The organism is Sphingomonas sp. FARSPH, from assembly GCF_003355005.1.
Classification (GTDB): Bacteria; Pseudomonadota; Alphaproteobacteria; order Sphingomonadales; family Sphingomonadaceae; genus Sphingomonas.
Window position 1 is genome coordinate 57,672 of the sequence record NZ_CP029985.1, and the last position, 450,295, is coordinate 507,966.

The 450,295-nt window shown below is 67.8% G+C and carries 443 protein-coding genes, 9 tRNA genes, 2 other RNA genes, 4 pseudogenes and 2 riboswitches (2 of these 460 only partly in view); of the genes and pseudogenes, 207 read left to right on the plus strand and 251 right to left on the minus strand.

Annotated features, from left to right (window positions below; genetic code table 11):
• A protein-coding gene (locus DM480_RS00265) for an MFS transporter (protein WP_115377040.1) crosses the window boundary here: on the minus strand, positions 1 to 1,303 show its 5' portion. 2 nt of this gene lie to the left of the window's left edge; only the first 1,303 of its 1,305 coding nucleotides appear in the window; it begins with the start codon at positions 1,301 to 1,303; its stop codon straddles the left edge of the window (only 1 of its three bases is visible, at position 1).
• A gap of 67 nt (positions 1,304 to 1,370) precedes the next feature.
• On the opposite strand from DM480_RS00265, the gene DM480_RS00270 reads away from it, so the two are divergent.
• The 4 genes from DM480_RS00270 (at position 1,371) to DM480_RS00285 (ending at position 6,450) form a co-directional block, all read left to right on the plus strand.
• Positions 1,371 to 2,501, plus strand: coding sequence for an ROK family protein (locus DM480_RS00270; RefSeq protein ID WP_232834055.1), 1,131 nt, complete (start codon positions 1,371 to 1,373; stop codon positions 2,499 to 2,501).
• 71 nt (positions 2,502 to 2,572) lie between these two features.
• The gene (locus tag DM480_RS00275) at positions 2,573 to 5,086 is read left to right on the plus strand and encodes a TonB-dependent receptor (RefSeq protein ID WP_115380576.1); all 2,514 of its coding nucleotides are present in this window, start codon (positions 2,573 to 2,575) and stop codon (positions 5,084 to 5,086) included.
• An 82-nt stretch (positions 5,087 to 5,168) separates the two neighbouring features.
• A complete protein-coding gene (locus DM480_RS00280) occupies positions 5,169 to 6,107 on the plus strand; it encodes a glycerophosphodiester phosphodiesterase family protein (RefSeq protein WP_115377041.1) in 939 nt (312 codons plus the stop codon).
• A gap of 70 nt (positions 6,108 to 6,177) precedes the next feature.
• Positions 6,178 to 6,450: a hypothetical protein gene (locus tag DM480_RS00285; RefSeq protein ID WP_115377042.1), complete on the plus strand. Its 273-nt coding sequence runs from the start codon at positions 6,178 to 6,180 to the stop codon at positions 6,448 to 6,450.
• Between the two features lie 22 nt (positions 6,451 to 6,472).
• On the opposite strand, the gene DM480_RS00290 is transcribed toward DM480_RS00285, so the two are convergent.
• Genes DM480_RS00290 through DM480_RS00305 form a run of 4 tightly spaced genes read right to left on the minus strand, consistent with a single transcriptional unit; the run spans position 6,473 to position 11,639 of the window.
• Positions 6,473 to 7,555, minus strand: a complete 1,083-nt coding sequence (locus tag DM480_RS00290; RefSeq protein ID WP_115380578.1) for a PLP-dependent cysteine synthase family protein — start codon at positions 7,553 to 7,555, stop codon at positions 6,473 to 6,475.
• Between the two features lie 23 nt (positions 7,556 to 7,578).
• A complete protein-coding gene (kynA, locus tag DM480_RS00295; RefSeq protein WP_115377043.1) occupies positions 7,579 to 8,412 on the minus strand; it encodes a tryptophan 2,3-dioxygenase in 834 nt (277 codons plus the stop codon).
• Complete coding sequence (gene kynU, locus DM480_RS00300) at positions 8,409 to 9,602, minus strand: kynureninase (RefSeq protein ID WP_115377044.1); 1,194 nt, start codon at positions 9,600 to 9,602, stop codon at positions 8,409 to 8,411. Before kynU ends, kynA begins: the two co-directional genes overlap by 4 nt.
• Before the next feature lie 6 nt (positions 9,603 to 9,608).
• Complete coding sequence (locus tag DM480_RS00305; RefSeq protein WP_115377045.1) at positions 9,609 to 11,639, minus strand: M3 family metallopeptidase; 2,031 nt, start codon at positions 11,637 to 11,639, stop codon at positions 9,609 to 9,611.
• 173 nt (positions 11,640 to 11,812) lie between these two features.
• Here DM480_RS00305 and DM480_RS00310 point away from each other — a divergent pair, with 173 nt between their 5' ends.
• Both DM480_RS00310 and DM480_RS00315 read left to right on the plus strand, forming a co-directional pair.
• A complete protein-coding gene (locus DM480_RS00310) occupies positions 11,813 to 12,292 on the plus strand; it encodes a YaiI/YqxD family protein (protein ID WP_115377046.1) in 480 nt (159 codons plus the stop codon).
• Between the two features lie 62 nt (positions 12,293 to 12,354).
• Entirely contained in the window at positions 12,355 to 12,936 is a 582-nt protein-coding gene (locus DM480_RS00315) for an FKBP-type peptidyl-prolyl cis-trans isomerase (RefSeq protein ID WP_232834056.1), read from the plus strand.
• A 39-nt stretch (positions 12,937 to 12,975) separates the two neighbouring features.
• Here DM480_RS00315 and DM480_RS00320 read toward each other — a convergent pair whose 3' ends face one another.
• Complete coding sequence (locus tag DM480_RS00320) at positions 12,976 to 13,872, minus strand: LysR family transcriptional regulator (protein ID WP_115377047.1); 897 nt, start codon at positions 13,870 to 13,872, stop codon at positions 12,976 to 12,978.
• A 93-nt stretch (positions 13,873 to 13,965) separates the two neighbouring features.
• Here DM480_RS00320 and DM480_RS00325 point away from each other — a divergent pair, with 93 nt between their 5' ends.
• A complete protein-coding gene (locus tag DM480_RS00325) occupies positions 13,966 to 14,829 on the plus strand; it encodes an aldo/keto reductase family oxidoreductase (protein ID WP_115377048.1) in 864 nt (287 codons plus the stop codon).
• On the opposite strand, the gene DM480_RS00330 is transcribed toward DM480_RS00325, so the two are convergent.
• On the minus strand, positions 14,830 to 15,141 hold the full coding sequence (locus DM480_RS00330) for an ArsR/SmtB family transcription factor (protein ID WP_115377049.1): 312 nt from the start codon (positions 15,139 to 15,141) through the stop codon (positions 14,830 to 14,832).
• A gap of 130 nt (positions 15,142 to 15,271) precedes the next feature.
• On the opposite strand from DM480_RS00330, the gene DM480_RS00335 reads away from it, so the two are divergent.
• Positions 15,272 to 16,006, plus strand: coding sequence for an SDR family oxidoreductase (locus tag DM480_RS00335; protein WP_115377050.1), 735 nt, complete (start codon positions 15,272 to 15,274; stop codon positions 16,004 to 16,006).
• Between the two features lie 259 nt (positions 16,007 to 16,265).
• Here the strand turns inward: DM480_RS00335 and DM480_RS00340 are convergent.
• Positions 16,266 to 16,340 (minus strand) — tRNA-Gln (locus DM480_RS00340).
• 85 nt (positions 16,341 to 16,425) lie between these two features.
• The gene (locus tag DM480_RS00345; RefSeq protein ID WP_115377051.1) at positions 16,426 to 17,520 is read right to left on the minus strand and encodes a branched-chain amino acid aminotransferase; all 1,095 of its coding nucleotides are present in this window, start codon (positions 17,518 to 17,520) and stop codon (positions 16,426 to 16,428) included.
• Positions 17,521 to 17,583: 63 nt separating this feature from the next.
• On the opposite strand from DM480_RS00345, the gene DM480_RS00350 reads away from it, so the two are divergent.
• Both DM480_RS00350 and DM480_RS00355 read left to right on the plus strand, forming a co-directional pair.
• A complete protein-coding gene (locus DM480_RS00350) occupies positions 17,584 to 18,075 on the plus strand; it encodes a MarR family transcriptional regulator (RefSeq protein ID WP_115377052.1) in 492 nt (163 codons plus the stop codon).
• Between the two features lie 135 nt (positions 18,076 to 18,210).
• Complete coding sequence (locus tag DM480_RS00355; RefSeq protein ID WP_115377053.1) at positions 18,211 to 19,254, plus strand: sulfite exporter TauE/SafE family protein; 1,044 nt, start codon at positions 18,211 to 18,213, stop codon at positions 19,252 to 19,254.
• Positions 19,255 to 19,335: 81 nt separating this feature from the next.
• Here the strand turns inward: DM480_RS00355 and DM480_RS00360 are convergent, their stop codons facing one another.
• The 5 genes from DM480_RS00360 to DM480_RS00380 form a co-directional block, all read right to left on the minus strand.
• Positions 19,336 to 20,157 (minus strand): pyrroline-5-carboxylate reductase family protein, encoded by an 822-nt coding sequence (locus tag DM480_RS00360; protein ID WP_232834057.1) that lies wholly within the window; start codon positions 20,155 to 20,157, stop codon positions 19,336 to 19,338.
• Positions 20,158 to 20,161: 4 nt separating this feature from the next.
• Positions 20,162 to 20,671, minus strand: a complete 510-nt coding sequence (locus tag DM480_RS00365; protein ID WP_115377054.1) for a YbjN domain-containing protein — start codon at positions 20,669 to 20,671, stop codon at positions 20,162 to 20,164.
• An 85-nt stretch (positions 20,672 to 20,756) separates the two neighbouring features.
• Positions 20,757 to 21,035 carry an accessory factor UbiK family protein gene (locus tag DM480_RS00370; protein ID WP_115377055.1) on the minus strand — a complete coding sequence of 93 codons (279 nt, stop codon included), beginning with the start codon at positions 21,033 to 21,035 and terminating at the stop codon, positions 20,757 to 20,759.
• A gap of 31 nt (positions 21,036 to 21,066) precedes the next feature.
• Positions 21,067 to 21,585, minus strand: a complete 519-nt coding sequence (locus tag DM480_RS00375; RefSeq protein ID WP_115380585.1) for a TspO/MBR family protein — start codon at positions 21,583 to 21,585, stop codon at positions 21,067 to 21,069.
• Positions 21,586 to 21,690: 105 nt separating this feature from the next.
• Entirely contained in the window at positions 21,691 to 22,443 is a 753-nt protein-coding gene (locus DM480_RS00380; RefSeq protein WP_115377056.1) for a TlyA family RNA methyltransferase, read from the minus strand.
• 189 nt (positions 22,444 to 22,632) lie between these two features.
• Here DM480_RS00380 and DM480_RS00385 point away from each other — a divergent pair, with 189 nt between their 5' ends.
• The gene (locus DM480_RS00385) at positions 22,633 to 23,304 is read left to right on the plus strand and encodes an RBBP9/YdeN family alpha/beta hydrolase (RefSeq protein WP_115377057.1); all 672 of its coding nucleotides are present in this window, start codon (positions 22,633 to 22,635) and stop codon (positions 23,302 to 23,304) included.
• Between the two features lie 4 nt (positions 23,305 to 23,308).
• Here DM480_RS00385 and DM480_RS00390 read toward each other — a convergent pair whose 3' ends face one another.
• The 5 genes and pseudogenes from DM480_RS00390 to DM480_RS00405 form a co-directional block, all read right to left on the minus strand.
• Complete coding sequence (locus DM480_RS00390) at positions 23,309 to 24,076, minus strand: Ig-like domain-containing protein (protein ID WP_232834216.1); 768 nt, start codon at positions 24,074 to 24,076, stop codon at positions 23,309 to 23,311.
• A gap of 135 nt (positions 24,077 to 24,211) precedes the next feature.
• A pseudogene (locus DM480_RS18385) lies at positions 24,212 to 24,391 on the minus strand (LuxR C-terminal-related transcriptional regulator); the annotation flags it as partial.
• Between the two features lie 6 nt (positions 24,392 to 24,397).
• A complete protein-coding gene (gene dxs, locus DM480_RS00395) occupies positions 24,398 to 26,323 on the minus strand; it encodes a 1-deoxy-D-xylulose-5-phosphate synthase (RefSeq protein ID WP_115377058.1) in 1,926 nt (641 codons plus the stop codon).
• Between the two features lie 70 nt (positions 26,324 to 26,393).
• The gene (locus DM480_RS00400; protein WP_115377059.1) at positions 26,394 to 26,867 is read right to left on the minus strand and encodes a Fur family transcriptional regulator; all 474 of its coding nucleotides are present in this window, start codon (positions 26,865 to 26,867) and stop codon (positions 26,394 to 26,396) included.
• Between the two features lie 62 nt (positions 26,868 to 26,929).
• A complete protein-coding gene (locus DM480_RS00405) occupies positions 26,930 to 27,322 on the minus strand; it encodes a MerC domain-containing protein (RefSeq protein WP_115377060.1) in 393 nt (130 codons plus the stop codon).
• Positions 27,323 to 27,487: 165 nt separating this feature from the next.
• Here DM480_RS00405 and DM480_RS00410 point away from each other — a divergent pair, with 165 nt between their 5' ends.
• From DM480_RS00410 to DM480_RS00425, 4 genes are all read left to right on the plus strand, one after another.
• Positions 27,488 to 28,537 carry a COX15/CtaA family protein gene (locus DM480_RS00410; protein WP_198665861.1) on the plus strand — a complete coding sequence of 350 codons (1,050 nt, stop codon included), beginning with the start codon at positions 27,488 to 27,490 and terminating at the stop codon, positions 28,535 to 28,537.
• 179 nt (positions 28,538 to 28,716) lie between these two features.
• A complete protein-coding gene (gene rplM / locus DM480_RS00415) occupies positions 28,717 to 29,196 on the plus strand; it encodes a 50S ribosomal protein L13 (RefSeq protein WP_115377061.1) in 480 nt (159 codons plus the stop codon).
• Entirely contained in the window at positions 29,196 to 29,744 is a 549-nt protein-coding gene (gene rpsI / locus DM480_RS00420) for a 30S ribosomal protein S9 (RefSeq protein ID WP_115377062.1), read from the plus strand. Before rplM ends, rpsI begins: the two co-directional genes overlap by 1 nt.
• A gap of 153 nt (positions 29,745 to 29,897) precedes the next feature.
• Positions 29,898 to 30,788, plus strand: a complete 891-nt coding sequence (locus tag DM480_RS00425) for a DMT family transporter (protein ID WP_115380591.1) — start codon at positions 29,898 to 29,900, stop codon at positions 30,786 to 30,788.
• Here DM480_RS00425 and DM480_RS00430 read toward each other — a convergent pair.
• From DM480_RS00430 to DM480_RS00450, 5 genes are read right to left on the minus strand one after another with little or no spacing between them, the layout of a single operon-like run.
• On the minus strand, positions 30,785 to 31,387 hold the full coding sequence (locus DM480_RS00430) for an ATP-binding cassette domain-containing protein (RefSeq protein WP_115377063.1): 603 nt from the start codon (positions 31,385 to 31,387) through the stop codon (positions 30,785 to 30,787). The two genes, DM480_RS00425 and DM480_RS00430, sit on opposite strands and share 4 nt — an antisense overlap.
• Complete coding sequence (gene modB / locus DM480_RS00435) at positions 31,377 to 32,066, minus strand: molybdate ABC transporter permease subunit (protein ID WP_115380593.1); 690 nt, start codon at positions 32,064 to 32,066, stop codon at positions 31,377 to 31,379. Before modB ends, DM480_RS00430 begins: the two co-directional genes overlap by 11 nt.
• Positions 32,067 to 32,106: 40 nt before the next feature.
• The gene (gene modA, locus DM480_RS00440; RefSeq protein ID WP_115377064.1) at positions 32,107 to 32,877 is read right to left on the minus strand and encodes a molybdate ABC transporter substrate-binding protein; all 771 of its coding nucleotides are present in this window, start codon (positions 32,875 to 32,877) and stop codon (positions 32,107 to 32,109) included.
• 12 nt (positions 32,878 to 32,889) lie between these two features.
• Positions 32,890 to 33,648, minus strand: coding sequence for a hypothetical protein (locus DM480_RS00445; protein WP_115377065.1), 759 nt, complete (start codon positions 33,646 to 33,648; stop codon positions 32,890 to 32,892).
• A 58-nt stretch (positions 33,649 to 33,706) separates the two neighbouring features.
• Positions 33,707 to 35,977, minus strand: a complete 2,271-nt coding sequence (locus tag DM480_RS00450) for a DPP IV N-terminal domain-containing protein (protein ID WP_443026404.1) — start codon at positions 35,975 to 35,977, stop codon at positions 33,707 to 33,709.
• Positions 35,978 to 36,194: 217 nt separating this feature from the next.
• Between DM480_RS00450 and DM480_RS00455 the strand changes: the two genes are divergently transcribed.
• The 6 genes from DM480_RS00455 (at position 36,195) to DM480_RS00480 (ending at position 42,376) form a co-directional block, all read left to right on the plus strand.
• Positions 36,195 to 36,854, plus strand: a complete 660-nt coding sequence (locus DM480_RS00455) for a DUF6975 family protein (RefSeq protein WP_115377067.1) — start codon at positions 36,195 to 36,197, stop codon at positions 36,852 to 36,854.
• 78 nt (positions 36,855 to 36,932) lie between these two features.
• Positions 36,933 to 37,781 carry an AAA family ATPase gene (locus DM480_RS00460; protein WP_115377068.1) on the plus strand — a complete coding sequence of 283 codons (849 nt, stop codon included), beginning with the start codon at positions 36,933 to 36,935 and terminating at the stop codon, positions 37,779 to 37,781.
• Positions 37,782 to 37,987: 206 nt separating this feature from the next.
• Positions 37,988 to 38,557 carry a CHAP domain-containing protein gene (locus DM480_RS00465; RefSeq protein ID WP_115377069.1) on the plus strand — a complete coding sequence of 190 codons (570 nt, stop codon included), beginning with the start codon at positions 37,988 to 37,990 and terminating at the stop codon, positions 38,555 to 38,557.
• Between the two features lie 76 nt (positions 38,558 to 38,633).
• Positions 38,634 to 40,538: a CocE/NonD family hydrolase gene (locus DM480_RS00470; protein WP_115377070.1), complete on the plus strand. Its 1,905-nt coding sequence runs from the start codon at positions 38,634 to 38,636 to the stop codon at positions 40,536 to 40,538.
• Between the two features lie 367 nt (positions 40,539 to 40,905).
• The gene (locus tag DM480_RS00475; RefSeq protein WP_115377071.1) at positions 40,906 to 42,084 is read left to right on the plus strand and encodes a vWA domain-containing protein; all 1,179 of its coding nucleotides are present in this window, start codon (positions 40,906 to 40,908) and stop codon (positions 42,082 to 42,084) included.
• 49 nt (positions 42,085 to 42,133) lie between these two features.
• On the plus strand, positions 42,134 to 42,376 hold the full coding sequence (locus DM480_RS00480; RefSeq protein WP_115377072.1) for a hypothetical protein: 243 nt from the start codon (positions 42,134 to 42,136) through the stop codon (positions 42,374 to 42,376).
• Positions 42,377 to 42,507: 131 nt separating this feature from the next.
• On the opposite strand, the gene DM480_RS00485 is transcribed toward DM480_RS00480, so the two are convergent.
• The 5 genes from DM480_RS00485 to DM480_RS00505 all read right to left on the minus strand — a co-directional run bounded on the left by DM480_RS00485 (position 42,508) and on the right by DM480_RS00505 (position 49,499).
• On the minus strand, positions 42,508 to 43,593 hold the full coding sequence (locus DM480_RS00485) for an anhydro-N-acetylmuramic acid kinase (RefSeq protein WP_115377073.1): 1,086 nt from the start codon (positions 43,591 to 43,593) through the stop codon (positions 42,508 to 42,510).
• Between the two features lie 117 nt (positions 43,594 to 43,710).
• Complete coding sequence (locus DM480_RS00490; RefSeq protein WP_115377074.1) at positions 43,711 to 46,236, minus strand: glycoside hydrolase family 31 protein; 2,526 nt, start codon at positions 46,234 to 46,236, stop codon at positions 43,711 to 43,713.
• A 280-nt stretch (positions 46,237 to 46,516) separates the two neighbouring features.
• Entirely contained in the window at positions 46,517 to 46,921 is a 405-nt protein-coding gene (locus DM480_RS00495; RefSeq protein ID WP_232834059.1) for a hypothetical protein, read from the minus strand.
• Positions 46,922 to 47,135: 214 nt separating this feature from the next.
• On the minus strand, positions 47,136 to 47,738 hold the full coding sequence (locus tag DM480_RS00500) for a TetR/AcrR family transcriptional regulator (RefSeq protein ID WP_115377075.1): 603 nt from the start codon (positions 47,736 to 47,738) through the stop codon (positions 47,136 to 47,138).
• Between the two features lie 99 nt (positions 47,739 to 47,837).
• Complete coding sequence (locus DM480_RS00505; RefSeq protein ID WP_115377076.1) at positions 47,838 to 49,499, minus strand: alkaline phosphatase D family protein; 1,662 nt, start codon at positions 49,497 to 49,499, stop codon at positions 47,838 to 47,840.
• A gap of 156 nt (positions 49,500 to 49,655) precedes the next feature.
• Between DM480_RS00505 and DM480_RS00510 the strand changes: the two genes are divergently transcribed.
• On the plus strand, positions 49,656 to 50,027 hold the full coding sequence (locus DM480_RS00510; RefSeq protein WP_115377077.1) for a hypothetical protein: 372 nt from the start codon (positions 49,656 to 49,658) through the stop codon (positions 50,025 to 50,027).
• Between the two features lie 167 nt (positions 50,028 to 50,194).
• On the opposite strand, the gene DM480_RS00515 is transcribed toward DM480_RS00510, so the two are convergent.
• Together DM480_RS00515 and eno are read right to left on the minus strand one after the other, a co-directional pair.
• Positions 50,195 to 50,515 carry an FtsB family cell division protein gene (locus tag DM480_RS00515; protein WP_115377078.1) on the minus strand — a complete coding sequence of 107 codons (321 nt, stop codon included), beginning with the start codon at positions 50,513 to 50,515 and terminating at the stop codon, positions 50,195 to 50,197.
• A 50-nt stretch (positions 50,516 to 50,565) separates the two neighbouring features.
• Positions 50,566 to 51,843 (minus strand): phosphopyruvate hydratase, encoded by a 1,278-nt coding sequence (gene eno, locus DM480_RS00520; RefSeq protein WP_115377079.1) that lies wholly within the window; start codon positions 51,841 to 51,843, stop codon positions 50,566 to 50,568.
• A 141-nt stretch (positions 51,844 to 51,984) separates the two neighbouring features.
• On the opposite strand from eno, the gene DM480_RS00525 reads away from it, so the two are divergent.
• From DM480_RS00525 to DM480_RS00545, 5 genes are all read left to right on the plus strand, one after another.
• Positions 51,985 to 52,449, plus strand: a complete 465-nt coding sequence (locus DM480_RS00525) for a hypothetical protein (protein WP_115377080.1) — start codon at positions 51,985 to 51,987, stop codon at positions 52,447 to 52,449.
• Between the two features lie 30 nt (positions 52,450 to 52,479).
• On the plus strand, positions 52,480 to 52,806 hold the full coding sequence (locus tag DM480_RS00530) for a phage holin family protein (protein WP_115377081.1): 327 nt from the start codon (positions 52,480 to 52,482) through the stop codon (positions 52,804 to 52,806).
• Positions 52,803 to 53,093 carry a DUF3618 domain-containing protein gene (locus DM480_RS00535; RefSeq protein WP_115377082.1) on the plus strand — a complete coding sequence of 97 codons (291 nt, stop codon included), beginning with the start codon at positions 52,803 to 52,805 and terminating at the stop codon, positions 53,091 to 53,093. Before DM480_RS00530 ends, DM480_RS00535 begins: the two co-directional genes overlap by 4 nt.
• 24 nt (positions 53,094 to 53,117) lie before the next feature.
• Positions 53,118 to 53,501, plus strand: a complete 384-nt coding sequence (locus DM480_RS00540) for a hypothetical protein (RefSeq protein ID WP_115377083.1) — start codon at positions 53,118 to 53,120, stop codon at positions 53,499 to 53,501.
• A 97-nt stretch (positions 53,502 to 53,598) separates the two neighbouring features.
• The gene (locus DM480_RS00545) at positions 53,599 to 53,826 is read left to right on the plus strand and encodes a DUF4170 domain-containing protein (protein WP_115377084.1); all 228 of its coding nucleotides are present in this window, start codon (positions 53,599 to 53,601) and stop codon (positions 53,824 to 53,826) included.
• Between the two features lie 255 nt (positions 53,827 to 54,081).
• Here DM480_RS00545 and DM480_RS00550 read toward each other — a convergent pair whose 3' ends face one another.
• From DM480_RS00550 to carA, 5 genes are all read right to left on the minus strand, one after another.
• Entirely contained in the window at positions 54,082 to 54,861 is a 780-nt protein-coding gene (locus DM480_RS00550) for an APH(3') family aminoglycoside O-phosphotransferase (RefSeq protein WP_115377085.1), read from the minus strand.
• Between the two features lie 23 nt (positions 54,862 to 54,884).
• Positions 54,885 to 55,361 carry a transcription elongation factor GreA gene (greA, locus tag DM480_RS00555; protein ID WP_115377086.1) on the minus strand — a complete coding sequence of 159 codons (477 nt, stop codon included), beginning with the start codon at positions 55,359 to 55,361 and terminating at the stop codon, positions 54,885 to 54,887.
• Positions 55,362 to 55,443: 82 nt separating this feature from the next.
• A complete protein-coding gene (gene carB / locus DM480_RS00560) occupies positions 55,444 to 58,767 on the minus strand; it encodes a carbamoyl-phosphate synthase large subunit (RefSeq protein ID WP_115377087.1) in 3,324 nt (1,107 codons plus the stop codon).
• Between the two features lie 3 nt (positions 58,768 to 58,770).
• Positions 58,771 to 59,322 (minus strand): DUF6680 family protein, encoded by a 552-nt coding sequence (locus tag DM480_RS17900; protein ID WP_125471438.1) that lies wholly within the window; start codon positions 59,320 to 59,322, stop codon positions 58,771 to 58,773.
• Positions 59,323 to 59,330: 8 nt separating this feature from the next.
• A complete protein-coding gene (gene carA / locus DM480_RS00565) occupies positions 59,331 to 60,605 on the minus strand; it encodes a glutamine-hydrolyzing carbamoyl-phosphate synthase small subunit (protein WP_115377088.1) in 1,275 nt (424 codons plus the stop codon).
• 146 nt (positions 60,606 to 60,751) lie between these two features.
• Here carA and DM480_RS00570 point away from each other — a divergent pair, with 146 nt between their 5' ends.
• The 6 genes from DM480_RS00570 to DM480_RS00595 all read left to right on the plus strand — a co-directional run bounded on the left by DM480_RS00570 (position 60,752) and on the right by DM480_RS00595 (position 67,781).
• A complete protein-coding gene (locus DM480_RS00570; protein WP_115377089.1) occupies positions 60,752 to 61,204 on the plus strand; it encodes a GatB/YqeY domain-containing protein in 453 nt (150 codons plus the stop codon).
• Between the two features lie 328 nt (positions 61,205 to 61,532).
• Positions 61,533 to 63,413 (plus strand): DNA primase, encoded by a 1,881-nt coding sequence (dnaG, locus tag DM480_RS00575; RefSeq protein ID WP_115377090.1) that lies wholly within the window; start codon positions 61,533 to 61,535, stop codon positions 63,411 to 63,413.
• The gene (rpoD, locus tag DM480_RS00580) at positions 63,413 to 65,440 is read left to right on the plus strand and encodes an RNA polymerase sigma factor RpoD (protein WP_115377091.1); all 2,028 of its coding nucleotides are present in this window, start codon (positions 63,413 to 63,415) and stop codon (positions 65,438 to 65,440) included. Before dnaG ends, rpoD begins: the two co-directional genes overlap by 1 nt.
• A gap of 160 nt (positions 65,441 to 65,600) precedes the next feature.
• Positions 65,601 to 65,900: an iron transporter gene (locus DM480_RS00585; protein WP_115377092.1), complete on the plus strand. Its 300-nt coding sequence runs from the start codon at positions 65,601 to 65,603 to the stop codon at positions 65,898 to 65,900.
• A gap of 20 nt (positions 65,901 to 65,920) precedes the next feature.
• On the plus strand, positions 65,921 to 67,444 hold the full coding sequence (locus DM480_RS00590) for a PepSY-associated TM helix domain-containing protein (protein WP_157968754.1): 1,524 nt from the start codon (positions 65,921 to 65,923) through the stop codon (positions 67,442 to 67,444).
• Positions 67,437 to 67,781: a hypothetical protein gene (locus DM480_RS00595; RefSeq protein ID WP_115377094.1), complete on the plus strand. Its 345-nt coding sequence runs from the start codon at positions 67,437 to 67,439 to the stop codon at positions 67,779 to 67,781. Before DM480_RS00590 ends, DM480_RS00595 begins: the two co-directional genes overlap by 8 nt.
• A gap of 71 nt (positions 67,782 to 67,852) precedes the next feature.
• Here the strand turns inward: DM480_RS00595 and rplS are convergent, their stop codons facing one another.
• Genes rplS through DM480_RS00615 form a run of 4 tightly spaced genes read right to left on the minus strand, consistent with a single transcriptional unit; the run spans position 67,853 to position 69,631 of the window.
• Positions 67,853 to 68,245 carry a 50S ribosomal protein L19 gene (gene rplS / locus DM480_RS00600; protein WP_017978256.1) on the minus strand — a complete coding sequence of 131 codons (393 nt, stop codon included), beginning with the start codon at positions 68,243 to 68,245 and terminating at the stop codon, positions 67,853 to 67,855.
• Positions 68,242 to 68,976, minus strand: coding sequence for a tRNA (guanosine(37)-N1)-methyltransferase TrmD (gene trmD / locus DM480_RS00605; protein WP_115377095.1), 735 nt, complete (start codon positions 68,974 to 68,976; stop codon positions 68,242 to 68,244). The genes rplS and trmD overlap by 4 nt, the downstream gene beginning before the upstream one ends.
• Complete coding sequence (locus tag DM480_RS00610; RefSeq protein ID WP_115377096.1) at positions 68,973 to 69,362, minus strand: type II toxin-antitoxin system VapC family toxin; 390 nt, start codon at positions 69,360 to 69,362, stop codon at positions 68,973 to 68,975. Before DM480_RS00610 ends, trmD begins: the two co-directional genes overlap by 4 nt.
• Positions 69,362 to 69,631 carry an antitoxin gene (locus DM480_RS00615; RefSeq protein ID WP_115377097.1) on the minus strand — a complete coding sequence of 90 codons (270 nt, stop codon included), beginning with the start codon at positions 69,629 to 69,631 and terminating at the stop codon, positions 69,362 to 69,364. The genes DM480_RS00610 and DM480_RS00615 overlap by 1 nt, the downstream gene beginning before the upstream one ends.
• A 54-nt stretch (positions 69,632 to 69,685) precedes the next feature.
• Between DM480_RS00615 and DM480_RS00620 the strand changes: the two genes are divergently transcribed.
• Entirely contained in the window at positions 69,686 to 70,594 is a 909-nt protein-coding gene (locus tag DM480_RS00620; RefSeq protein WP_115377098.1) for an NAD(P)/FAD-dependent oxidoreductase, read from the plus strand.
• A 659-nt stretch (positions 70,595 to 71,253) separates the two neighbouring features.
• Here DM480_RS00620 and rimM read toward each other — a convergent pair.
• From rimM to ffh, 4 genes are all read right to left on the minus strand, one after another.
• Complete coding sequence (gene rimM, locus DM480_RS00625) at positions 71,254 to 71,742, minus strand: ribosome maturation factor RimM (protein WP_232834060.1); 489 nt, start codon at positions 71,740 to 71,742, stop codon at positions 71,254 to 71,256.
• Positions 71,743 to 71,758: 16 nt separating this feature from the next.
• Complete coding sequence (locus DM480_RS18190) at positions 71,759 to 71,899, minus strand: hypothetical protein (protein ID WP_198665863.1); 141 nt, start codon at positions 71,897 to 71,899, stop codon at positions 71,759 to 71,761.
• Between the two features lie 66 nt (positions 71,900 to 71,965).
• Positions 71,966 to 72,385: a 30S ribosomal protein S16 gene (gene rpsP, locus DM480_RS00630; protein WP_115377100.1), complete on the minus strand. Its 420-nt coding sequence runs from the start codon at positions 72,383 to 72,385 to the stop codon at positions 71,966 to 71,968.
• A 32-nt stretch (positions 72,386 to 72,417) separates the two neighbouring features.
• On the minus strand, positions 72,418 to 73,950 hold the full coding sequence (gene ffh, locus DM480_RS00635) for a signal recognition particle protein (RefSeq protein ID WP_115377101.1): 1,533 nt from the start codon (positions 73,948 to 73,950) through the stop codon (positions 72,418 to 72,420).
• Between the two features lie 509 nt (positions 73,951 to 74,459).
• Here ffh and mtaB point away from each other — a divergent pair.
• The 3 genes from mtaB (at position 74,460) to DM480_RS00650 (ending at position 77,414) form a co-directional block, all read left to right on the plus strand.
• Positions 74,460 to 75,698, plus strand: coding sequence for a tRNA (N(6)-L-threonylcarbamoyladenosine(37)-C(2))-methylthiotransferase MtaB (gene mtaB, locus DM480_RS00640; protein WP_115377102.1), 1,239 nt, complete (start codon positions 74,460 to 74,462; stop codon positions 75,696 to 75,698).
• Entirely contained in the window at positions 75,695 to 76,633 is a 939-nt protein-coding gene (ftsY, locus tag DM480_RS00645; protein WP_115377103.1) for a signal recognition particle-docking protein FtsY, read from the plus strand. The genes mtaB and ftsY overlap by 4 nt, the downstream gene beginning before the upstream one ends.
• Positions 76,634 to 76,778: 145 nt before the next feature.
• Positions 76,779 to 77,414, plus strand: a complete 636-nt coding sequence (locus tag DM480_RS00650; protein WP_115377104.1) for an inner membrane-spanning protein YciB — start codon at positions 76,779 to 76,781, stop codon at positions 77,412 to 77,414.
• A gap of 27 nt (positions 77,415 to 77,441) precedes the next feature.
• Here DM480_RS00650 and aqpZ read toward each other — a convergent pair whose 3' ends face one another.
• From aqpZ to pspF, 3 genes are all read right to left on the minus strand, one after another.
• The gene (gene aqpZ, locus DM480_RS00655) at positions 77,442 to 78,191 is read right to left on the minus strand and encodes an aquaporin Z (RefSeq protein WP_232834218.1); all 750 of its coding nucleotides are present in this window, start codon (positions 78,189 to 78,191) and stop codon (positions 77,442 to 77,444) included.
• A 308-nt stretch (positions 78,192 to 78,499) separates the two neighbouring features.
• Positions 78,500 to 79,105, minus strand: coding sequence for a superoxide dismutase (locus tag DM480_RS00660; RefSeq protein WP_115377106.1), 606 nt, complete (start codon positions 79,103 to 79,105; stop codon positions 78,500 to 78,502).
• Positions 79,106 to 79,346: 241 nt separating this feature from the next.
• Positions 79,347 to 80,432, minus strand: coding sequence for a phage shock protein operon transcriptional activator (gene pspF / locus DM480_RS00665; protein ID WP_115377107.1), 1,086 nt, complete (start codon positions 80,430 to 80,432; stop codon positions 79,347 to 79,349).
• A 175-nt stretch (positions 80,433 to 80,607) separates the two neighbouring features.
• Between pspF and DM480_RS18195 the strand changes: the two genes are divergently transcribed.
• From DM480_RS18195 to DM480_RS00710, 10 genes are all read left to right on the plus strand, one after another.
• Positions 80,608 to 80,751 carry a hypothetical protein gene (locus tag DM480_RS18195; protein ID WP_198665864.1) on the plus strand — a complete coding sequence of 48 codons (144 nt, stop codon included), beginning with the start codon at positions 80,608 to 80,610 and terminating at the stop codon, positions 80,749 to 80,751.
• A 72-nt stretch (positions 80,752 to 80,823) separates the two neighbouring features.
• Positions 80,824 to 81,495 (plus strand): phage shock protein PspA, encoded by a 672-nt coding sequence (pspA, locus tag DM480_RS00670; RefSeq protein WP_115377108.1) that lies wholly within the window; start codon positions 80,824 to 80,826, stop codon positions 81,493 to 81,495.
• 1 nt (position 81,496) lies between these two features.
• Positions 81,497 to 81,799: an envelope stress response membrane protein PspB gene (gene pspB, locus DM480_RS00675; RefSeq protein ID WP_115377109.1), complete on the plus strand. Its 303-nt coding sequence runs from the start codon at positions 81,497 to 81,499 to the stop codon at positions 81,797 to 81,799.
• 1 nt (position 81,800) lies between these two features.
• A complete protein-coding gene (gene pspC, locus DM480_RS00680; RefSeq protein ID WP_115377110.1) occupies positions 81,801 to 82,175 on the plus strand; it encodes an envelope stress response membrane protein PspC in 375 nt (124 codons plus the stop codon).
• A gap of 46 nt (positions 82,176 to 82,221) precedes the next feature.
• A complete protein-coding gene (locus DM480_RS00685; protein WP_115377111.1) occupies positions 82,222 to 82,527 on the plus strand; it encodes a hypothetical protein in 306 nt (101 codons plus the stop codon).
• 13 nt (positions 82,528 to 82,540) lie between these two features.
• Complete coding sequence (locus tag DM480_RS00690; RefSeq protein WP_115377112.1) at positions 82,541 to 82,798, plus strand: hypothetical protein; 258 nt, start codon at positions 82,541 to 82,543, stop codon at positions 82,796 to 82,798.
• Positions 82,799 to 82,872: 74 nt separating this feature from the next.
• Positions 82,873 to 83,067 (plus strand): hypothetical protein, encoded by a 195-nt coding sequence (locus DM480_RS00695; protein WP_405053292.1) that lies wholly within the window; start codon positions 82,873 to 82,875, stop codon positions 83,065 to 83,067.
• Positions 83,068 to 83,080: 13 nt separating this feature from the next.
• The gene (locus DM480_RS00700; protein WP_115377113.1) at positions 83,081 to 83,332 is read left to right on the plus strand and encodes a hypothetical protein; all 252 of its coding nucleotides are present in this window, start codon (positions 83,081 to 83,083) and stop codon (positions 83,330 to 83,332) included.
• A 13-nt stretch (positions 83,333 to 83,345) separates the two neighbouring features.
• On the plus strand, positions 83,346 to 83,582 hold the full coding sequence (locus tag DM480_RS00705) for a hypothetical protein (protein ID WP_115377114.1): 237 nt from the start codon (positions 83,346 to 83,348) through the stop codon (positions 83,580 to 83,582).
• Between the two features lie 180 nt (positions 83,583 to 83,762).
• Positions 83,763 to 84,167, plus strand: coding sequence for a SufE family protein (locus tag DM480_RS00710; protein WP_115377115.1), 405 nt, complete (start codon positions 83,763 to 83,765; stop codon positions 84,165 to 84,167).
• 36 nt (positions 84,168 to 84,203) lie between these two features.
• Here the strand turns inward: DM480_RS00710 and DM480_RS00715 are convergent, their stop codons facing one another.
• The 12 genes from DM480_RS00715 to DM480_RS00770 form a co-directional block, all read right to left on the minus strand.
• Positions 84,204 to 84,515, minus strand: a complete 312-nt coding sequence (locus DM480_RS00715; protein WP_115377116.1) for a (2Fe-2S) ferredoxin domain-containing protein — start codon at positions 84,513 to 84,515, stop codon at positions 84,204 to 84,206.
• Positions 84,500 to 85,039 (minus strand): J domain-containing protein, encoded by a 540-nt coding sequence (locus DM480_RS00720; RefSeq protein WP_115377117.1) that lies wholly within the window; start codon positions 85,037 to 85,039, stop codon positions 84,500 to 84,502. Before DM480_RS00720 ends, DM480_RS00715 begins: the two co-directional genes overlap by 16 nt.
• 54 nt (positions 85,040 to 85,093) lie before the next feature.
• Entirely contained in the window at positions 85,094 to 87,049 is a 1,956-nt protein-coding gene (locus tag DM480_RS00725) for a hypothetical protein (protein WP_115377118.1), read from the minus strand.
• 52 nt (positions 87,050 to 87,101) lie between these two features.
• An RNA gene (gene rnpB, locus DM480_RS00730) (RNase P RNA component class A) lies at positions 87,102 to 87,489 on the minus strand.
• Positions 87,490 to 87,499: 10 nt separating this feature from the next.
• Complete coding sequence (locus tag DM480_RS00735; protein ID WP_115377119.1) at positions 87,500 to 88,189, minus strand: N-acetylmuramoyl-L-alanine amidase; 690 nt, start codon at positions 88,187 to 88,189, stop codon at positions 87,500 to 87,502.
• Positions 88,190 to 88,244: 55 nt separating this feature from the next.
• Positions 88,245 to 89,120, minus strand: a complete 876-nt coding sequence (locus tag DM480_RS00740) for a CheR family methyltransferase (protein WP_115377120.1) — start codon at positions 89,118 to 89,120, stop codon at positions 88,245 to 88,247.
• On the minus strand, positions 89,120 to 90,205 hold the full coding sequence (gene cheB / locus DM480_RS00745) for a chemotaxis-specific protein-glutamate methyltransferase CheB (RefSeq protein ID WP_115377121.1): 1,086 nt from the start codon (positions 90,203 to 90,205) through the stop codon (positions 89,120 to 89,122). Before cheB ends, DM480_RS00740 begins: the two co-directional genes overlap by 1 nt.
• A 19-nt stretch (positions 90,206 to 90,224) precedes the next feature.
• A complete protein-coding gene (locus tag DM480_RS00750; RefSeq protein WP_115377122.1) occupies positions 90,225 to 90,590 on the minus strand; it encodes a response regulator in 366 nt (121 codons plus the stop codon).
• A 67-nt stretch (positions 90,591 to 90,657) separates the two neighbouring features.
• A complete protein-coding gene (locus tag DM480_RS00755) occupies positions 90,658 to 91,110 on the minus strand; it encodes a chemotaxis protein CheW (RefSeq protein WP_115377123.1) in 453 nt (150 codons plus the stop codon).
• 2 nt (positions 91,111 to 91,112) lie between these two features.
• Complete coding sequence (locus DM480_RS00760; RefSeq protein ID WP_115377124.1) at positions 91,113 to 93,434, minus strand: chemotaxis protein CheA; 2,322 nt, start codon at positions 93,432 to 93,434, stop codon at positions 91,113 to 91,115.
• Positions 93,435 to 93,506: 72 nt separating this feature from the next.
• Positions 93,507 to 94,151: a histidine phosphotransferase family protein gene (locus tag DM480_RS00765; protein ID WP_115377125.1), complete on the minus strand. Its 645-nt coding sequence runs from the start codon at positions 94,149 to 94,151 to the stop codon at positions 93,507 to 93,509.
• 87 nt (positions 94,152 to 94,238) lie between these two features.
• Complete coding sequence (locus DM480_RS00770; RefSeq protein ID WP_115380599.1) at positions 94,239 to 94,706, minus strand: Mov34/MPN/PAD-1 family protein; 468 nt, start codon at positions 94,704 to 94,706, stop codon at positions 94,239 to 94,241.
• Between the two features lie 20 nt (positions 94,707 to 94,726).
• On the opposite strand from DM480_RS00770, the gene DM480_RS00775 reads away from it, so the two are divergent.
• The 3 genes from DM480_RS00775 (at position 94,727) to DM480_RS00785 (ending at position 97,977) form a co-directional block, all read left to right on the plus strand.
• On the plus strand, positions 94,727 to 95,674 hold the full coding sequence (locus DM480_RS00775; RefSeq protein WP_115377126.1) for an RluA family pseudouridine synthase: 948 nt from the start codon (positions 94,727 to 94,729) through the stop codon (positions 95,672 to 95,674).
• Between the two features lie 61 nt (positions 95,675 to 95,735).
• A complete protein-coding gene (gene rpoH / locus DM480_RS00780) occupies positions 95,736 to 96,641 on the plus strand; it encodes an RNA polymerase sigma factor RpoH (RefSeq protein ID WP_115380601.1) in 906 nt (301 codons plus the stop codon).
• Between the two features lie 4 nt (positions 96,642 to 96,645).
• The gene (locus DM480_RS00785) at positions 96,646 to 97,977 is read left to right on the plus strand and encodes a flavin monoamine oxidase family protein (protein WP_115377127.1); all 1,332 of its coding nucleotides are present in this window, start codon (positions 96,646 to 96,648) and stop codon (positions 97,975 to 97,977) included.
• Here the strand turns inward: DM480_RS00785 and DM480_RS00790 are convergent.
• The gene (locus DM480_RS00790; protein WP_232834061.1) at positions 97,968 to 98,495 is read right to left on the minus strand and encodes an MgtC/SapB family protein; all 528 of its coding nucleotides are present in this window, start codon (positions 98,493 to 98,495) and stop codon (positions 97,968 to 97,970) included. The two genes, DM480_RS00785 and DM480_RS00790, sit on opposite strands and share 10 nt — an antisense overlap.
• 74 nt (positions 98,496 to 98,569) lie before the next feature.
• Between DM480_RS00790 and mtgA the strand changes: the two genes are divergently transcribed.
• Positions 98,570 to 99,247: a monofunctional biosynthetic peptidoglycan transglycosylase gene (gene mtgA, locus DM480_RS00795; RefSeq protein ID WP_115377128.1), complete on the plus strand. Its 678-nt coding sequence runs from the start codon at positions 98,570 to 98,572 to the stop codon at positions 99,245 to 99,247.
• A gap of 163 nt (positions 99,248 to 99,410) precedes the next feature.
• Here mtgA and DM480_RS00800 read toward each other — a convergent pair whose 3' ends face one another.
• The 9 genes from DM480_RS00800 to DM480_RS00840 all read right to left on the minus strand — a co-directional run bounded on the left by DM480_RS00800 (position 99,411) and on the right by DM480_RS00840 (position 105,252).
• Complete coding sequence (locus DM480_RS00800) at positions 99,411 to 99,650, minus strand: hypothetical protein (RefSeq protein WP_115377129.1); 240 nt, start codon at positions 99,648 to 99,650, stop codon at positions 99,411 to 99,413.
• A gap of 76 nt (positions 99,651 to 99,726) precedes the next feature.
• Entirely contained in the window at positions 99,727 to 100,050 is a 324-nt protein-coding gene (locus tag DM480_RS00805; protein ID WP_115377130.1) for a YbaB/EbfC family nucleoid-associated protein, read from the minus strand.
• Positions 100,047 to 101,714, minus strand: coding sequence for a DNA polymerase III subunit gamma/tau (locus DM480_RS00810; protein ID WP_115377131.1), 1,668 nt, complete (start codon positions 101,712 to 101,714; stop codon positions 100,047 to 100,049). Before DM480_RS00810 ends, DM480_RS00805 begins: the two co-directional genes overlap by 4 nt.
• A gap of 242 nt (positions 101,715 to 101,956) precedes the next feature.
• An RNA gene (ffs, locus tag DM480_RS00815) (signal recognition particle sRNA small type) lies at positions 101,957 to 102,054 on the minus strand.
• Positions 102,055 to 102,090: 36 nt separating this feature from the next.
• On the minus strand, positions 102,091 to 102,336 hold the full coding sequence (locus DM480_RS00820; RefSeq protein WP_115377132.1) for a hypothetical protein: 246 nt from the start codon (positions 102,334 to 102,336) through the stop codon (positions 102,091 to 102,093).
• A 22-nt stretch (positions 102,337 to 102,358) separates the two neighbouring features.
• A complete protein-coding gene (locus DM480_RS00825) occupies positions 102,359 to 102,658 on the minus strand; it encodes a hypothetical protein (RefSeq protein WP_115377133.1) in 300 nt (99 codons plus the stop codon).
• A 136-nt stretch (positions 102,659 to 102,794) separates the two neighbouring features.
• Positions 102,795 to 103,103, minus strand: coding sequence for a 2Fe-2S iron-sulfur cluster-binding protein (locus DM480_RS00830; protein ID WP_115380607.1), 309 nt, complete (start codon positions 103,101 to 103,103; stop codon positions 102,795 to 102,797).
• The gene (locus tag DM480_RS00835; RefSeq protein WP_115377134.1) at positions 103,100 to 104,191 is read right to left on the minus strand and encodes a cysteine desulfurase family protein; all 1,092 of its coding nucleotides are present in this window, start codon (positions 104,189 to 104,191) and stop codon (positions 103,100 to 103,102) included. The genes DM480_RS00830 and DM480_RS00835 overlap by 4 nt, the downstream gene beginning before the upstream one ends.
• The gene (locus tag DM480_RS00840) at positions 104,188 to 105,252 is read right to left on the minus strand and encodes a cysteine desulfurase family protein (RefSeq protein ID WP_115380605.1); all 1,065 of its coding nucleotides are present in this window, start codon (positions 105,250 to 105,252) and stop codon (positions 104,188 to 104,190) included. The genes DM480_RS00835 and DM480_RS00840 overlap by 4 nt, the downstream gene beginning before the upstream one ends.
• 130 nt (positions 105,253 to 105,382) lie before the next feature.
• Between DM480_RS00840 and DM480_RS00845 the strand changes: the two genes are divergently transcribed.
• Positions 105,383 to 106,039: an alpha/beta hydrolase gene (locus DM480_RS00845; protein WP_115377135.1), complete on the plus strand. Its 657-nt coding sequence runs from the start codon at positions 105,383 to 105,385 to the stop codon at positions 106,037 to 106,039.
• Between the two features lie 184 nt (positions 106,040 to 106,223).
• On the opposite strand, the gene DM480_RS00850 is transcribed toward DM480_RS00845, so the two are convergent.
• The 3 genes from DM480_RS00850 to DM480_RS00860 form a co-directional block, all read right to left on the minus strand.
• Positions 106,224 to 108,572, minus strand: a complete 2,349-nt coding sequence (locus DM480_RS00850) for a bifunctional diguanylate cyclase/phosphodiesterase (protein ID WP_232834062.1) — start codon at positions 108,570 to 108,572, stop codon at positions 106,224 to 106,226.
• 154 nt (positions 108,573 to 108,726) lie between these two features.
• The gene (locus tag DM480_RS00855) at positions 108,727 to 108,906 is read right to left on the minus strand and encodes a hypothetical protein (protein WP_115377136.1); all 180 of its coding nucleotides are present in this window, start codon (positions 108,904 to 108,906) and stop codon (positions 108,727 to 108,729) included.
• A complete protein-coding gene (locus DM480_RS00860) occupies positions 108,903 to 109,895 on the minus strand; it encodes a threonine ammonia-lyase (RefSeq protein ID WP_115377137.1) in 993 nt (330 codons plus the stop codon). The genes DM480_RS00855 and DM480_RS00860 overlap by 4 nt, the downstream gene beginning before the upstream one ends.
• 140 nt (positions 109,896 to 110,035) lie before the next feature.
• Here DM480_RS00860 and DM480_RS00865 point away from each other — a divergent pair, with 140 nt between their 5' ends.
• The 4 genes from DM480_RS00865 to DM480_RS00880 all read left to right on the plus strand — a co-directional run bounded on the left by DM480_RS00865 (position 110,036) and on the right by DM480_RS00880 (position 113,638).
• A complete protein-coding gene (locus tag DM480_RS00865; RefSeq protein WP_115377138.1) occupies positions 110,036 to 111,283 on the plus strand; it encodes a type III PLP-dependent enzyme in 1,248 nt (415 codons plus the stop codon).
• A gap of 115 nt (positions 111,284 to 111,398) precedes the next feature.
• On the plus strand, positions 111,399 to 112,484 hold the full coding sequence (locus tag DM480_RS00870) for a 1,9-bis(guanidino)-5-aza-nonane synthase (protein WP_115377139.1): 1,086 nt from the start codon (positions 111,399 to 111,401) through the stop codon (positions 112,482 to 112,484).
• A 104-nt stretch (positions 112,485 to 112,588) separates the two neighbouring features.
• The gene (locus tag DM480_RS00875; protein WP_115377140.1) at positions 112,589 to 113,200 is read left to right on the plus strand and encodes an NMCC_0638 family (lipo)protein; all 612 of its coding nucleotides are present in this window, start codon (positions 112,589 to 112,591) and stop codon (positions 113,198 to 113,200) included.
• A 12-nt stretch (positions 113,201 to 113,212) separates the two neighbouring features.
• Positions 113,213 to 113,638: an MAPEG family protein gene (locus DM480_RS00880; RefSeq protein WP_115377141.1), complete on the plus strand. Its 426-nt coding sequence runs from the start codon at positions 113,213 to 113,215 to the stop codon at positions 113,636 to 113,638.
• A gap of 34 nt (positions 113,639 to 113,672) precedes the next feature.
• Here the strand turns inward: DM480_RS00880 and DM480_RS00885 are convergent, their stop codons facing one another.
• The 11 genes from DM480_RS00885 to DM480_RS00935 all read right to left on the minus strand — a co-directional run bounded on the left by DM480_RS00885 (position 113,673) and on the right by DM480_RS00935 (position 127,711).
• Entirely contained in the window at positions 113,673 to 114,983 is a 1,311-nt protein-coding gene (locus DM480_RS00885) for a methyl-accepting chemotaxis protein (RefSeq protein ID WP_115377142.1), read from the minus strand.
• 98 nt (positions 114,984 to 115,081) lie between these two features.
• Positions 115,082 to 116,968, minus strand: coding sequence for an XrtA/PEP-CTERM system amidotransferase (locus DM480_RS00890; protein WP_115377143.1), 1,887 nt, complete (start codon positions 116,966 to 116,968; stop codon positions 115,082 to 115,084).
• Positions 116,969 to 116,970: 2 nt separating this feature from the next.
• Complete coding sequence (gene xrtA / locus DM480_RS00895; RefSeq protein WP_198665866.1) at positions 116,971 to 118,494, minus strand: exosortase A; 1,524 nt, start codon at positions 118,492 to 118,494, stop codon at positions 116,971 to 116,973.
• The gene (locus tag DM480_RS00900) at positions 118,491 to 119,678 is read right to left on the minus strand and encodes a TIGR03087 family PEP-CTERM/XrtA system glycosyltransferase (protein WP_115377144.1); all 1,188 of its coding nucleotides are present in this window, start codon (positions 119,676 to 119,678) and stop codon (positions 118,491 to 118,493) included. Before DM480_RS00900 ends, xrtA begins: the two co-directional genes overlap by 4 nt.
• Positions 119,678 to 120,763 (minus strand): FemAB family XrtA/PEP-CTERM system-associated protein, encoded by a 1,086-nt coding sequence (locus DM480_RS00905; protein ID WP_115377145.1) that lies wholly within the window; start codon positions 120,761 to 120,763, stop codon positions 119,678 to 119,680. Before DM480_RS00905 ends, DM480_RS00900 begins: the two co-directional genes overlap by 1 nt.
• Positions 120,709 to 121,566, minus strand: a complete 858-nt coding sequence (locus tag DM480_RS00910; RefSeq protein WP_115377146.1) for an XrtA system polysaccharide deacetylase — start codon at positions 121,564 to 121,566, stop codon at positions 120,709 to 120,711. Before DM480_RS00910 ends, DM480_RS00905 begins: the two co-directional genes overlap by 55 nt.
• Positions 121,556 to 122,866, minus strand: a complete 1,311-nt coding sequence (locus DM480_RS00915) for an ExeA family protein (protein ID WP_115377147.1) — start codon at positions 122,864 to 122,866, stop codon at positions 121,556 to 121,558. The genes DM480_RS00910 and DM480_RS00915 overlap by 11 nt, the downstream gene beginning before the upstream one ends.
• An 11-nt stretch (positions 122,867 to 122,877) precedes the next feature.
• Positions 122,878 to 124,491, minus strand: coding sequence for a hypothetical protein (locus DM480_RS00920; protein ID WP_232834064.1), 1,614 nt, complete (start codon positions 124,489 to 124,491; stop codon positions 122,878 to 122,880).
• A complete protein-coding gene (locus DM480_RS00925; RefSeq protein ID WP_115377148.1) occupies positions 124,488 to 125,546 on the minus strand; it encodes an AAA family ATPase in 1,059 nt (352 codons plus the stop codon). Before DM480_RS00925 ends, DM480_RS00920 begins: the two co-directional genes overlap by 4 nt.
• 5 nt (positions 125,547 to 125,551) lie before the next feature.
• On the minus strand, positions 125,552 to 127,063 hold the full coding sequence (locus tag DM480_RS00930; protein ID WP_115377149.1) for an XrtA system polysaccharide chain length determinant: 1,512 nt from the start codon (positions 127,061 to 127,063) through the stop codon (positions 125,552 to 125,554).
• A gap of 3 nt (positions 127,064 to 127,066) precedes the next feature.
• Positions 127,067 to 127,711 (minus strand): XrtA/PEP-CTERM system exopolysaccharide export protein, encoded by a 645-nt coding sequence (locus tag DM480_RS00935; protein ID WP_115377150.1) that lies wholly within the window; start codon positions 127,709 to 127,711, stop codon positions 127,067 to 127,069.
• A gap of 126 nt (positions 127,712 to 127,837) precedes the next feature.
• On the opposite strand from DM480_RS00935, the gene DM480_RS00940 reads away from it, so the two are divergent.
• Positions 127,838 to 128,269 carry a DUF4879 domain-containing protein gene (locus tag DM480_RS00940; RefSeq protein ID WP_115377151.1) on the plus strand — a complete coding sequence of 144 codons (432 nt, stop codon included), beginning with the start codon at positions 127,838 to 127,840 and terminating at the stop codon, positions 128,267 to 128,269.
• Here DM480_RS00940 and DM480_RS00945 read toward each other — a convergent pair.
• Both DM480_RS00945 and DM480_RS00950 read right to left on the minus strand, forming a co-directional pair.
• Complete coding sequence (locus DM480_RS00945; RefSeq protein ID WP_115377152.1) at positions 128,256 to 129,494, minus strand: pyridoxal-dependent decarboxylase, exosortase A system-associated; 1,239 nt, start codon at positions 129,492 to 129,494, stop codon at positions 128,256 to 128,258. The two genes, DM480_RS00940 and DM480_RS00945, sit on opposite strands and share 14 nt — an antisense overlap.
• Positions 129,491 to 130,984, minus strand: coding sequence for an AMP-binding protein (locus DM480_RS00950; RefSeq protein WP_115377153.1), 1,494 nt, complete (start codon positions 130,982 to 130,984; stop codon positions 129,491 to 129,493). The genes DM480_RS00945 and DM480_RS00950 overlap by 4 nt, the downstream gene beginning before the upstream one ends.
• Positions 130,985 to 131,072: 88 nt before the next feature.
• On the opposite strand from DM480_RS00950, the gene DM480_RS00955 reads away from it, so the two are divergent.
• The 3 genes from DM480_RS00955 to DM480_RS00965 are packed head-to-tail and all read left to right on the plus strand — an operon-like array spanning position 131,073 to position 132,862.
• Entirely contained in the window at positions 131,073 to 131,369 is a 297-nt protein-coding gene (locus DM480_RS00955; protein WP_232834065.1) for an acyl carrier protein, read from the plus strand.
• 12 nt (positions 131,370 to 131,381) lie between these two features.
• A complete protein-coding gene (locus DM480_RS00960) occupies positions 131,382 to 132,110 on the plus strand; it encodes a hypothetical protein (RefSeq protein ID WP_115377154.1) in 729 nt (242 codons plus the stop codon).
• On the plus strand, positions 132,098 to 132,862 hold the full coding sequence (locus tag DM480_RS00965; protein ID WP_115380618.1) for a hydrolase 1, exosortase A system-associated: 765 nt from the start codon (positions 132,098 to 132,100) through the stop codon (positions 132,860 to 132,862). The genes DM480_RS00960 and DM480_RS00965 overlap by 13 nt, the downstream gene beginning before the upstream one ends.
• A 111-nt stretch (positions 132,863 to 132,973) precedes the next feature.
• Here the strand turns inward: DM480_RS00965 and trxB are convergent, their stop codons facing one another.
• The 4 genes from trxB to DM480_RS00985 form a co-directional block, all read right to left on the minus strand.
• A complete protein-coding gene (trxB, locus tag DM480_RS00970; RefSeq protein WP_115377155.1) occupies positions 132,974 to 133,942 on the minus strand; it encodes a thioredoxin-disulfide reductase in 969 nt (322 codons plus the stop codon).
• Between the two features lie 80 nt (positions 133,943 to 134,022).
• Positions 134,023 to 135,072: a threonine aldolase family protein gene (locus DM480_RS00975; RefSeq protein WP_115377156.1), complete on the minus strand. Its 1,050-nt coding sequence runs from the start codon at positions 135,070 to 135,072 to the stop codon at positions 134,023 to 134,025.
• Between the two features lie 52 nt (positions 135,073 to 135,124).
• Positions 135,125 to 135,240: riboswitch (SAM-I-IV-variant riboswitch) on the minus strand.
• Positions 135,241 to 135,275: 35 nt separating this feature from the next.
• The gene (locus DM480_RS00980; RefSeq protein ID WP_115377157.1) at positions 135,276 to 137,765 is read right to left on the minus strand and encodes a TonB-dependent receptor plug domain-containing protein; all 2,490 of its coding nucleotides are present in this window, start codon (positions 137,763 to 137,765) and stop codon (positions 135,276 to 135,278) included.
• A gap of 157 nt (positions 137,766 to 137,922) precedes the next feature.
• On the minus strand, positions 137,923 to 138,837 hold the full coding sequence (locus DM480_RS00985) for a TraB/GumN family protein (RefSeq protein WP_115377158.1): 915 nt from the start codon (positions 138,835 to 138,837) through the stop codon (positions 137,923 to 137,925).
• Between the two features lie 124 nt (positions 138,838 to 138,961).
• Here DM480_RS00985 and DM480_RS00990 point away from each other — a divergent pair, with 124 nt between their 5' ends.
• From DM480_RS00990 to fdhD, 6 genes are all read left to right on the plus strand, one after another.
• A complete protein-coding gene (locus DM480_RS00990) occupies positions 138,962 to 139,846 on the plus strand; it encodes a glycine--tRNA ligase subunit alpha (protein WP_115377159.1) in 885 nt (294 codons plus the stop codon).
• Positions 139,847 to 140,087: 241 nt separating this feature from the next.
• Positions 140,088 to 142,415, plus strand: coding sequence for a glycine--tRNA ligase subunit beta (glyS, locus tag DM480_RS00995; RefSeq protein ID WP_115377160.1), 2,328 nt, complete (start codon positions 140,088 to 140,090; stop codon positions 142,413 to 142,415).
• Positions 142,416 to 142,518: 103 nt separating this feature from the next.
• Entirely contained in the window at positions 142,519 to 145,176 is a 2,658-nt protein-coding gene (ppdK, locus tag DM480_RS01000) for a pyruvate, phosphate dikinase (protein ID WP_115377161.1), read from the plus strand.
• A 118-nt stretch (positions 145,177 to 145,294) separates the two neighbouring features.
• Positions 145,295 to 147,586: an FdhF/YdeP family oxidoreductase gene (locus DM480_RS01005; protein WP_115377162.1), complete on the plus strand. Its 2,292-nt coding sequence runs from the start codon at positions 145,295 to 145,297 to the stop codon at positions 147,584 to 147,586.
• A 62-nt stretch (positions 147,587 to 147,648) separates the two neighbouring features.
• Positions 147,649 to 148,089, plus strand: a complete 441-nt coding sequence (mobA, locus tag DM480_RS01010) for a molybdenum cofactor guanylyltransferase (RefSeq protein ID WP_232834066.1) — start codon at positions 147,649 to 147,651, stop codon at positions 148,087 to 148,089.
• The gene (gene fdhD / locus DM480_RS01015) at positions 148,086 to 148,874 is read left to right on the plus strand and encodes a formate dehydrogenase accessory sulfurtransferase FdhD (RefSeq protein WP_115377163.1); all 789 of its coding nucleotides are present in this window, start codon (positions 148,086 to 148,088) and stop codon (positions 148,872 to 148,874) included. The genes mobA and fdhD overlap by 4 nt, the downstream gene beginning before the upstream one ends.
• Before the next feature lie 4 nt (positions 148,875 to 148,878).
• Here the strand turns inward: fdhD and DM480_RS01020 are convergent, their stop codons facing one another.
• Positions 148,879 to 149,184 carry a hypothetical protein gene (locus DM480_RS01020; protein ID WP_115377164.1) on the minus strand — a complete coding sequence of 102 codons (306 nt, stop codon included), beginning with the start codon at positions 149,182 to 149,184 and terminating at the stop codon, positions 148,879 to 148,881.
• 246 nt (positions 149,185 to 149,430) lie between these two features.
• Between DM480_RS01020 and DM480_RS01025 the strand changes: the two genes are divergently transcribed.
• Genes DM480_RS01025 through DM480_RS01035 form a run of 3 tightly spaced genes read left to right on the plus strand, consistent with a single transcriptional unit; the run spans position 149,431 to position 152,428 of the window.
• Positions 149,431 to 151,086, plus strand: coding sequence for a Tad domain-containing protein (locus DM480_RS01025; protein ID WP_232834067.1), 1,656 nt, complete (start codon positions 149,431 to 149,433; stop codon positions 151,084 to 151,086).
• On the plus strand, positions 151,083 to 151,664 hold the full coding sequence (locus tag DM480_RS01030) for a TadE/TadG family type IV pilus assembly protein (RefSeq protein WP_115377166.1): 582 nt from the start codon (positions 151,083 to 151,085) through the stop codon (positions 151,662 to 151,664). The genes DM480_RS01025 and DM480_RS01030 overlap by 4 nt, the downstream gene beginning before the upstream one ends.
• Positions 151,661 to 152,428: a TadE/TadG family type IV pilus assembly protein gene (locus DM480_RS01035; RefSeq protein WP_232834068.1), complete on the plus strand. Its 768-nt coding sequence runs from the start codon at positions 151,661 to 151,663 to the stop codon at positions 152,426 to 152,428. The genes DM480_RS01030 and DM480_RS01035 overlap by 4 nt, the downstream gene beginning before the upstream one ends.
• Before the next feature lie 47 nt (positions 152,429 to 152,475).
• Here the strand turns inward: DM480_RS01035 and DM480_RS01040 are convergent.
• The 4 genes from DM480_RS01040 to DM480_RS01055 form a co-directional block, all read right to left on the minus strand.
• Positions 152,476 to 152,552 (minus strand) — tRNA-Met (locus tag DM480_RS01040).
• Positions 152,553 to 152,607: 55 nt separating this feature from the next.
• Positions 152,608 to 153,135 carry a 2'-5' RNA ligase family protein gene (locus DM480_RS01045; protein ID WP_115377168.1) on the minus strand — a complete coding sequence of 176 codons (528 nt, stop codon included), beginning with the start codon at positions 153,133 to 153,135 and terminating at the stop codon, positions 152,608 to 152,610.
• Complete coding sequence (locus DM480_RS01050; RefSeq protein WP_232834170.1) at positions 153,132 to 155,033, minus strand: potassium transporter Kup; 1,902 nt, start codon at positions 155,031 to 155,033, stop codon at positions 153,132 to 153,134. Before DM480_RS01050 ends, DM480_RS01045 begins: the two co-directional genes overlap by 4 nt.
• A gap of 157 nt (positions 155,034 to 155,190) precedes the next feature.
• Entirely contained in the window at positions 155,191 to 155,634 is a 444-nt protein-coding gene (locus tag DM480_RS01055; protein WP_115377170.1) for an Lrp/AsnC family transcriptional regulator, read from the minus strand.
• A 126-nt stretch (positions 155,635 to 155,760) separates the two neighbouring features.
• Between DM480_RS01055 and ald the strand changes: the two genes are divergently transcribed.
• Together ald and DM480_RS01065 are read left to right on the plus strand one after the other, a co-directional pair.
• Complete coding sequence (gene ald, locus DM480_RS01060) at positions 155,761 to 156,867, plus strand: alanine dehydrogenase (RefSeq protein ID WP_115377171.1); 1,107 nt, start codon at positions 155,761 to 155,763, stop codon at positions 156,865 to 156,867.
• A 39-nt stretch (positions 156,868 to 156,906) separates the two neighbouring features.
• A complete protein-coding gene (locus tag DM480_RS01065) occupies positions 156,907 to 157,125 on the plus strand; it encodes a DUF3072 domain-containing protein (RefSeq protein WP_115377172.1) in 219 nt (72 codons plus the stop codon).
• A 56-nt stretch (positions 157,126 to 157,181) separates the two neighbouring features.
• On the opposite strand, the gene DM480_RS01070 is transcribed toward DM480_RS01065, so the two are convergent.
• The 20 genes from DM480_RS01070 to DM480_RS01165 all read right to left on the minus strand — a co-directional run bounded on the left by DM480_RS01070 (position 157,182) and on the right by DM480_RS01165 (position 174,911).
• On the minus strand, positions 157,182 to 157,817 hold the full coding sequence (locus tag DM480_RS01070) for a tetratricopeptide repeat protein (RefSeq protein ID WP_115377173.1): 636 nt from the start codon (positions 157,815 to 157,817) through the stop codon (positions 157,182 to 157,184).
• Positions 157,817 to 158,221, minus strand: a complete 405-nt coding sequence (locus DM480_RS01075; RefSeq protein ID WP_115377174.1) for a cytochrome c-type biogenesis protein — start codon at positions 158,219 to 158,221, stop codon at positions 157,817 to 157,819. Before DM480_RS01075 ends, DM480_RS01070 begins: the two co-directional genes overlap by 1 nt.
• On the minus strand, positions 158,218 to 158,745 hold the full coding sequence (locus DM480_RS01080) for a redoxin family protein (protein WP_115377175.1): 528 nt from the start codon (positions 158,743 to 158,745) through the stop codon (positions 158,218 to 158,220). Before DM480_RS01080 ends, DM480_RS01075 begins: the two co-directional genes overlap by 4 nt.
• On the minus strand, positions 158,742 to 160,658 hold the full coding sequence (locus DM480_RS01085) for a heme lyase CcmF/NrfE family subunit (RefSeq protein WP_115377176.1): 1,917 nt from the start codon (positions 160,656 to 160,658) through the stop codon (positions 158,742 to 158,744). Before DM480_RS01085 ends, DM480_RS01080 begins: the two co-directional genes overlap by 4 nt.
• Positions 160,655 to 161,089 (minus strand): cytochrome c maturation protein CcmE, encoded by a 435-nt coding sequence (gene ccmE, locus DM480_RS01090; protein ID WP_115377177.1) that lies wholly within the window; start codon positions 161,087 to 161,089, stop codon positions 160,655 to 160,657. Before ccmE ends, DM480_RS01085 begins: the two co-directional genes overlap by 4 nt.
• Before the next feature lie 97 nt (positions 161,090 to 161,186).
• Positions 161,187 to 161,927 carry a heme ABC transporter permease CcmC gene (gene ccmC, locus DM480_RS01095; RefSeq protein ID WP_232834069.1) on the minus strand — a complete coding sequence of 247 codons (741 nt, stop codon included), beginning with the start codon at positions 161,925 to 161,927 and terminating at the stop codon, positions 161,187 to 161,189.
• A 181-nt stretch (positions 161,928 to 162,108) separates the two neighbouring features.
• On the minus strand, positions 162,109 to 163,161 hold the full coding sequence (locus DM480_RS01100; protein WP_115377178.1) for a Leu/Phe/Val dehydrogenase: 1,053 nt from the start codon (positions 163,159 to 163,161) through the stop codon (positions 162,109 to 162,111).
• Positions 163,162 to 163,262: 101 nt separating this feature from the next.
• Positions 163,263 to 163,339 (minus strand) — tRNA-His (locus tag DM480_RS01105).
• Positions 163,340 to 163,386: 47 nt separating this feature from the next.
• Positions 163,387 to 164,100 carry a type II secretion system protein N gene (gspN, locus tag DM480_RS01110; protein ID WP_115377179.1) on the minus strand — a complete coding sequence of 238 codons (714 nt, stop codon included), beginning with the start codon at positions 164,098 to 164,100 and terminating at the stop codon, positions 163,387 to 163,389.
• The gene (gene gspM, locus DM480_RS01115; protein ID WP_115377180.1) at positions 164,097 to 164,567 is read right to left on the minus strand and encodes a type II secretion system protein GspM; all 471 of its coding nucleotides are present in this window, start codon (positions 164,565 to 164,567) and stop codon (positions 164,097 to 164,099) included. The genes gspN and gspM overlap by 4 nt, the downstream gene beginning before the upstream one ends.
• Complete coding sequence (gspL, locus tag DM480_RS01120) at positions 164,564 to 165,637, minus strand: type II secretion system protein GspL (RefSeq protein WP_115377181.1); 1,074 nt, start codon at positions 165,635 to 165,637, stop codon at positions 164,564 to 164,566. Before gspL ends, gspM begins: the two co-directional genes overlap by 4 nt.
• Entirely contained in the window at positions 165,634 to 166,623 is a 990-nt protein-coding gene (gene gspK, locus DM480_RS01125) for a type II secretion system minor pseudopilin GspK (RefSeq protein ID WP_115377182.1), read from the minus strand. Before gspK ends, gspL begins: the two co-directional genes overlap by 4 nt.
• Positions 166,604 to 167,290, minus strand: coding sequence for a type II secretion system minor pseudopilin GspJ (gspJ, locus tag DM480_RS01130; RefSeq protein ID WP_232834070.1), 687 nt, complete (start codon positions 167,288 to 167,290; stop codon positions 166,604 to 166,606). The genes gspK and gspJ overlap by 20 nt, the downstream gene beginning before the upstream one ends.
• A gap of 98 nt (positions 167,291 to 167,388) precedes the next feature.
• Positions 167,389 to 167,778, minus strand: coding sequence for a type II secretion system minor pseudopilin GspI (gspI, locus tag DM480_RS01135; protein ID WP_115377183.1), 390 nt, complete (start codon positions 167,776 to 167,778; stop codon positions 167,389 to 167,391).
• Between the two features lie 3 nt (positions 167,779 to 167,781).
• Positions 167,782 to 168,195, minus strand: coding sequence for a GspH/FimT family pseudopilin (locus DM480_RS01140; RefSeq protein ID WP_232834171.1), 414 nt, complete (start codon positions 168,193 to 168,195; stop codon positions 167,782 to 167,784).
• Between the two features lie 37 nt (positions 168,196 to 168,232).
• On the minus strand, positions 168,233 to 168,706 hold the full coding sequence (gene gspG, locus DM480_RS01145; RefSeq protein WP_115377185.1) for a type II secretion system major pseudopilin GspG: 474 nt from the start codon (positions 168,704 to 168,706) through the stop codon (positions 168,233 to 168,235).
• A 9-nt stretch (positions 168,707 to 168,715) separates the two neighbouring features.
• Positions 168,716 to 169,939 (minus strand): type II secretion system inner membrane protein GspF, encoded by a 1,224-nt coding sequence (gspF, locus tag DM480_RS01150; RefSeq protein WP_115377186.1) that lies wholly within the window; start codon positions 169,937 to 169,939, stop codon positions 168,716 to 168,718.
• Between the two features lie 145 nt (positions 169,940 to 170,084).
• Positions 170,085 to 171,554, minus strand: coding sequence for a GspE/PulE family protein (locus DM480_RS01155; protein ID WP_115380626.1), 1,470 nt, complete (start codon positions 171,552 to 171,554; stop codon positions 170,085 to 170,087).
• Positions 171,555 to 171,825: 271 nt separating this feature from the next.
• Complete coding sequence (gene gspD, locus DM480_RS01160; RefSeq protein WP_115377187.1) at positions 171,826 to 174,078, minus strand: type II secretion system secretin GspD; 2,253 nt, start codon at positions 174,076 to 174,078, stop codon at positions 171,826 to 171,828.
• Positions 174,075 to 174,911 (minus strand): type II secretion system protein N, encoded by an 837-nt coding sequence (locus DM480_RS01165; protein WP_115377188.1) that lies wholly within the window; start codon positions 174,909 to 174,911, stop codon positions 174,075 to 174,077. The genes gspD and DM480_RS01165 overlap by 4 nt, the downstream gene beginning before the upstream one ends.
• Before the next feature lie 129 nt (positions 174,912 to 175,040).
• Between DM480_RS01165 and DM480_RS01170 the strand changes: the two genes are divergently transcribed.
• Positions 175,041 to 175,697 (plus strand): prolyl hydroxylase family protein, encoded by a 657-nt coding sequence (locus DM480_RS01170; RefSeq protein WP_115380627.1) that lies wholly within the window; start codon positions 175,041 to 175,043, stop codon positions 175,695 to 175,697.
• Between the two features lie 153 nt (positions 175,698 to 175,850).
• Here the strand turns inward: DM480_RS01170 and DM480_RS01175 are convergent, their stop codons facing one another.
• The 5 genes from DM480_RS01175 to lon all read right to left on the minus strand — a co-directional run bounded on the left by DM480_RS01175 (position 175,851) and on the right by lon (position 183,825).
• Positions 175,851 to 178,676 carry a TonB-dependent receptor domain-containing protein gene (locus DM480_RS01175; protein WP_115377189.1) on the minus strand — a complete coding sequence of 942 codons (2,826 nt, stop codon included), beginning with the start codon at positions 178,674 to 178,676 and terminating at the stop codon, positions 175,851 to 175,853.
• 92 nt (positions 178,677 to 178,768) lie between these two features.
• A complete protein-coding gene (locus DM480_RS01180; protein WP_115377190.1) occupies positions 178,769 to 180,415 on the minus strand; it encodes a hypothetical protein in 1,647 nt (548 codons plus the stop codon).
• 452 nt (positions 180,416 to 180,867) lie between these two features.
• A tRNA-Val gene (locus tag DM480_RS01185) sits at positions 180,868 to 180,942 on the minus strand.
• Positions 180,943 to 181,018: 76 nt separating this feature from the next.
• Positions 181,019 to 181,291, minus strand: a complete 273-nt coding sequence (locus DM480_RS01190; RefSeq protein ID WP_115377191.1) for an HU family DNA-binding protein — start codon at positions 181,289 to 181,291, stop codon at positions 181,019 to 181,021.
• Positions 181,292 to 181,428: 137 nt separating this feature from the next.
• Positions 181,429 to 183,825, minus strand: a complete 2,397-nt coding sequence (gene lon / locus DM480_RS01195; protein ID WP_115377192.1) for an endopeptidase La — start codon at positions 183,823 to 183,825, stop codon at positions 181,429 to 181,431.
• A gap of 163 nt (positions 183,826 to 183,988) precedes the next feature.
• On the opposite strand from lon, the gene DM480_RS01200 reads away from it, so the two are divergent.
• The 4 genes from DM480_RS01200 (at position 183,989) to DM480_RS01215 (ending at position 188,390) form a co-directional block, all read left to right on the plus strand.
• Entirely contained in the window at positions 183,989 to 185,698 is a 1,710-nt protein-coding gene (locus DM480_RS01200) for a M1 family metallopeptidase (RefSeq protein ID WP_115377193.1), read from the plus strand.
• A 168-nt stretch (positions 185,699 to 185,866) separates the two neighbouring features.
• Positions 185,867 to 187,585, plus strand: coding sequence for a M1 family metallopeptidase (locus DM480_RS01205; protein WP_115377194.1), 1,719 nt, complete (start codon positions 185,867 to 185,869; stop codon positions 187,583 to 187,585).
• Positions 187,582 to 187,812: a hypothetical protein gene (locus tag DM480_RS01210; RefSeq protein WP_115377195.1), complete on the plus strand. Its 231-nt coding sequence runs from the start codon at positions 187,582 to 187,584 to the stop codon at positions 187,810 to 187,812. The genes DM480_RS01205 and DM480_RS01210 overlap by 4 nt, the downstream gene beginning before the upstream one ends.
• Positions 187,809 to 188,390 carry a methyltransferase family protein gene (locus DM480_RS01215; RefSeq protein WP_115377196.1) on the plus strand — a complete coding sequence of 194 codons (582 nt, stop codon included), beginning with the start codon at positions 187,809 to 187,811 and terminating at the stop codon, positions 188,388 to 188,390. Before DM480_RS01210 ends, DM480_RS01215 begins: the two co-directional genes overlap by 4 nt.
• Before the next feature lie 4 nt (positions 188,391 to 188,394).
• Here the strand turns inward: DM480_RS01215 and DM480_RS01220 are convergent, their stop codons facing one another.
• The 10 genes from DM480_RS01220 to DM480_RS01265 all read right to left on the minus strand — a co-directional run bounded on the left by DM480_RS01220 (position 188,395) and on the right by DM480_RS01265 (position 198,670).
• Positions 188,395 to 188,979: a GNAT family N-acetyltransferase gene (locus DM480_RS01220; RefSeq protein ID WP_232834071.1), complete on the minus strand. Its 585-nt coding sequence runs from the start codon at positions 188,977 to 188,979 to the stop codon at positions 188,395 to 188,397.
• 10 nt (positions 188,980 to 188,989) lie between these two features.
• Positions 188,990 to 190,036, minus strand: a complete 1,047-nt coding sequence (locus tag DM480_RS01225; RefSeq protein ID WP_232834072.1) for a calcium:proton antiporter — start codon at positions 190,034 to 190,036, stop codon at positions 188,990 to 188,992.
• Positions 190,037 to 190,155: 119 nt separating this feature from the next.
• Positions 190,156 to 190,692 (minus strand): CPBP family intramembrane glutamic endopeptidase, encoded by a 537-nt coding sequence (locus DM480_RS01230; RefSeq protein WP_115380634.1) that lies wholly within the window; start codon positions 190,690 to 190,692, stop codon positions 190,156 to 190,158.
• A 70-nt stretch (positions 190,693 to 190,762) separates the two neighbouring features.
• Positions 190,763 to 192,394 (minus strand): pilus assembly protein TadG-related protein, encoded by a 1,632-nt coding sequence (locus DM480_RS01235; protein WP_232834073.1) that lies wholly within the window; start codon positions 192,392 to 192,394, stop codon positions 190,763 to 190,765.
• Between the two features lie 23 nt (positions 192,395 to 192,417).
• Positions 192,418 to 192,750 (minus strand): pilus assembly protein, encoded by a 333-nt coding sequence (locus DM480_RS01240; RefSeq protein WP_232834172.1) that lies wholly within the window; start codon positions 192,748 to 192,750, stop codon positions 192,418 to 192,420.
• Between the two features lie 679 nt (positions 192,751 to 193,429).
• On the minus strand, positions 193,430 to 194,695 hold the full coding sequence (gene clpX / locus DM480_RS01245) for an ATP-dependent Clp protease ATP-binding subunit ClpX (protein WP_115377198.1): 1,266 nt from the start codon (positions 194,693 to 194,695) through the stop codon (positions 193,430 to 193,432).
• Positions 194,696 to 194,827: 132 nt separating this feature from the next.
• Complete coding sequence (locus DM480_RS01250; RefSeq protein WP_115377199.1) at positions 194,828 to 195,517, minus strand: ATP-dependent Clp protease proteolytic subunit; 690 nt, start codon at positions 195,515 to 195,517, stop codon at positions 194,828 to 194,830.
• A 55-nt stretch (positions 195,518 to 195,572) separates the two neighbouring features.
• Complete coding sequence (locus DM480_RS01255; protein ID WP_198665867.1) at positions 195,573 to 196,505, minus strand: glycosyltransferase family 2 protein; 933 nt, start codon at positions 196,503 to 196,505, stop codon at positions 195,573 to 195,575.
• A 311-nt stretch (positions 196,506 to 196,816) separates the two neighbouring features.
• Positions 196,817 to 198,514 carry a trigger factor gene (tig, locus tag DM480_RS01260; RefSeq protein ID WP_115377201.1) on the minus strand — a complete coding sequence of 566 codons (1,698 nt, stop codon included), beginning with the start codon at positions 198,512 to 198,514 and terminating at the stop codon, positions 196,817 to 196,819.
• Positions 198,515 to 198,585: 71 nt separating this feature from the next.
• Positions 198,586 to 198,670: transfer RNA gene (locus DM480_RS01265), tRNA-Leu, on the minus strand.
• 113 nt (positions 198,671 to 198,783) lie between these two features.
• Between DM480_RS01265 and DM480_RS18200 the strand changes: the two genes are divergently transcribed.
• Positions 198,784 to 198,945: a hypothetical protein gene (locus DM480_RS18200; RefSeq protein WP_198665868.1), complete on the plus strand. Its 162-nt coding sequence runs from the start codon at positions 198,784 to 198,786 to the stop codon at positions 198,943 to 198,945.
• Between the two features lie 17 nt (positions 198,946 to 198,962).
• Positions 198,963 to 199,211 (plus strand): hypothetical protein, encoded by a 249-nt coding sequence (locus DM480_RS01275; protein WP_115377203.1) that lies wholly within the window; start codon positions 198,963 to 198,965, stop codon positions 199,209 to 199,211.
• Positions 199,212 to 199,245: 34 nt separating this feature from the next.
• On the opposite strand, the gene DM480_RS01280 is transcribed toward DM480_RS01275, so the two are convergent.
• From DM480_RS01280 to DM480_RS01315, 8 genes are all read right to left on the minus strand, one after another.
• Positions 199,246 to 199,875, minus strand: a complete 630-nt coding sequence (locus DM480_RS01280; RefSeq protein WP_115377204.1) for a peptidylprolyl isomerase — start codon at positions 199,873 to 199,875, stop codon at positions 199,246 to 199,248.
• A gap of 21 nt (positions 199,876 to 199,896) precedes the next feature.
• Positions 199,897 to 201,369 carry an Asp-tRNA(Asn)/Glu-tRNA(Gln) amidotransferase subunit GatB gene (gene gatB, locus DM480_RS01285; RefSeq protein WP_115377205.1) on the minus strand — a complete coding sequence of 491 codons (1,473 nt, stop codon included), beginning with the start codon at positions 201,367 to 201,369 and terminating at the stop codon, positions 199,897 to 199,899.
• Entirely contained in the window at positions 201,366 to 201,782 is a 417-nt protein-coding gene (locus tag DM480_RS01290; protein WP_157968756.1) for a type II toxin-antitoxin system VapC family toxin, read from the minus strand. The genes gatB and DM480_RS01290 overlap by 4 nt, the downstream gene beginning before the upstream one ends.
• Positions 201,779 to 202,081: an AbrB/MazE/SpoVT family DNA-binding domain-containing protein gene (locus DM480_RS01295; protein WP_115377207.1), complete on the minus strand. Its 303-nt coding sequence runs from the start codon at positions 202,079 to 202,081 to the stop codon at positions 201,779 to 201,781. Before DM480_RS01295 ends, DM480_RS01290 begins: the two co-directional genes overlap by 4 nt.
• A 47-nt stretch (positions 202,082 to 202,128) precedes the next feature.
• Entirely contained in the window at positions 202,129 to 203,628 is a 1,500-nt protein-coding gene (gene gatA, locus DM480_RS01300) for an Asp-tRNA(Asn)/Glu-tRNA(Gln) amidotransferase subunit GatA (protein ID WP_115377208.1), read from the minus strand.
• A gap of 67 nt (positions 203,629 to 203,695) precedes the next feature.
• Positions 203,696 to 203,998, minus strand: coding sequence for an Asp-tRNA(Asn)/Glu-tRNA(Gln) amidotransferase subunit GatC (gene gatC / locus DM480_RS01305; protein WP_115377209.1), 303 nt, complete (start codon positions 203,996 to 203,998; stop codon positions 203,696 to 203,698).
• 90 nt (positions 203,999 to 204,088) lie between these two features.
• Positions 204,089 to 204,784 (minus strand): HAD family hydrolase, encoded by a 696-nt coding sequence (locus DM480_RS01310; RefSeq protein WP_115377210.1) that lies wholly within the window; start codon positions 204,782 to 204,784, stop codon positions 204,089 to 204,091.
• Between the two features lie 51 nt (positions 204,785 to 204,835).
• On the minus strand, positions 204,836 to 205,651 hold the full coding sequence (locus tag DM480_RS01315) for a hypothetical protein (protein WP_115377211.1): 816 nt from the start codon (positions 205,649 to 205,651) through the stop codon (positions 204,836 to 204,838).
• A 160-nt stretch (positions 205,652 to 205,811) separates the two neighbouring features.
• On the opposite strand from DM480_RS01315, the gene DM480_RS01320 reads away from it, so the two are divergent.
• The 5 genes from DM480_RS01320 (at position 205,812) to DM480_RS01340 (ending at position 211,026) form a co-directional block, all read left to right on the plus strand.
• Complete coding sequence (locus DM480_RS01320; protein ID WP_115377212.1) at positions 205,812 to 206,960, plus strand: DUF3089 domain-containing protein; 1,149 nt, start codon at positions 205,812 to 205,814, stop codon at positions 206,958 to 206,960.
• Positions 206,957 to 207,418 carry a Holliday junction resolvase RuvX gene (gene ruvX / locus DM480_RS01325; RefSeq protein ID WP_115377213.1) on the plus strand — a complete coding sequence of 154 codons (462 nt, stop codon included), beginning with the start codon at positions 206,957 to 206,959 and terminating at the stop codon, positions 207,416 to 207,418. The genes DM480_RS01320 and ruvX overlap by 4 nt, the downstream gene beginning before the upstream one ends.
• A gap of 149 nt (positions 207,419 to 207,567) precedes the next feature.
• Positions 207,568 to 208,632 carry an NAD(P)-dependent alcohol dehydrogenase gene (locus tag DM480_RS01330; RefSeq protein ID WP_115377214.1) on the plus strand — a complete coding sequence of 355 codons (1,065 nt, stop codon included), beginning with the start codon at positions 207,568 to 207,570 and terminating at the stop codon, positions 208,630 to 208,632.
• Positions 208,633 to 208,825: 193 nt separating this feature from the next.
• The gene (locus DM480_RS01335; protein ID WP_115377215.1) at positions 208,826 to 209,809 is read left to right on the plus strand and encodes an aspartate carbamoyltransferase catalytic subunit; all 984 of its coding nucleotides are present in this window, start codon (positions 208,826 to 208,828) and stop codon (positions 209,807 to 209,809) included.
• Positions 209,806 to 211,026, plus strand: coding sequence for a dihydroorotase (locus DM480_RS01340; protein ID WP_115377216.1), 1,221 nt, complete (start codon positions 209,806 to 209,808; stop codon positions 211,024 to 211,026). The genes DM480_RS01335 and DM480_RS01340 overlap by 4 nt, the downstream gene beginning before the upstream one ends.
• Positions 211,027 to 211,236: 210 nt before the next feature.
• Here DM480_RS01340 and DM480_RS01345 read toward each other — a convergent pair whose 3' ends face one another.
• The 3 genes from DM480_RS01345 to DM480_RS01355 are packed head-to-tail and all read right to left on the minus strand — an operon-like array spanning position 211,237 to position 213,835.
• Positions 211,237 to 212,559 (minus strand): SPOR domain-containing protein, encoded by a 1,323-nt coding sequence (locus DM480_RS01345; protein ID WP_115377217.1) that lies wholly within the window; start codon positions 212,557 to 212,559, stop codon positions 211,237 to 211,239.
• Positions 212,560 to 212,581: 22 nt separating this feature from the next.
• On the minus strand, positions 212,582 to 213,091 hold the full coding sequence (locus DM480_RS01350) for a hypothetical protein (protein WP_115380638.1): 510 nt from the start codon (positions 213,089 to 213,091) through the stop codon (positions 212,582 to 212,584).
• Positions 213,092 to 213,121: 30 nt separating this feature from the next.
• Positions 213,122 to 213,835 carry a ParA family protein gene (locus DM480_RS01355; protein WP_115377218.1) on the minus strand — a complete coding sequence of 238 codons (714 nt, stop codon included), beginning with the start codon at positions 213,833 to 213,835 and terminating at the stop codon, positions 213,122 to 213,124.
• Between the two features lie 165 nt (positions 213,836 to 214,000).
• On the opposite strand from DM480_RS01355, the gene DM480_RS01360 reads away from it, so the two are divergent.
• Complete coding sequence (locus DM480_RS01360; protein ID WP_115377219.1) at positions 214,001 to 215,011, plus strand: SPOR domain-containing protein; 1,011 nt, start codon at positions 214,001 to 214,003, stop codon at positions 215,009 to 215,011.
• A gap of 4 nt (positions 215,012 to 215,015) precedes the next feature.
• Here the strand turns inward: DM480_RS01360 and serB are convergent, their stop codons facing one another.
• Entirely contained in the window at positions 215,016 to 215,894 is an 879-nt protein-coding gene (gene serB / locus DM480_RS01365) for a phosphoserine phosphatase SerB (protein ID WP_115377220.1), read from the minus strand.
• Here serB and miaA point away from each other — a divergent pair.
• The 5 genes from miaA to DM480_RS01390 all read left to right on the plus strand — a co-directional run bounded on the left by miaA (position 215,875) and on the right by DM480_RS01390 (position 221,209).
• Positions 215,875 to 216,813 (plus strand): tRNA (adenosine(37)-N6)-dimethylallyltransferase MiaA, encoded by a 939-nt coding sequence (miaA, locus tag DM480_RS01370; protein WP_115377221.1) that lies wholly within the window; start codon positions 215,875 to 215,877, stop codon positions 216,811 to 216,813. The two genes, serB and miaA, sit on opposite strands and share 20 nt — an antisense overlap.
• A 66-nt stretch (positions 216,814 to 216,879) precedes the next feature.
• Positions 216,880 to 218,640, plus strand: coding sequence for a biosynthetic-type acetolactate synthase large subunit (gene ilvB, locus DM480_RS01375; protein WP_115377222.1), 1,761 nt, complete (start codon positions 216,880 to 216,882; stop codon positions 218,638 to 218,640).
• A gap of 110 nt (positions 218,641 to 218,750) precedes the next feature.
• Positions 218,751 to 219,266, plus strand: coding sequence for an acetolactate synthase small subunit (gene ilvN, locus DM480_RS01380; RefSeq protein ID WP_115377223.1), 516 nt, complete (start codon positions 218,751 to 218,753; stop codon positions 219,264 to 219,266).
• Between the two features lie 123 nt (positions 219,267 to 219,389).
• Positions 219,390 to 220,409 carry a ketol-acid reductoisomerase gene (gene ilvC, locus DM480_RS01385; protein ID WP_115377224.1) on the plus strand — a complete coding sequence of 340 codons (1,020 nt, stop codon included), beginning with the start codon at positions 219,390 to 219,392 and terminating at the stop codon, positions 220,407 to 220,409.
• A 182-nt stretch (positions 220,410 to 220,591) separates the two neighbouring features.
• Entirely contained in the window at positions 220,592 to 221,209 is a 618-nt protein-coding gene (locus DM480_RS01390) for a YceI family protein (protein WP_115377225.1), read from the plus strand.
• A 34-nt stretch (positions 221,210 to 221,243) separates the two neighbouring features.
• On the opposite strand, the gene DM480_RS01395 is transcribed toward DM480_RS01390, so the two are convergent.
• Entirely contained in the window at positions 221,244 to 221,639 is a 396-nt protein-coding gene (locus DM480_RS01395) for a BLUF domain-containing protein (RefSeq protein ID WP_232834074.1), read from the minus strand.
• Positions 221,640 to 221,942: 303 nt separating this feature from the next.
• Here DM480_RS01395 and leuA point away from each other — a divergent pair, with 303 nt between their 5' ends.
• Together leuA and DM480_RS17905 are read left to right on the plus strand one after the other, a co-directional pair.
• Complete coding sequence (gene leuA / locus DM480_RS01400; protein WP_115377226.1) at positions 221,943 to 223,658, plus strand: 2-isopropylmalate synthase; 1,716 nt, start codon at positions 221,943 to 221,945, stop codon at positions 223,656 to 223,658.
• 107 nt (positions 223,659 to 223,765) lie between these two features.
• Positions 223,766 to 224,203 (plus strand): hypothetical protein, encoded by a 438-nt coding sequence (locus DM480_RS17905; protein WP_125471443.1) that lies wholly within the window; start codon positions 223,766 to 223,768, stop codon positions 224,201 to 224,203.
• On the opposite strand, the gene DM480_RS01410 is transcribed toward DM480_RS17905, so the two are convergent.
• The 4 genes from DM480_RS01410 to folE form a co-directional block, all read right to left on the minus strand.
• The gene (locus DM480_RS01410) at positions 224,095 to 224,856 is read right to left on the minus strand and encodes a hypothetical protein (RefSeq protein ID WP_198665869.1); all 762 of its coding nucleotides are present in this window, start codon (positions 224,854 to 224,856) and stop codon (positions 224,095 to 224,097) included. The two genes, DM480_RS17905 and DM480_RS01410, sit on opposite strands and share 109 nt — an antisense overlap.
• Before the next feature lie 154 nt (positions 224,857 to 225,010).
• Positions 225,011 to 225,361, minus strand: coding sequence for a dihydroneopterin aldolase (locus DM480_RS01415; protein ID WP_115377229.1), 351 nt, complete (start codon positions 225,359 to 225,361; stop codon positions 225,011 to 225,013).
• On the minus strand, positions 225,354 to 226,112 hold the full coding sequence (locus DM480_RS01420; protein ID WP_115377230.1) for an SDR family NAD(P)-dependent oxidoreductase: 759 nt from the start codon (positions 226,110 to 226,112) through the stop codon (positions 225,354 to 225,356). The genes DM480_RS01415 and DM480_RS01420 overlap by 8 nt, the downstream gene beginning before the upstream one ends.
• Positions 226,109 to 226,738: a GTP cyclohydrolase I FolE gene (gene folE / locus DM480_RS01425; protein ID WP_115380642.1), complete on the minus strand. Its 630-nt coding sequence runs from the start codon at positions 226,736 to 226,738 to the stop codon at positions 226,109 to 226,111. The genes DM480_RS01420 and folE overlap by 4 nt, the downstream gene beginning before the upstream one ends.
• A 234-nt stretch (positions 226,739 to 226,972) precedes the next feature.
• On the opposite strand from folE, the gene DM480_RS01430 reads away from it, so the two are divergent.
• The 3 genes from DM480_RS01430 (at position 226,973) to DM480_RS01440 (ending at position 230,510) form a co-directional block, all read left to right on the plus strand.
• Entirely contained in the window at positions 226,973 to 229,924 is a 2,952-nt protein-coding gene (locus DM480_RS01430; protein WP_115377231.1) for a TonB-dependent receptor, read from the plus strand.
• 73 nt (positions 229,925 to 229,997) lie between these two features.
• Positions 229,998 to 230,204: a DUF2945 domain-containing protein gene (locus tag DM480_RS01435; protein ID WP_115377232.1), complete on the plus strand. Its 207-nt coding sequence runs from the start codon at positions 229,998 to 230,000 to the stop codon at positions 230,202 to 230,204.
• Between the two features lie 45 nt (positions 230,205 to 230,249).
• Positions 230,250 to 230,510, plus strand: coding sequence for an SWIB/MDM2 domain-containing protein (locus tag DM480_RS01440; RefSeq protein ID WP_115377233.1), 261 nt, complete (start codon positions 230,250 to 230,252; stop codon positions 230,508 to 230,510).
• Between the two features lie 114 nt (positions 230,511 to 230,624).
• Here DM480_RS01440 and DM480_RS01445 read toward each other — a convergent pair whose 3' ends face one another.
• The 5 genes from DM480_RS01445 to DM480_RS01470 form a co-directional block, all read right to left on the minus strand.
• Complete coding sequence (locus DM480_RS01445; RefSeq protein WP_115377234.1) at positions 230,625 to 230,825, minus strand: hypothetical protein; 201 nt, start codon at positions 230,823 to 230,825, stop codon at positions 230,625 to 230,627.
• A gap of 357 nt (positions 230,826 to 231,182) precedes the next feature.
• Positions 231,183 to 232,553 (minus strand): peptide MFS transporter, encoded by a 1,371-nt coding sequence (locus tag DM480_RS01450; protein ID WP_115380644.1) that lies wholly within the window; start codon positions 232,551 to 232,553, stop codon positions 231,183 to 231,185.
• Between the two features lie 393 nt (positions 232,554 to 232,946).
• Positions 232,947 to 234,149, minus strand: coding sequence for a 3-oxoadipyl-CoA thiolase (pcaF, locus tag DM480_RS01460; RefSeq protein WP_115377236.1), 1,203 nt, complete (start codon positions 234,147 to 234,149; stop codon positions 232,947 to 232,949).
• A 255-nt stretch (positions 234,150 to 234,404) separates the two neighbouring features.
• A tRNA-Leu gene (locus DM480_RS01465) sits at positions 234,405 to 234,489 on the minus strand.
• Positions 234,490 to 234,552: 63 nt separating this feature from the next.
• Entirely contained in the window at positions 234,553 to 236,061 is a 1,509-nt protein-coding gene (locus tag DM480_RS01470) for a YifB family Mg chelatase-like AAA ATPase (protein WP_115377237.1), read from the minus strand.
• Positions 236,062 to 236,199: 138 nt separating this feature from the next.
• Here DM480_RS01470 and DM480_RS01475 point away from each other — a divergent pair, with 138 nt between their 5' ends.
• From DM480_RS01475 to dapE, 8 genes are all read left to right on the plus strand, one after another.
• Positions 236,200 to 236,478 (plus strand): hypothetical protein, encoded by a 279-nt coding sequence (locus DM480_RS01475; protein ID WP_115380646.1) that lies wholly within the window; start codon positions 236,200 to 236,202, stop codon positions 236,476 to 236,478.
• Between the two features lie 90 nt (positions 236,479 to 236,568).
• Positions 236,569 to 236,703 (plus strand): 50S ribosomal protein L34, encoded by a 135-nt coding sequence (rpmH, locus tag DM480_RS01480; protein ID WP_028056723.1) that lies wholly within the window; start codon positions 236,569 to 236,571, stop codon positions 236,701 to 236,703.
• A 59-nt stretch (positions 236,704 to 236,762) separates the two neighbouring features.
• Positions 236,763 to 237,077, plus strand: a complete 315-nt coding sequence (gene rnpA / locus DM480_RS01485) for a ribonuclease P protein component (protein ID WP_232834075.1) — start codon at positions 236,763 to 236,765, stop codon at positions 237,075 to 237,077.
• A complete protein-coding gene (gene yidD, locus DM480_RS01490; protein ID WP_115377238.1) occupies positions 237,074 to 237,286 on the plus strand; it encodes a membrane protein insertion efficiency factor YidD in 213 nt (70 codons plus the stop codon). Before rnpA ends, yidD begins: the two co-directional genes overlap by 4 nt.
• Positions 237,287 to 237,302: 16 nt before the next feature.
• A complete protein-coding gene (gene yidC, locus DM480_RS01495; RefSeq protein ID WP_115377239.1) occupies positions 237,303 to 239,024 on the plus strand; it encodes a membrane protein insertase YidC in 1,722 nt (573 codons plus the stop codon).
• Entirely contained in the window at positions 239,021 to 239,707 is a 687-nt protein-coding gene (gene yihA / locus DM480_RS01500) for a ribosome biogenesis GTP-binding protein YihA/YsxC (protein ID WP_232834076.1), read from the plus strand. Before yidC ends, yihA begins: the two co-directional genes overlap by 4 nt.
• A 33-nt stretch (positions 239,708 to 239,740) precedes the next feature.
• Positions 239,741 to 240,403, plus strand: coding sequence for a glutathione S-transferase family protein (locus DM480_RS01505; protein WP_115377240.1), 663 nt, complete (start codon positions 239,741 to 239,743; stop codon positions 240,401 to 240,403).
• An 8-nt stretch (positions 240,404 to 240,411) separates the two neighbouring features.
• Complete coding sequence (gene dapE / locus DM480_RS01510; RefSeq protein WP_115377241.1) at positions 240,412 to 241,527, plus strand: succinyl-diaminopimelate desuccinylase; 1,116 nt, start codon at positions 240,412 to 240,414, stop codon at positions 241,525 to 241,527.
• A gap of 30 nt (positions 241,528 to 241,557) precedes the next feature.
• Here dapE and trpS read toward each other — a convergent pair whose 3' ends face one another.
• Genes trpS through secB form a run of 3 tightly spaced genes read right to left on the minus strand, consistent with a single transcriptional unit; the run spans position 241,558 to position 244,700 of the window.
• Positions 241,558 to 242,565 (minus strand): tryptophan--tRNA ligase, encoded by a 1,008-nt coding sequence (gene trpS, locus DM480_RS01515; protein WP_115380653.1) that lies wholly within the window; start codon positions 242,563 to 242,565, stop codon positions 241,558 to 241,560.
• A 5-nt stretch (positions 242,566 to 242,570) separates the two neighbouring features.
• Positions 242,571 to 244,160 (minus strand): murein biosynthesis integral membrane protein MurJ, encoded by a 1,590-nt coding sequence (gene murJ, locus DM480_RS01520; RefSeq protein WP_115377242.1) that lies wholly within the window; start codon positions 244,158 to 244,160, stop codon positions 242,571 to 242,573.
• A 30-nt stretch (positions 244,161 to 244,190) separates the two neighbouring features.
• Positions 244,191 to 244,700 (minus strand): protein-export chaperone SecB, encoded by a 510-nt coding sequence (secB, locus tag DM480_RS01525; RefSeq protein ID WP_115377243.1) that lies wholly within the window; start codon positions 244,698 to 244,700, stop codon positions 244,191 to 244,193.
• A gap of 237 nt (positions 244,701 to 244,937) precedes the next feature.
• On the opposite strand from secB, the gene DM480_RS01530 reads away from it, so the two are divergent.
• The 3 genes from DM480_RS01530 (at position 244,938) to DM480_RS01540 (ending at position 247,629) form a co-directional block, all read left to right on the plus strand.
• On the plus strand, positions 244,938 to 245,585 hold the full coding sequence (locus DM480_RS01530) for a Tim44/TimA family putative adaptor protein (protein ID WP_133297769.1): 648 nt from the start codon (positions 244,938 to 244,940) through the stop codon (positions 245,583 to 245,585).
• A gap of 141 nt (positions 245,586 to 245,726) precedes the next feature.
• Positions 245,727 to 247,070 (plus strand): murein transglycosylase A, encoded by a 1,344-nt coding sequence (gene mltA, locus DM480_RS01535; RefSeq protein WP_232834077.1) that lies wholly within the window; start codon positions 245,727 to 245,729, stop codon positions 247,068 to 247,070.
• A 25-nt stretch (positions 247,071 to 247,095) separates the two neighbouring features.
• Positions 247,096 to 247,629 (plus strand): Smr/MutS family protein, encoded by a 534-nt coding sequence (locus DM480_RS01540; RefSeq protein WP_115380657.1) that lies wholly within the window; start codon positions 247,096 to 247,098, stop codon positions 247,627 to 247,629.
• A gap of 34 nt (positions 247,630 to 247,663) precedes the next feature.
• Here the strand turns inward: DM480_RS01540 and dnaA are convergent, their stop codons facing one another.
• The 3 genes from dnaA to mutM all read right to left on the minus strand — a co-directional run bounded on the left by dnaA (position 247,664) and on the right by mutM (position 250,772).
• Entirely contained in the window at positions 247,664 to 249,127 is a 1,464-nt protein-coding gene (gene dnaA, locus DM480_RS01545) for a chromosomal replication initiator protein DnaA (protein WP_198665927.1), read from the minus strand.
• 446 nt (positions 249,128 to 249,573) lie between these two features.
• Positions 249,574 to 249,837, minus strand: a complete 264-nt coding sequence (rpsT, locus tag DM480_RS01550; RefSeq protein WP_115377246.1) for a 30S ribosomal protein S20 — start codon at positions 249,835 to 249,837, stop codon at positions 249,574 to 249,576.
• Positions 249,838 to 249,956: 119 nt separating this feature from the next.
• Positions 249,957 to 250,772 (minus strand): bifunctional DNA-formamidopyrimidine glycosylase/DNA-(apurinic or apyrimidinic site) lyase, encoded by an 816-nt coding sequence (gene mutM / locus DM480_RS01555; RefSeq protein WP_115377247.1) that lies wholly within the window; start codon positions 250,770 to 250,772, stop codon positions 249,957 to 249,959.
• A 56-nt stretch (positions 250,773 to 250,828) separates the two neighbouring features.
• Between mutM and DM480_RS01560 the strand changes: the two genes are divergently transcribed.
• From DM480_RS01560 to DM480_RS01590, 7 genes are all read left to right on the plus strand, one after another.
• Positions 250,829 to 251,560 (plus strand): class I SAM-dependent methyltransferase, encoded by a 732-nt coding sequence (locus tag DM480_RS01560; protein WP_115377248.1) that lies wholly within the window; start codon positions 250,829 to 250,831, stop codon positions 251,558 to 251,560.
• A 19-nt stretch (positions 251,561 to 251,579) separates the two neighbouring features.
• On the plus strand, positions 251,580 to 253,115 hold the full coding sequence (ubiB, locus tag DM480_RS01565; protein WP_115377249.1) for a 2-polyprenylphenol 6-hydroxylase: 1,536 nt from the start codon (positions 251,580 to 251,582) through the stop codon (positions 253,113 to 253,115).
• Between the two features lie 90 nt (positions 253,116 to 253,205).
• On the plus strand, positions 253,206 to 254,330 hold the full coding sequence (locus DM480_RS01570; protein ID WP_115377250.1) for a hypothetical protein: 1,125 nt from the start codon (positions 253,206 to 253,208) through the stop codon (positions 254,328 to 254,330).
• On the plus strand, positions 254,327 to 255,559 hold the full coding sequence (coaBC, locus tag DM480_RS01575; protein ID WP_115377251.1) for a bifunctional phosphopantothenoylcysteine decarboxylase/phosphopantothenate--cysteine ligase CoaBC: 1,233 nt from the start codon (positions 254,327 to 254,329) through the stop codon (positions 255,557 to 255,559). The genes DM480_RS01570 and coaBC overlap by 4 nt, the downstream gene beginning before the upstream one ends.
• Positions 255,560 to 255,568: 9 nt before the next feature.
• Entirely contained in the window at positions 255,569 to 256,012 is a 444-nt protein-coding gene (dut, locus tag DM480_RS01580; protein WP_115377252.1) for a dUTP diphosphatase, read from the plus strand.
• On the plus strand, positions 256,009 to 256,410 hold the full coding sequence (locus tag DM480_RS01585; protein WP_232834078.1) for a hypothetical protein: 402 nt from the start codon (positions 256,009 to 256,011) through the stop codon (positions 256,408 to 256,410). The genes dut and DM480_RS01585 overlap by 4 nt, the downstream gene beginning before the upstream one ends.
• A gap of 7 nt (positions 256,411 to 256,417) precedes the next feature.
• The gene (locus DM480_RS01590) at positions 256,418 to 257,191 is read left to right on the plus strand and encodes a HesA/MoeB/ThiF family protein (RefSeq protein WP_115377253.1); all 774 of its coding nucleotides are present in this window, start codon (positions 256,418 to 256,420) and stop codon (positions 257,189 to 257,191) included.
• A gap of 4 nt (positions 257,192 to 257,195) precedes the next feature.
• On the opposite strand, the gene galU is transcribed toward DM480_RS01590, so the two are convergent.
• Positions 257,196 to 258,065, minus strand: a complete 870-nt coding sequence (gene galU, locus DM480_RS01595) for a UTP--glucose-1-phosphate uridylyltransferase GalU (RefSeq protein WP_115377254.1) — start codon at positions 258,063 to 258,065, stop codon at positions 257,196 to 257,198.
• A 132-nt stretch (positions 258,066 to 258,197) separates the two neighbouring features.
• Here galU and wecB point away from each other — a divergent pair, with 132 nt between their 5' ends.
• The 4 genes from wecB to DM480_RS01615 all read left to right on the plus strand — a co-directional run bounded on the left by wecB (position 258,198) and on the right by DM480_RS01615 (position 261,892).
• Entirely contained in the window at positions 258,198 to 259,334 is a 1,137-nt protein-coding gene (gene wecB, locus DM480_RS01600) for a non-hydrolyzing UDP-N-acetylglucosamine 2-epimerase (RefSeq protein WP_115377255.1), read from the plus strand.
• Complete coding sequence (wecC, locus tag DM480_RS01605) at positions 259,318 to 260,616, plus strand: UDP-N-acetyl-D-mannosamine dehydrogenase (protein WP_115377256.1); 1,299 nt, start codon at positions 259,318 to 259,320, stop codon at positions 260,614 to 260,616. The genes wecB and wecC overlap by 17 nt, the downstream gene beginning before the upstream one ends.
• A gap of 84 nt (positions 260,617 to 260,700) precedes the next feature.
• Positions 260,701 to 261,462, plus strand: a complete 762-nt coding sequence (locus tag DM480_RS01610) for a metallophosphoesterase family protein (RefSeq protein WP_115377257.1) — start codon at positions 260,701 to 260,703, stop codon at positions 261,460 to 261,462.
• Positions 261,463 to 261,667: 205 nt separating this feature from the next.
• Positions 261,668 to 261,892, plus strand: a complete 225-nt coding sequence (locus DM480_RS01615) for a hypothetical protein (protein WP_115377258.1) — start codon at positions 261,668 to 261,670, stop codon at positions 261,890 to 261,892.
• A 224-nt stretch (positions 261,893 to 262,116) separates the two neighbouring features.
• On the opposite strand, the gene DM480_RS01620 is transcribed toward DM480_RS01615, so the two are convergent.
• Together DM480_RS01620 and rpsU are read right to left on the minus strand one after the other, a co-directional pair.
• Positions 262,117 to 262,683 carry an FKBP-type peptidyl-prolyl cis-trans isomerase gene (locus tag DM480_RS01620; protein WP_115377259.1) on the minus strand — a complete coding sequence of 189 codons (567 nt, stop codon included), beginning with the start codon at positions 262,681 to 262,683 and terminating at the stop codon, positions 262,117 to 262,119.
• Positions 262,684 to 262,783: 100 nt separating this feature from the next.
• Positions 262,784 to 262,990 carry a 30S ribosomal protein S21 gene (gene rpsU, locus DM480_RS01625; RefSeq protein ID WP_017978269.1) on the minus strand — a complete coding sequence of 69 codons (207 nt, stop codon included), beginning with the start codon at positions 262,988 to 262,990 and terminating at the stop codon, positions 262,784 to 262,786.
• A gap of 162 nt (positions 262,991 to 263,152) precedes the next feature.
• On the opposite strand from rpsU, the gene cysS reads away from it, so the two are divergent.
• Positions 263,153 to 264,580, plus strand: coding sequence for a cysteine--tRNA ligase (cysS, locus tag DM480_RS01630; protein WP_115377260.1), 1,428 nt, complete (start codon positions 263,153 to 263,155; stop codon positions 264,578 to 264,580).
• Positions 264,577 to 265,515: a D-2-hydroxyacid dehydrogenase gene (locus tag DM480_RS01635; RefSeq protein ID WP_115377261.1), complete on the plus strand. Its 939-nt coding sequence runs from the start codon at positions 264,577 to 264,579 to the stop codon at positions 265,513 to 265,515. Before cysS ends, DM480_RS01635 begins: the two co-directional genes overlap by 4 nt.
• A gap of 128 nt (positions 265,516 to 265,643) precedes the next feature.
• Here DM480_RS01635 and DM480_RS01640 read toward each other — a convergent pair whose 3' ends face one another.
• Positions 265,644 to 266,615 (minus strand): M48 family metallopeptidase, encoded by a 972-nt coding sequence (locus tag DM480_RS01640; RefSeq protein ID WP_115377262.1) that lies wholly within the window; start codon positions 266,613 to 266,615, stop codon positions 265,644 to 265,646.
• Positions 266,616 to 267,049: 434 nt separating this feature from the next.
• Here DM480_RS01640 and rpoB point away from each other — a divergent pair, with 434 nt between their 5' ends.
• The 4 genes from rpoB to DM480_RS01660 all read left to right on the plus strand — a co-directional run bounded on the left by rpoB (position 267,050) and on the right by DM480_RS01660 (position 278,369).
• On the plus strand, positions 267,050 to 271,204 hold the full coding sequence (gene rpoB, locus DM480_RS01645; protein ID WP_115377263.1) for a DNA-directed RNA polymerase subunit beta: 4,155 nt from the start codon (positions 267,050 to 267,052) through the stop codon (positions 271,202 to 271,204).
• A 162-nt stretch (positions 271,205 to 271,366) separates the two neighbouring features.
• Positions 271,367 to 275,653: a DNA-directed RNA polymerase subunit beta' gene (gene rpoC / locus DM480_RS01650; RefSeq protein ID WP_115377264.1), complete on the plus strand. Its 4,287-nt coding sequence runs from the start codon at positions 271,367 to 271,369 to the stop codon at positions 275,651 to 275,653.
• A 197-nt stretch (positions 275,654 to 275,850) separates the two neighbouring features.
• The gene (locus DM480_RS01655) at positions 275,851 to 276,690 is read left to right on the plus strand and encodes a hypothetical protein (RefSeq protein ID WP_115377265.1); all 840 of its coding nucleotides are present in this window, start codon (positions 275,851 to 275,853) and stop codon (positions 276,688 to 276,690) included.
• A 64-nt stretch (positions 276,691 to 276,754) separates the two neighbouring features.
• Positions 276,755 to 276,842, plus strand: a riboswitch (glycine riboswitch).
• 114 nt (positions 276,843 to 276,956) lie between these two features.
• Positions 276,957 to 278,369, plus strand: coding sequence for an L-serine ammonia-lyase (locus tag DM480_RS01660; protein ID WP_115377266.1), 1,413 nt, complete (start codon positions 276,957 to 276,959; stop codon positions 278,367 to 278,369).
• A gap of 45 nt (positions 278,370 to 278,414) precedes the next feature.
• Here the strand turns inward: DM480_RS01660 and DM480_RS01665 are convergent, their stop codons facing one another.
• On the minus strand, positions 278,415 to 279,191 hold the full coding sequence (locus DM480_RS01665; RefSeq protein WP_115377267.1) for a metallophosphoesterase family protein: 777 nt from the start codon (positions 279,189 to 279,191) through the stop codon (positions 278,415 to 278,417).
• A gap of 201 nt (positions 279,192 to 279,392) precedes the next feature.
• Here DM480_RS01665 and DM480_RS01670 point away from each other — a divergent pair, with 201 nt between their 5' ends.
• The 3 genes from DM480_RS01670 to DM480_RS01680 all read left to right on the plus strand — a co-directional run bounded on the left by DM480_RS01670 (position 279,393) and on the right by DM480_RS01680 (position 284,007).
• Complete coding sequence (locus tag DM480_RS01670; protein WP_115377268.1) at positions 279,393 to 281,522, plus strand: histidine kinase dimerization/phosphoacceptor domain -containing protein; 2,130 nt, start codon at positions 279,393 to 279,395, stop codon at positions 281,520 to 281,522.
• A gap of 92 nt (positions 281,523 to 281,614) precedes the next feature.
• Positions 281,615 to 282,895, plus strand: coding sequence for an HD-GYP domain-containing protein (locus DM480_RS01675; protein WP_115377269.1), 1,281 nt, complete (start codon positions 281,615 to 281,617; stop codon positions 282,893 to 282,895).
• Complete coding sequence (locus tag DM480_RS01680) at positions 282,892 to 284,007, plus strand: GGDEF domain-containing protein (RefSeq protein ID WP_115377270.1); 1,116 nt, start codon at positions 282,892 to 282,894, stop codon at positions 284,005 to 284,007. The genes DM480_RS01675 and DM480_RS01680 overlap by 4 nt, the downstream gene beginning before the upstream one ends.
• A gap of 27 nt (positions 284,008 to 284,034) precedes the next feature.
• Here the strand turns inward: DM480_RS01680 and DM480_RS01685 are convergent, their stop codons facing one another.
• Both DM480_RS01685 and DM480_RS01690 read right to left on the minus strand, forming a co-directional pair.
• Positions 284,035 to 284,928, minus strand: coding sequence for a hypothetical protein (locus tag DM480_RS01685; RefSeq protein ID WP_232834079.1), 894 nt, complete (start codon positions 284,926 to 284,928; stop codon positions 284,035 to 284,037).
• 125 nt (positions 284,929 to 285,053) lie between these two features.
• The gene (locus DM480_RS01690; RefSeq protein WP_115380663.1) at positions 285,054 to 285,563 is read right to left on the minus strand and encodes a biliverdin-producing heme oxygenase; all 510 of its coding nucleotides are present in this window, start codon (positions 285,561 to 285,563) and stop codon (positions 285,054 to 285,056) included.
• Between the two features lie 217 nt (positions 285,564 to 285,780).
• Here DM480_RS01690 and DM480_RS01695 point away from each other — a divergent pair.
• From DM480_RS01695 to purQ, 11 genes and pseudogenes are all read left to right on the plus strand, one after another.
• A pseudogene (locus DM480_RS01695) lies at positions 285,781 to 286,425 on the plus strand (DUF47 domain-containing protein); the annotation flags it as partial.
• A 10-nt stretch (positions 286,426 to 286,435) separates the two neighbouring features.
• Positions 286,436 to 287,440, plus strand: a complete 1,005-nt coding sequence (locus tag DM480_RS01700) for an inorganic phosphate transporter (RefSeq protein ID WP_115377272.1) — start codon at positions 286,436 to 286,438, stop codon at positions 287,438 to 287,440.
• A 66-nt stretch (positions 287,441 to 287,506) separates the two neighbouring features.
• On the plus strand, positions 287,507 to 287,896 hold the full coding sequence (locus DM480_RS01705; protein ID WP_115377273.1) for an MAPEG family protein: 390 nt from the start codon (positions 287,507 to 287,509) through the stop codon (positions 287,894 to 287,896).
• 94 nt (positions 287,897 to 287,990) lie between these two features.
• A complete protein-coding gene (msrB, locus tag DM480_RS01710; RefSeq protein ID WP_115377274.1) occupies positions 287,991 to 288,434 on the plus strand; it encodes a peptide-methionine (R)-S-oxide reductase MsrB in 444 nt (147 codons plus the stop codon).
• A gap of 84 nt (positions 288,435 to 288,518) precedes the next feature.
• Complete coding sequence (locus DM480_RS01715) at positions 288,519 to 289,661, plus strand: fumarylacetoacetate hydrolase family protein (protein ID WP_115377275.1); 1,143 nt, start codon at positions 288,519 to 288,521, stop codon at positions 289,659 to 289,661.
• A 16-nt stretch (positions 289,662 to 289,677) separates the two neighbouring features.
• Entirely contained in the window at positions 289,678 to 290,460 is a 783-nt protein-coding gene (locus tag DM480_RS01720; protein WP_115377276.1) for an SDR family NAD(P)-dependent oxidoreductase, read from the plus strand.
• A 65-nt stretch (positions 290,461 to 290,525) separates the two neighbouring features.
• Positions 290,526 to 291,323 (plus strand): hypothetical protein, encoded by a 798-nt coding sequence (locus DM480_RS01725; RefSeq protein ID WP_115377277.1) that lies wholly within the window; start codon positions 290,526 to 290,528, stop codon positions 291,321 to 291,323.
• A 70-nt stretch (positions 291,324 to 291,393) separates the two neighbouring features.
• Positions 291,394 to 293,025, plus strand: coding sequence for an alpha-L-fucosidase (locus DM480_RS01730; protein ID WP_115377278.1), 1,632 nt, complete (start codon positions 291,394 to 291,396; stop codon positions 293,023 to 293,025).
• A 124-nt stretch (positions 293,026 to 293,149) separates the two neighbouring features.
• Positions 293,150 to 293,929, plus strand: coding sequence for a phosphoribosylaminoimidazolesuccinocarboxamide synthase (gene purC, locus DM480_RS01735; protein WP_115377279.1), 780 nt, complete (start codon positions 293,150 to 293,152; stop codon positions 293,927 to 293,929).
• Between the two features lies 1 nt (position 293,930).
• Positions 293,931 to 294,161, plus strand: coding sequence for a phosphoribosylformylglycinamidine synthase subunit PurS (gene purS, locus DM480_RS01740; protein ID WP_115377280.1), 231 nt, complete (start codon positions 293,931 to 293,933; stop codon positions 294,159 to 294,161).
• A gap of 1 nt (position 294,162) precedes the next feature.
• On the plus strand, positions 294,163 to 294,831 hold the full coding sequence (gene purQ / locus DM480_RS01745; RefSeq protein ID WP_115377281.1) for a phosphoribosylformylglycinamidine synthase subunit PurQ: 669 nt from the start codon (positions 294,163 to 294,165) through the stop codon (positions 294,829 to 294,831).
• 12 nt (positions 294,832 to 294,843) lie between these two features.
• On the opposite strand, the gene DM480_RS01750 is transcribed toward purQ, so the two are convergent.
• Entirely contained in the window at positions 294,844 to 295,584 is a 741-nt protein-coding gene (locus DM480_RS01750) for a queuosine precursor transporter (RefSeq protein ID WP_115377282.1), read from the minus strand.
• Between the two features lie 62 nt (positions 295,585 to 295,646).
• Between DM480_RS01750 and DM480_RS01755 the strand changes: the two genes are divergently transcribed.
• Positions 295,647 to 295,723: transfer RNA gene (locus tag DM480_RS01755), tRNA-Arg, on the plus strand.
• A 30-nt stretch (positions 295,724 to 295,753) separates the two neighbouring features.
• On the opposite strand, the gene DM480_RS01760 is transcribed toward DM480_RS01755, so the two are convergent.
• Both DM480_RS01760 and glpK read right to left on the minus strand, forming a co-directional pair.
• Positions 295,754 to 296,089: a hypothetical protein gene (locus DM480_RS01760; RefSeq protein WP_115377283.1), complete on the minus strand. Its 336-nt coding sequence runs from the start codon at positions 296,087 to 296,089 to the stop codon at positions 295,754 to 295,756.
• A 119-nt stretch (positions 296,090 to 296,208) separates the two neighbouring features.
• A complete protein-coding gene (gene glpK, locus DM480_RS01765) occupies positions 296,209 to 297,690 on the minus strand; it encodes a glycerol kinase GlpK (RefSeq protein WP_115377284.1) in 1,482 nt (493 codons plus the stop codon).
• Positions 297,691 to 297,746: 56 nt separating this feature from the next.
• On the opposite strand from glpK, the gene DM480_RS01770 reads away from it, so the two are divergent.
• The 4 genes from DM480_RS01770 to DM480_RS01785 are packed head-to-tail and all read left to right on the plus strand — an operon-like array spanning position 297,747 to position 303,714.
• Complete coding sequence (locus DM480_RS01770) at positions 297,747 to 299,264, plus strand: glycerol-3-phosphate dehydrogenase (protein WP_198665871.1); 1,518 nt, start codon at positions 297,747 to 297,749, stop codon at positions 299,262 to 299,264.
• Positions 299,261 to 300,043 (plus strand): DeoR/GlpR family DNA-binding transcription regulator, encoded by a 783-nt coding sequence (locus DM480_RS01775; RefSeq protein ID WP_115377285.1) that lies wholly within the window; start codon positions 299,261 to 299,263, stop codon positions 300,041 to 300,043. Before DM480_RS01770 ends, DM480_RS01775 begins: the two co-directional genes overlap by 4 nt.
• A gap of 39 nt (positions 300,044 to 300,082) precedes the next feature.
• Positions 300,083 to 301,336 carry an MFS transporter gene (locus tag DM480_RS01780; protein ID WP_115377286.1) on the plus strand — a complete coding sequence of 418 codons (1,254 nt, stop codon included), beginning with the start codon at positions 300,083 to 300,085 and terminating at the stop codon, positions 301,334 to 301,336.
• Positions 301,333 to 303,714 carry a glycoside hydrolase family 31 protein gene (locus tag DM480_RS01785; protein WP_115377287.1) on the plus strand — a complete coding sequence of 794 codons (2,382 nt, stop codon included), beginning with the start codon at positions 301,333 to 301,335 and terminating at the stop codon, positions 303,712 to 303,714. Before DM480_RS01780 ends, DM480_RS01785 begins: the two co-directional genes overlap by 4 nt.
• Before the next feature lie 66 nt (positions 303,715 to 303,780).
• On the opposite strand, the gene DM480_RS01790 is transcribed toward DM480_RS01785, so the two are convergent.
• Positions 303,781 to 304,560, minus strand: coding sequence for a FadR/GntR family transcriptional regulator (locus DM480_RS01790; protein ID WP_115377288.1), 780 nt, complete (start codon positions 304,558 to 304,560; stop codon positions 303,781 to 303,783).
• A gap of 151 nt (positions 304,561 to 304,711) precedes the next feature.
• Between DM480_RS01790 and DM480_RS01795 the strand changes: the two genes are divergently transcribed.
• Genes DM480_RS01795 through DM480_RS01810 form a run of 4 tightly spaced genes read left to right on the plus strand, consistent with a single transcriptional unit; the run spans position 304,712 to position 311,498 of the window.
• Positions 304,712 to 307,021 carry a TonB-dependent receptor gene (locus tag DM480_RS01795; RefSeq protein ID WP_198665872.1) on the plus strand — a complete coding sequence of 770 codons (2,310 nt, stop codon included), beginning with the start codon at positions 304,712 to 304,714 and terminating at the stop codon, positions 307,019 to 307,021.
• Between the two features lie 59 nt (positions 307,022 to 307,080).
• Positions 307,081 to 308,403, plus strand: a complete 1,323-nt coding sequence (locus DM480_RS01800; protein WP_115377289.1) for an alpha/beta hydrolase family protein — start codon at positions 307,081 to 307,083, stop codon at positions 308,401 to 308,403.
• Between the two features lie 9 nt (positions 308,404 to 308,412).
• Complete coding sequence (uxuA, locus tag DM480_RS01805; RefSeq protein ID WP_232834080.1) at positions 308,413 to 309,576, plus strand: mannonate dehydratase; 1,164 nt, start codon at positions 308,413 to 308,415, stop codon at positions 309,574 to 309,576.
• A gap of 20 nt (positions 309,577 to 309,596) precedes the next feature.
• The gene (locus DM480_RS01810; RefSeq protein ID WP_232834081.1) at positions 309,597 to 311,498 is read left to right on the plus strand and encodes a glycoside hydrolase family 2 protein; all 1,902 of its coding nucleotides are present in this window, start codon (positions 309,597 to 309,599) and stop codon (positions 311,496 to 311,498) included.
• A gap of 40 nt (positions 311,499 to 311,538) precedes the next feature.
• Here DM480_RS01810 and DM480_RS01815 read toward each other — a convergent pair whose 3' ends face one another.
• Positions 311,539 to 312,450, minus strand: a complete 912-nt coding sequence (locus DM480_RS01815) for a sugar kinase (protein WP_232834174.1) — start codon at positions 312,448 to 312,450, stop codon at positions 311,539 to 311,541.
• Between the two features lie 161 nt (positions 312,451 to 312,611).
• On the opposite strand from DM480_RS01815, the gene uxaC reads away from it, so the two are divergent.
• Together uxaC and DM480_RS01825 are read left to right on the plus strand one after the other, a co-directional pair.
• On the plus strand, positions 312,612 to 314,024 hold the full coding sequence (gene uxaC, locus DM480_RS01820; RefSeq protein WP_115377292.1) for a glucuronate isomerase: 1,413 nt from the start codon (positions 312,612 to 312,614) through the stop codon (positions 314,022 to 314,024).
• An 8-nt stretch (positions 314,025 to 314,032) separates the two neighbouring features.
• Positions 314,033 to 315,427 (plus strand): mannitol dehydrogenase family protein, encoded by a 1,395-nt coding sequence (locus DM480_RS01825; protein WP_115377293.1) that lies wholly within the window; start codon positions 314,033 to 314,035, stop codon positions 315,425 to 315,427.
• Between the two features lie 93 nt (positions 315,428 to 315,520).
• On the opposite strand, the gene DM480_RS01830 is transcribed toward DM480_RS01825, so the two are convergent.
• The 8 genes from DM480_RS01830 to DM480_RS01865 form a co-directional block, all read right to left on the minus strand.
• On the minus strand, positions 315,521 to 316,249 hold the full coding sequence (locus DM480_RS01830; RefSeq protein ID WP_115377294.1) for a FadR/GntR family transcriptional regulator: 729 nt from the start codon (positions 316,247 to 316,249) through the stop codon (positions 315,521 to 315,523).
• 175 nt (positions 316,250 to 316,424) lie between these two features.
• Positions 316,425 to 317,981: a glutamine-hydrolyzing GMP synthase gene (gene guaA / locus DM480_RS01835; RefSeq protein WP_115377295.1), complete on the minus strand. Its 1,557-nt coding sequence runs from the start codon at positions 317,979 to 317,981 to the stop codon at positions 316,425 to 316,427.
• A 245-nt stretch (positions 317,982 to 318,226) separates the two neighbouring features.
• Positions 318,227 to 318,649, minus strand: coding sequence for a 50S ribosomal protein L17 (gene rplQ, locus DM480_RS01840; protein ID WP_115377296.1), 423 nt, complete (start codon positions 318,647 to 318,649; stop codon positions 318,227 to 318,229).
• A gap of 258 nt (positions 318,650 to 318,907) precedes the next feature.
• Complete coding sequence (locus DM480_RS01845; protein ID WP_115377297.1) at positions 318,908 to 319,975, minus strand: DNA-directed RNA polymerase subunit alpha; 1,068 nt, start codon at positions 319,973 to 319,975, stop codon at positions 318,908 to 318,910.
• 85 nt (positions 319,976 to 320,060) lie between these two features.
• Positions 320,061 to 320,450, minus strand: a complete 390-nt coding sequence (gene rpsK, locus DM480_RS01850) for a 30S ribosomal protein S11 (RefSeq protein WP_017979464.1) — start codon at positions 320,448 to 320,450, stop codon at positions 320,061 to 320,063.
• Between the two features lie 107 nt (positions 320,451 to 320,557).
• Positions 320,558 to 320,926, minus strand: coding sequence for a 30S ribosomal protein S13 (gene rpsM, locus DM480_RS01855; protein ID WP_115377298.1), 369 nt, complete (start codon positions 320,924 to 320,926; stop codon positions 320,558 to 320,560).
• 256 nt (positions 320,927 to 321,182) lie between these two features.
• The gene (locus tag DM480_RS01860) at positions 321,183 to 321,983 is read right to left on the minus strand and encodes a hypothetical protein (protein ID WP_115377299.1); all 801 of its coding nucleotides are present in this window, start codon (positions 321,981 to 321,983) and stop codon (positions 321,183 to 321,185) included.
• Positions 321,984 to 322,030: 47 nt separating this feature from the next.
• Complete coding sequence (locus DM480_RS01865; protein WP_115377300.1) at positions 322,031 to 322,294, minus strand: hypothetical protein; 264 nt, start codon at positions 322,292 to 322,294, stop codon at positions 322,031 to 322,033.
• A gap of 128 nt (positions 322,295 to 322,422) precedes the next feature.
• On the opposite strand from DM480_RS01865, the gene DM480_RS18205 reads away from it, so the two are divergent.
• Positions 322,423 to 322,569 (plus strand): hypothetical protein, encoded by a 147-nt coding sequence (locus DM480_RS18205; protein WP_198665873.1) that lies wholly within the window; start codon positions 322,423 to 322,425, stop codon positions 322,567 to 322,569.
• A 15-nt stretch (positions 322,570 to 322,584) separates the two neighbouring features.
• Here the strand turns inward: DM480_RS18205 and DM480_RS01870 are convergent, their stop codons facing one another.
• From DM480_RS01870 to rpsL, 30 genes are all read right to left on the minus strand, one after another.
• On the minus strand, positions 322,585 to 322,785 hold the full coding sequence (locus DM480_RS01870) for a hypothetical protein (RefSeq protein ID WP_115377301.1): 201 nt from the start codon (positions 322,783 to 322,785) through the stop codon (positions 322,585 to 322,587).
• A 146-nt stretch (positions 322,786 to 322,931) separates the two neighbouring features.
• Entirely contained in the window at positions 322,932 to 324,272 is a 1,341-nt protein-coding gene (locus tag DM480_RS01875) for a sensor histidine kinase (RefSeq protein ID WP_198665874.1), read from the minus strand.
• A 13-nt stretch (positions 324,273 to 324,285) separates the two neighbouring features.
• Complete coding sequence (locus tag DM480_RS01880; protein ID WP_115377302.1) at positions 324,286 to 324,975, minus strand: winged helix-turn-helix domain-containing protein; 690 nt, start codon at positions 324,973 to 324,975, stop codon at positions 324,286 to 324,288.
• Positions 324,976 to 325,238: 263 nt separating this feature from the next.
• Positions 325,239 to 325,889: an adenylate kinase gene (locus DM480_RS01885; protein ID WP_115377303.1), complete on the minus strand. Its 651-nt coding sequence runs from the start codon at positions 325,887 to 325,889 to the stop codon at positions 325,239 to 325,241.
• Between the two features lie 48 nt (positions 325,890 to 325,937).
• The gene (secY, locus tag DM480_RS01890) at positions 325,938 to 327,302 is read right to left on the minus strand and encodes a preprotein translocase subunit SecY (RefSeq protein WP_115377304.1); all 1,365 of its coding nucleotides are present in this window, start codon (positions 327,300 to 327,302) and stop codon (positions 325,938 to 325,940) included.
• A gap of 181 nt (positions 327,303 to 327,483) precedes the next feature.
• Positions 327,484 to 328,026 carry a 50S ribosomal protein L15 gene (gene rplO, locus DM480_RS01895; RefSeq protein WP_115377305.1) on the minus strand — a complete coding sequence of 181 codons (543 nt, stop codon included), beginning with the start codon at positions 328,024 to 328,026 and terminating at the stop codon, positions 327,484 to 327,486.
• Between the two features lie 191 nt (positions 328,027 to 328,217).
• Positions 328,218 to 328,394 carry a 50S ribosomal protein L30 gene (rpmD, locus tag DM480_RS01900; protein WP_115377306.1) on the minus strand — a complete coding sequence of 59 codons (177 nt, stop codon included), beginning with the start codon at positions 328,392 to 328,394 and terminating at the stop codon, positions 328,218 to 328,220.
• A gap of 6 nt (positions 328,395 to 328,400) precedes the next feature.
• Entirely contained in the window at positions 328,401 to 329,129 is a 729-nt protein-coding gene (gene rpsE, locus DM480_RS01905; RefSeq protein WP_115377307.1) for a 30S ribosomal protein S5, read from the minus strand.
• Positions 329,130 to 329,132: 3 nt separating this feature from the next.
• Positions 329,133 to 329,489, minus strand: a complete 357-nt coding sequence (gene rplR, locus DM480_RS01910) for a 50S ribosomal protein L18 (RefSeq protein WP_115377308.1) — start codon at positions 329,487 to 329,489, stop codon at positions 329,133 to 329,135.
• Positions 329,489 to 330,022: a 50S ribosomal protein L6 gene (gene rplF, locus DM480_RS01915; protein WP_115377309.1), complete on the minus strand. Its 534-nt coding sequence runs from the start codon at positions 330,020 to 330,022 to the stop codon at positions 329,489 to 329,491. Before rplF ends, rplR begins: the two co-directional genes overlap by 1 nt.
• The gene (gene rpsH / locus DM480_RS01920; protein WP_115377310.1) at positions 330,022 to 330,417 is read right to left on the minus strand and encodes a 30S ribosomal protein S8; all 396 of its coding nucleotides are present in this window, start codon (positions 330,415 to 330,417) and stop codon (positions 330,022 to 330,024) included. Before rpsH ends, rplF begins: the two co-directional genes overlap by 1 nt.
• A 10-nt stretch (positions 330,418 to 330,427) precedes the next feature.
• Complete coding sequence (rpsN, locus tag DM480_RS01925; protein WP_115377311.1) at positions 330,428 to 330,733, minus strand: 30S ribosomal protein S14; 306 nt, start codon at positions 330,731 to 330,733, stop codon at positions 330,428 to 330,430.
• Positions 330,734 to 330,837: 104 nt separating this feature from the next.
• On the minus strand, positions 330,838 to 331,422 hold the full coding sequence (gene rplE / locus DM480_RS01930) for a 50S ribosomal protein L5 (protein ID WP_115377312.1): 585 nt from the start codon (positions 331,420 to 331,422) through the stop codon (positions 330,838 to 330,840).
• Positions 331,415 to 331,732 (minus strand): 50S ribosomal protein L24, encoded by a 318-nt coding sequence (gene rplX / locus DM480_RS01935; protein WP_115377313.1) that lies wholly within the window; start codon positions 331,730 to 331,732, stop codon positions 331,415 to 331,417. The genes rplE and rplX overlap by 8 nt, the downstream gene beginning before the upstream one ends.
• Positions 331,732 to 332,100, minus strand: coding sequence for a 50S ribosomal protein L14 (gene rplN, locus DM480_RS01940; protein WP_017979484.1), 369 nt, complete (start codon positions 332,098 to 332,100; stop codon positions 331,732 to 331,734). The genes rplX and rplN overlap by 1 nt, the downstream gene beginning before the upstream one ends.
• A 174-nt stretch (positions 332,101 to 332,274) precedes the next feature.
• Positions 332,275 to 332,547 (minus strand): 30S ribosomal protein S17, encoded by a 273-nt coding sequence (rpsQ, locus tag DM480_RS01945; protein WP_115377314.1) that lies wholly within the window; start codon positions 332,545 to 332,547, stop codon positions 332,275 to 332,277.
• Positions 332,548 to 332,558: 11 nt separating this feature from the next.
• Entirely contained in the window at positions 332,559 to 332,762 is a 204-nt protein-coding gene (rpmC, locus tag DM480_RS01950; protein ID WP_115377315.1) for a 50S ribosomal protein L29, read from the minus strand.
• Positions 332,762 to 333,196 (minus strand): 50S ribosomal protein L16, encoded by a 435-nt coding sequence (rplP, locus tag DM480_RS01955; protein ID WP_115377316.1) that lies wholly within the window; start codon positions 333,194 to 333,196, stop codon positions 332,762 to 332,764. The genes rpmC and rplP overlap by 1 nt, the downstream gene beginning before the upstream one ends.
• A gap of 12 nt (positions 333,197 to 333,208) precedes the next feature.
• Complete coding sequence (gene rpsC / locus DM480_RS01960; RefSeq protein WP_115377317.1) at positions 333,209 to 333,916, minus strand: 30S ribosomal protein S3; 708 nt, start codon at positions 333,914 to 333,916, stop codon at positions 333,209 to 333,211.
• Positions 333,916 to 334,293, minus strand: a complete 378-nt coding sequence (rplV, locus tag DM480_RS01965) for a 50S ribosomal protein L22 (RefSeq protein ID WP_115377318.1) — start codon at positions 334,291 to 334,293, stop codon at positions 333,916 to 333,918. Before rplV ends, rpsC begins: the two co-directional genes overlap by 1 nt.
• On the minus strand, positions 334,293 to 334,568 hold the full coding sequence (gene rpsS, locus DM480_RS01970; RefSeq protein WP_115377319.1) for a 30S ribosomal protein S19: 276 nt from the start codon (positions 334,566 to 334,568) through the stop codon (positions 334,293 to 334,295). The genes rplV and rpsS overlap by 1 nt, the downstream gene beginning before the upstream one ends.
• 4 nt (positions 334,569 to 334,572) lie before the next feature.
• The gene (gene rplB, locus DM480_RS01975) at positions 334,573 to 335,409 is read right to left on the minus strand and encodes a 50S ribosomal protein L2 (RefSeq protein ID WP_115377320.1); all 837 of its coding nucleotides are present in this window, start codon (positions 335,407 to 335,409) and stop codon (positions 334,573 to 334,575) included.
• Positions 335,410 to 335,414: 5 nt separating this feature from the next.
• A complete protein-coding gene (locus DM480_RS01980) occupies positions 335,415 to 335,729 on the minus strand; it encodes a 50S ribosomal protein L23 (RefSeq protein WP_115377321.1) in 315 nt (104 codons plus the stop codon).
• Positions 335,729 to 336,370, minus strand: coding sequence for a 50S ribosomal protein L4 (gene rplD, locus DM480_RS01985; protein ID WP_115377322.1), 642 nt, complete (start codon positions 336,368 to 336,370; stop codon positions 335,729 to 335,731). The genes DM480_RS01980 and rplD overlap by 1 nt, the downstream gene beginning before the upstream one ends.
• Before the next feature lie 3 nt (positions 336,371 to 336,373).
• Positions 336,374 to 337,111: a 50S ribosomal protein L3 gene (gene rplC, locus DM480_RS01990; protein ID WP_115380674.1), complete on the minus strand. Its 738-nt coding sequence runs from the start codon at positions 337,109 to 337,111 to the stop codon at positions 336,374 to 336,376.
• A 215-nt stretch (positions 337,112 to 337,326) separates the two neighbouring features.
• A complete protein-coding gene (gene rpsJ / locus DM480_RS01995; RefSeq protein WP_007406109.1) occupies positions 337,327 to 337,635 on the minus strand; it encodes a 30S ribosomal protein S10 in 309 nt (102 codons plus the stop codon).
• A 280-nt stretch (positions 337,636 to 337,915) separates the two neighbouring features.
• On the minus strand, positions 337,916 to 339,109 hold the full coding sequence (gene tuf, locus DM480_RS02000; protein WP_115377323.1) for an elongation factor Tu: 1,194 nt from the start codon (positions 339,107 to 339,109) through the stop codon (positions 337,916 to 337,918).
• A 200-nt stretch (positions 339,110 to 339,309) separates the two neighbouring features.
• The gene (gene fusA, locus DM480_RS02005) at positions 339,310 to 341,403 is read right to left on the minus strand and encodes an elongation factor G (protein WP_115377324.1); all 2,094 of its coding nucleotides are present in this window, start codon (positions 341,401 to 341,403) and stop codon (positions 339,310 to 339,312) included.
• A gap of 85 nt (positions 341,404 to 341,488) precedes the next feature.
• On the minus strand, positions 341,489 to 341,959 hold the full coding sequence (rpsG, locus tag DM480_RS02010) for a 30S ribosomal protein S7 (RefSeq protein WP_115377325.1): 471 nt from the start codon (positions 341,957 to 341,959) through the stop codon (positions 341,489 to 341,491).
• A 50-nt stretch (positions 341,960 to 342,009) separates the two neighbouring features.
• Positions 342,010 to 342,381 carry a 30S ribosomal protein S12 gene (gene rpsL / locus DM480_RS02015; protein WP_029936467.1) on the minus strand — a complete coding sequence of 124 codons (372 nt, stop codon included), beginning with the start codon at positions 342,379 to 342,381 and terminating at the stop codon, positions 342,010 to 342,012.
• 295 nt (positions 342,382 to 342,676) lie between these two features.
• Between rpsL and DM480_RS02020 the strand changes: the two genes are divergently transcribed.
• The 5 genes from DM480_RS02020 (at position 342,677) to nusG (ending at position 344,408) form a co-directional block, all read left to right on the plus strand.
• A complete protein-coding gene (locus tag DM480_RS02020) occupies positions 342,677 to 343,024 on the plus strand; it encodes a hypothetical protein (protein ID WP_125471445.1) in 348 nt (115 codons plus the stop codon).
• Between the two features lie 63 nt (positions 343,025 to 343,087).
• Positions 343,088 to 343,163, plus strand: a tRNA-Trp gene (locus DM480_RS02025).
• A 134-nt stretch (positions 343,164 to 343,297) separates the two neighbouring features.
• The gene (locus DM480_RS02030; protein ID WP_115380676.1) at positions 343,298 to 343,441 is read left to right on the plus strand and encodes an LPXTG cell wall anchor domain-containing protein; all 144 of its coding nucleotides are present in this window, start codon (positions 343,298 to 343,300) and stop codon (positions 343,439 to 343,441) included.
• Between the two features lie 218 nt (positions 343,442 to 343,659).
• Positions 343,660 to 343,857, plus strand: coding sequence for a preprotein translocase subunit SecE (gene secE, locus DM480_RS02035; RefSeq protein WP_115377327.1), 198 nt, complete (start codon positions 343,660 to 343,662; stop codon positions 343,855 to 343,857).
• A 14-nt stretch (positions 343,858 to 343,871) separates the two neighbouring features.
• Positions 343,872 to 344,408 (plus strand): transcription termination/antitermination protein NusG, encoded by a 537-nt coding sequence (nusG, locus tag DM480_RS02040; protein WP_115377328.1) that lies wholly within the window; start codon positions 343,872 to 343,874, stop codon positions 344,406 to 344,408.
• A gap of 231 nt (positions 344,409 to 344,639) precedes the next feature.
• Here the strand turns inward: nusG and DM480_RS02045 are convergent, their stop codons facing one another.
• Entirely contained in the window at positions 344,640 to 346,949 is a 2,310-nt protein-coding gene (locus DM480_RS02045; protein ID WP_232834082.1) for a S9 family peptidase, read from the minus strand.
• A gap of 145 nt (positions 346,950 to 347,094) precedes the next feature.
• Here DM480_RS02045 and otsB point away from each other — a divergent pair, with 145 nt between their 5' ends.
• From otsB to DM480_RS02060, 3 genes are read left to right on the plus strand one after another with little or no spacing between them, the layout of a single operon-like run.
• Positions 347,095 to 347,838, plus strand: coding sequence for a trehalose-phosphatase (gene otsB / locus DM480_RS02050; protein WP_115377329.1), 744 nt, complete (start codon positions 347,095 to 347,097; stop codon positions 347,836 to 347,838).
• Positions 347,835 to 349,664, plus strand: coding sequence for a glycoside hydrolase family 15 protein (locus DM480_RS02055; protein WP_115377330.1), 1,830 nt, complete (start codon positions 347,835 to 347,837; stop codon positions 349,662 to 349,664). The genes otsB and DM480_RS02055 overlap by 4 nt, the downstream gene beginning before the upstream one ends.
• Positions 349,646 to 351,043 carry an alpha,alpha-trehalose-phosphate synthase (UDP-forming) gene (locus tag DM480_RS02060; RefSeq protein WP_115377331.1) on the plus strand — a complete coding sequence of 466 codons (1,398 nt, stop codon included), beginning with the start codon at positions 349,646 to 349,648 and terminating at the stop codon, positions 351,041 to 351,043. The genes DM480_RS02055 and DM480_RS02060 overlap by 19 nt, the downstream gene beginning before the upstream one ends.
• Here the strand turns inward: DM480_RS02060 and DM480_RS02065 are convergent.
• Both DM480_RS02065 and DM480_RS02070 read right to left on the minus strand, forming a co-directional pair.
• Positions 351,006 to 352,085 (minus strand): mechanosensitive ion channel family protein, encoded by a 1,080-nt coding sequence (locus DM480_RS02065; protein ID WP_115377332.1) that lies wholly within the window; start codon positions 352,083 to 352,085, stop codon positions 351,006 to 351,008. The two genes, DM480_RS02060 and DM480_RS02065, sit on opposite strands and share 38 nt — an antisense overlap.
• A 304-nt stretch (positions 352,086 to 352,389) precedes the next feature.
• The gene (locus tag DM480_RS02070) at positions 352,390 to 353,547 is read right to left on the minus strand and encodes an alpha-hydroxy-acid oxidizing protein (protein ID WP_232834083.1); all 1,158 of its coding nucleotides are present in this window, start codon (positions 353,545 to 353,547) and stop codon (positions 352,390 to 352,392) included.
• A gap of 230 nt (positions 353,548 to 353,777) precedes the next feature.
• Here DM480_RS02070 and DM480_RS02075 point away from each other — a divergent pair, with 230 nt between their 5' ends.
• The 3 genes from DM480_RS02075 (at position 353,778) to DM480_RS02085 (ending at position 357,439) form a co-directional block, all read left to right on the plus strand.
• Positions 353,778 to 355,424, plus strand: a complete 1,647-nt coding sequence (locus tag DM480_RS02075) for an inorganic phosphate transporter (protein ID WP_115377333.1) — start codon at positions 353,778 to 353,780, stop codon at positions 355,422 to 355,424.
• A 106-nt stretch (positions 355,425 to 355,530) separates the two neighbouring features.
• Positions 355,531 to 356,412: a UDP-2,3-diacylglucosamine diphosphatase gene (locus tag DM480_RS02080; RefSeq protein ID WP_115377334.1), complete on the plus strand. Its 882-nt coding sequence runs from the start codon at positions 355,531 to 355,533 to the stop codon at positions 356,410 to 356,412.
• 1 nt (position 356,413) lies between these two features.
• A complete protein-coding gene (locus DM480_RS02085; RefSeq protein ID WP_115377335.1) occupies positions 356,414 to 357,439 on the plus strand; it encodes a glycosyltransferase family 4 protein in 1,026 nt (341 codons plus the stop codon).
• A gap of 4 nt (positions 357,440 to 357,443) precedes the next feature.
• On the opposite strand, the gene DM480_RS02090 is transcribed toward DM480_RS02085, so the two are convergent.
• The 5 genes from DM480_RS02090 to DM480_RS02110 form a co-directional block, all read right to left on the minus strand.
• Positions 357,444 to 358,169 (minus strand): ATP-binding cassette domain-containing protein, encoded by a 726-nt coding sequence (locus tag DM480_RS02090; RefSeq protein ID WP_115377336.1) that lies wholly within the window; start codon positions 358,167 to 358,169, stop codon positions 357,444 to 357,446.
• A complete protein-coding gene (locus DM480_RS02095) occupies positions 358,166 to 359,056 on the minus strand; it encodes a hypothetical protein (protein WP_125471447.1) in 891 nt (296 codons plus the stop codon). The genes DM480_RS02090 and DM480_RS02095 overlap by 4 nt, the downstream gene beginning before the upstream one ends.
• Positions 359,057 to 359,232: 176 nt before the next feature.
• A complete protein-coding gene (locus DM480_RS02100) occupies positions 359,233 to 360,759 on the minus strand; it encodes an efflux transporter outer membrane subunit (protein ID WP_198665875.1) in 1,527 nt (508 codons plus the stop codon).
• A gap of 5 nt (positions 360,760 to 360,764) precedes the next feature.
• Positions 360,765 to 363,977 carry an efflux RND transporter permease subunit gene (locus tag DM480_RS02105; RefSeq protein WP_115377338.1) on the minus strand — a complete coding sequence of 1,071 codons (3,213 nt, stop codon included), beginning with the start codon at positions 363,975 to 363,977 and terminating at the stop codon, positions 360,765 to 360,767.
• Between the two features lie 6 nt (positions 363,978 to 363,983).
• A complete protein-coding gene (locus DM480_RS02110) occupies positions 363,984 to 365,186 on the minus strand; it encodes an efflux RND transporter periplasmic adaptor subunit (RefSeq protein ID WP_198665876.1) in 1,203 nt (400 codons plus the stop codon).
• A 102-nt stretch (positions 365,187 to 365,288) separates the two neighbouring features.
• Between DM480_RS02110 and DM480_RS18835 the strand changes: the two genes are divergently transcribed.
• Positions 365,289 to 365,921 carry a TetR/AcrR family transcriptional regulator gene (locus DM480_RS18835; protein WP_115377339.1) on the plus strand — a complete coding sequence of 211 codons (633 nt, stop codon included), beginning with the start codon at positions 365,289 to 365,291 and terminating at the stop codon, positions 365,919 to 365,921.
• Positions 365,922 to 365,928: 7 nt separating this feature from the next.
• Here DM480_RS18835 and DM480_RS02120 read toward each other — a convergent pair whose 3' ends face one another.
• Together DM480_RS02120 and phhA are read right to left on the minus strand one after the other, a co-directional pair.
• Entirely contained in the window at positions 365,929 to 366,930 is a 1,002-nt protein-coding gene (locus DM480_RS02120; protein WP_115377340.1) for an SDR family NAD(P)-dependent oxidoreductase, read from the minus strand.
• Between the two features lie 55 nt (positions 366,931 to 366,985).
• Positions 366,986 to 367,858: a phenylalanine 4-monooxygenase gene (phhA, locus tag DM480_RS02125; protein ID WP_115377341.1), complete on the minus strand. Its 873-nt coding sequence runs from the start codon at positions 367,856 to 367,858 to the stop codon at positions 366,986 to 366,988.
• 26 nt (positions 367,859 to 367,884) lie between these two features.
• Here phhA and DM480_RS02130 point away from each other — a divergent pair, with 26 nt between their 5' ends.
• Together DM480_RS02130 and DM480_RS02135 are read left to right on the plus strand one after the other, a co-directional pair.
• A complete protein-coding gene (locus tag DM480_RS02130) occupies positions 367,885 to 368,583 on the plus strand; it encodes a DUF2459 domain-containing protein (RefSeq protein ID WP_232834085.1) in 699 nt (232 codons plus the stop codon).
• On the plus strand, positions 368,550 to 369,296 hold the full coding sequence (locus DM480_RS02135) for an alpha/beta hydrolase (protein ID WP_232834086.1): 747 nt from the start codon (positions 368,550 to 368,552) through the stop codon (positions 369,294 to 369,296). Before DM480_RS02130 ends, DM480_RS02135 begins: the two co-directional genes overlap by 34 nt.
• Before the next feature lie 37 nt (positions 369,297 to 369,333).
• Here DM480_RS02135 and DM480_RS02140 read toward each other — a convergent pair whose 3' ends face one another.
• The gene (locus tag DM480_RS02140) at positions 369,334 to 369,612 is read right to left on the minus strand and encodes a hypothetical protein (protein WP_115377343.1); all 279 of its coding nucleotides are present in this window, start codon (positions 369,610 to 369,612) and stop codon (positions 369,334 to 369,336) included.
• The gene (locus DM480_RS02145) at positions 369,613 to 370,605 is read right to left on the minus strand and encodes a glycerophosphodiester phosphodiesterase (protein ID WP_115377344.1); all 993 of its coding nucleotides are present in this window, start codon (positions 370,603 to 370,605) and stop codon (positions 369,613 to 369,615) included.
• A 109-nt stretch (positions 370,606 to 370,714) separates the two neighbouring features.
• Between DM480_RS02145 and DM480_RS02150 the strand changes: the two genes are divergently transcribed.
• The 5 genes and pseudogenes from DM480_RS02150 (at position 370,715) to DM480_RS02170 (ending at position 376,127) form a co-directional block, all read left to right on the plus strand.
• Positions 370,715 to 371,260 (plus strand): 2Fe-2S iron-sulfur cluster-binding protein, encoded by a 546-nt coding sequence (locus DM480_RS02150; RefSeq protein ID WP_115377345.1) that lies wholly within the window; start codon positions 370,715 to 370,717, stop codon positions 371,258 to 371,260.
• Positions 371,257 to 372,237: an FAD binding domain-containing protein gene (locus DM480_RS02155; RefSeq protein WP_115377346.1), complete on the plus strand. Its 981-nt coding sequence runs from the start codon at positions 371,257 to 371,259 to the stop codon at positions 372,235 to 372,237. Before DM480_RS02150 ends, DM480_RS02155 begins: the two co-directional genes overlap by 4 nt.
• A 2-nt stretch (positions 372,238 to 372,239) precedes the next feature.
• Positions 372,240 to 374,476: pseudogene (locus DM480_RS02160) on the plus strand (xanthine dehydrogenase family protein molybdopterin-binding subunit).
• Positions 374,477 to 374,608: 132 nt separating this feature from the next.
• Positions 374,609 to 375,532, plus strand: coding sequence for an XdhC family protein (locus tag DM480_RS02165; RefSeq protein WP_115377347.1), 924 nt, complete (start codon positions 374,609 to 374,611; stop codon positions 375,530 to 375,532).
• Positions 375,519 to 376,127: a nucleotidyltransferase family protein gene (locus DM480_RS02170; RefSeq protein WP_115377348.1), complete on the plus strand. Its 609-nt coding sequence runs from the start codon at positions 375,519 to 375,521 to the stop codon at positions 376,125 to 376,127. Before DM480_RS02165 ends, DM480_RS02170 begins: the two co-directional genes overlap by 14 nt.
• Positions 376,128 to 376,273: 146 nt before the next feature.
• Here DM480_RS02170 and DM480_RS02175 read toward each other — a convergent pair whose 3' ends face one another.
• From DM480_RS02175 to DM480_RS02240, 14 genes are all read right to left on the minus strand, one after another.
• Positions 376,274 to 377,482: an ABC transporter permease gene (locus DM480_RS02175; RefSeq protein ID WP_115377349.1), complete on the minus strand. Its 1,209-nt coding sequence runs from the start codon at positions 377,480 to 377,482 to the stop codon at positions 376,274 to 376,276.
• Between the two features lie 275 nt (positions 377,483 to 377,757).
• Positions 377,758 to 378,498 (minus strand): ABC transporter ATP-binding protein, encoded by a 741-nt coding sequence (locus DM480_RS02180; RefSeq protein WP_405053247.1) that lies wholly within the window; start codon positions 378,496 to 378,498, stop codon positions 377,758 to 377,760.
• The gene (locus tag DM480_RS02185) at positions 378,488 to 379,897 is read right to left on the minus strand and encodes an efflux RND transporter periplasmic adaptor subunit (protein ID WP_198665878.1); all 1,410 of its coding nucleotides are present in this window, start codon (positions 379,895 to 379,897) and stop codon (positions 378,488 to 378,490) included. Before DM480_RS02185 ends, DM480_RS02180 begins: the two co-directional genes overlap by 11 nt.
• Complete coding sequence (locus tag DM480_RS02190; protein WP_115377350.1) at positions 379,897 to 381,375, minus strand: efflux transporter outer membrane subunit; 1,479 nt, start codon at positions 381,373 to 381,375, stop codon at positions 379,897 to 379,899. The genes DM480_RS02185 and DM480_RS02190 overlap by 1 nt, the downstream gene beginning before the upstream one ends.
• Positions 381,376 to 381,447: 72 nt before the next feature.
• On the minus strand, positions 381,448 to 383,565 hold the full coding sequence (locus DM480_RS02195) for an acetyl-CoA carboxylase biotin carboxylase subunit (RefSeq protein ID WP_115377351.1): 2,118 nt from the start codon (positions 383,563 to 383,565) through the stop codon (positions 381,448 to 381,450).
• Positions 383,566 to 383,569: 4 nt separating this feature from the next.
• Complete coding sequence (locus DM480_RS18840) at positions 383,570 to 383,965, minus strand: lysozyme inhibitor LprI family protein (RefSeq protein WP_405053248.1); 396 nt, start codon at positions 383,963 to 383,965, stop codon at positions 383,570 to 383,572.
• The gene (gene bioB / locus DM480_RS02205; RefSeq protein WP_115377353.1) at positions 383,962 to 384,978 is read right to left on the minus strand and encodes a biotin synthase BioB; all 1,017 of its coding nucleotides are present in this window, start codon (positions 384,976 to 384,978) and stop codon (positions 383,962 to 383,964) included. The genes DM480_RS18840 and bioB overlap by 4 nt, the downstream gene beginning before the upstream one ends.
• The gene (locus DM480_RS02210; RefSeq protein WP_232834087.1) at positions 384,975 to 385,547 is read right to left on the minus strand and encodes a TlpA family protein disulfide reductase; all 573 of its coding nucleotides are present in this window, start codon (positions 385,545 to 385,547) and stop codon (positions 384,975 to 384,977) included. The genes bioB and DM480_RS02210 overlap by 4 nt, the downstream gene beginning before the upstream one ends.
• A gap of 94 nt (positions 385,548 to 385,641) precedes the next feature.
• Entirely contained in the window at positions 385,642 to 386,022 is a 381-nt protein-coding gene (locus tag DM480_RS02215; protein WP_232834088.1) for a lysozyme inhibitor LprI family protein, read from the minus strand.
• Positions 386,019 to 388,367 carry a methylmalonyl-CoA mutase gene (gene scpA, locus DM480_RS02220; RefSeq protein ID WP_232834089.1) on the minus strand — a complete coding sequence of 783 codons (2,349 nt, stop codon included), beginning with the start codon at positions 388,365 to 388,367 and terminating at the stop codon, positions 386,019 to 386,021. Before scpA ends, DM480_RS02215 begins: the two co-directional genes overlap by 4 nt.
• 1 nt (position 388,368) lies before the next feature.
• Positions 388,369 to 389,151 (minus strand): enoyl-CoA hydratase-related protein, encoded by a 783-nt coding sequence (locus tag DM480_RS02225; protein ID WP_115377354.1) that lies wholly within the window; start codon positions 389,149 to 389,151, stop codon positions 388,369 to 388,371.
• Between the two features lie 97 nt (positions 389,152 to 389,248).
• Entirely contained in the window at positions 389,249 to 389,674 is a 426-nt protein-coding gene (gene mce / locus DM480_RS02230; RefSeq protein ID WP_115377355.1) for a methylmalonyl-CoA epimerase, read from the minus strand.
• A gap of 102 nt (positions 389,675 to 389,776) precedes the next feature.
• Complete coding sequence (locus DM480_RS02235; protein WP_232834090.1) at positions 389,777 to 390,046, minus strand: GIY-YIG nuclease family protein; 270 nt, start codon at positions 390,044 to 390,046, stop codon at positions 389,777 to 389,779.
• A gap of 138 nt (positions 390,047 to 390,184) precedes the next feature.
• Positions 390,185 to 391,711 carry an acyl-CoA carboxylase subunit beta gene (locus DM480_RS02240; protein ID WP_115377356.1) on the minus strand — a complete coding sequence of 509 codons (1,527 nt, stop codon included), beginning with the start codon at positions 391,709 to 391,711 and terminating at the stop codon, positions 390,185 to 390,187.
• Positions 391,712 to 392,110: 399 nt separating this feature from the next.
• Here DM480_RS02240 and DM480_RS02245 point away from each other — a divergent pair, with 399 nt between their 5' ends.
• The 5 genes from DM480_RS02245 (at position 392,111) to DM480_RS02265 (ending at position 399,528) form a co-directional block, all read left to right on the plus strand.
• Positions 392,111 to 393,121, plus strand: coding sequence for an AAA family ATPase (locus DM480_RS02245; protein WP_115377357.1), 1,011 nt, complete (start codon positions 392,111 to 392,113; stop codon positions 393,119 to 393,121).
• Positions 393,122 to 393,172: 51 nt separating this feature from the next.
• Positions 393,173 to 395,716: a S8 family peptidase gene (locus DM480_RS02250; RefSeq protein ID WP_115377358.1), complete on the plus strand. Its 2,544-nt coding sequence runs from the start codon at positions 393,173 to 393,175 to the stop codon at positions 395,714 to 395,716.
• Between the two features lie 310 nt (positions 395,717 to 396,026).
• A protein-coding gene (locus DM480_RS02255; protein WP_115377359.1) for an IS3 family transposase occupies positions 396,027 to 397,159 on the plus strand; the annotation gives its coding sequence in 2 pieces (ribosomal slippage) (positions 396,027 to 396,288 and positions 396,288 to 397,159; 1,134 coding nt in all).
• 304 nt (positions 397,160 to 397,463) lie between these two features.
• The gene (locus tag DM480_RS02260; protein ID WP_115377360.1) at positions 397,464 to 398,246 is read left to right on the plus strand and encodes a DUF5131 family protein; all 783 of its coding nucleotides are present in this window, start codon (positions 397,464 to 397,466) and stop codon (positions 398,244 to 398,246) included.
• 25 nt (positions 398,247 to 398,271) lie between these two features.
• Positions 398,272 to 399,528 carry a three-Cys-motif partner protein TcmP gene (locus DM480_RS02265; protein ID WP_115377361.1) on the plus strand — a complete coding sequence of 419 codons (1,257 nt, stop codon included), beginning with the start codon at positions 398,272 to 398,274 and terminating at the stop codon, positions 399,526 to 399,528.
• 55 nt (positions 399,529 to 399,583) lie between these two features.
• Here DM480_RS02265 and DM480_RS02270 read toward each other — a convergent pair whose 3' ends face one another.
• On the minus strand, positions 399,584 to 402,178 hold the full coding sequence (locus tag DM480_RS02270; RefSeq protein WP_115377362.1) for a DEAD/DEAH box helicase: 2,595 nt from the start codon (positions 402,176 to 402,178) through the stop codon (positions 399,584 to 399,586).
• 359 nt (positions 402,179 to 402,537) lie between these two features.
• On the opposite strand from DM480_RS02270, the gene DM480_RS02275 reads away from it, so the two are divergent.
• The 3 genes from DM480_RS02275 (at position 402,538) to DM480_RS02285 (ending at position 404,142) form a co-directional block, all read left to right on the plus strand.
• Entirely contained in the window at positions 402,538 to 403,065 is a 528-nt protein-coding gene (locus tag DM480_RS02275; protein ID WP_115377363.1) for an antirestriction protein ArdA, read from the plus strand.
• Positions 403,066 to 403,355: 290 nt separating this feature from the next.
• A complete protein-coding gene (locus DM480_RS02280; protein WP_115377364.1) occupies positions 403,356 to 403,571 on the plus strand; it encodes a transcriptional regulator domain-containing protein in 216 nt (71 codons plus the stop codon).
• Positions 403,572 to 403,617: 46 nt separating this feature from the next.
• Positions 403,618 to 404,142 carry a DUF2285 domain-containing protein gene (locus tag DM480_RS02285; RefSeq protein ID WP_115377365.1) on the plus strand — a complete coding sequence of 175 codons (525 nt, stop codon included), beginning with the start codon at positions 403,618 to 403,620 and terminating at the stop codon, positions 404,140 to 404,142.
• Positions 404,143 to 404,151: 9 nt separating this feature from the next.
• On the opposite strand, the gene DM480_RS02290 is transcribed toward DM480_RS02285, so the two are convergent.
• Positions 404,152 to 404,439 (minus strand): DNA -binding domain-containing protein, encoded by a 288-nt coding sequence (locus DM480_RS02290; RefSeq protein ID WP_115377366.1) that lies wholly within the window; start codon positions 404,437 to 404,439, stop codon positions 404,152 to 404,154.
• A 460-nt stretch (positions 404,440 to 404,899) separates the two neighbouring features.
• Here DM480_RS02290 and DM480_RS02295 point away from each other — a divergent pair, with 460 nt between their 5' ends.
• From DM480_RS02295 to DM480_RS18845, 6 genes are all read left to right on the plus strand, one after another.
• Positions 404,900 to 405,172: a helix-turn-helix transcriptional regulator gene (locus DM480_RS02295; RefSeq protein ID WP_115377367.1), complete on the plus strand. Its 273-nt coding sequence runs from the start codon at positions 404,900 to 404,902 to the stop codon at positions 405,170 to 405,172.
• On the plus strand, positions 405,172 to 406,308 hold the full coding sequence (locus DM480_RS02300) for a replication initiator protein A (protein ID WP_115380700.1): 1,137 nt from the start codon (positions 405,172 to 405,174) through the stop codon (positions 406,306 to 406,308). Before DM480_RS02295 ends, DM480_RS02300 begins: the two co-directional genes overlap by 1 nt.
• Positions 406,305 to 406,823 carry a DUF2840 domain-containing protein gene (locus DM480_RS02305; RefSeq protein ID WP_115377368.1) on the plus strand — a complete coding sequence of 173 codons (519 nt, stop codon included), beginning with the start codon at positions 406,305 to 406,307 and terminating at the stop codon, positions 406,821 to 406,823. The genes DM480_RS02300 and DM480_RS02305 overlap by 4 nt, the downstream gene beginning before the upstream one ends.
• The gene (locus tag DM480_RS02310; protein WP_115377369.1) at positions 406,820 to 407,365 is read left to right on the plus strand and encodes a S26 family signal peptidase; all 546 of its coding nucleotides are present in this window, start codon (positions 406,820 to 406,822) and stop codon (positions 407,363 to 407,365) included. Before DM480_RS02305 ends, DM480_RS02310 begins: the two co-directional genes overlap by 4 nt.
• 115 nt (positions 407,366 to 407,480) lie before the next feature.
• Positions 407,481 to 408,137, plus strand: a complete 657-nt coding sequence (locus tag DM480_RS02315; RefSeq protein ID WP_115377370.1) for a lytic transglycosylase domain-containing protein — start codon at positions 407,481 to 407,483, stop codon at positions 408,135 to 408,137.
• Positions 408,138 to 409,392: 1,255 nt separating this feature from the next.
• Entirely contained in the window at positions 409,393 to 410,514 is a 1,122-nt protein-coding gene (locus tag DM480_RS18845) for a DUF3363 domain-containing protein (protein ID WP_405053249.1), read from the plus strand.
• A 72-nt stretch (positions 410,515 to 410,586) separates the two neighbouring features.
• Here DM480_RS18845 and DM480_RS02325 read toward each other — a convergent pair whose 3' ends face one another.
• Complete coding sequence (locus tag DM480_RS02325) at positions 410,587 to 411,483, minus strand: AraC family transcriptional regulator (RefSeq protein ID WP_115380702.1); 897 nt, start codon at positions 411,481 to 411,483, stop codon at positions 410,587 to 410,589.
• Positions 411,484 to 411,591: 108 nt separating this feature from the next.
• Here DM480_RS02325 and DM480_RS02330 point away from each other — a divergent pair, with 108 nt between their 5' ends.
• From DM480_RS02330 to DM480_RS18400, 17 genes and pseudogenes are all read left to right on the plus strand, one after another.
• A complete protein-coding gene (locus DM480_RS02330) occupies positions 411,592 to 412,560 on the plus strand; it encodes an SDR family NAD(P)-dependent oxidoreductase (protein WP_115377372.1) in 969 nt (322 codons plus the stop codon).
• A 43-nt stretch (positions 412,561 to 412,603) separates the two neighbouring features.
• On the plus strand, positions 412,604 to 413,545 hold the full coding sequence (locus tag DM480_RS02335) for a LysR family transcriptional regulator (protein ID WP_115377373.1): 942 nt from the start codon (positions 412,604 to 412,606) through the stop codon (positions 413,543 to 413,545).
• Between the two features lie 136 nt (positions 413,546 to 413,681).
• A complete protein-coding gene (locus DM480_RS02340) occupies positions 413,682 to 415,661 on the plus strand; it encodes a conjugal transfer protein TraG (protein WP_115377374.1) in 1,980 nt (659 codons plus the stop codon).
• Positions 415,662 to 415,672: 11 nt separating this feature from the next.
• Positions 415,673 to 416,131, plus strand: a complete 459-nt coding sequence (locus tag DM480_RS02345; RefSeq protein ID WP_115377375.1) for a CopG family transcriptional regulator — start codon at positions 415,673 to 415,675, stop codon at positions 416,129 to 416,131.
• A 145-nt stretch (positions 416,132 to 416,276) separates the two neighbouring features.
• The gene (trbB, locus tag DM480_RS02350; protein WP_115377376.1) at positions 416,277 to 417,260 is read left to right on the plus strand and encodes a P-type conjugative transfer ATPase TrbB; all 984 of its coding nucleotides are present in this window, start codon (positions 416,277 to 416,279) and stop codon (positions 417,258 to 417,260) included.
• Complete coding sequence (locus DM480_RS02355) at positions 417,257 to 417,592, plus strand: TrbC/VirB2 family protein (RefSeq protein WP_115377377.1); 336 nt, start codon at positions 417,257 to 417,259, stop codon at positions 417,590 to 417,592. Before trbB ends, DM480_RS02355 begins: the two co-directional genes overlap by 4 nt.
• Complete coding sequence (locus tag DM480_RS02360; RefSeq protein WP_115377378.1) at positions 417,592 to 417,870, plus strand: VirB3 family type IV secretion system protein; 279 nt, start codon at positions 417,592 to 417,594, stop codon at positions 417,868 to 417,870. The genes DM480_RS02355 and DM480_RS02360 overlap by 1 nt, the downstream gene beginning before the upstream one ends.
• An 11-nt stretch (positions 417,871 to 417,881) precedes the next feature.
• Positions 417,882 to 420,338 carry a conjugal transfer protein TrbE gene (gene trbE, locus DM480_RS02365; RefSeq protein ID WP_115377379.1) on the plus strand — a complete coding sequence of 819 codons (2,457 nt, stop codon included), beginning with the start codon at positions 417,882 to 417,884 and terminating at the stop codon, positions 420,336 to 420,338.
• The gene (gene trbJ / locus DM480_RS02370) at positions 420,335 to 421,096 is read left to right on the plus strand and encodes a P-type conjugative transfer protein TrbJ (protein ID WP_198665879.1); all 762 of its coding nucleotides are present in this window, start codon (positions 420,335 to 420,337) and stop codon (positions 421,094 to 421,096) included. Before trbE ends, trbJ begins: the two co-directional genes overlap by 4 nt.
• A 27-nt stretch (positions 421,097 to 421,123) precedes the next feature.
• The gene (gene trbK-alt, locus DM480_RS02375; RefSeq protein ID WP_443026399.1) at positions 421,124 to 421,381 is read left to right on the plus strand and encodes a putative entry exclusion protein TrbK-alt; all 258 of its coding nucleotides are present in this window, start codon (positions 421,124 to 421,126) and stop codon (positions 421,379 to 421,381) included.
• A 3-nt stretch (positions 421,382 to 421,384) separates the two neighbouring features.
• On the plus strand, positions 421,385 to 422,731 hold the full coding sequence (gene trbL / locus DM480_RS02380; RefSeq protein WP_115377381.1) for a P-type conjugative transfer protein TrbL: 1,347 nt from the start codon (positions 421,385 to 421,387) through the stop codon (positions 422,729 to 422,731).
• Entirely contained in the window at positions 422,728 to 423,417 is a 690-nt protein-coding gene (gene trbF / locus DM480_RS02385) for a conjugal transfer protein TrbF (protein WP_115377382.1), read from the plus strand. The genes trbL and trbF overlap by 4 nt, the downstream gene beginning before the upstream one ends.
• Positions 423,414 to 424,376, plus strand: coding sequence for a P-type conjugative transfer protein TrbG (gene trbG, locus DM480_RS02390; protein WP_115377383.1), 963 nt, complete (start codon positions 423,414 to 423,416; stop codon positions 424,374 to 424,376). Before trbF ends, trbG begins: the two co-directional genes overlap by 4 nt.
• Entirely contained in the window at positions 424,373 to 425,527 is a 1,155-nt protein-coding gene (locus DM480_RS02395; protein WP_115377384.1) for a TrbI/VirB10 family protein, read from the plus strand. Before trbG ends, DM480_RS02395 begins: the two co-directional genes overlap by 4 nt.
• 2 nt (positions 425,528 to 425,529) lie before the next feature.
• The gene (locus DM480_RS02400) at positions 425,530 to 425,751 is read left to right on the plus strand and encodes a DUF2274 domain-containing protein (protein ID WP_115377385.1); all 222 of its coding nucleotides are present in this window, start codon (positions 425,530 to 425,532) and stop codon (positions 425,749 to 425,751) included.
• A 491-nt stretch (positions 425,752 to 426,242) separates the two neighbouring features.
• A complete protein-coding gene (locus DM480_RS18395) occupies positions 426,243 to 426,953 on the plus strand; it encodes an HVO_A0114 family putative DNA-binding protein (protein ID WP_232834092.1) in 711 nt (236 codons plus the stop codon).
• A pseudogene (locus DM480_RS18400) lies at positions 426,950 to 427,999 on the plus strand (recombinase family protein); the annotation flags it as partial. The gene DM480_RS18395 and the pseudogene DM480_RS18400, both read left to right, overlap by 4 nt.
• A gap of 222 nt (positions 428,000 to 428,221) precedes the next feature.
• On the opposite strand, the gene DM480_RS18405 reads toward DM480_RS18400, so the two are convergent.
• The 5 genes from DM480_RS18405 to DM480_RS02440 all read right to left on the minus strand — a co-directional run bounded on the left by DM480_RS18405 (position 428,222) and on the right by DM480_RS02440 (position 432,457).
• The gene (locus DM480_RS18405) at positions 428,222 to 428,512 is read right to left on the minus strand and encodes a hypothetical protein (RefSeq protein WP_232834093.1); all 291 of its coding nucleotides are present in this window, start codon (positions 428,510 to 428,512) and stop codon (positions 428,222 to 428,224) included.
• 63 nt (positions 428,513 to 428,575) lie between these two features.
• Positions 428,576 to 428,652, minus strand: a tRNA-Arg gene (locus tag DM480_RS02425).
• Between the two features lie 60 nt (positions 428,653 to 428,712).
• Positions 428,713 to 429,384 carry an endonuclease III gene (gene nth / locus DM480_RS02430; protein ID WP_115377388.1) on the minus strand — a complete coding sequence of 224 codons (672 nt, stop codon included), beginning with the start codon at positions 429,382 to 429,384 and terminating at the stop codon, positions 428,713 to 428,715.
• A gap of 10 nt (positions 429,385 to 429,394) precedes the next feature.
• Positions 429,395 to 430,123: a 4-hydroxy-tetrahydrodipicolinate reductase gene (gene dapB, locus DM480_RS02435; protein ID WP_115377389.1), complete on the minus strand. Its 729-nt coding sequence runs from the start codon at positions 430,121 to 430,123 to the stop codon at positions 429,395 to 429,397.
• A gap of 147 nt (positions 430,124 to 430,270) precedes the next feature.
• Positions 430,271 to 432,457, minus strand: coding sequence for a TonB-dependent receptor (locus DM480_RS02440; protein WP_115377390.1), 2,187 nt, complete (start codon positions 432,455 to 432,457; stop codon positions 430,271 to 430,273).
• 584 nt (positions 432,458 to 433,041) lie between these two features.
• Here DM480_RS02440 and DM480_RS02445 point away from each other — a divergent pair.
• The 3 genes from DM480_RS02445 to DM480_RS02455 all read left to right on the plus strand — a co-directional run bounded on the left by DM480_RS02445 (position 433,042) and on the right by DM480_RS02455 (position 434,733).
• Positions 433,042 to 433,512 carry a GFA family protein gene (locus tag DM480_RS02445; RefSeq protein WP_115377391.1) on the plus strand — a complete coding sequence of 157 codons (471 nt, stop codon included), beginning with the start codon at positions 433,042 to 433,044 and terminating at the stop codon, positions 433,510 to 433,512.
• 156 nt (positions 433,513 to 433,668) lie between these two features.
• Positions 433,669 to 434,379 (plus strand): NAD-dependent deacylase, encoded by a 711-nt coding sequence (locus DM480_RS02450; RefSeq protein WP_115377392.1) that lies wholly within the window; start codon positions 433,669 to 433,671, stop codon positions 434,377 to 434,379.
• An 81-nt stretch (positions 434,380 to 434,460) separates the two neighbouring features.
• On the plus strand, positions 434,461 to 434,733 hold the full coding sequence (locus tag DM480_RS02455) for a hypothetical protein (protein WP_198665880.1): 273 nt from the start codon (positions 434,461 to 434,463) through the stop codon (positions 434,731 to 434,733).
• Positions 434,734 to 434,737: 4 nt separating this feature from the next.
• On the opposite strand, the gene era is transcribed toward DM480_RS02455, so the two are convergent.
• From era to lepB, 3 genes are all read right to left on the minus strand, one after another.
• Positions 434,738 to 435,637, minus strand: a complete 900-nt coding sequence (gene era, locus DM480_RS02460; RefSeq protein WP_115377394.1) for a GTPase Era — start codon at positions 435,635 to 435,637, stop codon at positions 434,738 to 434,740.
• 79 nt (positions 435,638 to 435,716) lie between these two features.
• Positions 435,717 to 436,433 (minus strand): ribonuclease III, encoded by a 717-nt coding sequence (gene rnc / locus DM480_RS02465; protein WP_115377395.1) that lies wholly within the window; start codon positions 436,431 to 436,433, stop codon positions 435,717 to 435,719.
• Positions 436,382 to 437,218, minus strand: a complete 837-nt coding sequence (lepB, locus tag DM480_RS02470; RefSeq protein ID WP_115377396.1) for a signal peptidase I — start codon at positions 437,216 to 437,218, stop codon at positions 436,382 to 436,384. The genes rnc and lepB overlap by 52 nt, the downstream gene beginning before the upstream one ends.
• 139 nt (positions 437,219 to 437,357) lie before the next feature.
• Here lepB and pgi point away from each other — a divergent pair, with 139 nt between their 5' ends.
• From pgi to gorA, 4 genes are read left to right on the plus strand one after another with little or no spacing between them, the layout of a single operon-like run.
• Positions 437,358 to 438,848 carry a glucose-6-phosphate isomerase gene (pgi, locus tag DM480_RS02475; RefSeq protein WP_115377397.1) on the plus strand — a complete coding sequence of 497 codons (1,491 nt, stop codon included), beginning with the start codon at positions 437,358 to 437,360 and terminating at the stop codon, positions 438,846 to 438,848.
• 44 nt (positions 438,849 to 438,892) lie between these two features.
• The gene (locus DM480_RS02480) at positions 438,893 to 439,105 is read left to right on the plus strand and encodes a type II toxin-antitoxin system VapB family antitoxin (RefSeq protein WP_115377398.1); all 213 of its coding nucleotides are present in this window, start codon (positions 438,893 to 438,895) and stop codon (positions 439,103 to 439,105) included.
• Positions 439,102 to 439,512 carry a type II toxin-antitoxin system VapC family toxin gene (vapC, locus tag DM480_RS02485; protein WP_115377399.1) on the plus strand — a complete coding sequence of 137 codons (411 nt, stop codon included), beginning with the start codon at positions 439,102 to 439,104 and terminating at the stop codon, positions 439,510 to 439,512. Before DM480_RS02480 ends, vapC begins: the two co-directional genes overlap by 4 nt.
• Positions 439,513 to 439,517: 5 nt before the next feature.
• On the plus strand, positions 439,518 to 440,867 hold the full coding sequence (gene gorA, locus DM480_RS02490) for a glutathione-disulfide reductase (protein WP_115377400.1): 1,350 nt from the start codon (positions 439,518 to 439,520) through the stop codon (positions 440,865 to 440,867).
• A 4-nt stretch (positions 440,868 to 440,871) separates the two neighbouring features.
• Here gorA and DM480_RS02495 read toward each other — a convergent pair whose 3' ends face one another.
• The gene (locus tag DM480_RS02495) at positions 440,872 to 441,645 is read right to left on the minus strand and encodes an enoyl-CoA hydratase/isomerase family protein (protein WP_115377401.1); all 774 of its coding nucleotides are present in this window, start codon (positions 441,643 to 441,645) and stop codon (positions 440,872 to 440,874) included.
• Positions 441,646 to 441,810: 165 nt separating this feature from the next.
• On the opposite strand from DM480_RS02495, the gene DM480_RS02500 reads away from it, so the two are divergent.
• Positions 441,811 to 442,203, plus strand: coding sequence for a hypothetical protein (locus DM480_RS02500; RefSeq protein ID WP_115377402.1), 393 nt, complete (start codon positions 441,811 to 441,813; stop codon positions 442,201 to 442,203).
• 22 nt (positions 442,204 to 442,225) lie between these two features.
• Here DM480_RS02500 and DM480_RS02505 read toward each other — a convergent pair whose 3' ends face one another.
• From DM480_RS02505 to DM480_RS02530, 6 genes are all read right to left on the minus strand, one after another.
• Complete coding sequence (locus tag DM480_RS02505) at positions 442,226 to 443,590, minus strand: dihydrolipoamide acetyltransferase family protein (RefSeq protein WP_115377403.1); 1,365 nt, start codon at positions 443,588 to 443,590, stop codon at positions 442,226 to 442,228.
• A gap of 3 nt (positions 443,591 to 443,593) precedes the next feature.
• Complete coding sequence (locus tag DM480_RS02510; RefSeq protein ID WP_115380706.1) at positions 443,594 to 444,601, minus strand: alpha-ketoacid dehydrogenase subunit beta; 1,008 nt, start codon at positions 444,599 to 444,601, stop codon at positions 443,594 to 443,596.
• A gap of 172 nt (positions 444,602 to 444,773) precedes the next feature.
• On the minus strand, positions 444,774 to 446,060 hold the full coding sequence (locus DM480_RS02515) for a 3-methyl-2-oxobutanoate dehydrogenase (2-methylpropanoyl-transferring) subunit alpha (RefSeq protein WP_115377404.1): 1,287 nt from the start codon (positions 446,058 to 446,060) through the stop codon (positions 444,774 to 444,776).
• A 147-nt stretch (positions 446,061 to 446,207) separates the two neighbouring features.
• Entirely contained in the window at positions 446,208 to 447,209 is a 1,002-nt protein-coding gene (locus tag DM480_RS02520; protein WP_115377405.1) for a fumarylacetoacetate hydrolase family protein, read from the minus strand.
• A gap of 94 nt (positions 447,210 to 447,303) precedes the next feature.
• Entirely contained in the window at positions 447,304 to 448,887 is a 1,584-nt protein-coding gene (locus tag DM480_RS02525) for a methyl-accepting chemotaxis protein (RefSeq protein ID WP_115377406.1), read from the minus strand.
• Positions 448,884 to 449,171, minus strand: a complete 288-nt coding sequence (locus DM480_RS02530) for a hypothetical protein (protein ID WP_115377407.1) — start codon at positions 449,169 to 449,171, stop codon at positions 448,884 to 448,886. The genes DM480_RS02525 and DM480_RS02530 overlap by 4 nt, the downstream gene beginning before the upstream one ends.
• A gap of 349 nt (positions 449,172 to 449,520) precedes the next feature.
• Here DM480_RS02530 and DM480_RS02535 point away from each other — a divergent pair, with 349 nt between their 5' ends.
• Positions 449,521 to 450,295, plus strand: the 5' portion of a protein-coding gene (locus DM480_RS02535) for a DEAD/DEAH box helicase (RefSeq protein ID WP_115377408.1). It continues 614 nt past the right edge of the window; the window shows 775 of its 1,389 coding nt (coding positions 1-775); it begins with the start codon at positions 449,521 to 449,523; its stop codon lies off the right edge, out of view.

The following is a 450,295-nucleotide window of genomic DNA, read 5'->3' on the forward strand; positions in this document are numbered from 1 at the left end:
ACCGGCTTAGCGACGCTGCATTCCCGCCGCGCCACAGCAGGCCGCCCGCCGCCAGGCACCCCAGTAACGGCAGCACCGTCGCGCACGCCGGCAGCAGCGCGATATCGCCGACCGCCGTCGTGGCGAGACGCACCGGGCCCGCCGCGACGATCCCCGCGAACGCCAGGTTGCCGAGCGCGGCGGCAGTCTTCAGCACCGCCAGGAACAGGCCGACCGCGGACGCCTCGCCCTCTCCGCCCGCCGCCAGCGACCGCTGGACGGCATCGGTCAGCAGCGCCCAGATCGCAAGGCTCATCCCGCCAAGGGCCGCGCCGTGCAGCGCCATCAGCACGAACCCGGGGGCATCCGCGGTGGTGATCGTCAGTCCCGTCATCGCGACGCCCCCCAGCGCATAGGCAAGGGTCGCGATCGTCCGCGGCGGGTAAAGCCGCGCCAACGCCATCCAGCCGGGCAGCGCCAAAGATTGCGCCATCGTCAGCGTCAGCAATGCCGGGGCCGCCCATCCCGCATCGGCGTGCACCGCCCGCCCGAAAAAGGGCAGTGCGCGCTGGAACAAGGGGATCAGCCCCGCCTGCAACGCGATCACGCACAACAGGCGCCGAAAGACGGGATCGCGCCAGTAATCGCGCATCGGGCGAGCGCGACGCATCGCATCGCGCCCCGGCGCGGGCGGCGGCGATACGCCGCGCGTCGCATACAGCGCCGCGAACAGCGTCGCGATGTAAAGCAGGCCGCCGATCATCGCACCGCCCGCGAACGACGATTGCTGCGCCGCCGACGCGGTCTGGCGCAGGCCCGGCCCCGATGCCAGCGCCAGCAATGCGACGCCCGCCGCGCTGAACAGCAGTCGCAATCCCGACACGCGCGCCGCATCGCCGGGCGCGCGTGCGACACGGATCAGCAGCGTATTGTGCCCGACGTCGCACAATGAATAACCGACGCGGCATGCGATGATCGCCGCGGCGACCGCTGTGGGATCGGACAAGGCGAAGACCAGCCAGAAGCCGATCCCGCACAACGGCGCGCCGATGACGATCGATTGCGCCAGGCGGTTGGTGACGTCCGATCGGTCCGTCCACCGCGCGACCACAAGATCAAAGGCCGCATCCCAGAGCAGCGCGGTCGCCAGCAGGCATCCCGCGGCGAGCGGACCAAAGCCGGCGATAGATACGAGATAATAGAGCATGATGCTCTCGAAACTGGACCAGACGACGCTCTTGCCGAGATTGGCGACGCTATAGCCGACCTGCACGGCAAGCGGATGCGGGCCGACGGGCGGCGGATCGGAAGCGAAGGCGGCCATGACGGCGATCCCCTAAGCGGATCGACTTTCATTTATTTGACACGCCGGAAAAATATAGAACGGCGCCATGCCGCGCCCGCAGATCCGCCTCAACGAGCCGCAACGGCGGCTGCTGCTGCAATTGCGGATCGAAGGCGCCGCGTCGCGCACGCGGCTGGCGCAATCGCTCGGCATGAACGGCGCGACGATGACGCGGCTGACGCAGTCGCTGCTGGCGCTCGACCTGATCGAGGAGCAGGAGGCGCGCGATGCGCCCGCGCGGGGGCGGCCGATGGTGCCGCTCGCCGTGTCCGGCAATGGCGGCTGGGCAATCGGCGCGGCGCCACATCCCGGCTGGCTCGAGCTCGTCATCGTCGATTTCTGCGGGCGGCCGATCGTCCACGACACGACCCCCTTCGACGATCCCGCCCCCCGCGTATTCGCGCAGATGGTGGAGCAGCGGCTGCAGATGCTGGCGGCGGCTCACGGCTTCCGGCGCGGCAAGTTCCTGGGCCTGGGCGTCGCGGTGCCGGGTTACGCGTTGCCGGGCGACCGCAACCGCCGCATCGTCGTCGATCGGCTGGCGGGATGGAATGCGGTGCCGCTGGCCGAGACGATCGGCGACGCGCTGGGCATGCCGGTGTGGATCGAAAACGACGCGAGCGCCGCCGCGCTGGCGGAATATTACCAAGACAACATCATCGGCCGGTACCGGTCGGTACTGACGCTGTTCCTCGGCCATGGCATCGGCGGCGGCCTGATCGCGGAGCGCGACCTGTTTCTGGGGGAGCATGGCAATGCGGGCGAGGTCGGCCGCCTGTTCCCCGGCCAGCGCGACCGGCCGTCTGGCATCGACCTGCTCCACGTCTTGCGCGATGCGGGCGTCCCGATCGATTCGCTGGCCGAGATCGAGATGCTGCGCGAAACGCACGCGCCGCTGATCGCCGCCTGGATCGATCGGGTCGTCGAACAGCTGGATCAGGCGGTGCTGAGCGGCACCGTATGGCTCGATCCAGGCGCGGTGATGGTGTCGGGCGCGCTGCCACTGCCCCTGCTGAAGCGCATCGCGGAGGGGCTGTCGCAGCGTTCGCAGGCGCGCGACGATAATTACCGGTCGTCGCTGCCGGCCATTCGCGCCTCCCGCATCGGCAGCCGCGCGGTGGTGATCGGCGCGGCGATGATCCCCATCCATGCCATCACCGCGCAGACCACGATTTAATTACATGTAAGCAAATAAAACTGTCATCGACCGCTGCGATGGGCCCGCCATTCAATCCGATGGGGGGTAACATGAAGAACCGATTGCTGGTGGGCGCCGCGCTGTGCGTCACGCCGTTCCTGATACAAACGGCATTTGCCCAGGCCATCGCGTCTGCGGACGCGGCGACGACCGCGGCAGCGGCAGCGTCGGCGCAGGACGAGGACCGGTCCGACATCATCGTCACCGGCTCGGCCCGTCAGCAGCGCCGCTTCGACGTCTCCTACGCGGTCAATTCGCTGGCGCAGTCGGACATCCAGAAGCTCGCGCCCAAGAGCACGACCGACCTGATCGGCACGCTGCCTGGCATCCACGTCGAGGCCACCGGCGGCGAGGTGCAGAACATCACCCGGGTGCGCGGCATCCCGACCGACCGCGGCTTCCTCTATTACCAGCAGGACGGCCTGCCGCTGTTCCAGGAGCTGGACGGCTGGTTCTTCAACCAGGGCGACGGCATGAACCGGCTCGACCTGATGACCGACCGGATCGAGGTGGTGCGCGGCGGTCCGGCGCCGATCTACGCCAGCACCGCGGCCGCGATCGCCAACGTCATCACCGTGACCGGCACCGACACGACCCGGGGCAAGGTGCAGGCGACGGTCGGCGACACCGGCTATTACCGGATGGACGCGTATCAGGCGGGGCCGCTGGGCGGCGACACCTATTACGCGGTCGGCGGCTTCATCCGCTACCACGACGGCTATCGCGACTCGGGTTTCCCGAGCGACCGCGGCGGCCAGATCCGCGCCAATATCAAGCACGACCTGCCGAACGGCTTCATCAAGCTGTCGGGCCAGTTCACCGACGATCACAACGTCTTCTATCTGTCGATCCCGACCAACGATCCGCGCAATCCGTCGGTCAGCCTCAACCCGTATATCGATTATTTCGACGGCACGCTGAACACGCCGGCGCTGCGCAACGTCACCATCCGCTATCGCGACCCGACCGGCACGATCCAGACCCAACGCGGCGACCTCGCCAACGGCCGCCATATCGTCTTCGGCAACTTCGCGGTGGATTACGAAGGCGACCATGGCGACTGGCACGTCTCCGCCAAGGGCGGCCTGACGCTGGGCACCGTGCATTTCGACGCCTTCTACTCGACGTCCAACCCGGTCGACGCGACCAGCTTCGCCAACGGCTATCTCGCCGCGGCGACGGCGGCCTTCGGCCCAAACGTCGCGCGCATGGGCTACAGCTTCGCCGGCACCGGCGGCCAGGGCACATACAATCCGGCTGCGGATTCGGGCCTGGTGATGCAGGCGCAGTATCGCGCGATCCAGACCGACTTCTATTCGTCGCAGGGCGATCTGTCGGTGACGCGCAAGTTCGAAACCGGCATCGGCACGCACGACATCCGCGTCGGCACCTACGGCTCGCTGTGGGGGCAGAAGATGTTCACCACCTATCAGAACTACCTGATCCAGGTGAAATCGCAGCCGAAGACGCTGGACCTTGCCGCCTATTCGGCGAGCGGCGCGGTGCTGGGCTATGTCACGGACAACGGCTCGCTCAACGACGCGGTGTCGCTCAACGCGGGTAGTGTCGATGGACAGCTGATCGCGCTGTACGGTACCGACACCTGGGACATCACCGACCGGCTGCGCCTCGACGCGGGCTTCCGGCGCGAATGGTACAGCTACAGCGGCTATGCCCGCCTGACCGGATCGTACAATCTGGGCGATGCCACGACGCTCGCCGACAACAGCACGCGCGGCTTCACCGGCGGCATCGGCACGCTGCGCCTGAAGCAGCAGGCGACCAACTGGACGGTCGGCGCCAATTACGATCTCAGCCGGCATATCGGCGTCTACCTGCGCGCCTCGCAGCTCGACGTCCCGCCGAGCACGACGCTCGCCTTCACCTATCCGACGCCGCCGGCGATAGCGACCAAGGCGAAGCTGTACGAGGCGGGCATCAAGCTCGCCTCTGCCGGATCGTATCTCTACGTCACCGGCTTTTACACCAAGTTCGATCCGCTGAACGCGAGCTTTGCGGGCTTCAACCCCGCGACCGGCCGCGCGGACGTGACGACGACCTTCATCGGCACCGCCGAGACGAAGGGCATGGAGGCGGACGGCCGCCTGCGCCTGCCCGGTCCCTTCTCGATCGCCGGATCGGTGACCGTGCAGAACCCGCGCTACCTCAATTTCAGCAGCAACACCGGCCTCGATGGCAGCCGCGCCAACGGCAAGCAGATCATCCGCGAGCCCAAGCTGTTCCTGAACGTGCGTCCGACCGCGGACTTCACGATCGGCGGCGCCGGCGTCAGCATTTACGGCCGGTACGACTATGTCAGCCAGCGCTACACCGACTTCTTCAATTCGACGGCATTGCCGGCCTACGGGTCGTTCGGCGTCGGCGCGATGGTGACGACGGGCCTGTGGCAGTTCCAGGTGGCGGGCGACAACGTCACCAACGCGCATGGCTTTACCGAGGGCAATACCGCGGGCGACCGGTTCGGACAGGGCGTGCCGACGGCGATCTTCGGTCGCCCGCTGTTCGGCCGCAACGTCCGCTTCATCGTCAGCCGCAAGTGGTGACGCCGCGCCGCTGAGCGCATCCTGACGGCGCGGGCGGGCGATAGGCGCCGCCCGCCCTACCCCCGTACCGAAAGTTCTCCCCATGTATCGTCCGCTTCTCGCCGGCCTTGCCGCGTGCCTTGCCTGCTCCACCGCCCATGCCGCGCCGGGGGACGCGCTGCGCCGCCTCGCGGATCCCGACGGCGGCCTGATCGTGATCGCGCATCGCGGCTGCCACGAGGCGGCGCCACGGCACGGTCTTGCCGCGACGCCGGAAAACTCGCGCGCCGCGTTGCTGCAATGCGTGGCGCTGGGCGCGGACGTCATGGAAACCGACGTCCACCGCAGCCGCGACGGCGCGCTCGTCATCGTGCACGACGACAGCGTCGAGCGGACCACCAACGGCACCGGCAAGGTCGCCGACCTGACGCTGGCGCAATTAAAGGCGTTGCGGCTGCGCCAGGACGAAGGCGGCGCGGCGGCGGCGATCACGACCGAGGCGATGCCGACGCTCGACGAGCTGCTCGCGCTGGCGGAGGGGCGCATCGTCCTCAACCTCGACGTCAAGGACGCGATCTATGGCGAGGTCGTCGATGCCGTGCGGCGGGCGGGTGCCGAGGACCGCGTGATCGTGAAGACCTTTGCCGGCGCCGCGTCCGTCCCGCTCGCCGCCATCCCGCCCTACGATCGCGTGCCGTTCGCGGTCATCCCGATCACCGGCGATCCCGCGGCGGCCGACGTGCCCCAGGTCATCGCCACGCAGATGCAGGGCCGGATCAAACCGATCGCGATCGAGCTGCCCGTGCTGCCGGTCACCACGCTGCCCGCAGTAATGACGCGCGCGCGCGCGCTGGGCGTGCCGATCTGGATCAACACGCTGTTCAAGGGCTTCGTCACCGGGATGGGCGGTGATCCGGAGGCGCGGCACGATCCCGAAAGCGTCTGGGGCCAGCTCGCCGACCAGGGCGTACGGGTGTTTCAGACCGACGCGGTCGAGGATCTGCTGCGCTACCGCGCGACGCGCGCGCATCGCGCCCGCTGAGCCGAGGCGCCGGTCCACCGACCTGCGGGCCGCCATTGCCAAATTCGCCCCGCGCGTGCTTTGCGAGGCCATGGCGAAACGGAAGCGCTATCTCACCGCGACAATGCCGGATGGCTACGTCAAGACGATCGGCCCGACCGCGGCGGCGCTGACGCATTACTGGCGGATCGTCGCGGTGACCGAGGACGGGCGGACCGAGGTCTTCTGGGGCCATGCCAAGTCGCTGCGCGAGGCGACCGGCAAGAAGGCGGCGACCGACGAGGCGGCACGCCAGCGCGGCTGGCGCCGCTACCAGTTCGAGGTCGTCGCCCTGACCGAGAGCGAACACGGCGCGGCCACCTGAGCGACGCCCCGCACGGGCGACGTCAGCCGCTTAGGGCCGCCGTCGTCGCCCGCTCCGTCCCCGTCCAGGCGATGCCGCGCGCGGCGAGCCATTCGTCCCGATAATAGGTACAGGCATAGCGGTCGCCACCGTCGCACAGCAGCGTGACGATGCTGCCGGTTTCGCCGCGCGCCGCCATCTCCTCGACGATGCGCAGGCAGGCCCACAGGTTGGTGCCCGTCGATCCGCCGACGCTGCGGCCCAGGCGTCGCGACAGCGCCCGCATCGCGCCGATGCTGTCGGCGTCGGCGACGGGGATCATCCGGTCGATCACGGATGGCACGAAGCTCGGCTCGACGCGCGGTCGCCCGATCCCCTCGATGCAGCTGCCGCACCCCTCGGGCAGCGTCGTCGCGCCGCGATCCGCGAAATGGCGGTGGAAAATCGAATGTTCCGGGTCGGCGACGCACAGCCGCGTCCCATGCCGCTGGTACCGCAAAAAGCGGCCGATCGTCGCCGACGTCCCGCCCGTCCCTGCGCCGCAGACGATCCACGTCGGCGTCGGAAAACGCTCCTCAGCCATCTGCGCGAAGATGCTTTCGGCGATGTTGTTGTTGCCGCGCCAGTCGGTCGCGCGCTCGGCATAGGTGAACTGGTCGAGGTAATGGCCGCCGGTCTCCGCCGCCAGCCGATGCGCGACGTCGTAGACGGTGCGCGGATCGTCGACCGCATGGATTTCGCCGCCGTGGAAGCGGATCGCATCGAGCTTCGGCGCCGCGGTCGACGCGGGCACCACTGCAATGAAGCGCAGCCCCAGCATCCGCGCGAAATAGGCCTCGCTGACCGCGGTCGACCCGGACGACGCCTCGATCACCGTCGTGCAAGGTCCGATCCATTCGTTGCACAACGCATAAAGGAAAAGCGACCGCGCGAGGCGATGCTTCAGGCTGCCCGTCGGATGGCTGCTCTCGTCCTTCAGGTACAGGTCGATACCCGGATACCGCGGCAGCGGCAGGTGGATCAGATGCGTGTCGGCCGATCGGTTGAAATCCGCCTCGATCCGCCGCACCGCCTCGTTCAGCCACACCCGCGTCGTCCCGCCGCGTTCGTTGTCGCCCCGTGCCATCGTGTCCCGCACCGTCCCACGCATTACAAAACCGTCCGCACCCGCCACAATTCCGGGAACAGCACGACATCCAGCATCCGCCGCAGATAGGCGACGCCCGACGTGCCGCCCGTGCCGCGCTTCAGCCCGATGATCCGTTCCACGGTCGTCACGTGGTTGAAGCGCCAGCGGCGGAAATAATCCTCGAAATCGACCAGCTTCTCGGCAAGCTCGTACAGGTCCCACTGGCCCGCCGGATCGGCGTAGACGCGCGCCCAGGCGGCGACGAGTCCCTCGCTTTCGACGCGCTGCTGGGCGAGGTCGGCGCGCTCCGGATCGACCGCGTAGCCGCGCCGCGCGAGCAGGCGGATCGCCTCGTCATACAGGCTGGGCCGCGCCAGGATCGCGCGCAGCCGCTCGTCAAGATCGCGCCGATGCGCATGCGGCTTCAGCATCGCCGCATTACGGTTGCCCGCGACATATTCGATCGCGCGATACTGATACGACTGGAAGCCTGACGACTGGCCGAGCGAATCGCGAAACTGCGTATATTCCGACGGCGTCATCGTACGCAGCACGTCCCAAGCGCCGTTCAGCTGTTCGAAGATGCGGGCGACGCGGGTCAGCATCTTGAACGCGATATCCAGCCGGTCGGTCGCGATCGCGCTGCATGCCGCCTCCATCTCGTGCAGAGCCAGCTTGAGCCACAATTCGCTCGTCTGGTGCTGGACGATGAACAGCAGTTCGTCGTGCGCCGCCGACAGCGGGTGCTGCGCATCGAGGATCGCATCCAGCGACAGATAGTCGCCATAGGACATGCGCCCGCGAAACGACATCTCCGCGCCATCGCGGGCGGGATCGTAATGGGCGTCGCTCATGTCACGGCCTGCCGCGCCTGGAAGCGGGGATCGCGCCACGCCTCGGTCCGCATGATCTCCGCCAGGATCACGGCGCCCTGCACCACCTCCTCCTCGGTCAGGTACAGCGGCGTGAAACCGAAGCGCAGGATGTCGGGCGCGCGCACGTCGCCGATCACGCCGCGCGCGATCAGCGCCGCCATGATCGCATAGGCGTCCGGATGGCGGAACGACACCTGGCTGCCGCGCGCCGCGGGATCGCGGGGGCTGGCAAGAACCAGTGTCGGACATGCCGACTCTACCGAGTCGATGAAGCGTTCCGACAGGCGGATCGACGCGGCGCGCACGTCGGCCATGTCGACGCCGTCCCACACGTCGAGCGCCGCCTCCAGCGCGGCGAGCGCGATCACCGGCGGCGTGCCGACGCGCATCCGCTCGATCCCTGCACCGGGGCGATAGTCGGGGTCGAAGGCAAACGGCTTTTCATGCCCCATCCAGCCCGCCAGCGCCGGCTGCGCGGCATCGACGTGCTCGGGCGAAACGTAGATGAACGCGGGCGCCCCCGGTCCGCCGTTCAGATATTTGTACGTGCATCCCACCGCGAAATCGGCCTTGGCCCCCGCGACGTCGACGGGGATGGCACCGGCGGAATGCGCCAGGTCCCAGATCGCCAGCGCCCCCGCCGCATGCGCCCGCGCGGTCAGCGCCGCCATGTCGTGCAGCCGTCCGGTCCGATAATCTACCTCGGTCAGCAGCGTCACGGCGACATCGTCGGTGATCGCCTGCGCCACCGCCTCCGGCGCGACGACGCGCAGTTCGTGCCCCTGCCCCAGCGTGTCGAGCAGGCCTTGCGCGATATACAGATCGGTCGGGAAATTGCCGCTGTCGGACAGCACCACCCGCCGGTCGGGACGCATCGCAAGCGCGGCGGCGAGCGCCTGATAGACCTTGATCGACAAGGTGTCGCCGACGACGACGCTGCCCGCGGGCGCGCCGATCAATCGGCCGATCCGGTCGCCGACCCGCGGCGGCTGCGCCATCCAGCCGGCCTCGTTCCACGCGCGGATCAGCCGCTCGCCCCATTCGGCGCGGATCGTATGCTCGACCCGCGCCGCCGCCGCGCGCGGCATCGCCCCCAGCGAGTTGCCGTCGAGGTAGATCACCCCTGCGGGCATGTCGAACGCCGCGCGCGTCAGGGCGAAATCGGTCATCGCCGTCTACGCCAGCCCGCGCCGGATCAGCAGCGCCGAGACATCGGCATCGCGGCCGCGGAACGCGCGGAAGCTGTCCGCCGCCGGACGGCTCGCGCCCCGCGCCAGCACCTCGTCCCGGAACGCATCGCCCGTCGCGCGATCGACTAGCCCCGCCTCGGCAAAGCGGCGGAAACCGTCCGCCGCCAGCACCTCGGCCCACAGATAGCTGTAATAGCCCGCGGCATAGCCGCCCGCGAAGATATGGCTGAACGCGTGCGGGAAGCGATGCCAGGCGGGCGGGCGGATCACCGCCACCTCGTCGCGCACCGCGTCGATGACCTCCATCGGATCGGTGCCCATCGTGCCCAAGTGCAGTAGCAGGTCGAACATCGCGAATTCGACCTGGCGCACGACGAACATCGCCGAATGATATTGCCGCGCGGCGACCAGCTTCTCGAACATCGCGGGCGGCAGCGGCGCGCCCGTCTTGTAATGGCCGGACATGCTGGTCAGCACCTCCCGGTCCCAGGCGAAATCCTCCATCAGCTGGCTGGGCAGTTCTATCGCATCCCATTCGAAGCCGCTGGTCCCCGCGATGCTCGGCCGGTCGACACGCGTGCACAGGTGATGCAGGCAATGCCCCGTCTCGTGCAGCAGGGTGACGACGTCGTTGTGCGACAGCAGCGCGGGCGCCTCCGCGCTCTTCGGCGCGAAGTTGCACACCAGATAGGCGACGGGCACGCCGATCGTATTGCCGTCGTTGAGCCGCGGCCGCGCTTCCGACATCCAAGCGCCGCCGCGCTTGCCGGTCCGCGCGTGCAGGTCGATGTACAGACCCGCGAAGACGCTGCCGTCCTCGTCCGTGACGTCGTAATAATGCGCATGCTCATGCCACAGCGCGACGTCGTGGCGTGGGGCCAGGCGGATGCCGAACAGGCGGCCGAGCAACGCCTGCCACCCCTCCAGCACGCGCTCGACGGGAAAATGCGCGCGCACCTCCTGTTCGTCGACCGCATAGCGCGACGCGCGCAGCCGCTCGCTCGCAAAGCCGACGTCCCACGGCTGCAGGTCGGCGATGCCCAGCTCGGCGGCGGCGAAATCGCGCAGTTCGGCCAGCTCGCGCTCCGCGATCGGCTTGGCACGGCGGGCGAGATCACGCAGGAAGGCGAGCACCTCAGCGCCGTCCGGCGCCATTTTCGTCTCCAGCGACCAGGACACGGGATCGGTGAAGCCCAGCAGATGCGCCAGTTCGTGTCGCAACGCGAGGATTCGCGCGATCCGCGGCCCGTTGTCGAACTGCCCCGCGTGCGGCCCTTGGTCCGATGCGCGCGTGCCGAAGGCACGATAGACGCGCGCGCGCAGATCGCGGTTTTCCGCGAAGGTCAGGATCGCGTTGACGCTGGGCGCGTGCAGCGTGACCAGCCAGCCGTCGATACCCTTCGCCCTGGCGGCGGCGGCGAACATGCCGAGGTCGGCCTCCGACACGCCGGCCAGCAATGCGGCGTCGGTGACCTGCTCGTTCCACGCGTCGGTCGCATCCAGCACCGCGCTGCCGAAGTCGGTCGACAGCTGCGAAAGCTCGAGCGAAATGGCGGCGAACCGCGCGCGTCCCGCCTCGTCCAGCGCGACGCCCGACAGCCTGAAATCGCGCAGCGCATGCTCCACCGCGACGCGATCCGCCTGCGGCAGCATAGCGAACCCCGGCGTCGCGGACAGCGCGACGAGCAGGTCGTAGATGCCGCGGTTCTGCCGCAACCGCGTGCTCGCCTCGACCAGCTTGGCCATGCCCGCGGCATACGCGGCGCGCAGTTCGGGCGTATCGGCGACCCCGTGCAGGTGCGAGACCGCCGACCATAAGGCATCGACCGCATTGCCGACGCGCTCCAGCGGCATCCACGCCGCCTCGAACGTCGTCGGCGCCTCGCGCACCAGTTTCGCGACGGTTTCGTCCTGATCGGCGATCGCCCGGTCGAGCGCAGGCAGGATCGCGTCGGGCGTCAATGCGTCAAACGGCGGCAGGGCGGTGGGCAGCAACATGTCCGCGGTCGTGGTCATCGTGTCTCTCACTGATCGGCGCTTGGGCGCGCTTAAGCAATTCACCACGGGGAGTATAGGGTCGCTGCGTCCGGGTGGCATGCCGGCGCAGAAGGATCATGTCGCCGGCCATCCCCCGTTGCCGCCATTGTCGCGCGCTTCGGCCGCGCTGGTCCGGTGCGGGGAACCATGGCATGGACGGGCGCGTGGAACGCGGACCGCACATTCTCGTCGATGCCGACGCCTGTCCCGTGAAAGAGGAAATCTACCGCGTCGCCTACCGGATGGGCATCGCCGTCACCGTCGTCAGCAACGCGCCGCTGCGCGTGCCACCGCACCCGCTCATCAGCCGCGTCGTCGTCGGCGATGCCTTCGATGCCGCGGACGACTGGATCGCGGCACGGGCGGACGCCGCTGCGCTGGTCGTCACGGCCGACATCCTGCTCGCCGACCGATGCCTGAAGGCGGGCGCGAGGGTCATCGCCCCCAACGGGCGGCCGTTCACGACCAGCTCGATCGGCAATGCCGTCGCCGTCCGGGCGATCATGGCGGATCTGCGCGCGGGCGGCGATCGCATCGGCGGGCCGCCACCGTTCGGCAAGGAGGACCGCTCGCGATTCCTGTCGGCGCTGGACGCCGCGTTGACCGCGATGATCCGCGAGGCGCGCAGCTGACGGCCCGTCTCGGCCGTTACGCGCTTGATCCGACCGGGCGGCGCGGCCTAGGGCTTCTGGCCATGCAGCCTTTTCCCCGCCCCGCCCATGCCCGCGCGTTCGTCGCGATCCTTTCCGCCCTGGTGATGACGGCGTCGGCGGCCGCGAGCGCGCAGGTCCGCAAGACGCCGCACGCCGCCCCGCCGAAACCGGCGGCGGACAACGCGATCATTCCCCTGCCGTTGACGCCCATCGTCCCCGCGGCGCAGCGGGTGTGCGCGATGCGGACGCCGACCGGGCTCGGCTATACCATATTGCGCGCGGCGACCGGGCCGAAGCCGCCGGCGGACGCGACGGTGCTGGTCAATTACATCGGTTACCTGAACGCGACGGGGGCGGTGTTCGATCAGGCGATGCAGACGCCGATGCCGGTCGGCGCGGTCATCCCCGGCTTCTCGCAGGGCCTGCGGATGCTGAGCCGCGGCGGCGTCATCCGCCTCTGCATCCCCGCGACGCTCGGCTATGGCGCGCAGGCGTCGGGCCCGATCCCGGCCAATTCCGATCTGGTGTTCCAGGTCGAACTGCTCGATTTCAAGACCGCTGCCGAAATCGCCGAAATGCGCAAGGCCGCCCCCGGCAACGATGCGGCGGCGCCGAAGCCGTGATCCTGCTACGGGACGCCCGGGCCGCCGCGTATGTGACGCTCAGTCGCGGATGAAATCGATGAACGCGCGCAGCGGCGGCGGGATGAGGCGACGGCCGGAATAATAGAGAAACGGGCCGGAGAAAGACTGCCACCAGTCCGGCAGCACCGGCTCCAGCGCGCCGCTGGCGAGCGCCGGCTGGAGCCAGTCCTCGAACAGATGGACGACCCCGCCGCCCGCCATCGCCACATCGACCAGCAGGTCCACCGAACCCGCCACGCTGGCGACGAGCGGGCCCTGCGGCTCGATCCGGACGATCTCGCCGGCGCGCTCGAATTCCCATGGGCTGGTGAGCGCACCGCTGGTGAACCGACCGCGCAGGCAGGCGTGGCCCAGCAACTCGCGCGGATGGGTCGGCCGGCCGCGCGCCTCGAGATAGGCGGGTGCCGCCGCCGTCGCGAAACGCTGGATGCGCGGGCCGATCGGTACCGCGATCATGTCCTGCTCCAGCCGCTCGTCGTAACGGATGCCCGCGTCGCAACCCGACGCGACCATGTCGACGAAGCCGTCCTCCGCGACGATCTCGACCTGGATGTCGGGAAAGGCGGCGAGGAAGCCGGGCAGGATCGCCGGCAGCACCAGCCGCGCCGCGCTGACCGGCACGTTGAGCTTGAGCGTACCTGCCGGACGGTCCCGGAACAGGTTGACGACGTCGAGCGCCGCCTCCACCTCGCCAAGCGCCGGGGCCAGCCGCTCGATCAGCCGCGTCCCCGCTTCGGTCGGCACGACGCTACGCGTCGTACGATGCAGCAGCCGCACGCCCAGCCGCGCCTCCAGCCGCCGCACTGCTTCGCTGAGCGTCGAGGCGCTCGATCCGACGGCCCGCGCGGCGTCGCGAAACCCGCGCGCTTGCGCGACCGCCAGGAAGGCATTGAGATCGCCAAGGTCCGCCTTCATCGTCCGGTTTTCCGTACAACCCGTGCGAATAACTCCGTCTTATCGCGATGGTCCGCAAGCCGTATTTCGTGGCCCAGCACAGGAGACACGACGATGACGATCGACCAGGCAGGCACCTATTCTCTTGCCGGACACAGCGTGAAACGGCTCGGCTATGGCGCGATGCAGCTCGCGGGCCCCGGCGTTTTCGGCCCCCCGCGGGACCGCGATGCAGCGCTCGCCGTGCTTCGCGCCGCCGTTGACGCGGGCGTCAACCATATCGACACCAGCGATTTCTACGGCCCGCACGTCACCAACCGGCTGATCCGCGAAGCCTTGTCCCCTTACCCCGACGATCTGATGATCGTGACCAAGATCGGCGCGCGGCGGGGTGACGACGCGTCCTGGATCCCCGCGTTCGCGCCGGACGAGCTTGCCCGTGCGGTCGACGACAATCTGACGAACCTGGGGCTGGAGACGCTCGACGTCGTCAACCTGCGCCTGATGTTCGACGTCCACGGCCCCGCCGAGGGATCGCTCGCCGCGCCGCTGAAGGTGCTCGCCGACCTGCAACGCCAGGGTCTGGTGCGCCATATCGGCCTCAGCAACGTCACGCCGAAGCAGCTGGCGGAAGCGCGCGCCATCGCCGACATCGTCTGCGTCCAGAACCAGTACAACCTCGCCCATCGCGACGACGATGCCTTTATCGACGCGCTGGCGACGGAGGGCATCGCCTATGTCCCCTTCTTTCCCCTCGGCGGGTTCAGCCCGCTCCAGTCGACGGCACTGTCCGACGTGGCAACGTGGCTGGAGGCGACGCCGATGCAGGTGGCGCTCGCCTGGCTGCTTCGGCGCGCGCCCAACATTCTACTGATCCCGGGCACCTCTTCGGTCACGCACCTGCACGAAAATCTCGCCGCGGCATCGCTGACGTTGCCCGACGACGCCGTGGCCGCGCTGGACGCGATCGGCGGCTGATCAGCCCGGCCGGTTGGCGAGCACCGCGTCGAGCAGGCCGGGAAAGCGCCGGTCGAATTCGGCGCGGCGCAACGTGTTGATCATCTCGCGCCCCGCCTGAACCGTCTCGATCAACCCTGCCGCGCGCAGCAGCTTCAGGTGGTTGGACAGCGTGCTCTTCGGGATCGTCTCACACGGCGCGGCGTCGGTGCAGCGCAGCCGCTCGGTCGCGGCGAGCCGCGCCACCATGGCCAGCCGATTGGGATCGGCCAGCGCATGCAGCGCGAGATCGAGTGGAACGTCCTCCAGCCGGGGATGGGTGAAGCGGGGCATGCGGCCGATATAGGCGCCCGGTCGAAATTTAATAGTTCGGTGTTCTTGAACTATAGAACCATAGCCCCATTTCCCGCCTGCCGACAGCACACGACGCCGTGATCGCGGGCCCAATTTTCGGAGAATGCACATGTCAGTTCAGGGCAAGACAGCGCTCGTCACCGGTGGATCGCGCGGGATCGGCTCGGCCATCGCCAAGCGGCTCGCGGCCGATGGCGCGCGCGTTGCGATCACCTATGCCGGCAACAAGGCCGCGGCCGATGCCACGGTGGCGGCGATCGAGCGCGCGGGCGGCACCGCTTTCGCCTTCCAGGCCGATGCCGCCGACCCCGCCGCGCAGCGGGCGGGCGTTGAACAGGCCGCCGCGGCGCTCGGCGGCATCGACATCCTCGTCCACAATGCCGGCGTGGCCGAATTTTCCGCCGTCACCGAGGATACCGACGAGACCTTTGACCGCCAGTTCGGCGTCAACGTAAAGGGCCTGCACGTCGGTACCCGCGCCGCGTTGCCGCATCTGCGCGACGGCGGGCGCATCATCCTGATCGGCAGCATCTCGGGCGAGATGGCCTTCCCCGCGACCACGGTCTACAGCGCGACCAAGGCCGCAGTGGCGGCGCTGGCGCGCGGCTGGGCGAAGGATCTCGCGTCGCGCAACATCCTGGTCAACACCGTGCAGCCGGGGCCGATCGACACCGACATGAACCCCGCCGACAGCGACTTCGCCGGGCAGGTGCTCGGCGCCATCCCGCTCGGCCGCTACGGCAAGGTCGAGGAGATCGCAGGCGCGGTCGCGTTCCTCGCCGGCCCCGATGCGAGCTATATCACCGGTACGACGCTCAACATCGACGGCGGCGCGACGGCATAAACCTTGAAGAAGGCGGCCCCTCACTCCGGGGGGCCGTCGAAGCGCATCGACGACCCTTATGCGCTGCGGGGGGTCTTCGAGCGAACATCGGCCCAATCTTGAAGACGGTTGGTTCGGTATCAGGAAGACATGGCGCCCGCCGCTCGAAGGCCTAGATGGCAGGCACGGAAGCCTTACCTAAAGCCGTCATATCCGGCGACCCAGCCCGACGGGTAACAGCTGTTTTTCTGTCATCCAGACAACAACTCAGAGCTGGATATGGCTGGGGCGGCAGGATTCGAACCTGCGCATGCCGGTACCAAAAACCGGTGCCTTACCGCTTGGCGACGCCCCAACAGGAAGGGCGGCCTTATAGCCGCCGCGGCGGGGTTGGGAAGCCCTGCCGTGCGGCTTTGTCGGGCCGCCGCCGCGCCTTCCGGTCAGCCCAGCCGCTGCAGCCAGCCGTGCGGGTCCGCGCCGCGGCCGCGCTGGATCGCAGTGAGCGCGTCGAGCATGCGCTGCGTCGTCTGGCCGGTGCCGCCCGTACCGATCGTGAAGCCACCGTCCGCGCTCTTCACCTCACCGATCGGCGTCACCACCGCGGCTGTGCCGCAGGCGAACGCCTCGGTCAGGCGGCCGCTCGCCGCGTCGGCGCGCCACTGGTCGATGCCGTACAATTCCTCGCGCACCGCGATCCCCTGATCACGCGCGATGCGGATGATCGAATCGCGGGTGATCCCGGGCAGGATCGTGCCGGTCAGCGGCGGCGTCACGATGCTGCCGTCGTCGAACACGAAGAAGACGTTCATGCCGCCCAGTTCCTCGACCCAGCGCCGCTCGACCGCATCGAGGAAGACGACCTGGTCGCAGCCCTGGCGGATCGCCTCCGACTGTGCGGCGAGGCTGGCGGCGTAGTTGCCGCCGCACTTGGCCGCGCCGGTGCCGCCGGGCGCGGCGCGCGTATAGTCGCGGCTGACCCAGATCGACACCGCGCGCGCCCCGCCCTTCCAATAGGCGCCGACCGACGAGGCGATGACCATGTAGAGATATTCGGCGGACGGCTTGACGCCCAGGAACGCCTCGCTCGCGATCATGAAGGGCCTGAGGTACAGCGCCCCGCCCTCGATCGAGGGGATCCAGTCGCGCTCGGTCTCGACCAGCTTGCGGCAGCTTTCGAGGAACAAGTCGTCGGGCAGTTCGGGCATCGCCAGCCGCCGCGCCGAATCGCGAAAGCGACGGGCGTTGGCATCGGCGCGGAACAGTGCAATATCGCCGTCGTCGAGGCGATAGGCCTTGAGGCCTTCGAAAATCTCCTGCGCATAATGCAGCACCGCGGTCGACGGATCGACCGTCAACGGCGCGCGCGCAGTGATCTGCGCATCGTGCCAGCCCTGTTCCTCCGTATAACGGATCAGCGCCATGTGATCGGTGAAGACGCGGCCGAACCCGGGGTCGACCAGGCGCGCCGCCCGCTCGTTCGCCGCGACGGGCGCCGGATTGGGATCGAGGCGAAAAGCGGGCAGATCAGCGGACATGATGTTCTCTTCTCAGGCTTTCGGGGTTGCAGTCGCGTACGGGGGGTGGCTAAACCGGTCAACATGGCTGCCCCAGCTCTCTCCTCCGCCTCCGCCCAGTTCCTCCGCGAGTCCGAACTCCGTCGCGGTATGGAACTTCTGTATTTCGGTCACAGTCACCTCACCCGCTCCGTCGATCAGGGTCTCGCCGCGCAAGGGCTGGGCCGTGCCCACCACCGTGCGCTGTATTTCATCGCCCGCAAGCCCGACCTGACGGTCAGCGAGTTGCTGGCGCTGCTGGCGATCACCAAGCAGTCGCTCGGGCGGGTACTCAACGAACTGACCGACCGCAAGCTGGTCGAATCGCGCCCCGGCGAGCGCGACCGTCGTCAGCGGCTGCTGCGGCTCACCGCGGAGGGCGCGGCAATGGAGGCGCAGCTGTTCGAGGCGGTGCGCGCCAAGATGTCCGCCGCCTATCAATCGGCCGGGCAGGATGCCGTATCGGGCTATTGGGCGGTGCTGGAAGGGATGATCCCCGAAACGGAGCGCCCCTTCGTCGAGGCGCTGCGCGGATAGGCGACGCGGCGGGGGCTGGCGGGACGCGAAGGTCCGCCCCCCCGGCCCGCCACGCTCGGCGCTAGCAGGTTACAAGCGCGCAACCTTCGCGTTCGGGGGTTTACGCGTGCCACCGGCGCATTGCAAAGCGCCACCATGATCCTTGCCCTCCTGTTCGTCGCCGCAATCCTGGCCTTCGCGATCAGCACGGTCGCGGGCGGCGGTGCGGGGTTGATGCTCATCCCCATCCTCGCCGCGGTCCTGCCGAGCGTGCAGGTCCCCGCCGCGCTGTCGATCGGCACCGCGACGAGCGCGGTATCGCGGATCGCGCTGTTCCGCACCGCGATCCGCTGGGACATCGTGCGCTGGTTCCTGCCCGCCGCGCTCCCCGCGGCGGCGCTGGGGGCGTGGATGCTGTCACGGTTCGATCCGCTGTACGTGAAGCTGATCCTCGGCCTGTTCCTGGTCGGCAACCTGCCGCTGCTGCTGCGCCGCGGCGGTGACCCGGCGCAGGACGCGCCGCTGACCGCAGGGCCGGGCATTCTGCTCGCGCTCGGCGGCGCGGTCGGCCTGCTGTCGGGCTTCACCGGCGCCGTGGGCGTCGTGTTCAACCGTTTCTATTTCCGCCTGCGGATGAGCAAGGCGGAGATCGTCGCCACCCGCGCGATGAACGAGGTGCTGCTGCATATCGTCAAGATCGCGCTCTACGCCACGCTCGGCGTGCTAACGACGCGCAGCCTGCTGGCGGGCGGCGTGGTCGCGCTGGGCGCGGTGGCGGCGTCGTGGCTGATGGCGCGTCTGCTACACCGGATCGACGAGGGGCTGTTTCGCCGCGCGGGAACGGGCGCGATGGTCGCCGCAGGTATCGGCATGATCGCCACCGCCGCCCCGGCGGCGCTGCAGCGGCAGGGCGCCGGCATGGCGATGACCGGCACGGCCCGCGAGCGCGAGGTGCAGGCCTATTGGGGGCGGCATCGTTATGGCGTCGCATGGTCCGCGCATGGCGGCGTCGTGCTGGAAAAGCAGCTTTCGCTCGCGCATCTGAAACCGCGTTATGCGCGCGCCTTACCCCCGACGCCGGCGGGCGCCCGGATCGTCGCTATCGAGAAATTTGTGGAGATCGACCGCGAGGGGCTGGAGGTGCATTATGCCCGCGGTGCTGCACGGTGGGAGCGCGTCATCGTGACCGAGCGCGATTAACGTCTGATCCACCGACGTGGAGGCGGTGCCGGCGCCGCCCCTCGTCAGCGTGGCTGGATCAGACTCCGGAACGCGCGGCGGTCAGCCTTCGCGCGCCGCGGCGGCCATTTCGCGGTTGCGCCGCGCGGATGCGGCCAGCGTATCGGTCAGCAGCGCGACCAGCCCGTCGGGCCGATCGAGCACGTTCAGCCCGGCGCGCGTCGATCCGCCGGGGCTGGCGACGCGGTCGGCAAGCACGTGCGGCGTGTCGGTCGCTTCCGCCGCCATCATCGCGGCGCCTTGCAACGTCGCGAGTGCGAGACGGGCGGCCTGATCCGCGGGAAGGCCGAGCGCGGCGCCCGCCTGCGCCAGCGCGTCGGCAAAGCGAAAGACGAAGCCGGGGCCGCATCCCGCCAGCGCGGTGACGTCGTCGAACTGATCCGCCACCGCGATCCATTCGATATGGCCGAGCGGGCGCATCAGCGCCGCCGCGGTCGCGCGGGCCGCGTCATCCGCCTGCACGGTGTTGAGCGCGACGACCCCCTTGCCGATCGCGACGGGCAGATTGGGCATGGCGCGCACGATGTTGACCGCCCGCGGCACGACCGCGGCGATCGGATCATGCTCCACCCCGGCGAGGATCGACAGCAGCAGGCGCGGCGCATGGCCGGCGAGCGGGCCGTCGCGAAACAGGCCGAGTTGCTGCGGTTTGAAACCCAGCATGACGATGTCGAACGGCGCGCCGGCGTCGGCCGAGGGCACCGCCGTCACCACCCGCACGCCATCCGGCATCGACCGCCCGCTGGGGCTGACCACGGTTACCTGCGCCGGGTCCAGCCCGGCCGCGATCCAGCGGCGCAGCATCGCGCCGCCCATGTTGCCGCATCCGACGAGCAGCATCCGCCCCTGCGGCAGGTCGGTCACGGCCTTACGCCTCGCCCTGCGTCTCGATCAGCGCGGCGGCGAGCGCCTCGCGCGGGGTCTTGCCGCCCCACAATACGAACTGGAACACCGGATAGAAGCGCTCGCATTCCTCGATCGCCGATTCGACGAGCAATTCGGCGCCGCCCAGCGTCATCGTCCCCTCGTCCTCGCCGTCGACCATCACGGCATGGCGATAGAGGAGCACGCCCGACGACGACCACAGTTCGAAATGGCCGATCCACAATTGTTCGTTGACCAGCCCGATCGCCTCATAGACCGCGGTGCGACGGTCGTCGGTGACCTTGATGTCGGGAAACGCGAGGAATTGCAGCACGCTGTCGTCCTCGCGCCACAAGGCGCGCAGCTCGTACGTCGTCCAGCTGCCCTTGACCGTCGCGACGATCTCGTCCTCATGCCGCTCATGGTCCCAGCCGTGCGCGGCGTAATAGGCCTCCAGCATGTCGATGGGGGCGGCGGAATCCTGTTCGTGGTCGGCGTGGTCCAGCATGGCCATCACCCCTTATCGCACGAAGACGCGGCGGCGGCAAAAGCCCCGCTGCATCGCCGGTCGCCGGATCTGCGCAAAATATGTGGAAAAGTCAGGCGGCGGGCCCCGCATCGGCCGTACCGCCGGCGGCGACCTTCGCCTCCAGCGCGTCGAGCCGCGCCTTCAGCGCATCGGCCTCGTCGCGGGCGGCGATCGCCATCGCCTTTACCGCGTCGAATTCGTCGCGGCTGACGAAATCGAGCCCGCCGATCCATTCGCGCGCCCGCGCGCGGGCGTTCGATTCCGCCTCGCGCCCGACACCGGCGAGCGTCCCGGCCGCGCCGTTCACGAACTTCACGACATCATCGAACAGGCGGTTTTCGGTCTGCATGGGCTGTATCCGGTACGAAAAGAAACGATCGTCACAGCATCTGGGACGTGTGCGCCGCCGGCACAAGGGTTTCGGCGTCGGGGTTGAGCTGCCCGATCCGCCAGGTCAGCACGCCCGCGAAGCTGATCCACACCAGATACGGGACCATTAGCCACGCCGCCGCGACGCGGATGCGCGAAAAGGCGACGGTGGTGGCGATCGCCACGACCAGCATTGCGACGATGACGAGCAGCGCCGCCTCAACCCGGTGCATCCCGAAGAACAGCGGCGTCCAGATCAGGTTGAGCGCGAACTGCACGCCGAACAGGCCGATCGCGGGACCGCGGCCCTTGGCGCCGCGCGCGTGCAGGATCATCGCCAGCGCCACACCCATCAGGATGTACAGGCCCGTCCACACGATCGGGAACACCCAGCCGGGCGGATTGAGGTCCGGTTTGGCCAGCGCCATGTACCAGCCGCTGTCCGCACCGGTCGGCACCGCGCGCCCCGAGGCGAAGCCCAGCAGCAGGATCAGCGGCACGCTCACCGCCGCCCAGCGCAGGAACGACATGCGAAGTTGACCCTTGGACGCGACGACGTTCACCCGATGCTCCATCCTATGCCCGGCCGCGCGGCTCTGCCTTGCGGCGCAGCATCCGTAAAGCGTCCGTTACGGTTATCGTTCCGTTTGCGGTCCGACACGGTGCGCGGCGACCAGAAATTCCACATTGCCCTCGGGCCCCGTGATCGGGCTGGCCACGACCCCCGCGACGCGCCAGCCGCTGTCCTCCAGCCAACGCGTGACCTCCGCGCAGACGCGTGCGTGCACCGCCGGATCGCGCACGACGCCGCCCTTCCCCACCTCTTCCCGGCCCGCCTCGAACTGCGGCTTGATCAGCGCGAGCAGGCGGCCGCCGGGGCGGACGAACGACAACGGCCGTTCCAGCACCTTGGCGAGGCCGATGAAGCTCGCGTCGCACACGACGAGGTCGATCGGCTCGGGGATTTGCGCGTCGGTCAGGATGCGCGCGCTCGTCTGTTCGTGGACGACGACGCGCGGATCCTGACGCAGCTTCCACGCCAGCTGGTTGGTGCCGCTGTCGACCGCATAGACGCGGAGCCCGCCGCGGCTGAGCAGCACGTCGGTGAAGCCGCCCGTCGACGATCCGACGTCGATCGCGACCGCGCCCGTCACATCCCATTCGAACGTGTCCAGCCCGTGCGCGAGCTTGATGCCGCCGCGCGAGACCCAGGGATGGTCGCGACCGCGCACGTCGATCGCGACGTCGTCGGCGACGCTCTGCCCCGGCTTGTCGACCTTGCGGTCGCCGACGAAGACGAGGCCCGCCATGATCAGCGCCTGCGCCCGGGTGCGCGACTCGGCGAGGCCGCGATCGACGAGAAGCTGGTCCGCACGGGTCTTTGCCATGCTGCCCGATAGCGGCTTCGCCCCCCCGCTTCCACCCGGCGCTTCCACCCGGCGCGCGCCGCCCTCCACCGGGCGCAGCGCTATTGCCTATCGGAATAGTAGATATAACGTTCGGGATCGGGGGGCGTGCCGGACGGCGTCGCTCGAACGACGGCCGGATGCGCCCTTTCGCTCTGGAGGGAGATGGCAATGACTGGTTTCGCGACGTTCGAATCCGCCGGCCCGACGATCCTGACCGTGCCGGGCCTCGGCGGGTCAGGCCCCTCGCACTGGCAGACGCTTTGGGAAGAGGCGCGGCCCGACACGGTGCGCGTCGAACTCGGCATGTGGAACACGCCGCATCGCAACGCCTGGGTGACGAAGCTCGACCAGGCGATCCGCGCGGCACAGGCACCGGTGATCCTCGCGGCGCACAGCCTCGGCTGCCTCGCGGTCGCCTGGTGGGCGGAACTGAGCCCGCAGCCCTATGGCTGGCCCGTCGCAGGCGCGTTGCTCGTCGCCCCCGCCGACGTCGACCGCCCCGACGCGCCCGAGGCGTTGAAGGGCTTCGCGCCCTCGCCGCGCACCCCGTTGCCCTTCCCATCGATCCTCGTCGCCTCGCGCGACGACCCGTGGATCACGATCGACCGCGCGCACAGCCTCGCGGCGGACTGGGGCAGCCATTTCGTCGACGCGGGCGCGCAAGGGCACCTCAACGCCGCCAGCGGCATCGGCTGGTGGCACGAGGGGCAAGACATGCTGAACCGCGTCATCGCCGCGAGCAGCGACGCCCGCGGCCACGCCCGCACCCCCGGCGACGCCCGCGCCATCCTCGCGGTCAACGCCACCGACGCGGCGCAGGCGCATTATCTGGGGCGGTGACGGGTCAGCGGCGGGTGTCGAAGGCGAGCATTGACGGCGCCGCTGCGACGCCCTCCACACTGACGAAGTTGCGGAAGCGCGCCGAATTGAAACCGATCGCATAGGTGCGGCCGGCAACGGCGGTGCAGTGCATCGTGAATGTCCTGCCATCCGGCGATTGCTGCGGCTTGCCGTCGCAAGCGGGATAGTCGCCGACGTTGCTGGTCACGAACGAATAGCTGCGCGCGCGCATCGGCCGGTCGAACGTCACGCTCAGCGTATAGGGGCCGGGAGCGATCGTCGCGTCCTGCACCGGACTGGTCGACACCACATGGGGCATCGTCGGCGGGATGCGCTTGAGATACGTGACGAACGGCGTCCCCACGCCCGCCGCCTTTCCGCCGACCGAGAAAGCGGAATCGCCGAAGCCGAGATCGCGCACGCCCGACAGCGGCAGCTTTTGCAGTGCGAGCAGCGCCGGCCCCGAATCGGAACCGGGCTTCAGCCGTCCGGCGACCTCGCACAAGGTCGCTGCGCACAGGACGCGCAGGCTGTCGACGCCGGCGATCCCGCCGAACCGTTTGGCGAGCGCCGCTTCCGCGCCGGGCGCCCAGGCCGCATCCCGTGCCTCGCGCCGGACTTGCCCATGCAGCTCCGAAACCTGATCGGGATGGTCGACGGCCAGCGACCCGAGCAACGGATCAGGCATCCGCCGGTCGCCCTTGCCCGGATCGTTTTGGGAGAAAGTGCCGGTCAGGGCGAGCGCGGCGACCAGACCCGTGAGCATCGTCATGGCAAAAGCACCTTTTCGTGACAGCCCCGTCGCCCGATGCGGCGGGGCCGGCACAGGCTGTCCGGCACCGGGCGGTGGCGGCGCCACCCCGATTTGCTCGTCACGATTTTCTTGGGCGACCAGCAGGCGCGCGAGTTCGCGGCTGCTCGCGGCGCCGGTCTTGCGACGTGCCTCACGCAACCGCTCGTTCACGGCGTTGACCGATAGCGCGGTTTCGCCAGCGATGCTCTTGGCAGTGTGACCAGCGGCCAGGAGGTGCAGGATGCGGCGTTCGGCCGCGGTCAGCGCGTCGAACGTGTCCCCCTGCCCCGGCACCGCGATTTACGCCCGCGCGCCCTCGGTCACACCGGCGCTGTTGTGGCGCAGCGCCTTCAGCACCGTGTCGACGATCGCCTCCGCGTCGAGGCCGGCCTGCGCATATTGCACCTCGGGCTTGTCCTGGTCCTGAAACAGGTCGGGCAGGCGCATCGTGCGCAGGCGCAGGCCGCCGTCGATCAGCCCCTCGTCGCTCGCCAGCGTCAGCACGTGCGCGCCGAGGCCGCCGACCGCATTCTCCTCGATCGTCACCGCGACCTCGTGCGTCGTCAGCAGGCGGCGGATCAGCGCCTCGTCCAGCGGCTTGGCGAAGCGCAGGTCGGCGACGCTCGTCGACAACCCCTTCGCCTCGAGCACGTCGGCGGCGCGCAGCGCCTCCGCAAGCCGCGTGCCGAGCGACAGGATCGCGACGGTCTTGCCCTCGCGCACCAGCCGGCCCTTGCCGATCTCCAGCCGCTCCGGCACCTCCGGCAGCGCCACGCCGGTGCCGTTGCCGCGCGGGTACCGGACCGCGATCGGGCCGCTGTCATGGAGCGCGGCGGTGTGCGTCATATGCACCAGTTCGGCCTCGTCCGCCGCCGCCATCACGACGAAATTGGGCAGGGTCGCCAGATAAGTGACGTCGAAGCTACCCGCATGCGTCGCGCCGTCCGCGCCGACCAGCCCTGCGCGATCGATCGCGAAGCGCACCGGCAGGTTCTGGATCGCCACATCGTGCACGACCTGGTCGTAGGCGCGCTGCAGGAAGGTCGAATAGATCGCACAGAACGGCCGCATCCCCTGCGCCGCAAGGCCAGCGGCGAATGTGACGGCATGCTGTTCCGCGATGCCGACGTCGAAGGCACGATCGGGGAACGCCTTGGCGAAGCGGTCGACGCCCGTGCCCGACGGCATCGCCGCGGTGATCGCGACGATCGTCGGGTCGCGCTGGCCTTCCTTGACCAGCTGATCGCCGAACACGTTCTGATATTGCGGCGGCCCCGGCGGCGCCTTCGCCTGCGCGCCGGTGATGACGTCGAACTTCTGGACGCCGTGATATTTGTCCGCCGCCGCTTCGGCGGGGGCATAGCCCTTGCCCTTCTTGGTGACGACGTGGACCAGGATCGGCCCTTCCGCGGCGTCGCGAACGTTCTCGAGCACGGGGATCAGATGGTCGAGATTGTGGCCGTCGATCGGGCCGACATAATAGAAGCCCAGTTCCTCGAACAGCGTGCCGCCCATCGTCATGCCGCGCGCATATTCGTCGGTCTTGCGCGCCGCCTTGTGCAGCGGGCGCGGCAGCCGGCGGGCGAGCCGCTTCAGCACGTCGCGCACGCCCAGGAATTCGCGGCTCGACACCATGCGCGAGAGGTAGGCGGACAGGCCGCCGACCGGCGGCGCGATCGACATGTCGTTGTCGTTGAGGATGACGACCAGGCGGTTGCCCGCGGCTTCCGCGTTGTTCATCGCCTCATAGGCCATGCCGGCGGACATCGATCCGTCGCCGATCACCGCGATCGCCTTCGACGGCGAACCCGACAGCCGGTTGGCGGTCGCGAAACCGAGCGCCGCAGAGATCGACGTCGACGAATGCGCCGCGCCGAATGGATCGTATTCGCTCTCGGTCCGCTTGGTGAAGCCGGACAGGCCGCCGCCCTGGCGCAACGTACGAATGCGGTCGCGCCGTCCGGTCAGGATCTTGTGCGGATAGCATTGGTGGCCGACGTCCCAGATCAGGCGATCGGTCGGCGTGTCGAACACATAATGGATCGCGACGGTCAGTTCGACGACGCCGAGCCCGGAGCCGAGATGCCCGCCGGTGGTGCCGACCGCCGAGATCGTCTCGCTGCGCAGTTCGTCGGCGAGCTGGCGGAGTTGTTCCGGCTTCAGCTTGCGCAGGTCGGCGGGGGTCTTGACGGTGTCGAGCAACGGCGTGTCAGGAAGTTCGGACATCCGAACCGCTTACCCGTTCCGACACAAGGTGTCGATTGCCGGTCTGATTCCGGTTCCGATCCGATCCCGTTCAGTGCGTCGCGGCGGCGCAGGCCGCGCACAGGCCGCGCACCTCGACGACGGGACGAACCGTCTTGAATCCAGCGGCTTGCGCGGCGCTGCGCACACCCTGCGTCAGCGGATCGTTGTCGATATGCACGATCTGCCCGCAGGAATCGCACACCAGGAAGATGCAATCGTGCAGGCATTCCGGGTGAGCGTTGGCGACATAGGCGTTGGCGCTTTCCACCTTGCGCGCCAGGTTGGCGGCGACGAACACGTCGAGGATACGGTAAACGCTGTTGGCGGCGACGCGGCGCCCCTGCGCCTGCGACACGGCTTCGGCGAGGTCGTAGGCGGATGCCGGCTTGTCGAACGCGGCGAGCGCCGCGAACACGGCGGCGCGCATCTGCGTCCATTGTTCGCCGGCGCGTTCCATCGTCGCCTGCGCGACCTCGGTCAGTTCGTCGCCCTGCGGCTCGTGATGCGTGTGCGCGTGCGCCATATGGGGGATTTAAGGCGGGGCCGCCGCTGCGACAAGCGTCCTGCCGCAGCGGACGCGCGCGATCAGTGCGTCGCGCGCCGATTGAGGTCGTGACCGAAGGCGAGCAGGCCGACGCCGATCACCGTCCACAACGTCTCCGCCCCGCCGCCGCCCTCGTGCGGCAACGTCATCGCGCCCGCCATGATGCCCAGGCCCAGCGCGCCCATCGCGACCGGCATGATATAGCCATGCTCGATCACCCCGCGCCCCAGCGCGAGCGCGCCGAGCAGGATCGCGATGGACAGGCCCACTTCGTGAAAGATCGGGTTGAGCAACAGACCGCCCGCCGCCGACAGCATCGCGAGCAACACCGCGCTCGCCAGGCAATGCACGACGCACAGGCCCGACAGCGCGATCGCCGCGCGATCGAGTCCGGCCCAGCCGAAACCATTGAGAAGGCGAGTCGTCCGCGTCATCCGTGCCGGCTATCTAGGCGGCACAGCGACGGGTTACAACATCACATCACCTGCCGGCGGCAATTTTCCCCAACCGCTTCCCCAGCCCCTTCCGCAGCCGCGGTCGATCAAAACGATCGGCGCAATGCGCTGGCGAGGGGCACGGAAAGCGCTTATGGCCAGTGGATGCTCCAGCCCAGCGCCGCCTTCCTTTCGCGTGCCCGGCCACGCATCCTGTCGCGATGGCTCTACGCCGTCGCCGGCCTGATCGTCGCGATGGTCGTCGTCGGCGGCATCACCCGGCTGACCGAATCCGGCCTGTCGATCACGCAATGGAAGCCGATCAGCGGCATCGTCCCGCCCTTGACCCAGGCGCAGTGGCAGGCGGAGTTTGACGGCTACAAGCGCATTCCCGAATATGCCGCGTTCAACCAGGGCATGACGCTCGCCGGGTTCAAGGCGATCTTCTTCTGGGAATATGTCCATCGCCTGCTCGCGCGGGTGATCGGCCTCGCCTTTGCATTGCCGCTGATCTGGTTCGCGGTGCGGCGGCGCGTGCCCGCAGGCTATGGCTGGCGGCTGACCGCAATCCTCGCGCTCGGCGGGTTGCAGGGCGCGATCGGCTGGTGGATGGTCGCCAGCGGCCTGTCGGTGCGCACCGACGTCAGCCACGTGCGCCTCGCCGTCCACCTGCTGACCGCGCTAACCATCCTGGCGGGCATCGTCTGGACCGCGCTCGATCTCGCCGCGCTTGATCGCGATCCGCTGGGGCGGCCATCGCGGATGACGCGCGTCGGCGGCATCGCGCTGGCGATGCTGTTTGTGCAGATCTGCTGGGGCGCGTTCACCGCGGGGCTGGACGCCGGCTATGCCTTTTCCAGCTGGCCGCTGATGGGCGACAGCCTGTTTCCCGCGGGCGTGCCGATGCTCGCGCCCGGCTGGCGCAACGCGGTGGACAATCCCGTCGTCGTCCAGTTCATCCATCGCTGGTGGGCCTTCGCCGCCGCCGCCGCGCTCGTCTGGCTCGCGGTCCGCGCGACGCGGGCGGGGTCGCGGGCGGGCTTCGTCGTCGTCGCGCTGGTCACGCTGCAGATCCTGCTCGGCATCGCGACGCTGGCGAGCGGCGTCGAGATCGTCGTCGCGGTCGCGCACCAGGCGAATGCCGCACTGCTGCTGATCGCCGCCGTCGCCGCCGCGCATGCGGTCGGCCGGCACCACGCCCGACCGGCGATGTGACGAGCGGCTGACCTGCTGCGTCCTGTCGGGCATGCGCCGACGGCGAGCGGTGGTATCATTTTACCCGTCGCGAAACCCGCACTTTGCTTGACTTTGCCACCCCCTTCCAGCATTAGCCCGCTCGTTCGCGCCGCCTGTCAAGGGCGGCGCGCTTCGTTTCGAACCGGAAAGGTCCCGCCATGAAGGCGCTCATGAAGACCACCAAGGCGGCCAAGCCGCACGAGGTGGAGAAGAAGTGGCATATCGTCGACGCCACCGACCTCGTGGTCGGCCGCGCCGCGACGATCATCGCCAACGTGCTGCGCGGCAAGCACAAGCCGAGCTTCACCCCCCACGTCGATTGCGGTGACAACGTCATCGTCATCAACGCCGACAAGGTCCGCTTCACCGGCAACAAGGCCGGGAAGAAGATCTATTACAAGCACACCGGTTACGCCGGCGGCATCAAGGGCGTCACCGCCGCGAAGGTGCTGGAAGGCCGCTTCCCCGAGCGCGTGCTGGAAAAGGCCGTCGAGCGCATGATCCCGCGCGGGCCGCTCGGCCGCCAGCAGATGCGCAACCTGCGCATCTTCGCAGGCTCCGAGCATCCGCACGACGCGCAGAACCCCGAGGTCCTCGACATCGCGGGCATGAACCGCAAGAACAAGGTGGGCGCATAATGTCCGACAACCGCCAGTCCCTTTCCGATCTGGGCGCCGCGCTCAACCAGCAGCGCGAAGCCGCCGTCGCGGATTCCGACGGTCGCGCTGACGCCTATATGGCCGGCGAGCTGAACGAGCCGGTGCAGACCGCACCGCTGCGTGCGCAGGAACTCGACAAGTTCGGCCGCGCCTATGCCACCGGCCGCCGCAAGGACGCGGTCGCCCGCGTCTGGCTGAAGCCCGGCACCGGCAAGATCACGATCAACGGTCGCGATCAGGAAGTCTATTTCGCGCGTCCGACGCTGCGCCTCGTCATCAACCAGGTGTTCGGCATCACCGAGCGCGAAGGCCAGTATGACGTGGTCTGCACCGTCAAGGGCGGCGGCCTTTCGGGCCAGGCCGGCGCGGTCAAGCACGGCATCAGCCAGGCGCTGACCAAGTACGAGCCGGTGCTGCGTACGCCCGTCAAGCGTGCCGGCTTCCTGACCCGCGACAGCCGCGCGGTCGAGCGTAAGAAGTACGGCCGCGCCAAGGCGCGTCGCAGCTTCCAGTTCTCGAAGCGCTGATGCGGCTCGGGATGGCGATACGCCATCCCAGGACTCGCACAGCGCCGGCACTGGCAGGAGCTTGGCATTTACAAAAGGGGCGGTCCGGCAACGGGCCGCCCTTTTCGTTTGGTCATCGCCGCGACGCGCGTGCGGCAGAACGAAGACATCCTCATGTCGAACCCCCTGTGGATTCCCGTCACGATCGCCGCCGCGACGTTTCAGGTCGGGCGCAACGCGCTGCAACGCGGCGTCATGTCCGCCTCCGGCCCATGGGGCGCGACGCTGGTACGGTTCCTGTTCGGCCTGCCCTTCTCGCTCGTCTTCGTCGCGATCGGCGCGCGCCTGACGCCGGGGGCGGCGCTGCGCTGGACCGATGCGTTCTGGCTGTCCGCCGGGGTCGGCGCGGCGGCGCAGGTGCTGGCGACCGCGGCGCTGCTCGACGCGATGCGCCGGTCGGGCTTTGCGATCGGCACCGCGCTGCAACAAAGCTCGCTGCCGCTCGCCGCCGTGGTCGGCCTCGTCCTCTATCACGACCGGATCGGCGCAACCGCGTGGGTCGGCGTGATCGTCACCACCGCCGGGCTCGTCGCCCTGTCGTGGCCGCCGCCGGAACAGCGACGCGCCTCGCTGGTCGGCGCGGCGATGGGACTGACGTCGGGCCTGTTCTTCGGCTTCTCGCTCAACGCCTTCCGCCACGCGACGCTCGCGCTCGACGCCGCGCATCCGGTCTTCGCGGCGCTGGTCTGCGTCGCGGTCGTGCAGGCGATGCAGACGGCCGGGCTCACGCTGTTCCTGCTCGCGCGCGACCGCGCCGCGCTGGTCGAGGTCGCGCGCCACTGGCGTCCGTCGCTCGGCGCGGGGCTGTGCGGTGCCTGCGCCTCAGCCGGCTGGTTCGTCGCGCTGGCGCTGTCGCCCGCCGCCCCGGTGCGCGCGCTCGGCATCGTCGAGGCGCCGATCGCCGCGCTCGCCGGCCACCGCCTGTTCCGCGAGCGGCTGTCGCTCCGCCAGATAGTCGCCGGCGCTGCGATCGTCGGCGGCGTGCTGCTGACAACGCTGTTCTAGACGCGCACGATCCGCGTCGCCAATCGCGCCGCCTCGTCGGGGTCGTGCGTCACCATCAGGATCGGCAGGCCGACATCGTCGCGCACGCGGTCTATCGCGGCCATGATCTCCTCGCGCCGCGGCCGGTCGAGCGACGACAAGGGCTCGTCGAGCAACAGGAACGCAGGGTCGCTGAGCAGCGCGCGGCCGATCGCGACGCGGCGCGCCTCGCCCCCCGACAGCGTCCGCGGCCACCGGTCGAGCAGGGGGCCGATGCCGAGCATCGCCGTCACGCCCTCCAGGGCCGCGCCCTCGCCGGCCCCGTAGAGCAGGTTCGCGCGCACGCGCTTGTGCGGAAACAGTCGCGGCTCCTGAAAGACATAGCCCGCGCGCCGCGCCTCGGGCGGCAGGTCGGTGCCCGCCGCAGCATCGAACAGCACGCGGCCGCCCACCACGATCCGCCCGCGATCCGGCCGGAGCAGCCCCGCGACCATGTTGAGCACGCTCGTCTTGCCGACGCCCGACGGGCCGAACAGCACGGTCAGGCCCTCTCCCACCGCGCAGCTCAGCGCCACCTCCGCCTCGCCCAGCCGGCGCGCGACGTCGATCTCAAAGGACATGCAGGCCCCGCCGCACGCGCCGCGCGAGCAATTCGGACACCACCAGCGCGACCAGGCTGAGAGCCACCGCGATTCCCGACAATCGCCACACCATCGCATCCGCGCCGGGCCGCTGCAGCGCCGAATAGATGGCAAGCGGCAGCGTCTGCGTCTGTCCCGGCACGTTCGACACGAAGGTAATTGTCGCGCCGAACTCGCCGATCGAGCGCGCGAAGCCGAGCACCGCGCCCGCGAGCACGCCGGGCAGGCTGAGCGGCAGCGTGATCGTCCAGAATACGCGCCCTGGCGTCGCGCCCAGCGTCCGCGCCGCGCTTTCCAGTCGCCGGTCGACCGCCTCGATCGACAGGCGCATCGCGCGCACCATCAGCGGCAGCGCCATCACCGCCGCCGCGATCGCCGCGCCCGTCCAGCGGAACAGCACGCTCGCCCCGAACACGCGCAGCAACGGCGCGCCGAGCGGACCCGCCGGGGCGAACGCGAGCAGCAGCGCCCAGCCCGTCACGACCGGCGGCACGACCAGCGGCAGGTGCACCGCCGCGTCGAGCAGCAACTTGCCCGGAAACCGCCCGCGCGCGAGCAGCCATGCCAGCCCGAACGCGATGGGCAGCGTCGCCAGAATCGCGACGCCGCCGACCTTGAGCGACAGCGCGACGATCGCCCATTCCTCCGCGGTCAGCATCGCGCCGCCCGTCCGATCCAAACGCTGCCGCCGGCCACTTTCACTTCGGGTCGGTGAAGCCGTAATGGCGGAAGATCGCGCGGCCCTCGCTGCCGATCAGGAAGCGGCGAAAACCCTCCGCCTCCGCATGACCCGACGCCTTCAGCCGCGCGAGCGGATAGGTGATCGGCGGATAGCTCGACGCGGGCAGCACGCCCGCGATCCGCACCGCGGGCGACGCCATCGCGTCCGTCGCATAGACGATGCCGAGCGGCGCCGCGCCATGCTCGACCAGCGCGAGCGCCGCGCGCACGCTGTCGCCGCGTACCACCCTGGCCGCCACCTTGTCCCAGACGCCGAGCCTGCGCAGCGCCGCCTCGCCATAGCGTCCCGCCGGCACGGGCGCATCCGCCATCGCAAGCGGCCCCGCCGTCAGCACCCGCGCCAGCGCCGCGCCGCCGCGCGGGATACGGGTTGTCGTCCCCTTCGCCGCGACGATGACCAGCCGGTTGCCGAGGAACGTCGCGCGGCTCGCCGGCACGATCAGGCCCTTTGCCGCCAGCGTATCCATCCACTCCTGGTCGGCGGACACGAACAGGTCCGCGCTCCCGCCCGCCTCGATCTGCCGTGCGAGCGCGGAAGAGGCGGCAAAGGAGACGACCGGTTTCGCATGGCCTTTGCGTGCCCAGGCATCGGCGGCGGCGGTCATCGATTCCTGCAGGCTGGCGGCAGCAAGCACGAGCGGCCCGCGCTGCTGCGCATCGGCCGCGCCCGTGCTCATCGCCAGCAACACGGCCCCGAGCAGCATGATCCGGCGGGTGATGGTGGGCATCCGTCGTTCTCCTCAGCGCGCCGCGTCAACGACGTAGCGCTTGCCCGTCCAGCGCGCGGTCTGCGCCGCGCCGGGCCCGAAGCGCAGCGTACCGCCCTCCCCCTGCGCCAGATCGTATCCGGCGGGGTCGGCGATCGGTGCCGCGACGACCGCGGCATGATCGGGATCGTCCCCCCGGCGGACGACCAGGCGATAGCCCTGCCCCGGCGCAAAACCCTCCAGCGACGCAACGTCGGGCAGGCGGTCGCCGTCGAATTCGCCCTCCAGCACCAGTACCGGTTCGGCGACGCCATCGTCATGGATCGGCAGCCGCCCGGCGTCGCTGACCCGGTCCGCCCATTCGGCGACGGCGCGGCGATAGCGGACGAGCGGGTCGCCGCCGTACAGCGACAACGACAGCCGCCGCGCGCAGCCCGGCCGCTGCCGCTCGACCGCGCAGGCGCCGTGAACGATGCCGACGCCCACCACCTTGCCGTCCGCGACGACCACCGCGCCCTTCTCGCCGCAGGCATCCTGTCGACACGCGGTGAACAGCCAGCCGCCCGCGATCTGCCGCGGTTTGTCCCCCGGCCCGCCCAGCACGGTCAGCGCCTGGTCCGCGACGGGGGGCAGGCCATCGCGCAGCAGGTTGGCGCGCTGGCCCGCGGTCACCGCGCGGATCCCCTCCACCACGCCGGGCTGGACGAGCAGCTCGGCGGTGGTGGCGCACCCCTCCGGTTGCGACAGGCCGCACGGGGCCGTGACGGCGGCGGCAAGGGCGAGGAGGAGCATGCGTCGAACCTTTTCTGGCGGCTGATTTGGCGACTGGGCGGGGGACGTAACGCGCCGGTCAGCGCGGCGGCTGCGTCGCCTCGCCCGCGGGCCGGTTTTTGACGGTCCGGTCGAGGAAATCGAGGATCGTCGTCCACAGATGCTCGCTGATCCCCGGCCCGCCGACGCGGTGCGTTTGGCCGGGATAGAACATCATTTCGAACGGCGTGTCGCTGCCCTGCATCTTTGCCGCGAACTTGGTCGAATTGTCGAGGAAGACGTTGTCGTCCGCCATGCCGTGGATCAGCAGCAATGGCTGCGCGATCTTCGGCGCGTCCTCGACCGCGGCCGATGCGGCATACCCTTTGGGGTCCGTCGCGGGATCGCCCATGTAGCGCTCGGTGTAGTGCGTATCGTACAGCTGCCAGTCGGTGACCGGCGCACCCGCGACCGCCGCCGCATAGACGCCCGGCGTCTTCTCCAGCATCTTCAGCGACATATACCCGCCGTACGACCAGCCATAGGTTGCGATCCTGGCGGGATCGACGAACGGCAGCGTCTTCAGATAGTCCGCGCCCGCCTTCTGGTCGTCGACCTCGACGCTGCCCATCGCGTGATAGATCTGGTTCTCGAACGCCCGCCCGCGGTTGGGGGAGCCGCGATTGTCGATTTGGAAGAAGATATAGCCGCGCTCGACCAGATATTGCGGCAACGCGCCCTGCCAGCCCCGCGTCACCGTCTGGCTGCCCGGTCCGCCGTAATGCTGGAAGAAGACGGGGTAACGCTTGCCCCGCTCCAGCGGCGGCGTGATCATCTCCCAATGCAGCACCGATCCGTCGGCCGCGCGGATCGTGCCGAACTGCGTCGGCCTGTGCTGCGCCAGGTACGGGTAATAGGGATGGCCCGGCACCACCGCATTCTCGTTGATCCACGCCAGCCGCTTGCCGGTCGGGTCGGCCATATAGACCTGCGACGGCTGCGTTGGGCTGGAGCGCTGGATGATGAAGCGGCTGGCGGCGGCGTCCATCGTCGCCGCGTTCGTCCAGCCGCGCTCGGTCAGGCGCGTGATCGTCTCCGGCCGCGCGATGTCCACGCTATAGAGCTGCTGCTCCAGCACGTCGTCCTTGTTGGCGATGAAGTACAGCCGGCCCTTGGTCTCGTCGACGCCGACCAGCGCGGTGACCACCCACGGCCCCTTGGTCAGCTGCGTCCAGCGGCCGCCCGGCTGCCAGCGATAGAGGTGGCCATAGCCGTCCCGCTCCGACCGCCAGATCATGCTGCCGTCGGCGAGCGGGCGATAGGCGTCGGTAAGGTTGACCCAGCTCTTCTCCGGCGAACGCTCGGTGAACAGCACGCGCGCCTGCCCCGTCGCGGGGTCGACGCCCAGCATGTCGAGCGTCTTCTGGTCGCGGCTCTGCCGCTGAACCAGCAACGTCTTGCCGTCGGGCGTCCAGTCGACGCGGGCGAGGTAGATGTCGGGGTTCGGGCCCAGATCGACCTTGACCTGCCCCGTGCCGTCGGGGCGCATGACGTACAGGTCGACGCGCGCATTGGGCGTGCCCGCCGCGGGATAGCGTTGCTGATAGACGCTGGTGCCGGTCGCGCCGATCGACGCGCGCGTTGCGACATGGACGGGCGCGTCGTCGAACCGCTCGACCGCGACGAAACGCTCGTCGGGGCTCCACCAATAGCCGGTACGCCGGTCCATCTCTTCCTGCGCGACGAATTCCGCCTCGCCGAAATGCACCGTGCCGCCGCCGCCCGTGGTGATCGCGCGCGCGCCGCCGCCGGCAAGCGGCTGCACCCACAGATTCTGGTCGCGCACGAAGCTGACGAAGCCGCCGCGCGGCGACACGACCGGGTTGAGCGCGCCGCCCGGCGTGTCGGTCAGCTTGCGCACGCTGCCGTCCAGCCCGGCGAGGTAGAGGTCGCCGTCCAGCGGCACCAGGATCGATTTGCCGTCCGGCGCGAAGTCATAGGCGACGATGCCCTTCGACCCGCCGATCCGCTCACGCTCGCGCTGCATCTTCTCCGCTTCGGACAGCTCGGCGCCGCTGCCGACCTTCTTGCTGTCGACCAGCATCCGCTCCGCACCCGTGCGCGTGTCGCGCGCCCACAGGTCGCTGCGCTCCTTCTCGTCGGCACGGGCGCGCAGGAAGGTCAGCAGGCCGCCGTCGGGCGACAGGCGCAAGGCGCGCGGCGGCGTGCCCGACAGATCGGGGCTGCCGAACACGCGCTTCAGCGTCAGCGTCAGCGGCGCGGTCGCGGGTGCGGGTGCGGGCGCGGGCGCGGTAGCCTGCGCCCCTGCGTCAGCCGTCATCGCGGCCTGCCCCGCCGTTGCCAGCGCCATTCCCAATAGCCATGCGCGCATCCCGCCTCTCCATCCAAGTCGTGCCGGCGTTCATACGCCACGGTTCGCCGCCGTAAAGCACGCGTTTCGACACGGTTACCGTCGCATCAACCGTGTCTTTACGCGGTTCGGTATAGATCGATGTCCAGACAGGGCGCGTCGCGACGGCCTGTACGGACAGCGCGGCGTGTATTCTGCTCGTATTGGTCGGGGAAGTATGTTGGACACGGCTCGGACGGCATGGCACGCCAGTGCCTGGGACATGGTGGCGACGTTCGGCGCCACCGACGGCAGCGCCGCGCATCCCCATGTCACGCACCTGCTCGGCGCGGGCGTGCCCCCGCGCGACCTGTCGGATGCGATCCACGCCTTGTGCGCGACTCACGGCCACCACCCCGGCCTCGCGGCGGAAGCGCGCCTGCACGGCGTGCAACCCGATGCCGCCGACTGGCTGGATGCGATCGCCGACGCCTTCGTCGCGGAACGCGGCTATATCGCCCGCCTGGCCGCCGCGGCCGGGCCGCTCCCCTCCACCCCCGGCCAGGCCGAAAGCGAGGCGGCGCTGCTCACCAGCACGCATGCGCTCGAGATGCTGGCGCGGTCGGAACGGCGCGGCTGTGCGACCGGCGCAGTCGCCGCGCTCGTTCACGACTGGACGACGATCCGCCGCATCCTCGACCATGGCGCGACGCGCTTCGGCATCGAGGTGCAGCCGCCTGCCTTTCCGCCCGCAGCGCACACCGCGGAATCCGTCGCGATGCTCGGTGCGACCGCCGCGACCGAACGCGCGGTGGGCTTCGGCGCGCAACAGCTCTTCGCGCAGCATCGCGCGCTGTGGGACCTGCTGGAAGCGCGCGCCAGCGCCCGCGAAGGCTGATCGCGCCGGCATCGCGCTTGCGCGATCCGCCCCGATCCGCCTATCGCCATACCCGTTCTTCCAACGGGATATCACGCCATGCAGCGTTTCGAGGGCACGCAAAGCTACGTCGCGACCGACGACCTGAAGGTCGCGGTCAACGCCGCGGTCACCTTGCGCCGGCCGCTGCTGGTCAAGGGGGAACCCGGCACCGGCAAGACCGTGCTCGCGTACGAGATCGCCAAGGCGGTCGGTGCGCCGCTGATCGAATGGACGATAAAATCGACGACCAAGGCGCATCAGGGCCTGTACGAATATGACGCGGTGGCGCGTTTGCGCGACGGCCAGCTCGGCGACCCGCGCGTCCACGACATCGCCAATTATATCCGCCGCGGCAAATTGTGGGACGCCTTCACCCGGCCGAGCCCGCCCGTGCTGCTGATCGACGAGATCGACAAGGCTGACATCGAATTTCCCAACGACCTGCTCCACGAAATCGATCGGATGGAATTCCACGTCTACGAAACGGGCGAGACGGTGCGCGCCACCGAACGACCGATCGTCGTCATCACGTCGAACAACGAAAAGGAACTGCCGGACGCCTTCCTGCGCCGCTGCTTCTTCCATTACATCCGCTTTCCCGATCGCGACACGATGCAGGCGATCATCGACGTCCACTTCCCCGGCATCCAGAAACTGCTCGTCACCCGCGCGCTCGACCTGTTCTATGAGGTGCGCGAGGTGCCTGGTCTCAAGAAGAAGCCCTCGACCAGCGAATTGCTCGATTGGCTGAAGCTGCTGCTGCACGAGGACATGCCGCTCGAGGTGCTGCAGAACCGCGATCCGACCAAGGCGATCCCACCGCTGCACGGCGCCTTGCTCAAGAACGAGGCGGACGTGATGCTGTTCGAACGTCTCGCCTTCATGGCCAAGCGCCAGGGCCGCTGATCCCCGCCAACGCGATCGGTCGTGGCGATAGCGCACGGCCGAGACGCTCCTCACTGCCCCTTCCCCGGCCATCCGAACACCCCGACTTCGTTACGCTTTCGAAATGCCTCGCCTCCACAACGGCTCACCGCGGCGACCGCCTTTCACCCCTCGTTAACCATAAAATCAAACCGTGCGGTCACCTCCGCCGCGATAAGCCTTTGTGCATGCGGGGCGTATTTCCCAGATGCGGCATGTATGCCGCTGCATTGCTCGCGGTGGCGGCGCAGGTCGCCCCGGCCGCGGCGAGCAGCCTGCTCGACTATGTCGGCCAGTGCGTCCCCTTCGCCCGCGCCGCCTCCGGTATCCAGATCTACGGCGATGCCTGGACATGGTGGGACCAGGCGCAGGGGCGCTACGTCCGCGGCCACGATCCGAAGGTCGGCTCGGTCATCGTGTTCGCGCGCACCGGCCGCCTGCCGCTCGGCCATGTCGCCGTCGTCAGCCGCGTCGTCGAACGCCGCGTGCTGATGCTCACCCACGCCAACTGGTCCCGCCAGAACGGCGAGCGCGGCCATGCCGAACAGGACGTGACGCTTTACGACGTATCGCGCGACAACGACTGGAGCGAGGTCAAGGTCTGGTTCCGCGACAGCGACGGGCTGGGCAGCAGCGTCTATCCGGTCAAGGGCTTCATCTACGGCGCCGGCCGCCCCGCCGCCGAACTGTCGTCGCGCAACCCCGATTACGTCGGCGCGCTGATCGACGCCTACGTGCCCGAAGCGGGGCGGCGGTAACCCCCTCCCCACAACCCGCTTCCCCCACCCTTCCGCCTGTGCCACGCTGCGGCAACACTTCGTCACAGGAACCGCCATGCGCCGCGCGATCTCCATCTCCCTCCTCGCCCTCGCCACCGCCGGCAGCGGCCATGCGCAACAGCTCGGCTCCGATATCCCAAAGAGCTTCAAGGCGGTCGAAGCCAGCTTCGACTACGACCGGCGCAGCGTCGACATCCCGATGCGCGACGGGGTCAAGCTGCACGCCGTCATCATCCAGCTGAAGGGGCTGAAGGACGCGCCGATCGTCCTGCAGCGCACGCCCTATGGCGCGGAAAGCACGACCGAGCGCGAGGCGAGCGCGCATGGCGACATGATGGTGCGCGCCTCCGACGCGGCGATGCTGAAGGCCGGCTACATTCGCGTCTACGAGGACGTGCGCGGCAAATACGGGTCGGAGGGCGACTACGTCAACGAACGCCCGCTGATCGGCCCGCTCAACGGCACCAAGGTCGATCATTCGACCGACGCCTATGACACGATCGACTGGTTGGTGAAGAACCTGCCCAACACCAATGGCCGCGTCGGCATTATCGGCACCAGTTACGACGGGATGATGGCGGCGATGGCGCTGGTGAAACCGCATCCGGCGCTAAAGGCGTCGGTGCCGATGAACCCGGTCATCAACACGTGGATGAACGACGACGATTTCCACGGTGGCGCGTTCCGCCTGATCGGCTTCGATTATTATTACGGGCAGGACGCGGCGAAGGGCAATGCCGGCGACCTGTGGCGCGACGCCTATGACGATTACGACGGCTTCCTGCGGGCCGGTTCGGCGGGCGATTTCGCACGCGCGCACGGCCTTCAGCAACTGCCGTGGATCGCCCGGATGATGGCGCATCCCGCCTACGACGCCTTCTGGCAGGCGCAGGCGCTCGAAGACATTCTCCCCAAACAGCCGCAGACGGTGCCGACCCTGTGGGTCGCCTCGCAATGGGACCAGGAGGATATCTACGGCGCGATCGCCGCCTATCGCGCCGTCAGCAAGGTCGATCCCCGCCACGTCAACCATCTCGTCCTCGGTCCATGGGCGCATGGCGGCGCGAACGGCGACGGATCGACCCTCGGCGCGATCAAATTCGATGCCGACACGGCTCTGTGGTTCCGGCGCGAGGTGCTGATGCCCTTCCTCGACGCGCACCTGAAGACCGGCGGCGCGCCCGACCGGCTGGCGCCCGTCACCGCCTTCCAGACCGGCAGCAACCGCTGGCAGACGCTGCCCGCCTGGCCGCTCGCGTGCGAACGGGGCTGCGCGAGACCGATGCAGCGTCTCTATTTCGGCGGCGACGGCGCGCTCGACTGGAGCAATGCGGCCGCGGCTGGCAGCGACAGCTACGTCTCCGATCCCGCCAAGCCGATCCCTTATCGCCTGCGCCCGATCCGTCCGACCTATGCGACCGGATCGACGTGGCGCCAGTGGCTCGTCGACGACCAGCGCCCTTTCTCCGACCGCACCGACGTGCTCGTCTACCAGACGCCCGTGCTGACCAAGCCGGTCGCGATCTCGGGCGCGGCTGCGGTCGATCTCGTCGCCGCGACGACGGGGACGGACGGCGATTTCGTCGCCAAGCTGATCGACGTCTATCCGGCCGAATATACCGAAAAGCCCGAAATGGGCGGTTATCAGCTGCCCGTCGCGATGGACATCCTGCGCGGCCGCTTTCGCGAGGGGTTCAGCGAGGCGAAGCCGATCGCCGCGAACACGCCGCTGACCTACCGCATCGTCCTGCCGCACGCGAACCACGTCTTCCTGCCGGGCCACCGCATCATGGTGCAGGTCCAGTCGAGCTGGTTCCCGCTCTACGATCGCAACCCGCAGACGTTCGTGCCGACGATCATGGAGGCGAAGCCCGGCGACTATCAAAAGGCGACGATCACCGTCGGTCATGGCGGCACGCAGGGCAGCTTCGTCGAACTGCCCGTGGTGGAGGCAAAATAGCCGCAGGCGGCCGGATGGCGCCCCCCGGCCGCCGCCATCATCCGGCCCGACGACATATCGTTCCCGGTCTTGATCACATCGTCACCCCGGACTTGATCCGGGGTCCCGCTTTTTGCCAAGGCCGATGAAAGAAGCGGGACCCCGGCTCTCCGGCCGGGGTGACGATATAAGACGTTTGATATCAATGGTTTAACTCAATCACTCCTCGAACTGACGACCCGCAATACGCACTGTCCCACACCGCGGCGGACTGATACACTACCGCCATGCGCCATACCCGACACTCGAAGGCGTCCCGTCGCACAGGGCGAAACACTGCGACCTTTGCGACCTTCCGCGCGCCAACCCCTTGCGACAGCGTCATTTCATGTTTCTGAACTTCCTCGACGAACTCCGTACCGCGGGCATCACCGCCAGCCTCAAGGAACATCTTCTCCTGCTCGAGGCGCTCGATGCCGAGGTGATCGACCGCTCGCCGGAGGATTTCTACTATCTCGCCCGCGCCACCTATGTGAAGGACGAGGGCCTGCTCGACCGCTTCGACCAGGTCTTCGCCAAGGTCTTCCGCGGGATCGCCACCAATTATGGCACCGCTCCAGCCGATATTCCCGCCGACTGGCTGAAGGCGGTCGCGCAGAAATATCTGACGCCCGAAGAGATGGCGAAGATCACGTCGCTCGGCTCGTGGGACGAGATCATGGACACGCTCAAGCAGCGGCTGGCGGAACAGGAAGGGCGGCACCAGGGCGGCAACAAATGGATCGGCACCGGCGGTACCAGCCCGTTCGGCAACGGCGGCTACAATCCGGAAGGCGTGCGGATCGGCGGCGAGAGCACGCACAAACGCGCGCTCAAGGTATGGGAACAGCGCGACTTCAGGAACCTCGACAACACCCGCGAACTCGGCACCCGAAACATCAAGGTCGCGCTGCGACGCCTGCGCCGCTTCGCGCGGGAAGGCGCGGCGGACGAGCTCGACATCGACGGCACGATCGACGGCACCGCGCGACAGGGCTGGCTCGACGTGCGGATGCGGCCCGAACGGCGCAATGCCGTGAAGGTGCTGCTGTTCCTCGACGTCGGCGGCTCGATGGACCCGTGGGTGAAGCTGTGCGAGGAATTGTTCAGCGCCGCGACCAGCGAGTTCAAGAACCTCGAATTCTTCTATTTCCACAATTGCCCGTACGAAGGCGTGTGGAAGGACAATCGCCGCCGCTTCCAGGAACGCACGCCGACCGCCGACGTGCTGCACAAATACGGTCACGACTATAAGCTGATCTTCGTCGGCGACGCATCGATGAGCCCGTATGAGATCACCTATCCCGGCGGATCGGTCGAACATTTCAACGAGGAGGCGGGCGCGGCGTGGATGCAGCGGCTGACCAATACCTATCCCGCCGCAGTGTGGCTCAACCCGATCCCGGAGGCGCAATGGGGCTATACCCAGTCGATCCAGATCCTGCGCCAGCTGATGACCGACCGCATGTACCCGCTGACCCTCGCCGGCCTAGACGCGGCGATGCGCGAGCTGACGCGCAAGCGATAGCCCAGCCGTTCGGGATGTGATAGCATCTCTGGAAATTGGGAGATGTGCGATGTCGATGGTCTTCACCCTCACCCTGCTCGCCGCTGTCGCCCAGACGGGCCAGCCCGCCAAGCCGGTGGAGAATAAACGCTGCGCCAAACCCGGCGTCGAGATGACCCGCATCGACACACCGCGCGCGACGCCCCGCAAGCTCGGCGAGATGCCGCCGGCCAAGCCCTTCTACACCGTCGTCCGCGAGATCGACGGCTGCCCGCAAAACGTCTCGGTGCCGGTCGCGCGCGCGCACCGATAGCGTCCCGTCTCGATCAACCCGGTGCACCCTTCAACCCCGGCAAAAGCCGGGGCACAGATCGGGGTCCAGGCCGGCCCCCGGCCCTCGCCGGGGAGGCAATGAGATTCGGCGAGGCCCGCGACGCTCCCCACCTATGGCTGACTGACCACGCCCCCAGCCAACGCCGTTGGCACGCCCGTCGTGCCCGGAAAGCTGATCGGCAGATCCTTTAACCGCCGCACCGCCATATAGGCAAAGCCCTCCGCCTCCATCGCATCGCCGTTCCAGCCGAGCGTATCGCTCGGCTCGGGCGTCAAACCGGTGTGCGCCGCGATCATGGCGAGCAGGGTCGGATTGTGCCGCCCGCCACCCGCGACGATCAGCCGCCGCGGCCGCTCTGGCAGCTGGACCAAAGCCTCGACCACCGTCGCGGCGGTGAAGGCGGTCAGCGTCGCCGCGCCGTCGGCCGTCGACAGGCCGCGGGCGGGCTGAATGGTGAAATCATTGCGGTCGAGCGACTTGGGCGCGGGCGCGTCGAAATAGGGATGGTCGAGCATCGCGGTCAGCACCGTCTCGTCGACGCGCCCCGCTGCAGCCAGCGCACCGTCCGCATCGAATCGCGCGCCGCTCTCCGCCTCCACCCAGCTGTCGATCAGGCCGTTCGCCGGCCCCGTGTCGAATGCGACCAGCGCTCCGTCTCGCCCGACGAAGGTGATGTTCCCCACCCCGCCCAGGTTGAGCACCGCGACGGGCTTCTCCAACCCGGCGACCAGCGCGGCGTGATAGACCGGCAGCAACGGCGCGCCCTGCCCACCCGCCGCGACGTCCGCGCTGCGCAGGTCGCTCACCACTGCGATCCCCGTCGCACGCGCCAGCACCGCGCCATCACCGATCTGCCACGTCCAGCCGCGATCGGGCCGATGCGCCACCGTCTGCCCGTGATAGCCGATGACATCGACCGCCGATGCCTCGATGCCCGCGTCGCGCAGCAGCTTGTGCACCGCCATGGCATGCGCGCGGTCGATCAACTCGCCCGCGGCGACGAGGTCGGGGCTGGCGCGCGGCCGGTCGAAGGTCAGCGCCAGCGCGGTCGCCGCCGCCAGCTGCGCGCGCGCCGCATCGGAATACGGCTCGCCGCGAAAGCCGATGGCGCGCACCTCGGCCTCGCCGTCGGTCTCGATCAACGCCGCATCGATCCCGTCCAGCGACGTTCCCGACATCAATCCGATCGCCAGCATGCCGCCTGTCCTCCCCACCCCGCTTGCCTGGCCCCGCTTGCCTGGCCCCGCTTGCCTGGCCCCGCTTGCCCGGCGACGCGCGGCGTGTCGACCACCCGCGCGCCATGCCGTGTGCGATCAGCGGCGCGCGATGACCAGTTCGCCCGCCTTGGCCCTGTCGGGTAGGTCGAAGCGGATCGTGCCGGTCGCGGTATCCAGCTGGGCGGCAGAGACACCGAGGCCGCTGACCGTCGCTGCCCCCTGCCAGCCGTGGACGACGATCGCGATCCGCGACCACCACGGCCTGAACCGCCCCTGCCGCGCGTCGAAGGCGATGCGCAGCCCCGCGGGCGTGATCGTACAGCGCACCTGTTGGCGCAGATACACCCCCTTGCGAAACGCCATCGAATGGCCGTCGTCGGCGTAGAGATCGCCGCGGCAATCCTCGCCCGGATAGACGTCGAGCTGCAACGCCCCCTTCGGCGTCTCGCCGGTATTCTGGACCAGCGGCTGGCGCGGCAGGATCGTGCCCGCCCGCACGAACACCGGCAGATGATCGAGCCGTGGCGTCTCGGTGACACGGTCGCCCCGCGCCATCGCCTCGCCCGTCGCCTGGCTGGCGGACTGGATCTGCCCGCCGTCCTGCTTTTCCGGCGTGCCGGCGCGCTGCCCGGTCCAGTAATCGTACCAGCCACCCGCGGGCAGACAGACGTCGTAGGCGACCGGCTGGTCCGGCCGCGGCGGCGGCGCGACGAGCAGCGACCGGCCGACCGTGAACGTCCAGGACTGGTCGCACGACATACGCAGCGCGGAAGGATAATCGTAGAAGACCGGCCGCAGGATCGGGTCGCCCAGCCGGCTGTTCTGGTCGGCGAGCGCATAGAGATACGGCATCAGGCGATAGCGTTCCTCGATGAAGCGCCGCCGGATCGCGAGATGCTCCCGCCCGTCGACCCATGGCTCGACGCGCGGCGTGCCCTTCGCGGAATGGTTGCGGAACACGGGGTAGAAAGCGCCGATCTCGAACCAGCGCGTCGCGAGCTCGGGGCTTGGACCGCCCGCAAAGCCCGTCACGTCGGCCGCGCCATAGGAAAAGCCGGACAGGCCCAGGTTGATGATCTGCTGGACCGACAGCTTCAGGTGATCCCAGGTCGCTAGATTGTCGCCCGTCCACGTCACCGCATAACGCTGCCCGCCGGCATAGCTCGCGCGCGTCATCACGAACGCCCGCTCGTTCGGCGCCAGCTTGCGCAGACCGTCATAGGTCGCACGGGTGTTCTCCATGCCGTAGACGTTGTGGATTTCCGCATGCGGCGCGGTGCGGGCCGCGAAGCCGTCGCTGTCGATGCGGTGCAGGACGTCGGGCGGCATCGTCTTGGTCGGCGTGTTGAAGATTGCCGGCTCGTTCATGTCGTTCCACGCGCCCGCGACGCCCATCTTCACCTGATCGGCGAACAGCGTGCCATACCAGTTGCGGACCTTGGACTGCGTGAAGTCGGGGAACACCGACGGACCGGGCCATACGGGGCCGACATAGACCGAACCGTCGGCGCGGTGGACGAAGGCGTCGCGCTGCGTACCTTCGTCATAGGGCCTGTAGCCCTGATCGGGCACGCGGGCGACATGCAGGTCGGTGATCGTCACCACCTTGAACCCGTCGCGCTTCAGGTCGGACAGCAGGCCCTTCATGTCGGGAAACGCCTTGGTGTCGACGGTGAAGGGGCGGTTGCGATCCTGCCAGTCGATGTCGAGCCACAGCACGTCGGTCGGGACCCGCTCCTGCCGCAGCCGCGCGGCGACATTGCGCAGCTCGTCCGCGCTCATGTAGCTGTAGCGTGATTGCTGATAGCCGAGCGCCCATTGCGGGACGATCGGCGCCTTGCCCGTCAGGTCGGTGTAGCGGCGCACCACGTCGGCGGTCGTCGGGCCGGCGATGACGTAATAATCGACCGGGCCATCCGGCGCGCCGAACGCGAGCACATTGTCGTCGCGGTGGCCGAAATCGAACCAGCTGCGCCAACTGTTGTCGAGGAAGATGCCGTAGCTGCCGCCTTCCCCGCCCACGCCGATGAAGAACGGGATCGACTTGTAGATCGGGTCGTCGCCGCTGCCGAAGCCGAAGGCGTCGGTATTCCAGTCGACGAAGCTCTTGCCGCGCCGGTCGAGCCCGCCGGTCTTGTCGCCCAGCCCGAAATAATGCTCGCCCTGCGGCATCGCCTTGCGCAGCGTGAAGGCGGCGCCGTCGCGGCGGAACGGCGTCGCGGCATCGGTGGTAATGATCTTGCCCGCCGGATCGGTGATCGTCATCCGCCCATCGGGCGCGAAGGCGACGCGCAGCGCCGCGGTGGCGAAACCGTCCGCGGTCGGCGTAACGCGCACGCGCTGCTTGCGGACGGCGGCGTCAACCGCCCAGCTCGCATCCTCTGGCAGGGCGCCGTCGCGGTCGATGCGGATGCGCAGGATCGCGTCGGTTAGCGCGACGACGCGGATATTGCCCTCCGCGCGGCGCACGGCGACGCCGTCAGGCTGCGCCACGATCGATGCGGCGGGGGCCGAAGTCGCGGCCTGCGCCCGCACGGCGGCGGGCAGCATCGCGACCGGCGCAAGCGCGAGCAACAGGGCGGCACGCCGCCGGGCGACGGGCGCAAGGCCACGCGATGTCATGAAACGTCTCTCCCCGGGGATAGCTATGCTTTACTTCCCAGAGGGTTGCGGGAGCGGCGCCCGCGCGTCAACCTCGGATCGCCGGACGCGACAAGCATCCCGCAAGAGAGATCAGGTCACGCAGTCCGCTTCGAATCTCGCGTCCTTGCCATTCCGCCGTCACGCCGCATTCGATCGGCGGTCCCGCTTTTCCTGTCTACCAAAGGAACAGCGCCATCCCGGCTCCATGGCCGGGACGACGAGGAGAGCGGCGATCACGCGCGACGATGGTGTCGGACGCTTACGCCCGGCGATGCATCTCGCTTTCGCGCGCGATCGCGATGCCGTCGACGACCAGCTCGTAATGCGCGGGCGAGTATCCCGCCGACAGGAAGGCGCGCACCTCGACCGACGGCACCGAATAGCCGCGCCGCCAGCTCAGCACGGCGATGCGCCGCAGTGCCTCCAGCTTGGGATCGGCCAGTTGCGTGCTCGCCTTGATCCCGAACACCCATTCGAGCAGGCGCGACAGCATGCCCGGCCTGCGCAGCGACGACAGGCCATCGCCGCGCGCCAGCCCGATCACGGAGCGTTCGAGTTCGGAAAGGGCCGGCTTGTCCTCGATGAGCGTGGCGAGCCGCTGCACCGCCGCCGCGCGTGCGAAACCGGCCATGCCGGGTTCTGCGAATGCCATATATGCCATCATCGACCTCCCTTTCCCGCGTGCGGCCGGACGACCCCGCGTGCCACCCCGGCGCGCGAACCCGTTCCCGGTCCGACGGATACACCTTGCTGCTGAACCTTAGAAAAACCGGTTGGCCTGTCACGCCGCCCCGCCTTCTATACTGGTCGGTATATAACCCGGTTCACCTGGCGTCAATCGTTTTGTACCGACCGGTAGAGAAAAAAAAGCCCCGCGCTCAGCGTCCCGGCCACATCGTCAGGGCAGTGTCGACCAGCCGTGCCAGATCTTCTCGCGTCGCGCCGGCGCCCGCCTGGACCGACATGCCCAAGAACAGCGCGTAGAGCACGCTGGTCAGGCCGACCGGATCGATTTGCGCAGGCAGGTCGCCCTCGTCGCGGGCGCGCGCGAACCGCTCGATCAGCGCCGCCTGCGACGAGGCGCGCCGCGCGAGCAACGCTTCGCGGATCGACTGCGCCTCCGGCCCGCAGGCCATCGAGTTGATCACGCCCATGCAGCCATGCGGCTCGCCCCGCCCGGTCTGCGCGTCGAGTGCACCGCGCAGCAGATATTCGGCGACGCCGCGCGCGGTCGGCTGGTTCAGCGCGCCGCGCATATATTCCAGCTTCTCGGCCTCGTAGAGATCGAGCGCCTTGTGGAACAACGCCTCCTTGTTGCCGAACGCCGCATACAGACTGGGCCGGGTGATGCCCATCGCCTCCGTCAGATCGGTCAACGACGCCGCGTCATACCCCTTCGCCCAGAAGACCCGCAGCGCCGCGGCGAGCGCCGCGCCGGTGCAGAATTCGCGCGGGCGGCCTTTGACGGGTGTACATCCCATCGGCGCAGCCGGCTCGGTGGCCGGATTGGGGGCTAGAACAGTTTCCATATCGAACGGTATATATATCGCCTGACACCGCCCGCCAAGCCGTACTGGAACTCAAGCGCGTTCCAGCGCGCCCTTGGCATCCGCGCGGCACCGGAACACGGCCGCCGACCCGTCGCGATATTCGGGCGCGGTCACCGTCGACACGGTGCGCAGGTCGCCCGTCGCTGCCTCCCGGGTCAGCGTCAGCAGCAGATACCCCTTGTTGTCCTGGTCACAGAACAGCACCTCACCAGGGTTGGCGGCGGCGATATGCTCGCCGATGCCCGGGATCAGCGCGCCATAGGACGGGCTCGTGATCGCGGTCGCGCCGAATTCGACCGCGACGGGCCGCTGCGCATCGTCGTGAAGCACGTTCGCCCAGCCCGCATGGCTATCGCCCGACACGACGACCGGGCTGCTCCCTGCACGGCGGAATGCGGCATACAATCGCTCGCGCGCAGGCGGGTAGCCGTCCCAGCTGTCAAGGCCGAGCGGCAGGCCGGCGCGGTAGGAGGCGACCGCCTTGGCGATCCCGCTGCGATAGGCGTCGGGCAAATGCGCGAGCAGTTCGGCATAGCGCGCCGCGCCCAGCTGCTTTTCGAGATCGGGGCCATTGACCTTGGCCATGATGACCTGGTTGCCCAGCACCTGCCACGGCTTGCCCGCCTTCACCGACGCGGCGAGCGTTTCCTCCAGCCAGCGTTGCTGATTCGCACCCAGCATTTCGCGATCGGGGCGCGCGCGCACCGCCTGCAGCGCGGCGTAATCGCTCGGCTCGACGTCCGCCCCCTTCGGCACCGCCTGGTGCGAGCGGGCGAGCAGCCGCGTCTCGACCATCGCCAGCGTCGCAAGGTCGCCGAATTCGAAGCTGCGGTTGATCGCTTCCCACGGCTTGCCGGGAATGGGATCGCGGATCGGCATCCACTCGAAATAGGCCTGCATCGCCGCGCGCTTGCGCGCCGCCCAGTCGCCCTCGACCGCGGGCTGGTGATTCTCCGCGCCATCGACCCAATCGTCGTTCGCGACTTCGTGGTCGTCCCAGACGCAGATGAAGGCGGTCCGCGCGTGCGCGGCCTGCATCTGCGGATCGCGCTTCACCTGCGCGTGGCGCATGCGATAGTCGGCAAGGCTGACGATCTCGTGTCGCGGCTCGACGAAACGGCCGATCTTCTTCGCGATCTCCGCGCCATAGCCGTCGACGCCATATTCGTAGATGTAGTCGCCCAGATGCAGCACGGCATCGAGCCGCGGCTGGCGCGCGATCGAATCGTAGGCGGTGTAAAAGCCGCCCGCGTACAGCTGGCACGAAACGACCGCCATGACGACGTCGGCGGTCTTGCCGACGGGCAATGTGCGAAAACGGCCGACCGGCGAGCGGACACCGCCCTCGCCTTCGAACCAGAACCAGTGATCGCGGCCCGGGTTGAGCCCGCGCGCCTCGACCTTTGCGGTGAAGTCGCGCGCGGCCCGCGCCGCAACCCTGCCGCTCACGACCGGCCTGCCGCCCTCTTCGATCGCGACATGCCACGTCAGCGGTATGTCGGCGGCGCGCCCCGCCTCCGTCGGCGTTGCCCGCGTCCACAGGATCGCGCCGTCTGCGGCGGGATCGCCGCTAGCGACGCCGTGATCGAAGCGGCATGCCGCGGTGCCCTCCGCCCGCGCCGCGGCGGCGGGCACGCACAATCCGGCACCCGATCCCAGAAGGGCGAGCGTCTGGCGGCGATCGATCGTCATGGGGGTGCATCCTTTGGCCAGGAACGGCGGATGCCGCTGTCGCTAGGCCGGTCGTGCGACGTTTCGGTGGCGTGACGATGACACCGGCGCGTCACACCGCACCGGATATTCGCGCGCGCCCGAACGTTAATCGGCGAAGCGCGACAGGAGGATACGATGACCGATACGTCCACGGCCGATGCGGGCCGCGAACCGTTCGACACCGACGATGGCTACTTCGGTCAGGACTATCACCGCGATCGCGAAGCGGCGATGGGGGCGAAGGCACCCAGCGGCACGGTCGACCCCGCCCGTCCCGATGACGCGCCACCGGCGCACCCGGATCTGCCCCCCGACAACGGCCGCCATGCGTCGTTCGACCCGCACACCGGCAAGGTTCAGGGCAGCGGCAGTTCCGCCGGCGGCGGCAACGAGGGCGACGACCTCGCCAGCGATTCCGCGGCCGGCGACGGCTACCCCTACACCGGTCGCGAGGGCACGGTGCAGAAGGCGCCCGACGATCTCGGCCCGCCGCCTTCAGGGAAATAATCCGACTTCCGGGAAATAACCCGACGCGCCCCCAAAGATGCTATCTTCGTCGCCGCCAAAGGCCCGCGCCTAGCGCAGACTTTCGGCGGGACGGCCGGCCTTCGTCACGTCTTACCGCCGCGATCTCGGCGTTCAGCCGGAAGACACCGTGAATTGCGCCCGCCTGCTTACCGCAGCGGAACGATCACCTCGTTCGGATGCGCGACGTTGAGTTCCTTGCGCACCATCTCGTCGACCATGTCGGGATTGGCGTGGTCGGGATCGAGCAGCGCGACGCGGTTCTTCAGCACCGCACGGCGCTGGTCGAGCATCGCATAGCGCTTCTCGCGCTGCGCCAGCTGCCGCTTGTAATCGCCATAGGCCATGATGCCGTTCGGCCCCAGCACCGCATAGACGCCAAAGATCGCGACGACGGTGAGGCCAAGGGCGGGCAGCGCAGCACGACGCATCGTCTTGCGGAAAGCAGAGGATTTCGTCGTGCGCGCCATAAGCCCACCATGATTCGGGCCGACTCGCGCGTCAAGCCCGGGAAACGCGATCAGCCCTTCAGAACGCTGCGCCCGGCATAACGTGCCACCGATCCCAGTTCTTCCTCGATGCGGATCAGCTGGTTGTACTTGGCGAGCCGGTCCGAGCGCGCCAGCGACCCGGTCTTGATCTGGCCGCAGTTGGTTGCGACGGCGAGGTCGGCGATCGTCGCGTCCTCGGTCTCGCCCGACCGGTGGCTCATCACCGCAGTGTAGCGATTGCGCTGCGCCATGTTGACCGCCTCCAGCGTCTCCGTCAGCGTGCCGATCTGGTTGACCTTCACCAGCAGCGAATTGGCATAGCCCCCCTCGATGCCACGCTTCAGCCGCTTGGGGTTGGTGACGAACAGGTCGTCGCCGACCAGCTGAACCTTGTCGCCGACGAGGTCGGTCAGCGCCTTCCAGCCCTCCCAATCGTCCTCGCTCATGCCGTCCTCGATCGAGAAGATCGGGTAGCGGCGGGTGAGGTCGGCGAGATATTCGGCCATCGCGCCGCTCTCCAGCACCTTGCCCTCGCCCGAGATGTTGTAGCGGCCGTCCTTGTAGAATTCGGTCGCCGCGCAATCGAGCGCCAGCATCACGTCGTCGCCCGGCGTGTAGCCCGCCTTTTCGATGCTCTGCATGATGAAGCCCAGCGCTTCTTCGGTGCTGGCGATGTTCGGCGCGAAGCCGCCCTCGTCGCCCACGCCCGTCGCGAGGCCCTGGTCGTGCAGCGCCTTCTTCAGCGTGTGGAAGATCTCCGAGCCGCAGCGCACCGCCTCGACGATGCTGTCCGCACCGACGGGGACGATCATGAATTCCTGGAAATCGATCGGATTGTCGGCATGTTCGCCGCCGTTGATGATGTTCATCATCGGTACCGGCAGGACGTGCGCCGATACGCCGCCGACATACTTGTACAGCGGCAGGCCGCGCGCATCCGCCGCCGCCTTGGCCGCCGCCAGGCTGACGCCCAGGATCGCGTTCGCGCCGAGCCGGCCCTTGTTCTCGGTACCGTCCAGCGCGATCATCGTCGCGTCGAGTTCGGCCTGATCCTCGGCGTCATAACCGATCAGCGCCTCGGCGATCTCGTCGTTGACCGCGTCGACCGCACCGTCGACGCCCTTGCCGCCCCAGCGGGTCTTGTCGCCATCGCGCCGCTCCACCGCTTCATGCGCCCCGGTCGACGCGCCCGACGGCACCGCGGCGCGGCCGAAGCTGCCGTCTTCCAGCAGCACGTCGACCTCGACGGTCGGATTGCCGCGGCTGTCGAGGATCTGGCGGCCGTGGATGTCGATGATTGCGGTCACGTAACGATGCTCCTACCTTATCGGGCGATATACGGGGCCGGGCTCTACCCCGCTCGCTGCATAGCGGCAATCTCCTTGCAAGACAGGGAACCGCGATCTGGCGGGACGGGTTGATACGGCGAGACAACGAAAGGGTTCGTCATGTCCGACACCGACGCAAGACCGATGACTGACGCAGACGTGCTACCGGCCGCCGCCGCCGACACGATCGATACCGCACAGAGCAAGGCCGCGCAGGCCAAGCAGGCGATCAAGGATCAGGCCGACAAGTTCACCGGCCAGGCCGGCGATCGTATCCGCACGCTCGCCGATACCGGCAAGGAAAAGGCGGGCAGCGCACTCGACCAGCTGTCGCAGCTTATCGGCGATGCCGCGGCGCAGGTCGATGAAAAGCTCGGCGCGCAATATGGCGATTATGCGCGCCAGGCCGCCGGCACCGTCTCGCGTTTCTCCGATCAGGTGAAGGGCAAGGATGTCGACGACCTCGTCGAGGACGTGCGCAGCTTCGTCCGTGAAAGCCCCGGCGTCGCCGTCGGCGTCGCCGCCGCGCTCGGCTTCGCATTCGCCCGGCTGGTGCAGTCCGGCATCGACGGCAACAAGGGCTGAACGCGCTTGGCTATCACGGGGGACAGGCCGATGGTCGAGGAACCGGGGGTGGCGACATTGGTCGGCCAGCTCGTCGAGGATACGCGCAACCTCGCCAGCGCGGAAATCGCGCTGGCGAAGGCGCGGGTCGGTGAACGTGTTGCTGCCTATCGCACCGCCGCGATCTTCTTCGCGACGGCCGGCGTGCTCGCCTTGGCGGCGCTGGTCGCACTGCTCGTCGGGCTCATCATGACGCTGACGCCGCTGATCGGGCCGGGCATCGCGACGGGCATTGTCGTTATCGGCGTGCTCGCGATCGCCGCGATCCTCGGGCTCGTCGGCAAGGCGCGGCTGGCGCCGGCGAAGGTGACGCGATGAGCGCGCTGCCCGGCACCCGCCTTGCCGATGCCGAAGCGGAGGCGACCGCGGCACGCGAGCGTCTCAACACGACGCTTTCGCAGCTTCAGGTGAAACTCGACCCGCGCACCCTGACCCGCCAGGCGACGAAGGAGGTCGTCGACAAGAGCGCCGCCGCCGCTGCCGCCGGGCTCGACACCGCGCGGCGCAACCCCGGCGCGGTCGCGGGCGCGACCGCCGTCGCCGGGTTGTTCCTCGCACGGCATCGCATCGCCGGCCTGTTCCGCCGCAAATCAAAACACGATTGATACTCGCGACTGAAGGATCGACCCATGGCTCCTACCCCCGACACCCAAGGCGCGCTCGCCGATATCCGTGACAAGACCGAATCCGTCGCGCGCGACGCTGCGCATTCGCTGGAGGGCAATCCGCTCGCGCTCGTCGCCAGCGGTCTGGCGATCGGCGCGATCGCCGGCGTGCTGATCCCGCGCTCGTCGAAAGAGAAGGAACTGCTCGCGCCCGTTGGCCGCACGCTCGCCGAGCGTGCACGCTCGGCGGTGGGCGCGGCGCGCGAGGCCGGCTATCAGGCGCTGGACGAGCGCGGCCTGACCAAGGATGCCGCGCGCGACCAGGTGAAGTCGCTGTTCCAGGGCCTGAGCGAAGCGGTGCAGACCGCCGGTTCCGCCGCGGCACGTTCGGCGAAGACCAAGGCGTGATCCATCGCGCCCCGGCGGTGGACGCCGGGGCGCGTCACTCTTCAATATTGCGCTGCAACAGGCTAAGGGCATGCCTCCCCTTCAGCCAGGAATACCCATGAGCAAGCTTCACCTCGTCTTCGGCGGCCGCGTCACCGATCCGCGTACGCTCGATTTCGCCGATCCCGCGGGTCTGGACGTCGTCGGCATCTTCCCCGATTACGCCAGCGCCGAGAAAGCCTGGCGCGCCGCCGCGCAGCGCACGGTCGACGATGCGGAAATGAAGTTCGTGGTCGTGCATCTCCACCGCCTGCTCGAACCCGATCTGGTCGCGCCGACCGCATAAGCGGTCGCACCGCCTAGAGGATGCCGGCATTCCATCGAAAACACTGAAGGTCCATCGCGCCCAGGCCCGATCGCCTTTCATGCTGTAATTGCCACCCCGGGCGCGTTACCGACCCACGGCGCTGCAATTGGTGCGCGTCGCGACTCTGTCGACAGCTTTTGCGGTCCTGTGGCCTCCGGAACACGTCCAAGGTGGCGAAAGGCTTAACCCGTTCGATCAAGCGCGACGCCGTGAGCAGCTAAACGTCATCCGGCCCTAGAACAGTTCGTCAAGGCAGCGGTGGAATTCGAGCCGTTGCCAATCGACGACCTCAAGGCCGTAAGCGTCGAGGAACCGAGCGGCCCACCCCTCTCCGAATTCACGCAAATTCTGCCATAGGATGGCGATGTCCTGATACGGATCGGCCACCCCCAAGCGTCCGACATCGATGCAACCCATCACGCGACCGCCTTCGTCGATCATCACGTTGCCGAGCGAATAATCGCCGTGGGTAACGGCACACGGCCGAACACACCGGCGCAGGGCGACCAACCGGTCCCATAGTTGCTCCGCGATCCAGCCGTCATGATCGGAATCGAAATCGTCGGTGTCCACCATATCGGCGTCGATCAGACGGCGAGCGTGCGCCATGCGCACATCGGCACCGGCATCGAACGGACAGTCGGCGACCGGCAAAGCGTGCAACCGGCGCAGGAATGCCGCCATGGCGTCGATCACCATCGGCAGGTGCGCGCGATCGTCCTCGATCCAGGCGTCGACGGTCCGTCCGGCCACTGCGTCGGTCAGCAGCCAGGCGCCGTCGACCGAGCGGGTGAAGTGGAGCGGTTCGGCGCAGGGCATGCGCCCCGCAAGCCAGAACAGCCGATGCGCCTCGTCGGCGATGTCTTCGGCGACGGCACCGGTGCCGCATTTCAGAAACCGGACGCGACCGTCTGTATCGGTCAGGCGAAAAATGTTGCCGCCGGATTCGCCTTTGAGGACCGGCGTGCGCGTCCATCCATCGAGCAATGCATCCAGTGCCGGGGGCAACCGCATCTGCACGATCGCCCCGCCGACGATCAGATGAACTCGATCTTGCTCACGAGATAATAGCGGTCACCCGCGGGCACCGCCACCTCGATCTCGTCCTCGACCTTGCGGCCGATGAGGGCGCGGCCGAGCGGCGAATTGTAGCTGATCCGACCGGTCTTCGCGTCCGCCTCGGTCTGGCCGACGATCTGGTACTTCACCGGCTTGTCGTCCTCGTCGAGCAACGTCACCGTCGCGCCGAAGACGATCTTGTCGCCCGACAAATCCTTGGGATCGATGATCTGCGCGCGCGAGAGCTTATCCTCGATGTCGGCGATCGACGCCTCGATCTGGCCCTGGCGCTCCTTAGCGGCGTGATATTCGGCATTTTCCGAAAGGTCGCCGTGCGCGCGCGCTTCCTCGATCGCGTCGACGATCTGGGGACGCTCCACTTTCAGACGCTTCAGGTCCTGGGTGAGCTTGTCATAGCCCTCCTGGAGCATCGGCATCTTTTCGACGGTCGCCATAACTTCGTGTCCCCAATTCCCTTCGCCCCCGTGCGGGCCGGTTACCCGGCCCGCCCGCACATCACGCCATTATGTCGGAGGATCAATGGTGCGACTGCGAATAGTAGGATTGCAGCGGCCGTACTTCAAGGGAGGCGGTCCCGATCGCACGGGCGACCTGGACGCTGGCGGGCGCCGTCGTGAAATAGGGGATCTTCTGGCCCAGCGCCGCCTGGCGGATCGGCTTCGAATCCTTGAGGGACTGCCACCCTTCCGTCGTGTTGAAGATCAGCGTCACCTCGCCATCCATGATCCGGTCGAGGATATGCGGCCGCCCCTGCGCGACCTTGTTGACCTTTTCGACGTCGATCCCCGCGCGGGTCAGGTAATCCGCCGTCCCGCCGGTGGCAAGGATGTGGAAACCGCGCGCGACCAATTCGCGCACTGCGGGGACGATATGCGGCTTGTCGGTGTCCTTGACGCTGACGAAGGCGGTGCCGCCGGTCGGCAGCACGACGCCCGCGCCCAGCTGCGACTTCATGAACGCCGTGGTGAAATCGGGATCGATCCCCATCACCTCGCCCGTCGACTTCATTTCCGGCGACAGCACCGGGTCGATGCCCGGGAAGCGATTGAACGGGAAGACGGCTTCCTTGACCGCGTAATAATCAATGTTGCGATCGATCGTCGGCAGGTCCTTCAGCTTCTCCCCCGCCATCACACGGCTGGCGATCTTGGCGATGGGCGTGCCGATCGCCTTGGCGACGAAGGGGACGGTGCGCGACGCGCGCGGATTGACCTCGATCAGGTAGACGACGTCATCCTTGACCGCGAACTGGATGTTCATCAGCCCCTTGACGCCCAGCGCGCGCGCCAGCGCTTCCGTCTGGCGCTCGATCTCGGCGATCACCTCGGGCGAAAGGCTGTATGGCGGGATCGAGCAGGCGCTGTCGCCGGAATGGACCCCCGCCTCCTCGATATGCTGCAGCACGCCCGCGACGACCACGTCGTCGCCGTCGCAGATCGCGTCGACATCCACCTCGATCGCGTCGCGCAGATACTGGTCGATCAGCACCGGGCTGTCGCCCGACACCTGCACCGCGGTCTGGATGTAATCGTCGAGCTGCTGGATCGAATCGACGATCTCCATCGCACGGCCGCCCAGCACGTAGCTGGGGCGCATCAGCACGGGGAAGCCGATCCGCTCCGCCGCCGCCACTGCCTCGTCGCGACTGCGCGCGAGGCCGTTGGCGGGCTGCTTGAGGCCCAGCTTGTTGACCAGCGCCGCGAACCGCTCGCGATCCTCCGCCAGATCGATCGCATCGGGGCTGGTGCCGAGGATCGGAATGCCCGCCTTCTCCAGCGCGCGCGCGAGGTTCAGCGGCGTCTGCCCGCCGAACTGGACGATCACGCCGACCAGTTCGCCGGCCTGCTGCTCGACGTGCAGGATCTCCAGCACGTCCTCCGCGGTCAGCGGCTCGAAATACAGGCGATCCGACGTGTCGTAATCCGTGCTCACCGTTTCCGGGTTGCAGTTGATCATGATCGTCTCGAAGCCCGCATCCGCCAGCGCGAAGCACGCGTGGCAGCAGCAGTAATCGAATTCGATCCCTTGCCCGATCCGGTTCGGGCCGCCGCCCAGGATCACGATCTTGCGACGGTCCGACGGCTGCGCCTCATTCTCCGGCTCGCCGAAGCTCGGCGCCTCGTAGGTCGAATACATGTACGGCGTCTTGGCGTCGAATTCCGCGGCGCAGGTGTCGATCCGCTTGAACACCGGCCGCACGCCCAGCTTGTGGCGATGCGCGCGCACCTCGTCCTCGGTGACGCCGCCGGTCATCGCCTTCACCGCCTCGTGGATCAGGCCCGACCCGCGCGCGATACCGCGCTGCATGCCGCGCAGGTTCGCCGATTGCAGCGCCAGCCAGGCGAGTCGCTTGTCGGAAAAGCCCATCGCCTTCAGCCGGCGCATGCCCGCCGCATCGATCGGCAGGCCGTTCGTGCACACCTCGGTCTCCGCCGCGACGATCTCGGCCAGCCGCTCGATGAACCAGGGGTCGAACTTGGCGATCGCGTGGATTTCGGCGACGGTGAAGCCCTCGCGCAGCGCCTGCGCCGCGACGAGCAGCCGGTCGGGGCTCGCCACCGCGAGCGCCGCCTCGATCTCCTCGCGCGGCGCACCCGACAGACGCTCGACGCGGTTGAAGCCGCTGAGGCCCGTCTCGAGGCCCCGCAGCGCCTTTTGCATCGATTCGTGGATATTGCGGCCGATCGCCATCACCTCGCCGACCGACTTCATCGCGGTGCCGAGCACGGCTTCGGCGCCCTTGAACTTCTCGAAGGCGAAGCGCGGGATCTTGGTGACGACGTAGTCGATCGTCGGCTCGAAGCTGGCCGGGGTCGCGCCGGTGATGTCGTTGTCGATCTCGTCCAGCGTGTAACCGACCGCCAGCTTGGCCGCGACCTTGGCGATCGGAAAGCCGGTGGCCTTCGACGCAAGCGCCGAAGACCGCGACACGCGCGGGTTCATCTCGATGACGATCAGGCGGCCGTCCTTCGGATTGACCGCGAACTGAACGTTCGACCCGCCGGTCTCGACGCCGATCTCGCGCAGCACCGCGATGCTGGCGTTGCGCATGATCTGATATTCCTTGTCGGTCAGCGTCAGCGCCGGCGCGACGGTGATCGAATCGCCCGTGTGGACGCCCATCGGGTCGATATTCTCGATCGAACAGATGATGATGGCATTGTCGGCGCGATCGCGCACGACCTCCATCTCATATTCCTTCCAGCCGAGCAGCGATTCCTCGATCAGCACCTCGGTGGTCGGGCTGGCGTCGAGGCCTTTGCGGACCATGTCGACGAACTCGGAGCGGTTGTAGACGACGCCGCCGCCGGTGCCGCCGAGCGTGAAGCTCGGGCGGATGATCGCGGGCAGGCCGACCTGCTCCAGCCCCGCCAGCGCTTCCTCGACGGTATGCGCGATCGCCGACCGGGCGCTCTCCAGCCCGATCTTCGTCATCGCCGCCTTGAACTTCTGCCGGTCCTCCGCCTTGTCGATCGCCTCGGCGTCCGCACCGATCATCGTCACGCCGAACTTGTCCAGCGTGCCGTCGTGGAACAGCGCGAGCGCGGTGTTGAGCGCGGTCTGCCCGCCCATCGTCGGGAGGATCGCGTCGGGGCGTTCCTTTTCGATGATCTTCGCGACCACGGCAGGCGTGATCGGCTCGACATAGGTCGCGTCCGCCCCTTCCGGATCGGTCATGATCGTCGCCGGGTTGGAGTTGACGAGGACGATGCGATAGCCCTCCTCGCGCAGCGCCTTGATCGCCTGCGTGCCCGAATAATCGAACTCGCACGCCTGCCCGATGACGATCGGCCCCGCGCCGATCACGAGGATGGAGGAGATGTCGGTGCGTTTTGGCATTCGTTAGACTTCCGGTGAAGCTGGTTTTTGCTCAGGGATCAGCTGCTCAGGTGATGGAGGATCAGGGAGCCCCGCAGCAGCATTTTGCCCCTCCAGCGCATTCGCGATTCTCATCCACGCCACCTGAGATTGAACACTTAGCTGATCCCGATCGATGTAACCTTGGGAAACATACGCACTGGACTGAATGTCCGTCTCGGATATTTTATAGCCGAGGTACTGTGATATGCTGTGAATTAATCGAGTCTGCTTTGCGGCCATGTCCCTCGTATGGCGCTCCGAATTTTCCTCTGAGGCGCGATATCGCACAACTTCGATATATTTTTCCCAAGCCGACATAACGCTGGGAACATTATTAAATTCCACAGGCACCATGTTAATTGCGACCGAATATGCAGGATCGGCGGCCATATGCCTGGTATTCATTAACATCCGCAGAGTTTGCGTCTGTCGGTCGCGATGCCCAGAACGCTGTTGATACCATAATGTAATTATGACTGCAGAAATTGGACCGACAAACAAACCAATTACATTAATGAGCTCATAGATCTTCATGCCATAGATCATGAGCGTAGCATCTCCACGAACCGCTCGAACAGATACAAACTATCTTGCGGTCCCGGGCTCGCCTCGGGATGATACTGCACGCTGAACGCCGGCCGATCCGTCAGCTCGATCCCCGCGTTCGACCCGTCGAACAGCGAGACGTGCGTCTCGCGCGCGTTCGCGGGCAGCGAGTCCCGCTCGACCGCGAAGCCGTGGTTCATGCTGGTGATCTCGACCGCGCCGTCGGACAGGCGCTTGACCGGGTGGTTGGCGCCGCGGTGACCCTGGAACATCTTGGTCGTGCGCGCGCCCACCGCCAGCCCGAGGAGCTGGTGGCCGAGGCAGATGCCGAACAGCGGCTTTCCCGTGTCGAGCAGCTGGCGGATGACCGGCACCGCATATTCGCCCGTCGCGGCGGGATCGCCGGGACCGTTCGACAGGAACACGCCGTCGGGCTTCTGCGCCATCACATCCTCGAACGTCGCGGTCGCGGGCAGCACGGTGACCTTCGCGCCGGCCTGAACAAGGTTGCGGAAGATGTTGTGCTTGCTGCCGTAATCGATCGCGACGACGTGGGGGCGGTCGTGCGGGGCATGTGCTTCGACAGGCTCAGCACGAACGGCGGGAAGGGCATCGCCTCCTTCCTCCGTTCGCCCCGGGCTTGTCGAAGGGCGTGTCCCAGCCGCATCGCCGTACCCGAAGCCCAACCGCCACAGGCCGCCCTCGCGGGCTTCGCCCCAGGCGTAATGCGTCTCGGTCGACACGTCCTTGGCGAGGTCCATGCCCTCCAGCCCCGGCCACGCCCGCGCCATGGCGAGCAGCGCGTCGAGGTCGAACTCGCCGGTCGGTGAATGCGCAATGACGCCGTTCGGCGCGCCGCCCGCGCGGATGCGGCGGGTCAGCGCGCGCGTGTCGATGCCGGCGAGGCCGATGCGCGCATGGCGCTTCATCCACCCGTCCAGCCGCTCTACCGCGCGGAAGTTCGAGGGCTGGGTGACATCCTCGCGCACGATCATGCCCAGCGCATGCGGCGCATCCGCCTCGATATCGTCGGGGTTGGCGCCGACGTTGCCGATATGCGGGAAGGTGAAGGTAATGATCTGCCCCGCGAACGACGGGTCGGTCATGATCTCCTGGTATCCGGTCATCGCGGTGTGGAAGCACACCTCGCCCACCGCCTGCCCTTCCGCGCCGAAACCGCGGCCCCAGGCCACCTCGCCATTGGCGAGAACCAGAACCCCCGTGGCGCCTTCCGGCTTTGCGGGCATGACGATGGGCTTGGCGTCGGCCATGATGCGGCGGGCACTCCTTCTGGGTCGAACAGCAATGTCGCTAAGCCGCGCCCGCTACCCCTCGTCTACCCCGCCGTCAACCGGGTGACGCAGCCGCCGCCTTGCGCTACACTCCCGCCTTTCCCTTCGAACGAGAGCTTTTCGCCATGATCCGCGACGACATCAAGGCCGCCCAGATCGCCGCCATGAAGGCCGGCGACAAGGAGGCGCGCGCCGCGATCAGCCTGATCCAGGCCGCGATCAAGAACCGCGATATCGAGGTGCGCACGCAAGCGCCCGTCGCCGACGACGATGCGCTGGTCGTCGAAGTGCTGCAAAAGATGGTCAAGCAGCGCCGCGAATCGATCGCGATGTACGAGAGCGGCGGCCGCCAGGAACTGGCGGATGCCGAGAAGGCAGAGGTCGCGGTGATCGAGCGGTTCCTCCCCGCCCAGATGAGCGAGCAGGAGACCAAGGCCGCGATCGAGGCGATCAAGGCGGAGATCGGCGCGGGCGGCATGAAGGACATGGGCCGCGTGATGGCCGAACTGAAGGCGCGCCACGCCGCCAGCCTCGACATGAGCAAGGCGAGCGGCTGGGTGAAGGCGGCGCTGTCGTAAGCCCACCGGCCCTTCTCCCGTCATGCCGGCCTTGAGCTGGGATCTCGCTTCTTCTTCGGCGGCTGAAAGCGGGACCCCGGATCAAGTCCGGGGTGACGAACATGGGAAACGAGCTGTCCTACACGGAACAAACCGTGTATAGATCAGTCCGCTCTTTGCCATCGTTCACGCCCCCCTCATGTTCGGGCGCCATGGGGCCATTACCGCCCCTCGCGCACAGGGCTGCATTCGGGACGTTACGTATCGTCCACTTCGTCCACTTCCGCGCTCAAACGCCCCCGGGCGCATTGCCTAACCGCCCCCCATCCGGCACAGTAGAATCGCACGCATGAGCCTGTCCCCGCAGTTCCTCGACGAGCTCCGCGCCCGCACCTCGCTGTCCGCGCTGGTCGGCAAGACGGTGAAGCTCCACAAGGCCGGCCGCGAGCACAAGGGCTGCTGCCCGTTCCACAACGAAAAGACGCCCAGCTTCTACGTCAACGACGACAAGGGCTTCTATCACTGCTTCGGTTGCTCCGCGCACGGCGATGCGATCCGCTGGATGACCGACCAGCGCGGGTTGCCGTTCATCGATGCGGTCAAGGAACTCGCGCAGGCGGCCGGCATGGAGATGCCGGCGCAGGACCGCCGTGCCGCGCAGAAAGCGGAGCGCGCGAAGGGCCTGCACGATGCGATGGCCGATGCCGCCGCCTGGTTCACCGAGCAGCTGCACGGCATCGCCGGCGCCGAGGCCCGCGCCGTTCTGGCGAAACGCGGCGTGACGCCGGACACCGCACGCGCCTTCGGCATGGGCTTCGCGCCCGACAGCCGCGGCAAGCTGAAGGCGGCGCTCGCCGACTATGGCGACCCCGCGCTGGTCGAATGTGGCCTGCTGATCCAGGTCGAGGGCAAGGACCCGTACGACCGGTTCCGTGGCCGGCTGATGATCCCGATTCGCGACGCGCGCGGCCGGACGATCGCGTTCGGCGGCCGCGTGATCGGCGACGGCGAGCCGAAATACCTCAATTCCCCGGACACGCCGCTGTTCGACAAGGGGCGCACGCTCTACAACCTGGACCGCGCCGCACCCGCCGCGCGGCGGGCGAACCGCGTGCTGGTGGTCGAAGGCTATATGGACGTGATCGCGCTGGCGCAGGCGGGGATTGCGGAAACAGTCGCGCCGCTCGGCACCGCGCTCACCGAGCATCAGCTCGAACGATTGTGGCGGATGGTCGACGTGCCGATCCTGTGCTTCGACGGCGATGCCGCGGGGCAGAAGGCGGCGCTCCGCGCGGCGGGACGCGCGCTTCCCCTGCTCGCGCCAGGCCGCAGCCTGCGCTTCGTCACGTTGCCGCAGGGACAGGACCCCGACGACCTCGTCAAGGCGGGCGGCGCAGGCGCGATGGAGACATTGCTCGCCCAGCCGCAGCCGCTGGTCGACCGGTTGTGGCAGAGCGAGCTTGCCGCCGAACCGCTCGACACGCCCGAACAGCGCGCCGGGCTGAAACAGCGGCTGCACGATCTCGCCGCGACGATCGCGCATCAGGGCGTCCGCATCGAATATGAAAGCGAGTTCAAGCGCCGCTTCTACGAGCATTTCAAACCGCAGCCGCGCGCCTTCGTCCCCCTCGACCAGCGCCCACGCGGCAAGCGCGATGCGAAGGGCAATTGGAAACAGCCCCCCGCCCCCGTCACCGAGGATGCCAAGGCGATCCGCGCCGTCGGGCTCGACCGCGTATTGGCCAAGGCGGTGCTCGCCGGGCTGATCCGCCATCCGGTGGAGATCGCGCGGCATATGGAGGTGCTGGGCAGCCTGCGCATGGCGGACGGCGCGCTCGGCCGGCTGTTCGAGGCGGTCGTCGACGTCGCGCTCGAAGACAGGGCGCTTGATAGCGCAGCATTGCGTACCATATTGGCGGGCAGCGGTTTCGATTCAGTCGCGAGCGACCTGCTGAGAGCCGATACGATGCCCTATTCGTTTACGCGCAATGACGGTGACCCGGTCCGCGCCCGCGCCGATCTGGACGAGGCGATCGCCATCCTGGTGGCGCAGCCCGAAGTGGAGCAGGCACTGGGCGAGGCGACGGCGGCGATGCAACGGCACTTCACCGACGATGCGTTCGAACGGCAAGTGGCATTGGTGAGAGAGAAACAGGCGTTGGAGCTTCGACTTGCAAATCTGGTGCAGTCGAACGAAGACGCCCGAGCATTTGGGTCCGAGGACAATTGATGGCGAAGGCGAACATGGCGGCGGAAGCACCCGACACGGCTGACACGGGCGACGCGCCGCTGATCGACCTCAACGATGCGTCGGTCAAGAAGCTGATCGCCCGCGCCAAGAAGCGCGGCTACATCACCTACGACCAGCTCAACGAGGCGATCCCGCAGGGCGAGATGTCGAGCGACCAGCTCGAAGACATCATGGCGGCGCTCAACGAAATGGGCGTCAACATCGTCGAGAACGAGGAACAGGGCGAGGACGGCGAGTCCGAAGACGAATCGAACGAGGCCGACGAGGCGGCCGAGGTCGATGCCGACGGCGCCGGTGGCCCCGCGCCCGAAACGAAGAAAAAGGAAACCGTCGACCGGACCGACGACCCCGTGCGCATGTACCTGCGCGAGATGGGGGCGGTGGAGCTTCTGAGCCGCGAGGGCGAGATCGCCATCGCCAAGCGGATCGAGGCCGGCCGGGACACGATGATCCTCGGCCTGTGCGAATCGCCGATCACCTTCAACGCGATCATCGACTGGTCGACCGCGCTGAACGAGGGCACGATGCAGTTGCGCGAGATCCTCGATCTCGACGCGATGCTGTCGAAGGGTCCGTCGCCCGAGCAGGTCGAGGGCGCCGAGGACGATACCGGCGAGATCAGCGAAAGCGCCGCCGGCCCATCGTTCAAGGAAGAGGAAGAGCCCGAAGAGGTTTCCGTCGACGAGGACGAGGAGGGCGGCGCCCGTCCCCGCGCCGCGGAGGAAGAGGACGAGGACAATACGCTAAGCCTCGCCCAGATGGAGGAGACGCTCAAGCCGCAGGCGCTCGAGAAGTTCGCCAACATCACCGCGATCTACAAGAAGTTCGCCAAGGTCCAGCAGAGCCGGCTCGACGCGATGGCCGCGGGCGGCGAGCTTTCGTCGGCGGACGAGCGCAAGTATCAGAAGCTGCGCGAGGACCTGACCGCGGAGGTGGAGAGCGTCCAGTTCCACCAGGCGAAGATCGAATATCTCGTCGACCAGCTCTATGCCTACAACCGGCGCCTGACCGCGCTCGGCGGCCAGATGCTGCGTCTCGCCGAGCGGCACAAGGTCAGCCGCAAGGACTTCCTCGACCGCTACATGGGTCACGAGCTGGACGAAAACTGGCTCGATACCGTGCGCGGGCTCGACAAGAAGTGGGGCAATTTCGCCAATAACGAGGCCGATGCGGTCGACCGCATCCGCACCGAGATCAGCGACATCGCGCAGCAGACCGGTATGGCGCTCGGTGAATTCCGCCGCATCGTCAACATGGTGCAGAAGGCGGAGCGCGAGGCGCGCATCGCCAAGAAGGAAATGGTCGAGGCGAACCTGCGCCTCGTCATCTCGATCGCCAAGAAATACACGAACCGCGGACTGCAGTTCCTTGATCTGATCCAGGAAGGCAACATCGGCCTGATGAAGGCGGTCGACAAGTTCGAGTATCGCCGCGGCTACAAATTCTCGACCTATGCGACCTGGTGGATCCGCCAGGCGATTACCCGCTCGATCGCGGACCAGGCGCGCACCATCCGCATTCCGGTCCATATGATCGAGACGATCAACAAACTGGTCCGCACCAGCCGCCAGTTCCTGCACGAACAGGGCCGCGAACCGACCCCGGAAGAGATGGCCGAACGCCTCTCCATGCCGCTGGAGAAGGTTCGCAAGGTGATGAAGATCGCCAAGGAACCGATCAGCCTCGAAACGCCGATCGGCGACGAGGAAGACAGCCACCTGGGCGACTTCATCGAGGACAAGAACGCCGTCATCCCGGTGGACGCCGCGATTCAGGCGAACCTGAAGGAAACGGTCACGCGCGTCCTCGCCTCGCTGACCCCGCGCGAGGAACGCGTGCTGCGCATGCGGTTCGGCATCGGCATGAACACCGATCACACACTGGAAGAGGTCGGCCAGCAGTTTTCGGTGACGCGCGAACGCATCCGTCAGATCGAGGCAAAGGCGCTGCGCAAGCTCAAACACCCCAGCCGCAGCCGCAAGATGCGCTCGTTCCTGGATCAGTAAGCGACCCTCTTTCGGGAATGGGAGGGCGACGCCGGATGGGCTCCGGCGTCGCCCTTGTTGCGTCGGGCTGAGACGCGCGAGCCTGACCCACAAATCCGCTATTGCTAGTTAGTCGCAAGAGTGGCTAAGGGCGGTCCTCCTCTCGGCTGCCCGTCGCTCCATGTCATCCCCCCGCCAGCATATCGGTTCGGACCGCGCCTTCGCGCTGATCGTGCGCTGTGCGACCGCGCTGCTGGGTGGCTATGCCGCGACGGCGGCGCTGGCGTCACTGGCGGCCCGGCTGTTGCCCGGCGATCGGGCGGAGGCGACGGTCTGGGCGATGACCGCGTCGCCGCTGCTGTACGTGACGATCGCGCTATGGTGCTTCCACGCGCCGCGCTTGCCACGCGTGCTGCTCGCCGTCTGGGGTGCGGCACTGATCGGGGGAGCCGTGGTCTCGCTGCTCGGCGTACGACCGTGACCGGGGCGCTCCGACGCAACATGGCGTGGATCCATGGCTGGCTGGGCCTCGTGGGCGGGTGGCTGCTGTTCGTGATGTTCCTCACCGGCACGGCAAGCTACTTCCGGCCGGAGATCACGCGCTGGATGCAGCCTGAACTGCCCTGGCGCACCGTCGCCCCCGCCGCCGCGGCACAGGCGGCGGTGTCCTACCTGACGCGCGTCGGCCCGGACGACCGGCAATGGTACGTCTTCCTGCCCGACGCGCGGACCGCGATCACGCGTGTGTTCGTCACGCCCAACCCGGCGGCGCCCGCCAGCGCGACGCGCGCGACCGAGATCCTGCTCGACCCCACGACCGGCCAGCCGCTCCGCGCCCGGGACACACGCGGCGGCGAGCATTTCTATCGCTTCCATTTCCAGCTTCAGCTTCCCTATCCGTGGGGACGCTGGCTTGCGGGCGTGTGCGCGATGTTCATGCTGGGCGCGATCGTCTCGGGCGTCATCACCCACAAGCGGATCTTCGCGGACCTGTTCACGCTGCGCTGGAACAAGGGGCAGCGCAGCTGGCTCGACGCGCACAACGTCGCCGCGGTGCTCGCCCTTCCCTACCATGCGATGATCACCTACACCGGCCTGCTGACGCTCATAACGCTGTACATGCCGTGGCCGGTCGCCGCCAATTACACGGATCCCGCCACCTTCGCGCAGGCGATATACGGCACGCCGCCGGACGAGGCGGCGAGCGGACGACGCGTGCCGACGATCGCGGTCGGCGCCCTTGCCGCCGACGCCGCCCGGCGCTGGGGTGCGCCGCCGGCGCTGATGATCGTCAGCAACCCGGGCGATGCCGCGGCGCAGGTCACCTTCGCCCGCTCCGCGCGCGATACGATCGGCGCGCGGGCGACGACGCTGACCTATGCGGGCGTGACCGGGCGGCTGCTGAGGGAGGGTGGCGGCACCGGCCCCGCGCTGTCGACCGCGGGCGTGATGCTGGGTCTGCACGTCGCGCAATTCGCGGGACCGGCGCTGCGCTGGACCTTGTTCCTGCTCGGCCTGACCGGGACGACGATGGTCGGTACCGGACTTCTCCTGTGGACCAGCGCGCGGCGTCGTCCCGGCGCGGCCCCCTTCTCGGGACTGCGTCTGGTCGAGCGGCTCAACATCGCGACGATCGTCGGCTTCCCCGTCGGCATGGCGGCGTATCTGCTCGCCAATCGCCTGATCCCCGCCGACCTTGCCGGTCGCGCCGATCTGGAGGTGCAGGCAATGTTCTGGACCTGGGGCGTCGTCGCGCTGGCGCAACTCGTCCGGCCGGCGCGGCGCGCGTGGCGCGAGGGCTTCTTGCTTGCTGCCATCGCCTATGCCGCGGTTCCGCTCACCAACACGCTGACCACGGCGCGTGGCCTGCCGCGCTCGCTGGTCGAGGGCGACATGGCATTCGCCGCATTCGATATCGCGATGCTCGCCATCGCATCGTTGTTCGCACTCGCCGCCTGGCGCGCGGGCAAGGCGGCGGGAACGAAGCCACGCCGCAAATCCCGCTCGGAGACGATACATGTTTGAAGCTGGCACCCTGTCCGCGCTCGCCTGGCTGCTGCTCGCCGGCGCGTCGTTTCGCCACCGGCAGGCGGCAGGATCGCCCGCGCCGCACGAAGCGCGGATGCTGCAAGTCGCCGCCGCAGCGATCGTGGTGATCGCAATCACCCGCTGCGGCACGGATATCGATGGTGAAGGCATCGTGCGGATGCTCGCCGGCGCGTCGGTCGCTGGCATCATCGTGGTGCTGGCGCTATCGGCCGCTGCGACGCGCGCACTCGCGCCTGTCCGCCTGCTGCTCCGCGTCGTCCGCAAGAGGGCGGATCATGGTGCGCAGCCGACCGAAGCAGCCCCCGCGCGCTGACGCGAAAAGGGCGCGGGAGGCATGCCGCCCGCGCCCTCTCTGATCGTACCGGACAGGCCCGGCGGGACCGATTACTCGGCCGCCGCGGTGCCCTTTGCCGGACGCGTGTCGCGACGCTCGGCGATACGCGCCGACTTACCCGTGCGCCCGCGCAGGTAATAGAGCTTGGCGCGACGCACCGCGCCCTTGCGGACGACGTCGATCGAATCGATGTTCGGCGAATAGAGCGGGAAGACGCGCTCGACGCCCTCGCCGAAGCTGATCTTGCGGACGGTGAACGAGGAGCCCATGCCCTTGTTCGAACGTGCGATACACACGCCCTCATAATTCTGGACGCGGGTACGCTCGCCTTCGACGACCTTGACGCCGACCTTCAGCGTATCGCCCGGACGGAATTCGGGGATCGCGCGCTTGGCGGTCAGCTTTTCGATCTGCTCGGCTTCGAGCTGCTGGATCAGGTTCATGTCACATCATCCTTCATGCGCCGCGCGCCAGAGGGAGGCTGGACCCGAGCACCCTCATGGCGCTCCCATAAGTCCGGCCTCCTTAGCCGTGTGTCGGTCTCGGCCATCGACTGACGCCAGGCCGCGATCCTCGCATGATCCCCCGATCGCAGCACTTCGGGGATCGTGCGCCCTTCCCATTCATAGGGGCGGGTATATTGGGGATATTCGAGCAGCCCCGTCTCGAAGCTCTCGTCGTCCCCGCTGGAAGCCGCGCCCATTACGCCGGGAAGCAGCCGGATGCAAGCGTCGAGCAGCACCAGTGCCCCCATCTCGCCGCCCGACAGGATATAGTCGCCGATCGACACCTGCTCGATGCTCCGCGCCTCGAACAGACGCTCGTCGAACCCCTCGAACCGGCCACACAGCACGACGACGCCCGGCCCGCGGGCGAGATCACGGACGCGCGCCTGGGTCAACGGTGTGCCGCGCGGCGTCATCGCCAGGGTCGGGCGGTCGTCCGCGACGCTATCGACCGCCGCGGCGAGCACGTCGGCGCGCAGCACCATGCCGGCGCCGCCGCCCGCGGGTGTGTCGTCGACCGAGCGGTGCCGGTCGGTCGCGAAGTCGCGAATCTGGACCGGATCGCAGGACCAGCCCCCTTCCCTGAGTGCGCGGCCGGCAAGCGACACGCCCAACGGGCCGGGAAACATCTCCGGGTAGAGTGTCAGAACGGTGGCGGCGAAGGTCATTGGGTCCAGTTTTCCACGATCAAGCCGGGAATGTCGGCGAAGTCGCGCGTGTTGTTGGTCACGAGCACATGGCCTAGCGCCAGCGCATGCGCCGCGAGCAGCCGGTCGAAGCTGCCGCGCCGTACCGGGGAGAAGGCCGCAAACTGGCCGTAGCGCTCCGCGGCTGCACGATCGAAGTCGTGGACGCGCAGGATGCTGACGAAAATGTCGACACGCGCCTCGTCTGCGGCATCCGCCTCGGGACGCTGGGCGCCGAAGCGCAACTCGGCGAGCGTGATCGACGAAATGCCCATGTCGCGGCCGTTCTGCGCGCGAATCCGTGACCGCAACGTGGCACTGCGGGCAAAGGCGAAATCCAGGCAGACGTTGGTGTCGAGCAAATACATCAGGCTGCCTGGCCGTGCGAGGCCCCGTCCCAATCGCGTGCGTCCTGATCGATATCGCCGCGCCCGCCGGCCATGAACCCCGGCGAGAAAGCCCCGTACAGACTGTCGAGAATCGTTGCGGCGTCACTATCGCGCCAGAAGCTGCACGTTCCGTCGGCATGGGTGACGATCGTCACATCATCGCCTTCCGAAAGACCAACGCCCTTGGGCAGGCGCAACGCCACCGAATTGCCCGACTTGAACACCTTGGCGCGATATTCGTTACCCATGACGGCCTCCGTATCTACGGGATGTATATACAGGCGCGAAGGGGTTCAAGCGGGATGGACGATTGCATCATCATCGGGGCGGGGCCGGCCGGGCTGACCGCCGCCATCTACCTCGCGCGTTTTCATCTTTCGATCCGGCTGTTCGACAGCGGATCGAGCCGGGCGGCGATGATCCCGTGCACGCGCAACCATGCCGGCTATCCGGAGGGAATCGCGGGCAAGGACCTGCTGCACCGGATGCGCGCGCAGGCGGAACGCTATGGCGCGGTGCGCGAGGCGGTGAAGGTCACGGCGATCGAGCCGGACGGAGACGGTTTTCGCGTCCGCACCGATCACGGCAGCTATCCGGCGCGGACGGTGCTGCTGGCAACGGGCGTCGTCAATCACCGGCCGGAGGGGTTGCTGCCGGACGTGCACGATCCGGCGCTGGCGCGCGGCCTGCTGCGCTATTGCCCGATCTGCGACGGCTATGAGGTCACCGACACGAAGGTCGGGGTGATCGGGACCGGCGAGCATGGCATGCGCGAGGCGCTGTTCCTGCGCGGCTATACGAGCGACGTGACGCTGATCGCGCCGGAGGCGGGACATCGGCTCGACGCGGCCTGCACGCGGGCCCTGGACGAGGCGGGCATCGCGCGCATCGACGGCCCGTGCGGCGGCTGGGCGATCGAGGGCGACAGGTTGGCGCTCGATACCGCGCAGGGGCGGATGGCGTTCGACAGCGTCTATCCGGCGCTCGGTTCGCGCATCCGGTCGCATCTGGCGATCGCGGCGGGGGCGCTGGCGACCGGCGAGGGATGCCTGGAGGTCGACGATCATCAGCGCACCAGCGTGCCGGGCCTGTTCGCCGCGGGGGACGTGGTGAAGGGGCTGGACCAGATCAGCCATGCGATGGGCGAAGCCGGCGTCGCGGCGACGACGATCCGCAATCTGCTGAGCGAGCGCAGGCCGATCCGGCGGTAGCGGGGGGTTTTGAAAGGTCGCAGTGTTTAGGGGGGTAAATCGAGCCACCTCCCTTATTTATCAAGGCTTTAGCAAGTTTAGAAAGTCGCACTCCGTGTAGGTCGGGAGGAGGCGCCGAAGCCACAAATTCGGTGGAGGCGGGTATTGGTCGGGACGCCTCTCTGGAGAGGGCGGACGGAGTTTATCCCCACGTAGTAATGCCGGACGTGTTCCGGCATCCACCTTTCCGCGCAACCCGACCGTGGATCAATTGCGGAACCGTGGATGCCGGAACACGTCCGGGATGACGGGAGAAGGTAGGGCGGTCTACTGTCGTCCGTCTCCGTCTCCGTCTCCGGCTCCGTCACAGCAGCCCGCACGCGGGCCGTGGGGCAGACAGGAGCGCGGTTGTTCATGCTGCTGTGATCGCGGGCGTCGCGTAGCTGGGCCCCGGCCTACGCCGGGGAAGGGCATGAGGCACGCGGTGAGCCGTTCACGGTGAGGATGGCGGGTAGTGCCACGGGCGCCCGCGGCGGAAGAAGGCCTTTCCGGACCGCCGTAGGTCGCGACACGCGGTTCGACGCGTCGGTGTCTGATTGGGATCCACGATGGGAAAGAGGCGCGCCGTCCAAGCTTGCCGGTGCCCAATCATATGACAGAAACGGACCGTTTTGTCCAGTCTATTCGACGAACGCCGGGTCGACGACCAGGCGTTCGGGCGACCAATCCGGCACGGCTTCAGGGCGCATCGGCACCATGAAGCGCTTGCCCGTCGGGCGTTCGATCTCGATGACGTCGCCGGCGCCGAAATTCTCGACCAGGACGACACGGCCCAAGGTTTCGCCCTCCGGCGTTTCGACCGGCAGGCCGATCAGGTCGGCGTGATAATATTCGCCCTCACCAAGCGGCGGCAGCGCGCTGCGCGGGACGGTGAGTTCGGTGCCGCGCAGCGCCTCTGCCGCGGTGCGATCGGGCACTTCGGCGAAGCGCGCGATCGTGCCGTTGGGGCCGGCCTGCGCCGACTTCAGCGTCAGCGCACCACCATTGAACCGGCGGTAGCCCGCGATGTCGTCGGCGAAGACCTTGAGCCGCACCTGCCCATGGATGCCATGCGCGCCGACCACCACCGCCAGCGTGACGGTGGGCGCGCCATCCGCATCGCCGGACACAGCGCCACCCGGGGCGTCAGGCCGCGGGACTGCCGTCGTCGCCGGCGGGGGCGTCATCTTCGCCTTCGGCGGGGTCGGTGTTGGAGACCCCTTCGTTGCTGGCGTCTTCATCGTCCTCGGGTGCGGTGCGGGGATCGGGAAAGGGATCGTTGGCCATGGTGCGCTCTCCTGCGGATGAGGGAGGTCAACGCACCATGGCGCAACGGGATGCCGAGCGTTCGGCTTACTCTGCGGTCGCTTCGGCTTCGGCGGCCGGCGCTTCTTCGGCCGGGGCGGCAGCAGCGGCGGCGGCCGCCTCTTCCTGCGCCTTCAGCTTCTCCGCACGCTCCTCGGCGCGCTCGGTGGCCTTCTCGCCCGGCTTGCCCTTGGTGGGGTTGCTGCGCGCGGCGCGCTCGCGAACGCCGGCGGCGTCGAGGAAGCGGGCGACGCGGTCGGTCGGCTGCGCGCCGTTCAACAGCCAGTGCTTGGCGCGCTCGGCGTCGAGCACGATGCGCTTCTCGTCGTCCTTCTTGAGCAGCGGGTTGTAGTTGCCGATCTTCTCGATGAACTTGCCGTCGCGGGGGCTGCGCGCGTCGGCGACGACGATGCGATAATAGGGGCGCTTCTTCGAGCCACCACGCGACAGGCGAATGCTGAGTGCCATTTTAGTCTATCTTTCCTTGCTAGATCAGTTGCTTATTTCTTGTTCTTCAAAAAATTCTCGAAGCCGGGCGGCAGCTTGGGCATGCCATCCGTCCCCGCCCCGCCGGGACCGCCGAGGCCGGGAAGCCCGCCCCCCGCCTTGGTCATCATGTCGCCGAGGTCGGCGCCGCCGATCGCATTGCCAAGGCCGCCGAGCCCGCCCATCGGGCCGCCCTTCCCCAGCATCGCCATCATGCCCTTCAGCCCGCCCATCTTCTTGATCTTCTTCATGGCGGTGGACATTTCGAGGTGCATCTTCAGGAGCTTGTTGACCTCCTGAACCGTGGTGCCGGAGCCCTTGGCGATGCGGATCTTGCGCTTGGCGTTGATCAGCGCGGGGTTGGCGCGCTCCTTGACGGTCATCGACCCGATCATCGCGTCCATGTGGATCAGCACCTTGTCGCCGCCCGCCTGGGCGACGGCATTCTGCGCCTTCTTCATGCCCGGCATCATCCCGGCGAGCGCGCCGAGGCCGCCCATGCGACGCATCTGCGCGAGCTGGCCGCGCAGGTCGTTCATGTCGAACTGGCCCTTCAGGAGCCGCTTCGACATGCGCTCGGCGTCTTCCTGCTGGATCGACTCCGCGGCGCGTTCGACGAGGCTGACGACGTCGCCCATGCCGAGGATGCGACCGGCGACGCGCGAGGCGTGGAAGGCCTCCAGCGCGTCCATCTTTTCGCCGGTGCCGGCGAACTTGATGGGCTTGCCGGTGACGGCGCGCATCGACAGCGCCGCGCCGCCGCGGGCGTCACCGTCCATGCGGGTCAGCACGACGCCGGTCAGCGGCACCTGCGCGGAGAAGTTCTGCGCGACGTTGACCGCGTCCTGGCCGGTAAGCGAATCGACGACGAGCAGGATCTCGTGCGGCGTGGCGATGTCCGCCACCGCCTTCATCTCGTCCATCAACGCCTGGTCGACGTGGAGGCGCCCGGCGGTGTCGAGCATCAGGACGTCATAGCCCTGCAGCTTCGCCGCCTGCATCGCGCGGCGCGCGATGTCGACGGGCTGCTGGCCCGCAACGATCGGCAGCGTCGCGACCTCGATCTGCGTGCCCAGCGTCGCGAGCTGTTCCTGCGCGGCGGGGCGATTGACGTCGAGCGACGCCATCAGCACCTTCTTGCGCTCGCGGCCCATCGTGCCGCCGCTGAGGCGCTTGGCGATCTTCGCGGTCGTCGTCGTCTTGCCCGACCCCTGCAGGCCGACCATCATCACGACGGCGGGCGGCGTGACGGCAAGCTGCAGCTCGGCACCCTGCGGATCGTCACCGCCGAGCATCTCGACCAGCGCGTCGTTGACGATCTTGACGACCTGCTGCCCCGGCGTGACCGAACGCAGCACGCTCGCGCCGACCGCTTCTTCGGTGATCTTGTCGACGAACTGGCGCGCGACGGGCAGCGCGACGTCAGCCTCGAGCAGCGCGACGCGCACTTCGCGCATCGCGGCACGCACGTCCGCCTCGGTCAGCGCACCACGGCCGCGCAGGCGATCGAAGACGCCGCCAAGCCGGTCGCTCAGACTGTCGAACATCGCCTCAAAACCCCATACACACGCGCAACGCAAAAGACGCCGGCGGACGAAACCTCGTCGGCCGGCGTGCGCTCGGTGGCGCTTGCCTTTCACGTCCCGCGATCGGAACGAGAGGGGCGCTTAGGGGAAACGGGCGCGGAAGGCAAGTCTTGGGGTGGATCGGGGTTTACCAGCCGGTCCGCCGCCGGCCGGCTCCCGCCCGCCCTTCTTCGTCATCCCCGCGCAGGCGGGGACCCAGAAACGCGACGTTGCAGCAGGAGCCGCACGGCCAGCCAGTCTGGATCCCCGCCTTCGCGGGGATGACGGTTTCGGAGCAACGCCTTCCCCGCGTCATCCCGGCGAACGCCGGGACCCATGGTTGCGATCGGTCCGAGGGTCAGGAACCCTCGCAGTCGACCCGCGTCCATGGATCCCGGCGTTCGCCGGGATGACGAAGGGGGTGGAACGATGACCGACAGGGTACATCCACCGCATGGACTTCACCCCCGCACACCACTAGATCGCGCGGCATGCATGCTCCCGCGCCAGAGGTCATTTCCCTCGGCTGCCGCCTCAACATCGCCGAGAGCGAGACGATCGCCACGCTGATCGCCGGCCGCGACACCGTGGTGGTGAACAGTTGCGCGGTGACGGGCGCCGCGGTGAAGGCGACGCGCGCCGCCATCCGCAAGGCGCGGCGCGCGCGGCCGGGGGCGGAGCTGGTCGTCACCGGCTGCGCGGCGCAGATCGATCCGGCGGGCTTTGCCGCGATGGCGGAGGTCGACCGCGTCGTCGGCAACGCCGAAAAGCTGTTCCCCGCCGCCTGGGCGAGCGCCGCCCCGGTCGTCGTCGGCGACATCATGCAGGTGCGCGAAACCGCGCCGCACCTCGCCGCGAGCTTTTCCGCGCACGCGCGCGCCTTTGTCGAGGTGCAGAACGGCTGCGATCACCGCTGCACCTTCTGCGCCATCCCCTTCGGCCGCGGACCCAGCCGATCGGTGCCGGCGGGCGCGGTGGTCGAACGGATCGCGGGGCTGGTCGATGCGGGCCATCAGGAGGTGGTGCTGACCGGCGTCGACCTGACCAGCTATGGCCACGACCTGCCGGGCAGCCCGACTTTGGGCATGCTGGTCGAGCGTATCCTGATGCACGTGCCGAAGCTGGCGCGGCTCAGACTGTCGTCGCTCGATTCGATCGAGATCGACGACCGGCTGGCCGAGATGCTGACCGGCGAGGCCCGCGTGATGCCGCACGTCCATCTGTCGTTCCAGGCGGGCAGCGACCTGATCCTGAAGCGCATGAAGCGCCGGCACAGCCGTGCGCAGGCGGTCGCCGCGGTCGCCGCGCTGAAGGCGAAGCGGCCGGACATCGCGATCGGCGCGGATTTGATCGCGGGCTTTCCGACCGAGGACGAGGCGATGTTCGCCGATACGCTGGCGCTGATCGCGGATGCGGACATCGTCCATGCGCACATCTTCCCCTATTCGCCGCGCGCCGGCACGCCCGCCGCACGCATGCCGCAGGTCGCCCCCGCGGCGATCAAGGCGCGCGCCGAACGGCTGCGTGCCGTCGCGGCGGAGCGCCGGGCGGCGTGGCTGACGGGGCTGGTCGGCACCGCGCAGGACGTGCTGGTCGAGCGGCCCGGCGACCGCGGCCATGCCGGGAATTTCGCCGACGTCGTGCTGACCGGGCACGCGGAGCCGGGCACCATCGTTACGACGCGCATCACCGCCGCCACCGACACCCATCTCATCGGACAGACGCTATGAGCACCACTCCCTCCTGGCACGAACGCCTGCTCGGCGGCTTTCGCAAGACATCGGACCGGCTGGTCGGCAACCTCGCCGGTCTCGGCGGCGCGCGGCTGGACGAGGCGACGCTGGACGATATCGAGGAGGCGCTGATCGCGTCCGACCTTGGCCCAGAGACCGCCGGGCGCATCCGCACGCGGCTGGCCGAAGGGACGTTCGAGCGCAACATGGAGGAACTGGGCATCCGCCTGGTCGTCGCGGAGGAAGTGGAAAAGGCGCTGGCCAAGGTGGCGACGCCTCTGGAGATCGAAGCCTTCCCACGGCCGCAGGTGATCCTGGTGATCGGCGTCAACGGATCGGGCAAGACGACGACGATCGCCAAGCTGGCGCACCTGCTGATGGAGCAGGATTATGGCGTGATGCTGGCGGCGGGCGACACGTTCCGCGCCGCCGCGATCGGCCAGCTCGCGACCTGGGCAGAACGCGTCGGCGTGCCGATCGTCACCGGGCCGGAGGGCGGCGATGCCGCGGGCGTCGTGTGGGATGCGGTGAAGAAGGCGACCGAGACGGGCATCGACGTGCTGATCGTCGACACCGCCGGCCGCCTGCAGAACAAGCGCGAGTTGATGGACGAGCTCGCCAAGATCCGCCGCGTGCTGGGGCGGATCAATCCGGCGAGCCCGCACGACGTCGTGCTCGTGCTCGACGCGACCACCGGCCAGAACGCGCTGTCGCAGATCGAGGTGTTCAAAGAGGTGGCGGGGGTCACGGGCCTCGTCATGACCAAGCTGGACGGCACGGCGCGTGGCGGCGTGCTGGTCGCGGCGGCGGAGAAATACGGCCTGCCGATCCACGCGATCGGGGTGGGCGAAGGGATGACGGACCTGCGCCCGTTCGACCCCAATGAGGTCAGCCGGATCATCGCCGGCGTCGATGCGGGGGTGAAGAAGTGATGGCTGTGTCGAGCCGTCACCCCGGCCTTGAGCCGGGGTCCCGCTGTTCGCCGCGGGGAGAAGAAGAAGCAGCACCCCGGCCCAAGGCCGGGGTGACGAAGATGGAGGTGTCGGCGTGAGTCAACAATCGTCCCCCGGCATCCGCATGGGCGTGGAATACGGCCCGCTGCTCGTTTTCTTCGCCGCCAATTTCCTGTTTCCCGCCAGCCTTGCGATGCGGCTGGTCGGTGCGTCGACGGGCTTTCTGTCAGACCTCGACCGCGCGGGCGCGCTGGTGATCGCGCGGGTGATCGTCGCGACGGCGGCGTTCGTGCTCGCGACGGTCGCGGCGATGGTCGTGTCGAAGGTGAAGCTCGGCCGCATCTCGCCGATGTTGTGGATTTCGGGGGCGTTCGTCGTCGTGTTCGGCGGCCTCACCGTCTATTTCCACGATCCCAAGTTCATCCAGATGAAGCCGACCTTTGTCTACGGCATGTTCGCGCTGGTGCTGGGCTATGGCCTCGTCAGCGGGCGCCCGCTGCTCGAAGGGCTGCTCGGCGCGGCCTATCCGGGGCTGACCGCACTGGGGTGGCGCAAGCTGACGCGCAACTGGGCGCTGTTCTTCGCGTTCATGGCGATGCTGAACGAGGCGGTGTGGCGGTCGACGAGCTGGGATTTCTGGGTCGGGTTCAAGCTGTGGGGGGCGATCCCGCTGACTTTGCTGTTCGCCTTTGCCAACATCCCGATGCTGCTGCGCCACGGCCTGACCACCGCGGAGGTGGCGGAGCCGCCGGTCGAGTGACCGACGGCCCCGCGCGGCCCGCGGACGTTACCGGCGCGATGCGTCGTCGCCGGTGATGATCCGTTCGACGGGCTGGTCGCTGATCGGGCCGGGCGACTGATCCTCGCGCTTGAAGGCGAACAGCCAGCGCGCACCGAGCCCGGCGACCGCCGCACCCGCGATCGGCGCGATCCAGAACAGCCACAGCTGCGACAAGGCCCAGCCGCCGACGAACAGCGCCGGCCCCGTGCTGCGCGCAGGGTTGACCGACGTGTTGTCGATCGGGATCGAGATCAGGTGGATCAGCGTCAGCGCAAGACCGATCGACAGCGGGGCGAACGGGCTGGGCGAGCGCGGATCGGTTGCGCCGAGGATGACGATCAGGAACCCCGCGGTCAGTAGCGCCTCGGCAAGGAACGCCGTCGCCATCGCATAATGACCCGGCGAATGCGCGCTATAGCCGTTGGCGGCAAAGCCGCTGGCGACGAGGTCGAAGCCGGGCGCGCCCTTTGCGAGCAGCGCGAGCGCCGCACTGCCGAGGATCGCGCCGACCAGCTGCGCGGCGACATAGCCGGGCACGTCGCGCATCGGGAAGCGCCCCGCCACCGCCAGCCCGATGCTGACCGCCGGGTTGAAATGGCCGCCGGAGATGAAGCCGACCGCAAAGGCCATGGTGAAGACGGTGAGGCCGAATGCCAGCGCGACGCCCGCCATGCCGATGCTGCCGGGCAGGCCGGCACCCGCCGCGAGCACCGCCGCGCCGCACCCGCCGAGCACCAGCCAGAAGGTGCCGATCATCTCCGCCGCCCAGCGCCGGGCGGTCGCGACGGGGCGCGGCGGCGGCGGTTCGCCGTGCGAAATCGAACTGGCGGCTGCAGTGACGGGTTGATGAACGGTCATCGATCGCCTCCTCTTTCGGGATCGTCGTCCCGCAGATGTGCGGGGTCGGGCGGTCAGAACGCGGCCGCATCGGCCGCGTTCCTGGTATCCTTGCACCTATCGCGGCGTAGAAAACGACCAGCTCCCTGTTGACGTGCGAACCGCAACGAAAAGGGGCGGCGTCTTGCGACACCGCCCCCGAAGACTTCCGGTCTGGATCGACGCGGTCAGGCGGCGTCGAACCGCTTGCCCGCCTCGTCCCAGTTCACCACGTCCCACCACGCCTTCAGATAGCCGGGGCGGTCGTTCTTGTAGGTGAGGTAATAAGCGTGCTCCCACACGTCATTGCCCAGGATCGGCGTGCCGCGATCCTCGACGACGTCCATCAACGGATTGTCCTGGTTGGGCGTCGCGGTGACCTTCAGCGCGCCGTCGGCGGTCTTGATGACCCACGCCCAGCCCGAGCCGAACTGGCCAGCGCCCTTGGTGTTGAAGTCTTCCTTGAGTTTGTCGAGCCCGCCATAGGCGTCGATCGCCTCCTTGAGCGCGCCCGATGGCTGCGTCGACCCCTTGGGCGCCATGATCTTCCAGAAGAAGTCGTGGTTCCAATAGCCGCCGCCGTTGTTGCGCACGAGCGCGGGCTGCGACGAGATGGTGGCGAGGATATCCTCGATCGACTTGCCGGCGAGCGACGGGTCCTTCTCGACGCCCTCGTTGAGCTTGGCAGTATAGGCCGCGTGATGCTTGTCGTGGTGGAAGGTCATCGTCTCCTTCGAGATGACCGGTTCCAGCGCGTCATAGTCGTAAGGGAGCGGCGGCAGTTCGAATGCCATGGCTTTGGCCTCCTGATGATGGAACGGGGTTCGCGCCCGTCAACGCAGCACGCGGGGTAATGCTCCCACACCGTTTCGCAAGCGTGATGATCTTTTGAAGAAGGTGTTCGGTTCGCCTTAGCTCACCGCGTCATCCACGCGGGGGCGGGGATCCAGACGCGCAGGTTGTTGTAACGATCGCGACGTCAGCGTGTCTGGATTCCCGCCTCCGCGGGAATGACGACGAGAGGGGGAGACACGATCACCCGCCCGCGTTGATGAGGTCGTGGCGGCGCAGCGCGTGGCGGAGCTGGTCGTAGGTGAGGCCGAGCGAATCCGCGGTAGCGCGCTGGTTGAAACGGTGTTCGGCGAGCGCCTTCGCCAGCAGTTCGCGTTCGAACCGCGCGACGCGCGACTTGAAGTCGGACGGCCCGGCGTCGCAGGCGGCGACGGGGCTGTCCTCCGGTTCCTCGCGCCGTGCCGGCTCGGCCTTGCCGGAAGCTGGGCCGGAAGCTGGGCCGGATGCCGGCCCCGACGCAGGCAAGGGTGCCGCGCCGCCATGGACTCCGGACGGCCGGTAGGGCGAGGCGAAGGGATCGATCTCGATCCGGTCGACCGGGCCCTCTCCTTCCCAGCGATAGACCGCGCGCTCGACGACGTTGCGCAATTCGCGCACGTTGCCCGGCCAGCGATGCGTCATCAGCGTGTCGAGCGCGGTCGGCCCGAACCCCGGCCAGCGTTCCCACCCGATCTCCGACGCCATGCGCCGCCCGAAATGGTCGGCGAGCACGACGATGTCCCCGGTGCGCGCACGCAAGGGCGGCAGCGTCACCACCTCGAACGACAGCCGGTCGAGCAGGTCGGCGCGAAATTCGTGGGCATCGACCTTGTCGGGCAGATGCTCGTTGGTCGCCGCGACGATGCGCACGTCGACGCGCAGCGGACGGCTGGAGCCGATCCGTGTAACCTCGCCATATTCGACCGCGCGCAGCAGCCGGTCCTGCGCCGCCATCGACAGCGTGCCCAGCTCGTCGAGGAACAGGGTGCCGCCGTGCGCCTCCTCGAACCGGCCCGCGCGCGCCTTGGTCGCGCCGGTGAAGGCGCCCGCCTCGTGCCCGAACAGCTCCGCCTCGATCAGCGTTTCCGGCAAGGCAGCGCAGTTCATCACGACGAGCGGCTGGTCCCAGCGCGGCGACAGGCGGTGCAGACGTTCGGCGACGAGCTCCTTGCCCGTGCCGCGTTCCCCGATGACCAGCACCGGCCGGTCGAGCGCGGCGGCGCGGCTGGCGCGTTCGAGCGCGTCGAGGAAGGCGCCGGATTGGCCGATGACCTGGGTCGTGCGCTGCATCGCCAACTCTTGGCGCAAAATCCCAATGGTCCGCAAGTGTTCATCCGTGGTTCATGCAGATAATACACCCGAAAACCACGCATTTTCGCCGTTTCTGCAATTGGCACGGCTCGTGCAAAGCTCTGGGCAACCCGCCGATGCGGCGGCAACAAGGTTCAGAATTCAGGAGGTTCCCATGTTCAAGTCCGACATCGGCCGCACGATCGCCGCCATCGCCTGCACCATCGTCTTCAGCGCGACCTGCGTCGCCGGCGCGGTGGGTCCGGCGACCGGCCACGGCGCGTCCGCGACGGCGTCCGCTGCCCGCCTGACGGCGTAAGCAGCGACCCGGGGCGGGCCCATGTTTCCCTCGCCCGCCCCGGACCCAGATTTCCCAGGAGCATCACGACAGATGGGCATTTTCTCCCGCACCCGCGACATCGTCGCCGCCAACTTCGCCGACCTGCTGGAAAAGGCAGAAGACCCGGCGAAGATGATCCGGATGATCATCCTCGAAATGGAGGAGACCTTGGTCGAGGTTCGCGCCTCCGCCGCGCGCACCATCGCCGACCAGAAGGAGATGCGCCGGCATATCCTGAAGCTGGACCAGCTGCAGGCGAACTGGACCGAAAAGGCCGAGCTCGCGCTGTCGAAGGATCGCGAGGACCTGGCCAAGGCGGCGCTGCTCGAAAAGCAGAAGGCGGCCGACATGGCCGACCAGCTGAAGGCCGAGGTGCAGGTGCTCGACGATGCGCTGCGCGCGTCGGAAGAGGATATCGCCAAGCTGCAGAAGAAGCTGACCGAGGCGCGCAGCAAGCAGGCCAACGTCCAGACGCGGCTGGAAAGCGCAAACAACCGCTTCCGCCTGCGCGAGATGTACGCCGGCCCCAAGACGCATGAGGCGTTCAGCCGCTTCGATATCCTGGAACGCCGCGTCGACGATGCCGAGGGCCGCGCCGAGGCGCTGGGGCTGGGCGTCACGAAGACGCTGGAGGAAGAGATCGCCGAGCTGCGCCAGAGCGACAAGGTCGATGCCGAACTCGCGGCGCTGAAGGCGCGGATGAACGCGAACCGGGAGGGCTGAGATGGAAGACGTCATCGTCCCGCTGATCGCGATCACCTCGATCTTCATCGGTCTGCCGTGGGTGATCTTCCACTATATCACCAAGTGGAAGCAGGCGCCCAAGATAACCGACGAGGACGAGAAGCTGCTCGACGAGATGTACAATCTGGCCCGCCGGCTGGAAGACCGCCTGAACACCGTCGAGCGGATCGTCGCCGCCGACAACCCGGATTTCCGCACCGGCCTTGGCGCCGAAATCCGCCCGGGGCTCGACCGCCCCGCCATGGATCGCCAGTCCGACTATCGCCTCGAAGGGAGGATGTAACATGGCCGCCCGTACGCAATTCTACCTCGACCGCCAGAACAAGAAAGTCTCCGGCGTATGCGCCGGGATCAGCGAATATACCGGGCTGGACGTGACGATCGTGCGCATCGCGATGCTCGCCCTGCTCTGGGCGACCGGCGGCGTCATCCTGCTGGGCTATTGGGCGACCGCGCACTTGGCGCCGGAAAAGCCGAACGGTCTTTACCAGGATGCCGACGACCGGAAGTTCTGGCAGGGCGTGCGCAGCAATCCGACGCGATCGACCGCGGAAGTGCGCAGCAAGTTCCGCGACATCGACCGCCGGCTCGCCGACATCGAGCTGCACTATACCAGCCGCAACAGCCGGCTGGCCGAGGAAATCGACAGCCTGCGCTGAGCACGAACGCTCGCGAGCCGTCATAAAGGGGAGAGTTATCATGGACATGGGTTGGATGGTGCCGGTGGGTATCGTCGGTGCGGTGTCGGCGCGGCATGCCTTCACCACCTGGGTCAAGGCCAAGCACGGCTACCCGATCGGCGAGGATGGTCGCCGCAGCCGCCGCGGACGCTACGCACAGGTCGACGGCGACATCGAAGCCGAGCGCAAGATCATGCTGCTCACCAACGAGAACGAGAAGCTGACCGGCCAGGTCAGCCGGCTGGAGGAACGGATCGCCGTCCTCGAACGCATCGCCACCGATCCCGCCGAGCGTACCGCCCGCGAGATCGAAGCGCTCCGCGACCGGTAAGGGACAGGCCGCCATGCTACCCGAACATTTCTTTTTCCTGATGATGGGCGTCGGCCTGACGCTGGCCGTCCAATGGTACGGCCGCCGCAAGGTGCGTCAGGCGATCGCCGGCCCCGATGTCGAGGCGCGCCGCGACATCCAGCTACTCGATGCCGAGAACACCCAGCGGATCGGCCAGATCGACCGGCTGCAGGAGCGGCTCGCCACGGTCGAGCGGATCGTCACCGACCGGTCGCACATGCTGGACCGCGAGATCGAAAGGCTGCGCTGATGAACGGCTTCACCATCTTCATGCTCGCCCTCGTCGTCGTCGGCCTGCCCGTCATCCTCGGCATCGGATCCGAGATGTTCAAGCGCTGGCTGAAGCACAAGGAGACGATGGCGGTCGCGCTCAACGCACAGACCGCGGAGAAGGCGGCGCAATATGCCGCGCACATCGAACGCCTGGAGACGCGGGTGCGCGTGCTGGAACGGATCGCCACCGACCGCGGCGCCGACCTGTCCGACGCGATCGAACGCCTGCGTATCGGCGCCAACTGAGGACGAAACGCCCATGAACCCTGCAGAGATGATCGTCGCGATCGTCGCCATCGTGATCTTCGGCGGCATCATGCGCAGCCGCTTCGCCGCGCACCGCCCGCACGCCGACGCGCCCTTCGCGCCGACCGGCGACGAGGACAACCGGCGCCTTCGCGAGGAGGTGCGCAGCCTGAAGGAGCGCGTCCAGGTGCTGGAACGCGTCATCACCGACAACCGCAGCAGCATCGATCTCGACCGCGAGATCGACCGGCTGCGCGACCGCTGAAAGGAGGCGGATCATGACCGACCCCAACCTGTATCTCACCGTGTCGCTGTCGAGCCTTGCGGGGCTTGCGATGGTCACCACCGCGGGCCTTTCGGGCTGGCGCAGCTGGCTGGCGCTGAAGCACCAGCAACTCGATCAGGTCCACGAACAGGCGACGCCCGGCCCGTCCGCCGGATCGCGGATCGAAATCGCCGACCTCAAGGAACGGATCAAGAAGCTGGAGGCGATCGCGGCGGGCGTCGACTTGTGAGCGCCTGCCCTTCCCGACAGGGGGCTGCGGCGGCGCGCCGGCGCTGACGCAAGGCAGCATCCCCGCAAGCCAGCGTCGATAGCCCGCCCCACCCTCCTGCCGATGGTTCCCGTCCCGCAGGCGGGAGGGACAGAGGATGCCGATTGCCCCACCCCGCCCCGCGCTGTACCGGACGGCCGCATGACCAGCCTCGCCGACGTCCGCGACGAATATGAATTTCTCGATGCCGACGATCGCTATCGCCTGCTGATCGATCTGGGCCGGGCGCTGGAGCCGATGCCGGATGCGCTGAAGACCGACGCGACGCTGGTGCGCGGCTGTTCGGCGGCGGTGTGGGTCTATCCCACCGTGCGCGACGACGGCACGCTCCATTTTCTGGCCGATTCGAACGCCGCGATCACCAAGGGGATCATCGCGCTGGTGCTGCTGACGGTGCAGGACCAGCCGCCCGCCGCCATAACCACCGCCGATATCGAGGGGGACCTCGCGCCGTTCGACCTCAGGAACCAGCTCAGTTCCAACCGGACGCAGGGTATCCCCAACATGATCGCGCTGATCCGCGAGACGGCGGCGCGCTACGGGTGACCCGATCTCCCCTCCAGCAGGCGGGAGGAGGCAGGTTTACGGCACGCGGGCGATCCGCGCCGCCAGCTCCGCGACGTCCGCACCCTTAGGAACGACGAGCCATTGGTCGGGACGCCGCGCGTCGATCATCGCCACGGCGTTCTTCGGGCACAGGCCGAGGCAGCGCGTCTCGACGATGCCGAGCGGCGCCTTGCGCCCCTTCTTGAGGCCGAGCAGCTTGCGCAGCAGCTTGGCGAGCGGCGTGCGCGCCTTCTTGCCAAAGCCGCCGCCCACTTTCTTCGTGCACTTGCCGCAGACCAGCACCGCTCCCTGCCATTCGGCGCCGATCGCCTTCAGCGGGGGCGCCACGTGCGGCGGTCCTCCGCGGTCTTGAGGACCTCATAGGCCGCCTGCACCGCCTGGAAGCGCACCGCCGCATCGGCGTCGCCCGGGCGCACGTCCGGGTGGTTTTCCTTGGCGAGGCGACGCCACGCGCCCTTCACACCTTCGAAATCGGCATCGCCATCGAGCCCGAGCACGTCGAGCGCGCGCATCTCGTCGCGCGATCGGGTGCCGTCGCCCGGCCCGCCCCACGCATAATGGTTCGCGCTGGCATAACCCGAGGCAGTGCGGCTTTCCGACGCCTCGCGCTGCGCGGCTTCTTCCGCCGACAGCCCTTCGAAATAATTCCAGCCGCGATTGTATTCGGCGGCATGGTCGGTGCAGAAATACCAGCGATCCGGGCTGTTAGGCGATTTCGGCGCGGGGCAGTCGCCCGGCTTGTCGCAGCCGTGGCGGTCACACAGCCGCACCGTCGTCGTCTCGCGGCCGGAGCCATAGCCCCGCCAGCGGGGAAAGCCCCAGTCGTTCGAACGGGTCGTGCTACGCGCCATTGCGCCTGCGACATAAGCGTTCGGCGGCAACGCGCAAGCACCGGCGACGCGCGATCAGCCGCCCAGCTTGTAGCGCACGTTGGTGGTAAACGCGCCGCAGCCGACGCCGCCGTCGGGCCGGTACGTCTTGTTGAAACGGGTCGTCGTGATCATCGCCGTGCTGGGCTTGCCGAAGACGAAGGGAGGATAGGCCACGATCGGCCGTGCGCCCTTTACCGTCCCGTCGGCTGCGACATCGAACTGCATGCGCGTCCAGCCGCCCATCCCCCAACGGCGCGCCTCGTCGGGATAGGCGTCGTGACCGTACGACGCGACCGCAGGCTGCTTGTCGATCAGCGCGCATTGGCTCGCGGCCAATCCCGAAGCAGCAAATGCCGCCCGCGCTGCCGGCAGATCGCCGCGCGTTTGCGCGATCGAGGCGAGGCGAATCAGCGCCCCCACCTTCAGCGGGTCGCTGGCGGAAAGCTGCGGGTCGTTGGCGACCTGCCGCAGAAGCGCCTCCTTGCCGGTGCGCGCTCCGGTCGCCTCACGATCCACAAGCAGCAGACTCAAGGCGGCGCGCGACTGCGGATCCGCGGCATATGCCGGCTCGGCGAGCATCGGCTCGATCAGGCGACGGAAGACCAGCGGCTTGTGGATATCCGCCGTGGCGGCGGTCCGTATTGCAAGGTCCAGCGACAGCTTGGCAGGCGCAGGTGCGCCATTGGCCGCCGCGATGACAAGCGCGCGTTGCGCATAAACGCGGCGCTCGTCGCGCGGCAGAACGGGATTTTCGACGAGCGCGAACAGCGCGGGCAGCGCCGTCAGCGTGTCCCCGGCCGCCGCGACCTCAGCAAGCGCGTGGCGCTGGGCGACCAAAGCGATGGCTGGGGCATCGGGCTTTTCGGCAAAGGTCAGCCCCTTGCCGCGCCCCCAGGCGACCAGTTCCGCATCCAGCCCGTCGCCGATCGACGGGCGCTGGAACGCGAGGTTGCAGCGCACCTCGACCCGCGCGTTGTAACGCAGGAAGGTCGGCATCGCCTTCACCTGATCCGCGGTCCACGCCCATTGCCGCACCGCGCGCGCGAACTCGAGCGCGACCTTGCCGCCGCCCGCCGCATAGATCGGGCGCACGCCTTGCGCGGTGCCGTCGTCGGCGATCGAGAATTCGACAACGGCCATGTCGTCGGGCTTCAGCCCCGCCTCGCCGCCGCAATCGGGCGGCACCATCGCCACGCCGGGATCGATCAGCCCGATCGAGGTCGCGCCCGCCCCCGTCATTGCGACGTACCGCCGCGCCTCCGTCTCGTTGCCGCCGAGCAGATAGGCGATCGCCGCATCGGACCGGACCGACACGTCGCGCACGTCGATACGCTGGGTGTTCATGCCGCCGAACGCGCGGACCGCGTCGCGGAACGTCGCCTGCGCGGCGGGGATTTCGCCGCGGTTGAGCTGCATCGTCCCCTTGGCTTCCGCGATAGTGCCGAGCGAGGCGGCGTCGAGCTTCGCCGATGCGACCAATGGGTCGAGCCGCGCCTGCGCCGCGGCGGCGGCAGCGGGATCGGTGAACGTCGTCGTCTGGACCAGCGCGAGGTTGGCGACCATCTTGTCGCGCGGCGTGTCGGCGATGGCTTCGGCCTTGGCGAACCAGTCGGCGGCGGTCGCATAGTCGAGGCTGGTCATCGCGATCCGGCCGAGGTTAAAGCTCGCCCTGAACCGGTCCGCGCGCAGCGACGGGTCGTCGGCGGGCAAGATCGCCAGCCCCGCCTGCGCCGCGGCATTCGCCTCGTCCTTGCGGTCCAGCGCGAGCAAAGCGGCGCTCTTGCGCACCAGCACGATCGCATGGCTGCGCGGACGCGAAGCGACGCGCCGTTCCAGCGCTTCCCATGCGGCGAGCGCGGCGGCCTTGTCGGTGCCGGTATCGAGCTGTTCGGCGGCGTCGAAATCCTGCTGAACGGTTCGTGCCGGCTGCTGCGCGCCCGATCCTGTCGCCAGCGCCACCAGCGCTGCCGTCGCCATCATCCGCTTCATCGCCCGAATCGCTCCCCTGCCGGAACAGCGATCCTGCCCCGCGCGGCGGGACGATGCCAGAGGGTCTGTAAGCCGGGTTCTGTCCATCCCCTTTCGGGGACTGGGCGACCATTCCTCTCGGACGACGCTTGCGCGCCGCCTCCAGCAACCAACCCGGGCAGCGGGTGGGAACACACCCCGGTGCGCGTCGCCGCGCCCCATGCCGCCCCTATTCGGTCTTGCTCCCGGTGGGGTTTGCCGTGCCGCTGCCGTTACCGGCCGCGCGGTGCGCTCTTGCCGCACCCTTTCACCCTTACCTGCCGCGAAGGCAGGCGGTCTGCTCTCTGTGGCACTGTCCCTGGGGTCGCCCCCGCCGGGCGTTACCCGGCACCGTCGTTCCGCGGAGCCCGGACTTTCCTCGACACATGCACGGCATGCGACGCGGCCGCCCGACCCTCTGGCACGGTCCCCTTACTCGTCCCCTTGCGGCTTGGGAAGCAGCAGCGCGAGCAGCAGCATGCGGCATTCGGCGTCGATCTCGCCATCGACCAGTTCGGGGCGGAAGCGGCGCTGGAACGCCATCGTCGCCGCAAGCGGGTCCGAGACGTCGTACCCGAAGCGTTCGAGCGCGAGCAGGAAGCCCGCGCGCGTCCACATCGGGTCCATCAGCTTCTGCGTCGGGCGCGGCAGCGCAAGCCGCAGCCGGGCGAGCCGCCCCCAGGGAAACAACTCGCCGGGATCGCGCTTGCGCAGCGGCGCGACGTCGGAATGGCCGACGACATTGCCGCGCGTGATCGCATGGCGATCCTTCACCGCGGCGACGAGGCGGACGACGGCATCGACCTGCGCCTCGGGAAAGGGGCGATATCCCCATTCGTGACCGGGATTGACGATCTCGATCCCCACGCTCGCGGAATTGATATCGGTGAGGCCGCGCCAGTGCGAGCGGCCCGCGTGCCACGCCCGTTTATCCTCGTCGACGAGGCGGAAGATGCGGCCGTCCTCCTCGACCAGATAATGCGCCGACACCTTCGCCTCCGGATCGCACAATCGCGCGAGCGCGGCGGCGCCATCCTGCATCCCGGTATAATGCAGCACGATCATGCTGATCGGCAGCGTCCGCTCGTCGAAGTTCGGCGAGGGCATGTCGAGGAAGGTCATGCCCGTCGATTAGCCGAAGGCGCGCCGGCGCGTAAGAGGCGGCGCGCGCAAGGCCTCAGGCGGCGGCGATACCGGCGGCGGGGCCGGTCACGCGCTCGTACAGCCCGCGCAACGTGCGGCTGGGAACGAAGGCGTCGGTCTGGCCGATGACCGTCTCGCCTGCGCCGAGCACCAGCATGCCCCCCGGCCGCAGCGCCCGGGCGAAGCGGCCGAACACCTCGCCTTTCGTCTGCGGCGAAAAATAGAGCAGCACGTTGCGGCACAACAGGATGTCGAACTGGCCAGGCGCAGGGTCGGCGGCCAGATTGTGGCGGCGGACCGTGATCGCGCGCAGCAGTTCGGGCTTGGCGGCCCAGTCGTCACCCGCCGCATCGAACCAGCGCATCATGCGCCGGATCGGCAGGCCACGCTGGATCTCGAATTGCGAATAGCGCCCCGCACGGGTGCGCGCCACGGCGACCTCGGACACGTCGGTCGCGACGATATCGGGCATCCGCACGCCCGTGTCGTGCGCGCGTTCGGCGAACAGCATCGCCAGCGACAGCGGCTCCTGCCCGCTGGAACAGCCGGCACACCAGATGCGCGGGTGCCGGCCGCTCGCCTCGATCGCCTCCACCGCCTCGACCACCAGGTCGAACACCGGTGCCTCGCGGAAGAAGGACGTTTCGCCGTTGACGAGCGCATCGACGATCTGGTCGCCGAGGGCCTGGTCGTTGCGGTCGAGCAGCAACGCGACGAGCTGGTCGAGCGTGCCGAGCCCGCGGGCACGCAGCAGCGGCTTGAGCGCGGTATCGATCCGCCATGAGCGATAGGCGGCTATCTGCTGGCCCGTCCGCACTTCCAGCAAACTGCTGAACACGTTGAGCGCAAGTTGCGAGATCGCGGCGGATGCGGGTGGCGGCGCGGACGCGGCAGGCAGGCGTGACGGCATCAGGGACGCGCCCCGCTGATCGCGAGACGGCCGATGGCGTCGGGGGTCAGGATCGCATCGGCCGCACCGATCGCCGCGACCGCGCCCGGCATGCCCCAGACCACCGACGTCGTCTGATCCTGCACGACGACGCAGCCGCCGGCCTCGCGCACAGCCTTGGCGCCTTCCGCACCGTCCCGCCCCATGCCGCTGAGGACGATCGCGAGCATCCGCGCACCGAATACCGCGGCGGCCGATGCGAACATCGGATCAACCGACGGCAGGCAGCCGCTGGCCGCCGGCGCGTGGGACAGCCGGATCGCCGCCGCGCCATCGGGGAGCGCGACGCAGCGCAGATGCGCATCGCCCGGCGCGACGACGATGCGGCCCGGCTGCACGCGCATGAGGTCGGTCGCGACATCGCACGGCCGCCCGGACAGCGTCGCGATCTGCGCCGCGAAATAGGGCATGAACGATGCCGGCAGATGCTGCGTGATGAGGATCGGCACGCGGAACGTCGCCGGTAGGGCGCGCAGCAACTGGCTGAGTGCGTGGATGCCCCCGGTCGATGCGCCGATGGCGACGAGGTCATAGTCGCTGCGCCCCCGCCCGGCGGCGGAGACCGGGGCGATGGGCGGCAGCGCCGCGGGCAGCGGCGGCACGTCCAGGCCGCTATGGCCCAGCCGCACCAGCTTGCCGATCAGCCCGTCCCCGAACGCGGCCATCCGTTCGCCGGCCGCCGGCTTAACGAGCGTGTCGGCGGCGCCGAGCGCCAGCGCCTGCAACGTGCTCTCCGCACCCTCGCCGGCCTGGGCGGACACGACGAGGATCTTGGCACCGCGACCCGCGGCGATCAGATCGGGCAAGGCGGTCAGCCCGTCGATGCCGGGCATCTGCAGGTCGAGCAGGACGAGGTCGACACGCTCCTGCGCGAGCAGCGCGAGCGCGGCCGATGCGGTTGCGACGCTGCCCTTCACCGCAAAGCGGGCGTCCGCTTCGACGATGCGCGTCATCACCGCACGGGCGACCGCCGAATCATCGACGATCAGCACGCGCAGCGGCGGATCGACGTCCTGCGGCTCAAGGCGGGGGGTGGCGACGGCCATGGCAGCACGGTTGCCGGGTTCAGGCCATGCCCACGATATGGAGTTTCGATTCGAGCGTATCGCGATCGAACGGCTTCATCACATATTCGTCGGCGCCCGCCTCGATCGCGGCGCGGATGTACGCCATGCCATTCTCGGTCGTGCAGAAGACGACCTTCGGCCGGGTCGGGATATTCGAATCGCGTAGCGCCCGCAGGAAATCCATCCCGCTCATCACCGGCATGTTCCAGTCGAGCAGGATGACGTCGGGCGCCGCGGCCATGCAGGAATCGAGCGCTTCGCGCCCGTCGCACGCCTCGGTGACGGTGAAGTCGAGCGTCTCGAGGATATGGCGGGCGACTTTGCGGATCACCTTGGAATCGTCGACGACGAGGCAGGTCTTCATGCGGTGCGGGCCTTTTTGCTGCGAATCGCGCGACTAGGGATATGCGCCGGCAAGCGTAAGCGTCGCGTTAAGCCGCGAGCGGCTGTGGCAGAGGCTGGGGCAGCGGCTGGGGCAGCGGCACGAGACGGGCGAGGTCGATGACGAGGATCGGCTCGCCATCGCGCTCCACCATGGCGTTGCCCGCCGCCGCCCAGCCGCGATCGAGCGCGAGGCCCGACGACAGGGGCTGGCGGACGAAGGACGCGACATCCTCCAGCGCATCGACCAGCATCGCATAATGATGCCCGTCGACGCGGGTGATGATCGCGCGGCGCGCGTCTGCCGGCATCGGATCGAGTCCCAGCGCCAGGCAGGTGTCGATGACGGTGACGACGCGGCTGCGCAGCGCGGTAAGGCCACGCACCGAGCCGGGCGCGCGCGGCACCGCGACGACGGGCGCCAAATCGACGACCGAATCAATTTCGGTCGTGTCGATCGCGACGGCGCGGCCGGCGACATGCGCGATGAGGAACAGGTCCATCGTCATTCTCCCACCGCGCGCGCGAGCGCCGCGATCAGCGCCGGGCGATCATAGCGATAGATGCTGGTCGCAGCGCCGTTGCGTTCGCGGCGCAGGCGCAGCACGGGCGCGCCACCGCCGTCCAGCAGCAGCGTCGCCTGACCGGGTCGATCCGCCGGGCCATCCATCGTGACGACGACATCGGCGCTGGCGCCGGGCGGCACGTGCGCGACGCAGCGATAGCCCGCCGCCTCGATCGTCGGGCGCAGGAAGGTTTCCATCCAGCCGCTGCCGTCGGTGTGCAGCAGGCACAGCCGCTCCGATGGCGGCGCGACATCGGCGGCGGCGAAGAGCGCGAGCGGATCGACAAGCTCGACCTGCTCGCCCTCGACGATGACCACGCCGACGATCGCCCCCGGTGTCGTCGCCGCCGCGATATCGTGGGGCAGCGTGACGATCTCCATCGCTTCGTGAATGGCGTAGGCGAGTTCGGTATCGCCATCGGTCAGACGCAGCACGGGCACCTCGTCGCGATCGCGGATGGCGGCGACCGCGTGGAGCGGCACCAGACGGTCGCCGATCGCGAGGCGCAGGCGGCCGCCGGTATGGCGGATGGCGTCGACCGGCACCGGTTCGACCCGATCGATCGCGGCAAGCGGCAGCACGCGGCGCTCGCCGTCCAGATCCTCGAACAACAGCGCCGCGATGCCGGCTTCGGCCACGACTGCCTCCGCCTGGTCGGCCGCGACCGGCCGCTGAAAGCGCAGGCCGGCGACCGCGGCGATCCCCGCCCCGTCGAGCAGCAGCATCGGCAGCCCCGAATCGGGCAACGTCTGGCCGGCATAGACGCCGGTCGCCATCACCGCGGGCGCAGCGGGCTTCACCACCAGTTCCTCGGTATCGAGCACGGTGTCGATCGCCAGCGCATAATCGCCGTCGCGCGTCGCGACGATCGCGAGCTTGCCGTTCGCATCCTCCAGCCCGTCGACGCCGCCCAGCCCGAGCAGCCGGCCGAGCGCGACGAGCGGCAGGCGGCGACCGCGTACCGTCGCGACCGCGGCGTCGCCGACCCGGTCGATCCGCACCGCCTCGCCGCGCACGTTGAGGATCTCCTCGACCGACTGGCGCGCTATGGCGAAACGCTGGCCGCCAGCGCCGACCACGACGGTCGACATGATCGACAGCGTCAGCGGCACGTAGATAACGATCGTCAGCCCGCGTCCCGCCTGGTTGATCAACTCGATCCGGCCGCCGATATTTTCGAGGTTGGCGCGCACCACATCCATGCCGACGCCGCGTCCCGACACCGCGGTGACGGTGTCGCGGCTCGACAGGCCGGCATGAAAGACGAGATCGAGGCGCGCCTTGGCGTCCATCGCCGCGATCTCGGCGGGCGTGTGAAGCTTTTGCGCGATCGCCTTGGCGGCGAGGCGTTCGGTATCGATGCCGCGGCCGTCGTCGGCGATCTCGATCAGGATCTGGTTGCCCGACTGGCGCGCGGACACGGTAAGCCGGCCGGCGTCGCGCTTGCCCGCGGCGCGGCGGTCACCCGGCGCCTCGATCCCGTGATCGACCGCGTTGCGGATGATGTGGACGAGCGGATCGCGCATCAGCTCGATCATCTCGCGGTCGAGTTCGACGTCCGATCCCTCGATGCTCAGCTGCACCTGCTTGCCGAGTTCGGCGGCGGTGTCGCGGACCATGCGCGGCAGCGCGGAAAATAGCGCCTCCACCTTTTGCATGCGCGTGCGCGTCACCGTGTCGCGCATCTCGGCGACGGTCAGCGACAGGCGTTCCAGCGCCGCCTCGACCAGCGGGTCGACCTGTTCGTCGCGCAGCCGGCGGGCGAGTTCATTTCGCGCCAACACCATTTCCGACATGCTGCTCATCATTCGATCGAGCAGGTCGACGTTGAGACGGACGGAGCGGCTGTTGAGGCGCGGCGCGGCGGCCTGCACCTGCGTCGCGGTTGGGCCGGCATCATCCTCCAGCGCGGCGATGAGCAGGTCTTCGCTCGAATCATCCAGACTGGCGCCCGAATCGATCGCTTCCACCAGTTCGCCGATGCGGTCGACCACCGCGAGCACCGCGTTGACGAGCCCGGTGTCGGGCGTACGCTTGCCGTCGCGCACCGCGGCGAGCACGTCTTCGGCCGCATGGCTGAGCCGGGCAAGGCGGGGCAGGTCGAGGAAGCCGCAGCTACCCTTCACCGTATGGACGAAGCGGAAGATCGCATCGAGGCGCGCGCGATCGGTCGGCTGCGCCTCCCACGCGACGATCTCGCCCGAGAGCGCCTCCAGCGTCTCGCGCGTCTCGGCGATGAAATCCTGAAGCAGGTCGTCCATGGGCCCCCGTCGGTTCGGGAGCGTCATGGAGGGACAAGGGTTAAGACGGGGTTAGTCGTCGAAGGCGCCGGATCAACCGGCGTTGAACACCGCGCCAAGGATCATGACGTTCTCCGCCGGTTCCGAGACCTGCACCGCACCGCCCGCCTCCGCGACGAGGGTATGGACGAGATAGGCGGCAGCGGCGCGCGGCGTCACATCGCTTTCGCGCGCGCCATCGGTCAGTGTGGCGCGGATATCGGGGTCGAGGATGATGCGCGGCCCCTCGATCTTCACCGCGATCTCGATCTGGCCGCCATTCTCCTCGCCCGCGACGTCGAGCGTGCCGCCGCGCACCAGCGCCTCGTTGGCGATGAGCGCGAGGTTGAGCAGCACCTTGATCGCGGTCTTGGGCAGGGCATCGCCCTCGACCAGCCAGCCGAGCGTCGTACGTTTGGCATCGGCGAGCAGGCCCTCGATCGCGGTCTTCGCCTCGCGCACGTCGATCCGCTCGCCGAAGCCGCCGCCCGCACCGAACGCGAGGCGGAAGAACTTGAGCTTGTTCGCCGACGTGCGGGCGCTCTCGCTGAGCAGCGCGAAGACGCGGGCGCGCATCTCTTCGTCGGGTTCGTCGCCGAGCAGTTCGAGCCCGTTGTTGAGCGCACCGACGGGCGAGAGCAGGTCGTGGCACAGCCGCGAACAGAGCAGGCTGGCGAAATCGACCGGGCTGACGGACATGCTGTTCCCTTTGTTGCTGCTGCGTGTGTGGCGGAGGTGTGGTGGGGGCGCAAGGGTTGCGATCACCCTCACCCTTCCCACGCGCTTTCAGCGCGCGGGCCCCTTCCCTCTCCCGATACTGGAGGGAGGCGCGAAGCGCCGGAAGGGTGCCGGAAGGGTTGGCGTGATCGCGACAGGATCGAACCGCCCTTCCACCTCCCCTGCGGCGACTGCCCGCCACGCGCGGACCTCGCGGCCACCCACGATCAGCCACACCATGCCGTCCGGCATCGCGTCCGCCGCATCGCGCGGCGACGGCACCGCGACGCCGCTGGGGTGCGAATGATAATGACCGATCACCGGCGCCTCCCCTGCCCTTGCTGTCCGATGCGCCGCCAGCAGCGCAGCAGGGTCGATCTCGAACCGCCGGGCGGGCTCGTCCGCCACGTTGTCGCACGCCACGACCGCCTCGACGCAGCCATCGCGGCCGAGCAGCAGCCCGCACACCTCCACATCCGACGTCGCCGCCGCATGCGCCCGGATTTGGTCGAGCAGGTCGCTTGATATCCTCAGCATCGTTCCCACATCGTTACGGTATGGACCGGGGGGTTTCCATCATCGATGCGACGATCACGCCGGCGGCGGATGGCTGGCGGCTGGACCGTGCGCTGGCCGACGCCGTGCCGACGCTGTCGCGCGAGCGGCTGAAGGTGCTGATCAACGCGGGCGCGGTGTCGCAGGGCGAACGGCTGGTCCGCGATCCCGCCAAGCGCGCCGCCGCGGGCGAGCGGTTCGCGGTGACGGTGCCGAACCCGACGCCGGCGCATAACGAGGCGCAGGATATCCCGCTCGTCGTCGCGTATGAGGACGAGCATCTGATCGTGGTCGACAAGCCGGCGGGGCTGGTCGTCCACCCGGCGGCGGGCAACCTCGACGGGACATTGGTCAACGCGCTGCTCCATCACTGCCAGGGCAGCCTGTCGGGCATCGGCGGCGTCGCGCGTCCGGGGATCGTCCACCGCATCGACAAGGATACCAGCGGGCTGATGGTGGCCGCCAAGACCGACCGCGCGCACGAGGGGCTGGCGCGCCAGTTCCACGACCACAGCATCGACCGCCGGTATCGGGCGATCACCGGCGGTATTCCGCGCCCGCCGGCGGGCACGGTGGACGCGCCACTCGCCCGATCGCCCGCCAATCGCAAGAAGATCGCGATCCAGGCGCACGGCAAGCGCGCGGTGACGCATTACACGACGATCCAGCCGCTGCGCGACGCCGCGCTGGTGGAATGCCGGCTGGAGACGGGCCGCACGCATCAGGTGCGCGTCCACATGGCCTCGATCGGGCACGCCTTGCTGGGTGACCCGGTCTATGGTAGAACAAAAGGTGGTCAGAAAGCGCTACTCGAAACCCTCGGTTTCCGCCGTCAGGCCTTGCATGCGGCGCATCTGGGGTTCATCCACCCGATCCGGGGCGATGCCCTGGCCTTCGAGAGCGCGATGCCTGCGGATATGCAGGAACTGTTCACCGAGCTTCACGTATAGGTTCGCGTCCTCCGTCGCCGCGGTGCGGGACGGACGACCCCAGGAAAGGGAGAAGACGATCATGGCAGCCCGCAGCAACGTCCCCGCGACGATTCCTGCCCTCGGCGGCGAGCAGAGCCTCAACCGCTACCTCGCCGAGATCAAGAAATTCCCGATCCTGGCGCCCGAGCAGGAATATATGCTCGCCAAACGCTTTCAGGAGCATGGCGATACCGAGGCGGCGGCGCAGCTCGTCACCAGCCATCTGCGCCTCGTCGCGAAGATCGCGATGGGCTATCGCGGCTATGGCCTGCCGACGTCGGAGTTGATCTCCGAGGGCAACATCGGTCTGATGCAGGGCGTCAAGAAGTTCGAACCCGATCGCGGCTTCCGCCTCGCCACCTACGCGATGTGGTGGATCCGCGCGTCGATCCAGGAATATATCCTGCGCTCGTGGAGCCTCGTGAAGATGGGCACCACCGCGGCGCAGAAGAAGCTGTTCTTCAACCTCAGGCGGATGAAGTCCAAGCTCGACGCGTTCGAGGACGGCGACCTGAAGCCGGAGGACGTCGCCAAGATCGCCACCGACCTCGGCGTCAACGAGGACGAGGTGATCAGCATGAACCGCCGCATGGCGATGGGCGGCGACACGTCGCTCAACGTCTCGATGCGCGAGGATGGCGAGGGCCAGTGGCAGGACTGGTTGGCGGATGACGGCCCCTTGCAGGACCAGGTCGTCGCGGAGGCGCAGGAAGCCGATGTCCGCCACGATATGCTCGTCAGCGCGATGGACGACCTCAACGACCGCGAGAAGCATATCCTGACCGAACGTCGCCTGACCGACGATCCCAAGACGCTGGAGGAGCTGAGCCAGGTCTATGGCGTGTCGCGTGAACGCGTCCGCCAGATCGAGGTGCGCGCGTTCGAGAAGCTGCAGAAGGCGATGATGCGCATCGCCGGCGAGAAGCGGCTGCTGGCCGCGGCCTGACCGCATGCGCACCGTCGTTATCGGCGGCGGTGCGGCCGGGATCGCGGCAGCGCGGCGGCTGCACGATGCGGGCGCCGAGGTTCTGGTGGTCGAGGCGGGTGCGGTACTGGGCGGACGGGCGCGGACGTGGTCCTTGGCGCTGCCGGATTGGGTGGGTGCGCCGGATGGTAGCGCTGCCCGATCCGAATTGCCGCCTCCCCACGTCCCTCACCTGGGTCCCGGCCTTCGCCGGGGTAATACTGAATCGGGTGGCAGCGAGCCTACCATCCCCGTCGACGCCGGCTGCGGCTGGCTCCACTCCGCGCGCCGCAATCCATGGACGACGATCGCAGAGCGCGAAGGCTTCGCTGTCGACCGCTCCTCTCCCAACTGGGGGGTGCAGTGGCGCGACCTCGGCTTTCCGCCGGACGAGCAGCGGGCGTTTCAGGACGCCTATGTGCGGTTCGAGACCACCGCGCATGCCGCGCTGCACGGCCCCGACCGGCCGCTGTCCGCCTTCGTCGCACCGGACGATCCGTGGCGTCCGATGATCGATGCCATTTCGGGCTACGCCAATGGCGCGCCGCTGGATCGCGTCTCGCTGCACGACTGGGCGGCGTATGAGGATGCGGCGACCGACGACAATTGGGCGCTGCCCGCGGGCTACGGCACGCTGATCGCGCAGCATGCGCCGGGCGTGGCGATACGGCTCGACACGCCCGTTACCCGCGTCGACCATCGCGGCCGGACGATCCGCCTCGACACCCCCGCCGGCACGATCGAGGCGGACCGTGTCATCCTCGCGCTGCCGACGACCGCTTATGCCGCCATCGCCTTCGACCCGCCGCTGCCCGACAAGCAGCAGGCGGCAGCCGACCTGCCGCTCGGCCTGGCGGACAAGGTGTTTTTGGCGGTCGACCGGCCCGAATGGCCCGCGCACGCGCATCTGACCGGCGATCCGCATCGGGCTTGCACCGCCAGCCATCGCCTGTCGCCGTTCGGGCGGCCGATCGTCGAAAGCTTCTTCGGCGGCGCCTGCGCGGAAGGGATGCGAACGCGCGACGACGCTATCGCCTTTGCGATCGACGAACTCGTCGCCCTGCTCGGCAGCGACTGGCGCCACCGCCTACACCCGCTCGCCGCGACGCACTGGCGCGACGAACCGCATATCCACGGCAGCTACAGCCACGCGCGCGTCGGCCGCGCGGAGGCACGCGCGCTGCTCGCGGCGCCCGTCGACGAGCGCCTGTTCTTCGCGGGCGAGGCGTGCTCGCTCCGCGACTTCTCCACCGCACACGGCGCCTATGCGACCGGTATCGCGGCGGCGGAGGCGATCCTGGCCACGCGTCAGGGCTGATCCGCGCTGCCGCGGCGATTGGGCATGCGGGTCGCGCCCGCGTCGCGATCGCCATCGCGGCTCCAACCGATCCGCTGCAGCACCAGATTAAGGGTGAGCAGCAAAGTCGCCGCCGCCGCGGCCAGCGCAAGGAGCCGCCATTGCCCCGCCCCTGCCGCGATCCCGCCCGCCGCCGCCATCCACAGACTGGCTGCCGTCGTCATGTTGCGCACGTCGCCGCCGCGCACGAAGATCAGCCCGCCCGCGATGAAGCCGATCGCTTGCGCCAGCCCCTGAACGGCGCGCAGCGGATCGGCGTCGCCGCCGCGCGCATGCAGCGCGTCGAACAGCAGCAGCGCGGATAGCGTGATCGTCGCCGCGCTGAGCGCGGTGATCGCGTGCGTGCGGATGCCGGCGTCGTGACCGCGCCATTCGCGCTCCGCGCCCAGCACCAGCCCGAAAGCCAGCGCCGCCGCCAGTCGAAGCGCCAGGGGCCGCCAATCGTCCGCGATCAAGCCGTCCATGATGGACCAGCGCATGCCGGACGATGCCGTTCCCGCGCGGTCAGTCACCCTTGCGAAGCGGCGGCCGAGGCGGCACAGACGTGCGGATCATGGCCTTCGTCCTTCGCCTGTTCCTGAAAATCCTGCTCGGCTTCGTGCTGGTGTCGGTGCTGATGGTCGGCATCTATCGCTTCGTGCCCGTGCCCTTCACCTGGACGATGATGGGCGACGCGCTGCATGGTCGCGGGGTGACCAAGCAGTGGATGTCACTCGACGCGATGGACCCCGACATGGCGCGCGCCGCGATCGCGGGCGAGGACGCGCGCTTCTGCGAACACCACGGGTTCGACTGGAAGGGGATCGCCAGCGCCGCCTACAGCAATGCGAAAGGCAAAAGGCTGCGCGGCGGATCGACGATCAGCCAGCAGACCGCGAAGAACGTCTTCCTGTTCCAGGGCGGCGGCTATGTCCGCAAAGCGATCGAGGCCTATTTCACCGTGCTGATCGAGGCGCTGTGGGGCAAACGGCGGATCATAGAGGTGTACCTCAACGTCGCGGAGACGGGGATCGGCACCTATGGCGCGGATGCGGCGGCGATACGCTATTTCAACCACGACGCGACGCGGCTGAGCCCGACCGAGGCGGGGCGGATCGCGGCGGTGCTGCCGCTGCCCAAGAAGCGCGCGGCGATCGATCCGCATGGCTTCGTGCGCAGCCACGGCAACGCGCTGGCGCGGTACGTCGGAGTGGTGAGGCGCAACGGGCTGGACGCCTGCCTGCGGAAATAGCGGGCCCGTCTACCGCCGTCATCCCCGCGGAGGCGGGGATCCAGACGCGCGGAGCCCGGCGGGAAGCGCAACGGCGGCGTCTCTGGATTCCCGCCTTCGCGGGAAAATGACACGCGTGAACGCAGTGCCTAACCCCTCCCGCAAGCGGGAGGGGAATTGGGGTTTATTTGTTGGTGTCGATCGCGTCGCCCGCCTTGTCGGCGGTCTTCTCGACGCTCTTGGCGGCTGACGTGATCGCGCTGTTCTTCGCGCTCTCGCTGCCCTGATGCACGAACAGGAAATAGCCGCCGATCAGCACCGCGATCAGCAGCACGATCGCGATGGCGACGCCGCCACCGCCGCCGCGGCGCTCGATGATCGTAGTGTGCGTGGTCGGCGTTTCGACGATCCGATCCTGTACCATGACAAGGCTCCTCCTGTTGATGATGGGGAGCCCAACGCCGACCGGGCCGCGTGCGTTCCGCAGCCGTAACGGCGTATCAGAACGGCAGCTTGAAGCCCGGCGGCAGCGGCAAGCCGTTGGTCATCTTGGACATTTCCGCGCCGCTTGCGGCGTCCGCCTTGGCGCGCGCGTCGTTGAACGCGGCGGCGAGCAGGTCCTCGAGCATCTGCTTCTCCGACACCTCGATCAGCGAATCGTCGATCGAGATGCCGATGATGCGCCCCTTGGCGCTCGCCTTGACCTTGACCAGGCCACCACCCGCGACGCCCTCTACCTCGATCGTGTCGAGCTGTTCCTGCGCCTTTTGCAGCTCGTTCTGGACGTTTTGCGCCATGGCGAGGATTTCATCGAGATTCTTCATGCAAGCCTCCGTTTTCCGGGGAAATCTTCAAGTTCGGCATCGGGGAAGGCGGCGCGCGCGGCCTGGAGCATCGGGTGCGCCCAGGCGGCCTGCCGCGCGCTTTCCTCCTTCATTTCCTCCGCCTCGGTCAGCGTCGGTTCGCCCGGCACGTCGTCCAGCGTCACCTTCCACACCTTCTGCGTCAACGCCTTGAGCGCGGCGGCGAGTTCGGCGAGCGTATCGGCAGCCATCGGGCGACTGCCGCTGAACACGATCTCGAGCGGGGCGTAGCGGACGAGCCGCGCGCCGTGCCGCAGCCGCGCGGCGAGCGCGAGCTGTCCGGCATCGTCCAGCGCATCGACCATCGCGGCGAAACTCGCCGGAATCGCCGGCCCCGCTTCCTCCACTGCCGCGGTCGCGGTGACGGACGCGGGCGGCGCGGCGGGCGACCCCGTAGAGGCTGCGGCGGGCGGCGCGGCGATTTTGCCGCTGGCGATCTGGCGCGCAAGCTCGCCCGGATCGGGCAGCGTCGACGCATGGATCGCGCGGAGCAGCGCCATCTCCGCCGCCTCGATCGGCAGCGCCGCTTTGGCGACCTCGTCATGCCCCTTCAGGAACAGCTGCCACAAGCGGTGGAGCGCGGGGAAGGACAATTGCTGCGCCCAGTCGAGGCGCGCCGCGCGTTCCTCCGCGGGCTGCGACGGATCGTCCGGCGTGCCGACCTTGGTCAGCGTGATTGCATGGACCATTTCCAGCAACGACCGCAGCACGGACACGGGATCGACGCCGTAATCATATTGGCGGCGCAGGGCGGCGAGCGCGCCCTGCCCGTCGCCGGCCAGCACCAACGCCAGCAAATCGCGCACCGCACCCCGATCAGACAGGCCGAGCATCTGGCGCACCGCATCCGCGCCGACCGCGCCGCCCTCCAGCCCGGCATGCGCGATCGCCTGATCGAGGATCGACAGGCCGTCGCGCGCCGACCCTTCCGCCGCGCGCGCGATCAGCATCAGCGCCTCCGGCTCTGCCGCGACGCCTTCCTCGCGGCAGACGAAGGCGAAATGCTCGGCGAGTTGCTCGGCGGAAATCCGGCGCAGGTCGAACCGTTGGCAGCGCGACAGGACGGTGATCGGCACCTTGTTCACCTCGGTCGTGGCGAACAGGAACTTCACATGGGCGGGCGGCTCCTCCAGCGTCTTCAACAGCGCGTTGAAGGCGTTCTTGGAGAGCATGTGGACCTCGTCCACGATGTAGATCTTGTAGCGTGCGGAGACGGCGGCATAGCGCGCCGCGTCGATGATCTCGCGCACGTCGTCGACGCCGGTGTGGCTGGCAGCGTCCATCTCGATCACGTCGATGTGGCGCCCCTCCGCGATCGCGCGGCACGGCTCGCATCGCCCGCACGGATCGATCGTCGGGCCACCCTGCCCGTCGGGGCCGATGCAGTTCAAGGCCTTTGCGATCAGGCGCGCGGTCGACGTCTTGCCGACACCCCGCACGCCCGTCATCAGAAAGGCGTGCGCCAGCCGCCCGCGCGTGATGGCATTGCCGAGCGTGGTGACCATCGCGTCCTGACCGATCAGTTCGCGGAACGTCTGCGGCCGGTATTTGCGCGCGAGCACGCGATAGGCGTTCGGCTGGCTCGCGGGTTGCGGCGGCGCGCCGAGGTCGAAGGAGTCGGACATCGACCGCTAGATAGGCGGAACGGAGCGGGAATGGTAGCGGCCTGTGGGGGGGCTATATGCCCGTCATGCCGGGCTCGTTCCGGCATCCACGCACCCGCAAACCGAGCGGCCGCAGCATATGCCGGACCGAGGCCGGCTTGACGGATGGGCATTATAGGTTTTCGTAACGCGTCACGGCGAAGCCGTGACGTCGGACGGCGCGAAACGCGCCGCCGGCCGCGCTTGGTCGCGAAGGCGACCAGCGCGGTGGGAGCCGGGACGACCCGCGGCGAAATCGTTGCGGCTGCTTCCTTCCGGACCTGACCGGGTTGGCGACGACCACGTCCGCCCGACTCCCGCGTGCCATATGGCGGGGTCGGGCGGGATGATCAAGCGGTTACCAGCGGGCGGTGCGGCAGACGCGCACGCGGTGATGACCGCGCCAGCGCCAGTCGCACACGCGGCGTGCGTGGGCCCGGCCGCGCCAGTGCGGACCGCGATGATGCCAGCGCGGTCCGTCGTCGTGGCGCACGACGGTGCGCTCCGTCACCACGGTACGCTGCGCCATGGCGGGCGTCGCCGCGATCGGCGCAAGGCCAGTCAGCGCGACGGCACCGGCGGTCAGAAGGGTCAACATCTTCATCGGTCTTCCTCCTTCGGTGTTATCAGCGATAGACGCGGAAGCAGCGGCGCTCCGGCCCGTACCAGCCGCGTTCGATGCGGCAGACGACGCGCGTGCGACCGTAGCCGCCCCAGCCGTATCCGCCACGGTTCCAGCCGCCGCGATCCCAGCCGCGATGGTCCCAACCACGGCGATCCCAGTCGCGGCGGCCCCAGTCGCGACGATCCGGGCCACGATCGTGCCACCCGCGATCGCCCCAGCGCTGCGCCTGGGCAGGAGAGGCAGCGGCGGTCAACATGCCGGCGGCGAGCGCGCCGGCTCCGAGCAAGGCAACGAGTTTCATGACGCATCTTCTCCTTTCGTGCGCTCGATAATTCCGAGCATGCCCAAAAGGATGCATGACGCGCGATGCACGCGTCCTGAACCCGTCGTTGTCAAAATGTCAGGGTCGCTGACCGGGGAGCGCAGACGCGCGCCGGTCAGCCGGGGACGCGCACCGTCAGCCCGTCGAGCGCAGCGGTCAGCCATATCTGGCAGGCGAGCCGGCTGGTCGCGCGCGCATCGGGGGCGAGGTCGAGCAGATCCTCCTCCTCCTCGCGCGCCGCGGGCAGCCGCGCGAAATCCTCCACCGCGACAACGACGTGGCAGGTCGCGCACGCCATGTCGCCGTCGCACGTGCCCTCCAGCGGCTGGCCCGCCGCCTGCGCGACGTCGAGCAGGCGCGCGCCTTCCGCGGTGGTGATGTCGGTCGCGGTCCCCGCCGCATCGACGAAGCGGACGCGGATCATGCCCATGCCCGCTGGCGATCCGCCGCCGCGACGATCGCGTCGAGCCCCGCCGCCAGGTCGTCCGCGCTCGTATAGCGTCCAAAGCCGATGCGGAGGCTCGATCGCGCCTCGGCGTCGCTCAGCCCGATCGCGCGCAGCACATGGCTGGGCCGCCCCGATCCGCTGGCGCAGGCGGATCCGGCGGAGAAGGCGACATCGCGGCACTCGCTCATCAGCCGCGCGACGTCGAGGCCGTCGCGGCGGACGTTGAGATTGCCGCGATAGCGTTGCTCGACCGAGCCGTTGATCGTCCAGTCCGAAAGCCGTTCGGTCGCAAGCGTCCAGAGCCGGTCCAGGTGCACGCCGTCGTCATGGTCGCGGTCGTGCATCAGACGGACCGCAGCACCGAACCCGGCGCACAAAGCGGGCGACAGCGTGCCCGACCGCCCCGCCGCCTCCTGCGCGCCGCCGTGCAGCAGCGGCTCCAGCGTCACGCCGTCCGCGATCCACAGGCCGCCGATCCCCTTGGGTCCGTGCAGCTTGTGCGCCGACATCGCGATCAGGTCGCAGCCGGCGGGCAATTCGACGCGGCCATAGCCCTGCACCGCGTCGCACAGCATCAGTGCGCCCGCCGCCCGCGCCAGTGCCGCAATCTCCCCGACGGGCTGGATCACGCCGATCTCGTTGTTGACCAGCATCGCCGCGACGAGGCCGGTGCCCGGCCGGATCGCGTCGCGTGCGCGGTCGAGGTCGACCAGCCCGTCCGCGCCGACCGGCAGGACGGTCACCGCACGGCCCCGGCGCGCCTCCGCCACGACGGTATCGAGCACCGCGGCATGTTCGGTCGCCAGCGTGACGATCGGCCCCGTCGTGCCTTTGATCGCCCAGTTCAGCGCCTCGGTCGCACCACTGGTGAACGCGAGCGCACCGGGGGCGGCGGGGCCCATCCCTTCGACCTGCGCGCGCGCGATCTCGACCGCCGCCTTCGCCTGTCGGCCGGGGCGATGCGCTGCATGCGGGTTGGCGTGCTGCGTCTCCAGCCATGGCCGCATCGCGTCGTAAGCCTCGGGCGCGAGCGGTGTCGTCGCCTGGTAATCGAGGTAGATCATGCCGCGAACCGCCGCGTCGCCTTCGCCATCGCGCGCCAGGCGGCAATGAACGCATCGACATCGTCGGCGGTGGTCGTGCGGCCGAAGCTGACGCGGATCACCTCGCGCGCCGCCGCCTCGTCCCACCCCATCGCGGCGAGCACGTGGCTGGGTTTCATGCTGCCGCTCGAACAGGCGCTGCCCGCCGACACCGCAAATCCCGCCGCGTCGAGCCGGATCAGCTGCACCGCGGAGGCGACCCCCGGCAGGCGATAGGCACCGATCGCGGGATGGCGCGGGCTCGCATCGGCAACGACCTCGCCGCCGGAGCGGCGGATCGCATCGTCCAGGCGCGCGCGCAGCGGCGCGTGATCGGGCTCTTCCTCGGCGAGCGCGGCGGCATAGCCGAGCACGCCGGGCAGGTTTTCCGTGCCCGGGCGATAGCCGCGCTCTTGCCCGCCGCTGGGATGGAGCATCGCGAGGTCGCGCACCAGCAGCGCGCCGACGCCCGGCGGCCCACCCCGCTTGTGCGCGGAGACGGCGACGAGGTCGGCGTGATCCGCCAGTTCGACGCGCGCAGGCATCTGCGCCGCGTCGACGAGCAACCAGCCGCCCGCGGCATGGACGCGCGCGGCGATGTCCGCGATCGGCTGGCGCACGCCCGTCTCGCTGTTTGCCCATTGCACGCAGAGCAGCGCACGCCCCTCGCCCGCCAGCATCGCGTCGAGCGCCGCCATGTCGACGATGCCGTCGCGCCCCACCGGCACGACCGCCGCCGCCGCGCCGGCGCGCATCACCGCATCATGCTCCACTGCGGTAATCAGCCGGCGCGTCGCGGTGGTGCGGTTGAGCGCGATGGCGAGCGATTCGCTTGCGCCGCTGGTCAGCAAGAGGTCGCCCGGCCAGCCATGCGCGGCAGCGATCGCGGCGCGCGCCTCCTCCAGCGCGGCTCGCGCGGCACGCCCCTCCGCGTGCGGCGAGGAGGGATTGGCCCACAGCGCGAAGCCGCGCGCCATCACATCGCGCGCGGGCGGGATCAGCGGCGTGGTCGCGGCATGGTCGAGATAGAGGCGAGAGGCCAAGCGGGCGGGTTCCAATTGCGTGACGGGGCGGTGCGCCTATATAGCGCGGCAATCCCTGCGCTCCACCGGGGTCTCGTCCCGATCCGGGCGGCGATACCCGCGGCGCGCGTTCCTCTACGGCGCGAGACCCATGCCCGAAGTCATCTTTCCCGGCCCCGAAGGCCGCCTCGAAGGGCGCTTCGCCCCCGCCCCCCGCCCGCGCGCGCCGGTGGCGATGATCCTGCACCCGCATCCCAATGCGGGCGGCACGATGAATAACCGGCTGGTGCAGGAACTTTACAAGACCTTCCAGCGCCGCGGCTTCGCCACCCTGCGCTTCAACTTCCGCGGCGTCGGCAAGAGCCAGGGCGTGTTCGACAACGGCGTCGGCGAGCTGTCCGACGCGGCGAGCGCGCTCGACTGGGTGCAGAGCTTCCACCCGGAAGCGTCGACGACCTGGATCGCGGGCGTCAGCTTCGGCGCGTGGATCGGGATGCAGCTGCTGATGCGCCGCCCCGAAATCCGCGGCTTCATCTCGATCGCGCCGCCGGCCAACATGTACGATTTCAGCTTCCTCGCCCCCTGCCCCTCGTCGGGCATCATCATCCAGGGCGAGGCGGACGAGGTGGCGACGCCCGGCGCGACGCAGAAGCTGGTCGACAAGCTGCGAACGCAAAAGCACATCACGATCCACCACGACGTGATCCCAAAGGCGAACCACTTCTTCGAGCACGAGACGCCCGAGCTGATGCAGTCGGTGGACCGCTACCTCGACATGCGCCTCGACCCCAACTCGCCCATCCGGTGAGGCTCGGTGCAGCGAAATAGCAAAAGCTATTTCGCGCCCGGCGCCGAGCCCGGCCAGCGGCGCGCAAGCGCCGACTGACGACGCGGCTTCGCCGGGGCGGGGCCAGACCCCATCGCCCCATTGCGTTCGAAAATGAAGCGGGACCCCGGCTCGTTGGCCGGGGTGACAACAGGCCCCGTCGCCCTCAAGCCTGCTGCTGCCGCGACGCCCCCAGGAACGACACGGCGCCCTGCGCAGCGCCGAACAGATAGCCCTGAGCCTGCGGGCAACCTTCCTCCAGCACCATGCGCCGCTGCGCCTCCGTCTCCACCCCTTCGGCGACGACCGGAAGATTGAGGCTTCGGCCCAGCCCGACGATCGCCCGGATGATCGACCGCGCGGTCTCGTCGTCGGTGACGTTGCTGACGAAGCTGCGGTCGATCTTGATCTTGTCGAACGGGAAGCATTGCAGGTTGCTGAGCGACGAATAGCCCGTGCCGAAATCGTCCATCGCGACCCGCACGCCCAGCGCCTTGATCGCGTGCAGCGTCGCCAGCGTCGATTCGCGATGACGCAGCAGCACCGACTCGGTGATCTCCAGTTCGAGCCGCTCGGGCGCGAGGCCGCTTTCCTCCAGCGCGGCGCGCACCACCGCCGCCAGATTGGGCAGGCGGAACTGGACCGCCGACACATTCACCGCGATGCCGATACCGTCGGGCCACACCGCCGCGGTTCGGCATGCCTGGCGCAGCACCCACTCGCCGATCGGAATGATCGCCCCCGTTTCCTCGGCGATGGGCACGAACATGTCGGGCGGCACCTCGCCTCGCTCCGGATGCGTCCAGCGCAGCAGCGCTTCGTAGCCGACGACCGCGCCGAACGCGGTCGAGACGAGCGGCTGAAAGGCAAGATGCAGCTGGTTGCGCGTGATCGCGTGGCGCAGGTCGTGCTCCAGCTGTCGCCGCTCGCGCGCCAGCCGGTCCATCTCGTCGTCGAAGAAACAGGCGACGCCGCGTCCCTCCTGCTTGGCGCGATACAGCGCGACGTCGGCATTGTGGCGCAGCACCTCTGCCGACAGGCCATCCTGCGGGAAGTTGGCGACGCCCAGGCTGCAGCCGACCGCCATCGGGTCGAGCGCCGGGTTCATCTCCGCGGCAAACGTCGACAGCACGCGGGCGGCAAGGACGCGCGCGTCGTCGGCGCTGCCGTTGTGATGCTGGACGACGACGAACTCGTCGCCGCCGATGCGCGCGACAAGGTCGCACTCGCGCGCGCACCGGCACAGCATGTCGGCGACGCGGCGCAATATCTCGTCGCCCGCGGCATGACCGAAGACGTCGTTCACCGCCTTGAACCGGTCGAGATCGACGGCGATCAGCGAGAAGGGGCGATCCTGCGCGATCGCGGCGGCCAGATGCCGGTCGAGCGCGGCGCGGTTGGGCAGGTCGGTGAGCGGATCGTGCGAGGCGAGATGTTCGACGACGCGTTGCGCGCGGTAGCGTTCGGTCAAATCGCGGATCGCCAGCACGACGCAGGCGCGGCCGCGATATTCGACGTGGTGGAAGGCGATCTCGACGATCTGGTCCTCCGCCTCACGCCGGGACAGGCGGGTCTCGAACGGCCTGACATCGCCCGACCCGACATCGACCGCGACCCATTGCTCGAACCATTGGGCGGGCGACGTGCCGATCACGCTGCCCGCCGCGCAGCCGAGCATGGCGCACGCCTGTGCGTTCGCCTCGACGATGCGGCCATCGGCGACGATCATCAGCCCCTCGCGAGTCGCATCGGCGAGGCCGTGCAGGTCGGTCAGCAGCCGGTCGACCACCGCGCCTGCGATCGTCAGCGCAACGAGCAGCAGCGTGACGACGACGATCGCGAAGATCATCCACTCGCTCGACCCGCCGGCCGCATCGACGGTGCGCGTCGGATCGGGAACCAACGTCGCGGACGCCATCGCAGTGAAATGCAGCACGACGATCGCGCCGATCGTCAGCGCGCTCGGCACGCCCAGTCGCGCCCAGCCGCGCACCGCAAAGAAGGCGACGAACGCGCCGGTCATCGCGACGCCCGCGATCGCGAAGGCCACCCCGATCGGCAGCAGCTGATATTGGATCGTCGCCGGTGCGATGATCGCCGCCATGCCGGTGAAATGCATCCCGGCGACGCCACCGGTGCAGATCGTACCCGCCAACGCGGCGCGCCCGACGCCCGGTCTGCGCCCGAGCATGATGAACCCCGTCCAGAAGGCGGCGATCGCGACGACCACAGACAGCGCGGTCATCGCCGCATCGAACCGGATCGGCATCGCGCCCCGATAGGCGAGCATGGCGATGAAATGCGTCGCCCAGATCGCGCAGCCTGCGACGACCGCGGATGCCGCCACCCAGTGCCGCCGCCGCCGTTCGACGCAGTCGAGCGACCGCCGCAGCAGGAAGAACAGCGACACGATGCCGATCGTACAGATCGTCGCGGCCAGCAGAACCAGCCGATAGTCGTGTTGATCGACCACACATTCGAAGACGTTGAACACCAGCCCCACCCAATCATTCAACTACGGGGCAAGTGTCTCCGATCGAGGATAACGGAAGGTTTACACGTCAGAAGAGATGAAACCATTCGGGTTGCGTTTGGCACCTCAATGACTATTCGTCCGTATCGCGTCTTTAATGAATCCATTCCGGTTCCGATCGGACGATCGACCGGCTTTACATCGACCAGATCATCACGTTGCCAAGCAGCACTGCCGCCATGATCAGCAACAGCACCGCCTTCTTGCGGTCCTGCCCCTTCGCCCACATCGCGCCGCCGCCGATCAGGCATGCGAAGCACCCGATCATCGCGATCGCCGGCGCGGCCTGCGCGATCCCCGCCAGCGGCCCGGTCATGCGCAGACCTCTGGCGCGACGGCCGCGGGCGCGCGGATCGCCGCGGCATAGGCATCGATATCGACATTGCCCCCCGACAGGACGACGAGCATCCCGGGCGCAGGCACGATCCTGCCGGACAGCAGGGCGGCGAGCCCCACCGCGCCGCCCGGCTCGACGACCAGCCGCAAGCGTTCGGCGGCCCAGCGCTGCGCGGCGCGGATGTCCGCCTCGCTGACCGCGACCCCGGTCGCGTCGCGCCGCGACAGCACGTCGAACGTCAGCGGCGACACGCGCTGCGTCTGGAGCGAATCGCACGCGGTCGGTGGCGGGTTGGCGCCGACGGGCTCGATCCAGCTCGCCTCCAGGCTGCGGCGCATGTCGTCCCATCCCTCGGGCTCGACGACGCTGATCGCCACGTCGGGCAGCGCGAGCGCGATGCCCGCGGCTAGCCCGCCGCCGCCGCACGGCACCACGACGTGCGTCGGTGCGCCGAGGCCCGCGGCCGTCATCTGCACCGCCGCCTCGATCCCGGCGCTGCCCTGCCCCTCGATGATCCACGGATCATCGAAGCTCGGCACCAACGTGGCGCCCCGCGCCTCCGCCAGCTGCGCCGCGATCTTCTCGCGCGATTCGCGCGCCCGGTCGTAGCGGACCACCTCCGCGCCGAGCGACAGCGTGCCGTTGAGTTTGGCCGCCGGCGCGTCGGCGGGCATCACGATCGTCGCCGGCATGCCGAGTCGCTTCGCGGCCCAGGCGATCCCCTGCGCATGATTGCCGCTGGAGAAGGCGACGACCCCGCGCCGCCGCGTCTCTTCATCCAATGCGGTGAGCCGATGCCATGCGCCGCGGACCTTGAACGCGCCGATCGGCTGCAATGACTCCGCCTTGAACGTGACCGTCACCCCATTGATTTCATGCACGAAAATCGGAGTCGGCGGCAGGATGCGCGCGATCTTTTCCGCCGCATCCCTCGCCCCGGCGCGCGTCGGCTGTCGCAAAATTGTCATTTTTTATCCTTTCGCGCGCCAACCCACTTTACACGGGGGTCCATCGTCCCTAACTCGCGCCTCCGCTGCCCCATGGGACTTCCAACCGCAAGGCAGCTTTTGTCGTCGTCATGCCGCAAGGCAATTGGAGGTCCCTTGAGTTGCACCAGCATCATCGCGCGCTGGGGTTAGCGCCCCTCTCGACCGCCGGCTCCCCCGTTTTCGGAGGCGGCATCGACATCGCAAGGCGGAACCCGGTCGAGCCGGTAACGCTGATTCGTCCGCACGCCGCGGCACGGGCTGCCCGATTCTTCGCCGAGAAGTTTCCGGGTAAGGCCATGTATGCGGTCAAGGCGAATCCCGACCCCGCGCTGATCGCGACGCTGTTCGCGAACGGCATCACCACGTTCGACGTGGCGTCGATAGCGGAAGTGCGCCTCGTCGCGCGCACCGTGCCCGGCGCAGGGCTGTGCTTCATGCACCCGGTCAAGGCGGAGGAAGCGATCCGCGAAGCGTATTTCGTCCATGGCGTGCGCACCTTCAGCCTCGATTCGATCGAGGAGCTGGAGAAGATCGTCCGCGCGACCACCGACGAGGACGGTGTGCTCGCGACCGATCTGACGCTGTGCGTGCGGCTGCGCGTCTCGTCGGAGCATTCGGCGCTGTCGCTGGGCGCGAAGTTCGGCGTCGGCCCCGACGAGGCGAAGGACCTTTTGATCCGCACCCGCCAGGTCGCGGACGCGCTCGGCATCTGCTTCCACGTCGGCAGCCAGGCGATGACGCCCGAAGCCTATGCCAATGCGATGGAGCGCGTGCGCGCGGCGATCGTGCTGGCGGCGGTGACCGTGGACGTGATCGACGTCGGCGGCGGCTTCCCCTCGGTCTATCCGGGCATGAACCCGCCGCCGCTGGAACGTTATTTCGAGACAATCCACCGCGCGTTCGAGAGCCTGCCGATCAGCTATTCGGCGGAATTGTGGGCTGAGCCGGGCCGCGCGCTGAGCGCGGAATACAGCTCGGTCGTGGTGCGCGTGGAGCGTCGCCGCGGCAACGAGCTGTACATCAACGACGGCGCCTACGGCTCGCTGTTCGATGCGGCGCATATCGGCTGGAAGTATCCAGTCGCGTTGCTGCGCGAGCCGGAATCGACGGTGCGCGATCATCCGTTCAGCTTCTGGGGTCCGACCTGCGACGACATGGACCGGATGGACGGGCCCTTCCCGCTGCCCGCCGACGTCGGCACGGGCGACTTCATCGAGGTCGGCATGCTCGGCGCCTATGGCGCGGCGATGCGCACCGGCTTCAATGGTTTCGGTACCGGCGAGACGGTCACCGTCTCGGACGAACCGATGCATTCGATGTACGTCGGCGACATGCCGGCGGTTCAGCCGAACGTCGTAAAGCTGTAACGACCCTTTTATAGTTCGACGGTCTCCCCTTCCCGCCTCGCGGCGGGAGGGGGCCGTTTGGGTTTTCCGCGTCCCCATCAACGACGGCGGGTCTTGGAACAGGCAAAGGCCAGTCATGACCGACACTCTTACCAAAACCGCCGGTGCCAACGCGCCGATCAACGACACCCGCAAGGCCGAACTGCTGTCGAAACAGGTCAAGCATATCGACATCAAGAGCTTCGACGCGCGCCCGATCGTCGACGCGATGAGCGACATGAGCTTCACCAGCCGCGACCTCGGCCGCGCGACCAAGATCTACAACGAGATGCTGGCCGACAAGGACTGCACCGTGTGCCTGGTCATCGCGGGCTCGACCTCGGCGGGTGGCTGCATGGACCTGTATGCGGAACTGATTCGCAACAACATGGTCGACGTCGTCGTCGCCACCGGCGCGACCATCGTCGACATGGATTTCTTCGAAGGCCTCGGCCACAAGCATTATCAGGCGCTCGAAATCCCCGACGACGATACGCTGCGCTCGCTGTACATCGACCGCATCTACGATACGTACATCGACGAGGAGCAGCTGCAGGACTGCGACTTCACGATCAACAAGATCGCGAACGAGCTGGAGCCCCGCGCCTATTCGAGCCGCGAGTTCATCCGCGCGATGGGCAAGTATCTGTCGGAGCACGGCAAGAAGGAAAACAGCCTCGTCAAGCTCGCCTACGAACATGACGTGCCGATCTTCTGCCCGGCGTTCGTCGACTCCTCGGCTGGCTTCGGCCTCGTCAAGCATCAGGTCGACAATGCCAAGGAAGGCAAGCCGTATCTGATGATCGACGCGGTCGCGGACTTCCGCGAGCTGACCGAGATCAAGATCCAGGCGGGCACCACCGGCCTCCTCATGATCGGCGGCGGCGTGCCGAAGAACTTCATCCAGGACACGGTCGTCTGCGCCGAGATCCTCGGCCACCACGACGTCGAGGTGCACAAGTACGCGGTGCAGATCACCGTCGCCGACGTGCGCGACGGCGCCTGCTCGTCCTCCACGCTGCAGGAGGCGGCAAGCTGGGGCAAGGTCAATACCGGCATCGAGCAGATGGTGTTCGCCGAGGCGGGCAGCGTGATGCCGCTGCTGGCGTCGGACGCCTATCACCGTGGCCACTGGAAGGACCGCCCGGTCCGCAAGTGGGGCGCGATTTTCGGCGACAAGTGAGCCTGACGGGGGCGGCGGAAACATCCGCCGCCCCTTTTCGATGACGGGGCTTGAGCCCGCGAAGACACCGATGCACACTCCCCCATCGAACCGGGGGGGGATGAATGATGATGATGCTGGCCGCCGCCTTGCTGCTCCAGGCGGCCGCGCCGCCCCCCACGACTGCGCTGCCCGCGAAACCCGTTGCGAGCCCGGCCGCTGTGCGGATCGACGTCGCGCGCATGGCGGCGCTCTACGACGAAGTGTGCCTGCAGACCTTCCCGATCGACACCGCGGTCGACGCGCTGATGATCCACAAGCAGGCGACGCCCATGACCGCGGCGGAGGTCAAGGTGACGCTGCACGACGATCCCGGCCGCGGCTGGCGGATGCGTGCCGGCGACCAGGTCTATGACGTCGTGCTCGAACTGCCGCTGTTCCACGCCTGTTCAGTGCGGACCAGCGATCCGATGGTCGCGACGGGCGATCTTGCCCCCTATCGCGCTGTCGCCGACGCCTTCGTCGCCAGCCACCGCGGTTTCGTCGCGGGCGATCCGATGGACGCCGCGCGCGGGGGCATCAAAATCCACGCCGAGATGCAGGGGCGCCCGTTGCCCGGCAAGCTGTTCGAAAACCTGCTCGTCATCGAGCAGAAGGTGGTCGACGCCGCGCAGCTCGAACCGGGCACGGTGCCGAGCCCGCTGCGCTTCGTCCACCAGATCGTTACCCAAAACTAAGGGGCCCAACCGATGCACAGCGAAATCCTGCAGCCGATGGTCGCGCTCGTCGCCTGGACGCTCGTCATGCTGCTGTGGACCGTCGCGACGCGGATGCCCGCAATGCGGGCGGCGGGCGTCGACATCACCACATTGGTGGGCAGCAAGGGCAGCGACGCGGATCGCGCGCTGCCGCCGCGTGTCCAGTGGAAGGCGCACAATTACAACCACCTGACCGAACAGCCGACGCTGTTCTACGCGATATGCGCGGTCATCGCGCTGAGCGGCACGGGCGATGGTCCCAATGCATGGATCGCCTGGGCCTATGTCGCGCTGCGCATCGTACACAGCATCGTCCAGGCGACGATCAACCGCGTGATGGTGCGCTTCATGCTGTTCGGGCTGTCGACGTTCGCGCTCGTCGCGCTGACGCTGCATGCCGCGATGGCGGTTTTCTGAGGCTTGGTAGGAAAAGCCTGGAGAGAGACGGACGTTACAGCCGCGCGGTGAGCGCCACGAAATCCTGCGTCCGCGCCCGCAGCGTCCGCGTCGAGGCCGACAGCGTCGCCGACAGCCTTTCCAGCCGGACCGCATCGTCGCCCACCGCGACCGCCTGATCGCTGATCGCGCGGGTCCGGTCCGAGATGTCGGTTCCTGCGACGACCGACTGGTCGACGTTGTGCGCGATCACGCGCGTCGCATCCGATTGCTCGCCGATCGCCGTTTCGATCGATTGCCCCAGCCCCGCGATCGCATCCATCGCGCGCTGCGCATGCCGCTGGCTGTCGACGACGTCGCCCAGCAGCCGGTACATGTCCTCGACCCGCGCACCGACATCCTTGGCGGTGGCCGCCGTCTGGCTGGCGAGCGACTTCACCTCGCTCGCGACGACCGCGAAACCGCGCCCCGCGTCGCCGGCGCGCGCCGCCTCGATGCCGGCGTTGAGCGCCAGCAGATTGGTCTGCCGCGCGATGCTCTGGATCAGCTGCAGCATGTCGTCCACCGCCGCGGCCGACGTCGTGAGCGCGTCGAGCCGCCCGCCCGCCTGCTCCATCGCATCGCGCGCGCCGATGCGCATCCGGCGCGCCGCAATCGTATTCTCGCCGATCCGGTCCAGCGCGGCCGACAGCGCGTGGCCACGCGTCGCGATCTCGTCCAGCGCCTGCGCGGTCTGCACCGCCGCCGCGGCGACCGATACGGCATCGTCGCGCGAATCGCCGGCGCATCGCGCCAGCAGCGCGGCGACCGCGCCGATATCGTCGCCGATCCGGCCCATCTCGTCCGCCAGCGTCGCAACCTCTGCGGTGAAGGCATCGCCCGCCGCCCGGATCCGCACCGCGCGCATCTCGCGCTCCGCCGCCAGCGTCGCCTCCCGCTCCGCCGCCAGCCGCGCGAAGGCGTCCGCATCCATCAGCGCCACGAACCGCCCCGCGCGGGTCAGCACCAGCCCATCGCCGCCGGTGCGCGCATAAGCGGCGAGGATCGTCTCGGACGGCAGGTCCGCCTCGATCCGGGCGCACGGGCGGATCACCGCATCCAGCGATCCGCCGAAGCTCGGGTTCTGCATCAGCGCATGGCCGAACGGATTGAACAGGATGCTGCGCACGTCCAGTTCGCGGACGACGCCGACCGGGCGATCCTGCGCGTCGACGATCGCCAGCAGACGCAGCGCCGGCATCGCCCGGAACAGCGCGATCACCTCTGCCAGCGTCGCGCTGCGCGGCAACGATCGCGCATCGCCCAAATCGTCCGGCACCTGGGTGGACAGCGATCCATCGCGCAGCATGTCGAGGTCAAGCAGCATGGCGTCGTTGCTAGGCCATGGCGGTAAACGCGAAGTTAGGGTTTGGTGACGCCACGATGACAGTGGCGCTTTCCTGAGTCGTCGTGCCGCAGCGCGCCTTAGCCGAACAGACGCTGGCAACTCCGCTCGAGCATCATCAGCTGCCACAAGGTGCGGCCGTGATCGCCGCGGCCCGCGCCGTGATCGGCGGCGAGCCGCGCAATCGTCGCCATGTCGAACCAGCCGGTGTCCGCCAGGAAGCGCGACGTGCCCAGCGCCTCCGCCGCGGGGCGCAGGTCGCCGCGGAACCACGCGCCGATCGGCGTGACGAACCCCATCTTGGGGCGATAGAGGATGTCGCGCGGCAGGTACGGCTCCAGCGCGCGTTTCATCAGCCACTTGCCCTCGCCGCCGTGCAGCCGCATCCGCGCCGGCAGCGTCGCGGCGAATTCGACGAGGCGATGGTCGAGCAACGGCTCGCGTGCCTCCAGCCCCACCGCCATGCTGGTGCGATCGACCTTGGTCAGGATGTCGCCGGGCAGCCAGATCTTGATGTCGGCATATTGCGCGCGGTCGATCGGATCGCGTGCGGGCGCGTCGCGCATCGCCGCGACATAGCGGTCCTCGGCGCGATGGCCACCCAGCGCGCGGCGCGCCGCCGCGCTGAACAGCCGCGCGCGCCATGCGGGCGTCGTCACCCCGACGCTGCGGGCATAGGCCTCGTCGCCATCCATCGCGAGCGCGAGCAAGGTCGTCTTCGCGCGCAGCGACCGGGGCGCCCAGTCCGCTTTCGGATAGGCGTGGCCGAGCGCACCGAACGCGCGCCGCCGCCAAGCGGGCGGCATCAGCCCGCGCACCCGCTCCTCCGCCGCCTGGAAGCGATAGCGGCGATATCCGGCCAGCGCCTCGTCCGCGCCGTCGCCCGACAGCGCCACCGTCACCCGCTCGCGCGCCAGCGCCGATACCTGGTAGGTGGCGAGCGCGCTGCCGTCGGCGAAGGGTTCGTCGAAATGCCGCACCAACGTGTCGATCAGCGCGAAATCGTCGCTCCTAACGACCTGCGCGTGGTGATCGGTGGCGAAACGGCGCGCCACGGCTTCCGCATGCGCGCGCTCGTCGTGGCCCGCTTCCTCGAAGCCGATCGTGCAGGTGCGCACCGCCTGCGGGCTCGCCTCTGCCATCAACGCGACGACCGCGCTGCTGTCCACGCCGCCGGACAGGAACGCGCCGAGCGGCACGTCAGCGACCATGCGGCTGCGCACCGCCTCGCGCATCCGGTCGATCAGTTCGGCCTGCAATGTACGCGCCGACCCGCCCGCACGGTCGCCGAAGCTGATGTCCCACCATTGGCTGGGACGCGGCACCGGATGGCCGCGGCGCAGCACCAGCACGTGCCCCGCGGGCAGCTTGCGCACGCCCGCGACGATGCAGGCATCGTCGGGGACGTAGCCATAGGCGAGGTAATCCTCGACCGCGGTCAGGTCCGGCACGCGGCGCAGCATCGGATGCGCGATCAGGCCCTTCAGTTCGGACGCGAAGGCCACGCTGCCGTCCGCCAGCTCGACATAATGGAGCGGTTTCACCCCGAACCGGTCGCGCGCCAGCACCAGCACGCCCGCGTCGGCATCGTGAAGCGCGAAGGCGAACATCCCCTGCAACCGGTCGAGCAGCCCGACCCCCCAGGCGCGCCAGCCATGCAGCAGCACCTCCGTGTCGCCGACGGTGCGGAACCGCGCGCCACGTCCGGCCAGCTCGGTGCGCAGCGCGGCGAAATTGTAGATTTCGCCATTGTACGTGACGCTCAGGCCGCCGTCGTGCATCGGCTGCGGCGATCCTTCAAGATCGATGATCGACAGCCGTCGGTGGCCGAGGCCGACGCCCGGCGCGGTCCACACGCCGTCGCCGTCGGGCCCGCGATGCGCCTGGACGTCGATCATCGCGCGGACGCGGGCGGGATCGACGGGCTTGGGGGTGCCGGGGTGGAAAATCCCCGCGATGCCGCACATCCTCAGCGCCCCGCGGCGCGGTCGGCGAGCACGCGGGTCGGGCCCAGCGCGGCGGCGAGCGCGGCCAGATCGGCACGCGCATCGCGATGCGCCACGATCGGCACGGACAGATGGATCGCCACCGCACGCTGCGGGCCGCCGAACAGCTTCGCCTTCATCGTCTCGATCTTCACCCGCCGCTCGTCCGCCGTCACCGTGTCGCCGACCACGTACCACGTCGCGACCAGCCGCTCCACCGCATGGCCATGCGGACCCGGCGCGGTGATCCGCATGACCGCGCCGCCGGCGATCGGCGCCTCGTCGTCGACGCGCAGCCAGCGATCCTCCTCGCGCAGCACGCCCGTCCCGAACGCGCCCAGCTTGTGCCCCTCTCCCTGCGTCGCGAAGACCGCGATCCACAGATCGACCGGCAGATCGTTCCGGGCGTAGCGCGCCGCCGCCATCCGGTCCGCACCGGGGTAGAAGGGATGCCAGTCGCCCGTGGGTACGCCGGTCCGCTGCCATCCCGCCGGCCGGGGCAACATCGGCGCAGCCAGCGGCGGCCCACCGCGCGCGGCGCCCGCCGCCCATACCGGCCACAGCCCCGCCAGCGCGAGCGTCAGCACCGTCGCCAGCGGCAGGCCGATCGCACCGCCATGGGGCGGGCGCAATGTCGCCGGATCGAAGGCCGGCGCATCGGGCGCCCGGTCGAACCAGCGCCAGCCGATCGCCAGCACCGCCGCCATCACGATGCCGAAGAACATCCAGCCATAGACGATATGGTCGAACCCCGTCGCCGCCTCGACGCTGGTCAGGTCCGCGGCATAGATGGTGCCGAACGCGCGCAGGCCGTTGGCGAGGATCGGCACGACCACGCTCACCACCAGGAACGCCGCGCGCCGCCGCCACGACAGGAAGCAGGTGTTGGCGACGAGCACGCCGAACGCGACCATCGCGATGACGAACTTTGCGCCCGAACACGCCTCCGCCACCTCGAACCAGTACCGGCCGGCATGGATCAGCACGCCGTTCGATACCGCCGGCACACCGACCAGATGCAGCAGCGGCATGACGATGCCGACGGTCAGTTGCTGGAGCGGCGGCTCCAGCTCCTCGCCGAACGGCACGAGGAAAAAGGCGTAGCAGAGCGGCAACAGCAGCCCGCGCGCGACCTGTGCGCCGAGCAGCGTGACGACTGCGCCCTGCAGCATGACGACGAGGCCGAACTGGCGCGCGAAGCTGACGCCGCCTGCCTCGCCCATCAGCCAGCCGATCCCGCCCAGCGCGACGAGCAGCAGCCCCGGCCACCATGCCCGCGGCGTCAGCCGGGACAAGGGTTCGCGCCGCTGCCACACCAGCCAGCCGATGACCGGGCCGATGAACAGGCAGTGGCCGAACGTCGTGCTCGTCCACCAGATCGTCACCAATCGCGCAACGTCGCGGTGGAAGATGGCGAGGATCGCCAGCGCCGCGATGGCGAGCGCGACCAGATGCCGCCGCCACGCGGTCGCGGCGGGCGCCGCCGACAACGCGATCGCACCGCTCACGCCGCGACCCGTCGGCGCGTCAGGCCGAGCAGGCCGTCGAGCGGCGCGAGCCGCGCGGGCCAGGCGTAGCGCGCCATCACCTGCATCCGCGCGAGCCGCCCCTGCGCCGCCGCCTCTGCGGGCGCGTCGAGCAGGGCGGCGACCTCTGCCGCGAATCCTTGCGCATCGGCGCCGACGCGGATCGTCCCGACATGGTCGATCCCCTCGGCTGCGGCGGGCGAGGCGACGACGGGCCGCGCCATCGCCATCGCCTCCAGCACCTTGTTCTGAATGCCGCGCGCGAGCTGCAGCGGCGCGACGCACACCGCCGCCGCGGCGAGCCACGGCCGCACGTCGTCGACCGCGCCCGTCACCTGCACATGATCCCCGGCCAGCGCGCGCACCGCCGCGGTCGGCGCACGGCCGACGATGGCGAAGGTCGCGGCGGGATGCGTCGCGCGGATCAGCGGCAGGACGTCGTGCGCAAACCAGCACACCGCCTCGACATTGGGGCGATAATCCATCTGTCCGGTGAACAGCAGCAACGGCGCGTCGGCGTCGACCGGCGTGACGCGCGCGGGATCGTAATGCGCGGCGTCGATGCCGTTTTCGATCGCGACGATCCGCCCCGTCGCGCCGCCACTGCGGAACAGCGCCGCCTCCGCGTTGCTGACGAAGACGCTGGCGTCAACGCGCGCCGCGACGTCGCGCTCGAACGCGCCGAGCAGCCGCGCCTCGCGCCGCATCATCCAGCGCATCGGCGCCGCGCCCTGCTTGGCGAACCCGGCGAACTTGGCCGAATCGACGTCGACGAAATCCATCACGACGCGCTTGTCGCCGGCGGGCAGATATTGCGCCATCTGCCCCGAAAAGCCGTAGATCGCATCGATGGGCTGGACGCCGAGAAGGTCGCGCACCGCGCGCCGCATCGCCGCCGCATCGAACGCGGCGAGCGAAACGGGACGCCCGGTCGCCAGCGCCTCGATCGCGGCGCGCGCCTGCGACTTGCGGCGCGGTACGATCGTCGCGCTGGCGAGCTCGGCGGCAAGGTCGGAGGGGACGACGCGGTCGGCATCGTCTTCGGCAAAGGCGATCAGGTGGACGCGCGCCTGGCCGGCGAGGTGGCGCAGGATATGATAGCCGCGGATCTTGTCGCCGCGGTCGGGCGGATAGGGTGCGCGATGCGCGAGGAACAGGATGTCCATCACCCCAGCCCGCGCGCGATCCACGGCCCCAGCAGATTGGCGACCGGCAACGGCAGCCGCTGCCACGTGCGCACCATCAGCGCATATTTGGGATTGAGCGGATTGACCGCGCGCGCCGCGCCGGCGTGCCGCGTCGCATAGGTGCGCGGCTCGGGCACGAAGCCCCAGTTCTTCTTGAACGCCGCCGCCCCCGTCCCCGTCTTCGACCGGCCGAAGTCGAACCGGGCGCAGCCGCGCGCGCGCGCATGGCCCATCAGCGCGAAATACATCCGGTCGTTGGCGCGCAAGGTCCGCGCCGCCGCGGTGCCGCCGCCCCAATAGGGATAGACGGTGCCGCCGAAATACAGGCTGAGCACGCTCGCCTCCGCCCGGCCCGCATGGCGCACGGTCAGCACGTCGCTGTCCAGCTCGTCCGCGACCGCGCGGAACAGCTTCGCCGGAAACACCGGCGTGCCCAGGTTACGCACCGATTCGGCATAGACGCGATAATGTTCGCCCAGCATCGCCGCATCGCGGCCGGTGGCGACGGTCAGATCGCGATCAAGGCTCTTGCGCAACTCCGCGCGCTGTTTGCGCGGCACGGCGAGCAGTTCGGCCTCGTCGTCCGCCGCGAGCGGCCGGGCGAAGCCCAGATAGCTCGTCGTATCGATCGTCCACCCCTCCGGCGCCGCGCCGCCGCGCAGCTCGACCGACGGGCAGCCGATCCGCGTCGCCATGTTCCAGGCCGCCGCCGCCAGCGCCACGCCGCCCTCGCCCAGCACGCCGCCGTCGACCGCGAACCCGGCCGACACCAGCGCCTTGCCGAACACGGGCGAGCGCATCTCGCTGAGCGGCAGCAGCCCGGCGAGGCCGCCATCGGCCCGCTCCACGATGAGATAGCGCGCGCGCTGCCCCGTTCCGCGTGCGACCGCGCGGCTCCAGCCGGTCAGGTGGAACGGCGTCGCGCCCTCCGTCTCGCGCACTAGGCCATCGATCCGGTTCGCATCGCGCCGATCGGCCAGGTCCGCCTCGCGGACGACGAAGCCCGTCGTCACGCGGGCATCGCCGCGGCGGTGCGCCGCACGACTGCATCGACCCGGCCCCATTGGTGGCGGGCGATCAGGCCCGACAGTTTGCCCGCCATCGCCCCCAGCCGGGAATAATGCCGCACCCGCGAGCGCAGCGGCGCGTTGGCGACACGCGGCTGGCCGGGATCGACCTCCCACGGGTGGAAATAGAAGACCGCCGCCTGCCGCTCGGCATTGACCTGGCGCACCGCGAAATCGGTGAGCGCGGCGGGCAGCATGCGGAAGAAGCCACCCCCCGTCGCCAGATGCCGGCCGCCGACCTTCGCCACCGTCACCGGCAGTTCGATGAGCGCGCTGCCCGCAACAGGGCGGAAGGCATAACGCGGCGCCTCGCGCCAGCCATAATGGTCGTGGCGGACGGGCGCGACGCTGGACGAATAGGCATAGCCCGCCGCCGCGAGTTCCTGGTGCGCCCAGGGCGTGCGCGCATCGATCGAAAAGCTTGGCGCGCGATAGCCGGTGATCGCCTGCCCGCCCGCATCCTCCAGCGCCGCCTTGGCGCGGGCCAGATCGGCGCGGAACGTCGCCGCGTCCATCGTGAAGACACGCTGGTGGTCCCAGCCGTGGCTCGCGATCTCATGCCCCGCCTCGGCGATACGCCGGATCAGGCGCGGGTGACGCGCGGCGACCCAGCCGAGCGTGAAGAAGGTCGCGCGCACGTCGGCCGCGGCGAACAGGTCGAGCACCGCGCCGGTGTTCGCCTCCACCCGGCTCGCGATCGAATCCCAGTCGCCCTTGTCGATGACGCGTTCGAACGCCCCGACCTGGAACCACTCCTCGACGTCGACCGAGAGGCCATTGAGGATCGGATCAGGCCGCATCGTCCCACGCCGTCGGACTGCGGATGGGCATGGCGGCGGCCTCGTCGGCGGGGCCGTCAGCGGCGGTCGCGGCGGCATGGACGGCCGCGGCGGACGGCGCCTCGCGATCCGCCTCCACCCAGTCGACCAGCAACGTCAGCACGCGGCGCAGAGCGCGCTCCTGTTCCTCGATCCGCGCCTCCAGCGTCGCAACGCGGCGCTCGAGTGACGCATCGGCAACAGACGCCACCACTTCGGGTTCGGCGTCCGTGTCGTCATGCACCTCCGCGACCGTTTCCGGCGCGGGGGGTTCCGGCGCGGGCGCGTGGTCGGCTTCCGCCTTTCCATCGTCCAGCGGCGCGTCGTCCTGGACCGGCGTGAAATCGAGCCAGCGCGCCGTACGCGGCACGAAGCGGCGGACGCGTTCATCCTCGACGGGCGCAGCCGGCACGGCCTCGACGGCGGCCGGCTCAGGCACAACCTCGGCAAGGGGCGCGGTTGCAGCCGGCAGATCGGCGTTGAGATCGCGCAGCACGCTGCGCACCAGCCGCGCATCGATCAGCGCGCGATCCTCGATCGACGCCTGCAACATCACGCGCCCGGTCAGCAGGTTGAGCCGCCGCGGCACGCCGCCCGACCCGCGATACAGCGCGTCGAACGCATCGTCGCTGAAATCGGGCTGCCCCTGCCACCCGACCAGCGACAGGCGGTGTGCGATGTAATCGGCGACTTCGTGCGGCTCCATCGGGTCGAGGTGGTGGATGGCGATGACGCGCTGGCGCAGTTGCTCCAGCCGCGAGGATCCCTGCAGGCGGTCGCGGAACTCAGGCTGGCCGAGCAGCAGAATCTGCAGCAGCGCATGCCCGCCCGCCTGGAAGTTGGAGAGCATGCGCAGCTCCTCGACCGCATCGATCGGCAGCGCCTGCACCTCGTCGACGATCAGCAGCGTCCGCCGCCCCGTCCGCGCGACGGCGTGCAGCCCGCGTTCGATCGCGGTCAGCAATTGCGCCTTGGTCAGCCCGGCGGGGTCGACGCCCAACCCGGTCGCGACGATGCGCAGCAGGTCGCTGGCCTCGATCGCGGTCGACACGATCGTGATGACGTTGAGCGCCGCACGATCGAGTTGCTGCGTCAGGTGCCCGACCAGCGTCGTCTTGCCCGCCCCGACGTCGCCGGTGATGACGATGAACCCCTCGCCCTGCGCCAGGCCATAGCCCAGATACGCCATCGCCTTGCGATGCGTCGCGGTCTCGTACCAGAAACGCGCATCCGGCGTCAGCTGGAAGGGCCTTCCCGTCAGCCCGAAATGGTCCTCGTACATGCCCGATCCCATCAGAAGGAGTAGCGCGCGGCGAGCTGTGCCTGCGCCGACCATTGCGTGTCCACCGCCGGCAGATCGAAGGCGTAAAGGCCCGCCGACGCGCTGGTGGTGATGCGGCCGAAACGGCGGCCGTAACTCGTCGTCGCGCCGTACGACCATACACCCGCGCTGCGCGCGATGCCCGGCTCGTAATAATTGACGAACACGGTCGCGTCGATGTTCGACACCGCGGTCAGCGTGCGGTTGAAGAACAGCTGGCCGTAGAAGCTCTGGTCCTCAATGCCATACAGGCTCACGCCCTGGACAGTGTCGGGGTTGTAGAGCTTGCGGTTCGCATAGCCGACGCCGCCGCCGTAGGTGTTGCGGCCGCGCGTCGCGGTGAAGACCGCATCGGCGCCGCGCGCGCGATAGCTCGCGGTCGTGATCGACTGGAACACGTCGTTCAGGCATCCGCCCGGCGTCGACCCCTGCGTCGAGAAGACGCAGCCGTTATATTGCTGCGTGAAGGCATCGCGCGCGGAGATGAAGCTGGTCGGCAGATTGTTGAGCCCGGTGCGCAGTTGCTGGCCGAAGGTCGTGACGCTGTCGTACACGTCCGCGGCGAACGCGGTATTGTCCGACGTGCGATAGGTGACGAGCCCGGTGTAGCTGATGCTGCCATAGCGCCGGCCGACATGCGCCTCCGCCGAGGTGCGGCGGTTGGGCCGCCACACGACGCCTGCGTCGTAATAGACGCCGTCGGTGCGATAGGTGATGCGCCGCGGCGATGCCGCATCGGTAACGTAGCGGCCGTTGCCGTCCACCGCCGGCGCGCCGGGCGAGGTGAAGACGGGCGAGCGCTGGCTCGTCTCGATCTTTTCGTATCCGACGCCCGCGGTCAGCGCGACATAGGGCGACACGGGCGCGAGCACGTCGCCGCGCACGCGCCAGGAATCGAACCGGCCATCCAGCTGTCCCGCATCCTCGCGGCTCCATCCACCCGACAGCGTCGCGCCGATCGGGGCGAGGTCGCCCGGCTTCACGCCGACGCTGACGCCGGCGACCTGCCCGAAGCTGCTGTCGTAATAATCCAGCCGCGGCGATCCCGCCGGCAGCCCGGCGAACGAGGGCACGTCGACCTTGGTATAGCCCGCCAGATAGCTCGCCGCGATACCGACCGGCCCGGCCTGGCGCGCATAGCTGGGGCCGCCATAGACCGCATAGATCTGGCTGACGTTCGCATCGCCCAGCGTCAGGATGCCGGGCGCCGCGCCGCGGATGTCGCTGCGCGTGCGCGTCGCGATGCCGCCCGCCTCCAGCGTCAGCCCCTGCGCCAGATGCGCGGACACGCGCGCCAGGCCGTAATGGATGTCGTCGTCGCCGACGTTCTTGTCCCACGAAAAGCGACGTTCGTAGCGATAGGACAATTGCCCCTGCACGCGGCGCGTCGAGGACGACACGTCGATCCCCGCGGCAAGGCTGGAATAGGTCAGCACGTCGTCGTTGCTGAGATCGGCGAGCAGCACCTGCCCGACCTCGATATAGGGGGTCACCGCAACCCGGCCGCGATCCTGAGCCTGCGCCTGCGCGCCTGTCGCGACCAGCATCGCGCCGACACCGATGCCACCCAGCAGCGCGCGGATCACTTGCCCGTCTCCTGTCCGTAATAGGTGCCGAAGCGCTGCGCACCCGGGATGAACGACACCGCGTTGAGCACCAGCGCGATATGGTCGCATCCGTCGAGCAGCTGCACCGCCTGCTTCAGCTCGCTTTCGGGGGTGCGGTCGGCACGCACCACCAGCATCACCTGCCCGACCAGCATGGCCAGCACCGCGGCGGGCGACGCCGCCAGTGCGGGCGGCGAATCGAAGATCACGATGCGCCGCGGGTTCGCCGCGAGCAGCCGCGCGATCACCGCGCGCGTCCGAGCGGAGGCGAGCAGTTCGGTGTCGGTCGCGGTGCGCGTGCCCGCGGGCAGGATCGACAGGCCGCCGACATCGGTGCGGATCACCAGGCTCTCGACGTCGATATGGCTGTCGGCGAGTGCGTCGAGCAGCCCCGGCGTCTCGGCAAGGCCCAATTGCGCGAGCACGTCGGGCTTGGCGAAATCGGCGTCGACCAGCAGCACCTCGGTGTCGCGTTCCGCGGCCATCGACAACGCGAGGTTGATCGCGCAGAACGTCTTGCCGTCGCCCGGCCGCGCCGAACAGACCAGCACGGTGCGCGCCTTGTCGGCCTCGGCCCCCTGCGCGACGCGTTCGCGCGTGATGAGCAGCTGGCGCTTCACCAGCCGGAACTCTTCCGCCAGCGGGCCGACCGGCGCACCCGGCACGATCATCCCGCCCTCGGCAAGCAGGCCGCGATCGATGCTGGCGATGTCGGACAGTTCGGGCGCGTCGTAGAAGGCGGCGGGCAGTTCGTGGCCGACCGGCGCGCGCAGTTCCGCGGGGATCGCGAGGAACGTGGGATCGTCGACCGGTGCTTCGGGCTCGACCACCTGTGGCACGACGACCGGAACCGGCGCTGCGTCGGGCGCGGCAAAGACGTGGCGCGACAGCGGTGCGGCGGGCGGGATCGCCGCATCCGGGATCGGCTGGCGACCGCGCGCGTGCGCGCCGAAATCGTAGACCTTGGCCGCACGCTCGAGCAGCGAATCGCCGCCGGGGCGGATCGGGCGCTTGGGGGGGGACATGTTGGTCATCCTCGTCAGGCCGCCATGCCGCGCTGGAGCACTTCGACGCAGAGCAGCAGCACGAACGCCGCGCCCAGCCCCGCCGCACCGCCCAGGAACAGCTTCAGCCGCTTGGCGCGCTGGTCCGCCTGAACGCGCGTTACCACCTCGCCGATCGACCCGATCACCGGCATGCCGGTCGCCCGCTCCAGCCGCGTCGCGGTGGCGAAGGTCGCGCGCAGCTGGCCGAGCAGGAAGGCGGCGGCAACGCCCGCGCCCAGCCCGACGATCAGCACGCCGGTAAGCAGCAGCATGCGGTTGGGCGCGGTCGGCGTGCGCGGCAGCGTCGGCGGATCGATGACGGAAAACTTGATGCTGTCGGTCTGCGTCTGCGCCTGGCCGCGCATCGCGATCTGCTGCCGCTGCGCCAGCAGCTGGTCGTATTGCGCCTTCAGCACCTGATAATCGCGGTCGATCTGCCCCTGCTGCGCCGCGACCTCCGGGTCGCGCGCCAGCTTGGCGTTGAGCTGGTCGAGGTCGCCCTGCAGCTGCGCTTTGCGCATCTTCAGGCTGGCGACGGTCGACTGCTTTTCCGCCGCCATCGATTGCAGCGACAGGTACAGCGGATTGGGCGTGCCGCCGCCGGCGGTGCCGGTCGGCTCGCCCCGCGCCGCCGCCTGCGCCGCGGCAAGCTGCCGCTTCAGCGCGATGACGTCGGGATGCTGGTCGGTATAGCCGCGTGCGCGTGCATCGGCGAGCTGGCCTTGCACCGCGGCGAGCGCAGCGCGCGCCGGGCCGCCGGTGACGCCGCCCGCGCCGGGGATCGTCTGCGCCGTGCCGGCCATCTGGCCCTGCACCGCGGCGAGGCTGGACTGCGCGGCGGCAAGGTCGCTGTCGACCTGCGCCATCTGGCTGCGCGCCGCGCCGATCCGGTCGCTGACGCTGCCGGTGCCGGGCAATGCGCCGAGGTAGCGGTTCTGGAAATCGGCGCGCTTCGCCTCCGCATCGTTCAGCTGCCCCTGCAATTGCTGCAGCTGTTTGTTGAGGAAATCGAGGCTCTGGCTGGTCTGCGTCCGGTCGCGTCCCAGATTCTGCTCGACGAAGATGTCGATCAGTTTCTGCGTGATCGCCTTGGCGAGCTTGGGGCTGGAGGCGGTGGTGGTGATCTGGAACAGGTTGTTCTGCTGGCTTTCGACCTTGATCGCCGAGGCGAGGCCGGCGACCCGGTCGGCAACGTCACGGTCGCTCGACACGGTGTTGGCAAGGTCGGTGCCGCGCACGACCTTCTCCAGGTTCACCGCGCTGATCAGCGTCTGGCGGACCGTATCGACGTCCTGCTGCGCCTGCCCCGCGGGCGCATCCATCGTCGCAGGCAGGATCGACTGCATCTGGACGAAGACGCGCGCGCGCGATTCGTACCGGCTCGGCATCTGGCTGACGAAGAACCAGCCGAGCACGCACACGCCCCACGCCACCGCCAGCGCCAGCCAGCGCCGCGTCCAGATCGCATGCAGCGCGAGCCGCGCCTCGTCGTAGATGCCGTTCATCCCTTAGAACATCGATTCGGGAATGATGATGACGTCGCCGGGCTGGAGGCTGACGTTGGCGCTGGAATCGCCGCGCTTCAGCAGGTCGCCGATCAGCAGCTTGTACTCGACCTGCTTGCCCGTCGCGCGATCGTACCGGACCAGCTTCGCTTTGTTGCCCGCGGCATATTGGTTGAGCCCGCCGACCGCGATCATCGCGTCGAGCAGGGTCATGTTTGCGCGATAGGGGATCGAGGCGGGCTTTTCCGTCGCACCGATGACGCGGATCTGCTGGCTGTAGGTGCCCGAGAAATTCTCGACGATCACCGAGACGATCGGGTCCTTCACATATTCGCCGAGCGCGCGCTTCAGGTCCGCCGCGAGCATCGCCGGCGTCTTGCCGACCGCGGGCATGTCGTTGACCAATGGCGTGGTGATGCGGCCATCCGGGCGCACCGACACCTTCGCCGACAGTTCGGGATTGCGCCATACGAAGATGTTGAGCTGGTCGAGCGGGCCGATCACATATTCCTCGCCCGGCTGCTCCTTGTTCGCGACATAGGTGGCGGGCGGCAGCTCGGGCCGACCGCCGCCGCTCGTGCAGCCGCCGAGCAGCGACGCAGCGCTCCCTAGGGCGAGCAGGACACGGGAGGAAACACCGGAACGCATGCTGATCTCCTTCACGCCGTCGCCGCTTTTCCGGCACCGGACGCAGCTGGGGCTTGGCGCCGATATGGAGGGGGATAGGTGAAGATAGCGTTAGGAACGCCGCAGGCCCGCCGCTATCCTGTGGACATGCGGCCTTTTATCCCCTTCGTGGTCCTGCTGGCAACGGCCGCCTTGGCGGACACCGCGCCCCCGCTGTCGGGCGTCGCGATCGTTTCCGTCGCTTCGCCGCAAGCGGGGGCCGAACCCATCGCGCCGCGCCAGACGGAGACGCAGCGCCGTCACGCGCCCGGCCCGGTGACGGTGACAGTTGAGGAGGCGGGGATCGGCGGCGCCCGGCTGACGATGATCGACGGCGCGGCGCGCACCCTGCCCTCGACGACGCGCCCCCTGTGCGGGCCGCAACGCGCGGCGGGCGCGTGCCGCACGGGCGAATCGATCGCGGGACTGGAGATCACGTACCGCCTGACGGGCGTCGCGTCGGGCCAGACCTTCACGTTCCGCGACCGTTCCGCCAGCGGCCCGGGCGCGCCGATCGACACGGCGATCACGATCCGCTGATCGGCGCGACCAGCTCCGCCGCGGGCGGATGCCCCAGGAAACCCGCAGGACTCGCGCTCGCGCCATACGCGCCCGCGAGAAATATCGCGACAAGATCGCCGACCGCGACCGGGGGCAGCGCGACCTTGTCACCCAGCCGGTCGAGCGGCGTGCAGAGCGGCCCAACGACCGACACCGGCGCATCCGCCGCCACCGCGCCCATCCGCGCCGCGACCGCGAGCGGATAGTTGCGGCGCACGACGGTGCCGAAATTGCCGCTCGCAGCCAATTGATGGTTGAGCCCGCCATCGACGACGACGAACGTCTCGCCGCCGCTGTCCTTCACGTCGACGACGCGCGTCAGATAGACGCCGGCTTCCGCGACCAGCCACCGGCCGAGTTCGATCGCGAACCGCGCATCGCGCAGCACCGCGGGCCGCGCCGACAGTGCCTCGCCCAGCCGCACGCCGACCGCCTCGACATCGAGCGGCGCGTCGCCCGCAAAATAGGGCACGCCGAACCCGCCGCCCAGATTGACCAAAGGCGGCGCCGCGCCCGCCTCCTCCGCCAGCCGCGCGGCGAGCGCGATCGTCCCGGCCTGCGTCTCCGCCACCGCGTCCGCCGACAGCGCCTGGCTGCCGGCATAGATGTGAAACCCCCGCCAGTCCGCACCGCCCGCGACGATCGCGCGGACCAGCGCGGCCGCGCGCGCGGCATCGACGCCGAACGGCGACGGCCGTCCGCCCATCTTCATCCCCGAACCGCGCAACTCCATGTCGGGGTTGACGCGCACCGCCAGCCGCGGCGCGATGCCCAGCGCCGCGCCCTGCTGGAGCGCCCGCGCCGCCTCGCCTTCCGATTCAACGTTGAGCGTCGCGCCCGCGCGGATCGCCGCGGCGAGTTCGCTATCGCGCTTGCCGGGCCCCGCGAAGCTGATCGCCGCCGCCGGCTTCACCGCCAGCGCGCGCGCCAGTTCGCCGCCCGACGCGACGTCCAGCCCGTCGACCAGCGGCGCGATCTGTGCAAGCAGGCCGGCGTGGGGATTGGCCTTGATCGCGTAATGCAGGTCTATTCCCGGAAAGGCCGCGCGGAACCGCGCGACCCGCGCGGCGACGATACCCGCGTCATAGACGAACAGCGGCGTGTCGCCCGCCATCGCCGCCCAAGCCTCCGCTTCACGGCCCGCGATGGTCAGCGCGCCATGCTGGCCCGTGAATTCGGGCGGCAGCGGTCCCATCGGCTTCACGCGGACAGCTCCGCACGGATCGCCGCGCGGTCCAGCTTGCCGTTGGCGTTGCGCGGTAGCAGGTCGCGCCACACGTATCGCGCCGGCTGCATGAAGCTCGGCAGCAGCGCGCGCAGCCGGGCACGCAGCGCATCCTCGCCCGCCGGATCGCCCGCCAGCATCACCACGATCGCCTGTCCCTGCCGCGGATCGGCGACGCCCACCGCCACCGCCTCGCGCGCCTCGTTCCCCGCCAGCACCGCTTCCTCCACTTCCAGCGGGCTGATCCGGTTGCCCGCGCTCTTGATCATCTCGTCGTCGCGGCCGACGAAGCGGAACAGACCGTCCGCCCCCTCCACCACCGTGTCGCCCGACCATACCGCCATGCCGCCGCTCCGCGCCCAGGCCGGGGCCGGGCGAAAGCGCTGCGCGGTGCGCGGTGCGTCCTGCCAATAGCCTTGCGCGACCAGCGGCCCGGCATGGACGAGTTCCCCCGGCTCGCCCGCCGCGGCGCGGCTGCCGTCGGGGCGCACCGCCATCACCTCCGCGAACGGAATCGCGCGCCCCATCGCGTCGGGATGCGCATCGATCAGCGCCGGCGCGAGATACGTCGACCGGAACGCTTCGGTGAGGCCGTACATCGCGTAGAGGTCGGCCCGCGGAAACCGCGCGCGGAGCGCCCGCACCAGCCGCTCGGTCAGCGCGCCGCCCGAGTTGGTCAGCCGGCGAAGGCTCGTCTGCGCCGGCCACTCCGCCTCGAGCAACTGCACCCACAGGGGCGGCACCCCGGCGAGCGTCGTCGCATCGACACGCGCCACCGCCTTCACCACGTCGCGCGCGGTCAGATAGTCGAGCGGCGCCACCGCCGCCCCTCCCGCCCAGGTCGAGAGCAATTGGTTCTGACCGTAGTCGAACGACAAGGGCAGCACGCCGAGCACGCGGTCATCGGGCACGAGCGCCAGATAATGCGCGACGGATATCGCCCCCAGCCACAGGTTCGCGTGGCTCAGCATCACCCCCTTCGGCCGCCCGGTCGAGCCGGAGGTGTAGAGGATCGCTGCCAGATCATCAGGATCGGCGTCGGACCGCCCCGGCCCCGCCCGGTCCATCGGCACGTCCCCCTCCGCGACGATGCGGCAGGCGTCGGGCACGTCGCCCGCCTCCAGCGTCGCGGCGCGCGCGCCCTGCGTCACCAGCAACGCCGCGCCGCTGTCGGCGAGGATATGCGCCACCTGCGCGCGGCGCAGCGCGGGGTTGACGGGAACGTGGACCAGCCCCGCCCGCGCCGCCGCCAGCGGCATGACGCAGGCGAGCGCGGTCTTCGGCAGCCACGTCGCGACCCGCGCGCCCGGCGCGCGCGCCCGCGCCGCCAGCCAGCCCGCGACGGAAGCGACCGCGGCCTCCACCTCCGCGAAGGTCCAGTCACGCGCCTTCTCGATCAGCGCCGGCGCATCGGGCGCCCCGCGCAGGACGTGATCGATCGGCCGGGGGTTGGGATCAAGCGGCACCATCCTCCTCCTTTAGCCGTCCCCGCACGGTACGACACCCCACCATGGCCCGGCTTGCCCAACCGGCAGCGGCGCTCTAACCCGTGCCGCAATGCAACCGATCGAAGGCGCCCGCGTGCTTCCCGAAGGCCGTATCGACATCGAGAACACCGTTCGCGCCGTGCTCGCCGACGTGCTGGGCCTGTCGCGCGCGCGCGTCGACGCGTTCGAGGCGACGACGCCGCTGTTCGGCGCGCTGCCCGAACTCGATTCGATGGCGGTCGCGGGCGTGCTCACCGAACTGGAAGACCGGCTGGGCATCCTGATCGAGGATGACGAGGTCGATGGCGAGATGTTGGAAACCTTCGGCGCGCTGGTCATATTTGCCGCGGACAAGGCGCTCGTCTAGCGTCCCGGCCGGATGACCGGCCTGACGATCGACCATTACGACTGGACGAGCGCGGACGGCATCACGCGCCGCGAGCCGATGCTGCGCTTCGGCCCCGACGATGGCCCGGTGCTGGTCGCGGCGCTGCCCTTGTTCGAGGAAGCCAACCGCACCCGCACCTTCGTCGTCGGCCTGCTCCGCCGGCTCGCCGCGTGCGGTATCGCCAGCCTGCTCCCCGACGTTCCCGGCCAGGGCGAAAGCACGACGCCGCTGGACGCGCTCACCATCCTCCGTATGGCCGGAGCGCTGGAGGCCGTCACCGATCGCTGCCACGCGGCGGGTCGGCGCACCTATGCGCTGGGCATCCGCAGCGGCGCGCTGCTCGACTATTGCGCGCTCCACAGCGGCCGTTGGTATCTCGCGCCGCAAACCGGTGCCGAACTCCTGCGCGACCTGCACCGCATCTGGCGCGCGGTAGGGAATGACGGCGACCAGATCGCGATGATGCATGGCGCGGACGCCGTCGAGATCGCCGGCAACCGCCTGTCCGCCGATCTGCTCTCCTCGCTCTCCGCCGCGACGCCGTTCGACCAGCCCGGCGTTCCCCGCCGCGTCGTCCGCCTGGCGTCGGACCCTGCCCCCGCCGACGCGCGGTTCGACGCCGCGCCGCTGTGGCGTCGCGCCGAGCCGGGCGACGATCCCGCGCTTGCCGAACTGCTCGCCAGCGACATCGCCGCATGGATCGCCCGATGCGAAGCCTGATCGCTTTCCCTTGCGCGGGCGAGACATTGCTCGGCACGCTCGACGCCGCGCCCGGCACGACCGGGCTCGTGATCGTGTCGGGCGGCAACGAAATCCGCTGCGGCGCGCATCGCGGCATGGCGCTGCTTGCCGAGACGATCGCCGCGCACGGCCATCCCGTCTTCCGCTACGACCGCCGCGGCATCGGCGATTCGAGCGGCATCAACCGCGGTTTCCTGTCGACCGAGGCGGACCTCGTCGCCGCGACCGCGGCGTTCCGCACCGCCCAGCCGCATGTCACGCGCCTGATCGCCTTCGGCAATTGCGATGCGGCCTCCACGCTCGCGCTGTTCGGCCGCGCGGCGGGGATCGACCGCCTGCTGCTCGCCAATCCGTGGCTGGTGGAGGCGACCGACGACCTGCCCCCGCCCGCCGCGATCCGCGCGCATTACGCCCGGCGGCTGCGCGATCCGCGCCAGTGGCTGCGACTGCTGTCGGGCGGCATCGACCTCAGCAAGGCGGTGCGCGGCCTGCGGCGAAGCACCGATCGCGCGCCGCTGCCACCGCTCGCGGCCCGCATCATCGCCGGAATCGAGTCCTGGGGCCCGGACGCGCGCATCCTGCTTGCCGAGCGCGACGCAACTGCCATCGCCTTCCACGCCGCCACCCCGCACCTGCCCGTCACGACGATCCCCACCGCCTCGCACAGCTTCGCACGCGACGCGGACAAGGCAGCATTGCTGCAAATGGTGTTGGCGTTCGTGGCTGGATAAGCCCGTCCCCTTCAGGGGAGGGGTTTGGGGGTGGAGGACGTCTCACCGAGCGCTGCGCCTGCGGCCCCCACCCCAACCCCTCCCCTGAAGGGGGCGGGCTCAGGCAGAGGCTCACTCCGCCGCTTCGGCCATCTCGGCGAATTCCGCCGCCGCCAGGAACCGCTCCGCATCCAGTGCCGCCATGCAGCCGGTGCCCGCCGCGGTCACTGCCTGGCGATAGATCTTGTCCGCGACGTCACCGCACGCGAACACGCCGGGCACGCTGGTGCGCGTCGATCCCGTCTCGACCGCGATATAGCCATCGTCATCGAGCGCCAGGTGCCCGCGGAACAGCTCGGTCGCCGGATGGTGGCCGATCGCGACGAACCCGCCCTCGACGTCGAGCCGCGAATGCTCGCCCGTCACCGTATCCTCCAGCTCCAGCGCGACGAGCCCGGCATTGCCGCCGCCGTCGACGAACGCGCGCACTTCCTTGTTCCACAGCACCGTGATGTTCGGATGCGCGTGCAGCCGCTCCTGCAGGATGCGCTCCGCGCGTAAGGAGTCGCGGCGGTGGATCAGCGTCACGTCGTCGCTGTGGTTGGTCAGGTACAGCGCCTCCTCGACCGCGGTGTTGCCGCCGCCGATCACCGCGACCTTCTTGCCGCGGTAGAAGAAGCCGTCGCAGGTCGCGCAGGCGGACACCCCCTTGCCCTTCATCGCCTCCTCGCTGTCGAGGCCCAGCCATTTCGCCTGCGCGCCGGTGGCGATGACCAGCACCTCGCCCTCGTACACGTCGCCGCCGTCGCCGATCAGGCGGAACGGGCGCTTGGACAGGTTGACCTCGACGATCGTGTCCCACATCAGGCGCGTGCCGACATGCTCGGCCTGCTTCTGCATCTGCTCCATCAGCCACGGGCCCTGGATGACGTCGGCGAAGCCCGGATAGTTCTCGACATCGGTCGTCGTCGTCAGCTGCCCGCCGGGCTGGATGCCCTGCACCACGATCGGCTGCATCCCCGCACGCGCGCCATAGATGGCGGCGGAAAGCCCGGCGGGTCCGGAGCCGAGGATCAGCATGCGGGTCGTGTGGGTGGTCATGGAAAACGCGCCTGTTCGGGTGGGAAAGTTGTCGCTGATCTAGGATGGACAGCGGCATGGGGCAACGCCCCACCCTTTGCTCACGCCATCTCGGGCACCAGCGCCGCAGCGCGGAGATCCGCCGCCAACGCGTCGACACGCGCGACATCGGCGTCCCACGCGAACATGAAGCGCGCGCCGCCGCCGATGAACGTGTAGAATCGCCACCCCTTGGCGCGCAGCGTCTCCAGCACGTCCTCCGGCGCCGCGAGGAACACCGCATTCGCCTCGACCGGAAAGATCGGCGCGACGTCGGGCAGCCCTTCGACCGCCGCCGCCAGCCGCCGCGCGCAGGCATTGCCGTGCGCCGCATTGCGCAGCCACGCGCCGCTTTCCAGCAGGCCCACCCAGGGCGCCGACAGAAAGCGCATCTTCGACGCGAGCTGCCCCGCCTGCTTGCAGCGATAGTCGAAGTCCTCGGCCAGGGTGCGATCGAAGAAGATCACCGCCTCGCCCACCGCCATGCCGTTCTTCGTCCCGCCGAAGCACAAGACGTCGACGCCCGCGCGCCAGGTGATGTCGGCGGGCGCGCAGCCGAGCGCGGCGCAGGCGTGCGCGAAGCGCGCACCGTCCATGTGCAGCTTCAGGCCCAGGTCGCGGCACGTCGCCGACAGCGCCGCGATCTCCGCGATCGTATAGACCTGCCCCGTCTCGGTCGGCTGGGTGATCGTCACGACGCGCGGTTTCGGGAAATGGATGTCGGATCGGCTGGTCGCGAGGCTGCGCACTGCTTCGGGCGTCAGCTTGCCGCCCGCGGTCGGCGCGACGAGCAGCTTCGATCCGTTGGAGAAGAACTCCGGCGCACCGCATTCGTCCGTCTCGACGTGCGCCGACGCGGCGCAGATCACGCTGTGGAACGACTGGCATAGTTGCGCGAGCGCAAGCGAATTGGCCGCGGTGCCGTTGAACACGAAGAAGACGTCGCACTTGGTCGCGAACAGTGTGCGGAATGCGTCGGCGGCGCGGTCCGTCCAGTCGTCGTCGCCATAAGCGGTCGCCGACCCGGCGTTGGCGCGCGCCATCGCGTCCCACACTTCCGGGCAGACCCCGGCGTAATTATCGCTGGCGAATTGCTGGGCATGCGCGGTCACGTCGTCGTCCTCCTGAAAGGGTTCAGGAATCGCGTCGACGTACGGCTATGCAGCGTGTCCCGTTCGTTGCCGGTTCGGCCACATCCTCCTTCCCTTGCGGGAAGGAGCACCACCTTGCCGGGATCGGCAGGTTGGTGCCGGGCGTCGGCCCGACTCTTGATGTCTGGCCGACGCCCTATCGCCTCATGCTGCGCTGCGCAAGATCACCAGCTGAGGCCGGCGCGCGCGTACAGGTAACGCCCGTTGAACCCGAACGGCGAGAAATACGGGTAGCCGAGCACGCCCGTCGAATTGTTCGCCGGCACGATCGCGCGCGGATAGACGTCGAACAGGTTACTGACGCCCAGCCCGAACTGTGCGCCCTTCGGCGCCGAATAGCGCAGTTCGAGGTCGGTGATCGCGCGGTTGCCGGTCAACACGTCCGCGCTCGCCACGGTGCCGGGCTGGTTGACGTTGCCGTAATAGGTGACGCGCGCCAGCGCGCCCAGACGATCGAGCGACCAGTCGATCGTCCCCGTCACCTTTTCGCCCGGCGTACCCTGTTCCAGCGTCAGGATGCGGCTGCGCGCGAACAGCGTCGGCGCGGGGTTGAGCGTCGCGGTGCTGGTCGGCACGCGCGTCACCGCGATCGTGTTGACGTTGCCCGCCAGCGTGAAGTCGAACGTCCCCGCGCTTTGCGTCTTCGTGCGGTAATGCGCGACCGCGTCGATCCCCTTCGCCGTGCTGGCGAGACCGTTGATGAAGAAGCGTGCCGCCGACACGTTATACGGCGCGAGCAGGCCGGCGACCTGGCCGCTGAACGTCGACTGGATATTCTCCGACAGGCCGATCTGGTCGCGGATGTGGATGCGGTACGCGTCGACCGTCAGGTCGAACCCGCCCGCGCGGATCACCGTGCCGACCGACAGGTTCGACGACTTCTCGGGCCGCAGCGGCAGGCCGCCGAGCGCGGTGCCGACCGCGCTCGTCGACGGGAAGGTGCCCGTCTGGATCGGCACGCCGTTGGTCACCACCTGCGCGGTCTGCGTGAAATATTGCTGCTGCAGCGACGGCGCGCGGAAGCCCGTCGACGCCGTGCCGCGCAGCGCGAACCAGTCGGTGACGTCGTAGCGCGCCGATGCCTTGCCCGTCGCGGTCGAGCCGAAATCCGAATAATCCTCGCCGCGCCCGGCAAGGCCGACCAGCAGCTTGTCGGTCAGCTGCGCCTCGACGTCGAGGTAGATGCTGCCGCTGCGGCGGCTGCGCTTCGTCGCATTCTCCGCGCGGAAGCCACCGAAGCCCTGCGCGCCAGGCGCCGATCCCGCCACCGCGTCGCTCGCCGTCGCCGGATAATCGTACGACGCGCGCTCGCCCGGCGTGATCTTGTAGCCTTCGCGCCGCCCCTCGATGCCGAAGGCGACGTTCAGCGACTGGAAGACGTCGAACTTGCGCGTCACGTCCAGCCCCGCGACATATTGGTCGTACGCGACCTGGCCGTCGTAGAAATTGTGCGGCGTCGCCGACCCATAGGCGTAGTTCGCCGAGTTGAGCGTGCGGAAATCGACCGTGTTGCGCCCGTAGCTGAACGAAAGGTCGACGTTGTATCCGCCAAAGTCGCCGCGCAGCCCCGCGGCCGAATTGATGTCCCGTGCCCGGCTGTTGATCAGCGGCAGGAAGCCGTTCGGATAGCCGGCAAGGGTCAGCTGGCGGATCGTATTGGCGCTCGCATTGGCGGCGCGGATCCGCGGGAAGGCGGCGCTGCTGGTGTCGCGATCCTGATATCCGCCGAAGGCATAGAGGCTGACGTTGTCGGTCAGCGACGTGCCCGCGTTGACGAAGCCGGTATATTGCTCGACCTCGGGATCGCCATAGCGGCCGGTGACGCGATTGGGCGACACGCGCGTATCGATGTCCGCACGGTTGGTCGGCTGGCGCTTGGTATATTCGCCCGAGATGGTGACGAAGCCGTCGCTGCCGAAGCCCAGCCCCTGCCACGCCGACGCGGTGACGACGGGCTCGCCCTTCACGTTGCGGCGGTTGTTCGCGGTGTCGACCTGCGTGTCGTAAAAGCCGTAGGTGACGCTCGCGCCGCCGCCCGAACGCGCTTCGCGCAGGCGCAGGTTGACGACGCCCGCGATCGCATCCGACCCGTATTGCGCCGACGCGCCGTCGCGCAGCACCTCGATCCGGTCGAGCGCGACGGTCGGCACCGTATTGAGGTCGACCGCCGCCGACCCGCGACCCACCGTGCCGTTGGTGTTGAGGTTGGCGGAGGTGTGCCCGCGGATGCCGTTGATCAGCACCAACGTCTGGTCGGGCGACAGGCCGCGCAGCGTCGCCGGGCGGATCGCGTCGGTGCCGTCGTTGGCGGACGGGCGCGGGAAGTCGATCGACGGCGCGACGGTGGCGAGCGCGGCGGCGAGTTCGGTCGTCCCCTGCCGCTGCAGGCTCGCGCCGCTCAGCACGTCGACGGGCGACACGCTGTCAAGCCGTGTGCGCCCTTCGGCGCGCGTGCCGGTGACGATGATGTCGTTGCCCTCATTCGCCGCCGTTGCCGCGTCCGCGGTGGGTGCGACCTGCGCCGGCTGGTCGTCGGCCGATGGCGTCTGCGCCGGTGCGGCCTGCGGCGCCGGCGCGGCCTGCGCGGCGGCGCCCTGCGCGACGAGCGCGAGCAGCGAGGCGCCGAGAAGTGCGGTGGTGCGGCCCTGTGTCATTCCCTGAAATCCCTTTATTGCCGCAGTGCAGCACACTGCGGAAACCCGGCCCCCTAACGCTTGAGGGCCGCGCGGATCGGCAAAGAATTTCTATCCCCCCGCGTGGTCGCTTTGCGCCGCACGTTACGCCGCGCGGGGGGTCAGGGTCGGCGCGCCGTCAGTAGGCGACGCGCTGCGCCTTCAGTCCCAGCTTCGCGAGTTGTGCCTGCACCGACTCCGGCCCGGCCAGATGCCCCGCGCCCACCGCGATGAACACCGTCCCCGGCTGCGCCATCCGTCCCTTGATCCACTGCGCCCAGCGCGCGTTGCGGTCGGTCAGCAGCACCTTGGCGACCTCGGGCGAGTCCTTCAGGCTGTCGTTCATCTCGCGCGCCAGCGCGTCGGGATCGCCGTCCGCCCATTCCTTGACCATCGTCGCCATCGTCGTGTCGAGCTTGGGCAGTTCGTCGACGGTGCTTTCCAGGAACTGGATCTGCGCGGGTTGCGACAGGCTGCCGAAAAAGCCGAACTGCTGCTCCGCCGTCTCCAGCCCGGTCAGCGGCTTGCCCGCCTGCCTCGCCGCCGCGGTGATGACCGCCTCCGGCCCGTTGGCGCTGTCATAACCCATCTTCGACAGCGGCGCGATCGACAGCTGCGTCGCCGCCAGCCACGGCCGGAACCGGTCGAGCGCGTTGGCGGGCAGGCCCATGTCCACCACCGCCTTGGTGAAGGCGGGGCGCTTGTCGGCGGGCAGCTGCTCGGTCAGCGGCGGCGTGCCGGCGGGCGCGATCCCCGTCGCCGCGACCAGCTTCGTCATCGCCGCCTGATCGGGCATCACCAGTTCCAGCTTGACCTCGTTCGCGCTGTCGAACGCCTTCTTCACCGCCTCGTCGAACCAGGTCAGGCCCGGCTTCAGCACGTGGATCGTGCCGAACAGATAGACGGTCGTGTCCTTGTCCTTCACCACCCACAGTGCGGGATCGGCGTCGTTTGCCGCTCGCGCCGGCTTGGCGGCGGACGGTTGCTGCGCACAGGCGGGCAGCGCAAGGAGCAGGCTGAGCGACGACAGCGCGGCGCCGAGGGATCGGATCATGGGCGAACGGATGTCCCAAAGAGGATGATGCACGCGGATGTCCCAAAGAGGATGATGCACGCAAACCTAATGCTGCGCTGCACGACTTGCTAGACGCGCAACGATCCGCCAAAGCCTGCGCCCGATGGCTGCTCGACCCCTCTCCTTCCAGAAGATGATCCTGACGCTCCACGACTATTGGAGCGATCGGGGCTGCGTGATCCTCCAGCCGTACGACATGGAAATGGGCGCGGGCACGTTCCACCCCGCCACCACGCTGCGCGCGCTGGGGCCGGACACGTGGAACGCCGCCTTCGTCCAGCCGTGCCGCCGCCCGACCGACGGCCGCTATGGCGAAAACCCCAATCGCCTCCAGCATTACTATCAATACCAGGTCATCCTGAAGCCGAGCCCGCCCGACCTCCAGGACCTGTACCTGGGCAGCCTCGCCGCGATCGGCGTCGACATGACGCGCCACGACATCCGCTTCGTCGAGGACGATTGGGAAAGCCCGACGCTCGGCGCCTGGGGCCTCGGCTGGGAAGTGTGGTGCGACGGCATGGAGGTGACGCAATTCACCTACTTCCAGCAGATGGGCGGTTTCGACATGAAGCCCGTCGCGGGCGAACTGACCTACGGCCTCGAACGCCTCGCGATGTACATCCAGGACGTCGACAACGTCTACGACCTCGCCTTCAACGACGCGGGCGTGACCTATGGCGACGTCTTCCTCGAGAACGAACGCCAGATGTCGAAGTGGAACTTCGAGATCGCCGACACCGCGACGCTGTTCGACGCCTTCAAGAAAGCGGCGGCGGAGTGCGAGAACTGCCTCGCCCCCAAGGACGGCTCCGCGCCTCTCCCCATCCCCGCCTACGAACAGGCGATCAAGGCCAGCCACACCTTCAACCTGCTCCAGGCGCGTGGCGTCATCTCGGTGGCGGAACGCCAGGCCTATATCGGCCGCGTCCGCGACCTCGCCAAGGGCGCCTGCAGCGCGTGGATGGAGAAGAACGGGTGGGCGGCGTGATGCTTCCACGCCGATTCGAAGAAGGTGTGTTCACGCGGAGACGCGGAGACGCGGAGAAGAAGGGCGGCGAACGTTCGTTTCGGTCAGATGTTCGCGCGATCCTGCACCTATCCCATGTAGAGCGCCTGCGGCGCGAAGCCCGGGCAGTGCCGCAAGCACGGCCCAATCTCTCTCATCTTCTTCTCCGCGTCTCCGCGTCTCCGCGTGAACACAATTCTTCCTTCTTCTTCGGCGCCGCCCAATGACCGACTTCCTGCTCGAACTCCGCTCCGAAGAAATCCCGGCGCGCATGCAGGACAAGGCGCGCGAGGATCTCGCCCGCCTGTTCGCCGCCGAGCTGGCGAAGGCCGGCCTCGCCGCGACCGAGCTGGTCACCTACGCCACGCCGCGCCGCCTCGCGCTGATCGCGCGCGGGCTGCCGACCGAGACGCAGGCGGTGAGCGAGGAGCTGAAGGGCCCCAAGGCCAATGCCCCCGAACAGGCGCTGGCGGGCTTCCTGCGCAAGACCGGCCTCGCGCGCGAGCACCTGACCGAGCGGGACGGCGTGCTCTACGCGATCACCGAAAAGCCCGGCCGCGCCACCGCGGACGTGCTGGCAGAGGCAATCCCGGGAATCGTCCGCGCCTTCCCCTGGCCCAAGTCGATGCGCTGGGGCGCGGCGTCCGCCTCCACCGAGAGCTTGCGCTGGGTGCGCCCGCTGCACGGCATCGTCGCCTTGCTCGGCACCGAGCTCGTGCCGGTCGAGATCGCAGGGATCGCCAGCGGCGCGACCACCAGCGGCCACCGCTTCCACCATCAGGGCGCGGTGACGATCGGCTCCGCGGCCGATTACGTCGAGACGCTGCGCGCCGCGCACGTCGTCGTCGACCAGGACGAACGCCGCGCGATCATCCGCGACCGCGCCACCGCCCTCGCCGCCGAGGCGGGGCTGGTGCTGGTCGAGGACGAAGGGCTGGTCGGCGAGAATGCCGGCCTCACCGAATGGCCGGTGCCGCTGCTCGGCCGCTTCGACGCCGACTTCCTCAGCGTGCCGCCCGAGGTGATCCAGCTCACCGCGCGCGTGAACCAGAAATATTTCGTCTGCCGCGACGCGGGCGGAGCGCTCGCCAACGCCTTCGTCTGCACCGCCAATATCGAGGCGACCGACGGCGGCGCCAAGATCGTCGAGGGCAACCGCAAGGTCCTCGCCGCCCGCCTCTCAGACGCGCGCTTCTTTTACGACACTGATTTGAAGACGCCGCTCGAAGAGCAGGCGAACAAGCTGTCGAACATCGTCTTCCACGAAAAGCTGGGAACGGTGGCGGACAAGGTCGACCGCGTCGCCAAGCTGGCGCGCTGGCTGGTCGAAGAGGGTATCGTCACGAACAAGCCCCTCCCCTTCAGGGGAGGGGTTGGGGTGGGGAACGCCGCCCGCGACGGGCTCGATGAGACCTCCCCCACCCCCAACCCCTCCCCTGAAGGGGAGGGGCTTATGTCCCTCGCCGCCATGGCCGAACGCGCCGCGCGCCTCGCCAAGGCGGACCTCGTCACCGGCATGGTCGGCGAATTCCCCGAGCTTCAGGGCCTGATGGGCGGCTATTACGCCGCCGCGCAGGGCGAACCCCGCGAAGTCGCCGAAGCCATCCGCGACCATTACAAGCCGGTCGGCCAGGGCGACGACGTCCCCACCGCGCCGGTGACGGTGGCGGTGTCGCTGGCGGACAAGCTGGATACGTTGGTTGCGTTCTTCGCGATCAATCAAACGCCGACCGGTTCACGTGACCCGTTTGCACTCAGGCGTGCCGCGTTGGCCATCAATCGGCTGATAATGTCCAACAATCTTCGGATCTCGCTATCTCGTTTTCTTGCTGAGGCCGAACCAGCAGCATTGCTCACAATACTTGGCAGAGATGGTTCGCCAGCTCAGCGGCACGTCCTGCGCTCTGTGCTGTCACTATTAAATGGCTGGACAGAAGACAGGCTCCCTCATGACGTGATGACCCGATTGACCGGACGAGAAATCGCGCTGATAACAGAGGTGCGTACAGCAAGCCGTCCCCAACTACTCGCCTTCTTCGCCGACCGCCTCAAAGTCCAGCAACGCGAGGCCGGCGTCCGTCACGATCTGATCGACGCGGTGTTCGCGCTCGGCGGCGAGGACGACCTCGTCCGCCTGCTCGCCCGCGTCCGCGCGCTGCAGGCGTTCGTCGCGACCGACGACGGCGCGAACCTGCTCGCCGGCTACAAGCGCGCCGCCAACATCCTCAAGAAGGAAGGCCAGGCCCCCGATGCCGACGGCGCCGCCGACGGCGCCGCGAAAACACTTTCCTACACGCCCGAAAAGGCCGAAGCTTACCTGATCGCCGCCCTTGATTCGGCCGAGCCCGCCGCCGCCGCCGCGGTGGCGGACGAGGATTTCGAGCGGGCGATGGCGGCGCTCGCGAGCTTGCGCGCCCCGATCGACGCCTTCTTCGACGCCGTCACCGTCAACGATGCCGATCCGGCCAAGCGCGCCGCGCGCCTCGCCCTGCTCGCCCGCGTCCGCGCGGCGGTGCACACCGTCGCCGACTTTTCGAAGATCGAGGGGTAGGAGGCGACCACCCCCGTCTATTCCACATCGTCCACTTCCGAACGTACGGTATTTTCTTCCTCCCCGGGGATCAGGCCTTACCCGTGAACTGCAAGGACCAGCGATGACCCAATATGTGTTCCGTTTCGGCGGCGGCGTGTCCGACGGCGGCAAGGGCGACAAGAACCTGTTGGGCGGCAAGGGCGCAAACCTGGCGGAAATGGCGTCGATCGGCCTGCCCGTCCCGCCGGGCTTCACGATCAGCACAGCGATGTGCACGCGCTATTACGAAGAGGGCGAGCAATTCCCGCAGAGCCTGCGCGACGAGGTGGCGAACGGCATCGCGCATATCGAACAGGTGACGGGCAAGGTCTTCGGCGATCCCGCGAACCCGCTGCTCGTCTCGGTCCGCTCCGGTGCGCGCGTGTCGATGCCGGGGATGATGGACACCGTGCTCAACCTCGGCCTCAACGACGAAACGGTCGAGGGACTGGCGCGCGGCGCGGACGATGCGCGCTTCGCCTGGGACAGCTACCGCCGCTTCATCCAGATGTACGCCGACGTCGTGCTCGAGCTCGACCACGGCGCGTTCGAGGAAGCGCTGGAAATCGCCAAGGAAGACAATGGCTACACGCTCGACACTGAGCTTTCCGCCGACGACCTGCGCGCGCTCGTCGCCGAATATAAGGGGCTGGTCGAGAAGGAATGGGGCAAGCCCTTCCCGCAGGACGTCCATGACCAGCTCTGGGGCGCAGTCGGCGCGGTGTTCGGATCGTGGCAGTCGGAACGCGCCAAGGTCTATCGCCGCCTGAACGACATTCCCGCCGACTGGGGCACGGCGGTCAACGTTCAGGCGATGGTGTTCGGCAACATGGGCGACACGTCCGCGACCGGCGTCGCCTTCACCCGCGATCCGGCGAAGGGCGACCGGGCCTATTACGGCGAATTCCTCATCAACGCGCAGGGCGAGGATGTCGTCGCCGGCATCCGCACGCCGCAATATCTGACCCGCGCCGCCCGCGAGGAAGCAGGCGCCAAGCCCGCCTCGATGGAAGAGGCGATGCCAGGGGTTTATGCCGAACTCGCTGCCGTCTTCGACCAGCTCGAGACGCATTACCGCGACATGCAGGACATCGAGTTCACGGTCGAAAAGGCCAAGCTCTGGATGCTGCAGACCCGTTCGGGCAAGCGCACCGCCAAGGCGGCGCTGAAGATCGCGGTCGACATGGCGAACGAAGGCCTGATCAGCCGCGAGGAGGCGGTGGCGCGGGTCGATCCGATGGCGCTCGACCAGCTGCTCCATCCGACGCTCGACCCGAAGGCGCCGCGCGACGTCATCGCCAAGGGCCTGCCCGCGAGCCCCGGTGCGGCGTCCGGCACGATCGTGTTCGACGCCGATACCGCGGAAAAGCGCGCCGCGGCGGGCGAGTCGGTCATCCTCGTCCGCGTCGAGACAAGCCCGGAGGACATCCACGGCATGCACGCGGCAAAGGGCATCCTGACCGCGCGCGGCGGCATGACCAGCCACGCCGCGGTCGTCGCGCGCGGCATGGGCCGCCCCTGCGTCTCCGGTGCAGGCGGCCTGTCCATCTCCGCCAAGGACAAGGTGCTGAAGGTCGGCGGCCGCACGCTCGGCGAAGGCGACACGATCACCATCGACGGCGCCAGTGGCGAGGTGATGGCGGGCGCGGTCGCAACCGTGCAGCCCGAGCTGGCGGGCGATTTCGGCACGCTGATGGCCTGGGCCGACGGCGTCCGCCGGCTGAAGGTGCGCGCCAACGCCGAGACCCCCGCCGACTGCCGCACCGCACGCGACTTCGGCGCGGAGGGGGTCGGCCTGTGCCGCACCGAGCATATGTTCTTCGACGCCGACCGCATCACCGCGGTGCGCCAGATGATCCTCGCCGACAGCGAGGCCGGCCGCCGTGCCGCACTGGACCGGCTGCTGCCCGCGCAGCGCAGCGACTTCACCGAGATCTTCGAGGTGATGGCCGGCCTGCCGGTGACGGTGCGGCTGCTCGACCCGCCGCTGCACGAATTCCTGCCGCACGAGGAGGCGGAGTTCGCCGAGGTCGCCGCGGCGGCGAACGTCGACGTCGAGACGCTGAAGCGCCGCGCGAGCGAACTGCACGAATTCAACCCGATGCTCGGCCATCGCGGCTGCCGGCTCGGCGTCACCTACCCCGAAATCTACGAGATGCAGGCGCGCGCCATCTTCGAGGCGGCGCTCGACGTCGCCGCACGGGGCGAGGCGCCGGTGCCCGAGATCATGATCCCGCTGGTCGCGACCAAGCGCGAGCTCGACCTGATGAAGGCGGTCGTCGACAAGGCTGCCGAGACGGTCTTCGTCGAGCGCGGCGCCAGCGTTGACTATCTCGTCGGCACGATGATCGAATTGCCGCGCGCCGCGCTGAAGGCGGGCGAGATCGCGGAGACGGGCGAGTTCTTCTCTTTCGGCACCAACGACCTGACGCAAACGACGCTGGGCGTCAGCCGCGACGATGCCGCCCGCTTCCTCGGCGCCTATGTCGAAAAGGGCATCTACGCCAAGGACCCGTTCGTCAGCCTCGACGTCGAGGGCGTCGGCGAACTGGTCAAGCTGGCGGCCGAGCGCGGCCGGGCGACGCGGCCGGACATCAAGCTCGGCATCTGCGGCGAACATGGCGGCGACCCGGCGAGCATCGCCTTTTGCGAGGAAGTCGGGCTCAGCTACGTCTCGGCCAGCCCCTATCGCGTGCCGATCGCGCGACTCGCCGCGGCGCAGGCGGCGCTGCGCAAGTAACGCCCGATGCGAACCCCGGCCGCCGCGCCGGGGTTCGGCTTTTTCTCGGCCGGCCGATCGATCCGCCCGCATCGAAAGCCCGGCCGCTTCGTTGCATCAGCAAGCGGAAAGGCCCAGCATGCGCAAGACCAAGGACGAGATCGACACCAGCCCCTATACCGGGCCGGCAGGCGGCTGGGGATCGATGAAGTCCCTTGCCGAGATCACTTTGCGCGAGAAGAGCCGACCCGAAATCGCGCGTGAATTGACGCGGCAGAACAAGCCGGGCGGCTTCATGTGCGTGTCCTGCGCCTGGGGCAAACCCGCGCACCCGCATATCGCCGAATTCTGCGAGAATGGCGCGAAGGCCACCGCCTGGGAACTGACCGGCTATCGCGTCACGCCCGAATTCTTCGCGCAGCACACGCTCAGCGAGTTGCGCGGCTGGAAGGATTTCGACCTGGAACAGGCCGGCCGCCTGACGCATCCACTCAAATACGATGCCTCAACCGACAAATATGTCGCGGTCGGCTGGGGCGAAGCGTTCGCCGACATCGGCGCGCAGCTCAAGGGCTTCGACCCGACCAAGGTTATATTCTACGCCTCCGGGCGCGCCAGTCTGGAAACCTCATACATGTGGGCGCTGATGGCGCGGATGTACGGCAGCCAGAACCTGCCTGACAGTTCGAATATGTGCCATGAGACGACGTCGGTCGCGCTGAAACAGGCGATCGGGTCGCCGGTGGGCACGATCCACCTGTCCGATTACGACAGCTGCGACGCGATCTTCTATTTCGGCCAGAACCCGGGCGTGAACAGCCCGCGCTTCCTCCACCCCTTGCGCGCCTGTGCGAAACGCGGCGTCGATATCGTCGTGTTCAATCCGCTGAAGGAACGCGGGCTGGAGCGGTTCACCGATCCGCAGAACCCGATCGAGATGGCGACGGGCAAGTCGACGCCAATCGCCAGCCAATATCATCAGGTGAAGGCCGGCGGCGACATCGCGGCGCTGATGGGCCTCAGCAAATACGTCATCGAGGCGGACGATGCGGCGCGTGCGGCGGGGCGGCCCGCGATCCTGGACCATGCGTTCATCGCCGAACACACCGTCCGCTTCGACGAATTCGCCGCGAAGGCGCGCGCCACCGGATGGGACGAGATCGAGCGCGAAAGCGGCCTGACCCGCGCCGAGATCGAGGAATCGGCGCGCATCTACATCAAGGCGGAACGCGTCATCTGCGTCTACGGCATGGGCCTGACGCAGCATGTCCACGGCGTCGACAACCTGCACATGTTGGTCAATTTCATGCTGTTGCGCGGCAACGTCGGCAAGCCCGGCGCGGGCTTCGGCCCGGTACGCGGGCACAGCAACGTGCAGGGCCAGCGCACCGTCGGCATCACCGAAAAGCCCGAGCTCGCGCCGCTCGACCGGCTGAAGGCGCAATATGACTTCGAGCCCCCGCGCGAAAAGGGCTGGGACACGGTCGAGGCGTGCGCGCACATCATCGACGGCACCGCGCAGGCGTTCGTCGGCCTCGGCGGCAACCTTGCCCGCGCCGTCCCCGATACCGCGCGGATCGAGCCTGCGTGGCGGCAATTGCCGCTGACCGTCAGCATCGCGACCAAACTCAACCGCACGCACCTGCTGCCGGGCAAGACCTGTTACCTGCTACCGTGCCTCGGTCGGATCGAAACGGACGAGCAGGCGGGCGGCGCGCAGGCGGTGACGATGGAGGATTCGTTCAGCCGTATCTACGGGTCGCGCGGCCGTGCGACGCCCGCCGCCGCGACGTTGCTGTCCGAACCCGCGATCGTCGCGGGCATCGCCAAGGCGCTGCTGCCCCCAAATCCCAAGGTCGACTGGGATGCCTGGGTCGCCGATTATGGCCGCGTCCGCGACGCGATCGAGGCGACCTACCCCGACAAGTTCGCGCGCTTCAACGAACGGATGTGGATTCCCGGCGGCTTCTGGAAGGGCGTGCCCGCCGCGCACCGCGAATGGCAAACGGAAAGCGGTCGCGCCGAATTCAACGTGCCGACCGCGATGAGCGCGACCGGCTTTGAGGACGCGGAAGGACGCTTCCGGCTGATGACGCTGCGCTCGAACGACCAGTTCAACACGACCGTCTACGGCTATCACGACCGCTTCCGCGGCATCAAAGGCACGCGCGACGTCGTGATGATGAACCGCGCCGACATGGCGCGACTGGGCGTCGCGGAGCATGACACGGTCGATCTCGTCGGCGATTCGGGCGACAATGGCGACAAGCGCGTCGCCGGCCTGCTCGTCGTCCCCTACGATATTCCCGAAGGCTGCCTCGGCGCCTATTATCCCGAATGCAACGTGCTGATCCCGGTCGCGCACCATGCTCAGCAGAGCGGGGTGCCCGCGGCGAAATCGGTGCCGGTGCGCGTGGAGCGGGCGTCCTGATCCTCGGCGCCATCCTCGCGGGCGGGCGGGCCAGCCGGTTCGGCAGCGACAAGGCGGCCGCGTTGGTCGATGGCCGCGCGCTGATCGATCATGTCCGCGATGCGCTGACCGGCCGCGTCGACGCGATCGTTCTCGTCGGTCGCGATGGCGGGATCGCGGATCGTCCCCTCCCCGGGCTCGGCCCGCTGGGGGGCATCGCCGGGGCGCTGCATCACGGCGCCGCGCACGGGTTCTCGGACGTTCTGACCGTGCCCTGCGACACGCCGCGTCTGCCGGCCGACCTGCTCGAAGCGCTGCTCCGCCGCTCCCCGGCCTATTGCCTCGACACGCCGGTGATCGGCATCTGGCCAACCGCGCTCGCGCGCGATCTGGAGGCGCGGCTGGCGTCGGGCGATCGGGATCGCTCGGTCCGCGGCTGGGCGCAGGCGATCGGTGCACTGCCCGTCCTCTCACGCGCACCAATCGCCAACGTCAACCGTCCCGAGGATCTGTTGGCGTTATGACGGCCCGCGGCGCGCGCGTCCGCGTACTGCACGCCGATGGTTCCACCTCCGATGCCGATCGCGCCATCGCGACCGAAGTCCCTGTTGCGATCGAGGTCGATGGCATCGGCTATGCGGTGATGATGATGACGCCGCGCGATCTGGACGCGTTCGCGACCGGCTTCATGCTCACCGAACGGCTGGTCGACCGCATCGCCGACATCGTCGCGATCGAGCCGTTCGAAACGGACGCCGGCTGGATCGTGCGGGTCTTCCTCGCCCCCGCCTGCGCCGGGCGAATCCACGACCGCATCCGCCACCGCACCAGCGACACCTCGTGTGGGCTGTGCGGAATCGCCAGCCTGGAACAGGTGCGCCGGCCCGTCGCTCGCGCCGCGCCGCCCGCTAGGGTCCGGCCCCCGGCATTGTTCGCCGCGCTGGCGGCGCTACGCGCATGGCAACCGCTCAATGCCGAAACCGGCGCGGTCCACGCCGCCGCCGCGTGCGCCGCAGACGGCGCGATCCTCGCCGCGTTCGAGGATGTCGGCCGGCATAATGCGCTCGACAAGCTGATCGGCGCGCGCGCGCGCGTCGGGGCATCCGACGCCTTCCTGCTCGTCACCTCGCGGATCAGCTTCGAGATGGTCGACAAGGCGCTGGTCGCCGGTGCGCCGTTGCTATGCGGGATTTCCGCGCCGACGACGCTGGCGGTCGATCACGCACGCGCGCATGGACTGACGCTGGTCGCGCTCGCGCGCCGCGATGCGATGCTGGTGGTCAACGATCCGCACGGCGCCTTCGCCTGATCGTTCAGTGACCCTGATCCCACAGGTGATCGACTCCTGCGCGGACGGTCGCGGCCCGCTCGCCGATCCAGTGCGTCGCCATGTGCACGTAAGCGCCGTCGAGGCAGGCGGCATCGACGACGACGAGCACCGCGAGCACCGCGACCCATAGCAGCGCCCGGTTGATCGGGTCTGGCTTCAGCCGACGTAGCTTGACCTCGCCCGTACGACGGTCGGTTTTGCGCCGTTCCGGACCCGGGTGCGCCGCGCCCGGATGCTGGCGGCGTTCCTCGCGACGGCGCTCGTGCGGGAAGTGATAGGGCTGCTGCATCGATACGCTCCGCCATCCTTCTAGACGCCATCTGGTTTCCAAATGGTTCCGGTCGGGATGAAAGGACAGGGTGCCGCCATTTACGCCCCCGTAACTATCGTCTGCGTACAGCCGGGACAGACGGGGTTTACCCGTGGAGATGCACCCCCGCGCCCGCTTATGATCCGCCCTGTCCCTACCCCCCGCTTCCATGACGTCCGTCGCTTCGCCGCCCGGCTGTGCGGGGATCGGCGCGGTAACGTCATCATGCTCAGTGCCTTCTACATCATGGTGTTGCTCGCCGTGACCGGATCGGGCGTCGACCTCGGCCGGGCCTATGCCGCCCGTACCCGGTTGCAGCATGCCTGCGATGCCGCGGTGCTGGCCGGCCGCCGCGCGATGACCAGCGGCGCGGTCGACACGACGGTCACCAACGAAGTCACCAAGTTCTTCAACTTCAATTTTCCGCAGCACACCTTCGGCACCAGCGCATTCACGCCGACGGTCAGCAGCATGCCCGGATCGAACCAGACGGTCGTGCTCAGCGCCGCATCGACATCGCCGGTCACGGTGATGAAGATCTTCGGCTTTTCCTCGCTTCCGATCGCGGTGACGTGCAACGCCAAGCAGGATTTCGTCAACACCGACATCGTGTTGGTGCTCGATACGACGGGGTCGATGGCCGACAAGGCGGTATCTACCGACACCGATCCAAAGATCGTCGCGCTGCGCAAGGCGGTGCTCGCGCTCTACGATCAACTGGCGAGCGTGCAGACGACGCTGCAGGCCGCGGGCATGCGGCTGCGCTATGGCGTCGTGCCTTATGCAAGTACGGTCAACGTCGGCAAGACGATCTACGCCACCAACCCCAATTACATGGTGAGCCAGGCGACGTACCAGACGCGCACGCAGAAGTGGGCGTATACGAGCAAGAACAGCTGCGACGGCGTGTACGGCACGTACGACAACCCCAGCGGCATCTGCGAATATTTCAGCTACGGCCCGCGATCGATCAACGTCAGCCAGTATGTCAGCGGCCAGCCGGTGCGGATCGCCGGGCGCGACGGCGATGCGAACGCGAAGGTCGGCACGTCCGACCCGTCGAAATACATCGTCTACGGCCGATACGCCTATTATGCGGGCTATACGCCGATCGCCGACGCCAAGACGACCGACCGTTACGCAACCTGGGCCGGGTGTACCGAAGAACGCACGACGACGCGCATGACGGCATCGGCGACGTCGATCGATCCGGGGGCCTACGACCTCGATATCGATCGCATCCCCAGTTCGGACGACACGCGCTGGCGCCCGTACTGGCCCGAAATCGAATATCTGCCCTATGACCGGGCGGTCAGCAGCGGCGAGTGGCGCAAGCCGCAGATCGCCTGCCCCGCGGCCGCCGCACCGATGGCGTCGTGGAACCGCTCCGACCTGTCCAACTATCTCAACACGCTGAATCCCGACGGCGGAACGTATCACGATTTCGGCATGATGTGGGGCGCCCGCTGGGCATCGTCGGGCGGTATCTTCGGATCGAACAATCCCGACACGTACAACAACATGCCCGTCAAGAAGTATATCATCTTCATGACCGACGGCCTGTTCGATACGGGATACGACAAATTGTACACGGGCTATGGCGTCGAACAGCTCGACGCGCGCGTCACCCCGGGCGGCGCTTCCTCCAACGTCAACGACCAGCTTGCCCGCCACGTCCGCCGCTTCAACCTTCTTTGCTCCAAGGCGAAGACGATGGGCTATTCGGTATGGGTGATCGGCTTTGCGCAGGGGCTGGACAGCAATCTGACGAATTGCGCGAGCAATCCGGGTCAGGCGTCGACCTCCGCCGATTCCGCCGCCCTGCTCGCGAAGTTCGTCGAGATCGGCAAGAATATCGGCGCGCTGAGGCTGACGCAGTGATACGCGCGTTCCGGATGTTGCGCGACCGGCGCGGGACGACGATCGTCGAATTCGCGATCGTCGCGCCATGCCTCGTCATGCTGCTGATCGGGATGATGGACTTGGGGCTGCGCGCCTACGTCGGCGTGCAGCTGCAGGGGGCGCTGGAACAGGCCGCGCGTCAGGTCACCGTGTCGTCCGCGACCGGTACGGCGACCATCACCGGCCTGGTCAGCCGGCAGATCCAGCGCATCCTGCCGCGCGCCACCGTCGTCGTGACGCCGTCGAACTATTATGATTTCGTGCACGTCGGAAAGCCGGAGCCGATCACCACCGACACCGCGCCGATCGGCACCTACAATGCCGGGGACTGCTTTCAGGACCTCAACGGCAATGGCGTGTGGGATGCCGATTCCGGTGGCACGGGCACCGGCGGATCGGACGACATCGTCTATTATCAGGCGACGGTGACCTATCCCAACCTGCTGCCGGTCGGCCGCCTGCTCGGCTTTTCGGGAACGACGCAGGTGACGGGCACGACGATGATGAAAAACCAGCCCTACGGCTCGCAGCCGGATCCGGCCACCATATGCACGTGATCCGCAACCTCCGCGCCCGGCGCCGGACGACCCCGACGCTGCGGTCCGACACGCGCGGGCTCGCACTCGTCGAGTTCGCCTATGCGCTCCCGCTTCTCCTGACGCTCGGGGTCGGCGGGCTCGAGACGGCGCACTTCATGCAGGCGTCGCTGCGCCTGTCGCAGATCGCGATGACCGTCGCCGACAATGCCGGGCGCGTGCGCACGTCGATCGACGAAGCCGACATCAACGAATTGATGGTCGGCGCGAAGAAGATTGGCGAACCGATCGGCTTCGCCGCGAACGGACGCATCATCCTGTCCGACCTCGAACAACGCACCAACACCACGGGCGGCCCGGGCCCGGTCACGCCGGACAATCCCAATGGCTATCGCCAGTGGATCCGCTGGCAGCGGTGCGTCGGCGCGCTCAACGCGGCCTCCAGCTACGGCGTACCGCTCGATGCGAGCGGCGCGGCCGTCACCAATCTCGACAGCCCCAACCCCGACGACGGCGCGGTCGAGACGCAATCGATGATGCTGGGGATGGGCCCCTCGTCCAACGTCATCGCCGCCTCGAGCGGAACGGCCGTCATGGTGGCGGAAGTCGCCTACACCTACCAGCCGATCACGCCGCTCCCCTTGTTTCGCGGCTGGACGATCCGGCGGTTGCAGGCCTTCAACGTGCGCCAGCGCACCGCCTATTCGCTGCGCAACGACAGCGGCCTGACAGGGACGCAGCGATCCGATTGCAGGCTGCGCGACGCGAGTGTGCCGACTATCTGATTTTTCGGTAGATTCGCGAGTGGCCTGCCGCCATCCGACGGGGCGGATGGTAGCGGAGGAGGGACTTGAACCCCCGACCCCAGGATTATGATTCCCGTGCTCTAACCAGCTGAGCTACTCCGCCGAAACCCGGCGGCTCACTCGCGAGCCGCGGCCTATATGGAGACGATGGGGGGGCGTCAAGCGAACATGTGGCGGGAAATGTTTTCCCACGGTCCGCCGCGATACCACCAGGCCGCGAGCCCTGCGATCTCGGTATCCCGCGGCGCGAAATCGCGCGACAGGCCGGCGAGCAGCAGCTTGGCGACATTGGGCTGGACCTTGTTCTGTATGGTGACGTGCGGTCGCCAGCCGCCCGCGTCCTGCGGTGTCAACAGTCCCGCGAACGCGTCGGCAAGGCCGCGACGGATCGCGACCAGTTCAGGAGACTCGATGCGGTAGGCGACGCCGCGGCCCAGCGACATCAGGCCGGCGATGCGGGCGCGCGGTGCACGGACGCCGCGCGTCTCCTGGGCCAGCCGATGCTTCAGCTCCGCCTCCACCGAAGGCGGCAGATGGTGGAACAGCGTGAGGTGCGCGGCGAGGTGGTTGCGCTCCGGCGGGAAGTGCGCGGCGCGCTGCGCGTCGAGCCAGCCCTGATCCTGGCGTCCGAACAACGCGGTGACGATGATGGGTGCGGCGACCGAGAGCGGGGGCGACGTGCTCAAATCTCCACCTGGCTGCCGAGTTCGACCACGCGGTTGGTCGGCAGGCGGAAGAATTCCATTGCGCTTTCGGCGTTGCGCAGCATCCACGAGAACAGCTTCTCGCGCCACAACATCATACCCGGTCGCTCCGACGGGAGCAGCGTCTGCCGCGACAGAAAGAAGCTCGTGTCCATCATCTTGAAGTCGGCACCGCAGGTATGCACGCGCTTCAATGCGGCGGGCACGTCGACCTCCTCCATGAAGCCATAGCGCAGTACGACGCGGTAGAAGCCCTCCCCCATCGGCTGTTCGTCGGCCCGGTCGGTCGCGGGCCAATAGGGTTGGTCGACGACCTTCACCGTCAGCAGGATCACCCGCTCGTGCAGCACCTTGTTGTGCTTCAGGTTGTGGAGCAGCGCGTGCGGCACGCCCTCCGCGCTCGACGTCATGAACACCGCGGTACCGGGTACGCGGCTGGCGGAATTGGCCGCGGAGGTGATGAACACCTTGATCGGCATCGCCGCTTCACGCAGCCGCGCCATCATCAGCGCACGCCCCTTCGACCAGGTGGTGAGCAGGGTGAAGACGATCAGGCCGATCATCAGCGGGAACCAGCCGCCATCCGGCACCTTCGTCAGATTGGCGGTGAAATAGGCGCCATCGACGAGGAAGAACAAGGCGAGCAGTGGCGCGGCGGCATAGATCGGCCAGTTCCACAGGCGCAGCAACGCGACGCCGAGCAGGCAGGAATCGATCAACATCGCCCCCGTGACCGCGATGCCGTAGGCGGAGGTGAGGTTGGACGAGGTGCGGAAGAACAGCACCAGCAGGATCACCATCGCCATCAGCATCCAGTTGATCAGCGGGATGTAGATCTGCCCCGCGGTCGCGGCACTGGTATGCTCGATGCGCAGGCGCGGCATATAACCGAGCTGGATCGCCTGCTGCGTCACCGAGAAGGCGCCCGAAATCACCGCCTGGCTGGCGATGATCGCCGCCATCGTCGCGAGGATAACGAGCGGCAGCTGCAGTTCGTCCGGTGCGAGCATGTAGAAGGGGCTTTGCAACGCCGCATATCCCTCGCGGAACAGCAACGCCCCCTGCCCCAGATAATTGCACATCAGCGCGGGCAGCACGAAGCACAGCCACGACAGGCCGATCGGCCGACGGCCGAAATGCCCCATGTCGGCGTAGAGCGCCTCCGCCCCCGTCACCGCGAGCACAACCGAGCCGAGCGCGAGGAAGGCCCGGATTGGATCGTGCGCGAAGAACCGTATCGCATGGTGCGGCGAGAAGGCGCCGAGAACCTGCGGCGTCTGCACGACGCTGAGGATGCCGAGCACCGCGATCGTCGCGAAATAGACGAGCATGATCGGCCCGAAGACGAGGCCGATGCGCGCCGTGCCGTTCTTCTGTACCCAGAACAAGGCGACGAGGATCGCGACCGCGATCGGCAGGACCAGCGGCGAGAAGGCGGGCGCGGCGATCGCCAGCCCCTCCACCGCGCCCAGCACGGTCACCGCCGGGGTGATCATCGAATCGCCGTAGAAGAGCGAGGTCGCGAACACGCCGAGCAGGATGATGCCCGCGGTCCACCTTTTGCTGCGCGTGCGACCCGAAACGAGCGCGAGGAGCGCAAGGCTGCCGCCTTCGCCCTTGTTGTCCGCGCGCATGATGATCGCGACATATTTGATCGAGACGACGATCATCATCGACCAGAACATCAGGCTGAGCACGCCCATGATGTGCATCGGGTCCAGCGCCAGCTTGTGATGGCCCGCGAACGTCTCGCGGAACGCATAGAGCGGGCTGGTGCCGATGTCGCCGAAGACGATGCCGACCGCACCCACCGCCAGCTTGAGCAAGCCGTCGCTATGATGGCGCTGCTCCAGCGCGTGATCGTGCTGCGTGCCGCGCATGTCGGGCGGCGCGGCGGGTACGGGGGCACTCATCGCGCGCGCAGCCGATCCGTGGTCGACCGCATGACGCGGTCGCAGTTCCCTACCTGTTCCATTGGCGCGCGCCTTAGCATGGGCTGAACGAACGGGGCAACGCCGCGCGCGGCGGCAGGGTCCGTCAGCCGCGCCGCACGACCTCGCGAATGACGAAATGCGACGCGAGCCGGGCGACGCCGGGCAGACGCGACAGCGTTTCGCGATGGATGCGTTCGAACGTATCGTCGCGCCGGACCTCGACGTGCAGCATGTAATCCGCCTCGCCGCTCATCAGGAAGCATTCGCGCACCTCGCGGCAATCGACGATCTCGCGCTCGAACGCGGCCATCGTCTCCTCGCGCTGGTCGCGCAGCGTGACGTTGACGAGCACGGTGCTGGGGTCGCCACGCGCCGCCTTGCTCAGGATCGCGCGATAGCCGGCGATGTAGCCCCGCTCGCGCAGCGTCGCGACGCGGCGGTGCGCGGCGCTCGGCGACAATCCAACCGCATCGCCCAATTCGGCGCTGGTCAGGTCGGAATTGCCCGCCAATTGTGTCAGGATGCGGCGGTCGAGGGCATCGAGCATGATCTGTGCGCACAAGCCTTGGTCAACAGGATGATCTCCCGATCCTGTGCGCCGGACTGGACGAGATTGCAAACCTCTCCCGCCGCCGCGGGGGTAATGCGCCAAGCACTATAAGGAGAGTGTCAGATGCGAATCGGCGTACCGAAAGAGATCAAGAACCACGAATATCGTGTCGGCCTGACTCCGCCGTCGGTGGCGGAACTGGTCGCGGCCGGCCACGACGTCGTCGTGCAGACGCAGGCGGGCGCCGGCATCGATTTCGGCGATGAGGATTATATCGCCGCCGGCGCGAGCATCCTGGGCACCGCGGCCGAGGTATTCGCCGCCGCCGACATGATCGTAAAGGTCAAGGAACCGCAGGCGAGCGAGATCGCGCTGCTCGAACCGCGCCACCTGCTGTTCACTTACCTCCACCTTGCCGCGGACAAGCCGCAGGCGGAAGGGCTGATCAAGTCGGGTGCGACGTGCATCGCCTATGAAACCGTCACCGCGGCGCGCGGCGGCCTGCCGCTGCTGAAGCCGATGAGCGAGGTCGCGGGCCGCATGTCGGTGCAGGTCGGCGCGCATTACCTCGAAAAGGAACAGGGCGGCCGCGGCGTGCTGCTGGGCGGCGTGCCGGGCGTCGCGCCGGCGAAGGTCGCGATCCTCGGCGGCGGTGTGTCGGGCGTCAATGCGGCGCAGATGGCGGTCGGCATGCGCGCCGACGTCACGATCTACGACATTTCGAACGATCGCCTGGCGGAACTCGACATGTTCTTCTCCAGCCAGATCAAGACTGCCTACGCCAGCAAGGCGGCGATCGCCTCTGCGGTGAAGAACGCGCATCTCGTCATCGGCGCGGTGCTGGTCCCGGGTGCTGCCGCGCCCAAGCTGGTCACGCGCGAGATGGTGAAGACGATGAAGCGCGGCGCGGTGATGGTCGACATCGCGATCGACCAGGGCGGCTGTTTCGAGACGAGCCACGCGACGACGCACGAGGACCCGGTGTTCGACGTCGATGGCGTCATCCATTATTGCGTCGCCAACATGCCCGGCGCGGTCGCGCGCACCAGCACCTTCGCGCTCAACAACGCGACGCTGCCCTTCGCGGTGAAGCTCGCCAACCTGGGCGCGGAAGCGGCGATGAAGGCGGATGCGCATCTCGCCAACGGCCTCAACGTCTATCACGGCAAGATCACGCACCATGCGGTCGCCGAGGCGCTGGACCTGCCGTTCGCGGGCTGGAACGGATAAGGAACACGGGGGTTGGGGTCTTTCGAAAGGAAGACCCCAATGTCGACGACCGAAAACCCCAAAGACCATCCGACCGGCAATGCGGAGAAGGATCCCGACGACTGGACGACCGGCGACGAGCCGATGACCGGCGCGCAGGCGAGCTACCTCAAGACGCTGAGCGAGGAAGCCGGCGAGCCGTTCGACGACGGCCTGACCAAGGCGGAGGCATCGAAGCGCATCGACGCGTTGCAGGACAAGACCGGGCGCGGCCGGTAAATCTTCCCTACCCGCCCTCGGGCTATCCCCTCCCGCCCGTGGGAGGGGAGCACGGGTTACCGCCCCGTCCGGTCGCGCATCGCGATCATCCGGTCGAGCAGCATCAGCCGTACCGCGATGTCCGGTCGATACGACGCGTTGGGGGGCGTCAGCGCCAGGGCACGCCGCCAATATTGCTGCGCAGCGTCGAAATTTTCCTCGCGGATGTAGGCGAGCCCCAGGAAGAACGGGGGCGCCGGATGCCGCGGCGACAGGCGCATCGCCTGCTGGAAGGCGAACAGCGCGGGCGGAGACACGCGATCGCCGTCATGCGTCGCCAGCGCGCTGCCCAGCGCGGTCCACAGCATCAGGCTTTCGGGCACATGGTTGATGCCGCCCAGGATCACGCGCACCGCGGCGCGCGGATCGCCCGTGCGGCTCATCGCATCGGCCGCGACCAGATACGCCCCATCTGCGGTATATTGGCCGAGCATACGGTTGCGCAGGTCGATCATGGCCAGATCGTCGGGCCGGATCGCCGCACTCGCCGTGGCGGGACGGGCGGCGAGCATCGGTCGCCCCTGCCAAGCATAGCCTGCCGCCCCGAGCATCGCCGCCGCGCCGATCGCGCTCCACAGCAGCCGCGGCACGCGCAGTGCTGCGACCGCCGCCGCCCCGATCGCGGCAAGCACCAGCAGCGTGACCCAGCCCATCAGCGCATCCTCCGGCGGAAGCTGACCCGTGCGACCGCCACGCCCACGACCAGCAACGCGATCGGCGCGAACCACAGGGGCCATGTCGCACCGTTCAGCGGCGGGTCGTAGGTGACGTAATCGCCATAGCGCGCGACCAGCCAGCGCCGGATCGCCTGCGGGCTCTCCCCAGCGGCGATCCGCTGGCGGACGAGCGCGCGCATGTCGCCCGCGATGCTCGCGTCGCTGTCGGCGATCGACTGCCCCTGACAGACGAGACAGCGCAGCGTCTCCATCAATCGCTGCGCCTGCGCCTCGCGCAACGGGTCGCGCAGCTGCGTATTGGCAAGCGCGGCGGGCGGCGTCGACGGATCGGCGAGCGCGGGCGCCGCCACCATGGCAAGCGCGAACAGCCAGCGCCTCATCGCGCGCCCTTCACCGCGGCGGCGATCGCGTCGATGTCCTCCGCGCGGATATCGCCGACATGCTGGAGGACGATGCGCCCCTGCCCGTCGACCACGAACGTCTCCGGCACGCCCGATGAGCCCAGCGCGAGCTGCACAGAACTCTGCCGGTCGTCGCCGATCCGCGCATAGGGATCGCCGTTGCGGCGCAGGAAGGCGGTCAGCGCAGGCGCGGTGTCGCGGATCGCGACCGCATCGACCGGGATGCCCATCGCCTTCAGCCGCATCAGCTGCGGCGCCTCTGCGGCGCACGGGATGCACCAGCTGGCGAAGATGTTGAGCAGCCGCGGTTCGCCGCGATGGAAATCGGCGCTCGACACGCCCGGCTTGCCCAGCGCAAGCGGCGGCAGGCGGAAATCCGGAAGCGATTTGCCGACCAGCTGCGAGCGTACGGTGCGGTCCGCCGGCTTGATCAGCCCGAGCGCGGCGATGCCGAACAGGAAGGAAAAGGCGGCAAGCGGCAGCCACAGCATCACGCGCTTCATGCCCAATACTCCCGCATCCGCACCCGCCGCTCGCGCCGCCAGCGGCCGACCAGCGACAGCATGCCGCCCAGCGCGACCAGTGCGCCGCCCAGCCAGATCAGCGTCACGAACGGCTTCCACCACAGCCGCAGCTGCCACCGCCCCTCGCCATCCGGCCGGCCGAGCACGGTGTAGAGCTGCCCGTCCCAGAAGGTCGCGATCGCGCTTTCACTGGTCGTCGTCGTCGGTGTCGCGAAGAAGCGCGATTGCGGACGCAGCACGGTCAGGTCGTCGTCGCGCGTCGCGGACAGCCGCGCCTCCAGCGCCGACCAACCCTCGCCGATCACCGGCTTGATCCCGTCGAGCCGCACGGTGAACGGACCGACCCGCGCCGGCTGGCCGACACGGACCGCGAGCAGCGTCTCCTTCGTGAAGGCGCTGTCCGATGCCATGCCCGCCAGGCTGACGGCGATGCCAAGGTGCGCAACGACCATGCCCCAGGTGAACAGCGGCGTGCGCAGCGGATGCCGGCCGATGATCGGCAACACGCTTCCCACCGCCAGCCCCGCCGCGAGCGCCAGGCCGATCGTCGGCAGCACCGGCATCGGCCCGAAGGCGACGAGCGCGGCGGCGGCGAAGCACGTCGCCGCGATCGGCCACGTCATCCGGCCGGTCAGCTGCCCCGCATCGTCGCGTCGCCAGCGGACCAGCGGCCCCACCGCCATGACGACGACGAGCGCGAGCGCGATCGGCCCCGCCGCCTTGTTGAAGAACGGCGGCCCGACCGACAGCTGGACGCCGAAGCTCGCCGCGACGAGCGGGTAGAGCGTGCCGATCAGCACGATGCCGAGGATGACGGAGAGGAGCAGGTTGTTGACGACGAGCCCGCCCTCGCGGCTGACGGGTTCGAACGTCGTGCCCGCGCGCACCGCGCCGATCCGCGCACCGAACAGCGCTAGCGCACCGCCGATGTAAAGCGCGAGCAGGACGAGGATGAACGCGCCGCGCCGCGGGTCGACGGCAAAGGCGTGGACGCTGGTCAGGATCCCCGACCGGACAAGGAAGGTGCCGATCATCGACATCGAAAAGGCGACGACCGAAAGCATCACCGTCCACGCGCGCAGCCCATCGCGCGCCGCCAGCACGCTGACCGAATGGAGCAAGGCGGTCGCCGCGAGCCACGGCATTAGCGACGCGTTCTCCACCGGGTCCCAGAACCACCAGCCGCCCCAGCCGAGCTCGTAATAGGCCCAGTAGCTGCCCGCGGTGATGCCGATCGTCAGGAACACCCACGCCGCCAGCACCCAGGGGCGCATCGCGCGCGCGAAGGCGGGGCCGACCTCACCCGTCACCAGCGCGCCGACTGCGAAGGAAAAGGCGACCGAAATGCCGACATAGCCGATGTAGAGCGTCGGCGGGTGGAAGGCGAGACCGGGATCCTGGAGCAGCGGGTTGAGGCCCAGCCCGTCGCGCGGCGCCGGGCTGACCCGGTCGAACGGGTTCGAGGAAAAGAGCAGGAAGGCGTAGAAACCGAGCGCCAGCGCCGCCTGCGCGCCCAGCGTCGCGACCAGCGTGCGCGCGTCCAGCCGGCGTTCCAGCACCGCCACCGCGCCGCCGGCCAGGCCGAGGATGGTGACCCAGAGCAGCATTGACCCTTCGTGATTGCCCCATGCGCCCGCGAACTTGTAGATCCACGGCTTGGCCGCCGCGCTGTTCTCGACGACGACGCGCACCGACATGTCGGAGGCGAGGAACACCGCGATCAGCGCCGCCATCGCGATCGCCGCGAAGCTGCCCTGCAGGATCGCGACGGGGCGGACGCCGGCGATGACCTCCGCCTGCCCGCGGCGCACCGCCGCGGCGGCGAGCAGCAGCTGGACCGCCGCGAGCGCCGCGGCGAACCAGAGCGCGGCCAGGCCCGCCTCCGCGATCATTGCTCCAGTGTCTTCGTTTCGTGCATCGCGCCCGCGACCTCGGGCGGCATGTATTTCTCGTCATGCTTGGCGAGCAGGTTGGTCGCGGTGAAGCTGCCGTCGGGGTTGAAATGCCCCTCCGCGACGACGCCGGAGCGTTCGCGGAACAGGTCGGGCGCGATGCCCTTGAACGTCACCGGCGTCGTCGCCTGCCCGTCGCCGACGACGAAGCGGACCGTGACCCCGTCTGCCGCGCGGGCGATCGATCCCGCCTGCACCATCCCGCCCAGCCGCACATCGCGGCCGAGCGGCAGGCCGTCGCGACGCGCGTCGGACGGAGAATAGAAGAAGCTCGCCTGATCCTTCAACGCCGACAGTGCGAGCAGCCCCGCCGCGACGACCGCGCCGAGCGCGAGCAGCACGAGCGTCAGCCGCTGGTTCTTGGGCGTCACTTCTCGGCCCGCCGCATCGCGATCCAGCTGATGAGCGTCAGCGCGCCCGCCCCGCCCAGCGCGACGACATAGGCGGCGACGACGAACGGCCAGGGGTTCATACGCGCACCATCCGCCGCATCCGCGCTTCCGCCTTGGTCCGGGCGAGCTCGGCGCGCATCCGCATCAGCACGATGCCCGCGAACAGCAATGTCGCGCCCGCGCCGGTGAAACCCAGCGGCCACAGGATGCTGGCGTCGATGCTCGACCGCGTCAGGCCGATCGACGGCCCTTGGTGCAGCGTGTTCCACCACACCACCGAATAGCGGATGACCGGCAACAGCACGGTGCCGCCGATGCCATAAAGCGCAGGGATGCGCCCGTCGCCGCCCCGCTCCGCGTCCGCGCGCGCCAGCGCCATATAGCCGCAATAGACGAAGAACAGCAGCAGCATCGACGTCAGCCGCCCGTCCCACTGCCACCACGTCCCCCAGGTCGGCCGCCCCCAGATCGATCCGGTGACGAGGCAGATGGCGACGAACACCGCACCAGGCAACGCGATCGCGCGCGCCGCGACCTGCGCGAGCGGATGGCGCCAGATCAGGAAGGCCGCGCTGGCGATGGCGAGCCCGGTCCACCCGCCCATCCCCAGCCATGCGGCGGGGACATGGATGTAGAGGATGCGCACCGTCTCGCCCTGCAGATAGTCGGCCGGCGTCCGCGTCAGCCCCGCCCAGCAGCCGATCGCGATCAGCGCGATGCCCGTCAGCGTCAGCACCGGCGTCAGCGGCCGGGCGATCCGCAGGAAGCGCGCAGGATTGGCAAGGGCGTGGAGGCTCGGCACGGTGGCGCCGGTCATAGGAGGGAAAGCCGTGGCCGCCAAGCGGGGTAAGCGGCGAGTCTCGCCGACCAAAAACCGTCCCGTCACCCCGGCCGAAGAGCCGGGGTCCCGCTTCTGCTTCGTCCACAGGCGTAAAAAAGCGGGCCCCCGGGTCAAGCCCCAGGTGACGATCTTGGGGGTCGAGAGGTTGCCCCCCGTCTCACCCCCGCCCGATCAGCCGCTGCGCGATCGTGTCGGCGACTTCGGCGGCGGGGCGGCCGGTGCGGTCGCTTTCGTCCCACACTTCGTTGAGGCGAGCCGGGATCTTGTCGATCCGCGCCATCACCTCGGCCTCGTCGCCCTGGCCGAGATATTCGAGCCCGACGTTGATGATGCCGCCCGCGTTGATGACGTAATCGGGGGCGTAGAGGATGCCGCGTTCGTGCAGGCGGTCGTAATCCTCGCGCGTCGCGAGCTGGTTGTTTGCGCCGCCCGCGACGACCTTCGCGGTCAGCGTCGGGATCGTCGCCTCGGTCAGGATCGCGCCGAGCGCATTGGGGCTGAAGATGTCCGCCTCGACGCCCAGGATCGTCCCCGCCGCGACCGCCTCGCCGCCCAGTTCCGCCGCCAGCGCTTGCGCGCGCGCCGCGTCGACATCGGCGAGCGTCAGCTTCGCGCCGTCCTGCGCCAGCAGGCGGGCAAGCCCGCCGCCGACCGAGCCGACGCCCTGGATCGCGACGTGCACGCCCTTCATGTCAGTAGCGCCGAGCCCGCGCTGCGCCGCCGCCTTGACGCCCAGATAGACGCCGTGCGCGGTGTACGGCCCCGGGTCGCCCCCCGCCGCGCCGGTTTCGACCGGCAGGCCAGAGACGTATCGCGTCTCGCCCGCGATCACCTTCATCCGCGCTTCCGACATGCCGACGTCCTCGGCGGTGACGTAGCGGCCGCCGAGCGATTCGACTGCGCGGCCGAATGCCTTGAGCTGCGCCTCGCTGATCACCGCGCCGGGCTTGTCGGCGAGGATCACGCCCTTGCCGCCGCCGAGCGCCAGGTTCGCCATCGCATTCTTGAAGCTCATGCCGCGCGACAGGCGCAGCGCGTCGGTCACCGCCTGGTCGCCGGCCGCATAATGCCAGAAGCGCGCGCCGCCCGCCGCCGGTCCGAGATGCGTCGAATGGATCGCGACGACCGCGCGCAGGCCCGATTCGGGATCGGTGAAGGCGTGGACGCCCTCGTGATTGTCGAAATCGGGAAGATCCCACACCGAGGTCATGGCCTGCTCCGCTGAACAATGTTGTTGCGAGGCGCGGTAATATTCTTTCCCGACGATTTTGGCCAGCCCCGATCAGCGGGGCATTGCGGCAACGGGGAAAGTGGGGCGACCGACGGGACTTGAACCCGCAACTTCCGGCATCACAAGCCGGCGCTCTAACCAATTGAACTACGGTCGCCGCGAAGGCCCGTGCCCCTACGAGGGAGGCGACGGTTCGTCAAGCTATCAGAAGCGCCCCTCGATCGAAAGGCGATAACCGCTGCCCGACGGCGTGAAGCCCGCCGCCGCCAGACGTTCGGCCGCCGCAGGGTCGGACGGCGCGATGCGCATCTGCGCCGTGTAGCGCCCCGCGCCCGTGATGCGCAGGTCGACCGCCTCCGTCCCCGCCTGGCTGGCGAGCGGCAGCAGCAGCTGCGTGCCGTCGCAGCGCGCATTGCCCGACAGCTGCGTCGGCAACGGCACGCCGCCCGCATCGCCGACCAGCGTCGCGCGCACGCGCCCCTCGGCGGTGTCGCACGCGTCGTCGACGAACCGGATCGTCACATCCTCGAGGATCAGCGACGTGACCGGCAGCGGCGCGAAGACGCGGCCCGTCGGCAAGGTCGCGGTAACGTCGTCCAGCCCGCGGCGGTGGCGGCTGATCGTGATCGCACCGCGGATCGACCCGGCATCGTCCGACAGGCCGATCCGCGCCCGCCCGACGAGCAGCGCGAAGGGCGACAGGCCGGCATGCAGCGTGCCGAGCGCGAGATCGCCGAACCGCGCCTCCACCAGGCGCCCGTCCCACACCGATCCGCCGACGCTGCGCGCGCTGATCCCCTGATCGCCGAGCCCGATCCAGCCGAGCGCGAGCCGCATCGGCAGGAAGACGAGCAGCGCCGCCGCCAGCATCGCGCCGAACAGCGCGGCAGGGCCGGTGCTTAGGCGCAGCCGCCTCACGACGCGCGCGCCCGCACGACGAGGTCGGCGGCGACGCTGCCGTCGCCATTGTCGTGCCATGTCGCGCTGTCGACCAGGATGCCGCCACCCTCCAGCCCCGCGACCCAGCGCGACAGCGCGGCGGGGCGCGCTGCCTGGATCGTCGCATGGACGCGGCCCCCGCCGCGCTCGTCGAGCGAGGCGAGGACGAAACCCGCGCTCTCCGCCTGCGCGCGCAGCGCGTCGGCGAGGCTGCCGGTCAACGGCACGCGGCGGCCCGCGCCGCGGATCGCGTCGACCGCGCTTTCGGTGGTGGCGAGGCGGACGACGGCATCCGCATGCCGCTCACGCGCGCTCGACAGGCCGTCGCGCACCGGACGGACGATACCCGCCCAGACGAGCGTCAGGGCGGTAAGACCGAGCATGACGAGGATCAGCCGCTTCTCGCGCAGCGAGCGACCGTCGAACCAGGTGCGAAGCGCGCTCATCGCCGGGTCACCGTCATCTCTCCCGTCACGCGGCCGTTGGCCGACTGGAACACGCCCGCATTCACCGTGAAGCCCGCGCGTTCGAGCGCGCGCTTGAGGTCCGTGGGCAACGACTCGCGCGCCGCGGCGACCGACAGGCGCAGGTCGCCGTTCGGCTGGAAATCGAGCCCGGTCAGTTCCGTCCCCGGCGTCGCGCGGATGGCGGCATAGACCGCCGCCGCGGTGGTGGTGAAGCCCAGCCCCGGCCCGCGCACGTTGCTCAGCCGCTCGCTCAGCTGGCGGTCGACGTCGGTGACGGTCTCGCCGCGTGCGAGGCCGGTGCGCCCCAGCGCCTCCGCCCGCGCCTCCAGCGCGTCCGCGCCGAAACTGTATTTGGCGAGGCGGACGAGATCGATACCGAGCGTGACGAGGAGGATCGCCGCCGCCATCACGCCTAGCCGGCGGACGTGCGCCCAATCGATGCCGATCCGCCGCCGGCGCGCGAATGGCCCCTGCCGAAGGTCGAGCGGCATCGCCGCGACCGCGGCCGCCAACGCCGCGTCCAGCGCCGCGCCCTCGATCGTCGCGACCGGCGCGTCGCCGACGACGAGCCGGGTCAGCAGGGGATCGTCGGCAAATCCGCTCGACCGCCCGCGCACGAGAGGCGCGCCGGCGATCGTCCCCCGCATATAGCCTTCGTCGGGGCGCGGCAGCAGCAGCGCGGCGGGGATCATCGCGACGGGATCGATGCCGTGCACGGCCAAATCGGCGAGCCATCCCGCCATCGTGCCGCGATCGACCACCGCGATCGCGCGGTCGCCCTCCCCGTCCGGCCCCACCGCGACGTGCAGTTCGGCGACGGGCGCCGCGCTCGCCTCCGCCACGAGCAGCCGCGCCGCCGCCACCGCCTGCGCCGTGGAGCGCGCGGGCAGATCCGCCCAGTGCAGCGCGACCGCCTCCGCCGGCGCAACCGCGACGATCGCATCCTCCGCGGCGGGCATGCCCTCGCCGACATCGATGGCGCCGTCACCGGCGAGACGCAGCCAGCGCCAGCGGAGATCGATCGTGGGAAGGAAGAGCAAGGTCGTCATAGGTCATCGCCCCATTGCCGCGAGACGAGCCGCACGGGAAGCCGCGTCGCGTCGATCAGCGCCTTTTCCTTGAGATCCGCCTGCCCGCGCGTCACGTCGATGCCGAGCGCGAACCAGCGGCTCTTCATCGCGAACTGACCGCGATTGGCGCTGACCACGCCATTGCCCGATGCGAGGTTCAGGAACGCCTCCGCGCTGGCGAAACCCTGCGGCGGGCGGCGCAGGATCATCGATCGCGCCGCCTCGATCGACAGCGTGTCGGGAAACAGCATCGCGACTAGCGGCGCCTGTTCGGGGGTCAGCGTGTTGACGTTGAGCGTCGCCGCCTCCGCCTTGGGCAGGGTGCATAGCCACGGGCGCAGCCGCGCATAGGTGTCGGGCGTGACGCCGTTCACCGCGCGCAGCTCGCTCGGGTCCGCCATCAGCGTGCCGGCGGTGCGATAGGGGATTTCGCGCGACAGATAGACCTGATCCTCCGCGCCGCCGGGCAGCGTATCCTGATCGCTGTCGATCCAGTCGGTCGCCGCCGCGGCGATCCCCTCCGCCGCCTGTCCCGGCACGCCGACCAGCCGCATCAGCCGGACGAACTGCACGCGCTGCTCGAAATATTGCGTATAGGTGCCGGGCGTCGGGCCGGGCCGCACCAGACTGTTGAGGTTGAAGCAATTGCCGCCATCGGTGACGCGCGCCACCGCGGTACCACCGCCGGGCAGCGGCAAGGCGATCGGCCGGTCGCTCCACCCGCCCGCCAGCGTCACGCGGTCCCCCGCCTGGGCGAGGAGGTCGGTGACGCGCGTCGTCGCCAGCACTTCGGCCGCGCGGGCGAAGGCACGCGCCTGCTCGCCGTCCGCGGCATTGCCCGCAAGCCGCGTCGACAGGCGCAGATGCTCCAGCGCCGCGCCCGCCATCACCGCGATCACCGCGACCAGCATCAGGACGGTGAGCAGGGCGGCTCCCCGCTCGCGCTCAGGCGGGCGGCGGCGCATTGGACCCGGCTCCGCTGGGGAGACCTCCGTTGGGCGGGGCGAGCGGCGGCAGGTAGCCGGTACCGACCAGCGCGACGATGCGCAGCGCGCTGCCGTCGGTCCGCCGCACGACGAGCTCGGCCGCCTGCGGCAGGGGCGCGCCCTGCGTCCCGTCCCACCGGTCGCCCCACGCCCCGCGGATGCGATAGCGCGCCGCGACGCCCGCCACGCCGGACAGCAGCACGACGGGGGGCAGCGGCGCGGCGCCATCGATCATCGGATAGGCAATGCGCACCAGCGCGCCGTCCTCGACGCCATACACCACCTTCTGCAGGCTGGCGCGGGGCGCGGCGTCGATATTGGCCCAGCCCGCGCGCACGAAGCGCAGCTGGCCGTCCGCGCCGCCGGTGAAGGCGGGCAGCGTCTGCCCCGCTTCGTCACGCGCGGGCCGGTCGATCGCCTGTCCCAGGTCGGCGGAAACCAGCGCGATCGTCCGGTTCCGGGCGAAAATGTCGTCGAGTCGCGTCGCGGTCGCCCCCTGTGCGCGCACGCTGAACGACAGGATCGCGACGCCCGCCGCCGCGATCATGCCGAAGATCAGCAGCGCGATCATCACCTCGACCAGCGTGAAGCCGTGTTCGGCGTAACGCCTCAGGGGCGTGAAGCCGTGTTCGGCGTAACGCCTCACGGGCGTGAAGCCATGTTCGGCGTAACGCCTCACGGGCGTGAAGGCCGCCTCCACACCGGTTGGGGTGCCGGGGTTTCGACGCGCGATCGGCCGCTCCCTCACGGCTGCGTATCCGGCGGTCGCACGATCGTCGCGCGCCCGATCGGCGCGCCGCGACGGTCGGCGACCGCAACGTCGATGCGCACGATACTGGCATTGCCCGTCGGCCGCACGTCGCGCACCCAGGTCCAGGCACGGCCGCCGTTCGTCTCCACGCCGCTGCTGCGCCCCAAAGTCGGCATGCGCGCCTCCGTCGCCGCCTCGATCGCGACGTTGCGCGCGACGAGGTTGGCGATCATCGTATCGTCCAGGATCGTCGCGCCGCGCACCGTCGCGTTTTCCAGCCGCACCAGCGCGAGCACCGCCAGGCTGAACACCGCCAGCGCGACCATGATCTCGATCAGCGTGAAGCCCGCCTCGCGGAGGGGTAGGGCGGCGGGCGTCCGCATCGGTCAGCCGGCGACCCGCACGCTGCCGTCCGCCGCCATGTCGACGACGGCGCGCGCCGTTCCGCGGGTCAGCACGACCTGCGCCGGCCGGTCGGCGAGCCCGGTGGGATCGAACGTCACGCGCAGCCGGCCGCCGCTCGCACCATCGATGCGCGCCGCGGTGCCGTCGTCCCAGCGCGTGACGCGCAGCGGCTTGTCCGCCATCGGCGTCCATGCACCCGCGACGCGACGGTCGAAGCCATAGCCCCCCGGCGTGATCCAAAGGCTGACGCTGCGCCCCTCGACGATCGCGGCATCGTGCGCGGCGCGCGCGCGCAGGCCGAACCGCGCCGCCTCGTCCGCGACGCGCCCACGCGAATCGGGCATCACGTAGATCGCCACCGCCGCCGCCAGCGCGATTACGACGACGACGACCATCAGCTCCACGAGGGTAAAGCCTCGCTGGCGGACCGCGTTACTGCCAGGAGCCGATGTCGGCATCGATCCCCTCGCCGCCTTCCTTGCCGTCCGCTCCATAGGTCCACACGTCCGCCTCGCCATGCTTGCCGGGCGAGGCATAGAGGTACGGGCGGCCCCACGGATCGTTCGGCAGCTTCTTCAGATATCCGCCGCGCTGGTAGCGCGATGCATCCGCCCCCGCAGGCGCGGTGACCAGCGCCTGCAGCCCCTGGCTCGTCGTCGGGAAGGTCGACATCTGCAGCCTGTACAGCTCCAGCCCGCCCTCGATCTGCGCGATGTCCGCCTTCGCCTTCTCGACGCGCGCCTTGTCGCCCGACGGCAGCACGTTGAGCGCGACGATCGTCGCGAGCAGGCCGATGATGACGATGACGACCATGAGTTCGACCAGCGTGAAGCCGTGTTCGGCGGAACGCCTAAGGGGGGTGAAGCCGGCTTCGCGCTTGCGGCGCTTCCTGGGATCTGGACGCATATTACTTCCTCATTGTCCCGCCAGCGTGTTGAGCTGGAGGATCGGCAGCAGGATGGATAGCACGATGGTGGCGACGATGCCGCCCATGATGACGATGATCGCCGGTTCCAGCAGCGACAGCGCGGTCGCGGTGAACCGGTCGAACTCGCGCTCGAGGTAATCGGCGGCGCGTTCCAGCATCTCGTCGAGCCGCCCCGCCGCCTCGCCCGATGCGGCGAGATAGGTGAGCAGCGGCGGGAACACGCCCGCCCGCCGCATCGCCGCCGACAGGCTGCCGCCGCCGCGGATCGCGTCGACGATCTCGTCCGACGCCAGCCGCAGCCGCCGGTTGTGGATCGTCGAGGCGGTCAGCGCGAGGCCTTCGAGCAGCGGCAGCCGGCTTGCCACCATCGTCCCCAGCGTCCGCGCCATCCGCGCCGCATGCAGATCGCGCAGCAGCCGGCCGAGGAGCGGCAGGCGCAGCAGCCGCGTGTCGAAGGCGAGCCGCAGCGCGGGGTCCTTGAGCGCGAACCAGATGCCTGCGCCGATCGCACCGGCAACCAGCGCCATCAGCCACCACCAGCCGACCAGCAGGTCCGATACGGCGATGACGATCCGCGTCAGTAACGGCAATTGCTGCCCCACCGTGTCGAACTGCTCGACCACCTGCGGCACGACGAACATCATCAGCGCGGTGACGACGCCCAATGCGACGACCGCGAGGATCGTCGGATAGGCGAGCGCGGTGATCAGTTTGCCGCGGATCTCCGCCTGCCGTTCCAACAGCGCGGCGAGCCGGTCGAGGATCGTCGGTAGGCTGCCCGAGCTTTCGCCCGCCGCCACCATCGCACGATACAGCGGCGGGAAGCTCTTCGGCTCGCGCGCCATCGAATCGGCCAGCCGCCGCCCCTCGACGACGCCCGCGTGGACCGCCGCGACGATACCGCGCACGCTGTCCTGCTCGGTCTGGCGGGTGATCGTGCGCAGGGATTCCTCCAGCGGCGAGACGCGGTTGAGCGTCGCGAGCTGGCGCGTGAACAGCGTCAGCTGCTTGACGCTCATCTTCGGCCGGCCGAGTTGCAGGCCGAACAGCGGCCGGCGTGCCGCCGTCGGCGGTGCGCCGGGCTCGATCCGCACGATGTAGAGGCCGTGCCGATCGAGATTCGCGCGCGCCGCGCCGATATCGGCCGCTGCGACATGTCCCCGCCGCTCGGCACCGCGCGTATCGATCGCGACATAGTCGAAGTCAGCCATTCCTCATTCCTCCCCGGCACGGGGAGGTGGCACGGCGAAGCCGTGACGGAGGGGCAGACCGGCAGCGACACCCCTCGGGGCTGCCCCTCCACCATTCGCTGCGCGAACGGTCCCCCTCCCCGTTCCGGGGAGGATCGGCGTCTCGCTAAGCATCATCCGCCTCGCGCCGCGTGACCCGCACCGCTTCCTCCGGCGTCGTCAGCCCCGCCTTGACCAGCGCCTTCGCCGATTGTGCCAGGCTGGCGCTGTGGTCGAACGCGTGGCGTGCGATCGCGGCCTCGTCGCCGCCCTCGTTGATCATGCGGCGGATCGTCTCGTCGACGCGCACACCCTCGAACACGCCGATCCGGCCGCGATAGCCGGTGTGATTGCACCGCTCGCACCCCGCCGCCTCATACACCGTCTTGCCCGGCTTGATGCCGAGCAGCGGCGCGACGCCGTCGCCCGCCTTCACCGGCCGCCGGCAATGCTCGCACAACCGCCGCACCAGCCGCTGCGCGATCACCGCGCGCAGCGTGGACGCGAGCAGGAACGGCTCGACCTTCATGTCGCGCATCCGCGTGATCGCGCCGACCGCATCGTTGGTATGCACCGTCGACAGCACCAGATGCCCGGTAAGCGACGCCTGCACCGCGATCTCCGCCGTCTCGCGGTCGCGGATTTCGCCGACCATGACGACGTCGGGGTCCTGGCGCAGGATCGCGCGCAGGCCCGCGGCGAAGGTCAACCCGACCTTGGCGTTGACCTGCGTCTGGCCGACGCCCTCCACCGCATATTCGACCGGGTCCTCGACGGTCAGGATGTTGCGGCTGCCGTCGTTGAGCAGCCGGAGCGCGCCGTAGAGCGTCGTCGTCTTGCCCGACCCCGTCGGCCCGGTGACGAGGATGATGCCGTTGGGCTCGGCGAGCGCATGGCGCAGCAGTGCGTACATGCCCTCGTTCATCCCCAGCGCGTCGAGGTCGATGCCGGCATTCTCCTTGTCGAGGATGCGCAGCACCACCCGCTCGCCCGCCCGGCTCGGCAATGTCGAGACGCGCACGTCGAGCAATTTGCCACCCAGCGTCAGGCCCATCCGCCCGTCCTGCGGCACGCGCCGCTCGGCGATGTCGAGCCGCGCCATCACCTTGATCCGGCTGACCACGACGGGCGCGACGTGCGGTGGCATGCGCAACGTCTCGCGCAGCACGCCGTCGATCCGCATGCGCACGACGAGGCCGGTCTCGTACGGCTCGATATGGATGTCCGACACGCCGTTGCGCGCGGCATCGGCGATGATGCCGTTGATCAGGCGGATCGCCGGCGCATCATCGGCGGTGTCGAGCAGGTCCTCCGCGGTCGGCAGCCCCTCGGCGAGCATGTCGAGCTCGTCGCCCATGCCCACCGCCGCCATCGCCGTCGCCTGCCCGTCCATCGCATAGGCGTCCGACAGCAACCGGTCGAACGCCGCCGGCGCGACGATCGCGACGTCGAACGCGCGCGCCAGATACCGCCGCACCTCGATCAGCACGCGCGCGTCCGCACCCTCGCGCAGCGCCACCACGGGCATCGCATCGGGTTCGGTCGGCTGGAGCACGACGCCATGCCGGCGCGCGAAGCCATAGGGGATGGCGAGCATCGGCACGGCTTCGGGGTCGGTTGGGGCGGCGCGGTCGTCGGGCAGCAGGGCGTCCGGCAGTACCCCCGCTCCCCCTTCCCCCCGCAGGTGGGAGGGAAGCAGCTCAGCGTCGTCGTCGGGGCGGATCACCAAGTCGCTCATAGCACCCCGCCCGTCATCCCCGCGCAGGCGGGGATCCGGAAACGCTGACCTGGCGCCCCTTGCGTAGCCTCGGCGTGTCTGGATCCCCGCCTGCGCGGGGATGACGCCGAAGCAGGCCGAATCTGGCCCATCACCGCCGCTTCCCCGGCCGGATCGTCCGCTGCGACACGCTCGTCTGCACCGGCACCGCGACGCGCGGGTCCTCGATATTGCCCGGCACCGGCGCGGAGGGGATCGGCGGCGCCGCCCCCATATAATCGCGGACCAGTTCGTCGATCGTCGGCTCCTGCCCCGGCGTCTGCAACCCCTGCTGCAACCGCAGATAGCCGTAGCGCTGCTCGGCGAGCTTGCGGCTGTCCTCGGGCGTTCTCAAGATCGTCGGCCGGATGAAGATCATCAAATTGGTCTTGTTGCGCGACTTCGCCTTCGACTTGAACAGATTGCCGAGCACGGGGATGTCGCCGAGTAGCGGGATCTTCTCGATCGTGCGCCGTTCCTCGTCGCTCAACAGGCCGCCCATCACCGCGATCTGGCCGTCGTCGACGGTCAGCGTCGTCTCGATCTGGCGCTTGTTGAGGATGAGGTCGCTGTTGTCGTTCGACACCGGCCCCGCGATCGAGCTGACCTCGAGGCGCAGGTTGAGCTTGATCGACCCCGACGAATTGACCTGCGGCCGCGCGGTCAGCTCGATGCCGACATTCTCCCGCTGCGTCGTGCGGAAGGTGTTGTCGAAATTGTTCGACAGCGCCTGTCCCGTCGTGATCGGAATCTCCTGCCCGACCAGGCTGTACGCTTCCTGGTTGTCGAGCGTGACGAGATGGGGGACCTGGAGCAGGTTCGATGTCGTGTCGCTCTTCACCGCGTTGATGATCGCGCCGAAGATGACGTCGCCGACCTTGCCGCCGAACCCGCCGAACCCGCCCGACGATCCGATGATCGAACTGATCGCGCTCTGCGTCAGCTGGTCGGACGCGCCGGTATTGGTGGTGACGGTCGTCGTCACGCCGTTCGCGATCGTCGTCGTCGTGTTCTTGCCCAGCTCGCGCGCGCCGATCGCACCCGCGATCTGCAGGATGTTGGGCGCGGAGTTGGAGAAGGTCGACGCCGCGAACGCGCCGCCCGACGGGTTGGCCAGGATGAACTGCGCGCCCAGCCGGTTGACCGTCGCGTCGGAGACTTCGGCGACGATCCCCTCGATCACCACCTGCTCGCGCCGCGTGTCGAGCTGGCGCACCACTTCCGACAATTGCCGCTGGATATCGGCGGGCGCGGCGATGACGATCGCGTTCGCACCCTGGAAGCGTGTGACGACCGCGGCGGTGCGCCCGCCCTGCGTCGTGATCGCGGGCTGGCCGGTGCCGCCACCGCCGCCACCGCCGCCGCCCCCGGCACTCACCGGCGCCTGCGCCATCACCGGCTGCGACAGCGACGTATTGCCGCCGCGGCTGCCGCCGGCCCCGCCATTGGCGCTCAGCCCCGATCCCGCACGGGTCAGCTGCGTCGCCTGCGGCTGGTCCGGCGCCTGGCCGACGAGCTGCTGCAGCACGGGCAGCAATTGCGCCGCATCGGCGTTCTCCAGGAACACCACCTTGATCTCGGTGCCGTTCTTCGCCTTCTGGTCGAGGTCGGCGGCGATCGCGGCGAGGCGCGCGACGCTGGTCGCATCGCCGCGGATGATGACGCTGTTCGCGCTGTCGACCGCGACGACCGACAGGCCGGCACCGCCGCCCGGCACGCCGCCGCCCTGCCCCCCGCCGCCGGTGCCCGCAAGCCCCTGCAATGCCGCGGCGATCTCCTTCGCGCTCGCATTCTTCAGGGAGACGACGCGCGACGTCGCATTGTCCGCATCCACGCGGCGCAGCACCTCGCGCACGCGGCGGATGTTGTCGGCGAAATCGACGATCACCAGGCTGTTCGCGCCGCGATTGGCGCTGACCGACCCTTGCGCGCTGACCAGCGGGCGCACCGTCTCGATCGCCTGCGCCGCATCGATCGAGCGCAGCCGCACGATCTCGGTCACCAGGCTGTTGCGGTTGGCACCGGTCAGGCCGATCCGACTGGGCTGCGCCGCGGCATTGTCGATCGGCTGCACGCGCAGCGCGCCATTGCCCGTCGGCACCGCGACCAGCCCATTGGCACGCAGCGTCGACAGCACCGCCTCGAAATATTCCGACTTGCTGAGCGGCCGGTCGGTGACGACGGTCACCTTTCCCTGCACCCGGTTGTCGATGATGAACGTGCGCCCGGTGACGCGCGCGGCGTCGGCGATGAATGCGCGGATGTCCGCATCGCGCACGTTGAGCGTGGTTTGCGCCAGCGCGCCCACGGGCAGGGACAGTCCGGCCAGCAGCAGGGCGGCGGAGGCGAGAAAGGCAGTCTTCATGGCGTGGCTACGACCGTGATGGCGAGGGGCAGCGTTTCCGTGCCGCGCTCGACGCTGATGGGGATATTGCCGCCCTTGGCGAAGTCGGCGGTGACGCGATCGATGTCCTGCGGGCCGCTGACCGGGCGTCCGCCGATGGAGACGATGACGTCGCCCTCGCGCAGCCCGCTGGCGCGAAACAGCGCGCCCGTGCCCTGCGGCCGGACGACGAGCCCGGTCAGCCGGCCGCCGTCGATCCGCGGGATGAAGCCGATCTCGTTGCGCAGCTGCCCCGCCTGGATTGCAGGCGTCGCGGCGGGGGCGGCACCGCCCTGCGCTGGCGCGGGCGCGCCCGGGGTCTGGCCGGCGGCGGGCGCATTGTCCTGCGTCAGGAACAGGTCTTCCGCCGCGCCGCCGCGGTCGATGGTGATATGGTCGAACGCTACCGCCTTCAGCGTCACGCCAGGGATGATCTCCTCGCCGACGCCGACGCTCTTCTGCACCGCGTCCGGCCCCGCGACGATCGCCGAGCCCCGGCCCGACGCCTCGTCGACGCGAATGCCATAGAGCATCAGCTGCAGCGCGGTGACCGCGGTCGGCGCCGGCGTCGCGCCACCGCCCAGGCGGAAGAACGGATCGAAGCTCGCCAGCACGTCCGCGGGCTGGCCCGGCACCTGGATATCAGCGGGCCGCCAGTCGCCCAGCGGCGACACCGGCGTGACGAGCGTCCACACCAGCCGCGCCGATTGCACCGCCAACCCGGCAAGCAGGGCCAGTTCGGCGATCGAGTAGACGTTGACGACCGGCAGCCGCCGCAACAGGCGGCGCGTGCGCGCGTCCAGCTTCAAACGCATAAAGGTTCCCGGTCCCGCACCCTCGGGGCTACGCATGCCATGTTACGGCGCGGCGTCATAGGCCCCAACGCGTCGAAAAGACCACTTGGCCATTTGGCGTCCGTGCCGCTGCGCCGTATCGATGCCGCCATGACCACGCTTCCGATCCTCGGCAATGGCGCCGATCCGCGCCCGATCGCCGACCGCATCCTGTCGCACGCTGGCGTGCAGAAGGTGCCGAGCGCGAAGCTCGACCTGTTCGTCGCGCGCGATTTCCTGCCGCCCGACCTGTGCGCCGTGCTGATCGAGCGGATCGACGCGGTGCGCCGTCCCTCGACGATCGCCGACCCCAATGGCGACGCGGCCTTCCGCACCAGCGAGACGGGCGACCTTTCCGCCGCGGACCCGATCGTGCAGGCGGTCGAGGCGCGCATCGCCGCCTTCACCGGGCTCGACCCCGCGCATGGCGAGCCGTTGCAGGGGCAACGCTATGCGGTCGGGCAGGAGTTCAAGGGGCATACCGATTATTTCGATCCCGATGGCGTCGACTTCGCCCGCTATTGCACGCTGGCGGGCAACCGGACGTGGACGGTGATGATCTATCTCAACGTTCCCGACGCCGGCGGTGCGACGCGGTTCAAGGCGGTCGATAAGACGATCCAGCCCGAAACCGGCAAGCTCGTCGCGTGGAGCAACCGTCGCCCCGACGAATCGCTCAACCCCGCCACGCTGCATCAGGGGATGAAGGTGCGCGCCGGCGTCAAATATGTCATCACCAAATGGTTTCGCGAAAGACCGTGGCAATAACCAATCCTCCCCGCTCCGCGGGGAGGGGGACCGCCCGGCGCAGCCGGGTGGTGGAGGGGCAGCCAAGGGCGATATCCCTCATGACTGCCCTCCACCACCGCCTTCGGCGGCGGTCCCCCTCCCCCTGCAAAAGCCGGGGAGGATTGAGCATAATCAAAACGTCGTGCTCAGCCCCAGGCTGAATACCCGCCCCAGATTGTACCGGTTGATGAACACTTCATTCCCGTTCGCGAATGTCTGGCTCTCGCGATAGCGCGTGCGCGTCAGGTTGCGCGCCTCCGCCTTCAGTTCCCATTTGCCGCCCGCGACCTCGAACCCCTGGCGCACGACCATGTCGACGCGGATGCCGGGGTGTTCGATGATGTCCGGCTGGAACCGGTCGCCGCCCAGCAGCGACGGGCCGCGATTGGTGACGCGGTCGCTGGCATAGTTGAACAGCAACGTGATCTGCGACAGCGAGGCGGTGTCCTCCAGGCCGACCTGCACGTTGACCAGATGGTCCGACTGCCCCGTCAGCGGCGCGCCGTCGCGGAACAGCTTGAACGCACGGCCGAAGCCCGCGGCACAGCCGTTCGCCGCCTGCGCGCCCGGCGACACGTCGGGCACGCAGCTGGTGTCCGCGGTGATCTTCGACTTGGTGTAGGTATAGTTGGCGATGAACAAGGCGCGCCGTGTCGCGAAGAAATCACCGCCGAACACGTCGCCCAGCTTGAAATACTTCTGCAGCTCGACCTCGCCGCCGTACAACGTCGCCTTGGGCAGATAGGTGAAGCCCGTCTGCAACCGGTCGTCCGCGCCGGTGTAGAAGCCGACTTGCTCGATCGGATTGTCGATGCGCTTGTAGAAGCCCGCCGCGGTAAACCGCTGATCGCGGCCGAAGAACCATTCGTAGCGCGCCTCGAGATTGTACAGCTGCGAATCGCGCAGGTTCGGGTTGCCGAAGAACAGGCGATCCGAATCCGGGTCGCGGAACTGCTGCGGCGCCAGTTCGCGGAACTGCGGGCGCGAGATCGTCTTGGCAAAGCTCGCCCGCAGCTGCTGATCCTGCGCGAAGTTCCAGGTCAGCGTCGCGGCGGGCAGAAAGTAATCGTTCTTCAGCCGCGTCGTCGTCGACTTGATCGGCGTCACGCGCTCGTCGCCCGTCTCGTACCGCACGCCGATCACCGCGCGCACGCCGTCCAGCGCCTCGGCCTCCGCCTGCACATATCCCGCATGAACGTCGAGCTTGGCGGTATATTCATACGCGCCCAGCGGCGTGTTGAACTGCAGCTGGATCGTGCACGGAATCGTGTTCGCCGTCTGCGGGCAGGCGTTGTTGATGACGTCCGGGCTCAGCAGATAGTCGGGCCGCAACAGGTTGTACGGATATTGCGGCGCGGTGCCGCCGCCCAGCGACGTCTGGTAATTGAACTGCAACCGCGACGAGGTGCGCTTCGTCCCTTGGTAGAAATAGCCCGCCGACAGCGTCATCGGCCGATCGGTGTCAAGCTTGTACGACGCGTCCGCCTGACCGGTGTACAGATCCTCGTTGAGCTTGCTGAAGATGATCGAAGCGAAGGGCGTGAAGCGCTGCGTCACCTGATAGGCGCCGTCGCACTGGAAGCCGCCCGCCTGCTGCACGCCGTCATTAATGATCGGCAGGCCCGTGGTGGTGCGGTTGGAGCAGAGATAATCGAACTGCCGTTCGTACGGTGCATTGCGCTTCGAATTGGCATAGGCGCCGCGCGCGTCGATCTTGAACGCGTCGGACAGCTTGAACTCGCCGACCAGCTGGCTTTCGATCAGCTGCCGCTCGAACCAGCTCGTATTCTGCTGGAAACGCAGGCCCGACGGGTTGTTGTACAACGTCGCCGCAGAGCCGCGCGCCTGCTTCAGCGTGTCGTGGATATAGACGTTGGTCCACCGCACGGTGTTTCCGCCGAATTCGTAGCCGAGGCCGATCAGTGCATTGGCGACCGCGCGATTGTCGGTGATGAGCGTGCGGAAATCGTTGCGCAGCTGGCCGTTCTCGCTGACCGAGTCCTGCTGCGTCGACAGGCGCGTGCGCCATGTGTTGCTCGCGCTCAGCGAGGCGATGACGCCGAGCCGCGATCCGCCCAGGTCGAACACCGAGCCGCCGCTCAGCTCCGCCGACCAGTTCGCCGGCAGCTGGTTGTTGCGCTGGAGCAGGGTCGTCGGCGCATTGGTCAGCTGCGCGACCTGCGCCGCCGGGATCAGGCCCGATCCGTTCGGCGCGCTGGTGATGAAGCCGGGCACCTTGCGCGCGCCGTCGTCGAACCCGATCCAGTCCGCGCCGCCACCGTAATAGGTATAGCCGAGCTCGCTCGTCGTCGCATCGTCCGCCGCGATCGTCGCGCCGCCCGACAGGAAGTTCTTCTCGGGGATCGCCTTCGTCGTCAGGTTGATGACGCCGCCGCCGAATTCGCCGGGATAGTTTACCGAATAGGTCTTCTGGACCAGCGCCGACCCGACGATCGTCGTCGGGAAGATATCGAGCGGCACCGAGCGGCGCAGCGGCTCTGGGCTCGGCAGCGGCGATCCGTTGAGCAGCGACGAGCTGTAGCGGTTGCCGAGCCCGCGGACGTAGACGAAGCCGCCGCCGACCACCGACAGGCCGGTGACGCGGGTCAGTGCGCCGGCGATGTCGCCCTCGCCGGTCCGCGCGATGTCCGCGCTCGACAGGACGGAGACGATCTGGGCGGTGCTGCGTACCGTATTCGGGATGTTGCGGCCGACGACGACGACGTCGCCCAGATCCTGCGCGCCCGGCGCGGACACCTCGACCTGTTCCTGGTCGGCGGGCGTCGCCTGGGGGTCTTGTGCGGTCGCGGCGTCGGACGTCGGCGTGTTTGACGTCGCGGTGGTCGACGTCTGCGCAGGCGGCGGCGTCGCACCGCCGGTCTGGGCCAGCACGGCCGGCGCCGTCAGCGTCGAGGAAAGAAGAAGGAGCGTGGCGAAGGCGAGCCGCTGCTGCTGCATGACCGTGGGTTCCCGGTGCAAGGGGTCTTCAAAACAGGTGTCCGGGGCGGCGCTGCCGCCACCCCGGACACCGCGTTGCCGAGGGGGTGGCCTCAGCGGCCGTTGCAGGCGAAGTAGACCGAGTTGAACGACGGCGGGCCGAAGTCCTGCAGCGCGCTGTCCGCCGGGCGCACTGTGGTGCGGCCGCCCGCGGTCTGCTCGCCCGCGATGATGTTGACGCACGCGACGCTCGCCGGGGTCTTCACCACGCCGTTGACGAAGCGCATGTCCGACCCGCCGCGCTGGCGGATCGCTGCGGGTGCGAGCGCGGTCTGGATGAAGGTGAAGTTGGCGAAGGTCGAGAAGGTGCGCGGCAGCAGATCCTCGGCGTTGTTCGAGTCGATCTCAGTCGAGAAGCTGTCGGCCGTCGCACCCAGCAGGCGCTGCGCCGCGACGATGAACTGCATGAAGCCGCGATAGCCGTTGTCGATATCGAAGCCGTCGTCGTCGGCGCCGGTCACCGCGAAATATTTGATGTTGGTGGTGCCGCCGAAAATCTCGACGCCGTCATCGGCCGAATTGTGGCTCTGCACGTGGTCAATGATGGTGCCCGAGCCCGTGCCGCCCAGCGTCAGCCCCTGCAGCTCGTTGCCGTCGCTGATCGCGATGCCCGAATAGCGGATCTGGACGTAGGACATCTGGCCGCTAGAATCGGCGGCGTTCGGCCCGCCGTAGAAGCGCCCGGTGACGCCCTCGATCGCCTGTTCGCACGTCGTCGACGATCCGGCGGCGTTGTTCGGGCCGGTGCCGCTGCGGCACACGCCCGTCGGCGCTCGGCCGAGCAGGATGATGCCGCCCCACTGGCCCTGCGTCGCGTCGGACACACCGTTCGTCGACAGATTCTGCTGCGAGGTGAAGATGATCGGCGCACTCGCGGTGCCGACCGCCTGGATGCGCGAGCCGCGGTTGACCAGCAGCAGGTCGTTGGTCGATTCGTTGGCGTTGGCGAAAATCACCACGCCCGGCTCGATCGTCAGCGTCACGCCCGAATTGGCGCCGGTCGTGCCGACGTCGGTGCCGACCTCGGTCTGGCCGGTGAAGCGATAGGCGATGCCCGCGATGCGGGGCAGCGTCAGGCTGGTCGTGATCGCCTGCGGGATGTCGCACACCTTGAAGCCGCCGACCGTGGCGACGTTCGCCGCGCCCGTCGTCGTCCCGGTCGGCGTGATCGTGCCCGTCGGGCAGTTCGTGCCCGCGGCCAGCGTGCCCACGGCCGGCACCGCGGTGCAGCGCGCGCCCGATCCGCCGAATTCCGCCGACGTCGAGTTGCAGGTCCACCCCTGGAAGCTGGTGTCGGTCGGGCCGTTGAACGCGCCGACATAATTGGTCGAGGTGAAGAAGCTGTCGATCCGCGACGGATCGCTCGCCGCGGTCAGCGAGGCGGCGCTGGCGGGATAGACGCCGTTGATGGTCGCGCCCGTCCCGTTGATGTTGTTGTTGGTCCCGGCGTTGACGATCGCGAGTTGCTCGTCCGACGTCACGGTGATGCCGTTGACCGTGGTCGCCGCGGCGAACTGCGCCGCGGTGATCGACGCGCTCGGGCTGGGCGAGGGCGAAGGCGACGGCGCGGGGGCGGGCTGGACGATCGTCACGCTGCCCGCGCCGGGCGAGGCGACATTGTCCGCCCCGCCGCAGGCCGCCAGCGCGAGGCTCGCGCTCGTCATCATCAGGAAATTGCCGTAGCGCGTCTTGGCGGCCATGATCGGATGCTCCCAGTCGTCGTGTCGTTGAGGGTCGGGCAAGGACGCCCGCGATCGGCGAAGGCGTCCCCCCTTGCCGATCCCGATCCGGCGACTAGGCGCGTTCCATGACGCAAAGATGAGATTTGCGTGATGTTTTTACTGCAATTGCACGACAGATTGATGACATGCCGACGCGCGGCCACCTACCTAGCTTGATCGACAGCTTCCCTGCTGCGTAACGCGCGTATCGCTCGCCACCTATGCGTCACCCCGGGCTTGACCCGGGGTCCCGCTTCTTCTTCCAACTGGTACGCAAGCTTGCCCGGCTTTACGGCCGGGACGACGAGGTAAAAGGAGTATCGCGCAGGCGATGGCGCGCCATCCCCAGCCCCGCACCGCTCACGCGCCACAAGCCACGTCGCCCAAAACGCCAAAAAAGCCCGCCGGTCGTCGGACCGGGCGGGCTATAATGGTGGGCGCGACAGGGATTGAACCTGTGACCCCACCCGTGTGAAGGGTGTGCTCTACCGCTGAGCTACGCGCCCGAAACTCGTCGGGAAGCGGGCCTTTAGGCGGCGGCGTGCCGCCCGTCCAGCATAAAATGCCCGGCCCGCGTCCCGGTCAGTTGACCGAGTCCTTCAGCCCCTTGCCCGCCTTGAACTTGGGCTGGCTCGATGCCTTGATCGTCATCGGCTCGCCGGTGCGCGGGTTGCGTCCCGTCGATGCCTTGCGCTTGGACACGGAAAACGTGCCGAACCCGACCAGACGCACTTCGTCGCCCTTCTTCAGGCTGGCCGTGATCGCGTCGAACACCGCCTCGACCGCCTTCGTCGCATCCCCCTTCGCGAGTCCCGACGTGTCGGCAACATTGGCAATCAGCTCTTGCTTGTTCATGAAAAGGAGCCCCCTTTTTGAAATCATTGAGAATCGTGTGGCCAAGCCGAAAGGTCAGTAAGGCCGTCCGTACGGTACGAGTCAATGCCTCCGCCGCCTCGGATGGGCGCGGCGGAGGCGGATAATCGGTCAGCGGATCAGTGGTGGCGTTCCGCCGCGACCTGCGCAACCCCTGCCGGCGGCAAAGCGGCGAGTTCATCGGCGTCTGTCCAGTCGATCGGCTCCAGCGTGTCGGTCAGCGCCAGCGCCAGCACCTCGTCGACGTGGCCGACCGGCACGATCGTCAGCCCGTCGCGGATGTTCTGCGGAATCTCGGCGAGGTCCTTCTCGTTGTCCTGCGGAATCAGCACTGTCGTGATGCCGCCGCGCAGCGCCGCGAGCAGCTTTTCCTTGAGGCCACCGATCGGCAGCACGCGGCCGCGCAGCGTCACCTCGCCGGTCATCGCCACCTCCTTCTTCACCGCGACGCCGGTCAGCGTCGAGACGATCGAGGTAACGAGCCCGATGCCCGCCGACGGCCCGTCCTTGGGCACCGCGCCCTCGGGCAGGTGGATGTGGATATCCTTACGGTGGAACAGCGAGGGCTTGATGCCATAGCTGGGACTGCGCGCCTGCACGAAGCTGAAGGCGGCCTGCACCGATTCCTTCATCACGTCGCCCAGCTTGCCCGTCGTCTTGACCTGGCCCTTGCCCGGCACCGTCACGCTCTCGATCGTCAGCAGTTCGCCGCCGACCTCGGTCCAGGCAAGGCCGGTCACCGCGCCGATCTGATGCTCCTCCTCGGACAGGCCGTGGCGGAATTTCTGCACGCCGGCGAATTCGTGGAGGTTGTCGGGCGTGATCGTCACGCTTTCCGCCTTGCCCTCCAGGATGCGGCGCAGCGCCTTCCTCGCCAGCTTGGCGATCTCGCGCTCCAGCGTGCGTACGCCCGCCTCGCGCGTGTACTTCTGGATCAGCGCGCGCAGGCCCGCATTGATCAGCGTGAACTCGCCGTCCTTCAGGCCATGTTCGCCGATCACCTTGGGCAGCAGGTGCCGCTCGGCGATCTCGACCTTCTCGTCCTCGGTATAGCCTTCCAGCCGGATGATCTCCATCCGGTCGAGCAAGGGCTGCGGCAGATTGAGCGTGTTCGCGGTGCACACGAACATCACGTCGCTGAGGTCGATGTCGATCTCGAGATAATGGTCGTTGAACTTGCCGTTCTGTTCGGGGTCGAGCACCTCGAGCAGCGCCGACGCCGGATCGCCGCGGAAATCCTGGCCCAGCTTGTCGATCTCGTCGAGCAGGAACAAGGGATTGCTCGTGCCCGCCTTCTTCAGGTTGGTGACGATCTTGCCCGGCAGCGAGCCGATGTACGTCCGGCGATGGCCGCGGATCTCCGCCTCGTCGCGCACGCCACCTAGGCTCTGGCGGATGAACTCGCGCCCCGTCGCCTTGGCGATGCTCTTGCCCAGCGAGGTCTTGCCGACGCCCGGCGGGCCGACCAGGCACAGGATCGGCCCCTTCAGCTTGTTCATCCGCGCCTGCACGCCGAGATATTCGACGATCCGGTCCTTGACCTTCTCCAGCGCGTAATGATCCTCGTCCAGCACCGCCTGCGCCGCGGCGATGTCCTTCTTGATCTTGGATTTCTTGCCCCACGGCAGGCCGAGCAGCACGTCGAGGTAGTTGCGCACGACGGTCGCCTCGGCGCTCATCGGCGCCATCGTCTTCAGCTTCTTGAGCTCGGCGGTCGCCTTGGTGCGCGCTTCCTTGGACAGCTTCAGCGTCGCGATCTTCTGCGTCAGCTCGGCGATCTCGTCGCCGTCGCTCTCGTCGTCGCTGTTGCCCAGCTCACGCTGGATCGCCTTCAGCTGTTCGTTGAGATAATATTCGCGCTGCGTCTTCTCCATCTGGCGCTTGACGCGGCTCTTGATCTTCTTCTCGACCTGCAGGACGCCGAGCTCGCCCTCCATCAGCGCGTACGCCATCTCCAGCCGCTTGGCGGGGTCGGTCTCGACCAGCAAAGCCTGCTTGTCGGCGACCTTGACCTGGACATTCGCCATGATCGCGTCGCTGAGCTTCGCCGCCTCGACCAGCTCGCCCAGCTGCACCGCGGTCTCGGCGGGCAGCTTGCGGTTGAGCTTGGCGTAATTCTCGAACTGCTCGACGACGGAGCGCATCAGCGCGGTGATCTCTGGGCCCGTCGGCTCAGCATCTTCCATCGGCTCGATCTCGGCGACGAGATGCCCCTCGCCCTCCTCCAGCGTCGACAGCCGGCCGCGCTTTTTGCCCTCGACCAGCACGCGCACCGTACCGTCGGGCAGCTTCAGCAGCTGCAGCACGGTCGCGGTGACGCCGACCTCGTACAGGTCCTCGCGCTGCGGATCGTCCTCTGCCGGGTCGAGCTGTGCGACGAGGAAGATTTCCTTATCCGCCGCCATCGCTGCTTCCAGCGCGGACACACTCTTGTCGCGGCCGACGAACAACGGAACGATCATGTGCGGAAAGACGACGATGTCGCGCAGCGGCAGGACGGGATAGTTGGTGTGCATGCAAACTCCGCGGCGACCCGAACCGGGGCCACCTCATGATGCACTATATGGGGAGGCTGCGGCATCCATCAATCGTTTCGCGGCCAGCCGTTCGCGCGACGAAGCCCCTTGCCAGCACGCCGCCCGGTGTGGAAACCACCGCGTTGAAAACAAGGGGTATACGATGACGCTTCGCCTGACGCTCGCTGCCGCATTGTTGGTGTCGGGCAGCGCCTTTGCCGCGGAGCCGGGCAAGCCGCCGATCACCGCGCAGGTTTCCGCATCGGGCGGCCCGCTCGACCCGGCGCAGAAGAAGCTGAGGTTCGACACCGCCGACCTGCAGTTCGAGGTCGATCCCGACCGCGAGGTGCTGAACGGCGTCGCGACGCTGACCTTCACCACGCTCGACAGGACCGACAAGGTCGTCGTCGACCTCGACAACAACTACACCGTCACCGCGGTGACGGTCGACGGCGTCGACGCGAGCTTCCAGAATCCGCAGGGGCGGATGACGATCACGCTCGCCAAGAAGGCGGCGAAGGATGCCAAGCTGGTCGTCAAGATCACCTATGGCGGCCGCCCGCACACCGCGGTGCGCGCGCCGTGGGATGGCGGCTTCGTCTGGGCGAAGACGCCCGGCGGCCAGCCCTGGGTCGCGACCGCGGTCCAGATGGAAGGGTGCGACCTGTTCTGGCCGTGCATCGACTATCCGACCTACGAACCCGACAAGGTCACGCTGCACATCACCGTGCCCAAGGGGCTGAAGGCGCCTTCGAACGGCAAGCTCCTCGGCGTCGACCAGCTCCAGGACGGCCGCACGACGTGGAACTGGGAAGTCGCGCATCCCAATCTCTACGGCATCGCGCTCAACGTCGGGCCGTATGAGGAGATCAGCGGGACGTACAAGAGCAAGTATGGCGACACGATCCCGATGCATTACTGGTATCTGCCCGGCGAGACGGAGCAGGCGAAGGGCCTGTTCGCCGAATTCGCGCCGACACTGGATTTCTACGAGGGCGTCGTCGGCCCCTATCCGTGGCGCGTCGAGAAGGTCGGCGTCGTGGAGACGCCGCACAAGGGCATGGAGCATCAGACGATCAACGCCTACGGCAATGCTTATGCCAAGGCGCCGGAAGGGTTCGACTGGCTGTTCCAGCATGAATTCGGCCACGAATGGTTCGCCAACCAGATGACCGCGGTCAACTGGGACGATTTCTGGCTGCACGAGGGCTTCACCGCCTACATGCAGCCGCTCTACGGCCGCTGGCGCGAGGGCGACGGCCGCTACACCGCGATGATGCTGGCGGCGCGGCCCGGTATCCAGAACAAATCGCCGCTCGTCACCGGCAAGCCGCAGACCGCTGAGGACGTGTACGAGAAGGCGCCCGGCCGCGGCGGCGACATCTATACGAAGGGCGAATGGATCCTCCACACGCTGCGCAATGCGATCGGGGACAAGGCGTTCTTCGACGCGGTGAAATTGCTCGTCTACAACCGCACCGATCCCGCGCCGGGCAATTTCCAGACGGTGTTCCGCACGACGCCCGACTTCATCCGTTTCATCAACCAGACGACGGGGCAGGACTGGCAGTGGTTCTTCGACGTCTACCTCTACCAGGCGACGCTGCCCAAGCTCGTCGCCAACCGCAACGCGAGCCAGCTGACGCTCAAATGGCAGACGCCGCTGAACAAGCCCTTCCCGCTCCCCGTCGAGGTGCAGATCGACGACCGGGTCCAGAAGGTGCCGATGACCGGCGGCCTCGCGACGATCACCGTGCCGGAAGGCGCCCACGTCGTCATCGACCCGATGAGCCGGTTGCTCAAGCAGGACGATGCGGTCGACGCCTATCAGGCCTGGAGGGCCGCGCAGGCGCCGGCTGCGGCGAAGAAGTGACGACGACACATTCCTCCCCTGCCTCGCAGGGGAGGGGGACCGCGCCTCGAAGAGGCGTGGTGGAGGGGCAGCCCAACAGACCGGCGCGCGTGGGTCTGCCCCTCCACCCCCAGCCTGCGGCTGGCGGTCCCCCTCCCCGCGGATCGGGGAGGATTTGAGGAGAGACCCATGAAGCCATTGCTCGCCATCTCCGCCCTCGCCCTGGTCGCCGCCGCGCCCGGCCTGCCCAAGAAGGGCGAGCCACCGATCACCGAACAGACGCAGAAGTCGGGCGGCGAGCGCCCGCCCGAGCAGCTGGCGCTACGCTTCGACACCGCCGATCTGTCGTTCGAGGTGCTGCCTGAAAAGGAGACGCTGAGCGGCGTTGCGACGCTGGGCTTCACCGCGAAAGCGCCGCTCACCCGCCTGCTGATCGACCTCGATCGCAATCTGCCCGTCACCGCGATCAGCATCGATGGCCAGCCGCTGCCGAAGGCGGCATGGACCAACCCCGAAGGCCAGCTCGCGATCACCCTCCCCCGCCCGCTCGCCGCGGGAGAAAAGGTGAGCGCGAAGATCACCTATGGCGGCCAGTCGCACGTCGCGGTGCGCGCGCCATGGGACGACGGCATGGTCTGGTCGAAGACGCCCGACGGCCGCACCTGGTTCGCGACCACGTCCGAAGGCTATGGCTGCGACCTGTTCTGGCCGTGCCTCGACTTCCCGACCGGCGAGCCCGGCCTCGTCGACATCCACATCACCATCCCCAAGGGGCTGAAGGCGCCATCCAACGGCAAGCTTCTATCGGTCGACCAGCTTCCCGACGGCCGCACGCGCTGGAACTGGCGCACGCGCAACCCCAATACCTATGCGATCGCGCTCAACGTCGGCCCGTATGAGGTAATCGAAGGCAGCTACAAGAGCCGCTTCGGCAACACGATCCCGATGTTCTACTGGTACCTGCCCGGCGAAAAGGCGCAGGCGCAAAAACTTTTCGACGAATTCGCCCCCACGCTCGATTTCTTCGAGGCCAACGTCGGCCCTTATCCCTTCGGCGATGAAAAGGTCGGCGTCGTCGAAACTCCGCACAAAGGCATGGAGCATCAGACAATCAATGCCTATGGCAACGAATATGCCAAGGCGATCGAGGGTTTCGACTGGCTGTTCCAGCACGAATTCACGCACGAATGGTTCGCCAATCAGCTGACCGCGGCGAATTGGGACGATTACTGGCTGCATGAAGGGTATGGCAGCTACATGCAGCCCGCCTATGGCCTGTGGCGCGAGGGTCGCGCGCGCTACGCCGCGATGATGCAGGGGCAGCGCGCGACGATCATGAACACGGTGCCGATCGTTCAGGATCGCGTCCTGACCGAGGAGCAGGTCTACGAGACCGACCATGGCGGCGCGGGGCAGGACATCTACGTCAAGGGATCGTGGATGCTGCACACCTTGCGCGGCCTGATCGGCGACGATGCCTTCTGGAAGGTGACGCGCCTCGCGGTCTACGGCCGCCCCGACCCGCGCCCCGGCAATTTCGCCCCGCGCTTCGGCTCCAGCCGCGAATATGAAGGCTTCGTGCGCCAGGTGACGGGCAAGGATTACGGATGGTTCTTCGATGTCTACCTGCGCCAGGCGAAGCTGCCCGAACTGCTCGAGACGCGGCAGGGCGACACCGTGACGCTGGCGTGGAACGCGCCCGGCGGCGGCCCCTTCCCCATGCCGGTCGAGGTCGATGTCGCGGGCAAACTGACGACGCTGCCGATGAGCGAAGGCCATGGCACGCTGACCATTCCCGCGGGCACGCATTACGTCGTCGATCCGGATGCGAAGATCCTGCGCCGCAGCGTCGCGGTCGAGGACATGCAGGCGTGGCGCGTCGCCCAGTCCGCGCGGCGCACGCAATGAGCCGGCTGACATCGCGCATCGCCGAAATGGCGGCAATCTTCATGGTCGGCGACGGGCTGGTCGGCCTCGTCCAGCCGCGCCGCCACGTCGATCTATGGAAGGATCGGGCATTCGGCGCGGAAAAGGCGGTCGCGCCCTTCGTCGACCGGCCCGGCCGACGCCGCCTCTACGCGCTCGCGCAGATCGCGGGCGGCCTCCTCCTCGCCAGCCGGCAGCGCGCGCGATGATCCACGCCACCGCCCTTCCCGCGCTCGCCGTCCTCGCGACCGGCTTTTTCATATTCGCCGCGCTCGTGCTCGCCGCGCGTTGGCGCCGGCGGGACGAGCCCGGAGCACGGCGCGATACGCGTTCGCTCGCCGGGATCATCGTACAGAGTCTCGCCTTCGCGGTCACCGCGACCGGCCCGGTCGCGGTGACGCTGGACCCGCTCGGCGCGCCGGCGCTGATCCTTGCGGGGACGGTCGCGCTGCTGCTCGCCGCCGCGATCGGCCTGTTCGCCTGGGCGCGGCGGACGATGGGCCAAAACTGGAGCGTGGTTGCGCGGATGCGTTCGGATCATGCGCTCGTCACCACCGGCCCGTTCGCACACGTCCGCCACCCGATCTATGTCGCGCTGGCACTGTTGCTCGTCGCACTCGGCCTCGGGCTCGGCCACACGCCGCGGCTCGTCGCCGGCCTGCCGCTCTACGCGCTCGGCACCTGGCTGCGCATCCGGGTCGAAGAGCGCCTGCTCGCCGTGCAGTTCGGCGCAGCCTACGACGTCTACGCCCGCCGCGTGAAACGCTTCGTGCCCGGCCTGTTCTGACCGTTCAGTCCGGCGCGCGCAGCATCGACCACATGCGGGGGCCGTCGCGGCGGATCCGCCATTCGCCCGTGACGCGAAACCCCGCGCTCGCATAAAAGCCCAGGTTCCGCTCCAGCGCCGTCTCCAGATAGCAGGGCAACCGGCCCGCGAACCGCGACAGCCCCGCGGTCAGCACCTGCCGCCCCAGCCCCCGCCCCTGCATCGCCGGATCGCATCCGGCGATGTGCAGGTACCAGAAATCGCCCACGGGCATGTGCGCGTCGATCGCACTGCCCGCCGCCAGCGCGCGCGGCAACGCGCCGCCGATCGCGCCGATCAGCGGCACCGCGTGGCGCAACATCTCGCCCCAGCCGACCTGCGCGCGTCCAGGCGCCCGCCATAGCGTCGCCGCCTCGCCCGCCGGCGTCACCAGCGCGGTGCCGCCGCGCAGATCGCTCGCGTAGAGCTGGCGGAACAACCGCTGCAGCCGTGCCGGTCGCACGACGGGATCGGGGAATATCCACGCGAACACCGGGTCGTCGCCAAACGCCCGCGCCAGCATCGCCGCCACCACGGCGGCGTCGCCGCGCACGCCCAATCGCACCGTCATTGCTGAGCCTTTAAGGAATGACCGTCGTGAACAGATAGGCCGCGAAGATGACGAGGTGGACCACCCCCTGCAACACCGTCGTGCGCCCCGTGCCCAGCGACACGGTCGCGACGAACAGCGACAGCGCGAGCAATGTCATGCCCTTCGCCCCGATGCCCAGTGCCAGCGGCAGGCCGAGGATCAGGCTGACCGCCGCCACCGCCGGTATGGTCAGCCCGATCGTCGCCAGCGCGGAGCCGAGCGCCAGGTTCAGGCTCGTCTGCAACCGGTTGCGCCGCGCCGCGCGGAACGCCGCCAGGCTTTCGGGTGCCAGCACCAGCGCCGCGATCACGATGCCGACGATGGCGAGCGGCAGGCCCGCGGATACGATCGCCGCCTCGACCCGGCTCGACAGCCCCTTGGCGAGCAGCACGACGCCGACCAGCGCGACCAGCAGCACGCCGAACGCGATCCACGCGGTGCGATCGTCCGGCACGCTCGCATGATCCTCCGCGTCGTCATCTTCCGCGGCAAGGAAATAGTCGCGGTGGCGCACCGTCTGCACCAGCACGAACGTGCCGTAGAGGACGATGCTGACCACCGCGACGAAGATCAGCTGCGCCGGGGCGTAGGTCGGCCCCGGCGCGCTGGTCACGTAATTGGGCAGGATCAGCGACAGCACGGACAGCGCCGCCAGCGTGCACAAGGCCGCGCTCGCCCCGCGCAGCGAGAAGCGCTGCTCGCCGTGCGCGACGCCCCCCGCCAGCAGGCAAAGGCCGATGATGCCGTTGAGGATGATCATGATCGCGGCGAACACCGTATCGCGCGCCAGGCTGGCCGCATCGCCCGCGTTGGACAGCATCAGGCTGACGATCAGAGACACCTCGATCACGGTCACCGCCACCGCCAGCACGAGGGTGCCGAACGGCTCGCCGACGCGGTGCGCGACGACCTCGGCATGGTGCACCGCCGCGATCACCGCGCCGATCAGCACCCCCGCCGCCGCCGCGGTACCGAACGCCCCGCGCGAATAGAGCGACAGCGCGACGGCCACGATTGCCAGGACGGGGAAAGCCACCGTCCACGCCGGGATCAGGCCGCCTCCCCCCCTCTTGCCTGCACTCGTTTCGCCCGCCACCGTCTCGTTCCCCTATCCGTGCCTGCGGGAGTAAAGCGCCGCGGCGGGCAAAAGCTCCCTCATCGGCCCAGCACGATCATCGTCGCTGGCGCGATGTTCTGCAGGACGTGCACCGCCATCGGCACGCCGACCGCGATCCAGAAGCCGCGCGGTCGCCACGTCGTGTAAAGTGTCGAGAAGATCAGGAACGGCCACCAGATCACCGCCCCCCACAGCGGCGCGAGCGATGAATGCAGCGCGCCCCAGATCAGCGCGCTGGCGATCACCGCCTGCCACGGGCCAAGGAAGCGACGGAGGATACCCAGCACGCCCGCCATCAGCAGCGTCTCGGTAATCGGGCTGAACAGCGCGATCATCGCCCACAGCACCAGCGGCGGCGCCGCGCCCAGTTCCGGCCCCGCACCGCCCGGCGCCAGATGCGTCAGGACGAAGCCGATCAGGACGCTGCCGCCCAGCGCGACCACCCAGCCGGTCAGGATCGCCAGCCACGCCCGCCGGTCCTCGAACAGCGGGGCGGGCAGGAGGCGCAGCGGCCCGCGGCCGGCCCGCCATGCCGGACTCCGATCCGCCTCCACACCCCGCAGCATGTCCATCATCGCCGTCTCCTCGTCGCCGCCGCTGTGGCGCACAACGCGTTAAGGACGGATGACGCCGCTTTCGTTCCCTTTAGGATACCAGCGCCGCGGTCCCGCACCGCGCGCCGGGCACCCGCACGTCGGCCTGCCCGACCCGGATGCCCGCCACCTGCTGCACCTGGTCGAGCAGCCCGTCGAGCGCCGGCGTCGCGCCGGTCAGCGCGCCGAGCAACGGTGTCGTCAGCGGCGATGTCCCGACGTCGATGCCGAGCACGTTGATCCGGATGTCCAGCCGTTGCATCAACGATGCGACCAGCCCCTGCGTCAGCGACGTCGCGTTGACCGTCTGCACCGCGCCGTTCGCGATGTCGGTGGGCGAGAAGGTCAGCCGCTGCCACCCCGTCCCGCCGAGCTGGATATCCGCCAGCCCGCGGATGCTGGTCAGCGGCACGCTCAGCAAGGTGGCGTATTGCGACGGCAACGGCGTCGACAGCGCGTAGAAGGCGGGGTCCGACACGGACGCGATCATCGCGCGCCCGGGCGATGCCTGCGCATCGACGTCGACGGTCGCGCCGCCGCTGCCGCAGGTGATCGCCGCGAGCCGCGCGCTCGCGCCCGCGCCTTCGATGACCACCGGCAGCTCCGCCGCCGCCAGCCCGACGCCCAGCACGTCGACGCGCGCGGTGACGCCCAGCCGAACCTGCGCGGTACTGACGGTGACGGTGGCGTCATGCCCCACCTTGATCCACGGCGACGTGGCGGAGCGACTGCCGATCGCCATACGCACGTTGGTCGAAGCGAGCCCGGGCACCTGCACGCCGAGGCCGAGCGTGACCTGCCGGTCGCCGCCCGTCCCGACCAGCGCCTCGCGCAGCAGCGCATCGGCCGCGACGCTCACCGCCGGCGGCGTGGCGCTGCTGCCCAGGTCGATCAGCCGGCGCACGTCGACCTGCGTCGGCGGCACCTTCAACGCGACCTGTCGCAACACCGCGCCCGCGCTCGACGACGAAGACGCATCGGCCATCGCGGTGATCAACGTCGGCAGATCGACGATCGAGGTCGCGGTCGAATCGAACGTCCCCAGGCTGACGCCGGCGCGCGTCTTCAACAGGCTGGACAGCGCCAGCACGTCGACGTTCGCCCCCACCAGGGCATTATAATCGGCGACCGACAGGTTGAGGTTCACGCCCGCCAGCGACGACAGCAGCGCGCCCGGCACGCCGCCCTGCACACTGACGAGGCGCGACCCGATCGCGATCGCTGCCTCGCCGGTCCGCGCCGCCGTCGCGGTCGCCTGCAGGTCCTGGAATCGTTTGCCGGTCAGCACGCCTGCGAAGAACAGCGGCACCCGCCGCCGCAGCACGACGCGCACCGCGGTCCGATCGGTCGCACTCGGCTGGAACCGCGCCGCCGGTGCGATGCTGCGGTCGGGCACGTAGCTGCCCGTCTGCGCGCTGGCCAGGCTGACGCCGTCCATCCCCTCCGCGGCGATCAGCTGCGCGGTCGCGGTCGTCGCATCGCCGCTGGTGACGCTCGCCAGCGCGGCACGGTCGGCTAGCCCCTGCAACTGCTGCCGGCGCATCACCATCGATCCGTAATCGACCGCGGTCGCCGCCCCGCCGAGGAAGATCGTGATCAGAAACACCGACAGGATCGACACGCTGCCCTCGCGCGCCGCGATCAGGCCGCGTGGCGCCCCCCAAAGCCGATACATTGCCGCCATCGTCGTCGCCCCCCGGCCCGACATCACATGCCGCCCAGCAGGATGCTGGCGCGCTGCACGATGCGTTGCGGCGGTGCCGGCACGAACGGCAGTCGCACGATCGACAGGCCGGCGGTATCGTACGTCACCGTCACGGTCAGCCGGTTCGACTGTTCGACCACGGCGACCTGCGCCTGCTGCATGTTGTAACTGCCGACCGCGCGGAGATTGTCCGTCGCCTTGGTCGTCGCGAGCGACTGGCGCTCCCCGGCATCCAGCCCGGCGATCGCGGCACGCGCGCCATCACTCGCGGCCCGCTGCACACCGTTCGCCAGAAAATACCACCATGAATAGGAGATGATCCCGAAACTGAACATCAACAGGATAGGCGCCACAATGGCGAACTCGATCAGCGCAGAGCCCTTGCGATCCGCACCGACCTCACGAACCCGACGACATCGCCCCCGCGATATCGTTTCCCAGCCCCAACGATCTTTTCGCTCCGCCCCGGACCTGAAAGTCATGGCGACCTCCTTGCCCGGCGATTCTTCCGCTTTATTACCTAATGATATTCTAAAAACTCATTTCGGTCGAAATGGTCGGCCCATCATGTCTTCCGATCCGGTTCTTTTTGTCGGATCGCCTGGCTATTTCAGCAAAGATGGTGCAATTATACGCCCGATCCGACTGCGGTATTTGTCCAGGACAAGATGAAATCGAGCAAGGCTCTGTCCCATCCGGACGGGGGCCCGATATATTGTGCACCAGCACAAAAATCCGCTCTTGCGGTAGCAGCAAATGCGCGCCCTCCCGCATGGGCCCCGTGCACGTCGAACGGGGCAACGCTCCGCGCTGGAGACGATGACAGGGCCGAGCCCCGCACTGTCGGCAGAACGGCGCAGAGCCATTGCGCGCATGTCCGAACGGGCCCGGCATGACGAATGGGCAGATCAGCCGCAAATCATGCTCTTCGAGCAACGCCCACCCACCACGCACGAAAAAGGGGCGCCGCGCCGCCGCGACGCCCCTTCATCGGGCCGCCAGGACCGGCCGCGGTCAGGCCGCGGCGCCGTCCTTCTTCTTTTCGGCATAGACGCGAATCGGTTCCTTGCGGCCCTCGACCACGTCCTTGTCGATCATCACCTCGTCGACGCCCTCCATGCCGGGCAAGTCGAACATCGTGTCGAGCAGGATGCCCTCCAGGATGGAGCGCAGCCCGCGCGCACCGGTCTTGCGCTCGATCGCCTTCTTGGCGACCGTGGTCAGCGCATCGTCGGTGAAGTCGAGCTCGACCTGCTCCATCTCGAACAGCTTCTGATACTGTTTGACCAAAGCGTTCTTCGGCTCGGACAGGATCTTTACCAGCGCCGGGATGTCGAGGTCCTCCAGCGTCGCGATCACCGGCAGTCGGCCGACGAATTCCGGGATCAGCCCGAACTTCAGCAGATCCTCAGGCTCGGTCTGACGCAGATATTCGCCCGTGCGCTTCTCCTCGGGTGCGGCGACATAGGCACCAAAGCCGATCGACTTGCCCTGCAGGCGGTCGCCGATGATCTTCTCGAGGCCGCTGAAAGCGCCGCCGCAGATGAACAGGATGTTCGTCGTGTCGACCTGCAGGAACTCCTGCTGCGGATGCTTGCGCCCGCCCTGCGGCGGCACGGAGGCGGTGGTGCCTTCCATCAGCTTGAGCAGCGCCTGCTGCACGCCCTCGCCCGACACGTCGCGCGTGATCGAGGGGTTCTCCGCCTTGCGGCTGATCTTGTCGATCTCGTCGATGTAGACGATGCCGCGCTGCGCACGCTCGACGTTATAGTCGGACGCCTGCAGCAGCTTGAGGATGATGTTCTCGACGTCCTCGCCGACGTAGCCGGCCTCGGTCAGCGTCGTCGCGTCGGCCATCGTGAACGGCACGTCGAGGATGCGCGCCAGCGTCTGCGCGAGCAAGGTCTTGCCGCAGCCGGTCGGTCCGACGAGCAGGATGTTCGACTTGGACAGCTCGACGTCGGCACCCTTGGCACCATGGTTCAGCCGCTTGTAATGGTTGTGCACGGCGACCGACAGGACGCGCTTGGCGCGCTTCTGGCCGATGACGTAATCGTCGAGCACGTCGCAGATTTCCTGCGGCGTCGGCACGCCGCCATCCTTCTTCGACACCAAGGCGGACTTGGTCTCTTCGCGGATGATGTCGTTGCACAGCTCGACGCACTCGTCGCAGATGAACACGGTCGGCCCGGCGATCAGCTTGCGGACCTCGTGCTGCGACTTGCCGCAGAACGAGCAGTAGAGGGTGCTCTTCGAGTCGCCACCGCTCAGTTTCGTCATTCAAACTTCCTTGTCGCGGGGGAAATCCCCGCTGGTGAGGCCGGGCATGGTAACCCGGCCGGTACGCAAACCACAACGGGCAAACGTCCCTAATGGCCACGTCGGGCGCACGCCCGGCGCGGCCCAAGGGCGTTACGCCGCCTGCGCGACCTCGTCGGCCGGCGTCGGGCGCTTGTCGAACACTTCATCGACCAGGCCGAAATCCTTCGCCTCATGCGCCTCAAGGAACGTGTCGCGGTCCATACGACGCTCGATCTCTTCCAGCGGCTGACCGGTATATTGCGCGTACAGGTCGTTCATCCGCTTGCGGATGCGCAGGATTTCCTTCGCCTGGATCTCGATGTCGGATGCCATGCCCTGCGCGCCGCCCGACGGCTGGTGGATCATAATCCGCGCATTGGTCAGCGCGATGCGCATACCCGGCTCGCCGCTCGCGAGCAGGAAGCTGCCCATCGACGCCGCCTGGCCGATGCACACTGTGCCGACGCGCGGCCGGATGTACTGCATCGTGTCGTGGATCGCCATACCCGCCGTGACGACGCCGCCCGGCGAGTTGATGTACATGAAGATGTCCTTCTTCGGGTTCTCGGACTCGAGGAAGAGCAGCTGTGCGGTGATCAGGCTGGCCATGCCGTCCTCGACCCCGCCGGTCACGAAGATGATCCGCTCGCGCAGCAGGCGGCTGAAAATGTCGAACGACCGCTCGCCGCGGTTCGACTGTTCGATGACGATCGGCACGAGCCCTGCCTGGGTCTGCCGCAAGCCAAGGCCTGCGCGCCCCAGATGGCTCGCGAAATCACCGGTCTCGAACGGATTGTGCATGGAAATCTCTCTTATGCCCTAAGGAGCGCCAACATCGGCGCTTGGCCCGGACAGTTCAAGCCCCGGCGGACGGCGCGGGCTGTCCCAGATAGGCGAGCCGGCGCACCTCGCGCCGTCCGCGCACCACCGTGTCGAGGATCAGGCCCGCAAACCAGCACAAGGCCGCGACGATCATCAGCCCGGTGATGAGGATCGCGGTGGGAAAGCGCGGCACGAGCCCGGTGTGCATATAGGTGATCGCCAGCGGCACGGCGAGCACGACGCCGACCAGCGCGAGCAGCGCGGCGATCGCGCCGAAGAACAGCAACGGCCGCTCGATCCGGTACAACGTCACGATCGTACGCAGGATGCGCCAGCCGTCCGAATAGGTGCTGAGCTTCGACGTCGATCCTTCCGGCCGCGCGAAATAGGGCGTCTCGACCTCCGCGACCGGCATCTTCAGTTCGAGCGCGTGGACGCTGATCTCCGTCTCGATCTCGAACCCCGACGACAGCGACGGGAAGCTTTTCACGAACCGGCGCGAAAAGACGCGATAGCCCGACAGGATGTCGGTGAAGCTGCGCCCGAACAGCCGCGCCAGCATGCCCGTCAGCAATGCGTTGCCGAACCGATGCCCGCGGCGATAGCTTTCCTGCACCTGGCTGATCCGGCTGCCGACGATCATGTCGGCCTGCTCCTCCAGCAGCCGCGCGACCAGCGCGGGCGCGGACGCGGCATCATAGGTCGCGTCGCCGTCCGCCATCACATAGACGTCGGCGTCGATGTCGGCGAACATCCGCCGCACGACATTGCCCTTGCCCTGGATACGCTCGCGCCGGACGATCGCGCCCGCAGCGCGCGCCACCTCGACGGTGCGGTCGCGCGAATTGTTGTCGTAGACGTAAACGGTCGCGCCCGGCAGCGCGGCGAGGAACCCCGCGACCGTCTGCGCGATCGCCGCCTCTTCATTGTAGCAGGGCAGCAGAACTGCGATCCGTGGCTGCGTCACTTTACTGCCCCCACTGCCACCTTGTGCCGCAAGGCCCCGCTCCAACCTTTAACGTCATTCCCGCGAAGGCGGGAATCCAGAAACGCTGACGCCCGATACCATCGCGAGACCCGCGCGTCTGGATCCCCGCCTCCGCGGGGATGACGTACGGGCTTGGCGATAGCCCCAGACATTCGTCATCCCGGCGAACGCCGGGACCCACTGATGCGGAACGACCGTCGTGTTCCCGCCCCCGCCCGCGCGGGCCCATGGGTCCCGGCGTCCGCCGGGATGACGTGCAGGGAGGGAGCATGCCCCCTCCCCCATCATGGTTACGCGTCGGCCTTCGGCGCGGCGGCCTTCTTCGCGCGCGACTTCTTCGCCGGCGCGTCGGCCGCCTCGGCACCCTCGGCCTTTTCGGCGGCTTCCGGCGATGCTTCGGTCACCTGCGTTTCCGCCTCGATGGGCGCCGCGGCCTTCTTGGCGCGCGGCTTCTTGGCCGGAGCCTCGGCCCCCGCCTCGGCCTCGCCCGCGGCGGCCGGCGCTTCGACCGCGCCCGCGTCCTCGCCCTTGGCGGCGGGCTTCTTCGCGGCGGCCTTCTTGGCGGGCTTCGCCTCGCCTTCCGCGGCATCGGCCTTCTTCGCCGACTTGCGCGGCTTGGGGTTGTCGTGGTCGTGGCTGTGCGTGCCGGTCGCGAAGCCGTCCTCGCTCTCGATCGCGGCTTCCAGCTCCTCGCGGGTCGCATCGCGATCGGTGATCTCCGCCTTGTCGAACAGGAAGTCGACGACCTTGTCCTCGTACAGCGGCGCGCGCAGCTGGGCTGCCGCCATCGGCTCCTGCTGAACGTACTGGATGAAGCGCTGGCGATCTTCCGGCCCGTATTGCTGCGCGGCCTGCGCGATCAGGCGGTTCATTTCCTGGTTGCTGATCTCGACGCCGTTCGCCTGGCCGATCTCGGACAGCAGCAGGCCCAGGCGGACGCGGCGCTCGGCGATCTTGCGATAATCGTCGCGCTCCGCTTCCATCTCGGCCAGCGCCGCCTGCGGGTCTTCCTCGTGGCTCGCCTCATGCTCCAGCTGCTGCCAGATCTGCGCGAACTCGGCCTCGACCATCGACGGCGGCACTTCGAAATCATGGCCTTCCGCCAGCTGGTCGAGCAGCTTGCGCTTCATGTGCGTGCGGGTGAGCCCGTTATGCTCCTGCTCGATCTGACCCTTGATCAGGCCGCGCAGCTGCTCGAGGCTTTCCAGACCCAGGTTCTTGGCCAGATCCTCGTCGATCTTGCTCTCGCCCGCGGTCTTCACCGACTTCACCGTGATGTCGAACGTCGCTGGCTGGCCAGCGAGGTTCGCGGCGCCGTAATCCTCCGGGAAGGTGACGTGCAGCGTCTTTTCCTCGCCGGTCTTCACGCCGACCAGCTGGTCCTCGAAGCCGGGGATCAGGCGGCCCGAGCCGAGCTCGACGCCCATGTCGGTGCCGGTGCCGCCGTCGAAGGCGACGCCGTCCGCGGTCTTGCCGACGAAATCGACGGTGACCAGGTCGCCCATCTCGGCCGCCTTGTCGCCCGCATCGTCCCAGCGCTTCGACTGGTCGGCGAACTTCTTCAGCTGCTCGTCGACAAGGTCGTCACCGACCGGCACCGTCAGCCGCTCCAGCTTCAGCGCGTCGATCGCGGGCGTCGGCACCGTGGGCAGCACTTCGAGCTCGACCTTGACCTCGGCATCCTTGCCGGGCGCATAGCCTTCGTTCAGCGCGACCGACGGCTGCATCGCGGGGCGCAGGCCCTTGTCGGCGATCAGCGCCTGCACGCCCTGCTGGATCGCATTGTTCAGCGCGTCGGCGGCCAGCGCCTCGCCGTGCATCTTGCGCACCAGGTTCGCCGGCACCTTGCCGGGGCGGAAACCGGGCATGCGCACCTGCGGGGCGACGCGCTTCACCTCGGCATCGACCTTGGCGTCGATATCCTTGGCGGTGATGGTCAGCGTGTAGGCGCGCTTCAGCCCCTCGTTCAACGTCTCGACAGTCTGCATCTTGGGCCTTCGATCTGGAGAAAATGCCTGAAATCTTCTGAGGCTTCCGGTCCCGCCACTGGCAGCGGGACTGGTGCGGGCGAAGGGACTCGAACCCCCACATCTTGCGATACTGGAACCTAAATCCAGCGCGTCTACCAGTTCCGCCACGCCCGCATGAGGACCCGCCGTTGGGCGCGCGTCTATATCAGCATGGCGCAAAGGCACAAGGGGAGGCAACCGTTCGCATCGCAATGGCGTTCAGCAAGGCCAACCAGGAGAGAGCGAAAATGGCCACGCAGCCCCCGCCCGAAGCCCCGACCCCGACGCCGCAGCCGGCGGAGCCGACCGCGCCGCCGCCCGAAATCACGCCGCCGACGCCCGATGTCGACGTCCCCTCGCCCGGCACGCCCGGCACCGATCCGGGCACGCAGACCCCGGCCGAAATCTGACGCGCAAGGGAAAAATCATGAGCGCAAGCGATCCGCATCCGGACAGCCCGCCCGCCGAGGCGCCGGACACGAACCCCGACAGCCCGCCTGCGGAACCTCGCGACGATCCACGCCCCGACATCCAGCAGGTGGTCGAGGCGCGCGCCGACGCGGTCGCGCGCGGCGAAGGCGGCGAGGAACCCGCGCGCTTCACCGATGCCGGTGCCTTCGACGGCAACAGCGGCACCGGCGGCGAGGTGAAGAATCAGGACCTGACCCAGCAATAACCCTCCGAAGGGCGCCCGATCCGGCGCCCTTCGTTCATGGTGCCGGCGGTACGCGCCGCGCGGTCACGACGGTAATCGTCTGTTGGGGCACCTGCCCCTTGAACGCACCGTTGACGGTCGCGGTCGGTGACACGGGCGTGTCGAGGATCTTTTCCACCACATCCATGCCCTCGACGACATGGCCGAACGCGGCATAGCCCAGATTGTCGCCGGGTTTCGACGGGTCGGCGTCGAGCGAGGGGCTCTGGTCGCCGACGCTGATCGTGAAGTCGCCGCGCGCGCTGCCCGGCTCGAACCGCGCGACGGAGATCGCGCCGCTCGTATGGTGAAGTCCGGTCTGCGTCGTGGGCTCGTGCTTGATCGGCGGCAGTACGCGCTTGGGATCGCCGTTGGTGCCGAACTGGACGAAGCCGAACTGCGGCGCGACCTTCACCGCACGATAGAAGACGACGCCGTCCAGCCTTTTGCCGTCGACATATTTCAGGAAGTTGCCCGCGGTGACCGGCGCATGCTGCGTATCCGCCTCGATCACGATCCGCCCCGCGGTCGTGTCGAGCGCGACGCGCGGCAGCGGCGCGACGGCAGGCGCCGCCGCCTGCTGCTGTGCCGCGGCCGGCAGGCTCGCCATCATTGCCAGCGCCGTCAGCGCCCGTCGCACGGTCATCCGCCTGTCTCCTTTTGCCGTTTACCCGGCCAGCGCCTTCTTCAGCAGGTCGTTGACCACCGCCGGATTGGCCTTGCCGCCCATCGCCTTCATCGTCTGGCCGACGAAGAAGCCGAACAACGCCTCCTTGCCGCCGCGATACTGTTCCAGCTGGTTCGGGTTCTTCGCCAGCACCTCGGCGATCACCGCCTCGATCGCGCCGGTGTCGCTCGTCTGCTTCAGCCCGCGATCCTCGACGATCTTGGCGGGCGCGTCGCCCGTCTCCAGCATCACCTCGAACACCTGCTTCGCCAGGCTGCCCGACAGCGTGCCGTCGGCGACCAGCGCGAGCAGCTCCGCCGCCTGCCCCGGCGTCACCGGCGACGACGCGATGTCGCGCCCGGTGCGGTTGAGCGCGCCGAACAGTTCCGACGTCGTCCAGTTCGCCGCCGCGACCGGCGCCGCACCCGCCTCGAGCAACGCATCGAACCAGCGCGCTGCCTCGACCTCCGCGGTCAGCACGCCCGCCTGATAGGGGGAGATGCCGGCCGCTTCGTACCGCTGCCGCTTGGCGTCGGGCAGTTCGGGCAGGCTCGCGCGGCATTCCTCCAGAAACGCCTCGTCCAGCTCCAGCGGCAACAGGTCGGGATCGGGGAAATAGCGGTAATCCTGCGCATCCTCCTTCGACCGCATCGACCGCGTCTGGCCCGTGTCGGGGTTGAACAGCCGCGTCTCCTGCACGATCGCGCCGCCGTCCTCCAGCACCGCGACCTGGCGCTTTGCCTCATGCTCGATCGCCTGCATGACGAATCGCACCGAATTGACGTTCTTCGTCTCGGTGCGCGTGCCGAACGGTTCGCCAGGCTTGCGCACGGAGACGTTGACGTCGGCGCGCATCGACCCCTGGTCCATATTGCCGTCGCAGCTGCCGACATAGCGCAGGATCGACCTGAGCTTCGTCAGGTAAGCGCCTGCTTCCGCAGGCGAACGCATGTCCGGCCGGCTGACGATCTCCATCAGCGCGACGCCCGACCGGTTTAGGTCGACGTAGCTCTTGGTGGGATGCTGGTCGTGCATCAGCTTGCCCGCATCCTGCTCGACATGGATGCGCTCGATGCCGATCCTCTTCACCGCATCGGGATTCTTGTCGTCCGGGCTGACGTCCAGATGCCCCTCGCCGACCAATGGATGGTACAGCTGGCTGATCTGATAGCCCTGCGGCAGGTCGGCGTAGAAATAATTCTTGCGGTCGAACCGCGACCAGCGGTTGATCTGCGCGTCGATCGCCATGCCGGTGCGCACCGCCTGGCGAATGCACTCGCGGTTCGGCACGGGCAGCATGCCGGGCATCGCCGCATCGACCAGGCTGACCTGCGTATTGGGCTCCGCGCCGAACGCGGTCGCCGCGCCGGAGAACAATTTGGCGTTGCTCGTCACCTGCGCATGGACTTCCAGGCCGATCACGACCTCCCATTCGCCGGTGGCGCCCTGGATGCGATAACTCGATTCGGTCATGGATGCGTCTCTGGGGTGATGAGGGAGAGGTCGGGGAAATAGCGGCGATAGAGCTTCGGGTCGCGGGTCAGCAACACGGCGTCCTGCGAAAGCGCCTGCGCCCCGATCAGGAAATCGGGGAGGACGCGCGGGTGGTCGACATCGCGGCGCGTGCGCCGGTATTGGTGAAAGCGCTTGCCGCCTTCGAAGGCTGCCGCCGCGCTCAACGTCTGGATCGTCAGCGATAAACCGTCGAGCTTGGTGACGAGATCGTCGAAGGCATCGAAACCCCAGCTGAGTTCGGCCACAGCGATCGCGCTCACCACCACGTCTCCGCGCTCGATACACCCCGCCAGCTGGCTGGACGACCAGGCAAACCACGTCGCGTCCCGGCGCAGCACGTCGATCACGATATTGGTATCGAGGAAGGTCACCAATCCTCGTTCCGCCACGGACGTATGTCGTCCATATAATCGTCCGTAGACTTGACCCCGAAATCGACCGTCCCGGCAACGGCTTCGATCGCGGCGAGGATGCGTGCCCGGCGCTGCTCGAGCGTCTCGGCCGCCCCGCGTGGTGCGACGACGACCTGACCCTGCGCGTTAAGCCCGACCGTGACCTCGCCGCCGGGAACCAGCCCGGCATGATCGCGCAGATGCTTCGGGATCAACACCTGACCCTTGCTGGTCATGTTGCCGTCCACCGCCTCGGTGATGGGATTGTGCACATTCATCGCGCGCCTCCAGTGTTACGTAGGGTAACACCCACCGTCTTGAGCGTCTACCACCACGCCTCGGGCCGCGCGCCGAAGCCGGCACGCTGCTCGATCGCAAGGCCGGCGTTGAGCACGCCCTGCTCGTCCAGCGGCCTGCCGATGATCTGCAACCCCAGCGGCAACCCCGCCGCGTCGAGGCCACCCGGCACGCTCATCGCGGGCAGGCCCGCCAGCGAAGACGGCACGGTGAAGACGTCGTTCAGATACATGGCGATCGGGTCCGCCGACTTCTCGCCCAGCGCGAACGCCGCCGAGGGCGCGGTCGGCGTCAGCAGCACGTCGCATACGTCCCACGCGCGTTCGAAATCGCGCGCGATCAGCGTGCGCACCTTCTGCGCCTGCGTGTAATAGGCATCGTAGAATCCGGCGGAGAGCACATAGGCGCCGATCATGATCCGGCGCTTCACCTCCGCGCCGAAACCGTCGGCCCGCGTCGCGGCATACATGTCCTGCAACCCCGCGCGCTCCCCTGATCCTTGGGCGGGAAGGTCGCGCAGGCCGTAACGCACGCCGTCATAGCGCGCGAGGTTGGACGACGCCTCCGCCGGCGCGATGATGTAATAGGCCGGCAGCGCATATTTGGTGTGCGGCAGCGACACGTCGACGATCGTCGCGCCCGCATCCTTCAGCCAGGCGATCCCCTGCTGCCACAGCGCCTCGATCTCGGCCGGCATGCCGTCGACCCGATATTCCTTGGGAATGCCGACGCGCTTGCCGGTCAGGTCGGCGGACAGGCCCGCTTCCCACTGGGGCACGTCGAGCTGGAGCGAGGTCGCGTCCTTCGCATCGAAGCCCGCCATCGCTTCCAGCATGATCGCGCAGTCGCGGACGTCCGCCGCCATCGGCCCCGCCTGGTCCAGGCTGGAGGCGAAGGCGATCGTGCCCCAGCGCGAGCAGCGGCCGTAGGTCGGCTTGATCCCGCTGATCCCGGTGAAGGCGGCGGGCTGGCGGATCGATCCGCCGGTATCGGTGCCCGTCGCGCCCGGGCACAGCCGCGCCGCGACCGCGGACGACGACCCGCCCGACGATCCGCCGGGGGCGAGCGCCGCGTTGCCGCCGTCGCTGCGCCGCCATGGCGAGATGACGTTGCCGAACGCGCTCGTCTCGTTGGACGAGCCCATCGCGAACTGGTCCATGTTGAGCTTGCCGAGCATGCCCGCACCCGCGTCCCACAGATTCTGCGACACGGTCGATTCGTAGGTCGGCACGAAGCCTTCGAGGATGTGGCTCGCCGCGGTGGTGGCGACGCCCTTCGTACAGAACAGGTCCTTCATGCCGATCGGCACGCCGGCCAGCGGCTTGAGCGCCTCGCCCGCCGCACGCGCGGCGTCGGCAGCGCGTGCCGCGGCGAGCGCGTGTTCCGGCGTCTCGACCAGAAACGCGTTGAGCGGTTTGGCGGCGGCGACCTTGGCGATGAAGCCTTCCGCCACCTCGACCGCGGTGAAGTCGCCGGCGCGGACCCCGTCGCGGATCGCGGCGATGCCCAGGTTGGTCAGGTCGGTCACGAAAGGTCTCCCACAGACGTCGGGATCCCGGCGTACGCCGGGATGATCGAATGATGCCGTTGCGTCATCATTCGATCACCTTGGGCACGGTGAAGAAGCCATGTTCGGCGTCGGGTGCGTTCGCCATCAGCTCCTCGCGCTTGCCGCCGCCGGTCAGCGGGTCAGCATCGACGACGTCGTCGCGCAGGCGAAGGGTGTTGGGGATGACCGCGGTCATCGGCTCGACGCCGGTCGTGTCGACCTCGCCCAGTTGCTCGATCCAGCCGAGGATGTTGCCCAGCTCCGGCGCCAGCCGGGCCGCCTCGTCATCGGTCGTCGCGATCCGCGCAAGGCTCGCGATCTTCTTCACGGTGTTGGTGTCTACGGACATGCCCCAGCGGCTAGCCGCTGGCGCGATGCGGTGCAAGCCGGGCGGGCGCTTCCACCGTCTCCCCTCCCGCAAGCGGGAGGGGGATTACCCTTACCCGATCCCCGCGATCCACCCCGGCAAGTCCGCCAGCCGCGCGAGCCGCGTATAGCGCGCCGCCCCCACCGGCTCCTCGCCCGCCTCATGGACCCAGCCGCCGTCCTGCGGGATGAACGCCGCCCATCCCCCCGCCGCCAGCGCGGGCAGCACGTCCGAGCGCATCGAATCGCCCGCCATCACCGCGCGTTCCGGCGCGACGTCATAGGCCGCGAACACCCGGCGGAACGTGTCGGCGGTCTTGTCGCTGACGATCTCGATGCCGGCGAACCGGTCGCCCAGCCCGGATGCGGCGAGCTTCGCCTCCTGATGGAGCAGATCGCCCTTGGTCACCAGCACCAGCCGCCCGATCGCCGCCAGCGCGGCAAGCGTCTCCTCCACCCCGTCGAGCAGCTCGACCGGATGCGCGAGCAGCGCGCGCCCCGCATCGAGGATGCCCGACACCATCGCGGTCGACAGCGTCGCGCCCGCCAGCTCGGTCGCCGTCTCGATCATCGACAGCGTGAAACCCTTGGCGCCATAGCCGTACAGCCTCAGGTTGCGCGCCTCGCACGCATTCAGCGTCTCGCGCGCCACCTCCGCATCGGCGAACGGCTGCAGCATCGCGAGCAACGCCGCCTCCGCCGCATGGAAATGGCGCATATTGTGCCACAGGGTATCGTCGGCATCGAGGCAGATGAGGTCGATCGTCATGCCGCGAAGGTGTAGAACCTCGAACGCCGGTGTTGAAGTCCCACGACGCGATCAGCCCGCCGCCTCGGTCGCGGCCGTGTCGGTCCCGGCCGCCTCGGTCGCGGTCGCCTCGCCCGATCCCGCCCCGTCCCCGCTCGCTCGCGCCTTGCCGTCCGCGTCGGCGAAGCCGAGCAACGTCATCCGCCGTGCGACCTCCTCGCCGATCTTCTTCTCGATCGCCGCCTGCTGCTCGGGCGGCATCGCCGTGATGCCGTCCTCGCTCATCTTCATCTCCCTGAGCACGTCCGCGCGCAATCTCTTGGCGAGCCGCTGCGCCGGCGTCAGTTCGGATTCCTTGCGGAAATCGGCGATCGCGCTCTTCAGCTTGGCGGTCGCCTCCTCCGTGGTCATCGCGCGCGGCGCGCCGGGGTAGAGGGTATCGTAGGTGATCGGAACGTCACTGTCGTGGTGCAGGCGCGCCATCACCGACAGCGCGGTGCGCTGGCCGAACGCGGTCGGCATCCCGCCGCCCGCGGCCTCGTTCGCCGTCGCTTCATGGCGCAGATAGGCGAACATGTTGACCGGCGTATCGGACGCATCATCGCTCCCCGCCAGATCGCTCGCCGCATCCAGCGCATGCGCGCCGATCCGCCCGCTCGCGACCAAGGCGGGTACGACGACCGCGAACTGGCGCGGGCTGATCCGTGTAAAGTCGTAGACCCCTGCCGGCAGCCCCTGCGCCGCGCTGACCTGATCCGCGGTCAGCGCCCCGCCGCCGATCATGTCCCCCGCCGCGCCCAGCGCCTGCGCAAAGCCCGCACCGTCGCCCCGTCCCGCGGCCCCGCCGGCCTGCGAGGCCCCGCGCATCGTCACCGCCCCGATCTGCATCCGCCCGTCTCCCGCAAGCGACCGTCCTTGCGGCACCAGTAGCCGCCGCCGATTAAGATCCCGTACACGCCGGTGACCGCGCTCCCGGCCTCCGCGCCGCGATTGCCTCGACGCCCCCGCTCGGGCAGTAGGCGGCTCGTCCATCCTTCGGGAGCCGCGCTTGGCCCGCAAGTTCCTCTACGTCATCGCCGTCCTGATCGCACTCGTGCTCGCGGGCGGCATCGCCTATCGCTATTACGGCGCACAGCTGCTCCGCGCGGCGCTGGTGCCGACCGAGACGTTCCACGCGCAGCCCGGCGTCACGCCCGCGACCTATGCCGACGCCCGGATGTGGATCGCGCGGCCCGATATCGCGAACAACCCCGCACTCTGGACCCCCGCCGGCTATGCGCCCGGCGGCAAGCCCACCGCCGCGGTCTTCTTCATCCATCCGACCAGCTATATCGGCCGCGACCATTGGAACGCGACGCTCACCGATCCGGAAACCAACGCACGCGCCGCGATCTTCCTGCGCGGCCAGGCGAGCGCGTTCAACGACGCGGGCGAGATCTGGGCGCCGCGCTATCGCCAGGCGACGTTCGGGGCGTTCCTGACCAGCGTCGCCGACGCCAATCGCGCGCTCGACCTCGCCTATCGCGACGTATCCGCCGCGTTCGACGCCTTTCTGGCTGAGGTCGATTCCGGGCGCCCGATCATCCTCGCCGGGCATAGCCAGGGCGCGCTCCACCTGACGCGGCTGCTGCGCGAAAAGGTCGCAGGGACCCCGCTCGCGCGGCGCATCGCCGCCGCCTATGTCGTCGGCTGGCCGGTGTCGAAGGCGACCGATCTCGCCGCGCTCGGCCTGCCGGAATGCACGGGCCCCGACCAGCCGGGCTGCATCCTGTCGTGGCAAAGCTTCGCCGAGCCCGCCGATCCCTCGCTGATCCTCGATACCTACGATCGGACGATCGGCTTCGACGGCAAGTCGCGCAAGGACACGCCGATGGTCTGCACCAATACGCTGACCGGGACCGCCGACGCCGCCGCGCCCGCCACCGCCAATCTCGGCACGCTCTTCCCCTCTGCCGACCTTACCACCGCGACGATCGAGCCGGGCAAGGTCCCCGCCACCTGTCAGGGGCGCGGCCTCCTCATGATCGGCGCGTCGCCGCCCGACCTCGGTAATTACGTGCTGCCCGGCAACAACTACCACGTCTACGACTACAGCCTGTTCTGGGCGAACGTGCGCGCCGATGCGGGCCGCCGCCTCGCCGCTTTTCAGGCGCAAAATCGGGCGCAGAATCGGGCGCGGCGAAAGGCGAGACGATGATCACCACCGACGCCGCCGCCTTTCGCGCCGCGCTGCCCGCCGGCGGCCGGCTGCTCGGTCTCGACGTCGGCACGAAGACGATCGGCACCGCGCTCTGCGATGCGGGGTGGAGCTTCGCCAGCCCCGCGACGCTGGTGCGCCGCACCAAATTCAGCAAGGACAAGGCGCAGCTTCTCGACCTCGTCGCGGCGCAGGGCGTGCGCGGCCTCGTCATCGGTCTGCCGCTCAACCTCGACGGCAGCGACAGCCCGCGCACGCAATCGACGCGCGCCTTTGCGAGGCTGATGGTCGACACCGGCCTGCCGATCCTGCTATGGGACGAACGCTGGTCCACCGTCGCGGTCGAACGCACGATGATCGAACAGGACATGAGCCGCGCCAAGCGCGCCGAACGCGTCGACAATCTCGCCGCCGCGCACATCCTGCAAGCCGCGATCGACGCGCTGACGATGGTCTGACGCGCCACGCTGATCGACTCTTCCGATCGCCCTGATCGATACGAATGACCGGAGCCGGACCGGCAATCTTTCGTTGCACTGCCGCACGGGCGCCCCGTCGGGCGTTCTGCCCCCCTTTGCCGACTTTCAAGCCATTGAGGACATCACCCATGCCCACCCCGACCCAGGGTTTCGCTGCGCAGGCTGCCGACGCGCCGCTCGCCCCGTTCAGCTTCGAGCGTCGCGATCCCGGCCCGAAGGACGTCGCGATCGACATCCAGTTCTGCGGCGTCTGTCACTCCGACCTGCACACCGCGCGCGGCGAATGGGACGGCACGCTCTACCCCTGCGTGCCCGGTCACGAGATCGTCGGCCGCGTCACCGCCGTCGGCAGCGAGGTGACGAAGTTCAAGGTCGGCGACATCGCCGGCGTCGGCTGCATGGTCGACAGCTGCGGCCACTGCCCGTCGTGCCAGGACGGCGAGGAGCAATATTGCACGGACGGCGGCTTCGTCGGCACCTATAACGGCCCGGACAAGGTCTTGGGCGGCCACACGTTCGGCGGCTATTCGGACCATATCGTCGTCGACGAGGGCTTCGTGCTCCACATCGGCCATGACGAAAAGGATCTCGCCGCCGTCGCGCCCCTGCTCTGTGCGGGCATCACCACCTTCTCGCCGCTCCATCACTGGAAGGTCGGGCCGGGCCAGAAGGTCGGCATCGTCGGCCTGGGCGGCCTCGGCCACATGGGCGTCAAGATCGCCAATGCGATGGGCGCGGAGGTCTACGTCTTCTCCACCTCGCCCAACAAACGCGACGACGCCATCCGCCTCGGCGCGAAGGACCTGATCGTGTCGAAAGACGCGGACCAGATGGCGCGCCACGAAGGCTCGTTCGACTTCATCCTGAACACCGTCGCCGCGCCCCACGACCTCGACGCCTTGCTCGTCCAGCTCAAGCGCGACGGCACGATGTGCCTCGTCGGCGTCCCCGCCGAACCGCATCCTGCGCCGTCGGTCGGCAACCTCGTCTTCCGCCGCCGCGCGCTGGCGGGCTCGCTGATCGGCGGGATCAGGGAAACGCAGGAGATGCTCGACTTCTGCAAGGAACATGGCCTCACCAGCGATATCGAGATGATCCGCATGGACCAGATCGACGAAGCGTACGACCGGATGGTGAAGGGCGACGTCAAGTACCGCTTCGTCATCGACATGGAGACGCTGAAGGCAGCGTAATTCTGCCGCGCCCTCGTCATTCCCGCGAAGGCGGGAATCCAGACCGACTGCCCTATCGACTCCATCGATACGCTAGCGGCGCTGGATCCCCCGCCTCCGCGGGGATGACGAGGCGGGAGGCACCAGCGGCACTCGACTGCCCTCCGCAGCCCCGCTTGCCCGCGCCAGCCCCGCGCGCTACCCGACGCGCTTGATGACAGCCTCAGACCATAGCCCCGCCGCCCAGATCCCGGGCGGCGCCGTCTTCCCGCACCGGCATCTGACCGGCATCGACGGGCTCCAGCCGCATGAGATCACCTTTCTGCTCGATGAGGCGGAACGCTGGATCGGCGCGAACCGCGACCATGCCGCGCCCGACAAGCGGCTCGATGGGCTGACGCAGATCAACGCCTTCTTCGAAAACTCGACGCGCACGCTGCTAAGCTTCGAGATCGCGGGCAAGCGCCTCGGCGCCGACGTCGTCAACATGCACGCCGCGCAGTCAAGCGTGAAGAAGGGCGAGACGCTGATCGATACCGCGCAGACGCTCAACGCGATGCGCGCCGACGTCATCGTCATCCGGCACATGGCATCGGGCGCGGTGCGGCTGATCGCGGACAAGGTCGACTGCCCCGTGCTCAACGCCGGCGATGGCCGCCACGAACATCCGACGCAGGCGCTGCTCGACGCGCTGACCATCCGCCGCCGCCGCGGCAGCATCGCCGGGCAACGTGTCGTCATCTGCGGCGATGTGCTGCACAGCCGCGTCGCGCGCTCCAACATCCTCAGCCTCACCGCACTCGCCGCGGAGGTACGCGTCTGCGCGCCGTCGACGCTGATGCCGCCCGCGGTCGAGCGGATGGGCGTCACGCCCTTTACCGATTTTGACAAGGCGCTGGTGGGCGCCGACGTGGTGATGATGCTGCGCGTCCAGAACGAGCGGATGGACGGTGCCTATATCCCGTCGACGCGCGAATATCGCCTGCGCTACGGCCTGACGCCGGAACGGCTCGCGCGGTTGCCCGATGCGCTCGTCATGCACCCGGGGCCGATGAATCGCGGCGTCGAGATCGATTCGAGCGTCGCGGACGGGCCGCAATCGGCGATCACGGAGCAGGTGGAGATGGGCGTGGCGGTCCGGATGGCGTGCCTGGACGTACTGACCCGGCGCGCGCGCCGCGTGGAAGGTTGGGCATGAGCATCACCGCCTTTTGCAACGCGACGCTCGTCTGCCCCGTCGCGGGCGTCCGCGACGGCGGCGTGCTCGTCCGCGACGGGATCATCGTCGCCGCGGGCACGATCGACATACCTGCCGATGCCGACGTCGTCGACTGCGCGGGCAAGACGCTCGGCCCCGGCATCGTCGACCTTGGCGTGTTCGCGATCGACCGCCATGCCTTTCGCACCGGCGGCATCGTCCGCGTCGCGCTGATGCCCGACGGGCGCCCGGTGCTCGACGATCCCGGCGTCGTCCAGCGCGCGGCGCTGATCGGCAAGCCGGACCTGTGGATTCACCCGATCGCCGCCGCGACGCGCGGTCTCGCCGGCGCGGAAATGGCGGAAATGGCGATCTGCGCGTCGGCAGGCGCAAAGGCCGTCGGCACCGGCAAGGGCTGGATCGCCGATTCGGGCGTCATGCGCCGCGTCCTCGCTTATGCCCGCGACCTCGACATCGCAGTCGTCGCGCATGCGGAGGACGGCGGCCTGACGCAGGGCGCGGTCGCAACCGATGGCGAGACCGCGACCCGCCTCGGCCTCGCCGCCGCGCCGGCGATCGCGGAGGCGCTGGCGGTCGCACGCGACCTGATGCTCGCCGAGGATACCGGCGCGCGGCTCCACCTGCGCCAGGTGACGACCGCCGCCGCCTTCGACCTGATCCGCGCCGCCAAGCGTCGCGGCGTCGCCGTCACCTGCGGCATCACGCCCGCACACCTGCACCTATCCGATATCGCGGTCAGCGATTTTCGCACCTATGCCCATCTCTCGCCGCCGCTCCGCGCCGAAAGCGATCGCCAGGCCGCACTCGCCGCGGTCGCGGACGGCACGATCGACGTGCTCGCCTCGGGCCACGATCCGAAGGGGCCGGAGGAAAAGCGTCTGCCGTTCGCCGATTCGACGCCGGGCATGGCGGGGGCGGAAACGTTGCTGCCGCTCGCGCTGATGCTGGTCCGCGACGGGCGCGTCACGCTCGACCGTCTGTTCGCGCTGCTCGCCGCCAATCCGGCGCGCGTGCTCGGCCTCGACACGGGCACGCTGGAGCCGGGCAAGGCCGCCGACCTCATGCTGTTCGACGCGGACACCCCGTGGCAGGTCGACGGCACCGCGTTCAGCGGCGGCGGCGCCAACACGCCGTTCGACGGCCTGCCCGTGCAGGGCCGCGTGTTGCGAGTCTGGAAGGGCGGCCGGGAAATCTGACCGGGACGCAGGCGGTTCAAACCCCCTTAGCTTCCCCGGCGAAGGCCGGGGAAAATATGCAAGGTGAACTGACTTGCGCTGTCTTACACGCGGTGTTCCTGTTATGATCCGCCTTACGAACGCCGCTCTTTTTCAGCCACGTAATCTTGTGACAACAACGCGCACGAACATGTCACGTTCAGGTGTCAATTTTGTCAAGACTCGCGGGCGTCAGCGCGCTGCCAGCTGCACCGGTGTGCGCAGCCATTGCGCCAGCCGGTCGCCTGCCTCGCGCCGGACGAAGCACGTGCCGCCTTTTGCGCGATAGTCGCGGCAGACGCGCGCCGCCGCCTCGCGGCTGAAACCGCCGACCGACAGGCGATACAGGCGGCCCTTGGCAGCGGCGACGGGGGTGCCCGTCGGCTGGCGACCCGAAAACACCGCGAAGCGCCGCGTCGCCTGGTCCCATCCGGAGCGCGCGACCGCGGCATTGCTGAACGCGCCGAGCTGGACGTACCAGTCGCCCGTCGGCAGCGTACGGGCGGCATGCGCCAGGCGCTGCACCGGCGGCACATCCTGAACGACGACGCCCGCCGCGACCTTTATCGGGCCGCGCGCGCGGATCATCGGCGCGGGCAAGGGCTGCACGACCTCGCGCGGCGCGGCGAAGGTAACCTTCAGCGGCGTCGGCGCGGGCGCAGGCTTCGCCACAGGAGCCGGCGAATTGGCGGCGAGCGCGACGGGCGCCTGCGCCACCGGCTCGGGCGTCGCCGCTTGTACCGGCGCACCGCCGACCGGGACCGGGGCGTTCAGCGCGAGCGCGACCGGCAGGCCCGCGTCCGCCCGCGGCGTCACGCCCAGCAGCGTCGCGACCTGCTGCGCCGACGAACCGGGCTTGGCGAATACCGCCCATTGTTCCATCCGCGCATCGACGTCGGCGGGCGACATGTCGGCCGCGGCGACGACGCGCGCCATCTGCCATTCGCCTGCCAGCGCGTAACTGAGCGCCAGGTTCTGGCGCACCTTGGCATTGCCCTCGCCCGATCGCGCGACCGGCGTCAGCATCGCAACCGCGCCCGCTGGATCGCCCGCCAGTGCGGTGGCGAGGCCCAGGTCGGCGACGGGGATCGCGCGGCTGTGTGCGCCCAGCGTCGCACGCGCGCCCATCCAGTCGCCGCTCGCGATCTGCGTCAGCGCGAGGTTGAGCGCCGCCTTGCCATTGCCCGGCGTCAGCTGCAGCACGTCGCCATAAGCCGCGCGCGCCGAGTCGAACCGACCGCTCTTCAGATAGCTTTCGGCGAGCACCATGCGATATCCGGCATCGCGCGGCGCCAGCGCGACCGCCCGCTCGGCGAAACCGACCGCGGCCGCCGCATCCTGCTTCTGCAGCGCGCGGACCGCCTTGACGCCCTCCTTGCCGGCGACGCGCGCATCGCGCTCCGCGGCGCGGTCGCTCGCCGCGGCGACATGCATGCCGCGTGCGGTGCAACCGACCATCGTACCGCCCAGGATCAACCCGGACAGGCTCAGCGTCAGGAACGTGCGGGTGTTCATCGGTGTCTTCCCCCCAGAACGGTCAGCGCGCCCGCTTGCCCTGCGGCAGCTGCTCGACGAGCGCCTCCACCTCCGGGATCGCGGTCAGCAGCGCATCGAGCGCCTCGGTGACGAGGTCCTGTGCGGACCGGTTGGTAATCGCCGACGCCAGGCGCAGGCGCAGGTGACGGTCGGCATCGACGCGCAGCGTGAAGGCCGCCTTGCCGACATGCTGCGTCTCGCGACGCAGCCTGGTCGCGGTGGCGACGGAGACGGACTTGACGACGGGCGGCGGCGCGACGGCGGCTTCCAGCCGCTCGCGCTCGACCAGCACGGTCGGCATGGCATCCGCGGGTGCATCGGGCACGACGGGTTCATGGATGGATGCTGGGGCGGGCGCCGGAGCCGGCATCGCGACGCGCGTGCTGTCGGCACCCATGTCGTTCCAGCCCAGATCGTCGCCGCCATGGCTGAAATGGTCGAGGCCCTGGCGCCGCATCGCCGGCCGCGCCTGCCCCTTGCGGGCGAGCAGCGTCGAGGAGAGCGAGGCCATCGGCTTGGGTCCGCTGCCGAACATCGCGCGTCAGCCCCCCACCACGCGGCGGCCGAAGCCGCCCGCCGCCGGCCGCGTGCCAAAGCCGTTGCCGGCCGGCACGCTGAACACGGTGCGGCGGAAATTCTTCTCCAGCCGGTCCGCGATATAGGTCCACAGCGCCCTGACCTCGGCCGCCGACTTGCCGTTCGGGTCGACCTCCATCACCGTGCGGCCGTCGATCATCGACGCGGCGAAATCGGTGCGCTGGTGCAGCGTGATCGGCGCAACCGTGCCGTGTTGCGACAGCGCAACGGCGGCGTCGCTCGTGATCCGCGCCTTGGGCGTCGCGGCGTTGACGACGAAGATCAGCGGCTTGCCCGCGCGGTCGCACAGGTCGACGGTGGCGCCGACGGCACGCAGGTCGTGCGGGCTCGGCCGGGTCGGTACGACCACCAGTTCGGCGACGTTGATGACGCTCTGGATCGCCATGGTGATCGCGGGCGGCGTGTCGATCATCGCCAGCTTGAACCCCTGCTGGCGCAGCACCTCAAGATCGGCGGCGAGCCGCGCGACCGTCGTCTGCGCAAAGGCGGGATATTCGGCGGTCCGCTCGTTCCACCAGTCGGCGAGCGAGCCCTGCGGATCGATGTCGATCAGCACGACGGGGCCATGGCCCGCCATTTGCGCCTGCACGGCGAGATGCCCGGACAAGGTGGTCTTGCCCGAACCGCCCTTTTGCGATGCCATCGCGAGAACGCGCATAGGCCCCCTTAGAAGTGAAACGACCCGAATTTGTCACCGGATAGGTGCCAGAGCAGCGCTAAGAAGCCGTTAACGCGCCTTTCAGCTGCGCTTCGGGGCGACACGCGCTTTGCGTTCCGCGCGCCGGCGGGGCATGACGGCCGCAGGATCAAAAAGGGAATTGCCATGCGTTTTTCGGGGATGATCGCACTGGCCGCGCTGGCGGCAGCGGCACCGGTCGCGGCGCAGGACGTCAAGGGCGGCGTCGATGCCTGGAATCGCGGCGATTACAGGGCGGCGGTCGACCAGTGGCGCGGCCCCGCCGTCGCCGGCGACGCGCTGGCGCAGTATAATCTTGGCCAGGCATACAAGCTCGGCCGCGGCGTGCCGCTCGACCCCGTCCTCGCCGAAAGCTGGTTCCGCAAGTCGGCGCAGCAGGGCCTGCCGCAGGGCGAGGACAATTACGGCCTGGCGCTGTTCCAGGGCGGGAAGAAGGCCGATGCGGTGCCGTGGCTCGAAAAGTCGATCGCACGCGGCGAGCCGCGCGCGCAGCTGGTGCTCGGCACGATGCTGTTCAACGGCGACGGCGTGGCGCGCGACTATCCGCGCGCCTACGCGCTGATGACTCTCGCGTCGCAGGCGGGCCTCAAGTCCGCCTCGGAAACGCTGGCGCAGATGGACCAGTATATCACCCCCGCGGATCGCGAGCGCGGCACGCAACTGGCGCAGCAATATGCGGCGGCACAGCGCAAGGCGCCCCTGCCCCGCCCCGCCCCCGCGACGCAGCTCGCGACGACCGATGCACCGCGCCAGCCAGCCGCCGCCGCCACGCCGCGTCCGCGCCCGTCGCAGCCCGCGCCCGATCGCCCCGCCCCAGATCGGATCGTCGAACAGCGCGTCGTCGCGCATCCCGCGCCGGTGAAGACGCCCGCCGCGAAGCCGACGCCGGCAGCCAAGCCGGTCGCGGCCAAGCCCGCCACCACCGGCAACTGGCGCGTCCAGCTCGGTGCGTTCAGCACGCAGGGCAACGCCGAGACGCAATGGGCGAAGGTGCGCGGCCGGCTGGGCAGCGCACATCCTGCGTACGTCAAGGCCGGCGCGGTCGTCCGGCTGCAGGCGGGCGGCTATCCCGACAAGGCGGCGGCGCAGCGCGCCTGCGCGGCATCGGGCGTGCCGTGTGTCGTGGTCGCGCCCTGACCGATCAGTCGACCCAGGTGGCGCGCGGATAGCCCTGCGCATAGAGCAGGGCGGACAGGTCGCCATGATCGATCCGCGCGCCCGCCGCCGCCGCGACGACGGGCTTGGCGTGATAGGCGACGCCCAACCCTGCCCGGCGGATCATCGCCAGATCGTTCGCGCCGTCGCCGACCGCGAGGCTCCGGGCCGGGTCAATCCCGCCCGAATCGATCGCGGCGAGCAGTGTTTCTTCCTTCGTCGCCGCGCCGACGATCGGCCTAGCGACCGCACCCGTCAGCCGCCCGTCCGCGATCAGCAGCCGGTTGGCGATCGCATGGTCGAAGCCGATCTCGGCCGCGACCGGCTCGGCGAAGCGGGTGAAGCCGCCCGACACCAGGATCGCGCGCGCACCACGGGCGCGCATCGTCCGCACCAGCGCCTTCGCGCCGGGCATGATCGTCACCCGTTCGGCGAGGCAGCGTGCGATGACGCCCTCGTCCAGCCCGGCGAGCAATGCGACGCGCGCGTCGAGCGCCGCCTCGAAATCCAGTTCGCCCCGCATCGCGCGTTCGGTCACCGCGGCGACCTGCGCCTTGATCCCCGCATAATCCGCCAGTTCGTCGATGCATTCAACGGTGATCATCGTCGAATCCATGTCCGCGACGATCAGCGCCTTGGCGCGCGTCGCGGTCGGCTGCACGACGACGTCGACGTCCGTCAGCGCCCCTTCCAATGCGATGCGCGCCGCGGCGGGATCGGCGGCGAAACCGATGTCGACGGCCTTGCCCGTCTCGATCCACGCCGGCGCCTCCGGCGCGCAGCCCGCCTGCGCCAGCCGATCGGCGGCGGCCGAACAATCGCCCGCATCGATCCGATCTGCTGCTATGAGCGTCGCCGTGAACACCAAATCCTCCAAACCCGCGCTGGCGCTCATCGCAGGGCCGACCGCCAGCGGCAAGTCCGCCGCCGCGATCCGGCTGGCGCAGGCGCGGGGCGGCGTGGTCATCAATGCCGACGCAAGCCAGGTCTACGCCGACCTGCGCATCCTGACCGCACGCCCCGATGCGGCGGAGGAAGCGCGCGTGCCGCACCGCCTGTTCGGCCATGTCGACGCCGCCGATGCGGGCTATTCCGCAGCACGCTGGGCCGCGGAGGCCCGCGCGGCGATCGACGCGGTCCATGCCGAAGGCCGCCTGCCGATCCTTGTCGGGGGCACCGGCCTGTATCTGCGCACGCTGATCGACGGCATCGCGCCCGTGCCGGCGATCGACTCCACGATTCGGGAGATCGTCCGCGCCTTGCCCGTTGCGGAGGCGCATCGCCTGCTCGCGATCGAGGACCCCGCCGCCGCCGGGCGGCTTGCCCCCGCCGATACCGCGCGCGTCGCCCGCGCGCTGGAGGTGCTGCGATCGACCGGGCGCCCGCTGGCGGCGTGGCAGGCGGCGCGCGCGGGCGGCATCGGCGATCGCGTGACGCTGGCCGCCGCGATCCTGCTACCCGACCGCGATGCGCTGGTCGCGCGGATCGACGAACGGTGCGCGGCGATGTTCGACACCGGCGCGATCGAGGAGGTCGCCGCGTTGCTGGCGCGGAACGACGTTCCCGCCGATGCGCCGATCCGCCGCGCGATCGGCGTGCCGCCCATCGCCGCGCTGCTGCAAGGCGCGATCGATCGTGCCGCCGCCCTTGCCGCCATCCGCCTCGACACGCGCCGTTATGCCAAAAGGCAATATACTTGGTTCCGACACCAGCCGCCGACAGACAGGGTGAACGCGACAGATTCTGTCGATCTGGAAAACAAAATCGCACATTTATTGCGATAGACGCTTGACCCCTGCCGCCCCCGCCTCTAGGCGCGCAGCCCTCACCCAAGGCAGATGGAGGGTAACGTGGCCGAGAAGAGCGGAGCAGACATCCTGGTCGAGGCGCTGTGCGATCTCGGCGTGGAGGTCGTGTTCGGCTATCCGGGCGGTGCCGTCCTGCCGATCTACGATGCGATGTTCCGCCAATCTTCGGGAGGGCGTGGGCGGATCAAGCACATCCTCGTCCGCCACGAGCAGGCGGCGACGCATGCGGCGGAAGGCTATGCCCGCTCCACCGGCAAGCCCGGCGTCGTCCTCGTCACCTCCGGCCCCGGCGCCACCAATGCGGTCACCGGCATCACCGATGCTTTGCTCGATTCGATCCCCATGGTGGTCATCACGGGGCAGGTGCCGACCGCGCTGATCGGCACCGACGCGTTTCAGGAGGCGGATACGGTCGGCATCACGCGCCACTGTTCGAAACACAATTACCTGGTGAAGGATCCGGCGCGGCTCGGCGCGGTCATCCACGAGGCGTTCCACATCGCCACCTCCGGCCGTCCTGGTCCGGTCGTCATCGACATCCCGAAGGACGTGCAGGTCGCCACTGCCCGCTATACCAAGCCGGGCGCGATCCAGCACAAGACGTACCGCCCGCAGGTGAAGGCGCCGCAGCGCGAGATCGAACAGGTCGTCGACATGCTCGCCGCCGCGGAGCGCCCGATCCTCTACACCGGCGGCGGCGTCATCAACGCCGGCCCCGCCGCGTCGCAGCTGCTGGGCGAACTGGCACGGATCACGGGCGCGCCCGTCACCTCGACGCTGATGGGTCTTGGCGCCTTCCCCGCCTCCTCGCCGCAGTTCCTCGGCATGCTCGGCATGCACGGCACGTTCGAGGCGAACATGGCGATGAACCAGGCCGACCTCGTCGTCGCGATCGGCAGCCGCTTCGACGACCGCGTCACCGGCCGGCTCGACGCGTTCAGCCCGATGAGCCGCAAGGTGCACATCGACATCGACCGGTCGAGCGTGAACAAGAACGTGCGCGTCGACCTCGCGATCATCGCCGATGCCGGCCATGCGATGGAAGACATGGTCCGCATCTGGAAGGCGCGCCAGCACCCGAAGCCCGACACGTCGGACTGGTGGCGGCGCATAGCCGGCTGGCGCGCGGTCAAGTCGCTCGACTTCCCGGAAACGGGAACGGAGATCATGCCGCAACGCGCGATCCGCGCCTTGTGGGAGGCGACGCACGCCCGCTCTCCGATCATCACGACCGAGGTCGGCCAGCATCAGATGTGGGCCGCGCAGCATTTCGGTTTCGAAAAGCCGAACAAATGGCTGACCAGCGGCGGCCTCGGCACGATGGGCTATGGCCTCCCCGCCGCGATCGGCGCGCAGCTCGGCAATCCGAAGGCGCTCGTCATCGATATCGCCGGCGAGGCGAGCATCCAGATGAACATCCAGGAGCTCGCCACCGCGACGCAATATCGCCTGCCGGTGAAGATATTCATCCTCAACAACGAATATATGGGGATGGTCCGCCAGTGGCAGGAGCTGACCTACGAAAGCCGCTACGCCGAAAGCTATTCGGACAGCCTGCCCGACTTCGTGAAGCTCGGCGAAGCCTATGGCTGGAAGGGCATCCGCATCGAGGCGCGCGGCGAACTGGAGGACGGCATCCAGGCGATGCTGGACCATGACGGCCCGGTGATCGTCGACTGCCGTGTCGCGAAGCTCGCCAATTGCTTCCCGATGATCCCGAGCGGCGCGGCGCATACCGACATGATCCTGCAGGCGAACGAGGTGTCGGGCACGATGGACGACGAGGCGAAAGCGCTCGTCTAGCTCCGCTCCCGCTTGCGGGAGGGGCTGGGGGTGCACCTGTCCACCCGCCGGCGCGCCTGCGGCATTCCAACCCCCACCCCTCCCGCAAGCGGGAGGGGGGAAGAGGTCCTATGCATATCAAGACCGAAGCCACCGAACGTCACACCCTGTCGGTGATCGTCGACAACGAACCGGGCATCCTCGCCCGGATCGCCGGCCTGTTCACCGCGCGCGGCTACAACATCGAAAGCCTGACCGTGTCGGAAATCACCGCCGACAAAGCGGTCAGCCGCATCACCATCGTCACCAGCGCCTCGCCGCCGGTGATGGAACAGATCATCGCCCAGCTTGACCGGCTGGTGCCCGTGCACAAGGTCACCGACCTCACCGCGCGCGGTGCGCACGTCGAGCGCGAGCTGGCGCTGGTCAAGGTGGCGGGCACCGGCGACCATCGCATCGAGGCTTTGCGCCTCGCCGAGGTCTATCGCGCCCGCGTCGTCGATGCGACGATCGGCTCGTTCGTGTTCGAGGTCACCGGCACGATCGAGAAGATCGACAAGTTCGTCGAGCTGATGGGCGAAGTCGGTCTGGTCGAGGTCGCCCGCACCGGCATCGCCGCCATCTCGCGCGGTCGCGAGGCGGCGTAACGTTTTTCCATCCGTTCCCATCAACCCTCCCGTCACCCCGGACTTGATCCGGGGTCCCGCTTCTTCGACGGCGGGACAACAGCGGGACCCCGGATTAAGTCCGAGGTGACGAAAGGAAGTACAATGAAGGTCTATTACGATCGCGACGCGGATCTGAACCTGATCACCGACAAGAACATCGCCATCCTGGGGTACGGGTCGCAGGGCCATGCGCATGCGCAGAACCTGCGCGATTCGGGCGTCAAGAACGTCGCGATCGCGCTGCGCGAAGGGTCTGCCACCGCGCAGAAGGCGGAAGCGGCAGGCTTCAAGGTGCTGTCGAACAAGGAAGCGGCCGGCTGGGCGGATATCCTGATGATCCTCGCCCCCGACGAGCATCAGGCCGCGATCTGGGAAAACGACCTCAAGGGCAATATGAAGCCCGGCGCGGCGCTTGCCTTCGCACACGGCCTCAACGTGCACTTTGGCCTAATCGAGGTCCCTGCGGACATCGACGTCATCATGATCGCGCCCAAGGGCCCCGGCCACACCGTCCGCAGCGAATACGTCCGCGGCGGCGGCGTCCCCTGCCTGATCGCGATCCACCAGGACGCCAGCGGCAATGCGCACGACGTCGCGCTCGCTTATGCCAGCGGCGTCGGCGGCGGCCGCTCGGGCATTATCGAGACCAATTTCAAGGAAGAGTGCGAAACCGACCTGTTCGGCGAACAGGCGGTGCTGTGCGGCGGCATCACCCACCTCATCCAGGCCGGGTTCGAAACGCTGGTCGAGGCGGGCTATGCGCCGGAAATGGCCTATTTCGAGTGCCTGCACGAAACCAAGCTGATCGTCGATCTGCTCTATGAAGGCGGCATCGCCAACATGCGCTATTCGATCAGCAACACCGCCGAATACGGCGACATCACCACCGGCCCGCGCATCATCACGGACGAGACGAAGGCGGAGATGCGCCGCGTCCTCGCCGACATCCAGTCGGGCCGGTTCGTCAAGAACTTCGTGCTCGACAATCGCGCCGGCCAGCCCGAACTGAAGGCGGCACGCAAGGCGGCGCAGGCGCATCCGATCGAGAAGACGGGCGCGGAGCTGCGCGCGATGATGCCGTGGATCGGCGCCAACAAGCTGGTCGACAAGGCGAAGAACTGATCGGTTTCGCGCTCACCCTCACCCTTCGTCGCCTCTCGGCGGCTCTTCCCTCTCCTCGCGGGAGAGGGAGGGAGGCGAACCACCGGAATGGTGACGGTGTCGCAACTGATCGTTTCCGTTCCGCGCCTTCCCGCCGCGCAGGCATTATGGTCAAACCGCGCGTCATTACAGGGAGACCATCCATGCGCCTGATTCTCGCCGCCGCGCTCGCCGCGGTTGCCGTTCCCGCCGCCGCCCAGATCATCGCGACCGCTCCCGGCCAACCCGGCCAGCCGACCGCGAAGGTCCCGGCCGGCACGTACGCGGTCGATCCCTTCCACACCCAGGTGTCGTGGGCGGTAAACCACATGGGCTTCTCGATCCTCGAAGGCATGTTCGGCGCGTCGTCGGGTTCGATCACGATCGATCCCGCCAAGCCCGCCGCGGCGAAGGTCGACGTGACGTTTCAGATCGATCAGCTCAGCGTCACCGCTGCCCCCTTCGCCAAGCATCTGCAATCGAAGGATTTCTTTGACGCCGCCACCTATCCGACCGCGCGCTTCGTCTCGACGTCGGTGACCCCGCGCGGCGCCAACAAGGCGACGATCACCGGCAACCTGACGATCAAGGACCAGACGAAGCCGGTCACGATCGATGCGACCTTCGTCGGGGCGGGCGCCAATCCGATGAGCAAGAAGCTGAACTTCGGCTTCACCGGCACTACGACGATCAAGCGCAGCGACTTTGGCGTCGGCGCCTATGCGCCGGTCGTGTCGGACGAGGTGAAGCTGACGATCCACGCCGCCTTCACCGCGGCCTGACCCTATCCCTTCCCAGGGAAAGCGCCGGTGCGGCTCATGCCGCCCGGCGCACCTTGGCGAACCCCTCGAAGGTCGCGCGCACCGCCGGGTCCGCGTCGGCCGTCAGGCGCACGACGCGATCCAGCGCATCAGCAGCCTCCCCCGGTCTGGCATAGGCCATCGCCCATTCGCCGAACTCGCGCGTCGCGATGACCCGGTTGGACAATATTACCAGCGCATAATGGCGCTCGTCCGCCTGGATGCGGGCAAATGCGGTGGTGACCACATTGTCTTCCCCCTCCAGCGCCTGCAGAAAGCGCTTGCCGTCGAAAAACAGCAGGCCGGTAACGCGGTCGCGTGCATTGTTACGCCGCGACTGCGCCAGGATCGCGTCGGCATCGACCGCCGCGCCACGTCTTACGGTGCTGATATAGACGAGCTGGCGCATCATAATGGGCCTTTTCTTGATGGATCGACAAGCCCCCGCCCGCGTCCAATGCGCAATAGGATCAACGGGTTAACAAAGTTTGGCGGTGCGGCGCGGATTTGCCTGACATCTTCGCTGGACACGGGCGGGAACGGTCGGCATGAATGCGCCTGCACAATGATCGGTACGCGCGCCCTTCTTCTTCGACTTATCCGCCCTTAAGGGCGGCGGTGCCTGCGCGCGCTTCCCTTAAGGGCCGATTTTCGCTTCAGCGCCATCTAACGCCGTGCGGATCAACGTCCGCAGCGGCACAGAGCCGGGACCGACATGCTCCGCGATCCTTCGACCAAATACCGCCCCTTCCCGCCCATTGCGCTGCCCGACAGGCAATGGCCGAGCCGCACGATCACCCGCGCGCCGCGCTGGCTGTCCACGGACCTCCGCGACGGCAACCAGGCGCTGATCGATCCGATGGATGCGGACAAGAAGGGCCGCTTCTTCGATCTGCTGTGCAAAATCGGCCTGAAGGAGATCGAGGTCGGTTTCCCGAGCGCGGGCGCGACGGAATTCGATTTCATCAGCGGTCTGGTGCAGCAGGATCGCATCCCCGCGGACGTGTGCGTCCAGGTGCTGACCCAATCGCGCCGCGACCTGATCGAATCCAGTTTCGCCAGCCTGAAGGGTGCGAAACAGGCGATCGTCCATCTGTACAACGCGGTGTCGCCCGCCTGGCGCAAGATCGTGTTCGGCATGACCCGCGAGGAAGTGAAGACGATCGCCGTCGAGGGCGCAATGGTGCTGCGCGACCAGGCGGCGCGCTACCCGGACACCGACTGGCATTTCGAATACAGCCCGGAAACCTTCTCCACCGCCGAACTCGACTTCTCGGTCGAGGTATGTGCCGCGGTGATGGACGTGCTGCGCCCGACCGCGGATCGCCCGCTGATCCTCAACCTGCCCGCGACGGTCGAATGCGCGACGCCCAACATCTATGCCGACCAGATCGAATGGTTCGGCCGCGCCATCCCGAACCGGGAGGCGGTGGTGATCTCGCTCCACACGCACAACGACCGCGGCACCGGCGTCGCGGCGGCGGAACTCGGCCTGCTGGCGGGCGCGGACCGCGTCGAAGGCTGCCTGCTGGGCAACGGCGAGCGGACCGGCAATTGCGATCTCGTGACGATCGCGCTCAACATGTACACGCAAGGGGTCGACCCGGCGCTCGACCTGTCCGACATCGACGCCATCGTCGACATGGTGCAGCATTGCACCAGCATCCCCGTCCACCCGCGCACCCCCTATGCGGGCGAACTGGTGTTCACCGCCTTTTCGGGCAGCCATCAGGACGCGATCAAGAAGGGCTTCGCCGCGCAGGCCGCCCGTAACGACAATCTGTGGGAGGTCCCCTATCTGCCGATCGATCCCGCCGACCTCGGCCGTAGCTACGAAGCGGTAATCCGCGTCAATTCGCAAAGCGGCAAGGGCGGCGTCGCGTGGATCATCGAACAGGACAAGGGCCTGAAACTCCCCAAGCGGCTGCAGGCGGATTTCAGCCGGCACGTCCAGCAACTCGCCGACGAAACCAGCCGCGAGCTGGGCGCCGGGGACATCTGGGATCGGTTCGAGGCGACGTACCTGCCGCGGCAGGGCGACCGGTTCGTGCTGCGCGATTATGAGGAGACGGGCAGCGTCGGCGACCGCCGGTTCGTCGGCCGCGTCGCGGTCGATGGCGAGGAGCGGTCGATCAGCGGGCGCGGCAACGGTCTGATTTCGGGCGTCATCGCCGCTCTGGCGGACACCACCGGGCCGACACTCGACGTCATCGACTATAGCGAACACGCGATCGGCCATGGCGCGGATGCGCAGGCTGTCGCCTATGTCGAATGTCGCACCGGGGACGGGCGAACAGTCTTCGGCGTCGGCATGGATACCGATATCGCTACCGCCAGCGTGCGGGCGGTATTAAGTGCCGCAAATCAGGTGGATATGTCTAAATCGGGCCTCACAAATCTTCGACCGGCCGTGCCAGGGTCCGCGTCATGATACGTCCGACCTACGCGATCCATGCCGATGCGAACGGCGAGTTCCTGCGGCTGCTGCTCGGCGGCGATTAGGACGTTGACATCGCAAGGCGGTACGCGGCCGATGTCGTGGCGACCGTTGGTCGGATGCTTTCTACCGGCACCCGCCACGGTCATCTGCTCACGTTCATCGAAATGCGGGAAAAGCATGTCGCGCCCCAGAGCGTCGCGGCCGAGTTCGCGAAGATGGTCCGGCCCGATTCGCCGTCCCGGCGCGTGGCGATACTGCTTTCGGGCACCTTGCATCGGCTCCAGGCGAAGCAGATCCTCGACGATCGGCACGCGGTGTTCCCGGCGGAAGACGAGGCGCTGGCGTGGCTGATGGAGGGCGACGACTCGGCGACGCCGATCGCCGGCATCGCCGCCTCATCGGGGCAACGCTGGCTGATCGATCGGCGTCAGGGTGCTGCCGGGGCCAGCAGGCGCGTGAGCATCACGGGAAGTTCGCGCCGTGCGACCGCCTGTTTCGGGGCCGCGACCGCAACCGGAACGAAGCGCGGCGTATAGTCGGGCGGCGGCGGGACGGCATAGGTCTTGCCGACCCTCCCCGGTGCACCGGGCACCTGCGGCAAGGACTTCTTGCCATTGGCCTTCAGCCCCGCCGCTATCTGGTCCAGGCCACCGCTGCACAGCACGTAATCGTCGCCGCGCACGCTCGCCGTCGCCGCTTCGATCGAGACCGCGATCGTTCCGATCCGCATCCGATCCGCGAGTGGCAGGCCACGCAGGTAATCGAGGATCGCACGATCGGTCTGCAGCAATTGGTCGCGGCGATGCTCCGGCGCGGAGGGATCCGCGCAGCGCGGGCCATCCACCGCGGTCAGGCCGAGATCATAAAGGTAGATTGCCGCCGCATTCTGTTTCAGTCCGGCACTTTGGGCCTCCGGCATCGCGCCGGCGAGCTGCCACAGCGCACGCATGTAGGCGAAGCCGACGAAGAACCCGCCGCCCTGGAACAGGCGCGCCTGCATCCAGTTGAGGTCGTGGTCGATCGTCGTCATATCCTTGCCGCCCATCAGCCGGTCGCCGAGCGCGAGGAAGGCATGGCGCTGGATCATTGCGTCGAGCGCTGCGGCGTCGACAGGCATCGCGCGCCCGGGCGGGTCCAACACCGGGGCGAGGCGGGCGCGCAGCGTCGCGCCATCCTGCGCGGGGGCCATGACCGTCTGCCCCGCGGCCGGAACCTCAAAGATTAGCGTTGCCGCGCAGAGTGCCATCAGCCACCGCGCCGCCCATTTGCCTGCCATTGCACCCACCCCATCGATCCTTGGCCACGCTATCATCCGCCCGGACGATGCGTAACCCTGGCCTCGGCTACCGCACCCGCATGATCTCGCAACCGACGCCCGCGTCCGGATACACATCCGGCTTCATCGAGCGCACGCGCACCGCGCGGACGCGCGGGTCGGCGAGGCAAAGCGCGGCCACCGCCTCCACCAACGTTTCCTGCAGGTCGAAGCCCGGGCCGTCCGCCAGCGCCAGGATGCCGTCGCGGACGAAATCGTAATCGAGCACCTCGTCGATCCGGTCGGCGGCGGGCGGGGCCGCATAATCGACCGTCATCCACACCGACAGGCGCACGCGCTGCGGCACCGCCTCGTGCGGATGGATGCCGAGGCGCATGGTCACCTCCAGGCGATCGAGGATCGTGGTGAATTCAGCCATCGCGCCCCTCGAACATCACGTCGCCGTCGCGCTTCAGGAAACGCTGCCCGCAATCGACGTACAGCGTCTGCCCCGTGACGCTGCGTGCGCCGAGCAGATAGACGACGCCCTCCGCCACCGCCGCTGCGCCGACCGGATGGCGCAGCAGGTTCTGGCTGGCGACCGCCTCGAATTCGGCGTCGCTCTGGTCGCCGCTCTTCAGCGTCAGCCCCGGCGCGACCGCGTTGACGCGCACCCGCGGGCTCAGCGCCTGCGCGAGCATCGTCGTCGCGCCGGCGAGCGCGTATTTGCTCATTGAATAAGAAAAGAAATCGGGGTTGGGGTTGGCGAGTTTCTGGTCGAGCAGGTTGACCACCGCCCCCTCCTCTCCATCGTCCTGCGCCGCGAGGGCCGCGGCAAGGATCGCGGGCGCGAGCGCGTTGACCGCGTAAAGCTGCGCCGCCAGCTTGGCATCGATCGCCGCCGGCGCGTCGAACGCGAAGCGCGACGCGCTGTTGACCAGGGCCGCGATCGGGCCGCCGGCCGCGGCGCGCGCACGCGCGAACAAGTCGGGCAACGCCGCGGTGTCGGCCAGATCGCCCTGCACCATCGCACCGCCCAGTTCATCGGCCAGGGCAGCCGCCGCATCCGCCGATCCGCCATAGTGGATCAACGGGCGCCAGCCCGCCGCCGCGCAGCCGCGCGCGATCGCCGCGCCCAGCCGCTTGCCGCCGCCGGTCACCAACACCCAGCCGCGCGCATGCGTAGTCACGCGCGCGACAGGCCCATCAGTGCCAGCACCTCCTTGCGGCTGCGCTCGTCCTCACGGAACACGCCCATCATCCGGCTCGTCACCATCGACACGCCGGGGGTGCGCACGCCGCGCGCGGTCATGCAGGCATGGCTCGCCTCGATCACCACGGCGACGCCCTGCGGCTTCAGATGCGTCCAGATACAGTCGGCGACCTCCGCGGTCAGCCGCTCCTGCACCTGCAACCGCCGCGCGAAGGCGTGCAGCACGCGCGCCAGCTTGCTGATGCCGACGACATGGTCTTTGGGCAGATAGGCGATGTGCGCCTTGCCGATGATCGGCGCCATGTGATGTTCGCAATGCGACTGGAACGGGATGTCACGCAGCAGCACGATCTCGTCGTAGCCGCCGACCTCCTCGAACACGCGCGACAGGTGATGCGCGGGATCGTCGCCATAGCCGGCACAATATTCGCGCCACGCCTTGGCGACGCGGCGCGGCGTGTCGATCAGCCCCTCGCGCGTCGGATCGTCGCCCGCCCAGCGGATCAGCGTGCGGATCGCCTCCGCAACGTCGGCCGGAATCGCGTCGGCGGGCGCCGCGGCCACCAGATCGCCGTCCTCCGGCGCTGCTCCGGTGTCGGTCATAACGTTCGTCTTTCCTTGCATCTGCGCCAGCCGGCGCGAATGCCGGAAACGCGACAATAGTGACGGTGCGGCAACGGTTCCATAGCCTCTTCGGGCAACCGACCTATACGTCACCGTCCTGACCCATATTGCTTGACCGGGCCCGCCGACGGTCCCACCATGGGCTCCAGGGAAAAGGTTCCGCATCGCGGGCAGAGCAGACCGGCGAGCGGCCCTTGATGGAGGGGTGCCACCGTGACGAAATGCCGCCTGCTTGCCGCGACCGCCTGTATCCTGCTACCGGCGCTGCCCGCCACTGCACAGACCACCGACCCCGCACAGGAAGCGCCAGCCGCGCAAGGCGCTGCGCCCGCCGACGCCAGCCTCGGCGACATCATCGTCACCGCGCAGCGTCAGTCGCAGCGTTTGCAGGACGTGCCGATCGCGGTCAGCGCCTTCACCGCCGACGCGCTGCAAAAGCAGCAGATCGTCAACCCGACCGCGCTGCAACAGACCTTGCCCTCGGTCACCTTCACCAAGACCGGCTTCACCACGTCCAGCTTCACGATCCGCGGCATCGGCGACCTGTGCGTCGGCACGTCGTGCGACACTGCGACCGGCATCCACATCAACGACATGCCGCTGACGACGACGCGGCTGTTCGAGACGGAATTCTTCGACCTTCAGCGGATCGAGGTGCTGCGCGGGCCGCAGGGCACGCTGTTCGGCCGCAACGCGACGTCGGGCGTGGTGAACTTCATCACCGCCAAGCCCGATCTCACCGGCATCCACGCCGCAGGGGAGTTCGAATACGGCAATTACGATTCGAAACGGGTGCAGGGCATGTTCAACCTGCCGTTCAGCGACACATTGGGGATCCGGGTCGCCGGCACCTATCTGAAGCGCGACGGCTACACGCTCAACACCTATGACAACCAGCGGATCGACGACCGCGACCTCTATGCGGTGCGCGGCACTTTGTCCTGGGCGCCGTCCAGCGACACGCGCATCGACCTGATCGGCTATTATTTCCACGAACGCGACAACCGCAGCCGCATCCAGAAGCAATTGTGCCACCGCGATCCGACCGGCGTGCTCGGCTGCCTGCCCGACACGAAGGGGTTCGAGACGACCAACGGCCTCTCGACGCTCGCCGCGGTGCTGACCTCGAGCGAATTCTTCACGCTCAACAATCCCGTGCTCGGCCGCTTCGCGCTACAGAGCCTTTACGGCACCGATCCCTATGCCGGGGTCGTCAACCCTACCGACGTGCGCACCGTCCGCGTCGACTATACCCCGACCTATTTCGCCGAAGAGGAGCAATATACCGCCAAGATCTTTCATGATTTCGGCCGCGTGAACTTCAACTTTACCGGTGGCTACGCGCGCAACACCGTCGACAGCACGGTCGACTACAATCTCGCTGTCGAAGGGTCGCTCGCCAGCAACCCGGGCCTTGCCGCGCTCAACGCGCTGGGCCGCGCGGGCAGTCCGTTCGCCTTCCTCAACGGCGTGCGCCAGACGCTGATCCCCAACGGTCCGGCGGGCGGCGTCTGCCAGTCGGCGGCCGACCCCAACAATCTGGGCGTCTACGGCGGGGCGAGCATCGGCTGTTATCCGCAGAGCCTCGATTTCGACCGCTCGCGCATCACCAGCCGCCAGATTTCCGCCGAAGCGCATATCGACAGCAGCTTCGATGGCCCCTTCAATTTCCTCCTCGGCGGAATTTATCTCGATAACCGCAGCAGAAACAACGATTATTTCGTCAACGCCTTTGGCCTCGACTATGCCTCCGGCATCCTTGGCGCCGCCTCGTCCGCGGCGACACCCGGCGTCGCGGGCAATACGTTTCTCGCATCGCCCTTCTACCGCAACGACACCCCCTATTTCCGGCTGAAGTCCTGGGGCGTGTTCGGCGAAACCTATTTCGCGGTGAGCGATCGCGCCAAGCTGACACTCGGCCTGCGCTACAATCACGACGACAAATACGTGCAGGCGCGCAATCTGACGCTCAACGTGCTGACGCCGTACAACGCGACCAGCATCACCGGCGGCCTCAATTATGCGACGACTGATTTCGACCCGACCACCGCGGGCGTGCAGGATTATGCGGTTCGCCAGGTCGCATTCGGGCGGCTGACCGGACGCGCGGTGTTCGACTTCAAGGTCACGCCCGACAATCTGCTCTACGCCTCTTATTCGCGCGGCTACAAATCGGGCGGCATCAACCCACCGCTGCCTGCGACCTTCACCGTGCCGCAAGCGTTCGCGCCCGAACAGGTCGACGCATTCGAAATCGGGTCGAAGAACAGCTTCGGCCAAGGCGCGTTGCGCCTAAACGTCACGGGTTTCTACTACAAGTACAAGGGGTTGCAGCTCAGCCGCATCGTCGCGCGCACCGCCGTCAACGACAATGTCGATGCCAATATCTACGGCCTGGAGGCGGAGGCGATCGTCAGCCCCACCCCGCGCTTGGTCGTCAACCTGACCATGAGCGCGCTGAAGACCGAGATTACCGGCGACAAACAGCTGATCAACCCGCGCCTGCCGTCGGGCGGCCGCACCGACACGGTGATCATAAAGGACATCACCAACGCGTCGAACTGCGTCGTCATTCCCAACGCGGGCGGCGCGGCGGCGGCAAACGGCTATGTCGCCGCGGTCAACAGCGCGATCGGCCTGCGCGCGCCAACCGCGATCCCGGGCACCGGCACGACCGGCGCGTTCGGTGTCTGCTCGGCGCTCATGGCATCCGCGGCCAATCCCTCGGCACCGCTGCGCGCCCTGTTCGGCGTACCGACCGGCGCACTGCCCTTCACCGTCACCGACGGCGTCGGCGTCACGCTCAGCGGCAACAAGCTCCCGCAGGCGCCTACCTACAAATTCGCGGTCGGCGCGCAATATACGATCCCCTTTGCCAACGGCTGGTCGGTCGTGCCGCGTGCGGACCTGAATTACACCGGCAATTTCTATGCGAGCGTGTTCAACATGAACATCGATCGTGTTCCCGGCTACGAGGTCGTCAACGCGCAGGTCCAGGTCAATGCGCCCGGCGACCGTTTCTACCTGCGCGGGTTCGTCCAGAATCTGGCGAACGATAACGCGATCACCGGACAGGGGGTCGGCGACCAGTCGTCGGGGCTGTACACCAACATCTTCACGATCGAACCGCGCCGTTACGGCCTCGCCGCCGGCTTCAGGTTCTGATGCCGCGGTCGGGGGCGACGCAACCCGCCGCCCCCTCATGCGCTGTGCTCCTACCCAACAGGAGGCAAGGATCATGGCAGCGAACCTCAAGGCCGGCGACGACGTGACGTGGAAAAGCCACGGCGGCACCGCCCACGGCACGGTCCAGAAGAAGGTGACGAAAGACACCAAGATCAAGGATCACGTCGTGCGCGCATCGAAGGACGAGCCGCAGTTCATCGTAAAGAGTGACAACGGCGGAAAGGCGGCGCACAAGGCGGGAGCGCTCAAGAAGGCGTGAATCGCTCCGCCCGGCGATGGACCGGGCGAAACAGGAAGGAATGCGATGGCTACGACTACCAAGACCGGCGGCATCCACGCCCCCGTTCAGCCCTCGGCCGAACTCGGCGCCGTCGTCGGCAACGAGAAGCTGCCGCGCAGCCAAGTGATCAGCAAGGTTTGGGAATACATCAAGTCCAACAACCTGCAGAACCCTGAGAACAAGCGCGAGATTCTCGCCGACGACAAGCTCAAGAAGGTGTTCGGCAAGGACAAGGTCACGATGTTCGAGATGAACAAGTACATCTCGCAGCACGTCAAGGCCTAAGCCGCCCGCGCGTTTTTCCGGAGGATACGGCGGCATGGTCCGTCGCATCCTCCGGAAGCAACGGCATCGCACGCATCGCGCAGCCCGCCTACCCGCGCTGCACGGGTTCCCTGATCAGGCGCGCTCCGACTTGCGCGGGCCGAGAAACGGCATGGCGATGGTCGAGGCGATGATCATCATCGCGCCCGCCAACACGTACATCCAGAACGAAATCGGCTTTGCCGACATCTCACCTGCCCCGATCGTTGCGTGAAGCAGCACCATCGCCGCCCCGATCGCAAATCCCACACAAAAGCCGCGTAGCGGCGCGTTCATACTCAGCCCCATATGGCGATATCGGTCGTCGCGAAAGCATTAGCTGCGCTTTGTTGCACCCGATTTTCACGCGCACTTGGGTCGCACGCCTCGCAGGGCATCGTCGATGCGGCGAGAATCAGCACGAAGGCCCGCGAACGCCACACCGGTTTGGAAGATGGGCAGGCCCCCTGCGACGGACAAGTGGCGGATACGAATGGGAATAGGGTGCCGCGACGGGATCGTGTGACGAGCACGAAACTGCAAGGCCCGTCGCGACATGCTCATAACGCATCGGAAACGCTTTTCGTCCAGCCCCGCGGCGCGCTTCGTCGAATTCCGGTCGTGCGCCCGCCCGAGCCGTCCTCGCCCTCTCGCCTAGGCCGCGGCGCGCTCGTCGATCAGGATGCGCCCGAAAGCCAGCTTGATCAGCACGAACGCCGCGCCCGCGCCGAGCACCAGCGCGACGTGCAGCCCCCAAAAGGCCAGCGGCGGCATCTTGTTGAGAAAGCCGCCGATCACCCCCACCCCGAGGTTGGCGAGAAACAGGAACAGGTAATAGACGCCGATCATCGTGCCCGCGAATTGCGGCGGAGAGGCGCGCGAATAAAGCGCCAGGCTGACCGGGAAGACGTTCGAAAAGCCGATGCCATTGATGAAGTGGATCGCGACCGCGACCCACAGGCTGACCTTGATGCCCGTGGCCGCCTCGTGCCGGGCCGAAACCGCGACGATGACGAACGCCGCCGCCGATATGACGCAGCCGATCGCCAGCTTGACGATCTCGTCCGGCTCGCGGAACCGCGTCGCATACCAGCGCCAGAAGGCGACGACGCCGATCAGCGATGCGACCGATGCCACCGCGTCGAGCGAGGCGAGGAACGTCGTCGGCAGGCGCACCCCCAACAGCTGGAAATCGTAGGCGCCGTTCGCCCAGACGAGATAGGCGTTGTACAATTCCTGGTTGCCGAGCGCGCTGATCGCGAGAACCGGAATCATCGCGACGAGCAGGATGAGCGCCTGCTTCTGCCGGCGCGTCATCGGCGGCGTGGGCGCGACATCCGCGCGCGCGGCGACCGGCACGCTGTCGTCCGGCAAATACCTCTGCCCCGCCAGATAGATACCAAGGCCGATCAGCATGCCGACGCCCGCCGCGCCGAAGCCCCAATGCCACCCCACCTTCTCGCCCAGCGTCCCGCACACCAACGGTGCGATGATGACGCCCGCGTTGATGCCGATGAAATAGATCTGGAACGCGTCGGCCCGGCGATTGTCCTCCGGCGCGTAAAGCGCGCCGACCTGGCTGGCGATGTTGCCCTTGAAGCAGCCGACGCCGAGCACGAGCAGCAGGAGCGCGAACAGGAACGTCACGTCGAACGCCATCAGGAAATGGCCCGCGGCCATCAGCAACGCACCCAGGATCACCGTACGCCGCTTGCCGAGCACGCGGTCCGCAAGCAGCCCGCCGAAGATCGGCGTCAGATAGACCGCACTCGTGTACAGGCCGAAGATCGCCGACGACAGCGCGATGATGTCGAGCGTCCCCGCGCTGTCGAGCAAGGCGCGGAACGGCCCGAACAGCGCGATCCGCCCGACGCGCGGCGGCAACAGCAGCGCCTGCGTCAGATACAGCACCAGCAACGTCTGCATGCCGTAATAGCTGAACCGCTCCCACGCCTCCGCGAAGGCGAGGTAGAACAGCCCGACGGGATGGCCCAGCCATTCGCGCGCGCCGGCCGAACCGGACACCGCCCGCCCCTCTCCATCCATAGCCCTACACTTTCCACGCTTTACGATGCGCCGCAGCCTATCGACGCGGACGCACGCTCGCCAGTCCCGGCCATGCGTCATTCCTAGAGCCGCTTCGCGACGAAGATCTACCGTCGCCCTGAATGTCGCGAATTTCGCGGGTCGCTTCGACGGCGCACCCAAATCATCGATACAATGCCGTCCAGTTTACGGTGATTTCCCCTTCTTCGTCCGGCAACTTAGCCTTGACCCTCCCGCGGCGCACGTCCGCCAAGATGTCTTCCATCTCGAACAGCAATGCCCGCCCTTTCACGAGCCCGAGCGCTGCCCCGCCCCCCCTTCGGCCACGCGCCGGAAGCGGCTCCTGCTTTTCCATGAATCGGGCGAAGGGGGTCAGATGCGTTCCAGCATCAGGGCGATGCCCTGCCCCACGCCGATGCACATGAACGCCATGGCATAGCGGCCCTGTATGCGGTGGAGTTCCTCCACCGCGCTCATCACGATCCGCGCGCCCGACATGCCGAGCGGATGGCCGAGCGCGATCGCGCCGCCGTTGCGGTTGACGCGCGGATCGTCGGGCGCAATCCCCAGGTCGCGCAGCGTTGCGATCGCCTGCGCGGCAAAGGCCTCGTTCAGCTCGATGACATCGAGCCGGTCGAGGCCGATGCCGGTGATGCGGCTGAGCTTGCGCGCCGCCTCGATCGGCCCGACGCCCATGATCCGCGGCGCGATCCCCGCGGCCGCCATCCCCAGCACGCGCGCGCGCGGCGTCAGCCCGTGCCGCGCCGCCGCCGCCTCGCTCGCGACCAGCATCGCCGCCGCGCCGTCGTTGAGGCCCGAGGCGTTGCCCGCGGTGATGGTCCCGTCAGCGCGCACCACCGGCTTAAGCCGGGCCAGCGCTTCCAGGCTGGTCGCACGCGGATGCTCGTCGCGGTCGATGACGACGGGATCGCCTTTTTTCTGCGGCACGCTGACGGGCACGATCTCAGCCGCCATCCGTCCGCTGGCGATCGCGGCGGCGGCCTTCTCCTGGCTGGCGAGCGCGAAGGCGTCCTGCTCCTCGCGGCCGACGCGCCACTGATCGGCGACGTTCTCCGCGGTCTCCGGCATCGAATCGACGCCATAGGCCTCGCGCATCTTCGGATTGACGAAGCGCCAGCCCAGGGTCGTGTCCTCCAGCGTCTGGGCACGATCGAACGGGCCCTGCGCCTTGCCCATGACGAAGGGCGCGCGGGTCATGCTCTCGACGCCGCCGGCGATCAGCAGCTCGGCATCGCCGCTGCGGATCGCCTGCGCCGCGCTGCCGACGGCGTTGAGGCCCGATCCGCACAACCGGTTGATCGTCGCGCCCGGCACTACCTCCGGCAGGCCGGACAGCAATGCGGCCATGCGCGCGACGTTGCGATTGTCCTCGCCCGCCTGATTGGCGCAGCCGAGCAGCACGTCGTCCATCGCCCCCCAGTCGACGTGCGGGTTGCGCGCGATCAGGGCGCGCAGCGGGATCGCCGCAAGGTCGTCCGCGCGGATCGTCGCGAGCGCGCCGTTAAGCCGCCCGATCGGCGTGCGGATCGCGTCACAGATAAAGGCGTCGGTCATCAGGCGTCCTGCTCCAGCGTGTCGATGATCTTCTGCGCCTCGGCGAAGGCTGTGTTGGCGGCGGGCACGCCCGCGTGGTTCGCGGCCTGCATAGCACCTCCGGCGATCCACGCGCCATCGGACGCCTGCAGCGATACGCCGCCTTGGACCACCGCTCCTCGCCCGGCTATGCGCCGCCGATCCCGCGATGCGGCAGGGTGCGCCCGGAGCGCATCCGATCATCTGGCAACAACTATGCCTTCGTTTGATCGGGAATGGTGCCCCTGGCCGGACTCGAACCAGCATGCCTTGCGGCGTTCGATTTTGAGTCGAATGCGTCTACCAATTTCGCCACAGGGGCAGCGAAGACGCGGCCGGTAGCCGATGCGGCGCAGGACGGCAAGCGGTTCGCGCGCGGCGCCCGTCAGTTGGTCGGCGCGCGGCGCCGGTAGCTCAGCGCTTCGGCGACGTGGAGGCGCGATACGCCCTCCGTACCCGCAAGATCGGCGATCGTGCGCGCGACGCGCAGCACGCGGGTATAGCCGCGCGCCGACATGCGCGTCGCCGCCGCCGCCTGGGCCAGCAAGGTGCGTCCCGGCGCGTCGGGCAACGCGACCGTATCGAGCAACACCCCATCCGCCTCGGCATTGGTGCGCGGCGGCTGGCCGGCATAGCGTGCGGTCTGGATCGCGCGCGCCGCCGCCACCCGCGCCGCGACCTCCGCCGATCCTTCCGCAGGCGGCGGCAGGACGAGATCGGCCGCGGTGACCGCCGCGACCTCGACATGCAGGTCGATCCGGTCGAGCAGCGGGCCGGAGACCTTCGCCTGGTAATCCGCGGCGCAGCGCGGTGCGCGCGCGCAGGCGAGGCTGGCGTCGCCGAGATGGCCGCAGCGGCACGGGTTCATCGCCGCGACCAGCTGGACGCGCGCGGGAAAGGTGACGTGGGCATTGGCGCGCGCGACGCTGACCGTGCCGGTCTCGAGCGGCTGGCGCAGCGAATCGAGCACCGCGCGCTGGAATTCGGGCAGTTCGTCGAGGAACAGCACGCCGAGGTGCGCGAGGCTGACCTCCCCCGGCTTCACCCGCAGCCCGCCGCCGGTGAGCGCCGCCATCGACGCGCTGTGGTGCGGCGCGCGAAACGGCCGCGCGCGCGTCAGCCGCCCGCCGGTCAGCGTTCCCGCGACCGACTGGACCATCGACACCTCCAGCGCCTCGGTCGCCTCCAGCGGCGGCAGGATACCGGGCAGGCACGCCGCCATCAGCGACTTGCCCGCGCCCGGCGGCCCGACCATCAGCAGATTGTGTCCGCCCGCCGCCGCGATCTCCAGCGCGCGCTTGGCGACTTCCTGCCCCTTCACCTGGGCAAGGTCGGGACCGGCGAGCGGCGCGTCGACGTCGCCGGGCTGTGGCGCGGCGAGCACGCCGTGACCCTTAAAATGGTTGATCAGCGCGAGGAGGTCGGGCGCCGCCAGCACCTCGATCGATCCGGCCCAGGCGGCCTCCGCCCCCTGCGCCGCCGGGCAGATCAGCCCCGCCCCCTCCCCGCTCGCGTGCAGCGCGGCGAGCAGCACGCCGGGCGACGGCGCGATCCGTCCGTCGAGCCCGAGTTCGCCGACGACGACATAATCGGCGAGCGCCTCGACATCGACGACGCCCATCGCACCGAGCAGGCCGAGCGCGATCGGCAGGTCGAAGTGCGACCCCTCCTTGGGCAGATCGGCAGGCGACAGGTTGACGACGATCCGCTTGGGCGGCAGCGCGAGGCCCATCGCCGCGACAGCGCCGCGCACCCGCTCGCGGCTTTCCGCCACCGCCTTGTCGGCAAGGCCGACGACATGGAATCCCGGCAATCCGGGGATCAGCTGCACCTGCACCTCGACGGCGCGCGCCTCCAGCCCCAGGTACGCCACCGTCCGAACGATCGCCGCCATGCCTTACCCCCGTCGGCATGGTTCATAACGGTTCCGCGACGGCTGCATAGCGGCAGACCGCGGCATCCTGGTTCAATGTCGAGCGATCGCTGTCCGTGACTTGCTTTTACAATACACCAACGCCAGATGGGCGCCTGCATGACCCAGCGTCACCCCGCCCTGCGCCTGATCCAGCTGAGCGGCGGCGTGCTGCTGATCGTCGGCGCAGGCGTGGTCGCGCCGCTGCCGGGCCCAGGCGGCATCTTCCTGTTCGCGGGCGGACTGGTGCTGATCCTGCGCAATTCGCGATGGGCGCAGGTCTGCTTCGTGCGCATCAAACGGCGCTGGCCGCGGACCGGCGCGCTGGTCGACCGGGCGATGCGGCGACGGTCCGCGATGCGCCGTCACGCGCGCGACAAGCAGCTGCGTTCACGTTGACTTCGCCCCGCCTTGCGGGTAAGCGCCCCCACCATCCGGCCGCCCTTCGTGGTGGCCCTTTTCTATTTCGACGTACTTGAGGAATGAACGATGAAGCGGACCTTTCAGCCGAGCAACCTGGTGCGTGCGCGTCGCCACGGTTTCCGTGCGCGGATGGCGACGGTGGGCGGCCGGGCAGTGATCCGCGCGCGTCGCGCCCGCGGCCGCAAGAAGCTGTCGGCGTAATCCAGACGCTGACGCGCCGCCGCGATTTCGTGGCGGCGAACGCGGGTCTGCGCGCACCGATGCCGGGCTTCGTCCTGCTGGTGCACGACCGCGCCGATGGCGATCCGACGATTCGCGTCGGCTTCACCGTCACCAAGAAGATCGGCAACGCCGTCGTCCGCAACCGCATGAAGCGGCGGTTGCGGGCGTTGGCGCGCGAGCTGTTGCCCGACGGCGGCATCCGCGGCGCCGACCATGTGCTGATCGGGCGAGAGGGCGGGATCGAACGCGATTTCGCCGCGCTGCGCCACGAATTCGGCAAGGCGCTGGGCAGGATCGCACGCGGCGAATCGGCGCCGGTGCGCGGCCCCCGGCCGCCGCAGCGGCGGCGATGATCGCGCGGCTTCTCATCCTTATCGTGCGCCTGTGGCAGGTCGGCCCCTCGGTCGTCCTGCCGCCCTCGTGTCGCTATCAACCCTCCTGTTCAGCCTATGCAATCACGGCGCTTCGCCGCTATGGCGCGCTGAAGGGGGGCTGGCTGGCGGCGAAACGGATCGCGCGCTGTCATCCCTGGGGCGGGTACGGACCCGATCCCGTCCCGTGAGAATTGGGGTCGGACCTTGAACAACGAACGCCAGAATTTTGTCCTGTTCGCGGTCCTCGCCGCGCTGATCCTGTTCGCCTGGCCGCTGATCCAGGGGAAGTTCTTCCCCGTCGCGAATCCGCCGGTGACCAGGATCGAGAAGGGCAAGTCCAAGGTCCTGCCGCAACCGTCGGCCGATCCGACCGCCGACAATCCCGCCGCCTTGCGCAACCGCGACCTCGTGCTGCGCGAAACCCCGCGCGTCGCGATCGACACCCCGACGCTGAAGGGATCGATCAACCTCAAGGGCGCGCGCATCGACGATCTGGTGCTGGTCAAGTACAAGGAAACGATCGCGAAGGATTCGCCGCCGATCCGCCTGCTGTCGCCTGCCGGCGCGCAGGAAGGCTATTTCGCCGGCTTCGGCTGGCGTGACGAAGGACTGAGCCCGCCCGCCGCCGATACCGTGTGGCAGGCGAGCGGTTCGGTGCTGAAGCCCGGCCAGCCGGTGACGCTCCAGGCGGCCAATGCGCGCGGCCAGCGCTTCCAGATCAAGCTGTCGGTCGACGATGGCTACATGTTCACGATCACGCAGACGGTGCTCAACGCCGGCAGCGGGCCCGTGCCCGTCGCGCCTTATGGCTATGTCAGCCGCGTCGGCGTGTCGAAGGACCCGGGCACGTGGCAGATCCACACCGGCCCGATGTCCGTGCACAATGGCGGCGCGGATTATGGCGTCAACTTCAAGGACGTCGACAAGGCGGCGACGCGCTTCACCTCGACCGGCGGCTGGCTCGGCTTCACCGACAAATACTGGCTGACCGCGCTCGTCCCCGACCAGGCGAGCCAGTTCGACGGCCAGTTCCGCGCGGGTTCGGGCCAGCTCTATCAGGCCGATTACGCGTTTGCGCCCAAGGTGCTCGCCCCCGGCCAAGCGATGACGCAGTCCAGCCGCTTCTTCGCAGGCGCCAAGGAGGTCAACCTCCTCAAACATTACGAGGAGGACGAGGGCGTCACCAAGTTCCTGAAGGCGATCGACTGGGGCTGGTTCGAAATCCTCGAAAAGCCGATCTTCACGTATCTCGACTGGCTGTTCCGCATGATCGGCAACTTCGGTGTGGCGATCATCCTGCTGACGATCACCATCCGCGGCCTGATGTTCCCGATCGCGCAGCGCCAGTTCGCCAGCATGGCGAAGATGCGCGCGCTCCAGCCCAAGATGAAGGCGATCCAGGACCGTTACAAGGACGACAAGGTCGTCATGCAGCAAAAGGTGATGGAGCTTTACAAGACGGAAAAGGCGAATCCGCTCGCCGGCTGTCTGCCGACACTCATCCAGATCCCGGTGTTCTTCGCGCTGTACAAGGTGCTGATGCTGACGATCGAAATGCGGCACCAGCCGTTCTTCGGCTGGATCAAGGACCTGTCCGCGCCCGATCCGCTGACGCCCATCAACCTGTTCGGCTATCTGCCCTTCACCCCGCCGCACATGCTGGCGATCGGTGTCGTGCCGATCGCGCTCGGTATCTCGATGTTCTTCCAGTTCCGCCTCAACCCGGCGCCGATGGACGAGACGCAGAAGCAGGTGTTCGCGGTGATCCCCTGGGTGCTGATGTTCGTGATGGCGAGCTATCCGGTCGGCCTGCAGGTTTACTGGATCGCGTCCAACTGCCTTGCGATCCTGCAGCAGCAGATCCTTTACGCGCGCCATCCCGAGCTGAAGACCGCGGCGGCCAAGACGACGGTCATCGCCAAGTGAGTAACGACGTCACGCCGATCGAAGACGGGCCGGAGCAGGGCTTCGCGCCCGACCTGGTCGAGGCGGCGCGCAAGACCTTCGCCGGGCCGGTGACGTTCCTGAAGTCCGCGCCCGGCCTCAAGTTCCTGCCCGATCCGATCGTCCCGGAAATCGCCTTCGCCGGACGGTCGAACGTCGGCAAGTCGTCGCTGCTCAATGCGCTGACGGGCCGCAACGGCCTTGCCCGCACGTCGAACACGCCGGGCCGCACGCAGGAGTTGAACTTCTTCGACGTCGGCGCGCAGCCGGGCGAGGTTCCGCAGTTCCGGCTGGTGGACATGCCCGGCTACGGCTTCGCCAAGGCGCCCAAGGACGTGGTCAAGACCTGGCGCTTCCTGGTCAACGACTATCTGCGCGGGCGCGACGTCTTGAAACGCGTGCTGGTGCTGATCGATTCGCGCCACGGCATCAAGGACGTCGACCGCGACATCCTTGGCATGCTCGACAAGGCGGCGGTCAGCTATCGCCTCGTCCTTACCAAGGCGGACAAGGTGAAGGCGACCGACCTCGCCGACGTCCTGGCGCGCACCGCCGAAGATGCGCGCAAGCGCCCCGCGGCGCATCCCGACATCCTGGCGACGTCGAGCGAGGGCGGCATGGGCATCCCGGAACTCCGCGCCGCGGTGCTGGAAGCGATCGGCTAGACCTCCCCGCCCCGCCCGGCTACCCGTGGGGCCATGAAGCTTATCATCGGCAACAAGGCCTATTCCTCCTGGTCGCTGCGCGGCTGGCTTGCGTGCAAGCAGTCGGGCATTCCCTTCGAAGAGGTCGTCGTGCCGCTCTACGACGCGGAATGGGACCGGCGGCGGGAGGGGGCGGAGTTCGCACCGTCAAGCGGCAAGGTGCCGATCCTGTGGGATGGCGAGGCCGTCGTGTGGGACAGCCTGGCGATCGTCGACTATCTGGCGGACAAGGTCGGGCGCGACGTCTTCTGGCCCGCGGATGATGCCGCGCGCGCGATGGCCCGGTCGATGGCGGCGGAGATGCATTCGAGCTTCACCGCGCTGCGCCGCAAACATCCGATGAACGTGCGCCAGCAATTTCCCGCGACGCACCCGGACGACGACGTCATCGTCGACCTGAAGCGGATTATGGAATTGTGGGCGCAGGCGCGGGCGCGCTTCGGCGGCGACGGCGCATTCCTGTTCGGCGATTTCGGCGCGGCGGACATCATGTTCGCGCCCGTGGTGACGCGCATCCTCACCTATCAACTCCCGATCGCGCGCTTCGCCGCGAGCTACCTCGACGCGGTCGTCCAGCATCCTTGGATGCAGGACTGGATCGCAGGCGCGCAGGAAGAAAATTGGGTGATCGAGCAATATGAGCAGCCCGCGCGGTGACCGCAGCGATGACGGACGCCCTGGTTCTGGCACAGGCGCTGCTGCGCGCCGATAGCGTCACACCCGCGCGCGGGGCGGTGTTCGACGTGCTGGAGGCGGCGCTGGTGCCGCTAGGCTTCGCGGTCGATCGCTTCGTGACCGGCGAGGCGCCCGATGGCCCGGTCGAGAATATGATCGCGACGCGGCCGGGCACCGGCCGGCACCTCGCTTTCGCAGGCCATGTCGACGTCGTGCCGCCTGGCGAGGGATGGACCGGATCGCCGTGGAGCGGCGCGGTGCGCGGCGACCTGCTCTATGGCCGCGGCGCGGTGGACATGAAGGGAGCGGTCGCCGCCTTCGTCGCGGCCGCGGCGCAGGTGCCGGATAGCGGGCCGCTGAGCCTGCTCATCACGGGCGACGAGGAAGGGCCCGCCACCTTCGGCACGCAAGCGCTGATCGCGCGGATGGCGACGACCGGTGTCGCGCCGGACCTGTGCCTGGTCGGCGAACCGACCTCGGTGCACCGGCTGGGCGACATGGTTAAGATCGGCCGGCGCGGATCGGTCAATATCTGGATCGACGTGCCCGGACGGCAGGGGCACGTCGCCTATCCCCATCTCGCCGACAATCCCTTGCCCAGGCTGGTGCGTGCGCTCGCCGCGCTCGAGGCGATGACGCTGGATACGGGCAATGCCTGGTTCCAGCCGTCGAACCTGGAGATCACCGACATCGCGGTCGGCAACCCCGCCCACAACGTCATCCCGGGCCAGGCGAGCGCGCGGCTGAACATCCGCTTCAACGACGAACAGACGGGCGGGGCGCTGGTCGAGCGCGTGACCCGGATCGTGCAGGCGGAGGCACCCGAGGCGGTCGTGCGCGGCAAGATTTCGGGCGAGGCGTTCCTGACCGAACCCGGCGTACTGACAGCGATGGTGAGCGCGGCGATCCTACACGAGACGGGGATCGAACCGGAGCTGTCGACAACGGGCGGTACGTCCGACGCGCGTTTCCTGTCGAAACTGTGTCCGACGGTGGAATTCGGGCTGATCAACGCGACAATGCACCAGATCGACGAGGCTGTCGCGGTGAGCGACCTTGCGGCGCTGGCGCGCATCTATGCCGAAGTGATCCGGCGGGCGCGGTAACGGGCGGGGCGCCTCCTCGCCCCGCCGGGGCTACATCATCAGGCCCATCGCCTTTTGCGCCGACGCCAGCACCGGCGCCGCCAGGTCGCGTGCCTTTTGCGCGCCCGCGTCGAGGATCGCGTCGATCGCGCCGCGATCGTCGAGCAGGCGGATCATCTCGTCACGGATCGGGCCGAGCTTCGCCACCGCCAGATCGGCGAGCGCCGGTTTGAACGCGCCGAAGCCCTTGCCCGCAAACTCGCTCAGCACGTCCTGCGGGTCGCGATCCGCTAAAGCAGCGAAGATCGTCAGCAGGTTCTTCGCCTCGGGCCGCCCCTCCAGCTCGGCGAGCGTCGCGGGCAGCAGATCGGGATCGGTCTTCGCCTTGCGGAACTTGTCCGCGATCGTGTCGTCGCTGTCGATCAGCTTGACCACCGATTGTTCGGACGGATTGGACTTCGACATTTTCGCCGACGCATCGCGCAGCGACATGATCCGCGGAGCGGCCTTGCTGACCAGCGGCGCGGGCAGCGTGAACAGGTCGCTGTCGTAATCGGTGTTGAACTTGGTCGCGATGTCGCGGGCGAGTTCCAGATGCTGCTTCTGGTCCTCGCCCACCGGAACGTGCGTCGCATTGTACAGCAGCACGTCCGCGGCCATCAGCACCGGATAATCGTACAAACCGACGCTCGCGCCCTCGCGGTTCTTGCCCGCCTTGTCCTTGAACTGCGTCATGCGGTTGAGCCAGCCGACGCGCGCGACGTTGTTGAGCAGCCAGGCGAGCTCGCTGTGCGCCGGAACGCGCGCCTGATTGAAGACGATCGAGCGCGACGGATCGATGCCGGCGGCGATCATCGTCGCGGTCACTTCGATCGTATTCTCGGTCAACTCAGCCGGCGCGATAAACTCGGTCAGGCCGTGGAGGTCGGCGATGAAATACAGCGTTTCGCCGCCCTCCGCCTGGATCTGGTCCTGCATCGCCACCCATTGCTTCACCGCGCCGAGGTAATTGCCGAGGTGGAGGTTGCCGGTGGGCTTGATGCCGGAAACGACGCGCATCTTGGTCATGGGGTAACGGCTCTGCGACGGAGGAGGGATTTGAGGTCCGCCACGCGGAAGGCTCCGGTGACGAAACAGGCGATGACGTAGATGGCCACGCCCGCGCCGACCAGCCCCGCGAGCGCCGCGCCGCGGATCGGCAGCGCGCGGGTGAGATAGGGATCGACCAGCGGCGTCACGAGCAGCAGCGCGCCGCCCATCAGCAGCGCGGCGAGCAACAGTCGCGGCACCTTGCGGCGCACCTGCGGATCGAGCGCGAAATGCCCGCGCCGCGACAGGACGACGTAGAGCGAGACGACGTTGACGGTGGAAGCGAGCGCAGTGGCGAGCGGCGGCCCGATCTGTCCCAATTCCCAATGCGCCAGCGTCGGGATGAGGACGAGGTTGCCGACGAGGTTGATCGCGACCGAATAGAGGGCGAGCCGCACCGGCGTTTTTGTGTCGGCGCGCGCGTAGAAGCCAGGCGTCAGCACCTTGACGAGCACGTAGCTGGGCAGGCCGATCGAGAAGGCCGCAAGCGCCTGCGCGGCGCGCAGCGTATCGCGCGCGTCGAACGCGCCATGCTGGAACAGGCCGCGCACGATCGGCTCGGCGGCGAAGACGAAGGCGGCGGTCGCGGGCAGCGTCAGGAACAGCGCGAGTTCCAGCCCGCGGTTCTGCATCTCCATCGCCTCGCCCTCGCGCCCCTCGGACAGCAGGCGCGAGACAACGGGCAGCAGGATCGTGCCGAGCCCGATGCCGATCAGGCCGAGCGGCAACTGGTTGAGCCGATCGGCGTAATAAATGGCGGAAATCGAGCCCGCCGCGAGCAGGTGGCCGGCGAGCGCGGTGGAAATCGCGAGATTGATCTGCGCCGCGCCCGCGCCGGTCGCGGCGGGAACGATCAGCTTCAACATGCGGCGCACGTCGTCGTCGATGCGCGGGCGGCGCAGGCGCAGGCTGACGCCCGCCTGCCGGCACGCCCACCACAGCCAGGCGAGCTGGAGCGCGCCGCCGACCGTCACCGAAATCGCCTGCACCCGCGCGGTGGCATAGGCATCGCCGCCGTGGAAGAACAGCAACCCGCCGACCATCGCGATGTTGAGCAGGATCGGCGCGGCGGCGTTGACCCAGAAGCGGTTGAGCGAATTGAGGATCCCGCCGAGCAGCGAGGCCAGCGAGATCAGCATCAGATAGGGGATGGTGAAGCGCGACAGCGTCACCGCAAAGGCGAACTGATCGGGCGTCGGATGCTGCCGGTCGAAACCGCCCGACAGGCCCCAGGTGATCGGCCAGGCGGCGACCAGCATCGCGGCGGTGAAGGCGAGCAGCACCGGGAACAGCACCGCCAGCGCGCGTTCGGCAAAATCGATCCCCGCCGCCGTCCCCCCGCCCTCCGCGACCTTGCGGTTGAACAGCGGGATGAACGCGGCGGAGAACGCGCCCTCCGCGAAGAGGGCACGGAACATGTTCGGCAGGCGGAAGGCGACGAAGAAGGCGTCCGATGCGAAGCCCGCGCCGACATAGGTCGCCTGCAGCGTGTCGCGGACGAGCGCGAGCACGCGGCTGGCGAGCGTCAGCCCGCCGACCGATCCCAGCGCCTTGTGGAGGTTCACCCCCCTCGTTCCCTCGCCCGCCGGCCGCGATCAGGCGTGGCCGACCTCACCGACGGTGAACTGGCCCTGCGCCTCGGCCTGCTGCATGTAGAGGGCGCCGAAGTCGATCGGCTCGAGCAGCAGCGGCGGGAAGCCGCCGTCGCGCACGCAATCGGCGAGCACGCGGCGCGCGAACGGGAAGAGCAGGCGGGGCGCCTCGCCGAGCAGGAACGGCTGCACCGCATCGGCGGGCACGTTGCGCAGGCCGAACAGGCCGGCATAGGTCAGATCGACGATGAACGCGGTCTGGCCATCGGCCTCCGCCTTGACGTCGATCTTCAGGATGACCTCGTGCACCTCGTCGCCGACCTGCGCCATGCCGATGTTGAACTGGACGTCGATCTGCGGCGGATTCTGGTTCTGGAAGATCGCCGGCGCGTTCGGATTCTCGAACGACAGATCCTTGACGTATTGCGAGATCAGGCCGGCAGCCGGCGCCGTATCTTCGCCATTCGCCGTCGGAGCCGTGTCGAGCGTGGTGCCATAGTCCTGGTCGGCCATGATTGAGCAATCCTTGGATAAGAAGCGTTGAAGACAGCGTGGCGGGGCGGCGTGCAACCGACGGACCGAAGCCGCCCGTCGCGCGTTCGATCGCGATGGTGGACGCGCCTAGCAGTGCGGGCGAGGCGTTTCAACGCCGCCCGCGATCGCCGGCATGGCGGAGTATTCGGGTAACGTCCGACGCGGTTTGAATAAAGCGCGCCATGCGCCTATGTGGTGGGACGGATCGGAGGTACGGTGTTCTACGTGGTTCTTCTCGCGATGGTGGCGGCGTTCCTGGCGCTGCGCCTGTACAGCGTGCTCGGCAAGCGGACCGGCCACGAGCAGCAGCCGATCGCCCGCACGGCGGAGGACCGCCCCGCGACCGTCGCCGTGCCGCGCACGATCGACGTCGCCGCCGAGGTGCGCGAACCGCAGAACCGCAACATCGATCCGAAGGCGGAGCCCGGCCTGCGCGCGATCGTCAACGGCGAGCCGGGTTTCGACGTCAATCAGTTCCTGGGCGGCGCGCAGGCGGCATATCGCATGACGCTGGAAGCGTTCTGGAAGGGCGACGAGACGACGCTCGCCGAGCTGACGCAGCCCGATGTCGCGCACGCTTTCGGCGAGGCAATCGCCGCGCGGCGCGAGGCGGGCGAGACGCTGGAGAACCGGCTGGTGTCGATCGAGCGCGCGACGATCGCCGATGCGACGCTCGAGGGGCGTGAGGCGCGGATCACCGTGCGCTTCGATGCCGACATCGCCGCCGTGACGCGCGATGCGGAGGGTCAGGTCGTCGCCGGATCGCTGACCGATGCGGTCGAGACGCATGACCTGTGGACCTTCACCCGCACGCTGAAGAGCAACGACCCGAACTGGACGCTGGCGGACACCGACGAGGCCTGACGCGCGGTCAGCCGGGTAAATCCGCCGGCCCGTGGTTCGGCCCGTCGTTATCCAACTAAACGCTTGTTCCGGGCCGCCTGCTTGAGGCACTGCCGTTGCCGACACCCTGCGCTGTAAGCGGGTGCGTGTTCGGGGACGGCCATGATCGGTAAACGCGTATCGGTAAGTATCGCTTTGGCGCTCGCCCTGAGCGCCTGTGGTGGGCGGGTCGTGCCCGTCGCCGCCGATCATCGCCCCGTCCTGCCCTATCGCCCTACCGACGGCGGCGGACGCCCCACCCCCGCCCGCCCCGCGCCAGCGCGCCCGACCGCGGGGACGACCGGCCAGACGATCGCAAGCGGCCGCGCCTATGACGGGCGTATCCAGCCCGCGACGCCCTTGCTCGGCACGCCGGTCGTCCCGATCGCGGGCGCGACCAATGCCGCCAGCGCGGGCATCGTGCCCGGCCCCGCGATCGACACGCTGCCGATCACCGAGGCGCAGGCGGAAGCGGCGCGGCAGGCGTTCCTGACCAGCTGTCCCGGCCTGATCCGCCGCACCGACGCGTCCGGCCTGACGCGCGGGCCCGATTGGCAGGCGGCGTGCGACGCGGCGCGTGCGACCCCGCGCGGCGGCGCGCGCGATTTCTTCATCGCCAATTTCGAAACGGTGCAGGTCGGCGACGGCCGCGCCTTCGCCACCGGCTATTACGAGCCGGAAATCGCCGCCTCGCGCGAGCGGCGTCCGGACTACGACGTGCCGATCTACGCGCGGCCCGACGACCTCGTCGACGTCGATCTCGGCCAGTTTTCCGCCGATCTCAAGGGCAAGAAGATCCGTGGCCGCGTCGATGGCAAGAGCCTGATCCCCTATTACGACCGCGCCGCGATCGTCGGCGGTGCGATCGACCGGCGCGCGCCGGTGCTGGCCTGGGGCGCGGACGAGGCGGCGGTGTTCTTCCTGCAGGTGCAAGGCTCGGGGCGCCTGCGCCTGCCCGACGGCCAGATCATGCGCGTCGGCTACGACGACCAGAACGGCCGCGACTATACCGGCATCGGCGCGCTGATGAAGGCGCGCGGGCTGATCGGGCCGGGCCAGACATCGATGCAGGGGATCGTCGCGTGGCTGCGCGCCAACCCCGAGCAGGGCCGCGCGATCATGAACGAGAACAAGAGCTTCGTCTTCTTCCGCGAGATCACGACGCCGCCGCTCGGCGCGATGGGCTATGTCGTCAATGGCGGGGTCAGCGCGGCGGCGGATACGAAGTTCGTGCCGCTGGGTGCGCCCGTCTTCCTGTCGATGGACCGGCAGGATGCAAGCGGGCTGTGGGTCGCGCAGGACACGGGCGGCGCGATCAAGGGCGCGAACCGCTTCGATACCTTCTGGGGCGCAGGCCCGCTGGCGGAGGCGACCGCGGGCGGCATGGCGGCGCGCGGCATCGCCTTCCTGTTGCTCCCCATCGGTACGCTCGCGCGGATGCAGACCGGTGCGCCAGCTCAACCCTGAGGAAACCGCGCTCTGGGCAAAGGTGATGGCGACGGTGCGGCCGCTGCGCGCGGTCGCCCCCGCCGCGCCGCCCGCGCCCAAGCCCCCGTCCAAGCCCCCATCCAAGCCAACGAGGACGAGTGCTGCGCCGCCGGTCGTCGCCAAGCCCGCAAAGCCCGCGGGACGCGTGCCGCCGTTGCGCCCGCCCGCCCCCGTCGCCGCGCCGAAACCGCGCCCGAACACGCTCGACGGCGGGTGGGACAAGAAGCTGGGCCGCGGCATCGTCATCCCCGACAGTTCGATCGACCTGCACGGGCACAGCCTCGCATCGGCGCATGCCCTCCTCGATCAGGGGCTGGACCGCGCCATCGCGCGCGGCGACCGCGTGCTGCTGCTCGTCACGGGCAAGCCGCCACGCCCGGAAAGCGAGCGGCCGCATGCGCGCGGCGCGATCCGCGCGGCGATCGCCGACTGGCTCGCCGCGTCGCGCCACGCCGATGCGATCGCGGCGGTGCGCGGCGCGCATCCGCGCCACGGCGGTGCGGGCGCACTCTATATCGTGCTGCGGCGCGGGCGCTGAGGCGCCGCCCCCGGCTCGGCGACGGCCGGGAAACTCAGGCTTCCAGTTCGCGCATCAGCGTGCGCACCGCGGCATCGATATCGCGATCCTGGTCGCGCAGTTCCTCGATCTTGCGGACCGCATGGATGACGGTCGAATGGTCGCGCCCGCCGAACTTGCGGCCGATCTCCGGCAGCGAGCGCGTCGTCAGCCGCTTGGCGAGATACATGGCGATCTGGCGCGGCCGCGCCACCGCACGGCTGCGGCGTGCGGAGACGAGGTCGAGCGGCTTCAGTTCGAAATGCTGGCTGACCAGCTTCTGGATCTCATCGATCGTCACGCGGCGCTGCGCCCCGCGCAGCACATCGCCGAGCGTCGCGAGCGCGAAGTCGAGGTCGATGCGGTCGCCGGTCAGCTGCGCATAGGCGACGACGCGATTGAGCGCGCCTTCCAGCTCGCGGATATTGGCGTGGATGCGCGCCGCCAGCAGGTCGAGCACCTCGGCGGGGACGTCTGCATCGGGCAGGTCGGCAAGTTTCCTGTCCAGTATCGCACGGCGCAACGTGAGGTCGGGCGCCTTGATGTCGGCGACGAGGCCCACCGCCATGCGGCTGACGATCCGCGTCTCGATCCCGTCGAGTGCCTGCGGGCAGCGATCGGCGGAGATGACGAGGCGCTTGCCCGCGCTCATGATCTCGTTGACGGTGTGGAAGAATTCCTCCTGCGTCGCATCCTTGCCGGCGATGAACTGCAGATCGTCGATCAGCAGCAGATCCGCACTGCGCAGGCGCTGCTTGAACGCGAACGTGTCGCGCGCGCGCAGCGACGCGACGAAGTCGAACATGAACCGCTCCGCCGACATGCACAGCACGGTCGCATCGGGATGCGCGGCGAGAAAGGCATGGCCGATCGCGTGCATCAGGTGCGTCTTGCCCTGCCCCGTCCCCGAATGGAGGAACAGCGGGCTGAAACGCGGCGGCCCCGGTTCGGCGAGCGCCTTTGCCGCGTTGAACGCGACTCGGTTCGCGCCATCGACGACGAATCGGTCGAAGGTGAAGCGCGGGTCGAGCGGCGGCCGCGGCGCGGCGGGCTGGTCCGCCCCGATCGCCTGCGCGACGACCGGCTTGATCGCGGCGGGTGCGGGCGGCACGGGCCGCGGGGCGGCGATCGGCGTCGGCTGAGCGGGCGAATCGGCGCCCGCGGCGGGCTCTGCGACGAGCACCAGCGGGGCGGGACGCACGACGCGCGTCTCGATCACGACACTGCGAACCTGGGGCAGCTGCGCGCGGAATTCGAGCAGCAGGCGGTCGGCATAATGGTTGCGGACCCAATTGGTCATGAAGGCGGACGGCAGGCCGAGACGGACCGTGTCCGGCTCGTCGGCATCCTCGATCAGCTCCATCGGCTTCAGCCATTGCTCGAACAGACGCGCACCGGCCGATTCGCGCAGGTTCGTACGGACGCGAGCCCAGGCGCGCTGCGCCTCGCTCCCCGTGTCCGCCGCTGCCTGCACCTTCATCACGCACACGCCTCCCAAGCCCGTGCGGACACCCCGCACCGACGTCCGATCTTCAGGACAGACAAGTCCCCCCGACGGCCCACCGGGCCGTCCGTTACCCCGAAACTGTTCAGTACCCGCGGACGGTGAATCCCGCCGCGGTAAGGGAGAGTTATGAAGACTGGGGCGGGACGATCAAGCCCCGTCCCGGTCACGAATGTGAAATAAACGGGATTGACAGCCCCTAGCCCGCAGAATTGCGTGCGGAAAAATGACAAGCCTTTGATTCAACAAGATGTTCTTGTCGCTGGCGGCATCACGCACCACTCGAATCGTGGTGAGTCCTGCCTTTCCGATTCTGTTCCGCGGACATCAGGAGAACATCCAAAAAGCGCCCGTGGCGCGGACAGCAAAAAGCCCGCCGGGGAACCCCGGCGGGCCGTATTTGCCCGACGCTGACGCGTCGATCAGGCGAGCGCGGACAGGCGCTTCGTCAGACGCGAGAACTTGCGGCTCGCGGTGTTCTTGTGGAGCACGCCCTTGGCCACGCCGCGTGCCAGCTCCGGCTGAACCGCCGCAAGCGCGGTCGTCGCCGCCGTCTTGTCACCCGCCGCGAGCGCAGCCTCGACCTTCTTCACGAAGGTACGGATACGGCCGACGCGCGCACCGTTGATCTCGGCGCGGCGCTCGTTACGACGGATGCGCTTCTTGGCTTGCGGCGTGTTCGCCATTCGGGTCGGTCCTCAGGTCTATTCCGGTCGATGAAAAAGGGGCGCCGGGATTACCCTACGCCCTCTCGAAGGTGGCGCCCATAACGAAGCCGGACGCCGCGGTCAACCTTTCCCGCCCCTCAGCCGCGCTGGCATTTGGGGCAGAAGAAGGTCGATCGCCCCGAATCGACGCGCCGCTGGACGACGCCGCCGCAATGGCACGATTCGCCCTCGCGCCCGTAGACGAGGAACTGTTTCGAGAAATAGCCGAGCTCGCCGTCGGGCCGGGCATAATCACGCAAGCTTGATCCCCCTGCCTCGATCGCGGCGAGCAGAACCTCGCGCACCGCCGCGGCCAGCCGGTCGAGCCGCGCGCGTGCGATCTGCCCCGCCGCGCGCGTCGGGGCAATGCGCGCGAGGTGCAGCGCCTCGCACACGTAGATGTTGCCGAGTCCCGCGACGATCCGCTGGTCGAGCAGCATCGCCTTGATCGGCGCCGCGCGCCCATCAAGGACCTTCGCCAAATACGCGCCGGTGAACGACGGGCCGAGCGGCTCGGGGCCCATTGCGGCGAACGGCGGATAGTCGTCGAGCGCATCGCTGCGCCACAGATCGAGGAAGCCGAATCGGCGCGCGTCGTTGAGCGCGAGTCGCCGCCCCGCATCCGTTTCCAGCACGAGATGGTCGTGCGCCATCTCCTCCGCCGGATCGACGCGCCAGCGGCCCGACATGCCGAGATGGAAGATCAGCGTATCGCCGCGATCGGTATCGATCAGCCCGTATTTGGCACGCCGACCGAGCGACGTGACGGTCGCGCCCGTAATCCGCTGGCGCAGGTCCACGGGGATCGCCTTGCGCAGGTCGGCGCGGCGCGGTTCGACCAACGTCAGGCGATGGCCGGCGAGCACGGGGGTCAGCCCGCGGACGGTGGTTTCGACTTCGGGAAGTTCTGGCACGCCCGATCAGCTAGGTTGCGTTTGCCCCCGCCACAAGGCGCGGCTAGGGCAAGCGCATGAGCGATACCGTCTCCTTCGGCTATGAAGACGTCACCCCCGACGAAAAGACCGCCCGCGTCGGCGGCGTGTTCACCAACGTGGCCAGCCGCTACGACCTGATGAACGACGCCATGTCCGCGGGCATGCACCGCGTGTGGAAGGACCGCTTCGTGCGGCGGCTCAACCCGAAACCGGGCGAGCAGGTGCTCGACATGGCGGGCGGCACCGGCGACATCGCGTTCCGCATCGCGGATCGCGGCGCGACCGTCACCGTCGCGGACATCAACCCCGCGATGCTCGAAGTCGGCATGGAGCGCGCGGCGAAGCGCGGGTATGACGGGCTGGTGTGGACCGAGGCGAATGCCGAGGTGCTGACCTTCCCGGACAAGTTCTTCGACGCCTATACGATCGCCTTCGGCATCCGGAACGTCACCGACATCCCTGCCGCCCTGCGCGAGGCGCATCGCGTGCTGCGCCGCGGCGGGCGCTTCTTCTGCCTCGAATTCTCGACGACCTTGTGGCCGGGGTTCAAGGAAGTCTACGACGCCTATTCGCACAAGCTCGTCCCCAAGCTCGGCCAGATGCTGGCGCAGGATGCGGACAGCTATCGCTATCTGATCGAATCGATCCGCCGCTTTCCCGACATGCCGACGTTCGAGGGCATGATCCGCGACGCCGGTTTCGTCAGCACGCGGGTCGAGCCGATGCTGGGCGGCCTCGTCGCGATCCATTCGGGGTGGAAGATTTGATGCGAGGCGCCGCACGCTCGTGACCGCGCCCGCCGTCCATGTCTGGCGGCTCCTGAAATGGGGCCGCATCCTGGCGCGTCACGGCGCGCTCAAGGGGATCGAGGGAGACGCCAACACGCCCGCCCCCGTCCGGCGGATGGCGCGGATCGCGCGACTGGGCGCACGCGTGCCGGCGACCCCGCGCTATGCCGATGCCTTCCAGGCGATCGGCCCGGCCGCGATCAAGCTCGGCCAGACGCTGGCGACGCGCCCCGACCTCGTCGGCGAAGCGGCGGCGCACGACCTGCTGCGCCTGCAGGACCAATTGCCGCCGGTGCCGTTCGCGACGATCCGCACCGCGCTGGAGGCGGGGCTCGGCCGGCCGATAGAGGCGGCGTTCCGGCATATCGAGGAAACGCCCGTCGGCGCCGCCTCAATCGCGCAGGTTCACCGGGCGGTGACCACCGACGGGCGGCAGGTCGCGGTCAAGGTGCTGCGCCCCGGCGTGGAGGCGGATTTCACGCGGGCGATCGACACCTATCAATGGGCCGCCGCGCAGCTCGAGGGGCTGGGCGGCGAGGCGAAGCGGCTGCGGCCGCGCCTGACGGTGGAGAATTTCCGCCGCTGGACGCTGCGCGAACTCAATTTCCAGCGCGAGGCAGCCTCGGCGAGCGAACTGGCCGAGGCGATGACCGCCGAGCCCGATTTCGTCGTGCCGGCAATCGACTGGCAGCGTTCGTCGACGCGCGTGCTGACGATGGAATGGATCGACGGCATCAAGCTGTCGAACCGGCAGGCGCTGATCGACGCCGGCTATGACGTGAAGAAGCTCGCCAACACGCTCGTCCAGGCGTTCCTGCGCCAGGCGATCGCGGAAGGATTCTTCCACGCCGACATGCACCAGGGCAATCTGTTCGCGCTGCCCGGCGACAAGATCGCGGCTATCGATTTCGGCATCATGGGCCGTATCGACCGGCGCGCGCGGGTGTGGCTGGCCGAAATCCTGTACGGCCTGATCACCGGCAATTACCGCCGCGTCGCCGAAATCCATTTCGAGGCGGGCTACGTCCCCGCGCACCATAATGTCGCCGAATTCGCGACTGCGCTGCGCGCGGTGGGCGAGCCGATGCGCGGCCTGCCGGTCAAGGACATGTCGATCGGCATGATGCTGGACGGCCTGTTCAGCATCACCCGCGATTTCGACATGGTGACGCAGCCGCACCTGCTGCTGCTCCAGAAGACGATGGTGATGGTCGAAGGCGTCGCGACGGGCCTCGATCCCGACATCAATCTGTGGGAATCGGCCGCGCCGTTCGTGCGGGAATGGATTCGGACCGAGCTCGGCCCCGAAGCGGCGATCGCCGATCGGCTGATCAGGGACGTACGCACGATCGCGGGCCTGCCCGACCTGATCCGCCGGATTGAGGCGCGCTATCCCGAGCCGGGCGGCGAGCCCCCCGCCCCGCCGCTCAAGGAGATCGAAGTCGTGCGGATCGGTGGCGGCTGGCGCTATGCCGCGGTGGCGGTCGTCGCGGCGGCGGCGAGCGTCGCGGGCACGCTGATGGTCGTGCATTGAGCGCCGCCCCTGCTCTTTTCATCGTCCGCGACGACGGGCTTTTTCGCTCTCCCCACGGAAGGGTGGGGGTGACGAGGGCGCCGCGCTGACATGCACCGCCGCGCGCTCGCCCCGCTCTGGCTCGCCCGCCCTTCGCGCTTCGCGGACGTGCAGCCGCGCGGCGGCCGGATCGGCGTCGCGCTGCTCGCGCTCGCACTGCTCTTTGCAACCGCGCTCGCGCTCGCCAGCCCCGCGCCGCCCGCCGCGAGCGGCGATCCGGCAAAGCGCGCGGAAGACCAGGCCGACATCGTGTTGTACGAAACGATCGTCGACAACGTCCGCGCCGGCCGCGACTATTATCTCGCCGCGGCGGACGCGCAGCGCGCGGGCCATTATCCGCTGAAGCCCTTCGTCACGATGCGCCTGCCGACGCTGGCGCGCGTCCAGGCGGCACTGCCGCGCACCGTGGTGGACGGCCTGCTATACCTCCTCTGCGCCGCGGTGATGATCGCATGGTGGGCGCGGCTCACCTCCGCCTTCGCACGACCACCGCCGCGGCTGATCGCGCTGACGCTACTCGCCGGCGGCATGATGGCCTTCGTGCAGACCGATCTTGCCCCGTTCCACGAAATCTGGGCCGGGCTGCTGATCGCGCTGTCGCTGGGGGTGTGGAAACCCGGGCGGTGGCTGCCCGCGGTCGCCTTCGGATTGGCGGCGGCGCTGATCCGCGAGACGGCGGGGCTGTACCTGCTGTTGATGGGCGGCATCGCCCTGGTCGAGCGGCGCCCGCGCGAGGCGGCGGGATGGGCAGTCGCCGCCGCGGTGCTGGCGATCGCGTTGCTGCTCCACGCGCATGCGGTCGCGGGCGTCGTGCGGCCGCTCGACGCGGCGTCGCCGGGCTGGGCGGGACAGCTGGGGCCCGGTTTCTTCGTGCGGACGATGGCGCTGTCGACCGCGCTCGCGGTAGCGCCGCTGTGGCTCGCCGCGCCGCTGTTCGCGCTGTCGCTGTTCGGCTGGGCGGCGTGGCGCGATCCGCTCGCGGTGCGCGTGCTGGCGCTGCTAGCGGCATATGGGATCGTGCTGGCGCTGTTCGGACGGCTCGACACCTTCTATTGGGGGCTGCTGATCGCGCCGCTGTCGCTGGTCGGCATCGCGTTCGCGGTCGATGGCGCCCGCGATCTCCTGTCCGCCGCGATCGATACGCGGCGCATCACGGTGACGAGGCTGATCCGATGAAGCGCATCCTCCTGATCGTCGGCGGCGGTATCGCGGCGTACAAGGCGTGCGAGCTGATCCGGCTGCTCAAGCGGCGCGGGCATGCGGTGCGATGTGTGATGACCGAGGGGGCGGGCCATTTCGTCACCCCGATGACGCTCGCCGCGCTCAGCGAGGACAAGGTCTACACCAGCCTCTGGGATCTGAAGGACGAGGCGGAGATGGGGCATATCCAGCTCAGCCGCGAGGCGGATCTGATCGTCGTCGCGCCCGCCACCGCCGATCTGATCGCGCGGATGGCGGCGGGGCTCGCGGACGATCTCGCCACGACGGTGCTGCTTGCCACCGATACGCCGGTGCTCGCGGTGCCCGCGATGAACGTGCGGATGTGGGGCCATGCGGCAACGCGCCGCAATGTCAGGGCGCTGCGCGCCGACGGCGTCACGGTGATCGAGCCCGACGAGGGGCCGATGGCGTGCGGCGAATACGGCCCGGGCCGTCTGCCCGAACCGCAAGCCATCGCCGACGCGATCGAACGGCATTTGGGCATCGGCGACGACCGTCCGCTGGATGGACGGCACATCCTCGTCACCGCAGGGCCGACGCACGAGGCGATCGACCCGGTGCGCTACATCGCCAATCGATCGTCCGGCCGTCAGGGTTTCGCCATCGCCGGCGCGCTTGCCGCGCTGGGCGCGCGGGTGAGCCTCGTCGCCGGTCCGGTGACGCTGGCAACGCCGCCGGGCGTCGATCGCATCGACGTCGAGAGCGCGCAGGATATGGCAGACGCGGTCGCCGCGGCGCTGCCCGTCGACGCCGCGGTGATGGTCGCCGCCGTCGCGGACTGGCGGGTCGAGGCAGCGCCGCATAAGGTCAAGAAGGGCGATGCGCCCCCGGTGCTGACGCTGACCGAGAATGTCGACATCCTCGCGACGCTGGCGAAAAGCCCGCGCCGCCCCCTGCTCGTCGTCGGCTTTGCGGCGGAGACGCAGGACGTGCTGGACCACGCGGCGGCCAAGCGCGTGCGCAAGGGTGCGGACTGGATCGTTGCCAACGACGTATCGGGCGACGTGTTCGGCGGTACGACGAACACCGTGCATCTGGTCACTGCGGGCGGCGTCGAATCGTGGGAACGCCTGCCCAAGGACGCGGTGGCCGCACGGCTGGCGCAGCGGATCGCCGATGCGCTTGCCCTAGCGGACGTTTCCGAACGATCTGAACGACTTTCATCGCCGGCCGATCGCGTCTAGGATCGGCGCGTGAGCAGCATCCGTATCGCCGTCACCCGCCTGCCGCATGGCGAGGGCCTGCCTTTGCCGGTCTATGCGACCGCGGGCGCGGCGGGGATGGACGTCGTCGCGGCGGAAGCGGTGACGATCGCGCCGGGCGCGCGCGCCGCCGTCGCCACCGGCTTCGCGATGGCGATCCCGGACGGCTATGAAGTGCAGGTGCGGCCGCGATCCGGCCTGGCGCTGAAACATGGCGTCACCTGCCTCAACACCCCCGGCACGATCGATTCGGATTATCGCGGCGAGGTGAAGGTGATCCTCGCCAATCTTGGCGAAGAGCCCTTCGTCATCGCGCGCGGCGAGCGGATCGCGCAGCTCGTGCCCGCCCCCGTGCTCCGCGCGACGTTGGACGCGGTCGCGACGCTTGACGAGACGGCGCGTGGCAGCGGCGGCTTCGGATCGACGGGCCGGTGAGCCTGCTGCTCGCCCTGCTCGCCCAGGCGACGCAGACGATCGCGCCCGCGCCGCTGCCGATGCCGCCGGCGGACTGGACGACCTTGCGCCCCCTGCCCTTCCTGCGCGATCCCCCAGATGGCGCCGCGCTGTCGGATTTCGTGCGCGCCGAGGTGCAGGCGGGCCATTGCGCCGCGGCGATCCAGGGACCGAACGGGTGGACGCTGCGCGTCGACGTCGCGGTGTTGGTGGCGGCCGGCCGCCCGCGCCGCGTCATCCCGCGCGCGATCCAATGCCCCGCGGTCGAACAATATGCCGCAGGACTGGTGTCGAGCATGGCGCGCGGCAACATCGCGCCCGCGACACAGGCTGGCGATGGCTGGTACAAGACCAGCCTGACCTTCGCCTGGGGCGCGTAAGCCGGCGATGACCGGACCGGCGGTGCTCGGCGATGCCGAGCTGACGCGCTATGCGCGGCACATCATCCTGAAGGAGGTCGGCGGGGCCGGCCAGCTGCGGCTGCGCGCAGCGCATGTGCTCGTGGTCGGCGCGGGCGGCATCGGATCGCCGGCGATCCAGTATCTGGCCGCGGCGGGGATAGGCCGGCTGACCATCGTCGACGATGACCGGGTCGATCTCTCCAACCTGCAACGGCAGACGATCTACGGGACGCAGGACATCGGCCTGCCGAAGGCGGACACCGCAGCCGCCGCGGCCCGCCGGCTCAATCCGCATGTCGCGGCGGTGGGGCGGGTCATGCGGATCGACGCGTCCAACGTCGTCGCGCTCGTCGCGGATGCCGACGCGGTGCTCGACGGGTGCGACAATTTCGCGACGCGGCTGCTCGTCGCCGACGCGTGCCTCGCCGGGCGCATCCCGCTGATTTCCGCCGCAATCGGCCAGTTCGACGGGCAACTGGCGACGTTTCGCGGGTGGGAGGCGGACAAGCCCTGCTATCGCTGCTTTGTCGGCGAGGACCCGGAGCGCGCGGGCGTCAGCTGCGCGGAGGATGGCGTGCTCGGCCCGATGGCGGGGATGATCGGCAGCCTCGCCGCGCTGGAGACATTGCGCGCCATCACCCCGTTCGGCGACGATGGCGCGGGGCAGTTGCTGCTCGCCGATACGCTGGCGCTGCGCTTTCGCACGCTGCGCCTGCCCAAGGACCCCGGCTGCCGCGCCTGCGGCAGCCGGGACGCCTGACGCCTCAGCGCAGCAACGCCTCGGCAAAACTCCGCACCGCCGGGCCGATATCCTCGCGTTGTAGCGCAAGCGCCAGGTTCGCCTGGATATACCCCGCCTTGTCGCCGCAATCGTAGCGCGCGCCGTCGAAGGTGAAGCCGTGGAAGGGTTGCTTGCCGATCAGCTGCGCCATTGCGTCGGTCAGTTGGATCTCGCCGCCCGCACCCTTTTCCTGCCGCTCGAGGATGCGCATCACCTCGGGCTGCAGGATGTAGCGGCCCGGGATCATCAGGTTGGACGGCGCGCTGCCCTGCTTCGGTTTCTCGACCAGCGCGGTCACCTCGGTCAGCCGGCCGTCGACCGTGCCGGGCGAGATGATGCCGTATTTGTCCGTTTCGCTGTCCGCGACCTCGAGCGCGCCGATGACGTTGCCGCCGACCTGATTATATGCCTCGACCATTTGCGCGATGAAGCCGGGCGTGCCGACCATCAATTCGTCGGGCAGCAGCACCGCGAACGGCTCGTCGCCGACGATCTCGCGCGCGCACCAGACCGCGTGGCCGAGCCCGAGCGGTTCCTGCTGGCGAATATAGACCGGGCTGCCCGGCTTCATGCGGGTGCCCTGGATCGGCGCGAGCGACTTGCCGCGCGCCTGCATCGTGCTCTCGAGCTCGTAGGAGATGTCGAAATGATCCTCGAGCGCGCCCTTGTTGCGCCCGGTCACGAAAATGATCTGCTCGATCCCCGCCTCCAGCGCCTCCTCGACGGCATATTGGATCAGCGGCTTGTCGACGACGGTCAGCATCTCCTTCGGCATCGCCTTGGTGGCGGGCAGGAAACGCGTGCCGAGGCCGGCGACGGGAAAAACGGCCTTGCGGACGGGCTTGATGGTCATCGTATACCCTGTTGTGAGCGCGAGCGGCGCTTAGATCGGATGTGCCCGCCGCGCAATCGGACGATGGAAGACTTTCACGCGACGTGCGAATGCTTATGAGGCTGTTAATGCGGTCGTTATAGGTATCGCAACATGCCCGTCACGTCGCCTCCTAAGGTTCTCGTCATTTTCGGCACGCGGCCGGAGGCGATCAAGCTGTTTCCCGTCATCCGGGCGCTTGCCGCGGACGGGCGGATAGCGGTCACCACCTGCGTCACCGCGCAGCATCGCGGGCTGCTCGACCAGGTGCTCGCGATCGCCGGGCTCATCCCCGACATCGACCTCGACCTGATGGAGCCGGGCCAGACGCTTGACCGGCTGACCGCGCGTCTGCTCGTCGCGCTGGGCGAGGTGATGGACCGCGTCCGGCCCGACCGCGTCGTCGTGCAGGGCGATACCGCGACTGCGATGGTTGGCGCGCTTGCGGGTTATTATCGCAAGGTTCCCGTCGCGCATGTCGAGGCGGGGCTGCGCTCCGGCGATATCTACCATCCGTGGCCGGAAGAGGTGAACCGCCGGATCGTCGCACCGATCGCGGACCTGCATTTCGCGCCGACGCAGACCGCCGCCGACGCGCTCGCACACGAGAACATAAGCGACGGCGTCCACGTCACCGGCAATACCGTGATCGACGCCTTGCTATGGACGCGCGACCGGATCGCGGCCGATCCCGCCCTTGCCGCCGCTCTCGACACGATAGCGGATCGGTTTGCCGGCAAGCGCCTGATCCTCGTCACGACGCACCGGCGCGAAAATTTCGGCGATGGCATGGCCGCAATCGCGCGCGCCATCGCGCGGATCGCGGATCGCGACGACACGGCCCTGCTCTTTCCCATGCATCCCAACCCCAATGTCGGCGCAGTGATGGACAGCGTACTGGGCGATCGACCGAACGTCGCGCGGATCGCGCCGCTCGACTATCCGCATTTCATCCGTGCGCTCGGCCTGTGCGATCTCGCGCTCACCGACTCGGGCGGCGTGCAGGAAGAGGCGCCAGCGCTCGGCAAACCGGTGCTGGTGATGCGCGATACCACCGAACGGCCCGAAGGCATCGCGGCCGGCACCGCGCGGCTGGTGGGCACGGACGAGGATCGCATCGTTTCCGAAGTCTTCACGCTTCTCGACGACAAGGCCGCCTATTCCGCCATGGCGCGCGCCCACAACCCGTTCGGCGACGGCCAGGCAAGCAACAGGATCGCGAGGATCATCGCCGATGGTTTCGGACTCTGAACTCAACGTCGTCGTCCTCGGCCTCGGCTATATCGGCCTGCCGACCGCCGCGGTGATCGCACGGACGGGGGCACGCGTGCTCGGCATCGACGTGTCGCAAAACGTTGTCGATACGGTCAATTCGGGGCGCGTCCATATCGAGGAGGTCGATCTCGACGGCCTCGTCTCCGGCGTCGTCGCCCGCGGCACGCTGCGCGCCGCGACCGAGGTCGCGCCCGCCGACGTCTTCGTCATCGCGGTGCCAACGCCCTTCTCCGACGATCATGCGCCCGACATCACCTACGTCCTACAGGCGGCGACGACGATCGCGCCGGTGCTGAAGGCGGGCGACACCGTCATCCTCGAATCGACATCACCGGTGGGCACGACCGAGCAGGTGCGCGACCTGTTGGCGACATTACGCCCCGACCTGCGCGTCCCCGGCCGTGCAGGCGAGACCGCGGATATCGCCATCGCTTATTGCCCCGAGCGCGTGCTGCCCGGCCGCATCCTGGTCGAACTGATCGACAACGACCGGGTCATCGGCGGCATCACGCCGCGATGCGCGCGCAAAGCCCTGACCTTCTACCGCCGGTTCGTGCGCGGCGCGTGCGTCACGACGAATGCGCGCGCGGCGGAGATGACGAAGCTCACCGAAAATGCGTTCCGCGACGTCAACATCGCCTTCGCCAACGAACTCAGCCTCGTCGCCGACAAAATGGGCGTCGATGTCTGGGAGGTGATCCGCCTCGCCAACCGGCATCCGCGCGTCAACATCCTGCAACCGGGCCCCGGCGTCGGCGGGCATTGCATCGCGGTCGATCCCTGGTTCCTGGTGCATGCGGCGCCCAATGAGACGCCGCTGATCCGCACCGCGCGCACCGTCAACGATGGCAAGACCGATCATGTCATCGCGCAGGCGAGCGCCCTGATCGAATCGATGCCCGGCGCGACGGTCGCGTGCCTGGGCCTCGCGTTCAAGGCGAACATCGACGATTTCCGCGAAAGCCCGGCACTGAAAGTGGCCGAAGCGCTCGCGGCGCGATTCGGCGAGCGCGTCGCGATCGTCGAGCCCTATGCCGATGCCCTCCCCCCCGCGCTCGCGCGGCATGGCGCGGCCCTCATCGATGTCGACAGCGCGATCGAGCGCTGTGCGATCATGGTCGTGTTGGTCGACCACGACGTGTTCAAGTCCGTGCCGCGGGAGGAGCGCCACGACAAGGCCGTGCTCGACACCCGTGGCATCTGGCCGGACCAGCCGCGGTTCCAGCGCAAGCCCGCGCCCGTCCGTCTGGCGGGATAGCGCGCTTCACCGGGGGTTCAGCCGGTTGCGGCGAGTGCCGCGGCTCCCTATCTGCGCGCGCTGTCGCCCATTACCCGGACCCCCATGCTCAGCAAGCTGCTCAAGTCCCGCCGCACCTCCTTGGTGCCGGCAGGCTCCATTCCTTCCGGCGAGCGTGTCTATGCGATCGGCGACATCCATGGCTGCGCGGATCTGCTCGACCGCTTGCTGGCGCAGATCGCAGAAGACGACGCGACGCGCGGGCCGGCGAAGACGACGCTGATCTTCCTCGGCGACCTCGTGGATCGCGGCCCTGCCTCGGCGGCGGTTATCGAGCGACTGCGCCTGCTCGCGACCGAGCGGCCCGACACGCATTTCCTGCTGGGCAACCATGAGGAGATTTTCCTCGGTGCAATCGAGGGCGAGCCCAAGGCGTTGCGCCTGTTTTGCCGGATCGGCGGGCGCGAGACCGTTATCAGCTATGGGCTCGACGCGGCGGATTACGAGCGGATGGATTACGAGGAACTGGTGCAGGCGCTGGACCGGCTGGTCCCAGACAGCCACCGCGCTTTCCTCGCCGGCTTCGAGAATATGGTCGTCATCGGCGATTACGTCTTCGTCCATGCCGGCATCCGCCCGGGCGTCGCGCTGGAAGCGCAACGTGGCAGCGACCTGCGCTGGATCCGCGATCCGTTTCTCGACCATGGCCGCCCGCTGGATAAGATCGTCGTCCATGGCCATACGATCAGCGACGGGTTGGACGTGCGACCCCATCGCATCGGCGTTGACACGGGCGCCTATTCGACGGGACGGCTGACGGCATTGGGGCTGGAAGCGGATCGTACGTGGACGCTCGAGGCGGTCTGAGGCCACGGACACCGCATGTCTGCCTGGACCTCCAACCGTGGCGCCGCATTAACGTTTTGTTGACGGTGTATGTTGCACCGCCGCAACGGCCCGGAACCGATTGTGGCAACGGGGTTTAGTCGGGTTGCCCTGTTGTCCTAATTGTGGCAGGGCGCCAGTTGACGAGCACAAGAGGGAGTTCATCATGCGTCTTGGGAAGATTCTCATGGCCGCCGCTGCCGCCACGATGGCGGTTGCTCCGGCTGTGGCCGCTCCGGCCAACCCGGCGGCGAGCCTGTCGGTTTCGAAGTCGGTCCGCACCGGTTCGGTTTCGTCGAAGAAGAACGGCCTGGCCGGTGGCGGCGTGATCATCGCGATCCTGGCGGCCGCTGCGGTCGTCGCTGGCATCATCGTCGTCGCCGACGATAACGGCAAGCCGGCCAGCAACTAAGCTGACCGATAGCTTCGGCTAGGAAATAGCGGCCTTCGGGCCGCTTTTTTTTTGCCCTGCGCGGATCGATACATGCAGGCAGCAGCAAGCCCGCCTCTGGTCCATCCCGCCCGACGCCCGCTGCGTCGCAGAGGCCTGTGTCAGGTGTCTCAAGCGGACACGAAAAGGCCCGCATTCCCTGTTCGGGGATGCGGGCCCTTTCGCGTTACCCGGACGGCGCGACCTCAGCGGCCGCCGGGCAGCGCCGGCTGCGCGCCCTGAGGACGGCCCATCATGCTCTGCTGCTGCATCTGCATCTGGCGAACGACCGCCTCGGGCAGGAATTCGAGCAGGTCGATATCGAAAACCAACGTCGAATTGGCCGGGATAGGCCCGCGGGCGTCCGCGCCGTAACCGAGCGAGGGCTTGATCCAGACGCGGTACTTCGACCCCTTCGGCATCAGCTTCAGCGCTTCGGAAAAGCCCGGAACGACGCCGGCCACCGGCATCGGCGTCGGCTGCTGCGACTTGTCGAAGACGGTGCCATTGAGCAGACGCCCTTCGTAGGTGATGAGCGCGACGTCGCTGTCGGTCGGCTTGGCGGCGCCGGGCGCGCCCGGCTGCAGCACCTGATATTGCAGGCCCGATGCGGTCGTCATCACGCCGGCACGGCGCGCATTGCGGGTCAGGAAATCGTCACCCTGACGCGCCAGCAGGAAAGCGGCGGCAACGGCCAGCGCGATGCCGACCCAGAGATAGACGAGGTAGCTGCGCTTGACGGGGCGCAGCGGAACGGCGGTGACGGTCGACATCGTGATGGCACCTGGAGCTGTGGTGCCGGGCCGGCCGTCACCGGTGAAAGGTCTCGAAAGTCGCAGTGTTTGCCCCGGCGCGCGCACCGGGGCGACGCGATTACCGGGCGCCGTCACGCTCGGCGCGCTTGCGCTCAAGCTTGCGGGCGCGGCGGACCGCAGCGGCACGCTCGCGCGCACGCTTTTCCGACGGCTTCTCGTAATGACGACGCAGCTTCATCTCGCGATACACGCCCTCGCGCTGCAGCTTCTTCTTGAGCGCGCGGAGGGCCTGGTCGACGTTATTGTCGCGGACGACGATCTGCATAAAACCGATGAACTCCAGTCAATAGATTATGCGGCCGCGGACAAGGGTCCGCGCCGTGCGAACGGCTCCCCTAGCAGCGAGTCTGCGCGATGGCAACCCGCGCCTCGCCGGGCGGCGCGAAGCCGTGGCGCTCCCGCCCCGCCCGCGCTAAGGCCCTAACCCATGACGCCGATCACGCTCTATAACAGCCTGACCCGCGCGGCCGAGACGTTCGTGCCCGCAGACCCCGCCAACGTGCGTATCTATTCGTGCGGACCGACGGTCTATCACTACGCGCATATCGGCAATCTGCGCGCCTATGTGTTCACCGACACGCTGAGCCGGGCGCTGACGTGGAAGGGCTATGGCCTGACGCACGTCATCAACATTACCGATGTCGGCCACCTGACCAGCGACGCGGATGCGGGCGACGACAAGATGGAGGCGGCGGCGAAGAAAAGCGGCCAGGATATCTGGTCGATCGCGGCGCATTATACGCAGGCGTTCAAGCAGAACCTGAAGGACCTGAACGTCCGCGACCCCTCGCGCTTCCCGCTGGCGACGGACCATATCGCCGAGATGATCGCGTTCGGCGAGAAGATCGCCGACAAACATTGCTATCGCCTGCCCGACGGCCTGTATTTCGACGTCAGCACGGTGCCGAATTACGGCCTGCTTGCGGGCACGCGCGATGAGGGCCCGGTCGAGGGGCGCATCGACAGCGTCGCGGGCAAGCGCCAGGCGGCCGATTTCGCGATCTGGCGGACCAGCGCGCCGGGCGAGAACCGGCAGATGGAATGGGACAGCCCGTGGGGCCGCGGTGCGCCGGGGTGGCACCTGGAATGTTCGGTGATGAGCCGCCAGTATCTAGGCGATCATTTCGACATCCACACCGGCGGCATCGACCATCGCGAAATCCACCATCCCAACGAGATCGCGCAGAACCAGGCGCATGCGTGCAGCGCGGACACCGGCGCGAGCGTGTGGATGCACAACAACTTCCTGGTCGACCGGACAGGGAAGATGAGCAAGTCGTCGGGCGAATTCCTGACGCTGCCGGCGCTCGTCGCGCGCGGTTTCCACCCCCTCGCCTATCGTCTGATGTGCCTGCAGGCGCACTATCGCAGCGAGCTGGAGTTCAGCTGGGAGAATCTGGCCGCGGCACAGACCCGGCTGAAACGGCTGGTGCAGAGCATCGCGGCGCTTAAGGCGCGCGGCGAGGGCAAGGGGGTTGCCGCCGCCTCCCCCTATCGCGAGCGGCTGGATGCGGCGGTGTCGGACGATCTCAACACGCCGCGCGCGCTGCCCGTGCTCGACGAGCTGCTCGCCGACAAAAGGGTGAGCCCGCAGGACCGGCTGGCGGCGCTTGAGGATTTCGACGCAGTGCTGGGGCTCAACCTGCTGACGCTCGCGCGCGAGGATTTGCGCGTGCGGCCCGATACTGCGGGGATCGATGAGACGGGCATCGCCGCTCGGCTGGCGGAGCGCCGCGAAGCGCGGGCTGCGAAGGATTTCCCGCGCAGCGATGCGATCCGCGACGAGCTGGCGGCTTTGGGGGTTGAGGTGATGGACGGCGACGCGATCGGCTGGGACTGGAAGGTGCAGGCATGAAGGCGGTCCTGCCTGCAATCGCCCGTCCCCTGCTCGAACCGCGATTGCCCGCGGGACTAGACGTGGCGTGGTTCACGAGCCCGGAGGAAGCGACGGCGATGATCGCCGATGCCGATATCGCCTGGGTCGACATGCAGCCGACGCGGCTGGTCGCTGACGCGATCCGTGCGGCAGGACCGACGCTGAAATGGGTGTCGACCATCTATGCCGGCCTCGACGCCTTCCCGCTCGACGTGCTGCGCGCGAAGGGGACGACGCTGACCAACGGCGCAGGGATCAACGCGGTCGCGGTCGCGGAATATGCGGTGATGGGCATGCTGGTCGCGGCAAAGCGTTTCGATGTCGTGCTCGAGGCGGCGCGCCGGCACGAATGGCTGCGCGACGCGCCGGGCAAGGTCGAACTGGACGGCAGCCGCGCGCTGGTGGTCGGCTATGGTACGATCGGGCGGCTGATCGGCGAGCGGCTGGCGGCGTTCGGCGTCGCGGTCGACGGCGTGACGCGATCGGGGCGCGACGGCACGCTGGGCCCGGACGACTGGCGGACGCGGATCGGCGATTACGACTGGGTGGTGCTCGCCGCGCCATCGACCGGGGCGACGAAGGCGATGGTCGGCGCGACCGAGCTGGCGGCGATGCGGCCGAGTGCATGGCTGATCAACATCGCGCGCGGCGACATGATCGATGAAGGCGCGCTGCTCGACGCGTTGCGCGGCAAACGGATCGGCGGCGCATTCCTCGACCCGACCGAGCCGGAGCCTTTGCCGACGGATCATCCCTTGTGGGATGCGCCGAACTGCATGATCTCGATGCACCTGTCGGGGCGCAGCCAGACGCAGATGTTCCAGCGGGGCGCGGCGCTGTTTCTGGAGAATCTCGACGCCTTTCTGGCGGGGCGGCCGATGCGCAACGTCGCGGATTTGGACGCCGGCTATTGATTCTCCTCCCCGGCACGGGGAGGTGGCAGCGCGTCAGCGCTGATGGAGGGGGCTTCCGCACAGCGCAGCGTGTGCCGTCCCCCCCTCCACCGCCTTCGGCGGTCCCCCTCCCCGCGGGCGGGGAGGATTTAGCTGAGCGGCTTGTCCGCCTCGGCGAGGATCGGCGGGAGGTAGGGTGTAGGCGCGTTCGGTGGCATCGTCGCGAGCGCGGCTTCTAGGGCCGCGGCGCGGGCCTTGGACGAGGGATGCGTGCGGCTGCGCAGTAGGCCGCCATCGACCTCGCCGCCATGTTCGCGCCAGAAGCGGATCGCGGCGCGCGGGTCCCATCCGGCGTTGCGGATCAGGTACATGCCGAGCAGGTCCGCCTGATCCTCGGTTTCGCGGAACAGGCGCCCGTTACGGCCGACCTCCGCGAGCAGGCCGCGATCGACGCCCGCCGCGTCGAGCCGCGCGCGATGGCGCAGGATGGTGTGGGCGAGCTCGTGGCCGATGACGACCGCCAGTTCCTCGTCGGTATAGCGCGCGAAGAACCGGACGCCGATCTGGACGATATGTCCGTCGGACGATGCCTCCATCTTCGGGCCGAGCAGCACCTCGAAGGCGCTGCGGCAGCCCGGCGAGGCGGGCAGCGTGACGGTGCGGGTGCGGCCATCGTGGAGCAAGGTGACGACGAGCGGCTTGTCGGCGGGAAGGTCGGCGATCATCTCCTGCGCGGCGTCGCGCGCGGCGCTGCTGGCGCGGTCCGGCGGCGGCGCGTCGGGAAGGGCATGGCCGTCGACAGAGACGAGTGAATCGCCGGGCACGATCCCGGCCGCGGCGGCGGGCGAGCCGGGGACGACCGCCTCGACCGCCACGGGGCGTTCGAAGCCGAAACTGACCTTCGCCTGCGCACGCAGGGGCGCGTCATACTGGCCGATGCTGTGCAGCGCCCAGCCGGGGGTCGGCTGGCGTTCGCGGCATAGCGGCGCGTTGGCGGTGGTAAGGCGATAGGCGATCGCCGCCATCCGCCCGTCGACTTCGCGCAGCGCGGCGAAGGTGGCGGCGGGGTCGTCGGCGGGAGCGGCGGCAAGCGCGACAGCGGCGAGGAACACGAACGGCATGGCACGTTACTACCGCGACGATCTCCCGAGAGGAACTGTCACCCCGGACTTGAGCCGGGGTCCCGCTTTTTGCGGATCGGTCGGAAAAGGAAGCGGGACCCCGGCTCTTCGGCCGGGGTGACGAGGGAGATGTGCTTGGTGACCAAGTGCGTCTTTACGGCTACCACCGGTCCCCAACCCCTCCCGCCGGCGGGAGAGGAGCCCCCCTTTGACAAGCCGCCCCCCTGCGCCTATATCCCGCCCCTCACCACAGCTTTCGGGACATGGGGCGCCGTCGCGCAGCGCCGTCATACGAATAGGAAGCTGCCGGTATCATGGACGCTCGAAGGCCGACGCACAATGTTGCGATCGGCTTTTTCGCGTCTCTGACCCTCTCGCGTCCCGTCCGGAGGCTTTCCGGGCACGATATACGGCTGACGAGGCACAATAGATCCATGGCGACCAAGGCGATCCAGCAGACCAGCACCGCAAAGCGGCGCATCCGCAAGATCTTCGGCGACATCCACGAAGTCATCCAGATGCCGAACCTGATCGAGGTTCAGCGCGAAAGCTACGAGCAGTTCCTGCGCTCCGACAAGAGCACCGGTCACGTCTCGGGCCTGGAAAAGACGCTGCGGTCGGTTTTCCCGATCCAGGATTTCGCCGGCACCGCCTATCTCGACTTCGACGATTACGTGCTCGAACCGCCGAAGTTCGACGTGGAGGAATGCCGCCAGCGCGGCATCACCTATGCAGCGCCGATGCGCGTTACCTTGCGCCTGACCGCTTTCGAGGTCGATCCGGATACCGAGGCCAAGTCGGTCATCGATATCAAGGAGCAGGACGTCTACATGGGCGACATGCCGCTCATGACCGAGAACGGCACCTTCTTCATCAACGGCACCGAGCGCGTGATCGTGTCGCAGATGCACCGTTCGCCGGGCGTCCTTTTCGACCATGACCGCGGCAAGACCCACGCCAGCGGCAAGTATCTGTTCGCGGCGCGCGTCATTCCGTATCGCGGCTCGTGGCTGGACTTCGAGTTCGACGCGAAGGACATCGTCAACGTCCGTATCGACCGCAAGCGCAAGCTGCCGGTCACGGCGCTGCTCTATGCGCTCGGCATGAATTCGGAAGACATCCTCAATCACTTCTACAACCGCGTGACCTTCGTCCGCGGTGAAGGTGGCTGGCGCATTCCGTTCGCGCCGGAGAACTGGCGCGGCGTCAAGCCGATGTTCGACATCGTCGATGCGAAGTCGGGCGAGGTCGTGTTCGCGGCCGGCCAGAAGATTTCGCCGCGTGCCGCCAACAAGGCCGGCAAGGACGGCCTGTCCGAGCTGCTGATCCCGACCGAGGAAATCTTTGGCCGCTATTCGGCGTACGACCTGATCAACGAGAAGACGGGCGAAATCTACGTCGAGGCGGGTGACGAGATCACCGCCGAGAACCTAGAGAAGCTGGACCAGGCGGGCGTCGACACGATCGAGCTGCTCGACATCGACTTCGTCACGACGGGTCCGTGGATCCGCAACACGCTGAAGGCGGACAAGGCCGAAGAGCGTGAGCAGGCCTTGTCGGACATCTACCGCGTCATGCGCCCCGGCGAGCCGCCGACGCTGGAGACGGCGGAAGCGCTGTTCGCCGGCTTGTTCTTCGATCCGGACCGCTACGACCTGTCGGCGGTGGGCCGCGTCAAGCTGAACATGCGCCTCGACCTCGACGCGCCGGACACGGTGACGACGCTGCGCAGCGAAGACATCCTCGCCGTCATCAAGACTTTGGTCGGTCTGAAGGACGGCAAGGGCGAGATCGACGATATCGACAACCTCGGCAACCGCCGTGTCCGTTCGGTGGGCGAGCTGCTGGAGAACCAGTATCGCGTCGGCCTGCTCCGTATGGAGCGCGCCGTGAAGGAGCGCATGAGCTCGGTCGACGTCTCGACCGTCATGCCGAACGACCTGATCAACGCCAAGCCCGCGGTCGCCGCGGTGCGCGAGTTCTTCGGCTCGTCGCAGCTGTCGCAGTTCATGGACCAGACCAACCCGCTGTCCGAAGTGACGCACAAGCGTCGCGTCTCGGCGCTCGGGCCGGGCGGTCTGACGCGTGAGCGCGCGGGCTTCGAAGTCCGCGACGTTCACCCGACGCACTATGGCCGCATCTGCCCGATCGAAACGCCGGAAGGCCCGAACATCGGTCTGATCAACTCGCTGTCGACCTTCGCGCGCGTCAACAAGTACGGCTTCATCGAGACGCCGTACCGCAAGGTGAACAACGGCCAGGTGACCAACGAGGTCGTCTATCTGTCGGCGATGGAGGAGCAGAAGCACACCGTCGCGCAGGCATCGGCCGCGACCGACGCGGACGGCCGCTTCACCGAGGAGCTAGTCTCCGCGCGTCAGGCGGGCGAATTCCTGATGGCGCTCCCCGAGACGATCACGCTGATGGACGTCAGCCCCAAGCAGCTCGTCTCCGTCGCCGCCTCGCTGATCCCCTTCCTCGAGAAGGACGACGCGAACCGCGCGCTGATGGGATCGAACATGCAGCGTCAGGCGGTGCCGCTGGTCAAGGCCGAGGCGCCGTTCGTCGGCACCGGCATGGAAGAGACGGTGGCGCGCGATTCGGGCGCCGCGATCAGCGCCAAGCGCGCGGGCGTCGTCGACCAGGTCGACGCGACCCGTATCGTCGTGCGCGCCACCGGTGAGGTGGATGCGAGCGTCAGCGGCGTCGATATCTACACGCTGATGAAGTTCCAGCGTTCGAACCAGTCGACCTGCATCAACCAGCGTCCGCTGGTGAAGGTGGGCGACGTGGTCGAGGCCGGCGACATCATCGCCGACGGCCCGTCGACCGAGTTCGGCGAGCTGGCGCTGGGCCGCAACGTCCTCGTCGCGTTCATGCCGTGGAACGGCTACAATTACGAGGACTCGATCCTCATCAACGAGCGGATCGTGAAGGACGACGTGTTCACGTCGATCCACATCGACGAGTTCGAGGTGATGGCCCGCGACACGAAGCTCGGGCCGGAGGACATCACGCGCGACATCCCCAACGTCGGCGAGGAGGCTTTGCGCAACCTCGACGAGGCGGGCATCGTCTACATCGGTGCAGAGGTCGAGCCGGGCGACATCCTGGTCGGCAAGATCACGCCGAAGGGCGAAAGCCCGATGACGCCGGAAGAAAAGCTGCTGCGCGCGATCTTCGGTGAAAAGGCGTCGGACGTGCGCGACACGTCGCTGCGCCTGCCGCCGGGCGTCGCCGGGACGGTGGTGGACGTGCGCGTCTTCAACCGCCACGGCATCGACAAGGACGAGCGCGCGATGGCGATCGAGCGCGAGGAGATCGAGCGTCTGAAGAAGGACGCCGACGACGAGCGCACGATCCTCAACCGGGCGACGTGGAGCCGCCTGCGCGAGATGCTGCTGGACCAGGTCGCGACCGCGGCCCCCAAGGGCATCAAGAAGGGCTCGACGATCGACATGGACCTGCTCGACAGCGTCGACCGCCATGAATGGTGGAAGTTCGCGGTGCAGGACGATGCGGTGCAGGCGAACCTGGAAGCCGTGAAGGCGCAGTATGACGAGGCGACGAAGCGTATCCGCGACAAGTTCGAGGATCGCCGCGAGAAGCTGGAGCGGGGCGACGAGCTGCCGCCGGGCGTGCTCAAGATGGTCAAGGTGTTCGTCGCGGTGAAGCGCAAGCTGCAGCCGGGCGACAAGATGGCCGGCCGCCACGGCAACAAGGGCATCATCAGCCGCATCCTGCCGCAGGAAGACATGCCGTTCCTCGAGGACGGTACGCCGGTCGACTTCGTGCTCAACCCGCTGGGCGTGCCGAGCCGCATGAACGTCGGGCAGATTTTCGAGACGCACCTGGGCTGGGCCGCGCGCGGTCTGGGCCGCAAGATCGGTGCGGCGCTCGATGCATGGCGTGCGGAGAACCCCAACCCGACGCCGGGCCAGGCGCCGGAAGCGGTGAAGGACGCGCTGCGGCTGGCCTATGGCGATACGTATGTCGAGGAACTCGACCGGCGTTCGCCCGAACAGCTGCTCGACCTGGCGCAGAACGTGCGGACCGGCGTGCCGATGGGCACGCCCGTGTTCGACGGCGCGGTGGAAGCCGACGTGGCCGACATGCTGAAGCTAGCCGGGCTGGACGAATCGGGTCAGGTGACGCTGTTCGACGGCCGCACCGGCGACGCGTTCGACCGCAAGGTGACCGTCGGCTACAAGTACGTGCTGAAGCTGCACCACCTTGTCGACGACAAGATCCACGCGCGTTCCATCGGGCCTTACAGTCTCGTCACCCAGCAGCCGCTGGGCGGCAAGGCGCAGTTCGGCGGGCAGCGCTTCGGCGAGATGGAGGTCTGGGCGCTGCAGGCCTATGGCGCGGCGTACACCTTGCAGGAAATGCTGACGGTGAAGTCGGACGACGTCGTCGGGCGCACCAAGGTCTACGAGGCGATCGTCAAGGGTGACGACACGTTCGAGGCCGGCATTCCGGAGAGCTTCAACGTGCTCGTCAAGGAAATGCGCTCGCTGGGTCTCAACGTCGACCTGAAGTCGATGGAAGAGACCGACGACGACGGGCTCGCCGAGGCCGCGGAGTAAGCCATCACTCTCCCTCTCCCGCCGGGAGAGGGAGGGAGCCGCCGACAGGCGGCGGAAGGGTGAGGGCGGCACGGTCGCCACCACCCCACCCTCACCTTCCCACCCGGCTGCGCCGGGTGGGCCCCTTCCTCTCCCACAGGGAGAGGAAAAAGAGGTAAGAACATGAACGAACTGACCAATTTCGCCAATCCGGTCGCCAAGCCCGAGACGTTCGACCAGATCCAGATCGGCATCGCATCGCCCGACAAGATCCGTTCGTGGTCGTTCGGCGAGATCAAGAAGCCCGAGACGATCAACTACCGTACGTTCAAGCCGGAACGTGACGGCCTGTTCTGCGCGCGCATCTTCGGTCCGATCAAGGATTACGAATGCTTGTGCGGCAAGTACAAGCGCATGAAGTACAAGGGCATCGTCTGCGAAAAGTGCGGTGTCGAAGTCACGGTGTCGAAGGTGCGCCGCGAGCGGATGGGCCATATCGAGCTCGCCGCGCCGGTCGCGCACATCTGGTTCCTGAAGTCGCTGCCGTCGCGCATCGGCCTGCTGCTCGACATGCAGCTGAAGCAGCTCGAGCGCGTGCTGTACTTTGAGGCGTATATCGTCATCGAGCCGGGCCTGACCCCGCTCGAGAAGTTCCAGCTGCTCACCGAAGACGAGCTGCTCGAGGCGCAGGATGAATATGGCGAGGACGCCTTCTCCGCCGGCATCGGCGCGGAAGCGGTGCGCATCATGCTCGAGAGCCTCGACCTCGAAGGCGAGAAGGTCGCGCTGCTCGAAGAGCTGGCGACGACCAAGTCGGAGCTGAAGCCCAAGAAGATCATCAAACGGCTGAAGGTCGTCGAGAGCTTCCTGGAGTCGGGTAACCGCCCGGAATGGATGATCCTCGAGGTCATCCCGGTGATCCCGCCCGAGCTGCGCCCGCTGGTGCCGCTTGACGGCGGTCGTTTCGCGACGTCGGACCTCAACGACCTGTACCGCCGCGTGATCAACCGCAACAACCGCCTGAAGCGGCTGATGGAACTGCGCGCGCCCGACATCATCGTCCGCAACGAAAAGCGCATGCTGCAGGAGGCGGTCGACGCCTTGTTCGACAACGGCCGCCGCGGTCGTACGATCACGGGCGCCAACAAGCGTCCGCTCAAGTCGCTGTCCGACATGCTGAAGGGCAAGCAGGGCCGCTTCCGCCAGAACCTGCTCGGCAAGCGCGTCGACTATTCGGGCCGTTCGGTCATCGTCACCGGTCCGGAGCTCAAGCTGCACCAGTGCGGCCTGCCGAAGAAGATGGCGCTCGAGCTGTTCAAGCCGTTCATCTACGCACGCCTCGACGCCAAGGGTCTGTCGATGACCCTGAAGCAGGCGAAGAAGTGGGTCGAGAAGGAGCGCAAGGAAGTCTGGGACATCCTGGACGAGGTGATCCGCGAGCATCCCGTGATGCTGAACCGCGCGCCGACGCTCCACCGTCTGGGCATCCAGGCGTTCGAGCCGGTGTTGATCGAGGGCAAGGCGATCCAGCTGCACCCGCTGGTCTGCTCCGCGTTCAACGCCGACTTCGACGGTGACCAGATGGCCGTGCACGTCCCGCTGAGCCTCGAGGCGCAGCTGGAAGCGCGCGTCCTGATGATGTCGACCAACAACATCCTGTCGCCCGCCAACGGCAAGCCGATCATCGTGCCGTCGCAGGACATGGTGCTGGGCCTCTATTACCTGTCGATGATGAAGGAAGGCGAGCCCGGCGAGGGGATGCTGATCTCCGACATGGCGGAGGTGCACCAGGCGCTCAACGCCGGGTCGGTGACGCTGCATACCAAGATCGTCAGCCGCGTGCCGCAAACCGACGAACAGGGTAACCAGTATCTGAAGCGCGTCGAGACGACGCCGGGCCGCATGCTGCTCGGCGAGACGCTGCCCAAGAGCCACAAGGTGCCGTTCGAGATCGTCAACCGCCTCCTCACGAAGAAGGACGTGGGCGACGTGATCGACGAGGTCTATCGTCACACCGGCCAGAAGGAGACGGTGCTGTTCGCCGACGCGATCATGAGCCTCGGCTTCCGGCACGCGTTCAAGGCGGGCATCTCGTTCGGCAAGGACGACATGATCATCCCGAACGAGAAGGACGCGCTGGTCGAAGAGACCCGCACGCTCGTGAAGGATTACGAGCAGCAGTATCAGGACGGCCTGATCACGCAGCAGGAGAAGTACAACAAGGTGATCGACGCCTGGAGCCGTTGCGGTGACCAGGTCGCGAACGCCATGATGAACGAGATCAAGGCGGTGAAGCGCTACGAGGACGGCGAGAATGCCGGCCGCGAGAAGCCGATCAACTCGATCTACATGATGGCGCACTCGGGTGCCCGCGGCTCGCAGGCGCAGATCAAGCAGCTCGCCGGTATGCGCGGCCTCATGGCCAAGCCGTCGGGCGAGATCATCGAGACGCCGATCATCTCGAACTTCAAGGAAGGTCTGACCGTCCTTGAATACTTCAACTCGACGCACGGCGCCCGCAAGGGTCTGGCGGACACGGCGCTCAAGACGGCGAACTCGGGCTATCTGACCCGCCGTCTGGTCGACGTCAGCCAGGATTGCGTCGTGATCGAGGAGGATTGCGGCACCGAACGCGCGCTGGAAATGAAGGCGATCGTTCAGGGCGGCAGCACCATCGCCTCGCTCGGCGAGCGTATCCTGGGCCGCACCACGGCCGAGGACGTCGTCGATCCGAAGACCAACGCGGTCGTCATCCCGACGGGTACGTTGCTCGACGAGCCGATGGTGGCGAAGATCGAGGCCATGGGCATCCAGGGCATGAAGATCCGCAGCCCGCTGGTCTGCGAATCGAAGGTCGGCGTGTGCGGCAAGTGCTACGGGCGTGACCTTGCCCGCGGTACGCCGGTCAACATCGGCGAAGCGGTGGGCGTCATCGCTGCGCAGTCGATCGGCGAGCCGGGTACGCAGCTGACGATGCGCACCTTCCACATCGGCGGTGCGGCGCAGCTCAACGAGCAGTCGAACCTGGAAGCGCCGGTCGACGGCACGATCCAGTTCCGCGACCTGCGCCTGATCGTCGACCAGCGTGGTCGCCGCGTGGTGCTGTCGCGCTCGGGCGAGATCGCGATCGTCGACATGGACGGCCGCGAGCTGGCGGTGCACCGTATCCCCTATGGCGCGTACGTGATGTTCGACGACGGCCATATGGTGTCGAAGGGCGACCGGATGGCGGAATGGGATCCGTTCACCATGCCGGTGATCACGGAGAACCCGGGTACCGTTCGCTTCCAGGACCTGCTGGAGGGCAAGACGCTCACCGAGCAGACCGACGAGGCGACCGGTATCGCGCAGCGCGTCGTGACCGAATATCGCACCTCGTCCAAGTCGAAGGAGGATCTGCGTCCGCGCCTGACCCTGCTCGACGAGACGAGCGGCGAGAGCGGTCGCTACATGCTCGCCGCCGGCGCGACGCTGTCGGTCGAGGACGGTGCGCAGGTGCAGGCGGGTGACGTGCTCGCCCGCGTCAGCCGCGAAGCCGCCAAGACGCGCGACATCACCGGTGGTCTGCCGCGCGTCGCCGAGCTGTTCGAAGCGCGCAAGCCGAAGGAGAATGCGATCATCGCAAAGGTCTCCGGCCGCGTCGTGTTCGGCAAGGATTACAAGGCGAAGCGCAAGATCGGCATCCAGCCCGAGGATGGCGGCGAGGTCGTCGAGTATCTGGTGCCCAAGTCGAAGGTGATCGACGTTCAGGAAGGCGACTACGTCAAGCGTGGCGACAATCTGATCGGCGGCAGCCCCGACCCGCACGACATCCTCGAAGTGCTCGGCATCGAGCCGCTGGCGGAATATCTCGTCTCGGAAATCCAGGAAGTCTATCGACTTCAGGGCGTGAAGATCAACGACAAGCACATCGAGGTGATCGTTCGCCAGATGCTGCAGAAGGTCGAGATCATCGAGTCGGGCGACACCACCCTCCTCGTCGGCGAGCAGGTCGATCGCGAAGAGATGGACGCGATCAACGCCAAGCTCGGGCCGAACGAGGCGCGTGCGCAGGGCAAGCCGATCCTGCTCGGCATCACCAAGGCGAGCTTGCAGACCCGCAGCTTCATCTCGGCGGCGTCGTTCCAGGAGACCACCCGCGTCCTCACCGAGGCCGCGGTCCAGGGCAAGCAGGACACGCTGATGGGCCTGAAGGAGAACGTGATCGTCGGCCGTCTGATCCCGGCGGGCACGGGCGCGGGCATGAACCGCCTGCGCGTGGCGGCCACCAGCCGCGACGCCGCGCTCCGGGCGCAGCAGCGCGCGCTGCAGGCGGCGATCGTCGCGCCGATGTCGGCCGCCGAACTGCGCGCCGCCGAGGACAAGCGTTCGCCACGTGATGCGGGCGGCGCGGGTCCCGACCCGCTCGCCGAGGTCGTCGCCTCGGGCGACGGCAGCGACGAGGCCGCGGGCGAGTATCTGAACGACTGATCCTCGTTCGGCCGCTCGGCCCGAAGACAAAGAACCGCCGTCCGGGATGCCGGGCGGCGGTTTTTTTGCGCGAGACGGCACGCCTCGTTATTCGGCGACCAGTTCCGCCCCCCGCCACCGACATGTCCGGTGCGGACGCTTTATGGGCGATCCCTTCTGTGTTATGGTTCGTGTGTCTTTCTTCGGGGGGAGAAGAGATGCCGTACCGTCATGCCTATCGCTGGTTGCTGGGGCTTTTTCCGCTGATCGCACTCGCCTTCTGGCCCGGCTATCTCGGCCAGCTGGCGCAGGCGCCCTTCGCTCTTCATGCGCACGGCCTGACGGCGACGGCTTGGCTGATGCTGCTCACCGCGCAGAGCTGGTCGATCCATGCGCGAAGGGCCGCGTGGCACCGGGCGGCAGGGCTGGCGACCTTTGCCGTCGTGCCGCTGTTCGCCGCGGCGGGGCCGCTGGCGCTGTGGAGCATGGCGGGGCTGTGGCGGACACAGGCCGATCCCTTTCACGCCGCTTTCGGTGCGCGGCTCGTCATCGCCGACATGATCGCCGGACCCTGCGTGACCGCGTTGGTCGCCTACGCCCTGGCACGGCGCCGGCGCGTGGGCGTTCATGCCGCCGCGATGCTCGCGACGGCGCTGCTGGTGTTGCCGCCGATCATCGGGCGGCTCTTCCCTGCCCTGCCCGGCTTCCCGCATGGCGGCTGGGCCGGCTTTGCGGGATTTCGACTGGCGTTCGATCTCGCGGAGGGCGTGACACTGCTGATCGCGCTGGTGCTGGCGAGCCGGCGATCGGACGGGCGCGTCGCATTCGGCCTCGCGGCGGCCGCCACCGCGGCGCAACTGATCGGTTTCGAGACGATCGGCCGCACCGCATTCTGGGAGCGCGCCGTGACGCGGCTGACCGACATGCCGGTCGCCCCCGTTGCGCTGACCGCGGGTGTAGCCGCCGCGGCGATCCTGTTGTTGGCATGGCGGCTGGGCGCTGCCAGACCGTGGCGGGTGAAACCGGGCCTTGCCGCGATGAGCGCCTCGGCGCGTTGACCGCCAGCGGCGCGCGGGGCCGCAACCCCGGCTTGACCCGCCCCGCCCGCTCCCCGATACCGGCGCCGCCGATCCGGGAGAGACCGGGCATGACCGGCGCCGAAGGAGCAACCGCCCCGGAAACTCTCAGGCGAAAGGACCAGGTCGGCATCGGACATCTGGAGAGAGGCGTGGGTCGTCCACGCCCGCCGACGGGATAGCGATCTCAGGCGCAAGGGACAGATGGGGCATGCGACGAGCAGCCGCATAGGCGGCGGAGGAACAGCATGCAGGCCGACGTCACCTTGAACACCCTGGATCGCGGCGCCGCGCGCCCGATCAGCGTCGCGGAACTGTTCACCATCGGCATCGGCCCGTCGAGCTCGCACACCGTCGGGCCGATGCGCGCCGCCAGCGATTTCGCGCAGCGCGCGCTGGCGCAGGACGCAGCGCCGGTCGGCGTCACTTGCGACCTTTACGGCAGCCTGGCGCTGACCGGGCGCGGCCACGCCACCGACACCGCGGTGATCCTGGGCCTTGCCGGCTGGGAGCCGGAGCGGCTCGATCCCGATGCCGTCCCCGCGATCCTGGCGGGCATCCGCGACGAGGGGCGGCTGGCGCTGGCCGGCAAGCGGCGCGTGCCTTTTTCGGAAGCCGCCGACATCGTCTTTCACCCGCGTGATTTCCTGCCCGAACATCCCAACGGCCTGACCTTCACCGCGCGGCTGGCGGACGGCACGGGCTATGCCGAAACCTATTTCTCGATCGGCGGCGGCGCGATCCTGCGCAAGGGCGCGCCCGTCGCGGCCCACAATGTCGCGGTGCGTCACCCGTTTTCTTCGGGCAGCGAACTGCTCGCGCGCGGCGATGTGACCGGCCTGTCGATCGCCGACATGGTCCGCGCCAACGAGGATGCGTGGCGCAGCCCGGACGAGGCGGACGGCTTCCTCGACGCGGTGCGCGATGCGATGATGGCGTGCATCGACCGCGGCATCGCGCAGAGCGGCGAGTTGCCCGGGGGCCTGCGCGTCCGGCGGCGGGCGCAGGCGATCGAGCGCGGGCTGACCGGCTGCGTCCCCGGCAGCAACCCGGCGGAGGTGTTCGAATGGGTCAGCCTGTGGGCGCTCGCCGTCAATGAAGAGAATGCGGCGGGTGGCCGCGTCGTCACCGCGCCCACCAATGGCGCGGCCGGGGTACTGCCCGCGGTGCTGCGCTATTACGAGACCTTGGTCGCGAAGGACCTGGCGTTCGCGGAGCGCCGCGAGGGCGCGCGCCGCTTTCTCTACACCGCCGCGGCGATCGGCATGCTGTACAAGAAGCGCGCGTCGATCTCGGCGGCGGAGATGGGCTGCCAGGGCGAGGTGGGCGTCGCCTGCTCGATGGCGGCGGGTGCGCTCGCCGCGGTGCTCGGCGGCAGCAACCGGCAGGTCGAGAATGCGGCGGAGATCGGCATGGAGCACAACCTGGGTCTTACCTGCGATCCGATCGGCGGTCTGGTGCAGATTCCGTGTATCGAACGCAACACGATGGGGGCGGTGAAGGCGATCAACGCGGCCTATCTGGCGCTGCGCGGCGACGGCAGCCACGTCGTCAGCCTCGACGCGGTGATCGAAACGATGCGCCAGACCGGCGAGGACATGCGCACGAAATACAAGGAGACGAGCCTGGGCGGCCTCGCGGTCAATGTGGTGGAATGCTGAGCTGACCGGCCCAACCGTCGGCCTCAGGAATACGGGCCCAGTTGCTCACGCGCCGGCGCGTACATCCTCGGTGATGACGGCGGCGGGCCGATCCCCTTGCCAGCGGGCGATCGTTTCGAAGCGTCCGTCCATGATGCGGATTTCGTTGAAAGACGCGGGCGTACGGCGGGTGCGGCGCGACAGCGTGCCCGCGCCGATCATCCGCACGATCCAGCCCCCCCGATCGATTGGCACATCGAACGGATCGTGGACATGGCCGCTCAGCACCGCATGCGCGCCCGCCGCCGCCAGCGCAGTGAGCGCGCCATCGCCGTGCCGGGTCTTCGCCGTCCCCTTCGTACCGCCCTCGATCAGGGGGTGATGGGCGGCGACGAGGATGATGTTGCCCTTCGGCGCGGCGGCGATCATCGCCAGCGCGCGGCGCAGCGATCCGGGGCTGACCCGCCCCTTCGACCAGTTCCAGCGCCATTGCGCGCGTGCGGTCGTCTTCAGCGGCACCACGGTCACGCCGGGCAGGTCCAGCTCGTGCTCGATCAGCCGCTCGATCGCGGCATAACGCTGGTAGGGGGCGAGCAGGCGGCGGAACGGGTCCCAGTAATAAGGGATGTCGTGGTTGCCGACCTCCAGCGTCACCGGCACGCCCAGCCCCTGCAGCCACGCACCGCCGCGCTCGAATTCGCGCCGCGTCGCGCGCATGGTCAGGTCGCCGGTCATGATGACGGCGTCGGGTTTTTCCGCCGCAACCCGTTCCTCGAACCAGGCGAGAGCGGCGGGGTCCTCCGCCCCGAAATGAACGTCGCTGACGTGGAAAAGCCGGATCATGGTCCTCGAACGCTGCGGTGCGGATTGGGTGCCGGCCTAGCCGCACGCGGGCCGTATCGTCCAGCGCCGGGTGCGCAAGCGTACGCAGCGGCGGATGATCGCACCTGCGACGAGGACGCGTGTTGATCCGGATCAATATCGCTCGCATTGTAAAGGCGTGTGCCGCGGCCCATGGTTCCTTTTCCGACGACATGAGTAACGATGGCCACCGACCCGACCGATCTTCGGCATGACCTGACCGCCTGCGACCGCGAACCGATCCATGTGCCGGGCGCGATCCAGCCGCACGGGCTGTTGCTGATCGCGGCGGCGGACGGCGCGCACGAGATACTCGGGGGTGCCGGCGCGATCGAGGAACGGCTGGCGGTCGACTGGCTGGGTCGCCCCGCTGCCGACGTGCTGGGCTGCGCGATCGCCCCGCTGATCCAGGCGTTGCTGCCCGGTGGCCCGGACGGCGCGATGGTGCCCTTCGTCGCAGGGATGGGCGAGACGTTCGTGCCGACGCTGCACCGCGCCGGCCGCCACCTGTTGATCGAGCTCGAACCCGTCGCGACCGCCGCGGCGACGGCGACGTCGATGCTGACGTGGCTGGATGCGATGGCCGGCGGCTTCGAACGCGCCGCCGACCTGTCGGCATTGTACGATCGCGCCGCGAGGGCGTTCCGGACGCTGACCGGGTTCGACCGGGTGATGATCTACCGCTTCCTCGACGACGATGCCGGCTGCGTCGTCGCGGAGGATCGCGAACCGTCGCTGCACAGCTTCCTCAACCATCATTTCCCCGCAAGCGATATCCCGCGTCAGGCGCGCGCTTTGTACGTGCGCAATCGCACGCGCTCGATCCCCGACGCGGCTCATATCCCGCAACCGATCCGCCCTGCCGCGCTTGCCGGCATCGATCTCAGCGACGTGTCGTTGCGCAGCGTGTCGCCGATCCACGTCGATTATCTGCACAATATGGGCGTGCAGGCATCGGCCTCGATCTCGATCGTCAAGGACGGGCTGCTCTGGGGGCTCGTCGCCTGCCACCATATGACGCCGCGCCTGTTGCCGCCCGACGTGCGCAGCGCCGCCGCGACGCTGGCGAGCGGCCTTGCCCGCCAGATTCGCGCCAAGCAGGAGGCGGCGGCGTATCGCGAACGGCTGAGCCTGCGCGCGACCGAGGACAGCGTCGTGCCCAAGCTGCAGAACGACGTGCCGCTGACGGAGATCGTCGGCGTGGTGAAGGGCGACCTGCGCGCGATGCTGGGCGCCGACGGGTTTGCGATGGTCACGCGCACCACGATCGAGACGGACGGCCTCTGCCCCCCGCCCGCGGTGCTGGCGATGCTCGCGCGCTGGGCACAGGCGCGCGGCGGCGAGCCTGTGGCGACGCACGAGCTGGACACGATGCTGCCCGCGATGGCGGAGCATCGCGCGCTGGCCAGCGGCGTCATCGCCGTGCCGTTGGGCGACGAGGATGCGACGTTGCTGTGGCTGCGCGCCGAGCGGATCACCGAGGTCGAATGGGCGGGCAATCCACACAAGGCCGTCGCGCTTGCACCGGGCGAGCGACTGACGCCGCGTGCCTCGTTCGAGACGTGGAGCGAGACGGTACGCGGGCGTTCCCGGCGCTGGTCGCTGGAGGAGATCGAGGCCGCACACCGCCTGCGCCGGCGTTTCCAGGAGGCGCGCACCAGCCAGCAGCTGCGCACGCTCAACCGCGACCTCAACCGCATCCTGGTCGAGAAGGACGCGCTGATCGCGCAGAAGGACGTCCTGATGAAGGAGGTCAACCATCGCGTGCAGAACAGCCTGCAACTCGTCGCCTCGTTCCTGCGGCTGCAGGCAAAGACCGCGGGTGACGGCGCGGTCGCGGACCATCTGGCCGAAGCGCAGGCGCGCCTTGCCGCCGTCGCACTGGTCCATCGTCGCCTGTATCGCGACGACCAGGTCGAGAGCGTCGACCTGGCGCGTTACGTCGATGAACTCATCGCCGACATGAAGACCTCGCTCGGGGCGGACTGGGGCGCGCAGATGCGGCTGGATCTCGCGCCCGTGCTGGTGCCGACCGACCGTGCCGTCAACATCGGCCTGATCCTGACCGAACTCGTCATCAACGCGACCAAATACGCCTATGGCGGCGGGGCCGGTCCGCTGCTCATCGCGCTGGAGCAGCACGGTACGCTCTTGCGGCTGATCGTCGCCGACGAGGGGCGCGGCAAGGGTCAGGGCGAAGGTTTCGGCAGCCGGATGATGGCGGCGATGGTGCAGCGGCTGGGCGGTGACATCGACTATCTCGACAATGCGCCGGGCGTGCGCGCGATCATGACGGCGCCGATCGCGGAATAATTTATACCCGAAACGGGTGACTCCGCGTCGCCAGGCCACCACTTTGAGTAGCCGTGGATCAAATATTCATCGGAATCGGTCATGCCGTTCCGATGAGCGCAAAACCCGACAGTGGACGTTACCTTCGCATCCAGGGCCGGCAGGCAGAGGTGGGGATGTACGTCCACGCCCTCCACTGCGCCTGGATGGACAACCCGTTCTGGCGCAAGAGTTTTCTGTTGACCGACATCGGCGATCGCGACCGCGTACGCCAGTCGATCCCCAGCATCACGATCGACCTGGCAAAAGGCCGCGGGCTGACGCTTGCCGCCGCCAGCGACCTGCATGGGCGGCCCGCCCCGCTGGACGAACCGTCGCTTTCCGCACCCGCCCCCGTGACGCGCAGCCGTCGCCGTCGGCCCCCGTCGCCGCTGGAAGCCGCGCGGGCCACGACCGAACGGGCGGTGGCGGGCGTCACCGTGCTGTTCGGGGAGGCGCGGCTGGGCCATGCGATCCGGGCCGATCAGCTGCTCGCGATCGTCGACGATCTCGCCAGCGCGATGATGCGCGACGCGGGCGCGATGGTGACCGTGACGCGGATGAAGGACCGCGACCAATATACCTACATCCACTCCGTCGCGGTCAGCGCGCTGATGATGGGGCTGGCGCGGCAGCTGGACTTCGGCGAAGAGGACGTGCGCGTTGCGGGCATGGCCGGACTGGTCCATGACATCGGCAAGATCCAGGTGCCCGTCGCCATCGTCGACAAGACCGGGCCGTTGACGCCCGACGAACTGGCCACGATGCGGCGCCACCCCGCCATGGGCCATGCTACCCTGATGGAGTTGGGCGGGCTCGATCCGCGTATCCTGGACGTCTGCCACGCGCATCACGAGAAGCTGGACGGCTCGGGCTATCCCAATGGTCTTGCCGGCGATGCGTTGAGCGTCTTTGCGCGCATGGCGGCGATCTGCGACGTCTACGATGCCGTCACATCCGTCCGTTCGTACAAACGGGCATGGTCGCCGCACGATGCCCTGGCGCAGATGCTCGAATGGCATGGCCATTTCGACATGGCGATCCTGCACGCCTTCATCGCCAGCCTGGACATCCAGCCTTTGGGCGCGCTCGTCCGCCTCCGCTCGAACCGGCTGGGCGTGGTGGTCCGCGATGGCGAGACGCCGGCGACCCCCGTGGTGCGCGCGTTCTTCGACGTTCCCGACCACCAGCATATGCGCGCCCGCGACGTCCGCACGGAGGACGATCCGATCATCCGCACCGAGCGCGGCGAATATTGGTTCGGTGACCGCTGGCCCGCGCTGCATGCCACGCTGATGGAAGACCTCGACGTCTGCCCCATGACCCGCGCCGAACCGATGGAGACCCGCCGATGACGCCGGCCCTGCCCGCCCAGCCTCGCCTGCGTTCGCGCCTGTCCGCGTGGCTGTCGCCTGCCTATCCCAGTGAAATGGCGCTCGCCCCGCCGCCGGCTGCACGCACCGACACCGCAGGGTCGGCCGAGGCCGCGCTATATGCGGAGATCGGGGAATTCCTGTTCACGCATCACCTGCCGCTCGGTGCGGACACGTTCGGGGTCGTGCTCGACTATCTTCGCGGCGACGACCCTGCGCTCGTCGCGGCGATCCGCGACCGGTTGCGCGGCGCTGGGCGACTGGACGCCGCTTTCGTTCGCTGGCTGGCCGAAAGCCGCAGCGGCGCGGTCCGCCCGGCGATGGTCGCGCAGATGGCGGACGGGCTGTCGATGCAACTCGCCCGCTGCCTGCAACTGCTCGGCCAGTCGTGCACCTCGGCGCAGGATTACGGCAGCGCGCTCGACCTCGAGGCGCAGCGCATGACCGGATCGGACGAGGACACCATCGGCCGCCTGATCGAACTGACGGTGCAGGCGGTGGCGACGTCGCGCCAGATGGCGGAACAGCTCGACGAGACGCGGCGCGAGACGTCGCAGCTGCGCGACAACCTCGACCGCGCGCGCCGCGTCGCGGAGCAGGACCATCTGACCGGGCTGATAAACCGCCGCGGGTTCGACGCCCGCCTCCGTGCGCGCGCAGAAGCGGAGGCCGCACACGACCCGCCGTGGTGCGTCGCGTTGTGCGACATCGACAATTTCAAGGCGATCAACGATCGCCACGGACACGATGCGGGGGACCGCGTCTTGAAACTGGTCGCCCGTGCGCTGAAGACCGACTTGGGCAAGGCCGCGGTGGTCGGGCGCCATGGCGGCGAGGAGTTCGCCTGCCTGTTCCCCGACAGCAGCGCCGAGGCGGCGTTCGCGAATCTCGACGCAGTGCGCGAGTCGATTGCCGCGCGATCGCTCGTCAACCGCGATACCGGCGAGCAGATCGGCGCGCTGACCATCTCGATCGGTCTTGCCGAGGTTCGCGGCGATCCGATCCAGGCGATGCGCGATGCCGACACCGCGCTGTACCATGCCAAGCGGACGGGGAAGAACCGCGTGGTGACGACGACGCTGGCGATGGGGTGAGCGTCCTTGCCGTCTCCGTCGCCGCGATCAGGCGGCGATACGATCGGTGAAGACGACCGGCGGGGGCGGCCCCTCCAGATAGGCGTTTTCGATCCGGTCGAACGGGAAGCCGTGAACCGCCGCCGCGGCGAGCGCCATGCGGACGAGGCTGGCGGTGCGTGCGCTCGTTTCCAACGCCTCGTCGCGGTTCATCCATGCGGACTGGATCACGAAGCCTTGGCGCAGTCGCTGGATCGGACCGCCGGCGGCACCCAGCCGGGTCAGCCGGCGACGCACCGTCGTTTCCGGCAGGTTGAGCAGCCGGGCCAGCACGCTCGCGCGGATCGCATGCGCGCCGCTGAACCGGATGCGCTCGTCGGGACCCTGCGGCGCGTCACGCAACGCCGCCCAGCGCTCGAGATTGCCGCACAGGATCGTCGAAAACAGCACGAGGTCGAGCCAGCTGCCGTGGATTTCCCGGTTGCTCTCCACCGTACCCAGCATCACGTCGACCGCAGCGCCGATACCCGCGGTCGGCACGTAGCATTCCGTCGCCACGCGGATCGGCGGCAACTCGCCCGCATCGCGCAGGCCCTGCGCGAAGGCGACGAAGCTGTCGTGCGTCACCGTCATCAGATGGTCGATATCGGACCGCATGAAGACATCGGGATTCACCACCACGCCGCCCTGGACGCGGGCGCACAATCCGGCGGCGATCAACGCGTTGACGTGGCGCCGCACCGTCTCGAACGAGCGCGACAGCGAAATCGCCATCGAATGCATCGATATGCCCCGCACCCGCGTGCCCGCGCGCAGGCTTTCGCGCATGACCAGAGAGAAAATGGCGAATCGGTCGACGTCGCCTTCGAACGTGCGAAGGCCGGCGGCGATGATCCGCGTCTGCATGATGGCCAGATGCCGTGTCACGCTCGCGATCTTCAAGCATTCCCTCCCCTTGCGGTTTGCCAGACCCTCCGGAGCCATCATGCCACGATCATGAGAACATCGCAGCGGGTTATAGGGCGAGTCCGCCGAATTGAGTAATTTACATGGCCAGAACGGCCCGATCAGCGCACGGCGCCGGCATAGAGTGCAAAGGTTTGCCGCGCGCCGGCGATCGCCGCGCCCCGCCAGGCGGCGTCCGACGCCGTCGCCTGTACCTCGATCGCGTGGAGCAGCGCGCGCCATTCGCCGGGCCGATGCACCGCGCCGAGGTAGGCGCGCGGCAAAGACGGTGGCACCCGGCGCGCCAGCAATTGCCCGCCCAGCCGCGATCCTTCGATCACGTACAGCGCGCCCCAGCGCGCCGCGGGATCGTCCGGCGCCCAGTGGATGGGGACCGGCAGCGGCTGGTCGAGCGCGGCGAGATCCGCGGCGAGCAGCGGCAGGCGCTGCCGCCACGCCGGCAATGCGGGGGCGCCCGCCAGCACCGCTTCGATCGCACCCAGCGCCCGTGCGTGCGCCGTCAGGAAGCGCGCATAATCGTCGACGTCGGTCAGCCGGAACGCGCCGAATGCGGCATCGACGGCCGCATGATCGGCGGCGGTGGCGCGGCGCAGGGCGGCAACGAACGACATCGCCCCGCCCTGCCGCGGCCCCGCCGCACTGTCGAGCACAATGCGCCCGGCATCGCCGGCGCGTCGGGCCCGATATCGCGGGGCAGCGGCGCGACAATCCCCGTCCGGCCCGGTTCCGGCACAGCGGCGACGCACTTTCGGCTTGCACGCAGCGCCGCCTGCGGCCATGCGCCGCCGCGCCTATCCACGACGTGCCATCCCAACGAAAGGTTTCGCCATGGTTGCCTGGTTCCAGGCGCTGATGCCCAAACAGGGGCGTTTCTTCGAACAGTTCGAAGCGCATGCCATGACCCTGGTCGCCGGCGCCGAGGCGCTGCAGCGACTGTTCGCCGGCGAGGGCACCACCGCGGAGCATATCGCCGAGATCGTGCGTCGCGAGCACGAGGCAGACGACATCACGCGCGACGTGCTGCAGGACGTGCGCCGCATCTTCGTGACGCCGTTCGACCGGTCCGCGATAACCTCGCTGATCGGGGTGATGGACGATTCGATCGACCAGATGAACCAGACCGCGACCACGATCGAGCTGTACGAGGTGACCGATTTCGCACCCGACATGCGGGCGATGGCGGATCTGGCGGTGGAGGCCGCGCGCGTGACGGCGGAGGCGATCCCGCTGCTGCGCCGGCTCGACGCCAACCAGGCACGGCTGCACACGCTGACCGAGCAGCTGGTGATGATCGAGGGGCGTGTCGATAGTTTCCATGCCGCCGGCCTGAAGGCGCTGTTCAAGGCGTGCGGCGACGACCAGCCGATGCGCTTCATCGTCGGTCGCGAGATCTACAGCCATCTTGAGCGGATTGCCGACCGGTTCGAGGACATCGCCAACGAGATCCAGGGTCTCGTGATCGATCACGCCTGAGAGTGCGGCGATGACCATTTCCTTCACCGTGCTGGTCCTCCTGATCGGCGTGGCGCTGCTGTTCGACTTCCTGAACGGCCTGCACGATGCGGCGAACTCGATCGCCACCGTCGTGTCGACGCGCGTGCTGAAACCGCATCACGCGGTGCTGTGGGCGGCATTTTTCAACTTCGTCGCGTTCCTGGTCTTTGACCATGCCGTCGCCAAGACGGTGGGCAAGGGGATCATCGAGGCGCAGATCATCGATCCGCAGTTGATCTTCGGCGCGCTGATGGGCGCGATCGTCTGGAACATCATCACCTGGCGGTTCGGCATCCCCTCGTCGTCCAGCCATGCGCTGATCGGCGGGCTGATCGGCGCGGGCGTGACCAAGGCGGGCCTCGACGTCGTCGTCTGGTGGGGCGTCATCACGACGGTCGGGGCGATCTTCCTGTCCCCCGCCCTCGGCCTCGTCCTCGCGCTGGGGCTCGTCCTTGCGGTTGCGTGGAGCACGCTCAGGCTGACGCCGATGGGCGTCGACAAACGTTTCCGCAAGCTGCAGCTCGTCTCCGCCGCGCTCTACAGCCTGGGCCACGGCGGCAACGATGCGCAAAAGACGATGGGGATCATCACCGTCCTCCTCTATTCGCAGGGCATGGTGGGCAAGGACCTCAACATTCCGCTCTGGGTGGTGCTCGCCTGCCAGGCGGCGATGGCGCTGGGCACGATGTCGGGCGGGTGGAAGATTGTCCACACGATGGGGTCGAAGATCACGCGGCTGACCCCGGCGCAGGGGTTCTGCGCCGAGACGGGCGGCGCGATCACGCTGTTCATGGCGACGATCGGCGGCATCCCCGTATCGTCGACGCACACGATCACCGGCGCGATCGTCGGCGTCGGATCGGCGCGGCGCCTGTCCGCGGTACGCTGGAACGTCGCGAGCCGGATCGTCGTCGCCTGGGTCGTGACGCTGCCGGCCGCCGGCCTTATCGGCGCATGCTTCTACGAAGGCGCGAAGCTCGTCGCCGGGTTCTGATCGCGGGGCGGAGCGGTTTGCGTGACGGCGCGTTGAGAGGCCGCCCTGTCATGCGAAAGGATCGTGATGCCGCTCGAACTCACCCTGCTCGGCGCATCGACCATCCTGCTGTTCGTCCATGTGATGGTGCAGGGACAGACGGTGACGCGCGAGCGCGGGCTCGCATGGAATGCCGGCCCGCGTGACGATGCGGACAAGCCTCTGGGCCGGATGGCCGGACGCGCGGTGCGCGCACTCGCCAATTTCCAGGAAACCTATCCCGCCTTCGTCGCGCTGGCGCTGGGCCTTGCGGTGACGGGCAGGACGGGCGGCATCGGCGCGATCGGTGCGGGCCTCTGGTTCGGGGCGCGGATCGTCTACCTGCCGCTCTATCTCGCCGGCATCCCCTATCTGCGCAGCCTTGTCTGGGCCGCATCGATGTTGGGCCTTGCGCTGATGCTCTTCCGTTTTTTCTGAGCGTCCGCGCCCTATATCCCCGGGGTCGACCTGCCCGTAGACGGCGGTTTGTCCGCCGCGAACGATCAACCGCCCCCGAGCTGAGGATGTTGCCATGACCGATTATCGCAAGACCGACGACGCGATCGCGAAGCTGACGCCCGAGCAGTTTTACGTGACGCAGCAAAGCGGCACCGAGCGGCCGGGGACGGGCGAATATCTCTACAACAAGGAACCCGGCCTGTACGTCGACGTCGTCTCGGGCGAGCCGCTGTTCGCATCCGCCGACAAATACGAATCGCACTGCGGCTGGCCCAGCTTCACCAAGCCGATCGAGCCCGCGCGGGTCAACGAGATCGACGATACCAGCCACGGCATGATCCGTACCGAGGTGCGCTCCGCCGGCGGCGACAGCCATCTGGGCCACGTCTTCCCCGACGGCCCGCGCGAAACCGGCGGCCTGCGCTATTGCATCAACTCGGCCGCGCTGCGCTTCGTGCCGAAGGCCGAGATGGAGGCGCAAGGCTATGGCGCCTATCTCGACAAGGTCGAGGGCTGATCGGCCACACCCGGCGACGAACGCGCCTTGAAGCCGCCCCGCGCGGCTTCTACGGCGCGCCCTGATGCCGCAGCGGGGGACAAGGTGAACATACGATTCGATCCGGCGACGGCGCTCGGCGCGGACTGGCGCGATGGCCTTTGGCTCGGCCGGATCGATAACGGGGACGGCCCCTGCCCCGTCCTGGTCGCGCGTGGCATCGTCCATGACATGAGCCGCGTCGCGCCGACCGTCGCCGAGCTGGTCGCGACCGGCAGGCTGGATGCCGGCGCCGGCGCGGCGATCGGCGATCTCGCCGACCTCGGCCTCTCGCCGTCGTCGACGCCGCGTCTGCTCGCACCGATCGACCTGCAATGCGTCAAGGCGGCGGGCGTCACCTTCGCCACCTCTGCACTGGAACGCGTGATCGAGGAGCGCGCGCGCGGCGATGCCGCCGCCGCCGCGGGCCTGCGTGCGCGACTCGAGGAGCGGATCGGCGGCGGGCTGCGCTCGGTGGCGCCAGGCACGCCCGACGCCGCCGCGCTCAAGACCGCGCTGATCGACGAAGGCCTTTGGTCGCAATATCTGGAGGTCGCGATCGGCCCCGATGCGGAAATCTTCACCAAGGCGCCCGTCCTCGGCGCGGTCGGCTGGGGGGCGGAGGTCGGCATCCGATCCGATTCCACCTGGAACAACCCCGAACCCGAGGTCGTACTGCTCGTCGCGCCCGACGGCCGCGCGGTCGGAGCGTGCCTGGGCAACGACGTCAACCTGCGCGATTTCGAGGGGCGCTCCGCGCTGCTGCTCGGCAAGGCGAAGGACAACAATGCCTCCGCATCGCTCGGCCCGTTCGTCCGCCTGTTCGACGGCACCTACACGATCGACCATGTCCGCGACGCACAGGTGACGCTAACGATCCACGGCGAGGACGGCTATCGCCTGGACGGCCACAGCTCGATGCGCGAGATCAGCCGCGATCCGCTCGAGCTCGTCCGCCAGGCGATGAGCGAGCACCAATATCCCGACGGCTTCGTGCTGTATCTAGGCACCTTGTTCGCGCCGGTGCAGGATCGCGACGAGCCCGGCCGCGGCTTCACGCACGAGGTCGGCGACAGGGTGACGATCGCCAGCCCGGGCCTGGGCGAACTCGTCAACCGCGTCGCGACGTCCAAGGATGCCGCGCCCTGGACGTTCGGCACGATCGCGCTGATGCGCAACCTCGCCGCCCGCGGCCTGCTTCCCGCCTGATCCCAGAAAGCCCGCCATGACCGATCTGCTCGCCCCCGACCGCCGCGCCGCTTACCCGTCGCTGCGCGACAAGCGCGTCATCATCACCGGTGGCGGCAGCGGCATCGGCGAAGGGCTGGTAGAGGCGTTCGTGCGCCAGGGCGCGCGCGTCGCCTTCGTCGATGTCGCCGTGGCCGACAGCGAGGCGCTGGTCTCCCGGCTGTCGCCCGGCGCCGCGCACGCGCCCGTCTTCCGCCCGCTCGACCTCACCGACCTCGCCGCGCTGAAGACGGTGTTCGGTGAATTGATCGCCACGCTCGGCGGCTGCGACGTGCTCGTCAACAACGCGGGCAACGACGACCGCCACACGATCGCCGACGTGACGCCGGCCTATTGGGACGAGCGGATGAACGTCAACCTGCGCCACCAGTTCTTCGCGGCGCAGGCGGTGGTCCCGGCGATGGCGGCGGCGGGCGGCGGCGCGATCCTCAACTTCGGCTCGATCAGCTGGCACCTCGCGCTCGGCGACCTGATCCTCTACCAGACCGCCAAGGCCGCGATCGAAGGCTTGACGCGCAGTCTCGCCCGCGACCTCGGCCGCAAGAACATCCGCTGCAACGCGATCGTCCCCGGCAACGTCCAGACCCCGCGCCAGGAAAAATGGTACACGCCCGAAGGAGAGGCGGCGATCGTTGCGGCACAATGCCTTGATGGCCGCATCCAGCCCGCCGATGTCGCCGCCCTCGCCCTGTTCCTCGCCTCCGACGACGCGCGTCTGTGCACCGGCCATAATTACTGGATCGACGCCGGCTGGCGGTGATCAAGGACCGCTTGACCAAATCCCCATCCGATTGATAGGCATTGCTTGTCGGGGAGGATGTCGCGATGCGGTGGCTCGGTGTCGGTCTGGTGTGCATCGCGGTAGCGGGATGCAGCAAGGCGCCCGACAACGGACCCGGCGATACGACGACCAGCGCGAACGGTGTCGCCTTCGCCTATCATTACGCGTTCCGCCTGCCCTCGGATCGCATCGCGGACGCTCAGGAGGCGCACGCTCAGGCATGCGAACGACTTGGCCCCGCCCGCTGCCGGGTGACCGGCATGAATTACCGTATCGATTCCTCCGGCACCGCCTCCGCCAGCCTCGACATGCGTGTCGCGGCGCCGATTGCGCGCGGCTTTGGCCGCAGCGGCGTGCAGGCGATCGAGGCGGCGGGCGGCGCATTGACCGGGGCGGAGATCACCGGAACGGATGCCGCACCCGATCTGGAAGCCACCACGACAGGGGGCGCTGATGCGCAAGCCGATCTGGCCGAAGTCGACCGACAACTGGCCGCAACCAACCTGCCGCAAGGTGCCCGTGCGGCGCTGCTGTCACGGCGGATCGCGCTGCTCGAGGCGCAGCGTCAAGCCGTCACGGCCGGCAGGGCGACGCGGGCGAGCGTCATCACGACGCCGATCGGTTTCACCTATGTTGCCGGCTCCGGCGTCGGCCTTGGCGCGCGGCTGACCGAAGCGGCTCAGGCGGGATACGCCTCGCTGACCTGGACGCTGGCGAGCGCGCTGACGCTGCTTGCCACGCTCGCACCGCCCCTTGTGCTGCTGCTTTTGCTGGCATTGTTATGGCATCGTCTCAGGCGGCGGTGGTGGAGACGGCTTTTCCCGGCGGCCGACCGCCATTGACGCACGCCCATTCTCGACATTCACGTCCGTAGTGCCTAGCATTTCGTCAGACATATAGCGAAGAGGCGTGATGACGATGGACCGGCGATCCTTCCTCCACGGCGCGGCGGCGGCGGGATCGGCATCGCTGCTCGGCGGCGCGGCGCTCGGCGCGGAGACGCCGGCGTTTCAGCCGAGTTGGGAGTCGCTGGTCGCGGGCTATCGCGCGCCCGACTGGTTCCGAGACGCCAAGTTCGGCATCTGGGCACATTGGTCCGCGCAATGCGTGCCCGAAGCGGGCGACTGGTATGCGCGCGACATGTATCTGCAGGGTTCGCGCGCCTGTCGCCATCATGTCGAACATTACGGCCACCCGTCCAAGATCGGCTTCATGGAGATGTATCCACGCTGGACCGCGGCGCGCTGGGATCCGGCGCGGCTGCTCGATCTCTATATTCGCGCGGGCGCCCGCTATTTCATGGCGCTGGCCAACCATCACGACAATTTCGATTCCTACGCCTCGTCCTATCATCCCTGGAACAGCACGCGGATCGGGCCGCGGCGGGACATCGTCGGCGAATGGGGCAAGCTCGCCCGCGCCCGCGGCTTGCGCTTCGCGGTGTCCAACCATTCCGCCCACGCCTGGCACTGGCTGCAGCCCGCCTACGGCTACGATCCCGAAGGCCCGCTCGCCGGCCGCCGTTACGACGCGGCCTGGCTGACCAGGGCGCAGGGTCGCGGCAAATGGTGGCAGGGGCTCGATCCGCAGCAGCTCTACACTGGCCCGACGATGCCGATGCCCGACGGGCTGCATTCGATCGCCGCCGCCACGGAGTGGCATGAAAAGAACGACCGCGTCTGGACGGAGGCGCCGCCCGCCAAAAACCCGGCGTTCGTGCGCAGCTGGTTGCAGCGGTGCCGCGAGCTGATCGACGTCTATCGCCCCGACATGGTCTATTTCGACAATTTCTCGCTGCCGCTCGGCCAGGCGGGGCTCGACATCACCGCCCATTTCTACAACCAGTCGATGCGCTGGCACGGCCGCAACGAGGCGGTGGTGACCGCGAAGGGCACGCCGGCGAACCGGCGCGGCGGTATCGTCGACGACGTCGAGCGCGGCGTCCATGACGATATCCAGGCCTATCCGTTCCAGACCGACACCTGCATCGGCAACTGGCATTACGACCGCGATCTGTACGATCGCGACGGCTACAAGACGCCGGCCAAGATCATCCATACCCTGTGCGACGTGGCGGCGAAGAACGGCAATCTGATGCTGTCGGTCCCGCTGCGCGGCGACGGCACGATCGACGAAAAGGAAGAGGCGATCATCGAGGCGATCGCGGCGTGGATGGGCCGCAATGGCGCGGCGATCTACGGCACGCGGCCCTGGCACCTGTCGGGCGAGGGGCCGACCCGTGCCGCGGCGGGCGACTTCAACGAGGGCGGCAAGGACAGTCCGTACACGCCGCGCGACATTCGCTACGTGCGCCGCGGCGCCGCGGTCCATGCATTCGTCCTCGGCTGGCCGAACGACGGCGTGGCGCGCCTGACCGCGCTGGCCAGGCAGGGCCGCGTGCAGCGCGTCACCCTTCCCGGCGATGCGGCCCCCCTGTCGTTCCGGCAGACGGCCGACGCGGTGGAGGTCACGCTGCCCCCCGCCCGGCGCGACCCGATCGGCGTCGCGCTGATCGTCCAGGGCGACGGTCTGGTCCGCGGCTGACGGCGGCGACGGCGCGCGCCAGAGATTGCACCCCCGCCCCCCTTCCCCTATAGGCGCCCTCGATCCTGCCCCGGCCGCGTCAAGGGCGTCGCCGGGGCTCACCGTTTCCAGGGGACATGCGCACATGGCTCGCCGCCGGCAGATCTACGAAGGCAAGGCCAAGATCCTCTACGAGGGCCCCGAGCCCGGCACGCTGATCCAGTATTTCAAGGACGACGCGACCGCCTTCAACGCCCAGAAAAAGGGCACGATCAACGGCAAAGGCGTGCTCAACAACCGGATCAGCGAGCATGTCTTCACCCTGCTCGACGCGATCGGCGTGCCGACGCACTTCATCCGCCGCCTCAACATGCGCGAGCAGTTGATCCGCCAGGTCGAGATCGTGCCGATCGAGGTCGTCGTGCGTAACGTCGCCGCCGGCTCGCTGTCGAAGCGCCTCGGGATCGAGGAGGGCACGAAGCTCCCCCGCACGATCATCGAATATTATTACAAGGACGACGCACTCGGCGATCCGATGATCACCGACGAGCATATCGCCGCGTTCGGCTGGGCGAGCCAGGAGGAGATGCACGACATCGCCGATCTCGCGATCCGCGTGAACGACTTCCTGACCGGTCTGTTCGCCGGGATCGGCATCCGCCTCGTCGACTTCAAGCTCGAATTCGGCCGCATCTGGGACAATGACTACGGCCGGATCATCCTGGCCGACGAGATCAGCCCGGACGGTTGCCGCTTGTGGGACATGACGAGCGGCGAGAAGCTCGACAAGGACCGGTTCCGCCGCGACCTGGGCGGCGAGGCGGAAGCCTATCAGGAGGTCGCGCGCCGGCTCGGCCTGATGCCGGAGGGAGAGGACAATGCGGTGCTCGACCTCGACAGCCACCGCAAGCGCCGGGGTAAATAAGATGAAGCTGCGTATCTTCGTAACGCTCAAGCCTGGCGTGCTCGATCCCCAGGGCCGCGCGATCCATCACGCGCTCGGCAGCCTCGGTTTCGCGGGCGTCGAGGACGTGCGCGCGGGCAAGATGTTCGAACTGGAGGTCGCCGATTCGACCGACGACGCGGCAATCGACGGCATGTGCCGCCAGCTGCTCGCCAACACCGTCATCGAGAACTTCCGGGTGGAGCGCGTTTGACATGAAGACCGCCGTCATCGTCTTTCCCGGATCGAACTGCGACCGCGACCTCGCCGTCGCGCTGGAGGCGGTGACCGGCGTCAAGCCGGCGATGGTCTGGCATGCGGAGACCGAGCTGCCGCAGGGCATCGGCTTCGTTGCGGTACCCGGTGGCTTTTCGTACGGCGACTACCTGCGCTCGGGTGCGATTGCCGCGCGATCGCCGATCATGCGCGCGGTCGTCGAACAAGCGGGCCGCGGCCTCCCCGTATTCGGCGTGTGCAACGGCTTTCAGGTGCTGACCGAGGCGGGGCTGCTGCCCGGCGCGCTGATGCGCAACGCCGGCCTCAACTTCGTCTGCCGCGACGTCCAGCTGACGGTAGAGAACGCGCAGACCGCCTTCACCAGCCGCTATGACGCGGGCGAGACATTGTCGGTGCCCGTCGCGCACCATGACGGCAATTATTTCGCCGACGCCGACACGCTCGACCGGCTCGAGGGCGAAGGGCGTGTCGCCTTCCGCTACGGCGAGGCGGTCAACGGCTCGGCGCGCAACATCGCCGGTATCGTCAACGCGGGCGGCAACGTGCTGGGCATGATGCCGCACCCCGAACGCAAGATCGAAACCGCGCACGGCGGCACCGACGGCCGCCGCCTGTTCGAAGGCGTGCTGGAGACGGTGGGGGCCTGACCTGCCGTCCTGTTACAGCCGCGTCCGGAACGGCGAAAAATCCGTGCCTCGATCGAAAACGTCGACGCCCTCCGCCCGCTTCAGCCAGCCGACCACCGCATAGGTCACCGGCGTCAGCAGCACTTCCCAGCCGACCTTCAACGCCCATTGCGTGAACAAAACGGTGACGACGAGCGCCGTCGTCCAGCCCGTCGCCCCCAGAAAAGCGAGCGGGTAGAAGATCAGGCTGTCCACCCCCTCCCCCACCACGGTCGACCCGATCGTGCGCGTCCACAGGTGGCGCCCCTCGCTCCACACCTTCATGCGCGCCATGACGTAGGAATTGACGAACTCCCCGGCCCAGAAGGCGCAGACGCTGGCGAAAACGATGCGCGGCACCTGGCCGAAGATCGTCTCATACGCCGCCTGGTTCGTCCAAGACGGCGCGGGCGGTAGCGCGACGACGACCCAACTCATGAACGCCATGAACACGACCGCGGCGAACCCCGCCCAGATCACGCGGCGCGCGCGGGCATAGCCGTAGACTTCGGTCAGCACGTCGCCGATCACATAGCTGACCGGGAAGAACAGGATGCCAGCCCCGAACGGCCAGTCGCCGACGACGGGCAGATGCACAATCGCGACCTTGCCCGCGCCGATGACGTTGGACAGCAGCAGCAGCGCGACGAACGCCGCCATGACGAAATCGTAATAGCGAAACGCCGCCCCTTGCATGGCGGCGGCATCGACGGGGCGTTCGACAGGTTGGTTCATGGGAATGGCACCATATCGCTGTTCCGCTGCCGCACAATCCGCGCTAATCGCTCAACCGATGCGCGCCCGTAGCTCAGTTGGATAGAGCACGAGCCTTCTAAGCTTGGGGCCGCTGGTTCGAATCCAGCCGGGCGCGCCAATCACACAGATGGCGGTCGCAGACCCCGGCTCAACGCTGCTTCTTCGAGATGGTCGCGGTAAAGTCCGGGTCCTTCTTCGCCACCCAATCCACGAACTTGCGCACGTTCGGATGGTCGAGCAGGCCGGCGACGTTCATACCGTGCCGCTGCAGTTCCGAATTGGAGAAATTGGCGGTCAGCGTCTGCTGGCAGATCGGATGCATCGGCACGACATCGCGGCCCCCGCGGCTTTTCGGGACGGGATGATGCCAGACGATCGTCTTGCCGGTCGGACGGCCGCAAAGCCAGCAAGGCACGGGCGCGGCCGCCGCCTCGTCTTCCTGCGGAAGGTGATCGTAGGGGTCGTGTTTGGAACGTCGGGCCACGCGCTATCTCACTGCCTTGATCGCCCGTGCCTGTAGCAATTCCATCCGCCGCGTCACCGGGAAAACCCATCGCCACGTTCCAGCGGTGGCCAGAGTGATCGCGCTCCCGCCCCCCGAACTCAGCGGATCACCCGCGACAGCGCGTCCTGCCAGCCGGCGAGCAGACGGTCGCGGTGATCGGCGGCCATCGCCGGCTCGAAACAGGCATCGCGCGCCCAGAGGCTTTCGAGCGCGTCGAGCCCCGACCATAGCCCGATCGCGAGACCGGCATGGAATGCGGCACCGCGCGCGGTCGTTTCCAGATCGTCGGGGCGTTCGACGGGCACTTCGAGCAGGTCGGCGAGAAACCGGCACAACCAGTCGTTCGCCGCCATGCCACCGTCGACGCGCAGGATCGCTGGGCGGGTGCCGCCATCGCTGACCATCGCCGTGACCAGATCGAGCGTCTGATAGCCGACCGCCTCGAGCGCGGCGCGGGCGAGATGCGCCTGCGTCGCGCCCAGCGTCAGGCCGAAGATCGCGCCGCGCGCCTCCGGCTCCCAATGCGGTGCGCCGAGTCCCACGAAGGCGGGGACCATGTAGACGCCGTGATTGTCGGGCACCTGTGTCGCCATGTCGTTGGTTTCGCGCGCATGCGTGATGACGCCGATCCCGTCGCGCAGCCACTTGATCGCCGCGCCCGCGACGAAGATCGATCCCTCCAGCGCATAGGTGGTGCGCCCGCCCAGCCGATACGCGGGCGTGGTAAGCATCCGATGTTCCGACGTGATCGCCGTATCGCCCGTGTTGAGCAGCAGGAAGCAACCCGTACCATAGGTCGACTTGGCGCTCCCCCGGGCGAAGCACGCCTGGCCGAACAGCGCCGCCTGCTGATCGCCCGCGATGCCGGTGATCGGGATGATCGCGTCGAACAGGCCAGGCGCGGTGTCGCCGAAGTGATGCGCATTGTCGTGCACGTCCGGCAGCATCGCGATCGGCACGTCGAACAGGGCGCACAGCGTCTCGTCCCAGCGATTGTCGTGGATATTCCACAGCGAGGTGCGCGAGGCGTTGGTGACGTCGGTCGCGTGGACCGCGCCGCCGGTGAGCCGGAACAGCAGGAAGCTGTCGATCGTCCCGAACGCCAGTTCGCCCCGCGCCGCGCGGTCACGCGCGCCGGGAACGTGATCGAGGATCCAGCCGACCTTGGTCGCGGAAAAATAAGGGTCGAGCAGCAGCCCGGTACGCGCGCGCACGTCGTCCTCCGCACCCGACGCCTTCAGGTCGGCGCAGACCGCGGCGGTGCGGCGATCCTGCCAGACGATCGCGCGATGGACGGGTTCGCCGGTCGTGCGATCCCATACGACCGTCGTCTCGCGCTGGTTGGTGATGCCGATCGCGGCGATATCCGCCGCCGCAAGCCCGGCGTTGCCGATCGCCTCGCGCGCGGTAGCGAGCACGTCGCGCCAGATGTCTTCAGGATCATGCTCGACCCAGCCAGGCTCGGGATAGTGCTGCGCAAACTCGGTCTGCGCGGTGGCGACGCGGCGCGCGGCAGCATCGAACACGACGCTGCGGGTCGAGGTGGTGCCCTGGTCGATCGCCAGGATGTGCGCTGCCATCGCTTTACCTCTCCATGTTCGATTTCATTGTTGATTGTTTTCGTTCGCGCGTCAATATGTTCGCTATGAGCGCGGAAACGAATGTCGATCTGTTGATCGTCGGCGGGGGAATCAACGGCGCGGGGATCGCACGCGATGCCGCCGGACGCGGGCTGTCGGTCATGCTGGTCGAGCAGGACGATCTTGCCAGCCATACCTCGTCCGCCTCGACGAAGCTGATCCACGGCGGCCTGCGCTACCTCGAATATGGCGAATTCCGCCTGGTGCGCGAGGCGCTGATCGAGCGGGAGCGATTGTGGGGGATGGCGCCGCACATCATCTGGCCGCTGCGCTTCGTGCTGCCGCAGACGCAGTCGCCGCGTCCGGCGTGGATGGTGCGGCTGGGCCTGTTCCTCTACGATCATCTCGGCGGCCGCAAGCGCCTCCCCGGCACCGAGACGATCGCGCTGGCGCGCTCGCCCTACGGGGCGGGCCTGGCGCCGCGCGCGGGCAAGGCCTTCGTCTATTCGGACTGCTGGGTCGAGGACAGCCGGCTGGTGGTGCTGAACGCACGCGATGCAGCCGACCGGGGGGCGATCGTGCGGACCCGCACGCGGCTCGTCAGCGCCCGTCGCGAGGACGCGCACTGGGTCGCGACGATCGAGCAGGATGGCGCGACGTCGGAGGTTCGTGCGCGCATCCTGGTCAACGCGGGCGGGCCCTGGGTGGCCGACGTTCTGCAGCGTGCGGGCAACAGCCGCAACGATCGCGGCGTGCGGCTGATCAAGGGCAGCCATATCGTGCTGCCGCGCCTGTACGAGGGCGACCACGCCTTCATGCTGCAGAATCCCGATCGACGGATCGTGTTCGTCATCCCCTATGAAGGGCAATTCTCGCTGGTCGGTACCACCGACGAACCCTGGGAAGGCGCACCCGGTCGGGCGCAGATCAGCGCGGACGAGACGCGGTACCTGATCGACACCGTGAATCGCTATTTCGCGCAGCGGGTTTCGGCCGATGATGTGACGTGGAGCTACGCGGGCATCCGCCCACTCTACGACGACAAGGCGGCGAACGCGTCCGCGGTCACGCGCGATTATGTGCTCGATCTCGACGCGGACGACGGAGCGCCGCCGATGCTGAGCATCTTCGGCGGCAAGATCACGACCTATCGCAAGCTCGCCGAACACGCGATGGCGCAGCTTGCACCGTTCTTTCCGGCGGCAAGTGGCGCCTGGACCGCGGGCGCGACCTTGCCCGGCGGCGATTTCGCCGATTTCGACGTCTATCTGGCCGACCTCGCGCGCGATCGCCCCGCTGTGCCGCACGCGCTGCTGCGCCGGCTGGTCCGGGCTTATGGCACCGACGTCGCGACGCTCGTCCCCGCCGGAGCGACGCTGGCCGATCTCGGCGAAGACCTTGGCGGCGGGTTGACGACGCGCGAGGTCGACTTCCTGCGCGCACGCGAATGGGCGCAGACGGCCGACGACATTCTCTACCGTCGCAGCAAGCTGGGGCTGCACGTGCCCGCCGGCACGGCCGAACGGCTCGACGCCTACCTTACCGACGCCGCCGACGTCCGCAGCGCGCCATGATCGCCGACGGTCTGCCCGAAGCCGTCGCCCGGCGCCACGCCGCGATCCTCGCCGCCGCGCGTCGCACGGGCAGCGTCGCGGTCGACACGCTGGCGACCGAACTGGGCGTCACGCCCCAGACGATCCGCCGCGATCTGAACCTGCTTGCCGAGCGCGCGATGCTATCGCGCGTCCACGGCGGTGCGGTCGTCACGTCGGGCGTCGACAACCTCGATCGCGAAGCGCGCGGCGCGATCGCGGCGGAAGCGAAGGCGGGGATCGGCCGCGCCGCGGCGGCGCTGGTTCCGAACGGTGCGAGCCTGTTCATCAACATCGGCACCACGACCGAGGCGATCGCGCGCGCGCTCGTCGATCACCGCAATCTGCTGGTGGTGACGAACAACCTCAACGTCGTCTCCATCCTTGCCGCGCGCCCGACGATCGAGGTGGTCGTGGCGGGTGGCCGCGTGCGCCCGAGCGACGGCGCCGTCGTCGGCGCGCTGGCGATGGATTTCATCGGCGGGTTCAAGGTCGATTATGCGCTGATCGGCGCCTCCGCGATCGACCGCGACGGGACCCTGCTCGATTTCGACATGGACGAAGTGCGCGTGTCGCAGCGGATCATCGACCAGGCGCGCACGACCATCCTGGCGGTCGACCGCAGCAAGTTCGGCCGCCCCGCCCCGGTACGGATCGCTGGGCTGGAACGGATCGACCATCTGGTCACCGATCGGCTCGACGACCCGGAAATCGCCGCCGCCTGCGCGTCGGCCAAAGTGAGGGTGACACAGACGCAATAATTGGCCATACCAATTGGTAAGAAAAATAAAGGAGGGGTCATGCGGCGGATCGTCAATCTGCGCTGGTGGATCGTCGGGCTCATCTGTCTCGGCACCATCGCCAATTATCTGGCGCGCAATTCGCTGGGCGTGCTCGCGCCGGAGCTGAAGACGACGCTGTCGATGACGACGCAGCAATACAGCTATGTCGTCGGCGCGTTCCAGCTCGCCTACACGATCGGTCAGCCGATCGCGGGCGCGATCGTCGACCGAATCGGCCTGCGCGCCGGATTCGCACTGTTCGGCATCGCCTGGTCGCTGACGAATATGCTGCACGCGCTTGCCGCCGGCTGGCTCGGCCTGGCGTTCTTCCGGGGCTTGCTGGGCCTCGCCGAATCGGCGGCCGTGCCATCCGGCATCAAGGCGATCGCCGAATGGTTTCCGGCGCGCCAGCGCTCCGTCGCGGTCGGCTGGTTCAACGCGGGCACGTCGTTCGGCGCGCTGATCGCGCCGCCGGTGGTGGTCGCCGTGTCGCTCTGGGCGGATTGGCGAATGGCGTTCGTCGTCACGGGCGCGATCGGGCTGGTCTGGGCGGCGCTGTGGTGGGCTTTCTATCGCAGTCCGTCGGCGCATCCAGCGATCACGCCCGAGGAGGCGACGTTGATCGCCGCCGATCGCCCGCCGCCGGTCGCGCCGGCGCGGGCGCGGGACATCGTGCGCAGCAGTCGTTTCTGGGCGCTTGCGGTCCCCCGCTTCCTCGCCGAGCCGGCGTGGCAGACGTTCAGCTTCTGGATCCCGCTCTACCTCGTGACCGAGCGCGGCATGGATCTGAAGCAGATCGCGCTGTTCGCGTGGCTGCCGTTCCTCGCGGCCGATTTCGGCAGCGTGTTCGGCGGCTATCTGTCGCCATTGCTGATGAACCGCATGAAGCTGTCGCTGGTCGCCTCGCGCGTCGCGGGCGTCGCCGTCGGTGCGCTGCTGATGATCGCACCCGGCTTAATCGGCTGGGTGCACAGCCCGTTCATGGCGATTGCCCTGTTCAGCATCGGCGGCTTCGCGCACCAGATGATCTCCGTCCTCATCAACACGCTGTCCGCCGACGTCTTCCGGCCCGAGGAGGTCGGCAAGGCGAACGGCTTCATCGGACAGGCCGGGTGGACCGGCGGCCTGTTGTTCTCGCTGCTGATCGGTCAGCTCGCCGACGTCACCGGTTACGCGCCGCTGTTCGCCGCGCTTTCGCTATTCGACCTCGTCGGCGCCGCGGTGCTGATCGCCTGCATTCCCCTCCTCTCCCGCGCCAAGGATGCCCGATGAGACGCGCCACCCTTTCCAACCCGCCGCTGTTCGCCGTGTCGGGCCGCGCGCCCGGCCGGCTGACGCTGACCGCGGATACCGGCGCTGTCGCGCATCTGTTCGTGCTGGAGGAGGATGTCGCCCGGCTGCTGCTGCTCGCCGACGGCACCGTCACCAGTCCGCCGAGCTGGGCGATCGCCCCTGGTGCGGACGATATCGCCGATCCGGGCCGCGACCGTATGGACGTAAGCGGCTTCGCCTGCCCCGATTTCAGCGTCGTCGAGCAGGACGGCATGCTCACGCTGTCGACGCCACGGCTGCGCGTGAAGATCGCGCTTCGCGGTCTACGCTGCCGCTGGGAACAATGCGATGGCGACGCGTGGCGGCTGATGGCGGAGGACCGCCCGACGCAGGCCTATGACTTCGGCTGGTGGGACGGGCGCGCCCACCATTATCTCGCGCGGCGCCCGGGGGAGCGCTTCTACGGCCTCGGCGACAGGACCGGCGACTGCGACCGCGCTGGCCGCGCGTTCCGGCTGACCAACGTCGACCCAATGGGGTTCGACGCGGAAAGCAGCGACCCGCTCTACAAGTCGATCCCCTACCTGCTCGTCGCCGATCCCGATGGCCGCTGCCACGGCGAATTCTACGACAACAGCGCCGATATCGCGGTCGACCTGGGACGCGAAATCGACAATTATCACGGCCTCTATCGCCATGTCGTCGCAGACATGGGCGACATCGACCTGTGGATGATCGCGGGGCCGGATCCGCTCAGCGTGACGCGGCGGTTCACCTGGCTGACCGGGCGGCCCGCGCTGATGCCGCGCTGGTCGCTCGGCTATTCGGGCTCGACGATGACCTATACCGATGCGCCCGACGCGGCGGCGCAGATGGCGGGGTTTCTCGACAAGCTGGCCGGGCACGACATGGGCGCGACGTCGTTCCACCTGTCGTCGGGCTATACGTCGATTGGCGACAAGCGCTACGTCTTCCACTGGAACCGCGACAAGTTTCCCGATCCCGCCGGCTTCGTAGCGAGCTACGCCGATGCGGGCGTACGGCTCGTCCCGAACATCAAGCCGGCGCTGCTGCGCAGCCACCCGCGCTACGACGAGGTCGCCGCCGCCGGCTTGTTCGTCAATGATGCCGACGGCCATCCGGTCGAGGCACAGTTCTGGGACGAGGTCGGCAGTTACATCGACTTCACCAATCCCGCCGCCGCCGACTGGTGGCGGGCGCAGGTCAAATCCGCGCTTCTCGATCACGGCATCGTCGCGACATGGAACGACAACAACGAATATGAGCTGTGGGACGCGCGCGCGCGGCTGACCGGGTTCGGCACGCCGCGACCCGCCGCGGCGATGCGCCCGGTCATGCCGCTCCTCATGACCCGCGCCTCGCGCCGCGCGCAGACGGAGGCGCGGCCGGACGAGCGGCCGTACGTCGTCACCCGCTCGGGAATGGCCGGGCTGCAGCGCTACGCCCAGACGTGGAGCGGCGACAATCGTACCGAATGGAAGACGCTGCGATACAATGCGCGCCAGGCGATCGGTCTCGCGCTGTCGGGGGTCTCGAACAGCGGCGACGATGTCGGCGGCTTTTCCGGCCCCGCCCCATCGCTGGAACTGCTCGTGCGCTGGGTGCAGGCGGGTGTGCTCATGCCGCGCTTCTCCATCCACAGCTGGAACGACGACCGCACTGTCAACGAACCGTGGATGTACCCGCAGGCGACGCCAGCGATCCGCCGCCTGCTCGCGTTGCGCCAGACGCTGGCGCCGTTTCTCTACGACCTGATGCTGCGCTACCATCGCGACTATGCGCCGATCGTGCGGCCGACATGGCTCGACTTCCCGGACGATCCGCAGGCCTGGCTGGAAAGCGACGACCATCTCCTGGGTCCGAACCTGCTCGTGCCGCTGGTTGTCGAGGAGGGCGCGGGCGAGCGCGACGTGCGGCCGCCCGCCGGCGCGGACTGGATCGACATCTGGCACGGCCGGACGATCCGTGGCGGCGAGACGGCGCGGCTTGCGGCGCCGCTCTACGGCCCGCCGCTGCTCTTGGCCCGCGCCGGTTCGGCGATGCTCGTCGACCTCGCGGCGGGCGGCTGGCGGCCGGAGCCGATGCGGCGCGGGATGTGGCTGTTTCCGCCGCGCACCGGCGCCTTCGCAGCGGATGCGCTGGAGGACGAAGGCGACGGCCACGCCGCGCCCTGGCGCTGGGTCGTTGCCGGCGACGCGGATGCGACGCACGTGCGGCTTTCCGTCGCCTGCGAGGGTACGCCCGGCGATCGTACCGTCACGCTGCTGCTGCCCCCGGGCGACACGCGCACGCTGGAGGTGCGGGGCGGCGAACCCGTCGAGATCGACGGCCGCCGCGGTCTGACCGTTCGGGTCTGAATAGGCACCGGTCCAGCCACGCTCGATCGGCGGCGGTGCCGAACCGCTGCCCCGTCGGGAACCGTCCTAGATCGCGACGCGTCGCGCGAGGTCGGAGCGTTTCTCCTCGACTTCGGCACGCGCGCGTTCGAGTGCGTCCGTTTCCGTCGCATGGAGCAGCCCCTCGATCACGCGCGCCAGATGATCGCGCATCGCACGCCGCGCCGCCTGCGGATCGCGGGCACGCAGCGCGGCGAGAATGTCCTGATGCTCGTCGATCCGCGGCTGCACCCCCACGCTGCGCGCGCGATCGAGCATATGCTTGCACAAAGGCGAGCGGTATCGCGCGTCCCACAGCGATTCGATCACGTCGACCACCGCGGAATTTTTCGTCGCGCGGGCGATGGTCAGGTGGAATTCGCGATCGGCGTGCTCACCGCTAACGTGCGCGCGATTTTCCCGCTCCATGTCCCCGATCAGCGTTTCGAGCTGGGCGAGCTGGGCATCGTCGATGCTGACCGCCGCCAGCGCCGCCGCCTCCCCCTCGAACAGCCGGCGCGCCTCGGTCAGCTCGAACGCGCCGATATCCAGCCCGATCATCGGCATGTCGCCGGGCGGCGTTTCGCTGACGAAAATGCCCGATCCCTGGCGCGAGCGGACGACGCCCAGCACCTCCAGCGCGATCATTGCCTCGCGGATCGTGGGGCGGCTGACCTTATATTCGTCGGCAAGCTCGCGCTCGGAGGGGATGCGCTGCCCGGGCCGGAAGTCGCCCCGACGGATCGCATCGGCAACCGCGCTCGCGACCTGCTGATAGAGTTTGCGGCCATCGCTGGCCGGGCCGGCATCGGGGAGAGAAAAGATCATGGTCGAAGGGCTATCAGCGCGCGTCATCGACGGCAAGACGCACCCCTGACCTATTGATCAAGGAACTGCTTGCATTTGGCCTGACCAATATGTAGCGAAGCTGGCAATGGCCCGACCTGAGTCGCGCCGATCGATAACAGGGGAGGGCCAGATGGGTCTTGCAAACACCGTGTGCCGCTGGGCGCTTGCCGCCGCGATTATGGGCGTCGCGCAGCCGTCGTTCGCACAAAATGCCACGCAAAACGGCGGCCAGACGCCCGGTACGCCGGCGCCTCAGGACCAGAGCGTGCCCGCTGCCCCCGCTGGAGAGATCGCGTCCGACCCCGTCAACACCAGCGACATCATCGTCACCGCCAGCAAGCGCGCCGAAAACATCCAAAAGGTGCCCCTCGCCGTGTCGGTGATCGCGCCGGCGCAGCTGGCGAGCGCGGGCGTCCGCAACTTCAGCGATATCGGTAAGCTCGCGCCGTCGCTGGTCGTGCGCCCCGCCGAGCAGCCGCAGAATTCAAACATCTCGTTGCGCGGCGTCGGCACGTTCGCGTTCGGCATTGGCGTCGAATCGAGCGTCGCGGTGCTCGTCGACGAGGTGCCGCTGGCGTTCCAGGCGCGCGCCTTCACCGATCTGCCCGACGTCGAGCGGATCGAGGTGCTGCGCGGCCCGCAGAGCACGCTCTATGGCAAGTCCGCGTCGGCAGGCCTCGTCAACCTGATCACGCGCGATCCGACGGACACGTTGCGCGTACGCGCCAATGCCGTCGTGACGACCGACCAGGAACGCGGCGCGAATTTCAGCGTGTCCGGTCCGGCGGCCAAGGACCTGGGCTACGTGGTGTCCGCCGCGTACAATTTCTGGGACGGCAACGTTCACAACCTCGTCAACGACAAGACGGTGAACGGCCGCGAGTCGATCAACCTGCGTGGCAAGCTGCGCTGGCGGCCGACCGACGACGCGTCGCTGACCATCTCCGCCAATTACATCAACGGCAACACCGATGTCGGCCGCCCGTTCCTGCGCTTCGGCCCCAACGCCCAGCTGCGCGGCATCGCAGGCCTAACGCCGGCAGTGGTCCTTCCCGGCGTCGTCGTTGGACCGGACAATCAGGACATCGCCAACAATTACGATTCGCGCACCAAGTACCAGGGCGGCGGCGGTTACATCCGCGGCGAACTCGGCCTGGGATCGATGAACCTCATCTCGATCACCTCGTACGATAAGTTTCATCTGTACGATTACCTCGATCACGACGACACTGCCTCGACCGCTCCGCAAGGAGCGAACATTCAGGTCGGCCAGTTCAAGTCGCGGCAGATTACCGAGGAATTGCGGCTGCAATCGCCCAGCGAGCTGCCCTTCCGCTACACGCTCGGCGTCTATGCGGCGAGCACGCATTTCGAGCGGCCGTTCTTCCGCGGTCCGTCCTTCTCGCTCGCCAACTGGTATGCGACGGCGCGATCGCGCCAGGTCGCCGGTTTCGCCCAGGCCGACTGGACGGTGGTCGACGGGCTGACGCTGACCGGTGGTGCGCGCGTCCAGAACGAACGCGTCTCCTACACCTTCCGCGACAATCTGGCGAACACGAGCTACGCCGGCAGCGCCGACGACACCGCCGCCACCTATCGACTGAGCGCGCGTTACGACTTTACGCCCGATATCAACGGCTTCTTCACCTACGCCACGGGCTACAAGGGCCAGACCTACGATCTGACGACCGGTTTCAACCAGAACCGCGCCGCCGCCGGCCCGATCCGTCCGGAGCGCTCGCGCGACAAGGAACTGGGTATCCGCAGCCAGTTCTTCGACCGGCAGCTGACGCTGAACGTCACGCTGTTCGACACCAGCTATCGCGATCTGCAGGCGCAGACCATCGAGACGCTGGCGGATGGTACGTCCAACTTCCGCCTGACCAACGTCGGCCGGCTGCGCACGCGCGGCGTCGAAGTCGAAAGTTCGCTGCGCCTGGGCAACGACATCAGCCTGAACGGCGCGGTCACCTATCTCGATGCGACCTACACCGACTTCCCGGTCGCGCAATGCTATCCGCTGCAAACCGCGGCGCTGGGCTGCACCGGAACGCCGACGCGCCAGAACCTGACCGGCACGCGCGCCGTTCAGGCGCCGGAATGGAAGTTCAACGTCGGCGGCGACTATTCGCCCTCGCTGGGCGGCAATCTGCGCGGCGTCGCGCAGTTCAACTGGCAATATCAAAGCAGCCTGTTCTTCCAGGCCCGCGATCCCGAGACGTTTCAGCCGGCCTATCACATCGTCAACATCGGCCTGGGCGTGCGCGACGAAGACCGCCGCTGGGAAGTGGTGGCGTTCGTCAACAACCTGTTCGACAAGCAATATTACGGGTCGCTGGTGAACACCGCAGGCAATTTTGGTGGCAACATCGCGACGCAGGCGGTGCTGCCGCGCGACTTCCGCCGATACGGCGGCATTCGCGTCGGCCTGAATTTCTGAAGAAGGCGACAGGCACGCGCTTTCGTAAGGATAGCGGCGTGTTTGGAGGGAAACGACGCATGACACGGTGGATCACGACGGTGGCGGCCGCGGGCCTTGCGCTCGCGCCGATCGGGGCGGCGATGGCCGACGCACCGGCACGGTCGGGCGTGGACGCGCCCGAGCTCGCCGCCCTCGGGGCCTATCCGATCGGGGTCGCGGACGCGACCTTCGTCCAGCCGGGGCAGCTTTATCCTCTACCCGACGGGTCCGAGCCGGTCGTGGCGGACCGGCGCCTCGCGGTGAAAATCTGGTATCCCGCAGCGGCTGCGGGCGGGGGCACGACGTACCGGACTGCCCTGCCCGGCGAAGATACGAAGCCCGTCGCGTTCGACATCCCCGGTCTTGCCACGCCCGGGGTTCGCGTCGCGGCGGGTCGTTTCCCGCTGATCATCCTGGCGCACGGCGGCAGCAACACGCCCGAGGTCATGTCCTGGCTGGGCGAAAATCTCGCGAGCAAGGGCTATGTCGTCGTCGCCCCGGCGTTCGGCGATCCGCCGATCTCGCTGCGGACGCTCGCGTCCATGGCGGGGCCGCTCGCGCGCCGCCCGCTCGACATCGTGTTCGTCGCCGCCGAGGCGCAGCGCCGCGCCCGCGCCGGTGACGGGCCGCTCGCCGCTGCCGATCCTGACCGGACCGCGCTCGTCGGCTATTCGATGGGCGGTTACGGCGTGCTTGCGGCGGCGGGCGGTCGGCTCGCGCCGCAACTGGAGCCGGCGACGCGCCGCGTCCTGGCGCCGTTCGTCGCAGGCGCCCCGCGCGCAGGCGAGCTGAAGGTCGCCGGGCTGAAGGCGGTGGTCTCGATCGCGCCGCCGCGCATACTCGGCAATCTTCCGCTATGGGCAGACGGTGGCATGACGTCGGTAACGGCGCCGATCCTGTTCATCGTCGGCAGCCAGGATCGCGTCGTCGGCTACGACCCCGGTGTCCGCACGCTCTTCAGCGAGGCGTCGCGCACGCGCCGTTACCTGCTGACCTTCCGCGAGGCTGCGCACAGCATCGCGCTGATCGGTGCCCCCGCGAGCATGACGCACACGTTCTGGGACAAGGACTGGTTCGAGGACGGCGTGTGGCGCAAGGACCGGCTGATCGCCATCCAGACGCATTTCATCACCGCGTTTCTCGCCCGTTACGTCAAGGACGACGCCGCAAAGGCAGCCTATATCGACGGCCTGACCACCGATTCCGATACGGGCGTGTGGGCGACCGCACCGGCCGGACGCTATGCGGGGTACAGCCCCGGCGCGCCGGCATCGACAATCTGGAAGGGATTTCAGCCGAGCAAGCGCGCCGGCATGTCGTTCGAGGTACAAACGCCCGCCAACGGTCGGGAAGGCGAGTAACCGATGTTCATGACACAGACGATGCGCTGGTTCGGGCCGAACGACCCGGTTTCGTTGCAGGGCATCCGTCAGTCCGGTGCGCGCGAGGTCGTCACCGCGCTGCACGAGGTGCCCAACGGCGACGTGTGGACGCTCGATGCCATCCGCGTCCGCCGCGCGGAAATCGAGGCGGCCGGCCTCGGCTGGACCGTGGTCGAGAGCCTGCCGGTGCATGAGGACATCAAGCGTCGCGGGGCGGACTGGGACCGGCTGATCGACCATTACCGGACCAGCCTCGCCAACCTCGCCGCGGGCGGGGTCAGCGTCGTCACCTACAACTTCATGCCGCTGCTCGACTGGACGCGCACCGATCTCGCCTGGGAACTGCCCGACGGCGCGCGCGCGCTGCGCTTCGAGCAGGAGGCGGTCGCCGCCTACGACCTCCACATCCTCGGCCGCTCCGGCGCGGCGGATGATTATGCGCCCGCGATGGTCGAAGGTGCCGCGTGCCGCTTCGCCGCGATGGACGACGATGCGCGGCGCCGGCTGTCGCGCACGATCATCGCCGGGCTGCCGGGCAGCGAGGAGAGCTTTACCGACGCCGACTTCCTGGCCGCGGTCGGCAGCTACGACGGGATCGACGCCGCGCAGCTCCGCGCGAACCACGTCGCTTTCCTCGAGGCGGTATGCCCCGTCGCGGAGCAGCACGGCATCCGCCTCGTCGTCCATCCCGACGACCCGCCCTTCCCGATCTTCGGCCTGCCGCGCGTCGTCAGCACCGAAGCCGATGTCGCCGATCTGTTCGCGAAAGTGCCTAGCGCTGCGAACGGACTTTGCCTGTGCACCGGATCGTTCGGCGTACGCGCCGACAACGACCTGCCCGGCATGGTCGAGCGGCTGGGCACGCGGATCGGCTTTCTCCACCTTCGCTCGGTACAGCGCGAGCCGAACGGCGCGTTTCACGAGGCGGCGCATCTGGAGGGTGATGCGGCCATGGTCGACGTGATGCGCGCGGTCGTCGCGCTACAGCGTCGCGAGGGGCGCAGCATCCCGATGCGGCCCGACCATGGTCATCAGATGCTCGACGATCTCGGGCGGGATACCAACCCGGGCTATTCGCTGCTCGGACGGATGCGCGGGCTCGCCGAGCTGCGCGGACTGGAACGGGGTATGGCGGCCGCGCTCGACGGCTGAAACGGAAGGGAGAGAGGCGGATGAAACGACGCACGCTGCTGGGTGGTATGGTGGCGCTTGCCGCGATGCCGGCGACGCTGCTGAAGGCGCAGGAGCGCGCGCCCGCGGTGCCGTTGCCGCTTGCGAGCGTCGCGGATCAGCCGCTGCTGACCAGCGCCGACCTGCGCGACGGCACCGACCTTTCCGGGCCGTGGCATTATTCGATCGACCCCTTCCGCGCCGGACTTTATGGCTTCCACGGGGAGATGCCCGATCGCGGCCAGCAACGCTTCCGCGAAGGTGACGTGCGGCGCGAAATGGCCGCAGACAACCGGGTTCTGTACGAGGTCGATCTCCCCAATTCGCCGATCACCACCCTGCCCTCGTCGTGGCTGACCGAGGCGCCCGAGCTGCGCTATTATCAGGGGCTGATGTGGTACCAGCGCACCTTCCCCGCGCCGGCCCAGCGCAGCGGGCGCTATTTCATCCGGCTCGGCGCGGCGAATTATGCGACCTGGGTCTATCTGAACGGCAAGCCGCTCGGACGGCACGAAGGTGGCTTCACGCCCTTCGCGTTCGAAGTGACGCAGCTGCTGCGCGACGGCGACAACCAGATCACGATCGGCGTCGATTCGCAGGCGACCGAGACGACCGTGCCGCCGCCCGTCACCGACTGGGAGAATTACGGCGGCATCACGCGCCCCGTGCGCCTGATCCACACCGCCGCGACCTATGTCGACGATGCGTGGGTGCGGCTGACCCGCGCCGGCCGGATCGCGGTCGACGCCAAGCTCGACGGTCCAGAGGCCGGGAACCGCGCCGTGACGCTGCGCATCCCCGAGCTGCGCGTGACGCTGGCGGGGCACACCGACGCGCAGGGGCATTTCCACGCCGACGTCGCCATGCCGCGCGGCCTCAAGCGCTGGTCGCCCGAGACGCCCAGGCTCTACGACGTCACGCTGACCGCGGGCGACGACATATGGCGCGATCGCATCGGATTCCGCACCGTCGCCGTACGCGGCAGCGAGATATTGTTGAACGGCCGGCCGCTGTTCCTGCGCGGCATTTCGCTGCATGAGGAGGAGATCGGCACCGATCCCACCCGCGCGATCACCCCCGCCGCGGCGCGCGCGCTGCTCGGCGAGATTCGCGACGGGCTGCACGGCAATTTCGTCCGCCTCGCACACTATCCGCACAGCGAGGTGATGACACGCACCGCCGACGAACTCGGCCTGATCGTCTGGAGCGAGGTGCCCGTCTACTGGCGCGTCGCCTGGTCGAACCCGGACACGCTGGCGACCGCGCGCAACATGCTCGCCGAGAATATCCTGCGCGACCGCAACCGCGCCTCGATCGCGATCTGGTCGGTGGCGAACGAAACGCCGGTGACGCCCGAGCGCAACCATTTTCTGACGACCCTGGTCGACGACGTCCGCCGGCTGGACGACAGCCGCCTGGTCAGCGCCGCGCTGCTGGTCGAGCGCGACCGCGATGCGACGCACCCCGTCATGACGATGGCCGATCCGCTAGCCGCGAAGCTCGACGTGCTCGCGATCAACACCTACAATGGCTGGTATTCGCCCGATCGGCTCGCCGACCTGCCGGGCAGCGAGTGGCGCGTGCCGGCGGACAAGCCCCTCCTATTCTCCGAATTCGGCGCCGATGCGAAGGCGGGCTTCCACGACCCGGCGCACCTGCAGAAATTCAGCGAGGAATATCAGGCCGATTATTATCGCCAGACGCTGGCGATGGCGGATCGCATCCCGACGCTGCGCGGCATGTCGCCGTGGATCCTCAAGGATTTCCGGTCACCACGCCGGCAGAATCCCGATTTCCAGCAGGGCTGGAACCGCAAGGGTCTGATCTCCGAAACCGGCCAGCGCAAGCAGGCGTTCGCCGTGCTCGCCGACTATTACGCGCACAGGACACCGGGCGGCCGATAGGCCGCGCGACGCCGGGGATCCACGCGGACCGACGCGCGGCCTAATCCCCTGCGGTCGCGTGACCCGTTGCGAGCAAATCGGCGTATGGGGCTGCCGCGTCGAGCGCGGGGACCGCGCCGCGCCGCGTCACCACCCAGCCGCCCAGCCGATGGCCCCGTTCGGCCGCCGCCAGCGGCGCGATCCCGGCCATCCGCGCGGCAAGATAGGCGGCGTTGAACGCATCTCCGGCGCCGCTGGTATCAACGGGGACCAAAACGTGCGGCGGGGGAGACAATCGCGAACCGACCCAGCAGCCCTGCGCACCGCATTTGAGCGCCACCTCCGCGACGCCCGCGTCGTGCCAGCGCGCCAACGTGACGGCGGGGTCGGCATCGCCGAACAGCGCGGCCTCGTCATCGAACGAGGGAAGCCCGATATCGGCGATCGCCATCGCCGCGGCATGCGCAGACCGGGCCTCGCCGGCGTCGGCCCACAACGCCGGTCGGTAATTGCCGTCGAAGGCGACGCGTCCGCCGCGACCGCGGACCGCACGGCCCAGATCGAGAAGCGCCGCACGCGCGGTCGGCGACAGGATCGCGAGCGAGATCAGCGAGAAGACCAGCAGGTCCGCGCGCGCCGCCGATGCGCTCGCCGCTGCGATCCCGGACAGATCGAACAGGCGGCGCGCCGCGCTGGTATCGCGCCAATAGGTGAAATGGCGTTCTCCGGTGGCGTCGTTGGTGACCGCATACAGCCCCGGCCTTCGGTCCGGGTCGGTGAGTACGAGCGACAGGTCGAGTCCCTCCGCCTCCCACGCGTCGCGCAAGCCCGTGCTGAACGCGTCGCTGCCGAGCGCGGTCATGAACGCGACCGGCATCCCCAGCCGCGCGAGATGCACGGCGGTATTGAGGGTGTCGCCGGCCGATCCAAGCCGCCAATCGTCGCCAGCCGGCGCGCGCGCCAGTTCGACCATGCCTTCGCCTACGACGACGATCCGTGTCACGCTCGTTTGCCCTCCCCACCTACTTGTCTAACCAATCTTGTCACTGGTAAAGCAAGTTTGCGGCCGCTAGGCTAGAGAAAGACGAAGGGGAGGTGAATAGCCATGGCACGATCGCGCGACGGCGGGGCCATATGACCCGGCTCTTGGTGCTTCACGAGGATCGCCTGTTCGCCAGCGACCCGACCCAGCGTCGAATCGCGCGCGACCTCTATCGCAGCATCGCCGCGCTGCCGATCGTATCGCCGCACGGCCACACCGATCCGCGGTGGTTCGCGAGCGACGAACCCTGGCGCAACGCCACCGAGCTCCTGCTGTCGCCCGACCATTACATCTTTCGCATGCTGTACAGCCAGGGCGTGCCGCTCGCCGCTCTGGGTGTGCCGTCGCGCGAAGGCGCCGCGGCGACCGATCCGCGTGAGGCATGGCGTACCTTCGCCGCGCACTATCACCTGTTCCGTGGCACGCCGTCGCGCCTGTGGCTGGACCATGCCTTTGCCGACGTCCTCGGGCTCGACGTCCAGCTGGAGTCGGCAACCGCGGACCATTATTACGATCGCATCGGTGAACTGCTCGCCACCCCCTCCTTCCGCCCGCGCGCGCTGTTCGACCGCTTCGGCATCGAAGTGCTCGCCACGACAGAAGGCGCCGAAGCGGACCTTGACGCGCATCACGCCATCCAGCGGTCGGGCTGGTCCGGCCGCGTCATCACCACGTACCGTCCCGACAGCGTGATCGACGTCGAGCATGAGGCGTTCCGCCCGGCGATGGCGCGCTTCGCCGACCTTACTGGCGAGGACGTCTGGAGCTGGCGCGGCTATCTGGCCGCGCACCGCCGCCGGCGCGCCGACTTTCGCGCGGCCGGCGCGGTCGCGACCGACCATGGCCATGCGACGCCGAGAACCGCGAATCTTTCCGCGACCGAAGCCGAAGCGCTGTTCGCCCGCGTCACCGGCGCGACGCCGACCGCCGCGGACGCCGAACTGTTCCGCGCACAGATGCTGACCGAGATGGCGCGGATGAGCGTCGAGGACGGGATGGTGATGCAGTTGCATCCCGGATCGTTCCGCAACCACAATGCCGCGCTGTTCACCAGCCATGGCCGCGACAAGGGCGCGGACATCCCCGTGCGCGTGGACTATGTCGGGGCGCTCAAGCCGTTGCTCGACGCGGTCGGCAACGAGCCCGCGCTGACGCTGATCCTCTTCACGCTCGACGAATCGACCTATGCACGCGAACTCGCGCCGCTCGCGGGCCATTATCCCTGCCTGCGGCTCGGTCCCGCCTGGTGGTTCCACGATTCGCCGGAGGGAATGCGCCGTTATCGCGAGATGACGACCGAAACCGCGGGCTTCTACAATACCGTCGGCTTCAACGACGATACCCGCGCGTTCCTGTCGATTCCCGCGCGCCACGATGCCGCGCGACGGGTCGACTGCGCGTTCCTCGCGCGGCTGGTCGCGGAGCATCGGCTGGAGGATTGGGAAGCGGCGGACCTGGCGCACGAGCTGACGGTCGGCCTCGCCCGCCGCGCCTACAAATTGTGACCGGTCCGATGCGGCTGTCCACGGCAACCGCGGCGGCGTTGTCGCCCGTGGTGGAGCGCCCCGGCTACGATCGCGAGGCGCAGGCGATCGGCCATGTCCATCTCGGGCTCGGCGCCTTTCACCGCGCGCATCAGGCGATCTATACTGACGACGCGTTGCGCGCCGGCGATCGCGACTGGGCGATCGCGGGCGTGTCGATGCGTTCGCCGACGGTACGCGACGCGCTGGTGCCGCAGGACGGCCTGTTCACCGTTACCGAACGCGATGCCGGCGCGGCGAAAACCCGGCTGGTCGGATCGATCCGCGACGTGCTGGTTGCGGCCGAACGCCCCGATGCGGTCGCGGTGCTGATCGCCGCGCCGTCGGTCGGGATCGTCACGCTCACCGTGACCGAAAAGGCCTATTGGCTGCGCCCCGACCGCACGCTGGACGAGGATGCCGTCGCCGCGGCGGGCAACACCATCTATCACCTGCTCACCGATGGCCTGCGCCGCCGCCGCGACGCCGGCCTCGGCGGCGTGACGATCCTGTCGTGCGACAACCTGCCCGGCAACGGTGCATTGCTCGGGTCGGCGCTGGCCGCGTGGATCGAACGCATCGACCCGACGCTGCGCCGCTGGGTGGAGCGCGGATGCGCCACGCCGTCGTCGATGGTCGACCGCATCGTCCCCGCCGTGACCGCCGACGATCTGGCCGCGACCGCGTCGGCCATCGGCTTGCGCGACGAAGGCGCCGTCGTCACCGAACCCTTTCGGCAATGGGTGATCGAGGATCGCTTCGCCGGCGCGCGTCCGCGGTGGGAAGCGGGCGGTGCGCAGTTCGTCGACGACGTCGCGCCGTTCGAAGCCGCCAAGCTGCGGATGCTCAACGGCGCGCATTCGGCGCTTGCCTACCTCGGCCTCCTCGCCGGACACAGTTTCGTGCACGAGGCGATCGCCGATCCCGCCATCGCGCACGATGTCGAGGCGTTGATGCGCGACGAAGCCGCCGCCAGCCTGACGCCCGCGCCCGGGCAGGACCTGAATGCCTATGCCGACGCGCTGCTGGCACGCTTCCGCAATCCGGCGCTGGGGCATCGGCTTGCGCAGATCGGGAACGACGGGTCGCAAAAGCTTCCCCAGCGCTGGCTGGCGCCGCTTGCGGACAATGCCGCCGCGGGACGCCGCGCGCGCCACACGCTGCGCGCGCTTGCCGCATGGCTCCTGCACGTCCGCGGCGACGGCGCACCGGTGAACGATCCGCTCGCCGCGCGCCTCGCCGCGGCATGGGCGGACGCGGGCGCGCAAGGCGTGGTGACGGCCGTACTGGGACCTGCGGGATTGCTCGGCGGCGGGTGGACGCCCGATGCGCAGGACATCGCGATCCTCCGGCAAGAGCTGGCCAATCTCGACGCCCGCGGCTGACCGTCCGGCGGCGCGGCGCGCGCTGCGGGAAGATCGCGCCGCGCCGGATCACGTCGATCGCCAACCATCAGTGCCGGGACGGCGCCCCTTCGCTCAATCCTTCTGCGTCGCGATCAGGTCGAGCACATCGCCGATGATCCGCCGCATCGCGGCCCGGGAAAGGTCGGGGTCGCGTGCGGCGATGGCATCGGCGACCGCTGCATGATCCGCGATATTCGCGCTATGCCCCTTGATGGTATTGGTGAAGCGGATGGACGTGCGCAGCGCGGTCGCGACGACCGACTGCAATTGCGCATAAAACGGATTGCGCGAGGCGTTCATGATCGCGACGTGGAACGCGATGTCCGCGTCCAGCGGGTCGTCGTGCCCCTCGCCCGCCGCCTCCATCCGGGAAAGGCCGGCGCGGATCGCGGCGATGTCCGCCTCGCCATGATGCGCCGCGGCAAGCGCCGCCGCTTCGGGCTCGATCGCGACGCGCAGCTGGTTGAACTGACGCAGCAGCTCGACGGAGAATTTGCGGTCGAGCAGCCAGCGCAGCACGTCGGGGTCGAACAGGTTCCAGCGCGAGGCGGGCAGCACCACCGTCCCCTGCCGCGGGCGCGCACTGACCAGACCCTTGGCGGTCAGCATCTTGACCGCCTCGCGCGTGATCGGCCGGCTGACGCCATGCGCGCTCGAAATCTCCGCCTCGGTCGGGAATCGCCGCGTGTCGTAACGGCCGGTGACGATCGCCTTGCCCAGTGTGTCGAGCAGCACATTCGACAGGTTGCCGCCCCGGTCACGCCGCGCGGCGGCGCGCGACTCGCTTCCGCCGAGCTCCATTCGATATCCTTTCCCGCCGACCGGATCGGGCCGCCGCGCAGCATAGAACGACGTTTTCGCATCCGACGCAACGCCGGGCGATCATCTCAGCCCAAGACGTCTACGCCGGCGGGCGCGGCTGCCCGCCGCCGAGTGACCGGGCCGCGCCCGCGCCCCGCGCGGTCGCGAGTCCCGGTCACTCCCACTCGATCGTGCCGGGCGGCTTGCTGGTGTAATCGTAAACGACGCGGTTGACGCCCTTCACCTCGTTGACGATCCGCGTCGCGACGCGAGGCAGGAAGTCGCTGGGGAAATCGAACACCTCTGCGGTCATGCCGTCGGTCGAGGTGACCGCGCGCAGCGCGAGGACGCTGTCATAGGTGCGGCCATCGCCCATCACGCCGACGGTGCGGACGGGCAGCAGCACCGCGAACGCCTGCCAGATCGCATCATACAGGCCTGCGCTGCGGATTTCCTCGAGGTAGATGGCGTCCGCCTTGCGCAGGATGTCGCACCGCTCGCGCGTCACCTCGCCGGGGATGCGGATCGCCAGGCCGGGTCCGGGGAAGGGGTGGCGGCCGACGAAGACTTCGGGCAGCCCGAGCTCGCGGCCGAGCGCACGGACCTCGTCCTTGAACAGTTCGCGTAGGGGTTCGACGAGTTTCATGTTCATCCGCTCGGGGAGCCCGCCGACATTGTGGTGGCTCTTGATCGTCACCGACGGGCCGCCGGTGAAGCTGACGCTCTCGATCACGTCCGGGTAGAGCGTACCCTGCGCCAGGAACTCCGCCCCGCCGATCTTCTTCGCCTCCGCCTCAAAGACGTCGATGAAGGTCTTGCCGATGAACTTGCGCTTGGCTTCGGGGTCGGTGACGCCGGCCAGACCATCCATGAAGAGGTCCTGCGCCTCGACGTGGACGAGCGGGATGTTGTAATGGCCGCGGAACAGGCTGACGACCTGCTCGGCCTCCCCCGCGCGCAGGATGCCGCCATCGACGAACACGCAGGTCAGCTGGTCGCCGATCGCCTCGTGGATCAACAGCGCTGCGACGGAGGAGTCGACACCGCCCGACAGGCCGCAGATGACCTTGCCATCGCCCACCTGCTCGCGGATCTCGGCGATCTTGGCGCTGCGGAATTCCGCCATCGTCCAGTCGCCGGCGAGGCCGCAGACGTGGCGCGCGAAATTGGCGATCAGCTTGCCGCCGTCGGGCGTGTGAACGACCTCCGGATGAAACTGCACGCCGTAGAAGCGGCGCGCCTCGTCCGCGACGACCGCGAAGGGCGCGCCGTCGGAGACCGCGACGGGTATGAAGCCGGGGGCGAGCGAGTCGACCTTATCCCCGTGGCTCATCCACACCTGATGCCGCTCGCCCTCTTCCCACAGCCCTTCGAACAGCGCGCAGCGCGCCTTCACATCGACGAACGCCTTGCCGAATTCGCCGCCATCGCCGGAGACGACGACGTTACCGCCCAGCTGCGCGCTCATCACCTGCTGGCCGTAGCAGATGCCGAGGATCGGCACGCCCGCCTCGAAGAACCGCTGGGGGGCGCGCGGGCTGTTTTCCGCGGTCACCGAGGCGGGGCCGCCCGACAGGATGATGCCGGCAGGCTTGATCCGCTCGAACGCCGCGTCGGCGGACTGGAAGGGCGCGATCTCCGAATAGACCCCCGCTTCGCGTACGCGCCGGGCGATGAGCTGCGTGACCTGGCTGCCGAAATCGACGATGAGAATGCTGTCGCTGTGCTGCATGGCGCAGGCCTTAGCGGGCGAGCCCGCCAAGGCCAAGCCCGGCCGGCGGGCCGCAGGGCCCGTCCGACGACGCGGCTTCGCCTCGGCGGGCCTATGTGCCCAACAGACACGAAAAAGGCCGCACCATCGCAGGCGCGGCCTCTTCCGTTTCTCGAGACCCGACTCGGCAAAGCCGAGTCGTCGACCGTCGCCTTTAGCGACGTCGGCCGGACGAGGCTTGCGCCTCGATCCAGCTTTGCTGGCTCTTAGGCCGCCTCGTCGAAATCCTCGTCCGACACGACCGGGCCCGAATCCTGGCCCTTGGCCGAGACGTCGCGGTCGACGAATTCGATGATCGCCATCGGCGAGGCGTCGCTGGCGCGGATACCGGCCTTGATGATGCGGGTGTAGCCGCCGTTGCGGTCGGCGTAGCGCGCCGCGAGGACGTCGAACAGCTTCACCAGCTGCGCATCGTCGAGCAGCCGCGCATGAGCGAGACGGCGGTTGGACAGGCCACCCTTCTTCGCCAGCGTGATCAGCTTCTCGACGTAGGGACGCAGTTCCTTCGCCTTGGCGACGGTGGTGGTGATCTGCTCGTGCTTGATGAGCGCGGCCGACATGTTGCGGAACAGCGCAATACGATGGGCCGAGGTACGCTGCAGCTTACGGCCGCCGACGCGATGACGCATGGGTATTTCCTTCGTTCGTTAAGGGGCCGTTTGACGGTACCCCAGACCAGGTGGTGTTATGGAAAGGTCACCGCCCATTACCTTTTAGAAAGTCGCGAAAGTCGCATACTTTCGCATGCGCTTTCGGGTGGCCGGGTGGCGGTGCGGCGGAGCCGCACCGGTCACGTCGAACGGGATCGGGTTGCGACTGCGTCGCTCCCCGCCCCGTCGGCCGGGCTTTCGCCGTCTAGGAGATAGCCTGGGCTATCTCCTTGCGGCTCAGCCCATGATCTCCTGCTCGAGCTTCTTGGCCATTTCCTCGATATTCTCAGGCGGCCAGCCCGGGATTTCCATGCCCAGGCGAAGCCCCATCGACGAGAGCACTTCCTTGATTTCATTCAAGGACTTGCGGCCGAAGTTCGGGGTACGCAGCATCTCGGCCTCGGTCTTGCCGACCAGATCGCCGATGTAGATGATGTTGTCGTTCTTCAGGCAGTTCGCCGAACGCACCGACAGTTCGAGCTCGTCGACCTTCTTGAGCAGGTAACGGTTGATCTGCTGCGTGTCGCCCGCGACCTCGCCGCCCGCCGCCGGGACGGCAGCCTGGCCGATCGGCGCCGAAGAGCGCGCGATCGCCGAGTCGTCGAAGTGGACGAACAGCGCCAGCTGGTCCTGCAAAATGCGGCCGGCATAGGCCACCGCGTCCTCGGGCGTCACCGTGCCGTCGGTTTCGATCGTCAGCGTCAGCTTGTCGTAGTCGAGGTCCTGACCGACGCGGGTCGGGTCGACCTTGTACGACACCTGGCGCACCGGCGAGTAGAGCGCGTCGACCGGGATCAGGCCGATCGGCGCATCCGCCGGACGGTTGGCGGTCGCGGGAACATAACCCTTACCGATGTCGGCGGTCAGTTCCATGTTGAACGTCGCGCCCTCGTCGAGGTGGCAGATGACGAGTTCGGGGTTCATCACCTCGATGTCGCCCGACACCGCAATGTCGCCCGCCTTCACCTCGGCCGGGCCCGTCGCCGACAGCTGGAGCCGCTTCGGGCCTTCGCCCTGCATGCGGATCGCGATCTGCTTGACGTTGAGCACGATGTCGGTGACGTCCTCGCGGACACCCGCCAGGCTCGAGAATTCGTGCAGCACGTTCTCGATCTTGATCGAGGTCACCGCCGCACCCTGCAGCGACGACAGCAGCACGCGGCGCAGCGCGTTGCCGAGCGTCAGGCCGAAGCCCCGCTCCAGCGGCTCGGCGATGAAGGTCGCCTTGCGCTTGCCGTCACCGGACTTCTTCTCAAGGCCGTTGGGCTTCTTCAGTTCCTGCCAGTTCTTTGCATTGACAGACAAGCTGTGTCCCCTGGAGTTGGGCCGACGGGGGAAAGCGCCGGCCTGGTAAAAACGCGCAGTGCCGCTCGTCAGCGGCCGCGCAGCATCAGACGCGACGACGCTTCGACGGACGCACGCCGTTGTGCGGGATCGACGTCACGTCGCGGATCGAGGTGATCTGAAAACCGACCGCCTGCAGCGCGCGGAGCGCCGACTCGCGGCCCGAACCCGGGCCCTTCACCTCGACCTCGAGCGTGCGGACGCCGTGCTCGGCGGCCTTCTTGCCCGCGTCCTCAGCGGCGACCTGCGCCGCATACGGCGTCGACTTGCGGCTACCCTTGAAGCCCATCATGCCGGCCGACGACCAGCTGATCGCATTGCCCTGCGCATCGGTGATGGTGATCATGGTGTTGTTGAAGCTGGCGTTCACATGCGCGACGCCGGCGGTGATGTTCTTGCGCTCGCGACGGCGAAGGCGCTGCGGTTCACGTGCCATTGTTGGTAATCCTGACCAGAATCTCGTGGTACGGAGATCGGGAGGCGATCAGCCTCGTGCCTGCCTCCGGCGGAGAAGATGTCAAAAACAGTCCCCAGGACTGTCTTTTACTTCTTCTTGCCCGCGATCGGCTTCGCCTTGCCCTTGCGGGTGCGCGCGTTGGTGTGCGTGCGCTGGCCGCGGACCGGCAGGCCCTTGCGGTGGCGCAGGCCACGATAGCACGCCAGATCCATCAGGCGCTTGATGTTCATCGCGGTCTCGCGACGAAGATCACCTTCCACCGTGTGATCGGCGTCGATCGTCTCGCGGATCTGCAGCACTTCCTGGTCCGTCAGGTCCTGGATACGGCGCTCGGCGGCGATGTTCAGCTTGCCGGTGATCTCCTTGGCTTTGGCCGGGCCAATGCCGTGGATGTAGGTCAGCGCGATCACCACGCGCTTGTTGGTCGGGAGATTGACACCCGCGATACGTGCCATGAAACGTTTCTCCTAGCTCCACAGGGGTCGGCATGGCTAGCCACGACCCCCATCTCGTCGCATCTTCCGCACAGACACCGGCCCCTTGTACGCATGAGCGCGGCGAGCGCAGACGAGCGCCGCCGGGAACCGGTGTTTCGGAAGGGATGACTGTTAAGCGCGCGCAAACGTCGTGTCAAGCGATCGGTTCCGGCCGCCCCCGTTCGCGCCGCGACGCCGCGACGACATCGTGAGCCGCGGCGGCCGGAACCGCCGGTTACTGACGATAGGCGACGAACTGAGTCTTCGTCCCGGCCTTTCGATCATCGTTGACGACGGTCATGCTCTTGCCGTCCGGCGACAGGATCATCGTATAGACATAGACGACCCTGCCGCCACGCAGGTCGGTTTCCTCGACCGTGCGCGCATCGACGCGGCGCACCTTGGCGAGCGTCCCAGCAGGGTCGCCGACGATCGGCGCCGCGGGGCCGCCGAACTTCGCGGTATAGGTTTCTCCGCTCGGCTGCGAGAAGACGAGCGTGTCGCCGCTGTCCTTGAAGGTGATGTACAGGTTGGAATCGCTCACCTGCTGGATCGCGGCGCGCTGCCAGCTGCCCGATGCGGCATGGGCGCCCGCCGGTGCCGGGCCGACGCGCGTTTCGGTCGACGTGCCCGATTGTTCGATGCCCTTGGCGTTGTCGCTCGACCGCCAGCTGCTCGTCAGCGTCTTGCCGTCGGCCGACACCGTGTCGGTGCTGGTCGAAACCGGTTTGCCGCCACGCGAATAGGTATAGGCTATCGTTTGCGGGTCGACGACCTTGACCGTGATGTGATCCCAATAATCGTGGCCGGTCGCCGCCTGTGGCATCCCGTCGGCCTTGACCGCGATCGGCGGCGTGCAGGTCGAGCAGGTATACCGACCGTCCTTGATCGCGAAGGTATCGGGCTTGGTCGGCAATTTGGCGGACGCGATGTCCCCCTTCCAGGTGCCGGAGATGGACGGGGTCGTTTGCGCGGACAGGGGCGCGGCAAGCGCGATCGCGGCTGCCGCGGTGAGGAGATAGGCGAAGCAGGGCATCGGGGTTCCTTCAGTTCGGAGGGAACGCGCTACTCGGTGAACGGAGGCTATGCCTGCGGTCGATCGCCGTCAACTGATACCGATGCGGCTCTTTTTCGCGCCATCCCCTGCCACCAGCGACGCAGCGCGATGCCGGTCCACAGGATTTCCACCGCGCCGAACGGCCAAGCCCCCTGCAAGAAACCATAAGCGGACGACAGCAGACACCCGATGGCGAACCCGAACGTCCACCACGGCGAACGCGCCTCCATCATGTAACAGAGCAGCATGAACAGGATGGCGAACAGGCCGAACAGCGACAGCGGATCCATAGCGCGCCGTGACCGATCGTCACCGACGACGCAAGCGCGACTCGGCTGTTGCGCCGTTAACCACTCCTTAGCTGGGGCCGCGCCAAGCGAAGACGCTCGAGAAGACGCTCGATCAGGGAGTTCGTCCGATGGCCACCGCGCATCATGCCTGCCACCATATCGCCGCGCGCATGGCATCGCCCCGCGGCCGCCTCGCCGCGCCCTGGACGGCGCCCAGCCTGTCCGATCTCATCGCGCGTATCGAGGACGCGCTCGGCGGCCGACGGCCGGCCTGAGCCCGGGCGTGCGGTTCAGGCGATCGGGATCGCGCCCGGCGCGGTGAAGGCCATCAGCAGCAGCATCGCCGACAGGCCGACGGAAAGACCGCACAGCACATAGCCGACATATTCGAGCATCGGCGGATTGGGCCGCCCGACCTTGCGATTGCGTGCCACGCCCTGCAACACGAAGCTCGCCAACATTCCATAGGTGAATACGAACGCCCCGAGCATGATGCTCCCTCTTACCGACGACGGTTCAAGCCCCCGCGACCCCCCGGTCGCATTCCGCCGCAAAGCCTAAGCCGGGGTCTTCTGACAAATGGTTAACTGCAAGCCGCCCGAAAATCGGGACCAATGTCGACGCAGGTGACGCTGGATCAGCGCGGCAGCACGATCCGCGCGATCAGCCCGGGCGCATTGTCGGCGAGTTCGAACCGCCCCTCGTGCAGCCGCGCGACCGCCTCGATCAACGCCATGCCCAACCCCGCCCCCGGCGTCGTCCGCGCCGCATCGAGCCGGCCGAAGCGTTTGCGCGCCTGTGCCCGGTCGGCCTCGGGAATGCCGTTTCCGCGATCCTCGACCTGGATCGCGATGTCGTGCGCCGTGGCGGTCAGCCGCAGCACCAGCTGCCGGCCGCCGCCTGCATGTTTCAGCGCGTTGTCGACGAGGTTGCTGATCGCCTGGCTCAGCAGTTCGCGGTGAACGCGCATCGCCGGCGGATCGGCGTCGATCGCAACAGCGAAGGCGAAGCCCGCATCCTCCGCGACAGGGCCGTAGAGGTCGGCGATCTCCTCGACCAGCTCCGCCGGCTCGACCAGCGAGAAGCGGTCGCGCGAAACCGACTCGGACCGGCTTATCTCGATCACCATGGTCAGCATGCGCATGACGAGATCGGTTTCGACCAGCAGGCCGCCCAGCGCCGCCTCGCGCGCGGCTGGGTCGGCGATCAGCACCGCCTGCTCGGTCTTGGTACGCAGCCGCGCGAGCGGCGAACGCAGGTCGTGCGCCAGGCTGTCGGTGACGACGCGCAGTTCGACCATCAGCCGTTCGACCTTGCCGAGCATGCGATTGAGCTGTTCCGCCAGCCGGTCAAAGCCGTCGCCGCGACCGCCGTCGACCGGCACGCGCCGCGACAGGTCGCCCTCGCCCGCCGCCTCGACCACCGCGGCGATCCGGTCGAGCCGCTGGCCGACGTAGCGCGCCAGCACCAGTCCGGCCGCGACGCCGAGCAGCAGCGACAGCATCACCGCGACCGCGAGCGCGCCCTCGATCGCCCGCTGTTCCGCCTGGACGAGGTCGAGGCTGCGCCCGACGAGCAGCCAATTGCCGCCGATCGGGTGGAGCGCATAGCCGACGTCGGTCGTCGTCGCGGAGCCGTCGAGGTCGGACATGCGGAACGTCGCGGGCACCAGCGGCACGGTGACACGGGCGGGGCCGTAGCCGATCACGCGGCGCCCCTGCCGGTCGAGCACCGCCAGCACCAGCGAGGTATCGCCGGGCGCACGCGCCTCGCCGATCGCCTCCCGCACCGCCGGCAGACCGCCGGCGTGGAAGATCGCGCGCATCGCGTCCGATTTCTCGATCGTCTCGCGCCGCACCGTGCCGATCGCCGCGGTGCTCGTCTGCTTCCACACGAAACCGACCAGCACGAGGTTGGAGACGAGCGCGAGCGCGATCGACAGCAGCGCGATGCGCGCGGTGACCGACAGGCGCATCATGGTGCGCCGGGACTCAGTCGACCGCGAGGCGATAGCCCGCGCCGCGCACGGTATGCAGGATCGGCGCGCCGAATCCGTCCTCCAGCTTGCGGCGCAGGCGGCCGATATGGACGTCGACGACATTCGAGCCGGGGTCGAAATGGTAGTTCCAGATCTTTTCCAGCATCATCGTGCGCGTCACCACCTGCCCCGCATGGCGCGCGAGGAATTCGAGCAGGTTGAACTCGCGCGCGCCGAGCGGGATCGTGCGCCCGGCGCGTGTCACGTGACGCGCGAGCAGGTCGATCTCGAGGTCGCCGACCGAAAGCTTCGTCTTGGTCGGCTCGCTCGTCGCGCGGTCGGTGCGGCGCACCAGCGCCTCGATCCGCGCGGAAAGCTCGGCGAAGGAGAAGGGCTTGCAGAGGTAATCGTCCGCGCCTGCCTTCAGTCCGTCGACGCGATCGTCGACCGCGGCGAGCGCCGACAGGACGAGCACCGGCGTTGCGATCCCGGCGGCACGGATCGCGCTGACCATCTGCAGGCCGTCGATACCGGGCAGCATGCGATCGGCGATGATGAGGTCGAAGATGCCCTCGCTCGCGAGGAACAGGCCGTCGCGGCCGTCCTTCGCCGCCTCCACGGCATAGCCGGCCTCCGACAGGCCCTTGGTCAGATAGGCGGCGGTGGAGCTGTCGTCCTCGACAATCAGGATTTTCCGGGTCACGCGCGCATCGTCCTCGTCGCTTGTCCTTTGACGGGAAAGGCCGGCGGAAAGCAACCTTTCCGCCGGCCTCCTACGATACCCCCGGGAGTGTCGGGTACCGATCCTGCCAAAACATTTCGGTCACCGGCGACCGATGCGCGTCGTTGTACGCAGGCGACCCCGACATCTTCATGAAAAAATCATGAAAGATGCGTCATCGACGCGGAAAGGGGCGCCCCCATCGCTGCGGGCGCCCGTCCAACATTCGATCGCGTACGGGATCGTCAGCCGCGCCCGTCCAGGATCGCGTCGATCGCCTGCGCGACGTGATCGATGTCGGCCATGCCGTCGACGCGGTGGACGAGGCCGCGCGCCTGATAGATCGGCAGGATCGGCGCCGTCTTGGCGCGATATTCCTGCATCCGCGTGCGCACCGTTTCGGCATTGTCGTCGGGCCGACGCTTGAACTCGGTCGATCCGCACACGTCGCACACGCCCGCGACCTTGGGCAGCTTGAAACGGTCGTGATAGCCCGCCCCGCAATTCGCGCAGGTGTAGCGGCCCTCGACGCGTTCGATCAGCGCGGCTTCGTCGACTTCCAGCTCGATGACGAAATCGAGCGTCTGGTCGCGCGCCTCGAGCAGGCCGTCGAGCGCCTCGGCCTGCGCCGCGGTGCGCGGATAGCCGTCGAAGATCGCGCCGCCACCGATGCCCTGATCCAGCCGCTCGCCGATCAGCGCGGAGACGATCTCGTCGGAGACGAGCTGGCCCGCATCCATCACCGCTTTCGCCTGCTGCCCCACGGGCGATCCCGCCTTGACCGCCGCGCGCAGCATGTCGCCGGTCGACAGCTGCACCATGCCGCGCGTCGTCATCAGCCGCTGCGCCTGGGTGCCCTTGCCTGCGCCCGGCGGCCCGAGAAGGATGATGTTCACGCCTGTCCCCTTGTCTACGTGCGGTCGTCTAGGTGCCGTGCCGCCGGATCAGCGCAGGCGCCCGCCCTTCAGCTTCGCCTTCTTGATCAGATCGCCATATTGGTGCGCCAGCAGATGGCTCTGGATCTGCGTCACCGTGTCCATCGTCACGTTGACCACGATCAGCAGGCTGGTGCCGCCCAGATAGAAGGGGATCGACAGCGCCGAGACCAGATATTCCGGCAACAGGCAGATGATGACCAGATACGCCGCACCGATCACGGTGATGCGCGTCAGCACATAGTCGAAATACGTCTCGGTATTCTTGCCGGGACGGATGCCGGGGATGAAGCCGCCATAACGCTTCAGATTGTCGGCCGTCTCTTCCGGATTGAACACCACGGCGGTGTAGAAGAACGAGAAGAAGATGATGCCCGCGGCATAGAGCGCCATGTACAGCGGCGCGCCGTGCTGCAGATACTGGTTGAGGGTGATGATGAAATCGCCCCACTTGCTCGTCCCCGCGACGCGCTGGCCGGCGAACTGGCTGATCGTCAGCGGCATCAGCAGCAGCGACGAGGCGAAGATCGGCGGGATCACGCCCGCGGTGTTGAGCTTCAGCGGCAAGTGGCTGCGATCCGCCTGCATGCCGCGCTGCGTCTGGCGCTTGGGATACTGGATCAGGATGCGGCGCTGCGCGCGCTCCATGAAGCAGATGAACAGGATGAGGAAGACGACCGCGGCGACGATGCCGACCAGGCGCACCGCATCGATCGAGCCCGATCGCCCGCCCTCCAGCAGGTTGAGCAACGTCGTCGGCAGATGCGCGACAATACCCGCCATGATGATGAGGCTGACGCCGTTGCCGATGCCGCGGCTGGTGATCTGCTCACCCAGCCACATCAGGAACATCGTGCCGCCGATCAGGCTGATCACCGCGGCGATGCGGAAGGCCATGCCCGGCTCGATCACCGCCTGCACGCCCTGGCTGGCGCCGAACGCCTCCAGGCCGACGGCGATGAAATAGCCCTGCACCGCGGTCAGCGCGACGGTGCCGTAGCGGGTATATTGGTTGAGCTTCTTGCGGCCCGATTCGCCTTCCTTCTTGATCGCGGCGAGCTGCGGGCTGAGCGAGGTCGCCAGCTGCACGACGATCGAGGCGGTGATGTAGGGCATCACGCCGAGCGCGATCAGCGACATGCGCGTCAGCGCGCCGCCCGAGAAGGTGTTGAAGAAATCGAGCACGCCGCCGCTGGTGCGCTGCGACAGCTGGCTGAGCACGGTCGGGTCGATACCCGGCAGCGGCACGTAGCTGAGCAGGCGGAAGACGATCAGCGCGCCGATCGTGAACCACAGCCGCTTCTTGAGGTCGGTGGCCTTGGCGAATTTCGCCAGGCTGATGCTTTGCGCCATCTGGTCGGCTGCGGATGCCATGCGTGTCGGTGTCCTGGAAACGAAAAACGGCGGGTAAGCGTTTGTCCGCCCCCGCCGCTCATATAGTCATGCTCCAAGGCTTGTCTAACCTATAGGAGCTATTGTTCCCCGGCGAAGGCCGGGGCCCAGTCGCGGGCGGCCCGTTGCTGGGCCCCGGCCTTCGCCGGGGAACCGGCAGGGGTTACGCCTTGAACGACGCCTTCTTTTCCTGACGCGCCTTATACTGCACGCCCTTCTTGGCGGCGGCCTTCTCGGCAGCCGGGACGATCGTCGGCACGTCGACCGAACCGCCGGCCTTCTCGATCATCTCGCGCGCCGAGGCGGAAACGCCGGCGACGGTGAAGGAAAGCTTCGCGGTCAGGTCGCCCTTGCCGAGCAGACGGACGCCGTCCTTGCCGCCACGCGCCAGACCGGCCGCCTTCAGCGCGGCATGGTCGATCGTGCCGTCGGTCTTCAGCTTGCCCGCATCGATCGCCTTCTGGATCGCGCCGGTGTTCACCGTCGCATAATCCTTGGCGAAGATGTTGTTGAAGCCGCGCTTCGGCAGACGCATGTGGAGCGGCATCTGGCCGCCTTCGAAGCCGGCGATGCTGACGCCCTCGCGGCTCTTCTGACCCTTCTGGCCGCGGCCGCCGGTCTTGCCCTTGCCCGAGCCGATGCCGCGACCGACGCGGATCTTGGACTTGCGGGCACCCTGGTTGTCGCGGAGTTCGTTGAGCTTCATGATATGCACTCGCTTTCGCTTTTGTCGCGCGCCCGGCGGTTGCCGGGTTGTGGAAACTGGAAAAAGGAAGGGGGCCGGTTAGCCCCCCTCCCCGTATTTGTCACTAGGTCCCGTGCTCCTGCGAACGCAGGAGCCCAGGGTCACACACGTCCGGTTCGTGGCTCTGGGTTCCTGCTTTCGCAGGAACGCAATCAGCCCTGAACCTCGACCATGTGCTGCACCTTGCGGATCATGCCGCGGACCTCGGGGGTATCCTCGAGCTCCGACACCTTGTGCATCTTGTTGAGGCCAAGGCCGACCAGCGTGGCGCGCTGGTCCTTGGTGCGGCGGATCGGCGAACCGGTCTGCTTGATCTTGATCGTCGCCATGATGGATTACTCCGTGATGGCCGCCGCATCCGCCTCGGCGGTCTGCGAACCACCGCGGCCGAGCAGGTCGGCGATCTTCTTGCCACGACGCTGAGCCACCGACTTCGGCGAAGTCTGGTCGGTCAGCGCCTCGAACGTGGCGCGGATCATGTTGTATGGGTTCGACGTGCCGACCGACTTGGTCACGACGTCGGCGACGCCCAGGCTCTCGAAGATGGCGCGCATCGGGCCGCCTGCGATGATGCCCGTGCCCTGCGGCGCGGAACGCAGCGTCACGCGACCGGCACCGAAGTGGCCGTTGCCGTCATGATGCAGCGTGCGACCGTCCTTCAGGGGAACGCGGACCATCGCCTTTTTCGCCGAAGCGGTCGCCTTGGAAATGGCTTCCGGCACTTCGCGCGCCTTGCCATGACCGAAACCGACGCGGCCCTTGCCGTCGCCCACGACGACCAACGCCGCAAAGCCGAAGCGCTTGCCGCCCTTCACGGTCTTCGAGACGCGGTTGATGTGGACCAGCTTCTCGATCAGCTCCTCGCCGCCGTCCTCGGCACCACGACGATCGTCGCGACGCCCACGGTTGCCGTCACGGCCGCCGCGACCACGATCGCCGCCGCCCGGGCCACGGCCACGGCCGCCGCGGGGACCGCGACCGCCGGCGGGACCGCCCTGCTGCGCGTCCTGCTGCGGGGCGCTCTCGGCGCCGGCAGCCTGCTGCACGGTGTTTTCGTCAGCCATCACTTAGAACTCCAGTCCGGCTTCGCGAGCCGCTTCGGCGAGCGCCTTGACGCGGCCGTGGAACAGGAAGCCACCACGGTCGAACACGACCTGGGTGACACCGGCTGCCTTCGCCGCTTCCGCGACCCGCTTGCCGACCTCGGTCGCCGCAGCGACGTTGGCGCCCGACTTGTCGCGCACGCCCTTTTCCAGAGTCGACGCGGCCGCGACGGTCTTGCCCGCCTCGTCGTCGATCACTTGGGCATAGATGTGCTTGCCCGAACGATGCACGGACAGCCGCGGACGACCGCCGGCACGCGCCTTCAGCGTGGTACGATTGCGCCGGCGGCGCTTCTCGAACAGAGAGAGACCCTTGGTCATTACTTCTTCTTCCCTTCCTTGCGGAAGATGAACTCGCCGTCGTACTTGATGCCCTTGCCCTTGTACGGCTCGGGCTTGCGCCAGCGGCGGATCTCGGCGGCCAGCTGGCCGACCTTCTGCTTGTCCGAACCGCTGATCTCGACGGTGGTGGCGTCCGGCGTCTTCACCTCGATGCCTTCCGGCACGTCGATGTTGACGTCGTGGCTATAGCCGAGCTGCAGCTTCAGGGTCTTGCCCTGCGCCGCGGCGCGATAGCCGACGCCGGTGATGACCAGCTTCTTCGAGAAGCCCGTCGTCACGCCGGTGACCAGGTTCTGCACCAGCGTGCGCTGCATGCCCCAGAAGGCGCGGGCGCGCTTGGTGTCGTTCGCGGGGGTCACGCCGATGGCGTCCGCCTGGACGTCATAGGCGATCTCGTCGGCGAGCGGCATCGACAGGGTGCCCTTGGGACCCTTCACGCTCAGCACCTTGTCGGCGATGGTCGCGGTGACGCCGGCCGGAACCGGGACCGCCTTCTTACCGATGCGGCTCATCAGAACACCTCCGCCAGGACTTCGCCGCCGACGTTCTGCTCGCGCGCCTCGGCGTCGGAGAGCACGCCGCGGGGCGTCGACACGATGGTGATGCCCAGGCCGTTGCGCACGCGCGGCAGGTCCTGCGCACCCGAATAGATGCGGCGGCCCGGCTTCGACACGCGAGCGAGATGCTTGATCGCCGGCTGGCCTTCGAAATACTTCAGCTCGACGCGGATGCCGGCCGCGGGGCCCATCTGCTCTTCGCTGTAGCCACGGATATAGCCTTCGCGCTGGAGAACGTCGAGCACGCGGGCGCGCAGCTTCGACGCCGGCGTCAGGACGGAGTCCTTGCGCGCGCGCTGGCCGTTGCGGATGCGGGTGAGCAGGTCACCCAGGGGATCGGTCACTGCCATGATCTAATCCTTACCAGCTCGACTTCGTGAGGCCGGGGATCATGCCCTTGTTGGCAAGATCACGCAGCATGACGCGCGCGAGGCGGAACTTGCGGTAGTAAGCGCGCGGGCGGCCGGTGATCTCGCAACGGTTGCGGATCCGGGTCGGGTTCGCGTTTCGCGGCAGCTCCGCCATCTTGAGGCGGGCGATCAGACGCTCGCTCTCGTCCAGACTCTCATCGTTAGCCTGGGCCTTCAGCTTCGCAAACTTGCCGGCATATTGCTTCACCAGCTTCTTGCGACGCTCGTTCTTGTTGATCGAACTCAGTTTCGCCATGGACTTAAGCTCTTCTTCCTAAGCTCCCCAGCCGCAAACGGCAGGGGTGGGGGAGGGAAGGACCGAGGCGAGCGATGCTCGTTGCGGCCCCTCCCCTGTCCCGATTACGCCGCCTTCTTCTCTTCGGCGACTTCGGGCTGCGGGAACGGGAAGCCGAACAGACGCAGCAGCTCGCGCGCTTCGTCGTCGGTCTTCGCCGAGGTGGTGACGATCACGTCCATGCCGCGCACCTTGTCGACGCGGTCATAGCTGATCTCGGGGAAAATGATCTGTTCCTTGATGCCGCAGGCATAGTTGCCGCGACCGTCGAAAGACTTGGGGTTCAGACCACGAAAGTCGCGAACGCGCGGCAGCGCGATCGTGATGAAGCGATCGAGGAACTCGTACATGCGCTCGCGGCGAAGGGTGACCTTCACGCCGATCGGCATGCCCTCGCGCAGCTTGAACTGCGCGATCGACTTCTTCGCCTTGGTGATGACCGGCTTCTGACCGGCGATCAGCTCCATCTCGGACGCCGCCTGATCGACGCGCTTCTTGTCCTGGGTCGCCTCGCCGACGCCCATGTTGAGCACGATCTTCTCGATCCGGGGGATCTCGTTCACGTTCTGGTAACCGAACTTCTCGGTCATCGCCTTGATGATGCGATCCTCGTAGATCGCCTTCATGCGGGGCTTGTAGGCATCAGCCATCGATCTTCTCCCCGGTCTTGACGGCCACGCGGACCTTCTTGCCATCCTGCGTCTCGAAACGGACGCGGGTCGGCTTGCCGTCGGCGGTCACGTGCGCGACCTTCGAGATGTGCAGCGGCGCCTCGATCTTCTCGAGACCGCCCTGCGGGTTCGCCTGGGTCGGCTTGCGGTGCCGGGTCGCGACGTTGACGCCGCCGACCACGACCTTGCCATCCTTCGGCATCGCCTGCGTGACCGTGCCGGTCTTGCCCTTGTCCTTGCCGGACAGGACGATGACTTGGTCACCCTTCTTGATCTTCGCGGCGGCCATTACAGCACCTCGGGCGCAAGAGAGATGATCTTCATGTGCTTCTTGCCACGAAGCTCGCGCACGACCGGGCCGAAGATACGGGTGCCGATCGGCTCCTCGTTCTTGTTGACCAGGACGGCGGCGTTGCCGTCGAAGCGGATGGTCGAACCATCGGCACGGTGGATGTCCTTGGCGGTGCGGACGATGACGGCGCGATGCACGTCACCCTTCTTCACCTTGCCGCGGGGCTGCGCTTCCTTGATGCTGACGACGATGATGTCGCCGACCGATGCCGTGCGACGCTTCGAGCCGCCCAGCACCTTGATGCACTGCACCCGCTTCGCGCCGCTGTTGTCAGCGACGTCGAGATTGGACTGCATCTGGATCATCGATCCTGCTTCCTTCTCTTCATGGACTGGATACCGACCCAGCCCGGCCTAAAAAAACGACCCCCGGCAGCGGGCGAACCCGCGCCAGGGGGAGCGGCCCCATAGCCGCCCCGGTCGCAGAGGGCAAGCCCCCTGCCCAGCGTCATCGCATGCCGGCCGAAACCGGCATCGCGATTATGCGTCGACGTCTACCCGCTCGGGCGTCGCGTGGGTGTTCACCCGATCGACGACCTTCCAGGTCTTCAGCTTGGAGATCGGCGCAGTCTCTTCGATGCGCACGGTCTCACCGGCCTTGTATTCGTTCGCCTCGTCATGGGCGTGGTACTTCTTCGAGCGGCGGATGATCTTGCCGTAGAGCGGGTGCTTGACCTTGCGCTCCACGTTCACGACCACCGTCTTGTCGCCCTTGTCGGACACGATCAGTCCGGTCAGCACGCGCTTCGGCATGAAACGTATCCTTACTTGGCAGCCGCAGCGCTGGTGCGCTGCGCCTGCAGGGTCTTGATCCGCGCGATGTCGCGACGGACTTCCTTGACGCGGCTCGGCTTCTCGAGCTGATTCGTCGCCGCCTGGAAGCGCAGGTTGAACTGCTCGCGCTTCAGGTTGCCCAGGCTCTCGACGAGCTGGTCGTCGCTCTGGCCGTTGAAATCGGTCTTGGCCATTACTCGCCTCCGAGGTGCGAGGTGTCGCCCAGGCGGGCAACGACCTTGGTCTTGATGGGGAGCTTCATCGCGGCGCGCTCGAACGCTTCGGCGGCGAGCTTGCCGTCGACACCGTCCAGCTCGAACAGGATCCGGCCGGGCTTGACCCGGGCGGCCCAGAATTCCGGCGAGCCCTTGCCCGAGCCCATGCGGACTTCGGCAGGCTTCGACGAAACCGGCACGTCCGGGAACACGCGGATCCACAAACGCCCCTGGCGCTTCATGTGACGCGTGATCGCGCGGCGGGCCGCCTCGATCTGGCGGGCGGTGATCCGCTCCGGCTCCATCGCCTTCAGCCCGTACGAGCCGAAGTTGAGCGACGTGCCGCCCTTGGCATCGCCGTGGATGCGGCCCTTGAAGGCCTTGCGGAATTTGGTGCGCTTCGGTTGCAGCATGGTTATCTATCCTTAGCGGCGGTCGTCGCGCGCCGGGCGGACGCCGGAGGTCTGAGCCTCCATCATCAGCCGGTCGGTCGCCATCGGGTCGTGACCCAGGATCTCGCCCTTGAACACCCAGACCTTGACGCCGCAGACGCCATACGACGTGTGCGCTTCGGCCTCGGCATAATCGATGTTCGCGCGCAGCGTGTGCAGCGGCACGCGGCCCTCGCGGTAGCTTTCCGAGCGCGCGATTTCCGCACCGCCCAGACGACCGCCGCAGGCGACGCGGATGCCCTCGGCACCCAGACGCAGCGCGGACTGCACCGCACGCTTCATCGCACGGCGGAACGCGATACGGCGCTCCAGCTGGTCGGCGATCGACTGCGCGACGAGACGTGCATCGACTTCCGGCTTGCGGATCTCGACGATGTTGAGCGAGACGTCGGACGAGGTCATGCCGCCCAGCGTCTTGCGCAGCTTCTCGATGTCCGAGCCCTTCTTGCCGATGATGACACCCGGACGCGCGGCGAAGATCGAGATGCGGCACAGCTTGGCCGGACGCTCGATGACGACCTTGGAGATCGCCGCCTGCGGCAGGGTCTTCATGATGTACTGGCGGATCTTGAGATCCTCCAGCAGCAGACGGCCATAATCATGGCCTTCCGCGAACCAGCGGCTGTCCCAGGTGCGGTTGATCTGCAGGCGCAGACCGATGGGGTTGCTCTTCTGACCCATTATGCTTCTTCCTGCTCGCGCACGACGATGCGCAGACGGCTGAACGGCTTCAGGATGCGCGTCGACTTGCCGCGGCCACGCGTGGCGAACCGCTTCATCGTGATCGACTTGCCGACCGACGCCTCGGCGACGACGAGCGCGTCGACGTCGAGGTTGTGGTTGTTCTCGGCATTGGCGATCGCGCTGGCCAGCACCTTGCGGGCGTCGACCGCCATCGCCTTCTTCGAGAAGGCGAGGATGTTGAGCGCGTCGCCGGCCTTCTTGCCACGGATCAGACCCGCGACCAGGTTCAGCTTCTGCGCCGACCCGCGGATCTGGGTGCCGACGGACAGGGCCGACTTGTCGTCGACCTTGCGGGGGGACTGAGGCTTGCTCATCAGCGCTTGCCCTTCTTGTCAGCCGCGTGGCCCGGGAAATACCGGGTCGGCGCGAACTCGCCGAGCTTCATGCCGACCATCTCTTCATTGACGGTGACGGGCACGAACTTGCGGCCGTTGTACACGTTGAACGTCAGGCCGACGAACTGCGGCAGGATGGTGGAGCGACGCGACCAGGTCTTGATCGGGGCGCGGCCACCGGCATCCTGTGCCGTCTCCGCCTTCTTCAGCAGGCTCAGTTCGACGAACGGGCCCTTCCAAACAGAACGAGCCATCCTATCAGCCCTTCTTCTTCGCGTGGCGGCTGCGGATGATCATCTTGTCCGTCGCCTTGTTGTGACGGGTGCGCGCACCCTTGGTCGGCTTGCCCCACGGGGTAACCGGATGACGGCCGCCCGAGGTCCGGCCTTCACCACCGCCGTGCGGGTGGTCGACCGGGTTCTTCGCGACACCGCGGGTCAGCGGGCGCTTGCCCATCCAGCGGCTGCGACCGGCCTTGCCGAGGTTCTGGTTCTGGTTGTCCGGGTTGGACACCGCACCGACCGTCGCCATGCAGTCGCCATGGATGTAGCGCTGCTCGCCCGAGTTCAGGCGGACGATGACCATGCCGCGGTCGCGACCCACGACCTGCACATAGGTGCCGGCCGAACGCGCGATCTGACCACCCTTGCCCGGCTTCATCTCCACGTTGTGGACGATGGTGCCGACCGGCATCTGGCCCAGTTCCATGGCGTTGCCCGGCTTCACGTCGGTCTTCTTGCCCGCGACGATCTTGTCGCCGGGCGCCAGACGCTGCGGCGCCAGGATGTACGCCAGCTCTTCGTCGGCATATTTGACCAGCGCGATGAACGCGGTGCGGTTCGGGTCATATTCGAGCCGCTCGACGGTCGCCTCGACGTCCCACTTGCGACGCTTGAAGTCGACGTAGCGGTACTTCTGCTTGTGGCCGCCCGCGATGCCGCGGCTGGTCACGTGACCCTTGTTGTTGCGGCCACCGGACTTGCGCTTGCCTTCGGTAAGCGCCTTGACCGGCTTGCCCTTGTAGAGCGCCGACTTGTCGACGAGGATGAGGCCGCGGCGGGCCGGGCTCGTCGGGTTATAATGCTTGAGTGCCATGACCCTTAGATCCCCGTCGTCACGTCGATGGACTGGCCATCCTTGAGGGTGACGATCGCCTTCTTCATGTCCGACCGCTGGTAGGGGGCACCCTTCCAACGCTTGGTCTTGCCCTTCTGGACGATCGTGTTGACGCCCGTCACGGTGACGTCGAACAGAGCCTCGACGGCAGCCTTGATCTGCGGCTTGGTCGCATCGTTCGCGACCTTGAACACGACGGCGTTCTGCTCGGAGAGCAGGGTCGCCTTCTCGGTGATGTGCGGCGCGACGATCACGTCATAGTGACGGTTGTCGATCGCTGCCTTCTGCTGCTTAGCCATTAGTTGGCGCCTCCCGGGAGGGCGAAGCGCGCCTCCAGCTTCTCGACCGCCGCGCGGGTGAGCACCAGCGTGTCAGCCTTCAGGATGTCATAGACGTTGGCGCCCATCGCCGGGAGGATGTTGACCTCGCGGAGGTTGCCGGCGGCGAGCGCGAAGCTCGTTTCCACCGCGTCACCGTCGATGACCAGCGCGGTCTTGCCGAAGCCGAGCTTCGCCAGATCGCCCTTCAGCGTCTTCGTCTTGTTGCCGTCGACGACCAGGCTGTCCATGACGATCAGCGAACCCGCCTTGGCGTGGCTCGACAGCGCCATCTTCAGACCCAGCGCGCGGATCTTCTTGTTCAGCGACGGATTGAAGTCGCGAACGCGGGCACCGTGAGCCTTACCACCGCCGATGAAGACGGGCGCGCGGCGATCGCCGTGACGGGCGACACCGCCGCCCTTCTGGCGACCAAGCTTCTTGCCCGAACGTGCGACGTCGGCGCGCTCGCGGGTGCCACGCGCGGTGGCGCGACGCTTCTCCAGCTGCCAGGTGACGACGCGGTGCAGGACGTCGGCGCGCGGATCGAGGCCGAAGACCTCGTCGTTGAGCTCGACATCCGCCGCGGCGGAACCGGCGAAGGACTTGACTGCGACCTTCACTTGTTAGCCCTCCTGGCCAGCGGTGGCTTCCGGAGCGGGCTCGGCAGAAGCGACATTGTTGTTGGCGGCGCTCTTCAGCCCGGCGGGCATCGGCGCATCGGCGTGACGGGCGACCTTGACGGCATCCTTGACGAACAGCCAGCCACCCTTCGAACCGGGGACCGAACCCTTGACGAAGATCAGACCACGCTCGACGTCGGTGCCGACGATCTCGAGGTTCTGCTGCGTGCGGTTCTTGTCGCCCATGTGGCCGGCCATCTTCTTGTTCTTGAAGACGCGACCCGGGTCCTGGCGGTTACCGGTCGAACCGTGCGAACGGTGGCTGACCGAGACGCCGTGCGTCGCGCGCAGACCGCCGAAGTTCCAGCGCTTCATCGCGCCGGCGAAACCCTTACCCTGGGTACGACCCTGGATGTCGACGAACTGGCCAGCGACGAAGTGATCGGCCGACAGCTCGGCGCCGACGTCGAGGAGGTTGTCCTCGGTCACGCGGAACTCTGCGACGACCGCCTTGGGCTCCACCTCGGCCTTGCCGAAGTGGCCGCGCTGCGGCTTGGCGACATTCTTGGCCTTGGCGACGCCTGCGCCAAGCTGGACGGCCGTATAACCGTCGGTATTCATCTCGCGGCGGGCGACGACCTGCAAGCCTTCGAGCTGCAGGACGGTGACCGGCACGTGCCGACCGTCGTCCTGGAACAGGCGGGTCATCCCCATCTTCTTCGCGATCACGCCGGTGCGCATGATCCACACTCCTCACAGAGGCACGCCCGAACCATTCGAACGTGCGTGTCGACCCGGAAAATGCGAAGCGTGCCCCCGTCCCGGGCCGGTTGTCCTCTCAGCATTATGCTCAAGAACATGACGGGAGACGCTGCCCTGATCGTCGAGCGATCAGCGGTATCTCAAATGCCATCGCGCCGCGGGACCGGAGTCGACCGCAGCGCGTGGGCAGGCCATTAGGCCAACTTGATCTCGACGTCAACGCCGGCGGCGAGGTCGAGCTTCATCAGCGCGTCGACCGTCTGCGGGGTCGGCTGCACGATGTCGAGCATGCGCTTGTAGGTGCGCACCTCGAACTGCTCGCGCGACTTCTTGTCGATGTGCGGGCCGCGGTTGACGGTGAACTTCTCGATGCGCGTCGGCAGCGGAATCGGGCCGCGGATGAGCGCGCCGGTGCGGCGTGCGGTGTCGGCGATGTCGCCGGTCGCCTGGTCGAGAACGCGATGGTCGAACGCCTTGAGGCGAATGCGGATGTTGCTGTCCATGATCCCTACCGATGCCAATACGAGCACGACCCCGGCCGTCACCCCGGTCGCCATGATGGCGACGGAGCCTCGTGCCGCAGGCCGCAGGCCGGCGGGATGAGATCCCGATGCACCGCAAAGTGCGGCACCGGGACGGCGAGAAAGAGCCGAAACTCAAAAACTGAAGGCGCGCCCACTACAGGCGCCCTCATAAAAAGGCAATCGCCCGACTCCCCTTTTTTTAGGGAGCCGGGCGAAAAACCTGTTTCTCACCGGCGCGGCATGCGCGCCGGCAAGCGACTTACTTTTCGATCGCGCTCACGACGCCCGCGCCGACGGTACGACCGCCCTCACGGATGGTGAAGCGCTGGCCGACGTCCATGGCGATCGGCGCGATCAGCTTGATGCCGAGCGCGATGTTGTCGCCGGGCATGACCATCTCGGTGCCCTCGGGCAGCTCGACAGTGCCGGTCACGTCCGTCGTGCGGAAGTAGAACTGCGGACGATAGTTGGCGAAGAACGGCGTGTGACGGCCGCCTTCTTCCTTCGACAGCACGTACACTTCCGACTTGAAGTCGGTGTGCGGCTTGATCGAACCCGGCTTGCAGAGCACCTGGCCACGCTCGACTTCGTCGCGCGCGACGCCGCGGATCAGCGCACCGACGTTGTCGCCGGCCTGGCCCTGGTCGAGCAGCTTGCGGAACATTTCGACGCCGGTGACGGTGGTCTTGCGGACGGTCGGGTGGATGCCGACGATCTCGACTTCCTCACCAACCTTGACGATGCCGGTCTCGACGCGGCCGGTCACGACGGTGCCGCGACCCGAGATCGAGAACACGTCTTCGATCGGCATCATGAACGGCTTGTCGAGCGGACGCTCGGGCTGCGGGATGTAGTCGTCGACGGCCTGCATCAGCTCGAGGACGGCGTCCTTGCCCAGCTTCTCGTTCGAACCCGAGAGCGCACAGGTGGCCGAACCCTTGATGACGGGGATGTCGTCGCCCGGGAATTCGTACGAGCTCAGCAGCTCGCGGATTTCCAGCTCGACCAGCTCGAGGATTTCCTCGTCGTCGACGAGGTCGACCTTGTTCATGAACACGACCATCGCCGGCACGCCGACCTGGCGCGCGAGCAGGATGTGCTCGCGGGTCTGCGGCATCGGGCCGTCGGTCGAGGACACGACCAGGATCGCGCCGTCCATCTGCGCCGCACCGGTGATCATGTTCTTGACGTAGTCGGCGTGACCCGGGCAGTCGACGTGCGCATAGTGGCGGTTGGCGGTCTCATACTCGACGTGCGCCGTCGAGATGGTGATGCCGCGCGCGCGCTCTTCCGGCGCCTTGTCGATGTTCTCGAAGTCGACCTTCTCGGACAGGCCCTGGTCGGCCAGAACCTTGGTGATCGCCGCCGTCAGCGAGGTCTTGCCATGGTCGACGTGACCGATGGTGCCGATGTTCAGGTGCGGCTTGTTCCGCTCGAATTTTGCCTTAGCCATTTTCCTACCTTCTGATTCGAATTCGGTGCCGCCCGGGGCTACGCGAACGCGGCCCTTTAGCGGGAGTTTATCGGTAATGCCAGCCCTTGTGAGGGGGCGCCGACGACGGAGTAAATCCGCCGTCGGACGGGTCGACCGGGTCAACCCGCCGGCCGGCCTTTCGGCGTCTCAGGGACAGGTTGCCCCGCCCCCCGCGCGCCTCAGGCCATCTTCGCCTTCACCTCGTCCGCGACGTTCTGCGGCACTTCGTCATAGTGCGAGAACTGCATCGAGTAGCTGGCGCGGCCCTGCGTGAACGAGCGCAGCGAGTTCACGTAGCCGAACATGTTCGCCAGCGGGACCATCGCGGTCACCGCCTGCGCGTTGCCGCGCGTGTCGGTGCCCTGGATCTGGCCACGGCGGCTGTTCATGTCGCCGATGACGTCGCCGAGGTAATCCTCGGGCGTCACGACCTCGACCTTCATCACCGGCTCGAGCAGCGTGATGCCCGCCTTCTGCGCGCCTTCGCGCATCGCGCCGCGCGCGGTGATCTCGAACGCCAGCGCCGACGAGTCGACGTCGTGGTACGCGCCGTCATACAGCGTGATGTCGAAGTCAATGATCGGGAAGCCGACCAGCGAACCCGTCGCCGCCGTCTCGCGGAAGCCCTTTTCGATCGCGGGGATATATTCGCGCGGGATGTTGCCGCCCTTGATCTCGTCCTTGAAGACAATACCCTGGCCGCGCTCGCCCGGCGTCAGCTTCACCTTCACGCGGCCGAACTGGCCGGTGCCGCCCGACTGCTTCTTGTGCGTGTAGTCGATGTCGACGGGCTTCTTGAGGTATTCGCGATACGCGACCTGCGGCGCACCGACGTTCGCCTCGACCTTGAACTCGCGCTTCATGCGGTCGACGAGGATCTCGAGGTGGAGTTCGCCCATCCCCTTGATGATCGTCTGGCCCGATTCGTGATCGGTCGACACGCGGAACGAGGGATCCTCGGCGGCGAGGCGATTGAGCGCGATGCCCATCTTTTCCTGGTCGGCCTTGGTCTTGGGCTCCACCGACAGCTCGATCACCGGCTCCGGGAATTCCATGCGCTCGAGAATGATCGGATGCGCCGGATCGCACAGCGTGTCGCCCGTCGTCGTTTCCTTGAGGCCCGCAAGCGCGACGATGTCGCCGGCGCGCGCCTCTTCGATGTCCTCACGCGAGTTCGCATGCATGAGGAGCATACGGCCGATCTTCTCCTTCTTCTCCTTGACGGAGTTCAGGTAGCTGCCCTTGGTCAGCACGCCCGAATAGATGCGCGCGAAGGTCAGCGAGCCGACGAACGGGTCGTTCATGATCTTGAACGCGAGCGCCGAAAACGGCGCATCGTCGGACGAGGGACGCTCGTCCGGCGTCTCGCCGTCGATCTTGACGCCCTTGATCGCCGGCACGTCGAGCGGGCTCGGCAGGAAGTCGACGACCGCGTCGAGCAGCGGCTGCACGCCCTTGTTCTTGAACGCCGAACCGCAGACGACCGGCACGAACGCCATGTTGAGCGTGCCCTTGCGGATCAGCGCCTTCAGCGTCTTCGCGTCGGGCTCGTTGCCCTCGAGATACGCCTCCATCGCCTCGTCGTCCTGCTCGACGGCGAGTTCGATCAGCTCGTTGCGATACTTCGCCGCCTTCTCGACCATGTCGTCGGGGATCGGCTGATATTCGAACTTCGCGCCGAGCGATTCCTCGAGCCAGATGATCGCGCGGTTCTCGACCAGGTCGACCAGGCCCTTGAAGCCGCCTTCGATGCCGATCGGCAGATACAGGACCGCCGGCTTCGCGCCGAGACGCTCGATGATCGAGTTGACGCAGAAGTAGAAATCGGCGCCGGTGCGGTCGAGCTTGTTGACGAAGCACATGCGTGGCACGCCGTACTTGTCGGCCTGGCGCCACACGGTTTCCGACTGCGGCTCGACGCCGGCAACGCCGTCGAAGCACGCGACCGCACCGTCGAGGACGCGCAAGCTGCGCTCGACCTCGATCGTGAAGTCGACGTGGCCCGGCGTGTCGATGATGTTGATCAGATGCTCGGGGCCGTTGCCCTCTTCGGCCTTCCACTTGCAGGTGGTGGCAGCCGACGTGATCGTGATCCCGCGCTCCTGCTCCTGCTCCATCCAGTCCATCGTCGCGGTGCCTTCGTGCACTTCGCCGATCTTGTAGGACTTGCCGGTGTAATAGAGGATGCGCTCGGTCGTCGTCGTCTTGCCGGCGTCGATGTGCGCCATGATGCCGATATTGCGATAACGCTCGAGCGGATGGCTGCGGGCCATGATCGTGGTTTCCTTAGAGATGTGGGGAGCGCAGCGTGCCGCCGGCTCCCCACGATATAGGTCAAAGGTTTGGCGCTTCCAAGCCTTACCAGCGGTAGTGGCTGAAGGCGCGGTTCGCTTCGGCCATGCGGTGCGTGTCCTCGCGCTTCTTCACCGCGTTGCCGCGGTTGTTCGAGGCGTCGAGCAGTTCGCCCGACAGGCGCGCCGACATGGTGTTCTCGCTGCGCGCCCGCGCGGCCGATATCAGCCACCGGATCGCGAGCGCCTGCGCACGCTCCGGACGGACTTCGACGGGGACCTGGTAGGTCGCACCGCCGACGCGGCGGCTGCGGACCTCGATGCCCGGCTTGATGTTGTTCAGCGCGTCGTGGAACACGCCGATCGGCTCACGCTTGGCGCGGGTCTCGACGGTTTCCAGAGCACCGTAAACGATCGATTCGGCGACGGACTTCTTGCCGTCCAGCATCACCGAATTCATGAACTTCGAGAGGACTTCATCACCGTACTTGGGATCCGGCAGGATGATGCGCTTCTCGGGGCGACGACGACGTGCCATTTCAAATTCCTTCTAAACTTCAGCCGTGATGACGAAACGCGTTCGTCGGCTTACTTCGGACGCTTGGCGCCGTACTTGGAGCGGGACTGGCGGCGATCCTTGACGCCCTGCGTGTCGAGCACGCCGCGCAGCACGTGGTAGCGCACGCCGGGAAGGTCGCGCACACGGCCGCCGCGGATGAGCACGACCGAGTGCTCCTGCAGGTTGTGGCCTTCGCCCGGGATGTAGCTGATGACTTCGCGCTGGTTGGTCAGGCGGACCTTGGCCACCTTGCGCAGCGCCGAGTTCGGCTTCTTCGGAGTCGTCGTATAGACACGGGTGCAGACGCCGCGCTTCTGCGGGTTCTGCTCCATCGCAGGAACCTTGGACTTGGCCTTCTGCGGTTCGCGGCCCTTGCGGACCAGCTGGTTGATCGTCGGCATGAAGCCTTCACCTCTATCAAAGGGTTACTTTGCTGGAGCCATCACAGCACTAGGGAATACAAAAAGGGGCGAAGGCCGCGCGAATCACCGCGCCGCTCCGACCCACGACTTTGCATCCAGCAATGTTCAAGCTGTCCGCCACCGGTTGAGGGGCAACGAACGCGGCGGGGCTATACGCGTGAAGGGGCCCGCGGTCAACAATGCGGCCCGCGGCCTGCGCCGCACGGCAGGCCCACCGCTTTACCCCCGCCGCCTTAACCCCGCCGCAACCGCGTACGATGCATGGCGGGTCATCATGATGCCGCCGACGATCCACGCCTATGCCGTTTCGCCCCCCGCCCGCGCCGCGCCGCGAATCGTCTGGGCGGCAATCGGTCTGCTGGCGGCCGAGGGCGTGTCGCCAGGATTTCTTGCCGCGCTCGCCCCGCTGCCGCTCACCTGCGCGATCGGCTATGCGTCGTGGTGGATCGCCGCCTGGGCCGGTGCCGAGGAACCGATCGGCAACGGCCAGCGCGCGCCCGGCCTGCCGCGCGCGGCGAACGACAACCGCATCCTGCCGCGCGGCCGACAGGCTCCTTCCCCGCTCGCCGCGGCGATCGCGCGTCATTATCAGATGCAGCGCGACCGCACCGGCAGCGCGTGACGCAATTGCGACAACGGGCGCTTGCCCTCGTCCGCCCGACCCGCTAGAGGCCGGCGCCGCTGCAGGAGTGTAGCTCAGTTGGTAGAGCATCGGTCTCCAAAACCGAGGGCCGTGGGTTCGAGTCCCTCCACTCCTGCCATGCTTTCGCGACGATCGCGGGGCGATCTGCCCATTGCGCGCAAACATCCGGATTTGACCATTTTCGTGAATTCCTTGTCACTTTTGCGGTGAAACGAGGGTGACGCCGGCAAAATGGCGGTTTATCGGCGCTGCATGGATGAAGTGACACGGCACACCATTGTCTATGCGATCGTCGGCGCGCTGTTGCTGATCGGCGCTCCCGCGCTGATCGCCTACAAACGACGCCGCCGCCGCGAGAAGCTGCGTCGCCGCGGCATCAAGACGTACGGCCACTGATCGTCCCGCGCGGCCGATCGCCATTCGCGTGCCCATGTCGATCACCGTGGATCGGTCCTCCTGCGGCACCGCTCTTGCCTTACCGCGCCCGCCCCGCTATCTCCGCATCCCATCCGACAGCGAGGACGGGCGCTCGCCGGTTCCCTTCACGGGGAAGCGGCGGAAAAGCCATGCCCTTCAGATCGGTATTTTCTGATTCCAGCGGGCTTCGAGAAACAGTGGCGAAGACGACTCCCATCGAATTCATCCGACAGGTGCAGGCCGAAACCAAGAAGGTCGTCTGGCCGACCCGGCGCGAGACGATCATGACGGGCGTCATGGTGGTCATCATGACGACCATCCTCGCGCTGTTCTTCCTGGGCGTGGATTCGTTCTTCAACGCCGTCGTCCAGGCGTTGCTGAAGCTCGCGAAGTAAAAGGGGCCGCCGCCATGGCACGCTGGTACATCATTCACGCCTATTCCGGCTTCGAAGGCAAGGTTCGCGACGCCATCATGGCAGAGGCGACCCGCCTCGGCCTCGAGCAATTGGTCGAACAGATCGAGGTGCCGACCGAGACGGTGACGGAAGCGCGCCGCGGCAAGAAGATCGCGGTCGAGCGCAAGTTCATGCCCGGTTACGTCCTCGCCAAGCTCAACATGAACGACGACGTCTATCACCTCGTCAAGAACACGCCGAAGGTGACGGGCTTCCTGGGTTCGATGGGCAAGCCGCAGGCGATCAGCGAGGCCGAGGCCGCGCGCATGCTCAATTCCAAGGAAGAAGCCGCCGCCGCGCCGAAGACGAAGGTCAAGGTCGATTACGAGATCGGCGATGCGGTCAAGGTGCTCGAAGGCCCGTTCGCCAGCTTCAACGGTGTCGTCGAGGAGCTCGATTTCGACAAGTCGAAGGTCAAGGTCAGCGTATCGATCTTCGGCCGCGCGACCCCCGTGGAACTCGACTTCGAACAGGTCGAACGCTCGAAGTAAGCGGACCGGAACGGTTCACGAAAAGGCCGGCGGGGCGACCCGACCGGCCTTTTTGCTGTTCTAAGCCCCTCCCCTTTAGGGGAGGGGTTGGGGGTGGAGGAGTCCGGGTAGCCATTGGGTAGGGCGTTCCCCACCCCAACCCAGTGGCAGGTAAACGATGCCCCACATCGTTTAGGTCATGCCGGGGGCATGACCGACCTGCCACTCCTAAAGAGGAGGGGCGTTACCCGCTCACCGGCCGCCCGGCGGCAGGTTCGTCTCCAGATAGCGCGTCATCAGATTGTACAGGTGCACGCTCGTCCCCGGCTTTTCGTAGATGCCGTGCGTGCGGTCGGGATAGGCCATCATCGTGAACGGCTTGCCCGCCGCGATCAGCGCGTCGGCCATCTGCTCCATGTTCTGGTAATGGACGTTGTCGTCTCCAGTGCCGTGGACCATCAGCAGATTGCCCTTCAGCCCCGCGGCATAGGTGATCGGCGACCCCTTGCGAAACCCTTCCGCATTGTCCGCGGGCAGGCCCATGTAGCGTTCCTGGTAGATGGTGTCGTACAGCTTCTGGTCGGCGACGCCCGCCACCGCAATGCCCGTGCTGTAGAGATCCGGGAAGCGGAACACCGAGTGCAAGGTGCTCGACCCGCCGCCGCTCCAGCCCCAGATGCCGACGCGCGCCGGATCGATATAGCTGCGCGTCGCGAGCATCTTGCGCACGCCCGCGGCGATATCCTCCGGCCCGACGATGCCGATGCGGCGATAGATGGTCTTGCGCCATTCGCGCCCGCGCGGGGAAGCGACGCCACGCGGATCGATGCTCGCGACGAGATAGCCGTGCTCGGCGAGCATCCGGTGCCAGAGCGCGCCGCGCCCGCCCCAGCGATCCGCCACCGTCTGGCCGGCGGGCTCGCCATAGACCTGGAACAGGATCGGATAGCGTTTGGCGGGGTCGAAGTTCGCCGGCTTGATCAGCCAAGCGTCGAGCTGCGTGCCCCCGCCGATGTCGACGCGGAAGAATTCCGTCGGCGGCAGCGGCCCCTTGCTCACCACGTCCTGCAACGCCTGGTTGCGCGCGAGCACGCGCAGCGGCTTGCCCGTGGTCATGTCCATGATCTCGGTCACCGGCGCGCGGTCGAAGCTGGAGAAGGTGTGCCGTGCCCAGTGCGCGCCCGGCGCGAGGTCGTAGCTGTGCGTGCCGGCCTGCCCCTGCGGCGTGACGCGCTCGACGCGCGGCTTGCCGGTCAGCGTCGCACGATACAGGTAACGCTGCGTCGGATTGTCGGGCGAGGCGATGAAATAGGCATAGCCCCCCGCCTCGTCGACTTGCAGCAGGTCGACGACGTCATAATTGCCCGGCGTGCGCAATTCCATCCGCTTGCCGTCGCGCGAGGCGAGGTAGAGGTGCCGCCAGCCGTCGCGCTCGCTCATCCAGGTGAAGCCGCGATCGCCCTTCAGCCACTGGACCTGGTCGTTCGCCTCGACCCACGCTTTGTCGCGCTCGACGAACAGTGGCGCGACGCTGCCGTCGGCCGGATCGCCGAGCAGCACCTGATAGGTATTTTGCAGGCGGTTGGCATATTGGATCAGCACGCGGCCCGACTTGCCCGCCCAGCCCATCTGCGGCACGTAATTCTGACGCGGGTCGCCCTGCAGCGTGAACCAGCGCGTCGCGCCGGTGCCGACGTCGACCGTGCCGACCTGCACCGCCGAATTGGTGGTGCCGGCCTTGGGGTATTGCAGCGGAATGACCTTCGAATACTGGCCGTCGGTGTTCTTGATCATGTAGAAGGTGCCGACCCCCGACGTGTCGAAGCGCCAGAAGGCGATCCGCCGCGAATCGGGGCTCCAGCTCCATGCCTTGCGCAGACCGAACTCCTCTTCATAGACCCAGTCGCCCAGGCCGTTGACGATCAGGTCGCTGCCGTCGCGGGTCAACTGCTGCGCCGCGCCGCCGACGACGGGTTCGACGTAGAGGTTGTTGGCGCGGACATAGGCGATGCGCGTGCCATCGGGCGAGAATTCCGCATACATCGTCGTCGACGGCGCCGCGGCCGCGTCGCCGACCTTGCGCAGCGCCTTGGTGTCGAGGTCGAGCAACCAGTAATCGCCGAGCGCGCGGGTGCGGCGGAACGGCTGGCCGTTGGTGAAGATCAGCACCTTGCGGCGATCGGGCGAGAAGGCATAGCCCTCGACGCCGATCGCCTTGCCGCCTTTCGGCACCATCAGCGCCGCGGGGACGAGCACGGTGCGCGCGCCGCCCGCGATTTCGTAGCAGACGATGTCGCTACCCTCGGCAACGCTCTTCGATGGTTCGATCGCGATATAGCCGCGCCCGTCCTCGGTCCATTCGCCGCCATCGAAGCTGTCGCCACGGATCGCGGTCTTGCCGAAGATGCGCTCGATCGTCAGCGGCTGATAGGCCTGCGTCGCCGACGCGGCGGGCGCCGCGCCCTTCTGCGCCGGCGCTTCGGGCACGGGCGTGGTCTGCGACCAGGCGATCGCCGGCATCGACACCGCGGCCAGCGCGGCGATCATGGGCAACGGACGCATCGAAAAATTCCCCCCTCATTCTATCGGCTTTGCCGTTTCGATTCCGCCGCCGTGTTAGCGGGCGGGATCGCGATCGTATACGCCCGAAGCGTACCCATCGAAGCGGCTTGACCCGCGCCGCCCTTATCGCTCACCCCGCACGCCGATGATGCTGCCCCCTCCCCCGCCCGATCTGCTGCGCGACGCGGCGTTGTTTCTCGATTTCGATGGGACGCTCGTCGAGTTGCAGGACCGGCCGGATGCGGTGCGCGTCGACGCCCGGCTCGCCGCGCTGATCGACACGCTGTCGCACGCGCTCGACGGCCGGGTCGCGATCATCAGCGGGCGGTCGGTGTCGGGCATCCGCGCGCTGTTCGGCGATCCGTCCTTTGCGATATCGGGCAGCCATGGGCTGGAGGTGGTGTGGCCCGACGGGCGCGAAACGGTTGCGGAACGACCTGCCGCACTCGACCGTATTGTCGCCGAAATGACTTCCTTCGCCTCTACCCGCCCCGGCGTGCTCGTTGAACAGAAGCCGCTCGGTGCGGCACTCCACTACCGCAAGGACCCTGCCGCCGCCGCGGGCAGCGATGCGCTGGCGCGCACGCTGGCGGACCAGGCGGGGCTGCACCTGCAGACCGGCAAGATGATGGTCGAGGTACGCGTACCCGGCGCGGATAAGGGCAGCGCGCTTTGCAAGCTGATGGAGACGGGGCCGATGGCGGGATACCGCCCGGTCTTTCTGGGCGACGATGATACCGACGAACCAGCGATGGTCGCCGCCGCCAGGCTGGGCGGCGCGGGTATCCTGATCGGGGCCGCGCGTGCCAGCGCCGCCGCCTATCGCCTGGACGGCGTGTCCGCGGCGCTCGACTGGCTGGAAGCGGCGGCGCGGAAGGCCGGGGCATGAGCGACACGCCCGCGGCCGCGCCGACGCCGAATCCGACTGGCAACGCCACCTCCGTCGACTTGTGGCCGATCGGCAATTGCCAGGTCAGCGCCCTGGTCGATCGCGCCGGGCGCTTCGTGTGGGCATGCGTGCCGCGCGTCGATGGCGATCCGCTCTTTTCCGCCTTGGTCGGCGGCGCGGCGCCGGACGACGGATATTGGGCGATCGATCTCGAGGATTCGGTGCGGATCGACCAATATTACATCCGCAACACGCCGATCCTCGTCAGCCTGCACAGCGATGCGCAGGGCAATGCGGTGGAGGTGATCGACTTCTGCCCGCGCTTCCAGCGTCTCGGCCGCACCTATCGCCCCGTCGCCTTCGCGCGGATCGTCCGCCCAGTCTCCGGCAGTCCGCGCATTCGCGTGCGCATGCGCACCACCTGTGGCTGGGGCGGCACCTGCCGCGAGCAGGTGGGCGGTTCGAACCACCTGCGCATCATGCTCGACACGATGGCGCTGCGACTCACCACCACCGCGCCGATCGGGATGGTCGAGGAGGAGCGCCCGTTCCGCATCGAACGCCCGCTGCATTTCTTCCTGGGGCCGGACGAAGGCTTTTCGGGCGACCTTGCCGAAACGGTCGAGGCGATGCTGACGCAGACGACCGCGGAATGGCAGGAATGGGTACGCGGTCTCGCGGTGCCGCTGGAATGGCAGGACGTCGTCATCCGCGCCGCGATCACGCTGAAGCTGTGCCAGCACGAGGAGACGGGCGCGATCGTCGCGGCGCTGACCACCTCGATCCCCGAACATGCCGGGTCGGAGCGCAACTGGGACTATCGGTATTGCTGGGTGCGCGACGCCTATTACACGGTGCAGGCGCTCAACCGGCTCGGCGCGCTCGACGTGCTGGAAGGGTATCTCGGTTACCTACGCAACATCGTCGACAATGCCCGCGGCGGGCATATCCAGCCGCTGTACGGGGTGCTGGGCGAGGCGACGCTGGAAGAACGGTTCGCGCCCGCGCTGGCGGGCTATCGCGGCATGGGGCCCGTACGCGTCGGCAACCAGGCCTATGAGCAGATCCAGCACGATGCCTATGGCCAGATCGTGCTGTGCAGCGTCCACGCCTTTTTCGACCAGCGCCTGTTCCGTCCATCGGGACGCGAGGATTTCGAAAGCCTCGAACGCGTCGGCGAGCGTGCGTGGACGTATCACGACCAGCCCGACGCGGGCCTGTGGGAGCTGCGCACGCGCCAGAGCGTCCACACCTATTCCAGCGCGATGTGCTGGGCGGCGTGCGACCGGCTGGCGAATGCGGCCAAGGCGCTGGGGCTCGAGGACCGCTGCCACTTCTGGCAGGACCGCGCCGACCGCATCCGCAGCGAGATCGAGACGCGCGCGTGGCGGCCCGAAACCAACCGCATGTCGGCGACCTTCGCCGGCGACGACCTGGACGCCAGCCTGATCCAGCTGCTCGACCTCAGGTTCTTCCAGCCCGACGACCCGCGCTTCGTCGGCACGCTGGAGGCGGTGGAAAAGGGCCTGCGCCGCGGCAGCCACATGCTGCGCTACGACACCGAGGACGACTTCGGCCTGCCGGAGACGGCGTTCAACGTCTGCACGTTCTGGCTGATCGAGGCATTGCACTTCACCGGCCGATCCGAGGATGCGCGCGCGTTGTTCGACGAGATGCTGACACGGCGCACCGCAGCGGGCTTGTTGTCCGAGGATATTGATCCAAGTAGCGGCGAACTCTGGGGAAATTATCCACAGACCTATTCGCTGGTCGGCATGATCAACTGCGCCGTCCTGCTGTCGAAACCATGGAGTTCGATCCGCTGAGCCGTCTCGTCATCATTTCCAATCGTGTGTCCGCCCCCAACGGGTCCAATTCCGGCGCGCAGGGCGGGCTCGCCGTCGCGCTCGCTTCCGCTCTCCAGGAAAACGGCGGCATCTGGTTCGGCTGGTCCGGCGAGGAGACGCCCGAATATACCGGCCAGATCACCTTCGCCCGCGGCGAGGGCGTCACCACCGCGACCGTCGACCTCGAAGCGCAGGACGTCGAGGAATATTACAACGGCTACGCCAACCGCACCTTGTGGCCGCTGTTTCACTATCGCGTCGACTTGGCGGAATATGAGCGCGAGTTCGCCGGCGGCTACAAGCGCGTCAACGTCCGTTTCGCGGAAACCGTCCGCCCGCTGATCGAGGATGGCGACGCGGTATGGATCCAGGATTACCACATGTTCCCGCTGGGCGAGGAACTGCGCCGGCTGGGCCTTCAAAACCGCATCGGCTTTTTCCTCCACATCCCCTGGCCGCCGCGCCGCCTGCTGTCGATCCTGCCCGAGGCCGAAGCGCTGGTGCGCACGATGTTCGCCTATGACGTCATCGGTTTCCACACGCACGAATGGCTGAGCTCGTTCGTCGATTATGCCTGCCATGAACTGGGCGCGACGATGGACGGCGACGTGCTGCGGCTGGGCGAGCGGCAGGTGCAGGTGATGGCGGTGCCGATCGGCATCGACGCGGACGAATTCGCCGGCCTCGCGACGAGCACGCGCGGCCGCCTCGCCTTTCGCCAGATGCGCGACAGCGCGGTAGGCCGCGACATGATCGTGGGCGTCGACCGGCTCGATTATTCGAAGGGATTGGAAGAGCGTTTCCTCGGCTACGAACGCTTCCTGACCGAGCATCCGGAAGAGCGGAAAGAAGTGTTCCTGCTCCAGATCGCGCCGCCCAGCCGCGCCAGCGTCGGCAGCTACCAGCGCATCCGCTCCAGCCTGGAAAGCATCGCGGGACGGATCAACGGCGCCTATTCGGACGTCGACTGGACGCCGATCCGCTACGTCAACCAGGGCTATCCGCGCGACGTGCTGGCGGGCATCTACCGCGCCGCCAAGATCGGGCTGGTGACGCCGTTGCGCGACGGGATGAACCTCGTCGCGAAGGAATATGTCGCCGCGCAGGATCCGGAGGATCCCGGCGTCCTCATCCTGTCCCGCTTCGCGGGCGCGGCGTGCCAGCTGACGGACGCCCTGCTGATCAACCCCTATTCGGCCGAAGAGATGGCCGACGCGATCATGCAGGCGCTGCGCATGGGCCGCGACGAGCGGATCGCGCGCTGGCAAAGCATGATGGACGTGCTGCGCCGCGAGGACATCGGCTGGTGGCGCAAGACCTTCACCGAGGCGCTGGTTCGGGAACCGCAGCCGGCATGAGCCGCGTTCGCGGCAGCGCTTCGGGCATGTCGGTGCGGATGAAGGCGTAGAGCGCCTCGCGCACCTCGCAGCGCAGGTCGAACGCGGTCGAGGCGTCCTTCGCCGTCATCAGCCCGCGCAATTCCATGATGCCGTCCGGCTTCGAATCGGTGACCTGCAGGTTGAAGAAGCGCCCGTCCCAACGGCTGCTCGCGCGCACCACCTCCTCCAGTTTCTCGCGCAGGCGCGGCACGTCGGTGGCAGGATCGACGTACCAGAATACCGAGCCGAGCAAGGCGCTCGTCTCGCGCGTCCAGTTCTGGAAGCTGTTCTCCAGAAACTTCGACACGGGCACGACCAGCCGGCGATCGTCCCAGATGCGCACCACGACATAGGTCAGGCGGATATCCTCGATCCGCCCCCATTCGTTGTCGATGATGACGACGTCGTCGATGCGGATCGGTTCGGTGAACGCCATCTGGATGCCGGCGATAACGTTCTTCAGCGCGGGCTGCGCCGCAGCGCCGATCGCGAGGCCGGCGACGCCCGCGGACGCGGCCAGCGTCACGCCGATCGTACGGACCGACGGAATGCTCATCAGCATCATCATCGCGGTGAGCAGCACCAGCACGAACACGCCGATGCGGTGGAGGATCGAGATGCGCGTGCGCCGGCGTCGTGCGCGCAGGTTATCGGGGCCGCTGATGTCAAAGCGTACCTCGCTGATGTCGCGATAGGCGGTCAGCGCGGCGAGGAGCATCCAGCCGAACAGCGCGGGCGCAGCGATGCCGAGCAGGCGTTGCCACACATTCTCCCACACCCGCGGCAGATCGAGACTGGGCGTCGAAGCGGCGAGCGCGATCCCGATCAGAAGCCAGAAGCTGGGCCGGCGCAGGCGCAGCACGAGGATGTCGTCCGCGCGCGTCTTCGTGCGCGCAGTGATCCGGTGGAGGATCGCAAACAGGGCGCGATGGACGAGCACGACGAGCAGCAGGAACGCCGCGACACCGGCAATCCGCGCCGCCCAGCTCGGCAGGTCGAGGTCGAGATAGGGGATGTGCATCGCGCGCTATCACGCTTCAGCGTGCGAAAGGCTCCCGGGAGTCCGGCGCCTGCCCCGCGAGTCTTGACAAAATTGACACCTGAACGCGCAATCTTCCCAATGCCGGCCTTTATGTAAATTACGCCAATGAGAAAGTGCGCATTCCTTGTAGCAGGATCGGGCCGTGTAGGAAAACGATCCGAGACGAACGCCGGTTCGCTGTTCCCGCGTCGGCCGGGATCGAGCAGTCACACGAGGTTGGCCCCACTGGACCCCGGCCCTCGCCCGGGGTGGAAGGCGCGCGGTGGGTCTTTGGCCCTGCCCGCTATACCCGCTGCGCCCCCGCCTCTCGCACCGCGGCGAGCGTCGGATAGCCGTTGACCGCCATCAGCAGGTCGGCCTCCGCGAGCAGGCATTTGAGGACGTGCGCGGCGCCGTCCGCGCCGCCGAGCGCGAGGCCGTAGCTGTAGGGTCGGCCCACCCCGACCATCGTCGCGCCGAGCGCGATCGCCTTGACGACATCGGTGCCCGAGCGGACGCCCGAATCGAACAGCACGGGCACGTCCCCCGCCGCGGCGACGACGCCGGGCAACAGGTCGATCGCGGCGATGCCGCCATTCGCCTGCCGCCCGCCGTGGTTGGAACAATAGATGGCGTCAGCCCCCGCATCGATCGCGCGGCGCGCATCGTCGGGGTGGCAGATGCCTTTCAGCACGATCGGCAATTTGGTCAGCGACCGCAGCCAGCGCATGTCGTCCCAGGTCAGCACCTTGCCGAACAGGCGCGCCCACAGGCCGACCGCATCCGCCGGCGCACCCGAAGGGGACTTGCCGAGCAGACGCTGGAAAACCGGGTCGCTGAAATAATTGGTCAGGACGTGGCCGCGCAGTTGCGGAAAATTGGCGACGTTGAGATCGCGCGGGCGCCACCCCGTCACCCAAGTGTCGAGCGTGACGACGATCGCCTTATATCCCGCCGCCTCCGCGCGCGAGATGAGGCTGGCGGCGAGATCGGGGTCGCGCGGCGTGTAGAGCTGGAAGAAGCCCGGCGTCGCGCCCATCGCACCCGCCACCGCCTCCAGAGGATCGTTGGACAGCGTCGACGCACACAGCGGCACGCCAGTCGCGGCCGCCGCACGCGCAGCGGCGAGATCGCCGTGGCCGTCCTGGGTGCACAGCCCGGTGACGCCGATCGGCGCCATGAACACAGGAGTGGGAAGGCTGAGGCCGAACAGCGACACCGACAGGTCGCGCGTCGTGCAATCGACCATCATCCGCGGGACCATGCCCCAGTCGCCGAACGCCGTCGCATTGCGCCGCTGCGTCGTCTCGTCGCCGCAGCCGCCCTGCACATAACCGAGCACGCCCGGCTCCATCGCCGCTGCCGCGCGCGCCTCCAGCGTCGCGAAATCGACAGGCCAGCGCGGCATCACGCCCGACAGGCCCGCACCGTAGATGAGATTCTGGTAATCGCCGTAGGCCACGCGCCCTCTCCCTCAGGCATCCGACCCACCGGCAGCGGCGCTCTCGGGGCGCTTATCCAGGATCGCGCCGGGTCGATGCCATCGAAGTCGACAGGAAGCGCGACGCCGGGTCAAGCCCGCTGGTACGCGCGCGACCGCGTCGATGGGCAGCTCCGTTGCCGCCCGCGCGATAATCCGGTATCGACGGACCTGTCACGAACTCGTCACATCGCGGGTGCACCGGCAATCCTATGGCAACCATCGCTTCGACCCCGGCAGAAGGCCGCCAGCCTCTGCGCGGCCCGCATCTCGACGCGCGGCTGCATCCCGCCGGACGGTGGATCTTCCTGGCGGTGCTGATCGGCGCGCTCGGCTATGCCGGGTTCAGCGTGTTGACCGACACCGCCGAGGTGGGCGAGCAGATGGCGACAGGGGTCTTCCTGTTCCTCGGCCTCGCGCTGCTGATCGCGCTGGGGTTCGAATTCGTCAACGGCTTCCACGACACCGCCAATGCGGTCGCGACCGTCATCTACACGCATGCGCTGCCTGCACCCGTTGCGGTCGTCTGGTCGGGGTTCTTCAACTTCCTGGGCGTGCTCACTTCATCGGGGGCGGTCGCCTATTCGATCGTCACGCTACTGCCCGTCGACCTGATCCTCCATGTCGGATCGCTGGGCGGCTTTGCGATGATCTTTGCGCTGTTGCTCGCCGCGATCATCTGGAACCTGGCGACCTGGGCGGCGGGGCTGCCCAATTCGTCGAGCCATGCGCTGATCGGATCGATTCTGGGCGTCGGCCTTGCCAACCAGCTGCTCGCGCGCGGGTTGTCGGGCACGTCGGGCGTCGACTGGCACCAGGCGCAGAAAATCTTCATCACCCTGCTCGTCAGTCCGCTGGTCGGTTTCGCGGGCGCGCTGCTGCTGATGCTGGTGATGAAGCGGTTCTTCCGCGACCCCACGCTGTATCGCGAGCCGCCCGCCGATCGTCCGCCCTCGCGCGGGATCCGCGGCCTGCTGATCTTCACCTGCACCGCGGTCAGCTTCGCGCACGGCAGCAACGACGGGCAGAAGGGCATGGGCCTCATCATGCTCATCCTGATCGGCTGCGCGCCGACCGCCTATGCGCTTAACCGCACCGTCCCCGACAGCGCCACCCCCGCCTATGTCGCGGAGGCGCGCCAGGCGGCGGCGACGTTCGCGGCGCATGACGGCAACGCCCGCCCCGCCTCCGTCGACGCGGCGCGCGCGACGATCACGCAAGCCCTGTCGGTGCGGCGGGTCGACCAGCCCGCGGTGTATGGCGCGCTCGCCGCGCTGTCCAACGACGTCGGCGCGCGGATCGGCGATTACGGCGCGCTGAGCCGCGTCCCCGCCGCCGCCGCGCCCAATCTGCGCGCCGACATGTATCTGGTGCTCGACGCGAGCAAGCAGATCGTCGCCGACGAAGGCGCGAAGTCGCGCTTCTCCGCCGCCGAGCTCGACGGGATCAAGCGCTATGGCGGACGACTGGAGCAGGGCACTCGCTACATCCCGCTGTGGGTCAAGGTGACGGTGGCGATCGCGCTCGGCCTCGGCACGATGGTGGGATGGAAGCGGATCGTCGTCACGGTGGGCGAGAAGATCGGCAAGACGCACCTGACCTATGGCATGGGCGTGTCGGCGGAGCTGATGGCGGCGAGCACGATCCTGCTCGCCGACCGGCTGGGCATGCCGGTGTCGACGACGCACGTCCTGTCCTCCGGCGTCGCGGGCGCCTCGGTGGGCAATGGCGCCGGGCTGCAGTGGCGCACGGTGCGCAACATGGCGACGGCGTGGTTCCTGACGCTGCCCGCGGCGATGCTGCTCGCCGGGCTGCTCTATTGGGCGCTGCTCACCGGCATCCGCGTCTTCGCGGGCTGAGGACCGCAACATTCGCGTAACCGGATGGTGACGCCAGCGTCACACTGATCCGGCATGGCCATTCCAGCGGGGGGCGGCGCGCCCTCCTTGCAGGGGTGTAAAAGCCATGACGTTCGACCCGACGACCGCCGATCGTGCCGAAGCCGGCGCCGCGATCCTTTCCTTCGTCTCGCATCGCCCGACGACGCCGGAAAAGACCGATATCGCGCGTCGCCGCTATCGCACGATCTGGATCAGCGACGTCCATCTCGGCACGCGCGGCTGCAACGCCGACATGCTGATCGACTTCCTCGACCGCGTCGACAGCGACATCCTGTATCTGGTCGGCGACATCGTCGACGGCTGGCAGCTCAAGAAGCGCTTCTACTGGCCCGCCGCGCACAATGACGTCGTCTGGCGGCTGCTGAAGCGCGCCAAGCGCGGTACGCAGGTCACCTATATCCCCGGCAACCACGACGAGATGTTCCGCCAATTCGCGGGCATGAACTTCGGCGGCGTCGCGATCCGGCGCAAGGCGATCCACCGCACCGTCGATGGCCGCCGCCTGCTGGTGCTGCACGGCGACGAATTCGACGCGATCACGCTCGGCCATCGCTGGATCGCGCTGCTCGGCGACAGCGCCTACACCGCGCTGATGGCGGTCAACCGCTGGACCAACGTCGTGCGCCGCAAGCTCGGCCGCCCCTATTGGTCGCTGTCGAAGCATGCCAAGGCGAAGGTGAAGAACGCCGTCGCCTTCATCTCGAAGTTCGAGGAAGTCGTCGCGCATGCCGCCGGATCGCGCGGCGTCGACGGCGTGGTGTGCGGGCATATCCACACCGCTGAGATCCGCGAGATCGGCAACGTCACCTATTACAACGACGGCGACTGGGTGGAGGGCTGCACCGCGCTGGTCGAGCATTTCGACGGCACGATGGAGGTGCTGCACTGGGCGGACGAGATCGCCGCGCGCGAGGCGGCCGACCGCGCCGCCGCGATCGCCGCCTGACATGCGGATCGCGATCGTCACCGACGCGTGGCAGCCGCAGGTCAACGGCGTCGTCCGCACGCTGACCGCGACCAAGGCGGAACTGGAGGCGATGGGGCACGAGGTGCTCGTCGTCTCGCCCGACCGCTTCGCCACGCTCCCCTGCCCGACCTATCCCGAAATCCGGTTGGCGCTGACCGGGCGCGGCGGCGTCGGGCGGCTGATCCGCGCGTTCGATCCCGACGCGATCCACATTTCGACCGAAGGACCGCTGGGCCTCGCCGCGCGGCGCTGGTGCCTGTCGCGCAGCCTTCGCTTCACCACCGCCTATCACACGCAATTTCCCGATTATCTCGCCAAGCGGACGGGGGTGAGCGCGGAGGTGTTCTGGCGCTACATCCGCTGGTTCCACCGCCCGGCGGAGGCGATCCTCGCCTCGACGGCGTCGGTCGACACGGTGCTCGGCGCGCAGGGCCTGCACCATACGCGGCGCTGGGGCCGAGGGGTCGATTTGTCGCTGTTCACGCCCGATGGCACGCACGACCCGGCGATCGCCGGCCTGCCGGGGCCGGTGCAGCTCTACGTCGGCCGCGTCGCGGTGGAAAAGAACATCGAGGGGTTCCTGACGACGAACCATCCCGGCACGAAGGTGGTGGTGGGCGACGGCCCCGCGCGCGAGGCGCTGGCGGCGCGCTATCCGGCGGCGCATTTCGTCGGCCCCCGCTTCGGCCCGGCGCTCGCCGCCGCCTATCGCAGCGCCGACGTCTTCGTCTTCCCCAGCCGCACCGACACGTTCGGCCTGGTGATGATCGAGGCGCTGGCGTGCGGCACCCCGGTCGCGGCGCTGCCCGCACCGGGGCCGGTCGATGTGCTGAGCGACGACGTCGGCGCGATCGACGAGACGCTCGACGTCGCGATCGCCGCGGCGCTGGATCGCGACCGGGCCGCCTGCACCGCCTATGCGCGCCGCTTCACCTGGACGGCCAGCGCGACGCAGTTTCTCGACGCCCTCGCCCCGATCCGCCCGGTCGCCCGCCGCGCGGCGTGACCCGCTATCGTTGGCGGACGCCGCGCAGGCGATCGATCATCGTCTTCTCGAAGGCCCGGGGATCGATCGCCGCCTCACGCAATCGGTCGCCGTCGAGCGTCGCGGCGACGCGCCCGTCGGCGAGCATCACCCCGGCGTCGCACGATCCCGCCAGCATGGTGAGGTCATGCAGCGCGGTGACGAGCGTCCAGCCATCCTCAACCATCGACCGCAAGACCTGCCGCAGATCGTAACCGGCGACCGGATCGAGCCAGTTGAACGGCTCGTCCAGAACGATGCAACGATGGCCGCCGACGAACGCGGCGGCGATGGCGAGCCGTTGTCGCATGCCCGCCGAACAGTCGCCAACCCAGCGGTTGCGGAGGTCGGCGATACCAAGCGCGCTCCATAGCGCGGCCAAGCGGGATTCGTCGATCGGCGCGGCGCCCCGCGCGAAGTCGAGCACTTCATACCCGCGCAAACGGTCGGGCAAGCGATCGGCGGGCAGAGCGAAGCCCAGACCGCGGGCACGGGCGGCACGATCCGCCACCAGATCGCGGCCGTCGATCAGGCACGCGCCCCCGGCAAAGGCCAATCGACCCGCAAGCGCGCGGAGCAGACTGGTCTTGCCCGAGCCATTGGCGCCGATGACGCCGAACCAGGTGCCAGCTGATATCGTCAGGTCGATGCCATCGACGACCCGGCGGCCGCCACGCACGACCACCGCATCCGAAAGCACGATATCACTCATGCCACCACCCAAAGCCGCGCCCTCGCGCGACGTGACAGTCGCCAGAAGATGCCGATCGCAACCAGCGCTGCAGCAACGGGTGAAATCATGGCCGCCGAAGCGATGATGGCGAGAGCGACGGTCACCACGACATCGGCTTGCCGACGGCCGAGAAGGCGGCAGGCCTGGATGCGTAGCGCCATGAACAGGAGCATCGCGGCAACCGCCGCCGCCGTCACGCCACCTGCGCGAAGGCCGGCAGACATCGACACCGCCAGCGGCGCCAGCAGCGAAAACGTCAGCGCAGCAGGTGCCAGCCGAAGCGCTATACCCGGCAGACCGTGACCCGCCATGGCAAGGAAGCGGACTGCCGTAGCATCCACCCGTGTCAGCACGGCCGCGACGGCCAGCGACGCGACGGCGGTTGTGGCGATGCGGGCGCTCTCGTCCTGTGTGCCGTCTACGAGTGTGACGCAGAAGATTATGGCCGCGCCCGCAAGACCCACGGCAACGCGACGCTGCGCAGCGCGCAGCCAGCGGTCGGCGGCAGGGCCGCCGGGAAGGGCGAGGCCACGTGCTTCGCCCATCGCAGTCGCGATTCCAGCGGTCGCAAGGTAGGTCAGCGCCAAAACGGGAACGATGTGGGGACGCAGCAAGAGCCCGATCACCACGCCCATGGCCAAAAATCCCGCGTGGCATCGCAGAAGAAAGCCGCGGCGGACGGCAGGATTCAGCGCATCGGCCGCAAGCAGGCCATCGACGCCGTGACGCGCGAGCCGTGCCACGAGGCCACGCGCCGTCGCGATCCCGGCGAACGCGGCCATCGCCCCGCCAATCCACCATGCCCGTCCGGCTGGCACGGCGAGCAGGCCGTCGCGCGCGAAAGCCAGGACGGCGATCATCAGCATCGCTGCGATCGCACGATCGTGCCAAGTCGCCAGCGCCGCCGTCGCCTCGCGGCGGATCAGCAGCGCATCATGCCCGATAAGGCGCCACGCTCCTCGCCTTGCATCCCCCATGCTCGCTTATATCGCGCGCCCTCGATGATTGGGAACAAAGTTCGCTCGCCCGCCGCGCGGCGCGATCATTCCAGGCCGCCACCGAGCGAGCGGTAAAGTTCGACGAGGTTGCTGCCGCGCGACAGGCGCGTCGTCACCAGCTGCTGCTGCGCGGCATAAGCGGTACGCTGCGCGTCGAGCGTGGTGAGGAAGGAGTCGACGCCCGCGCGATAGCGCGCGTCGGACAGGCGCGCAGCGACGCTCGCCGCATTGGCGCGGGCGGTCTGCGCCGCGACCTGTTCGTCGATCGTGCCGCGCTGCGCCAGCGCGTCGGCGACCTCGCGGAACGCGGTCTGCACCGTCTTTTCGTAGGTCGCGACCGCCGCCTGCTGCGACGCCTTCGCATAGTCGAGGTTGCCGCGCAGGCGGCCGCCGTCGAACAAAGGTGCCGAGATCGAGGGTGCGCCGGTGTAGGTGAAGCTGCCGCCGGCGAAGAGGCCGCTGAGCGCGCTGCTGATCGTGCCGAGCGTCGCGGTCAGCGAGATGCGCGGGAACAGCGCCGCGCGCGCCGCGCCGATATTGGCGTTCTGCGCGATCAGCTGATGCTCCGCCTGAAGCACGTCGGGGCGGCGGAGCAGCACGTCGGAGGCAACGCCCGTCGGCAGGTTGGCGATCGTCGCGTCGCCCGTGCCCAGCCCCGTCGGCAGCATGTCGGCGGTGACGGTCGTGCCGGCGAGCAGGTTGAGCGCATTCTGATCCTGCGCGATGCGCGTCTTGAGCGCGGCGATGTCGTTGCGCGCGGACTGATAATTGGTTTCCGCCTGGCGCGCCTCCAGTTCCGAGGCGACACCGATGCGGAATTGCGCGCTGGTGAGGTCGTACGTCTGCTTGAACGCGGCCAGCGTCCCTTCCGAGATGCGCAGCTGGTCCTGATCCGACGCGAGCGTCAGCCAGGCGGTGGCGATCTCCGCGATCAGGCTGATCCGCGTCGTGCGCTGCGCCTCTTCGCTGGCGAAATATTGTTCGAGCGCGGCACGGCTGAGGTTGCGGATACGGCCGAACAGGTCGAGCTCGAAGGCGGAGAAGCCCGCATTGACCGAATAGAACTGCAAATTCGACGAGCCGCCGGTGCCGACCGAGGCGCCGGTGCCGCCGGTACCCGCACCGGTGCCGACGCCAGAGCCGGTGCCCGCGCCCGTTCCGGCGCCCGTACCACCGGCGGCCCCGCCGGCGGCGGCGCCCGATGCGCCCACCGCGCCGAACAGGTTGTTGGTGTAGGTGCCCGACCCGCTGATCGTCGTACCCGGCACGAGATCGGCGCGCTGGACGCGATATTGCGCGCGCGCCTGCAGCACGTTGGCGGCGGCGACGCGCAGGTCGCGGTTGTTGTCGAGGCCGAGCGCGATCACGCGTTGCAGCCGCGGATCGGTGAAGAAGCTGCGCCAGCCGATCTTCGTCACGTCGGGCGCGTCGCTCGCGGCGGCGGGGTAGACGCCGCCCTGCGGCAGCGTCGCCGGCACCGCGCCGACCGGGCGCACGTATTTGGGCGCCATGTTGCAGCCGGCGAGCGTCGCGCTCGCCGCGGCGAGGAGGAGGATGGTCTTGCGGGTCATCGAAATCACGCTCCCTGCGGGGCGGGCCGCCCCTCAGTGTCGTCCTGCGTGCCACCGTCATGCGGCGGCGCGCCATGGGGATCGTCGTGGGCCGCCGGCTCCGCGTGGCCGCCCTGCCCGAACAGGCGCAGGACGACGACGAAGAACATCGGCACGAAGAAGATCGCGAGGATCGTCGCCGACAGCATGCCGCCGACCACCGCGCGGCCGATCGCATTCTGGCCGCCTGCGCCCGCGCCGGTCGAGATCGCCAGCGGCAGCACGCCGAAGACGAAGGCCAGCGACGTCATCAGGATCGGCCGCAGGCGCAGCTTCGCCGCCGCGACCGCGGCTTCGAACGGCTTCATCCCTTCCGCCATCCGTTCCTCGGCGAATTCGACAATCAGGATCGCGTTCTTCGCCGACACGCCGATCGTCGTGATCAGGCCGACCTGGAGGTAGATGTCGTTGTTGAGCCCGGTCAGCGTCGCGGCGAGCACCGCGCCGAGGATGCCGAGCGGCACGACGAGCATCACCGAGATCGGCACCGACCAGCTTTCGTAGAGCGCGGCAAGGCACAGGAAGACGATCAGCAGCGACAGGCCGTAGAGTGCCGGCGCCTGGCCGCCCGAGAGGCGTTCCTCGTAGCTGAGGCCCGTCCATTCGAGCCCGGTGCCAGGTGGCAGCTTCGCCTGGATCGCCTCCATCGCCTTCATCGCGGCGCCGGACGATACGCCGGGCGCCGGCGCACCCAGGATCTCCATCGACGGCTGGCCGTTGTAGCGCGTCAGCTGCGTCGGGGCCTGCTTCCACGACAGCGTGGAAAAGGCGGTGAACGGCGCCATCGTGCCGCTGTCGCCGCGCACGTAGAAGCTGCCGACATCCTCCGGCTTCTGCCGGTACGGCTCGTCCGCCTGGATATAGACGCGCTTGACGCGGCCGCGATCGATGAAATCGTTGACGTACGACCCGCCCCAGGCGGTCGAGATCGTGCTGTTGACGGTCGACAGGTCGAGCCCGAGCGCGCGCGCCTTGTCCTGGTCGACGTCGATCTTGAGCTGCGGCGCATCGTCGAGCGCGTTGGGGCGCACGCCGGTGAGCGACTTGTCGCCCATCGCCATGCCCAGCATCATGTTGCGCGCGGCGACGAGCTTCTCGTGCCCGATTCCTGCTTCGTCGACGAGCTGCAGGTCAAAGCCGGTGGCGTTACCCAGTTCCTGCACCGCGGGCGGGATGACCGCGAAGATCATCGCGTCCTTGAACTGCGAGAAGGTCCCCATCGCCCGGCCCGCGATCGCCTGCGCCTTGTTCGCAGCGCCCTTGCGGTCGCTCCATTCCTTGAGCGGGATGAAGGCGATGCCGCTGTTCTGGCCCTGGCCGGCGAAGCTGAAGCCGTTGACGGTGAACACGCCCTGGACGTTGCCGCCCTCCTTTTGCAGGAAGTGGTCGCGGATCGTGTCGAGGCCCTTTTGCGTGCGCGCGGTGGTGGCGCCCGGCGGGCCCTGGACCAGCGCGATCATGATTCCCTGATCCTCGTCGGGCAGGAAGCCCGTCGGCAGACGCATGAACAGGAAGCCCATGCCGAGCACGATCAGCAGGTAGACGAGCATCGAGCGCTTCCAGCTCTTCGCGGTGCGCACGACGCCGCGTTCGTAGCGGACCTGGCCGCGTTCGAACTTGTCGTTGAACCAGCGGAAGAAGCGCGCAAGCGGACCGTTACCCTCGACCTTATTGGCATCGTGCGGCTTCAGGATCGTCGCACAGAGCGCCGGCGTCAGGATCAGCGCGACCGCGATCGACAGGACCATCGCCGAGACGATCGTGATCGAGAACTGGCGATAGATGACGCCCGTCGAACCGCCGAAGAACGCCATCGGCAGGAAAACCGCCGACAGCACCAGCGCGATGCCGATCAGCGCGCCGGTGATCTCGTCCATCGACTTACGCGCCGCTTCCTTCGGCGACAGGTGTTCGGTGGTGATGAGGCGTTCGACGTTCTCGACCACGACGATCGCGTCGTCGACGAGCAGGCCGATGGCGAGCACCATGCCGAACAAGGTCAGCGTGTTGATCGAATAGCCGGCCGCGGCGAGGATGCCGAAGGTGCCGAGCAGCACGACAGGCACTGCGATCGTCGGGATCAGCGTCGCCCGCCAGTTCTGCAGGAACAGGAACATGACGAGGAAGACGAGGATGATCGCCTCGACCAAGGTATGGACGACCTGCTCCACCGACAGGCGCACGAACGGCGAGGTGTCGTAGGGGTAGATGACCTTGACGTCGGACGGGAATTGCTTGGCGATCGCGTTGACGCGTTCCTTGACCGCGGCGACCGTGGTCAGCGCGTTGGCGCCGGGGGCGAGCTTGATACCGATGCCCGACGCGGGCTTGCCGTTCCATTGCGACGAGAAGCCGTAATTCTCCGCGCCGATCTCGACCCGCGCGACGTCGCGAAGACGGACGACCGAGCCGTCGGTGTTGCTCTTCAGCCGGATCGCGGCGAATTGCTCCGGCGTGGTCAGACGCGATTCCACCGATACGGTGGCGTTGAGCATCTGTTCCTTGGGCGCGGGCTGCGCGCCGATCTGGCCCGCCGACACCTGCGCGTTCTGCGCAGTGATCGCCGACGTCACGTCCGCCATCGTCAGCGCGTAATTGTTGAGCTTCAGTGGATCGACCCAGACGCGCATCGCATATTGCGAGCCGAACACGATCGTGTCGCCGACACCGTTGACGCGCGCGAGCGGGTCCTGAAGCTTCGAGACGATATAGTCGGAGAGGTCAGAATCGTTGTGGCTGCCGTCCGCCGAATAGAGGCCGACGAACATCAGGAAGTTCTGCGTCGCCTTGGCGACGATCAGCCCCTGGCGCTGGACCTCCTGCGGCAGCAGCGGCGTCGCCGCCTGGAGCTTGTTCTGCACCTGCACCTGCGCGATGTCGGGATCGGTGCCCTGTTCGAAGGTCAGCGTGATCGTCGCCTGACCCGCCGAGGAGGAGGACGACGAGAAATAGCGAAGGTTGTCGATACCCTTCAGCTGCTGCTCGATGATCTGCGTCGTGGTATTTTCGAGCGTCTGGGCGTCGGCGCCCGGATAGGTCGCGGTGATCGACACCGCGGGGGGTGCGATGGCGGGGAATTGCGCGATCGGCAGGCTGCGGATCGCCAGGATGCCCGCGAGCATCGTGACGATCGCCAGCACATAGGCGAAGATCGGGCGATCGATGAAATAGCGCGACATGAGGGCTTACTTCGCCTGTGCCTGGCCGCCCTGCTGCGGCTGGCCCGGTTGACCGGGCTGCCCCGCGGCGGGCTTGGCGTTGGGATCCCACGGATGGCCCTGCACCGGCATGCCGGGGCGCAGCATCATACCGCCTTCGACGATGACCTTGTCGCCGGGCTTGATGCCGCTGGTGACGATCCAATTGTCGCCCGAAGTGCGGCTGGTTTCCAGCACGCGCGGTTCGGCCTTGTTGCCCTGGCCGATGACGAGCACGGTCGCCTTGCCACGCTCGTCGCGGCTGACCGCGCGCTGCGGCACCAGGATCGCGTTGGTCTGCGTCCCCTCGACGAGCTGCGCGCGCACGAACATCCCGGGCAGCAGCAGGCCGCGCGGATTGCCGAACAGCGCGCGGATCGTCTGCGAACCCGTCGTCGGATCGACCGTCACGTCGGCGAAGCGCAACGTCCCCTCGATCGGATAGGTGGTGCCGTCCTCGAGCAGCAGGCGCACGCGCGCATTGCCGTCGCGCGCGACCTGGCCTGCCATGATCTGCTGGCGCAGCTTGAGCAGGTCGGCGCTCGACTGCTGGATATCGACGTAGATGGGGTCGAGCCGCTGGATCGTCGCCAGCGCCTGCGTCTGCGCCGCCGAGACGAGCGCGCCGGTGGTGAAGAGCGAGCGACCGATGCGGCCGGAGATCGGCGCGCGGATCGTCGTGCGCGCCAGGTCGATCTGCGCGCTGCGCACCGCCGCCTGTTGCGCGGCGACGTCGGCACGCGCCTGCGCCGCGGTGGTCAGCGCATTCTCGTAATCCTGCCGCGCGATCGCGTTGATCTTGACCAGCTCGCCATAGCGGCGGGCGAGCGCGGCGCTCGATGCGATCGCGGCGCGGGCGCGAGCCAGCGCGGCGCGGGCGTTGGCGACCTGCGCCTGATAGGGCGAGGGATCGATGCGGTAGAGCGGCTGGCCGGCCCGCACCATGTCGCCTTCGGTGAACAACCGCGCGAGGACGAGGCCGTTGACCTGTGGCCGCACGTCGGACGTCTCGTAGGCGGCGGTACGGCCGGGCAGTTCCGATGTCAGCCGCACCGGCTGCGTCGTCACCGCGACATAACCGACCGGCGTCGGCCCCTGCGCCCCCTGCTGCTGCGGCGGTTGTTCGCCGCCCTTGCCGCAGGCCGCCAGCACCAGCGCCAGCGCCACCACTCCGTGTCGGCTGTTCATCATGTTGCAATCCGCTAGACAGTATGTGAGTGATCGTTCACTCACACAATGCTGCTACTGCGAACACGGTTTGACCGTCAAGCGCGAAGGTGAAGATTAGTTCAGATGACCGACAAGACCGCGTGTTGCCCCCTTTTCCACAACCGCGCCGAACACCGTCGCCGGCTGGTGACGGATACGGCACGCAAACTGTTCATGAATCACGGTTTTCACGCGACGGGCATGGCACAGCTGGCCAAGGAATCGGGCATCGCGGTCGGCCAGATCTATCGCGATTTCGCGAGCAAGGAAGATATCGTTGCGGCCATCTGCAACGCCGATTGCCGCACGTTCATGCTCGGCGACCAGCTGCACGATGCGATGGAGGCGGGCGATTCGGAGGGCGTGCGTGCCTGGCTGCGCCACTTCGTCGACGCCGACGATCCCGGGGGCGAGGATCGCCTGTTCGCGGAGATCGTCGCGGAGGCGACGCGCAACGAGCGTATCGCCACGATCTTCCACGCGCTGCGCGAGGAGATGGAGGGCAAGCTGCGCGCGGCGCTGACGATGCTCGCGCCGGGCGATGCGCTCGCCGCGCGGCGACGGCTGCTCGCCGACATGATCGTGACGCTGTCGCTGGGGCTCAGCTATTTCCAGCTGCTCCACAAGCCGGACGGGATGGAGGCGCTGACCGCCAAGATGCGCGAGGTGATCGACCGCGAAATCGATGCGCTGCACGCCGCGGCACAGGCGGGCTGACCCACCGCTAGACGCGATGATAGTCGCGGTACCAGGCGACGAAGCGCGGCACGCCGTCGTCGACCGTGGTCGCGGGCCGATAGCCCAGATCGCGCGCGGCGGCATCGATGTCGGCGAAGGTGCGCGTGACGTCGCCGGGCTGCATCGGCAGGTCCTGGCGGATCGCCGGACGGCCGATCGCCGATTCGAGGAGACCGATGACGCGGCCCAACGGCTCGGCGCGATGGTTGCCGAGGTTGTAGACCGCATGCGGCGAGACGCTGCCCCCCGCCTTTTCCGCGCCGTCGTCCGCGGGCGCGGCATCGTGCGCGGCGACGACGCCCGCGACGATATCGTCGATGAAGGTGAAGTCGCGCTCCATCCGCCCGTGGTTGAACACGGGGATCGGCTCCCCGCGCAGGATCTTGCCGGTGAAGATCCACAACATCATGTCCGGCCGTCCCCACGGGCCGTAGACGGTGAAGAAGCGCAGCCCCGTCTGCGGCAGGCGGAACAGATGCGCGTAGCTCTCGCTCATCAGCTCGTTCGCGCGCTTCGTCGCGGCATAGAGCGACAGCGGCCGTTCGACGCGATCCTCGACGCGGAACGGCACGCGCGTGTTGCCGCCGTAGACGGAGGACGAGGAGGCGTAGACCAGGTGCGCGACGCGACGATCGCGCGCGAGTTCGAGCAGGTTGAGATGGCCGACGAGGTTCGCCTGCGCATAGACGTCGGGCCGCTCGACCGAATAGCGCACGCCCGCTTGCGCGCCCAGGTGGACGATCCGGTCGAAATCCTGCCCCGCGAGCGCTGCGCGCAACGCAGCTGCGTCGGCGAAATCGAGATGGTGGAAGACGAACCGGTCGCCGAACGCTCCGGTCAGTTGCGCGAGCCGGGCGTGCTTCAACGCCGGGTCGTAATAATCGTTGAGCGAATCGATGCCGATCACCCGGTCGCCGCGCGCGAGCAGCGCGCGCGCGGTGGCCATGCCGATGAAGCCCGCGGCCCCGGTTACCAGCGTCGTCGGCATTCGATCACCCCGTCATGCTCTGCGCGGTCGGGCTGTATGGGATGCGTCCGCTCCGTCAACCGTTCGCCTTCGCCAGCGCATAGGCCTGCGTGCCGTGCGTGATGACGTCGTCGCCCGGCTCGATCGCGGCGACGGGGATGTCGGGCTTCGCCTTCAACGCGGCATAGAGCGGCGCGAAGTCGGTTTCGACGGTGGTGCGCAGCAGGTCTTCGAAGCTGGGGATGACGAAGTAATTCTGCTGGAAATCGTCGATGCGATATTCGGTGCGCATGACGCGCGCGATGTCGAAGCCGATGCGGTTGGGGCTGGGATCGTCGAGCGCGAAGCGGCTTTCGGCATAGCTCGACACGATGCCCGAGCCATAGATTTTGAGGTCGTCGCCCTCGCGGATCAGGCCGAATTCCACCGTATACCAATAGAGCCGGCCGAGATATTTGAGCGCGTCGAGCCCGAGCGCGCGCTGCCCGCCGCGGCCATAGGCCTCCAGATAGTCGGCGAACACCGGATCGGCGAGCATGGGGACGTGGCCGAACACGTCGTGGAAGACGTCGGGTTCCTGCAGGTAATCGAGCTGGTCGGGGCGGCGGATGAAATTGCCCGCGACGAAGCGGCGGTTCGCCATATGGTTGAAGAAGACGTCGTCGGGGACGAGGCCAGGCACCGCCACCACCTGCCACCCGGTCAGCGCCATCAGCCGTTCGCTCAGTTCCGCGAAATCGGGGATCCCGGGCTTCGACAGCTTGAGCACGTCGAGCCCGCGCAGGTAGGCATCCGACGCGCGGCCCGGCAGCAGCTTGGATTGACGCGCGAACAGCGTATCCCAAGTGGCATGCTCTTCGGCCGTGTAATGATGCCAGTCCTGCGGCACCGTCCAGTCGGCGGCGGCGCCCGACGGGGGCGAGTCGAGCATATGGGTTTCGTCGGCCATGGCCGCAGCCTAACAGAAGGTATCGGATGAAACTATACATGCGATGGGCGGCGCGGATCGTGGTGCGACGTGTGGGGGGCATCGCTTCGGCGGCGCTGCTGATCCTGCTCGCTTATGCCGCGGCGGGGCTGGTCGGCGGCGCGCTGCCCGCCAACGCCGAATGGCGCGCGCCGGCAACCGGCGTGCCGATCTGGGTCGAATCAAACGGCGTCCATGTCGGGCTGGTCCTGCCGAAGGTCGCCGCGGGCACCGACCTGCGACCACTGGCGCCCGGAGCCGACATCCGCGACCCGCGTTACGCAGCCTATGACCATCTCGCGATCGGCTGGGGCGAACGTGCCTTTTTCCTCGAGACGCCGACCTGGGCGGACGTCCGGCCACGCACCGTCATCGCCGCGGCGATCGGCAGCGATGCGGCGCTGCTCCATGTCGAGCACGTGCCCGGCCCGATCGGCAGCGCACGCCGCATCGTGCTGCGCCCCGAGGAGTATCGCCGGCTGGCGGCCTTCGTTCAGGCAACCTTCAAGCCCGGCAGTCGTATATTACAGCACTATGACAGGAACGACGCCTTCTACCCCGCCTTCGGCCATTACAGCGCGCGCTACACCTGCAACAGCTGGGTCGGCGACGCGTTGCGCCATGCCGGTGTGCGGGTAGGCCGATGGACGCCCTTTCCCGTCACGATCCTGGGGTGGTTTCCCGCACAGCCGCGGCCCGCGGCCTAGCCGGTGGGTCCGCCGCGGCGCCCCCGCCCCCCGCCCTGCTCGCCTCCGAATTTCCGCGCGTCGCGTGGATGCTCGCGACCCGCTGGCGGTATCGCGACGCGCTGAAGGCGGTGCCTGCGGGCAGGAGCGGCGCGGTGATGGTGCTGCCGGGGCTGTTCGATTCGGACGATTCGAGCATCGTGCTGCGCCGGTTTCTGGGCCGGCTGGGCTATCAGCCGCATGGCTGGGGCCTCGGTCGCAATTTGGGCGCGCGCAGCGCCGATCCCGATGCGCGCCGCCTGATCGCGCGGGTCGAGACGCTGGCGGGACAGGCCGGGCCGGTCGCCTTGGTCGGCGTCAGCTTGGGCGGATTGATGGCGCGGCTGGTCGCGCACCGGCGCCCCGATCTCGTCTCGCGCGTCGTGACGGTCAGTTCGCCCTATGCGGGCAGCGGCAAGGCGACGAACGTCTGGCGCGCGTTCGAATGGGCGACGGGCGAACGCCTCGACGATCCCGCGGTGCTGGCGCGCTGCGCGGAGATCGCAGCCCCTCTGCCCGTGCCGGCGACGGCGATCTGGAGCGCGCGCGACGGCATCGTAAACGGCCATATCTGCCGCGATCCCAGCGCCGATTGCATCGAGGTGTCGAGCGGGCATCTGGGCGCGCATATCCACCCGGAGGTGCTGATCGCCGTGGCGGCGGCATTGGCGAAGGAAGAGCGGCAGGCTTCGTAACGGGCCCGCCATCGCGGCTGGAGCGCAGGCGCGCGGATCAATAGCCCGCGCGATAGCCGGAATATTGGCAGGCGTCCTGGTCGTCTGGGTGCTTGCGGCACCGCTCGGCGGCCTTCTTGCGCTCGCGCCCCTCCTTCGCCTCCTGCTTACGCATCTTGCGGCCGTAGTTGCGGTCCGCCTCCGACTGGCTGGTCGTCGTCCAGTCGATCGCCTTGCCGGCGACCTGAAACGGCGCCTTGACGACCGACACGGCGGTGCTGACGCAGCCGCCGATCGACAGCGCGAAAAGGGGGAGGAGAAGAGCGGCCTTGCGCATTTACGGATGTTCCCTGGCGGCATTGCGCGCCGCGACGCCTTCTAGCGGGAAATCGGTGAAGAATCCGTCGATCCCCTGATGCAGTGCGGCGCGGATTTCGCCCCTTATGTCGCCATGCGCGTCCGGATCGTCGCCGCGGCGGAAGGGCGCGCGCAGGAACTGGTTTTCCGCCCGATACGTCCACGGATGGACGCGCAGCCCCGCGGCATGCGCGTCCGCGACCAGCGTCGAGGGCGCATCGCCCGCCCACAATTGCGCCTTGTCCGGCCCGATGCCCCAGGCATAGGTCGCGATCCGCTTGAGCCCGGCGGGCGTCAGCATTGCAGCATAAGAGGGCGCGGCGCCGTCTGCCGGCCCCCCCTCGCCCGCGACCAACTGGATCAGGCGGATGCCCGTCATCGTGTGGATGCGCTTAAGATTGTTCTCCTCGAACGACTGGATGAACACCGGCGCCGTCGCGGTGCTCCACCCCGCCGCCTTCAGTTGGTGGACGAGCAAAGCGTCGGTCGGATGGCCTATCCCTGCGAAATAGGTCGGATGCTTGGTTTCGGGGTAGATGGCGATCGTCCGCCCCAGTTCGCGCGTACGGCGTTTGGCGAGGTCGATGATCTCGGCCAACGTCGGCACCTGGAACCGGCCGTCATAGGTCGCATTGCCCGGCCGCACGCGGGGCAGCCGCTCGCGCGCGCGCAGCGTCTTCAGCTCGGCAAGCGTGAAATCCTCGGTGAACCAGCCCGTCACCTGTTCGCCGTCGATCGTCTTCGTCGTCTTGCGATCGGCGAATTCGGGATGGTGCGCGACATCGGTGGTGCCGCCGATCTCGTTCTCGTGGCGCGCGACGAGCACGTCGTCCTTCGTCGGCACCAGGTCGGGCTCGATCACGTCGGCACCCTGTTCGATCGCGAGGTCATAGGCGGCGAGCGTATGTTCCGGGCGATAGCCGCTGGCGCCGCGGTGCGCGATCACGATCGGGGCGGAAAGCGGGGTGGACATGGCGGCACTCTGCCCCCGCGCCGGCCCACGCGCCAGTGCGACCGATTCGCAACCGGAAACCAAGACCAGACAGGGCGTTAGGACACGGATCAACCAGGGGTTCCGTCGCATGCGCTTCACCATAAACGGGCAGTCCTTCGAGGGGGACGTCGATATCCGCACATCCCTGCTCGACCTGTGCCGCGAGCATCTCGGCTTCACCGGCAGCAAGAAGGGCTGCGACCATGGCCAGTGCGGCGCCTGCACCATGCTGGTGAACGGCCGCCGCGTGAACAGCTGCCTGACGCTCGCCGTGATGCATCAGGATGACGAGATCGTGACGATCGAGGGATTGGGCGCCCCCGATGCGTTGCACCCGATGCAGGCGGCGTTCGTCCGCCACGACGGTTACCAGTGCGGCTATTGCACGCCGGGCCAGATCTGCTCGGCGGTCGGCATGCTGGACGAGGTGGCAAAGGGATGGCCCAGCCACGTCAGCGACGACCTGTCCGCCCCCGGTTTCGACGATGCGGAGATCAGCGAGCGGATGAGCGGCAACCTGTGCCGCTGCGCCGCATACCCCAATATCGTCGATGCGATCCGCGAGGTCGCCGCCGCCTCTCACGAGGGACAGACGACGCCCACGTCCCGCGAACCGGCGGAGGCGGGCGCATGAAGACCTTCACCTACGAAAAGGCGACGAGCCTGGAAGACGCGGTGCGCGACGTCGGCGGCGCGGGCACGAAGTTCATCGCGGGCGGCACCAACCTGCTCGATCTGATGAAATTGCAGGTCGAGACGCCCAATAAGCTGGTGGATATCAGCCGGCTTCCGCTCGCCGATATCGAGGAGCGCGAGGACGGCGGGCTGACGATCGGCGCCCTGGTGCCCAATTCCGATCTCGCCGCCGATCCACGCGTGATCGAGGGCTATCCCGTGCTCAGTCGCGCGTTGCTCGCGGGCGCCTCCGGACAGTTGCGCAACAAGGCGACGACGGGCGGCAACCTGCTGCAGCGCACGCGCTGCTATTATTTCTACGACCTGGCGATGCCGTGCAACAAGCGCGAGCCCGGCGCGGGATGCTCCGCGATCGGCGGGTTCAACCGCATCCTCGCGATCCTCGGCACGTCGGACCATTGCATCGCGACGCATCCGGGCGACATGCCGGTGGCGATGCGCGCGCTGCGTGCGACGATCGTCACGCTGAAACCCGATGGCGACAAGAGGCGGATCAGCATCGACGATTTCTATCGCCTGCCCGGCGACCGGCCCGATATCGAGACGGTGCTGGAGCCGGGCGAGCTCATCACCCATATCGAACTGCCCCCGCCGCCCGAAGGCCGGCAGACGTATCGCAAGGTGCGCGACCGCGCATCCTACGCCTTTGCGCTCGTCTCGGTGGCGGGCGTGGTCAGGATGGACGGCGGCAGGATCGCCTCCGCCTCGCTCGCCTTCGGTGGCCTCGGGCCGATGCCGTGGTGCGATGCCGCGGTCGAGACGGTGCTGGTCGGCGAGACGCCGTCCGACGCGCTGTTCCACGCCGCCGCCGACGCGCTGCTCGCCAAGGCGCGCGGGTTCGGCAGCAACGATTTCAAGATTCCGCTCGCCCGCCGCGTCTTGGTGGCGACCCTGCGCGAACTGACGGGAGAATGAGCATGTTCGGTCTGGGCAAGAGCGACACCAATGCGCTGACGATGGACAAGCCGCATCCCGACAGCCTGCTCGATACGGGCGCGCAGGGGGTGATCGGCAAGCCGGTCGACCGGATCGACGGGCCGCTGAAGGTATCAGGCCGCGCGACCTATGCGGCGGAATATGGTTTCGACGATCTCGCTTATGGCGTGCTCGTCCGCGCCACGGTGGGTGCGGGCAAGGTCGTGTCGATCGACGCCGACGGCGTGCGCGGCTTGCCCGGCGTGATCGACGTCGTCACCGACTACAAGACGTTCCTGCGCAACCCCGGCCAGGGTGGCGAGACGACCAAGCCGCCGCAGGGCGTCGCCGACGTCGCCTATTTCGGCGAGCCGATCGCGATCGTCGTCGCCGACAGCTTCGAGGCGGCGCGCGATGCGGCGCAGCAGCTGAAGGTGACTTACGAGGCGAAGGACGGCCGATACAGCTTCGCCGCATTCCGCGAGGAACACGACACGCCGCCCGAGGGCGTGATGAAGCCGCACATCAAGGTCGGCGATCCCGAGGCGGCCTTTGCGGATGCGGCGGTGACCGTCGATGCGACCTACACCACGCCTAGCCAGAATTCGGCGGCGATGGAGCCGCATGCCAGCACCGCGGTGTGGGATGGCGACCAGTTGACCCTGTATGGCGCATATCAGATGCTGTCGACGGACCGCGTCCAGCTCGCCAAGGCAATGGGGATGAAGCCCGACAAGGTGCGCATCGTCGCGCGCTTCGTCGGCGGTGGGTTCGGGTCGAAGCTGGGCATCGCGCCCGAAAGCGTGGCGGCGGCGGTCGCGGCGAAGAAGATCGGGCGGCCGGTCAAATGCGTGATGGCGCGCCAGCAGGTGTTCGACGCGACGGTCCGCCGGTCGAACACCGAACAGCGCGTGCGGCTGGGCGCGGACGCGGACGGGCGGCTTGTGATGGTGGGGCATGAAAGTCTCGTCTCCAACCTGCCCGACGAGAGCTTCTTCGAACCGTGCGGTCAGGCGACGCAATTCCTCTATGCCGCGCCCAACATCGCGATCACGCACGATATCGTGCGGCTCGACTGGCTGCTCGCGGCATCGATGCGCGCGCCGGGCGAAGCGGTGGGTATGCTCGCGCTGGAATGCGCGATCGACGAACTGGCGGAGAAGGTCGGGCTCGATCCGATCGAACTGCGCAAGCGCAACGAGCCCGACGAGCATCCGATCGAGCACATCCCCTTCTCCAGCCGCCAGCTGGTGCCGTGCATGGAGCGCGGCGCGGCGCTGTTCGGTTGGGCGAAGCGCAACGCCAAGCCGGCGCAGGACCGGCGCGGTGAATGGCTGCACGGCATGGGCATGGCGACCGCGGCGCGTTCCAACATGCTGATCAAATCGAGCGCGCGCGTGTCGATCGACGGACAGGGCCATGCGACCGTCGAAACCGACATGACCGACATCGGCACGGGCACCTACACGATCCTGGCGCAGATCGCTGCCGAGATCCTCGGCCTACCGATCGAGGACGTGACGGTGAAACTGGGCGATACCGACCTGCCGCCCGCGGCGGGATCGGGCGGGTCGTTCGGCGCAGGGTCGAGCGGCACGGCGGTCTATCTCGCCTGCGAAGCGTTGCGCGGCCAGATCGCGGACAAGATGGGCGTCGCCGGCGACGTCCTGACGCTGAAGGACGGGCGCGCGATCGGCGACAACCGCTCCGTGCCGCTCGCCGAACTGGTCGGCAGGGGCTGAGCGCGACGGGCGAGGTATCGCCGGGCAAGCAGGAGAAGGAAACGCTGCAATCGGGCTTCGGCGCGCATTTCTGCGAGGTGGCGGTGAATGCGGTGACGGGTGAGGTGCGGATCAAACGCATGCTCGGCGTGTTCGCGGGTGGCCGCATCCTCAACGCCAAGACCGCGCGGTCGCAGATTCTGGGCGGCGTGACGTTCGGCATTGGTGCAGCGCTGTCGGAAGAGCTGATGCACGATCCGCGCAACGGCAAGATCGTGAACCGCGACCTTGGCGAATATCACGTACCGGTCAACGCCGACATTCCGCAGATCGACGTCGAATTCCTGCCGGAACGCGACATTCACGCCAACCCGCTCCATGCCAAGGGGCTGGGCGAGCTCGGCATTTCGGGTGCGGGCGCCGCGGTGGCGAATGCGATCTACAACGCGACGGGCGTGCGGGTGCGCGACTTCCCGCTGACGCTTGACAAGTTGCTCGACGGCCTGCCGGCGGTGTAACCATCGTCTCCCCTCCCCCTCAGGGGAGGGAACGGGGGGTGGGGAACGCCGGGCATCATCATCGCTGACGGCCTCCCCCACCCCAACCCCTCCCCTAAAGGGGAGGGGCTTTTCGTTTGCAAAAGGACCCCCATGGCCGAGAACGACAGCGTCATCACCGCGGCACGATCCTGGGCCGGCGAGCCGATGGCGCTGGCCACCGTCGTGTCGACATGGGGTTCCGCGCCGCGCCCGCGCGGCAGCCACATGTTGGTCCACGCCGATGGCCGGTTCGAGGGATCGGTGTCGGGCGGCTGCGTCGAGAGCGACATCCTGCAGACCGCGGCCGACGTCATCGCCGGCGCGCCGTTCCAGCTGAAGCGCTACGGCGTCGCCGACGCATCGGCGTGGGAGGTCGGCCTGCCGTGCGGCGGCGAGATCGCGGTGATGGTGCAGCCTGTTTCGGCGATGGGCTTCGATCCCGAATTGTTCGACCGTATCGCAGAAGCGCGGGCGGAAGGGCGCGCGCTGACCGTCACCACCGACCTCGTCACGGGCCATAGCGACGTCCGGCCGCAGGAGACGGGCGAAGTCTTCGTCAACCGCTACGACCCGCCGCGGCGGCTGCTGATCGTCGGTGCGGTGCAGATCGCGCAGGCGCTGGCGCAGCTGTCGACGACGCTGGGCATCGAAACCGTGGTAATCGATCCCCGCGCGCGTTTTCTGACCGCCGAGCGCTTTCCCGGGACGACGCTGGACGACCGCTGGCCGGATGAGGCGATCGCCGCGTTGCGCCCCGATCCCGCGACGGCGGTCGTGACGCTGAGCCACGATATCAAGATCGACGATCCCGCGCTGATCGCGGCGCTGGCGACCGATGCGCCCTACGTCGGCGCGCTCGGCAGCCGGCGCAGTCATGCCGCGCGGCGCGAGCGGCTTGCTGCGGCGGGACTGAGCAACGCGCAGATCGATCGCGTCGACGGTCCCGTCGGCCTCGACATCGGTGCGATCGGCCCGTCGGAGATCGCGCTGTCGATCGCCGCGGCGATGGTGAAAGCCTTCCATGATCCGCGTTGAGGAGTGCGTCCTCGTCCTGCTCGCGGCCGGCCGCTCGCGCCGGATGGGCGATATCGGCAGCAAGCTCGACCAGCCGTTCCTCGGCCGGCCGCTCGGCCTGCACGTCGCGGTCGCGCTGGAGGACATGCCGTTCCGCGAGCGGGTCGCGGTGTGCGGCGGCGCGCACTGCGATTATGCGCGGCACGGCTTCACCACCGTGCGCAACGAGGACCCCGCGCTCGGCCTGTCGCATTCGGTGCGGCTGGGCGTTGCGCGCGCACGCGAGCTTGGCGCGCGCGCGGTCGTGCTGGCGCTCGCCGACATGCCGCGTGTAACCGCGACGCATATCTACGCGCTGCTGGAAGCGGCGGACGGCGATGATGCGGTGGTGGCGTCGAGCGACGGGCGCACGCCGAAACCGCCCTGCGTATTCGGCCGCAACCGCTTCGATGCGCTGTGCGACCTGGATGGCGACGCGGGCGCGCGGCAAATGATCCTGGCGGGCAAGCATGTCGTGACGGTGCCCGCCGAACTGATCGACGTCGACACGCCGGAGGAGCTGGAGGAGCTGCGCCGGTTGGTCCACGCGCCTGAAGCACGGACGCGGTGGCGGTAAGTCGCCGATCGCGCCCGGAAAGACCCCAACACCGTTCGTCCTGAGCTTGTCGAAGGACGTGCGCCAGGCGTCGCCCTGTTTGGCCCGTGCTTCGACAGGCTCAGCACGAACGGAGAGTGTGGGGACGGCGCGCTGGACGCGTGGGATTATTCGTGCCTGAGTGCATCGATCGGGTTGAGTGCCGCCGCACGGCGCGCCGGGAAATAGCCGAACACGACGCCGATGATCGCCGAGATGGCAAAGGCGATGATGTTGATCTCCGGCACGAACAGGAAGGGCAGCCCGCCGAGCACCGAGAGCAGCCCCACCGCCGCCTGCGCCAGCACCAGTCCGATGAGGCCGCCGAGCATCGACAGCGCCACCGCCTCGACGAGGAATTGCGTCAAGACCTCACTGGCGACCGCGCCGATCGCGAGGCGGATGCCGATCTCGCGCGTGCGCTCGGTCACCGACACCAGCATGATGTTCATGATGCCGATGCCACCGACGATCAGGCTGATCGCCGCCACCGCAGTGACGATGCGCGTCAGAAGCTGAGTCGTGCTGGAAAGCGTGTCGCTGATCTGTTTGGTGTCGAAGATGTTGAAATCGTCGTCTTTCCCTGCGGTGATGTTGCGCCGTTCGCGCAGCAGGTCGGTTATCGACGCCTGCACCGTGCTCGTCGCATAGGCCTGGTCGACGCCGACCAGCATCAGGCGGATGTCCTGATTGCCGGTGAAGCGGCGTTGCACCGTCTTGATCGGCATGATGACGACATCGTCCTGATCGCCGCCGAACCCCGCCTGCCCGCGCGTCGACAGCACGCCGATGACGTCACAACTGATCGATCCGATGCGGAAGCGCGTGCCGACCGCCTGCCCGCCGTGCCAGAGGTTCTGGTAAACGGTGCTGCCGATGATGCACACCGCCTTGCCCGCGCTCTGCTCCTGCGGCGTCCAGTAACGCCCCGCGGTCAGCGGCCAGGCCTGCACCTCGAAATAGGCGTTGGTGGTGCCGTTGATCGTCGTCTGCCAGTTGGCGCCTTCGTAGATCGCGGTGGCGCTCGCCTGCGCCTGCGGCGCGACGGCGGTGACGCCGGCGATCTGCTGCGCGATCGCGGTGACGTCGTCGGGCTTGAACGGCGCCGGCGGCGGTCCGCCACCACCGCGCCCGAGGCCCTGGCCGGGGCGGATCTGCAGGATGTTGGTGCCCAGCGAGCTGATGTTCTTCTGCACCTGCGCGGTCGTCGCCCGGCCAAGCGTCACCATCGTCACCACCGCGGCGACGCCGATAATGATGCCGAGCGTCGTCAGGAACGAGCGCAACTTGTGCCGCGCGATCGAGCGCAGCGCGAGGAGGAGCGTGGTGCCGAACATTTATCGCGCCTTCCGAGCCAGCACGCCGCGACACGCACTATTCGTCATCCCCGCGAAGGCGGGGATCCAGACGCGCTGGCGTCTGGGATGGAGTCGCGCCGGCAGCGTCTCTGGATCCCCGCCTTCGCGGGGATGACAGGTGTGGCACACGCGCGCGCGCCATTCACTCGTCATGCCGGACTGATTCCGGCATCCACGGTTCCGCAGGCGCTGCGATGGTAAGACGCATGGACGGGTGGATGCCGGAACCAGTCCGGCATGACGGCGTAAAGCCCTCACGCCACCGGCTCCCCGGCGCGGTGGTTCGCCTCGATCCGTTCGACCAGCCCGTCCTTGAAGTGCACCACGGTGTGTGCGAACGCCGCCATGTCAGGCTCGTGCGTCACCATCAGCACGGTGATGCCGCTATTGGCGTTGAGGTCGGACAGCAATTCCATGATCTCCACCGAGCGTTCGCTGTCGAGGTTGCCGGTCGGTTCGTCGGCGAGCAGCACGTCGGGCTGCGTCACGATCGCACGCGCGATGGCGACGCGCTGCTGCTGGCCGCCGGAAAGCTCGGCGGGCGTATGGTCCCACCATTTGTCGAGGCCGACCTTGGCGAGCGCCGCCATCGACGCCTCGCGCCGCGCCTGCTTGTTGTCGCCGCGATAGAGCAAGGGCAGCTCGACGTTCTCCAGCGCCGTCGTCCGCGCGAGCAGGTTGAACCCCTGGAACACGAAGCCGAGATACTTGCGGCGCAGCAGCGCGCGCTGGTCGCGGTCGAGCGCCTCGACGTGATGGCCGCGGAACAGGAACTGGCCGCCGGTCGGCACGTCGAGACAGCCGAGGATGTTCATCGTCGTCGACTTGCCCGACCCCGACGCGCCCATCACGGCGATGAAGTCGCGCGCGTGGATGTCGAGGTCGATGCCCTTCAGCGCCTGGAACGCGGTCGCGCCCTCGCCATAGGTCTTGGTGATGCCGCGCAGCCGGATCAGCGGATCGCCCGCGGCGAGCGGCGGCGGGTTACTGGCCACGCTGGCCACCGCCTGCGCCGCCACCCGCACCACCGCTGCGCCGCCGGCTCGACCCGCCGCTGCCGCTGCCGCTATCGCCGCTCGCCAGCTGGCCGGTGATGACCTGCGCGCCGGGCTTCAGGTCACCGCTCAGCACCTCGGTCATCTGCCCGTTGGTCGCGCCGGTCGTCACCTGCACCGGCTGCGGCTGACCGTCCGCACCCTTGACGTAGACGGTCTGCGTCGCGCCGTAGCCGACGGTCGCCTGCCGCTGGTTGCCGCGCCGCATCCGCCGCATCGTCAGCGACCCCGCGATGCCGTCGCCGTCCGACGACGCGCCGCTCGCCGGTTTGAAGCGCAGCGCGGCGTTGGGGACGAGCAGCACGTTCTTCTTTTCCGACGTGATGATGTCGGCGGTCGCGGTCATGCCGGGACGCAGTTGCAGCGTCGGGTTGGCGACGGTGAGGTCGGCGGCATAGGAGACGACCTGGTTGCTGGTCGACGTCGCGCTGGTCGTCGAGGACGACGAGGTGCTCGCCGCGCTCACGGTCAGGTTGGAGCCGAGGTCGACGCGCGTGATCTGCGCAGGGAAGGTCTTGCCGGGAAAGGCATCGACGGTGAAGCTCGCCTTCTGCCCGACCTTGACGCCGCCGACGTCCGCCTCGTCGATCGCGACCTCCAGCTTCATCTTCGACAGGTCTTCGGCGATGACGAACAAAGTCGGCGTGTTGAACGAGGCCGCCACCGTCTGGCCGGGATCGACCTGGCGTGCCAGCACGACGCCGTTGACGGGGGAACGGATGATCGCGCGCTGCCGCTGCGTCTGGCTTTGCGCGAGCAACGCGCGCGAGGCGGAGACGTTCGCCTGCGCCGTCTTCAGTGCCGCCACGGCACGCTGGTAATCCGCGCGGCCGGTCTGCAATTCGGTGCCCGACGGCACGCGGCCGCCCGACAATTTGTACACCTCTTCCAGCCGCGACAGCTGCGCGCGGCTTTCGGCGACGGTGGCCTGCGCCTGGTTCACCTGCGCGACGTTGGCGGCGATCTGCGCCTGCTGCTGCTTGATCTGGTCGTCGATCTGCTGCGGGTCGATCAAGGCGAGCGGCTGGCCGACGGCGACGCGGTCGTTGACGTCGACGACGACCTTGGTAACGAGACCCGACAATTGCGAGCCGACGACGACCTGCGTCGTCGGCGCGAGCTTGCCCGTCGCCGAGACGCTGACCGTCAGATCGCCGCGGTCGACCGTCTGCGTCGCATAATCGGCGCCCTTCTTGCCGCCGAAGCAGCGGCTGACGAGCAGGCCGAGCAAAATGACGCCGACGACGATCAGCACCCATTTCAGGTAGCGGCGCCACGCCGGCACGGGCTTCACGCCCAGGAATTCGTCGGTCGTCTGCATTGCCGTGTCCTGGGCCATCAGCGGGTCTCTGTTCCGGTAGGAAGGGCGGCGCCGCGCGCGGGCGCCTCCGGGGTCACGTTGGGGTCCCAGCCGCCGCCGAGCGCATTGTACAGGCCGACCAGCGCGGTCGCCTTGTCCGACTGCGCCTGCGTCAGGCCGTTCTGCGCGGACAGCAATGCCGATTCCTGCGTGTTGAGCGTGGTGAAATCGGTGAGGCCGGTGCGATACTGGCTGCGCGCGAGGATCGCGCTGTTGTTCGCAGCTTCATAGGCGATGCGGAACTGCGTCTCACGCCGGCGCGCCGCATCGAGCGCGACGATGGCGTTCTCTATGTCTTCGAGCGCGGTGAGCACGCTGCCCTTGTAGGCGGCGAAGGCGGCGTCGGTCGCCGCCTCGTTCGCGCGCACGACGCTGCGCAGCCGGCCGCCGTTGAAGATCGCCTGCGTCAGGCCGGCGAACAGGCTGCCGGTGATCGCGCTGCCCAGGCTGCCCAGCGCCGTGGCGTTGGTGTTGACGTTGCCGGTGATCGCCAGCGCGGGATAAAGCGCGGCCTTGGCGACGCCGATCTGCGCCGTCGCTGCGGCGAGCGCCCGCTCTGCGGAGCGGACATCGGGGCGGCGGCGCAGCGTGTCGGCGGGGATGCCGACGCCCACCGTCTCCGGCCCGCGCGGGATCGGGCGCGGCGCGGCAAGTTGGGTGCGGAGCGCGCCCGGCGCCTGCCCGGTCAGCACGCCGATGCGCGCGACCGCGGCGGCATATTGCTGTTCGATCTGCGGCACGGTGGCGGCGGTCTGCGCGCGCTGCGCCCGCGCCTGTTCGGCATCGACCGAGGACACGAGCCCCGCCTGCACGCGGAAACCGGCGATTTCCAGATTGTCGTCCTGGATCGCCAGACTGGCGCGCGCATTGGCGAGCTGCGCCTGATAGGCGCGCGCAAGGATATAGTTGCTCGCCACCTCGCTCTCGACCGTCAGCAGCGCGGTGGCGTAATCGAAGCCCGCCCCCTGATATTGCGCGCGGCTCGCCTCGACGGTGCGGCGCAATTCGCCGAACAGCCCGAGCTGGTAGCTGGCGGACAGGCCGGCGGAAAAGCTGTTGCTGCCGCCGCCGCCCGTGTCGACGACGGTGCCGTCGGGCAAGGTGAACGAGCGACCGCCGCCGCGCAAATTCTCGTTGCGCTGATAGCCCGCCGATCCCGACAGGGTCGGCAGCAGACGCGCGCGGCTCTGCACCAGCGCCTCGCGTGCCTGGCGCAGCCGCGCCACCGCCTGCGCGACATCGGTGTTGGCGAGCCGCGCCTGCTCGACCAGCTGGCCGAGCACGGGGTCGTCGAAGTTCGACCACCAGCGCGTCAGATCCTCGGGCGTCTGCGCCGCGGGCACCGAATAGCCGGCGGGGACGCCAAGGTCCGTCGCGGTCTTCGGCCGATAGTCCGGCCCGACGGTACAGCCGGCCAGCGCCGCGGTCAGGAGCAGAAGGGCAGGAAAACGGGACATGGCGTGATGTGTGGCCAACACACCATCGCCCTGTCTACCCCTTTTCTGTCGCAAGATGTCGCGGACGTCATCTTACTCCAGTTCCAGGATCACCTGGTCGACCGCGAGGCTGTCGCCCGCGGCCGCGCTGACCGCCTTGACCGTGCCGCTCTTCTCGGCGCGCAGGATGTTCTCCATCTTCATCGCCTCGACCACGGCGAGCGGCTGTCCGGCCTCGACCTTGTCGCCCGCCGCGACGTCGAGCCTGACGAGCAGACCCGGCATCGGCGCGATCAGGAATTTCGACAGGTCGGGCGGCACCTTGTCGATCAGATGCCGGGCATGCGGCGCGATGCGCGCGGGCAGGACACGCGCGATGTGACTGGCGCCGCGGGTCGTCAAGCGGAAACCGCTGCGCACCGGCGCGATCCGCACCGACAGGCGGCTGTCGTCGGCCAGCTCCGCCTCGATCATCCGGTCGCCCGGCGTGTATTCGATGCCGATCTCCAGGGCCGCGCCATCGACGCTGATGCCGTCGGTCGACACGTGCACGTCATGATCTGTGCCGCCGATCCGCACGACCCAGTCGGCGGGCGGGTGCAGCCGGTGGCCGAGCTGGCCGTCGATCCGCCGCGCGCGATCCGCCTGCGCGGTCGCGGCGAAGGCGGCGATCGCGGCAAGCGCGTGCACCAGGTCCGGCGACGCGGGGGCGCCGTGGAATCCGTCGGGAAATTCCTCGGCGATGAAGCCGGTGGTCAGCCGGCCGTCGCGGAAGCGCGGATGCTGCATCAGCGCCGACAGGAAGTCGATGTTGGTGCCCGGCCCCTCGATCTCGAAGGCATCGAGCGCCGCGATCTGCGCGTCGATCGCCGCCTCGCGCGTCGGCGCCCAAGTGATCAGCTTGGCGATCATCGGATCGTAGAACATGCTGACCTCGCCGCCCTCGGCGACGCCGTCGTCGACGCGGACGATCGGCGATGCGCTGATCTCCCCATCTTCGTCATTCCCGCGCAGGCGGGAATCCAGAGATGCAGCGTCACCGGCTCCATCGACGACATGGGTTATGGATCCCCGCCTCCGCGGGGATGACGAAGGTTGGGAGGCGTCCGTCGCTTCAGGCGGATTGTACCGCACCAGCCGCCCGATGCTGGGCAGGAAGCCGCGATACGGGTCCTCCGCATAGACACGGTTCTCCACCGACCAGCCGTTGATGCCGACATCCGCCTGCCCGAACGCGAGGCGCTCGCCATAGGCGACGCGGATCATCTGTTCGACAAGGTCGAGGCCGGTGATCTCCTCGGTCACGGGATGCTCGACCTGCAGCCGCGTGTTCATCTCGAGGAAGTAGAAGCCCTGGCCCGTCGTGTCGGCGCCCGAGACGATCAGTTCGACCGTGCCGGCGGAGTAATACCCCACCGCCCGCGCCAGTGCGACCGCCTGCTCGCCCATCGCTTTGCGCATCGCCGGCGTGACGAAGGGCGACGGCGCTTCCTCGACCACCTTCTGGTGGCGGCGCTGCACGCTGCATTCGCGCTCGTTGAGGTAGACGATGTTGCCGTGCTGGTCACCGAGCACCTGGATTTCGATGTGGCGGGGGCTCTCGATGAACTTCTCGATGAAGACGCGGTCGTCGCCGAAGGACGCGAGGCCCTCGCGCTTGGTCGCCTCGAACCCTTCGCGCACGTCCTGCTCGCTCCAGGCGAGGCGCATGCCCTTGCCGCCGCCGCCGGCCGAGGCCTTCATCATCACCGGATAGCCGATGTCGGTCGCGATCCGCACCGCTTCGTCGGTGTCGGCGATCTCGCCCAGGAAGCCGGGGACGACGTTGACGCCCGCCTGCTTGGCGAGCTTCTTCGATTCGATCTTGTCGCCCATCGCGGCGATCGCGTTCGGCGGCGGGCCGACGAAGGCGATGCCCGCCTCGGCACAGGCGCGCGCGAAGCTCTCGCGTTCGCTGAGGAAGCCGTAACCGGGGTGGATGCAGTCCGCGCCCGTCTCCTTGGCGGCGAGCAGGATCAGCTCGGCCTTGAGGTAGCTTTCGGCGGCGGGCGCCGGCCCGAGGCGCACCGCCTCGTCCGCCATCAGCACGTGGGGGGAGCGCGCGTCGGCGTCGGAATAGACCGCGACCGTCTTGATCCCCATCCGCTTGGCGGTCCGGAACACGCGGCAGGCGATCTCGCCGCGATTGGCGACCAGGATTTTCTTAAACATCCTCTTACCTCAAATAGCGAACGAGGCCGTCTACGCGGCGTCTCAGAATTTCCGTCCGGTGTCGGGTGAGCGTGATCGAACACTCGGCTCCCAACTCACCATATCCGGTCCCGCCGGCTGCTTGGCTCGACACCATGTTGCATTCGGCATCACGATATTTCAGCCAAGCGCGCTGCGAATCGAGTAAGCCGGCTACCAAAATTGGTTTGTTCGCTTTCTCGCGCCGATTTTCGGCGTCCTCTTTCCGCAGCCCTGCAAGAGTCAGTCGCCATTGGCTCACCATTTCCGCATCGGCACGCTTCTCAACTTTGCAGAGGCACTGGCGGTAGTCCAAGCCAGACAGCCGAGCGGCTGCATCGCAATCGGATACGGCTGCCAGTGCAAATAGTGTCAAAATCACTCCGCTGCCTCGGCCAGCCGGCAGTCCGCGGCCATCGGCGTCACGCCGAGTTTAGCGAACAACGCGGTGTCCTTGTCTTCGCCGGCGTTGCCCGCGGTGAGCAATTTGTCGCCGGTGAAGATCGAATTGGCGCCGGCCATGAAGCACAAAGCCTGCGCCGAGTCCGACATGCTCTCGCGGCCCGCGGACAGGCGCACCATGCTCGCCGGCATGGTGATGCGCGCGACGGCGACGGTGCGGACGAACTCGATCTCGTCGATCTTCGCCATCGGGGTGTCGGCGAGCATGTCGCCGAGTACGGTGCCCTTCACCGGCACCAGTGCGTTGACCGGCACGCTGCCGGGATGTTCGGGCAGCGTGGCGAGCGCATGGACGAAGCCGACGCGGTCTTCGCGCGTCTCACCCATGCCGACGATGCCGCCGCAGCAGACGTTGATCCCCGCGGTCCGCACCGCATCCAGCGTGTCGAGCCGCTCCTGAAAGCTGCGCGTGGTGATGACGTCGCCATAGCGTTCGGGCGAAGTGTCGATATTATGGTTGTAGTAATCGAGGCCGGCGTCGGCGAGCTGCTTCGCCTGATGCGGCTCCAGCATGCCGAGCGTCATGCACGTCTCCATGCCCATCGCGCGGACGCCCTCGACCATCGCGACGATCGCGCCCATGTCGCGGTCCTTGGGATTGCGCCACGCCGCGCCCATGCAGAAGCGGGTCGAGCCATTGTCCTTGGCCTGCGCCGCCGCCTGCAGCACGGCGCGCACGTCCATCAGCTTGGTCGCCTTGACGCCGCTGTCGGCGCTGACCGACTGCGAGCAATAGCCGCAATCCTCCGGGCAGCCGCCGGTCTTGATGGACAGCAGCGTCGACAATTGCACCTGCCCCGGCGCGTGATGCGCGCGGTGCACGGTCTGCGCCTGCCACATCAGCTCGTCGAAGGGCAGGTCGAATAGGGCTGCGATCTCTGCGCGGGTCCAGTCGTTGCGGACCGCGTTGCGCTCCGGGGACAGCGCGCTCACTTGGCCATCGCCAGCTTCAGGCGCGCTTCCAGCGCCGGGGCCTCGGACGGCTGAAAGCCATATGCGGTGTAGATTTGCCGGCCCTGGCTGTCGAAGAGGTAGACCCTTGGGATCCCGACCTTTCCGTCGGGGATATCCTTGAGGTCGGCCGCGACAATCTGTTGATAGGCTTTGACGTCGGCGACGACATAGTCGCTATCGGCAAGCCCGCCGCGATCGAGGAAGCGAGCGATGGCCTCGGCGGGCTGCGACGGATCGGGGTTACCGTCGCTGCGATTGACGTACAGGAAGTTGTACCGCCCCGCCAAGTCCTTGCGCATCTTGTTGAGATAGGGCGCCTCGACTATGCAGGGCGGGCACCAGCTCGCCCAGATCGAGATGAGGGTCGGCTTGCCCGGCGCGATGCGCGATCCGAGCGTGATCGGCTTTCCGCCGCGTGTCTTCAACGGCACGCCAGCCAGGCTCGCGATCGAACGCCCCGTCGTCGCGGCGCGCTCCTGCGCGGCGGCGGGGGGGGCGATCGTGAGGGACAGGCCGAGCGACCATGCCAACGTTGTTGCAAACCGCATATGCACTCCTACGCCGCCCATGGCGGAATGTCTCGAACCGAACCGGCGGCGCTGATTCCTGCCGTCCGAATGGATGCCGTGGCTGCCTGAACGCTCATCGTCCCCGCTGCCACATCATGTCCTTCAATTGCGCCGTCCGCTCGCGTGTCAACCGCGCGAGGCATTGGCTGCGTACCATCGGTTGCATCGATCCGCCCGCATATTCCCCGCTCTCGATGATGCATTGCGCATCGCGGAAGGCGAGCCACGCCCGCTGGCTGGCGAGCGTCGCCGCGGCATAGCCGAAGCCGCCGCCGCGGCTGGTATCGGCGGCGTCGCGGCGCTTCATCGCGGCATAGGTGCGCTGCCACTGGACGGTCATCGTCGCATCGGCGGCCTTCCACTCGGCGCCGGCCTGCTGGTTCATCGCGGTCTGCGTCTGCGCAGCCGCGGGGCCGGCAAGTAGCAGTGCGGCGGCGAGGGCATAGCGCATCATGCGGCATCCTCCTGCGGGGGCATGTTGTGGCCGAGCAGGCGGAGCACGTCCTCAGCCGCCTTGATGAGATTGGTGCCGGGGCCGAAGATCGCCTGCACGCCGGCGTCGCGCAGCGCCTGGTAATCCTGCGCAGGGATGACGCCGCCGGCGATCACCTTGATGTCGGCGCGGCCGGCGTCGCGCAGGTGGCCGATCAGTTCGGGGATCAGCGTCTTGTGCCCGGCGGCGAGGCTGGAGGCGCCGACGACGTCGACGTCGCTTTCCAGCGCGAGGTGTGCTGCTTCCTTCGGCGTCTGGAACAGGGGACCGGGGACGACTTCGAACCCCAGGTCGCCGAACATGCTGCTGACGAGGTTGGCGCCGCGATCATGCCCGTCCTGCCCCATCTTGGCGACGAGCATGCGCGGTTTGCGGCCCAAGCGCCGTTCGGTGGCGGCGACGCCGTCGGCGAGGCGGGTCCAGCGCGCGTCGTCGGTATAGGCGCCGCCGTAGATGCCCTTCACCGGCGTCGGCTGCGTGCCGAAGCGGCCAAACACGTCCTCCATCGCCGAGGAGATTTCGCCCAGCGTCGCGCGGGCGCGGGCGGCATCGACGGCGAGCGCGAGGAGGTTGGTTTCAACTCCTCCCCGGGACGGGGAGCGGGACCGCTCGGCGCCAGCCGAGTGGTGGAGGGGCAGCCCAGCAGGGACATCGCCTGTGGCTGCCCCTCCACCAGCCTGCGGCTGGTCCCCCTCCCCGTTCCGGGGAGGAATGTGGCCGGCACGCGCACCTTCACGCAATGCGTCGAGCGCGCGCTGGCACGCCGCCTCGTCGCGGGTCGCCTTCACCCGTTCGATGCGGCGGATCTGCGCCTCTCGCACCGCGACGTTGTCGACGTCGAGGATGTCGATCGGGTCCTCGTTGGGCAGGCGGTATTTGTTGACCCCGACGATCACGTCCTCAGCCCGGTCGACGCGCGCGGCGCGGGCGGCGGAGGCTTCCTCGATCATCGCCTTCGGCCAGCCGGCCGCGACCGCCTTCGCCATGCCGCCTTCGGCCTGCACGCGCTCGATGATCTCCCACGCGCCATCGACCAGGCTCTGGGTCAGGCTCTCGACGTAATAGCTGCCACCCAAGGGATCGACGACCTTGGTCATCCCCGTCTCTTCCTGGATCACGATCTGCGTGTTGCGCGCGATGCGGGCGGAGAAATCGGTGGGGAGCGCGATCGCCTCGTCGAGCGCGTTGGTGTGGAGCGACTGCGTGCCGCCCAGCATCGCCGCCATCGCCTCGATCGTCGTGCGCATGACGTTGTTGTACGGGTCCTGCTCGGTCAGTGACACGCCCGACGTCTGGCAGTGGGTGCGCAGCATCTTGCTGCGTTCGTCCTTCGCGCCCAGCTGCGTCATCGCGCGATGCCAGAGGACGCGCGCGGCGCGCAGCTTGGCGATCTCCATGAAGAAGTTCATGCCGATCGCGAAGAAGAACGACAGCCGCCCGGCGAATTGGTCGATGTCCAGGCCGCTCGCGACGCCGTATTTCACATATTCCATGCCGTCGGCGATGGTGAAGGCGAGCTCGTGGAGCTGCGTCGCCCCCGCCTCCTGCATATGATAGCCGCTGATCGAGATGCTGTTGAACTTGGGCATCTCGCGGCTGGTGTAGCCGAAGATATCCGAAATGATCCGCATGCTCGGTTCGGGCGGGTAGATGTAGGTGTTGCGGACCATGAACTCCTTGAGGATGTCGTTCTGGATGGTCCCGTCGAGCAGTTTGCGGTCGACGCCTTGTTCTTCGCCCGCGACGATGAAGAAGGCGAGGATCGGGATCACCGCACCGTTCATCGTCATGGAAACCGACATCTGGTCGAGCGGGATGCCGTCGAACAGGATCTTCATGTCCTCGACGCTGTCGATCGCGACGCCCGCCTTGCCGACGTCGCCGGTGACGCGCGGGTGGTCGCTGTCATAGCCGCGGTGGGTGGCGAGATCGAAGGCGACGCTGAGGCCCTTCTGCCCGGCGGCGAGGTTGCGGCGGTAGAAGGCGTTCGATTCCTCGGCGGTCGAGAAACCGGCGTACTGGCGGATCGTCCACGGCCGGCCGGCGTACATCGACGCGCGCACGCCGCGCGTGAACGGCGCGAAACCGGGCAGGCCTGGGTCCCAGCCCTGGACATCGGCTTCGGTGTAGAGCGGCTTGACGGCGATCCCTTCCGGCGTGTGCCAGGTGAGATCCTTGCCCTTCACCTCGCGCGCGGCGGCGGCCTGCCAGTCTGCGAGGCCCGGCTGCGGCGTCGGTTCGGGCGCTGCGGCAGGCGCGCGGGTGCTGCCGGCATCCTCGCCGATATTGGTTTCGATGTCCGCCATGTCAGGCGCCCTTGAACACAGGGCTGCGCTTCTGCAGAAAGGCCATGCCGCCCTCCATCGCATCCGCGGTGCCGCGCATCGCGCGCTGGTCGTCCGCCTCGCGCGCGAGCGCCGTGGCGAGATCGCTTTCGAGCGCGGCGTGCAGCCCGCGGCGGATCGTGCCGAGCGTCACCGTCGGCCCCGCCGCCAGCCGCTGCGCCAGCGCGAACGCCTCCGCCTCCAGCGCGTCGTCAGCGACGATCTTATGGATCATGCCCCAGTCGAGCGCCTTGGCGGCCGGCACACGCTCGCCGAGCAGCATCATCTCCGCGGCGCGCGCGCGGCCGATCAGCCGCGGCAGCAGCCAGCTCGCGCCGCCATCGGGGACGAGGCCGATGTTGACGAACGCCTGCAGGAAATAGCCGCTGTCGCTTGCGACGCAGAAATCGGCCGCGAGCGCAAGGCTGCAGCCGATGCCGGCGGCGGCGCCGCGCACCGCACTGACCACGGGGACGCGCGCCTCGGCGACGGCGAGGATCGCGGGGTTGTAGGAATCGGTGAGCGCCGCGTGCGTCGCGGCGCCGGGGTCGGCGGCGGATAGCGCGCCCGCACCGACATCGGCGCCCGAGCAGAAGGCGCGGCCTGCCCCCTGGATCAGCACCGCGCGCGCGCCGTCGAGGTTCGCGAGCGCCGCGGCAATGTCCTCGAACAGCGATGGCGGCGCGGCGTTGAGCCGCTCCGGGCGGTTGAGCGTCAGCACGAGCACGTCGCCGCGCCGCTCGGTCAGCAATTGGTCGACGGCCATATCCGCCTCTCCCTATGTCACAGCATTGCGGCCGGGATCAGGCCCGAACGCATCGTTGCGGAGGCCATGGACCGCGCGCGGCTCCGGTTCAAGAGGATCAGCCGTGGTGCCCCTCGCCCGGCGCCTCCATCAACTCGACCAGCATCCCGCCCATGTCGCGCGGGTGGAGGAAGACGATCGGCGTCCCGTGCGCGCCGATCCGGGGCTCGCCCAGCACGGTCGCGCCCTTGGCCTTGAGGTCGGCGACGGCGGCGTGGATGTCGGGCACCTCGAAACAGACATGATGCTGCCCGCCCGCCGGGTTCTTCTTCAGGAAGCCAGCGATCGGCGAGCTGTCGTCATACGGCTCGATCAGCTCGATCTGCGTGTTGGGCGCGTCGATGAAGCACACCTTCACGCCCTGCGCGGGCAGGTCGAACGGCACGCCGATCGCCGTCGCGCCGAGCAGGGTACGGTAAGTTTCGATCGACTGGGCGATCGACGGCGTCGCGATGCCGACGTGGTTGAGGCGGCCGAGGGTCATGCGGATACTCCCTTCGTCATTGCGAGCGTAGCGAAGCAATCCAGGGCGTCCTGTTCCGGCTTTGGATTGCCGCGCTGCGCTCGCAATGACGGTGTGGACTTATCAACCATGGGCGATCTGCGCGAAGAGGTCGTTCCACAGCGGGTTCATCGTTTCGATCAAGCTGCCTTTATTGGCACGCGACCCGGCCTTGATCTGCTTCTCGCGCATGATCGCGACCTCCATCGTATCGGCCGCCTCGAACCAAACGAGCCGTTTGCAGTCGTAGCGTCTGGTGAAACCGTCGATCATGCCTTCGCGATGTTGCCAGGCGCGCTGCGGTAGGTTCGACGTCACGCCGACGTAGATCGTGCCGTTGCGGGCGCTTGCCATGATGTAGACCGCCGGGTGCAATATCCTCATCGTCCAGATCCCCTTCGTCATTGCGAGCGCAGCGAAGCAATCCAGAGCCGGATCAGGACGCCCTGGATTGCTTCGCTGCGCTCGCAATGACGGAGGATGACGTCCCGCTCACAACGGAATGTTGTCATGCTTCTTCCAGGGGTTCTCGAGCGCCTTGTTCCTGAGCTTCCGCAGCCCAAGCGCGATCCTCCGCCGCGTCGAGTGCGGCTGGATCACCTCGTCGATGAAGCCCTTGCTCGCCGCCACGAAGGGGTTGGCGAAGCGCGCCTCATATTCCGCCGTCCGCTCCGCGATCTCCTCCGGCGTACGCCCGCGGAAGATGATCTCCACCGCGCCCTTCGCGCCCATCACGGCGATCTCGGCGGTCGGCCAGGCGTAGTTCAAGTCCCCGCGCAAATGCTTCGACGCCATGACGTCATACGCGCCGCCATAGGCCTTGCGCGTGATGACGGTGATCTTGGGCACGGTCGCCTCGGCATAGGCGAACAGCAATTTGGCGCCATGCTTGATGATGCCGTTATGCTCCTGCGCCGTGCCAGGCAGGAAACCTGGAACGTCGACGAAGGTCACGATCGGAATCTCGAACGCATCGCAGAAGCGCACGAACCGCGCCGCCTTTTTCGAGCTGTTGATGTCGAGCACGCCGGCCAGCACCATCGGCTGGTTGGCGACGATGCCCACCGTCCGCCCTTCGATCCGGCCGAAGCCGCAGAGGATGTTCGCGGCATGCGCCGGCTGGATTTCGAAGAAATCGCCCTCGTCGACCACTTTGCGGATCAGCTCGTGCATATCGTACGGCTGGTTGGCGTTGGCGGGGACGAGCGTGTCGAGGCTGGGCTCGATCCGGTCCCAGGCGTCGGCGGTCGGCCGCTCGGGCACGGGCTCGCGGTTCGAGGCGGGCAGGAAGTCGATGAAGTCGCGCGCGGCGAGCAGCGTCTCGATATCGTCCTCGAACGCGACGTCGGCGACGCTGGTTTTCGTGGTGTGCGTGATCGCGCCGCCCAGCGCCTCCTGCGTCACCACCTCGTTGGTCACCGTCTTCACCACGTCGGGACCGGTGACGAACATGTAGCTCGAATCCTTCACCATGAAGATGAAGTCGGTCATCGCAGGACTATAGACCGCGCCGCCCGCGCACGGGCCCATGATGAGCGAAAGCTGCGGCACGACGCCGCTGGCGAGCACGTTGCGCTGGAACACCTCGGCATAGCCGCCAAGGCTCGCGACGCCTTCCTGGATGCGCGCGCCGCCCGAATCGTTGAGGCCCATGACGGGCGCGCCGACCTTCATCGCCATGTCCATGATCTTGCAGATCTTCTGCGCATGCCGCTCCGACAGCGAGCCGCCGAAGACGGTGAAATCCTGGCTGAACACGAAGACGAGGCGACCGTTGATCGTGCCCGATCCGGTGACAACGCCGTCGCCGGGGATGACCTGATCCGCCATGCCGAAGTCCACGCAATTGTGCTCGACGAACATGTCGACCTCTTCAAAGCTGCCCTCGTCGAGCAGCACGTCGAGCCGTTCGCGCGCGGTCAGCTTGCCCTTGGCGTGCTGCGCGGCGATGCGCTTCTCGCCGCCGCCGAGGCGGGCGGCATCGCGGCGGCGCGCGAGTTCCTGGATCGTCGACGACATGGCATATCCTCCCGCGCGATGTCCGCCCTCTTTGGCGTGGCGGGACGGTAGCTGGCGCGCCGCGCCGAGTGATGTTGAGAACTACGTCTACGCTATAGCCCTCCTTTGAGCGAAGGATACTTTCTCCGCTCTGGCAGGGTGGCGCGGCTACGTCGCAGTGCGCCCGCAATCGGGCGATCGGCGTGTTTCATGCCGACAGCGTACCGCTGCCTGCGGAAATGGGGTTGCTGATATCTCCGTATGCCCCTGATGCGATGACGGTCGTCAATATGGCAGGCGGCAGGAAACGGTGGCTTTTTTCCGCCCGCTGAGATAGCGTCTTCTGTAGCCGATGATTGCCCCTTGGGTATCTTAAGCACAGAACAGTATAGCGAGGCCCATCGAAGAAAGGAGGCGAGCATGTCTACGAAGCAAATTCTCGCTCTCCTGAATTCGCATATCGACGGGGATGAAGATCAACTCCTGTCGATCGCCTTGCAGATCGCTGCACAGGAAGCCCGCCAAGGCCGCCCCGACGAGGCCGACAAGCTCAAGCGCCTTGTCCAGAAGGCGCGGGATCAGCGTCGTACCGGCAAACCCGCTGGCGGGCAGACCCCGATTCCGCTGGCCCGTCCCCGTGGCGAGTTGCAGGGACTGGTCGAGAGCACTTATCCCAAGGTCTCGCTGTCTAGCATGGTGCTGTCGGACGGTATCGCCAAACGGCTCGGGCGCATCGTTCGCCAGCAGCAGGAACGCACGACCTTGCGCGAGCACGGTCAGACGCCGGCAACGCATATGCTTCTCGTCGGCCCGCCTGGGACCGGCAAGACGATGACCGCCTCGGCGCTCGCTGGCGAGTTGCGCTTGCCACTTTTTACGGTTCGGCTTGAGGCGCTGTTCAGCCGCTTCTTCGGCGAGACGGCCGGCAAGATGCGTCTTCTGTTCGATCAGATCGCGCAGACGCGCGGCGTTTATCTGCTCGACGAGTTCGACGCGATCGGCGCGCGCCGTGGCGATCCGAACGATGTCGGCGAAATCCGCCGCGTGTTGAACTCGGTTCTGGCCTTCATGGAAGAACCGAACTCTACCGACAGCCTGGTGCTGGCAGCGACGAACCATGTCGAGATACTGGACGAAGCGCTGGCGCGGCGGTTCGATGAAGTGATCGAATACACGTTGCCGGATACGGCTTCCGCGCGGGCGGTCATCGAACGTCGGCTTGGCAAGTTCAAATTTGCCGCAAAGGCTTGGGGTGCGCTCGAACCCGCGCTCGACGGCCTGAGTCAAGGCGAACTGGTTCGCGCCGCCGATGCGGTCGTCAAGGACGCTATTCTAGCAGAGTCGGCAAAGGTCTCGCCGGATGCCCTGCGGGAAGCCTTGGAAAACCGACAGACATTGAAGGGCAAGTTCCGTCGCCAATCCAGCCGTTAGGCAGGCTCCGCCAACGGATAGACTGGAACGCGAACGAACGAGCAGGAACTTATGGCGGAGCCGGATAATTTTGACACGAGAGATCGTCCACATATTGCCATCGACGTTTTCCGTGAGACCGCTGCTTATACTTATCCGTCACGCAATCAGGAGCGTAAGCCGCTTCGCGGCGATTACGCTGCACACGCCACGCAGCTTCTCGACCAGCTCGCTGCTGCGCTCGGCAATGTTCCTTTGCCAGCAGATGATCCTCGCCTTACCGTTCAGGGGCTGAAAGCCGGCACGATCGTCGAGATCACGACGCTTCCGCCAGCCGAGGATTCCCGCACCAAAGCCGTCAAGGTTCCGGCCACGTTGGAATTCCCGACGCAGGATGTGGTGGTACTCCGCTCGGAACGGAATGACGACCGCACCGAGAGCGCCTTGCTGTTCGTGCCGGACGATGCACGCGCTTTCCTACAAGGCAGGATCAGCGATTATGGGCGCGATCCCGGCAATCAGCGCCGCCCCGATGTTGAGCGCTTCGAGGTGGTGGAGGAAGTCCGGGCTATCGACACCGGATCGTTGTTCACCGGCGACGTGAATCTCGCTGCGCCGGACATCGTGTGGTGGGAGATTTGGGTTCGCCAACCCGTCGCATTGGCCGATCGCTTGGTCAACGCGGCGCGCAATGCCAACATTGATGTCCACGACGATCGCCTTATCTTCCCCGATACGACGGTTATCTTTCTCCATGCGCCCGCCACTGCGGTCGCCAGATTCGCCAGTCGGGTGCCCGGTGCGATCACTGAAATCCGGCGGGCGACGGGAACGATCGAACCTTTCCTCGACCGGGGAGACACCGGGCTTGGTCAACACGATTGGGTGGCCGAACTGGCCCAGCGTATCGCAGCACCGGCACAGGATGCGCCGGTCGTCTGTACCCTCGACACGGGTGTTGCGGCCGAGCATCCGTTGATCGCGCCGGGTCTTCGCGGCGCATGGGCCTATGATGCGGCCTGGGGTGCCGACGATCATCAGCCCAATGGTGGCCACGGCACGCCATTGGCTGGTCTTGTGCTGCACGGAGACTTGGAGCCGTTGATGAACGACGCGCAGCCGGTCGTTCTGACGCACGGCGTGGAATCGATGAAGCTGCTCCCGCCGCACGGTTTCCCGGCGACGAAGCCGCCCAGCTATGGCGTCGTGACGCAGGGTGCGGTGAGTTCGGTCGAGATCGAACGCCCCGACGCGCTGCGCAGTTTCTGCATTGCGACTTCCGCTACAGACTTTCCGCCAAGCCGGCCGTCGACCTGGAGCGGTGCGCTCGATCAGATCGCCGCTGGCGCGATGCCCGGCGAAGCCGATGCGAAAGTGCCGGCCGCCGAGCGGCCCAAGCGCCTGATTGTCGTGGCGACGGGAAACGTCTCGGGCGGAATGGCGGTCGATGTTCTGCCGTCCCAACCTCTGGAAGACCCGTCGCAGAGCTGGAATGCTCTGACCATCGGCGGATTCACGCGCAAGGAGCAATCGCCCGCGCCGCCGCCCGTTCTAAATGCCGCCGTGCCGGCCAATCATCGCAGCCCATTCAGTCGCGGTTCGCAGTCGCTTCCCGATGATTTGACGCCCATCAAGCCGGAGGTGCTATTCGAGGCAGGCAATATGATGTCCGACGCCGCGGGATTCTGCGGATGGGACCCATCGGTTTCGCTTATGTCGGCAGGATCGGATTTAGCGACCGAACCCTTGGTGTCGTTCTGGGCGACCAGCGCCGCTGCCGGCATGGCGGGAAATTTCGTCGGCCGCCTGCAATCGGCACGCCCTGATTTATGGCCTGAAACCCATCGCGCCCTGACCGTTGATTCCGCGCGTTGGCCTGAGCCAATACGTAAGAAGTTCATCGGCACCGGCGCGCATTGGAAAACCGGCACCAAGGGCGCGAAGCAGCAGCATCTCCGCGAGTTCGGGTACGGCGTTCCCGACATTGAGCGGGCCATCCTATCGGCTCAGAACGACGCCACGTTGGTTGCTCAGGCGGAGATACAGCCGTTCGCCATCGGCACGGACGGACGAACCGGCGTGTTCAACGAAATGCACTTCTATGATCTGCCCTGGCCGAAGACAGCTTTGGAGCAACTCGAAAACGAGATCGTCACCATGAAGGTCACGCTCTCTTATTTCGTGGAACCGAATCTGACCGGCAAGGCGGCGACCCGGCCGGATACATACCGATCGTTCGGCCTGCGATTCGACATGAAGAAGCGCACCGAAACGAATGCGCGCTTTCGCAGCCGGATTTCTGCCAGCCAAGCGAAGGACGGTACAGAAGCGGATGGCGAGACGAGTTGCTGGCTATTGGGGCCGAAGGCGATCCAGGCCGGCTCGCTGCATTGTGATCTTTGGCGCGGTCGGGCGATCGAATTGGCCGGACATGATGCTATAGCCGTCTATCCGGTAGGCGGCTGGTGGAAGTCGCATGTCGGCCAGAAGCGCGTCGCTGACAAGGCCCGCTATGCGCTGGTCATCTCAATATCCGCCCCCGGTCAACAGGTCGATCTTTATTCGGAAGTTAGTGCCTTGGTCGATGCCAAGGAAATTGACGTTTTGCTCGGCTGAAGACGAGGTGTCAGGATTATTGACCAGGTAGATGATGAATGCGTCCATTTACACTAACTCGACCAATCCTAGCGGACGCGCCATCGGGCCTCCTTTTAGACGAGTGGAACGCGCATATCCGTGATGCAGGGCTTCGTTGCCATCTGAGCTGGGGAATAGATTTCGATAGTCGTGCTATCAGCCTTAAACCCATTCCCGATCATTGGAATGAAGAAGTGAAGGAGAGAGGTGGCTTGGAGAATCTGCACACTGAGATAATTGGATATTCTGCCTGAGAGCGGCCAGAAAGGCTGCGAGACAGGAGCAGAGAATGAGCAGACGACCCCGGCGCAACCACAGCCCGGCTTTCAAGGCGAAGGTAGCGCTTGCCGCGATCAAGGGCGAGAAGACGCTGGCGGAGCTGGCACAGGATTATGACCTGCATCCCAACCAGATCACGACCTGGCGCATGCAGTTGCTTGAAGGGGCGGCCGGCGTGTTTGGCTCTGAGAAGGCCTCGGTCGAGCCCGCGATCGACGTGAAGACGCTGCACGCCAAGATCGGTGAGCTGACGCTGGCGAACGATTTTTTGGAAGGCGCGCTCGGCAAGGCAGGTCTGTTGCCGAGCGCAAAACGATGATCGACCGCTCGCACACCTTGCCCGTGAAGCGGCAGGCGAAGGAACTGGGGATCAGCCGGGGTAGTGTCTATTATTTGCCCCGGCCGGTTTCGTCGGAAGACCTCGCGATCATGCGGCGCATGGACGCGTTGCACCTGGAGTTTCCGTTCGCGGGGAGCCGGATGCTACGCGATTTCCTGCGCCAGGAGGGCATCGAGATCGGCCGCTGCCATGTCGGGAGCCTGATGAAGAAGATGGCGATCGAGGCGGTCTATCGCCGTCCCAGCACTTCCAAGCCGGCGCAAGGGCACAAGATCTACCCCTATCTCCTGCGTAAGCTGCCGATCGTGAGGCCCAACCAGGTCTGGGCTACGGATATCAGCTACATCCCCATGGCCCGGGGCTTCGTCTATCTCGTCGCCATCGTCGATTGGTTCAGCCGCAAGGTCCTCAGCCACCGGATTTCGATCACGCTGGAAGCCGACTTCTGCGTGGAAGCACTCGAGGAAGCCCTGGCGCGCTATGGCAAGCCGGAGATCTTCAATACGGATCAGGGCAGCCAATTCACCAGCCAGGCCTTCACCGGCGTGCTCCGGCGCGAGGGGATTGCCATAAGCATGGACGGGCGCGGCGCCTGGCGCGACAATGTCGTGGTCGAGCGGCTGTGGCGCTCGGTAAAGTACGAGGAAGTCTACCTGCACGCCTACGCCTCGGTCAGCGAAGCGCGCAGTTCGATCGGCCGATATCTGGGCTTCTACAATGCCCGAAGACCTCATTCGAGCCTCGGTGGACGTACGCCTGATCAAACCTACTTTGACAATCTGCCACAGGCCGTGGCAGCGTGAATGGGCCGCGACTTGCGGGGCGTCACTCCGGCCGGGCTACGCCCGACCTTCATGACGCCCCGCAGGCGGCAGCTTGAACAACCAACCCGCAGACGATCCACTTATCAAAACGTCAAAGGCTGTTCAGACAAACCGAGCCACTTCTGAGCTTCATCGCGCCATGATCGTCCAATCGATCGCTGACGCTAACAATCGCGTCGTTTTCGCTGATAAGGAAAAGGACTTTTCCGGGTTTCGATCCATCAATTCCTTGGGGGGAGCGGTGTGATGTCAATTACCATCTGGCGTCGAGCGGGAGGGCGGCATGGCTGAAACCCAGATCGAGTGGACCGACTCCACCTGGAATCCTGTCGCGGGGTGTTCGATCGTCACCGCCGGCTGCACGCATTGCTATGCGATGGAGATGGCGAAGCGTCTCGAAGCGATGGGCGTTGACAAATATGCCGGGCTGACCCGAAAGACCGGCAAGCGGACCGTCTGGAACGGCGTGGTGCGCGAAGACCGCGAGGCGCTGTCGATCCCGCATCGCTGGCGTAAGCCACGCAAGATCTTCGTCAACTCGATGAGCGATCTGTTCCATGAACGGGTGACCGACGCCTTCATCCGCGATGTCTGGCAGGTGATGCGCGACACGCCGCGGCATAATTATCAGATTCTCACCAAGCGACCCGAGCGGATGGCAGCACTCGTTGCCGGCCAGATCGGGGAAGTCCTGCCCAATGTCTGGCTCGGCACCAGCATCGAGGACGCCGATGTTGTGGATCGCATCGACCATCTGCGAAGAGCGCCCGCCGCGATCCGCTTCATTTCGTTCGAGCCCCTGATCGGAGCGGTCGGCACCGTCGATCTCAGTGGCATCCATTGGGCGATCGTCGGCGGCGAAAGCGGCAAGTCCGCCCGTCCGATCCGTGAGGAATGGATCGACGAAATTCACGCCCGATGCCTGTCGGCCGGCACCGCCTTCTTCTTCAAGCAATGGGGAACTTGGGGCAAGGACAACAAGAAGCGATCGAAGAAGGCGAACGGCCGCGAGTATCGTGGGCAGACCTGGGATGAGATGCCGGCCGTGATGCACGCTGTCGTGTAACGGAGCCGGGAACAGGGGAGGCAGTGTGGTCGAGAAGCGATATGAGTGGGCGGACGGCGCAGTCCTCGAAGAACACTCGCATCGGAAGCACAAAATCCTTCGCGAATATGTGTTCGACTATCTCACCGTCCGCTGCAAGCTGCCGCAGCAGGAACGGTTCCGGCTCGCCATCATCGATGGCTTTGCCGGCGGCGGTCGCTATCAATGCGGGGCGGCCGGCTCGCCACTGATATTCATTGAGGAGCTGAAGCGGGCGGTCGAAGCGGTGAACACGCAGCGGGCCGTTCAGGGACTCGGCGCGATCGAGGTCGAGTGCTTGCTCGTCTTTAACGACGCCAGCCGCGACGCGATCGAGCTACTGAAGACGCATGTCGCCCCGATGCAGGCCGACATCGCGCTGACCTGCCCCAAGCTTCACTTAAAGGTGGAGTATCTTAACGACTTCTTCGAGGTCGCTTATCCGAAGATCAAGGTGCTGCTGGGACAGGGCCGCTATCGGAGCGTGATCTTCAACCTCGACCAGTGCGGCCATAGCCATGTCGAACGCCGCACAATCCTAGACATTATGCATTCCTGGCCCGCAGCCGAAATCTTTTACACCTTCGTCATCACATCTCTGCTGGCGTTTCTTCAGAAGGACGAGCCCGAGCGCCTGCGCACGCAGCTCGACCACCTTGGTATTCCGTCCAACGACATGCAGGCACTCGACGGGCTGATGAGCAGGAAGGACTGGCTCGGCACGGCCGAGAAGATCGTCTTCGACGCCTTCCGCTTGTGCGCTCCCTATGTCAGCCCGTTCTCGATCAACAATCCCGGCGGGTGGCGATACTGGCTGATCCACTTCGCCAATGCGTATCGGGCGCGGCAGGTCTACAATAACATCCTCCACGACAATGCGAGCTTGCAGGCACACGTCGGCAGGCCGGGCCTCAATATGCTGTCTTACGATCCTCGGCATGACGAGGGGATGCTGTATCTCTTCGACGATAGCGGACGGGCGTCAGCGAAGACCCAATTGCTGGACGACATCCCCCGTCTCGTGACCGAGGCGGGCGACGCGATATCGGTGATGGAGTTCTACGAAAGCATCTACAACGTTACCCCGGCGCACGCGGACGACGTTCACGCGGCGATCATCGAGAACCCGGACCTTGAGGTAATTACACCGTCTGGCGGCGAGCGACGCAAGGCCAATACGATCGCGGTGAACGACATCATCAAGCTGAAGAACCAGCGCAGCTTCTTCCCGATGTTCCTGAATGCGGGAACGAAGGCGAAATAGGGATTGCGCGTCGAAGAATTGGGTCACGATCGTTGATCGACCGTGACCCAAACGATCACTTTCCGACGAACTCCATCGCATCGGCTGCCTTTTTCAACCGTTCGACAATCGTGGATTGGGTCAGCCCGTCCTTGTGCAGGCGATCCTTCGCATCATCCTTCCAGAACAGATCGCCGTGCGGCGGCAGTTTCGCCTTCAATTCCCTCACGGTCTGAATGGCTTTCTTCGCCCACTTTTGGAAATCATCGACCGACCAATAGAGTACTTTCTTCAAGGCCGGCTTCGCGCCGATGCCTGCCTTAGTGCACGGCGTGACGAGAATTGCAGTTAAGTTCAGATCGCCAGCGCCCAGCACATTTTCCTTGATCCAGTCGGGGTGCATCGCAGCTTGCTTCGCTTTTTCTGCGCCGAACACCGTCGTGGCGCTGCCATTTGCATGATCTTCAAAAACGATTCCCTTGGTTTCTCCGAGCCACCAAGGATCGGGCGCGGCATCGGACTCCCCGTTTCCGGCGGTGAACCCAAGCAGCTCGCCCAACTCGCGCTGGCCTTCCTCGAACGTCTCCGGCTTGACGAGGTTCTTGAGAATGCGCTTGGCCTTCTTCTCGAACGCGCGGTCGTTCGCCGTACCCATCGCAAGCAGCGTAGCTTCGAGACGTTCGACTTGGACGATGGCATCCTCGTCAACGATCTCGGACTCGGCTGCCTCATCCGTGGATTGCGCCTTCGCCAGCCGCGCCAGCCAGCCTACGCCTGGCGCGGCCTTCATTGCCTCGCCGAACTGTTCGCGCGCCGTCTGCTGGTGCGCGTCGTTGACCGCCTTTGACATCGACCAGGCGACGGCTCCGGCCAGATAATGCCACAGCGCACGATAACCACGAAGTTCTGGCGCGGTCAGCTTTGCCGTGATCGCTCGGGCTTCGACGAGTGCGGTATCGGCATCTCCCATCCATAGCGCCTTCGAATAACGCACTTCGTGGGCGACGACGCTTTCGAGAATGTCCATCGCCGGATAGGGCGTCTGGGTGTAGTCGTTCGCATTGTCGAGGATTTCAGCGTTGGCCTCGGCCCAGTCGTTCTTATTGGCGAGAAAGCTCTTGAAATTGCCGATGAGATCATCGGTATCGACATCTTTCGACTGCTCGACCCCGAATGCGAGTTCGGCCTGAAGCTCCGGATGGAAATGCGCCCAATTACGATCATCGGCCAAATATTCGAGCAACTCGTGCCCAGTAACGAACACCGCAGAACGATCTTGCAGGGCGCGGGTGCAGCGCCCTGCCGCTTGCAACACGCGCGTCTGGAGCCGTTCGTTGAACAGCGCCATCGCGCCCATCTTGGTCATCAGGAACCGTTCCTGGGCGTTGGTCGCCTTCGGCAGTCCGTCAAGGCATAGGAGGCGACATTCATCATTAGGAAAGTCGATGCCGTCGAAGCGGCCGGCCATGATGGCAGCCGCTTTATCGGCACCGACGAAGTCGTCCTTCGAGTCTTCGATGTCGGCAGCGTTGAAAATCTCGAAGCCGTCGAGTTCCTCCACCTGCGCGCGGATGGTCGCTGCCGCAGCGTCGTTCGGCGTCAGGACGACAGACCGCCCGGCAAGCTTCTGCATCTTCAGCCGCAGCTTCTCGCACTCGGCCGGTTCGAGCGACAGGCCCGGAAAGATGAAGAAGCGTCGTCCGACGCCTGTCGAGCGGAATCCTTCGGGAGCAGGCAGTCGCCGGATCGCCGACGTGCCGGTCAGTCGTTCCAGATCACCACCGGCACCCAATGTCGCCGACATAAAGATGCGCTGCTTGGCGTTGGCGAATGGAGCATGATCCCAGACCGGCGGTATCAACGGGCGGATGAGGATTTCACGCGACGCAAGATAGACGTGACATGACGACAGGTGGTCGCGCAGCAATTGCCAGCGGAATGTAACATCATCGCTGGCATCAGAATTAGCGTCGATGATGTCGGTGAGTTTCGGCGCGATTTCCTGAAGGACTGTCGATGGCAGCTTGTCCACCCATGTCGCGTCCGACGGGTCTTTCCAGTCGCCGGTGAGGCGGGCATGGGACTGGCCAGTCAGGTAGGGACGCAGCAGATCGCTGACGGCCGCATGAAGCGCGGCATGGTCGTCGTCGCCGGCCGGTATTTCCAGCGACCACATCTTGGCGATGTAGTTTTCGGCAGCATGGGCGTCGTCGATGATGACCACATCTGGATTACTGAAAAAGGGGCGGACGTTGAACAGGCTGGAATAGGTGGTGACAGCGACCTTGGCCCCAGTGGTGTAATCCGACTTGGATGCCGCAGAGTAATTCTTCTTCGCGCTGGTGAAGCCAACGGCATCAATGCCGTAGCGGTTCTGCGCCTGATCTACGGTCTGGTTGACGAGTTGCCGCGTGGGGCAAAGATAAACGACACGTTCTTTGAACTTGCGCCGCCGCCATTCCGCAATCAGCAGACCGACCAGCGTCTTGCCGCTTCCTGTCGGCAGTTGAAGTGCAACATCCTTTTCATCGACCATCTGCTCGCCATAAGCGCGAAGCATATCGCGCTGGTGCGTCATGACATCCGGCAGCTTCCGCCGGGTCAGAGTCTGAAAAAGCTTTGCGGGGGAGTCGGGCGCGCTCAGGGTCGCGGTGTTCTTTTTGAATGCCATAGATCGGGGCTGCTTTCGAGATTCGGTAGGTCGTTGTTGATGCCACTCATTCCAAAAAAGCTACCTAGGGTCGAGCGTTAGCGACCGACCGCCGGCAGGAAGTAGCTCCAACATAGTTTCTGCGCTTTTTGATGGGGTCGCTAGGGGCGCTGCCCCACGCGCGGGGCAAGGGATCGCTGACGCTCGTCCAGGTCGGTATCCCCAGCCTTCCTCCACGTCGTTCCTCCGTTCCGTACAGGCCGGGTGATCCCCCTCCGTCCCGGTCGCCCTTGCCCCTTGCTACCCCCGGTCTCGCCGACGGGCAGGGGTTCAGGAGCGGCGCTTCGCTGCTCTGAACCCAAGCTCCGAGGAACAGAGAGATGACCGACGCAGCCGAAAGCAACCCCCGCATTTATGTCGCCTGCCTTGCCGCCTACAACAACGGCTATCTGCATGGTGCCTGGATCGACGCAGATCAGGATGCCGATGAGATCAGAAGCGAGATCGCCGCCATGCTATCGCGCTCGCCGATCGAGGGTGCGGAGGAATATGCCATCCACGATTACGAGGGCTTCGAGGGCGTCGCCATCGAGGAGTTCGCCGGTATCGAGAACGTGGCGCGGATCGCCGCATTCGTCGCCGAGCATGGCGCGTTGGGCGCGGGTTTGCTGAACGAGTTCGTCGGCGACATCGACCAGGCCGAGACCGCCATGCGGGACTGCTACCATGGTCAGTTCACCAGCCTTGCCGATTACATGGAAGAGCTGACCGCCGATACGGTCACGATCCCCGACGCCCTGCGCTACTACATCGACTGGCAGGCGATGGCGCGCGATGCCGAGTTGGGCGGCGACCTGTTTACGGTGGAAACCGCGTATGACGAGGTTCATGTCTTTTCCCGCCGCTGAAAGGCATCCGTCGCTTTGCCAGCCCTTGCCGGCAAAGCGACGGAATGCGGCGGCCCGCTGTTGCATGGAGGCGTGTGGCAAGCAGCGTTCGACCTGGCAGGATGGCGACCGCTTGCCGGATTTTCCAATATCGAGATAGAACAACCAAAACGGATATGAATTAACTATAATTGCGATCGTGTTACGCACTCCAGTTATCTGGATAGAGCGGCTACACCGATCCCTCTTTCTCCATGACCATCCCGATCCGGGCTTCGTCCTGCACCGCCCGGAATTGGGGAGGTGAAGCCATGCTGAGTATCGACTGGCGCTCGCCGGCGGCATACGCACACACGAAAACCATTTCCGCCGCCGGTTTTGCTTGGGAATATCTTCGTCGCAACGACGAATACCGGGAGGATTTCCGGTCCGCCAGCGCGGACGGAAGCCCTCGCGCTGACCGCCTCGAACGCTTCGTTCGGCGCTGGGGGTTGCGATTTCCCAAGCGACCCCGACGCACCGCCTGACCTTGAGCCGCCGGTCTGGTCGCCGGGCTTGCAGCCGCAAGCGGTCATGCTGTCGCCTGCCGAGCATCAGAGCGGCGAGGCAGAGCCGATGATCGTCCTCGCGCATCGCGGCGGCCTTCGACTGCGGCAGGCCGAAGATGGCTGGCACGGCATCTGGCAAGCCGATGGCGTCGTTCATCAATTCTGGCTGCGCGAAGCCGTGCCGGACGCCGTCGCCTTCTACGCCGCGACCCTGCCGATGGATTCCTGGCTGGAGCTTCGCGCCCACGCCGCGCGCCGACTCTGGCGCGCCCTCACGGGACGCCCGCCAGGCGCGGACTTTCGGGCGCTGCCCGAGCAACTGCGACAATGGCACATCCTGTCGTTACGGGCGCTCGATGCCCGGCTACGCGGCGAGAGCTATCGTGCCATTGCCGAAGTGCTACTCGGCTTCCGGGGCAGCAAGGAGGATTGGGAGGCCGATCCGAGCAAGAACAAGGTGCGCCGGCTCGTCGCGCACGGCATCAAGATGATGCGCGGCGGCTATCGCCTGTTACTGCATTATCCCATCAAGCCGAAAACGCGGCCGTGACACCATCCGTCAGGGTCTGTTGGCCGCCGCCTGTTCCAGTATCCGGCGATAGCCTTCGCGCGATAGCCATTGCGCGCGTTCGAGATGGCTTTGCCAGCAACGACGGGTGCGCAGCGCATCGGCGATCGGATCACGATGCAGCACGATCGGCGCGACTTCCTGCCAGTCCGCGTGCTCGGCCTCGGCATCCAGCAGCCGCATGTAGGTGACGAAATGCCGCTCGTCGTAGGGCGTGATCGCATCGCCGGACGGCGCTTCGTCAGCCACATCGGGGTCGAGTTCGATAGGGGTTCGCATCGCCGCTCCCTCCGCCTTCGGAGAAGTTTGTCTGCGGTGCGCCCCCGCAAACGTCCTCTCTGACTCCTGGTGATCGGGGAGTTAGTAACCGTGACTAGACGGCCCCATGGCCTTTAGCTGGAAAGCCTGTTGCATACGCCACAGGCTCCCCGACCATAGGGTCAAGGAGTGTGGTGCCGTCACGGCCGGCACCAACCGCTAGTCAGGGGTTACTACGCCCCCGGAACAGCGCGTCACTGCTCCTTCCCCAGCCTTATCCGAAATGGCCGGAATTGTCTTCGCCTATTCAGCGCGACGGATAGAGCCTCACTGAAAACGTTCGGCTTTTTGTGCTCCCAGGGGGTGCCGTCAGCGTGTGGCCGCAAATGCGGCACGCTACCGGCCGCCGATCCCTCGCCATGGTTCGCCACAGCCCGCTCGCCAGACGGCAGCGGCATCGACCACGAACCAGAGGTGATCCATGGCCGTCCGCCCCAACGCGGATTTGCCGCCGCGCATGTTGCGCACTCAGGAAGCCGCCCGCTTCCTCGGCATTTCCATCCGCACCCTCGAAAAGCATCGCACCTATGGCACCGGCCCGACCTATCGCAAGGTCGGCGGGCGCGTCCTTTATACCGTCCACGACCTCGAAGCCTGGACCGAGATCGGCTCGCGCAAATCCACCCGCGACACGACGGCCGGCAAGGTCTTTCCCGCCCGTCCGCTGACGCCGCAAGAGCGGGGCGAGTGCTGATGCTGCGCGACGAGGATCATGAACCCGCCGCGCAGCCGTGCGACACCAGCGAACGCAGCCGCCTCGCTCCCTTCGTGGTCGCGACCGGCGATGCGCCGCCGCGCGACCAACGCGACCTGATGGAGCGGCCCTTCTTCTCCCTGGCGAAGACGCCGCGCACCACGCCCATTCTCTACAAGACGGCCGACATCGAGGTGCAGGTCTTCGCCATGCCCGAACACGGCATGGCGACCATCTGGGATGCCGACGTGCTGATATGGGCGGCCTCGCAGATCGTGGCGGCCAGGAACGCCGGCCTGAACACCTCGCGCTTCTTCCGCTTCACGCCCTACCATCTGCTGCGCGCTATTGGTCGGCCGACCGGCAATCGCCAATATCTGTTGCTGAAAGCCGCGCTCGCCCGCCTGCAATCGACCTCCATTCGCACGACGATCCGCCACGGCGAGCATTGGCGGCGACGGCAATTCTCTTGGATCAACGAATGGGAGGAGATGACCACGCGCGACGGCCGCTTCGAGGGCATGGAGTTCGTCCTGCCCGAATGGTTTTACTCCGGCGTCGTCGATCGTTCGCTCGTCCTCACCATCGACCCGGCCTATTTCCGGCTGACGGGCGGTATCGAACGCTGGCTCTATCGCGTCGCCCGCAAGCACGCCGGGCACCAGCCGCACGGCTGGCTGTTCGAGATCGCGCACCTTCATAAGAAGTCCGGCAGCCTCGCGCGGATTTCCGATTTCGCCCTCGACCTGCGCCGCATCGCCGCCCGGCAATCGCTGCTCGGCTATCGCCTCGACATTCGCCGCGAAGGGCGGCGCGAGCTGCTGCAAATCCGGCCCGAAACCCCGTCCACAGTGCCTGTTGATAAGGGTGTGAAAACCATCGGCACATCAGGCGCAAAGGGTATCGGTACATCAGGCGCAGCACTATCGGCACATCAGGCGCGCGGACCACAGTTAAGCCTCTGGCCCGAAAAGCGGAATCCGGCTGCTAACTTAGAGTCTAACAGAGAATCTAACTTTTCTTCTCTGACGCGCGCGCAGGCGAGGCGTGGTGCCGGTGCCGCAAGGTCGGTCGCCGACGTGCTGCGGGACATGCTGACGCCCGATCCGTCCGACAGCGATGGAGGCCAGCGATGAGCGGCAAGGCACCCCGTCACGCGCATGGTCGTCCCCAACCGGACGGGCCAGCGCCCTTTACCACATTGGTCGAACTGACCTTCCAGAAGCAGAAGGTCGAGCACTGGATCAGGTTCGGCCGCAAGAGCTACGAACGGATCATCGACCGCCGCCGCAGCGTCGTCGGCTTCGCGCCCGATAGCGTCTTCGCCTTCGTCCGCTGGGCGGCGGGCGATCATGGCACCGTCGTCTCGCGCATCGACATCGTGCGCGCCGTCCGTCGCGGCGAACCGTTCCAGACCGTGCCCTTCGTGCGTCCGGGCGGCGACATCCTGTTGTGTCTCAATGGGTGGCACAAGGTTCAGCGTGTGCTCGCGGCTATCGACGCGGTGGAGGCGTTCGGCGTCGATCCCGCCGATGCTTCGCCCGACCACTGGCGACACGTCCACAACCGGCTGACCGCCAATCAGGAGCCGAACGTCTACACGCCCGAGCGTCACGCCGCATGGATCGGCCGCCGGAGGATCGACCCATGACTCGGTTCGGCTATGTCATGGCGACATATTTGGCGGTGCTGGGCGTCGCGGTCGCGACCGTCATCCCGATGCCGACGAAACTCGTCTGGAACGTCACGGCCAGCGCGCCGATCGGTCTCTATACCATTGAGCGGGCCGACAGGCTCACGGTGCCGGAGCTGGTCGCGGTCATGCCGCCCGAACCGCTCGCCACCTTCATGGTGGAGCGCGGCTATATCGGACGCGGCGTGCCGCTTTTGAAGCGCGTCGCGGGGCTTCCAGGGCAGCGAGTTTGCCGCTCGCGATCCGCCATCACGGTCGATGGCGTGGAGATGGGCGAGGCGCTGGAGCGCGATCGGGTCGGCCGCGCGCTGCCCGTCTGGCGAGGCTGTCGCGTCGTCGCCAGCGATGAACTCTTCCTGCTGAACGGGCGCGTCCGCGACAGCCTGGACGGCCGCTACTTCGGACCCGTTCCCGCGAACACCGTCATCGGCCGGGCGCTGCCGCTCTGGACCGACGAGGACGGCGACGGCCGCTTCGAATGGCGCGCGGCGACGCGCTGACTTCCCCCAATCAAGGAGGCTATTCGTGCTCAATTCGTTTGAGAAATCGGCATGGCGAGATGCCGTTCTTGTGGGTCTCGGCGCATTCGCGGTCTGCGCGAGGCCGACCTTAGCGATGGCGCAGTCCGCGCCGATTGCACGTCCAGCCGCCGTCGTTCCCTATGCCGCCCATATCGCCGAGGCGGCGCAGTGGTTCGGCATTCCCGAACGCTGGATTCGTGCCGTGCTGCGCGCCGAGAGTGCGGGCGATGCGCGTGCAATTTCCCCGGCGGGGGCGATGGGACTGATGCAGGTCATGCCCGACACCTGGGCGACGTTGCGTATCCGCTATCGGCTCGGCCGCGACCCTCATGACGCGCGCGACAACATCATGGCGGGCGCGGCCTATCTGCGCGAAATGTGGGATCGCTACGGCAATGTCACGGCGATGCTCGCCGCCTACAATGCCGGTCCCGGCCGCTATGACGACCATCGTTCGACGGGCCGCGCCTTGCCCGCCGAGACACGCGCCTATGTCGCCGCACTCGCACCTGTTCTCGGCAGTGCGCTGACACCTGAAACGACGGTCGAGAACACCGCACCGCCGCCCGATTGGCGCGAGGCCGCGATCTTCGTCGCGCGCTCGACCGACGCCCAGCCTGCCGTCATATCGTCATCCGGCGCGCAATCCGATGACGGTCGCGCAACCGTCCCGGTGCGTGCGCCCGTCGATCGGGAAGCACAAGGCGGCGGTATCTTCATTGCCCGAGCGAGGATCGGAAACACGCGATGATGGCGAGGCATTCGTGCGCGATGGGGTTCGTTCCGATGTGCCGGCAGGCGGGTGTTCGTCTGTCGGCATATGGGGTCGGAAGGGCAGAAAGGGACGAAGGAGCGGAGGGCAAGATAAAAGAAACCGGCACTCCGTTGGCTCGGTTTCGGGGCAAGCCCTTGTCTGCACACTGTTTTGGAGCGGTGCGAATGGCACCTTGTCCTTCGATCTGTAGTGCCGCGATGTCGCTCAACACCTTGGCGTTGTTACCTTTGGGCCGGCACCGTGGCCGCCAGATGGTCGATTGTCAGAGATTCCCGCCGGAGCCGCGCCCATGAGTGCCGATGACGAAATCCGCTTCCGGCCAAAGCCCGGCCGTGTCCGATCCGATGCGCCGAAACTGGGCAAGGCCAGGAGCTTCTTGACCCAGGCGAAGAAGATCGCCCGCCAGCAGAGCAACAGCCCGTCGCGGTCATCGTCGCCATCGTCGTCCCGGTCCAGATCGAAGCCGAGTACCACGGGCGGCAAGACCGCGCGGACGAGCGGCGGGCCGGGCTTGAAGCGCGGGCGCGGTGCGGCCTTCGTCCGGTCGCGCACCTTGTCGGGTGGCTGGCGTCACAGCGCGCAGGGAATGCGCCGCGTCATCGTCAAGACCCGCTATGTCCAGAGCGCCGGCAAGAACGGCAAGTCCGCCGCCCACCTGCGCTATATCCAGCGTGACGGCACCGCGCGCGACGGCGAGCGGGGCCAGCTCTATTCCGCCAACGAGGATCGCGCTGATGGTGATGCCTTCGTCGAGCGCGGCGCGGATGACCGTCACCAGTTCCGGTTTATCGTCTCGCCGGAGGACGGCGCGGACCTCACCGACCTGACCGCCCATACCCGCGACCTGATGCGCCAGGTCGAAGCCGATCTCGGCACGAAACTCGATTGGGTCGCGGTCAATCACCACAACACCGGCCATCCCCATGTGCATGTCATCGTCCGGGGCAAGGACGAGCTGGGCGCAGTTTTGGTCATCAACGGCGACTATCTCGCCAACGGCATCCGCGAGCGGGCGAGCGAGTTGGCAACGCTGGAGCTTGGCCCCGTCACCGAGATGGAGCAGAACCGCAAGCTGTCGGCCGAGATCGACCAAGACCGTTTCACCCGCATCGACCGCGCCATGGCCGAGGAAGCCGACGACCGCTTGCTCGACCTGCGCGACACGCCGGCCGATCCCAGGCGTCAGTTCGACCGGACTCTCCACCTGCGTCGTCTCGCCAGGCTGGAGACGATGGGCCTCGCCACCGAGCACGCGCCGGGCGTCTGGGAACTGAGCGAGCGGATGGAGCCGACCTTGCGCGAAATGGGCGAGCGCGGCGACATCATCCGCACCATGCACGGGGCGCTGAAGGCCGATGGCCTCGACCGAGACCCGGCGATCTTCCAGCTTCACGACACCGCGCCCGAAGTCCCGATCGTCGGCCGTGTCGTCGATAAGTATCTGACGGACGAGCTGGGCGAGACCCTGACCGTCGTGCTCGACGGAATCGACGGACGGACCCACCATGTTCCCGGCATAGACCCGGCCCGCGTCGAAGATGCGCGGATCGGCAGCATCATCGAGATCGGCCCGCCTGATACCAGGCAGCGGCCATCCGACCGCGCCATCGCAGCCATCGCCGAAGACGGCACGTATCGGCCGAGCCGCCATCTCGAACAGGCGAAGTTCGAGGGCCGCGTTCCGGGCGGCGACTATGAGGGCTTCGTCGATGCGCATGTTCGTCGGTTGGAGGCATTGCGCCGCGCCGGCATCGCCGAACAGATCGACCCCGACCGATGGCGCATCCCGCAGGACTTCGAGAACCGTGCCGCCGCCTATGACGCCGGCCGCAACCGGCAGGCCAGCGTGCGCGTCCTCTCCACCTTCGATCTCGAGAAGCAGATCGGCGCGGATGGCGCGACCTGGCTCGACCGCCGCCTCATATCGAGCGCGTCGCGGGACCTGTCGCCATCCGGCTTCGGTCAGCAGGTCGCCGAGGCGATGGACCGTCGCCGCGAACATCACATCGGCCGGGGCGACGCCGAGCGCCACTCGGATGGCCGCGTCTTCTATCGGCGCAATCTTCTCGGCACGTTGCGCGAGCGCGAAGTCGCCCGTGTCGGGGCGGAGATGGCGATGAGCAAGAACCTCCCGTTCCACACTGCGAGCGATGGCGAGAGGGTCAGCGGCAAGTTCACCGGGACCGCCCAGCTATCGAGCGGCAAGTTCGCCGTGGTCGAGCAGAGCCACGAGTTCACCCTTGTCCCCTGGCGGCCGGTCATCGACCGTCAGCTTGGCAAGGAGATCAGTGGCATCGCTCAGAGCGGTTCGGTGTCGTGGCAGCTGGGGCGGCAGCGAGGGGTTGGGCTTTAGCAGCGCGGATCGAACCGATGGCCGGCTCGCCGAACCGATGCCGCCCCGATCTTGGATTCATTCATGGCTTACTTACCTGTAGCGCCCAGGCGAGGTTCCCATGATGCGGCGGAAGGTCGTGCTAAACGCGGCTTCGGACTCATAGCCTACGGACGAGGCGATCATGCAAACACGCTCGTCAGTTCGCCGCAGTCGGTCAGCCGCCAATCTCATACGCCAATGGATGAGATAGTCGAGCGGTGTCTGGCCAACCACGTTGCGAAAGCGTTCGGCGAAACTGGTTCTCGACATGCCCGCCATATTGGCAAGTTCAGCGAGCGCCCACTTCCTGGCGGGATCAGCGTGCATCGCTCCGATAGCGCGCGCCAGCCGAGGGTCCGCCAACGCCCCAAGCCACCCCGGCGCTTTGATGCCTTCGGATGCGAGCCACAGGCGAAGCACCTGCAACAGCATGATTTGCGACAGATGCTCTGCCATCAGCGCGCCGCCCGGCGGCCGCGCTTTGAGTTCGCCAGCGAGTTGTTCCAGCGCCCAGCGTAGCACGGCGGCTTGAGCCGATGCGTCGTGAACGTGCAGGATCGTCGGCAGAGCATTGAACAGCAATGCAGTATGATCGCCGTCAAAGGAAAACCTTCCACCGATCAGGAAGAAATCTCCGCCTCCGTTACACGTTGCGATGCCATCGACCGCACGGTCGTAGATCGAAGGGGAATCTATTGCTGGCAGCGAAAGATCGGTTGCAAATTGGAAAGGACGGCCTCGCGTCAGGAGAAAGCAGTCGCCGGCCTCGATCCTCTGCGGCTCCGATTCTCCCTCGACCTGCACCCAACAAGATCCACGCATGACCGCGTTGAACTTGATGCCCTCATGCGGAGGAAAGCGGATGGCCCAATCGCCACCCGCGTCGAGGCCGGCGCTGATCGCGCTCTTCGGTCGCAAGAGGGAAAGAACATCGGAAAGAGGGTCCAAGAGAAGCAATTCCGAACGATAGAGAAGATATTTCGTATCTTACAGCATGGATCGTCCACTTTCCAGTGTCCATCTTTTCCTGAACGTCAGAGACGACAGGAGATTCGCATGACCAATCATCAAAAGCCGATCGGCTCCGGCTTCGGAGCAAGAACAACTGCGAGCGAAGTGCTCGCCGGTTTCGATCTATCCGGCAAAAGTGCGATTGTTACCGGCGGTCATTCCGGCCTGGGCCTCGAAGCTGTCAAAGCGTTAGCCGCAGCCGGCGCGAGGGTGATTGTCGCGTCGCGTAATCCGGCAATGGCCACCAACTCCACCGCCAGCATTCCAAACGTCAGCGTCGAGCAACTGGACCTCTCAGACCTGCACAGCATTCGCACCTTTGCCGACCGCATCCTTGCGGCAGGCATCCATATCGACATGCTCATCAACAATGCGGGTGTCATGGCTTGCCCGGAAAAGCGCATCGGGCCGGGCTGGGAGTCGCAATTCGCAATCAACCATATCGGCCATTTCGCGTTGACCACATGGATGTGGTCCGCGCTTGAAGGCGGTGCGCGCGTCGTATCGGTGTCGTCCGCCGGCCATCACAATTCTCCGATCCGCTGGAACGACATTCATTTCGAGCGCGGTTACGACAAATGGCTCGCCTACGGCCAATCGAAGACAGCCAACGCGCTCTTTGCCGTCCACCTTGACCGTTCTGGCCACGAGGCGGGCATCCGCGCCTTCTCGCTGCATCCGGGCAAAATTTTTACCCCGCTGCAACGGCATCTGTCGCAGGCGGAAATGGTCGAAGCCGGCTGGCTGGATAGGGACGGCGCTCCGGCGGACCCGACGTTCAAAACACCGGAACAGGGGGCGGCAACGGCGGTATGGGCCGCAACGTCGCCCATGCTTGCCGAACTTGGCGGCTTGTATTGCGAAGACTGCGATGTGGCCTTGCGTGCCGAAACGACCGACGAGCCATTCGTTGGTGTTCGCTCCTATGCAACCGATCCCGACGAAGCCGAACGGCTCTGGAAATATTCGGTCGCGGCCGTGGCGAATATTCCGCCCATGGCAACCGTCCGATGACGGAGGGCGGATAGCGATGCGGCGGCGGTGGCATTCTGCACCAATGATTGATCGCGAATCGGGACAGCCGACTCGACTAGGTGCGCGTATCCCTCTCGTGTCGCTTATCCAAACCCTCGCCGTCGCGGAGCACCTGAACTTTCATCATGCCGCCCATGCTCTCGGCATTAGCCAGTCAGGGATCAGCGCTCGTATCCGGGCGCTGGAGGTGGAACTTGGTGTCCTGCTTTTCGAGCGCAACACGCGCGGCGTCCGGCTGACGGAAGCCGGACGCCTTTTTGTCGAACAGGTCGCGGCGGGGATCGAACAGCTCGACCATGCCGTGAAGATCGCCGGCATGACGGCGGCGGGAGAATGCGGTCGCCTGCGCATCGGCGTCCATGGCCTGATCGCGGGCAGCTTTCTCGACAACCTGTTGGCCGACTATCGTAGAAATCATCCCGGCATCGCCATCGAGATGACCGAAGCCACCGCGCGCGATGCGGTCGTGCAGGTTCGAGCGTGCAGGATTGACGTGGCATTCGTCGTCGGCGCGTTCGAGCTGCCCGACTGCCACTCACGGCCGATCTGGACGGAGGCGTTGATGGCGGCTCTGCCGGTCGATCACCGGCTTGCGGATCAACCTAGCCTGACGTGGGACGATCTCGCTGCCGAACAATTCCTCGTCCGTCGAGGCGGCACCGGGCCGCAAGTCCACGACCATATCGTGCTGCGCCTAGCTGGCCGATGGTCGCAACCCGCGATCCGGCGTTTCGAGGTCGAGCGCGGGACATTGCTATCTATGGTCGCGCAGGGCTTCGGGGTCACTCTTGTCGGCAAGGCGAGTGGATTGTTCCCTACAGCCGGCATCGTATTGCTGCCAATCACGGACGAGCCGGGGCCGATCGTCTTCTCGGCGGTATGGTCGCCGCACAACCGAAGCGTCGCACTCCAAAATCTTTTCGCGCTGGCGAGCGAGATGAGCCCGGCGACGCAAGCCGCATAGGCATCGACGCGGGGGCAAACCATCCTATTCGCCGCCGATAGCAGCCGGCAGCCCTCTCGGCTCATGTTGGCCGTTGCCAGTCCCAAATTCGCCCATTCTCTGATCGGCTCCGACATTTTTGCCGATTGGAGCCTGTATGCGCGGGGGCCGAATACTTTGGGGTCAGATTGCCGTCGTCTTCGCTATCGCCGTGGTGGCGATCTGGGCGGCGACGCAATGGACGGCATGGCGGCTCGGGTTTCAGCCGCAGCTCGGTCATCCGTGGTTCGAGCTGGCCGGCTGGCCGATCTACCATCCGCCCGTCTTCTTCTGGTGGTGGTTTTCCTACGACGCCTATGCGCCAGCGATCTTTACCGAGGGCGCGATGATCGCAGCGTCCGGCGGGTTCATCGCGATCGTCGCAGCCATCGCCATGTCGATCATCCGCGCGCGCGAAACCGGCAACGTCGCGACCTATGGTTCGGCGCGCTGGGCCGACGACAAGGAAATCCGCGCCGCCGGCCTGCTCGATCCCGATGGCGTCGTGCTCGGCCGCTACGAGCGCGACTATCTCCGGCATGACGGTCCCGAGCATGTGTTGTGCTTTGCGCCGACCCGATCGGGCAAGGGTGTCGGCCTCGTCGTGCCGACGCTGCTGACTTGGCCGGGATCGGCGATCGTCCATGACATCAAGGGTGAAAACTGGACGCTGACGGCGGGCTTCCGCGCCAGGCACGGCCGCGTCCTGTTGTTCGATCCGACCAACGCCGGATCGTCCGCCTACAATCCGCTGCTGGAGGTGCGGCAAGGCGAATGGGAAGTCCGCGACGTGCAGAACATCGCGGACATTCTCGTCGATCCCGAAGGTAGCCTCGACAAGCGCAACCATTGGGAAAAGACGAGCCATAGCCTGCTCGTCGGCGCGATCCTGCACGTCCTCTATGCCGAGCCGGACAAGACGCTGGCGGGTGTCGCCAACTTCCTGTCCGATCCACGCCGCCCGGTCGAGGCGACCTTGCGAGCCATGATGGACACGCCGCATCTGGGCGATGCCGGCGTGCATCCAGTCATCGCCTCGTCGGCCCGCGAACTGCTGAACAAATCCGACAACGAACGCTCCGGCGTGCTGTCCACCGCCATGTCTTTCCTGGGACTGTATCGCGATCCCGTCGTGGCCCGTGTCACGGCAAGATGCGATTGGCGCATTGCCGATCTCGTCGGCGGCAAGGAGCCGGTCAGCCTATACCTCGTCGTGCCGCCGTCCGACATCAACCGGACCAAGCCGCTGATACGCCTGATCCTCAACCAGATCGGCCGCCGGCTGACCGAGGAACTGAAAACCTCCGGTAAGCGTCATCGCCTGCTGCTGATGCTCGACGAGTTTCCGGCGCTCGGCCGGCTGGATTTCTTCGAGTCCGCTCTGGCCTTCATGGCGGGCTATGGCCTGAAATCGTTCCTCATCGCGCAGAGCCTCAACCAGATCGAACGGGCCTATGGGCCGAACAACGCCATTCTCGACAACTGCCATGTGCGCGTCAGCTTCGCCACGAACGACGAGCGCACGGCCAAGCGCGTGTCGGACGCGCTCGGCACGGCGACGGAAATGCGCGATTCCACCAACTATGCCGGTCATCGGCTGTCGCCGTGGCTGGGGCATCTCATGGTGTCGCGGCAGGAGACGGCGCGGCCGTTGCTGACGCCGGGCGAGATCATGCAGCTCCCGCCGACCGACGAAATCGTCATGGTCGCCGGCACACCGCCGATCCGCGCCACCAAGGCCCGCTATTTCGAGGACGCGCGCTTGCAGGAGCGTATCCTGACCCCGCCGAAACTGGCGGCGGCTGCAACCGTCCCATCCGATGATTGGACCGGTCGCGTCGCCATGGCGGGGAACAACACGCCTCCGGCGACTGCCGACGACATGGGCGGCGATCCCGCCAATGCCGGCATCCGCCGCGAGCCGGACTTGCCCGAGCATGAGGAAATCGTCGCGCCGCCGCCATCGCCCGCTCAGGAGTTCGACCTTCTCGACGACGAACCCGACGTTGACGCCGCGAAGGCGAAGGCCATGCGCGCTCGAATACGGGTGGTGGCGCGGCAAGCGTCGCTCGACCCCGGCGACGGCATCGAGCTTTGAGGGGGACGCCGATGACGACGCGCACCCGCATGAACGTCTATTTCGACCCGGCCTTGCTGAAACAGGTCGAGGCACTGGCGCTCCGACGCAACGTCTCGAAATCCGCGATCGTGGAAGCGGCCGTCGCGTCTTTCCTTTCGGGCGATACGACCGAGCGGCTGGAGGCGGCCATGTCGCGCCGTCTCGACAAGTTCGGCCGACAGATCGACGGGCTGGACGAAGACTTGGCCGTGCTCGGGGAAGCCATCTCGCTCTTCGTTCATTTCTGGCTGACCACCACGCCGCCGGTGCCGGAGTCTGGAAAGGCCGCCGCCCGCGCCATGGGCAATGAACGCTACAAGGGATACATGCAGACGCTCGGCAGGCGATTGGCGGCCGGCGACAGGTTTCTCAGAGAACTGTCGCGCGATGTCCGACCGCTCGAAGCCGGTTTCGAAACAGACGAAGAGCCGAATGGCGATCCCGGCTGAAGGTTCAACCCGTCCTATTCGCTGCCGATAGCCGCCGTTCCCCGCACGGCGTTGGATACTTGTTGAACCGGCCTGATTTCAGGCTCTTTTAATCGACCCCGATCCGGGGATCGTTTGTCGCGCGCCCCGAAAAAGCGGGGCCGCCATGACCACATCACACCAGAAACCGGAAGCGATCCAGCGGGGCGCGCGGATGCTGCGCACCGCGCTCGGCCCCGCCATCGCCCGCTTTCTCGAAGACCCGGCCGTCGTCGAGGTGATGCTGAACCCGGACGGGCGCATCTGGATCGACCGCCTCTCAGAAGGGTTGGCCGATACCGGCGAGATGCTGTCGCCTGCCGACGGCGAACGCATCGTCCGCCTGGTCGCGCACCATGTCGGTGCTGAGGTTCATGCACGGTCGCCGCGTGTTTCCGCCGAACTGCCCGAGACCGGCGAGCGGTTCGAGGGGCTGTTGCCGCCCGTCGTCGCGGCACCCGCCTTCGCCATCCGCAAACCCGCCGTCGCGGTGTTCACGCTCGACGATTACGTCGCCGCCGGGATCATGTCGGCCGAACAGGTGGACATCCTGCGCCGCGCCGTTGCTGACCGCGCCAACATCCTCGTTGCAGGCGGCACCTCGACCGGCAAGACCACGCTGACCAACGCGCTGCTCGCCGAGGTGGCGCACACGTCGGATCGCGTCGTCATCATCGAGGATACGCGCGAGCTGCAATGCGCCGCGCCGAACCTCGTCGCCATGCGGACCAAGGAAGGCGTAGCGACGCTCTCCGATCTGGTCCGCTCGTCGCTTCGCCTGCGCCCCGATCGCATCCCGATCGGCGAGGTGCGCGGCAGCGAAGCCCTCGACCTGCTGAAAGCCTGGGGCACCGGCCATCCCGGCGGCATCGGCACCATCCACGCCGGCAGCGGCATCGGCGCGCTGCGCCGCCTCGAACAGCTCATCCAGGAAGCCGTCGTCACCGTCCCGCGCGCCCTGATCGCCGAGACCATCGACCTCGTGGCGGTGCTCGCCGGTCGCGGTGCCGCGCGCCGACTCACCGAACTCGCCCGCGTCGAAGGTCTCGGCCCGGACGGGGACTACCGCGTCATTCCAGCCACCCCCAACAGCACAGGAGACCCATCATGATCCGTAACCTAACGCGCGCGCGCCGCCATGCCGCGTCTGCTGTCGCACTCGTCACCATCAACGTCGTGATGGTCCCGGCCGCCCATGCCTCCGGCTCGTCGATGCCGTGGGAAGCGCCGCTTCAGAAAATCCTCGAATCGATCGAAGGCCCGGTCGCCAAGATCGTCGCCGTCATCATCATCATCATCGCCACCGGCCTGGCGCTCGCCTTCGGTGACACGTCGGGCGGTTTTCGCAAGCTGATCCAGATCGTGTTCGGCCTGTCGATCGCCTTCGCCGCGTCGAGCTTCTTCCTGTCGTTCTTCTCGTTCGGCGGCGGGGCGCTAGTCTGATGGCGGTCGCCTTCGAGCAACTGGACGTGCCGGGCTTCAACGTGCCTGTCCACCGCGCACTGACCGAGCATATCCTGCTCGGCGGCGCGCCGCGCTCCATCGCGATCCTCAACGGGACGCTGGCCGGAGCCGTCGGCCTCGGCCTGCGCCTCTGGCTGGTCGGCCTCGTCATCTGGGCGATCGGCCATGTCGCGGCGGTCTGGGCGGCGAAGCGCGATCCGCAATTCGTCGAGGTCGGGCGGCGGCATCTGCGCGTCCCCGGTCATCTGTCGGTTTGAGGGGCGCGGCCATGATGAACCTCTCAGAATATCGCCGCACCGCCACGCGCCTTGCCGACTTCCTACCTTGGGCCGCTCTGGTCGGCCCCGGCATCGTCGTGAACAAGGACGGTTCGTTCCAGCGCACCGCGACGTTTCGTGGTCCCGATCTCGATAGCGCCGTCGCGGCCGAGCTGGTCGCCGTTGCCGGCCGCATCAACAACGCCTTCCGCCGTCTCGGCTCCGGCTGGAGCATCTTCGTCGAGGCGCAGCGCAGCGAAGCTGACACCTATCCCGCGAGCCAGTTCCCCGATCCGGCATCCGGTCTGGTGGACGAAGAGCGCAAGGCCGCGTTCGAGGAAGCGGGCACGCATTTCGTGTCGGGTTACTTCCTGACCTTCCTCTATCTGCCGCCGGCCGAGGACGCCGCCCGCGCCGAGACCTGGCTGTACGAGGGCCGCGAACGGAACGGCGTCGATCCCCATGAGGTGGTGCGCGGTTTCATCGACCGCACCGACCGCGTGCTGGCGCTGCTCGACGGCTTCATGCCGGAATGCCGCTGGCTGGATGATCCCGAGACGCTGACCTATCTCCACTCGACGGTATCGACCAACCGGCATCGCGTTCGCGTCCCCGAGACGCCCGTATATCTCGACGCGCTGCTCACCGACCAGCCGCTGACCGGCGGGCTGGAGCCGCGCCTGGGCGACCGGCATCTGCGCGTCCTCACCATCATCGGCTTCCCGACCGCGACGACACCGGGCCTGCTCGACGATTTGAACCGGCTGGCCTTTCCGTATCGCTGGAGCACGCGCGCGATCCTGCTCGACAAGACGGACGCCACCAAGCTGCTCACGAAGATCAGGCGGCAATGGTTCGCCAAGCGCAAGTCCATCGCGGCGATCCTGAAGGAGGTGATGACCAACGAGGCATCGGCGCTGGTCGATACGGATGCCGCCAACAAGGCCGCCGACGCCGACATGGCGTTGCAGGAGCTGGGGGCCGACGCGGCGGGCATGGCCTATGTCACCGCGACGATCGTGGTGTGGGATGCCGATCCCCGCATCGCCGACGAGAAGCTGCGCCTCGCCGAAAAGGTCATCCAGGGCCGCGACTTCACCGCGATGGTCGAGACGGTCAACGCGGTGGACGCCTGGCTCGGCAGTCTGCCCGGCCATGCCTATGCGAATGTCCGGCAACCGCCCATCAGCACGCTCAACCTCGCCCACATGATCCCGCTGTCGGCGGTGTGGGCGGGGCCGGAACGGGACGAGCAATTCGACGCGCCGCCCTTGCTCTACGGCAAGACCGAAGGCTCGACCCCGTTCCGGTTTTCCCTTCACGTCGGGGATGTCGGCCACACGCTCGTCGTCGGCCCGACCGGCGCGGGCAAGTCGGTGCTGCTGGCGCTCATGGCCTTGCAGTTCCGCCGCTACGACCAAGCCCAAGTCTTCGCCTTCGATTTCGGCGGCAGTATCCGCGCCGCCGCGCTCGCCATGGGCGGCGACTGGCACGACCTGGGCGGCGGGCTGACCGAGGGCGACGAGTTCTCCGTCTCGCTCCAGCCGCTCGCGCGGATCGACGACACGTTCGAACGCGCCTGGGCGGCCGATTGGCTGGTGGCGATCCTGATGCGCGAGGGTATCGCGATCACGCCGGAGGTGAAGGAATATCTCTGGACGGCGCTGACGTCGCTCAGCACCGCGCCGGTCGGGGAACGCACCATCACCGGCCTGTCGGTGCTGCTGCAATCCAACGACCTGAAACAAGCCCTTCGACCCTATTGCGTCGGCGGTCCCTATGGCCGCCTGCTCGACGCCGAGACCGAGCATTTGGGCGCGGCTGGCGTGCAGGCGTTCGAGATCGAGGGGCTGGTCGGCACCGGGGCCGCGCCCGCCGCGCTGGCCTATCTGTTCCATCGCATCGGCGACCGGCTGGACGGACGGCCGACCTTGCTCATCATCGACGAGGGCTGGCTGGCGCTCGACGATGAGGGGTTCGCCGACCAGCTCCGCGAATGGCTGAAGACGCTGCGCAAGAAGAACGCCAGCGTCATCTTCGCCACGCAGTCGCTGTCCGACATCGACAATTCGCCGATCGCGCCGGCCATCATCGAAAGCTGCCCGACGCGGCTGCTCTTGCCTAACGAACGTGCGATCGAGCCGCAGATCACCGCCATCTATCGCCGCTTCGGCCTCAACGACCGGCAGATCGAAATTCTCGCAAGGGCAACCCCGAAGCGCGACTATTACTGCCAGTCGCGGCGCGGCAATCGCCTGTTCGAGCTGGGCCTGTCCGAAATCGGCCTCGCGCTCTGCGCCGCATCCTCCAAATCCGACCAGACACGCATCGCGCAGATCGTCGCCGAGCACGGCCGCGACGGCTTTCTCGCCGCCTGGCTTCGCGCCCGTGATGTCGGCTGGGCGGTCGATCTTCTCCCGACCTTTCCGACGCCCATTCCCCAACCCGAACAGGAGTCCCGCTCATGATCCTTCGCCGTTTCCGCTCGCGCGCCGTGTTCACGGCCGCGTCACTGCTCGCCGTGCCGCTGGCCCTGTCGCCGATCGTCACCACGCCGGCCTACGCCATCATCGTGTTCGACCCGTCGAACTATGCACAGAACGTCCTCCAGGCTGCCCGCGCGCTCCAGCAGATCAATCAGCAGATCACCTCGCTCCAGAACGAGGCGCAGATGCTCATCAACCAGGCGCGCAATCTGGCGAGCCTGCCGATTTCGTCGCTCCAACAAATCCAGCAGTCGGTGCAGCGCACCCAGCAACTTCTCAGTCAGGCGCAGAACATCGCCTACAATGTCCAGCAAATCGACCAGGCGTTCCAGACCAAATACGGCAACGTCTCGCTGTCGGCTACCGACCGCCAGCTCGTGCAGGACGCGCGAAGCCGCTGGCAGAACACGGTCGGCGGCTTGCAGGATGCGATGAAGGTGCAGGCCACCGTCGTCGGCAATATCGACACCAACCGCACCGAGATGTCGCGGCTGGTCGGGGCGAGCCAGGGCGCAACCGGCGCGCTCCAGGCGACGCAGGCCGGCAACCAGCTTCTCGCGCTCCAGGCCCAGCAGCTCGCCGACCTTACCGCCGTCGTCGCCGCCAATGGCCGGGCGCAGGCACTGCGGGACGCCGAGCAGGCGACGGCCGCCGAACAGGGCCAAGAACAGCGCCGCCGCTTCCTGACGCCGGGCGCGGGCTACACGCCCGGCAACGCGCAGATGTTCAACGGCCACTGATCGCGGAGCATCACCATGGATAGCAAGATGCTGGCCCGCCTCGGCGCGATCGTGTTCGTCGCCATCGCGATCACGGCGACCGCGATCGAACTGACCCGCAAGGAGGACGCGCCGGCATCGTCGCCCTCGCGTGCGCTCCAATCCGACTCCGATCCGCTGCGCGAACGCCAGCGCCGGTGCCAGCAACTCGGGGAAGCGGCCGCGAGCGACGCGGAATGCCTGCGCGTCTGGGCCGAAACCCGCGACCGCTTCCTGCGCCGCTCGACCATGCCGGAAGGGAGATAGGCCATGGGCGGCGCTGGCGTCATCGACACGTTTCTCGGCACCTTCACCCGCTATATCGACACCGGGTTCGGCCTGCTCGGCGGTGAGGTCGGCTTCATCGCGACCACGCTCATCGTCATCGACGTGACGCTCGCCGCGCTGTTCTGGTCCTGGGCCGGCGACGACGACATCATCGCCCGGCTGGTGAAGAAGACGCTGTTCGTCGGCGTCTTCGCCTATCTCATCGGCAACTGGAACAACCTGGCGAAGATCGTATTCGACAGCTTCGCCGGGTTAGGGCTGAAGGCGAGCGGCACCGGCTTCACGGCCGCCGACCTGATGCGCCCCGGCAAGGTCGCGCAAACCGGCCTCGACGCCGCCCGGCCGCTGCTCGACGCGATCTCCCCGCTGATGGGCTGGATCTCGGTGTTCGAGAATCTGATTCAGATCGTGTGCCTGCTCTTCGCCTGGGCGCTGGTCATCCTCGCCTTCTTCGTGCTCGCCATCCAGCTCTTCGTGACGCTGATCGAGTTCAAGCTCGCGACGCTCGCCGGCTTCGTGCTGATCCCCTTCGGTCTGTTCGGCAAGACCGCCTTCATGGCCGAGCGCGTGCTCGGCAACGTCATTTCCAGCGGCGTCAAGGTTCTGGTGCTGGCCGTCATCGTCGGCATCGGCTCGACGCTGTTCAGCCAGTTCACGCAAGGATTCGGCGGCCAGACACCCACCATCGACGATGCCATGGCGATCGTGCTCGCCGCGCTGTCGCTGGTCGGTCTCGGCATCTTCGGCCCTGGCATCGCATCCGGTCTCGTCTCGGGCGGCCCGCAGCTCGGCGCGGGCGCGGCGGTCGGCACCGGGCTTGCCGCTGGCGGCATGGTGATGGCGGGGGCCGGCGCGGTCGGACTTGCCGCAAGAGGGGGAGCCGCCGTGCTGTCGGGCGGGGCCGCCGCCGTGCGCGGCGGCGCGACCGCAGCGGGCGCGGCTTCCGCTGCCTACAGTCTCGGCTCGCTCGGCCAGTCCGGCGCGTCCGGTATGGCGTCCGGCCTTGCAGGCGTCGGCCGTGCGGCCGGCAACGCGGCATCCTCACCGCTTCGCAAAGCCGTCGATAGCGTCAAATCCAGCTTCGCCGATGGCGCAAAGGCCGGTTTCGGTGCGTCGGGCGGTTCCTCGACCGCCGGCAGCGTCGGCGGCGCGGGCGAAGCCGCGCCTGCATCTGCACAATCATCCGACACGCCGCCCGCATGGGCGCAGCGGATGCGTCAGGGCGGGAACACTCTCCACGCCGTCCAGACCGCCGCCCACGCCGTCCGCTCCGGCGACGGCCACGGCTCCGGTTCTTCCGTCAATCTTTCCGAAAGCGACCGCTTATGACCCTCTTCAAACGACCCGCCGTGCATTACGGCAAGACCCCCGAACCCGAGACACCTTATCAGCGCGCCGCCCAGGTCTGGGACGAACGTATCGGCTCGGCCCGCGTCCAGGCGAAGAACTGGCGTATCATGGCCTTCGGCTCGCTGGCCCTCTCGGCGAGCTTCGCCGGGGCGTTGGTCTATCAGTCCGCGCGCGGGACGGTCGTTCCGTGGGTGGTGCAGGTGGACAAGCTCGGCCAAGCGCAGGCCGTGGCTCCGGCCACGGCCGGTTTCCGCCCGACCGATCCGCAGATCGCATGGCATCTCGGCCGCTTCATCGAACAGGTCAGGAGCATTCCAGCCGATCCGATCATCGTGCGGCAGAACTGGCTTCGCGCCTATGACTGGACGACCGATCGGGGTGCTGCGGCGCTCAACGACTATGCCCGCACCAACGACCCGTTCACGAAGGTCGGCAAGCAACAGATCGCCGTCGAAGTATCGAGCGTCATCCGCGCATCGCCGGACAGCTTCCGCGTCGCCTGGATCGAGCGCCGCTACGAGAACGGCCAGCTTTCCGCGACCGAACGGTGGTCCGCGATCCTGACCATCGTCGTACAGCCGCCGCGTGATGCCGAACGGCTCAAGGCCAATCCGCTCGGCATCTACGTCAACGCCATCTCATGGTCGCGGGAGATCGGCCAATGAGAGCGATCCCCCATAGCGCCGCGATTGCCGCCGCCATGCTTTCCGCAACCACGCTCGCCGGCTGCGCGACCATGGAGAAGCCCCCGGCGATCGCCTATGACGCCAGCGTCCCGCCTTTGCCGGCGATCCCGGCAGCCGTTACCGACGACCGGCCGAAGCCCGTGCTGATCCCGCCCGCCTGGACCGTGGCGCGCGGGGGTACCGCCGCCAGCACGCCGACCGCGCGTGTCGAGAATGCCAACATGGCCGCCCGCGTCGAGCCGCGCCGCGACGGCTATTACAACGCCATCCAGATTTATCCGTGGAGCGAAGGCGCGCTCTATCAGGTCTATGCCGCGCCCGGCCAGATCACCGACATCGCGCTCGAACCGGGCGAGAGCCTGACCGGCGCGGGACCGATCGCGGCCGGCGACACCGCCCGCTGGATCATCGGCGACACGGAATCCGGCTCGGGCGTCACGCGGCGCGTCCATATCCTCGTGAAGCCGAGCCGGCCGGACATCACCACCAATCTCGTCGTCACGACCGATCGACGCATCTACATGCTCGAACTGCGATCGGGCGAGAAACCCTATATGCCGGCCGTCGCCTGGTCCTATCCGCCGCCGCCCGCCGGTCAGCGCCAGAGCGTGCCGACAACGCCCGTCATTCCGCCTGCGTCCGCGCGCAACTATCGCTACGCACTGACCGGCACCGGCAATCCGCCGTGGAAGCCCGTCGCGGTCTATGACGATGGCCGCCACGTCTATGTCGAGTTCCCGGCCGGCATCGTCCAGGGCGAGATGCCGCCGCTCTTCGTCATTGGCCCGGCTGGCGAAGCCCAGATCGCCAATAGCCGCATCTACCGACACATCCTGATCGTCGACCGCCTGTTCGGCGCGGCCGAACTGCGTCTCGGCAGCGGCGACCGCCAGCAGACCGTCGGGATCGTCCGCACGGACGGGAGACCGCAATCATGAGCGACACCGAAACCAGCACCAACGCCGCGCCGATGCGGCTTCGCGCCGCGCCGCCGCGCGTCACCCGCCTGTCGCGCAAGGTGCTCGCCAGCACCGCCGCCGTGGCGCTCGTCGGCATCGGCGGGGCGCTGATCTATGCGCTCCAGACGCATGGCACCGGGCCGCAAAGCGAAGAACTCTACTCGACGACAAACCGTCAGTCCGCTGATGGCCTCGCCGGGCTGCCGAAGGACTATACCGGGCCGGTGCTCGGCCCACCGCTGCCCGGCGATCTCGGTCGTCCGATCCTCGATGTGCAGAACGTCGGCAAGCCCGTGGTCGCACCGGCCATCGCCACTCCCGCGCCCGGCATCAGCGAAGCCGAACAGCGCCGCCGTGCCGAGGAAGAAGCCGCGCGCACCAGCACCGTGTTCTTCCAGACGCGGGGCGGGCCAGCCACGACGCCCGGAAGCAATGCCACGCCGGGAATGCCGGGCCTCGACATGGCGGCGCAAGCGGGACGGGCAACGGCACAGGACAAGCAACTCGCGTTCCTCAACGCCGCCGCCGACCGCCGCACCGTGACGCCGGATCGCGTTACGCCGCCGGCATCGCCCTTCGTCCTTCAAGCCGGGGCCGTCATTCCCGCCGCGCTCATCACCGGCATCCGTTCCGATCTTCCCGGCCAAATCACCGCGCAGGTGACGGAGAACGTCTACGACAGCCCGACCGGGCGAATCCTGCTCGTGCCCCAGGGCGCGCGGCTCGTCGGCCAGTATGACAACGCCGTCCAGTTCGGCCAGCGCCGCGTCCTGCTCGTCTGGAACCGGCTCATCATGCCGAACGGCCGATCCATAGTGCTCGAACGCCAGCCCGGCGCGGACGGCCAGGGCTATGCCGGGCTGGAGGATGGCGTCGATTATCACTGGTGGGATTTGGCGAAGGCCGCCGGCCTTTCGACCCTGCTCTCGATCGGCTCCGAACTCGCCGTCGATGACCAGGACCGGCTGCTTCGCGCCATCCGCAACGGCGGGCAGGACACCATCAACGACGCCGGCCAGCAGATCGTTCGCCGTCAGCTCAACGTCGCGCCGACGTTGACCATCCGGCCGGGCTTCCCCGTCCGCGTCATCGTCACCCGCGACCTCGTGCTCGAACCCTACAGGAACTGACCATGACCAAGCTGAAACTCGGCCCGATCGCCGACGACAAGCCCGTGAAGATCGCGGTGGAGCTGCCGGCGACGCTTCACCGCGATCTCGCCGCCTATGCCGCCGTGCTGGCCCGCGAGACGGGTCAGCCTGCCGCCGATCCCGTGAAGCTCATCGTGCCGATGCTCGAACGCTTCATCGCCACAGATCGCGGTTTCGCGAAAGCGCGGCGATCGGCCATCTGACCCCATCGCGGCACCCCGATCGTGCGGGGTGCCGCGACCGCATGAGCGCGAATGCGGCACGCTACAGGCCGCCGACTGCACTCCATGGTTCGCTTAATTCCGGGCTGTCCATTGCCCGGAATCCAGCCGCGAACCACGGAGGATTCCATGCCCGCGCAACGACGACGCCCCGTGAGGGGACGGCCCCGCCATCTAGCGCCAAGGGCGCTCCCCGACGACCTTTACGACTATAACGACGGCCCAGCGCAGCAAAGGCGCAACCCTTCGCCGGACGCATTGGACATCGAGAAGCTACCCGTCTTCGACGATTGGCCTGAGCACGTCCCGGTCACGGTAGCGGAGGTCGATATTTTCGAACGCTATTTCGGCGACGTTCTCGATCGGCTCTTCCACCCGATCGCTGCACCGCAAGTCGGTGAACCTGCCTTGCATACGTTACCATCTGATGGTAACTAAAAGTCGTGAGTGAGGATCGTGACCAGAGCCTCGACATGGTTCTGGACCTCGACGGCCAAATGCTCGTCGTCGATCCCAAGGGCGGCCATTGGGTGAAGTTCATCGTCACCCGCGTTCCGGCGTCGCCGGAAAAGCCGTACGGCCTCGACTACTCGCTCACGCTTCATGGGCCTTCGGGCGAACGGCTGGTCGGTTTCGATAACGCCCATCCGGTCGGCCGGGGCAGGCGCGGCGAGCCTATGGATCATCGCCACCGCCTCCAGACCGTGAAGCCTTATGCCTGGGCGGACGCGGCCACGTTGCTGGCCGACTTCTGGCAGGCGGTGGACTTGGGTAGCGAAGGAGCGGGGCGTGTTATGACCACGTTGAAAGTCGGGATCGCCGACTATGAGGAAATGAAGGCCCGCACGATGCGGATCGCCAGGGGCGAGGAAAAGCCCGCACCGGACGATCCCAAGGTATGGTTCACCTCGACCGAATCCTTCGCGCAAATCCTGTCCAGCGGAAACCGCGAACTGCTGCGCGTCATCCACGACCAGGCTCCCACCTCGCTGGAGGAACTGTCGCAGATCACCGGACGGACGAAGCCCAGCCTGTCGCGCACCCTCAAGACCATGGCGACCTATGGGCTTGTCCGCATGGAGCCGGGCCAGGGCCGAAAGCTCGTGCCAAAGGTACTGCATGACCGCGTGACGCTGGAATTGCCGCTGCTGCATCGTAGCGAAGCGAAGGGAGGCCACGCATGAACGTTCAGAACCCGAACGTCGCGCAGCGCGCCGCTCTCTATCTCCGCGTCTCGACCACGCGACAGGCCGAGCATGACGTGTCGATCCCCGATCAGCGCAAGCAGGGCGAAACCTATTGCGCCTCGCGCGGCTACCAGCTCGTCGAAACCTTCGTGGAGGCTGGCGCGTCCGCCACCAACGATCGTCGCCCTGAGTTTCAGCGAATGATCGAGGCCGGCACGTCCAAGCCCGCGCCGTTCGATGTCGTCGTCGTCCACTCGTTCAGCCGCTTCTTCCGCGATCATTTCGAACTGGAGTTCTACGTCCGCAAATTGGCGAAGAACGGCGTCAAGCTCGTCTCGATCACGCAGGAGATGGGCGACGATCCGATGCACGTCATGATGCGCCAGATCATGGCTCTGTTCGACGAGTATCAGTCGAAGGAGAACGCCAAGCACGTCCTGCGCGCCATGAACGAGAACGCCCGTCAGGGCTTCTGGAACGGCGCGCGGCCACCCATCGGCTATCGCATCGTTGCGGCCGAACAGCGTGGATCGAAGACCAAGAAGAAGCTGGAGATCGACCCGCTGCACGCGGAGACGGTCAGGCTCATCTACCGCCTCTTCCTCGAAGGAGACGGAACCTCCGGCCCGAAGGGCGTCAAGGCCATCGCGACCTATCTCAACGAGCGCCGCATGTTCACCCGCGACGGTGGGAAATGGGGGCTGGCGCAAATCCACGCGATCCTGACCCGCACGACCTATATCGGCGAGCACCGCTTCAACACGCGCTCGCACAAAGACCGCGAAAAGAAGCCGGAGAGTGAAGTGGCGGTCATGGCCGTGCCGCCGCTGATCGAGCGGGAGACGTTCGACGCCGTCCAGGCCCGTCTCAAATCGCGCAATCCGATGGTGGTGCCGGCACGGGTATCGAGCGGCCCGACGCTGCTCACCGGCATCTGCTTCTGCGCGAAGTGCGGCGGCGCGATGACCCTGCGCACCGGCAAGGGCAATGGCGGGCAGTATACCTATTACACCTGCTCGACCAAGGCGCGGCAGGGCAAGACGGGCTGCGAAGGACGTTCGATCCGAATGGACAAGCTCAACCATCTGGTCGCGGGCCATCTCGAAGAGCGCCTTCTCCAACCGAAGCGGCTGGAGACGATCCTGTCGAGCCTTCTCGACCGCCGGCAGGAACGGGCGGAGCGCCGACGCGAGCACTTGGCAGAGCTGAACCGGCGAATCACGGAAACCGATCAGCGCCTCAACCGGCTCTACGACGCGATCGAATCAGGCGTCGCAGCCTTGGACGACGTGGGGCTGAAAGACCGGATCGCCAATCTGAAGGCGATCCGCGACCAGGCCACGGCCGATGCCGAGCGGATACGGATGACACTCGACGGCTCGGGCGATCGGGCCGTGACGCCGGAGATGATCGACGCCCTTTCGGAGACGGCACGCAGGAGCTTGCGGATCGAAGGAGGCGGCTATCGGCGGGATCACCTGCGCGCCTTCGCCCAGCGTGTTGAAGTCGCCGATGACGAGGTTCGGATCATGGGGAGGAAATCGGACCTGCTTCAAACCCTCGTCGCCGCTTCGAGCGGGGAAACGGCGGCGTTTGCGGTTCGCAGTTCTGTACTGAAATGGCGCACCCGACAGGATTCGAACCTGTGGCCTCTGCCTTCGGAGGGCAGCGCTCTATCCAGCTGAGCTACGGGTGCCTAGGAGCGCCCGCCTAGCAAAGGCGGATCGCGCGCGCCAGCCCTGATTAGCGGCCTCGATCAGCGGGGGGCGGCCGCCGCGGACGCCTTGACCCTGGGCGGCGGCGTCTTGGGCTTGAACGCGCATAGATCGGCGACCGGGCAGCGCCAGCATTCGGGCGTGCGCGCCTTGCAGATGTAGCGGCCGTGCAGGATCAGCCAGTGGTGCGCGTGCAGGCGAAACGGCTGCGGCGTCGCCTTGTCGAGCTTGAGCTCGACCGCGAGTGGCGTCTTGCCGCGGGCAAGGCCGGTGCGGTTGCCGACGCGGAAGATATGCGTGTCGACCGCAAAGGTCTCCGCGCCGAACGCGACGTTGAGAACGACGTTCGCCGTCTTGCGCCCGACGCCCGGCAGCGCCTCCAGCGCCGCGCGATCGGCGGGCACCGCGCCGCCGTGGTTCGCGATCAGCGCTTCGGACAAAGCGATGACATTCTTCGCCTTGGTGTTGAACAGCCCGATCGTCTTGATGTGCTGCTTCAACGCCTCCTCGCCCAATGCGACCATCTGAGCGGGCGTCTTCACCTGTTCGAACAGGCGCCGCGTCGCCTTGTTGACGCCGACATCGGTCGCCTGTGCCGACAAGGCGACCGCGACGAGCAATTGATAAGGATTGCCCGATTCGAGTTCCGTCTCGGGATGCGGATTCGCTTCGGCGAGGCGGCGGTAGAATTCGAAGACATCGGCCTTCTTCACGGCATCGCGCTCACAGGCCGAGCACGTCCGCCATGCGATAGCGGCCCGGCGTCTGCCCCGCGAGCCACAGCCCCGCACGCACCGCGCCCTTGGCGAAGATCGAGCGATCCTGCGCCAGATGCGCCAGCTCGATCCGCTCGCCGTCGCTGGCGAAGACGACGTGATGGTCGCCGATCACCGATCCGCCGCGCAAGGAGGCAAGACCGATCGTTCCCTCCGTGCGCGCGCCCGTCAGCCCGGCGCGGCCGTCGACACGCACCTCGCCCAGCGTCGTGCCCCGCCCGGCCGCCGCCGCCTCGCCGAGCAGCAGCGCGGTGCCCGACGGAGCATCGACCTTGTACCGGTGATGGCTTTCGACGATCTCGATGTCCCAGTCGGTGCCGAGCCGCGCCGCCGCCTCGCGCACCAGTTGCGCGAGCAGCGTGACGCCGAGCGACGTGTTGCCCGTCTGCAGGACCGCGATGTCGCGCGCCGCCGCATCGATCGCCGCATGCTGCGCCGCGCTGAGCCCGGTGGTGCCGATGACGATCGGCGTCCCCGCGTCCCGCGCGGCGGCGAGATGCGCGTCGAGCGCGGCGGCGATCGAAAAGTCGACGATCACGTCGGCGCGGCGGGCAAGCGCGAGCGGATCGCCCTGTGCGTCGATGCCGCCCGCAAAGGTCGCGCCCTCGATCTCGATCATGTCGGCGATCGCGCGGCCCATCCGCCCGTCGCGGCCATAGATGCCGATCGCGGTCATGCGCGCGGGCCCGATACGAAGGTAGCGGCGGCGCGCAGCGCGGGGCAGAGGGATCGGTCCGGACGCATCATCCGAACGTCCTTGCCACGGATCGACGCGACGGGACAGGCCCCTCCCCGCCTGCCCCGCACATCTTCGTGCGCCGCGTCAGAAGGCTTTCGACACGCCGACGAAGAAGCCGCGGCGCGGGCCGTATTGCGGCGCGCCGACGCCGACACCCGTCCCGTCGCGGATTTCGTACACATGGTCGAGCAGGTTGATGACGTCGAACCGGAGGTCGAGGTTCGGCCCCGCCAGATGCTGGCTCGCGGTCAGGTTGAACTGCGCATAGGGCGCGAGCTTCCCGCCATTCGGCACGCCATTGATCGCGTCGTCGCGGCGCAGGCCCGACCCGTAGATCATGCTGCCGCCCAGCTTCGTGCCGCCATGGAAGGCGTAGGACAGGCCCGCCGACCCGGTGAACGTCTGGTCGTGGTCTAGATAGATGTAATGGCGCGCGATATAGTCGAGATCATCCTGGCCGAAGCTGAACTGGCTGGAGACGATGTTCGTCCCCTTCGCCTTCGCCGCCGCGAAATTGGCATAGGCGAGCAAGCCACCGCGGGCGTAGCTCATGTTCGCCTCGATCCCGCCGATCCGGCCGCGGGCATAGTTGAACGGCGTCAGGATGATCGGCGCGCCGAACTGGCCCTCGTCGATCAGGTTCTTCGAAATGCGGTAATAGGCGTCGACGCCATAGGTGAAATAGCGGCTCGGCTTCACCTGAAAGCCGACGTCGAAATAATGCTGGCGTTCCGCGAACGGCACGGTGTCCTGCGTCACCGCCGGATAGGCGCTGGTGCCGGCGAACTTGCCGATGCTGGCGTCGGCGACGAGTTCGAACGGCGGCGGCACGAAGTAACGCGCGTAGCCGGCGTGCAGCGTATACGTCTCGCTCGGCTGCCAAACGAGGTTGACGCGCGGCGAGAGCTGCCCCTCGCGGCGATAGCCGTTGTACAGGTCGTAGCGTGCGCCGTAGTTGAGCGTCAGCCGCGGCAGCAGCTTCCATTCGTCCTGCAGATAGGCGCTGACGCTGGTCGCGGTCTTGCCGCTGTTATCGACCACGACCACCGGCTCGCCGGTCTGCGCGCCCGTGCCGTCGACCGGGAAGACGCTGGTCGCCGTGTCGCTGGTGCTGCGGTCGCGGGACACCAGCATCCCGCCGCGCAGCGTGTGCGCGGTGCCGAGGTGATAAACCGCGTCCACCTGCGCACCCACCGCGAAATCCTGCTTGTACGCGCGCTGCGCTTGGCCATTGTACAGCAATTCGCCGAGCACGTCGGGGCGGTAGCGCAGCGACGAATAGCGCGCGAACAGCGACGCCTGCACGGTCAGCGGCTCGGCATCGTGGAGGAAAGCGAGCTGGCCGAAGCCCGTCTTTTCCAGCTGCGTCTCGTTCAGCTTTTCGCTGGGGAAGGCGGTCTGGCCGCCGACGCTCCAGCCGGCGGACGGCTGCTGGCCGACGGGGTCGGGGATCTGGAACCACTGGTTCGAATAGCCGCCGACGAACGACACGCGGTTGTTGGCATTGAGGATGTGGTCGACGTACGCAAAGCCCTGATACTGGTCGGTGTCGTCGTGGACTGGGTTGGAGCGGCCGTCTACGCTCTCGATGCCGAGCCCGCTGTGGCGATAGTCGCCGGACACGAAATAGTTCGTGTCGCCGCTCGACCCGCCATAGGTCAGGCTCGGCTGGATCGTATCGTGGCTGCCGCCATACAGCGATGCGGTGCCGCCGTTCTGGAACAGGCCGCTCTTCGTCGTGATGTCGATGATGCCTGCGGTGCGCAGGCCGTATTGCGCGGGCAGCGCGCCGGTCAGGATGTTGACCTTGTCGATCAGGCGCGGCGACAGCGTCTGGCCGAACACCGCGAGCCCTTCGGGCAGGACGGTGCCGTTGATGCGATATTGCAGGCCGTTGTGGTCGTCGCGGATGTGGAACTGGCCGAACCCATCCTGCACGACGCCCGGCGCCTGGAGCAGTATCTGGTTGAACTGCTGGTTCTCGCCGCCGGGCAGCGCCTTGATCGTCGCGCTGCTGATCTCGAAATTCGACGCGCCGAGGCTCGGCTGGATATGTTCGCGCGCCGCATCCAGCCGCGCGGCGGTGACGACGATGTCGCCGCTCTGCTTGGCGCCGGCCGCCGCGGGCGTCGTCGCATCCTTGCCATCGGCCGCGCCGGCGCCATCGTCCTGCGTGGGCGAGGGCACGCCGCGCGTTTGCGCCGCGGCGCCCCGGGGCAGCAGGCTCAGCGGGGCAAGGGCAACGCAGCTCAAGAGGACCGACAGACGCATAAGCGATACTCGCGTGATACAATGTAACAGGGTCACGCCGTCCTGCGCTGCAATGCGGCAAGCTGGCAAGCGAGCAGTCCGATCATGACGTATTTTTTAGGTTTGGATCATGGGTAGGCTGATCGTTGCCGCTGCCGAGGCGCTGAATAACATCGCGCTATTGCAATGTTTTAAGCGTATCGCATCGGTGGACGCCGGACGCGCAGAACTCGGCCCAGATGTCATGCCCGCAATCGATGGAGGCTGTTGCCACCCCTCAGCTTACGACAACCCAGACCGTCAAATGTCGGTGGCACGCCCGGAAATCGAAGTTCCGCTTACGCCCAAACCGGGCGCTCAGGCGGGCAATCAGTCTTCCCGAAAGCGCCCATTGTTCAGCCCGACCGTTGCCGTTCCCGTTTCCTCATCCTTGAGGGGCGGTTTTGGGAAAGAGCAGTCGGGAACAGATTTCGGGAAGGCCGATGCTCCGGACGTCCCCTGGCGCGACCAGCGGAGCCACCTTCCCCTACGGGTTCCCAATCGGGAATGGAGATAGCCGCGTCCGGCCCGTTGCGAGGGCCGAACGGATGTGGAATGCTTCGGATATGACCAGTTCGGGTGGATGTCAGTGCGGAGCAGTGCGCTTCCGAGTTGAGGGAGCCTTGGGAGAGGCTTCCATTTGCCATTGTCGCATGTGTCAGAAGGCAACTGGTGGACTGTTTGGGCCTTACGTCGGAGCCCCATTCGACGCGGTGATTTGGACCAGAGGACAACCAAAATACTTCCAGAGTTCCAACAAGGTGTGTCGGGGATTTTGCGGAGCCTGCGGGACGCCTCTCACCTTTGAGTATGGCGAGGGACATATCAGTTTCGCACTTGGTGCTATGGATGACCCACGATCGGTAAAATTGAGCGAGCAACTTGCTTCGCCTGAGCGTATCGCCGATTTTGAAGCACTAGCCAGTCTACCAGAACATTCGACTGACGAGCCGCGAGCGGCTGCTCACTTGGCAAGCATCATCTCCTTTCAGCATCCTGATTATGACACCAGCGATTGGCCCCTCGATCGTAAGTAGCGAGCTGATCGCCGGGACGTGGCCTTTCCCGAAACTCGATCCTTTTCGGGAAAGGCGGCGATCCGACAATGTCTGCTATTTTTAACCGCGTTGCCGAAAGCCGCCTTTCAGCTCCCCCCACTTCCAGACTTAAGCAATCAGCCCTACCCTTCCGAAATGCACGCCATCCACAACATCCTCGTCCTGACCGGCGCTGGGATTTCCGCCGAGTCGGGCATCGCCACCTTTCGCGGCCCCGGCGGATTGTGGGAGGGGCATCGGGTCGAGGACGTGTGCACGCCCGAAGCGCTCGCCGCCGATCCGGCGCTCGTCCACCGATTCTACGACCTGCGCCGAGCCGCGCTGACCGACGTCCGGCCCAATGCGGCGCATGACGCGTTGGCGCGGCTCGACCGGGAATGGGCGGGCGAGCTGCTGATCGTGACGCAGAACGTCGACGACCTGCACGAGCGCGCCGGTGCGCACCGGCTGGTGCACATGCACGGCGCGCTCCAATCGGCGCTGTGCCCCGCCTGCGGCATCCGCGAGCCGTGGACGGGCGCGCTGCCGCCGGACAGCGAATGCCCCAATTGCGGCACGTTCGCGCTGCGTCCCGACATCGTCTTCTTCGGCGAGATGCCGTACGAGATGGAGCGGATCGAGGCGGCGATCGCGGCGGCGGACCTGTTCGTGTCGATCGGCACGTCGGGCGCGGTCTATCCCGCCGCCGGCTTCGTGCAGATGGCGGACGCTTATGGCGCCGACACGCTGGAGCTCAACCTGGAACGCTCGGCGGGCAGCGACTTTTTCGCGGAGACGCAACTTGGGCCTGCGAGCGAACTGGTCCCGGCCTGGGTCGATGCGGTGCTAGCGGCGGCGCAGCGATGATCGTCGCGGCGGCGCTGTGGCTGGTGTCTGCCCCCGCCCTGTCACGCCAAGCGCCGATTCGGCCCGCCGCCAAGCACGGCTTTGCGGGGCATCGAACCGCTGCGAAATCGGCTATGGATCGACCGTGCTGGCGCGCGCTGGTGGAACGGGCGGCGGGTGGCGGACGACCGCACTCTCGACCGCTACCTGGCGATGACCGCGCAATTGAATCCGCAGCCGGTCACGGTCCTGAGCTTCGCACACGCCGCCCCTTGCGGAGCGATCACGCGCGTGCGGGCGCTGATGGAGCGGCGGCTGGCCTGTTCCCATAGCGACGCCTGCGCGATCGGCATAGCGCCCGCGCGACGCGACTGACGCGTCAGTCGACCCAGTCGAGTCCCATGTCGCGATAGACGGCGCGGTCCTCGTCCCACCCCTCCTTCACCTTGACGTGCAGGTAGAGGTGGACGGGGCAGCCCATGATCGCGGCGAGTTCGGTCCGCGCGCGTGCGCCGATCTCGCGGATGCGCGCGCCCCCCTTGCCCAGCACGATCGCGCGCTGCGTCGGGCGCTCGACGAGAATCTGCTGGTGGATTTCCACCGATCCGTCGGGGCGCTCGCTGTACTTCTCCGTTTCGACCGCGCTGGCATAGGGCAGTTCGGCGTGCAGCTGCAGGTACAATTGCTCGCGCGTCACCTCGCTGGCGAGCGCGCGCTCGCTGGCGTCGGACACCTGATCCTCGGGATAGTGCCAGGGGCCCTCGGGCATCGCGGCGGCGAGCGCGTTCTTGAGTTCGGCGAGGCCATCGCCGGTCTGCGCGGAGACGAACCAGGTATCGGCGAAGGTCATCATCGCGTTGAGCTTCTCGGCATGGAGCAGCAGCTTCGGCTTGTCGGCGACGTCGACCTTGTTGAGGACGAGTATCTTGGGTTCCGGCCGATCCTTCAGCGCGGCGACGATGCCCTCGACCTTGGGGCCGATCCCGCCCTTACCGTCGACGACGAGCGCGATCATGTCCGCGCCCTCCGTCCCGCCCCACGCGGCGGCGACCATCGCGCGATCCAGCCGGCGCTGCGGTTCGAAGATACCGGGCGTGTCGACGAGCAGGATCTGCGCCGCATCCTGGATCGCGACGCCGAGCAATTTGGTGCGCGTCGTCTGCGCCTTGGGACTGACGATCGCGACTTTCTGGCCGACGAGCGCATTGACCAGCGTCGACTTGCCGGCGTTCGGCGCGCCGACGACCGCAACGAGGCCGCAATGTTGGGTTTGGGTCATGGGGTGCCTGTTATCGCCGAATCCCAAAGATTGCGATGGGCCGCGGCCGTCCCATTCCCCGGGACGGGTTCGAGGCCCCTTAGCCCCGCACCTTTTCCAGCATCGCCTTGGCGGCGGCGGTTTCGGCGTCCTGCTTGCTGGTGCCGGTGGCGCTCGCTTCCAGCTGGCGGCCGATCCGGACCTGTATGGTGAAGCGCGGCGCGTGGTGCGGGCCGGAGCGGTCGAGGATCGCATATTCTGGCGGCTTGCGGTTGTTCGCCGCGGCCCATTCCTGCAACGCCGACTTGGGATGCTGCGGCGCCTTGTCGGTGCGGTGCAGCCGGTCCGCCCAGGCCTTGCGGATGAAGGCGCGCGCGCCGTCCAGCCCGGTTTCGCAATAATAAGCGCCGATCAGCGCCTCCATCACGTCGCCCAGGATATTGTCGCTGTCGGACGCACCGTCGTCGCGCGCCTGCTTGCCGAGCCTGAGATGCGCGCGCACGCCCAGGCTGCGCGCGACCTCGGCACAGACATGGCCGGTGACGAGCGCGTTGAGCCGTTTCGACAACAGCCCCTCGGGCTCGTTCGGAAACAGCTCCCACAGCCATTCCGCCATGACGAGGCCGAGCACGCGATCGCCCAGGAACTCCAGCCGCTCGTAATTCTCCGCCGCCTGGCTGCCATGCGTCAGCGCTCGGGCATAGGGGGCAAGGTCGCCGGGCTCGCGACCGAACGTCGTCGTGACCCAGGTCTTGAGATCGGCGTTCAGAAGCCCTCTCCCGTCCGTCCCCAGCGCCAGCCGGACAGCCACGTCCATGGCCTCAGCAGCGACGCGGCGCCGTTGTTCGACGCGAAGGTCACCACGGCCTTGCCCTCGATCCGCTCCATCGGGATATAGCCCATGCCCGCGGGATAGGGGAAACGGCTGTCCGCGCTATCGTCGCGGTTGTCGCCCATCAGAAAGACGTCGCCGGCGGGCACCGTGTAGAGCGCGGTGTCGTCGCGGTCGGGCAGTTCCGCCTGGTCGAGCACCATGTACGTGCGCCCGTTCGGCAGCGTCTCGCGGAACTGTGGATAACGGCAGATCGGCTGCCCCTGCGCATCCGTGTCGAGGAAGGGCGCGCCGCATTTCTGCGCATCGAAATTGAGCGAGAGCGGCAACACGAAGTCGGCGACACGCTGCTTGGGGATCGGCTTGCCGTTCAGGATGACCTGTCCGTGCGTCACCTGGATCGTGTCGCCGGGCAGGCCGATGACGCGCTTGATGACGTCGTGGTCGGCATGTTCGGGATCAGTATCGCCCGGCACCGCACTGGGCGAGCGGAAGACGACGACGTCGCCGCGCGCGGGCGTGTGCGCGAATATCCGGCCCGGAATCAACGGCACGCCGCCGGGCAGCGACCAGCGCGAATAGCCGTAATTCCACTTGGTGACGAACAGATAGTCGCCGATCAGCAGCCGGGGCAGCATCGATTCCGAGGGAATCGAGAAGGGCGCGAACACGAAGCTTCTGAGGATCAGCACCGCGAGCGCGAGCTTGAGCAGGAAGCGGATCGTGTCGGCGGTTTCTGAAGCCTTTGGCTTCGCTGTCGTCGTGGCCATGACGGAGCCTTAGCGAGCCTCATGCGTCCTGAGTAGTCGCCTTGCGCATCGTGGCGGCTGCATACGATGCACTTGCGGTCTTACCTTGGCCCGCTACGGAAACGATCGTCATATTCCTTCCCCCTACAGGATGATGCCCATGAGCGACTGGTCTGCCATCGAGTCCCTCCCCGCCCATAAGCTCACCGAGCTGTTCGACGCCGATCCGGAGCGTCTGGCGACGCTCAGCCTCGACGTCGCCGGCATCCATTTCGACTGGTCTAAGACGCACCTGACGCGCGAGGCGATCGACGCGTTCGTCGCGCTCGCCAACGCCAAGGGCCTCGCCGCCAAGCGCGACGCGCTGTTCGGCGGCGAACATGTCAACGTGACCGAGGATCGCCCCGTCGAACACACCGCCGAACGCGGTGAGGGCAAGGCGGAGAGCGTCGCGCGGGCGCGTCAGCTGCACGAGCGGATGCGCGCATTGATCGACGCCATCGAGGCGGGCGCGCTGGGCGACGTCCGCCACGTGCTGCACGTCGGCATCGGCGGTTCGGCGCTCGGCCCCGACCTGCTCGTCGACGCGCTGGGGCGTGAGGAGAAGCGCTACGACGTCGCGATCGTCTCCAACGTCGACGGCGTCGCGCTGGAGGATGCGATCAAGGACTTCGATCCCGCCGCGACCCTGCTCGTCGTCGCGTCGAAGACGTTCACCACCACCGAGACGATGCTCAACGCCACGTCGGCGCTGCAGTGGATGCAGGAGCATGGCGTCGAGGACCCGTACGGAAAGGTCATCGCGCTCACCGCCAGCCCGGAAAAGGCGATCGAATGGGGCGTCGACGAAACGCGCATCCTGCCGTTCAGCGAAGGCGTCGGCGGGCGCTATTCGCTCTGGTCGTCGATCGGCTTTCCGGCGGCCATCGCGCTCGGCTGGGCTGCGTTCGAGGAATTGCTCGAAGGTGCGGCGGAGATGGACCGGCATTTCCGCCTGACCGCGCTGCACCAGAATGCACCCGCGATCGCCGCCTTCGCCGACCTCTATTACACGCAGGTCCGCCACGCCGAGACGCGCGCGCCCTTCGCCTATGACGAGCGGCTGCGGCTGCTGCCGAGCTATCTCCAGCAGTTGGAAATGGAATCGAACGGCAAGGGCGTGACGGTGGACGGCCAGCCCGTCGGCCGGCCGACCGCGGCGATCACCTGGGGCGGCGTCGGCACCGACGCGCAGCATGCGGTGTTCCAGCTGCTCCACCAGGGTACGCACCTCGTCCCCGTCGAGTTCATCGCGGTGATCGAGCCCGGCGACACGCTGGCGGAGGACCATCACCGCCAATTGCTGCTCAACGCCTTCGCGCAGGGTGCGGCATTGATGAAGGGCAAGCAGGTCGACGATCCGGCACGCTCCTATACCGGCGACCGGCCCTCCTCGACGTTGCTGCTCGACGTCCTCGACCCGCGCACGCTCGGCGCGCTGATCGCCTTCTACGAGCACCGCGTATTCGTGAACGGCGTGCTGCTCGGCATCAACAGCTTCGACCAGTTTGGCGTCGAGCTGGGCAAGGAAATGGCCAAGGCGGCGGACAAGGGCGGGCAAGAGTTCGACCCGTCGACCGAAGACCTGATCCGCCGCGCCGGTCTGGATTGATCGACGCCCGAACGCTATGTGTATGGCTCTGCGGAGCCATACACATGCGGACGAACATCGACATTGACGACGCCCTGATGGCGGAGGCCATGGAGGCACTCGGCACGACAACCAAGCGTGACACCGTGATCGAGTCGCTCCGGCGATCGATCAAGGCGCGCCGACAGCTCGCCGCATTGAAAGCGCTCGAGGGCCTTGGCTGGGAAGGCGATCTCGACGATATGCGGACGAGCAAATACCTGCCCGAGCCCGAATGATCCTCGTGGACAGCAGCGTCTGGATCGACAAGCTCGCGAGGCGGACGACGATCCAGACGAAGGTTCTTGAGTCCCTGATCGTCGCCGAACTCGAGATCGGCGTCGGCGACCTGATGCTGGTCGAGGTGCTGCAAGGCACGCGCGATGGCCGCGCTTTCAGCACGGCCTACGCGCAGATGGCTGAATTCGACCGGGTGCAGATCAGCGACCATCGCGTTGCCATCGAAGCCGCCCGCAACTACCGTCATCTGCGCGGCCTCGGTATCACGATCCGCAAGACGATCGACACGCTGATCGCGACGCGCTGCATCCTCGATGGCCTTCCCCTGTTATATAGCGACCGCGATTTCGACCCGTTCGTCCGTCACCTCGGACTGCGACCGGCGCTCGCGCTGCCCTTGGAGTGATCCCAATGCCTCAGTACGACTACGACCTCTTCGTCATCGGGGCGGGCTCCGGCGGCACGCGCGCCAGTCGCGTCGCCTCGGCGCATGGCGCGAAGGTCGCGGTGGCGGAGGAATATCGCGTCGGCGGCACCTGCGTCATCCGCGGCTGCGTGCCCAAGAAACTGCTCGTCTACGGCGCGCATTTCGCGGAGGACCTGCGCGACGCGGCGCAATTCGGCTGGGACGTGCCGCAGCCCTGTGCGTTCGACTGGAAACGGCTGCGCGACAATGTGCTGGCCGAGGTCGACCGGATCAACGGCGCCTACAAGCAGACGCTGGAGAACAACGGCGTCGAGATCATCCCGCAGCGCGCCGTCGTCACGGGCCCGAACAGCGTCCGCCTCGCCGACGGGACGGAAAAGACCGCGGCGCGCATCCTCGTCGCGGTCGGCGCGCACCCAGCGGTGCCGTCCTGCCCCGGTCACGAGCACGGCATCACCAGCAACGAGGCGTTTCACCTCGACGCCATCCCCAAGCGCGTGCTGATCGCCGGCGCGGGCTACATCGCCAACGAATTCGCCGGCGTCTTCCACCAGTTCGGTGCGCACGTCATCATCATGAACCGGACGCAGGACATATTGCGCGGCTACGATCTGTCGATCCGCGACCGGCTGTTGCAAATCAGCATGATGAAGGGGCTCGAATTCCGCTTCGATGCCGCGTTCGAGGGGATCGACAAGGGCGAGGACGGCTGTCTGACCGTCAAGATGTCGAACCACGAGCCTGTCACCGTCGACATGGTGATGTTCGCGACCGGCCGCCTGCCCAACACGCAAGGGCTGGGACTGGAAACGGCAGGCGTCGAGGTGGACGACAAGGGGGCGATTCTGGTCGACGAGCAGAACCGGTCGTCGTGCGAGAGCATCTTCGCGATCGGCGACGTCACCAACCGCGTCCAGCTGACTCCCGTCGCGATCCGCGAGGGGCAGGCCTTCGCCGACACCTTTTATGGCAACAAGCCGACGACGGTCGATTACGGCTGCATCCCCAGCGCGGTGTTCAGCCACCCGCCGCTCGCCGGCGTCGGCATGACGGAGAGCGAAGCGAAGCAGAAGCTCGGATCGGTCGCGGTCTATTCGTCCGACTTCCGGCCGATGAAGAACGTGCTCGCGGGGCGCAACGAGCGCGCGCTGTACAAGATGGTGTGCGACGGCGAGACGGGGCGGATCGTCGGCCTGCACATGATCGGCCCCGACGTGCCCGAAATCCTGCAGGCCGCCGCCGTGGCGGTGAAGGCCGGGCTGACCAAGGCGCAGTTCGACGCCACCGTCGCGCTGCACCCGACGATGGCGGAGGAACTCGTCCTGATGCGCTGATGCGTCAGGCGCCGATGTAGCGGCCGGGGCGGCGCTCGTTCACCGCGCGCACGCCCTCGGCGAAATCCTGCGTGCGTTGCAACCACGCCTGCTCGGCGAGTTCGTGGTCGGTCTGCCGCTGGACGAGATCGAACAGGTCGCCGCGAATCGTCGCGCGCGTCGACTGGACGGCGAGCGGCGCGCCCGCCGCAATCTCCTGCGCCAGCGCGAGCGCGGCGGCGCGCAATTCCTCCTGCGGCACGATCTGGTCGACGAGGCCCCAGTCTGCCGCCTCCGCCGCCTTGATCCGGCGGCCGGTGAGTAGCATCAAGCTCGCACGCTGGCGGCCGACGACGCGCTCCAACACCGCGGAGATGCCGAAGCCGGGATGCAACCCCAGCTGCACGAAATTGGCGACGAAGCGCGCCTCCGGCGCCGCGACGCGGAAATCGGCGGCGAGGGCGAGGCCCAGGCCCGCACCGACCGCCGATCCCTGCACCGCGGCGACGACGGGCTTGCGCACCGCGAACAGCCGCGCCGCGGCGACGTAGAAGGGATTGCGCGCTCCGGCGGGCTGCGGGTCGGCGACCGGATTGGCGTTGGCGAGATCCGCGCCCGCGCAGAATATGCGCCCCTCCGATTGCAGCACGACCGCGCGGACATCGTTGTCCGCGTCCGCCGCGTCGAACGCGGCGCCGATCGCTTCGATCAGCGCAAGGTCGGCGTGATTGTGCGCCGGACGAGCAAAGGTGAGGATCGCGACATGGCCATCGCGCGCGATGTGGAGAGAGGATGTCATGCCGATACTCTACCGCGCGCATGCCCGCCCGCCCAGCCCGACACACCGATGCGCGGCGCAAGCGAAACAGCGCGGTTTCCGCCATTTCGGTTTGTCCGTTTCGGCCCTGTTAACGGCTCGTTGCTAGGCGGCGGCCACCGATCCCGCCGGAGCCTCTGAACCACGATGTCCCTGTCGCGCCGTTTCGCCATCCTGCCGATCGCCGTTGCCGGACTGCCCCTGCCCGCCGCCGCCGACTTCGGCCTGACGCTGCATCCCAGCGCGGCACAGCGGGCGGTCGGTGAACGGCAGCGCGAATCGATCGAACGGCGCATGACCCTTTTGTGCGACGCGATCGACCGTCTCGAGGCGGCGGGGCTGCCTTCGGGACGCACCACCTTCCTGCGCCAGGACGTGCAGCGCGTCGCCTACGGCCTCTCGGTCGGCCTGCGCCAGCAGGGCCGGCTCAGCCCGGCGGAGGAACGCAGCTGGCGCGCGATGCTCGATCAGATCGAACGCAAGATCGCGCGCGCGCAGGCGGAGCAGCGCCCGACGCCGATGACGCTGATCCGCCGCTGAGGCGCCGGGGCCGGCCGATCGCTCAGTCGGCGAACAACAGGACGGGCGTCTCCAGCAGCTTCTTCAGCGCCTGGACGTAGCTTGCCGCGTCCCAGCCGTCGACGACGCGATGGTCGCAGCTGATCGACAGGTTCATCAGCTTCGCGCGGCGGATCTCGTCGCCTCCACCCGGCACCTTGGGGCCGATGAAGACGGGGCGCTCGACGATCTTGTTCGGACCGATGATCGCGACCTCCGGCCTGTTGATGACCGGCGTCGTCGCGATGCCGCCGAGCGGGCCGAGGCTGGTCACGGTGATCGTGCCGTTGCCCAGTTCCTCGGGCTTCAGCTTGCTTGCGCGCGCGGCATCGGCGAGGCGCGCGATCTCGGTCGCGAGCTGCCAGACGTTGCGGTCCTGCGCGTCGCGGATGACGGGGACAGTCAACCCCGCGTCGGTCTGCGTCGCCATGCCGATGTGCACGCGCCCCGACCGCGTCACCACGCCCGCTTCATCGTCGTAGCGTGCGTTGAGCATCGGGAAGTCGGGCAGGGTGCGACAGATGGCGACGATCAGCAGCGGCAGCAGCGTCAGCTTCGGCCGCGCACCGCGATTGTCGTTGAGGTCGGCGCGCATCGCCTCCAGTGCGGTGACGTCGATCTCGTCGACGTAGGTGAAATGCGGAATATTGCGCTTCGCCGCGGCCATGTTCTCGGCGATGCGGCGGCGCATGCCGATGACGCGCACCGCTTCGTCGGGCCGCGCGCGGGTGGAGTGCGGCGCCTGATATCCCTGCCCGCTGCCGTAGCGCAGGAAGGCGTCGAGATCAGCATGCCGGACCCGCTCGCCCTCGCCGACGCGGATCTGGGAAAGCTCGACGCCCAGATCGCGCGCCCGCGCCCGGACCGCCGGCGAGGCGAGGACCACGGCATCCTTGTGCTCCTCCCCCGTTCGTCCTGAGCTCGTCGAAGGACGTGCGGCAAGCGTCGCGCTATCGGCCCGTGCTTCGACAGGCTCAGCACGAACGGTGGGTGGAGTGGGCACTGCGGCGGGCGCGTCTGCCACCGCCTCTCCCAACCCGGGATTCTCCGCCTCATATTGCTCGGCCGTCTCGGCCTGCGCGGGCGTCGGCGGGGCGGCGACGGCGTCGGCCTCGCCCTCCCCTTCCCCCTCGGTCTCGATGACCACCAACGTCGAACCGATCGCGACCTGATCGCCGACCTCGCCGGCCAGTTCGACGACGGTGCCCGCGACGGGGCTTTCCATCTCGACGGTCGCCTTGTCGGTCATCATGTCGGCGAGGTTCTGGTCCTCCTCGACACGATCGCCGACGGCGACGTGCCAGGCGACGATTTCGGCCTCGGCGATACCTTCACCGATGTCGGGCAGGCGGAAGGAGAAGCGGGCCATGCGTCAGGCGTCCTTCATGATCTTCTTGAGCGCCTCGCCGATGCGGACGGGGCCGGGGAAATAGGCCCATTCGAGGCTGTGGGGATAGGGCGTGTCGAACCCGGTGACGCGCTCGATCGGCGCCTCCAGATGATAGAAGCAGCGTTCCTGCACCAGCGCGGACAGTTCGGCGCCGAAGCCGGAGGTGCGCGTCGCCTCGTGCACGATCATGCAGCGGCCGGTCTTCTTCACCGACGCCTCGATCGTCTCGATGTCGAGCGGGACGAGCGTGCGCAGGTCGATGATCTCCGCGTCCACGCCGGTGTCGGTGACGACGCGGTCGCAGACGTGGACCATCGTGCCATAGCACAGAATGGTCAGCGCCTCGCCGGGACGGACGATCGCCGCCTTGCCGAGCGGCACGGTGTAATGGCCGGTCGGCACCTCGCCGCCGGGATGCTTCGACCAATTCTCGGCCGGCTTGTCCCAATGGCCGTTGAACGGACCGTTGTAGATGCGCTTTGGCTCGAGGAAGAGGACGGGGTCATTGTCCTCGATCGCGGCGATCAGCAGGCCCTTGGCGTCATAGGGCGTTGCCGGGATCACCGTCTTGATGCCCGACACGTGCGTGAAGATGCCCTCGGGCGACTGCGAATGCGTCTGGCCGCCGAAGATGCCGCCGCCATAGGGCGAGCGCACCGTGATCGGCGCGGTGAAGTCGCCCGCCGAGCGATAGCGCAGCCGGGCCGCTTCCGAGACGAGCTGGTCGAGCGCGGGATAGATGTAATCGGCGAACTGGATTTCGGGGACGGGGCGCAAGCCATAGGCACCCATGCCGATCGCGACGCCGATGATGCCGATCTCGGTGATCGGGGTGTCGAACACGCGCGTCTTGCCGTATTTCGCCTGCAGGCCCGCCGTCGCGCGGAACACGCCGCCGAAATAGCCGACGTCCTCGCCCATCACCATCACATCCGCATCGCGCGCCATCGCGACGTCGAGCGCGGAGTTGATCGCCTGGATCATGTTCATGCGGGTGGTGGCGGGGGCTTCGCCTTCCGCTTCGATGTGGGTCGCGATGTCGGTCATTCCACAATCCTCGTCATCCCCGCGCAGGCGGGGATCCAGACGCGCAGGTGGTCGATGGAAACGCTGGCGTGGCGGCTCTGGATTCCCGCCTGCGCGGGAATGACGAACCGAGACATCACTTGCGCGCCCATGGGCGTCCGCTCGCCGCTTCCTCGTCCAGCATCTGCTGGCGCTGTTCCTTGAGGTGCCAGGGCATCTCCTCGAACACGCCGTCGAACAGGCTATCGAGCGGCTGGTGCAGGCCATGGCCGAGGATGCCGTTCTTCTCGGCCTCCTTCTGCGTCGCGCGCACGTCTTCGGCGATCTCGCGGTCCTGCGCGGCGTGACGCTCCTCGTCCCATTCGCCGATGACGATCAGATGCTGCTTCAGCCGCTGGACGGGATCGCCCAGCGGCCAGGCGGTCGCCTCGCCCGCGCTGCGATATTGCGACGGATCGTCGGACGTGGAATGGCCTTCCGCGCGATAGGTGAAATGCTCGATCAGCGTCGCGCCCTGGTTGGTGCGCGCGCGCTCCGCCGCCCATTGCGTCGCCGCATAGACCGCGAGCGCGTCGTTGCCGTCGACGCGCAGGCCAGCGATGCCGTATCCGATCGCGCGCGCGGCGAAGGTGGTCGCCTCCGCGCCCGCGAAGCCGGAGAAGCTCGAAATCGCCCATTGGTTGTTGACGACGTTGAAGATCACCGGCGCGCGATAGACCGCGGCGAAGGTGCAGGCAGAATGGAAGTCGCCCTCCGCCGTCGACCCCTCGCCGCACCAGACCGCGGCGATGCGCGTGTCGCCCTTCGCCGCCGACGCCATCGCCCAGCCGACGGCCTGCGGATATTGCGTGGTGAGATTACCGGAGATCGAGAAGAAGCCGTAGTCCTTGGCCGAATACATGATCGGCAGCTGCTTGCCGCCAAGCTTGTCGCCGCGGTTCGAGTAGATCTGGTTCATCATGTCGACCATCGGATAGTCGCGCGCGATGAGCAGGCCCTGCTGGCGGTACGAGGGGAAGCACATGTCGTCACGGTCGAGCGCCTGCGCGGCGGCGACCGCCACCGCCTCCTCGCCCGTCGCCTTCATGTAGAAACTGGTCTTGCCCTGCCGCTGCGCGCGGAACATTCGCTCGTCGAAGGCGCGAAGGCGCACCATGTTGCGCAGCATGCGGCGCAGCGCGTCGGGCGAAAGCTTCGGGTCCCAGGGGCCGACCGCGCGCCCCTCCTCGTCGAGGACGCGCACCAGCGTATAGGCGAGATCGGTGAAGGCACGCGCCTCTTCCGCGGTGTCGGGACGCCGCTGCGCACCCGCGGGGGGAACGTCGACCGCCGCGAAATCCACCGTGTCCCCCGGCCGGAACTTGGGCTCCGGCACGTGCAGGGACAGCGGCTGCAGATTGGCGCGATTATGCTCGCCCGCCACGTCTCTCTCCTCGTTGTGCCGGGAGAATCATCACCCCGGCATGACGGTTCCGCCTCTTGCCGATGCGTAACTTAATTTCAAGAGACTTTCCAACTGTTGCGGCGCACCATGCGCCAGGCCGGTCGCCCGGCCCGGCGGTTCGGGCCTTCACGCGACGGTCTGCTCGATCACGCCGAAGATCGGATGATGGCGGTCGTCCTCGGCCCAGATGCGTATCGTGTCGCCTTTCTTGAGGAACGGCGTCACCGGCTTGCCGCCCGCGATCGTCTCGACCGTGCGCAGCTCGGCGAGGCAGGAATAGCCGACGCCGCCCTCGCCGATCGCCTTGCCCGGCCCGCCATCCGGCCCGCGGTTGCTGACCGTGCCCGACCCGACGATCGTGCCCGCGCCCAGCCGGCGCGTCTTCGCCGCATGCGCGACGAGCGTGCCGAAGTCGAACGTCATGTCCTCGCCCGCCTCGGCGCGGCCGAACGGCTGACCGTTCACGTCGACCATCAGCTTGCGGTGCAGCTTGCCGTCCCGCCACCAGTCGCCCAGCGCATCGGGCGTGACGAAGACGGGGGAAAAGGCGCTGGCCGGCTTCGACTGGAAGAAGCCGAAGCCCTTGGCGAGTTCGCCGGGGATGAGGTTGCGCAAGCTGACGTCGTTGGTCAAACCGACGAGCCGGATCGCGGCGAGCGCCTCGTCACGGCTCGCGCCGAGCGGCACGTCGCCGGTGACGACGACAACCTCCGCCTCGAGGTCGCAGCCCCAGCTCTCGTCCGCGAGCGGAATGGCGTCGCGCGGCCCCAGAAAGCCGTCGCTGCCGCCCTGGTACATCAGCGGATCGTGCCAGAAGCTTTCCGGCATCTCCGCGCCCCGCGCCTGCCGCACCAGCGCGACATGGTTCACATAGGCGGAGCCATCGGCCCATTGATAGGCGCGCGGCAACGGCGCGGCGGCATCGTGCTCGTGAAAGCGCAGCCGCGGGATCGTCTCGTGCTCGAGATCGGTGGCAAGGTTCTGGAGATCGGGAAGCAACCGGTCCCAGTCGTCCAGCGCGCCCTGCAGCGTCGGCACGATATGCCCCGCATCCGCGCACCAGGCGAGATCGTTGGAGACGACGACGAGCTTGCCGTCGCGACCGTGCTTCAGGCTGGCCAGTTTCATGCGCGATCCTCTTATGGTTTGCCCACCCTCATAAGACGCAGGCCGAGCCGAAGACACCGAAAAAAGTATCAGCGGTTACCGTATCGCGGCGGGTTCACGCGGCGGCGACGTCGTCCAGGCTGCCCTGCGCACCGCGCAGATGCTCGACGAAGCCCAATGTTGAAAGGCGCAGGCGACGGGCGAGGTCGGCGAGTTGGGTGGCCGCGTCGCGGACCTCGCTCGAAAGGTCTCCGGCCGCATTGACCGCCTGCGCCACATGGCTGATCCGCTCGGCGATCAGATGTGCCCCCGCGCGCGCCTCATGCACGCTCTGCGCGATCCGCTGCGCCGCGCTGCCCTGTGCCGCGACGGCGGTACGGATGTCGTCCGCGGCCTCCGCCACCTCCGTGACGGCCGAGGAGGCGAGCTCGAGGTCGGTGGCGGCGGCATCCACGCCCTCCTGAACGCTGGCGACGAGGCCGGCGATCTTGTCGGTCGCGCGCCCGGTCGCGCCGGCCAGCTGCTTGACCTCGCTCGCGACCACCGCGAAACCGCGCCCCGCATCGCCCGCGCGCGCCGCCTCGATCGTCGCGTTGAGCGCGAGCAGGTTGGTCTGGCCCGCGATACTGTTGATCTCGCCGATGAAGCCGCCGATGTCGGCCGCACGGCGCGCCAGCGCGTGGACCGTCGCATCGCCGTTACGCGTGCTGCTGCGCGCCGCCGCGGTCAGACGGCTCTGCGCTTCCGCGCTGTGTGCGACGCTGGTGATCGCGCCGGTGAGCTGATCGACCGCCTGCGCGACGAAGCGGACCGCGTCCGATGCCTGTGACGCGCCCGATGCCGCCTCGCTCGCCTGGCGCCCGGCGTCGCCGGCAAGACCGTTCAGCGTCGTCGCCGATCCTTCGAGCTGCGAAGAGGCCGCCTCGATCGCCACCGCCACTTCGACGACGCGCGCCTCGAACTGGGCCGCAAGGTTGACGAGCTGGGCGCGCCGCGCCTTCTCGCTGCGCGCCTCGGCAAGGCGGCGCGCTTCGCGGTCGACGGCAGCCTGCGCTTCGGCGACGCGGGCCGCCTCCAGTGCGACGACGGCGCGTTCGCGCTCGACGCGGGCGATCTCGCGTTCCGATTCGGCCACGGCCGCCATCGCGTCGCTGTCGCGCCGGGCGATGTCCTGGCGCGCGATCAGGCTGCGCAGGTGCAGCGTCACATAGGACAGGGCGACGCATTGCAACCCGACCGCAGCGCCGTGGAACAGCACCCGCGCGATGCCGCCCTGCCCGTCCTCGAACACCCAGGCCGGCAGGATCAGGTCGAGCATCAAGTGGTGGACCGCGATCAGCGCCCCGGCGAGCGCGAGCGGCCGCCAGTCGCACAGCACCGTCAGCGCGGCGAGGGCGGTAAAGAAATACATGTGCGCGTCCATCTGCCAGCGCGCGCCCGACAGCAGGAAGACGAACAGGGCCGGCAGGATGGCGGCGAGGCTGCCCACCGCAAGCCGCGCGCCGACGTCGAAACGCTGCTTCACCGCCAGCCACGTCGGCAGCGCCATCGTCGCCGCCGCCAGCGCGACCGTCACGCTGGTGTGCGGGCTGCCCGCGCCATGGCCGACCAGCGCGAGCACCGGTACCGATAGCCAGGACGCCGCGACAATAGCGCGCACGCCCCGCCTGCGCAGCGCATCGAGGCTTTCGATCGTCATGCCTTTTCTCCGCGCGCCGTCTTTGCTCCGCACCAGGCGGACGGCGCGCCGATGACGATGCCGCCCTGCTCCAGCAGCGCCATCTGCAGTACGGCCCAGCGGCCACGCACGATCAGCGTCGATCCGGGCCCCGGGCCCAGCAGCGTGGCGCCATGCGCGACGGCGACGCGCGCCATCTCACCGGCCGGCCCGATCGGCACCAGCAGCAGCGCCCCGTCCGACCGCGGCGCGATCGCAAGCAGCGCCATGATCGCGACCACGCACGCGATCTGCACGATGACCATGGCCCCGCCCCGTCGCCTGTTCGATGTCCGCTCCATCGGTACTGCATGACGCGGCCGTGTTATAATGCGGTTAACGAGGCGAAAACCGAACCGTTTTCGTTCATAACCGCCTGCGACGTCCGCCCGAGGTCCGCCGCGCGGCGGCGCGATCTTGACATTTCGTCCGGCGGCGTACACATGGCGCCGCATCGAGGCGTCATGCAGCGTGAACGGGGCGACAAGCCCCCGGCTCCGCCTCGGTCGATCCGTTCAGGGCTTCCCTATTCACGCGGGGTGTCAGTTTTCCCCCGCCACCCGTGCGCCCATGCGGCGATCACGGGCACGGCCCGTTGTTTTTGAGGGTATTTTCATGTCTTTCGCCACTCTCGGCCTTGCCGAGCCGCTCGTCCGCGCGCTCGAAGCCAAGGGCTACGCCACCCCCACCCCCATCCAGGCGCAATCGATCCCGATCCTGCTCGAGGGCCACGACCTGCTCGGCATCGCGCAGACCGGCACCGGCAAGACCGCGGCTTTCGTGCTGCCGTCGATCCAGCGCCTCGTCGCCGCCAACAAGCGCGTGCTGCCGACGCACGTGCGCATGCTCGTCCTCGCGCCGACGCGCGAGCTTGCCAGCCAGATCGCCGACAACGCGCGGGGCTATGGCCAGTTCAGCAAACTGACCGTCGCCACCGTGTTCGGCGGCACCAGCATCAACAAGAACCGCCAGGACCTGTCGCGCGGCGTCGACATCCTCGTCGCGACGCCGGGCCGCCTGATCGACCTGGTGGAGCAGGGCATGTGCAACCTGTCGATGATCGAGATCCTGGTGCTCGACGAAGCCGACCAGATGATGGACCTGGGCTTCATCCACGCGCTCAAGAAGATCGTGCGGATGATCCCGCGCAAGCGCCAGACCCTGTTCTTCTCGGCGACGATGCCGACCGCGATCCGCGACCTTGCCAACCAGTTCCTCACCGATCCCAAGACGGTGTCGGTCGTACCGGAGTCGACCACCGCGGAGCGCGTCGACCAGTATGTCACCTTCGTCAACCAGACGGAGAAGCAGGCGCTGCTGACGCTCGTGCTGCGCGATCCTGCGATCGACCGCGCGCTCGTCTTCACCCGCACCAAGCATGGCGCGGACC

Coding starts and splice junctions, on each gene's coding strand:
- DM480_RS00270 (WP_232834055.1), top strand. CDS start 1,371: ATGCCGCGCCCGCAGATCCGCCTCAACGAGCCGCAACGGCGGCTGCTG.
- DM480_RS00275 (WP_115380576.1), top strand. CDS start 2,573: ATGAAGAACCGATTGCTGGTGGGCGCCGCGCTGTGCGTCACGCCGTTC.
- DM480_RS00280 (WP_115377041.1), top strand. CDS start 5,169: ATGTATCGTCCGCTTCTCGCCGGCCTTGCCGCGTGCCTTGCCTGCTCC.
- DM480_RS00285 (WP_115377042.1), top strand. CDS start 6,178: ATGGCGAAACGGAAGCGCTATCTCACCGCGACAATGCCGGATGGCTAC.
- DM480_RS00290 (WP_115380578.1), bottom strand. CDS start 7,555: ATGGCACGGGGCGACAACGAACGCGGCGGGACGACGCGGGTGTGGCTG.
- kynA (WP_115377043.1), bottom strand. CDS start 8,412: ATGAGCGACGCCCATTACGATCCCGCCCGCGATGGCGCGGAGATGTCG.
- kynU (WP_115377044.1), bottom strand. CDS start 9,602: ATGACCGATTTCGCCCTGACGCGCGCGGCGTTCGACATGCCCGCAGGG.
- DM480_RS00305 (WP_115377045.1), bottom strand. CDS start 11,639: ATGACCACGACCGCGGACATGTTGCTGCCCACCGCCCTGCCGCCGTTT.
- DM480_RS00310 (WP_115377046.1), top strand. CDS start 11,813: ATGGACGGGCGCGTGGAACGCGGACCGCACATTCTCGTCGATGCCGAC.
- DM480_RS00315 (WP_232834056.1), top strand. CDS start 12,355: ATGCAGCCTTTTCCCCGCCCCGCCCATGCCCGCGCGTTCGTCGCGATC.
- DM480_RS00320 (WP_115377047.1), bottom strand. CDS start 13,872: ATGAAGGCGGACCTTGGCGATCTCAATGCCTTCCTGGCGGTCGCGCAA.
- DM480_RS00325 (WP_115377048.1), top strand. CDS start 13,966: ATGACGATCGACCAGGCAGGCACCTATTCTCTTGCCGGACACAGCGTG.
- DM480_RS00330 (WP_115377049.1), bottom strand. CDS start 15,141: ATGCCCCGCTTCACCCATCCCCGGCTGGAGGACGTTCCACTCGATCTC.
- DM480_RS00335 (WP_115377050.1), top strand. CDS start 15,272: ATGTCAGTTCAGGGCAAGACAGCGCTCGTCACCGGTGGATCGCGCGGG.
- DM480_RS00345 (WP_115377051.1), bottom strand. CDS start 17,520: ATGTCCGCTGATCTGCCCGCTTTTCGCCTCGATCCCAATCCGGCGCCC.
- DM480_RS00350 (WP_115377052.1), top strand. CDS start 17,584: ATGGCTGCCCCAGCTCTCTCCTCCGCCTCCGCCCAGTTCCTCCGCGAG.
- DM480_RS00355 (WP_115377053.1), top strand. CDS start 18,211: ATGATCCTTGCCCTCCTGTTCGTCGCCGCAATCCTGGCCTTCGCGATC.
- DM480_RS00365 (WP_115377054.1), bottom strand. CDS start 20,671: ATGGCCATGCTGGACCACGCCGACCACGAACAGGATTCCGCCGCCCCC.
- DM480_RS00370 (WP_115377055.1), bottom strand. CDS start 21,035: ATGCAGACCGAAAACCGCCTGTTCGATGATGTCGTGAAGTTCGTGAAC.
- DM480_RS00375 (WP_115380585.1), bottom strand. CDS start 21,585: ATGTCGTTCCTGCGCTGGGCGGCGGTGAGCGTGCCGCTGATCCTGCTG.
- DM480_RS00380 (WP_115377056.1), bottom strand. CDS start 22,443: ATGGCAAAGACCCGTGCGGACCAGCTTCTCGTCGATCGCGGCCTCGCC.
- DM480_RS00385 (WP_115377057.1), top strand. CDS start 22,633: ATGACTGGTTTCGCGACGTTCGAATCCGCCGGCCCGACGATCCTGACC.
- DM480_RS00390 (WP_232834216.1), bottom strand. CDS start 24,076: ATGACGATGCTCACGGGTCTGGTCGCCGCGCTCGCCCTGACCGGCACT.
- dxs (WP_115377058.1), bottom strand. CDS start 26,323: ATGTCCGAACTTCCTGACACGCCGTTGCTCGACACCGTCAAGACCCCC.
- DM480_RS00400 (WP_115377059.1), bottom strand. CDS start 26,867: ATGGCGCACGCGCACACGCATCACGAGCCGCAGGGCGACGAACTGACC.
- DM480_RS00405 (WP_115377060.1), bottom strand. CDS start 27,322: ATGACGCGGACGACTCGCCTTCTCAATGGTTTCGGCTGGGCCGGACTC.
- DM480_RS00410 (WP_198665861.1), top strand. CDS start 27,488: ATGCTCCAGCCCAGCGCCGCCTTCCTTTCGCGTGCCCGGCCACGCATC.
- rplM (WP_115377061.1), top strand. CDS start 28,717: ATGAAGGCGCTCATGAAGACCACCAAGGCGGCCAAGCCGCACGAGGTG.
- rpsI (WP_115377062.1), top strand. CDS start 29,196: ATGTCCGACAACCGCCAGTCCCTTTCCGATCTGGGCGCCGCGCTCAAC.
- DM480_RS00425 (WP_115380591.1), top strand. CDS start 29,898: ATGTCGAACCCCCTGTGGATTCCCGTCACGATCGCCGCCGCGACGTTT.
- DM480_RS00430 (WP_115377063.1), bottom strand. CDS start 31,387: ATGTCCTTTGAGATCGACGTCGCGCGCCGGCTGGGCGAGGCGGAGGTG.
- modB (WP_115380593.1), bottom strand. CDS start 32,066: ATGCTGACCGCGGAGGAATGGGCGATCGTCGCGCTGTCGCTCAAGGTC.
- modA (WP_115377064.1), bottom strand. CDS start 32,877: ATGCCCACCATCACCCGCCGGATCATGCTGCTCGGGGCCGTGTTGCTG.
- DM480_RS00445 (WP_115377065.1), bottom strand. CDS start 33,648: ATGCTCCTCCTCGCCCTTGCCGCCGCCGTCACGGCCCCGTGCGGCCTG.
- DM480_RS00450 (WP_443026404.1), bottom strand. CDS start 35,977: ATGGCGCTGGCAACGGCGGGGCAGGCCGCGATGACGGCTGACGCAGGG.
- DM480_RS00455 (WP_115377067.1), top strand. CDS start 36,195: ATGTTGGACACGGCTCGGACGGCATGGCACGCCAGTGCCTGGGACATG.
- DM480_RS00460 (WP_115377068.1), top strand. CDS start 36,933: ATGCAGCGTTTCGAGGGCACGCAAAGCTACGTCGCGACCGACGACCTG.
- DM480_RS00465 (WP_115377069.1), top strand. CDS start 37,988: ATGCGGGGCGTATTTCCCAGATGCGGCATGTATGCCGCTGCATTGCTC.
- DM480_RS00470 (WP_115377070.1), top strand. CDS start 38,634: ATGCGCCGCGCGATCTCCATCTCCCTCCTCGCCCTCGCCACCGCCGGC.
- DM480_RS00475 (WP_115377071.1), top strand. CDS start 40,906: ATGTTTCTGAACTTCCTCGACGAACTCCGTACCGCGGGCATCACCGCC.
- DM480_RS00480 (WP_115377072.1), top strand. CDS start 42,134: ATGTCGATGGTCTTCACCCTCACCCTGCTCGCCGCTGTCGCCCAGACG.
- DM480_RS00485 (WP_115377073.1), bottom strand. CDS start 43,593: ATGCTGGCGATCGGATTGATGTCGGGAACGTCGCTGGACGGGATCGAT.
- DM480_RS00490 (WP_115377074.1), bottom strand. CDS start 46,236: ATGACATCGCGTGGCCTTGCGCCCGTCGCCCGGCGGCGTGCCGCCCTG.
- DM480_RS00495 (WP_232834059.1), bottom strand. CDS start 46,921: ATGATGGCATATATGGCATTCGCAGAACCCGGCATGGCCGGTTTCGCA.
- DM480_RS00500 (WP_115377075.1), bottom strand. CDS start 47,738: ATGGGATGTACACCCGTCAAAGGCCGCCCGCGCGAATTCTGCACCGGC.
- DM480_RS00505 (WP_115377076.1), bottom strand. CDS start 49,499: ATGACGATCGATCGCCGCCAGACGCTCGCCCTTCTGGGATCGGGTGCC.
- DM480_RS00510 (WP_115377077.1), top strand. CDS start 49,656: ATGACCGATACGTCCACGGCCGATGCGGGCCGCGAACCGTTCGACACC.
- DM480_RS00515 (WP_115377078.1), bottom strand. CDS start 50,515: ATGGCGCGCACGACGAAATCCTCTGCTTTCCGCAAGACGATGCGTCGT.
- DM480_RS00525 (WP_115377080.1), top strand. CDS start 51,985: ATGTCCGACACCGACGCAAGACCGATGACTGACGCAGACGTGCTACCG.
- DM480_RS00530 (WP_115377081.1), top strand. CDS start 52,480: ATGGTCGAGGAACCGGGGGTGGCGACATTGGTCGGCCAGCTCGTCGAG.
- DM480_RS00535 (WP_115377082.1), top strand. CDS start 52,803: ATGAGCGCGCTGCCCGGCACCCGCCTTGCCGATGCCGAAGCGGAGGCG.
- DM480_RS00540 (WP_115377083.1), top strand. CDS start 53,118: ATGGCTCCTACCCCCGACACCCAAGGCGCGCTCGCCGATATCCGTGAC.
- DM480_RS00545 (WP_115377084.1), top strand. CDS start 53,599: ATGAGCAAGCTTCACCTCGTCTTCGGCGGCCGCGTCACCGATCCGCGT.
- DM480_RS00550 (WP_115377085.1), bottom strand. CDS start 54,861: ATGCGGTTGCCCCCGGCACTGGATGCATTGCTCGATGGATGGACGCGC.
- greA (WP_115377086.1), bottom strand. CDS start 55,361: ATGGCGACCGTCGAAAAGATGCCGATGCTCCAGGAGGGCTATGACAAG.
- carB (WP_115377087.1), bottom strand. CDS start 58,767: ATGCCAAAACGCACCGACATCTCCTCCATCCTCGTGATCGGCGCGGGG.
- DM480_RS17900 (WP_125471438.1), bottom strand. CDS start 59,322: ATGAAGATCTATGAGCTCATTAATGTAATTGGTTTGTTTGTCGGTCCA.
- carA (WP_115377088.1), bottom strand. CDS start 60,605: ATGGCCGACGCCAAGCCCATCGTCATGCCCGCAAAGCCGGAAGGCGCC.
- DM480_RS00570 (WP_115377089.1), top strand. CDS start 60,752: ATGATCCGCGACGACATCAAGGCCGCCCAGATCGCCGCCATGAAGGCC.
- dnaG (WP_115377090.1), top strand. CDS start 61,533: ATGAGCCTGTCCCCGCAGTTCCTCGACGAGCTCCGCGCCCGCACCTCG.
- rpoD (WP_115377091.1), top strand. CDS start 63,413: ATGGCGAAGGCGAACATGGCGGCGGAAGCACCCGACACGGCTGACACG.
- DM480_RS00585 (WP_115377092.1), top strand. CDS start 65,601: ATGTCATCCCCCCGCCAGCATATCGGTTCGGACCGCGCCTTCGCGCTG.
- DM480_RS00590 (WP_157968754.1), top strand. CDS start 65,921: ATGGCGTGGATCCATGGCTGGCTGGGCCTCGTGGGCGGGTGGCTGCTG.
- DM480_RS00595 (WP_115377094.1), top strand. CDS start 67,437: ATGTTTGAAGCTGGCACCCTGTCCGCGCTCGCCTGGCTGCTGCTCGCC.
- rplS (WP_017978256.1), bottom strand. CDS start 68,245: ATGAACCTGATCCAGCAGCTCGAAGCCGAGCAGATCGAAAAGCTGACC.
- trmD (WP_115377095.1), bottom strand. CDS start 68,976: ATGACCTTCGCCGCCACCGTTCTGACACTCTACCCGGAGATGTTTCCC.
- DM480_RS00610 (WP_115377096.1), bottom strand. CDS start 69,362: ATGTATTTGCTCGACACCAACGTCTGCCTGGATTTCGCCTTTGCCCGC.
- DM480_RS00615 (WP_115377097.1), bottom strand. CDS start 69,631: ATGGGTAACGAATATCGCGCCAAGGTGTTCAAGTCGGGCAATTCGGTG.
- DM480_RS00620 (WP_115377098.1), top strand. CDS start 69,686: ATGGACGATTGCATCATCATCGGGGCGGGGCCGGCCGGGCTGACCGCC.
- DM480_RS18190 (WP_198665863.1), bottom strand. CDS start 71,899: ATGGCCAACGATCCCTTTCCCGATCCCCGCACCGCACCCGAGGACGAT.
- rpsP (WP_115377100.1), bottom strand. CDS start 72,385: ATGGCACTCAGCATTCGCCTGTCGCGTGGTGGCTCGAAGAAGCGCCCC.
- ffh (WP_115377101.1), bottom strand. CDS start 73,950: ATGTTCGACAGTCTGAGCGACCGGCTTGGCGGCGTCTTCGATCGCCTG.
- mtaB (WP_115377102.1), top strand. CDS start 74,460: ATGCATGCTCCCGCGCCAGAGGTCATTTCCCTCGGCTGCCGCCTCAAC.
- ftsY (WP_115377103.1), top strand. CDS start 75,695: ATGAGCACCACTCCCTCCTGGCACGAACGCCTGCTCGGCGGCTTTCGC.
- DM480_RS00650 (WP_115377104.1), top strand. CDS start 76,779: ATGGGCGTGGAATACGGCCCGCTGCTCGTTTTCTTCGCCGCCAATTTC.
- aqpZ (WP_232834218.1), bottom strand. CDS start 78,191: ATGATCGGCACCTTCTGGCTGGTGCTCGGCGGGTGCGGCGCGGCGGTG.
- DM480_RS00660 (WP_115377106.1), bottom strand. CDS start 79,105: ATGGCATTCGAACTGCCGCCGCTCCCTTACGACTATGACGCGCTGGAA.
- pspF (WP_115377107.1), bottom strand. CDS start 80,432: ATGCAGCGCACGACCCAGGTCATCGGCCAATCCGGCGCCTTCCTCGAC.
- DM480_RS18195 (WP_198665864.1), top strand. CDS start 80,608: ATGTTCAAGTCCGACATCGGCCGCACGATCGCCGCCATCGCCTGCACC.
- pspA (WP_115377108.1), top strand. CDS start 80,824: ATGGGCATTTTCTCCCGCACCCGCGACATCGTCGCCGCCAACTTCGCC.
- pspB (WP_115377109.1), top strand. CDS start 81,497: ATGGAAGACGTCATCGTCCCGCTGATCGCGATCACCTCGATCTTCATC.
- pspC (WP_115377110.1), top strand. CDS start 81,801: ATGGCCGCCCGTACGCAATTCTACCTCGACCGCCAGAACAAGAAAGTC.
- DM480_RS00685 (WP_115377111.1), top strand. CDS start 82,222: ATGGGTTGGATGGTGCCGGTGGGTATCGTCGGTGCGGTGTCGGCGCGG.
- DM480_RS00690 (WP_115377112.1), top strand. CDS start 82,541: ATGCTACCCGAACATTTCTTTTTCCTGATGATGGGCGTCGGCCTGACG.
- DM480_RS00695 (WP_405053292.1), top strand. CDS start 82,873: ATGTTCAAGCGCTGGCTGAAGCACAAGGAGACGATGGCGGTCGCGCTC.
- DM480_RS00700 (WP_115377113.1), top strand. CDS start 83,081: ATGAACCCTGCAGAGATGATCGTCGCGATCGTCGCCATCGTGATCTTC.
- DM480_RS00705 (WP_115377114.1), top strand. CDS start 83,346: ATGACCGACCCCAACCTGTATCTCACCGTGTCGCTGTCGAGCCTTGCG.
- DM480_RS00710 (WP_115377115.1), top strand. CDS start 83,763: ATGACCAGCCTCGCCGACGTCCGCGACGAATATGAATTTCTCGATGCC.
- DM480_RS00720 (WP_115377117.1), bottom strand. CDS start 85,039: ATGGCGCGTAGCACGACCCGTTCGAACGACTGGGGCTTTCCCCGCTGG.
- DM480_RS00725 (WP_115377118.1), bottom strand. CDS start 87,049: ATGAAGCGGATGATGGCGACGGCAGCGCTGGTGGCGCTGGCGACAGGA.
- DM480_RS00735 (WP_115377119.1), bottom strand. CDS start 88,189: ATGACCTTCCTCGACATGCCCTCGCCGAACTTCGACGAGCGGACGCTG.
- DM480_RS00740 (WP_115377120.1), bottom strand. CDS start 89,120: ATGCCGTCACGCCTGCCTGCCGCGTCCGCGCCGCCACCCGCATCCGCC.
- cheB (WP_115377121.1), bottom strand. CDS start 90,205: ATGGCCGTCGCCACCCCCCGCCTTGAGCCGCAGGACGTCGATCCGCCG.
- DM480_RS00750 (WP_115377122.1), bottom strand. CDS start 90,590: ATGAAGACCTGCCTCGTCGTCGACGATTCCAAGGTGATCCGCAAAGTC.
- DM480_RS00755 (WP_115377123.1), bottom strand. CDS start 91,110: ATGGACCTGTTCCTCATCGCGCATGTCGCCGGCCGCGCCGTCGCGATC.
- DM480_RS00760 (WP_115377124.1), bottom strand. CDS start 93,434: ATGGACGACCTGCTTCAGGATTTCATCGCCGAGACGCGCGAGACGCTG.
- DM480_RS00765 (WP_115377125.1), bottom strand. CDS start 94,151: ATGTCCGTCAGCCCGGTCGATTTCGCCAGCCTGCTCTGTTCGCGGCTG.
- DM480_RS00770 (WP_115380599.1), bottom strand. CDS start 94,706: ATGCTGAGGATATCAAGCGACCTGCTCGACCAAATCCGGGCGCATGCG.
- DM480_RS00775 (WP_115377126.1), top strand. CDS start 94,727: ATGGACCGGGGGGTTTCCATCATCGATGCGACGATCACGCCGGCGGCG.
- rpoH (WP_115380601.1), top strand. CDS start 95,736: ATGGCAGCCCGCAGCAACGTCCCCGCGACGATTCCTGCCCTCGGCGGC.
- DM480_RS00785 (WP_115377127.1), top strand. CDS start 96,646: ATGCGCACCGTCGTTATCGGCGGCGGTGCGGCCGGGATCGCGGCAGCG.
- DM480_RS00790 (WP_232834061.1), bottom strand. CDS start 98,495: ATGCGCTGGTCCATCATGGACGGCTTGATCGCGGACGATTGGCGGCCC.
- mtgA (WP_115377128.1), top strand. CDS start 98,570: ATGGCCTTCGTCCTTCGCCTGTTCCTGAAAATCCTGCTCGGCTTCGTG.
- DM480_RS00800 (WP_115377129.1), bottom strand. CDS start 99,650: ATGGTACAGGATCGGATCGTCGAAACGCCGACCACGCACACTACGATC.
- DM480_RS00805 (WP_115377130.1), bottom strand. CDS start 100,050: ATGAAGAATCTCGATGAAATCCTCGCCATGGCGCAAAACGTCCAGAAC.
- DM480_RS00810 (WP_115377131.1), bottom strand. CDS start 101,714: ATGTCCGACTCCTTCGACCTCGGCGCGCCGCCGCAACCCGCGAGCCAG.
- DM480_RS00820 (WP_115377132.1), bottom strand. CDS start 102,336: ATGAAGATGTTGACCCTTCTGACCGCCGGTGCCGTCGCGCTGACTGGC.
- DM480_RS00825 (WP_115377133.1), bottom strand. CDS start 102,658: ATGAAACTCGTTGCCTTGCTCGGAGCCGGCGCGCTCGCCGCCGGCATG.
- DM480_RS00830 (WP_115380607.1), bottom strand. CDS start 103,103: ATGATCCGCGTCCGCTTCGTCGATGCGGCGGGGACCGCGACCGACATC.
- DM480_RS00835 (WP_115377134.1), bottom strand. CDS start 104,191: ATGATCTACCTCGATTACCAGGCGACGACACCGCTCGCGCCCGAGGCT.
- DM480_RS00845 (WP_115377135.1), top strand. CDS start 105,383: ATGCCCGAAGTCATCTTTCCCGGCCCCGAAGGCCGCCTCGAAGGGCGC.
- DM480_RS00855 (WP_115377136.1), bottom strand. CDS start 108,906: ATGACCGGGCCGCTGGCGGGGATCGCGCAGGCCGCGCCGGCGATCGCG.
- DM480_RS00860 (WP_115377137.1), bottom strand. CDS start 109,895: ATGACAATTTTGCGACAGCCGACGCGCGCCGGGGCGAGGGATGCGGCG.
- DM480_RS00870 (WP_115377139.1), top strand. CDS start 111,399: ATGACCGACACTCTTACCAAAACCGCCGGTGCCAACGCGCCGATCAAC.
- DM480_RS00875 (WP_115377140.1), top strand. CDS start 112,589: ATGATGATGATGCTGGCCGCCGCCTTGCTGCTCCAGGCGGCCGCGCCG.
- DM480_RS00880 (WP_115377141.1), top strand. CDS start 113,213: ATGCACAGCGAAATCCTGCAGCCGATGGTCGCGCTCGTCGCCTGGACG.
- DM480_RS00885 (WP_115377142.1), bottom strand. CDS start 114,983: ATGCTGCTTGACCTCGACATGCTGCGCGATGGATCGCTGTCCACCCAG.
- DM480_RS00890 (WP_115377143.1), bottom strand. CDS start 116,968: ATGTGCGGCATCGCGGGGATTTTCCACCCCGGCACCCCCAAGCCCGTC.
- DM480_RS00900 (WP_115377144.1), bottom strand. CDS start 119,678: ATGGACATCCTGTTCCTCGCGCATCGCGCACCCTATCCGCCCGACCGC.
- DM480_RS00905 (WP_115377145.1), bottom strand. CDS start 120,763: ATGGGGCCGGGTCGATGCAGTCGTGCGGCGCACCGCCGCGGCGATGCC.
- DM480_RS00910 (WP_115377146.1), bottom strand. CDS start 121,566: ATGCGGCCTGATCCGATCCTCAATGGCCTCTCGGTCGACGTCGAGGAG.
- DM480_RS00915 (WP_115377147.1), bottom strand. CDS start 122,866: ATGTACGAGGACCATTTCGGGCTGACGGGAAGGCCCTTCCAGCTGACG.
- DM480_RS00925 (WP_115377148.1), bottom strand. CDS start 125,546: ATGACCAACATGTCCCCCCCCAAGCGCCCGATCCGCCCCGGCGGCGAT.
- DM480_RS00930 (WP_115377149.1), bottom strand. CDS start 127,063: ATGAACGGCATCTACGACGAGGCGCGGCTCGCGCTGCATGCGATCTGG.
- DM480_RS00935 (WP_115377150.1), bottom strand. CDS start 127,711: ATGCGTTCCGGTGTTTCCTCCCGTGTCCTGCTCGCCCTAGGGAGCGCT.
- DM480_RS00940 (WP_115377151.1), top strand. CDS start 127,838: ATGCGGCCTTTTATCCCCTTCGTGGTCCTGCTGGCAACGGCCGCCTTG.
- DM480_RS00950 (WP_115377153.1), bottom strand. CDS start 130,984: ATGGTGCCGCTTGATCCCAACCCCCGGCCGATCGATCACGTCCTGCGC.
- DM480_RS00955 (WP_232834065.1), top strand. CDS start 131,073: ATGCAACCGATCGAAGGCGCCCGCGTGCTTCCCGAAGGCCGTATCGAC.
- DM480_RS00960 (WP_115377154.1), top strand. CDS start 131,382: ATGACCGGCCTGACGATCGACCATTACGACTGGACGAGCGCGGACGGC.
- DM480_RS00965 (WP_115380618.1), top strand. CDS start 132,098: ATGCGAAGCCTGATCGCTTTCCCTTGCGCGGGCGAGACATTGCTCGGC.
- trxB (WP_115377155.1), bottom strand. CDS start 133,942: ATGACCACCCACACGACCCGCATGCTGATCCTCGGCTCCGGACCCGCC.
- DM480_RS00980 (WP_115377157.1), bottom strand. CDS start 137,765: ATGACACAGGGCCGCACCACCGCACTTCTCGGCGCCTCGCTGCTCGCG.
- DM480_RS00985 (WP_115377158.1), bottom strand. CDS start 138,837: ATGATCCGATCCCTCGGCGCCGCGCTGTCGTCGCTCAGCCTGCTCCTT.
- DM480_RS00990 (WP_115377159.1), top strand. CDS start 138,962: ATGGCTGCTCGACCCCTCTCCTTCCAGAAGATGATCCTGACGCTCCAC.
- glyS (WP_115377160.1), top strand. CDS start 140,088: ATGACCGACTTCCTGCTCGAACTCCGCTCCGAAGAAATCCCGGCGCGC.
- ppdK (WP_115377161.1), top strand. CDS start 142,519: ATGACCCAATATGTGTTCCGTTTCGGCGGCGGCGTGTCCGACGGCGGC.
- DM480_RS01005 (WP_115377162.1), top strand. CDS start 145,295: ATGCGCAAGACCAAGGACGAGATCGACACCAGCCCCTATACCGGGCCG.
- fdhD (WP_115377163.1), top strand. CDS start 148,086: ATGACGGCCCGCGGCGCGCGCGTCCGCGTACTGCACGCCGATGGTTCC.
- DM480_RS01020 (WP_115377164.1), bottom strand. CDS start 149,184: ATGCAGCAGCCCTATCACTTCCCGCACGAGCGCCGTCGCGAGGAACGC.
- DM480_RS01025 (WP_232834067.1), top strand. CDS start 149,431: ATGCTCAGTGCCTTCTACATCATGGTGTTGCTCGCCGTGACCGGATCG.
- DM480_RS01050 (WP_232834170.1), bottom strand. CDS start 155,033: ATGCGCGGCACGCAGCACGATCACGCGCTGGAGCAGCGCCATCATAGC.
- DM480_RS01055 (WP_115377170.1), bottom strand. CDS start 155,634: ATGCTCGATGCCCTCGACCGCCGCATCCTGACACAATTGGCGGGCAAT.
- ald (WP_115377171.1), top strand. CDS start 155,761: ATGCGAATCGGCGTACCGAAAGAGATCAAGAACCACGAATATCGTGTC.
- DM480_RS01065 (WP_115377172.1), top strand. CDS start 156,907: ATGTCGACGACCGAAAACCCCAAAGACCATCCGACCGGCAATGCGGAG.
- DM480_RS01070 (WP_115377173.1), bottom strand. CDS start 157,817: ATGGGCTGGGTCACGCTGCTGGTGCTTGCCGCGATCGGGGCGGCGGCG.
- DM480_RS01075 (WP_115377174.1), bottom strand. CDS start 158,221: ATGAGGCGCTGGCTGTTCGCGCTTGCCATGGTGGCGGCGCCCGCGCTC.
- DM480_RS01080 (WP_115377175.1), bottom strand. CDS start 158,745: ATGAAGCGCGTGATGCTGTGGCTGCCGCTTGCCGCCTTTTCCTTCCTG.
- DM480_RS01085 (WP_115377176.1), bottom strand. CDS start 160,658: ATGATCGCGGAGGCGGGCCTGGCCGCGCTCTGGTTCGCCGCGGCGCTC.
- ccmC (WP_232834069.1), bottom strand. CDS start 161,927: ATGACCGGCGCCACCGTGCCGAGCCTCCACGCCCTTGCCAATCCTGCG.
- DM480_RS01100 (WP_115377178.1), bottom strand. CDS start 163,161: ATGACCTCGGTGTGGGATCTTCCCGATTTCGACAATCACGAGGGCGTC.
- gspM (WP_115377180.1), bottom strand. CDS start 164,567: ATGAGCGCGCTTCGCACCTGGTTCGACGGTCGCTCGCTGCGCGAGAAG.
- gspL (WP_115377181.1), bottom strand. CDS start 165,637: ATGACGACCTTGCTCTTCCTTCCCACGATCGATCTCCGCTGGCGCTGG.
- gspK (WP_115377182.1), bottom strand. CDS start 166,623: ATGCGCCGCCGCCCGCCTGAGCGCGAGCGGGGAGCCGCCCTGCTCACC.
- gspI (WP_115377183.1), bottom strand. CDS start 167,778: ATGCGGACGCCCGCCGCCCTACCCCTCCGCGAGGCGGGCTTCACGCTG.
- DM480_RS01140 (WP_232834171.1), bottom strand. CDS start 168,195: ATGGTCGTCGTCGTCGTAATCGCGCTGGCGGCGGCGGTGGCGATCTAC.
- gspG (WP_115377185.1), bottom strand. CDS start 168,706: ATGCGTCCAGATCCCAGGAAGCGCCGCAAGCGCGAAGCCGGCTTCACC.
- gspF (WP_115377186.1), bottom strand. CDS start 169,939: ATGGCTGACTTCGACTATGTCGCGATCGATACGCGCGGTGCCGAGCGG.
- DM480_RS01155 (WP_115380626.1), bottom strand. CDS start 171,554: ATGCTCGCCATCCCCTATGGCTTCGCGCGCCGGCATGGCGTCGTGCTC.
- gspD (WP_115377187.1), bottom strand. CDS start 174,078: ATGAAGACTGCCTTTCTCGCCTCCGCCGCCCTGCTGCTGGCCGGACTG.
- DM480_RS01165 (WP_115377188.1), bottom strand. CDS start 174,911: ATGCGTTTGAAGCTGGACGCGCGCACGCGCCGCCTGTTGCGGCGGCTG.
- DM480_RS01170 (WP_115380627.1), top strand. CDS start 175,041: ATGACCACGCTTCCGATCCTCGGCAATGGCGCCGATCCGCGCCCGATC.
- DM480_RS01175 (WP_115377189.1), bottom strand. CDS start 178,676: ATGCAGCAGCAGCGGCTCGCCTTCGCCACGCTCCTTCTTCTTTCCTCG.
- DM480_RS01180 (WP_115377190.1), bottom strand. CDS start 180,415: ATGGCCGCCAAGACGCGCTACGGCAATTTCCTGATGATGACGAGCGCG.
- DM480_RS01190 (WP_115377191.1), bottom strand. CDS start 181,291: ATGAACAAGCAAGAGCTGATTGCCAATGTTGCCGACACGTCGGGACTC.
- lon (WP_115377192.1), bottom strand. CDS start 183,825: ATGCACACCAACTATCCCGTCCTGCCGCTGCGCGACATCGTCGTCTTT.
- DM480_RS01200 (WP_115377193.1), top strand. CDS start 183,989: ATGACGCTTCGCCTGACGCTCGCTGCCGCATTGTTGGTGTCGGGCAGC.
- DM480_RS01205 (WP_115377194.1), top strand. CDS start 185,867: ATGAAGCCATTGCTCGCCATCTCCGCCCTCGCCCTGGTCGCCGCCGCG.
- DM480_RS01210 (WP_115377195.1), top strand. CDS start 187,582: ATGAGCCGGCTGACATCGCGCATCGCCGAAATGGCGGCAATCTTCATG.
- DM480_RS01215 (WP_115377196.1), top strand. CDS start 187,809: ATGATCCACGCCACCGCCCTTCCCGCGCTCGCCGTCCTCGCGACCGGC.
- DM480_RS01220 (WP_232834071.1), bottom strand. CDS start 188,979: ATGACGGTGCGATTGGGCGTGCGCGGCGACGCCGCCGTGGTGGCGGCG.
- DM480_RS01230 (WP_115380634.1), bottom strand. CDS start 190,692: ATGATGGACATGCTGCGGGGTGTGGAGGCGGATCGGAGTCCGGCATGG.
- DM480_RS01235 (WP_232834073.1), bottom strand. CDS start 192,394: ATGGCGGCAATGTATCGGCTTTGGGGGGCGCCACGCGGCCTGATCGCG.
- DM480_RS01240 (WP_232834172.1), bottom strand. CDS start 192,750: ATGTTCAGTTTCGGGATCATCTCCTATTCATGGTGGTATTTTCTGGCG.
- clpX (WP_115377198.1), bottom strand. CDS start 194,695: ATGACGAAACTGAGCGGTGGCGACTCGAAGAGCACCCTCTACTGCTCG.
- DM480_RS01250 (WP_115377199.1), bottom strand. CDS start 195,517: ATGCACAATCCGTTCGAGACCGGTGATTTCGCGAGCCATCTGGGGCGC.
- tig (WP_115377201.1), bottom strand. CDS start 198,514: ATGCAGACTGTCGAGACGTTGAACGAGGGGCTGAAGCGCGCCTACACG.
- DM480_RS18200 (WP_198665868.1), top strand. CDS start 198,784: ATGGCCACGCAGCCCCCGCCCGAAGCCCCGACCCCGACGCCGCAGCCG.
- DM480_RS01275 (WP_115377203.1), top strand. CDS start 198,963: ATGAGCGCAAGCGATCCGCATCCGGACAGCCCGCCCGCCGAGGCGCCG.
- DM480_RS01280 (WP_115377204.1), bottom strand. CDS start 199,875: ATGACCGTGCGACGGGCGCTGACGGCGCTGGCAATGATGGCGAGCCTG.
- gatB (WP_115377205.1), bottom strand. CDS start 201,369: ATGACCGAATCGAGTTATCGCATCCAGGGCGCCACCGGCGAATGGGAG.
- DM480_RS01295 (WP_115377207.1), bottom strand. CDS start 202,081: ATGAATGTGCACAATCCCATCACCGAGGCGGTGGACGGCAACATGACC.
- gatC (WP_115377209.1), bottom strand. CDS start 203,998: ATGTCCGTAGACACCAACACCGTGAAGAAGATCGCGAGCCTTGCGCGG.
- DM480_RS01310 (WP_115377210.1), bottom strand. CDS start 204,784: ATGACGATCGACCTCATCTGCCTCGATGCCGACGATACCCTGTGGCAC.
- DM480_RS01315 (WP_115377211.1), bottom strand. CDS start 205,651: ATGCAGATCGGGGCGGTGACGATGCGCGGGGCCTCGCAGGCCGGCGGG.
- ruvX (WP_115377213.1), top strand. CDS start 206,957: ATGATCACCACCGACGCCGCCGCCTTTCGCGCCGCGCTGCCCGCCGGC.
- DM480_RS01330 (WP_115377214.1), top strand. CDS start 207,568: ATGCCCACCCCGACCCAGGGTTTCGCTGCGCAGGCTGCCGACGCGCCG.
- DM480_RS01335 (WP_115377215.1), top strand. CDS start 208,826: ATGACAGCCTCAGACCATAGCCCCGCCGCCCAGATCCCGGGCGGCGCC.
- DM480_RS01340 (WP_115377216.1), top strand. CDS start 209,806: ATGAGCATCACCGCCTTTTGCAACGCGACGCTCGTCTGCCCCGTCGCG.
- DM480_RS01345 (WP_115377217.1), bottom strand. CDS start 212,559: ATGAACACCCGCACGTTCCTGACGCTGAGCCTGTCCGGGTTGATCCTG.
- DM480_RS01350 (WP_115380638.1), bottom strand. CDS start 213,091: ATGGCCTCGCTCTCCTCGACGCTGCTCGCCCGCAAGGGGCAGGCGCGG.
- DM480_RS01355 (WP_115377218.1), bottom strand. CDS start 213,835: ATGCGCGTTCTCGCGATGGCATCGCAAAAGGGCGGTTCGGGCAAGACC.
- DM480_RS01360 (WP_115377219.1), top strand. CDS start 214,001: ATGCGTTTTTCGGGGATGATCGCACTGGCCGCGCTGGCGGCAGCGGCA.
- miaA (WP_115377221.1), top strand. CDS start 215,875: ATGAGCGTCGCCGTGAACACCAAATCCTCCAAACCCGCGCTGGCGCTC.
- ilvN (WP_115377223.1), top strand. CDS start 218,751: ATGCATATCAAGACCGAAGCCACCGAACGTCACACCCTGTCGGTGATC.
- ilvC (WP_115377224.1), top strand. CDS start 219,390: ATGAAGGTCTATTACGATCGCGACGCGGATCTGAACCTGATCACCGAC.
- DM480_RS01390 (WP_115377225.1), top strand. CDS start 220,592: ATGCGCCTGATTCTCGCCGCCGCGCTCGCCGCGGTTGCCGTTCCCGCC.
- DM480_RS01395 (WP_232834074.1), bottom strand. CDS start 221,639: ATGATGCGCCAGCTCGTCTATATCAGCACCGTAAGACGTGGCGCGGCG.
- leuA (WP_115377226.1), top strand. CDS start 221,943: ATGCTCCGCGATCCTTCGACCAAATACCGCCCCTTCCCGCCCATTGCG.
- DM480_RS01410 (WP_198665869.1), bottom strand. CDS start 224,856: ATGGCCCCCGCGCAGGATGGCGCGACGCTGCGCGCCCGCCTCGCCCCG.
- DM480_RS01415 (WP_115377229.1), bottom strand. CDS start 225,361: ATGGCTGAATTCACCACGATCCTCGATCGCCTGGAGGTGACCATGCGC.
- folE (WP_115380642.1), bottom strand. CDS start 226,738: ATGACCGACACCGGAGCAGCGCCGGAGGACGGCGATCTGGTGGCCGCG.
- DM480_RS01435 (WP_115377232.1), top strand. CDS start 229,998: ATGGCAGCGAACCTCAAGGCCGGCGACGACGTGACGTGGAAAAGCCAC.
- DM480_RS01440 (WP_115377233.1), top strand. CDS start 230,250: ATGGCTACGACTACCAAGACCGGCGGCATCCACGCCCCCGTTCAGCCC.
- DM480_RS01445 (WP_115377234.1), bottom strand. CDS start 230,825: ATGAACGCGCCGCTACGCGGCTTTTGTGTGGGATTTGCGATCGGGGCG.
- pcaF (WP_115377236.1), bottom strand. CDS start 234,149: ATGACCGACGCCTTTATCTGTGACGCGATCCGCACGCCGATCGGGCGG.
- DM480_RS01470 (WP_115377237.1), bottom strand. CDS start 236,061: ATGGCGGCGATCGTTCGGACGGTGGCGTACCTGGGGCTGGAGGCGCGC.
- DM480_RS01475 (WP_115380646.1), top strand. CDS start 236,200: ATGACCCAGCGTCACCCCGCCCTGCGCCTGATCCAGCTGAGCGGCGGC.
- rpmH (WP_028056723.1), top strand. CDS start 236,569: ATGAAGCGGACCTTTCAGCCGAGCAACCTGGTGCGTGCGCGTCGCCAC.
- rnpA (WP_232834075.1), top strand. CDS start 236,763: ATGCCGGGCTTCGTCCTGCTGGTGCACGACCGCGCCGATGGCGATCCG.
- yidD (WP_115377238.1), top strand. CDS start 237,074: ATGATCGCGCGGCTTCTCATCCTTATCGTGCGCCTGTGGCAGGTCGGC.
- DM480_RS01505 (WP_115377240.1), top strand. CDS start 239,741: ATGAAGCTTATCATCGGCAACAAGGCCTATTCCTCCTGGTCGCTGCGC.
- dapE (WP_115377241.1), top strand. CDS start 240,412: ATGACGGACGCCCTGGTTCTGGCACAGGCGCTGCTGCGCGCCGATAGC.
- trpS (WP_115380653.1), bottom strand. CDS start 242,565: ATGCGCGTCGTTTCCGGCATCAAGCCCACCGGCAACCTCCACCTCGGC.
- secB (WP_115377243.1), bottom strand. CDS start 244,700: ATGGCCGACCAGGACTATGGCACCACGCTCGACACGGCTCCGACGGCG.
- mltA (WP_232834077.1), top strand. CDS start 245,727: ATGATCGGTAAACGCGTATCGGTAAGTATCGCTTTGGCGCTCGCCCTG.
- DM480_RS01540 (WP_115380657.1), top strand. CDS start 247,096: ATGGCGACGGTGCGGCCGCTGCGCGCGGTCGCCCCCGCCGCGCCGCCC.
- dnaA (WP_198665927.1), bottom strand. CDS start 249,127: ATGAAGGTGCAGGCAGCGGCGGACACGGGGAGCGAGGCGCAGCGCGCC.
- rpsT (WP_115377246.1), bottom strand. CDS start 249,837: ATGGCGAACACGCCGCAAGCCAAGAAGCGCATCCGTCGTAACGAGCGC.
- DM480_RS01560 (WP_115377248.1), top strand. CDS start 250,829: ATGAGCGATACCGTCTCCTTCGGCTATGAAGACGTCACCCCCGACGAA.
- DM480_RS01570 (WP_115377250.1), top strand. CDS start 253,206: ATGCACCGCCGCGCGCTCGCCCCGCTCTGGCTCGCCCGCCCTTCGCGC.
- coaBC (WP_115377251.1), top strand. CDS start 254,327: ATGAAGCGCATCCTCCTGATCGTCGGCGGCGGTATCGCGGCGTACAAG.
- DM480_RS01590 (WP_115377253.1), top strand. CDS start 256,418: ATGACCGGACCGGCGGTGCTCGGCGATGCCGAGCTGACGCGCTATGCG.
- galU (WP_115377254.1), bottom strand. CDS start 258,065: ATGACCATCAAGCCCGTCCGCAAGGCCGTTTTTCCCGTCGCCGGCCTC.
- wecB (WP_115377255.1), top strand. CDS start 258,198: ATGCCCGTCACGTCGCCTCCTAAGGTTCTCGTCATTTTCGGCACGCGG.
- wecC (WP_115377256.1), top strand. CDS start 259,318: ATGGTTTCGGACTCTGAACTCAACGTCGTCGTCCTCGGCCTCGGCTAT.
- DM480_RS01610 (WP_115377257.1), top strand. CDS start 260,701: ATGCTCAGCAAGCTGCTCAAGTCCCGCCGCACCTCCTTGGTGCCGGCA.
- DM480_RS01615 (WP_115377258.1), top strand. CDS start 261,668: ATGGCCGCCGCTGCCGCCACGATGGCGGTTGCTCCGGCTGTGGCCGCT.
- DM480_RS01620 (WP_115377259.1), bottom strand. CDS start 262,683: ATGTCGACCGTCACCGCCGTTCCGCTGCGCCCCGTCAAGCGCAGCTAC.
- rpsU (WP_017978269.1), bottom strand. CDS start 262,990: ATGCAGATCGTCGTCCGCGACAATAACGTCGACCAGGCCCTCCGCGCG.
- cysS (WP_115377260.1), top strand. CDS start 263,153: ATGACGCCGATCACGCTCTATAACAGCCTGACCCGCGCGGCCGAGACG.
- DM480_RS01635 (WP_115377261.1), top strand. CDS start 264,577: ATGAAGGCGGTCCTGCCTGCAATCGCCCGTCCCCTGCTCGAACCGCGA.
- DM480_RS01640 (WP_115377262.1), bottom strand. CDS start 266,615: ATGCCGTTCGTGTTCCTCGCCGCTGTCGCGCTTGCCGCCGCTCCCGCC.
- rpoB (WP_115377263.1), top strand. CDS start 267,050: ATGGCGACCAAGGCGATCCAGCAGACCAGCACCGCAAAGCGGCGCATC.
- rpoC (WP_115377264.1), top strand. CDS start 271,367: ATGAACGAACTGACCAATTTCGCCAATCCGGTCGCCAAGCCCGAGACG.
- DM480_RS01655 (WP_115377265.1), top strand. CDS start 275,851: ATGCCGTACCGTCATGCCTATCGCTGGTTGCTGGGGCTTTTTCCGCTG.
- DM480_RS01660 (WP_115377266.1), top strand. CDS start 276,957: ATGCAGGCCGACGTCACCTTGAACACCCTGGATCGCGGCGCCGCGCGC.
- DM480_RS01665 (WP_115377267.1), bottom strand. CDS start 279,191: ATGATCCGGCTTTTCCACGTCAGCGACGTTCATTTCGGGGCGGAGGAC.
- DM480_RS01670 (WP_115377268.1), top strand. CDS start 279,393: ATGGCCACCGACCCGACCGATCTTCGGCATGACCTGACCGCCTGCGAC.
- DM480_RS01675 (WP_115377269.1), top strand. CDS start 281,615: ATGAGCGCAAAACCCGACAGTGGACGTTACCTTCGCATCCAGGGCCGG.
- DM480_RS01680 (WP_115377270.1), top strand. CDS start 282,892: ATGACGCCGGCCCTGCCCGCCCAGCCTCGCCTGCGTTCGCGCCTGTCC.
- DM480_RS01690 (WP_115380663.1), bottom strand. CDS start 285,563: ATGTCGTTCGTTGCCGCCCTGCGCCGCGCCACCGCCGCCGATCATGCG.
- DM480_RS01700 (WP_115377272.1), top strand. CDS start 286,436: ATGACCATTTCCTTCACCGTGCTGGTCCTCCTGATCGGCGTGGCGCTG.
- DM480_RS01705 (WP_115377273.1), top strand. CDS start 287,507: ATGCCGCTCGAACTCACCCTGCTCGGCGCATCGACCATCCTGCTGTTC.
- msrB (WP_115377274.1), top strand. CDS start 287,991: ATGACCGATTATCGCAAGACCGACGACGCGATCGCGAAGCTGACGCCC.
- DM480_RS01720 (WP_115377276.1), top strand. CDS start 289,678: ATGACCGATCTGCTCGCCCCCGACCGCCGCGCCGCTTACCCGTCGCTG.
- DM480_RS01725 (WP_115377277.1), top strand. CDS start 290,526: ATGCGGTGGCTCGGTGTCGGTCTGGTGTGCATCGCGGTAGCGGGATGC.
- DM480_RS01730 (WP_115377278.1), top strand. CDS start 291,394: ATGACGATGGACCGGCGATCCTTCCTCCACGGCGCGGCGGCGGCGGGA.
- purC (WP_115377279.1), top strand. CDS start 293,150: ATGGCTCGCCGCCGGCAGATCTACGAAGGCAAGGCCAAGATCCTCTAC.
- purS (WP_115377280.1), top strand. CDS start 293,931: ATGAAGCTGCGTATCTTCGTAACGCTCAAGCCTGGCGTGCTCGATCCC.
- purQ (WP_115377281.1), top strand. CDS start 294,163: ATGAAGACCGCCGTCATCGTCTTTCCCGGATCGAACTGCGACCGCGAC.
- DM480_RS01750 (WP_115377282.1), bottom strand. CDS start 295,584: ATGAACCAACCTGTCGAACGCCCCGTCGATGCCGCCGCCATGCAAGGG.
- glpK (WP_115377284.1), bottom strand. CDS start 297,690: ATGGCAGCGCACATCCTGGCGATCGACCAGGGCACCACCTCGACCCGC.
- DM480_RS01770 (WP_198665871.1), top strand. CDS start 297,747: ATGTTCGCTATGAGCGCGGAAACGAATGTCGATCTGTTGATCGTCGGC.
- DM480_RS01775 (WP_115377285.1), top strand. CDS start 299,261: ATGATCGCCGACGGTCTGCCCGAAGCCGTCGCCCGGCGCCACGCCGCG.
- DM480_RS01780 (WP_115377286.1), top strand. CDS start 300,083: ATGCGGCGGATCGTCAATCTGCGCTGGTGGATCGTCGGGCTCATCTGT.
- DM480_RS01785 (WP_115377287.1), top strand. CDS start 301,333: ATGAGACGCGCCACCCTTTCCAACCCGCCGCTGTTCGCCGTGTCGGGC.
- DM480_RS01790 (WP_115377288.1), bottom strand. CDS start 304,560: ATGATCTTTTCTCTCCCCGATGCCGGCCCGGCCAGCGATGGCCGCAAA.
- DM480_RS01795 (WP_198665872.1), top strand. CDS start 304,712: ATGGGTCTTGCAAACACCGTGTGCCGCTGGGCGCTTGCCGCCGCGATT.
- DM480_RS01800 (WP_115377289.1), top strand. CDS start 307,081: ATGACACGGTGGATCACGACGGTGGCGGCCGCGGGCCTTGCGCTCGCG.
- uxuA (WP_232834080.1), top strand. CDS start 308,413: ATGACACAGACGATGCGCTGGTTCGGGCCGAACGACCCGGTTTCGTTG.
- DM480_RS01810 (WP_232834081.1), top strand. CDS start 309,597: ATGAAACGACGCACGCTGCTGGGTGGTATGGTGGCGCTTGCCGCGATG.
- DM480_RS01815 (WP_232834174.1), bottom strand. CDS start 312,450: ATGGTCGAACTGGCGCGCGCGCCGGCTGGCGACGATTGGCGGCTTGGA.
- uxaC (WP_115377292.1), top strand. CDS start 312,612: ATGACCCGGCTCTTGGTGCTTCACGAGGATCGCCTGTTCGCCAGCGAC.
- DM480_RS01825 (WP_115377293.1), top strand. CDS start 314,033: ATGCGGCTGTCCACGGCAACCGCGGCGGCGTTGTCGCCCGTGGTGGAG.
- DM480_RS01830 (WP_115377294.1), bottom strand. CDS start 316,249: ATGGAGCTCGGCGGAAGCGAGTCGCGCGCCGCCGCGCGGCGTGACCGG.
- guaA (WP_115377295.1), bottom strand. CDS start 317,981: ATGCAGCACAGCGACAGCATTCTCATCGTCGATTTCGGCAGCCAGGTC.
- rplQ (WP_115377296.1), bottom strand. CDS start 318,649: ATGCGTCATCGCGTCGGCGGCCGTAAGCTGCAGCGTACCTCGGCCCAT.
- rpsK (WP_017979464.1), bottom strand. CDS start 320,450: ATGGCACGTGAACCGCAGCGCCTTCGCCGTCGCGAGCGCAAGAACATC.
- rpsM (WP_115377298.1), bottom strand. CDS start 320,926: ATGGCACGTATCGCGGGTGTCAATCTCCCGACCAACAAGCGCGTGGTG.
- DM480_RS01860 (WP_115377299.1), bottom strand. CDS start 321,983: ATGCCCTGCTTCGCCTATCTCCTCACCGCGGCAGCCGCGATCGCGCTT.
- DM480_RS01865 (WP_115377300.1), bottom strand. CDS start 322,294: ATGGATCCGCTGTCGCTGTTCGGCCTGTTCGCCATCCTGTTCATGCTG.
- DM480_RS18205 (WP_198665873.1), top strand. CDS start 322,423: ATGGCCACCGCGCATCATGCCTGCCACCATATCGCCGCGCGCATGGCA.
- DM480_RS01870 (WP_115377301.1), bottom strand. CDS start 322,785: ATGCTCGGGGCGTTCGTATTCACCTATGGAATGTTGGCGAGCTTCGTG.
- DM480_RS01875 (WP_198665874.1), bottom strand. CDS start 324,272: ATGATGCGCCTGTCGGTCACCGCGCGCATCGCGCTGCTGTCGATCGCG.
- secY (WP_115377304.1), bottom strand. CDS start 327,302: ATGGCATCCGCAGCCGACCAGATGGCGCAAAGCATCAGCCTGGCGAAA.
- rplO (WP_115377305.1), bottom strand. CDS start 328,026: ATGAAGCTCAACGAACTCCGCGACAACCAGGGTGCCCGCAAGTCCAAG.
- rpmD (WP_115377306.1), bottom strand. CDS start 328,394: ATGGCGACGATCAAGATCAAGCAGACCGGTTCGCCGATCCGCCGCACC.
- rpsE (WP_115377307.1), bottom strand. CDS start 329,129: ATGGCTGACGAAAACACCGTGCAGCAGGCTGCCGGCGCCGAGAGCGCC.
- rplR (WP_115377308.1), bottom strand. CDS start 329,489: ATGACCAAGGGTCTCTCTCTGTTCGAGAAGCGCCGCCGGCGCAATCGT.
- rplF (WP_115377309.1), bottom strand. CDS start 330,022: ATGAGCCGCATCGGTAAGAAGGCGGTCCCGGTTCCGGCCGGCGTCACC.
- rpsH (WP_115377310.1), bottom strand. CDS start 330,417: ATGGCAGTGACCGATCCCCTGGGTGACCTGCTCACCCGCATCCGCAAC.
- rpsN (WP_115377311.1), bottom strand. CDS start 330,733: ATGGCGAAACTGAGTTCGATCAACAAGAACGAGCGTCGCAAGAAGCTG.
- rplE (WP_115377312.1), bottom strand. CDS start 331,422: ATGGCTGATGCCTACAAGCCCCGCATGAAGGCGATCTACGAGGATCGC.
- rplX (WP_115377313.1), bottom strand. CDS start 331,732: ATGGCCGCCGCGAAGATCAAGAAGGGTGACCAAGTCATCGTCCTGTCC.
- rplN (WP_017979484.1), bottom strand. CDS start 332,100: ATGATCCAGATGCAGTCCAATCTCGACGTCGCTGACAACAGCGGCGCG.
- rpsQ (WP_115377314.1), bottom strand. CDS start 332,547: ATGCCGAAGCGCGTGCTGACCGGACTGATCGTGTCCGACAAGGGCGAC.
- rpmC (WP_115377315.1), bottom strand. CDS start 332,762: ATGGCCAAGACCGATTTCAACGGCCAGAGCGACGACCAGCTCGTCGAG.
- rplP (WP_115377316.1), bottom strand. CDS start 333,196: ATGCTGCAACCGAAGCGCACCAAATTCCGCAAGGCCTTCAAGGGCCGC.
- rpsC (WP_115377317.1), bottom strand. CDS start 333,916: ATGGGTCAGAAGAGCAACCCCATCGGTCTGCGCCTGCAGATCAACCGC.
- rplV (WP_115377318.1), bottom strand. CDS start 334,293: ATGAGCAAGCCTCAGTCCCCCCGCAAGGTCGACGACAAGTCGGCCCTG.
- rpsS (WP_115377319.1), bottom strand. CDS start 334,568: ATGGCTCGTTCTGTTTGGAAGGGCCCGTTCGTCGAACTGAGCCTGCTG.
- rplB (WP_115377320.1), bottom strand. CDS start 335,409: ATGGCACTCAAGCATTATAACCCGACGAGCCCGGCCCGCCGCGGCCTC.
- DM480_RS01980 (WP_115377321.1), bottom strand. CDS start 335,729: ATGGCTAAGCAGCAGAAGGCAGCGATCGACAACCGTCACTATGACGTG.
- rplC (WP_115380674.1), bottom strand. CDS start 337,111: ATGCGCACCGGCGTGATCGCGAAGAAGATGGGGATGACCCGCCTGTTC.
- rpsJ (WP_007406109.1), bottom strand. CDS start 337,635: ATGGACAGCAACATCCGCATTCGCCTCAAGGCGTTCGACCATCGCGTT.
- tuf (WP_115377323.1), bottom strand. CDS start 339,109: ATGGCTAAGGCAAAATTCGAGCGGAACAAGCCGCACCTGAACATCGGC.
- fusA (WP_115377324.1), bottom strand. CDS start 341,403: ATGGCCCGCAGCCATCCGCTCGAGCGTTATCGCAATATCGGCATCATG.
- rpsG (WP_115377325.1), bottom strand. CDS start 341,959: ATGGCACGTCGTCGTCGCCCCGAGAAGCGCATCATCCTGCCGGATCCC.
- rpsL (WP_029936467.1), bottom strand. CDS start 342,381: ATGCCGACGATCAACCAGCTGGTCCGCAAGGGCCGCGAACCGCAGAAG.
- DM480_RS02020 (WP_125471445.1), top strand. CDS start 342,677: ATGATGCCGCCGACGATCCACGCCTATGCCGTTTCGCCCCCCGCCCGC.
- DM480_RS02030 (WP_115380676.1), top strand. CDS start 343,298: ATGGATGAAGTGACACGGCACACCATTGTCTATGCGATCGTCGGCGCG.
- nusG (WP_115377328.1), top strand. CDS start 343,872: ATGGCACGCTGGTACATCATTCACGCCTATTCCGGCTTCGAAGGCAAG.
- DM480_RS02045 (WP_232834082.1), bottom strand. CDS start 346,949: ATGCGTCCGTTGCCCATGATCGCCGCGCTGGCCGCGGTGTCGATGCCG.
- otsB (WP_115377329.1), top strand. CDS start 347,095: ATGATGCTGCCCCCTCCCCCGCCCGATCTGCTGCGCGACGCGGCGTTG.
- DM480_RS02055 (WP_115377330.1), top strand. CDS start 347,835: ATGAGCGACACGCCCGCGGCCGCGCCGACGCCGAATCCGACTGGCAAC.
- DM480_RS02060 (WP_115377331.1), top strand. CDS start 349,646: ATGGAGTTCGATCCGCTGAGCCGTCTCGTCATCATTTCCAATCGTGTG.
- DM480_RS02065 (WP_115377332.1), bottom strand. CDS start 352,085: ATGCACATCCCCTATCTCGACCTCGACCTGCCGAGCTGGGCGGCGCGG.
- DM480_RS02075 (WP_115377333.1), top strand. CDS start 353,778: ATGGCAACCATCGCTTCGACCCCGGCAGAAGGCCGCCAGCCTCTGCGC.
- DM480_RS02080 (WP_115377334.1), top strand. CDS start 355,531: ATGACGTTCGACCCGACGACCGCCGATCGTGCCGAAGCCGGCGCCGCG.
- DM480_RS02085 (WP_115377335.1), top strand. CDS start 356,414: ATGCGGATCGCGATCGTCACCGACGCGTGGCAGCCGCAGGTCAACGGC.
- DM480_RS02090 (WP_115377336.1), bottom strand. CDS start 358,169: ATGAGTGATATCGTGCTTTCGGATGCGGTGGTCGTGCGTGGCGGCCGC.
- DM480_RS02095 (WP_125471447.1), bottom strand. CDS start 359,056: ATGCTGATGATCGCCGTCCTGGCTTTCGCGCGCGACGGCCTGCTCGCC.
- DM480_RS02100 (WP_198665875.1), bottom strand. CDS start 360,759: ATGACCCGCAAGACCATCCTCCTCCTCGCCGCGGCGAGCGCGACGCTC.
- DM480_RS02105 (WP_115377338.1), bottom strand. CDS start 363,977: ATGTCGCGCTATTTCATCGATCGCCCGATCTTCGCCTATGTGCTGGCG.
- DM480_RS02110 (WP_198665876.1), bottom strand. CDS start 365,186: ATGATGAACAGCCGACACGGAGTGGTGGCGCTGGCGCTGGTGCTGGCG.
- DM480_RS18835 (WP_115377339.1), top strand. CDS start 365,289: ATGACCGACAAGACCGCGTGTTGCCCCCTTTTCCACAACCGCGCCGAA.
- DM480_RS02120 (WP_115377340.1), bottom strand. CDS start 366,930: ATGCCGACGACGCTGGTAACCGGGGCCGCGGGCTTCATCGGCATGGCC.
- phhA (WP_115377341.1), bottom strand. CDS start 367,858: ATGGCCGACGAAACCCATATGCTCGACTCGCCCCCGTCGGGCGCCGCC.
- DM480_RS02130 (WP_232834085.1), top strand. CDS start 367,885: ATGAAACTATACATGCGATGGGCGGCGCGGATCGTGGTGCGACGTGTG.
- DM480_RS02140 (WP_115377343.1), bottom strand. CDS start 369,612: ATGCGCAAGGCCGCTCTTCTCCTCCCCCTTTTCGCGCTGTCGATCGGC.
- DM480_RS02145 (WP_115377344.1), bottom strand. CDS start 370,605: ATGTCCACCCCGCTTTCCGCCCCGATCGTGATCGCGCACCGCGGCGCC.
- DM480_RS02150 (WP_115377345.1), top strand. CDS start 370,715: ATGCGCTTCACCATAAACGGGCAGTCCTTCGAGGGGGACGTCGATATC.
- DM480_RS02155 (WP_115377346.1), top strand. CDS start 371,257: ATGAAGACCTTCACCTACGAAAAGGCGACGAGCCTGGAAGACGCGGTG.
- DM480_RS02165 (WP_115377347.1), top strand. CDS start 374,609: ATGGCCGAGAACGACAGCGTCATCACCGCGGCACGATCCTGGGCCGGC.
- DM480_RS02170 (WP_115377348.1), top strand. CDS start 375,519: ATGATCCGCGTTGAGGAGTGCGTCCTCGTCCTGCTCGCGGCCGGCCGC.
- DM480_RS02175 (WP_115377349.1), bottom strand. CDS start 377,482: ATGTTCGGCACCACGCTCCTCCTCGCGCTGCGCTCGATCGCGCGGCAC.
- DM480_RS02185 (WP_198665878.1), bottom strand. CDS start 379,897: ATGGCCCAGGACACGGCAATGCAGACGACCGACGAATTCCTGGGCGTG.
- DM480_RS02190 (WP_115377350.1), bottom strand. CDS start 381,375: ATGTCCCGTTTTCCTGCCCTTCTGCTCCTGACCGCGGCGCTGGCCGGC.
- DM480_RS02195 (WP_115377351.1), bottom strand. CDS start 383,565: ATGTTTAAGAAAATCCTGGTCGCCAATCGCGGCGAGATCGCCTGCCGC.
- DM480_RS02210 (WP_232834087.1), bottom strand. CDS start 385,547: ATGCGGTTTGCAACAACGTTGGCATGGTCGCTCGGCCTGTCCCTCACG.
- DM480_RS02215 (WP_232834088.1), bottom strand. CDS start 386,022: ATGATGCGCTATGCCCTCGCCGCCGCACTGCTACTTGCCGGCCCCGCG.
- scpA (WP_232834089.1), bottom strand. CDS start 388,367: ATGGCGGACATCGAAACCAATATCGGCGAGGATGCCGGCAGCACCCGC.
- DM480_RS02225 (WP_115377354.1), bottom strand. CDS start 389,151: ATGGCCGTCGACCAATTGCTGACCGAGCGGCGCGGCGACGTGCTCGTG.
- mce (WP_115377355.1), bottom strand. CDS start 389,674: ATGACCCTCGGCCGCCTCAACCACGTCGGCATCGCGACGCCGTCGATC.
- DM480_RS02235 (WP_232834090.1), bottom strand. CDS start 390,046: ATGGCAAGCGCCCGCAACGGCACGATCTACGTCGGCGTGACGTCGAAC.
- DM480_RS02240 (WP_115377356.1), bottom strand. CDS start 391,711: ATGTCGTCGACGATCCAGGAACTCGCGCGCCGCCGCGATGCCGCCCGC.
- DM480_RS02245 (WP_115377357.1), top strand. CDS start 392,111: ATGTCTACGAAGCAAATTCTCGCTCTCCTGAATTCGCATATCGACGGG.
- DM480_RS02250 (WP_115377358.1), top strand. CDS start 393,173: ATGGCGGAGCCGGATAATTTTGACACGAGAGATCGTCCACATATTGCC.
- DM480_RS02260 (WP_115377360.1), top strand. CDS start 397,464: ATGGCTGAAACCCAGATCGAGTGGACCGACTCCACCTGGAATCCTGTC.
- DM480_RS02270 (WP_115377362.1), bottom strand. CDS start 402,178: ATGGCATTCAAAAAGAACACCGCGACCCTGAGCGCGCCCGACTCCCCC.
- DM480_RS02275 (WP_115377363.1), top strand. CDS start 402,538: ATGACCGACGCAGCCGAAAGCAACCCCCGCATTTATGTCGCCTGCCTT.
- DM480_RS02280 (WP_115377364.1), top strand. CDS start 403,356: ATGCTGAGTATCGACTGGCGCTCGCCGGCGGCATACGCACACACGAAA.
- DM480_RS02285 (WP_115377365.1), top strand. CDS start 403,618: ATGCTGTCGCCTGCCGAGCATCAGAGCGGCGAGGCAGAGCCGATGATC.
- DM480_RS02290 (WP_115377366.1), bottom strand. CDS start 404,439: ATGCGAACCCCTATCGAACTCGACCCCGATGTGGCTGACGAAGCGCCG.
- DM480_RS02295 (WP_115377367.1), top strand. CDS start 404,900: ATGGCCGTCCGCCCCAACGCGGATTTGCCGCCGCGCATGTTGCGCACT.
- DM480_RS02300 (WP_115380700.1), top strand. CDS start 405,172: ATGCTGCGCGACGAGGATCATGAACCCGCCGCGCAGCCGTGCGACACC.
- DM480_RS02305 (WP_115377368.1), top strand. CDS start 406,305: ATGAGCGGCAAGGCACCCCGTCACGCGCATGGTCGTCCCCAACCGGAC.
- DM480_RS02310 (WP_115377369.1), top strand. CDS start 406,820: ATGACTCGGTTCGGCTATGTCATGGCGACATATTTGGCGGTGCTGGGC.
- DM480_RS02315 (WP_115377370.1), top strand. CDS start 407,481: ATGGCGCAGTCCGCGCCGATTGCACGTCCAGCCGCCGTCGTTCCCTAT.
- DM480_RS18845 (WP_405053249.1), top strand. CDS start 409,393: ATGGGCCTCGCCACCGAGCACGCGCCGGGCGTCTGGGAACTGAGCGAG.
- DM480_RS02330 (WP_115377372.1), top strand. CDS start 411,592: ATGACCAATCATCAAAAGCCGATCGGCTCCGGCTTCGGAGCAAGAACA.
- DM480_RS02335 (WP_115377373.1), top strand. CDS start 412,604: ATGATTGATCGCGAATCGGGACAGCCGACTCGACTAGGTGCGCGTATC.
- DM480_RS02340 (WP_115377374.1), top strand. CDS start 413,682: ATGCGCGGGGGCCGAATACTTTGGGGTCAGATTGCCGTCGTCTTCGCT.
- DM480_RS02345 (WP_115377375.1), top strand. CDS start 415,673: ATGACGACGCGCACCCGCATGAACGTCTATTTCGACCCGGCCTTGCTG.
- trbB (WP_115377376.1), top strand. CDS start 416,277: ATGACCACATCACACCAGAAACCGGAAGCGATCCAGCGGGGCGCGCGG.
- DM480_RS02355 (WP_115377377.1), top strand. CDS start 417,257: ATGATCCGTAACCTAACGCGCGCGCGCCGCCATGCCGCGTCTGCTGTC.
- DM480_RS02360 (WP_115377378.1), top strand. CDS start 417,592: ATGGCGGTCGCCTTCGAGCAACTGGACGTGCCGGGCTTCAACGTGCCT.
- trbE (WP_115377379.1), top strand. CDS start 417,882: ATGATGAACCTCTCAGAATATCGCCGCACCGCCACGCGCCTTGCCGAC.
- trbJ (WP_198665879.1), top strand. CDS start 420,335: ATGATCCTTCGCCGTTTCCGCTCGCGCGCCGTGTTCACGGCCGCGTCA.
- trbK-alt (WP_443026399.1), top strand. CDS start 421,124: ATGCTGGCCCGCCTCGGCGCGATCGTGTTCGTCGCCATCGCGATCACG.
- trbL (WP_115377381.1), top strand. CDS start 421,385: ATGGGCGGCGCTGGCGTCATCGACACGTTTCTCGGCACCTTCACCCGC.
- trbF (WP_115377382.1), top strand. CDS start 422,728: ATGACCCTCTTCAAACGACCCGCCGTGCATTACGGCAAGACCCCCGAA.
- trbG (WP_115377383.1), top strand. CDS start 423,414: ATGAGAGCGATCCCCCATAGCGCCGCGATTGCCGCCGCCATGCTTTCC.
- DM480_RS02395 (WP_115377384.1), top strand. CDS start 424,373: ATGAGCGACACCGAAACCAGCACCAACGCCGCGCCGATGCGGCTTCGC.
- DM480_RS02400 (WP_115377385.1), top strand. CDS start 425,530: ATGACCAAGCTGAAACTCGGCCCGATCGCCGACGACAAGCCCGTGAAG.
- DM480_RS18395 (WP_232834092.1), top strand. CDS start 426,243: ATGGTTCTGGACCTCGACGGCCAAATGCTCGTCGTCGATCCCAAGGGC.
- dapB (WP_115377389.1), bottom strand. CDS start 430,123: ATGACCGCGATCGGCATCTATGGCCGCGACGGGCGGATGGGCCGCGCG.
- DM480_RS02440 (WP_115377390.1), bottom strand. CDS start 432,457: ATGCGTCTGTCGGTCCTCTTGAGCTGCGTTGCCCTTGCCCCGCTGAGC.
- DM480_RS02445 (WP_115377391.1), top strand. CDS start 433,042: ATGACCAGTTCGGGTGGATGTCAGTGCGGAGCAGTGCGCTTCCGAGTT.
- DM480_RS02450 (WP_115377392.1), top strand. CDS start 433,669: ATGCACGCCATCCACAACATCCTCGTCCTGACCGGCGCTGGGATTTCC.
- era (WP_115377394.1), bottom strand. CDS start 435,637: ATGACCCAAACCCAACATTGCGGCCTCGTTGCGGTCGTCGGCGCGCCG.
- rnc (WP_115377395.1), bottom strand. CDS start 436,433: ATGGACGTGGCTGTCCGGCTGGCGCTGGGGACGGACGGGAGAGGGCTT.
- lepB (WP_115377396.1), bottom strand. CDS start 437,218: ATGGCCACGACGACAGCGAAGCCAAAGGCTTCAGAAACCGCCGACACG.
- pgi (WP_115377397.1), top strand. CDS start 437,358: ATGAGCGACTGGTCTGCCATCGAGTCCCTCCCCGCCCATAAGCTCACC.
- DM480_RS02480 (WP_115377398.1), top strand. CDS start 438,893: ATGCGGACGAACATCGACATTGACGACGCCCTGATGGCGGAGGCCATG.
- vapC (WP_115377399.1), top strand. CDS start 439,102: ATGATCCTCGTGGACAGCAGCGTCTGGATCGACAAGCTCGCGAGGCGG.
- gorA (WP_115377400.1), top strand. CDS start 439,518: ATGCCTCAGTACGACTACGACCTCTTCGTCATCGGGGCGGGCTCCGGC.
- DM480_RS02495 (WP_115377401.1), bottom strand. CDS start 441,645: ATGACATCCTCTCTCCACATCGCGCGCGATGGCCATGTCGCGATCCTC.
- DM480_RS02500 (WP_115377402.1), top strand. CDS start 441,811: ATGTCCCTGTCGCGCCGTTTCGCCATCCTGCCGATCGCCGTTGCCGGA.
- DM480_RS02505 (WP_115377403.1), bottom strand. CDS start 443,590: ATGGCCCGCTTCTCCTTCCGCCTGCCCGACATCGGTGAAGGTATCGCC.
- DM480_RS02510 (WP_115380706.1), bottom strand. CDS start 444,601: ATGAACATGATCCAGGCGATCAACTCCGCGCTCGACGTCGCGATGGCG.
- DM480_RS02520 (WP_115377405.1), bottom strand. CDS start 447,209: ATGAAACTGGCCAGCCTGAAGCACGGTCGCGACGGCAAGCTCGTCGTC.
- DM480_RS02525 (WP_115377406.1), bottom strand. CDS start 448,887: ATGACGATCGAAAGCCTCGATGCGCTGCGCAGGCGGGGCGTGCGCGCT.
- DM480_RS02530 (WP_115377407.1), bottom strand. CDS start 449,171: ATGGTCATCGTGCAGATCGCGTGCGTGGTCGCGATCATGGCGCTGCTT.